Here is a 458,815-nt window from a genome sequence, read left to right as displayed (position 1 = left end):
GCAAGGCAGTCGAGGGCGGTATCCAGATCCCCGTCAACGATCCATCCGTAATCGCGTCAGCCCTTGCCGCGGCGACCGATCACTTGGGCATCGTGTTCACCAGTTCGATCGTCCAGGACCACCCGTTCGACTTCGCCCGGCGGATGTCCTCACTGGATCACTACACCGACGGCCGGCTCGGCTGGAACATCGTGACCAGCTTCAACCAGAACATGTTCCGCAGCTTCGGACACGAGGGCACGCTGGCCCACGACGAACGCTACGAATGGGCCAACGAGTACGTCGACGTCGTCTACAAACTTTGGGAGGGTTCCTGGGACGACGACGCACTCGTGCAGGACAAGGCGGCAGGGATCCATTCCGATCCGGCGAAGATCCACAAGATCAATCACGTCGGCAAGCGGTACAGCGTCGAGGGTCCGCACTTCTCGTCACCGTCGCCGCAACGGACCCCCGTGCTGTTCCAGGCAGGGTCTTCGCCGGCGGGGCAGCTGTTCTCGGCGCGCAACGCCGAGGGCGTCTACATCAGCAGCCCCAACCCCGCCGCCGCGTACGGACTGACCACCGAGACCAGGGCCCTGGCGGCCGCCAACGGCCGCAACCCCGAGGACATCACGTTCGCTCAGGGGTTGTCGTTCGTCATCGGTGACACGCACGCCGAGGCGGTCCGCCGCAACGACGAACTCAAGCGGTACCTCGACCTCGAGGGCATCGCACTGCACGCGCTCGGCGACGCCGGGGTCGACGGAGGCAGCCTGTCGCTCGACACCCCGATCAGCGAACTCGGCGAGTTCACCGGCATCAAGAGCTTCATCCGCTGGGCGTCGGAGTCGTCGGGCAACGACGAACCGACGATCCGCGACATGGCGTGGGTGCTGGAGGGCGCCAACCGCGTAGTGGGGACGGCCAAGGAGATCGCCGACCAACTCGAGGAGTGGCGCGAAGCCGGTGTCGACGGCATCAACGTCTACCACGCGACGGTGCCGGGTTCGTTCGCCGAGACCGCCGACCGCCTCTTCCCGACGCTGCGCGAACGCGGCCTCATCTCGACCGACAAGTCCGGAACGCTTCGCCACAAGCTGCTCGGTCGCGGCGACCGGCTCCCCGACAGTCATCCGGCCGCGGCCTACCGCGGCGCGTTCACCGACAACGACCTGCTCAACGGCGTCGAATCCCGGGTCCTCACCCCTGGGTGATGTACGCCTCGAGCTGTTCCTGCTGGGCTTCGAGTTCCTCCATCCGGGTCTTGACCACGTCGCCGATGCTGACGATGCCGGTCAGGTGGCCGTCCTCCATCACGGGAACGTGGCGCACCCGGTTGTTGGTCATCAGGCCGCTGACGCCGTCCACGGAGTCGGCAGGCGTGCAGGTGATGACGTCGGTCGACATGATGTCGGCGACGGCATGCTCCAGCAGCTCCGCGCCGTGTGCGTGCAGGTTGCGCACCACGTCGCGTTCGGAGACGATGCCGACCGGACCGTCGGGGCCGACCACCACCATCGCGCCCACGTTGCGCGTGGCGAGGCCGGTCAGCAACTCGGCGACGGTCATCTCCGGTGACACGGTCAAGACCCCGGCACCCTTGTTCCTCAGCACGTCTGCGATCCTCATCGGAACCTCCCAAAGTGACGTGGATCACATTAGGTTAGGTCTTCCAGGCCCACCAGGAAACCCCCAGCTCGAATGGCACCGGAACACGTCACCCTCGGGCGGCGTTGCAGGGGTCGACCCACTCACCCCCATGGAGGGAATCACCCATGCCCGACACCGTCACACTCGGCGACCGATTGACGGTCAGCCCAATGGGATTCGGCGGCATGGCGCTGACCCCGGTCTACGGCGGCGAGATCGACGACACCGAGTCGATCGCGACCCTGCACCACGCCATCGACGTCGGCGTGACCTTCATCGACACCGCGAACGTGTACGGCGGCGGCGACAACGAGCGGCTGATCGCCAATGTCCTCGCCGACCGTCGCGACGAGGTGACGATCGCGACCAAGTTCGGCATCGACGGCAATCCCGCCGACCGAGCCGGCGGTGAGGTGCGGCCGCGGGGCGACGCCGCCTACGTGCGGCAGTGCGTCGACGAGAGCCTCGCGCGCCTGCGCACCGACGTCATCGACCTCTACTACATGCACCGGCGAGACGTCCGTGTCCCGATCGAGGAGACCGTCGGGGCGATGGCCGAACTCGTGACCGCGGGCAAGGTGCGTCACCTCGGCGTCTCCGAGACCACCGCCGCCGAGCTGCGCGCTGCCCACGCGGTCCACCCGATTGCGGCAATCCAGAGCGAATGGTCGATCTGGAGCCTCGATATCGAGCGCACCGTGGTGCCCACCGCGGTGGACCTGGGGATCGGCGTCGTACCGTTCTCGCCGCTCGGCCGCGGCTTCCTGACCGGCTCGGTGCGTTCGGCCGCCGATCTCGGTGAACGGGACTTCCGCAAGAACATCCCCCGCTTCACCGGTAGTGCGCTCGATGCGAATCAGGCCGTCGTCGCGGCAGTGGTCGACGTAGCCGCGGAAGTCGGTGCCACACCGGCCCAGGTCGCCCTGGCCTGGCTGCGCCACCGCGCCGAGACGTTCGGCGTGGCGTCGGTACCGATCCCGGGAACCCGGCGCGCTGCCCGCATCGACGAGAACCTCGAGTCGCTGTCGGTCAGCCTCAGCGCCGCCCAGATCGAAAGGCTGAGCGCGGCAGGCGAGTCCGTGTCGGGTGAGAGGTACGCCGACATGCGATCGGTGGGAACCGGGCGAGAGTGAGCGCCGTCGCCGACGGCGATAAGCGCACGTGCGGCCGCCCCAAGCGGTATACCCGTAGCCATGATCGAAGTCACCCTGCTGGGTACGGGCAGCCCGATTCCGGACCCGAACCGGGCGGGCCCGGCGACACTGGTCCGCGCGGGTGGACACACGTTCCTGACCGACTGCGGTCGCGGCGTCCAGCAGCGACTCGCCGCGGCGGGAAGTAGCGCGGGCGCGCTGACCGCACTGCTCCTGACCCACCTGCACAGCGACCACATCGCCGACCTCGGCGACCTCCTCATCACGCGGTGGATCACCACGTTCGACCCGGATCCCGCGCCGATCCTCGTCATCGGGCCGCCGGGCACCGCCGAGGTCGTCGACGCGACGCTCGCGGCCTTCGGCCACGACATCGGCTATCGGATCGCCCATCACGCCGACATCACCGGACCGCCGCGCGTCGACGTGCGCGAGCACACCGGCGGCGTGGTGTGGGAGCACGACGGCGTGGTGGTGCGCGCCGCTCCCACCGACCACCGGCCGGTCGCCCCGACGGTCGGCTTCCGCATCGAGCACGACGGGGCGTCGGTGGTACTCGCCGGCGACACCGTGCCTGTCAGAGCCTCGACGACTTGGCCTCCGGCGCAGGCGCTCTCGTCCACACAGTGATCCGCAAGGACGTCGTCGACGCACTTCCGCAGCAGCGCATCCGGGACATCTGCGACTACCACTCCTCGGTCGAGGAGGCCGGTGCGACGGCGGCCCGGGCCGGTGTGGGCATCCTGATCCTCACGCACTACGTGCCCGGGATCGCCCCCGGCCAGGAGGAGGACTGGCGCGCACTGGCTGCGACCACGTTCAGCAGGCAGATCGAACTCGGCGACGATCTGCACCGTGTCGAGGTGCACCCCGGCGTCTGCGCTCCGTCCCCCGCCGACGTCACGCCAGCCGGGTGATCTCCACGATGACGTCGAGGTCGGTGGACCCTTCACCGGAGTAGATGCCCTTGAGCGGACTGACGTCGGCGTAGTCACGGCCGACGCCGACGCTGACGTACTGCTCGTTGATGTGCTTGTCGTTGGTGGGGTCGTAGTTCCACCACCCGCCGGTCCACGCCTGGATCCACGCGTGGCTCTCGCCCTCGATGGTCTCCCCTACCGCGGCCTCACGTTTCGGATGCAGATAGCCCGACACGTAACGCGCGGGGATCCCCATGCTGCGCAACAGGATCAGGGTCAGGTGCGTGTAGTCCTGGCAGACGCCCTTGCCCTCCCGTAGCGCGTCGAGGCCCGAGGAGTGCACACCAGTGGTCCCAGGAACGTAGGCGAGTTCGCCGTGCACCCAGTTCGCCGCCGCGACGACGGCCTCCCTCGGTGCGTGCTCCTTGGCGATCTTCTGCCCCACCCGCGCCAGACGCTTGCTCTCGGGCGTGTACTGGGTGCCGGTCAGGATCTCGTCGAAGCGGTCGATCACCGCCTCGGTTTCCAGGTCCTCCCACGTCACGTCGTCCTCGGGCATGACGCCCTCCTCGGTCTCGACGACCGACGACGAGGTCACCTCGAGTTCGGTGTGCGGAGCGTGCAGGTCGAACGTCGTTACCGCGGTGCCCCAGTAGTCGACGTACCGGTAGGACCGCGTCGCCGGCACCGTCTCGACCCGGTTGAGGATGACGTTCTGTCGGCTGTCCGATCGTGGAGTCAGCCGGGCCTCGTTGAACGACGCGGTCACCGGCGACTTGTACGCATACCCGGTGGAATGGACGACTCGAAGACGCCACATGTCTAGACCTCGCCCTCTTCGATGACCAGTGTGCCGTCGCGGCCGGCATCGCTCCACGCCACCCACGGGGCGGAGTGAAAGTACTCCAGCGCCAACGCTTCTCCGATGTCGGCACAGGTCTGCTGCAGGTCGCCCAACCGGGTCTCCAGTGACTCGAGCAGGACACCGGGGCGCAGGAACTCCAGTTCGCTACGCGCGCGGCCGAGCAGGCGCTGGGCCTCGGCCGTCGCACCGACGCGATTGAGCCTGCGGTGGTGCAACTCGTCGAGGCTGTGCTCGGCCAATCGCAGCGAGTACATGACCGAGCGCGGGAACAGGCGGTCGAGCATCATGAACTCGACGACGCGACCGGCGTCGAGCACGCCGCGGTAGGTACGCAGATAGGTGTCGTGTGCGCCCGCCGAACGCAGGACCGTCACCCAGGCCGGTGACGACGCGCTGTCACCGACACGCGAGAGCAGCAGCCGCACGATCATGTCGACGCGTTCGATCGCGCGGCCGAGCACCATGAATCGATAGCCGTCGTCGCGGGACAACGTCGAGTCGGCGAGCCCGGCGAACTGCGCAGCGCGTCCCTCGATGTAGGACAGGAACTCGTGCGGTCCGAGACGCTTGGCCGCGCGCTCCCGCTCGGGCAGGGCGTTGTAGGTCGTGTTGAGGCACTCCCAGATCTCGGTGGACGTGACTTCGCGTGCGCCGCGGGCATTCTCACGTGCCGCCGAGATCGAGTCGACGATCGAGCAGCCACCGTGGGTGTCTCGGCTGAACGCCACCAGGTCGGTCAGCGACCAGAGGTCGAGTTCGGTGTCCGGCGGCTCGATGCCCAGCACCTTCAGCAGCGTCCGCGAGGCCTGGTCGGGGTCGACGCTGGAATCCTCCAGCAGCTGATGCACGGTGACGTCGAGGATCCGAGCGGTGTCGTCGGCCCGCTCGACGTAGCGGCCGATCCAGTAGAGCGATTCTGCGTTGCGCGCCAACATCAGTGCATCACCTGTTGTTGCTGCTGCTGTTGCTGCTGCTGATCCTGGGTGCCCATCGTCATCGACTGCTGCTGCGGCGGTGAGCCGTCGCCGTTCTTGTCCCCCTTGCCTGCCCTGGGTAGCGCGCGCACGACTTCGGCGGCCGCCAGCTCGCGGTCGGCGGCCGAGGTCCGCGACGCGAGCACCCAGGTGTCCTTGGAGCCGCCGCCCTGGCTGGAGTTCACCACCAGGGACCCCTCGGGCAGCGCCACGCGGGTCAGCCCGCCGGGCAGCACCCACACGTCGTCGCCATCGTTGACCGCGAAGGGCCGCAGGTCGACGTGCCGCGGGGCCAGCTGGTCGTCGATCTGCGTCGGCACGGTGGACAGCTGCACCACCGGCTGGGCGATCCAGCCGCGCGGCTCGCTGCGGATCTTCTTGCAGATCGTGGCCAGCTCCTTCTCGGAGGCGTCGGGGCCGAACACGATGCCGTAGCCGCCCGAGCCCTCGACGGGCTTGATCACCAGCTCGGCGACCCTGTCGAGGACTTCTTCGCGTTCCTCGTCGAGCCAGCAGCGGAAGGTGTCGACGTTGGCGAGCAACGGCTTCTCACCGAGGTAGTACTCGATGATCGTCGGCACGTAGGTGTAGACCAGCTTGTCGTCGCCCACGCCGTTGCCCACGGCGCTGGAGATCACGACGTTGCCTGCCCTCGCCGCGTTCAGGATGCCCGCGACGCCGAGCACGGAGTCCGGCTTGAAGTGCATCGGGTCGAGGAACTCGTCGTCGATGCGCCGGTAGATCACGTCGACCTGACGCTCTCCCTCGGTGGTGCGCATGTAGACGGTGTTGTCGCGGCAGAACAGGTCGCGGCCCTCGACGAGTTCGACCCCCATCTGCCGGGCGAGCAGCGAGTGCTCGAAGTACGCCGAGTTGTAGACGCCGGGTGTGAGCACGACCACGGTGGGATCGGCCTCGTTGGACGCCGCGGCGTTGCGCAACGCACGCAGCAGGTGCGAGGCGTAGTCGCCGACCGAGCGGACCCTGTGCGTGGCGAACAGGTTCGGGAAGACCCGGGCCATCGTGCGCCGGTTCTCCATCACGTACGACACACCCGACGGCGAGCGCAGGTTGTCCTCCAGCACCCGGAACGTGCCCTGGGCGTCGCGGACCAGGTCGATGCCCGCGACGTGGATGCGCACGCCGTTGGGCGGGACGATGCCCGCGGCCTCCCGGTGGAAGTGCTCGCATGACGTGATCAGCCTGCGGGGGATGACCCCGTCGCGGAGGATCTCCTGCTCGCCGTAGATGTCGCTGAGGTACATCTCGAGCGCCTTGACCCGCTGCTTGATGCCGCGCTCGAGCTTCGACCACTCGGCCGCCGAGATCACCCGGGGCACCAGGTCCAGCGGGAAGGGGCGCTCCTGACCGGACAGGGAGAAGGTGATGCCCTGGTCGATGAATGCGCGGCCGAGGGCGTCGGCGCGGGCCGCGAGTTCCGACGCGTCCGACGGCGCGAGTTCGGCGAAGATCCCCTTGTACGGCCCCCGCACGTTGCCTTGGGCGTCGAACATCTCGTCGAACGCCTGCGAGTAATTGCCGACGCTGTTGTATCCGTCGAAGATGCCGTCGTACCGTTTGGATGCCCGCGAGTTCGAGCGTGTCGACCGGCCGGTGTCTGCTGGCAATGTTCGGAGACTCACAGGTGACATGCTGCCCCAACTGCGCCGGGTCGGCTGACCACGGGCTTCGCTTTGGGCATTTCCCCGGTGCGCTGGTAATCTGAACCGTCGCTGCCCCGCAGGGCGCCCATACTCGACCATCCCGATACGTAATTCGAAGGACTGACGCGTGGCCAATATCAAGTCGCAGGAAAAGCGCATCCGCACCAACGAGCGTGCTCGGCTGCGCAATCAGTCGGTGAAGTCCGAACTTCGCACGGCTGTCCGCGGGTTCCGCGAGGCCGTCGACGCAGGTGAGAAAGACAAGGCAGGCGAGATGCTGGCGTTCGCGACGCGCAAGCTCGACAAGGCCGCCAGCAAGGGTGTCATCCACAAGAACCAGGCCGCCAACAAGAAGTCGGCGCTGACGATCGCGTTCAACAAGATCGCCGGAGCCTAGCTCCCCCGCGGGCTCAGTTCCCGCCGGCCAGCTCGGCGACCTTTCGCACCGCAGCCTCGAGGGCGTAGTCGGCATCTGCCGCTGCGCCCTTGACGTCTGCATTGAGGGTTGCGACCAGCCGCATCGCCTCGGCCACCGAATCCCGGTCCCACCGACGCGCTTGCCGCTGCACCTTCTGCACCCGCCACGGCGGCATTCCCACTTCACCGGCCACCTGATGGTGGTTCCCTGACAGCGGCGCGATGCGGGCAATCGAGTGGACTGCCTCGGCCAGCGCGTCGGCGAGAACCACGTGCGCCTCACCGCCCATCACCGCCCACCGCAGGGCCTCGGCCGCTCCCTCGACGTCGCCGGTGACCGCCATGTCGGCGATCACGTAGCCCTTCACCTCGGCCTTGCCGTTGTGGTAGCGACGGACCGCGGCGACGTCCACCTCGCCACCAGTGTCGGCGACGAGTTGCGAGCATGTGGCCGCGAGTTCGCGCAGATCGGATCCGACGGCGTCGAGTAGTGCGGTCACCACGTCGTCACCCACCTTGACCCGGTGGGTACGGAATTCGCGTTTGACGAAGTCGGCGCGCTCGGAGGGCTTCGTCAGCTTTGCGCAGGGATGCACCTCGGCGCCGATCTTCTTCAGCTGATCGGCGAGCGACTTGGCGCGGCCGCCACCGGTGTGCACCACGACCAGCACGGTGCCCGGCGGGAGATCGGCTGCCGCCTCGCCGATGAGCGTCACCGCCTCCTTGCCCGCGTCAGCGGCAGACTCGAGCACCAGCACGCGTTCGTCGGCGAACAGCGACGGGCTGAGCAACTCCGCCAGCTCGTTCGGGCTGATCTCGCCGGCCCGCATGCGGTTCACCGGCACGTCGTGGGTGCCGGCGTCCTTGCGCGCGATGCGGAGCACGTCGGACACCGCCCGTTCGACGAGCAGTTCTTCGTCACCCAGAACGAGGTGCAGTTGCGTCACGCCACGATGGTGTCACGGCCCGCCGACGTCGCCCGCCGCCGCCCACGCCGTCGCGCCGACGGCGCACCACAGCAGGATCACCCGGCCCCATCGCCAACGCCACAGCACGATCGAAGTAACCACCGTCGACGCGACGAACACCACGCCCGCCAAACCCGAAGGCACCGGAAGTGCCGCGCCGGGAACCGATGCGGCCCACTGCGCGACCCGAAGCAGCCACCACAGTTGCGGCCCGGTGAACCGGATCAGTAGCCCCGCCGCGTCGGGCCAGGCACTGCAGATCGCCGCCGCCGCCGTTCCCAGGACGGTGATCGGGGCGATGACGACCGTGACCGCGAGATTGGCGAACACGGCGACGATGCTGAAGGCACCCGAGATCCCGGCGACAAGGGGCGCGGTGATCAGTTGTGCGGCAACGGCCACGCACACCGCGTCGGCGAGCGGCTTTGGCCACCGCCGCGCGACGAGCGCAGCCGACCACGCCGGAGCGATGAGAACCAGTGCGGCAGTGGCCGATACCGACAGCGCGAAGCCGACGTCGACGGCCATCTCCGGCCAGCCGATCAGCACCACGAGGATGGTCGCCGCGAGCGCGGGAATCGCCTGCCGCCTACGGTGCGAGACCACCGCCAGCAGCGTGACGGCGCCCATGATCGCCGCGCGCAGCACGCTGGCCGTGGGCTGTACCACCACGACGAACGCCACCAGGGCGATGGCCGCCAGGGCGACGGCGATGCGTGGCCCCACCACCATGGCCGACAGCAGCACCGTGCCGCAGACGATGGTGACGTTGGCGCCCGACACCGCGGTCAGGTGGGCGAGCCCAGCGATGCGAAAGTCGGCGACCGTCGTCTGCGCGACGGCCGAGGTGTCGCCGAGCGTCAACGCCGGCAACATCACCGCCTGCTCCGGCGGCAGGACCGCGCGAGCAGTCTCGGCGAAGTCACGTCGCACCGTCGCGGCGACGCGGTGTACCGCACCGGCCTCGCCGAGGCGAGGCTCGCCACTGGCCGACAGCACGGCCACGGTCAGGTCCCGACGGGCAGGCTTTCCCACGCGGGCGCGGAAGTCGGCCGGGCGGCCCGCGGTCACGTCGCCGTAGCCGACCACCGAGGCGAACACCAGGACGCGGCCGGACTGCGGATGGCCGTCGACGGCGCGCAGCGCGGCTCGGAACATCATCCGCGAGCCCGCGACCACCCGGGGCGTCTCGACGGGTACCGCAGTCACCGAGACCGTGTCGCCGATCCGGTCCGCGATCGGGTGGTGCTCGACGGCGTCGACGCGCAGCGCAACCGAGCAGGCGAATGCGGCACCGACCAGCCCGACCGCCGCCACCGCAGGCCACCAGGGCCGGGCTCCGTCGACGTCGTTGCGCAGGCGGATCGACGCCCACGCCGCGGCCGCCGTCGCGATCACCACGACGGCGACCGCAGCCGCCACGTTCCACAGGATTCCCGTCGCCGTGACCGCCCAGGCGGTCAGCGCCGCCGGCACCAGCCGGAGATCGACCCCGGCCGCCGCCGCTCCGGCGCCTGTCACGATCGGCGCTGTCACACATGGACCAGGTCACGCAGCTTCTCCAGCCGCGCAGGGCCGATGCCGTCGACTTCTCCGAGCTGCTCGACGCCCGTGAAGGGCCCGTTCGCGTCGCGCCAGGCCACGATCGCGGACGCCGTCACCGGGCCGACGCCGGGGAGTTCGTCGAGCTGCTCGACGGTTGCGGTGTTGAGGTTCACCGGACCGGGAGCGGCCTCGGAACTGCCCGCTGCCGCGGGGTCGGCGTCGCCCGGCGCCGAGGTGATCGAGCTGCCCATCGCCGGCGGCGCACCGGGCGGGCCCGCGATGCCGACGAGGATCTGCTCACCATCGGCCACCCGGCGAGCCACGTTCAGACCGAGGAGGTCCGCACCGTCGAGTACACCGCCCGCCGCGGCCAGCGCGTCGTCGACCCGCGCACCGGCCGTCAGCGTCACCAGCCCGGGCCGGTGCACCAGACCGACCACGCTGACCACGACGGGTTGCTCAGCGGCCGGGGATGGCGGGGCGGGTGCGGTCGAAACCATCTGCACCGGTGGCAGATTCGCCGACACGACCGGCGGCGGGTCGTTGCCCGCCAGTGTCACCACCGTCACCAGCACGGCGACGACGCCGACCACGGACAGTCCGATGACACCGGCCCGGCCTGGGTCGGCCCGCAGCGCGGTCAGCCACTGCGCCCGGCCGGTCGGCGGGGCGTCGGGCAGCCACCGCGCCAGCGAGGTGTCCGGCGCCTCGTCGTCGGAGTCGTCGGTCGCGGACCCGTCGGTGCCGGAGAGGCGGCGCTGCGCCCTGTCGGTGGGTTGTTCGGTACGCATGGCGTGACCGTAGGCGCGCCGCGCGACGCACTTCGGTCCTCAGATGCCGCGGGACGGGTCGCTCGTGGATGAACTCGGCACTGGGGATGACGTCGTGCCCAGAGCGGCTACCAGCCGTCGGACCGCCAGCAGGTCCAGTCGATCTCGACGAGCGCTCCGACGGCGAGACCCGTGACGCCCACGCACGTGCGCGAGGGCAGCCTGTCCGGGAACCACGGCGCGTAGGCGTCGTTGAACGCGGCATAGTCCGACCAGTCGATCAGGTAGGCGCGGACCGAGACGACGTCGGACAGCGAGCCGCCGCACAATTCGGTCACGCGCAACAGATTGCGCATCACCTGGTCGGTCTGGGTCGCGACGTCCGATCCGACCACGGCGCCCGTGGAATCCGTGGGCATCTGCCCGGTGACGTAGAGGGTCTCGCCCGCGGCCGTGGCGTGCGCGAACGGCGCGACGCCTGGCGGAACGCCCTCCTCGGGCGTGAACGTGAACGAGCGGATACCGGTCACGCCGCGGAACCCCGTCGCGGCAGGAAGTGCTGCATCGCACAGATCATGCCAGGGTGGCGGTCCCACGGTCGCGGGAACGTCGCTGGCGTATACATGTTCACCGAGGTGTCTACTGAGCCGCCGTCGCCCGATCGTCCCAGGAGTCGCGAATGACCACCGACCGACCGCTGAAGGTGATCCAGTGGACCACCGGCAACATCGGCAGACGCTCCTTGCACGCGATCATCGGACGCTCCGACATGGAACTCGTCGGGGTGTATGCCCACGGCGCCGACAAGGTGGGCGTCGACGCCGCTCAGCTGGCCGGGTGGCCGGAGCCGACGGGAGTGACGGCCACCGACGACGTCGACGCACTCATCGCCCTCGGAGCCGACGCCTGCTGCTACAACCCGCTGTGGCCCAGCGTCGACGAGCTGGTCCGCCTGCTCGAGGCCGAGGTGAACGTATGCTCGAGCGCGGCGTGGATCACCGGCGGCAAGCAGTCACCCGAGGATCTCGACCGCATCCGAAAAGCCTGCGAGACGGGACGTTCGACCATCTTCGGCAGCGGGGCGCATCCCGGCATGACGAACATGGTCGGCATGGTGCTCTCCGGGGCGTGCGAGGCCGTCGAGCAGATCCGCATCACCGAGTCGGTGGACTGCTCGACCTACGAATCCGCAGGCACTCAGTCGGCGATGGGGTTCGGGCAGGATCCCGAGACGCCCGGTCTGGCCGAGAACGTGCGCCGCGAGAGCGAGGTGTTCGCCGAGTCGGCTGCCATGATGGCCGACGCCATCGGCGCCACGCTCGACCGCATCACCTTCGACGTGGAGTTCACCGCCGCCACCGGTGACAGCGACCTCGGGTTCATGCAGATCCCGGCGGGCACCGTCGGAGGCGTGTACGGCTACCACCGCGGGTGGGTGGGTGAGAAGAACGTCGTCAGCGTCGGATTCAACTGGACCATGGGCAGCCACGTCACCCCGCCCAAGCCGCTCGAGCACGGCCACGTCATCCAGGTCTACGGCACGCCCAACATGCGCACCGTCCTACATTGCCTGCCGCCCAAGGGCTGGACCGAGCCCGGCTTCATGGGCCTCGGCATGATCTACACCGCGCTGCCGGTGACCAACGCGGTCCCGGCCGTCGTGGCCGCGGCGCCGGGCATCGTCACGCTCAAGGATCTGCCGCCGGTCACCGGTCGCTTCGTCGGCTAGAAGCGCGTCGACAGCGTCGCCAGCCCGGGCCCGTCGAGGTCGCGCAACCCGTCGGCCCGTCCTGCCATCGTCATCAGCAGCGCCTCGCCGGAGCCGCAAACCTCGGGCCCCTTGCCCGCGGCCCAGTCCAGGTCGGTGGCGACGAGTCGGACGCCCCTGGCGCGCCAGGCACCACGGATCAGCGGCGCGGTTCGCGCGAAGTCCAGTGCGACACGCAGGCGGTCGGCGGCGACGATGCGCGGCATCGCCAGTGGACGCCGGATGTCCTGTTGGTGGATCATGTTGTCGGTCAGTGCGATTCGCCCGCCGAAGCCCGCACCGAGGCCCGACGGCATGGCATGCCGGCGCATCATGTCGACCAAGTCGTCGGTCGAGCGATCGGACAGGTGGTCGACCGCCAGTGCGTTGATGCGATCGACGACCAGGAACCCGCGCAGGAACCGCGTCACCAGGGCCGCGGTGGACAGCCCCTCATAGCTCATCGTGTGCGCGACCACGTCGCGCGCCCGCCATTCCGGGCACAGGGTCGGGGCCAGCCACTGCTCGGCGGTCAGGCCGCCGAGGAAGTCGGCGAACTCCAGTCGCTCGTCGCGGGCCAAGGTCAGCGCGTCCATGCCACACCCCTACCCGTCCACCGTCACGCACACGCCGACGGCGCCGCCACCGACGTGCACGGCCAGGACCGGTCCCATGTCGGCGACGGTGAGCGACTCCACCTGCGGCAACCTGTCGGTCAGTGCCGCGCCGATGACGTCCGCGTCGTCGTGGTTGTCGACGTGGTGTACGACGATCGACGCGCTGCGCTCCCCCACCACGTCGGCGACCGCGTCCACCAGCGCGGCATGTGCCTTCGACGTCGTGCGAATCCGTTGCAGAAGAACCAATCTCCCATCGACGTCGAGATGGAGGAGCGGTTTGAGCGATAGTGCGGTACCCAGCCAGGACGTAGCGGTGCCGATGCGGCCGCTGCGGCGGAGGTTGTCGAGACGGTGCACCACGATGAACGCATGCCCCCGCGGCACCGCTGAACGGGCGGCTTCCTCGACGGCGTCGAGGTTCGCGCCGGTTCCGGCCGCCCGGGCCGCCGCCACCGCCACGAAGCCGACGCAGGCCGCGGCCGAACGCGAGTTCACCACGCGCACGGCCGATCCGAACTCGCGGGCCACGGTGCGCGCGGTGCTGAAGGTGCTCGACAGCGCAGCAGAGAGGTGCACGGCCACGACGCCGTCTCCCCCGCTGGCGGCCAAGGCCTCCCGATAGGTCTCGGCGAGGTCCGCCGGAGAGGCGCCCGACGTCGTCACGTGGCTGCGGTCGTGGATGTCGTTCGGAACCGGATCGACGTCGTCGCGCATGTCTTCGCCGTCGAGCAGAACGTGCAGCGGCACCCGGCGAATACCCCAGCGGTCCAGCACGTCTGGACCCATGCGCGCCGACGAATCGGTCACCACGACGACGGCCATGGTCAGTTCGCGCCCGCGGCGGGCACGCCGGCGTCGGCGAGTGCCTTCATCATGAGGTCGGCGACGTTGCGGTGCGCCTCGAAGTTCCAGTGGATGCCGTCGGGATTCCCGCGCCCGCTCATCACCTCGTCGCCCACGGCGGCCTTGAGGTCGACCACCGGCACGTCGTGCTCGGCGGCCCACCCGGTGATCGCGGCGACCGTGCCGTCCCGCCATCGGTGCGAGTTGCCGTAGGTCTCTGCGACGTGCACCGAAGGAATGCACGCGACGAACGGTATTCCGGGGCGGTTGAAGTCGATCGCAGCGCGGGTCTGCTCAAGGTACTCGACGGAGAGCTTCGGCGGTAGGGCCGGTCGCGCGACCGGGGAGAACCTCGGCTGGACCCACCCGTAACCGTCTCGCACCCACCGCCGCAGCAGCGGTGGACGGACGTAGCGGATCATCTCCCGCAGCGCCGTGGGAAGCGGCGACGGCAGCGAGTCCATGCCGCAGGTCGCGAAGACCACGGCACCGGCCCGCGGCAGCGCCGCCCACGACCGTGGGTCCTGAATCGCCGCCCACCACACGTCGCGGCAGGTCCAGCCGATGCGACCGATCAGCTCGACGTCCCAATCGAGTTGCTCTGCAACGATGTTTGGCCAGATGCGCGGATCGTCGGAGGGCAGTCCGCCGGTCGGGCCGTAGTAGGACAGCGAATCGCAGAACACGAGCAGGGTTGGGCGGCGAAGGGGAACGACCGGCTCAGAGGACATCGCTGGCGACCTGCGCCGAGGCGTTCCACACGTCGAGACGCCAACGGATGTCCTCGAGTGGAGCGTCGTCGGAGGAGTGGCCGGACAGCTGGACCCAGCTCGCGTTGCCCATCCCACCCAGCACGGGCCAGTTGTCGACGGGCAGGCCGAGGATCGCCCCGGTGAGCGCCGCGATCAGGCCGCCGTGCGCCACCAGGACGACCGGTCGATCGGGTTCGCCGACGCCCCACTCCGCCTGTCCGGCAATGAGTTCGGCGATCAACGGCATGCTCCGCGCTGCCACGTCGACTCGGCTCTCACCACCGTGCGGGGCCCACCGCGCGTCGTCGCGCCACGCCAGCCGGGCACCCGGAGCGATGGCGTCGACCTCGAGGTGGGTCATGCCCTGCCAATCACCCAGGTGCGTCTCGCGCAGCCGGACATCGGTGCTGACCGGCAATCCCGCCTGTTCACCGAGTGCGACCGCGGTGTCGAGAGCCCGGCGCAGATCCGAGGAGACGATGAGCAGGGGTTCGCGCTTGGCGAGCAGCTCGGCCGCAGCGACGGCCTGGGCGCGGCCCAGCTCGGAGAGGTCGGTGTCGAGCTGACCCTGCATGCGGCTGCCCGCGTTGTACTCGGTCTGGCCGTGGCGCAACATGACCAGCCTGCGGACTCTCACTCCCGGCCCTCGGGCAGGGAGTCGCCGTGGCCGTCGAGGTCGACGGGCACCAGCGGGCAGTCACGCCACAACCGGTCGAGGGCGTAGAAGTTCCGCTCGTCCTGATGCTGGATGTGCACCACGATGTCGACGTAGTCGAGCAGCACCCATCGACCCTCGCGCGTGCCCTCGCGGCGGGCGGGCTTGAACCCCGCGGCGCGCATCTTCTCCTCGACCTCGTCGACGATGGCCTTGACCTGCCGATCGTTGGAGGCGGAGCCGATCACGAAGACGTCGGTGATGACCAGCTGTCCCGACACGTCGATGACGACGACGTCGTCGGCCAGCTTGGACGACGCCGCCCGGGCGGCAACGGTGGCCATCTCGACGGCCTCGACAGACGCACTCACGATGGGGTCCTTCCAACAAGGGTGGGGGTGCGGTACAGGCCGCGTTTGGAGACGTACTGCACGACGCCGTCGGGCACCAGGTACCAGATGGGCCTGCCGGTCACCGCCCGGTCGCGGCATTCGCTCGACGAGATGGCGAGCGCGGGTACCTCGACGAGATTCAGCGCATCAGGCGGTAGTTCCTTCATCGCCGCCTCGATGTGCTCACCGTCCAGGGCGTAGCCGGGCCTGCTGACGCCGACGAAGCGTGCCAGGGAGAACAAGTCCTCCCAGTTCTGCCAGCTCAGGATCGAACCGAGCGCGTCGGCACCGGTGATGAAGTACAGGTCGGTGTCGGGGTGGGCGGCGGCCAGGTCGCGCAGCGTGTCCTTGGTGTACGTCGGTCCGCCGCGATCGATGTCGACCCGGCTGACCGAGAAGCGGGGATTGGCTGCCGTTGCGATCACCGTCATGAGGTAGCGATCCTCGGCGGCGGTGACCGAGCGGTCGCGCTTCTGCCACGGCTGGCCGGTCGGTACGAACACGACCTCGTCCAAGTCGAACAGATCGGCGACCTCGCTGGCCGCGACGAGGTGACCGTGGTGGATCGGGTCGAAGGTCCCGCCCATCACTCCCAGCCTGCGTCGAGTCACGAATAGGCAGCTTACGGCAGTGATCGGCGCGGCTTCCGACCGTCTCGATCGGGCAAACGTGTCGGTGCCGGTCCGTATAATTACGAAGTGACGGACGTACAGATCACCGTAGCTGCCAACCACACCATCTCGGAACGCCCTCAACGGGCCACCGTGTCGGCCTCCATCGATCTGAATGGGCCGAGGCCGGACGCCGTGTTCGAGGCTATGTCGGTCGAGCTGCACTGGGTGCGACAGTCGATCGACGAGATGTACGACCCCAGCAGCGGCCCGGTGACGTGGTTCGCCATCGACCAGATACGCAGGAGCAGCTACCGGGTCCGCGACCAGGAGGACGAACCCCCTCGCACGGTCTTCACGGCGGCTGCCCAACTCGAGGTCAAGTTCTCCGACTTCGAAGCACTCAGCAAGTGGATCTGGTGGACCGCGAGCGTCGACTCGCTACGCGTGCAGACCATCGATTGGGCACTGACCGCTGCGCGGCGCAGCGAGATCGAGCGCGATGCGCGGATGCAGGCGGTTCGCGATGCCGTGCAGCGCGCTCAGGACTACGCAGACGCACTCGACCTGGGGCGGGTGGCCGCCCGCCAGGTAGAGGATCGGCACCGATATGCCTCCGACGAGGTCACGACCAGCAACCGGGTCCGACAGTCGGAGGTGGACGACTGGCATCTGAGACCCCGGCACATACGCGTCGGAGTCGATGTCAAGGCGGTGTTCACCGCGTCGGCTAGACCGGCAGCAGCTGGTCGATGACGCCGGCGAGCTGCTTGGCCGACCGGCACTCGTGCATCGTGATGACGCCCTCGTAGCGCGGTACCGCCGAATCCCCGCTACCCCACAGGTGCTTGGGCTCGGGGTTGAGCCAGTGGGCGTGCCTGCTGGCCTTCACCATGTGGGTCAGCAGATCGACCTCGGGGTTGCGGTAGTTGTTGCGGCCGTCGCCGAGCACCAGCAGCGAACTGCGCGGCGAGAGCACATTCGGGTACTTGTCGAGGAACGACACGAACGCGTGGCCGTAGTCGGAGTGGCCGTCACGGGTGTAGACACCGGCCTCGCGGGTGATCCGCTGCACGGCGACCGCGAGGTCGGCCTCCGGGCCGAACAGCTCGGTGACCTCGTCGGTGGTGTCGATGAACGCGAAGACCCGCACGCGGGAGAACTGCTGGCGCAGCGCACTGACGAGCATGAGCGTGAAGTGGCTGAACCCCGCAACCGAACCGGACACGTCGCACAGGACGACCAGTTCGGGCCGGGCTGGGCGCGGCTTCTTCAGCACGACGTCGATGGGCACGCCACCGGTCGACATCGACTTGCGCAGCGTCTTGCGCATGTCGATCTCACCGGCACGGGCACGGCGTCTCCGCGCGGCCAGCCGGGTGGCGAGTGTGCGTGCCAGCGGTGCGACCACGCGCCGCATCTGGCGGAGCTGCTCGCCGGACGCTCGAAGGAACTCCACGTTCTCGCTGAGCTGCGGAATGCCGTACATCTGGACGTGTTCGCGGCCGAGTTGCTCGGCGGTGCGACGCTTGGTCTCGCCCTCCACCATGCGCCGCAGCTGCGAGACGCGCTTGGCGGCAAGGGCTTTGGCGATCTCCTGCTGCGTGGGCGTCGGGTCGTCGCCGTATCCGGCAAGCAAGCCGGCGAGCAGCCTGCCCTCCAGTTCGTCGAGCGCCATCGCCTTGAGAGCCTGATACGACGAGTAGGACGGACCGCGGCTGGAGTTGTAGCGGCCGAACGACTCCACGATCTGGGCGATCATCGCGGCGAGCCGGTCGTCGACGTTGGCCAGATCGGGGTTGTCGGTGAGCATCTGCACCAGCGCATCGCGCAGGCCCTCGATGTCCTGCGGCGGCGGACCGTCCGACTCGTCGTCGGCGCTGTCGTCGTCGACCACCGTCCTGGCGCCCAGCGCCGCCGGGAACCAGAGGTCGAACATCGCGTCGTAGGTCTCGCGGTGCTCCGCTCGCCGCATCACCGCGCACGCCAGACCCTCTCGCAGCACCTCGCGGTCGCCGAGCCCGAGCGTCGCCATCACGCGCCCGGCGTCGACGGTCTCCGACGGCCCGACCGCTATCCCGACCCCGCGCAGCGCCTCGACGAACTCGACGAGGTGGCCCGGAATGCCATGCGGGGCAAGCGGTTGGGGCGGTCGGGTGCGACGGGCGGCCATCGGAGCACTCCTCAGTTCAGCCGGAGTTCGCCGGATGCACGCTGTTGATCGGACTGGTGTTTGAGGACGACGCCAAGCGTGGCAGCGATCATCGCATCGTCGATGGTGTCCATGCCCAGGGCGAGCACGGTGCGACCCCAGTCGATGGTCTCGGCGACCGACGGCACCTTCTTGAGCTGCATGCCGCGCAGCACGCCGATGATGCGGACCAGTTCCTCGGCAAGGCGCTCCGGCAGCTCGGGCACCCTGGACAGCAGGATGCGGCGTTCGAGGTCCGGGTCGGGGAAGTCGATGTGCAGGAACAGGCATCGCCGCTTGAGCGCCTCGGAGAGTTCCCGGGTGGCGTTCGACGTCAAGAGCACGAACGGCGGCCGCTCGGCCTTGATGGTGCCGAGTTCGGGCACCGTGACCGCGAAGTCGGACAGCACTTCGAGCAGCAGACCCTCGATCTCGATGTCCGCCTTGTCGGTCTCGTCGATCAGCAGCACGGTCGGATCGGTGCGCTTGATCGCCGTGAGCAGCGGACGGGTCAGCAGGAATTCCTCGCTGAACACGTCCATCTTGGTCTGGTCCCAATCGCCCTGGCCGCCGGCGTTGCCCGCCTGGATGCGCAGGATCTGCTTGGCGTGGTTCCACTCGTAGAGTGCGCGGGCTTCGTCGACGCCCTCATAGCACTGCAGGCGAACGAGTTCGGAACCCGTGCAGGCAGCGACCGCGCGGGCGAGTTCGGTCTTGCCGACGCCCGCCGGGCCCTCGACGAGCAGCGGCTTGCCGAGCCGGTCGGCGAGGAATACGGCCGTCGCCGTCGCCGTGTCGGGCAGGTACCCGGTCTCGGCGAGGCGGGTCGCCACGTCGTCGATGTCGGTGAACAGCGGGACCGGTTGGGCAGAGGTGCTCATGGTCGGTTGGACTCCTGTCAGGCGGGGCGGATGTGGCCGTCTCCCCACACCACCCACTTGGTCGAGGTCAGTTCGGGCAGGCCCATGGGCCCGCGGGCGTGCAGCTTCTGCGTCGAGATGCCGATCTCCGCGCCGAAGCCGAACTGTTCGCCATCGGTGAACGACGTTGCCGCGTTGACCATCACGGCCGCGGCGTCGACCTCCCCCGTGAATCGTTCTGCGGCAGCGAGATCGGTCGTCACGATGGCCTCGGTGTGGCCGGTGCCGTATTCGTTGACGTGGGTGATGGCCGCGTCGATGCCGTCCACCACGGCGACCGCGATGTCCATCGACAGGAACTCGGCCCGCAGGTCGTCTTCGCTCGGGTCGTCGTGCACGGTGACACCCGCGTTCCGGAGTGCGTCGAGCAACCTCGGCACCGCGCGGTCGGCGATCGCGGCGTCGACGAGCAGCGTCTCGGCGGCGTTGCACACGCTGGGCCTGCGCGTCTTGGAGTTCAACAGGATGCGTTCGGCGACGTCGAGGTCGGCCGCCGCGTGAACGTACACGTGGCAGTTGCCGACACCGGTCTCGATGGTCGGGACCAGCGCGTCGCGGACGACGGCGTCGATCAGTCCCGCGCCTCCGCGGGGGATGACGACGTCGACCAGGCCGCGGGCCTGAATGAGGTGGGTGACGGTGGCGCGGTCCTCGCTGGGCAGCAGCGCAACGGCGTCGGCGGGCAGACCCTCGGCCACCAGCGCGGCGCGCAGTGCGGTGACGAGCGCCTCGTTGGAGTGCCTCGCCGACGAACTGCCGCGCAGCAGAGCGGCATTGCCGGACTTGAGCGTGAGCCCGAACGCGTCGACGGTGACGTTCGGCCTGCCCTCGTAGACCATGCCGACGACGCCGAGGGGCACGCGCTGCTGGCGGATCCGCAGTCCGTTCGGCAGTGTGCGGCCGCGCAGGACCTCCCCGACAGGATCGGGCAACCCGGCGACCTGGCGCAGTCCAGCCGCGATGCCGTCGACGCGCTGCGGGTTGAGCGCAAGGCGGTCCAGGATCGCTGCCGGGGTGCCTGCGGCGCGGGCGACGTCCAGATCGACCTCGTTGGCGGCGAGCACCTCGCCCACCGATGCCAGCACCGAGTCCGCCGCGGCGTGCAGCGCCCGATCCTTGGTCGCCGACGTCAGCGTGCCGAGGGTGCGTGCGGCGACTCTGGCGCGGCGCGCCGCGTCGTGGACCTGCTGGCGCAGGTCGGTGTCGGCGGGGGCATGCACGCTCATCAGGCCAGCGTATCGAGGTAACGCAGGTCGGGCCCGGTCGGGGTTACGGTATGGCCCGTGACAACGTCGGGCAATCGAGTGTGCGTGGTGGGCAGCGTCAACCTCGACCAGTCGATGCGGGTTCGATCGCTGCCGCGCCCCGGAGAGACCGTGCTGGCGGCATCCACGACCTGGTCGCCCGGCGGCAAGGGCGGCAACCAGGCCGTCGCCGCAGCGCGCGCGGGCGCGTCCGTCGATCTGGTCGCCGCTCTCGGCGACGACGACGCCGCGGCCAAACTGCGGGCCCATCTCAGCGGCAACGACGTGGGACTGGACGGCGTGCTCACCCTGCCGGGCGCCAGCGGTACCGCCGTGATCGTCGTCGACGACGGCGCCGAGAACCTGATCGTCGTCGCCCCGGGCGCCAACGCCCACCTGCATCTCTCCTCGCCTGCCGTCCGCGACGCAATCACCGCATCCGACGTGGTGCTGCTGTCCCTGGAGATTCCGGTGGACACCGTCCTGGCCGCGGCGCGGCTGGGCCGGGCGGGAGGCGCGGTGGTGATGGTCAACGCGTCGCCCGTCGGGTCACCCGCCGATCTCGAACGGTTGGCGTCGACCGTGGACGTCGTGATCGTCAACGACGCGGAGTCACGTGAGTGGCATTGGCCCGTCGATCATCTGGTCGTGACGCGGGGAGCCGACGGCGCCGAGTACCGCACGACCGATGCCCGCGTCACCGTCGGGGCGCCTGCGGTCGAGGCGATCGACACCACGGGAGCCGGTGACGTCTTCGCGGGCGTGCTCGCCGCGGGCTGGCACCTCGGGCCGGAGGTGGCGCTGCGCCGGGCATGCGCTGCCGGTGCGCTGGCCACGCTGGTGCCCGGTGCGGGTGACTGCGCGCCGACCGAGGAGGCCGTCGACGACGTGCTCGAGACCACCGATCCCGAGACCGCCAGTCCCGAACGAGGAGGAGCATGACCGCCACCGAGAACATTCCCCGCCCGCCGGACGGCGACTGGCTGGGCACCCCCTTCCTGCGCTTCGAGAGGGAGGGCCCGTTCGGGGTGGTGACGCTGGACCGACCCGAGGCACGCAATGCGATGACGCCTGCCATGTACTTCGGCATCCGCTACGCGGTGACCCACGTCGAGAACGACCCCGATCTGGCGGGTCTGCTGATCACCGGCACCGGCGACGTGTTCGCGCCCGGCGGCGACCTCGGCGGCGGTGACGGCGTCGACGACTGGATGTCCTTCGGCCCGGCGCTGTCGATGGACGTCACGCCGTTCGAGACCTTGCGGCAGTCGGTGAAGCCGGTGGTGTCGGCGGTCAACGGACTGTGCCAGGGCGGCGGCCTGCAGATCGCGATGTGCAGCGACATGGCGGTGGTGAGCGATCGGGCGACGTTCCGCGTACCGGAGCTCTACCGCGGGATCGCCGACACGTACTACAGCCAGATGCTGGCCCGGATGATCGGCCCGGTGCGCACCCGCGACCTGATGTTCACCGGTCGCACGCTCGACGCTCGCGAAGCAGTCGACTGGGGCATGGTGGCGCGGGTGGTGCCGCACGACGACCTGGGTGCAGTGGCGCGCGACGTTCTCGCGCAGTGCTGCCGCACGGCGCCCAAGGCGCGTCTGGTGGTCAAGTCGAGCCTGGACAACTACATGGGGCTGTTCGACCGGATCGGCATGAAGGCCTCCTACAGCGGACCGGAGGCCGTCGAGGGCTTCGTGGCGTTCAAGCAGCGCCGGGCCCCCGAGTGGGTGCACCCCGACCTGCGCACCGAGGGCAGGCTGTAGCTGCGCTCAGACCCTTGGCCTGCGTACGTCGTGGGCGATCGCCATCCCGATGCCTGACTCGAAGTCGGCAGCGGACTGACTGAGCAGCACGCGACTCCTGCTGGGCGACAACGCGACGGAGAGGAAGTGATGCGGCCGTCCGGTCGCGTGCGCCACGGAGTTCACCCGAATGACCGCAGCGCCGATCGCGGTGTCGAGCAGGTTGGCGATCCTCGGTCCCGCCACCTCGGCGGTCAGTTCGTGGTCGACCCCGTCGATCCCCACCCCTGCGCCGTACAGCAGTTCGAACAGCGAGGTGCCGGCCAGCGCCGGCTCGGTCACCGTCTCGGTGAGGTGTTCCGGCAGCCACACCTCGGTGACCATGCACGGTTCCCGCGTGATGCGCTCGCGGCGCAGTCGCAGCACCTGCAGCAGGCGGCGCTGTCCGCCGAGCCGCTCGGCGACGGCGGCGGGCGCCGCGCGGACGCCGAACTCGAGGACTTCGACCTCGGTCTCGAACTCGATCTGCCGCAGCCCGTCCATGTAGGACGCCGCCGGATCGTGCGCGCGCGCCGTCGCGTTGTCCGCGACGAACGAGCCGACGCCGTGCCTGCGTTCGATCAGACCCGCCTCTGCGAGGTCGGCGAGCGCTCGACGCACGGTGATCCGTGAGACGCCGAACTGGGTGCACAGCGACTGCTCGGTGGGCAGCGCCTCCCCCGACCCCACGGCGCCGCGGGCAATCTCGTCGTGCAACACCAGGTACAGCTGGCGGTGTAGGGGCACGCCAGCAGACGCGCTGACGCGCGCCTCACCATTCCCGCCCCGACCCATCGCCGTGATCTTCGCATGCTCGAGGTCGCCGCGTCCCCGATCCAGGGCGGCGGCTGTCACCGATGTCAGTGCTCGGGCACCTCGCGTTCGATCTCGTCGAGCCAGATCCTCGCCGACATGTCCGACGGGGCCCGCCAGTCGCCGCGCGGAGACAACGATCCGCCGGCGGACACCTTGGGACCGTTCGGCAGCGCGGAGCGCTTGAACTGGCTGAACGAGTAGAACCGCTGCGCGAACACCTGCAGCCAGCGGCGGATCTCCGACAGCGGGTACTCGGGGCGGTCGTCCTCGGGGTAGCCGGCCGGCCAGTCACCGCGGCCGGCGTCGCTCCAGGCGTGCCAGGCGAGGAAGGCCACCTTCGACGGGCGGAAACCGTAGCGCAGCACTTGGAACAGTGAGAAGTCTTGCAGGACATACGGTCCCACCTTGGCCTCGCTGCTCTGGATCTCCTCGTCCTCGCCGGCGGGTACCAGTTCAGGAGTGATCTCGGTGTCGAGGACGGACCGCAGCACGGTGTTCACCCGGTCGTCGAACTGACCGGAATTGCTCACCCACCGGATCAGGTGCTGGATCAGGGTCTTCGGCACGCCGCCGTTGACGTTGTAGTGCGACATCTGGTCGCCGACCCCGTACGTGGACCAGCCCAGCGCCAGCTCGGAGAGATCACCGGTACCCAGCACGATGCCGCCGCGCTGGTTGGCCAGCCGGAACAGATAGTCGGTGCGCAAGCCCGCCTGGACGTTCTCGAAGGTGACGTCGTAGACCTTCTCGCCCCGGGCGAACGGGTGATCCATCTCGGTCAGCATCCGGGTGGCGGTCTCGCGGATGTCGATCTCGGCGAACGTCACCCCGAGCGCCTCGCTGAGTTCGATGGCATTGCCCTTGGTGCGGTCGCCCGTGGCGAAGCCGGGCAGCGTGAACGCGAGGATGTCACTGCGCGGGCGACCCTCGCGGTCCATCGCCTTGGCCGCCACGATCAGGGCATGGGTCGAGTCGAGTCCGCCCGACACCCCGATCACGATCTTGGGGAAGTTCAGCGCCCGCAGCCGCTGCTCCAGCCCGGCGACCTGGATGTTGTAGCCCTCGTAGCAATCCCGTTCCAGCCGTTCGGGATTCGATGGCACGAACGGGAACCGCTCCACCTCTCGGCGCAGACCGATGTCGCCGGTCGGCGGGTCGAGCACGAACTCGACCTTCCGGAACGCGTCGATCCGCGCGCCGTGGTGGCGCCGGTTGTCGTCGAACGTCCCCATCCGCTGCCGCTCGGCCCGCAGCAGGTCGACGTCCACGTCGGCCACCGACCGCTGGACGTCCTTCGGGAACCGTTCGGATTCGGCGAGCAGCGTCCCGTTCTCGTAGATCATGGTCTGGCCATCCCACGCCAGATCGGTGGTCGACTCACCCTCCCCCGCCGCCGCGTACACGTAGGCCGCCAGGCAGCGCGACGACGCCGACTGGGCGTACATCTTGCGGTCGTCGGCCCGTCCGATGGTGATGGGGCTGCCCGACAGGTTCGCCAGCACCGTCGCCCCGGCCAGCGCAGCGTCTGCGCTCGGGGGAATCGGCACCCACATGTCCTCGCAGATCTCGACGTGCAGGACGAAGTTCGGTAGGTCGGCGGCGGCGAACAGCAGGTCGGGGCCGAACGGCACGTCCACGCCCGCCAACCGGATCACGTCGCTGACGTCGTCGCCGGGCGCGAGTTGCCTGCGCTCGTAGAACTCGCGGTACGTCGGCAGGTAGGACTTGGGCACTACGCCCAGCACCGTGCCTCGGTGGATGACGACGGCGGTGTTGTAGATGCGGTTGCGGTAGCGCAGTGGAGCCCCCACGACGAGCACGGGGAGAAGCTCCGCCGAGCCGGCCACGGTCTCCGCGACTGCCGTCTCGGCAGCATCGAGGAGTGCCTGCTGCATCACGATGTCCTCGATCGAGTACCCGCACAGCGTCAACTCCGGGAACACGGCCAGGCCCACGCCGTCCTCGTGACACTCACGCGCGATGCGCAGCACGGACTCGGCGTTGGCCGAGGGGTCGGCGATCGTCGTGTGATGGGTGCACGCGGCGACCCGCACGAACCCGTGACGGTAAGCGGAGTAGAAGCTCATGCCTCATTGTTGCCCGCGAACCGACTGAATCATGCACGGCCTATCCTGGACGGGGTGGAAGGCCCCGAACTGATCAGCCTGCTCGCGGGCCAACGCGTCGCCGTGCTCACCGGCGCCGGAATGTCCACCGACTCCGGCATCCCGGATTACCGTGGCCCCGACTCACCGCCGAGCAACCCCATGACCATCCGGCAGTTCACCTCCGACGCGGAGTTCCGCCAGCGGTACTGGGCGCGCAACCACATCGGGTGGCGGCACATGGCGGAGACGTTGCCCAACGCCGGTCACCGTGCCCTGGCGGCCCTTGAGCGGGCAGGTGTCGTCACCGGCGTCATCACCCAGAACGTCGACCTGCTGCACACCAAGGCAGGCAGTCGCAACGTGGTCGACCTGCACGGCACCTACGCGCAGGTGGTCTGTCTCGCATGCGGCTTCACGCTGTCGCGCGCCGACCTCGCCGAGCAGCTGGAGGCGCTCAACCCGGGCTTCATCGAACGCGCCGAACGGGTGGGTGGAATCGCCGTGGCGCCCGACGCCGACGCGCGCGTCGACGACACCGCGTCGTTCCGGTTCGTCGACTGTCCCAGGTGCGGCGGCATGCTCAAGCCCGACATCGTCTACTTCGGCGAGAGCGTGCCCAAACCCCGTGTGGCGCGCGCGTACTCGCTCGTCGACGACGCCGAGGCACTCCTGGTCGCCGGTTCCTCGCTCACCGTGTTCTCGGGGCTGCGCTTCGTCCGGCATGCGGCGGCGGCAGGCAAGCCGATTGCGATCCTGAACCGGGGAGCGACCCGTGGTGACCCGCTCGCCTCGGTGAAGGTCGAGGGCGGTTGCTCGGAGTTGCTCGCACTGCTGTCCGACGAACTGGTGACAGCCGCGCGCTAGAACGTGACCGGCATCGATCGGATCGCGTGAACGAAGTTGCCCTGCAGGTAATCCGGTGTGCCAGCGGTGATGGTTGGCAGCTGGGTGATCAGCTCGTGGGTCAGCGCCCGCAGCTGTGCGCGGGCGACGTGCGCGCCCAGGCAGAAATGCCTTCCCCCGCCGCCGAAGCCGAGATGCGGGTTGGGCTTGCGGCCGAGGTCGAGCACACCGGGTGCGTCGAACACGCCCGTGTCGAAGTTGCCCGAGGCGTAGAACATCACGACCTTGTCCCCCGCCGCGATCTTCTCGCCAGCCAGTTCGACGTCCACGGCAGCCGTGCGCCGGAATGTCATCACGGGGGTCGCCCACCGGACGAACTCCTCGACGGCGCTGCCGATCCTGTCGTCGAAGTCCGCTGCCAGCCAAGCCCGTTGGTCGCCGAACTCGGTCAGAGCCCGTACGGCGTGACTGGCCGTCTGTCGCGTGGTGTCGTTGCCCGCAACGGCGAGCAGGACGAAGAAGGCAGCCACCTCGGCGTCGGTGAGGCGATCGCCGTCGACCTCGCTGTGGACGAGGGCACTGATCAGATCGTCGCCGGGGTTCGCGCGGCGATCCGCGGCGAGCGCACCCGCCACCTGGTGCAGGTACATCTGGGCGCCGATCAGCACCTCGAGGGGATTGCGCCCGGCCAGGTACACCGGGTCACCCCAGGAGACCAAGGCGTCGGCGGCCTCTGCCACCTGAGCGCGCTCGGATTCCGGGATGCCGACCATGTCCGAGAGCGTGCGGATCGGGAGTTCCCTCGCGCAGTGCTCGACGAAGTCGGCACCCGTTCCCGCGGCGCGCAGTTCGCCAACGACCGCCCGCGCGTTGTCCCCGATCGAGTCCTCGATGCGCCGCACCTGACGCGGGGTGAACGCGGCGTGCGCGACCTTGCGCAGCATGGTGTGCCGCGGTGCATCCATGGCGAGGAAGGACTGCGAGGCCTCGAGCAGTTCCTCCGGCACGTTCTCGAACAGCACGCCCTTGCCGGACAGGAACGTCTCGCTGTCGCGGCTGACGGTGACGATGTCGGCGTGCCGCGTGACGGCCCAGTAGCCACGGTCGGACGGATCGTGCATCAGCGCGTCCTCGACCGGCGGATGCCAGCTCACCGGGCGGTCGGCGCGCAGCACGGCGAAGGTCTTCTCGCGGTCGGCGGCGGTGGTCGACCAGAACGCCCGCGAAGACAGGTCGATCGGGTCGTACGCGCGAGTGGGAGATGTGAGCGGCAACACAGTCATAGGCCAGACAATAAGTCTGGGCACTATGTCTAGTCAAGGTGTGGACGCCTCCGTTAACCTGGGGCGATGCCGTCCGTCACCCGCAAACCGCAGGCGAAAAGGCAAGAGCGCCGCGAGCGCATCGAGCGTCAACTGCTCGACGCCACCGATCGATTGATGGGTGGCGGCGCGAGCTTCACCGAGCTGAGCGTCGACAGGCTCGCCACCGAGGCGGGCATCTCCCGCGCCAGCTTCTACGTCTACTTCGAGGACAAGGGCCACCTGCTGCGCCGGTTGGCGGACCAGGTGTTCGGCGACCTCGCCGCGGGTGCCGCCCGCTGGTGGAGCGTCGCGGAACGGCACGACCCCGCCGACGCCCGCGCCGCGATGACGGCGATCATCGCGGCCTTCCGCCGCCACCAACAGCTACTCGTCGCGTTGAACGAGATGTCCGCCTACGACCCGCAGGTGGGCGCCACGTACACCGATCTCATCACCCAGATCGCCGATCGCCTCGCCGAGGTCATCGAATCGGGCCGCGCGGACGGCACCATTCGCGCCGGCCTGGAACCCGAACCGACTGCGACCACGCTCACGTGGATGGTCGAACGGGCGTGCCAACAGACCCTGCCGGGCCGACCGGCGACCTACGACGCCGACCTGGCCAACACGCTCACCCAAATCCTCTGGAGCACGCTGTACTTGGAGTCGCCCTAGACGGCGACCAGATCGTCGGCGTGCACGGCCGGCCTGCGCATCTCCGCGGGTAGGTCCGAGGTCGACCGACCGACCATGCCCGACAGTTCGCCCGCGTCGTACGCCACGACGCCGCGCGCCACCGTCACCTCGTCGGTTCCGCGCAACTCGACGACGTCGCCGCCGTGGAAGCGGCCCGAGACCGCGACGATGCCCGCGGGCAGCAGCGACCGGCGTCGGTCGAGCACTGCGCGCACCGCACCGTCGTCGAGGGTCAGTACGCCGGCCGATTCGGCGGCGTAGCGCACCCAGAACCGCCGGGCCGTCATCCGTTCCGATCGCGGGGCGAAGACCGTGCCCACCGAGGCATCGGCCAACGCCGTCGCCGCGTCGGCGGCAGCGGCCAGCAGCACGGGTACGCCCGCGTCGGCTGCCAACAGCGCCGAGGACAACTTGGACGCCATCCCGCCGGTACCGAGCCTGCTCCCACCACCCGCGACGACACCGTCCAGATCGTCGGGCGCCGCCACCTCGGAGATGAAGCGCGCCGGATCGTCTGCAGGCGCCTTGCGGGGGTCACCGTCGTACAGGCCGTCGATGTCCGAGAGCAGGATCAGCGCGTCGGCTCCGACGAGGTGCGCCACCAGAGCCGAGAGCCTGTCGTTGTCGCCGAACCGGATCTCGTTAGTGGCCACGGTGTCGTTCTCGTTCACGATGGCCACGGCGTGCAGGGCCCGCAGCCGATCCAGAGTGCGCTGAGCGTTGTTGTGTTGCACGCGCATCGCGATGTCGTGCGCGGTCAGCAGCACCTGCCCGACGGTGCGCCGGTAGCGGCCGAACGCCGAACTCCACGCGTTGACCAGCGCGACCTGCCCGACGCTGGCCGCTGCCTGCTTCGTCGCGAGGTCGGCGGGTCGCTTCGTCAGCCGCAGCGGTTCCATGCCAGCGGCAATGGCACCCGAGGAGACGATGACGACGTCGGACCCGGCCTGCATCCGCGACTCGATGGCATCGGCGAGGTCGGCCAGCCGACCGGCGTCGAACACGCCCGACGGGGTGGTCAGTGCGGTGGTGCCCACCTTGACCACGACGCTGCGCGCGGTGCGGATGGCCTCCCGGTGCGCCGAGCGCGCCGGATCGCCGGAGTGCACGCTGGTCACTCGTCGTCGCTGCCGGGCTTGCGGCGCTCCCGCCGCGCGATCTTGCGTTCCGCCGCTCCGATGCGGTCACTCTGGTCGATGCGGATGTCGGTGCCGCGCCCCGTCATCGTGATGTCGACGCCTGCCGGTGTCTGCGGCTCCCAATCGAACGTCACGGCGCCGATGGTCACGGCGCATCCCGGACGGGCACCGAGCTTGAGCAGTTCGTCCTCGACGCCGAGCCGGGCCAGCCGGTCGCCGAGATAACCAACGGCCTCGTCGTTGCCGAAGTCGGTCTGGCTGATCCAGCGCTCGGGCCGGGTGCCACGCACCACGAACCCGCCGTCGCCGTCGGAGCTGACGGTGAAACCGCTCTCGTCGATGGCGACGGGCCTGATCACGGGACGCCGCGGCGCGACAACGGGCTGCGCTGCGCGATAGGCGGCCACCATGTCCCACAGCGCGAAGATCAACGGCCGCAGCCCATCTCGGCTCACGGCGGACACCTCGAAGACCGGCCAGCCGTAGCGTTCGGCGATCTCACCGCGGATGAAGTCCGCCATCTCGCGCGCGTCGGGCACGTCGATCTTGTTGAGCACGACGGCGCGGGGCCGCTCGGCCAGGTCGCCCAGGGTCTGATCGCCCTGGAGCGTCGGCACGTAGGCGGCGAGTTCGGCCTCCAGTGCGTCGATGTCCGAGATCGGATCACGACCCGGTTCCATGGTCGCGCAGTCGACGACGTGTACCAGGACCGCGCAGCGTTCGATGTGCCGCAGGAAGTCGAGGCCCAGGCCTCGGCCGTGCGACGCTCCCGGAATCAGGCCCGGCACGTCGGCGACGGTGAAGGTGTGGTCGCCCGCGGACACGACGCCGAGGTTCGGCGTCAGCGTGGTGAACGGGTAGTCCGCGATCTTCGGCTTGGCCGCCGAGATCACCGAGACGAGTGAGGACTTGCCAGCCGACGGGAAACCGACGAGACCGACGTCGGCGACGGTCTTGAGTTCGAGGGTGAGGTCGCGGGTCTGGCCTTCTTCGCCCAGCAGGGCGAAGCCCGGCGCCTTGCGCGCCCGGGATGCCAGTGAGGCGTTGCCGAGGCCACCGCGTCCGCCGGTGGCTGCGTCGAACCGGGTTCCCTCGCCAACCAGATCGGCGAGTAGTCGCCCCTGCTCGTCGAGGACGACGGTGCCGTCGGGCACCCGTACCTCGAGATCGGCACCGGCCGCGCCGTCACGGTTGCTACCGGCGCCCTGCTTGCCCGACGGGGCTACGACGTGCGGGTGGAAGTGGAAGTCGAGCAGGGTGTGCACCTGCGGGTCGACGACGAGCACGACACTGCCGCCGCGACCACCGTTACCGCCGTCGGGACCACCGAGCGGCTTGAACTTCTCGCGGTGCACCGAGGCGCAGCCGTGACCGCCGTTGCCTGCTCGCGCATGAATGACGACGCGATCGACGAAACGGGGCATCGGGGTTCCTTTCCAAGACGAAATCTACGTTCTGCAGTCCGACTGCGAGAGCCGCACTGCAGAACGTCGACGTCGACGTTGGAAGTGCGAGCCCTAGGCGTTCGAGGTGGCGGAGACGTCAGACCCCGGTCGCGCGATGCGAACGATGTTGACGGTCTTGCGTCCGCGCTTCTCACCGAACTGCACTGCGCCGGGAGCGGTCGCGAACAGGGTGTCGTCCCCACCGCGTCCGACGTTCACGCCGGGGTGGAAGTGCGTGCCGCGCTGGCGGACGATGATCTCGCCGGCCTTGACGACCTGGCCGCCGAAGCGCTTGACGCCGAGGCGCTGCGAATTCGAGTCACGACCGTTGCGCGAGCTGGAAGCGCCCTTCTTGTGTGCCATGTGGTTGCTCCCCTACTAGTAGTCGGTGTTGTCTGCGTGGACGAACATCAGGCGATGTCGGTGACCTTGACGACCGTCAGCTTCTGACGGTGGCCCTGCCGCTTGTGGTAGCCGGTCTTGTTCTTGAACTTGTGGATCCGGATCTTCGGGCCCTTGGTGTGCTCGAGCACCTCGGCCGTCACGGCGACCTTCTCCAGGTCGCTCGCGTCGGTCGTGACATTCGCGCCGTCGACGACGAGCGCCACGGGCAGCGACACGGAAGCGCCGGCTTCGAGTTCCAGCTTCTCGACCTTGACTATGTCTCCGACCGCGACCTTGTACTGCTTGCCGCCGGTCTTGACGATTGCGTACGTCGCCATCGTGTCGTCATCCTCTACGTCTGTGTTGCGGGCGCGCGCTGCCCGAAAGCTGCTCGCGTGGTCTGGGGGTGCGGGTTCGAAGCCCCGCTGTCACCGGCTCGGATCATCGCAAAGCCGACGGACAACTGCTCAAGATTACGTGACCAGCGGGTAAGGGGTCAAACCGCCTCACCGCCGACCGATTCACCCATCCTGACTCGGCGGTCCGGCAGGTCGCGCGGCTGCGCGACGTCGACGTGGGCGACTGGTCGCAACCAGCACGGGCTCGTCGTCCTCGTCATCCTCGTCGTCGTCATCCGAGTCGGAGTCGTCGTCGTCGGAGTCGTCGTCGTCATCGTCGTCATCCGAGTCGTCGTCATCGTCGTCGGAGATGACCTCGATGTCGTCGTCCTCGTCATCGTCGTCTTCGTCGTCGTCGAGGTCGTCATCGTCGGAGTCCTCCTCGTCGGAGTCTTCGTCGTCGGAGTCCTCGACGTCCTCGTCGACGGCTTCGTCCACGACCTCGCCGACGACGCCTTCGGCGGCAACGTCATCGCCTTCGAGTTCGATGTCGTCCTCGTCGGTCTCGTCGGTCTCGTCGTCACTGCGGCCGTTCGCCGCCGCCATCGCCTTGAACATCGGGTGCTCACCCACGGCGTGCGGGGGAACCTTCGCGACCGGCACTTCCTCGGTGCGGCCGCCCTTCTTGCCCCGCTTGCCACGCCGGCCTGCGCCGGGCTCGGACTTGCGTCCCTGGCTCGACGGAGCGCCGGAGTCGACCGGATCACCGTGCAGCATGATCCCGCGGCCGGCACAGTGCGAGCAGGTCGTGGAGAACGCCTCGATGAGGCCGGTACCCAGCTTCTTGCGGGTCAGCTGCACCAGGCCCAGCGAGGTCACCTCGGACACCTGGTGGCGCGTGCGGTCCCGCGAGAGCGCCTCGGTGAGACGGCGCAGCACCAGATCCCGGTTGGACTCCAGCACCATGTCGATGAAGTCGATGACGATGATTCCGCCGATGTCGCGCAGCCGCAGCTGGCGGACGGTCTCCTCGGCAGCCTCGAGGTTGTTGCGCGTCACGGTCTGCTCGAGGTTTCCACCGGAGCCGGTGAACTTGCCGGTGTTGACGTCGACGACGGTCATCGCCTCGGTGCGATCGATCACCAGCGTGCCGCCCGACGGCAGCCACACCTTGCGGTCCATCGCCTTGACCAACTGTTCGTCGATGCGGTGGACGGCGAAGACGTCGGGACCATCGGGCTGGGCCGGCTCGTACCGCGTCATCCGCGGCAGGAGTTCCGGCGCAACCGAGGTCACGTAGTCGTTGATCGTGTTCCACGCGTCGTCACCGGAGACGATCAGCCCGGAGAAGTCCTCGTTGAAGAGATCGCGGATGACCTTGACCAGGACGTCGGGCTCCTCGTAGAGCGCAACCGCGGCACCGGCGGCCTTGCCGGTGATCTCGGTGGCCTTCGCCTCGATCTGCTTCCAGCGCTCCTGCAACCGATCGACGTCGGAGCGGATGTCCTCTTCCTTCACGCCCTCGGACGCCGTGCGGATGATGACGCCCGCGTCGGCGGGCACCACCTCGCGCAGGATCTCCTTCAGGCGCTGCCGTTCGGTGTCGGGAAGCTTGCGGCTGATGCCGGTCGACGACGCCCCCGGCACGTAGACCAGGTAGCGGCCGGCCAGCGACAGCTGGGTGGTGAGGCGGGCGCCCTTGTGTCCGACGGGGTCCTTGCTCACCTGGACGACGACGTAGTCGCCCGGCTTCAGTGCCTGCTCGATCTTGCGCTGCGCACCGCCGAGGCCCGCAGCCTCCCAGTTCACCTCACCGGCGTAGAGCACGCCGTTGCGGCCGCGGCCGATGTCGACGAATGCCGCCTCCATCGAGGGCAGCACGTTCTGCACGATGCCGAGGTACACGTTTCCGACGAGCGACGCGGAACCGGCTGAGGTCACGAAGTGCTCGACCACCACGCCGTCCTCGAGGACGGCGATCTGCGTGTAGCGGGCGCCTTCGTGCGGCGGTTCGGTGCGGACCTTGTCTTGGACGACCATCACGCGTTCGACGGCCTCGCGGCGGGCGAGGAACTCCGCCTCGCTCAGGATCGGCGGACGACGTCGACCCGCGTCGCGGCCGTCGCGCCGGCGCTGACGCTTGGCCTCGAGCCGCGTGGAGCCGCTGATGCCCTGGATCTCGTCGGACTTGTTCGACTTCTCCGGGCGTTCCGACCGTTCGCGCGGTGCGCGCTCGTGCACGACGGTGTTCGGCGGGTCGTCGGTCGAGGTGGCGTCGTCGCCGTCGCCTGTCCCCGACTTGCGCCTGCGGCGGCGCCGCCTGCGACGGGTAGCGCCCTCGCCGCCGGCGTTGTCGTCGTCGGCGCCGTCCTCGTCATCGGAGTCGTCGTCGGAGTCAGCGTCGTCGGTCGACTCCTCGTCGGTGTCGTCGCCTGCGTCGTCGCTGCTCTGCTCACCGCGCCCGCGGCCGCGGCCACGGCGTCCGCGCCGACGGCGGCGGTTGGCGGGCCGGTCGTCGGCCGAATCGTCGTCGGTGTCGGCGTCGACGGCCGCATCGTCGGAGTCGGTGTCGTCGTCGTCGGAGTCGTCCACGTCGTCGACGTCGTCATCGTCGTCATCGTCCACCGGTTGGGCCGGTCGCGGTGCGACGAACAGTGGTGGCGCGACGAACAAGGGGCGATAGTCGACGGCTTGGGCGCCGGCATCCGGCGTGGCACGCGGCAGTTCCGGTTCCGGCTCCTCCACATAGGAGAACGGTGAGAGGACACCGCGAGCGGGTGGCTCGGGCTCGGATTCGGCAGCGGCCGGTTCGGCGGCTGCGGGCTCGACGGCTGAGGAGTCACCGTCGTCGGGCTCGGTGCCGGTGGGTGGTTCGTCGCCCTCGACCGCTTCGGCGTCACCGGTTGCATCCGGGTCTGCGTCGGTGACGGCAGCAGTGCCGTCGCCGGGACCGGCGTCGGTCAGCGGCGCGGGCGGCTGCTCGTCCTGCTGGATGTCTTCTGGCTGGTCTTGGGTAGGCGCATCCTGGGCCACGTATTCTCCTCAGCCCCCGGGCGCGTCGTATCGACGCGGCCACGCGAGGGCTTCCGCTATGGGCTCGAGGGGACCCCCGAGCTTGTATGGTCTCGCTCCGAGCAACTCCGGGTGGAGCCCTCAGTGCCTGGCTGAATGATGGCTGGACGGTCGGCGCCGCACCTGACCTTCGGGGTCACGTGGTCGCGCACGTCTAAGTCTTCATCCGGGCTTCCGCTTCTGGTATGAAGCCGGTCACCCAAGGCCAGTATCCCACACCGTCGCGGTGTTTCCGACGAGGTGCCGTCGGCGGGGGGCCAGACAGCTAACGCCCGGGGAACCAGAGTTCGATTTCGCGGGCCGCCGATTCGGGCGAATCCGAGCCGTGCACCAGGTTGTCCTGGGTGACCAAGGCCAGGTCACCGCGGATCGTGCCCGGGGCAGCCTTCTCCACCGGATCGGTGCCGCCCGCGATCTGCCGGAACGCGGCAACGGCGCGGGGTCCCTCGACGATGGCGGCCACGACGGGTCCCGAGGTGATGAATTCCAGAAGCGACGGGAAGAACGGCTTGTCCTCGTGCTCCGCATAGTGCGCACGGGCCAATGCGTCGTCGACCGTCTTGAGTTCGAGGGCCGCGAGCGTCAGCCCCTTGCGCTCGATCCTGCTCAGAATCTCGCCGACGAGCAGTCGCTTGACGCCATCGGGCTTCACCAAAATCAGAGTCTGTTCAGTCACGGCGACAGCGTACCGGTCAGCCGGGTGGATCCTGCTGCCCAGGCAACTGGCCCCGGTCCTGTCGACGCTTGACCTCGGCGCGCAGGTAGGCGATCAACGCCCACACCGCTGCGAACACGACGCCGATGAATCCGACCGCGGGGTGCACGAGTGCGCCCGCGACGACCACCACCTGCACGGCCAGGTTCGCCTTGAGCGCCCACGGCCTGCCCTGCACGCCAGCCATCAGGATCAGGACGACGCTGAGGCCGATGAGGTAGCCGCCGGACGTCCACGTCAGACCACCGTTGGCCACGCTCACCACGGGCAGGGCAAGCAGCACGACGATCGCCTCGAGGATGAGGGTGCCGGCCATCACCCCGCGGAAGCTCTTCCACGGGTCCGGTGGGGCCGGTGGTGGTTCGACAGACGTCATCGTGGATCCCGTCCGAACAGCGTGCGGGCGGCGCCTGCGGTGACCACCGAGCCGGTGATGACCATGCCCGCTCCGGAGAACCCGGCGCCGTCGTCGCCGGCGTCCTCGACCATGGCCGTCGCCGTCTCGATGGCGTCCGGCAGAGTGGATGCGATCACGACCCGCTCCTGACCGAACCGCTCCTCGGCGCGCATCGCCAGTGCCTCGACCTCCATGGCCCGCGGCGATCCGTTGTGGGTCACGACCAGCACGTCGAACGCGGGCTCGAGCGCGGCGAGGATGCCGTCGACGTCCTTGTCGGCCATCACCGACACCACGCCGACGAGGTACCGGAAGTCGAACTCCTGCTCGAGAGCCGTGGTCAGGGCGGCTGCGCCCGCGGGGTTGTGCGCGGCGTCGATGAAGACCGTCGGCGCGCTGCGCATCCGCTCCAGACGGCCAGGGCTGGTCGCGTTCGCGAAGCCCGCGCGCACTGCGTCGACGTCGAGCTGGCGGCCGGCGCCCGCGCCGAAGAACGCCTCGACGGCCGCGAGTGCGACGACCGCGTTGTGGGCCTGGTGCTCACCATGGAGCGGCAAGAAGATCTCGGAGTAGACGCCGCCGAGACCCTGCAGCTCGAGCACCTGTCCCCCGATGGCGACCTCGCGACTGAGCACGGCGAACTCGGAGTCCTCCCGTGCCACGGCGGCATCGGCGCGAACTGCTTGGGCCAGTAGGACTTCCATCGCCTCGGGTACCTGCTGGCCGATCACCGCGACAGTGCTCAGATCGACCTCCAACGGTACGGGCTCCTCCTTGGCCTTGACGATGATCCCGGCCTTCTCCGCGGCGATCTCGGCGATCGTGTCGCCGAGGTAGTCCGCGTGGTCGATCCCGATCGGGGTGATGACGGCGACCGGCGCGTCGACCACGTTGGTCGCGTCCCAGCGTCCGCCCAGGCCGACCTCGACGACGGCGACGTCGACCGGTGCGTCGGCGAACGCGCTGAACGCCATGGCGGTCAGCACCTCGAATTTGCTCATCCGCGGGCCTCCGTCGGCCTCGGACTGCCGGTCGACGAGTTCGACGAACGGCTCGATCTCGCGGTAGGTCTCGACGTAGGCCGCCGGCGAGAGCGGCTCACCGTCGATCGCGATGCGCTCGACCGCGGATTGCAGGTGTGGGCTGGTGGTGCGACCCGTCCTGCGGTGCAGCGCCATCAGCAGTGCGTCGATCAGCCGTACCACCGAGGTCTTGCCGTTCGTGCCGGCCACGTGGATGCTCGGGTACGCCCGCTGCGGCGAACCGAGCAGTTCGAGCAACGCGCTGATCCGCCCGAGGCTGGGCTCGATCTTCGTTTCCGGCCAGCGCTGATCCAGCAGGTGCTCGACCTGCAGCAGCGATGCGATCTCGTCGGGCGTCGGCTCGGTCATCGCAGACCGTCGAGGCGACCCGAGATGCGTTCGACCTCTTCTGCGGCCAATTGCTTGCGGGCTCGGATCTTCTCGACGACGGGCTCGGGCGCCTTGGCCAGGAAGGCCTCGTTGCCGAGCTTCGCCGTCGTCTGCGCCAGTTCCTTCTCCGCCGCCGCCAGATCCTTCTGCAGCCTGCGTCGCTCGGCGGCGACGTCGACGGTGCCGGAGGTGTCGAGTTCGACGGCCACCGTGCCGCGGGTCAGACGGACCTCGACCGACGCCGACGGGGTGAACCCGTCCTCGGGTTCGGTGAGCCAGGCGAGCGCGGCGACGGCGGGCACCTGGGTGTCCAGATCGGCGTCGCCGATGCCGACGAGCCGGGCGGGCACCCGCTGGCGGTCGTTGAGGCCCTGGTCGCTGCGGAACCGGCGCACCTCGGTCACCAACTTCTGCATGTCGGCGATCCGTTGCGCGACAACCGGATCGAGCGCCACGCCCGAAGCGCTGGGCCAGTCGGCGATCACCACCGACTCACCGCCGGTGAGCGTCTTCCACAGCGCCTCGGTCACGAAGGGCATCACCGGATGCAGCAGCTTGAGCAGGGCGTCGAGCACGGCGGCCAGCACGGCATTCGTCGGGCCGTCGGGAGCGGAGGCCAGCTGCACCTTCGCCAGCTCGAGGTACCAGTCGCAGAACTCGTCCCACGCGAAGTGGTACAGCGACTCGCATGCCCTGCTGAACTCATAGGCGTCGAACGCCGAGTCCACCTCCGCCCGAACCTCTTCCAAGCGCCCGAGAATCCAGCGGTCGGCATCGGTGAGCGCCTCGACGGCCGGCAGCGGGGCGGGACTGGCACCGTTCATCAACGCGAACTTCGTGGCGTTGAACAGCTTGGTCGCGAAGTTCCGCGACGCGCGGGCGGCGTCCTCACCGATCGACAGGTCGCCACCCGGGCTGGCACCGCGGGCCAGCGTGAACCGCAGCGCGTCGGCGCCGAAGGTCTCGACCCAGTCCAGCGGATCGATGCCATTGCCCTTCGACTTGCTCATCTTCCGGCCGAACTCGTCGCGGATCAGGCCGTGCAGGAACACGTTCTCGAACGGCACCTGCGGGCCCCGCGACCCGCCTTCGGTGATGGTGGCGTCGTCGCCGACGAAGGTGCCGAACATCATCATGCGCGCGACCCAGAAGAACAGGATGTCGTAGCCGGTGACCAGCACGCTGGTGGGATAGAACTTCTCGAGTTCGGGGGTGGAGTCCGGCCATCCCATCGTGGAGAACGGCCACAGCGCCGAGGAGAACCACGTGTCGAGCACGTCCGGGTCCTGCTCCCAACCCTCCGGCGGGGTGTCGTCGGGTCCGACACAAACCTTCTCGCCGTTCGGGCCGTGCCAGATCGGGATGCGGTGCCCCCACCACAGCTGACGCGAGATGCACCAGTCGTGCATGTCGTCGACCCACGCGAACCAGCGCGGCTCGAGACTCTTGGGGTGAATCACGGTGTCGCCGTTGCGCACTGCGTCACCAGCAGCCTTGGCCAGCGACTCGACCTTCACCCACCACTGCAGCGACAGCCGCGGCTCGATGGGTTCGCCGCTGCGTTCGGAATGCCCGACGCTGTGCACGTACGGCCGCTTCTCGGCCACGATGCGGCCCTCGGCGGCGAGCGCCTCGCGGACCGCAACCCGCGCGTCGAAGCGATCCATGCCGTCGAATTGTGTTCCGGTGTCGACGATCCGACCCTTGGTGTCCAGGATCGACGGCATGGGCAGGCCGTGCCGCACGCCGATCTCGAAGTCGTTCGGGTCGTGGGCGGGGGTGACCTTCACTGCGCCGGTGCCGAACTCGGGATCGACGTGCGCGTCGGCGACGATCACGACGTCCCGGTCCAGGAACGGGTGCGGCAGCGTCGACCCGACCAGCGCACGGTAGCGGTCGTCGTCGGGGTGCACGGCGATCGCCGTGTCGCCGAGCATCGTCTCCAGGCGCGTGGTGGCGACGACGATGTGCGGCTCGTCGTCGTTCATCGAGCCGTAGCGGAACGACACCAGCTCGCCTTCGACGTCGTCGTACTTGACCTCGAGGTCGGAGATGGCCGTCTCGAGCACCGGCGACCAGTTCACCAGGCGTTCGGCCTGATAGATCAGGCCGGCGTCGTAGAGCCTCTTGAAGATGGTGCGCACGGCCCGCGAGAGCCCGTCGTCCATGGTGAACCGGTCGCGGCTCCAGTCGACGCCGTCACCGATGCGGCGCATCTGCCAACCGATGGTGCCACCGGACTCCCGCTTCCAGTCCCAGACCTTGTCGACGAACAGCTCGCGGCCGAAGTCCTCCTTGGTCTTGCCGTCGATGGCGAGCTGCTTCTCGACGACGCTCTGGGTCGCGATGCCCGCGTGGTCCATGCCAGGCAGCCACAGCACCTCGTAACCCTGCATGCGCTTGCGGCGCGTCAGCGCGTCCATCAGCGTGTGGTCGAGCGCGTGACCCATGTGCAGGCTGCCGGTGACGTTGGGCGGGGGCAGCACGATGGAGTAGGGCGGTTTGGCACTCGACGGGTCGGCCGTGAAGTATCCGGCGTCGACCCAGCCCTGGTACAGCTCGCTCTCCACCTCGCCCGGGTCCCACGATTTCGGCAGGGCGGATGCCCCGGGGTGGTCGGCAGGCTGCGAGGTGGCGGTCACCTCGACATTCTAGGAACCGCGGACCAGTGGTCGATCAAGCCCCCGACACGCTCGGTCGGGTCAGGCCAATCGTTCGGTCTCCAGGGAGACGCCCGCCGCCGGGAATCGCGCCAGTAGTGCGTCGCCGAGCGCGGCGGCAGGGGTGAGCACGCCGTGCAGATCCGACAGCGCGTCGCGGTCCAGGGCCAGCGCAAGGCCGCATTCGCCCAGCAGAACCGACGTCGCCTTGTAGCCGGGATCACCCTGCTGCGACATCGTGGCGCGGTACCGTGCGCCGGTGGTCGTGGTGGTGTACGTCTCGACGGTGTAATGACCGTTCTCACGGGCCTTCTCGCTGGGACCGGTGCCCGGCTTGGGCAGGACTCGCTCGATCAGCCCCCGCGGGAGCTTGTTGAAGTACCTGCCGCCGAGACCGAGCATCGCGACGTTGGCGGCGGTGTCGAGCGCGGCGGCCACGGGCGCGACGACCGAGGAACCCATGCTCATGGTCTCCGCGTAGCGGAACGTGCGGCCGTAGGACCAGTCGAGCAGCGCGTTGGACCGCCGCACGATTCGGGAGTTGGGCGCGCCCATGGCGAAGGCACCCGTCCAGACGCCGTCGAGTTCCGGTGCGATATCCCGGCCGCGCCGCCAGGGCGTGTCCGATTGATGCCCCAGTTCGGGTTCGGCCGACCGGTCGGTGCTCAGGGTGTAGGGGTCGTTCATCTGCCGACGTGCCTCGGGGTCGGACGACGACGTGTCCAGCACCTCGAGCATCGAGGCGAGGGTGCCGCCCGAGATGCCGCCGGCGAAGCGCCGCACCACGAGGGTGGTCTCACCCAGCTGTCCTGCGCCGTCCTGTTCGGCCCGCCGGTGCAGCGCGTAGACGCTGAGATCCGAGGGGATGGAATCGAATCCGCATGCGTGGACGATGCGTGCCCCGTTGTCGGCCGCCTGCTCGTGATGGGTGTCGATGCTGTCGCGGACGAACATGGTCTCGCCAGTCAGGTCGGCGTAGTCGGTCCCCGCGGCAGCGCACGCGGCGACGAGCGGCAGGCCGTACTTGGTGTACGGACCGACGGTCGTCACGACCACGCGGGTACGCGCGGCCATGTCGTTGAGGGAGGACGGCTGTGACGCGTCTGCCTCGATGAGGGGCCAGTCGCTCGCTGCGGGTCCGAGCGAATCGCGGACGTCACGCAGCTTCGTTGCCGACCGGCCTGCCAGCGCGATGCGCGCACCGCTGCCTGCTCTGGCGAGGTAGTCCGCGGTCAACTTCCCGACGAATCCCGTCGCGCCGTACACCACTACGTCGAATTCACGCTGCTCTGCGGTCATGACCCCAACCTACCGAGGGTCGCAGCAGGCGTCGGAGGCGTCCCGTCAGCCGAGGGTCTCGGGCAGCTCCTCCGGGCGGTCGAGCACGTGTGTGCCCAGGAAGGAGGTCACCACCTGGTACCAGATCTTGGCGTGCTGCGGTTTGGCGACCCAGTGCCCCTCGTCCGGGAAGTAGAGGAAGCGGTGCGGGCTGGTGCCGTCGTCGGCCGCGGGCAGCGCCGAACTCGACAGCAGCTCGTACCAGAGCCGGAGGCCCTCGCCGATCGGTACCCGGTAATCCTTGTCCCCGTGGATCACCAGCATCGGCGTGCTGATGCGCTCGACATGGCGGTGCGGTGAGTTCGCATCCGTCATCTCGGTGGTCATCTCCCGCGCCCACCAGTAGGAGCCGTCGGTGGTGTGCCCGAACTGGTCGAGCGCCCACAGGCTGGCGTGGGTGACGATGGCATCGAAGCGGTCGGTCCGTCCGGCGATCCAGTTCGCCATGTACCCGCCGAACGAGCCACCCATCGCCGCGGTGCGGTTGCCGTCCACGCGGGGGTGTGCGCAGGCGGCATCGGTTGCGGCGATCAGATCGGTGTACGGCGCGGCTCCCCAAGCGCCCCAACCACGCTGGACGAAGTCCTGGCCGTAACCCGTCGACAGCGCCGGATCGGGCAGCAGCACGGCGTATCCCTGTGCCGCGAGCAGCCACGGGCACCAGCGCCAGTGCCAGGCGTTCCAGCTGGCGAGCGGGCCACCGTGGATCCACAGCAGCAGGGGTGCGGGGTCCGTGGTGTCGGGCAGGATCAACCAGGACCGCACCGGCGTGCCGTCGGCCGCGGTGGCGGTGAGTTCCGACAGCTCGCCGGGCAGGTTGGGAGCATCCACGCACGGCAACTCCGTGACGCCCCCCTCGGCGGTGACCCGGACGGGATGCGGCGGCCTGGCGTAGGAACTGCGCATGGCGAAGACGTCACCACCGGCGACGGGATGCACGTCGGTGTAGGTGAAGTCGTCGTCGGTGCGACGTTCGACACCCGAGTCGGTCGGGTCGATCACGAAGACCGGCCCGCGGCCGTTATCGTCCGCGGTGACCACCAGTGCCGAGCCGTCGTCCGACCACGCCACCGACGTGGGCCATCGGTCCCACCCGGCGGCGACCTGGGTGGTCGTACCGTCGAACGTCGCCAGCCACAAGGTGATTCGTGGCGCCTCGGTGGGCGTAATGAACGTCTCGCGCAGGTATGCGACGCGGGTCCCGTCCGGCGCCACCGCCGGCCCGAACAGATCGGCACCCGGATCGTCGACGATGACGGTCCGTTCCGCGGTCGCCAGGTCGATCCGCACCAGTCTGCTGCGGGTGGCCGCCCCGGGAGCCGGGGCCTGCCACGTGGTGACGGCGAAGCGGCCGTCGCGGCTGAGGTCGACGCCTGCCTCCCGCAGCGCTTGCCCCGGATCCGGTGTGACGTCCCGCCCGTCGTCGACGGCGAGCAGGTGCGGTTGAGCGGGTCCGATGTCGTGATCCCAGTACCGCACCGGATAGCCGGCGTGCAGCACCGCCGATACCTTGCCGTCCTTGCGCAATGCGCGTAGTCGCCGGTCGTCGTCGAGGGTGCGCGCCGAGGGCGACAGTGCCGTCTTGACCACGACGACGTCGGCACCGCGGGCGGCCATCACGGCGTCGACTCCACCCGGCGCCTCGAACGCCGCGACCGCTTCCCCGCCCGATGCTGGGAGCCGCCACAGCGCGGCGGGCGACTGGTCGTCATGGTCACCGGGCTTGGGCCGCGCGGAGAGGAACAGCAGGTCTCCGGCGCTGGTGAACGTAGGCGCCGACTCGCCCTTGGGTCCGTGCGTGAGCCGGCGGGCGGCCGAGCCACCGGCCGGGTCGAGTTCCCAGATGGCCGTGCGGTATTCGGTTCCCGACTCGTCGAGTTCGCTGATCGTGGTGACGACACGCGACCCGTCGGGCGATACGGCGAGGCCGGCCACCCGAGGGATCTGAAGGTAGTCGTCGAGGTCGGTGAACGGCGCGGCGGGCAGTGCGGGCTGCGCGGGCCGGGGAACGAAGGACACGATCGTTGGTACCACGGGGCCGACGGTCCGTCCCACTGATCCGGTTTGGAAGTCAAACCGATTGATGGCATGCTTCGTCCATGGCCGCCATCGCGTTGACCGACCTGCCGGGGCGGCCGTGCCCGATCGCAGCGGCGCTCGAAGTCGTCGGTGAGCGGTGGGCGCTGCTCGTGGTTCGCGAGATCACCTTGGGCGCCACCCGTTTCACCGACATCGTGCGTGGTACGGGGGCGCCACGCGACCGGATCGCGGCCCGCCTCAAGACGCTCGAGGCCGAAGGCATCGTCATGCGGGTGCCGCGGACGCCGCATCGCGACGAGTACGCACTGACCGACGCCGGACGGGCCCTTCGCCCCGTGCTGGCTGCGCTACTGGCGTGGGGCGCCCAGCACGCCGTGGCCAGCGACGAAGCCGTCCCACCGCACGACCACGACCGCACGACCGAGGAGTCACGTTGACCGCAGAACTCACTGCCGACCAGCACCGCGCCGAGTGGGGCGACCGTCGCACGAAGGTGGTCGCCTGGCACGACCCCGCACCGACGACCGCCAAGGGCCTGGCGATGTCTGGCATCGACTATCTGCGGGCCATGGTCGACGGCGTCCTTCCGCCGCCCCCGATCTCCGGTCTCATGGACTTCGGGATGGTGTCGGCCGAGCCCGGGCGCGTGGTGTTCAGCTGCCAGCCCGACGAGTCGGCGTACAACCCGATCGGCGCCATCCACGGCGGATTGGTCTGCACGCTGCTGGATTCGGTGGCGGGCTGCGCCCTGCACAGCACGCTTCCGCAGGGCAAGGGCTACACCTCGATCGAGATCAAGGTGAACTACCTCAAGGCGGTCCGGCCGACCAGTGGACCACTGCTCGCCACGGGCACCGTGGTGAAGGCCGGCTCGCGGGTCGGCTTCACCGAGGGCGTCGTGACGGACGCGGGCGGCTCGGTCGTCGCGACCGCCACCAGCACGCTGCTGGTGTTCGACCTCTGATTCGCCCTATTTTCATGGCGTGACGCAACGCATCCTGGTCATCGGCGCCGGCATCGCCGGCTTGGCAACGGCCGTCGCGCTGCAACGCCGAGGCCACGACGTCGCGATCGTGGAGGAACGCAGCGACACCTCGTCGGGCGCGGGCATAAGCATCTGGCCCAACGCGCTGGCCGCGCTCGACGCGATCGGACTCGGCGACGCGGTTCGGGACTCTGGCGGGCGGGTGACCGCGGGCGCGATGCGGTGGAGCAACGGCACGTGGTTGCGCCACCCGTCACCCGAACGCATCACCAAGGCGCTGGGCGAGCCGCTCGTCGTGGTGCGCCGGTCCGTCCTTGCCAGGGTGCTGACCGACGCGCTGTCCCCCGGCACGGTCGAGACCGGCCTGGCCGCAACGTCTTTCGACGACACCGGCGCCGGGGTGGCGGTGGCGATGAGCCACGGCAGCGTACGGGAGGCGGCCGCGGTGATCGGCGCGGACGGGGTCGGGTCGGCGGTCGCACGCCACCTGAACGGCCCGCTGCGGCACCGCTACGCCGGTTACACGGCGTGGCGCGCGATCGCGCGGTGCGCCATCGATCCCGACCTCGCAGGCGAGACCATGGGGACCGGGACGGAATTCGGGCACGTTCCGCTGGGAGCCGATCACACCTATTGGTTCGGCACGGAACGCTGCAGCGAGGGCGCGAGCGCACCCGGCGGGGAGCTGCCCCATCTGCGCGCGAAGTATTCGCACTGGGCCGACCCGGTGCCCGCACTGCTCGCGGCGACCGAGGAGACCGACGTGTTGCGCAATGACCTCTACGACCGCGAGCCGGCGAAGGTGTGGTCGCGGGGACGCATCGTGCTCGTCGGCGACGCGGCGCACCCGATGCGTCCGCATCTCGGTCAGGGCGGTTGTCAGGGTCTCGAGGACGCCGCGGTCCTGGCCCACTGCATCGGCCGCGGCGACGACCTGCCCGCGGCCTTCACCCGGTTCGCCGCCGCGCGCCGCCCCCGGGTGCGGCGGCTGATGCGCGAATCGCGCGTCATCGGCGAGGTGGTCAACCTGCGACCGGCCTTCGCGGGGGCTGCGCTGGTGCGGGCGTCCTCGGTGGTGCCGGAGGCGGTGCTGACCCGGCACCTGTCGACCATCGCGGCGCGCTCGGCGTTCGCCCTTCCCGGCGGAGGGTCGCGATGACGGCGTCACTCGGTCGGCTGATCGTCGAGGCGGACGATCCGGCGGCAGTCCGTGGGTTCTGGGAGTCGGCGCTCGGCCCGGATGAGTGTGCACGGCTGTTGGAGGTGGTGCCGCAGGAACGACCCAAGGTCGTCAAGAACCGCGTGCACCTCGACGTCTACGTGCGCGACGTCGAGGCCCTCCTGGCGATGGGCGCCCGGGTCCTCGACGCCGTGGTGGGCTCCTCGGGTCCGCGCGCAGATCGGTCCGGGGCCGGATGGCACGCCGCGCTATCTACACGGCTGCGCCGGGTGGCCGGATCTGGTCTGGAAGTTCGTGCCGGTGCCCGATGCCCGCGTCACGCCGAACCGTTGGCGATGGAGTGTCGGGGGTGGCACCTTCGACGGCCCGGTGGATCCGGAGGGGAACGAGTTCGTTCAGCGCGGCTGAGTGAAGGCGGCCAACGGCGCGAGGAACGTCGAGCACATCTGGCGCAGATCGACGACGCCGAGGATGCCGCCCTGGCGGATGGCGTCGCAGCCGGTTCCCGTGGCGGGCGCCGACGGCGCAGCCGGGGTGCGCCACACGGCAGGCGTTGCCCCGCGCGGACCGCACTTGGGCCATGCCTTCACACCCTGAGTGCGCAGGACGTTCTCCGCGACGCGGATCTGCTCGGCACGCGATGCCGTCGTGGGCGAACCGACTCCGCCGTTGGACGCCCAGGTCGCCGGCTTGAATTGCAGACCGCCGTAGTGGCCGTTGCCGGTGTTGGCTGCCCAGTTGCCGCCGGATTCGCATTGCGCGACGGCGTCCCAGTTCATGGTGTCCGCCCGCGCCGACGCGGCGGACAACGCAGTGGTGATGGCGCCGATGGCAAGAGCCAGCGCGCCGATGAGGATCACGAAGCGCAGGACCCTGGCGGTGGTGTCGCGAAGTGCGGTGCTGATGATCATGTTGCGGTCCTTCCCCGACCGGTTGACACGAGAACCGCTAGGGCGTGTCGCTCAGCTCGCCTGGCGCAGTCATGTGGTACGTCGTGTGACCCACTTCACGCGTTACAGAAGAGGTAGAGGTTCTTTACCGGGGTGTGATGGACAGCAGGGAAGGCTGAGGTAGTAGAGACGGAGGAGGCGGCAGCCGATCGAATCGGCTGCCGCCTTCCTCGGGTCGAACGACGTGGGGGTTAGCCCCGCCCGCCGCACGTCGGCCATGCGCCGATGCCCTGCGTCTGCAGGACGTTGTTCGCCACCCGGATCTGCTCCTCGCGGCTAGCCTGATGCGGCGAGCCGCTGCCGCCGTTGGATCGCCACGTGCTCATCGTGAACTGCAGGCCGCCGTAGTAGCCGTTGCCGGTCGCGGTGGACCAGTTGCCACCCGACTCGCACGCCGCCACGGCGTCCCAGTTCACGCCGTCCGCATTCGCGGTGCCGGCGCCCAGCGCCATCGGAGCCACGGTGAGTGCCCCAGCGATGGTGGCCAGCCCAAACGTCTTGCGGATGTTCTTCAACTTCGATCCCTTTCGCCAAGCGCGCGCCATCGACGCGTCCGCGCAGCACGCGGACGTGAAGTGCCTGGTCCAGCTAGGCCGGGGATATGGGCCGCACCGTCTCGGTCGGGTACGACAGCGGGAGGTCGTAGTCGCCTCGCCGGATGACTCATCCGGCCGCCGCGGCGTGACGTCGGGACCCTGGTCCCGACCCACCGCAGCCCCACTCACACGCAGGTTCGTGATGTGTACTTGTTTGCTCCGTTTGGAGACGTTTGGGACCGTACTAAACGTCGGATCGCAAAGTCATGTCGACACGAATGCGATTCACGGCATGATCACGGTTTGATCACGGTGCGACGACGAGCCGATAAATGCAGGTCAACGGTGACTTTCGAGGGCTTCCACCGTTTCTTGCCTGCCAGTGAGATCGTGATGCACGTCACGACGATATTGTGAGCCCGCACACAACCAGGTTGCACCACGGGCACCACTAGCCACTCGATTGGGTTCTGCCACAGCGATTTCGCCTCCGACGCCCAACAGGCGTCGATCCGGTTCGCTGTGGCCGGGATGCGTTGCGATCGATGCGTCACGTCTGATGATGTTGTCTAACAACGGTTTCCGCCTTGACGGGGCCCGTCGTGACGCGTGACCGAACTGCAGACCGGTTGATGCCTATCCGCGCGAAGGCATTGCGCGGCAGCGCTTTTGCCAACCAGACGTCTGAATCGCTCGCTGTGGTCCCGCGCAATGGCAAGGCACCACCTGCGCAGAACCGGCCTGGGGCGGTACGACAGGAGAGAACGGATCCCATTGTGACGCCGACGCGTCGCCCGAAAGGGCGTTGGAGGAGCCGTCCGTTCCTCGACACCCGGGCTCGACAGCGCCGAAAACGCTTGCGGGCAATGCCCGTTGCGTCGACACATCGGACAGTGGCGTGCCGACTCTGCGATCAGCCGAGGGCAATTGGAGCGTGAATCACACGCTCGAAACCCATTCCCATGGCGCTATTCGGTTAGTCGCCATTAATTCAATCGCGATCCCGTTCGAATTCGCCAATTTGCTGGCACCATTACCCGAGATCGGCGGGGTGTTGACGTTGGTCAGCGACCGCTGCTCGGGCATCACGACCCGCTGCGTGTCGACGGCGTGCACCAGTGCGCGCATACTCCGCTCCCCCGCCTCGACCAGCTGATCGGCGAGCGTTGCCAACGTCGTGCGATAGACGCCCGCGAGGTAGTGGGTCCGACCGTCCCACGGCAGGACCACGTCGGCATCAAGCCGCCGGGCGGGGCCGAGCAGTTCGTCGATGATCGACGCGTCGAGGTAGGGCATGTCGACGGCGGATACGAAGGCGAACTCGGCGCCGGCCGCCGCGGCGGCGTGTAGCCCGCGGGCGGTGGCCAGCAGCGGCCCCACCCCCCGGGCTTCGTCGCGCAGCACCGTCGCGTGGAGTTCGGGCAGCGGCTGACCCGGTGCAGCCATCACGAAGACCGGCGAACAGCGGGTGTTCAGCGTCCGGACGACCTGCTCGACCATGGTGGTCTCGCCGTCGGGAGCCGAGAACGGCAGCGTGGCCTTGTCCCGGCCCATGCGCCGGGACGCACCGCCCGCCAGCACGATCGCGGCAGGCGGAGTGAGAGCGTCGGCTCCCGCGTTACTCGACGGTCCAGGTGTCTTTTCCACGCAGCAAGGATTGCAGAGCCGCGGTGTCGTGGGGCTTGGAATCCATCGCGGATGTGACCTGGTTCCGCGCCATCTCGTCATACGTCGGGCGCTGAACCTGGCGGAAGATCCCCATCACGGTGTGGTCGAGGTTCTGCTCGGACAGGCGCGACAGTGCGAAGGCGTACGCGGGATCGTCGATCTCGGCGTTGTGCACGGCGATGTCAGAGGCGGCGACGTCTGCGGTCTTGGCGACCTCGAGTCCGTAACCGGACTTCACCACGCAGTACTCGCCCTCGGCGCCGAAGGTGATCGGCTGACCGTGGGCGACGCGGATGAGACGCTCCTCGGCGCCTTCCTTGCGGAGCGCGTCGAATGAGCCATCGTTGAAGATCGGGCAGTCCTGCATGATCTCGACCAGCGCAGCGCCGCGATGCGCAGCGGCAGCGCGCAGCACCTCGGTCAGGCCCTTGCGGTCCGAATCCAGCGCCCGGCCCACGAAGGTCGCCTCGGCTCCCAGTGCCAGCGACACCGGGTTGAAGGGGTAGTCCAGCGAACCCATCGGCGTCGACTTGGTGACCTTGCCGACCTCTGACGTCGGCGAGTACTGCCCCTTCGTGAGGCCGTAAATCCTGTTGTTGAACAGCAGGATCGTGAGGTTCACGTTGCGGCGCAGCGCGTGGATCAGGTGGTTGCCGCCGATCGACAGGGCGTCGCCGTCGCCGGTGACGACCCACACCGACAGGTCCTCGCGGGCCAGTGCCAGGCCCGTCGCGATGGTCGGCGCACGCCCGTGGATCGAGTGCAGACCGTAGGTCTCCAGGTAGTACGGGAAGCGGCTCGAGCAGCCAATGCCGCTGACGAACACCATGTTCTCGCGCCGCAGCCCGAGTTCGGGCAGGAAGTTGCGAATGGTGTTGAGGATGACGTAGTCACCGCAACCGGGGCACCAGCGGACTTCCTGGTCACTCGTGAAGTCCTTGGCCTTCTGCGGCTGGTCGGTGGTCGGCACCCCGCTGGTCTTGGTCAAACCAGAGGCGGTCAATCCGAGGTCGGATCCGATCAGGTCAGTCATAGGTCTACTCCCACACCAGCGCTCACGGTGGCGGCTGCCAAACGTGCGAACTTGCTCTTGTCGGTTTCCTTCTCGCGCAACGTGCCGTCCAGCGCGGCGTCGATGATGCCCTCGACCTCGTCGGCCAGGAACGCCATGCCCTCCATCTTCGTCACCGACTGCACGTCGACGAGGAACTTGGCGCGCAGCAGCATCGCGAGTTGGCCGAGGTTCATCTCCGGTAGGACGACCTGCTGGTACCGGCTGAGTACCTCGCCGAGGTTCGCGGGAAACGGGTTGAGGTGACGGATGTGCGCGTGGGCGATCTTGATGCCCTTGCGGCGGGCCCGTCGGCAGGCCTCGCCGATCGGGCCGTACGAGCTGCCCCAGCCGATGAGCAGGACCTCCGCGTCCCCGCTCGGGTCGTCGACCTCCAGGTCGGGCACCGAGATGCCGTCGACCTTCGCCTGACGAACGCGCGACATCAGGTCGTGGTTGCCGGGCTCGTAGGAGATGTTGCCCGAGCCGTTGGCCTTCTCGAGGCCGCCGATCCGGTGCTCGAGACCGGGAGTGCCCGGCACCGCGAACTGGCGCGCCAGCGTCTCCGGATCGCGGGCGTAGGGCTCGAACGGCTCGCCGGCCTTGGCGAACGTGTGATCGATGGGTTCGTACGCCGACACGTCGGGGATGCGCCACGGCTCCGAGCCGTTGGCGATCGCACCGTCGGACAGGATGATGACCGGCGTGCGGTAGGTCAGCGCGATGCGCGACGCCTCGACCGCGATGTCGAAGCAGTCCGAGGGTGAGCGGGGCGCTAGAACGGCGACCGGTGACTCGCCGTTGCGGCCGTAGAGCGCCTGCAGCAGGTCGGCCTGCTCGGTCTTGGTGGGCAGACCGGTCGACGGACCCCCACGCTGCACGTCGACGACGAGCAGCGGCAGCTCCATCATCACGCCGAGCCCGATGGCCTCGGACTTGAGCGCGACGCCGGGACCGGACGTGCTGGTCACGCCGAGTGCACCGCCGTAGGAGGCGCCCAGCGCGGCGCCGATGCCCGCGATCTCGTCCTCGGCCTGGAAGGTCAGGACGTTGAAGTTCTTGTGCTTGGACAGCTCGTGCAGGATGTCCGACGCGGGCGTGATCGGGTAGGTGCCCAGCACCACCTGGGTGTTGGCCAGCTGCCCGGCTGCCACGATGCCGTAGGCCAGCGCGGTGTTACCGGAGATCTGGCGGTACTCGCCGGACTTGAGCTTGGCGGGTGACACCTCGTAGGTGGTGGCGAATGCCTCGGTGGTCTCGCCGTAGTTCCAGCCGGCCTTCAGCGCGAGGACGTTGGCCTCGGCCACTTCGGGCTTCTTGGCGAACTTCTCGCGTATGAAGACTTCGCTCTGGTGCAGTTCGCGGCCGTACATCCACGACAGCAGCCCCAGGGCGAACATGTTCTTGGCGCGCTGGCCGTCCTTCTTGGTGGCGCCGATCGACTCGACCGCACCGAGCGTCAGCGTCGTCATCGCGACGGCCTGCACGACGAAGTCGGACAGCTCGTCGGACTCCAGCGGGTTGGCCTCGTAGCCGACCTTGGCGAGGTTGCGCTTGGTGAACTCGTCGGAGTTGGCGATGATCAGCCCGCCGCGCGGCAGGTCGGCGACGTTGGCCTTGAGCGCCGCGGGATTCATCGCGACCAGGACGTCGGGACGGTCACCGGCGGTGAGGATGTCGTAGTCCGCGATCTGGATCTGGAACGACGACACACCCGGCAGGGTGCCCTGTGGTGCGCGGATCTCGGCGGGGTAGTTCGGTTGCGTGGCAAGGTCGTTGCCGAACAGCGCGGCCTCGGAGGTGAATCGGTCACCGGTGAGCTGCATGCCGTCGCCGGAGTCGCCTGCGAATCGGATGACAACCTTTTCGAGCTTCTGCCGCGGGGATCCGCCGTTGCTGGTGCCGTTGCCGTCTTGACTCACGACCCCTGCCTTTCACGATTGGTCAGGTCGCGCCATTTCGGGTCGCGATCGAGGTCTTCGAGAAGGCCAAGTTGCGCGATGCGCCGCCGAGATGACGTCCACCCAGTTTTCTGTCACTGGCAGTCACGATTATTGCACTTCTCTTAGGCTGGGCTACACCGGACTCGCCGGTTACCTGCAGGTAAGGCTTTGTGAACGGCGCAGGTCAGAGGCGTGAATGGCGGCGCGACGCCGCGGATTTGTGGTCTTCGTCACTTTTCGAGAACGTCGTTCTCTAAGATCGCGGTTACCGACCGGTAGGGACGGTGGCATCGCTGCGACCTGCTGCTACACGAGGTCGGCGTGACCGACCTTGAGACGCTTGTCGAGTTCACGCGCGACGAGTTCGCTGGCGAGCTGGGCCGAGGGCACCGGTCCGTCGCCTGCAGCGCGATGCGCGACGTAGCAGGCGGTGAACATGTCACCGGCTCCCGTGGTCTGGACGCCGTCCACCCGCCAGGCTGCGGGCACCCGCACCACGTCGCCGTCGGTGTAGATGTCGCAGCCCTCGGAACCGAAGGTGACGACGATCTCCGGGACACCGAGCCGCTCGGCCGTGGCCGCGTCGAAGTCGCCGTCGGCGACGACCACCGCTTCGTCCTCGGCGAGCTTGAGCATGTCGAGGTGCTCGAGCAGGTCCGGCGAGAAATGCCGGTCCTCGACGAGGGGTCCGACCCGGTCGGCACGGACGAGGCCCTGACCGTCGTAGGCGACGAGGTGCCCGCGCGAGGACAGCAGAGCCAGCGTGTCGGCGGGGAAGTCGGTGCGCAGCAGCGGGGCCAGGTGAACCCAGGTGGTGTCCGGGTCCGCGGCCTCCACCTCGGCGGCACCCCATACGGGGCCGATCGCGTCCACGGACATCCGGCGGTGGTCGACGTCGACGTAGTCGAGCCGGAAACCGCTGGTCACCTCCGACGGGAGTATGCGGACCAGGGAGCCGAAGCGTGCCACCAGCGGATCGAACAGAGCATGGTCTCGCGGTGCGCCGAGGGCCGCGATGTGGCCGTGGCCTCCGACGGCCTCCAACGCCACACCCGCGAACGACGCACATCCGCCCGGGCTCGGCGGCGCGCCGTCGATGACGTCGATCGCCAGATTGCCCAGCACGGTCACGCCCTTGACGAGCCCTTGCTGCACCGCTGTTCTCCCTAGTTCGAACCCCGGCTGCGCTCGTCGGGGGATGCGGCGAAGCGTAGTCGGCGCAGCGCAGGATAACGATTCGCGGTGCATCAGGGCAGGTTGTACGGCGTCACGACCTGTATCGGGGTGGTGCGGACGGGTTCGACCGGCAGCGCGCCGTGTTGCTGCAGCAGCACCCGGATCGCAAGGCGGGCGTCGGCGCGAAGGTCGTTGTGCAGCACCACCGAGATGCGGCCGTCGCGCAGGAGCCGGCGGTTGTCGGCGTCCAGGTCGTGTGCGACGAAGACGCGGCAGTTGCGCTCGAGCCGCTCGAAGGCGGCGACGGTGGCCGTGTTGCCGCCACCCGCGGAGTACACGGCCTCGATCCGGGGATTGCGTTCCAGCGCGTCGAACACCAGGCGCTCGTTGGTGGCGTCGATGCCGTCGCTGTCACTCACCTCGACGATGGCCCGGCCCGATCGCCGCAGCCCCGACCGGAACCCGACCTCGCGTTCCCCCTCCCCGCGGAACACCGTGCGGCTCAACGTGATCAGCACGTCCGACGGCGCAGGCCCCAGCCATTGGTCCATCAGGTACGCCGCCGTCATCCCGGCGCCGTGATTGTCGATCCCGACGTAGGCGCACCGGGAACTCGAGGGCACGTCGGTGGAGTAGGTGACCACCGGCACGCCACCGGCGACCAGGCGGTCGACGGCTTCGACGACCTCGGGCTCGTCCTGCGCCTTGAGCACCACGCCGTGACTGCCGCGGATGCGCGACAAGGCGTCGACGGTCTGTGCGGTCGCGCCCGCCTCCCAGAGATGGAACCGGGCACGCACCATTGCGGGGGCGAATGCGGGCAGCTCGGCTTCGATCGCCGCACGGAACGCATCGGAGAAGCGCCGAGGCGTCTGCATGACGACGTCGATCAGGAACCGACGACCGTTGAGCCGCAACTGGGCTCGCTGCTTGTCGAGGTCGGCGATGGCCTGGGCGACCTCGGCGCGGGTGCTTTCCCGAACGCCTGCGCGGTCGTTGAGCACCCGGTCGACCGTGGCCTCGCTCAGCCCGGCCTGCTGAGCGATCTCGCGCACCTTGTACCGGTGAGGCATGTCCCCGCTCCTCGTCGCGATTCGTGCACCCGCAGTTGCGGTGACCGCAACTCAGTGTGCACAAGTCGCCCTGGACCTGAGGTCTTTTTGATGGGTTTCTGGTGTTGATTGCGTTCCACGTCACAGCCAGACTCATGGACATGACCACGAGCGCAACGACTGCGACCGGAGCGTGGGTCGAGGCGTCGGACTGCGACCTCGACGCGTTCCGCGCGCAGGTGACCCGGGAGACCGATCCCGCCGATTACCCGATGGCCAGCGATGTGCGGCAGAACGTGCCGGTCTACTCCGCGGGCGCGATCGCGCAACGTGACCGGCGCGCACTGCAGGCCGAGCTGATCCGCGCGCTCGCGGACGGACCGGGCGTCGTCGCGTTCGAGGGCGCGTTCGACCACGACGTCGTCGACGCCGCGTCCGAAGCCTTGACCGCGATCATCGACGCCCAGCGCGCGGAGGGCAGCGTCGCCGGCGACCACTTCGGCAAGGCCGGCGCCAACGACCGAATCTGGAACGCTGCGCAGAAGTTGGCGCTGCACGCCCCCGAGGTGTTCGCCGACTACTACGCCGCCGATGCGCTGGCGCTCGTCTGCGAAGCGTGGCTCGGCCCGCGCTACCAGGTGACCTCGCAGGTCAACGTCGTCAATCCCGGTGGCGGAGCACAGGTTCCGCACCGCGACTTCCACCTCGGCTTCGTCGACCCGGATCAGCTCAGTGCCTACCCCGCCCACGTGCATGCGTTGTCGCCGGCGCTGACCCTGCAGGGCGCCGTCGCCCACTGCGACATGCCGCTCGAGAGTGGGCCCACGATGCTGCTGCCGCACTCGCAACGGTTCACCGCCGGCTACGTCGCGTTCTACCGCCAGGAGTTCATCGACTACTTCGCCGACCATCACGTGCAACTGCCGCTGAGCAAGGGCGACGCGGTGTTCTTCAACCCGGCGCTCATGCACGGTGCCGGTGCCAACACCTCGACCGACATCCGCCGCATGGCGAACCTGTTGCAGATCTCGTCGCCGTTCGGGCGGGCGATGGAGGCGATGGACCGCACTGCGATGGTCCGAGCCATCTACCCGTCTCTGCTCGGGATGAAGGCCGCAGGCCGCTCGGATCGCGACCTCCGCAATGTGGTCAACGCGACCGCCGAGGGCTACGCGTTCCCCACCAACCTCGACCGGGACCAGCCGATCGGCAGTCTCGCCCCACCTAGCCAGGTGGACACCGTGCTGGCCGCCCTGGCCGACGGGTTCACGCCCGCAGCACTCGACACGGCGCTCACCGCGCACGGAGAACGGAGAATCCCTTGACCACCCTCGGAGTGATCGGACTGGGCCGGATCGGCGCATTCCACACCGAAACCCTCAGCAACCTGGCGGGTCTCGACGGGCTGGTGATCACCGACGAGCGCTCCGAGGTTGCCGAGGCCGTCGCCGCCAAGCACGGCGCGAAGTTCGTCGCCACCGTCGACGAACTGCTGTCCTCCGGCGTCGACGGCGTCGTCGTGGCCGCCGCGACGCCCGCCCACGCCGAGCTGACCCTGGCCGCCGTCGAGCGGGGCATCCCCACGTTCTGCGAGAAGCCGATTGCCTCCACGGCCGTCGAGAGCGCCCGCGTCGCCGAGGCCATCCTGGCCTCCGGGGTGCCGGTGCAGGTGGGCTACCAACGCCGGTACGACGCCGCGTTCGCCGCCGCCAAGCGCGCCGTCGACGACGGGTCGCTCGGAACGCTGCACACCGTCCGCAGCACGACGATGGACCCGGCTCCCCCGCCACTGGACTACATCAAGGGCTCGGGCGGCATCTTCCGCGACTGCGCGGTCCACGACTTCGACGTCATCAACTGGATCACCGGGCAGCGCGCCGTCGAGGTGTACGCCACCGGCACCGTGCAGGGCGATCCGCTGTTCGCCGAGTACGGCGACGTCGACACCGCCGCGGTGATCGTGAAGTTCGACGGCGGCGCCCTCGGCGTGGTGTCCAACGCCCGCTACAACGCGCGCGGTTACGACTGTCGCCTCGAGGTCCACGGCTTCCACGACAGCGTCGCCGCAGGCTGGGACCAAGGCGTTCCACTACGAAATACCGACCCTGACAACGAGTTTCCCAGCGGTCCGTCGCACGGCTTCTTCATGGACCGCTTCACCGAGGCGTTCCGCACCGAGTTGGCGGCGTTCGTCGAGGTAACCAAGGGTGGCCCGGTCCTCGGAGCGACAGTCGCCGACGCGGTCGAGGTGGCGTGGCTCGCCGAGGCCGCCACCGAATCCCTGCGCCGGGGAACGCCGGTCACGCTCGATGAGGTGCGCAACTCGTGACCACTCTGAAGATCGCCGGGGCCCCCATCTCGTGGGGCGTGTGCGAGGTGCCCGGCTGGGGCCACCAACTGCACCGCGACCGCGTCCTCGCCGAGATGCGCAGCGCCGGACTGACGGCGACCGAGCTAGGTCCGGACGGCTTCCTGCCGTCGGACACCGAAGCGCTCACGTCCGTGCTGGCGGGCCACGACCTAGCCTGCGTCGGCGGATTCGTCCCCGTCGTCCTGCACGACGCCGCACACGATCCCGCGGACGACCTCGTCGGCCCCCTTGCCGCACTGCGAGCGGCAGGCGCCGGTGTCGTCGTGCTGGCCGCCGCGACGGGGTTGGCCGGTTACGACGTGCGCCCCGTGCTCGACGATGCTCAGTGGGCGACGCTGCTGGCGAACCTCGACCGGCTCGCGGCCATCGTCGCGGGCGAAGGTCTGCTCGCCGTGCTGCACCCGCACGTGGGCACCATGGTCGAGACGCGTGCCGACGTCGACCGCGTGCTGGACGGTTCGGCGATCCCGCTGTGCCTCGACACCGGACACCTGATGATCGGCGGGACCGACCCGCTGGAGTTGGCGAAGGCCGTGCCGCACCGCGTTGCCCATACCCACCTCAAGGACGTCGACGCGACGCTGGCGAGTCGGGTCCAGTCCGGCGAGCTGACCTACACCGAGGCCGTCAAGGCCGGGATGTACACCCCGCTGGGCACCGGTGACGTCGACATCGCGGGGATCGTCTCGGTGTTGCGCGACAACGGCTTCGATGGCTGGTTCGTGCTGGAGCAGGACACCATCCTCGACGGTGAGCCCGAGGGCGAGGGGCCGGTGCGCGACGTCGTGGCGAGCGTGGCGTATCTGCGGAGCGTCGCGTCGTGAGTCTCGAGCGAGAAGCGGGGCGGCATCGCGTATGAGCATTCGCATTGGAATCCTAGGCGCATCGCGGATCGCCGAGTCGGCGATCGTCGGGCCCGCCGCCGAGTTGGGGCATCGACTGGTCGCGGTCGCCGCGCGCGAACGCTCGCGGGCCGAGGTCTTCGCCGAGAAGTACGGCGTCGAGAGGGTGGTCGGGTCCTACCAGGACGTCATTGACGACGCGGACGTCGACGTCGTCTACAACCCCCTGGCCAACGGCTTGCACGCGCCGTGGAACCTGGCCGCCATCGCCGCCGGGAAACCGGTGCTCAGCGAGAAACCGTTCGCCCGCAACAAATCCGAGGCCGCCGAGGTGACCGAGGCCGCCGCAGCGGCGGGCGTGACCGTGCTCGAGGGCTTCCACTACTACTTCCACCCGCTCACGCAACGGGCATTCGACCTCGCCGCCGATGGCACCCTCGGTGAGGTGACCCGCGTCGAGGTGCACATGGCCATGCCCGCGCCGCCTGAGTCCGATCCACGCTGGTCGTACGACCTCGCGGGCGGTGCGCTGATGGACCTCGGTTGCTACGGGCTGCACGTCATGCGGTCACTCGGCCGACTGTCGGTACCTGGCATCGAGGGAGTGCCCGCCGTGGCGCGGGCCCGGGCCGAGACGCGGGCCGCGGACGTCGACGCACGGTGCGACGTCGAGGCCGAGTTCCCGGGTGGCGCAACCGGCCTGTCGACGAATTCGATGCTCGCCGACGACTATTCGTTCGAGTACCGCATCATCGGCACGGCCGGTGACGTGCACGTGCACGACTTCATCCGGCCCCACGTCGACGACCGGCTGACTCTGCGCACCGCGTCCGGGACGACCGTGGAGCGTCTCGGCGCGCGGCCGACGTACACCTATCAACTCGAGGCGTTCGCCGCCCACGTGGAGAGCGGCGCCGCGCTGCCGTTCGGTGCCGACGACGCGGTGGCGAACATGGCCCTGGTCGACGACGCCTACCTGGCGGCGGGCCTCCCGGTCCGCTGAGGGGGCTCGTCGCTAGTGCGGCGACGGTCCCTGCACCCCTGGAGGGCACGGCGAGGGAAGGAAAAGCCCCCAGCACCATCCCGGCGGGATGGGCGGCGGCGGCTTGAACCCCTGCCCCGGAGGCGGTCCGGGCGGATTGGGTCCGTCCCAGATGTTCGACGCGACGTTGCCCTGCCCGAAGTAGACGAACCAGTACTCGTGGCAGATGCTCTCGTCCCAGCGCACCGGGTTGTACTTCTTGTTACCGGTCTCCACCGGCGGGTCACCGGGGCACCAGGTGTTCGGGCCGCTCGGGGGAACCTCCGCCGCGGCGGTACCGACCGACAGGCCCATACTCGTCGCCGCCAGGCCGGCGGACAGCAGCGCTGCGGTCAGGATCGTCTTCGGGTTCTGGAGTCTCATGGCGTGTGCTCTCATCTCGTCTCGGTGCCGCCGCACTGGTCGGCCTCGATGAGGAGTTCACACGGGGGCGCGGTCTACCGATCCCGACTTTGGCCAAGCCGCCGGTAGGGCGCGATGACGCCGGCGCCGCCTACGCGAACCGCTCGGCGAGCGCCGTCAGGGTCGACTCGATGCCCTCGGCGTTCTTCTTGTGGTAGCCGGTCAGCTCGATGAAGAACGGCGCCTTGGCGGTCGAGTAGTCGAACGTCTCCGTCACCTTCGTGGTCCCGGGGCTGACCTCGCTCAGTTCCCAGCGCCAGCGATGGCCGAGTGGGTGCTGCCACTCGACGAGGCGGTTCTCCTCGACGGCCGTCGCGCGCGACTTGATCTTGTAGGGCACCCCGTACTGCGTCATGCCCACCGTGAACGCATCGCCCTGGTGCAGCCGGTGCGGGCCCTTCACGTCGACGTCGCGCACGGTGCCGGACCCGTCGATCTCGGGGTGCCGGTGCGGATCGACGATCAGTGCGAACACGTCGGCCACGGGCGCGGCGACCTGCACGCTGCGGCTCACGGTGCGCGGGCCGGCGTCTTCTGTCTTCGGGGTGCTCGAGGTCATGGTCCCCACATACCCGTAGGCCCCGCCGACCAATCGGTCGGCGGGGCGTGGGTCACGGGGTGAGCGCTACTTGCGGCCCAGTTCGTGCGACAGCGCCTCCAACTCGTCGCCACCGGCCATCTGCTGGGTCAGGTGCTCGAGGGTGATCTCCTCGTAGCTGCAATCGAGCTTCTGCTGCCCGCGATTGAGCAGGACGAAGTGGTCACCAACCATGTGCGCGTGGTGCGGGTTGTGCGTGATGAACACGACGCCGAAGCCTGCCTCCTTGGCCGCGGTGATGTACTTCAGCACCACTCCGGACTGCTTGACGCCCAAGGCGGCCGTCGGCTCGTCGAGGATCAGGACGCGGGCACCGAAGAACACGGCACGGGAGATCGCGACGCACTGCTTCTGTCCGCCCGACAGCGATCCGATCGGGACGTCGACGTCGGGCAGGTCGATGCCCATCTTCGACAGTTCGGTCAGCGTGGTGGCCCGCATGGCGTTCGCGTCGAGGGAGAACGGGAACGACTTCTTGCGCAGCTCCTGGCCGAGAAAGAAGTTGCGCCACACCGGCATCAGGGGGACGACTGCCAGGTTCTGGTACACCGTGGCGATGCCCTTGCTCAGCGCGTCGGCCGGCGAGCTGAACGTCGTCGGCTCACCGTCGACGAGCAGTTCACCGTCGGTCTGCTGATGCAGGCCCGAGATGATCTTGATGAGCGTGGACTTTCCCGCGCCGTTGTCGCCAAGGATTCCGGTGACCTCGCCGGCGTGCACGCGCAGACAGATGTCCTTGAGGGCGGTGATGTTGCCGTAGGACTTGCCGACGTTCTTGAGTTCGACGAGCGGCACCTTGGCGCCGGACGGGGCCTCGCTCGGCTGGGTTTCGACGGTCGTGGTCATGTCGGTCACCTCTTCGCTGCGTAGTTGCGGAAGGCATTGTTGGCGATCACCGCGAAGAGCAGCATCGCGCCCAGGAAGAACTTGAACCAGTCGGGATCCCAGCCGGCGTAGACGATTCCCTGGTTGGTCATGCCGAAGATGAACGCGCCGATGGCGGCGCCGATCGCCGTTCCGTAGCCGCCGGTGAGCAGGCAGCCGCCGATGACCGCGGCGATGATGTAGAAGAACTCGTTGCCGATGCCCTGACCGGACTGCACGGTGTTGAAGTTGAACAACAGGTGCATGCCGACGAACCAAGCGCAGAAGCCGACGAACATGAACAGCCCGATCTTGACCTTCGTCACTGGGACGCCCACTGCGCGTGCGCTGTCGGCGTCTCCACCGACCGCGAAGATCCAGTTGCCGACCTTGGTCTTAAACAGCACCCACGTCGCCACCGCGGTGAAGAGCAGCCACCACAGCACGGTGATCTTGACCTGCACGCCGAAGATCGTGAACGCGTGGGCGAACACCCACTGGCCCGATGCCCAGCCCTGCATGTCGCTGACGCTCTGCGTCGCCACCTGTCCGGCAACCAGTTTGGTCACCGCGAGGTTGATGCCGGCGAGCATGAAGAACGAACTCAGCGTGATCAGGAAGCTGGGGATCTTGGTCTTCATCACCAGGTAGCCGTTGAGGAAGCCGACGCTCAACGCCAGCACCAGCGCGAGCGCCGCCCCCACCCACAGGTTGAGGTGCAGGTTGAAGGCCAGCATCGACGCCGCCAGCGAGCTGAACGTCACCGCGACGCCCGCCGAGAGGTCGAACTCGCCGCCGATCATCAACAGCGCGACGCCGCACGCCATGATCCCGATGGTCGAACTCGCGTAGAGCACGGTCGCCAGCGACGACGCCTCGCGGAACGGTGCCGCAACGACCAAGAAGAAGACGAAGATGCCGATGGCACCGATGCCGGCACCCATCTCCGGGCGAATCAGGAAGCGCTGCAGCCGGTTGCGCTCCTTGACCCGTTCGTCGTGGACGACCTTGCGGTCTCCCATGTTCAGGTCTGCCTGAGTTGTCATGGCCTTGCCTCTCCGCCGGTTGTGGTCAGCGTCGTGTCACCGGTGCGCACGTTCCCGTCACCGTGTTCCGTTCTTGGCGTACTCGGCCACCGCATCGATGTTGGACTGGTCTATGAACGCGGGCCCGGTCAGCGTGGGCGCCCCGCCGCCGATCACGTTGCCGTTGCTCAGGTACAGCCACAGTGAATCGACGGCGAGGTAGCCCTGCAGGAACGGCTGCTGGTCGACGGCCCACTGCACGTCGCCTGCCTTAATGGCGTCGACGAGCGCGGCGTTGGTGTCGAACGTGCCCACCTTCGCCTTGCTGCCGACGCCCTTGGCGGACTGCACCGCGGTCAGCGCGAACGGCGCACCGAGCGCCACGATGTAGTCGATGCCGGAATCCTGCTGCAGCTTGGCCGTGATCGTGGATTCCACCGACGGCATGTCCTTGCCGTTGACGTTGAGGATCTCGGTGGCGGGGAACGTGGCCTTCACGCCGGCGCACCGGGCTTCGAGGTCGACGTGGCCCTGCTCCTGGATGATGCACAGCGCCTTGGCGGCACCTTCGCCGCGGAGTCGGTCACCGACGCCTTGACCGGCGATGAAGCCGTCCTGGCCGAAGTACTCCTTGACGCCCATCCCCTTCCAGGCGTCCATGCCGGCGTTGAAGGCCACGACCGGGATGCCCTTGGCCTCTGCCGCCTTCACGGCGGCCTGCATGGCGTCGGGCTTCGCCAGCGTCACGGCGATGCCCTTGACGTCGCTGTCGATGGCGCTCTGCACCAGATTGGCCTGGTTCGGCGCCTCGGGGTCATTCGAGTAGCGCAGTTCGACGTTGTCCTTCTTCGCCGCCGTCTCGGCGCCCTTGCGGACGAGGTCCCAGAACGAGTCGCCGGGAACTTCGTGCGTGATCATCGCGATCGTCATGCGCGGGGTGTCGACGGTTCCGCCGCCTCCGCCGTCGCCGGACGCCTCCGGTTTCCCACCGGTCGACGAACACGACACGATGCTCACCGCCAGTACGCCCGCTCCCACGATCGCCGCAAGCCGCTTCAACGCCATTGTCTGTCTCCTTGTCTCGACACCGCCGGGCCGCGTCGTCGATCCGATGGGACCGTGCGCTGCGACACGCCTCACCGGTGATGTAATACGGCTCACACCGGAAAGTCAAGACTTTGTTAGGACATTCGGACTGCAGGTCAAACTTTCTGCGCATCGGCCCAGCACGTTCGAACCGCGGGGACGGCCGGACAGCGGGAGAACCAAAGCTGGGTGAGTGCGTCAGGAAATGCGCGGCACCGGCGCGGTTGGCAAGCCGAGCCTCAGCGATCCACCAGCGTGGTCTCGAAGTAGTAGCGGGAAGCGCGATAGCAGTGACTACCGAACTCGACCGCCCGGCCCGAGTCGTCGAATGCGGTGCGGCTCATGGTCAGCAGCGGCGCGCCGGGCTTCTCGCCGAGCAGTTTCGCCTCCGGCTTGGTCGCAGGTTTGGCGCCGATCCGCTGGCGCGCCAGCCGGATGTGTATGCCGCGGGCCCGCAGCGCCTGATAGAGGCCGCTGGCCTCGAGTTCCTCTGGGCCCGGCGCCAGTTCCGCGGGAAGGTAGTTCGTCATCACCGCGAGCGGTTCGCCGTTGGCGCAGCGAAGCCGCTGGATCGTCACGACCTCCGAGTCGATCTTCAGGTTCAGCTCGACGGCGATCTCCTCGTCGACGGTGATGCGGCGATAGTCGAGCAGGTCGGTGGTGGGCTGCTGACCGGCACGGGCCAGGTCGTCGAAGAGGCTCGTCAGCTCGACGCGACGGTGAACCGGGTTCTGCACCACCTGCGTTCCGACGCCACGCTTGCGAACCAGCAGACCCTTGTCGACCAGCTCCTGGATCGCGCGCCGCGTCGTGGGCCGCGACAGCGAGAGTCGGCTGGCCAACGCGAGTTCGTTCTCGAAGCGGTCACCGGGAGCCAGTTCGCCATCGCGGATCGCGGCCTCGATCGCCTGTGCCAGTTGGTGGTAGAGCGGAACCGGGCTGGACCTGTCGATATCAACCGCTATGGGCACGTCTGCTCCGATCTAGGGCCTTGACCAGAAGGGTAGCTGCACGATAACACCGACATGATCGCAAGTCAGAATGTCAGGACAAACTATTGACAGCGCGGAGTGACGCGAGGCACAGTCGTAGACAACCATCGCCCACCATCCTGGGAGCCAAATTGACCAGCACGGAACCGTTCGACGTCGTCGCCATCGGGCGCAGCGGCGTCGACGTCTATCCCCTGCAGACGGGGGTCGGACTGGAGGACGTCGAGACCTTCGGCAAGTTCCTCGGCGGCAGCGCGGCCAACGTCGCCGTCGCCGCGGCCCGGCTCGGCAATCGCACCGCGCTGATCTCCGGCGTCGGGTCGGACCCGTTCGGCCGCTACGTGCGCGCCGAACTGACCAGGCTGGGCGTCGACGACCGCTTCGTGACCGTGCACGGCGAATACCCAACGCCGGTCACGTTCTGCGAGATCTTCCCGCCGGACCACTTCCCGCTGTACTTCTACCGCAAGCCGTCCGCACCGGACCTACAGATCCGCCCCGACGAACTCGATCTCAACGCGATCCGCAACGCGCGGCTCTACTGGTCGACCGTGACCGGTCTGTCGGAGGAGCCCAGTCGCAGTGCGCACTTCGCGGCGTGGGCTGCCCGCGAACGGCGTCCGCTGACGGTGCTCGATCTCGACTACCGCCCGATGTTCTGGGCGACGCCGGCCGCCGCGACCGAGCAGGTTCAACGGGCACTGGGTCAGGTCACGGTCGCCGTCGGCAACCGCGAGGAGTGCGAGATCGCCGTCGGCGAGTCGAACCCGCGCAAGGCCGCCGAGGCCCTACTCGATCTGGGCGTCGAACTGGCCATCGTCAAGCAGGGCCCCCGGGGCGTGCTCGGCAAGACGCGGCACAGCTCGGTCACCGTGGCGCCCAACGACGTCGACGTCGTCAACGGCCTCGGTGCAGGAGACGCATTCGGGGGCAGCCTGATTCACGGACTCTTGCGCGGATGGCCACTGGAGAAGACGTTGCGCTACGCCAACGCCGCCGGCGCCATCGTGGCGACCCGGCTCGAGTGCTCGACGGCGATGCCCACCACCGCCGAGGTCGCCGCACTCGCCGAACAGACTGCCGTGGAGGCCGTCAATGTCTGACGTGACGCACACTCCCTTGGCTCGTCCCATGTGCGCGGACTACGCCGCGGTCACCGAGGTGCGCGCCGCCGACCCCGGCGCCGTCGCCAAGGCGTGGCAGGCCCGCAGCAGCCGGCCGACCGTTCGCGGTGACGGCCGGTTGATGATCGTCGCCGCCGACCACCCCGCCCGCGGCGCGCTCGCGGTCGGCGCGCGGCCGACCGCCATGAACAACCGCGTCGACCTACTGGACCGGCTGCGCGCCGCGCTCGCCGACCCCGGGGTGGACGGCGTGCTGGCGACCTCCGACATCCTCGACGACCTCGTACTGCTCGGGGCGCTGGAGGACAAGGTGGTGTTCTCGTCGTTCAACCGCGGCGGGCTGGCCGGCTCGGTGTTCGAACTCGACGACCGCATGACCGCGGCCACGGCCGCCTCCACGGCGGCGGCGCGGATGAACGGCGGAAAGATGCTGTGCCGCATCAACCTCGACGACCCGGGCACAGTCAACACGATGACGGCGTGCGCCCAGGCGGTCGACGAACTGGCCGCACACGGCCTCATCGCGATGGTGGAGCCGTTCATGTCGAGCCGGGTGAACGGCAAGGTCCGCAACGACCTCTCCCCCGACGCCGTGATCAAGTCCATCCACATCGGCCAGGGGCTCGGCTCCACGTCGGCGTACACCTGGATGAAGCTTCCAGTCGTCGACGAGATGGACCGCGTCATGGAGGCGACGACCATGCCGACGCTGCTGCTGGGCGGCGATCCCACCGACGCCGACGAGGCGTTCGCGAGCTGGGAGAAGGCGCTCGGGCTGCCATCGGTGCGCGGGCTCATCGTCGGCCGCACCCTGCTCTACCCGTCCAACGACGACGTGGCGGCCGCCGTCGCCACCGCCGTCGCGATGGTGCGCTGACCATGGGCGAGCGAAACGACGGGGGACGTTGACATGCACAGCGACCTGTACATTCCCGCGCGCAGTGCCGAACCGCCGTTCGCCGTCGACATCACACCCGAGTCGGCCGGCTGGACCGAGTCCTCACTGCAGGTGCTCGAACTCGACGACTCGCGACGAGAACTGCACACCGGTGGCACCGAGGTCATGATCCTGCCGCTGGCCGGCGGCGGCACCGTCGAGTGCGCCGGTGAGACCTTCGAATTGTCGCCGCGGGCATCGGTGTTCGACGGGCCGTCGGACATGGTGTACCTCGGCATCGACCAGTCCTACTCGATCACCGGCACGGGTCGCTTCGCGATCTGCGGCGCCCGCGCCAAGCGTGCATTCCCGAACCGGCGGGTCGCGGCCGCCGACGTCTCGGTCGAGTTGCGCGGCACCGGCAACTGCAGCAGGCAGGTGCACAACTTCGGCACCGCAGGCGTCTTCGGCGCCGACTCGCTGATCGCCTGCGAGGTGATCACGCCGGGCGGGAACTGGTCGAGCTACCCGGCGCACAAGCACGACGAGAACACGCCGACCCAAAGCGAACTCGAGGAGATCTACTACTTCGAGATCCAGGCAGGCCCAGACGGCAGCCGCGGCTTCGGCTATCACCGGGTGTACGGCACCCCGGAGCGTCCGATCGAGGTCCTCGAGGAGGTCCGCACCGGCGACGTCGTGCTGGTCCCCCACGGCTACCACGGACCGTCGGTCGCTGCGCCCGGCTACCACATGTACTACCTCAACGTCATGGCCGGACCCGGCGACGAACGCGCCTGGAAGATCGTCGACGACCCGGAGCACGCCTGGCTCCGCGGCACCTGGGACGACCAGCCGATAGACCCCCGCCTACCCCTACACGAGACAGGAGCCTGACCCATGGTCTCCACCGCACCGAAGCGGGCCGAGAAGACGCCCGACCGCGAGCCGACGGTCCGACTCACCGTGGCACAGGCCTGCATTCGCTTCCTCGGCAAGCAGTACGTCGAGCGCGACGGCGAGCGGACCAAGTTCTTCGCGGGCTGCTTCGGCATCTTCGGCCACGGCAACGTCGCGGGGCTCGGCCAGGCGCTCCTCGAGGACGAAGTCACCGCCCTCGACGCAGGGACCGAGCCGCTGCTCCCCTACGTGCTCGGCCGCAACGAACAGGCCATGGTGCACAGCGCGGTCGCCTACGCGCGGCAGAAGGACCGGCTGCAGGCGTGGGCCGTCACCGCGAGCGTCGGTCCCGGCGCCACCAACATGCTCACCGGCGCCGCACTCGCCACCATCAACCGGTTGCCGGTGCTGCTCCTGCCCGCCGACACCTTCGCCACCCGCGTGAGTTCCCCGGTGCTGCAGGAACTCGAACTCCCATCCAGCGGCGACGTCACGGTCAATGACGCGTTCAAGCCGCTGTCGCGATACTTCGACCGGGTGTGGCGGCCCGAGCAGCTGCCCGCCGCACTGCTCGGCGCCATGCGGGTCCTGACCGACCCCGTCGAGACCGGTGCCGCCACCGTCGCGATACCGCAGGACGTCCAGGCCGAGGCACACGACTGGCCGGAATCCCTGTTCGCCGAACGCACCTGGCACGTGGCACGGCCGCTGCCGGAGCGTTCGGTGATCGCGCGCGCAGCCGACGCGATCCGCTCCGCGCGCACGCCGCTGATCGTCGCCGGTGGTGGCGTCGTCTACTCCGGTGCCACCGATGCACTCGCGGCGTTATGCGAGCAGACCGGCATACCCGTCGCGACGAGCCAGGCGGGCAAGGGCGCACTGCGCTACGACCATCCGCAGTGCATGGGCGCGATCGGTTCGACCGGCACCACGGCTGCCAACGCGCTGGCCACCGACGCCGACGTCGTCATCGGGATCGGTACCCGCTACAGCGACTTCACGTCCGCATCCCGCACGGCCTTCACCAATCCCGACGTCAGGTTCGTCAACGTGAACGTGGCATCGCTGGACTCGGTGAAGCAGGGCGGCATCAGCGTCGTCGCCGATGCCCGCGAGGCGATCGACGCGCTGCGCGAGGCCCTCGGCGACTACTCGGTCGACGCCGACTACCGCGACCGCACCGCCGCCCTCGCCGCCGAGTGGGACGACACCGTGTCCGCGGCCTACGCGGTCGATGACGGGGTCGCGCTGAACCAGAACCAGGTGATCGGACTGGCCAACACGCTGAGCGATCCACGCGACGTCGTCGTGTGCGCCGCGGGCTCGATGCCCGGCGACCTGCACAAGCTGTGGCGGACGCGTGACCCCAAGGGCTACCACGTGGAATACGGCTACTCCTGCATGGGCTACGAGATCGCAGGCGGGCTCGGCGTGCGGATGGCCGACGACTCCCGCGACGTGTTCGTCATGGTCGGCGACGGGTCCTATCTGATGATGGCCACCGAGCTGGTGACCGCCGTGCAGGAGGGCATCAAGGTCATCGTCGTCCTGGTGCAGAACCACGGCTTCGCCTCCATCGGTGGGCTCTCCGAGTCGCTGGGGTCCCAGCGGTTCGGCACCGCGTACCGCTATCGCAGCGACGACGGCAGGCTCGACGGCGACAAGCTGCCCGTCGACCTCGCCGCCAACGCGGCCAGCCTCGGCGCCGAGGTCATCAAGGTCGCGACCGCGGCAGAGTTCGGCGACGCCGTCAAGGTGGCCAAGGCCAACGACCGCACCACCGTGATCCACGTCGAAACCGATCCGCTGATCTTCGCCCCGGACAGCGAGTCCTGGTGGGACGTTCCGGTCAGCGAGGTGTCGCAGCTCGAGTCCACCCGCACCGCATACCAGAGATATGCCGACTGGAAGACCATCCAGCGGCCCCACATCCGTCCGTCCTGATCGCGGAGAGATACCCAAACACCATGTCGCGCATACTCGTTGGATCCGCCCCCGACTCCTGGGGAGTGTGGTTCCCCCATGACCCGCAGCAGACGCCGTATACCCGATTCCTCGACGAGGTGGCAGCGTCGGGCTACGAGTGGATCGAACTGGGCCCGTTCGGCTACCTGCCCACCGACCCGAAGCAGCTCGCCGACGAACTCGCCGCGCGGGGGCTCAGGCTGTCGGCGGGCACGGTGTTCGAGCACCTGCACCAATCCGTGTCCCGCGGGGACGACTCGTGGAACTCGGTGTGGACACAGGTCGAGGACGTCGCCAGGCTGACCGCCGCAGTCGGCGGCAAACACGTCGTCGTCATCCCCGAGATGTGGCGTGACCCGTCCACCGGCGCCGTGCTGGAGGACCGCAACCTCACGGCAGAGCAGTGGCACCAAAAGACGACCGGCATGAACGAACTCGGCAGGGCGATGTACGAGAAGTACGGCGTCCGTGCGCAATACCACCCGCATGCGGACAGCCACGTCGACACCGAGGAGCACGTCTACCGATTCCTCGACGGCACCGACGGCGAGTTCGTCAACCTGTGTCTGGACACCGGCCACATCAGCTACTGCGGTGGCGACAACATCGCGATCATCCGTCGCGCCCCGGAGCGGATCGGCTACCTGCACCTCAAGCAGGTCGACCCCGAGGTGCGCGCCAAGGTCGAAGCCGAGGACCTGCCGTTCGGCGAGGCCGTCAAACTCGGCGCGATGATCGAACCGCCGCTTGGCGTTCCGGACATGCCGCCGCTGCTGGCCGAGATCGAGAAGCTCGGCATCGACGTGTTCGCCATCGTGGAGCAGGACATGTACCCCTGCGAGGCCGACGCTCCCCTGCCCATCGCCCAGCGGACCCAGAAGTACCTCGGGTCGTGCGGCGTTCCCTCCGTCCGCTTCAACTGACTCCGCTCCAACTGATAAGGACCATCGACATGTCTGACTTGCGTGTGGCCGTTCTCGGCGTCGGCGTCATGGGCGCCGATCACGTCGCCCGGCTGACCACCAAGATCTCCGGCGCCCGCGTCGCCGTGGTGAACGACTTCGTGACCGAGAAGGCCGAACGGATCGCCTCGGGCATCGACGGTTGCCGCGCGATCGCCGACCCGCTGGACGCGATCGCCGATCCGGACGTCGACGCCGTCGTGCTGGCCACTCCCGGACCCACGCACGAGAAGCAATTGCTGGCGTGCCTCGAGCACGGCAAGCCCGTGCTGTGCGAGAAGCCGCTGACGACCGACGTCGCGACGTCACTCGAGGTGGTCAAACGCGAAGCGGCACTGGGTAAGCGGCTGATCCAGGTCGGCTTCATGCGCCGCTTCGACCACGAGTACGCGCAGTTGAAGGCGCTGTTGACCTCGGGCGAGCTGGGGCGGGCCCTTCTGCTGCACTGCGCGCACCGCAATCCGGCGGTGCCGCCGTACTTCGACAGCGCGATGGTGGTGCGCGACTCGCTGGTGCACGAAGTCGACGTCACCCGGTTCCTGTTCGACGAGGAGATCACCTCCATCCAGATGGTGAAGCCGTCGGCCAGTCCCGGTGCGCCGGAGGGCTTGGCCGATCCGCAGATCGCCATCATGCGGACCGCGTCGGGCAGGCATGTCGACGTCGAGTTGTTCGTCACCACCGGCGTCGCCTACGAGGTGCGGACCGAGGTCGTGGCCGAGAAGGGCAGCGCGATGATCGGACTCGACGTCGGGCTGGTGCGCACCCGCAGTGACGGCACGCGCGGCGGCCAGCTCACCCCGGGCTTCCGCGAGCGCTTCGGCCAGGCCTACGACACCGAGTTCCAACGCTGGGTCGACGCGGTGCGCCGTGGGTCGGCCACCGGTGACTTCACCGATGGACCGAGCGCGTGGGACGGCTACGCCGCCGCCGCGGTGTGCGAGGCCGGCGTCGAGTCGCTCGACAGCGGGCTGCCCGTCGCGGTGTCGATGGTGGATCGCGCGACGATCCCGGGCGCGTGACGTGAAGATCGCGCTGGATCCGACGCCCTTCCATCACGACTACGAGCTGCTCGAACTCCCCGCTCTGGTCGCGGAATTGGGCTACGAGTACCTGCAGCTGACCCCGCACCGCGACTTCATCCCGTTCTTCAACCACCCCCGGGCGGACGACGCCCTCGTCACGCAGTTCCGCAAGGCCTGCGCCGACGCGGGTGTCGGCATCGCCTCGGTGCTGCCGGTGCTGCGGTGGTCCGGCCCCGACGAGGACGCCCGGGAAGCAGCCGTACGCAACTGGAAGCGCGTCGTCCAGATCACCGTCGACCTCGGCGTGAACGTGATCAATACCGAGTTCTCCGGCAGGCCCGAGAAGGCCGAGGAGTCCGAGCGGGCGTTCTTCCGGTCGATGGAGGAACTGGTGCCGATCTTCGAGCGCGAGGGCATCGACGTGCGGATCGACCCGCACCCGGACGACTTCGTGGAGGACGGCATGGAGGCGCTGCGGATCATCCGCGGCGTCAACTCGCCGAACATCGGGATGGTCTACGTCGCGTGCCACACCTTCCACATGGGCGGCGCGATGGGCGACATCATCCGGGCCGCGGGCGACAAGCTGCGCCTGGTGCACGTCGCCGACACCATGGACCATCATCGCAGCCATGGTCTGCGCTACATCACCAACCCGCCGGGCAACCCCGTGCGCGTCCACCAGCACCTCAAGATCGGTGACGGCGACGTCGACTGGGAGGAGTTCTTCGGCGGCCTCGGCGAGATCGGCTTCTACGACCGCGACGACACCGTCATGGTGTCATCGGTGTTCGCCGAGGACGAGTCCGCGCACGACGTCTCCCGCTACCAGCTCAAGACGATGACCGACTACGTCGCCAAGCACGGCGGGTAGCACTTCTTTCGGCGAGCGTGCGTGTCTGCGGGCGACACGCCGGGTCGAAACCCGAGTTCGTGCACGCTCGCGACAGAGGAGTGACATGACCGAACCCCGACTCGTCGCGACCGCATGGACGAGCGCCGGCGATACGTCGCCGATGCACGTCCCTGCAACCAGCCCCGTGCCGATCGCCGAGCGCATCCGCGCGGTCGCCGACGCAGGGTACGTCGGCTTGGGCCTCATCCAGGACGACCTTCGAGCCATCCGCGACTCCATCGGATTGGGTCATCTGCGGCATCTGATCACAGACGCTGGGCTGACCCACGTCGAGATCGAACTCATCGAGAGGTGGTGGATCCCCCGCGGCGCCGCCCACCACTCGTTCGAGGTGCGCGAGTTGCTGTTCGATGCCGCCGACGTGCTGTCGCCAGCGTTCATCAAGATCGGCTCGGAACTCGGTCCGCCGGCTTCCCGGCCGGAGTCGCTCGTCGAGCCGCTGCGGCGACTGGCCCACGAAGCCGCCGACCACGGCACCAGGATCGCAATCGAGACCATGCCGTTCTCGCGCATCGCCACGGTGCCGATGGGTGTCGACATCGTCGCTGCCGCAGACCATCCCGCTGTGGGTCTGCTGGTCGACGCGTGGCACGTGTTCCGCGCGGGCACCTCGCTCGACGAGCTGCGCCACGCCCTGAAACCGGGGATGGTGTTCGGCGTCGAACTCGACGATGCGGCCGCCGAAGTCGTCGGCACCCTGTTCGAGGACACCGTGCACAACCGCTTGCTGTGCGGCCAGGGCGTTTTCGACTTGCGAGGTCTGGTCGAGGTGTTGAGCGACAACGGCTTCGACGGACCCTGGGGTGTCGAGATCCTGTCCGACGACTTCCGGGCGCTACCCGTGTCTGAGGCGCTTCGGGTCGCAGCGGACACCGCTCGCGCCGTGCTGTAGCCGGCAGGCGCAGCATCCCCGGCGTGCCGACCGGGCACCGTGACCCCGCGAGCGTGCGTGAACTCAGGTCTGAGCCCGGCGTGTCGGCCGCAGACACGCACGCTCGCGGGGGAACGGTCACCCGGAGAACTCAGAGGATGTAGAGCATCTCCTGGTAGGTCGGCAGGGGCCAGAGGTCGTCGGCGACGAGGTTCTCCAAAGTGTCTGCGGCCCAACGGACGTCGTCCATCAGCGCCAGCAGGCTCTGGGCGTGCGCGGCCTCCTCGGCGGCCGAATCCCCGCCGTGCGCGTCCATCCCGGCCTTGAGCGCAGTCAAGGCGGCGGTCAGGTCCGCGATCGGCGCGGACACCGTCTTCAACATCGTCAGGTCGGGTTCCATCCCGGCCGCCTTCAGCGTCGCAACGTTCTGCGCCAACTCGGTCTGGTACCGGATGGCCGCGGGCAGGATGACCGTCGACCCCATCTCGAGGGTGAGCTTGGCCTCCACTCCGACTGTCAGCGCGTACATCTCGTAGCGGACCTCTTCGCGGCTGTGCAGCTCGCGCGCGTTGAAGACGCCGTACTTCTCGAACACCTCGATGGCCTCGGGCTTGCCGAGTTCGGGGATCGCGTCGAGCGTCGTCTTGAGGTTCGGCAGTCCGCGGGCCTCCGCCTCGACCTGCCAGTTGTCGGAGTAGCCGTCGCCGTTGAACACCACCGCGCCGTGCTCGGTGATGATCTCCGTCAACAGCTTCTGCACGGACTCGTCGAAGTCCGCGCCCTCCCCGACGGCCTTCTCCAGCCACGTGGCCATGTAGTCGAGCGAGTCGGCCATGATCGTGTTGAGGATGATCATCGGCACGTTGATCGTCTGGCCCGAGCCCGGCGCGCGGAATTCGAAGCGGTTGCCGGTGAACGCGAACGGGCTGGTGCGGTTGCGGTCGCCGGGATCGGTCGGCAGCACCGGCAGCGTGTCGACGCCGATGATCATGGTGCCCTTGCCCTTCGACGACGTCGCCGCTCCCTTGGCGATCTGCTCGAAGACGTCGGCCAGTTGGTCGCCCAGGAAGATCGAGATGATCGCGGGCGGCGCCTCGTTGGCGCCGAGGCGGTGGTCGTTGGTGGCCGAGGCCACCGAGACCCGCAGCAGGCCGGAGAACTTGTGCACCGCCCGGATCACCGCGGCACAGAACACCAGGAACTGCGCGTTCTCATGCGGGGTATCACCGGGCACCAGCAGGCTGCCGAACTGCGCGTTGCCCAGCGAGAAGTTGACGTGCTTGCCCGACCCGTTGACGCCGGCGAACGGCTTCTCGTGGAACAGGCACTCCATGCCGTGCTTCTTGGCGATGTTCTTGAACGTCGTCATCAGCAGTTGCTGGTGGTCGGCGGCGATGTTGGCCCGCTCGAACATCGGGGCGATCTCGAATTGCCCTGGCGCGACCTCGTTGTGGCGGGTCTTGGCCGGGATGCCGAGCTTGAACAGCTCCCGTTCGGTGTCCATCATGAAGCCCAGCACGCGGTCGGGGATGGCGCCGAAGTAGTGGTCGTCGAACTCCTGGCCCTTGGGCGGCTTCGCGCCGAACAGCGTGCGACCCGCGTTGATCAGGTCGGGGCGCGACAGGAAGAAGTGCCGGTCGACCAGGAAGTACTCCTGCTCCGGGCCGCAGAAGGACACGATGTGGTCGAAGTCGACGTGGCCGAACAACTTGAGGATGCGCTCGGCTTGCGTACCCATCGCCTGCTGGCTGCGCAGCAGCGGCGTCTTGTAGTCCAGCGCCTCACCGGTCATCGAGACGAACACCGTCGGGATGCACAGGGTGTTGCCGTTCGGGTTCTCCAGGATGTAGGCGGGACTGGTGACGTCCCAGCCGGTGTAGCCGCGTGCCTCGAACGTGCTGCGCAATCCACCCGACGGGAAGCTCGACGCGTCCGGTTCGCCCTGGATCAGCGTCTTGCCCGCGAACTCGGCCAGCGTCTGGCCGTCGCCGACGGGCTCGAGGAAGCTGTCGTGCTTCTCGGCGGTCAGGCCGGTCATCGGGTAGAAGACGTGCGCGTAGTGGGTGGCGCCCTTGGACAGCGCCCAGTCCTTCATCACCGAGGCGACGGAGTCGGCGATCGCGGGGTCGAGCTTGGCGCCCTTCTCGATCGTCGCGACGACGGACTTGTACGCTGCCTTCGGCAGCCGCAGTCGCATCTCGGCCAGCGTGAACACGTTGGTGCCCCAGATCTCTCCGGGTGCCTCGGCCGGGTCGAAGCTGATGGCCGGAGGCACGTACGCCTCGACGTTGGTGATCGCCTGCAGGCGCACCGCGTTTCCGCTCATGGGGTTCCTATCGCTGCGTGTGCCCGCACACGATTCGCGGACTCGACCGGCCAACCGTAGGAACGCTCGATGCCGAACTCGTTACGTCCGCGTCACCGACAGAATTCGCTACCCGTGACGTCTTATTACGGATCGGCCCGAGTCGAGCCATCGGCCGCTCCGGGGGTAACCCCACCGCATGCGAATGCTCGTGCTCACCGCCGTCGCACTGCTCGTCGCGGCCTGCGGGTCACAGGACACCACACCGGCGCCATCGACGAGTTCGGAGGCCGCCGCGCCGGCCACCACGACGGGCCTGTTGCCGCCGGGCGTTCCGACCGAGGGCACGCGCCCGCCGTCGGATCAGCTGCCCCCACCCGCCGAGCCGCAGCGTGCGCCGACGCCGAGCGTCACGCCGCCGGGACGCCTGGTACCCGTGGGCACGGCTCCGGAGGGCGTCGTCGTGGATGCGGTGACCCGGACGGTGGCCGTCGCCAAGCGCGACCCCAACGAACTGGTGCTGATCAACGCCGACACCGGTGCGGTCACCGGCAGGACACCGCTGCCGGGGTTCGTCCGACACCTGCAGCTCGCGCGTCCGGGCGGGCCGGTCCTGGTGCCGGTGGAGAGCGCCAACGCCCTGGTCCGGGTGGACCTGCCCGGCGGCGCCGCCGAGCCTCAGATCATCACCGGCACCGTGCCCCACGACGCGTCGGAGACGCCCAACGGGACGCTGTTCGTCGCCAACGAATTGGGTGGCACCACCACGGTGCTGCGGGGCGACGAGATCGTCAAGGTGTTCACCGACAGCGTGCAACCCGCGGGCATGGCCCCCGTCGGAGAACTGATGGGCATGCTCGACGTCCGCAAGAACGACCTCACCGTGTACGACGCCGACGCCCTCACCATCAAGGGGTCTACGCCCGCGGGCGACGGCCCCACCCACCTCGTCGCCGACAAGCACGGCCGGTACATCGCCACCGACACCCGCGGCGACGCCATCCGGGTCTTCGACACCGCGCCGCGCGAACTCGCGAGCGTCGAGCAGCCCGGCGGGCCCTACGGCATCGCCTACGACCCCACCCGCGACCGGCTCTGGGTGGCGTCGTCGGGAACCAACGAGGTCGTCGGCTACGACATGGCGCAGCCGACCCCGCGGGAGGTCGCTCGCATCACGACCGTGCAGAACCCGTACACACTCGGGGTCGACGCCACCACCGGCCGTCTCTTCATCGCGGGCGTGACCGCCGGGGTGATCCAGATCGTCACTCCGCCGGACCGCTGAAGCCCTCGCGGCAGGAAGCCTAGGCTGGAGTCATGGCGATTCGATTGCGGCGGGGACGCGGCGTCACGCGGGACATCGAGGTCGACTACGACGAGCACGCGACCACGGTCACCGGGCAGGAACACGAGGCCGCCGGCGTCAAGGCCGTGATGGTGTCGTTGCAGCGCAGCGTGAAGTCGATGGGGCCGTTCCGCACCGCGGCGTCGCTGGTGCGGCTCAATCAGCGCAAGGGCTTCGACTGCCCCGGCTGCGCCTGGCCCGAGGAGCACGGCGGCCGCAAGTTCGCCGAATTCTGCGAGAACGGCGCCAAGGCCGTCGCCGAGGAGGCCACCAAGCGCGTCGTCACGCCGGAATTCTTCGAACGGCACTCGATCACCGACCTCGAGGGCAGGCCCGAGTACTGGCTCTCGCAGCAGGGTCGCCTGACCCATCCGATGGTCCTGCGCGCCGGCGACGACCACTACCGGCCCATCGACTGGGCCGACGCCTACCGCCTGATCGCCGATGAGCTACGCGCCCTCGACGACCCCGACGGTGCCGTCTTCTACACCTCGGGACGCACCAGCAACGAAGCCGCGTTCCTCTACCAGCTGCTGGTGCGCAGCTTCGGCACCAACAACCTGCCGGACTGCTCCAACATGTGCCACGAGTCGTCGGGTGCCGCGCTGACCGAGAGCATCGGCATCGGCAAGGGCTCGGTCACGATCGCCGACGTCACCGAGGCCGACCTCATCATCGTCGCGGGGCAGAATCCGGGCACCAACCATCCGCGCATGTTGTCGAGCCTGGAGAAGGCAAAGGACAACGGCGCCAAGATCATTGCGATCAACCCGCTGCCCGAGGCCGGGTTGATCCGCTTCAAGGATCCGCAGAAGGTCAACGGCGTCGTCGGGCACGGTGTCCCGATCGCCGACGAGTTCGTGCAGATTCGCCTCGGTGGCGACATGGCCCTGTTCGCCGGTCTTGGCCGGCTGCTGCTCGAGGCCGACGACCGCGCGCCCGGCACGGTCGTCGACCGCGAGTTCATCGCCGATCACTGCGCCAACTTCGACGAGTACGAGAGGCGCACCCGCGCAATCGATCTGGACACCGTCGTCGAGGCCACCGGCATCGACCGGGTACAGCTCGAGCAGGTGGCCCGCATGCTCGCCGACTCCGAGCGCACCGTCGCCTGCTGGGCGATGGGCCTGACCCAGCACAAGCACGCGGTGGCGATGATCGCCGAGATCTCCAACCTGCTGCTGTTGCGCGGCATGATCGGCAAGCCCGGCGCGGGCCTGTGTCCGGTGCGCGGGCACTCCAACGTCCAGGGCGATCGCACCATGGGCATCTGGGAGAAGATGCCCGAGACGTTCCTCTCGGCGCTCGACCAGCGCTTCGGCATCACCAGTCCCCGCGAGGACGGCCTCGACACCGTGGGCTCCATCCGCGCCATGCGCGACGGCCGCGCGAAGGTGTTCATCGCGATGGGCGGCAACTTCGCCCTGGCCACGCCCGACACCGCAGTCACCGAAGCCGCGCTGCGCAACTGCGCACTGACGGTGCAGGTCTCGACCAAGCTCAACCGCAGCCACGTGGTGCACGGCAAGACGGCGCTGATCCTGCCGTCACTCGGCCGCACCGACCGCGACGTCCAGGCCAGTGGCAAACAGCAGGTCTCCGTGGAGGATTCGATGTCGATGGTGCACCTGTCGCGTGGCAGTCTGCACCCGCCCGGCGAGGAGGTGCGCAGCGAGGTGGCGATCGTGTGTCAGCTCGCCCGCGAGCTGCTCGGCCCGGCACACCCGGTGCCGTGGGAGACGTTCAACGATGACTACGACGCCATCCGGGACGCGATCGGCGCGGTCGTGCCGGGCTGCGCCGACTACAACGCCAAGGTGCGTGCGCCCGACGGCTTCCAGCTTCCGCACGGCCCGCGCGACTCCCGCGAGTTCCCGACGCACACCGGGAAGGCGAACTTCGCCGTCTACCCGCTGGAATGGGTGCCGGTGCCCGAGGGCAGGCTGGTGCTGCAGACACTGCGCAGCCACGACCAGTACAACACCACGATCTACGGCCTCGACGACCGCTACCGCGGCGTGCGCGGTGGCCGCCGCGTGGTGTTCGTGAACCCCGCCGACATCGCGGCGTTCGGCCTCTCCGAGGGGTCTCGGGTCGACTTGGTGTCGGAGTTCGCCGACGCCGACGGTGGCGTCTCCGAACGGCGCGCGAAGGACTTCATGGTGGTGCCCTACTCGACGCCCGTCGGCAACGCCGCGGCGTACTACCCGGAGACCAACTCGTTGGTGGCGCTCGACAACGTCGCCGAGAAGTCGAACACCCCGGTGTCGAAGGCCGTCGTCATCCGTTTCGAACCGGCAAGCGCAGCAGAGGATCTCGTCAGCGGGTCATCATGGGACGCGTGACGGTCCGGCGGCGCGCCAGTCACCTCACCGCCGAGTCGACCACCACCAGGCCCGAGACACTCGCCGTCGAGGAGCCGCTCGAACTGCGGATCGACGGCACCGCCATCACCGTCACCATGCGCACCCCCGGTTCGGACGTCGAACTGGCACAGGGCTTCCTGCTCACCGAGGGCGTGATCGGCGGCCGTGACGACATCGCGCGGGTCGAATACTGCCGCGGCGCCGGGGAAGACGGGCTGAACACCTACAACGTGCTCGACGTGCGCCTGACGCCGGGCGTACCCATGCCCGACGTCGACGTGACCCGCAACTTCTACACGACCTCGTCGTGCGGCGTGTGCGGCAAGGGCTCCATCGACGCCATCCGCCAGATCAGCAGGCACTCCCCCGGCGACGACCCCACCGTGGTCAGCGCCGAGACGTTGACCGCGATGCCCGATCAACTCCGCAGCGCTCAGCGGGTGTTCGCCAGCACCGGCGGCCTGCACGGCGCGGCGCTGTTCACCGCCGACGGCACGATGCTCGTGGTGCGCGAGGACATCGGCAGACACAACGCCGTCGACAAGGTCATCGGGTGGGCCGTCGAGAACCAACGCGTGCCGCTCACCGGCACGGTCCTGCTGGTCAGCGGCCGCGCATCGTTCGAGCTGACGCAGAAGGCCGTGATGGCGGGCATCCCGGTGCTGGCCGCCGTGTCGGCGCCGTCGTCACTCGCCGTCGACCTGGCCACCCAGGCCGGCCTGACGCTGGTCGCCTTCCTGCGCGGCCAGTCGATGAACGTCTACAGCAGGCCCGACCGCGTCGAGCACTGACCGCCTCTGCACCACTTCTCCACGCTTTCTCCACACGACCTCCAAGCTGCACATCCCTCGATCGCGAAGCATCGACGTCAGTCGTAAACCCGCTTCGAGAGGACGTTCACCATGGCCGAGATCCTGATCGCCGCCTGCCCACCCCTAGGACACGTCGCACCGTTGGCGAGCGTCGCGCGTGGCCTCGTCGCCCGCGGTGACCGCGTCACGTTCCTGACGTCCGCCACGCACGCCGACCGGGTGCGTTCGACCGGCGCGCACTTTCACCCGCTGCCCTACGGCGCCGACTTCGACGGCTCGTCCTTGGACGCCGACCTGCCCGGCCGCGCCGAGACGTCCGGCACCGCACGACTCAACTTCGACGTCGAGCACGTCTTCGTCCGTCCCATGCCGCACCAGGCCGCCGCACTCGACGAACTGTTGTCGCACAACCACTTCGACGCCGTCATGACGGACGCATTCTTCCTCGGCATCCTCCCGATGCTGCTAGGCGACCGGGCGGACCGACCGCCGGTACTCACCTACTCCACGACGCCGCTGTTCCTCACCAGCCGTGACACCGCGCCAGGCGGAACCGGGATGCTCCCCATGCCGGGTCCACTCGGGCGGGTGCGCAACGCGGCGCTCAACGTCGCGGCGCAGAAGGCGCTGCTGCGCCCGGCGCACCGCTCGGCCAACACCATGCTGCGGGCGCTCGGACTGCCGAAGCTGCCGGTCTTCCTGCTCGACTCCGCGGTGCTCGCCGACCGGCTGATCGTGCCGACCGTGCCCGAGTTCGAGTATGACCGCTCGGATCTGCCGGACCACGTGCGCTTCGTCGGCGCGGTCACCCCCGAGCCGACGGACGCGTTCGTCGCGCCCGAATGGTGGGGCGAACTGTCGTCGGGCCGCCCCGTCGTCCACGTCACCCAGGGCACCATCGACAACGCCGACCTGACCCGGCTGATCGAGCCCACCATCGCCGCGCTCGCCGAGGAGGACGTCACCGTGGTCGTCTCGACCGGTGGCCGTCCGGTGTCGCAGATCGGCACGAGGCTGCCGTCGAACACGTTCGTCGCCGAGTTCATCCCCCACGACGTGCTGCTGCCGATGGTCGACGTCATGGTGACCAACGGCGGCTATGGAGCAGTGCAGCGGGCACTGCTCGACGGGGTACCGCTCGTCGTCGCGGGCAACACCGAGGACAAACCGGAGGTCGCCGCCCGGGTCGAATGGTTCGGCGCCGGAGTGAACCTGCGCACCGGGACGCCGAGCGTCGAGGCGGTCCGGGCTGCGGTGACCGCCGTCCTCGGTACGAGCCGCTACCGCTCCGCCGCACGCCGGCTGCAGCGCGCGTACGCCGGCCGCGACGGCGTCGCGGAGATCGGCTCGCTCATCGACGAGGTCATCGGCGAGACCACGCGGGAGCCGCAGCATGTCTAGCGATCTCGTCATGACCGCCGTCGTCGTCGTGGCCCTGCTATGGGCTCTGGTCTGCTCGCTGCGTCAACTGCACGTCGAACGCAGCACCACCATGGAGGTGATGTGGCGGCAGGCGACCGCCGACGGGTGGTCGCAATGGCGGCGACTCGACGGCGTCTCGCCGGCCGACGACTACGACACCATGCTGACCGCCACGCAGAACGCAGCCCACACCGAAGCCACCGCAGTGCAATTCGCGTCGACGGTGCATCCGGCCGAGGCCCCCGACTACACGCTGCGGGTGCTGTTCATGTCGACGGTGCGGGAACCGGCACGCGGGTAACGATCGGTGAGAATGTACTGAGGGCTGCGAATCACGTGGATTCGCAGCCCTCAGTTCGATCTCGGCGTACTAGGCGCTCTTGTCGCGCCGCTCGTTGCGCGGTGGCTTGCGCGGGACGATCGTCGGGAGGACGTTGTCCTCGACGGTCTCCTTGGTGACGACCACCTTGGCGACGTCGTCGCGGCTGGGGATGTCGTACATCACCGGCAGCAGGACTTCCTCCATGATGGCGCGCAGACCGCGGGCACCCGTGCCGCGGTGGATGGCCTGATCGGCGATGGCCTCGAGCGCGTCGCCGGTGAACTCCAGCTCGACGCCGTCCATCTCGAACAGCCGTGAGTACTGCTTCACCAGCGCGTTCTTCGGCTCGGACAGGATCGTGACCAACGATTCCTTGTCGAGGTTGGTCACCGACGCCACGACGGGCAACCGGCCGATGAACTCCGGGATCAGACCGAACTTGATCAGGTCCTCGGGCATGACCTCGGCGAAGTGGTCCTGAGTGTCGATCTCGGCCTTCGAGCGCACCTCGGCGCCGAAGCCGAGGCCGCGCTTGCCGACGCGGTCGGAGACGATCTTCTCCAGACCGGCGAACGCACCGGCCACGATGAACAGCACGTTCGTCGTGTCGATCTGGATGAACTCCTGATGCGGGTGCTTGCGACCACCCTGCGGGGGCACCGACGCCTGCGTGCCCTCGAGGATCTTCAGCAGCGCCTGCTGCACGCCCTCGCCGGAGACGTCGCGCGTGATCGACGGGTTCTCGCTCTTGCGGGCGATCTTGTCGACCTCGTCGATGTAAATGATGCCGGTCTCGGCGCGCTTGACGTCGTAGTCGGCGGCCTGAATCAGCTTCAGCAGGATGTTCTCGACGTCCTCGCCCACGTAACCGGCCTCGGTCAGCGCGGTGGCGTCGGCGATGGCGAACGGAACGTTGAGCATCTTGGCCAGCGTCTGCGCCAGGTAGGTCTTGCCGCAGCCGGTGGGGCCGAGCATCAGGATGTTGGACTTCGCCAGTTCGACGGGCTCGGCCCGCGAATCGCGCATCTTCTCCTGGGCCTGGATGCGCTTGTAGTGGTTGTAGACCGCCACGGCCAGCGTCCGCTTCGCGGTGTCCTGACCGATGACGTAACCCTCGAGGAACTCGCGGATCTCGGCGGGCTTGGGCAGCTCGTCGAGTTTGACGTCATCGGCGTCGGCGAGTTCTTCCTCGATGATCTCGTTGCACAGGTCAATGCACTCGTCGCAGATGTACACGCCGGGGCCGGCAATGAGCTTCTTGACCTGCTTTTGACTCTTGCCACAGAACGAGCACTTCAGCAGGTCACCGCCATCTCCGATGCGAGCCATGGTCCTGGTGGCCTACTTTCTGCGATCGCCGTCGATAACTGTGTCCGTCGGACAGCTCCGGTTGAAACCCGACGCTACCCGCTCGTTCCCGCACCATGCGACAGATGAAGCCGAATCGCGTCGGTGATATTCATCTGCGTAGGAGGAGAACATAGCCCGTGGCGACCCGCACTGCGGGTGGGACGCGCCACGTGTCGTGAGCGTGTCGCCACCGTAACCCGCCGAGCGGGACGTACAGAGGACTACCTCTTCCAACGTACATTCCGCCGGCCGGTGCACCGGGTGACGATCAGGCGTTCTGAGCGGAGAGCTTCCGGTACTCCAGGACCGTGTCGATGATCCCGTAGTCCTTGGCCTGGGCGGCCGTGAGGATCTTGTCGCGGTCGGTGTCCTTGCGAACGACCTCGGGATCCTTGCCGGTGTGCCGCCCGAGGGTGACCTCCATCAGCGTGCGCATCCGCTCGATCTCGGCGGCCTGGATCTCCAGGTCGGAGAACTGCCCCTGGATGACGCCACCCAGCGAGGGCTGGTGGATCAGGATGCGGGCGTTCGGAAGCGCGAGGCGCTTACCGGGCGTACCGGCGGCGAGCAGCACCGCGGCGGCAGACGCGGCCTGGCCCAGGCACACCGTCTGGATGTCGGCACGCACGTACTGCATGGTGTCGTAGATCGCCATCAGCGAGGTGAACGAGCCACCCGGTGAGTTGATGTACATGGTGATGTCGCGGTCGGGATCGAGCGACTCCAGCACCAGCAGCTGCGCCATGATGTCGTTCGCCGAGGCGTCGTCCACCTGCACGCCGAGGAAGATGATGCGTTCCTCGAACAGCTTGTTGTACGGGTTGGACTCCTTGACGCCGAAGCTCGAGTGCTCGATGAACGACGGCAGGATGTAGCGGGCCTGCGGCTGCAGCCTGGGGTCGGTCTGGTCGGTCATCGCGTGGCTCCGTTGAAGTTTGCGTGAGTGATGATGTGATCGACGAAGCCGTACTCCAGTGCCTCCGGCGCGGTGAACCAGCGGTCGCGGTCGGAGTCGGCTTCGATGCGCTCGATGCTCTGGCCGGTGAACTCCGCGTTCAGCCGGAACATCTCCTTCTTGATCACGGAGAACTGCTCGGCCTGGATGGCGATGTCGGCCGCGCTGCCCGTGACGCCACCGAGCGGCTGGTGCATCAGGATGCGCGCGTGCGGCAGGGCGTAGCGCTTGCCCTTGGTGCCCGCAGCGAGCAGGAACTCACCCATCGACGCGGCCATGCCCATCGCGTAGGTCGCCACGTCGCACGGCGCGAGCACCATGGTGTCGTAGATCGCCATGCCGGCGCTGATGGAGCCGCCAGGCGAGTTGATGTAGAGGTTGATGTCCTTGGTCGGATCCTCCGCCGAGAGCAGCAGGATCTGCGCGCACAGCCGGTTGGCGATGTCGTCGTCGACCTGCGACCCCAGGAAGATGATCCGTTCGGAGAGCAACCGCTCGTAGACGGAGTCGACGAGGTTTAGCCCCGACGTGCTCGAACGCATGTCAGTCACGACTGGTTTACCTGCTTTCTCGAGTATTCGTACTCGGCATTCACGTCTACCGACACTAACGAACGCATGGCGCTTGGGAGTCCCCGGAGCACGCTCGTTCGCTCAGGGCAGTATTTCGCCCCTCGCGCGCTGGGTCACTTGGAGTCGTCGGCTGCTTCGTCCGCGTCGTCGTCTGCGACGTCGCCGTCGGCTGCGTCCGCTTCGTCGTCGCCGGTGGCCAACTCGACGGGCTGCTCGGTGTTCGACGGGCCGAAGAACTCGGCGGTGTCCACCTCGTTGCCCTCGCTGTCGGTGACCGTCGCACCGTGCACGACGGCGGCGATGGTCAGACCGCGACGCACGTCGGCGAACATGGCGGGCAGCTGGTTGTTCTGCTGCAGCACCTGCAGCAGCTGCTGCGGCTCGATGCCGTACTGGCGGGACATGAGGACCAGGCGCTCGGTGAGGTCACCCTGGCCCACCTCGATCTCGAGCTGGTCGGCGACGGCGTCCATCAGCAGCTGGGTCTTGACGGCCTTCTCGGCATTGCTGCGGTTGTCGGCGTCGAACTCCTCGCGGGTGCTGCCTTCCTTCTCCAGCGCCTCGGCGAAGGCCGTCTCGTCGTGGTCGAGGCCGTGGATGGCGTTGTGCAGCGTGTCGTCGACCTGGGCCTGGACGATGGCCTCGGGCAGCGGGATCTCGGTCTGCTCGAGCAGCGTCTCGAGCGCCTTATCGCGGATCTGCTCTGCCTGCTGGACGCGCTTGACGCGCTTGACCTGCTCGACGAGGCTCTCGCGCAGCTCCTCGATGGTGTCGAATTCGCTTGCCAGTTGCGCGAATTCGTCGTCGGGCTCGGGGAGTTCGCGCTCCTTGACGGAGTTGACCTTGACGGTCACCTCGGCCTCTTCGCCGGCGTGCTCACCGGCGACGAGCTTGGTGGTGAACACCTTGGTCTCGTCGGCGCTCAGGCCCTTGATGGCGTCGTCGAGGCCCTCGATCAGGTTGCCGGAGCCCACCTCGTGGGACAGGCCCTCGGTCTTGGCCTCCTCGACGTCCTTGCCGTCGACGGTGGCCGACAGGTCGATGGACACGAAGTCGCCGTCCTGGGCGGGGCGGTCCACGCCGGTGAGCGTGCCGAACCGGGCGCGCAGGTTCTGCAGCTCGGTGTCGACCTCGTCGTCGTCGACTGCGATCGCGTCGACCTCGATCTTGAGCGCCGACAGGTCGGGCAGCTCGATCTCGGGACGGATGTCGACCTCGGCGGTGAACGTCAGGTCCTCGCCGTACACCTTCTTGGTGATGTCGATCTCGGGCTGGCCGAGCGGTTGCACCTCGGCGCTGGCCACGGCCTCGCTGTAGCGACCCGGGATGGCCTCGCCGATCACCTGGTCGAGCATCGCCTGCTTGTCGATGCGCTGTTCGAGGAGCTTCACGGGCACCTTGCCGGGCCGGAAGCCGGGGAGGCGGACGGTCTTCGCCATCTCCTTGAACGCCTGGTCGAAGTCCGGAGCCAGCTCGGTGAAGGGCACCTCCACGTTGATGCGAACCCGGGTCGGGCTCAACTTCTCGACGGTGCTCTTCACTTCGGTGCTCCTTGCATGTTGGATCGAATGACGGCGTCTGTCGGGGTGACAGGATTTGAACCTGCGGCCTTCCGCTCCCAAAGCGGATGCGCTACCAAGCTGCGCTACACCCCGTCTGACTCTGCGGACGGAATACTACGGCCTCGACGCGCGGCACCTTCAATTGGATTTGCCTAGGTCGTCGCCGGTACAGTCTGCGGTGCAGTGCACGCGGGCGTAGCTCAATGGTAGAGCCCTAGTCTTCCAAACTAGCTACGCGGGTTCGATTCCCGTCGCCCGCTCCACCGGACCCGCCCTGACGAGGGCGGGTCTTCTGCTTTGCGGCGCCTATTGGGCGGATCGGGACCCCCGGGTCACCCGAGGATGGCGGCATCGCCTGGTTCGCTCTCGAGGACCTCGCGGTTGAACTTCCACATGTAGACGAAGTACGCCAACCCTGCGAGGAACTGGCCCGCGACGAGCATCAGCGTCGCCGCCGTCGTGGAGGCCGACAGGATCACGCCCAGCGAGAAGACGACCCACACCAGGGCAGCGATCGCGACGGGCCGGTCGAACCGCCCGAGGTCGAAGCCGCCGCGCTTCTCGTTGAGGAACTTCTTGCGTGAGGTCAGGTAGAGCACGACCGTCATGGTGTAGAGGGTGATGCCGATGATGGCGCCCGTGGCGATGAGCTGATTGAGTGCGTCGCCGGGCAGGACCGCCATCAGGATCACGCCAACGGCCAGCACCAGCAGGGTCGCCGGAATCGGTGTCTGGGTGCGCGGGTTGACCCGCTTCATCACCCGGTGGGCCGGAAAGCGTCCGTCGCGCGACATCGCGAAGATGTAGCGCGAAGTGGAGGCCATGGCGACGAGCGCGGCGCCGAAGAACGCCACCGCGATGGCGGCGAGGAAGGGCCGTTCCAGGCCAGGGCCGATCTGCTGACGCATGATCTCCGCAACCGGGGAGTCGCTCGCCGTGGCGGCAGGCAGATCCCTGATCGCCATGGTCAGAATGACGAGGAAGACCAGACCCAACGTCGCCGACGCGATCACCGCCCCGATGATCGCGCGCGGCACCGTACGCGTCGCGTCCTTCGCCTCCTCCGACATGTTGGCGGGTGTCTCGAAGCCGACCAGGGTGCTGAAACCCATCAGCGTGGCCGCCATCAGTCCGCCGCCGATCGCCAGGTAGTTGGGGTCGTTCTCGGTCGCACCGCGGGAGAACACGTTGCCGGCCACGCCGTCGCCGGTGGCGATCATCGCGATCGCCAGTGCGACTCCCAGCACGACGAGGATGCCGATCTCGACGCCCACCGACAGCGAGTTCACCCAGCCGACGATCTTGGTCGCTGCGATCGCCAGCCCTGCCTGGATCACCAGCAGCACCACCGTGAGCACCCGGCCGGTGGTCCCGGACGGTGCCATCTCGAACAGCGGCATCAGGCACTGGGTCGCCAGCGCGTTGTCGATCGCCACCGGTCCGGTGACGGCACCCAGGAACGCCAGCCATCCGAAGGCCCAACCCACTCTTGGGCTGGCGAGCCGCGAGCCCCACGCGTAGGCACCGCCGCTCAGTGGGATGCGTGCGGCGAGCTGCGCGTAGACCAGCGCCACCAGCAGCTGTCCCACTCCGATGAGGGGAAACAGCCAGATTCCGACTGGCCCGGAGAACCTCAGCACGTCGTCGTAGGTGGCGAAGATGCCCATCACCACCGACACCGATGCGAACCCGATGGCGAACATCTGGAAGCCGGACAGCGACCGCTTCAGCTCCGGCTCGTAGCCGCAGTCCTCGCAGAATTCGTCGGAGACTTCGTCGCCGGTCGTTGCCTGGGTCATGAAGTCTGCTCGCCTTCGGGTTGAATGCTCTGCTCGTAGCGGAATACGTTCTCGGGGTCGTAGTGCGCCTTGATCGCGCGAAGACGCTCGACGTTGGCCCCCCAGTACTGGGTCGCCCAGTCGGCTTGGCCGGCGTTCGGCACGTTGGCGTAGGCGCCCGCGACGTAGGGCTCCAACGCTCGGGAGAACTCGTCCAACCAGGCCAGCGATGCCGTCGTCAGCGGATCCTCCTCGGCGCCTGGGCCCTCGCCGCGGACGCCCCATCCGGCGCCGGGCTCGGCGTAGAACAGTGCGTCGCGGTGGGCGAACGCCGAGCCGCCTGCGGGCTCGGCACGCCTGACCGCCCCTCCGAACGCGTTGGCGAAGTAATTGCACTGTGGGCCGGGGGTTTTCGCCATGAAGCTGCCGATGACGTCGATCGCCTCCCGCGGAAACGGCTCGTACACGAACTGCGAGGTGAACTTCCAATTGGCGGCTTCGTCGGAGATCGGGATCTGAAACCCCGCGTAGACATCCGCCCACGGCGCCGTCGTCATCGACACCGCAGGAGCACCGATCGACAGCACCGGTGCGAGCAACTGCTCCGCCTCGATCTCCGAACCCGACGTCAGCACCCCGATCAGCGAGATGTCGTCGCGGCCGATCTCGAGCTGGCTGGTGAGCCGGTCGTCGGCGAAGGGGGCGAAGCGCTGCCAGGCGTCGAACAGCGCCACCAAGTCGTCCAGGCCGGCCCACTTCGCGGTGACGTAGACCGGGTCCGTCATCGGGTGCACCCGGTAGGTCAGCGAGGTGACGATCCCGAAGTTGCCGTTGCCGGCCCCCCGCAGCGCCCACAGCAGATCGGCGTCGTCGTCCTCGGAGGCCGTGATCACTCGTGCACCGCCGTCTCGAGACGCGACGACGACCTCCGCGGCGAGCAGGTTGTCCGACGCCATGCCGAAGCTCCGGGTGAGCAGTCCGAACCCGCCCCCGAGGGTGGCCCCGACCAGGCCGACTGACCCCTCGGTGCCGGTGGGGGCCGCGACACCGGCCTTGCCGAGTGCGGTGACGGCTTCGAGCTGGTTGAGTCCCGCGCCGACGGTCGCCGTTCCCGCGGCGGCGTCGATGGCCGCCGACTTGAGCTCGCTGACGTCGATGACGATGCCGCCGTCGACACACGACCACCCTTCGAGGTTGTGCCTTCCGCTGCGTACCCGCACCGCCACCTCGTTGCGGCGCGCCCAGCACAGCGCGTTGACGACGTCGGCCGTGGATTGGGCGAACACGACCACCGCGGGTTCGTGGGTGTAGAGCAGGTTCCAACCCGCACTCGCCGCGGGATAGTCGTCGTCACCCGGTCGAACCACCCGACCGGTCAGGGTGTCCGACACCGCCGCATCGATCACGAGATACCTCTCACCGCGCGCCGGGCGCTTCCCGTCGTCGGCTCGATCTTCGCCGTTCCGTTGAACCCACCGTTAGGTAATGGACCACCCGATCTCGGCGCGGCCAGTCAACGGGACTACCTAACGCGGCGGGGTGACGTGCTCGATGCTTTCGAGTAGTGCGCGATCGAGAGTCAGCCGCGCATCGCGCGCACCACCGCCGCGAGTCCGGCCCGACCCGTTACGCCGGCCTTGGCGCTGGCACGCAGGATGTGTCCTTCGATCGTGCGCACCGACAACGACACCGCCGCGGCGATCTCCCGGTTGGACAGACCTTGCTCCACCAGCGCCGCGATCTCGCGTTCCCGATTCGAGAACGCCGTGGCCGCCGGAGTCGCGGCCACGATCGCCGGACTCGTTGCCCCGCCGCATCTCTCGACTAGCCGACGCATCCGCGCCTCGGCCGTCATCGCGCTACCGATCCGACCCGCGCGCCGGTGCGACACCGCGGCCTGGGCGACCGCGTCGGCGGCGGCCAGCAGGTCGCCCATCGCCTCGAACTCCTGGGAGACGCGATCCAGGCCGACCGCGTCGTCGCGGCCCAGCGCCTCCGCGTGGTGAGCGGCGACCGCGGCCCGCGGACCCTCGACCATGGTCGCCAACTCGGCGAGCCGGTCGGCGTGGCCGATGTCGCCGAACTGCACGGCGGTCTGCAAGCACCACACCTCCCGGGCCCACGAGTCGTGGCGGCGCGCGAAGTCCGCTGCGGCACAGGCCAACCGGCGTGCCTCGGTGACTCGATCGCGCGCCCCGGCGATCAAGGCGGCGGTGAGCGTGTCGACCGGGGTCAGGTTGACGTACGCGGGATGCCGGTGCGGGCGGGCGGCCTCGATCGCCGCCTCGGCGCCCTCCGGATCGCCCCGGCGGGCCAACACCTGGGCCCGGCGCAGGTAGTACCGGTGGGCGCTGACGGCCAGGTGAAACGTATTCGACTCCGCGGCAATGTCTTCGGTGCGCACCGACAGATGACGCAGCGCGGCGTCGAGGTCGCCGGCAGCCAACGCCGCGCCGCCCGCCAGCTCGGACATGACTGCTCTCGTGGAGGCGGGCTGGGCCTCGTCGGCTCGCAGTCGCGCTTGCGCCACCTCGACGCCCTCGGCAACGTACCCCGCGGCGGCCAGGGCGAAAGTCTGATAGTCGGTCAGCAGCAGACTCAGCAGCTTGGCCTGCTCGCTGGACTGCACGACCGCGGCGCACGACGCGGCCGCCGCGGCCGCATCAGCGGAGCGCCCCAGCTCAGCGGACGCGAGACATCGGACGCTCAGCCCGATCGTCGCGCCGAAGTCGTCCAGACCGCCGAGGTCGATGCCGGCGATGCCCTCGAGCGCTTCGAACGGCTTGGCGCCCAGCACCAGTTGCAGCGCGCGGAACACCAGCAGCGCATCACGGTGCGGCTGATCGTCCATCGCCAGGGCCTCGTCCAGCACGCGCATCGACTCCGCGGGTGATCGCTCCCACCACAGCAGGTTGGCCGCGCGCAACACCACGTCATTGAGGAACACCGACGGGGGCACCTCGCCGGCCTCGATCGTGTCCAACACCGCCGCCGCCCGCTCGCCCTGCTGCACCATCAGCAAGTTGTAGGCCCGTCGAACGCGTGCTGGAGCGCCGCCGTCGACCTGCACCGCCGCCGCGAGGAGCCGCTCAGCGGAATCGAAGTCCATGAGGGAGGTGGCCGCCGCAGCCGCCGCGGACAGCACGTCCGGCTCGGGTGGCAGATCGGAGTCCAGCCACAGCATTCCCCGATTCATGACCTGCGTCGCACTGCCGCCGTCCTTCATCGCCATGGCGACTTCACCGCGCAGCCGTCGCAGCCGCGACGGCCCGCAACGGGTGCGACGCACATCGGCGTAGAGCGGATGGCCGACGTAGACCAATCCGTCCCCGGTGCGAATCAGCTCACGCTGCTCGGCCTCTTCGATCGCCGCCTGGTCGGCGAGCATCCGTAGACAGTGCCAGTCGACGGGTTCGGAAATGGCGACGAAGTCGACGACGTCGCGGACGCGCGCGGGGATCGAGCCGATCTGGCCGTCGACGAGTTCCAGCAGAGTCGCCGGCACGACGGCGTCCTGGGCCCACTCGATTGCGCCGTCGCGGGCAATCATCCTGTCCGCGCGCACCTCCATCTCGACCAGCTGACGCAGGAACAGCACGTTCCCACGGGCGAGTCGCCACAACCGGTCGGCGCTCCGCGGATTCAGCCGTGCCCCCAGCGCCGCCTTGAGCAGCTCCTCGCTGTCGGGTCGGGACAGCGGCGAGAGCACCCGATGCTCGACGAGGCCGTCCTTCCACAACGCCGACACCGCATCCGGAATCGCCTCGCCCGTGCGGACGGTCAAGAGCACCGTCGCGTTCTCCGCGTGCACCAGCAGGTGCAGGACGAGCGCGGACAGGTCGTCGAGCAGGTGCGCGTCGTCGACGAAGACGAGCAGGCGGCCGACCTCGGTCCCGGCGGTCATCGAGCCGACCACCCTGCGCGCCATCGCCGGTGGTGGGCCATCGAGGTCGTCGACCCACTGGGCGAAGGCGCCGAGGGGTATCGAGCGACTGGTGGCGGTGGCGGCGACCCGGCGCACGGTCCACCCGGTGTGGGTAGCGGCCTGGGCGACGGTGCGGGCCAGTCGGGATTTGCCGACTCCGGCCTTGCCGCCGAGCGCCACTCCTCGGCAGTACCCGCCGGTGACCAGCCCGACCACTTCTTCGACGTCGCCATCTCGCCCGATCAGCGGCCAGTGATCGAGCACAGCGCGATGTTAACCAAAGTTGCGCTGACGCGCCGGTCAATAAGTCAGCCGGACCTCTCCCGCCGGTCCGCCCCCGGCGGCTGCGAGGATGGCGCCGTGACGAGCGCCCTGGCGGTATTCGGCATCGGCGTCCTCGCCGCCGCCAGCTTCGGCATCGCCGACTTCTTCGGCGCCCGCGCGTCGAAGAACCTCGGCCCCGTCACCGCCGTGTTCTTCGTGCAGTCGACCGGGACGCTCGCCTATGCCCTCTGGTACGTCCTGTTCACCGACGGCATGCCCGCGATGGCGCCGTCGGGATGGGCGTACGCCGTGGGCGGCGGGGTACTGATGGGCGCGGGCATGTGCACGCTCTACCTCGCCTTCGACATCGGCCCCGTCAGCCTGGCCAGCCCGTTGAGCGCCGCCTATCCCTTGGTCACCACGGTGGTGGGCGTGGCGTTCTTCCACGCCGAACTCAGCGTGGCCGAATGCATCGCGATCGCCGTCATCGTCGTGGGGATCATGGCCGCCGCCGGGCTGTTCAACGTCGACCGGACCGAGCGCAAGCTGAGCACGGGCCCGGCGCTGGCTCTGCTCACCACGGCGCTGTGGGGGTTCGGCTACCCGCTGGTGGGTCAGGCCATCGACCAATCCGGTTGGCAGACGGTCACTTTGATCCAGTTCGTCACGATGGTTCCGGTCATCGGCTTCGTGCTGGTGACCCGGCGGCGACGCGAGTTGGTGACCCGAACGCTGGTGCTCGAGACGCTGCGCAACCCGTACGTCCTGGCGGCCGGGGTGCTGCAGATGCTAGCGGTCCTGGCGATCAACGTCGGGTTCGGTCTCGGCCAGGCCTCGGGGACCCTGGTGGTGGCGACCTCGGCTGCCTACCCCGTCATCACCATGCTGTTGGCGCTGCGCCACTTCGAGGAACACGCCTCGAAGATCGCACTGGCGGGCGCCGGGCTGAGCATCGCGGGCGTACTCGCGCTGCACGCTCTCTGACCACACCTCCTTGGTGTTTCCCGTCGGTAGGCTGAACGTCATGGAAAGCTTCCTGCTTCTACTCATCGTGCTGGTCGTGGTCGCCATCGGCGTGGCGGTCTACAGCACGAACAAGGCGACCGGCGCTCGCAACGCCAACACGCTGGCCGACGCGAAGGCCGACGCCCGGCGACTGATCGAGCGCCTCGGCGGGCAGGTACTCAACCTCAGCGGCAGCGACGAGGCGTCGAAGCAGGCCATGGCCGACGCCTCCGAGCGCTACAACGCCGCGGCGTCGCAGATCGACCAGGCCACCACGGTCAAGCAGGCGCAGCTGGCCAAGGAGAGCGCCGTCGAAGGGCTCTACTACGTGCGCGCCGCCCGCGTGGCGATGGGCATGGACCCGGGACCGGAACTCGAATCGCTGTCGGGCCAGAAGTCGGCGGGCACCGTGACCGAAGACCGTCGGGTCGAGTTCGAGGGCCGAGAGATCGAGGCCTCCCCCGCGCCCTCGCAGCGCACACCCAACTACTACCCGGGTGGCCGCGTCGCCGGACGCCCGGTTCCCGCGGGCTGGTACTCGGAGCCGTGGTGGAAGCCCGCGCTGGTGGCCGGGGCCTGGGGCGTGGGCTCGGCGCTGCTGTTCACGTCGTTGTTCTCCGGGATGGGCGGCGTCGGCTACGACGCGCAGGCATTCGAGAACGGCTACGGCGAGGGATTCCAGGACGGCGCGGACCAGGGCGCGCTCGACGGCGGCGGTGACGCAGGCGGCGACGGTGGCTGGGACGGCGGCGGTGGCGACGGCGGCTGGGGTGGTGACGGCGGCGGCTGGGGCGGCGACGGTGGCGGCCTCGGCGACTTCGGTGGCGGCGACTTCGGCTTCTGAGTCAGAACCGACTCTCCAGACGCGCTGAAACACCTGCCTCCTGCAGGTCGAGGCGCTCCAACATCGCGCGCACGGCCTCGTCTTCGATGCGGCCCTCGTCGCGCTCGGTGATCAGCGCCTCCCGTTGCGCGGCGAGCACGTCGCGGTAGAGCGCGGAGAAGACCTTGGCCCGTTTGGTGGGCGCCTCCGGGTCCGGCATCTCGTCGACGTCCTCGGACTGCCGGGCGATCGCGGCACGGATCTCCTCCAGCACGCGCGGGTCCAGGCCCGCCGGCGGGTCGGCGCGGAACGCCGCGAGCACCTCGTCGGCGGCGTCGTGGACCACGCGTTCGGCCTTCAGTTCCTCCCCGCGGTCGGCGGCGTGGTCGTCGGAGAACCGCGACAGCCGTAGCCGCCGGATCAGGGCAGGCAGCGACCACCCCTGGATCAGCAGCGTGCCCACGCTGACCACGAAGGCGATCGCCTGGATCGTCGCCCGCTCGGGGAACGGCTCACCGCTGACCGTCGTCGCGGGGATCGCCGCGGCGGCCGCCAGCGTCACCACGCCGCGCATCCCCGTCCACGACACCACGACGTTCTCCTGCCACGACAGATGGCGCCGGTCGATACGCGACCGCCACCTGCCCGGCGCGCGCTCCCGCTGCCGCGTGCCCGAGGCGCGGCGGCCGCCCCCGTCCGGTGCGGGCACGCTGAGCCGCCGCTCGACGTGACTGGACAACTTGTTGCGACCGAAGATCGCGAACACCGACAGCGGCCGGATCACGAGCACGATCAGCAGCACGATGGCCGACGCGACGGCGACCTCGGCGAGCGATTCGCGAGCCTCGTGCAGGTCCTCGAGGACGAACCGCAGGTGCAGTCCGATGTAGGCGAACACGAACGCCTCGAGCAGCACGTCGACCGAATTCCAGACGTAGCGCTCCTGCAACCGGGTCTGGTAGCCGGCGCCGAGTGTGCCGCTGCCGACCACGAACCCGGCGACGACGACGGCGAGCACCCCGGAGGCGTGCAATTCCTCGGCGGCGATGAACGCCGCGAACGGGACGACGAGACCCTGGACCGTCTCCAGCCCCGGGTTGGCCAGCCGCTTGCGGATCCACAGCGTCACGACGCCGAGCACGCCGCCGACGATGGGACCGACGGTGGCGCTGTAGCCGAACAGCAGGAACGGGTTCTCGATGAACGTGTGACTGCCTGCCACCTGCGCGACGGCGATCGAGAACAGCGTGAGCGCGGCGGCGTCGTTGATCAGGCTCTCGCCGGTGAGGATCGCCATCACCCGCTTGGGCAGGCCCAGCTTGCGGCCCACCGCCACCGCCGTCACCGCATCCGGCGGCGCCACGATCGCGCCGAGGACCAGCGCCGTCGCGAACGTCAGCGGCACGACCACCAGCCACGACGACACCGCGGCCACGACGAACGCGGTGATGACGACCAGGCCGACGCCAAGCCCCAAGATGGGCCGGATGTTGCGCAGGAAGGTCGGGAACGAGAAGTTGAGCGCCGCCGAGTAGAGCAGCGGCGGCAACACCACCGTCAGCAGGATGTGCGAATCGAGTTCGGGCGCCTCGAATCCGGGCAGGAACGACACCGCGATGCCCACCACCACGATGATCAGCGCGGGTTCCAGGCCGCGGCGATGGGCGATGGCGGTCACGACGATGGCGCCGACGACGACGAGGATCAGTTCCACGCGACGATTGTCCCGTCAAACCCCGTTCGGCTCGCGTCGAGACTGCTGCCAGATCGCGTTTGAGCCTCGGATCACGCCCTCACAGCAGTCTCGGCGAGGGGTCCGTTGGGCTCACACCTGACAGGTGGGACACCAGAACAGGTTGCGGCCCTCCATCACCTCGGTGCGGATGGTGTCCCCGCAGACGCGGCACGCGTCGCCGGCACGCCGGTAGACGTACGACCGCGGACGCCCGGGCCGGTACGACGGCTGCCCCTTGTCGTCGGCCTTGCGGATCGTGATGATCTTGCCGCGGCTGACGCCGACCTTCATCAACTTGACCAGGTCGGTCCACGCGGCGTCGAACTCGTCTTCGCCGATGTGGGTGCCGGGCCGGTGCGGGTCGATGAGATGGCGGTACAGCAGCTCGTTGCGGTACACGTTGCCGACGCCCGCGATCACCGACTGATCCATCAGCAGCGCACCGATGGGTCGGCGAGACTTGCTGATTCGCGTCCACGCCTTCGCCGCGTCGGGGTTGCGGCGCAACGGGTCGGGGCCGAGCCGGGCGATGATCTCGTCGACCTCGGCGCGGTGCAGGATCTCGCACGCCGTCGGCCCGCGCAAATCGGTGCCGTACTCCGCACCGACCATGCGCATCCGCACCTGGCCCACCGGTGCGGGCATCGGGACGGGACGCTCAGTGAACTTCCCGTACAGCCCGAGGTGGACGTGGACGATCAGGCCGCCCTCGTAGTCGTGAAACAGGTGCTTGCCCCAGGCACTCGCCTTGCGCAGCACCCGCCCGTTCACTGCGGCGGCACCCTCGGCGAAACGGCCCTGCGGGCTGGACACCTCGACGGGCGCGCCTGCGAATCTCTGCTGGTGCAGCCGGGCCAGCCGGTGCAGCGTGTGGCCCTCGGGCATGGGTCAGGCGGAGACGCCGGGCACCGGGGGTGCGACGTGCGACGTCTCGTATTCGGCCAGGATGTCGATGCGGCGCTGATGCCGCGGCTCCTCCGACCACGCCGCGGCGAGGAACGCGTCGACGATGGCGAGCGCTTCCTCGACCGTGTGCATGCGGCCACCGATGCCGATCAGCTGGGCGTTGTTGTGCTGGCGGGCGAGCTGAGCGGTCTCGACGCTCCACGCCAGCGCGCACCGTGCGCCGGGCACCTTGTTGGCGGCGATCTGCTCGCCATTGCCCGAGCCGCCGAGCACGATGCCCAGGCTGCCGGGATCGGCCACGGTCTTCTCCGCGGCGGCGATGCAGAACGCGGGATAGTCGTCCTGCGCGTCGTAGGCGAAGGCACCGCAGTCGATCGGCTCGTGGCCGCTCGCCGACAGGTGCTCGAGGATCGCCTGCTTGAGTTCGAATCCGGCGTGGTCGCCGCCGAGGTAGACGCGCATGACCGCCATTGTGGCAGAGCGTCCGGACGGTCCCGCACGCAGCGGTTATCCCACCGTGATGGCGTCGAGCCGTTCCTTGATGAAGTCCGCCGACGTGACTGGATCGAGCCCGGCGACGCGGCCGACCGGCGGATCGAGCGGGCGGACCAGCGCGTCGTGGTTGGCCTCGTAGAAGTAGATGAGCGACACCAGGTCCTCCTCCGGCGCCTCCGGTTGCGGCGGCAGCACCCGGTGGCGACCCGAGGGCCACCGCCTGCCACTCCAGTACTCGAGCAGGTCGCCGATGTTCACGGTGAGCGCCGCGGGGTCGTACGGTGCGTCGGCCCAGCCGCCGTCGTCGGAGAACACCTGCAGCCCACCGGCTCCCGGCTCGCGATCGAGTACGGTCACCGTTCCGAAGTCGGTGTGCGGCCCGATGCGGAACTGGCCGGGCTCGGGTTGGCCGACCACGCTCACGGGCGGGTAGTGGTTGATGTTCATCGTCCACGTCGGCTGATCCGCCAACGCCAGCCACGGATTGTCGGGCAACCCGAGGGCGTGGGAGAAGAGGGCGAGCAATTCGTCGGAGACCCTGCGCATGGCCGCGGTGTACTCGTCGACCAGCGGCTGCAGCGACGGCACCTCCACAGGCCATGCGTTGGGCGCGAACCAGATTCGGTCGACGTCCGGGTCGCCGGTAGCCGTCTCGGCGCCGAGGCTGAAACTCTCCTTGAGGTCCGGTGGCGTCTCGGTTCCCTCGGCGTAGCCGTTGGCCTCGGCGCCGGGCCCGATCCATCCGTGACCGCCGACCGGCACCGAATAGCGCGCCTTGACGTGCTCGGGTTGGGCGAAGAACGAGCGGCTGGCCGCCCGCACCGCCGCCGTCAGGCCCGGGTCGACGCCGTGGCCGGTGACGAGGATGAACCCCGCCCGCTGCAGCCCGGCGTCCACCTCGTCAGCCACCGCATCGGCGTCGGCACCGCCGGCGCGCCAGCGCGACAGGTCGATGGTCGCAATCGCACTCATCCGTTCACCTCACTCACCGATGTCCTCCGCCCACAGATCGGGGCGCGCGGCGATGAAGTCGGTCATCATCTCCACGCACCGCTCGTCGTCGAGCACCGTGACCGATACGCCGTGCTCGGCGAGCCAGTCGTGTCCGCCGTGGAAGGTCGTCGACTCCCCCACGATCAGCGCGCCAATGTTGAACTGCCGCACCAGCCCGCTGCAGTACCAGCACGGCGACAGCGTCGTGACCATCACGGTGGAGCGGTAGTTGCGTTGTCTGCCCGCGGCGCGGAACGCGTCCGTCTCGGCGTGCACCGACGGGTCGTCCTGCTGCACGCGCCTGTTGTGGCCGCGGCCGAGCACCGTGCCGTCGGCGGAGAACAGCGCCGCCCCGATCGGGATCCCGCCCTCCGCCAGGCCCTGCCGTGCCTCCTCGACGGCGACGTCGAGCATCTGCTCCGGTGTCACCGCGTCACCGGCGCCGCGTCGCGTTCCCTGGCGATCTTCGACTTGCACAGCAGTAGGTAGCAGCCGCCCGCCAACAGGAAGCCCACGAAGAACGTGACGTCGCCCAGTTGGGGCACCGCCCGGGTGACCAGGCCGACCAGCTTCTCCTGATTGGCGAATAGCAGCACCGACGCGACGAGGCCGATGACGAAGGACAGCAGGCCGTTCCAGTTCGTGTACGAGCGGTCGTAGAGGAACTCCGCGATCGGTTGGTTGCGGCGCAGGTACTGGTCGGCGAACACCACGCCCAGCCACGGCCCGATCCAGTAGGCGATGATGAGCAGGAACGCCTCGTAGCTGTGCGCGGCGTCGGGCAGCGCCCACCACGCCACCAGGAAGCCGGCCACTCCGAAGAACACGGTCACCAGTGCCCGGGCGATGTGCGCGGGCAACTTGATCCCGATCGTCACGAAAGCCATTGCGCCGGAATAGATGTTGATCGAGTTCGCGGCGATGGCGCCCACGGCGATCGCCAGCAGCGTTGCGTTGGCCAGCGGTGAGGCCAGCTCGGAGGTGAACGAACCGGTGGGATCGGCCAGCGACGCCTCGCCGGTGGTCACCGATGCCGCGCCGACGACCTCGAGCACCACGCAGGACAGGAACAGGCCCGACGACGCGAACAATCCGGTGCGCGCGGTGGACACCGTCGACGGCAGGTACCTGGTGTAGTCGGCCGCGTACGGCGTCCAGCCTGCGGCATACCCGAACGACGTCCCCACGGTGAGCAGGAAGCCGCCCATACCGCCGACGCCTTCGGCCGCCACGGGCGTGGTGAAGTCGGCGTGGGCGAAGATCGCCACCGACGCGACGACGAAGATGACCGCCAGGAACGGGAACGACCACCGCTCGAAGGCCTGCACCAGGTTGTGACCGAAGAACGCGAAACCCGTTTGCAGCAGCACGATCACGATGAGTGCGACCAACGGGCCGATGCCGAACAACGTCGAGAGCGCGAACGCGCCGCTGACGCTGTTGGTGGCAAACCAGCCCACACCGGCAGTGATCGACATCAGCACCGACGGCACGGCGTTGCCCCGGAAGCCGAAGGCCATGCGGCCCAGCACCATCTGCGGCACCCCGTGCAGCGGACCGCGCGCGGACAGGAAGTAGTGCGCGGCGGCGCCGAGCCCCGTGCCGATCACGATCCCAGCGACCGCCTGCCAGAACGTCATTCCGAAGGCGAGCACCGCGAGCATGCCCACGAAGATCGTCGCGAACTCGAGGTTCGGTGACGTCCAGGTCCAGAACAGTTGGCGCGGCTTGCCGTGCCGGTCTGCTTCGGCGATGAACTCGTTCCCGCCGGGTTCGACGGCGACGATCCGGTCGCGATAGGTGCCATCGGTGGTGGGCTCAGCGACTGCCATTCGCATACCGTTCACCCAGTCGCCGCCGCTCGCAACCGGAGCGGCTCACGCCGCGTCAGGTTTTGGTCACATCGCCGTGCCATCCCGACCGTCACCCGCGCCGAATGAGTGTCATGACGACGCCGCACCTGTCCGCCGTCCGCGCCGCGACGACCGGGCTCGTCGCCATATTGGCGGCGCTGGGCGTCGGGCATCTGGTGGCCGGACTGCTGCTGCTTCCCGCCGCTTCGCCGTTCCTGGCGGTCGGCAACGCGTTCATCGACCGCACCCCGGCGCCGGTGAAGGACTTCGCGATCTCCACGTTCGGCACCAACGACAAACCGGCCCTGCTGGTCGGCATGGCGGTGGTCCTCGTCCTGGCCGGCCTGCTGATCGGGCTGGCGTCGCGTCGCACTGTGTGGCCGGGGGTCGTCGCCGTCGTTGTCCTCGGGATCGTCGGCGCACTGGCGGTGAACGAACAGTCGTCGGGCCGCCTCGGACTGCTGGCGCCGCTCGGCTCGATGGTCGCCGGGCTCGCGGTGTTCTGGTGGCTGCACCGCCGCGCCCGCCCGGCCGCGGAGACACCACAGGGCGGCGTGGGTCGGCGGGGCTTCGTCATCGGTGCCGCCGCCACCTCGGTGGGAGCGCTGCTGGCGGGCGCGGGCGGCTTCGCGTCGGCCCGCCGCATCGACGTCGCGGAGTCACGCCGCGGCGTCGGCGAATTGGTGCCCACCACACCGGCCCCGCCGATCCCGGCGGACGCGGCGTTCCCCGAACTCGGGACCCCGACGTTCCTCACGCCGGTCGCGGACTTCTACCGCATCGACGTCAACCTGGCGGTCCCGCAACTGCGCGCCGAGGACGCCACCCTGCGCATCACCGGCATGGTCGACGAGCCGCTCGAACTCAGCTTCGACGACATCCGGAACATGACGCTCGTCGAGAAGACGATCACGATGACGTGCGTGTCGAACGAGGTTGGCGGACCGTACGTCTCGACCGCCAACTTCATCGGCGTGCCACTGCTGGAACTGCTCGAACGCGCCGGGATCCGCGGCGGTGCGCAGCAACTGGTCGGCCACGCGGTCGACGGGTTCACCCTCGGCACGCCACTGGACATGCTGCGCGCCGCGGGCGACGATGCCCTGCTGGCCATCGGCATGAACCGCGAGGCCCTGCTGCCCGAGCACGGCTTCCCGATGCGCACCGTCGTCCCCGGGTTGTACGGCTACGTCTCGGCGACGAAGTGGGTCACCGAACTCGAACTCGCCACCTACGACGTCAAGCCCTACTGGGTGGAACGCGGATGGGACGGCCAACCGCCCGGCATCGTCCCGATCAAGATCTCGTCCCGCGTCGACGCACCGACGTCGTTCCAGCGGCTGCCCGGCGGGGACGTCACGATCGCCGGCACCGCGTGGGCGCAGGGCCGGGGCATCAGCCGCGTCGAGCTACGCCTCGACAAGGGCCCGTGGCAGGCCGCCGAATTGGCCACCGAGGTCAACCCCAACACGTGGCGGATGTTCCGGCTGACGACGGCGCTGCCGGCCGGTCAGCACACCGTGACGTGCCGCGCGTTCGACGGCGACGGTCAGATGCAGGCCGAGGACCGGCTCCGGTTGATCAACCCCGGGCCGGTCCCCGACGGCTCCACGGGCTGGCACTCGATCGTGTTCACCGTCGAGTAGCCGGCCCGCGTCAGTCGAACTCGGGCGACTCGGTACGCGAGCGCTTCAGCTCCCAGAAGTGGGGATACGACGCGAAGGTCACCGAGGCGTCCCACAGCTTGCCTGCCTCCTCGCCGCGCGGGATGCGCGAGAGCACCGGCCCGAAGAACGCGACCCCGTTGACGTGGATGGTGGGCGTGCCCACGTCGTCGCCGACGGCGTCCATGCCCGCGTGGTGGCTCTTGCGCAGCGCCTCGTCGTACTCGTCGGAGGTGGCCGCCTTGGCGAGGTCGGCCGGCAGACCGGCGTCGGCGAGCGCGCCCTTGATGACGTCGTCGAAGTCCTTGTTGCCCTCGTTGTGGATCCGGGTGCCCATCGCCGTGTACAGCGGGGCGAGCACGTCCTTGCCGTGAGCCTGCTCGGCGGCGATCGCGACGCGCACCGGGCCCCACGCCTTCTTCATCATCTCCTGGTACTCCTCGGGCAGGTCACGGCCCTCGTTGAGTACCGCGAGGCTCATCACGTGCCACTGCACGTCGATGTCGCGGACCTTCTCGACCTCCAGGATCCAGCGCGAGGTGATCCAGCACCACGGGCACAGCGGATCGAACCAGAAACCGGCTTCATCTCTTTTCCCGGACTTGTCAGCCATGGCGTGCGTTCCCTTCAGTCGGTGAGGGCAGAATTCCGTTCAGCACAACCCTGCCGTCGACACCGATGTTCCCCCCACGGCGCCGCGCCATGCACACCGGCGGCGTCTAGTGTGCTTGACGTGGCTCTTCCCAATCTGACCCGCGACCAGGCCGCCGAACGCGCCGCCCTCGTCACCGTCGACGCCTACCGCATCGACCTCGATCTGACCGATGGCGCCGGCGGTCCCGGCGAGCGCACCTTCCGCTCGACGACGACCGTGGAATTCAGCGCGCTGGCCGGTGCCGACACCGTCATCGACATCGCCGCCGACACCATCCACCGGGCGACGCTCAACGGCGTCGACGTCGACGTCTCGGGCTACGACGAGTCGACCGGCGTCCCTCTGGTGGGCCTGGCCGAGCGCAACGTCGTCGTCGTCGAGGCCGACTGCCTCTACTCCAACACCGGCGAGGGTCTGCACCGGTTCGTCGACCCGGTCGACGACGAGGTGTACCTGTACTCGCAGTTCGAAACCGCGGACGCCAAGCGGATGTTCGCGTGCTTCGACCAGCCCGACCTGAAGGCCACGTTCGACGTCACCGTCACCGCGCCCACGCACTGGCAGGTCATCTCCAACGGGGCCACCGTGTCGGCCACCGGAGCCGCTCCCGCGGCGACATCAGGCTCCGCGGCGGTCCACACGTTCGCCACCACGCCGCGGATGAGCACCTACCTGGTGGCACTGATCGCCGGGCCGTACGCGCGGTGGGACGACGTCTACACCGACGAGCACGGCGACATCCCGCTCGGCATCTTCTGCCGCGCATCGCTGTCGGAGTTCATGGACCACGAGCGGCTGTTCACCGAGACCAAGCAGGGCTTCGGGTTCTACCACCGCAACTTCGGCGTGCCGTACGCGTTCGGCAAGTACGACCAGCTGTTCGTGCCCGAGTTCAACGCCGGTGCGATGGAGAACGCAGGCGCGGTGACGTTCCTCGAGGACTACGTCTTCCGGTCCAAGGTGACCCGCTACTCCTACGAGCGGCGCGCCGAGACGGTGCTGCACGAGATGGCGCACATGTGGTTCGGCGACCTCGTCACCATGACGTGGTGGGACGACCTGTGGCTCAACGAGTCCTTCGCGACGTTCGCGTCGGTGCTGTGCCAGGCCGAGGCCACCGAGTACGCGCAGGCGTGGACCACGTTCGCCAACGTCGAGAAGTCGTGGGCCTACCGGCAGGACCAGCTCCCGTCGACCCACCCCGTCGCCGCCGACATCCCCGACCTGCACGCCGTCGAGGTCAACTTCGACGGCATCACCTACGCCAAGGGCGCCAGCGTGCTCAAGCAGCTGGTGGCCTACGTGGGGCTCGAGGCGTTCCTGGCCGGGCTGCGCGACTACTTCCGCGACCACGCCTTCGCCAACGCGACGTTCGGCGATCTGCTTGGCGCGCTGGAGAAGTCGTCGGGACGCGACCTCTCGCACTGGGGCAGGCAGTGGCTCAAGACCACCGGCCTGAACACGCTGCGCGCCGACTTCGACGTCGACGCCGACGGCGCGTTCACCCGCTTCGCGGTCAGCCAGAGCGGCGCGGCGCCGGGCGCCGGGGAGACCCGCGTGCACAGGCTGGCCGTCGGCATCTACGACGACGACGGCAGCGGCAAGCTGGTGCGCGTGCACCGCGAGGAACTCGACGTCGAGGGCGACAGCACCGATGTGCCTGCGCTGCAAGGCGTCTCGCGCGGCAAGCTGATCCTGGTCAACGACGACGACCTCACGTACTGCTCGCTGCGACTCGACCCCGACTCGCTGCACACCGTGCTGAACCGGATCGCCGACATCGCCGAACCGCTCCCCCGCACGCTGGCCTGGTCGGCCGCATGGGAGATGACCCGCGACGCCGAGATGAAGGCCCGCGACTTCGTGGCGCTCGTCATGGCGGGCGTGCACGCCGAGACCGAAGTCGGTGTGGCGCAACGACTGCTGCTGCAGGCGCAGACCGCGCTCGGGTCCTACGCCGATCCGGTGTGGGCGGCCGAGAACGGCTGGCCCGCGTTCGGCGACCGGCTGCTGGACCTTGCCGGTGAGTCCGCTCCCGGCTCGGACCATCAGCTCGCGTTCGTCAACGCGCTGTGCGCTTCGGTGCTCTCGCGCAACCACGTCGCGGTGCTGTCCACGCTGCTGGACAACGAGCCGGCCGCGGTGAACCTTCCTGGCCTGGTGATCGACACCGACCTGCGCTGGCGCATCGTCACCGCGCTGGCCGCCAGCGGCGACATCGACGCCGACGGCACCGACACGCCGCTGATCGACGCCGAGGCCCGGCTGGACCCGACGGCGGCGGGCAAGCGCAACGCCGCCGCCGCCGCGGCGGCACGTCCGCAGGCGGCGGTCAAGGAGGCCGCCTGGCAGCAGGTGGTCGAGGACGACACGTTGGCCAACATCACCACCCGGTCGATCGTCGGCGGATTCGCCCGCCCAGGGCAGGGTGACCTGCTGGCGCCGTTCACCGCCAAGTACTTCGAGGCGATCTCCGGCGTATGGGAGCGGCGCTCGAGCGAGGTCGCGCAGACCGTGGTGATCGGGCTGTACCCGTCGTGGGACGTCAGCCAGGCGGGCCTAGACGCGGCCGACCGCTTCCTCGCCGACCCCGACGTACCGCCCGCGCTGCGCAGGCTGGTGCTCGAGGGCCGCGCGGGCGTCGAACGTTCCCTGCGGGCCCGCGCCGCCGACTCCGCCTGACACCCCTCCCCTTCTCCGGCGAGCGTGCGTGTCTGCGGGCAACACGCCGTGGTCGTACGGGAGTTCGCGCACGCTCGCGCCGCATGATGTTCCGATGGCGGGTACCAACAGCCGGAGAGCGCGGGCAGCGCGCAGGCGCACGCGACGGGTGAAGGCCGTCGTCAACGACCTCACACCGGCGCAGTGGGCCGCGATCAAGGCCGCGTGGGACGGGTGCGCCTACTGCGGCGCGACCGGCGGTGCCCTGCAACGCGACTGCGTGATGGCGATCTCCCGCGGCGGCCGGTACACGATCGACAACGTGGTGCCTGCGTGCGGGGCATGCAACGCCAGCAAGTGCAACGACGAGGTGACGGGCTGGCTGCGCCGCAAGCGTCTCGACGAGCGGGCGTTCCTCGAGCGGTACGTGCGGATCCGGGCGGAGCTGGTGGCGCAGACCACCGCCCTGGAACCCGAACCGTCGTTCGACTAGCCGTCGCGCGCGTCCAGAACATGCCACCATCAGCAGGTGGCCCTCACCGCGGCGTACCGCACGGCAGCAGCGGCGCGACGGCATGCCCCGACGGCACCGGTCTGGTCGGGGTCGTGACGACGCCACGGCGACTGTCCGGCCGCTACGAACTCGGCGAGATTCTTGGCCTCGGCGGCATGAGTGAGGTGCACCTCGCTCGCGACCTGCGGCTGCATCGTGACGTCGCGGTCAAGGTGCTGCGCGCGGACATGGCCGAAGACAGCAGCCTGAACCTGCGATTCCGGCGCGAAGCTCTCAATGCCGCCGGGCTCAACCACCCCGCGATCGCCGCGGTGTACGACACCGGCGAGGTCGAGACGCAGGACGGACTGCTCCCCTACATCGTGATGGAGTACGTCGACGGGCTCAGCTTGCGAGACGTCCTTCGCATCCACGGGCCGCTCGAAGCGCAGCGCGCGATCGAAGTCGTCGCCGACGTGTGCCAGGCCCTGAGCTTCAGTCACCGGCGCGGGATCATCCACCGCGACGTCAAACCCGGCAACATCATGATCGACAAGAGCGGCTCGGTGAAGGTCGTCGACTTCGGCATCGCCAAGGCGATGCTCGACGACGAGCAGAGCGTCACCCAGAGCGGCGCCGTGATCGGCACTGCCCAGTACCTGTCTCCCGAGCAGGCGCGCGGCGACCCCGTCGACGCGCGCGCCGACGTGTACTCCCTCGGCTGCGTTCTCTACGAATTGCTCACCGGCGAACCGCCGTTCGCCGCTGATTCGGCGGTGGAGGTCGCCTACAAGCACATGCGCGAGACTCCGGTCCCGCCGTCTGGGCGCAACGCCACGGTCACCCCGGATGCGGACGCCGTCACGCTGAAGGCGATGGCCAAGGACCCCGGCGACCGCTACCAGAGCGCCGCGGAGATGCGCACCGACCTCGTTCGCCTGCACAGTGGGTCGCCGTCCTACGCCGCCTCGGCCGAAGCCGACACCGACGCCGCCATTGCCTGGACGCCCCCAACCGCCCCGCTGGTACCCAACAAGTCGCGTACGGCACGGATGCCGACGCAAGGCTCTGCCCCTGGGCAGGATCGCGAGCCCCGCGGTTCGGTCGGGCGATGGCTGTCCGGCGTCGCCGTGCTGGCCGTGGCGGCCGTCGTGGTGACGATCGGGATCAACGCCGTCGCGCCCGACTCCCAGGACGCGACGGTGCCCACCACCCCGGATGCGCCGTCGTCCCCACGCACCGAAGCGCCACTCGTGACGGCGAACGACCAGCAGGCGGTGGTGCCCGACGTGTCGTCGATGACGTATGCCGAGGCGGTCATGGCCCTGACGAACGCGGGCTTTCGCAACTTCCAGCAGTCGTCGTTGCCGTCCACGCCCGATCTCGAGGAGCGCGTGGTGGGTACCAATCCCCCGGCGAACCGATCGACTGCGATCACCACCAAGATCACCATCGTGCTCGGCTCGGGTTCTTCGCTCGGCGGGCCGTAGTCAGCAAACACCGTTCGTGCCGGCGGGATGGCACGCCGGCATGGCCGTTGGTGTCCGTGACGCCATTCGACTACCCCGGTGTGAGCGCAAGATCACAGGTCAGAACTTGATTTACATGGCGTTAACACGGACCATGGAGGAGCCCGCCGACTGGGCGATCCTCATGTCGGCGGGCACACAGCAATCAACGCTCTGTGACCCGGAGCACAACGTAGGAGTCCCCGAATGCCCCTCGCTCGATACCGCGCCGAAATGACGCGCGCCATCAACCGGCGCCGTCTGTACGCACGGATCTACGCACTTCCGCAGTCCACGGTTCGCGAAGAACTTTTGGCAATCGCCCAGAGGTACGACGCCGATCAGTGACGCAGCGACTCTCGTAAGCCGGTGATCCCCAGGATCACCGGCTTCTTGCTTTTCCGGGGGGCGCGAGCGTGCGGAAAGTCGGCTTCGCGAGCGGCGTGTCGCCCGCAGACACGCACGCTCGCCGAAGAACGGGTTGGGAGACCAGCTAGCGGGGGGAGACGCCGGCGGACAGCACGCGCACGGCGCTGATCAGTCCGTCGATGAGGTCGCCCTCTTGGAACGACGCGGCGGCGGCCGAAACGCCCAGTGGCGCAGCCTCCTCGATGCCACGGCCCTTGACCTCCGAGCCGTACACCACCTCGATGGCCCGCTGATTGGGCGACACCGCGAGCAGCACGGCGTTCTCCGGGGTGGGTACCCGCGCCAGGATCATGCGCGCGGTTCCAGCGGTGTCCTCGCCAAGGTCGCCGAGGTAGACGGCGAAGCGGGCCCGCGCCGCGCGCGATCCGTACTTCAGCGCATCGTCGAGGATGACGAGATCCTTGACCGGGAACGGGTAGTGCACCGACAGCTCACCGGGCTCGGTGACGCCGGAGATGCGTCCGCTGAGCGTCTGCGCGTACCCGTAGGGCAGAACGGCGCCGTCAGAGGTCTTCGCGATTTCACCACCGGCCACTTGCGCCACCTCCCACGGTCAGGTGCGTGCCGTGGCCGCCGTGGCCATGGTCAGCAGGCTCGGGAGACGCCCACAGAATCGGTTCGTGGGTCCACTCCTGGGACAGCTCGTACGTCTTGGGATGCGGGCCCTTGTGGCGGTAGATCAGGGCCGCCAGGATCAGCAACACCAGCAATGGAACGCCGCCCATGATCGAATGGGCAATCGCGACTTCGCTCACGGTGCAAACCGTATCAGCAGGCTCGCGCGAGCCGCGGAGTGAACCGGCGAAGGCTCACGCCGCTCCCTCACCGAGGTAGCGCACCCACGCCGGGTCGAGTTCCTTGACCGTCGAGAGCAACCGCCAATGCTGCCCCTTGGGCGGTAGCGGCGTCGCCCGCAAGGTCCAGCCCAGCTCGGCCAGCATGTGGTCGGCCTTGCGGTGGTTGCACTGCGCGCAGGCGGCCACGCAGTTCTCCCAGGAGTGCTCGCCGCCGCGGCTGCGCGGGATGACGTGATCGACGGTGTCGGCCTTTTGTCCGCAGTACGCGCAGCGGAACCGGTCGCGGTGCATGAGCGCGGCCCGCGTCATCGGTACCCGCGCCCGATAGGGCACCCGCACGAAGGTGCGCAGTCGAATCACCGACGGGACCGTGATGGTCCGAGTGGCAGAGTGGATGACCGGACCCGACGGGTCCTCGTGCACGACGTCGGCCTTGCCGCACATCAGCATGATCACCGCACGTCGCATCGGAAGCGCAGTCAACGGCTCGTAGGTGGAGTTCAGCAGCAGCACCCGGCGACGGCCCCAGATGGACGCCTGGCTTCCCACCCGACCGTCGACGGTCGCGTGAAGGAACGGGCCCGCTGCAGGAGCAGCAGGCAGCCCGGTCAAACCCGTCGCGGTCCCGTGTTGCCGGCCGCGACTTCTTCCTCGCTGCGACATACGCCCTCCGAGGAGACAGTCCACCATGGATCCGAGTCGTCCGCACGACAATTCTGACCGTGTTCGCAGGTCAGTTCGATGAACAACGCGTGACGCCGACGCCTGCGACGCAGCCCCGCGACAGCGGAGGACAATGGACGCCGTGACAGACGATTCCCGGTCGTTCTACGACGCGGTCGGCGGCGCGGAGACCTTCCGCAGGATCGTGGGCCGCTTCTACGAGCTGGTGCGCGACGACGAGATCCTGCGCCCGCTCTACCCGGAGGAAGACCTCGCGGCCGCCGAAGTCCGTCTGCTCATGTTCCTCGAGCAGTACTGGGGCGGCCCGCGGACCTACTCCGACCAGCGCGGACACCCGCGGCTGCGGATGCGTCACGCGCCGTTCCGGATCGGCTTCCTCGAACGCGACGCCTGGCTGCGGTGCATGCACACGGCAGTTGCGGAGATCGACTCGCAGACGCTCGACGACGCCCATCGCAAGGCGCTGCTGGACTACCTCGAGATGGCGGCCCAGTCGATGGTCAACTCGACGTTCTGACTTGCGGCAGGATGGGTTGGCGTGACCCAATCCCCCGACGCGTGGTGGTCCCGCGCCGTGTTCTACCAGGCCTACCCACGGTCGTTCCGCGATAGCAACGGAGACGGCGTCGGGGACCTCGACGGCGTCACCGACGGCCTGGACTACCTGGCCCGGCTCGGCGTCGACGCCCTGTGGCTGAACCCGGTGATGGTCTCGCCGATGGCCGACCACGGCTACGACGTGGCCGACCCCCGCGACGTCGACCCGATCTTCGGTGGGCTCGACGCGCTGGACCGGCTGATCGAGGCTGCGCACGCGCGCGACATCAAGATCACGATGGATCTCGTCCCGAACCACACCAGCTCCCGGCACCCGTGGTTCGAGGCGGCGCTGGCCGCCGGCCCTGGCAGCGCCCAACGTGAGCGCTACGTCTTCCGCGAGGGCAGCGGCGACGCAGGCATCCATCCCCCGAACAACTGGGTGTCGGTCTTCGGTGGCCCCGCGTGGACCCGCGTCGTCGAACCCGACGGCAACCCGGGCGAGTGGTACCTGCACCTGTTCGACCCCGAGCAGCCCGACCTCAACTGGGAGAACCCGGAGGTCTTCGACGACCTCGAGAAGACGCTGCGGTTCTGGCTGGAGCGGGGCGTCGACGGGTTCCGCATCGACGTCGCGCACGGCATGTCGAAGCCACCTGGCCTACCCGACATGGCGACCACCGATCTGGCGATGCTGAGCCACGACTCGCAGGACCCGCGCTTCAACCACGACGGGGTGCACGACATCCACCGCGGGATCAGGACCGTCGTCAACGACCATCCCGAGGCCGTCACGATCGGCGAGATCTGGGTGTTCGACAACGAGGACTTCGCGAAGTACCTGCGGCCCGACGAACTGCACCTGGGCTTCAACTTCCGCCTCGTCCGCGCTGAGTTCGACGCGATCGAGGTGCGTGAGGCCATCGAGAACTCGCTTGCGGCAGCGGATCTGGCCGGCTCGCCCCCGACGTGGACGCTGTCGAATCACGACGTCGACCGGGAGGTCAGTCGCTACGGTGGCGGCGAGATCGGACTGGCGCGTGCGCGGGCGATGGCGCTGGTGATGCTCGCGCTGCCCGGCGTGGTGTTCGTCTACAACGGCGAAGAACTCGGCCTGCCCAACGTCGACCTGCCCGACGAGGTGCTGCAAGACCCGGTGTGGGAACGATCCGATCGCACCGAGCGTGGCCGCGACGGATGCCGGGTGCCCATGCCGTGGTCGGGGGAGGCGCCACCGTTCGGCTTCAGCTCCTCACCCGACACATGGCTGCCGATGCCTCCCGAATGGGCGGCGCTGACCGTGGCGAAGCAGGACGGCGTCGAGGGCTCGACGCTGGAGTTCTTCCGCCGCGCAATCGAACTCAGGCACGGCAGAACCGATCTCGGCACCGGCGTCGAATGGCTCGCGACGCCGACCGGAGTGCTCGCCTTCCGCGGCCCCGACGGCGTCACGTGTCTGCTCAACGCGACCGACCACCCCGTGCCGCTGTCCGACGAGGACGTCCTGATCAGCAGCGCTCCCCTGGTTCGCGGCGACCTGCCGCCCAACGCCGCGGCCTGGGTGTCCTAGCCGTCAGATCGTGACGACGATCTTGCCGCGCACGCCGCCACGCTCGAGGTGACGGTGCGCATCGGCGATCCGGGACAGCGGATAGACCGTGTCGACGACCGGCCGGATGGTGCCGTCGTCGGCCAGCCGTGCGAGTTCGGTGAACAGCTCGTGGTCGGGCGCACCCCGGAAGAACCGAATGCGCCTGCCCCCGTGCACTACTGATGCGCCGATCCCGGCGAGGCTACGGACCACGTGGTCGGTGTCGAAGCGCACGGCGACCATGCGTCCGCCCGGCCTCAGCAGACGCCGATACCGATGCAGATCGGTGCCCACGGCGTCGACCACGACGTCGAACCGGCCCAACTCATCCGGTCCCGTGGTGCGGTGATCATGGGCGCGTACTGCACCGAGCTGCCTGACGAAGTCGAGGCTCGGCGCCCCGCCGAGTGCCGTGACCTCGGCGCCGAACGCACGGCCGAGTTGGACCACCATGCTGCCGACACCGCCACCTGCACCACGCACCAGCAGCTCCTCACCCGGGCGTAGCCGGGCCTCCCGACGCAGCGCCAACAGGGCCGTGAGGCCGCCGGCGGGGATCGTGGCCGCCTGCACCGGGTCGAGAGTCGCAGGCGCGCGGGACATCTGCGACGGCCGCACCACCACGTACTCGGCGAGGCTGCGCAGGCTCTGACCGCTCGCATCCGGTTTCTCGTCGAGCAACCCCCACACCGCGTCGCCGACCGCGTAGCCGGTCACCGCGCTACCCAGCTCGGCGACCTTCCCGACGAAGTCGAGCCCCATCTGTCGAGGAAATGGGTTGCGCATCAACCACCTCGGCAGTTCACCCGATCGGACGGTCAATTCGCCACCGTTGACCGTCGCCGCGGCCACCTTGACCAGGACGCCGTCCGCGGGGGTTCTCGGCATGAGAGCCGTCCCCTCGTACAGCACGTCCGGTGGTCCGAAGCGGTCGTACAGCGCGGCACGCATCTGCGACATCAAGTGACTCCCCTGGCCGGTGGGTGTTCGTACACTCGATGTCAACGGACGCCGCCACCCGACGACTCCGCCTCGGCCGAAGTGAGAAGGATGCCCACCGAAACGTCTCACGACGGTGTCGCGAGCGCCGCAGGCGCCTTGCGTAGCGACGCCGCCCTCAATCGAGAACGGATGGTGCGGGCGGCCAAGGAGGTGTTCTCCGCACGCGGACTAGACGCGCCGATGGCGACCGTGGCTCGCCGCGCCGGTGTCGGCCTCGCCACGCTGTACCGCCGTTTCCCGACCCGCGAGGACCTCGTGGTCGCTGCCTACACCGACCAGCTCGGCGAGTGCAGCACCGCGCTCGAGGATGCCGTGGCCAGCCCCGATCCATGGGATGCGCTGTGCACGCTGGTGAATCGGGTTTGCAGCATGCAGTGCGAAGACCGGGCCTTCTCGCAGACCTTCCTGCTGAGGCATCCCCACTTCACCGACGACCGCCTGGATCAGGCGCGGGACCGTTTGGCGATGCTGGTCGCCAGATGCCAATCGGCAGGCCGGATGCGATCGGACGTCACCGCCGAGGACGTCCTACTGGTTCTGGTCACCAACGCCGGTCTGATAGCCGACAATCCCGATCCACGTCCCGCCTCGGCTCGCCTCGCGGCGCACTTCCTGCGGGCGTTCGAGGTCACCGGCGATCACGCTCTGCCGCCGGCCCCCGAGTTCCTACTTCGCGATCACCTGCGTTCCCGCCCCCGGTGACCGCGTCCTAGCGCAAGACCAGCGCCGGGTCGCCGCGGCGGCGGTACACCGTGCCGAACCTCGCGTCGACGCGCAACCACGACGGGTGTACGCGTACCCGCACGACCTCGTCGGCGGCCACCGACTCCGGGGAGAAGTCGTCGGCTCGCGAAGGCGACTGCGGCAGGAAACCCATTGCCGTCAAGGCGAACACGCACCGCATGGGAACGCCCACCGACGCATCGCCCGAGCTGACGGCCACGACCTCCTGGTCAAGCAGCGATGCCGGGGGACCGTGCGCGCTGCCGTGCTCCTTGGCCAGGGTGACGCCGCGCTGTGCCAGGTCGAGCACCGCGCGCACAGGCACGTCGTCGAGGTGAACGAATCCGCTGTCCGGGGGTAGGGCACCACGCCACGCCGAATCCATGGCGAAGCCCGTCTCCACGAAGCCCGAGTCGTCCATCGCAGGTAGCGAACGTGCCAGCGCGTCGGCGCCGGCGGACAGGTCCGCGGGACGCACCCGACCACCGACGACGCGACTGGCAAGGACGTCGAAACCCGTTGCGACCCAGGCGACGACTCGTCCGTCGGCCCGTTCACGGAGCCTGATCACGGCCGACTCGTCGAGCCGCAACGTCCGCTCGACGAACGTCGCCAGGTCGTCGCGTTGCGCGCCGCCGTCGAGCCACAGACCGCGCTCCCCGGCGCTCATCGCTGGTAGCGCTGGAGGTACTCCCGATGATGCGGCGCCAGGCGCACCAACTTCTGCGCCCCGATGTCGAACGCGGCCAGCTGCGTCTCCGCGATCACCGCGGGCTTGGAATCCGGATCCGCCAGCACCGAACGCACCTCGTAACCGAGCGTGAAGTCGACCGCGCGCAGGCGGTTGACCCAAATCGTCACCTGCAGTGGCGAATCGGCGAGTCGCAACTGACCCTTGTACGCGACTCGTACCTCGGCGATCAGCAGCCCGGTGGTCGCGAAGTCGTCGGCGAAGGGCTTGGTGAGGAACGGCACGCGCGCCTCTTCCAGGATCGTCACCATCGTCGCGTGATTGACGTGCTGGTACATGTCGATGTCCGACCATCGCACCGGCACCGGTGTCGTGAACCGCTCCTGGCCGTCAGTCCGTGGCGGCTCGCTCGTCACCCGGTGGCTCCCGTTCCGCTCGTCCTGGTCATGCTTCGTATCTGGCGCGCAGCCACCGACAGCGTCGCCAGGTCCTTCTCGCCGTCGGTGTAGATCTCGGTGAGGGTGCGCCGTGCGCGCGCGACGCGCGAGCTGTTCGTGTGCTCCCACTCCTCGATCTTCTGCTCGCCGGTCTCCTCCGGCTCGCCCACGGCCAGCACGTCGAGGCACAGGGCGCGCAGCGATCCATAGATGTCGTCGCGAATCGCCAGACGGGCCAACGAATGCCAACGGTCGTCGCGGGCCAGGCCCGACACGGCGGTCAGCAGTCCGTCGGTGCCGAGGTGATCCATCAGCGCGAAGTAGACGTCGGCCACCTCTGCAGGCTCACGGTCCACGATGTCGGCGATGTCGATGATGTCGAGCAGGCTGTACTGATAGAGCCCCGTCGCGACCATCGTCGCGAGATCCGCCGAGACGCCCTTGGCGGTGAACTCGGCGGACTGCTTCTCCACGATGTCCTTGTCGGCCCCACGCAGCCACTCCGACATCCGCGGGGTCAGCGCGGCCACCTTCGACGCGAAACGGTTCACCTCGGCGCCGACTGCCAGCGGTTGCGGACGGTAGTTCAGCAGCCACCGGCTCGCCCGGTCGATGAGCCTGCGCAGATCCAGCGTCAGACGGTCCGTCACCGAGACCGGAACGCCCTGTGCCGCTGCGGCTCTGATGCCGAGCCACACCTCGCCGACGCGGAAGATCTCGTCGACGGCCACGAAGCTCCGCACCGCGTCGACCGGTCCCACGCCGGTGTCCTCCGTGACCCGGTAGGCGTAGGTGATCCCGCTAGTGTCGACGAGATCGTTGACGAGCATGGTCGTCACGATCTCGCGCCGCAGTTGGTGGGTACGGATGTCGGGACCGAAGCCCTCGCGCAGCTGCGAGGGGAAGTACTCGGGCAGACGCGCCGCGAACACCTCCTGGTCGGGCAGGTCCGTCGCCAGCAGGTCGTCCTTCAGGGCCAGCTTGACGTGCGCCATGAGCGTCGCCAACTCCGGTGAGGTGAGGCCCAGCCCGAGGTCGATGCGCCTGCGGATCTCCTTCTCCGGCGGCAGCGCCTCGAGTTCGCGGTTCAGTCCCCGGCTGGCGGTGAGTTCCTTGATCTGACGCGAGTGCACGGGCAGCAAGCTCGCCGAGTTGGCGCGGCTGGTTCCCATCAGGTCGTTCTGCGAGGCGTTGTCGGCGAGCACGAGCTGTCCGACCTCGTCGGTCATCGACATCAGCAGATCGGTGCGCTCCCCGGCGCTGACCTTGCCCGCCGTGACGAGCGCGTCGACGAGGATCTTGATGTTGACCTCGTGGTCCGAGCAGTCGACGCCCGCGGAGTTGTCCATCGCGTCGGTGTTGATCCGGCCGCCGTTGAGGTCGAACTCGATGCGGCCGCGTTGCGTCACGCCGAGGTTGCCGCCCTCGCCAACGACCTTGGCGCGCAACTGGTTTCCGTTGACGCGGATCGGGTCGTTGGCGCGGTCACCGACGTCGGCGTCGGACTCGGTCTCGGCCTTGACGTAGGTGCCGATGCCGCCGTTCCAGAACAGATCGACCGGCGCCAGCAGGATGGCCTTCATCAGGGCAGGCGGCGTCATCTCCTCGACGTCGCCCGACAGGCCCAGCGCCGCGCGGACCTGGGGGCTGATCGGGATGGACTTCTGCTCCCTGCTGTAGATGCCGCCGCCCTCGCTGAGCAGGCTGCGGTCGTAGTCGTCCCAACTCGACCGCGGCAGGGCGAACATGCGGTTGCGCTCGTCCCACGAACTCGCCGCGTCGGGGTTCGGGTCGAGGAAGACGTGCCGGTGGTCGAACGCCGCGACCAGCCGAATGTGCTTGGACAGCAACATCCCGTTGCCGAACACGTCACCGCTCATGTCACCGACGCCCACCACGGTGAAGTCCTCGGTCTGCGTGTCGTGGCCCATCTCGCGGAAGTGTCTCTTGACCGACTCCCAAGCGCCCTTGGCCGTGATGCCCATCGCCTTGTGGTCGTAGCCCACCGACCCGCCAGAGGCGAACGCATCGCCGAGCCAGAAGCCGTAGGACTTCGCGACCTCGTTGGCGATGTCGGAGAACGTGGCGGTGCCCTTGTCCGCGGCCACCACCAGATAGGCGTCGTCGCCGTCGCGACGCACCACCTGGTCGGGCACCGTGACGTTGCCGCTCACGGTGTCGACGTTGTCGGTGACGTCGAGCAGACCGCCGATGAACAGGCGGTAGCAGGCCACGCCCTCGGCACGCTGCGCGTCGCGGTCGGCGGCCGGGTCGCCGGTCGGCGACGGCGGGTTCTTCAGCACGAACCCGCCCTTGGCGCCGACGGGCACGATCACGGCGTTCTTGACCGCCTGGGCCTTGACGAGCCCGAGGACCTCGGTGCGGAAGTCCTCTCTGCGGTCCGACCACCGCAGGCCACCGCGCGCGACGTTGCCGAAGCGCAGGTGCACGCCCTCCACCCGCGGGGAGTACACGAAGATCTCGTACTTCGGCCGCGGCAGCGGAAGTTCGTCGATCAGGCGCGGATTGAGCTTGATCGACAACACGTTCTGCTCGCGGGCCGAGCCGGCCCGGGTGACGAAGTAGTTGGTGCGCAGGGTCGCCTGGATCATCGAGGCGAACGCGCGCAGCACGCGGTCGGTGTCGAGGCTGACGAGCGCCTCGATGTCGGCCGCGACGACGGCGGCCGCGGCCTGCGCATCGGGGCGGGTGTCGGACTCCGACGGATCGAACAGCGCCTCGAACAGCCGCACCAGCGCGACCGAAGTGTCCGGGTTGCCGTTGACGACGGTCTCGATGTGGCTCTGGCTGTAGGGAAAACCGGCCTGCCGCAGGTACTTCGCGTAACTACGCAGAATCGTCACCTGCTGCCAGGTGAGCCCTGCCCGCAACACCAGCTCGTTGAACCGGTCGATCTCGACCCGGCCCTGCCAGATGGCGGTGACGGCGTCGGCGAACCGGGTGGCGGTGGCGGCACGTTCCTCGGCGTCGTCGGGATCCGGTATCGACGGATGCACCGCGATCTTGAACTGGTAGATCCACACCGGCAGACCGTCGTTGCGGGTGACGGTGAACGGCCGCTCCTCGAGCACGACCACGCCCATCGACTGCAGCATCGGCAGCAGCTCGCTCAGCGATGCCGACCGCCCGCCGAGGTACCAGGTCAATTGCGCGGCATGGTCTTCGGCGCCGTCGGCGAACACCAACTTGACCGAGTCGTCGGACAGCTGCTCGATGATCTCGATGTCCGCGATCGCATCGTCCGGGCTGAACGCCTGCTTGTAGACCTCCGGGAACGCCGCCGCGTAGTGCTCGGCGTCGGTGTGGCTGATGGCGCCGTCGCGCACCGCGCCCATCAGCCGGTCACCCCACGTCCGGGCAGCCTCGGTCAGCAGGCTCTGTACCCGCGTCTCGTTCTCCAGCGACGTATCGACTTCGGTCCGCGCCGAGCCGTCCGGCAGCTTGACCGTGAAGTGGACGACCGCCCATGGGGATTCGCTGACGCGCGCGGTGTACTCGATGCTCAGGCCACCGAACTCGCGGACCAGGATGTCCTGCATCTCCAACCGCACGGCGGTGGTGTACCGGTCACGCGGCAGGTACACCAGGCACGACACGAAGTGCGCGAGCTTGTCGGCCCGCAGGAACAGCAGTGCCCGTCGCCGGGAACCGAGGTCCACCACGGCCTTGGCCCGCTCGAGTAGGTCACGCGCGGTGAGCGAGAACAGTTCCGGCCGCGGGATGGTCTGGATGATGTCGAGGATCAGCTGACCGGGATGGCTGGGGTCGCCGTGCGCGAGCGCCAGCGCCTCGTTGACACGGCGCGAGATCAGCGGAATCTCGAGCACGTTCGCATTCGCCGCGGCGACCGTGAAGAGTCCCACGAACCGGTGCTCGATGGTGGTGCCACCGGGCAGGTTCTCCCGGACCACCACGATGTACGGGTACGCGCCGTAGCGCAGGTAGCTCGGCATGGTGGCCTGGGCGAGCACCAGCAGGTCGTCGTCGCCGGTGAGCTGCGGCAGCACGTCGGTGCGCAGCCGCAGCACGCCGAGCCGGCTGGCGGGCTCGACCGACGCCTCGCCGTTGCGCACCGCACAGCGCTGGTAGCCGAGCATCACGAAGTGCCCGGCCGCCAGCCAGCGCAGCAGCGCCGCCACGTCGCGGCGGTCGTAACTCGGGAAGTTGCCCGCGACGTCGGAGTCAAGCGCGTTGGCCAGCCCGACCAGCATGGCGTTCAGCGCGCCGGTGTCGACGGCGACCTGGCGGGCATCGGCGAGCACGTTGGGCAGCAACTCGGCCGCCTCCGTCACGGCCTTCGCGTCGGCGGACGGCGAGAGTTCGACGTGGATCCAGGATTCGTCGATGCCGTCCCTCGCTGCCTGCGGGTCGGCGGCGGGCTGCATGTCGAGTAGCTCGCCATTGGCGCTGCGGCGCACCCGGAACACCGGGTTCATGATCGCCACGTAGGCGACGCCGAGGCGATGCAGCAGCACGGTGACCGAATCCATCGACATCGCGCTGGCGTCGGTGACGATCTGTATCGCGGGGCCGCAACCGGATTGGTCACCCGAGGCGTACACCGCGACCTTTGTCTCACCCATCGACCGCTTGCGGCCCACCTTGCCGTGAGCGGCGAGCAGGGCAGGCGTGACGATGCCGCCCGCGATGGAACGGGCGATCGGCGCGGTGATGGTGGAGTCCGCGGCGGGTGCGTCGCCGTGCGGTCCCCGGTGGGTCTGCAGGTACGCCCTGGCGAGCGTGGCGTTGGGGTCCTGGCTGGGAATCGTGGTCGTCTCAGCCGAGCCGTCGGCGCCCCTGCTGCCTCCCGGAATCACCGTCATGCCGATCTACTCCCGCCTGCGCGCCGTCCGTCGTTGGCCTGCTCCGCCAACCCCACGGGGACGGCGGAGCGATGGCACGCAGCAGCGACACTAGTAGCCCCCGTGGCCCCCGCGCTCCTACCCGGCGAGATCAGTCGCGGGTCAACCGGCGATGCGTCACGCGGTGCGGACGCGCCGCATCGATGCCGAGTCGTTCGACCTTGTTCTCCTCGTAGGCAACGAAGTTGCCCTCGAACCAGAACCACTTCGCCTCGTTGTCGTCGTCGCCCTCCCAGGCGAGGATGTGCGTGCAGGTGCGATCCAGGAACCAGCGATCGTGAGAAATGACCACGGCGCAGCCGGGGAACGACTCCAGCGCGTTCTCCAGCGAGGACAGCGTCTCCACGTCGAGGTCGTTGGTCGGCTCGTCGAGCAGGATCAGGTTGCCGCCCTCCTTGAGCGTCAACGCCAGGTTCAGGCGGTTGCGCTCACCACCGGAGAGCACCCCCGCCGGCTTCTGCTGATCGGGTCCCTTGAAGCCGAACGCCGAGACGTAGGCGCGCGACGGGATCTCGTTCTGGCCGACCTCGATGAAGTCCAGACCATCGGAGACGACCTGCCACACGTTCTTCTTCGGGTCGATGCCGCCACGGTTCTGATCGACGTAGCTGAGCTTGACGGTCTCGCCGACCTTCACCTCACCGCTGTCGGGCGCTTCGAGGCCGACGATCGTCTTGAACAGCGTGGTCTTGCCGACGCCGTTGGGGCCGATCACGCCGACGATGCCGTTGCGGGGCAGCGTGAACGAGAGGTCCTTGATCAACGTGCGACCCGCGAAGCCCTTGTCGAGGTGGCTCACCTCGACCACGACGTTGCCCAGGCGTGGGCCCGTCGGGATCTGGATCTCCTCGAAGTCGAGCTTGCGCGTCTTCTCCGCCTCGGCGACCATCTCGTCGTAGCGGCTCAGGCGCGCCTTGTTCTTGGCCTGCCGTGCCTTGGCACCGGACCGCACCCAGGCGAGTTCCTCGGTCAGGCGCTTGTGCAGTTTGGCGTCCTTGCGGCCCTGCACGGCGATGCGCTCGGCCTTCTTCTCCAGGTACGTCGAGTAGTTGCCCTCGTAGGGGTACGCCCGACCGCGGTCGAGTTCGAGGATCCACTCGGCGACGTTGTCCAGGAAGTACCGGTCGTGGGTGACGGCGAGGATGGCGCCCTTGTAGTCGGCGAGGTGCTGCTCGAGCCACATCACGCTCTCGGCGTCGAGGTGGTTGGTGGGCTCGTCGAGCAGCAGCAGGTCCGGCTTCGACAGCAGCAGTCGGCAGAGCGCGACGCGGCGCCGCTCACCACCGGAGAGGTGGTTGACCGGCTCGTCGGGCGGGGGGCAGCGCAGGGCGTCCATCGCCTGCTCGAGCTGGCTGTCGATGTCCCAGGCGTCCGCGGCGTCGAGTTCCTCCTGGAGCCGGCCCATCTCCTCCATGAGTTCGTCGGTGTAGTCGGTCGCCATCAGCTCGGCGACCTCGTTGTACCGGTTGAGCTTGCCCTTGATCGCCACGCCGGCTTCGACGTTCTCGCGGACGGTCTTGTCCTCGTCGAGTTCGGGCTCCTGCATCAGGATCCCGACCGTCGCGCCCGGCTGCAGGTAGGCGTCGCCGTTGTTGGCCTGGTCGAGACCGGCCATGATCCGCAAGACGCTCGACTTGCCGGCACCGTTGGGCCCGACGACGCCGATCTTCGCGCCGGGAAGGAAGTTCAGCGTGACGTCGTCGAGGATGACCTTGTCGCCGTGCGCCTTGCGGACCTTCCGCATCGTGTAGATGAATTCGGCCATGCCGTTGCGTTGCCTTTCGTCTCCCCGGGTGATGCTCGGAGACCATCCTAGGCGTGACCGCGTCGGCCGAGCCGACGGAGGCTGTCGGGCGGCTACGCCGTGAGCGTCAGCCCCGCCTCCGACGCGTCCGACAAGCCGTCCGCACCGTCGTCGTCGACGTCGCCGGGGTCGGCGTGGCCGGTGCCGGCGGATTCCGTGCCCGCATCGCCACCGTCGCCGGCGCCGGGACCGACGCCAACCAGTCGTCGCGTCGAGGTGATGCGTGCGACGCTGCGCGCGAGGTCCGGCCCGACGGAGATGGCGCGGATCTCGTTGGTCGAGCGCTTGTTGCCCTCCTTGTCGTCGTACTCATTGGTGTAGAGGTGGCCGACGACCACGACCGGGTCGCCCTTGACCAGCGATCCGCCGGCTCCCAGCGCCAGCGCACCCCAGCAGCTGACCGTCACGTACAGCGTGTCCCCGGCCTGCCAGCTGCCGTCGGCCGCCTTGCGGCGGGAGTTGCTGGCCACCCGGAGGCGGGTGAGGTCCTGCTCGCCGACGCGGCGCCGCACGGGCTCGCTGACGATGTTGCCGACGAGGGCGATGGGTGTCTCGAACATTGGTGTTCCTCTCGTATCGCTACTGGCGATGTCCACGGTGGACACCTTCATTCACGGTGCGAGGGGTGACGAGGACGCGGCAGAACCGCGCCGACGGCGCCGCGCTGTTGATGAATCCCGGACTGGGGATGGATGGCCGAGGCGGTCCTCGCTAGCGCGACTCGGACTCGCGCTTGGCCATCTGAGCCAGCATCGCGTTGTACGCCGCGAGGTCGGCGTCGTCGTCGCGGTCGGCAGCGCGGTCCATGCGCGTCGCGGTGCGCTGGTCGGTTCGGCGCCACTGGATCAGCAGTGCGAGCAGGACCAGGACCAATGGCACCTCGCCCGCCGACCACGCGATCGCACCGCCGAGCTTCTGGTCGTCGACGAGGTCGGTGTGCCACGGCAGGCCCAGCGACTCGTAGAAGTCCCCGGCGAGCAGCGCCTTGGTGCCCATCAGCACGACGCCGAAGAAGGCGTGCAGCGGCAGTGAGGCGAACACGATGCCGAGCTTGGCCAACGGCGGAATCGGGCGTGGCGTCGGGTCGACGCCGATCACGACCCAGTAGAACAGGTACCCACTGAGCAGGAAGTGCACGTTCATCGCCACGTGCGCGGCGTGACTGTCCGCGGCGGCGTCGAACAGCCCACCGAAGTACAGACCGTAGAAGCCGGCCACGAAGAGGACCAGCGCCACGATCGGGTGCGTCAGGAACCTCGACACCTTGCTGTGCAGCGCGGCGAGCAGCCACTCCCGCAGGCCCGGCGGATCGCCGCGGCCTGCGGCGGGCAGTGCCCGCAGCGCCAGCGTCACCGGCGCTCCGAGGACCAGCAGGACCGGCACCAGCATCGACAGCAGCATGTGCGCCGACATGTGCACGCTGAACATCGCGGGCATGTAGCGCCCGACCCCCGACGACGTCGTGAACAGCAGCACGGCGCAACCGCACAGCCAGGCGACGATGCGTCCGGTCGGCCAGGCGTCGCCGCGACGGCGCAGCCGCACGACGCCCGCGACGTAGACGGCAGCGAAGACCAGCGCCGCCGTGCCAAGGATCAGGTCGAAGCGCCAGTCGAACAGCAGCCGCGCCACCGTGGGCGGACCCGCGAGGTCGTAGCCCAGTTCGACGGCGGGGATCGACGGGTTGAGCACGAGCGGCGGCGGGGGCGGCGTCCGTCCGAGTGCCACAGCGATGCCGAACGTCAGCGCGAACACCACCGCCTCGACCACGGCGAGCCGGATCAGTGGACGGCGGCTCTCGGCGTCCTCGGCCAACGCGGCCACGCTCCGCCGCCGGTGCTGCCAGCCGATGAAGGCCAGTACGCCCAAGGCGACGACCTTGGCCACGATCAGGCCGCCGTAGCTGCTGGTCAGCAGATCCTCCGGCCGGATCCGCACCAGCGCGTTGACGACGCCGGATACCGCCATCGCGACGAAGCACCACAGCGCGATCGCGGAGAATCGCCGCGCCGCGACGTCGGCGTGCGCCCCACCGCGCAGCGCGTGGACCAGCAGCGCAAGCAGGCCGCCTGCCCAGATCGCGCCCGCGACGAGGTGCATGATCAGGCTGTTGGTGGCCAGGTCGTGCGAGCCACCCGACGACGAGTGACCGGCAAGGGCCAGCGGGAGCAGGGTCACTAGCGAGCCGGCGAACAGCAGCGGGGTCCACGACCAGCGCAGCACCGGGATGGCCGCGATGGTGACGATGGCGGCCAGCGCCGCGGTCCAGCGCCACAGCCCGGCCGTCTCGACGAGACCGGCCACCGACCAGATGGACGATGGACTGAGCTGCGGGGTCAGCGGTTGACCAGTGACGTCGGAGACGGTCAACGGCACCAGCAGCGCCGCGCACACCGCCCACGTCCCGGACGCGACGGTGCCGATGCGCAGCGCGCGGTACCCGGCGACGTCGAGCACGCCGCTGGTCTGCGGCGGCACCAGGAACGCGGCGAACAGGAAGGAGCCGACGGCCACGACGGCGGCGATCTCGCCCGCAGCCCGCACGAACGGCAGGCCGTAGCTGGTGATCGGACCCGGATCGGGCAGCCCGGTGGCGGTGAGTGCGTCGGCCAGCGCCAGCGCGCCCAGCCCCGCAGCGGTGCACCCGGCGAGCAGTGCGACGGCCACCAGGATCGGGCCGACCGCACCACGGCGGGTACTCGGCGGCGCGGTGGTGGTGGTCATGCCACCAGGGTATTGCGGTGCGGTGACCGACGGTCATTCGGCGGCTGAACGCCGCCTCGACTCCCGCGCCATGAACTGCTGCCGGGACACCGTCTCCACCGTGCTCATGTCCTCGAGGATGTCGCGCAATTCCTGCCTAAACGCGGCACGCCGGTCGGCGAGATCGGCGGCCGGTTCGAGCAGCCGCCGGTCGGCGCACACCTGCCGCGCCGTCGCGAACAGCAGCGCCGACACCGACTCGTTGCTACGCACCCTGCCCTGGGCGACGTACTGATTGCCGACGCCCAGCGCTCGGCGAGTCAGCTCCTTCTCGTCGATGTCGGCAGGCGCATCGCGCAGCACGTTGGCGACGATCGCGTAGGCCTCGAAGAACGGACGCAGCAGCGCACCGGCGACCACCGGCCGCTTCTTCTGCAGCATCTCGGCGATGCAGTCGGGGCCCGCGGCGACGTCGTCCTCCCAGTCGGAGGCGCCGTCGGACGGCGCACCGGTCTCGCGATTGCGCGCCAGCCACGACATCTCCTCCGCGACGTGCGTACGGAAGGCCGCAGAGTCGGCGAAGTAGAAGTCGAACTTCAACAGGTCGCGCAGGCGCATCGCCTGGGACCAGAACGCTTCGAGGCGATCGCCGTCGACGCGGGCGGCATGCGCGAGGGCGAGGTCGACGATCGACGTCTCGAGGAACGCGTCGATCAGCGTGTTGCGGTAGAACGCCGCCTCGTGCTCGTCCTCCGGGGCGATCAGCCACACCGGTTCCCGTCCCCCGTCGACGCGGGTGACCGGGTGCCGGTTCGACAGCGCGTCCACCGCCGCTCGCACCCCCTCGGGAGTGCGGAGGCGCAGGGCACTGTTGGTCATCGGGGTCTGCTTGCGCTCGAGGTAGTCCAAGGAGTCCTGCAGCGTGTGGTGCAGCTGATCGAGGGTGAGTGCGAGACCGCGCGAGGTGAGCAGCAGAGCGGACACGAGCGCGGACGCGTTGACCGGGGTGGCCCGCAGGATGCGCCAGGCCACTTCGAACGCCATCTTCTGCAGCGCAAGGCGTTTGGCGTCCTCCTCGGTGGTCATCGTGCCGTGCGGCTCACCGAGGTACTCGCGCATCGACACCGCTTCGGGGAAGCGAACGTAGATCTTGCCGTAGTTGCGGTCGCCCTGGGCCTTGATGAAGTTGTACATCCAGGACAGGCCCTCGGGCGTCTTCTCGCCGCCGCGGGCGTACGCCGCGTACTCCGCCGTCTCGTGCAGCTGATCGAAGCTGATGGACACCGGCTGCAGCAGGATGTCGTCGCTGCGGCCGTCGAGGTACGCGTCGGCGACGTAGGCGAGCAGACCGAGCTTGGGCGGCAACATCTTTCCGGTGCGTGACCGCGTGCCTTCGATCGACCAGCTGAGGTTGAACCGCTTCTCGACGATGTACCCGACGAACTGCCGCAGCACGTACTTGTACAGCGGGTCGTCGAGCCGGCGCCGGATGAAGATGACCCCGGAGTGCCGCATGAGCGGTCCCATGGCGCCGAACGACAGGTTGATGCCGGCGAACGTGTGCACCGGAGGCAGCCGGTTCTCCTGCATGGCCACCGGCACGATGACGCCGTCGAGATACGAACGGTGCGAGAACAACAGCACGGCCGGATGCGTCTCCAGCGCCTTGCGCATGGACTCGACCTGGCTGCGGTCGTAGTCGATGTTGGGGTCGAAGCCGCGGCTGAAGATCGCCCGTCCGAGCGACGGGATCAGGTCGACGGAGAACCGGCTCCACCCGGTCGACAATTCGTCGAGCATCTCGCCGGCCTTGTCGACGGTGGCGTCGGGAATCTTCTCGAGGCCCTCGCGGAACCGCGCCGATGCCAGCATCTCGGGCTTGACCAGACGGGGCGACTTGTATTCGGGTCCGAGCAACCGCAATTCGACGCGCTCGATGGCCAGGCTGGCCCGCCGCAGGACGAAGTGCGCGAACTCGCGGGGGTTCTCGGCGACCGTGGTGTCGCTCCACTGACGGCGTAGCTCGGAGACCTTGGCGGGCTCACCGGCCACGACGCGGGCGCGCGCCGGGTCACGCTTGAGGATGCGGCGCTGCAGCGCGGTCGGCGGGCGGTAGGTGTCGCGGCCCGACAGGAACGACACCACCTTCGACCGAGTCGGTAGACCGCCGGGAATCCAGAACACCCGCGACGGCACGACCGACCTGTCCTCGTCGGCCTCGAGCAACTCCACCAGTCTGGCCAGCACCGCTCCCGGCGGATCGCCGTCGGGGAGTTCCAGGACTTCGATGCGGGCATCCGGATGCTTGTCGCGCTGCTCGTCGAGCCAGTCGTCGAGCAGGCGCCGTTCGGCGGGCGAACCGACGGACGCGAGGACCAGCGCGTCGCCGGTCGGGCTGAAGGTGGCGTATTCGTCGACCGACGGCTTCACGGCCGCCCCTTCGCGGTCGCGGCGGAACCTGCTGCCCCCGTTGGCTTCTTGGTCGCCTTCTTCGCCTGCGTCTTGGCAGCGGCCTTCTTGGCCGGCGCCTTCTTGGCAGCGGACTTCTTCGCAGCGGCCTTCTTCGGCTGCGACTTCTCGGCGGTGGTGCGCGAGTAGAGCGGGACGTCGGGGATGCCGTCGAACGGCCATTCCCTCAACGTGTCCAGGTAGAGCTGACGGACCTCGGCGATGCGCTCCGAGAGGTTCTCGTTGGTCCAGTCGTCGACCGGGATGGGCGGGAAGACCGCGACGTCGACGGTGCCCGGGTTGAAGGTGCTGGAGTTCCGGTGCGCGATGACCTCCGCGTTGCGGATGATGATCGGCACGATCGGGATGCCTGCCGACATCGCGATGCGGAAGGCGCCCTTCTTGAACGGGCCCACCTCGTTGGTGTCGAGCCGGGTGCCCTCGGGCGCGATCATCACCGAAATGCCCTTGCGCGCAAGTTCTTCGATCTTCTGCAGGCCCTCGACGGCGGCCCGGGGGTCATCCCGGTCGATGAACGCGGCGTCCATCACCTTGCCGATCGAGCCCATCAGCGGATCGTTCTCGAGTTCCTTCTTGCCCACCGACGTGAAGTTGTCGCTGATCAGGCGACCGGCGATGAACGGGTCGGCCTGGTTGCGGTGGTTGAAGAGGAACACCGCCGGCCGCTTGGCCGTCAGGTTCTCCTCGCCCACCACGTTGAGGTCGATGCCGATCACCGTCATCAGCAGCCTGGTCCACGTGGAGGTGAAGAAATTGACTCCGGTGCGGCGGTTGCGGGTCAGCAGGCCCAGCCCGAGTGCGCCCGCGGCGGCGGGCACCAGCGACGCGATGCCTGCGACCGTCCGCAGCTGCGACACTGGGCTGCTGCCGCTGCGGCTGGAGAACCGCAGCACGGGCCACCCGCGCTTCATGGCGACGGCCTGCATCTTGCCGCCGGGGTTGGTGGGACGCGGGTTTCCGACGAGGTACATCAGCGCGACGTCCTCGTCGCCGTCGGCGTAGAAGTAGCTCTTGGTGAGGTCGACGCCGTTCTCCGCGGCGAAGGCCTGCACCGCGCGTGCCTTGCCCGGCCCCCAGATGATGGGCCGCTTCACTTCACCGGTGATCAGGCCGTTCTCGTCGGTCTCGAACTTGTTGCTGAGGATGTTGTCGATGCCGAGGAACGCGGCGACAGGCTCGACCTGCACGGTCAGCGCCGAGGAGCTGAGCACGACGGTGTGCCCGCGTGCCTGGTGAGCGCGCACCATGTCGCGCATCTCGGGATAGATGCGCTGCTCGACGTACTGGACGAACAGGCGCTCGCCGAGTTCCTCGAGATCGCTGAGCGAACTGCCGTGCAGCATGCGGGCGCCCTTGCCGATGAGATCCTCGAACTCGGAGCGGCCGAGCTGGTGGTTGAGCCCCGCTTGCACCATGCCGATGAACTCGCCGACGTTCATCTGCCTGCGGCGCAGGCGGTCCTGGGTCATCAGCACCCCGGTGAAGCCGGCGACCAATGTGCCGTCAAGGTCGAAGAACGCGCCGATCCGGGGGCCCTCCGGGCTGGCCTGGATCTCGGCCACCGAACCCGGCAGACGCATGGCCCGGCTGGTCTGTCCGTTCTGCGAACTCATTGCGGCGCACTCCCATTCGACGTGTCAGTGGGTTCGTCGGCATCGTCGGTGAACGAAGCCGGTATGCAGCGGGCCTCGCCGCCGAGCGCGAGCACCTCGTCGAAACCCTCGGCGAGGCAGCGGGCCCACAGTTCCGAATCGGTGATCGATGCCTTGTCGTAGCGGGTGGTGATGGTGCAGTACCCGGCGCGGGACACCAGTACCGCCATCATCGCCACCCCGGGCAGCGGACCGAGTCCGTAGTGCCGCACGATCTTCGCGCCTGCGATGAACGTGTCACCCGGGTAGATCGGGATGTTGCTGGCCTGTACGTCGGAGGCGACGATGGACCCGGCCACCGATTCGAGGACCGCGTCGGGCAGGAAGCTGAGGATTGGCGCGACGGCGCCCACCAGGTCGATGGCGCGCTCCTCGCGCTTTTCGGTCATCTGCTTGCGCACCTGCTGAATCCGCTTGGCGGGGTCGACGATTCCGACCGGTGCTGCGAGGTTGACCCCGGCGAATCGATTGCCGCCCGCGGGATCGTCGTCGGAGCGCAGGTTGACGGGAACCGCCATGGGGATCGTCTGGACCGGCAGTCCGCGCGCCTCGTGATAGCGCCGCAGCGCGCCGCACAATCCGGCCAGATAGGCGTCGTTGACCGATCCGCCGACGGCCTTGGTCGCGCGGTACAGGTCGCCGAACTCGATGTCGATGGCCTCACTGCGAGACGAGAGACTGCGGCGGCGCAAAAGCGGTGACGGTTCGGACACCGGGCCCATGACCCGCGCTCCGGACCGGGCGTAGCCCACGACGCCGCCGACCGCCGACGCCGGGTTCCGCACTACTCGGCTCAGCGTTCCGGCCGCTCCGCCGAGTGCGGTTCGCATACCGCCCACGATCGTGTTGGGCAGGTTGCCGATCCCTTCGCGCATCAGGTCGTTCGGCGACAGGTCCTGCGGAATCGGCAGCGGCGCCTCGCGCGTCGCGGGCGGGTCGCGCTCCAGATCGTAGATGTGGGCGAACATCTCGACCCCACCCACCGCATCGGTCATCGCGTGGCTCAGGTGGAGGATGCTCGCGGCACGGCCGTCGGCGAGACCCTCGACCAACGTCGCCGACCACAGCGGCCGTGAGATGTCCATCGGTGACTGCAGGGCCACCTCGGCGAGATCGAGCACGTCGCGCAGCGATCCCGGTTCGGGCGCGCGCACCCGGCGCACGTGGAAGTCGAGGTTGAAGTCAGGGTCGACCACCCATCGCGGCGCCGCGGTGGGCAACGTCGGCATGACGACCTTCTGCCGAAGGCGCAGCACCTTGCGCGACGCCTGCTCGAACTTCGCGTGGTAGCGGTTCCAGTCGGGCGTGGTGTCGAGCAGCTCGACGCCCATGATTCCCGATCTGGTGCGTGGGTTGGCCTCGCCGCGGTGCAACAGCTGGTCCACTGCGCTCAGTTCCTCGGGAAGTCCGGCCGCGTCCAACTCCGGCACGTCGCTCATGGCGTGCGCTCTCCTCCCCCTGGTGGCCTGATGCTGACCCCACGCTAGTCCGCGGGCTGTCGGTTGCGAGGGGCGTTAGTCGTAGCTGTGACGCAGTTGTGAGACCTCGCCCTTGTCCTTCGTGTGATGCATGACCGCCAAGATAGGGGGCAGGGATGACGCATCGTTCGATTCCGGTCCCGTTAGGGTGTGATCGCGGCCCCCGTAGCTCAGCGGATAGAGCAGCCGCCTTCTAAGCGGTTGGTCGCAGGTTCGATCCCTGCCGGGGGCGCATCCGAAGACTCGGATGCGACGTCAGCGCCGCCAGAAGTCGAACCGATCGCGGCCCGGGCGGAAGCCCGCGGCTTCGACGACGTCGACCGCGGTCGCGAAGTGCTCGCCCACGCGCAACGGCGTGTGCGCATCACTGCCGAACGACACGGCGTCGCCGCCCTCCTGCCACCACCATCGCATCAACTCGACCGACGCCAGCGGGCTGCGAGTGTTGATCTCCAGGGCACGACCCGACGCCGCGAGGGCGCGGAACACCGCCCGGTACTGCTCCTCGAAGTCGGTTTCGCGGTAGCGGCCGGCGCGTTCGGTGGGCCAGTAGCGGCGCGGGAAGTCGCAGTGCGCGAGCACGTTGAACGCTGCCGAGCCGTCGACGAGCGTCACCATCTCGGTGAAGTACCGGGTCATGAGTTCACGCGTGCCGAGTTCGGCGAACAGGGCGTGGCCGACGCCCGTGAGCACGCCACGATGCTCGATGGCGTGGAGGCTGCCGAGCACGCGCTCGAACTCGCCGGCGCGCAACACCGATGCCACGCTCTGGGCGAACAGATGCGGCTCACCGGCCTCGATGCCCGACAGGATTCGCAGCTGCGGGAACGACTCGCGGCATCGCGCCACATCGGCCAGATAGCTATCGACGTCGAACGGCACCACGCGGGGGCGCGGCCCGACCTCCGCAGGCCGCGCGACGTCCGTCGTGCCCTCGCCGCTCCAGTCGACGAAGTCCACGTGTTCGGTGAACGCGACGCCTGGCACGCCCAGCTGCACGGCGTGGGCGCAGGCGAGCTGCATCGACGACGACTCCGCGGTGTCCCACGACCACCGCGTGTGCACGTGGTTGTCGGCGGGAAGGTTCCGCGTCGGTCGGTCCATGCGGGTTCAGCTCCTCAGATGCCTCGGGTGCGCCAGGGCGACGAGGCCCGGACGCGAACGTATCCAGGGTTCCTGTCCTTCAGACGAACACTTGGTGACCACCCTGCCCGTTGGCTCGTCGGGCACGCGATCGGGGCCGTCACTGTCTAACGTCGTCAATCATGCGCTTGGGAGTGGTTGCGGTCGTGCTGGGAATCACCGTCGGGTCGGTCGCGGACACTCCCGCCGCCCTCGCAGCCGAACCCGACTTCGACCTGCAAGCCCACCGGGGTGGACGCGGCGAGACGACCGAGGAGTCCCTGCGAGGATTCGCCAAGGCGCTCGAACTCGGGGTCAGCACGTTGGAACTCGACATCGTGATCACCAAGGACGGTCAGCCGCTGGTGTGGCACGACCCCATGATCGATCCGACGAAGTGTTCCGACATCGGGCCCGCGTTCGCGGGTGATCCCATGTACCCCTACGTCGGCAAGCTGGTCCGCGACCTGGAGTTGGCGCAGATCCGCAAACTCGACTGCGGCAAGTTGCTCACCAACTTCCCCGATGCGGAGGTCGTCGCGAACAACCGCATCGCCACGTTGCCCGAGGTGTTCGCACTCGTCGACGAGTACGGCGCCGACGTCCGCTTCAACATCGAGACCAAGGTCGAGGCGGAGGCACCCGAGACCTCGGCTCCCCCTCGGCAATTCGTCGACGTGATCCTGGCGGCGGTGCGTGCGGCGGGCAAGGTCGACAGGGTGGACGTGCAGAGCTTCGATTGGCGCACCCTGCCCATGGTGCGTGCCGCCGAGCCGACCATTCCGCTGGTGGCACTGTGGGACGACACGACCTACGTACCAGGCTCGCCGTGGCTCGCCGGGGTCGACCCGGCCGTCGTGCCGGACCCCATCGCCGGTGCACTGGCCGTGGGCGCCGACGTCCTGTCACCCGGTTACTCGGTGCCCTCGGGCAGCACGCCGCGCGACCCGGGCTTCCGGCTCGTCGCCGACCGGGCGTTCGTCGATCGTGCCCACGCCGAGGGACTGAGGGTGATCCCGTGGACGATCAACGACCCCGAGGCGATGGCGGCACAGATCGACGCGGGTGCCGACGGCATCATCACCGACTACCCGACGCGGCTTCGATCGGTGATGGCCGACCGTGGCATGCCGCTGCCGAAGGCTTATCGGCGGTGAGGACGCACCGGTCCCGCGACCGGTGATCGAGCGCCGCGAGCGGATGCGGTACACATGACCCGATGCCCACCAACGACGTCGACCACCGCCTGAGCCCCCGGCCCGACACCGGGTACGTCTACCAGACGTCGTGGCCGGTCGCGACGGGCGACATCGACGGTGACCTGCACCTGCGCCTCGACGGCGTGGCCCGCTACATCCAGGAGGTCGGTGCGGAGAACCTGGTCGACGCCGGCGAGGCCGAGAACCATCCGCACTGGATCGTGCAACGCACGGTCATCGACGTCATCGAACCCATCGAGTGGCCCAGTGACCTGACGTTCCACCGGTGGTGTTCGGCGTTGTCGAGCCGGTGGTGCACGATGCGCGTCGACCTCGATGGCAGCGCCGGCGGCCACATCGAGACCGAAGGATTCTGGATCGCGATCAACAAGGACACGCTCACTCCGTCGCGCGTCTCCGACACCCTGGTCGCGCGGTTCGCCACCACGACCGACGAGCACCGTCTCAAGTGGCGACCATGGCTGCAGAACCCGACCGACACCGACGTCGTCACGCCGTTCGCGTTGCGTCGCACCGACATCGACCTCTTCGAGCACGTCACCAACGCCGCCTACTGGCACGCGGTGCACGAGGTGATGGCCTCCGCCCCCGACGTGTGCACCGCACCTTACCGAGCCGTCGTCGAGTACCGACGGCCGATCCGCTACGGCGAGGACGTCACCATTCGTTCCGTACGCCGCGATGACGAGGTGCACTTCGCGCTCGCCGTCGGCGACGACGTCCGCGCGGCGGTGCTGCTCCGCAAGTTGTAGTCCGCCAGGCGACTCCGCCTGGTCGTCAGATGTCGGTGTCGAGGTACCGCGTCTTGACCGGTGGAGCGGCCAGCAGGGCAGGCAGTCCGGTGATCTGGCCCTCGCCCGCCCGGAAGCTCCGGTACGCCTCGTCCTGCTCGACGGAGTTCCAGCGTTCGTAGATGATCCAGTGCGTCGGGTCGTCCTCGTCGACGATGACGTCGAGGGCGAGATTGCCGTCGAACGCGCGTGTGGTTTGCAGTTCGCGCCCCATCAGCTCGCGCGCTTCGGCTACGGACTCGGGCTTGAGCTTGATCTCCAGCAGAACGGTTACGGCCATGGCTAAGTCCACCACGCGTTGCAACTCGATGACGGGAATGACCCGCGACGTCTTGCGCTGATACTCGCCGAACTGGGGCTCCACCCCGGTCTGCTTGGCGTACACGTCGTCCCGTTCGTCACCGCTCAGTACTCGCGCGGTGACGCGAAACGTCTCGGCGCCCAGCTCCACGACGGTGTCCGGATTGGCGACCAGGTTGTGATACCAGTCGGGATTGGTGTCGGAACCGCCCTTGCTGGCGAAGATGACGATGCGATCGCCATCCAGATAGGGCACCAGGGGCGCAATGCGCTCCTTGCCCGACTTGGCGCCGACGTGGTGCACGAGCACCAGCGGCTTGCCCTCGAACACGCCGCCCGCCTTGCCGCCCGTCTCGCGGAACTCGGCTGTGCGGAGACGCGGAGACGCCACCGCACTCAGCGTCCTCCCGCCCGCCGCCACGCACGGTCGGTCAGTAGACGCAAGCCGTTCAGCGCCACCAGGATCGTCGACCCCTCGTGTCCAGCCACTCCGAGCGGCAGCGGAAGCTCGCCGAGCAGATCCCACGTCACCAGGGCGACGATCGCCGAGCCCGCGATGACGAGATTGGCGATCACGATTCGCCGTGCGCGACGTGCCAGCGCGAGGACCGTCGGGATCACGGTCAGTTCGTCGCGCACGGTGACCGCGTCGGCGGTGTCGATGCTGAGGTCTGCTCCGGTACGCCCCATCGCCATCGATGCGTGTGCGGCAGCCATCGCGGGCGCGTCGTTCACGCCGTCGCCGACGACCAGCGTGCGCCGGCCGGCCTGCTCGAAACCTTCCACGGCGGAGCGCTTCTCGTCGGGAAGCAGGTCGGCGTGCACCTCGCGGATTCCGACCGCTCGCGCGACGTGCGCGGCCGTGGACGGGTTGTCGCCCGTCAGCAGGACCGGCGACGTCTCGGTCATCCGGGTGAGCCGTTCGACGGATTCGACGGCGTCGGTTCGTATGAGGTCGGTGAGCCCGAGGAGTCCGACTGCGCGCCCGTCGACCAGCACCACGACTACCGTGGCGCCCGCCGCCTGCATGTCGACCACCTGCGGCAGGCGGTCTTGGTCGTCGGGCGCGAGCACCTCGACCGTGCGACCCCGCACCTCCGCTCGGACTCCGCGTCCGGGTAGCGCCGTGAACTGCCGTGCCGGTGGGATCTCCACTCCCCTGGCACGTGCTGCTGCCACGATCGCGCGACCGATCGGGTGCTCGCTGTAGAGTTCGGCGCCCGCCGCGAGTTCGAGGACGTCCGGACCGCCGGCGGACTCGTCGAGCGCGACGACCGAGGAGACCTCGGGCGTTCCGCGGGTGAGGGTTCCGGTCTTGTCGAGGACGACGACGTCGGCGTCGGCGAGGTGCTCCATCGCCACCGCCGACTTGACCAGGACGCCGTGCCGTCCTGCGTTGGCGATGGCCGACAACAGCGGAGGCATCGTGGCGAGGACGAGAGCGCACGGTGATGCGACGATCATGAACGTCATGGCGCGCAGCAGGGTCGACTGCACGTCGTGGCCCAACAGCAGCGGTATCGCCAGGAGCGCGACCGTCGCGGCGACCACGACCGTCGAGTACCGCTGTTCGACCTTCTCGATGAACAACTGGGTGCCGGCCTTGGTCGCCGACGCCTCGGCCACCATCTCGACGATCCGGGCGATGACCGTCTGCGACGGGTCGCGATCGACCCGCACGACCAACGCGCCCGATCCGTTCACGGTGCCCGCGAACACCTCGTCGTGCACGTCCTTGGCAACCGGCATGGACTCGCCCGTGATCGAGGACTGATCGACGTCCGACGCACCGTCGACCACCCGGCCGTCGGCCGAGATGCGTTCACCGGGGCGGACTATCACGCGGTCGCCGATGGCGAGGCGACTGGCCGGCACCACGGTCTCCGTGCCGTCGGCGTCCACGCGCACGGCCTGCTGCGGCGCGAGGGTCAGGAGGCTGTTGACCGAATCCTCGGTGCGCCGTGTCGCGACGTCCTCCAGGGCTCCCGACGTGGCGAAGATGACGATGAGCAGGGCGCCGTCGAGCACCTGCCCGATCGCAGCGGCACCGATCGCAGCCACGATCATCAGCAGATCCACGTCGAGGCGCTTGTCCCGCAACGCCTTCAGGCCCTCAAGGGCCGAATCCCACCCCCCGGCGGCGTAGCAGGCCAGGAACAACGACCACCACACCGCGGCGGGCGCTCCGAGCAGTCGTGCACCGAGGCCGGCCAGGAAGAGGGCCAACGCCACGGCCGCCCAGCGCACCGACGGCACCGACCACGCGCCCGACGAGCGAGCGGGAGCAGCGACGTCGTGGTCGGCGCAGGGCGTGCCCGCGTGTGTCAGCGTTCCAGAACAAGTCACGCAGACATGTATACATGTAAAAGTGTAGAGGTGTCAGGGGTAGCCCCCCGGGTCATGCTTGAATGGATCCATGGGCCACGGCGTAGAGGGCCGGTCGACACCACCGGCAACCCTCGATGCGTCGTCGGCTGCCAAGGTGGCCGAGACCCTGCAAGCCCTCGCCTCACCGAACCGGCTCTTGATCCTCACCCGGCTACGGCTCTCGCCCTGCACCGTGACCGACCTGTCGGCCGCCGTCGGCATGGAGCAACCGGCCGTGTCGCATCAACTCCGCCTGCTGCGTGCGCTCGGCCTGGTGACCGGAGATCGCAACGGGCGCAACATCGTCTATCGCCTGTACGACAATCACGTGGCGCAACTCCTCGACGAGGCGGTCTACCACATCGAGCATCTCCGCCTGGGCGCCCGCGACACCACGGCGTGACCGGACCCGGCGGCCCACTCAGGCCAGCTGCGGATACACCCCGTCGACACCGTTCGACAACTGCGCCTGCACGTGACGGCTGACGTCGTCGGCGAGGACCTCGTGGTGGCCTGCGGCGACACCGTCGAGCGCCAGCGCCGCCACCGCGGCGGGGTTGGACTTCGGCGCGTCGCTGTCCTTCATCATGTCGGTGTCCATCGCGCCGACGTGCAGTGCCGTCACGGCGATCCCGCGTTCGGCGAGTTGCAGCCGGAGGGCGTTGGTCATGGACCAGGCGGCCGCCTTCGATGCGCAATAGCTGCCCGCCGCAGGCAGACTCAGCCACGACAGCACCGACAGCACGTTCAGCATCGCGCCGCCGCCGTTGCGCTCGATGACCGGAACGAATGCCCGTGCCACCGACAGGGTTCCAAAGTAGTTGGTGTCCATCTCGCGGCGGACGTCGTCGAGATCGCCGGTCAGCAGGTCTGCGCCCAGGGAGATACCGGCGTTGTTGATCAGCAGCGTCACGTCACCGGCTGCCTCCGCGGCGGCCGATACCGAACCGGGATCGGCGACGTCGATCGTCACGGGGATCGCACCGGGCAAGTCGACGCCGTCGGCGTTCCGGGCGCCGGCGTAGACGCGCGCCCCGCGTTGCAGGAGCTGTTCGGCGAAGTGTCTGCCGAGCCCGCGGTTGGCTCCGGTGACCAGTGCAGTGCAGGAAGAGAGGTCCATGCGTTCATCCTGCGTCAGGTCGCGCCGTCATGGGCGGTAGACGTCGAATACGTCCAGCAGACGAGGAACGGCCCGCTGGCCCGTGACTCTCGCCACGGCCAGCGGACCGTTTCACCGTCGTCATGCCATCAGGTGAACGAGGTTGTCCATCACCACCTTCCGCCGACCGGCGCGGTGGCCGGCGGCGGGGTCGGGCCGCCGGGAGCAGCTGGGCCCGCGGGGGCCGACCAGTCCGGCGACGTGCAGATCATGTCCGTGGGCATGGTGATCTGCGTGGGTAGCGGAATGCCGAGCCCGCTGACCGCGGGCAGGTTCAGTGCGGGCAGCGCGAACAGCCCTCCCTGTCCTGGCACGATCGCCGGCTGCGGCACGTATTGCGTGGCAAGAGCCGCAGCCCCGGTCAGCGGAGCGATGACCTGCGCGGGGATCGGCTGTGCGGCAGCCATCGGAGCGAGGACGCCGGTGGACGCACCGGCGGGAACACCGGCGGCCTGGGTCACGACGGCCGGCGCGCCGGCAGCACCTCCACCTGCTGCGCCACCACCTGCGGCTGCGCCGCCTGCACCGGCACCGCCTGCTGCTGCGCCACCGCCTCCGCCACCTGCTGCTGCGCCGCCTGCACCGGCACCGCCGCCCGCTCCGGCGCCACCTGCACCGCCGCCACCACCGGCACCCGCGCCACCCGCAGCGCCACCGCCTGCGCCGGCTCCAGCTCCACCTGCACCGCCGCCTGCTCCACCGGCTCCGCCTCCGGCACCTGCACCACCGGCGCCACCGCCTGCGCCCGCGGCGCCTCCGCCACCGGCTCCCCCTGCGCCGCCGGCTCCGGGAGCAGCAGCTGCGGCCGCGTCGACGATCGGCGCCGCCTCGGCGCCCCCGGCAGGAGCCCCGACAGCTGCTAGCTGGTCGATGGCAGCGCCCTGGCCACCGTCGATCCCAACTTGGCCCCCGGGCACACCGGCACCTTCGCCGCCACCGGCACCCGCGCCGCCACCGGCGCCTGCGGCCTGCTCGGCTGCCGCACGGGCAGCATTCTGGTCGAGCTGCGCGCGTGCGGCTGCATCGTCGATGACCGCCTGTGGCAACACCTCTGGGCCACCTGCCCCGCCGGCAGCGGGTGCGCCTCCGCCACCTACCGCCGGAGCACCCGCACCTCCGCCGCCGGGCAGTCCACCGCCGGCTGCCTCCGGAAGGCCGCCACCGCCGGCCGCGGGCACACCGCCACCGCCACCGGCTGGCACACCGCCGCCACCGGCCGCTGGCACACCGCCACCGCCCGCGGCAGGCACACCACCGCCACCAGCTGCCGGCACACCGCCATCGCCTACGACGGGTGCACCTCCGCCACCGGCTGCCGGCACACCGCCACCGCCTGCGACGGGCACGCCAGCGGCAGCGTCGATGGCCGCGGGAACCGCTGCTGCCGAGGCAGTGTCGATTGCGCCCACCGCGGGGGCACCGGCCGCTGCACCGCCTGCACCAGCCGCACCCGCACCGCCGCCCGCGGCCGCGGCGCCACCGCCGGCCGTGGCTGCGGAACCGCCACCGGATGCGCCCGCACCCGGAATGGCGCCGAGCGCTGCGGACGGCAGCCCGAGGGGCACCGTTCCTGCCGAGGGGGGCGTCACGATCGGGACGCTGACCCCTGGAACGCCCACTCCGGGAATCCCCGCCGTCACGGCGTCGGGCGCACCGGCGACGACCGGGGCTGCGGCCGGCGCACCGCCCACGACGGCTCCCGAGTTCTCGATCGTGGCGGCGGCCGGAACCTGAACGGCTGCCGGCACTCCCACCTCGACGGCGCCCGTGGCGGGCGCGCCGCCCACGACGCCCCCGCCGCCCGGTGCCGCGACTGCGGCAGCGTCCACGACGGGCGCGGCGACGGCACCAGCGTCTGCGGCCGGCGCTGCAACGGCCGCGGCATCGACTACAGGCGCGGCTACCGCACCTGCGTCAGCGGCGGGCACGGCTACCGCACCGCCTACAGGAGCACCGCCACCAATGGGCGCGCCACCACCAACCGGAGCACCCACCGGCGCGCCGCCACCGACCGGGGCGCCACCGCCGACCGGAGCGCCACCACCAACCGGAGCGCCACCACCAACCGGAGCACCACCGCCAACCGGAGCACCCACCGGTGCGCCACCACCGACCGGAGCACCGCCACCAATGGGCGCGGCCGCCGGAATCGCCTCGGCAACAGGCGCTCCTACGCCCGCCGCAGTGTCGATCGGGGCGCCTGCACCGGCGGCATCGACGAGTTGTCCCACATCAGCACCGCCGCCTCCGGTACCCGCGCCACCGCCTGCGCCGCCACCGCCACCCGCTCCACCACCAGCTCCCGCACCGCCGCCATCGCCGACGACACCGGCGCTGGCATCAACCGCACCCAGAGGTGCCGCGGCGCCCGCGTCGCTACCGGCGACACCCGAAGCGGTCTGCAGTGCGGCCGCATCGGCGCCACCGAGACCACCGGCACCGCCGCCTCCGCCGGCACCAGCCGCACCGCCGCCTGCACCACCACCGGCTGCTCCGCCACCACCACCAGCGGCTCCGCCACCACCGGCACCCGCTCCACCACCTGCTCCGGCGCCACCACCGGCGGCTCCGCCACCAGCTCCGGCGCCACCGCCAGCAGCTCCGCCACCAGCCCCGCCGGCACCCGCTGCGCCAGCACCACCGGCTCCCGCGCCACCACCGGCCGCACCCGCACCACCGGCTCCGGCGCCACCACCAGCAGCTCCCCCACCACCACCCGCTGCGCCAGCACCACCGGCTCCCGCGCCACCACCGACTGCCGCCGCGTTCGTCGCCGGCGGGATCACCACCGGCGTGGCCGGCGCGCCTGCACCGGTGAGGGCCGACGCGGCACTCTGAAGGGTCTGGGGAACGCCGGCCGGCGTTGACGTGAACTGCTGGAACATGTTCGAGCAGGGCACACCCCCGCTACCCGCTGATTGGTGAGCCGGCTCAGCGGTGCTCACCGCGCTCGGCAAGATCATTGGCCAGCACATTGCCGTGATCGCCACTGCACTCACGGTGAGGCGCTTGCTCGTCGGTGCCATCGTTCCTCCAGCTCTTCAGACCCTGTGGTCAAGCTGAAGGTAGGACCGGTTTATTTATTTGCACGTTAGACAATATGGGCGGTTATAAACCTGTTGCCAAGGCGACTCGCCTCCGTGACCGGAGAAGGGAAACCGCAGGTAATCGGGCTGCGTCGAGCCACGGTCCGCCCGTCGTAGGCCGCGAACGGCCCTTCTGCGCCCACAATCCGGCGCGTCACTACGCTGAGACGATGCCCGATCTCGTACTGACGCAGGTCGAGGACCGCGTCGCGCTCATCACCGTCAACGACCCGGATCGCCGCAACGCAGTCACCGCGGAGAGTTCGGCCCAACTACGCGCCGCGGTCGAGGCCGCCGAGGCGAACACCGAGGTACACGCCGTCATCCTCACCGGCGCGGGCAAGGCATTCTGCGCCGGCGCCGACCTCACTGCGCTCGGTGCCGCGACCGAGGACGGCCTGCGCGTCATCTACGACGGCTTCCTCGCCGTCGCGCAATGCACTCTTCCCACGATCGCCGCGGTGAACGGCGCAGCCGTCGGCGCGGGCCTGAACCTGGCGCTCGCCGCCGACGTCCGGATCGCAGGGCCGGCAGCGATGTTCGACCCGAGATTCCAGAAGCTGGGCATCCACCCCGGCGGTGGCGCGACGTGGATGCTGCAACGCGCGATCGGGCCGCAGGCCGCCCGCGCAGCGCTGCTGTTCGGCATGCGCTTCGACGCGGAAACCGCTGTGCGACACGGACTTGCACTCGAGGTCGCCGATGATCCGGTCGCTGCCGCACGTGCGCTTGCAGCAGGCCCGGCATCAGCGCCGCGCGACGTCGTCCTCGCCACCAAGGCCTCGATGCGGGCTACGGCGAACCCCGGCACCGTCGACCTGGACCAGCACGCCCAGGCGGTCGACGTCGAGATCGGCCCGCAGGCACGGTCGATCGAATCGCCGGAATTCGCAGCGCGTTTGGCTGCCGCCAAGCGCAAGTAGGCGATTCGTGGAGTGAAACCTGCGCTCAGCGCGGGTGATACTCCACGAATCCCGCGCCTCAGGGCGCCAACGCGACGATTCGTTCAGCGCGTCGCAGCACGGGGGCATCCACCATCAGGCCCTCGTACTGGAAGACACCGCGCTGGTCGCGTGCCGTGTCCAGAACGCGTCGCGCCCAGTCGATCTGCTCGTCGGTCGGCGTGTACGCCGAGCGAATGACCGCCACCTGGGTCGGATGAATCGCGACCTTGGCGTCGAAACCCACCGCCACCGCGTCGTCGCTCTCGGCGCGCAGCCCGTCGAGGTCCTTGATGTCGAGGTACACCGAGTCCAACGCAAGCCGGCCGTAGGCCTTCGCCGCGAGCAGGGTCTGCGACCGGACGTGCTGTGCGACGTCGCGGTACCTGCCGTCGGGCCATCGGTTCGCGGTGCCGCCGGTGACGGCGAAGAGGTCCTCGGCACCCCACATCACGGCGACGGCGTTGTCGATGCGCGCGGTCTCGGTGACGGCCAGGGCGCCCAGCGGGGTCTCGACGAGCACCACGACGTCGAACGGGGCGAGTGAACGCACCTGCTCCGCGGTCTCGGTCTTGGCGAGCATCACCGTCGTGTAGTCGGTTTGCGTGAGGGTCGTCATGTCGAGGGCGTGGTCCGGCGTCGTCACGGGGTTGACCCGCACGACGGTCTTCGCCGGGTCGAGTCGGGTCTCGACGAGCGCCCTGCGCGCCGCCTCCCGGTCCTTGGCGGCGACGCCGTCCTCGAGGTCCAGGATCACGACGTCAGCCGCCGCCGCGGCCTTCTCGAACCGCTCGGGGCGGTCGGCGGGGCAGAACAGCCAGCCGGGGCCGTTGGTCCCGAGCATCAGGACTCCTCCGCTGGTTGCTTGCGCACCATGGTCTTTCGCGACGCGGTGGCCACCACGTCGCCGTGCTGGTTGCGCCCGAGGTGGGAGAAGGTGACGATGCCCTCGCCCGGCCTGCTCTTGGACTCGCGCTTCTCGAGCACCTCGGTCTCGGCGTAGAGCGTGTCGCCGTGGAACAGTGGTTTGGGGAACGCGACTTCGCCGAAGCCGAGGTTGCCGACGATCGTGCCCTGCGTCAGCTGCGCCACCGACAGTCCGACCAGCGTGGACAGCGTGAACATCGAGTTCACCAGCCGCTGGTTGAACGGTGGCAGTGCATCGGAGAACGCGGCGTCGAGGTGCAGCGCCTGGGTGTTCATCGTCAGCGTGGTGAAGAAGACGTTGTCGGCCTCGGTGATGGTGCGCCCGGGCCGGTGCTGGTAGAGCACACCTGTCTCGAACTCCTCGAACCACAGCCCCCGCTGGGTGACGGTTCTCTTCTGCGTCTCATCCGCCATTACAGCCCGGCCTCCCGGGCGATCAGCATCAGCTGCACTTCGGTCGTCCCCTCGCCGATTTCGAGGATCTTGCTGTCGCGGTAGTGCCGCGCCACCGGGTACTCGTTCATGAAGCCGTAGCCGCCGAACACCTGCGTGGCGTCGCGTGCGTTGTCCATGGCGGCCTCACTGGAGACGAGCTTGGCGACGGCCGCCGCCTTCTTGAAGGGCTTGCCGGACAACATGAGTGCGGCCGCGTCGTAGTAGGCCGCGCGGGCGGCGTGCGCCCGTGCCTCCATGCGGGCGATCTTGAACGCAATCGCCTGATAGGTCCCGATGGCCGCACCGAAGGCCTGGCGCTCCTTGGCGTACCGGACGCATTCGTCGACGCAGCCCTGCGCAGCACCGACCGACAGCGCCGCGATCGCGATGCGACCCTCGTCGAGGATGCGCAGGAAGTTGGCGTAGCCGCGGCCCTGCTCACCGAGCAGGTTCTCCTGCGGCACGCGGACGTCGTCGAAGCTCAACGGGTGAGTATCGGAGGCGTTCCAGCCGACCTTGTTGTACGCCGGTTCGGCCGTGAATCCCTCAGTAGGCACCGGCACCAGGATCGACGAGATCTCCTTCTTGCCGCCCTCGCGTTCACCAGTGACGGCGGTGACGGTCACCAGCTTGGTGATGTCGGTGCCCGAGTTGGTGATGAACTGCTTGGTGCCGTTGATGATCCAGTGACCGTCGTCGAGCTTGGCGGTGGTCTTGGTGGCGCCCGCATCGGAGCCGCCGCCCGCCTCGGTGAGGCCGAAGGCCCCCAGCGCCTTGCCACTCGCCAACAGCGGCAGCCACTCCTGCTTCTGGGCGTCATTACCGAAGCGGTATACGGGCATGGCGCCCAGCGACACACCGGCTTCGAGGGTGATCGCAACGCTCTGGTCGACCTTGCCGAGTTCCTCCAGCGCCAGGCACAGCGCGAAGTAGTCGCCGCCCATCCCGCCGTACTCCTCGGGAAACGGTAGGCCGAACAGACCCATGTCGGCCATGCCGGCGACCACCTCGTAGGGGAACGAGTGCTCGGCGTCGTGCTTGGCCGCCACCGGGGCGACGACGCTCTGCGCGAAGTCGCGCACGGTCTTGGCCAACTGTTCGTAGTGGTCCGGCAGGGTGCCGGTGGACAGAAAGTCGCTCATTCTCAGGACTCCTTGATCGACGCGGTGATTCGGGCCAGCGGCTGGCCCACCTTGACTTGGTCGCCGACGGCGACGAGTAGTTCGACGACGCCGTCCACGGGCGCCGAGAGGGCGTGTTCCATCTTCATGGCCTCGACGGTGACGACGACGGACCCCGACGTCACCGAGGCGCCGTCCTCGGCGCCCACCGCGACCACCGACCCCGGCATCGGGCTGACGAGTTCGGCGTCTCCGGCGTGCGCGTCGTCCGGCCGGACCGGCGCCTCGCGCACCTCCTCGACCGCCGTGGTGCGGCCGCCACCGTGCAACCAGGTGACGTGCTCGGCAGCCGCGACCACGTAGTCCGTCCGCAGCCCGTCGAGGGTGACGGTGAGGTGTCGGCCGTCGAGCGTGGCTGTCAGAGAACGTGTTTCGCCATCTTCGATACGGGCTGTACCCGCGGCCGGGGTTCCGGTGAGGTGCACGTGTTCGGTGCGGTCGCCCGCCCGCAACCGGGTGGTCGTCGCGGCGTGGACGCCGGCGCGCCAGCCCGACGGTACCGACCACGGGTCGTTGCCGGCCCCGGCCCAGCGCCGGAGCCAGTGGTGGACGGCGGCGGCGATCAGTTCGTCGTCACCAGCAGGTGATCCGCCGTAGTCGGGCAGGCGGCGGTCGAGTAGCCCGGTGTCCAACCGCCCGGCCGCCACATCGGGGTCGGCGAGCAGGAAGCGCAGGAAGTCGACGTTGGTGGTGACCCCGAGTACGGCGGTGCCTGCCAGGGCACGGTCCAACGCCCGCAGGGCGCCTTCCCGGTCCCCGGCGTGGGCGATGACCTTGGCCAGCATTGGGTCGTAGTCACTGCCGACGACGGTGCCCACCCGGATGCCGGAATCGTTGCGCACCAACCAGTTCGGGTCGCTGCGCTCCTGCCCGCCGGCTCCACTCTCGACGACGTCCAGGACCGTGCCGCCGGTGGGCAGGAAGTCCCGTGCCGGATCCTCGGCGTAGACGCGCGCCTCGATGGCGTGGCCGGAGAGCACGACGTCGTCCTGCTCGAGCGTCAGCTTCTCCCCCGCCGCGATGCGAACCTGGAGTTCCACGAGATCGGTGCCGGTGACCAGTTCGGTGACCGGGTGCTCGACCTGCAGGCGGGTGTTCATCTCCATGAAGAAGAATTCGTCGGGCCGGTCGGCCGAGACGATGAACTCGACGGTGCCGGCACCTGTGTAGTCGACGCTGCGCGCGGTGTCGCACGCCGCCGCGCCGATGCGCGCCCGCGTCGCCGGATCGAGCAGCGGTGAGGGCGCCTCCTCGATCACCTTCTGGTGACGGCGCTGCAGGCTGCATTCGCGCTCCCCGAAGTGCACGACGTTGCCGTGGCCGTCGGCGACGACCTGCACCTCGATGTGCCTGGGATTCAACACGAAGCGTTCGATGAACAGCGTGTCGTCGCCGAAGGCCGCGGCGGCTTCACGGCGCGCGGAGACCAAGGCGGCCGGAAGGTCGGCGGCCGCGTGCACCACTCGCATCCCCTTGCCACCACCACCTGCCGACGGCTTGACCAACACGGGGAAGCCGACGTCGCCGACGCCCCCGATCAGGTCGTCGTCGGTGAGTCCCGGGCGCGAGATGCCCGGCACCACCGGCACGCCGAACGCCGACACCGCGGCCTTGGCGGCGATCTTGTCGCCCATGGTCTGGATGGCGGTGACCGGTGGGCCGATGAACGCGATGCCCGCGTCCCGCAGCGCCGCGGCGAATTCGGCGTTCTCCGAGAGGAATCCGTATCCGGGGTGGACGGCCTGGGCACCCGTGCGGCGTGCGGCCTCGACCACCGCGGCGATGTCGAGGTAGCTCTGCCGTGCCGGGGCGGGTCCGATCCGCACCGCGACGTCGGCTTCGGCGACGTGCAGCGCCCCGGCATCGGCGTCGCTGAAGACGGCGACCGACCTGATGCCCATCGCGCGCAGGGTGCGGATCACCCGCACGGCGATCTCACCTCGGTTGGCCACCAGCACGGTATCGAACATCTTGAGAGTCATCGCCTCACATCCTGAAGACGCCGTAGGACACCGGCTCGAGCGGCGCGTTCGAGGCGACCGAGAGCGCAAGTCCCACCACGGTTCTGGTGTCCGCCGGGTCGATGACGCCGTCGTCCCACAGCCGCGCGGTCGAGTAGTAGGGGTTGCCCTGATGTTCGTACTGCTCGCGGATGGGCGCCTTGAACGCCTCCTCCTCGTCGGCCGTCATGTCGCCGCGCACCGTGGCCAGCACCGAGGCAGCCTGTTCGCCGCCCATGACCGAGATCCGCGCGTTGGGCCACATCCACAGGAATCGGGGCGAGTAGGCCCGCCCGCACATCGAGTAGTTGCCCGCACCGTAGGAACCGCCGATGACGACCGTCAGCTTCGGCACGCGAGCGCACGCCACGGCCGTGACCATCTTCGCCCCGTGCTTGGCGATGCCGCCCGCCTCGTAGTCGCGGCCCACCATGAAGCCTGCGATGTTCTGCAGGAAGAGCAATGGCGTCGAACGCTTGTCGCACAACTCGATGAAGTGCGCGCCCTTCATGGCGGATTCGCCGAACAGCACGCCGTTGTTGGCGACGATCCCGACCGGGTGACCGTGGATGCGGGCGAACCCGGTGACCAGCGTGGTGCCGTATTCGGCCTTGAACTCCGTGAATTCCCCGCCGTCGACGATGCGGCCGACGACCTCGTGCACGTCGTAGGGCACCCGCGAGTCGGTCGGAACGACGTCGTACAACTCCGACTGATCGGCGATCGGCTCGACGGTCGGCACGACGTCCCACGGCGCCGGTGTCCGGGGACCGAGGGTGGCGACGATGCGGCGCACGATGCGCAAGGCGTCGCGGTCGTCGTGGGCCAGGTGATCGGTGACGCCGGAGACCTTCGAGTGCAGGTCTCCGCCGCCCAGGTCCTCGGCGCTCACCACCTCGCCGGTGGCGGCCTTCACCAGCGGCGGTCCGCCGAGGAAGATCGTGCCCTGGTTCCGGACGATGACGGCCTCGTCGCTCATGGCGGGCACGTACGCGCCGCCAGCCGTGCAAGATCCCATGACCGCGGCAATCTGCGGGATGCCCTGCGCGCTCAGGTTGGCCTGGTTGAAGAAGATGCGCCCGAAGTGATCTCGGTCGGGGAACACCTCGTCCTGCCGGGGCAGGAAGGCACCACCGGAGTCGACGAGATAGATGCACGGCAGCCGGTTCTGGCCGGCGACCTCTTGTGCGCGCAGGTGCTTCTTGACCGTGATCGGGTAGTAGGTGCCGCCTTTGACGGTCGCGTCGTTGGCGACGATCATGCACTCGCGTCCCGAGACCCGCCCGATGCCGGCGATCATTCCCGCGCCGGGACATTCGTCGTCGTACATGCCGTCGGCGGCCAATGGGGCGATCTCGAGGAAGGGCGAACCCGGGTCGAGGAGGCCGTCGACCCGGTCGCGCGGCAACAGCTTGCCACGGCTGACGTGTCGTTCCCTGGACCGCTCGGATCCGCCGCGCGCGGCGGCAGTGAGCTTGGTCTGCAATTGCTCGACGAGAACGAGGTGTTGCTCGCGATGCGAAACCCGCGTCGCCATCGGGGACCCACTTCAGTTGAGTTAATGATGACTAACTCGTAGGATGTTAGTGACCATTAACCCAAATGTCTACCGCCTTCGAGGAGACGATGTGACGACCAGCGCGCGCGCCTCGTCGGCGGGGACCGGTCAAACCTCCCGCAGCAGAGCCAAGTCCGATCGGCGCAGCCAGATCATCGCCGCGGCCGAACGGCTGATCGCCGAGCGCGGATACCTGTCGGTTCGTCTCGAGGACATCGGCGCCGCCGCCGGTGTGAGCGGACCGGCGATCTACCGGCACTTCTCCAACAAGGAGGGACTGCTCGTCGAGATCCTCGTCGGGATCAGCACCCGTCTGCTCGACGGTGGGACGAACGTCGTGAAGAACGCCCCCGACGCCGCGACGGCCCTCGACGGGCTGATCGACTTCCACCTCGACTTCGCCTTCGGCGAGTCAGACCTCATCCGCATCCAGGACCGCGACCTCGGGCACCTGCCCGCCCCGGCCAAACGCCAGGTGCGCAGAGCGCAGCGTCAGTACGTCGAGATCTGGGTCGACGTGCTGCGACGTCTGGACGGCGAACTCGACGAGGACGACGCCAGGCTGATGGCTCACGCCGGCTTCGGACTACTCAACTCCACGCCGCACGCCATCAGACAGACGACGCCGCCACGCTCGTCGCGCGCAGTGTTGCGAGCGATGACCGTGGCGGCGTTGACGTCGCGTGGTCCGAACTAGTACCAGACTCGTCGGCCACCGACCGCGTGGCCAACTGCGCCGAGGATCCAGAACACCGCGCCGATGACCAGTGCAACGACTCCGATGTAGGTCATGATCGGAACCGAGAAGATCAGTCCGAGGACCAGCAGGACGACTCCGAGTGCGATCACGATGAACCCCTTCCATTCACGATCACTTGCGAATCACTGACTGGGTTCGGGGATGTTGCAATTCGTGACCTTCGGATTGACGCCCGCGTAATTCAACGGGCCCGCAACCACGGTCAAGGCGATGGAGCCCGCCGTGGCGCAGTTGTTCTCCGAGGACTCGAAGTAGCCGCGTTGGAACGTGGCGACCACGCCGATCAACAGCCAGATGACAACGATGACGCTGAGAATCCGCATGGTGGGCCTCCACTTCTGCGCACCGCCGTGGCGCGTGATCTTGGTTTACCCTCGCGAAAAATTTGTTAAACGCTGTAAGCAGCGGGGTTCGCGTCGCTGCCGGGCCCGGTCGGGCGCGGGTACCCTTCGACACATGAGGTGGGAATGACCGATCCAGGACGACGCGACGGGCCGGAGCCGACGCAGCCGTTGTCGTACGGCCACCCCGGTTACAGCGACCCGGCGTACGCCAACCAGGCCCCGTACGGGCCGTCGTACCCCAACCCGTACCAGGCGCCACCACCGCAGGGACCCACCCAGAACCTGCCGCCCTACTCCCCGTACGCCTATCAGCCGCCGCCCACCGAGCAGTTCGGGATGCAGCCCGAGGTGCCGCCCGGCGATCCAGGCGACGGCGGACCCGGCCGCGGGATGTGGCTGTGGGCGTTGGCCGCACTGTCGGTGGTCATCGTGGTCGGCCTGCTCATCGCGCTGGTGATCGTCAACAGTTCCCAGCAGGAGACCGTCGTCGCTCCGCCGAACGGTCCGACCGAGCCGTCGTTCAGCACCGCGCCCCGGACCACGACGCGCACCCCGACGACGACCGCGTCGCCCACCCCGCTGCCGATCCCGCCGCCCGCGACCTCAACGGCGCCTGGCGAATCGGCCACTCCGGGAACGACCGAGACCGTCTTGTACGACGTGGCGGGCGAGGGACGTGCGATCAACATCACCTACATCGACAGCGGCGGCATGTTCCAGACCGAGTTCAACGTGGTGTTGCCGTGGAGCAAGGAAGTTCGACTCAGCGCCCCGGCACGGCAGTCCGCCAGCGTCAGCATCATCAACGTGGGCCGGGACATCAGCTGCTCGATCTCGGTGAATGGCACGCCAATTCAGCAGCGCACGGGGTCAGGCCTCACTGTCTGCAGTCCGGTGTGACGTAGGCGTCCGAACCAGCAGCATCGCCACCAGACCCAGCGCCAGCACGGCTAGGAGACCGCCCATCCCGGCGCGATCGGTGCCGAACACCGCGATGAACGTCGCGAAGAACCACGGTGCGAGAGGTGCCGCGGCGCGCCCCGTCGTGGTGTAGAGGCCGAACGCGGCCCCCTCCTTGCCCTCAGGGGTCAGGCGCAGCATCTGCGTACGCGCCGACGACTGGGTCGGCCCCACGAACAGACACAGCAGCAGACCACACGTCCAGAAGCCGGTCGGACCGTCGAGGGTCATCAACACCGCAGCGACGACCACCATCGATGCCAGCGACCCGACGATCACCGGCTTGGAACCCACCCGGTCGTCGAGCAACCCGCCCAGCACCGCTCCCACGGCGGCGACGACGCACGCGCACACGCCGAACAGCAGCACGTCGGCCTGCGACAGCCCGTACACCGTGACGCCGAGCACCGCGCCGAACGTGAAGATCCCCGTGAGGCCGTCGCGGAAGATGGCGCTCGCGATCAAGTAGTAGACGATGTTGTGGTCGCGCCGCCACTGTTCGGACAGTTCCGCCCACAACCGGCGGTAGGCGCCGAGGAAGGTGATCTTGGGGCCGCTCGGCAGCGGCGTCTCGGTGCGTCGGGTCAGCAGCAGTGGCAGCGCGAACAGGGCGAACCACGCGGCGGTCAACAGCATCGCCAGCCGCACCGGCCACCCGTCGGCCGCGGAGATTCCGAGCAGCCCGCGGGTGTCGCCCTCACCGGCGATCAACCCGAGGTAGACCATCAGCAGGAGCGCAACGCTCCCGAAATAACCTGCTGCCGAACCGAATCCGGACACCCTGCCCGACGTCGCGGGCGTGGACAGCTCGCCGAGCATCGCGTTGTAGGGCACCGTCGCGAGGTCACTGCACGCGGCGGTGCAGGCCAACAGCGCCAAACCGACCCACAGGTAGGAGGGGTCGTCTCGGATCATGCTCAACGACGCCGTCAGCACGATCGCCGCGCCCGTCAGCGCGGCCAGCACCCGACGTCTGCGATGAGCGGCGTCGACCCAGATGCCCGTCGCCGGCGCCAGCACCGCGACCACCAGCCCCGAGACCGTCAGTGCCCGGCCCAGCCACTCCGCAGGCGTCGTCGATCCGCCGATGCCCTCGCCGACCTGCCCGGTGAGGTACACGGAGAACACGAAGGTGACCACGATCGCGTTCACACCGGTGGCGCCGCAGTCCCAGAGAGCCCACGCCGCAATGCGTGACCGCCCGGGAGTCGGCGAGCCCGGGTCGGGGCTGCTCATGGCTGCACTCTATTGGTCCCTACGATTGGCGCCATGCCAGTACCCGCTCCCCACCCCGACGCCCGTGCCGTCGTCACCGGCGCCTCGCAGAACATCGGCGAGGCGCTGGCGACCGAACTCGCCGCTCGCGGACACAATCTGATCGTCACCGCCCGGCGCGAAGAGGTGCTGACGGCGCTGGCCGCCCGGCTGACCGAGCGGTACGGCGTGACGGTCGAGGTGCGCGCCGTCGACCTCGCCGACCCCGCCGCGCGGGGCGCGTTCTGCGACGAGTTGGCCGGACGGAACGTGTCGATCCTGTGCGCCAACGCCGGGACCGCCACCTTCGGCGCCGTCGCGAAGCTCGACGCCCAGGGCGAGAAGGACCAGGTCCAACTGAACGTCCTCGGTGTGCACGACCTGGTGCTGGCGGTGCTGCCGGGCATGGTGGAACGCCGGGCCGGCGGCATCCTGATCTCCGGCTCGGCTGCCGGCAATTCACCGATCCCGAACAACGCGACCTACGCCGCGACGAAGGCGTTCGTCAACACGTTCAGCGAGTCGCTGCGCGGCGAGGTCAAGCCGCTCGGCATCAACGTGACCGTGCTCGCTCCGGGACCGGTCCGCACCGAACTGCCCGACCCCGACGAGCAGTCGCTCGTCGAGAAGCTGATCCCCGACTTCCTGTGGATCGACACCGAGTACACCGCGAAGGTGTCGCTCGACGGCCTCGCGCGCAACAAGATGCGCGTCGTGCCGGGCGTGACGTCGAAGGCGATGTCGGTCGCCAGCGGTTACGCCCCCCGTTCGATCGTCACGCCGATCGTCGGTGCGGTGTACAAGAAGCTGGGCGGCGAGTAGACCTCCCGGCCTGCGCCGAAATGACGTTCCCTGTCGTCGAGAGCGCGTCTCAACGACGGGGAATGCCATTTCGGCGGACTAGCGCCGGCGCCTGCGGCGGCCGGTGCCGAAGATGCTGCGGGTGATCTCGCGGCCGATGACGGTGCCGGCCGAACGCATCGCGCTCTTGAACGCCGGGCTGGCGATGACCTTCTCCATCATCCCGGGTTCGGCGGGCCGCTCGATGCTCGGCACCGTCGCGTCGTCCCACTGCGGCACCGGCGGCGGTAGGTCGACGGGCTCCGGCGGAGCCACCCGGGCGCTGAGCCGCTCGTAGGCCGACTCCCGGTCGATGGTCTGCCCGTACTCCGCCTGCAAGGGCGAGGCCTTGGCCGCGGCGCTGATCGCGTCGGGGCCGATGGTGTCCATCAGCGAGCGCGGCGCGCGCATCCGGGTCCACGCGACCGGCGTCGGCGCCCCGGTCTCGGAGAGCACCGTGACCACGGCCTCGCCGATGCCCAACGACGTCAGCGCCTCGCCCAGGTCGTAGACCGTGGTCTTCGGGTACGTGCGCACGGTCTTCCTCAGCGCCTTCTCGTCGTCCGGGGTGAATGCCCGCAGCGCGTGCTGGATGCGCGCCCCGAGCTGCGAGAGGACGTCATTCGGCACGTCGGTGGGAAGTTGGGTGCAGAAGAACACGCCGACGCCCTTGGAGCGGATCAACTTCACCGTCTGCTCGACCTGTTCGAGGAACGCCTTCGACGCGTCGGTGAACAGCAGATGCGCCTCGTCGAACACGAACACCAGGTTGGGCTTCTCGACGTCGCCCACCTCGGGCAGCGTGGTGAACAGGTCGGCGAGCACCCACATCAGGAACGTCGAGAACAGCACCGGCCGGGCGGCCTGGTTCCCGAGTTCCAGCAGCGTGATGACGCCGCGGCCCTGCGCGTCCCGCCGCATCAGGTCCTCGGGCTCTAGTTCGGGTTCGCCGAAGAACGTGTCGCCACCCTCGGCCTCGAGGTTGACCAGTGCGCGCAGGATCACCCCCGCGGTGGTGGTCGACACCGCACCGAGTGCTTTCAGCTCGGGCTTGCCCTCGTCGCTCGTCAGGTACTGGATCACCGCGCGGAGATCCTTGAGGTCGAGCAGCGCCAACCCGTTCTGGTCGGCGAAGTGGAAGATCAGGCCGAGGGTCGATTCCTGAGTGGCGTTGAGCCCGAGCACCTTCGACAGCAGGATGGGCCCGAAGCTGGTGATGGTGGCACGCACCGGCACGCCGACGCCGCCGGTACCCAGCGAGAGGAATTCGACGGGATAGGCGGTCGCCGTCCACGCGTCGCCCGTGTCGGCGGCGCGCTGGGTCGTCTTGTCCCCCGCCGCGCCCGGGCGCGACAGGCCGGAGAGGTCGCCCTTGACGTCGGCCATCAGCACGGGCACGCCGGCCGCCGACAGCTGCTCGGCAATCATCTGCAGTGACTTCGTCTTGCCGGTACCCGTCGCACCCGCGACCAGCCCGTGCCGGTTCACCGTGGCGAGCGGGATGCGGACCCGGGCCGTCGGGTCGACCACGCCGTCGACGACCACCGTCCCCAGCTCGAGCGCGGGTCCCGAGAAGGCGTAACCAGCGGCGATCTGCTGCGCTGGGGCGGTCGACGGGTCTGCTGTCATGCGGCGAACCCTAGTCGTGCCGCCCGGGAGAAGTGGCACGTGTGCGGTGGTCGCGACGACGCCGTCAGAGGGTGGGAATACTGTGGAACGCTGTGCGCGACGAACTGGTGTGGATCGACTGCGAGATGACCGGCCTCGATCTCGGGTCTGACCGACTCATCGAGATCGCGGCCCTGGTGACCGACTCGGAACTCAACGTGCTGGGTGACGGCATCGACGTCGTCATTCACACCGACGACGAGGCGCTCGACGGCATGGTCGACGTGGTCGCGACGATGCACCGCAAGTCGGGCCTCACCAACGAGGTGCGGGCGTCGACGACCAGTCTCGCTGCCGCCGAGGAGATGGTGCTGGACTACATCCGCACCCACGTCAAGGCCCCCAACACCGCGCCGCTGTGCGGCAACTCCATCGCGACCGACCGGGGCTTCATCGCTCGCGACATGCCGACCCTCGACGGCTTCCTGCACTACCGCATGATCGACGTCAGCTCCATCAAGGAACTCTGCAGGCGCTGGTACCCGCGGATCTACTTCGGCCAGCCCGAGAAGGGGCTCGCGCACCGCGCCCTGGCCGACATCCACGAGTCGATCCGCGAGTTGAAGTACTACCGCCGCACGGCATTCGTCCCCGCTCCGGGACCCGCGACCAGCGACATCGCGGCCGTCGCGGCCGACCTGGGGCCCATGGGCAACGGCGAAGTGGCAATCGATTCGGCTACCGAGCGTCCGAGCGGCTAGTATCTACGACGCCGCAGTGCCCACTTCGGGCCGGCGGCGATGGTGGCTGTAGTTCAGTTGGTAGAGCACCAGGTTGTGATCCTGGCTGTCGCGGGTTCGAGTCCCGTCAGCCACCCGGTAACGGAACGGGCCCGCCGCACTCAGTGCGGCGGGCCCATTTCGTTGAATCCGGTTCGGGGCTAGACGTCAGCGTTGCCGGCCTTCCACTGCTCCCACGGGATGTTCCAGTCACCCAGGCCGTCAGTGCCCGGCAGAACCGATCCGACGGTGTTGGTGACGTCGACGATGTCGCCGCGCTTGGTGTTCTCGTAGAACCACTTCGCGTTGCTGGTGCTGACGTTCAGGCAGCCGTGGCTCACGTTGCTGTAGCCCTGGCTGCCCACCGACCACGGGGCACCGTGGACGTAGATGCCGCTGTAGGACATCTGGGTCGCCCAGTCGACCTCGGTGCGGTAGCCGTTCGGGGAGTTCGACGGCACGCCGTACGTCGAGGAGTCCATGACGAGGTGCGAGTAGCGGTCTCCCACGATGTAAGTGCCGTTGTTGGTTGGCGTGCTGCTCTTGCCCATCGAGATGGGCATGGTCTTGATGACCTCGCCGTTGCGGCGGACCGTCAACGTCTTGGTGTTGTCGTCCGCCGTCGCGATCACCTCGTCGCCGATGGTGAAGCGGGTGCTGACGTTGTCCTGCCCGAACAGACCGTCGCCCAGGTCGACGCCGTAGGTGTTCACCGCGACCTCGACGATGGTGCCCGGCTTCCAGTACTGCGCGGGACGCCACCGGACCTCTTGGTTGCTCAGCCAGTAGAACGCCCCCTCGACCTCGGGGGTGGTGGAGACCTTGATCGCGTTCTCGGCGGCCACCCTATTCGGGATGTTCTCGTCGAACCGGATCGCGATGGGCTGGCCGACACCGACGACCTCGCCGTCGTTCGGCAGGACGTAGGGCATCGTGAGGTTCTCGGGCGAGTGAGTCTGGAACGTCATCGACCGATTGGTGACGCCCCCGAGACCGAGCGACTGAGCGTTGAGGGTGTAGCGCGCGTTGTAGTCGAGCGGATCGGTGGTGGTCCACGTCAGCCCGTCCTTGCTGAGCGCACCCACGACGTTGGCGCCGTCTTCGTCGGTCATGGTGACCGCGCCCAGCACGCCGTCCTCGGCCTGGACGGTGACGGGCGAGTCGACCGTCACGCCAACCGCGCCGTCGGTGACCGACGCCGTCAGCTTCGGCACCAACAGATCGCTGAACGGCGTGCCCTTGTCAGTGATGGTCTCGGGCTGAGGCGCGGCGGACGGCGAGCTGTTGCAGCCGCTCAAACCCAGCACCACGGCAGGCACCAGCAGCAGGGACACCATCAGCGCCGGATGGCGACGCGGACGGGTCACCGAATGGACTCGCCACATGATTGGCTCCACCTCACGACTCAGGATTCAACGTGACGACGACCGGCGTCAGTTGTTGGCAATAGTCTAAGGGAAACCGCCGACAAGGGCGCGATCGTTACATTCGGCCCTCGCGACGGCCGTCTGAGGGCGTGATTTCACCTGCGCCGCGCCGCCTGTTATCGTCTCTCACGCGCGCCGTTAGCTCAGTTGGTAGAGCAGCTGACTCTTAATCAGCGGGTCCGGGGTTCGAAACCCTGACGGCGCACCACCCGAAGACCCCGCCACGGCGGGGTCTTCGTCGTTTCCGGACATCCGAGCCCTGGATGACGTTCCTCACAACGCGCCGATCATTGGCCCCCGCTTCCGCCTCCCCACTGCGCCGCGTCGCCCACCGAGAATTGCCGCTGACGTCTGGGCAATTTCGCCCAAGCGCAGCTAGCAAGGCGTTTCTGGGTGTGCTGGATTCACCTGCACAGCGGCGGTTTCGCCGCCGAAACGTAACGATACCCGGCGTAGCGTAACTCGTTGATCAGGCAGTTCACTCCGTTTCACCGACTCCAAAGCTGGGTAAGCCTGGTACAGTCGGAGTTAGCTGGTGAACGTACGGGCAAGAAGCCTGACAGCAGTTAACGGGGAAGTGAGGTCTTAGCTAGATGAGAACATCCAGCGCGCCGACTTCCACCCTTGCAGCCGAAATCATCGAAGAGGTCGACGCGACGGCGCCCGAGTTGCTGGCGATCCACAACTGCAGCCGCCTCGGCCGCAGGGCGAATCCACCCCGTTCGTGGTTCGCCGACATCTTTCGGCCGAACCGCCGGAGCTGACCAAGGACCGGTTACGCCGGTCAGCGATTCCTGGCGCGCTTGACGAGGACGACGAGCACCACGGCGCCCAGGCCTGCCAGTGAGGCTGCCACCGCGGGCTTCTTGACGAAGTCGATCGCGGCGGCCTTCACATCGTCGGCAATGCGGCGGGGATTGGCGCGAACCGCCAGAGCATCCACCGTCGAGGCCAATTGATCACGCGCCTGGTCGATATCCCGCTTGATGGTGTCCGGATCTCTATCCGCCACGTCAGCCCTCCAACTCGCCTCGCGCCTTGTCGCACTACCCTAGTTCAGGCGCTACCCCGTCGCGTCGCTCGCCCCGGGCGACCGCCGACGGCGAGCTACGGCCGACCGAAGGGAATCACGCATGGCACCGACGCCCCGCCTCCAGGTAGGCGACACCGCCCCCGCGTTCAGCCTCACCGACGCCGACGGCAACACCGTCGCTCTCGAGGACTTCAAGGGACGCAAGGTCGTCGTGTACTTCTACCCCGCCGCCTCCACGCCCGGGTGCACGAAGCAGGCCTGCGACTTTCGCGACAACCTCGCCGAACTCAACGACGCCGGCCTCGACGTCGTCGGCATCTCACCCGACAAGCCGGCGAAGCTGGCGAAGTTCCGGGACGCCGAGGGCCTGACGTTCCCGCTGCTGTCCGATCCCGACCGCGCGGTGCTCACCGCGTGGGGCGCCTTCGGGGAGAAGACCATGTACGGCAAGACGGTTCAGGGCGTGATCCGTTCGACGTTCGTCGTCGACGAAGAGGGCAAGATCGAGGTCGCGCAGTACAACGTGAAGGCCACGGGTCACGTCGCCAAGCTGCGCCGCGACATCTCGGTCTAGTCGCTGCCCAGAGCCTCCAACAGCAGCGCCTCGGCGGTCGCGGCGCGTTCCAGGACCCCGAGGTGCAGGCTCTCGTTGATGCTGTGCGCCTGCGTGTCCGGGTCCTCGACGCCGGTCACCAGGATCTTCGCCTCCGGGTACGCCTTGGCGAACTCGGCGATGAACGGGATGGAGCCGCCCACACCCGCGTCGATGGCGTCGGCACCCCATGCCTGGCGGAAGGCCGCACGTGCGGCGTCGTAGACCGGGCCGGTCGCGTCGATCGCGTACGGCTGACCGACGTCGCCGGGGGTCACGGTCACCCGGGCACCCCACGGCGCGTGCTGCTCGAGGTGACGGGTGAGAGCCGCCAGGTGTTCGCCGGCGTCACCGCCGGGAGCGACGCGCATGCTGACCTTGGCGCGCGCCCGCGGGCGCGCGCCCGCGGGATCAGGGTGTTCGACGCCGAGGCGATCGGCGTGGTGTCGATGCCGATGACGGTGATCGCGGGCTTGGCCCACAATCGCTGCACCACACTGCCGGAACCGATCTCGCGGACGCCGTCGAGGAGTCCCGCGTCGCGCCGCACCCGTTCGGCCGGGAAGTCGACGTCGGCCGCCGACGCTTCGTGCAGACCCGCCACGGCGACGTTCCCGTCGTCGTCGTGCAGGCTGGCCAGCAGACGGACCAGTGCGGTCACGGCATCGGGGGCGACCCCGCCCCACATGCCCGAGTGCAGCCCATGGTCCAGCGTCGACACCTCGACCACGCAATCGGCGAGGCCGCGTAGCGACACGGTCAGGGACGGGAGATCGGGGCTCCAGTTGTCGGAGTCGGCGATCACGATGACGTCGGCGGCGAGTTCGTCGCGATGCGCGGCGAGCATGGCGCCCAGCGAGGGCGAGCCGGACTCCTCCTCGCCCTCGACGAACACCGTGACGCCGACGGGCGGGTTGCCGTCATGGGCGCGAAACGCGGCGAGATGCGTTGCGATGCCTGCCTTGTCGTCGGCGGTGCCGCGGCCGTAGAGCCGGCCGTCGCGTTCGGTGGGTTCGAACGGCGGCGAGTGCCACTGCGTGCGGTCGCCTTCGGGCTGCACGTCGTGGTGCGCGTACAGCAGGACCGTCGGCGCACCTGGCGGCGCCGGATGGTGCGCGATCACCGCGGGTGCACCGCCCTCGCTGACGATGCGGACGTCGCCGAAGCCTGCGTCGGACAACAACTTCGACACTGCCTCGGCACTGCGCCTAACCTCGTCGCGTCGCGCCGGGTCGGCCCATACCGACTCGATGCGGACGAGCGCCTCGAGATCGGCACGCACGGACGGCAGGACTTCGCGCACACGCGCGGCGACATCGGTCATGACACCAGGCTAGTGGCTCACTTTCGCAGCCACGAGCGTGCGTGAACTCGGCTCCGGACGCGGCGTGTCGCCCGCAGACACGCACGCTCGCCGGAAGGGGCTAGGTGGCGGTCTCCAGGACGGCGACCGCCGCGGCGGTGTCGCGCTCATGGGTGAGCGACAGGTGGATGGTGATGTCCTTCAGGTGCTCGGCGATGGCACCCGACAGCCGGACCTTCGGCCGGCCCCACATGTCGGTCACGATCTCGATGTCGCGGTGGATGCCCTCGGGCAGCATCGGCCGCTTGGAGAACCGTGACCCGGACCACGCCTTGATCACGGCCTCCTTGGCAGCCCATCGCGCCGCAAGATGCCTTGCGGCAGAAGAACTCTTGTCTGCCGCGTCGCGACGCTCACCCGGGGTGAACGTCTCCGCGAACACCGTTCCCGGCTGATCCACCTGTTCGGCGAAGTCCGGTATGGAGACCAGATCGATGCCCACTCCCACGATGCTCACGCCGCGACGCTACCCCAGCCCGACTCCGTCACCGCGCGTACCAGCCATCCGCGCCGAGCCGCGACGACGCGTCGAGGAGCATGTCGGCCTCCTGCCGCTTCTCCGGCTCGTCGTGGTGGAACCGGCGATCAGCCGGCTTCTCGTACAGCGCGGGGCCACCGGCGATCGCCGACGCGAGCCTGCGCTGCCCGGCGAGCACGCGCTCACCGGCACGACGCTGGTAGTCCTCGCGCTGCTCGGGATCGAGTGCGGCCAGGAACGCCTGCGGGTGCACCAGCGCCACCAGACCCGACACGTGACCGAAGCCGAGGCTCGTCACGAGACCTGCCTTGAGCGGGAACTTCTCGCCGAGGTGCAGGGTCTCGCGCACCCAAACGAAGTGCTGTGCGTGGTCCAGCTCGTCGTCGACGCAGTCCAAGCTGCGGTTCGGCGGGATGACGCCGTCGCGCAGCATCTGGCACATCCCCATCATCTGGAACGCCGCCGCGCCGCCCTTGCTGTGGCCCGTCAGGCTCTTCTGGCTGACGATGAACAGCGGGTTGCCCGTCGACCGGCCCATCGAGGCCGCGAGCCGCTCGTGCAGCTCGGTCTCGTTGGGATCGTTGGCCAGCGTCGACGTGTCGTGCTTGGAGATCACGGCGATGTCGTCGGCACCGACGCCGAGCTTGGCCAGCGACTTGGCCAGCTGCGACTGCCTGCCGCCACGCCCTGCGCCGAGGGCGCCAAGGCCCGGAGCCGGGATCGACGTGTGCACGCCGTCGCCGAACGACGACGCGTACCCGACGACCGCCAGCACGGGCAGACCCATCTCCAGTGCCAGGTCACCGCGGGCCAGCAGGATCGTGCCGCCGCCCTGGGACTCGACGAAGCCAAGCCTGCGCCTGTCGTTGGCGCGGGAGAACTTCGAGTCGCTGATGCCCTTGGCGCGCATCGACTCGGTGTCGGCGGTCGCCGCCATGTCACCGAAGCCGGTGATGGCCTCCAGCGTCAGGTCGTCGTAACCACCGGCGACCACGAACTCCGCCTTGCCGAGCTTGATCTTGTCGACGCCCTCCTCGACGGACACCGCGGCCGTGGCACATGCCGCCACCGGGTGGATCATCGAGCCGTAGCTGCCAATGTAGGACTGCACGACGTGACCCGCGAAGACGTTCGGGAGCACCTCCTGCAGGATGTCGTTCGGCTTGTTCTTGCCCAACAGGTTCCCGTGGTACATCGTCTGCATCGACGTCATGCCACCCATGCCGGTGCCCTGCGTGCTGGCGACCAGGCTGGGGTGCACCCAGCGCATCAGTTCGGTCGGGGTGAAGCCCGAGGCGAGGAACGCGTCGACGGTGGTGACCAGGTTCCACAGCGCCAACCGGTCGATCGAGTTCGTCATGTCCGGCGTGACGCCGTAGACCGTCGGATCGAACCCGGTGGGGATCTGCGCGCCCACGGTGCGGGAGAGCTTCACCTTGCGGGGAACCCGGATCTCGGTGCCCGCCTTGCGGGTGACCTGCCAGTCGGACCCGTCCGGCACCGGCGCAATGACCGTGTGCTCGGGGTCGAACTGCACGAACGCCCGGGCGTCGGCCTCCGACGACACCACGAAGGTGAAGTCCTTGTCCAAGAACACCGAGACCAGCAGCGGCGCAGCGTGATCGGGATCAATCGCGCCGTCGTCCACCCATGACCGGATGCCGACCCGCTCGAGCACCGTGTCGTGGTAGCGCTCGACCAGTTCACCCTCGTCGACGAGGTCGCCCGAGGACGTGTCGTACCAACCCGGCTTCGGGTCGTCCTCCCACTTGACCAAACCGGTCGTCCACGCGAGTTCCAGCACGCCTGCGGCCGACAGTTCGCCGGACACCTCCGCCTCGAAGCGCGTGCGCGACGAGCCGTACGGCCCGAGTTCGGCACCGCCGACGATGACCACCAGGTCGGCCGGGTCGACGTCCAGGTCGTCCCAGGCCGGCGGCGGCGCCGCGGTGTACCCGCGCGGCGGCGACGGCAGGGCGCGAATGGTGCGTCCATCCGCCTCGTCGGCGTCGGGCTTGGACTCGGCCAGCATCTCCTCGCGCGCCTTGGCGGCGAGTTCGGCCATGTCGATCTCGACGTCGCCGAGTCCACCGGTCAGGTCGGCGTGCAGCGGCGCGCGGGCTGCGGCCACCTTGGACTCGATGTCGCACAGGGCGAGCAGCATCGAGGCCATCTCCGCGGTGGAGTAGGTCGTGACCCCAGCCTCTTCGACGGCGCCGACGATGGCGTCGTTGTGTCCCATCAGGCCCGTGCCCTTGGTCCAGCCGATCAGGGCGTGGGCCAGCGACACGCGCTGCGACCACGAGGTCTCGGCCTTCCACCGCGTGACCACGGCGTCGAGCGCCGACTTGGCCTCGCCGTAGGCGCCGTCGCCACCGAACATGCCGCGGTTCGGAGAGCCGGGCAGCACCACGTGCAGACGCGACGCGATGTCGCGTTCTGCGCCGATGTGCGACAGCCCGCCGATGAGCCGCTGCACGGCCCACAGGAGCACCTTCATCTCCATCTCGGAGCGCGAGCCCGCCTCGGACATGTCACCGGCCACCCGAGGTGCGGCGAACGGGAACAGCAGCGTGGGCGTCAGGGCGTCCTTGAGGTGAATCGACTGCGGCCCAAGGTTCTCCGACTGCTCGTTGCCGACCCAGTCGACCAGCGCGTCGATGTCGGCGTAGGACGCCATGTTGGCCGGGACGACCCACAACGTCGCGTCGAACCGGGCGTTGTCGCGGTAGAGGGCCTTGTAGAACCCGAGCCGGTCGTCGTCGAGCTTGCTCGTCGTGGCGATGACCGTCGCACCGCCGTCGAGCAGCTGAGCGACCACCGAGGCCGCGATCGACCCCTTCGACGCGCCGGTCACCACGGCGATCTCGTTGGCGTAGCGACCGCTGGCGGGGTTCTCCGCGCCGGCCGCGGCGCGGCCGTACAGCGACGCGTGCACGTTGCGGCCTGCGGCCAGGGCCTTGCCCTGCCACCAGTTCGCCTGCGTCGCAACGACGTGCCCGGCACCCTCGAAGCGCTCGGAGAGTCGCTTCCAGTCGCCGTCGATCTCGTCCTCCTCGGCCAGCCACAGCCGGGCGAGGTCCTCGCGGGCACTGGCCCACCGGTCGTCGAACAGCACCGCCTTGCGGCCGTCGAACGTCGGTGCCACCAGACGGGGCCAGTCGGACCCGAGTTCGGCGGTCACCAGGTCGACGAGTTCGGCGTCGTTGACCGATTCGCCGACGCTCACCGGCGCATCGTGGCCGAGCTGATTCAGGATCATCCGGGCCGCGGAGGCGAGCACGCCGTCGCGTCCGGTCACCGTCTCGGCGAACTCGGTGAGGGCGGCGGAATCCACCACGCCTCCCCCGGCTCCGCCTGCCGACGGCAGCGACACCGCGATGCCGCGTCGCGCTGCGACCGCACCGACCGCCGCGTCGACGACCTTGTCGAACGTCGCCGCGTCGGGCAGCGCTCCGTCGTGCAGACCGCCGAGGCTGCCGCCGCGGACGCTGCTGCCCTCACGGGTTCCCAGCGCCACTTCGGCCGTGACGTGCTTGGCCCAGCCTGCGCCGAGTTCCCATGCCTTGGTAACGCGTTCGGCGATCGCCGCCGGGCGCTTGCCCGACGGGCCGAGCACCGTGCGCAGCTGGTCGTTGATGGCATCGGAGAGCACCGGACCGAACGGCTTGTACGTACGCGCCAGCTTGGTCACCTGCCCCTTGAGGCCGGCCAGATCCGCTTCGCCCGCACCGTCGATGGCACCGAGGTTGAGTTCGGAGCCAAGGTCCACCAGCAGCTGGTTGCGGCGTGACGACGCACCGTCGGTGATCGACTCGATGGAGTCGAGCGACTCGATCTGATCGACGCGCATCTTCGCCGACAGCGCGATGAGCGCCATCGTGGCGTCGGCCGCGTCGAACGTGATGTCCTCTGGGCGTGGGCCACCCGACGGCGCCGCGGCAGGCGCCGGGGCCGTGGGGACCGCCTCGACCGTCGCCGCCTCGGCGGCCGGAGCGGCCGCCGCAGGTGCGTCTTCGGCCTCGGGCTCCGGGTCGGTGTCGGTCGCGAACAGCACGGCGGCGTCGCGCTCGGAGTTGAGCACCTCCGTGGTGTTGTGCGAGTACTCCGGCAGCTTCAGGGTGTTGGTCGCCAGGCCCGCCACCGTCGGCGCGGACTTCACGCCGATCTCGACGAAGCGCTCGATGCCGAGACCGCCCGCGGCCTCCTCGATGAAGAGCAGGTCCTGGGTCTCGATCCAGCGCACCGGGCTGGCGAACTGCCACGCGAGCAATTCGATGACGACCTTGCGGCACAGCTCGCGCGGCCGCTCGTTGAGCCAGGTGTCGTAGTCGGCGAGGATCTCGTCGAGCGGCTCGGCGGGGACCAGGTCCCGGATCTCCTGGATGAAGTCACGGTCCAGCGTGAACGGCCGCGGCACCAGGTTCGGGATGTAGCGGCCGATGAGCAGTGCCGGGTCGGCGTCGCGCGGCATGACCCGCTCCAACGAGCGCCGGAAGTCGGCGACGCCGACCCGCAGCACGGAGCTGTGGAACGGCACGTCGATGCCGGGCACGAGGATGAACGACCGCTTGCCGCCGCTGATCTCGCGACGCTTCTCGACCTCTTCCTCGAGGACCTCGAGACCACGCACGGTGCCGGCGATGGCGTACTGCGAGCCGCGCAGGTTGAAGTTCACGATCTGCAGGTACTCGCCCGTGCGCTCGGAGATCTCGGCGACGAAGTCGGTGACGTCGTCGTCGTCGAGGTCGATCTGCGACGGACGGATCGCCGCCAGCCGGTAGTTGGACCGGCCGTGCTCGTCACGCGGGACGATGTCGTGCATCTTGCTGCCGCGGTGGAACACCACCTCCAGCAGGGCTTCCAATTCGTACACGCCCGACACGCAGGCCAGCGCGGTGTATTCGCCGACCGAGTGACCACAGGCGATGGCGTCCTCGACGAACGCACCCTGCTCGCGCATCTCGGCGACCTGCGCCGCCGCGACGGTCGCCATGGCGACCTGGGTGAACTGCGTCAGGTACAGCACGCCCTCGGGGTGCTGGTAGTGCACGCCGCTGGCGATCAGGCTGGTCGGGTTGTCCCGCACCACGTGCAGCACGGAGAAGCCGAGCGTGTCGCGGGTGAACCTATCGGCCGTGTCCCACACCTTGCGGGCGGCCTTGGACCGGGCACGGACCTCCATGCCCATGCCCTTGTGCTGAATGCCCTGGCCGGGGAAGGCGTAGACGGTCTTGGGTGCCGCGAGCTGCGCTGTGGCCGCCATCACCAGTTCGTTGTCGACCTTGGCGGTGACCTCGATGATCTCGGCGCCACGGTCGATGCCGACGCGGTCGACGCGGAAGTCGATCTCGTCGCCGGGCAGGACCATGCCGAGGAAGCGCGACGTCCAGCCAACCAGTCGCGCAGGCGGGGTGGCCCGCCCGTCGGTGGCGGTGACGACGTGCTGCGCTGCGGCCGACAGCCACATGCCGTGCACGATGGGCGTCTTCAGCCCGGCGAGCAGTGCGGCGGCCCGGTCGGTGTGGATCGGGTTGTGGTCACCCGACACCACGGCGAACGCACTCATGTCGGTGGGCGCGGTGACCGTGACGTCGCGACGGCGACGGCGCGGGGTGTCGGTGGCGTTGTCGGTGATCGCGCCGCCGGCACGCACCGGATCGGTCAGCTCGGCGGCGCCGCTGCGGCCACGGATGGCGAAGCGCTCCTCGAGTTCGGCCAGCACGGTGCCCGAGGCGTCGGCGATGGTGACCGACACGGGGACGACGCGGCCGACCTCGGTGTCGACGGCGGCCGAAGCCGTTGCGGTGACGGTCAGTTCGGCCTTCGACTGGGGCATCGGCGCGAGCAGGTGCGCAGCGTGGTCGAGGTGCACCAGGCTGAGCAGACCCTCGACGACCGGGAAGCCGGTCTCGGTGACGGCCGAGCCGATGACCGAGAAGACGGCCGGCCAGCAGCGGCCGACCAGGGCGTCGGGCACCAGGGTCAGGCCAGGTGCCAGCGGAGCCCCGAACGTGGCGGTGACACCGGTGTGGTCGGCGACCTCCTCGGGATCCCAGGACACGGTGACGGTGGTGCTGTCGTCGTGCACCTCCGGAAGTGCCTCGGGGCCTTTGACGTTGGCCGCGATCGCCAGCACGGCGCGCATCGCCGCCGAGGCGTCCTCAGTGGTGACCACCGGCATGCCGCCGTCGACCGTGGTCGCGGGCAGCGTGAACCGGATGGTGATCCAGATGTCGGACAGCGGGACGCTCAGCGTCACCTGCTCCCCGATCAGTTCCAGGCGCGAACCGGTGGACGGGTGTGTCGCAGAACGGTTCTCGTTGACCTGCCACTCGTTCGGCGAGCCGATCCGATGGACGGGGTTGATCGCGGTGCGACCGGCCCACAGCACGTCGGGTGAATCGAGGACGACACCCAGCGGTCCGGTGACGTCGGCGCGGGCCTGACGGCGCGACACCACGGCGACGGGCTGTACGCCTGCGGCGAGCACCTCGTCGATCGATGCCTTCTCGAAGCGGTCGAGCAGGTCGCCGACGGGCTCGTCGACGCGGGTGATGCCCTCGACGGCCTGGGTGCCCGGGATGATGCACACCTGGTCGGCGGTGTAGCGGGCGTCGTGCGCCTGCCACAGCGAGTCGCTGCGCCACCAGCGGCGCACGTCCTTGTCGATGACGGGCACGAAGTTGACCGGCTTGCCCAGCGTCTTGCACAGCGTGATGAAGAACGGGACGTCGGCGGGGTGCAGCTTGACCGTCTCGGCGTCGGGGTACCGCTCGAGCAGTGCGGCCAACGCGCGCTCCGGGTCCTCCAGCAGTTCCTCACCGGTCTCGTCGACGGTGTAGAGCGACTCGATAGGTCCCGAATCCTGCGGGTGCAGACGGGCTTCGGCGCGCTTGAGCATCTCCTCGAAGCGGTCGCGCCAGCTGACGTCGAGCCACGGCGAGCCGTCCTTGCGGGTGTCGGCGGTGCTCGATCCGTCGCCGATGGCGAGTTCGACGTAGCGCCGCAGCCACTGCAGGTAGGTCATGTCGTCGACGTCGCCGAAGTACGGCTTGGCCGTGACGGCCATCGCGGCGATGATCTCGTCGCGACGCTCGGCGACCGCGTCGGCGTCACCGGCGACGTCGTCGAGCAGGCGGCCGCAGCGGGACGCGGCGTTGTCGATCTCGTGGATGTCGGCGCCGAGCTGGCTGCGCCCGGATGCCATGCCGCCCTGGGCCTTTCCGGCGCCGACCCACGCGGGAGTACCGGTGGTGTCGACCAGCAACTGCTTGACGGCCGGCGAGGTGGTCGCCTCGAGCGCGGCCATCGCCGCGGTGCCGACGAGGATGCCGTCGACCGGCATCAGCGGGAAGCCGTACTGCGTGGCCCAGCGGCCCGACAGGTATTCGGCGGCCCGTTCCGGCGTGCCGATGCCGCCGCCGACGCAAATCGTGATGTTGGCCGACTTGCGCAGGTCGCCGTAGGTCGAGACCAGGAGGTCGTCGAGGTCTTCCCAGGAGTGGTGGCCACCGGCGCGGCCGCCCTCGATGTGCACGATGACGTCGCGCTCGGGCACCTCGGCGGCGATCTTGATGACCGACTTGATCTGGTCGACGGTGCCGGGCTTGAAGCAGATGTGCGTGATGCCGATGCCGTTGAGTTCCTCGATGAGGGCGACGGCCTCGTCCAGTTCGGGGATGCCCGCGGTGACGACGACGCCGTCGATCGGCGCGCCGGACTGACGTGCCTTCTGCACCAGGCGCTTTCCGCCCAGCTGCAACTTCCACAGGTACGGGTCGAGGAACAGCGAGTTGAACTGCACGGCGCGGCCCGGCTCGAGGAGCTGGGTCAGCTCTTCGATGCGCGCATCGAAGATGGGTTCGGTGACCTGGCCACCGCCGGCCAGCTCGGCCCAGTGGCCGGCGTTGGCGGCCGCCGCGACGATCTTCGCGTCGACGGTGGTGGGCGTCATGCCCGCGAGCAGGATCGGCGACCGGCCGGTCAGGCGGGTGAACTTCGTCGACAGCTTCACCTTGCCGTCGGGCAGGGTGATCGCCGACGGCGCGTAGCTCGACCACGCGGGACCGATCTCGGGAGCGGCGCCGACGGTGAACAGGCTGCGCTGTCCGGCGCGGGTGGCCGCGGGAACGATGCCGACGCCCAGTCCGCGGATCACGGGGGCGGTCAGGCGGGTGAGGGTGTCACTGGGGCCGAGGTCGACGATCCACTTCGCGCCGGCGTCGTGGAGTCGCTCGACCTCTGCGACCCAGTCGATCGGCTTGACGAAGATCGCCTCGGTCATGGCGTGGGCGAGGTCGGCGTCGATGCCGGTCCTGGCGGCCCACCCGTCGACCACGGACACGCCGTCGGCCAGGCGCGGCGTGTGGAAGCCGACCTCGACCTGGACGCCGTGGAACACGGGGCTGAACACGGCGCCGCCACGCAGCCTCGCCTTGCGCTCGGCCTCTTCCCGCTCGGTGATCTTCGAGCAGTACAGCTCGAAGCGTGCGAGCTGCTCGGGCGTGCCGGTGATGACCACCGAACGGCGGCCGTTGCGGATCGACAACACCGGGGGCAGCACGGTGCGGACGTCGGTGGAGAAGTCCTCGAGCAGCTCGGCGATGCGGTCGGGATCGGCGTTGGTGACCGACACCATCGGCGATTTGTCGCCTCGCCCGACCATGCCGCGACGACGGGAGACCAGGGAGCCCGCCGCACCGATCAGCTGCAGCAGGGCGAGCAGCTCGGCGTCGCGTGCGCCGCCGGCCTTGAGCGACTCGACGGCGACGATGCCCTGGGAGTGTCCGGCCATCGCCACGGGCGGAGTGCCCTGCAGATCGAGGCCCTGGCGTTCCACGGCGCGCATGGCGGCCATCTGGGCGAGCAGGATGCCGGGTCCGGAGATCGCGGCAGTGGTGAGCTGCTTGGCGGTCGGCAGCGTCTCGTCGGCGGCCAACGCACGCACCCACTGGATGGGCTCGAAGCCGACCGGACGGACCACGACCAGTTCACGGGCGACGGGCTCCAGGAGGAGCGCGGCCTCGCCGACGACCTCGCTGAGTTCGGACTCGATGCCCGCCGAACTGATCAGTTCCTCGAGGTTCTCCAGCCAGTTGCCGCCCTGGCCGCCGAACGCGACTGCATAGGGTTCACCGGCGTTGAGCTGATCGACCAGCGCGTGCGCCGTGTGGGTCGATGTCGATCCGACCGCTCCGCGCCCCGTCGAAACCCTGTCGTGTTCGTTGATCGTCACGTGTTGCCATCTCCTCGTGCGCTGCTCGCGCGTATTGCTCGTCGTCGGCGTTCGTCTGGGTCGGCCCCGCTACCTTGCGGGGGATGATTCGGCGTCGAATCTCCGACTACATCTGGGCCACTGCCGCATCGACCGTCTGGCGTTCTGGGACGCGGTACCGGCTCCCCCGGGTGGGAGCCTGGCGTGTGTGTGAGCCCTTGTAAGAGTGTCATAAGAGCTGACCGGCTCCACGGGCCCAGAATGGTTACTGGTGAGTTCTACGCTCGAGTAACCACGTGTTGGATAACACGTCGTCCGGACGGCCCGCCGACGTTCCGGGACAAACGTCCTGCATGCGTGTGGTTACGGTCGAGTAGCTATAACAGCGCAGATCAAGGCAGCATTGTTACCAAATCGTTATGTGAGATTTTCCGGCCCTCGAACGCGTCGCGGAGCCACGGCGAAGCTCGACAACATCCTCCGATGTGTCTAGTCGGCGTTTCGATCCGCGTCATGAAGTTTGCTGAGCGGACTTACTGATCAGTAAGTTTTTGGGCACCATCGGCCGGATCCAGCCGGAGGACGCGGCTCACGTCCACCGGTGCCGTACACGTCGGTCTCGACTGGGGCTCGCACCGCGGCCGGGTGCGCCCTCTCCGCGGTGAACCCCGGTCGGGCTGCCGGCGGTACGACCCGGGCCGCACCGAAACGGCCCAGTCCATCCCGGTGGGGTCGGCGCCGACCCTGCCTGCGCTGATGGCTGACCACGGACTAGGACGCTCGAGGCAGGGCGTCACCCGCTGCTCGTCCCGCCGATCGGTGGGTCGTCGTCTACCCAGGCCCGCACGGGGCGCGGTCACGGGGGACGCTCCACTCCCGGCCAGCTTCACGAGGTCGATGCGAGCGTGGTGCCCACCCTGCCGGTCGGTGGCGAACTGCACGGGCGCTGGTCGTGGGAGACGATCGTCCGCCCGCTCTGCCACAGGTCACGGGCCTCCGCCGAGCCCTGTTGGCAATCCGAGACTCACCGCCTGGCTCCGATCGCAGCGAGTCCTGGACGTCGACCGCCGTGACCATGGCGACTACATGGTCGAGCCGGATCTCCGTGGTTCGGCAGACGCCGTCGCGGGCGGAACCGCGGACGTCGGCACTGCGGGTGAGCCTCCGCCGCCGAGTGCGGCAGCGGGTTCGTCCCCACGTCACGCCGATCGGTCGACGTGACGGCCAGGACACGACCCGAACACCAACTTCCCCGTCAGTGCCACTGGCCACACCCGCGTCGTCGTCGCCATCGGCACCAGGAATCCGGCCAATGCAGGCCGCACGCGTGGACGGTCAGCGAGCCTCGTTCTGGAAGAACCGAGCAGCGGCGGCGATCGACTCCTCGACCGGTCGGGGCGTCCAACCCAGTTCTCGCTCGGCTTTGCGGTGATCCAGGGGCGACATCAGTTCGGCCATGCGGATCCCCACCGCAGCGAACTCGAGGTCGCGGCGCAGCACCGCGGCGGCCAGATCGTTGATTCGGGCGGCCCCGTACAGCAACGGCAGCGGTAGGCCGATGCGGGGTGCACGGCGTCCCACCGCCTCCGCGACGATGGCGTGCACCTCGCGCGAACTCAGGTAGCGGTCGGAGACGATGTACCGCTCACCGACGCGCCCGTGCTCGGCGGCCAGCAGCATGGCGCGCGCGGCGTCCTCGATGCCGACCACCTCCGCGGAGAATCCGAGATAGAAGGGGAAGCGCCCGGCGGCCACCTGCGCGATCAGCCTGCCGTGCGGGGTCGGCTGCCAGTCCCCTGGGCCATACGTGGTGGAGATGCACAGGGCGACTGCCGGCAGTCCGGCCTCGCGGGCGTACCGCAGCACCAGGTTCTCTGCGTCCACCCGGGCCCTGATGTACGGACCGCCGTCGTCCCAGTCGTGCGGGTCGTCCTCGGTGACCTGTCGCGTGGTGCTGATCGCCAGGGTGCCGGTGGTGCTGGTGTAGACGAACTTGCGCAGATCCGCGGCGACGGCCGCATCGAGCACGTGTCGCAAACCCTCGACGTTGGTGCGGAACAGCGGCGCCGGGTCGCGCAGCCACATGCGCGCGTCGACGATGCAGTGGTACACGACGTCGCACCCCGACATCGCGTCCGCCAACGCCGCGTCGTCGAATACGTCGCCGTACCGGCGTTCCACGTCGAGGTCGTCGATTCCCTTAATAGAGCTGGTCTTTCGCACCATGACGCGGACGTCCTCGCCGTTGGCGACCAGTTGACGGGTCACGTGTGAGCCGAGGAAGCCGCTCGCGCCGAGGACCAGCTTCTTCATCGCGCCTCCACGACCGCAGCTTAGGCTGTGCGACCGCTCAACTCCGCCGAACGTAGGTTACCGCCACGCCATCATGAGTTTGGCGTGGCGGTAACCGACGTTCGCGGGGACGTGGCGGCTGTGCGATCGCTGTGAGCGCGACGACGGAACCCGTCGGATTCGACACGCCACGGCGCGCGATCCGTGATGACGCTGCGATATCGCGGAGGAATTCATAAGATCAGCCATGCCTTCCGGACGGGTCGACGCGGCGCCCGGCATCACGACCGCCGCCGAGGCGACCGAACCCCGGATCGAACTGGACGGTGTGCGCAAGGTGTTCCGCGACCGCGGCAGCGCCCGGGGTGCCGACGTGGTCGCCGTGGAGGGCGCCGATCTGACCGTCTACGACGGTGAACTCTTCGCCATCCTCGGCCCGTCGGGCTCGGGAAAGACGACGGTGCTGCGGATGATCGCCGGATTCGAGGAGCCCACCGCGGGCACGATCCGCCTCGGCGGGGAGGACGTGACGTCACTGCCCGCCCAGCGCCGCGACGTCAACACGGTGTTCCAGGAGTACGCGCTGTTCCCGCACATGACGGTCGGCCAGAACGTCGAGTACGGGCTCAAGGTCCGCGGCGTGGCGCGGTCCGACCGCCGCACGCGCACGGCCGATGCGCTCGACATGGTGCGACTCACCGACGTCGCGGCGCGGCGCCCGGCGCAGCTGTCCGGTGGGCAGCGTCAGCGCGTCGCGCTCGCCCGCGCACTGGTCGGCAGGCCACGCGTGCTGCTCCTCGACGAACCGCTCGGGGCGCTGGACCTCAAGCTGCGCGAGCAGATGCAGGTGGAACTCAAGGCAATTCAGCGCGAGGTCGGCATCACGTTCGTCATCGTCACCCACGACCAGGACGAGGCACTGACGCTCTGCGACCGCCTGGCCGTGTTCAACGACGGCCGCATCGAGCAGGTGGGTCCGTCGCGCGACGTCTACGAACGGCCGGCGAACCGCTTCGTGGCCGACTTCGTCGGGACGTCCAACGTCTTCGACGGCGAGGCCGCCCGGGTGATCGTCGGCAGGCCGGGCGTCTTCGCCGTACGGCCGGAGAAGGTGTCGGTCCTGCGCCCCGGCGAGACCAGCGCACCGGGGAGCCGCACCGTCGACGCGACGGTGGCCGAGGTCATCTACTCGGGTGCCACCACCCGGGTGACCGCGGTCGCGGCGCCCGGGGTCACCCTGACCGCGACGATGCTCAACGCCGCGACGGCGTTTCCCGACGACCTCGACCACGGCGCCCCCATCACGTTCGCGTGGGACGACGACGCCGTTCACGATCTGTCCAGTTGACCGACCACTCAGGAGTGCACATGAGAACCCACGCGATTCGACTCGGTCTGGCGCTGACCGCGTGCGCCGCACTCGTCGCGGGCTGTTCGGGCTCCGACGGCGGCGGCGCAGGCGGCGGTGAGGAGCCGCCGCAGATGGAGGCGCTCGGCGCGCTCGGCGAGGGTGAAGGTGAACTCAACCTCGTCACGTGGGCCGGCTACGCGGAGAACGGATCGAACGATCCGGAGGTCGACTGGGTCACGCCGTTCGAGCAGCAGTCCGGCTGCAAGGTGAACGTCAAGATCGGCAACACGTCCGACGAGATGGTCCAGTTGATGAGAAGCGGTCAGTACGACGGCGTTTCGGCCTCAGGTGACGCCACGCTGCGGCTGATCTACGCCGGTGACGTCGCGCCGGTCAACACCTCGCTGGTCCCGAACTACGAGACGATCTCCCCGTTCCTCAAGGACAAGCCCTGGAACTCGGTCGATGACCAGATGTACGGCATCCCGCACGGGTGGGGTGCCAACCTCCTGATGTACAACGTCGACGTCGTCCGGGACGCGCCCAACTCCTGGGGTGCCGTGTTCACCGACTCGGGTAAGTACAAGGGCAAGGTGACCGCCTACGACTCCCCCATCTACATCGCCGACGCCGCGCTGTACCTGTCGAAGACCAAGCCGGAGTTGGGTATCGAGGACCCGTATTCGCTGAACGCCGAACAACTCGACGCGGCCGTGGAATTGCTGCGCGCGCAACGGGAGAACGTCGGCGAGTACTGGTCGGACTACACCAAGGAGGTGCAGGCCTTCGAGTCCGGCACCTCGGTGATCGGCACGACGTGGCAGGTGATCGCCAACACGATCGGCGCGGGCAACAAGGTGCAGGTCAACACCGTCCTGCCCAAGGAGGGCGCGACCGGGTGGTCGGACACCTGGATGGTGTCGTCGAAGGCCGCACACCCGAACTGCATGTACGAGTGGATGAACTGGATCACCTCGCCCGAGATCAACGCCCAGGCAGCCGAGTACTTCGGCGAGGCCCCGGGCCAGACCAAGGCCTGCGAGTTCACCACCCAACGCGATTACTGCGACATCTACCACGCGACCGACGCCGACTTCGCCGCGCAGATCCACTACTGGACCACCCCGCAGAAGCAGTGCGTCGACGGCAGCGGCGATGACTGCACGGCCTACGACGAGTGGGTCAGCAGATGGCAGCAGATCAAGGGGTGACGTCGGTTTCGACCGAGGCGCCGCCCGTCCGCGCACCCGGTCTGGGTAGGCGGCTGCGTCTCTCCCTGCTCCTGATCCCGCCCCTGGCCTGGCTGGGCGTCGCATACCTCGGTTCGCTTGCGGTGCTGATGGTCTCGGCGTTCTGGACCACCAACTCGTTCACCGGCGCCGTCGTCCACACCGTCACCGGCGACAACCTGACCAGGGTGCTGACCGACGAACTGTTCCGCGCCGTCACCATCAGGACGGTGGGCGTGGCACTGCTCGTCACCGTGCTGTGCGCGGTGCTGGCGGTACCGCTTGCGCTGTACATGGCCAAGGTGGCGTCGGCACGGATGCGGCTGGCGCTCGTCGTGGCGGTCACGACCCCGCTGTGGGCGAGCTACCTGGTCAAGGCCTACGCGTGGCGCGTGATGCTGTCACCCGAGGGGCCGCTGCAGTGGGCCACCGGGCATTCGCCGGGCTACGGGTTGATCGCCACGACCATCACGCTGACCTACCTGTGGCTGCCGTACATGATCATCCCGGTCTTCGCGGCGTTCGACCGGGTGCCGAACTCGCTGGTCGACGCCAGCGCCGACCTCGGGGCATCCGATTTCTCGACGTTGCGCATGGTGATGGCGCCCCTGGTGTTCCCCGGCATCGCCGCCGGGTCCATCTTCACGTTCTCGCTGTCGTTGGGCGACTACATCGCGGTGACCATCGTCGGCGGCAAGAGCCAACTGCTCGGCAACGTCATCTACGGCCAGCTGGTGACCGCCAACAACCAGCCGTTGGCCGCCGCACTGTCGGTGATTCCGCTGGTCGCGATCATCGCCTACCTCCTCGCCATGCGGCGCACGGGCGCATTGGAGAACGTTTGATGCTGTCCCGCTCCGCCCGTGGTGGTCTGCGCGCCTGGACCGTGATGGTCCTCGTATTCCTCCATGCACCATTGCTTCTGGTCGTCGTCAACGCCTTCAACTCCTCGCGTTCGTTCGCGTTCCCGCCGAGCGGCTTCACCCTCGAGTGGTGGCGCGACGCCGCGAACAGCAAGGGCATGTGGACGTCGCTGGCGAACTCCGCGGTCGTCGGAGTCGGCGCCACGGTCATCGCACTGGTCCTGGGCACCATGGCCGCGTTCGCCGTGCAGCGGTTCGACTTCTTCGGGCGCAACACCATCAGCTTCCTGGTGGTGCTGCCGATCACGCTGCCCGGCATCGTCACCGGCATCGCGCTGAACGCGACGTTCACGTCCGCCCTCGGGCTGACCCTGGGACTGGCGACGGTGATCGTCGGGCACGCAACGTTCTGCATCGTCATCGTCTTCAACAACACCCAGGCCCGGTTGCGCCGTCTCGGAACGCATCTCGAGGACGCATCGGCCGATCTGGGCGCGTCGACATGGCAGACGTTCCGCTACGTCACGTTCCCGATGATGCGGGGATCACTGGTCGCGGGTGCGATCCTGGCGTTCGCCCTGAGCTTCGACGAGATCGTCGTCACCACGTTCACCGCGGGACCGTCAGTCCAGACCCTGCCCATCTGGATCTTCGGCAACCTGTTCCGTCCCAACCAGGCCCCCGTCATCAACGTCGTCGCCGCGGCGCTGACCGTCCTCGCGATCGTCCCCGTGTGGCTGGCGCAGCGCTTCGGCGGAGACCCCGCGGGCACCCGCATCTGACGACCCGCGACCACCACCGCCGGGTCCCCAATTTCCACCGAGCAACACGTCCGTCGTGTACCACTCGACCGCCGCCGACGAGTGCCTGCGCATCGACGCGCCGAGCCGATCGATCACGACCTGCTCGGCGAGTTCGCGGTGGTCGGCGATCACCCGCCGCAACTCGGCCATCGACTCGTGGTCGGGCACCACCGGCTCGCCGAACCTGTCGATCGCCGCAGCCGTGAGTTCGCCGACGACCGCGGTCGCCAGACGCTCCACCGGTTCGGCGGTGGCGTCGGCCAGTCGCAGCAGCGTCCGCACGTATTCGACGGGCTCCGGGGATCGGCGGACGATCCGTGCCAGCGCGGGGTTCGCCAGGACTACCCGGCCGGATGCGACCTCGGCCAGGCCGAGGTCACGGAGTCGTTTGGCCTCGTCGCCGTCCGGATCGATGTCGACCGCTGCCGGCTCGGCGGTGGCGGGGCTCCCGAAGATCGCGTCGTGCATGCCGAGCACGTCGGCGAGGTCGTGCCCCTCGCGCATGCCCGTGATGAACTCGGCGATGTGCGCGGTGCTGAAGCCGCGCTGCAGCAGACTGGCGATGGCGCGCAACTGCGCCAGGTGCTGATCGCCGTAGTACGCGGCGCGGCCCCGCCGTTGCGGCGCGTCGAGGAGCCCGCGCTCGCGGTAGGCGCGGATGTTGCGCGCGCTCACGCCTGACAGGACGGCCAGGTCGTTCAGTCGATACTCAGCCACTGTCCTTCGCTCCGATTGCCGAATAGCTCACATGGGTCGACGCCGTCTGCAACGATGCCGACCGCCACTGTAGCCATCCAGAAAGCGCTCTGACCACGCAGACTGATGACGTTCACGTCACCAGATGACGAATTCAGCGAACGCGTCGACGTCCACGCGCCGCGGCGGTGATTCGCTCCGGGGCCCACCGGTACGGGACGATCGACCGAGTGCGCGCCTGGGTCATCTGGTCGACGGGTCTTCTCGCCTACATCGTTGCGGTTCTCGACCGCACGACGTTGGGCGTATCCGGGCTGGAAGCCGCAGACCGCTTCGCCGCAGGGCCGAGTGTGCTGTCGACCTTCGTGGTCCTGCAGGTCGTGGTCTACGCCTGCGCGCAGGTGCCCGCCGGGATCCTGCTCGACCGGTACGGGTCCAGGGTGCTCATCGTCGCAGGCGCGGCTCTCATGGCGACCGGCCAGATCACGCTGGCGCTCACGTCGTCGCTACCACTGGCGATCGGTGCCCGCGCCGTCGTCGGCCTCGGCGACGCAGTCACGTTCATCTCGGTGCTCCGACTCGTACCGCACTGGTTCCCGCCCAAGCAGGTGCCACTGCTGACCCAGCTGACCGGCATCTGCGGGCAACTCGGTCAGGTGCTGTCGGCACTCCCGTTCCTCGCGTTGCTGACCGGGGCGGGATGGGCGACCGCGTACGCCTCGGTCACCGCACTGGGCGCCCTGGCGATGGTGTTGGCGTTCGCGTTGATCAAGGACACGCCACATGGCCGGAAGGTGGCCACGGAGGCCATGACGGTTCGGGCGACCCTGTCGAGCGTCAAGACGGTATGGCTGCGCCCAGGGACCCGCCTTGGCTTCTTCACGCACATGGGTACGCAGTTCTCGGTCACGGTCTTCGCACTGATGTGGGGTGTGCCGTACCTGACCGTGGCGCAGGGGCTGTCGACGGCGACGGCAGGAGCGCTGCTGACGGTCTCCGTGGTGGCGGCGATCTCGGCGGGCATCGTCATCGGCATCGTCACCGGCCGGCTACCCCACCGCCGCTCGCGGGTGGTCCTGCTGATCATTGCCAGCAACGCGATCATCTGGACCGTCGTGCTGGCGCTCCCGTCGCGGGCACCGCTGTGGCTGCTCGTCGTGCTGGTCGTCGTCATCTCGGTCGGCGGGCCGGGATCGATGGTCGGCTTCGACTTCGCCCGCACCTTCAATCCCAGTTCTACGCTGGGCACCGCCCAGGGCATGGTCAACATGGGCGGCTTCCTCGCCGCGCTGATGGTCATGCAGGCGATGGGCGCGATCCTCGACGCCTCCGGGGGCTACTCGTTCGACTCGTTCCACGTCGCGTGGACCGTCCAGTACGCGGTGTGGACGATCGCGGTGGTCGGCATCCTCATCACCCGGCGCAAGGCGCGCCGGTTGATGAAGGCCGAGCAGGAACGGTCGCTGCTGGAGACGTTCGAGCCGCGCTGACCTAGCGGTTCTTCGCCGACTCGCGGCGGTTGGCCTTCCTGATCGCGGTGACGAGTTCGTCCTTCGTCATCTTCGACCGGCCGTCGACGTCGAGGCGCCTCGCCACGTCCATGAGGTGCTTCTTGCTGGCATTCGCGTCGACGCCCTCGGCGGTCTCGCCCTTGGGGTTGGGACCGCCACTCTGGGCGCGTTCGTCCGAAGGGCCCTTCTCGTCCTTGGCCTCCCAGTGGTCGCCGACCTTCTCGAAGCTGTGCTTGACGGCGCTGAACGCCGTCCGATAGGCCCGTTGACCCTCGCCGTACTCCTCGGCGGCGGCGTCGTGCGCCTTGGCGAACGTCCGCTGCGCCTTCTCCGGCGACTTCTTCAACGTGCTGGGCAGCTCGCTCTTCTTCGCCTGCCCGCTCTTGGTCGTCTTCGGCATGTCGTACTCCCGTCTGACTCACCGCGACGCGTGTGCGCCGCTGTCAGGGTGCGTACCCACCACGCGGCCGTCGAACACGATCTACGAGGCGGGCGGCGCGGTCCCGGCCCTCCGGTGCTCGAGGATCTCGGAGCCCACCACGCCGATCGCGGGTGCGAGCGTGACGATGAGCAGGCACGCCGTCATCGGGACGCCGGCCATCGCCGACACCACCGCTGCCGCCAGCACGGCGACGGTGACCAGGCTGAGCACGACGTGCCACGTGTCGAACGACCGCACCAGCAGCGCGTAGAGGCCGAACACCAGCAGCACGAAGATTCCGACCGGCAACGCGACCGACAGCACCGTCCCGGTGGACCCGAGTTCGGAGTGGTCCTCGACGTAGTACGCCGCGGTGTGCAGTCCGGCGCCCGTGGCGACGATCGCGCCGAACACGGCGATGTGCAGGTAACCGAAGAGGAACGACCGCTCACGATGGGCGTGCAGGACGTCGGCCGACGGCATGGCGAAGTAGATCCACCACATCGCGAAGGTCAGTGCGGTGCCGGCCACCGCGAGCAGGATGGCGTCGGGCGTCCACCCGTGCTCGCCGACGACGGCGGTCAGCGACGCCACCGTGCCGACCACTCCCTCGCCGAGGGCGATGATCGCCAGCAGTCCGTATCGCTCGGCGATGTGGTGGGCGTGCCATGGCGTGCCACCCTTGCGGGTCTCGGCCAGCCAGGGTCCGGACATCTCCGCCAGCGCGAGGATCGCGAACATCGCCAGGCCGAGGGTTACGCCGACGGGCAGGAAGATCGCCACGATCCACCCGACCTGGACGATGGTGATGACCGTGGCGTAGGTGAGGCTGGCGGCCCGCCTCCCGGGATCCTGTCGGGCCGCGCGCAGCCACTGCGTCACCATCGCGACCCGCATCACCACGTAGCCGGCGACCAGCATCTCGTTGGAGAGGTGCCCGCCGTGCTCGATCGACGCGAAGAACGGTGGGATGCCGAGTGCCAGGACCAGCACGCCGACCATCTGCACCATCGTCAGGACCCGGTAGACCCAGTCGTCGGTGTCGTAGGCCGAGGCGAACCAGGTGAAGTTGATCCACGCCCAGCAGACGGCGAACGTCGAGAAGAGGAAGGCGATCAGCCCGGTGCCGACGTGACCGGCGGCCAGCGCGTGCGCGAGTTCGGACGCGGCGATCCCGAACGCGATGACGAACGTGAGGTCGAACAGTAGCTCCAGCGGCGTGGCCACCCGGTGGTTCTCGTGTGGGTCGCGCCCGGCCATGGGCCGGATCCGATGGGCACGCGCCGTGTGGGGCACCTGCGGCTGCGGATCGCTCATCGACCTGCTCCCTTCTACCTGCTCTCTGACCGGCGGAACCGTACCGGGTCGGAGTCCGCGCCGCTACATCCGTCTACCGTGAGCGGATGCGTTCGACCACCGGGCCCGCCGCCGTGGGCGTCGTGCTGGCGGCGGGCATGGGGACCCGCGTCGGCGCCGACGGCAACAAGGCGTACCTGCCGTTGGCCGGCCGCAGCATGGTGTCGTGGTCGGTGAACGCCGTCGCGGCCGCACCGGGGGTGGACCGGGTGGTGCTGGTGTACCGCCGCGGTGAACGCGCCACCGCGGAGCGCATGCTGGCCGCCGAAGTCGATTCGGCCGCAATCGAACTGGTCGAGGGCGGGGATACCCGGCACGGCTCCGAGTGGAACGTGCTGAATCATCTCGCCCCGGACATCGAGTCCGGGGACGTCGACGTGGTGCTCGTCCACGACGCCGCGCGCCCGCTGGCAGGCCCCGATCTGATGGCGGCGGCGCTCGCCACGGCGCGCCAGTTCGGCGGCGCCATCCCCGGTATGCCGGCCGGCGACGTGTTCCGCGACGACGGCGATCGCCCGAGCCGGGTGCCCGGCGCCCTGGTGCGCGTGCAGACGCCCCAGGCGTTCCACGCCCGGCCGTTGCTCGCGGCGTACCGGGCGGCAGCGGCCGAGGGCTTCGACGGGACCGACACCTCGGCGTGCATTCAGCGGTTCACCGACGTCGACGTGCACGTGTTTCCCGGTCCGCCGACGAACTTCAAGGTGACGTTCCCCCACGACGTCGCCGTGGCCGCACACCTGCTGGGCGACGACGCCTAAGTCGAACGAGCGGCCAGGATGGCGTCGAGCAGCGCGGCGTCGGCCGGCAGGTCCGCGGTGATGGCGTCGCCGTCTCCGGTCACGGTCTCGATCGGCGTACCCGACGTCAGCGCCGACGTGAACTCACAATCGTCCTCGCGCAACAGCGACCCGAGCGTCGCCGCGCGGTAACCGCGGGGATGCTGTGCCGTGCGCAGCGCCTGGCGGTCGATGGTGTCGACCACCGCGCCGGTCTCGTCGACCTGCTTCACGGTGTCGGTCATCGACAGCACCGGCGCCACGACGTCGTGGCCCGCGGCGAGCGCCTCGAGTACCCGGTCGGTCACCGCCGCGGACGCGAGTGGGCACCGATGGTCGTGTACCAGCACCGGCACGTCCGGACCCGGGTCGAGATGCTCGAGCCCACGTCGCACGCACTGCACGCGCGTGGCATTGCCTGGGAGCACCGCGATCTCGGCCAGGCCGGCGTCGGCCGTGGCCGCGGCGATGTCGTCGACGAGTTCCGGCTGGGCCACGACGACGATGCGCCGGGCAGGTACGCGGCGATCGCCGAGCAGGGTTCGGAGCACGCGCAGCAGCGCCGGTTCTCCGGCGACGGCGCAGAACAGCGCCGCGCGCTGGACGGCCGCGTCCACGGGCACGATCGCGCAGGGTTCAGTCGCCGTTGGGTTCATCGGCCAGCACGCTATCGGATCGTCGTCGGTCGGCGGCGAGACCTAGACCGGGTCGAACGCGTTGATGAGCCACTTTCCGTCGACCTTGGTCATGCCCACCTTGACGCTGCTCGCGGTGAACGAGCCTGCCGGGTTCTCCTTGCTGGTGGTCGTCTGGTTGATGAAGACCAGGACGACCGCGGAGTCCGGTTGGATCTCGGCGACCGCGGAACGGACCACGTCCGCAGAGGTCTTGACGTCCTTCTGCTTGGCCGCGGGCGTGACGATGTCGGTGGTGAATTGCGTGTAATAGGTGAGGAATTCGCCGGTGAGGTGTGTCTTGGCCGTGGCGAAGTCCTGATCGAGTGATTCCGGCGAGTACGACAGCAGCGCGACGGTGCCCTCGGACGCCGCGTCCATGGCCGATGCGGCAACGGTGCTGCTCGTCTGGTCGTCGGGCCGGTACTGCTCTACGTAGACCCAGGCCGCGAACGCTGCCGAGGCGAGCAGCAGGACCGCCAGCACCGCGGGGATCAGGATGCCGCGGAGACCACCCGGGCGCGCCGTGCCGCGCGTCGAGGTGGCGGCGGCCGGGGGCGATGCCTCGGCGGTGGTGTCGTCGAGTTCGACTGCTGCCGGCTCGGTCTCGTCGACGCCGGTGGACGGTTCGCCGGGAACGGGTTCGCGTGTCTCGTCGGTCATGGCACGAATTCCACCTTCGCCAGCTTGATCTGGCCCGCGTCGCGGGCCACGTCGACGCTGAGCCGCCAGGACCTGGGCTGCTGCTCCTGGCTGGCGGCGTTGGAGACGTTGGTCGTGACCGCCACCAACACGGTGGCCGTGTCCTGGGTCATCGATGCCACCGCGACCGAGTTCACGGTCGCCTCGGTGATGACCTTCGATTCCTGGGCGACCTGGGTGAAGATCTCCGCCTGACCCTCGAAGTCCTTGCGGAAGTCGCCGGTGGTGTTGTCGATGATGCGCTGCACGTCTTCCTCGGCGCGGGTGAAGTCGAGCGACATCAGGGTCACGACGCCCTGGCGGGCAGCGGCCGCGAACTCGGCGGAGCGCTCCTGCTGCGCCACGACTCGCTGGTGATGCAGGGTCATGTAGACACCCGCAGCCACGAATCCGACGGTGAGCGCGATCGCGAGCGCGGCGGCGGCCAGCGCCAGCGACGGCCGTGGCAACCGGAGCCTGCGTTGCCGGGAGGCGGCAGCGGGATCGTCGCTGGCAGCGGGATCGTCGGCGGCAGCGGGTTCGTCGGTAATGGGTTCGTCGGTAATGGGCTCGTCGACTACATCCGGCTCGTCGGGCCCGACGACCTCAGTGGCCTCGCTTGGTTCCGCAGCCGTGATCGGTGTCACGGTGGTCGGTGCGGATGCACCAGCGGCTGCGGCTTCCCTACGCAGGCGCAGCGCGCGGGCACGGGCGCGGGCTGCGGCGGCCAGTGCTTCGGCTTCAGCGGCCTCGGCTTCGGCCTCTTCGGCCAGGGCCAGCACGTCGTCGGGCGACGTCGGTGCGGCCGCGTCCTGTGGGTCGTCCCCGTCGTCGCCGCCGAGCGCCGACGAGGTTCGCTTGGGGGGCGCCATGCGACCTCCTGTCCTCTTCGTCAGGGCTGCACGAAATGAGAATGGCGTTTTCTTTTTCCGCTAGCGCCATGACCCTACCGGACGCCTCTGCACGTCGGTCGTGCCCACTCGCCTGCGGAAACGCTGTTTCCGATTCGTGCAGACGCTCAGCGCAGCAGGTCCTTGACGACCTTGCCCGTTGCGTTCGTGGGTAACTCGTCGAGGAACTGTACAGACCGCGGCACCTTGAATCCGGCCATTCGGCCGCGACTCCACTCGACGACGTCGTCGGCCGACAGCGGCGCTGCGCCGTCTCGCAGCACCACGAACGCCTTGCCGACCTGGCCGAGGCGCTCGTCGGGCACGCCGATCACCGCTGCCTGTGCGATGGCCGGATGCTCGAGCAGGAAGCCCTCGATCTCGGCGGGATAGGCGTTGAAGCCGCCGACGATGAACATGTCCTTCTTGCGGCCGACGATGCGCAGGCGGCCGGAATCGGTGAACTCGCCAAGGTCGCCAGTGTGTAGCCAGCCATCGGCGTCGATCGCCTCGGCGGTGGCCGCCGGATCGTCGAGATAACCCTGCATGACGCTGTAGCCACGGACCAGCACCTCGCGGTCGTCGGCCAGGCGGACCTCGACTCCGTCGCAAGGCGTACCCACCGTGGTGGCGATGTCGGTGAACGTATCGCCGGGTCGCGACAGCGTCGCCGTACCGCACTCCGTCAGCCCGTAGCCGGTGGCCAGGGTCTGGAAGGGGAGTTCGGTGTGCACGCGCCGGATCAGCTCGACCGGGATGTCGGACGCGCCCGTGACGCCGGCGCGCAAGGTGGCCAGCCTGGACTTGTCGGCCACCCCGAGCAGCGAGTGATACAGCGTCGGAGGGCCGGGCAGCATCGTGATGCGCTCGGCCTCGACGAGGTCGACCACGGCGTCGACGTCGAATACGGGTACGGGCAGGATCGTGGCACCACGGATGAGCGACGCGATGCACCCCGCCTTGTAGCCGAAGGTGTGGAAGAACGGGTTGACCGCGAGGTATCGATCGCCCTCGCGCAGGTCGGCGAGGTCGCACCATTCGGCGTACAGGCGCAGGGTCTGGGTGTGATTCATCATCACGCCCTTGGGCCTGCCGGTGGTGCCGGAGGTGTAGATGACGTCGGCGACGTCCCCGCCGTCCACCCGGCGCTCCAGCGGTGAGCCGCTGGCGAGGAAGTCGGACTTCAGGTCGATGGTCGGAACGTCGCAGGCGACATCGTCGTTCGGCCCCAGGGAGTAGTCCTGGCCGAGGAAGCCCGGCTGCACGAGGACGGCCTTGGCGCCGCTGCGCGACACCACGTCGGCCGCTTCGGAGGCCTTGAACCGGGTGTTCACCGGAACCAGGACTGCGCCTGCGGTCACGATGCCGAACGCGGCGACGATCCACTCGGCGGAGTTGGGGGCCCAGATCGCAACCCTGTCACCCTTGGCGACGCCCAGCTCGCCGAACGCACCCGCGGCGTTGCGGATGCGCTCGGCGAGCTGGACGAATGTCAGGCGCAGCGAACCGTCGACGACTGCCTCAGCGTCACCGAACCGGTCGGCTGAGCTGAGGACCATCTCGGGGATGGTCTGCCAGCGGCTGCTCACGGAGCGTGAACGTCAAGCAGTGATCAGGCGGGCGAGGTTGCCGCCCATGATCTTTGCCTGATCGTCGACCGAGAGGTGGTCGAGCGCAGTCACGTAGTGGGTCGGCTCGGCGAGGCCCTCCGGGTGCGGCCAGTCGGAGCCGTAGAGCACCTGGTCGACGCCGATCAGGTTGATCAGGTCGTCGATGCCCTCCTCGTAGAACGGGCTGACGTAGATGCGGTTCTTGATCTCTTCCATCGGGTTGCCCAGGAAGGCTTCCGGCGCCTTCTTGTAGACCTCGGACATCGAGTCCAGCAGCGGGAACATCCACTTCGACCCGGCCTCGACGATGCCGACCTTGAGCGTGGGGAACCGGAACAGCGCACCGTGGATCACCCAGGAGGCGACGGCGTCCTGGATCGGCCGCCACTCGTTGAGGATCGACATGGCGTTGGTCTGGAACGGCAGCATCTCCTGGGCGCCGCCGTCCCACTCCGAGGTGTAGCGCGAGTAGCCGCTGTCACTGGAGTGCATCCCGACGAAGACGTCGTACTCGACGCACTTCTGCCAGAACGGGTCGAACTCGGGCAGCGCGAAGGACCGCGGACCCCGGAATCCCGGCACCGGAGCGGGCCGGATGAGGATGGCGCGAGCGCCCCGCTTGACGGCCCAGTCCAGCTCCTCGATCGCCTTCTCGACGATGGGCAGCGTGATGACCGGCGTGGTGTAGATGCGGTTCTTGTAGTTGAAGCCCCAGACCTCGTGCAGCCACTCGTTGAGCGCGTGCACGATGACGTGGATGGCGACCGGATCGTCGGCCAACCGCTCCTCGATGAGGCTCGCCAGCGTGGGGAACATCAGCGAGCGGTCGAGGCCCAGCTCGTCCATCTTCTCCAGCCGCGGTGCGGGCTCGAAGAACGCGGGGATCGCCTTCATCGGCTCGCCGAACAGTTCGCGCTTGCTCTTGCCGTCCGGGTTGCCGAACTTGAAGTACTCCTCCCAGGCGCCTGGCCTGGCGACCACCGAGAAGGTGGGGTTCGGGATGTAGTTGCTGATCTGTCCGCGCAGCGCGATCTTCGTGCGACCGTTGATCTCGACGTACTGGACGACGTCCTTGTACTCCTTCGGCAGGAACTTGGTCAGCGCCTCCGGCGGCTCGTAGAGGTGGTTGTCCGCATCGAACAGCGGAAACGGAATGTCGACCCTGTGCGACAGTTGTCCCATTGGAAAACTCCTTATCGTCTCGCGAGAATCCTATTCTCATCTTAGGCCTGTGGCAATCCTCTTGCACCATTCGGGTGGAACCGGGTAACGCCGTTCCGCAGCACTCACGCCGAGATTCGGAGCCTCGGCGGCGTGCTGGGCCCCGCTCGTCGAACTCAGGTGGCGAGGCTCTGCCGGACCAGGAACTTCTGCACCTTGCCGCTCGCCGTCCGCGGGTAGACGTCGACCTCGTGCAGTTCCTCGGGCCACTTCTGCCGCGCCACCCCTGCCCTGTCGAAGTGGGCGCGCACTTCGTCGATGGACGGCAGTTGGCACCCCGGCTTGAGCCGCAGCACCGCGGCCGCCCGTTCGCCGAGGCGCCGATCGGGCGCTGCCACCACCACGGCCTCGGCCACCTGCGGCATCGCCAGGAGCACTTCCTCGACCTCGAGCGCGCTGATGTTCTCGCCCGCCCGGATGATGACGTCGGCCTTGCGGTCGGTGATCGTCAGGTACCCGTCGTCGTCGAGCACGCCGACGTCGCCGGTCCGGTACCAGCCGTCGTCGTCGAAGGCCGTCGCGGTCAGCTCGGGATCGGTGTAGCCGAGGCACAGGTCCGGCCCGCGGCTGAGGATCTCGCCCTCTTCGGTCAACCGGATCTCGACGCCCGGACGCGGGTTGCCGTCGGTGAAGAGTCGCTTGTCCTCGGGGGCATCGGGGCTCGATCCGGTGATCGATGGATGCTCGGTGCTGCCGTAGGAGCGGTAGACGAGCACGCCCCGGTCGCTGAGTCGCCGCGTGACGGCGGCGGGGACGGTGGACCCACCGAGCCCGGCGGTGGTGATGCGGGCCATGTGCTCGGGGGTGAAGTCGGGGTGGTCCATAAGACTGGTCAGGAAGTACGGCGGGCCGCCTCCGATGGACAGGCCGTCCGACAGCATCAACGCCAGCACCCGCCCCGGATCCCACACATCGCACAGGTCGATCGGCGCGCCCTCGAGCACCGGGATGAGGAATGCGCTGAGCATCCCGATGAAGTGCCCGACCGGCGTGGCTGTGAGTTGCCGACCGCGGTTCGGCGGGTAGTTGGCCAGCAGTTGGCGGGTCTCGCAGGTGAGGGTCTGGTGACTGTGGATGACCCCCTTGGGGTCCCGGGTGGTCCCCGAGGTGAAGGCGATCAGCGCGGGCCTTGCGGGATCGGTCGCGACGACGCCCCGCAGCGGCTCGTCGGCCAACAACCGTTCGAGGCCCTCGATGCGCTCGTCGCCGGATCCGTCATGACCGACCAGCGCCACGATGGGGACGTCGACACATAGATCGGGGTGGAACGTCATGCGGCCGAATCGTTCGGTGGAGACGAACACCTTGGGTTTCGCCGTCGCGAGGATGTGGCTCAGTTCCTTGCGGCCGTAGAAGTGCACGATCGGCACGACGACCGCGCCGAGCAGCGCGGCGGCCCAGAACACGACCGCCGCGTCCTTCCAGTTCGGCAGCTGCATGGCGATCACGTCGCCGGGGACGACGCCGCGCTGCCGGAGGCCGGCTGCGAGCCGCCGCGCCTCCGATTCGACCTCCGCGCACGTCCCGGAGTACGGGCGTACGTCCGAGTGCACGACGAAACCCGCGTCCGGCGCCGCGGCCAACCCGTCCGCGATGAGGTCACCCAGGGTTTCCGACGTCCACCACCCCTGCGCCTCGTAGTGTTCGACGAGCGCCTTCGGGATCTTTCGCATCGGTTTCCGCAACACCTTTACTGGGTCGGCTGCTCGGTCGGCTCGGACTTCGGAGATGTTATTCTCGCCCGCCGAGAATGCCAATCCCGCAGATGGAGAATGCCTTGGACGACAGTCGCATGGTCCACCTCGACGTCGACGATGGACTGGCCGTCATCACCATCGACAGGCCGCATGCGCGCAACGCGATCTCGTTGTCGACGATGGACCGGCTCGACGAGGCGCTCGACGGCGCGGCCGGTGCCCGCGCACTGGTGATCAAGGGGGCCGGGGACAAGGCATTCGTCTCCGGCGGCGACCTCAAGGAACTCGCCGCCCTACGCACGGAGGCAGACGCCTCGGCGATGGCGTGGCGGATGCGTACGGTGTGCGACCGCATCGCCGCCTTTCCGGGCCCCGTTCTCGCCGCGCTCAACGGCCACGCCCTCGGCGGCGGTGCCGAGGTGGCCGTCGCGGCCGACATCCGCCTTGCCGCCGACGACGTGAAGATCGGCTTCAACCAGGTCAGCCTCGAGATCATGCCCGCCTGGGGCGGCGCCGAGCGCCTCGCGGCCCTGGTCGGGAGGAGTCGTGCGCTGCTACTCGCCGGCACCGGCACGATCATGGACGCGGCCGAGGCCGAGCGCGTCGGACTCGTGCAGAAGGTGGTGCCCCGCGCCGCGTTCGAAGACGAATGGCGCAGCCTCGCCCGGAGGCTGGCTCACCGCGCCGCGGGCGAGGTGAAACGCGTCGTGGGCGGGGCGACGCCCGACGAGGCCGTCGCCGCCTTCGCCCGGCTGTGGGTCGACGACGCACACTGGGAGGCCGCGGACCGGGTGATGAACCGCGCCCGGTGATCGACTGCACAAACCACGTACCGTCATTGCGCCACAGACGAATTCGGACCAGGCCGACGCCACGCCGGCGGCCGCCGACCACCCGGGCGACACCTCCTCGGTCGCCGATCCCCTGGGCGCCGGACACAGCTGAGCCCGCCCCGCCATGAGTCTGATGGTGAAAAGGAACTCGGCGACAACGAATTTCGATCTAGGTGCAGCCGATCACGAAATACCCTGATAGGCTCATTTTACGAGCGTCTCTTCATTGACGTTCGATGAAAACCAGGAAAGTAGAAAATCGTATGACGCAGGGCACCGTAAAGTGGTTCAACGCCGAAAAGGGCTTCGGCTTCATCACGCCTGATGGCGCGAGCGAAGACGTTTTCGTCCACCACTCGGAGATCCAGGTCCAGGGTTACCGCACCCTGGACGAGAACCAGCGCGTTGAGTTCGAAATCAACCCGGGCGCCAAGGGGCCGCAGGCCGTTGGCGTGAAGGCGCTGTAACACAAGCTTCGAACACGTTCTGCGCTGCGAGCGGACGTCCTCTCCGGAGGGCTTCTGCACGCAGCGCAGAATTTTTTTGTCTGCCTGCCTCACACTCCGGTCCGCTTGTCGGCGAAGTCGCGCGACGCGATGCTCATCATCTCGACCAGTGAGCGCCGGTCGATGGTCCAGATCTGCGAGGCCACCGCCCGGTTGTTCTCCCCCACGACGTGCACCGGGCCGTTGCCCACGTTCTCGACGATCTCGCGCGCCACGGCCTCCGACGTCATGTGCGCGTTCGGGTCGTACTCGACGCCCATGCGCGCCAGGGCGGGCGTGTAGGTCATCCCGAGCGGAGTGCAGCACACGTCGACGCCGTGCGGCCCGAGTTCGGCCCACAGCCCCTCGGCGAAGTTGTGCTGGAACGCCTTGACCCCGGAGTACATCGCCAAGGTGGCCGACCCCGCAACGCAGGCCAGCGACGCGACCAGGACGATCCCGCCGCGACCGCGGTCGCGCATTGCCGGACCGAACTCCCGGACCAGCGCGACCGGACCGACGCAGTCGAGTTTGATCTGGTCGAGCGAGTACTCGTAGGAATTGTCGAGGAACGGCGACGTGCGGTCCGAGGCTCCGGCGTTGTAGACGAGCAGGCCGACGTCGAGACCGGCGCACACGGCGGCCACCTGCTCGGCGACGTCGTCGACCGTGAGGTCCAGGGCAAGGCAGCGCACCTCGACGCCGTGACGGTGCCGCACGTCGGCGGCCACCTGCTCGAGCAGGGCCGCGTTGCGCGCAATGAGCACGAGATCGATTCCTCGAGAGGCGAGTTCGTCGGCCACGTAGGCACCGATGCCCTCGGAGGCACCGGCGATCACGGCGCAGGGGCCGTAGCGCTCGGCGAACTCACCCACGACCGGCACCCTCGGCGGTCGCCGCGCCGGCGCGGGCTCCCCCGGTCAGCATGCGAGCCATGTGCGTCGAGCGATCACGGATGCGCCAGCCGTCGGGTCTCCGGACGAAGACGTCCTGGTAGTGGCCCACGACGTCGATCCAATTGTCCGGGTCGCCCGGGGTGAGCAGCAGCACGGCGTGGACGTAGGACCGCACGGTCGCCTCGTCGCCGTCGACGTCGATCGCGAAGTTGGACAGCCGGTGGTACGTCGGCCCCATCGAACCGTGCAGTTGCTCCATCAACTCGGTGAACGCGTCGGGATCGGTGAACGTACCGACCTCGGCGTAGTCGACGTGCACCTCGTCGGCCCAGCAGGTCCGGAACAGCGCCCAGGCCTTCGAGTCGATGCCCGTCGCATAGCGGATGAGAACGTCGCTGATCTGTGCCTTGTCTGGGTCCACGAATCGACGTTAGTTCATTTCGCCCCACCGTGGTGAACGGCGTTCTAAAATTCGGAAATGATGTTTCCATGCGGGTCGCGGCGCGTCGCCACCCCCAGGGCAGCGGCGAGGATCCTGCTGGTCCCGGCCCTGCTGGCGGCCGGCTGGGTCACGGCGGCACCGGCAGCCGCCGAGGGACCGGTGCTGCACCACGTGAAGTACACGGTATTCAGCGAACAGCCGTACGCCGGCGCCGAGATCTACTACCGGGACGTAGACCCGCCCAACTTCGCCGACTACAGCCACAACCCGTACCAATACAGCCCGAACGTCGAGGCCGACCTCGGACCGGATCAGATGTGGACGCTAGACGTCATGCTCGCCAACCCCGATCAGTGGGCCATGGTCACCGTGTCGAGCCTCGATTCGCCACAGCGACCGAACTTCCACTGCGTCCTCGCCGTCGACGGTCAGGTCGTGGCCACCAATCAGGGACCGAAGGGCGCGCTCTGCTCGGTGCGCCTCTGGTGATGCCGCGGGCGGGCGGGTCAGGCGGACGCCGAGACGTCGGTCACCACGCGATCGCCCTCCAGCTTGCGCAGCCACTCCTCACAGAACCCGATCATCTCGTCGTGCCCGAACGACACGCCGAGCGAGCGCTCCACCGCGAGCACCCGCGAGACGCTCGTCGCGAACACCGCCCAGACCACCGGCGGCACGTCCGTGGTCTCGTACCCATAGCGGCGCAGGGTCGCCGTCATCGCCTCGACCTGCTGTTCCCTGAACCGGTCGGCGTACACCGCGATCTCCGCCCGCAACGCCTTGCGGTGATTGGCCAAACCCATGAACTCCATGGTCAGCCGCGCGAACTGCGGGTCGCTGCCGAAGTCCCACATCGCCCACAGCGGCTGATCCGACTTCATCGCCTCGGCGTGCACCTCGAGTCCGAGCTTCGACATCCGGCGAAAGACCTCGATGAACAGGTCGTCCATGGTCCGGAAGTAGTAGTGCACCAGCTGGGGCTTGAGCCCGGCCCGTTCGGCCACCCGGCGCGACGTCACCGCGGCGTAGCCGTCCTCGAGCATGAGTTGCTCGGCAGCATCGAGCAACACTCCCCGATTCTTGGCGTCGGGCCCGCCGATCCTCCGGTCGGATGCCATGCCACCACTTCCTTCTCATCGCGCGGTCGTGCCGTGAGTCCGCAAGCAGATCGTAGACGTCGGACGGCGCCGCAACCTTGACCGCGACCATACGTCATGCTAAGCAGGTGCTCAGCACTTTCAGCCCAGATCGCGCCGCCGTCTCGGCGGCTCACGTCCCGTCGTCGCATCGACGTGACGGCACCGGAAGGAATCCCCCGAGATGACAGCCGATTTCGACACCGTCGACTACTTCACCGATCAGTCTCTGATTCCTGATCCGCACCCGTACTTCGACCACCTGCGCAGCAAGTGCCCGGTGGTCAAGGAGCCCAACTACGGCGTGCTCGCCATCACGGGATACGACGAGGCCGGCCAGGTGCTCAAGGACACCGAGACGTTCTCGTCGTGCATCGCGGTGGCGGGCCCGTTCCCGCCGTTGCCGTTCACGCCCGAGGGCGACGACATCTCCGCGCAGATCAGCGCGCACCGGTCGCAGATGCCGATGTTCGAGCACATGGTCACCATGGATCCGCCCGACCACACGAACGCCCGTTCCCTGCTCAATCGGCTCCTGACCCCGCGCCGGCTCAAGGAGAACGAAGACTTCATGTGGCGGCTCGCCGATGACTGCCTCGACGACTTCGTCGGCAACGGCAGTTGTGAGTTTCTCAGCGCCTACGCAAAGCCGTTCTCGCTCTTGGTGATCGCCGACATGCTCGGTGTCCCGCAGGAAGACCACGAGGAGTTCCGCGTCGTGTTGGGCGCGCCGCGGCCCGGAGCGCAGGTCGGTTCCCTCGACGGCGACCTGGTCGGCCTGAACCCGCTGGCGTGGCTCGACGACAAGTTCGTCGGCTATCTCGAGGATCGACGCGAGTCGCCCCGCGACGACGTGCTCACAGCACTGGCCACGGCCAACTACCCCGATGGCTCCGTCCCGCCGGTCCTCGAGGTGGCCCGCTCGGCCACGTTCCTCTTCGCCGCCGGGCAGGAGACCACTACCAAGCTGCTGTCGGCGGCCATGCGGGTGATCGGTGATCAACCCGAGGTGCAGGACGCCCTGCGCGCGGACCGCAGCCGGATCCCGGTGTTCGTCGAAGAGGCGCTGCGCATGGATGCTCCCGTCAAGAGCCAGTTCCGCTTGGCCAAGAAGAACACGAAGATCGGCGACATGGACGTGCCTGCCGGCACCACCGTGATGGTGTGCCCGGGTGCGGTGAACCGCGACCCGGCGCGCTTCGAGAACCCGCACGAGTTCGACCTCGATCGCAAGAACGTTCGCGAGCACATCGCGTTCGGTCGCGGCGTGCACAGCTGCCCCGGCGGCCCGTTGGCCCGCGTCGAGGGCCGTGTGTCGATGGAACGCATCCTGGATCGCATGGGCGACATCAGGATCGACGACGAGAAGCACGGGCCCGCGGGTAGCCGCAGCTACGACTACGAGCCGACGTTCATCCTCCGCGGGCTGACGCAGATCAACATTCAGTTCACCCCGCTCGACTGAATTCGGTTGACCCGGTTGGGGAAAACTCCGCGACTGTGGATGCGTGGCCGATAAGCTCGGACTGTCCGAGCACGCACGAGAACGGGAGACGGCCGTGGCCTCACATCCGAACGTGGCGGCGTCGGCCGTCGGCGCTGCGCTGGTGACCGCAGCGACGGTTTTCGCCCCGAGTTCCCACGCTGCCGCCGAGATGCGAATCGGCAATTACGAAGTCGCGAACAACCGTTGGAACGACCACTCGTTCGTCTGGTCGGTCGCGCATTCGTGCGGTGCACCCGACTGCGCCACGTACTTCGAGGATCCGATACTCGCGCCGGAGACCACCAACCTCAACGTGATTGCCATCCCGCGACCGTTGAAGAGTCAGCGGTATCAGAACACGGCGTTCTACGACAACGGTCGGTACACGTTGACCGTGGACGTCATCGACGGGGTGCGCTGCATCGGCTACAACCTGCCGTCGCACGACGTCTATTCGTGGGACGCCGTGTCACTCGCCGGCACCATCGTGTCCACGTACGACGCGGGCTGCTACGGCGCACCGGGCGGTACGAGCACGTACACCTTCTCGCTCGTCAAGATGTAGTTGCCGAGGCCGTGGGGCGGCGACCCTCAGATGTCGCCGCGCGTCCAGGTGCTCGCGCCGGAGCGCGCATCGCAAGACAGGAACAAACCGTCGGGTGCCTGGGCCATTTCGCCGTCGCGACCGGAACAGTTGCTGCCCTCGATCTTCACCCCGCGCAGTTCGGTGGAGCGGAACCAGCGTGGCCCCTTGCGCCGCGGCGAACCACAGAACACCACGCGGCCCCACGACGTCACGCCGAACACGTAGTACGTGGTGTTCGTGCAAGGCGCGCCGAGCACGGCGCCGGGCTGTATCCCGGGGACACAGGACGGCTCATTGCATTCCGCGATGGGAGCAGGCGGCGCGGGTGGTTCGGCCGTGACCACGGGCGCGGTGATCAGGCCGGCGGCCAGTAAGCCGGTAGCTGCAGCCACGACGAGACGCACGGAACTCATTCTCGCACAACGGAGAGCGATCTTCTCCGCTTCGCAGAAGATGCCTGATTCGACGCACCGGCGCCATTCGGAACGCGGGGGTGACGACGGCGGGAAACGCAACGTCGAGCACTGCGGGAAATGTTAATCTGCTTGGGAGAATGCCGTTTCCGCGGCAGCCGGGCCCCACCGACACCGGGGCATGCACACACCGAGGAGCGAGTCGTGGGCTCAGCGAAGACGATCTCGAGCGCAGCAGTGCTCGCCACCGCCATGACCGTCCTCGGCACCGCGCCACACGCCACCGCCGAGTACGAGCAGTACGCGATGAACGGGACGTTCTCCGTCGTGTCCAACGGTGAGTGGGCCAGGACGAACGACCGCTACCAGGACGAACCGTCGGTGCACAGCACCTGGACGGTGAATACCGTCTGTACGAACGCGATCACGTGCTCGGGCACGGTGACCAGCAGCCTGGGGTGGACCGAGGACGTCTATACCAACATCGGCAACCTCTGGTACGTCAAGCACTTCGTCCCCGACTGGATTCCGTGCCCCGACGGCACCCGCGCCCCAGGTCTTCAGGTGTACAGGTTCTACCCCGCTACGGACGAGGGCATGGTGCAACGCCCCTCGGATCTGTGGATCGGAGAGGACGAGACCACCGGCATGAGCGGCAACTGCGGCCGCAACCGCTCTCTAGTGCTGAGACTGCCCGTCAAGATCTCCAAGATCAGCTGACGCGGCGCGCCGCTGCTTTCAGCGAATCTAGTGAAGCAGCAGGTCCTTCCACGTCTTGGCGAGCGGCTCGTCGGCCACCAGGTTCGTCACCTGGTACACCTTGCCATCGGACCCGACGTACTCCCCCGTGCGCGGGTTGTATTGTGCCAGTGCGACGCTCGGCTTGCCACTGCCGGACTCGGCACCACCGAAGGCGCTGGGCGCGGCGGGCACCGCACCGCCGGCCGGCACCGGCGCGAGCCCCAGAGGGCCTGGAGCAGGCCCGGGTGCGAGCGGTGCGGGGGCTGGTGCGTCGGGCACGGCCAACGGCGCACCGGGCGCTGCTTCGGGTGCCGGTCCTGGCGGCGGACCCAGCGGTGCGATCGGTTGGCCGTTGAGGGAGTTGCCCGGCGGTGGCGCAGGCGCGACAGCGGTGGTGATGGGCGCCTCCAGCGGCGACACCGGGGCGCCGATCGGCGGCCCCGCGTTGGGCATCGTGCCGGCCGGTACCGCACCCGGCGGTAGGGGCGTCCCACCGATCGGTGCGTGGATGTCGTCGCTCAGCGTCGTGCGATCGTCGATCGGGATGCCCTGGGCGATCAGGCTGGGGTCGATCGGGTACGGCCCGGTCGCGTGCTGACGCATCGCCAACGGGACGAACGGCTTGTCGCTGTTGCAGATCTGGACCGTCGGTGCGCGCTTGCCCGGCTTGCGAATGCAGGGAAAGTTCCGCAGGCCGCGGACCGCGATCGGCGAATCCTGGGGCAGCTTGCAGTAGATGCCGTCCGGGGTGTCGATGTCCGACTCGTCGGCCGGTGACCGCCACGACGACGGCGGGAGGAACCCGACCGTGCAGGCCGGCGGATCACTCACGGTCGCGGCGAAGTCACCGCGCGCCGTGCCCGTCGAGTCGGACGTGACCGAATAACCCTGCTGCTGCGCGATGTACGGCGGGAGCAGCACGAGCAGCTGTTCCAGCGACGCGTTGTAGGTCATCAGGATCTCGCTCACGGTCCCGAGGTTCGCGAGCAGGACCGGCAACGTCGGCTTGAGTTGATTCAGCAGACCCGTCGTCTCGTCGACGAAGCTCGGAAACCCTTGCAGCACCCTGCGGAACTGGGGGTCGCTGGCCTGCAGCTGTCCGGTGAACCCGGCCAGGCTGCGCGCCCACGTGCGGATCGAATCGGAGGTGGCCGCTTGGCCCTCCAGCAGCGGACGGGTGTCGTCGGCCAGCATCCGGGTCTGGTCGGCGACGCCGTTGAGGTCGCGGCTCAGCGTCGCACCGGAGTCCAGCAGCGAGCCGAAGTCGAATTCCGCACCGTCGAACCCCTTGTAGGTCTCGTCGAGGAGATCCCCGAGCCGGTCCTTGGGGAAGGAGTCGACGAGCTTGCTGACCCGGTCCAGGACCGGGCCCACCGGAGCCGGAATCGTCGTGTCCCCCACCGCGATCACGGACCCGTTCTCGAGGTACGGCCCGGAGTCGGTGCGCGGTCGCAGGTCGACGTACTGCTCACCGACCGCCGAGACGCTTCGGACCTCAGCCTGCAGGTCGATGGGGATCTTGGGCGAGGTGTCGAGCGACATCGTCGCCTCCGCGCCGGTCGGCGTGACGCGCACGTCGGTCACCTTGCCCACCTCGACGCCGCGGTAGGTCACGTTGCTGAACCGGTAGAGCCCACCAGAGGACGGCAACTGCAGCTTCACCTCGTACTTGCCGATGCCCAGGAAGGTGGGCACCTGCACGTAGTTGATGGCCATCACCGTCACGCCGACGAGGCCCACGATCGTGAAGATCGCCAGCTGGATCTTGATGAACCTGGTGAGCATCAGTTGCCTCCCGCTGCGGGCCCGTAGGGGCCCGCGAAGATCGGATCACCGGGTGCCGGCGGAGGATCGGCCTCCGCTGCGCCGGAGTTCGATTGCGGGACGACGGGAAGCACCGGCCCGCTGACGGGTGGGAGCGGCGGCGGGGCCGCAGGCAGGGCACCCGGGCCCGGCTGGCTGCGGTCGGCTCCCGGGGGGTCGGCCTGCAGACCTGCCGTCGGCGGATTACCCGGCAGCGCGGACAGCGGCCCGCCCGGTGGCGGCGGCCGCAGGGGCCGGCCCATCGGGTCGTAGGTGTAGCGCTGGAAGTACGGCTCACCCGGCAGCGGCACGAGGTCGCGGCCTTCCTGTCCTGCCCTCGACCCGAGGAAGATGGACTTGCGCAGGCGCGGGCCGGAGATGTCGACCGTAGCGAACAGGTTGATGAAGTCGCCGCGCACGGCACGGTCGATCAGGTTCTGGCCGTACGGGAACACCGTCGCGTACGCCAGGCTGGCGTCGATGTCCGGACCGACGTCGGCGAGGGCCTGGATCGTCGGCTGCAGGCCCTCGAGGTTCTTCACGAGGTCGTCCTGAGTGTCGTTGACCAGCCGGGTGGCGGTGTTGCTGAACGTGCCGAGCTTGTCGAGCGCGGTGGTGAGCTGCGGACGTTCCCTGTCCAGCACTTCTAGGGCACGCGGGATGCGTTGCAGCGCAGCGGTGATCACCTCGCGTCGGCCGGCGAACGTGGACGCGACGCGGTTGAGCGCATCGATCGTGGCCACCAGGCTCTGGCGCTGCTGGTCGAGGGTGCCGATGAACGCGTCGAGTTCGGTGAGCAGGCTTCGGAAGTCCTCCTCGCGGCCGGACAGCGCCTCGTTGAACGTGTGCACCACGTCGCCGATCTGCCCGAGCCCGCCGGCGTTGACCACCACCGACAGCGACGACAGCGTCTCCTCGGTCGTCGGGTACGTCGACGAGTCGTTGAGCGTGATCGTGGCGCCGGGCGCTAGCTTGCCCTCCGGCTTCTGGCCCAGCGGCGGATCGAGGGCCAGGTGCATGGAACCCAGCAGGCTGGTCTGCCCCACGCTGGCCACGGCATTGGCCGGTACCGCGACGTCGGGCTTGACCGAGATCTCCACGTTGGCGTGCCAGTCCTGGACATCCATCTTGCCGACGCTGCCGACGACGACGTCGTCGATCAACACGGGCGAATTCGACTCCAGCGTCGACACGTTCGCGATCTGGACGTGGTAGGTCACGGCGTCGGAGCCACGGCCCACCGCACCCGGCAGGGGCAGCGAGTTGACGCCCTGGAAGGCGCACCCGCTGGCGGTGACGATCACGCACGTGCCGGCGGCCAAGGCGCGTCCGAGCGCTCCTCGCGTCATGACGGTGGCATCCCTTCAGCAGGTAGCAGCGGTCCCGGGGCCGGGCCGGGGGCGGGGTGCGTGGCCTCGGCGGGCAGCAGCATGCCGGGCAGGCTCGGCGTGCCGGGCTCGACGGGCGCCGCCGGTGCGGGTGCGCCCGGCAGCGGCGGACCGATCCGCGGCGGGTCCGTCGGCACCGGGGCACCGGGATAGAGCGCGGGGAACGGAGCCAGTGGCGTTCGCTCGTTGACCGGCAACGGCACCCCGGGGGGTCCCATGCCGGGCGGCGGCGGGACGTCGCCGTCGAGACCGGTGTACGCCGAGACCGCCGGGGGGATCTCCGGCGGCACCTGGGCCTCACCGCTGCCGCCGGGCGCCAGCTTCGGATCGGCGTAGATGATGTTCTCCGGGCTGGCGGACTTGGCCAGGTACGGGTTGATCGGAATCGGAATGTAGTTGAGGTTCAGCAACCGCAGGGCCGGTCCGAGGTAGTCGTTGCAGAGCTTGGCGGTCTCGGGCGCCGTGGTGTTCTGCGTCGCGCCGATCATGCCGCAGACGAATTGCATGGGGCTGGCCAAGTTGGGGATCGAGAAGCCGCCGCGCACCGCCCCGATGTCGGGATCGTAGATGTTGTAGGCGTTTCCGAACGCGTTCGGCGTGATGTGCAGCACCTGCTCGAAGTCGTCCTTGACGTCGACCAGGGTCTGAGTGACCTGCGCCAGCCCCTGCAACTGCTCGGCGGTCTGGTCGCGGGTGCCCGAGATGAATCGCTTCACCTCGTCGGTGGCCACCGAGAGATTGGACAGTGCGGCGTCCAGATCGGACTTGCTGCCGTCGAGCACGCTCGACAGCGTGGCGAGCCGGTTGTTCAGCGACACGATCTGCTCGTTGCTCGCGCGCAGGGCGCCGATGAACACCTGCAGGTTCTTGATGATGCCCACGAAGTCGCCACTGCCCTCGGCAAGGGTGCGGCCGACGCCGGACAGCTGCGCGAGCGTCTGCCGGAGCTTCTCGCCATTGCCGTCGAGGGCGTTCGCCGCGCTGTCGATGAACCGGCCGACCGACGTCGTCGTCGTGTCACTGGCCGGTCCGAGATCGGTTGCGAGACGCTCGAGTTGCTGCTTGACCTCGTCCCACTCGACGGGAACGGCAGTGCGCTCCTGCGGGATCACGGCGCCATCGGCCATCTTCTCGCCGCCGTCGGACTCGCGGTACGCGGGCGTCAGCTGAACGTAGCGGGCGGCGACCAGGTTTTGGGCGACGATCACGGCCGACGCATCGGCGGGGACGGACACGCCGTCGTCGACGGACATCACCATCTTGGTCTGGGTGCCCATCGGTTCGATCGAGTCGATCTTGCCGACCTTCACCCCTGCCACCCGCACGTCGTCACCCACGTAGATGGCCGTCGCGGTCGGGAAGTAGGCGGTGATCTCGTTGGGACCGAAGAACATCGCGCGCACCGCGAGGAAGCCGCCCCCGATCAACGCGATCACCAGCGCGGCAGCGACCGTGGGCACGATCCACTTCCGGGAACGGGCCATCATCGTGAGCCTCCGGGTATGGCGTTGTACGGCAGCGGCAACTCGGCGCGAGGTCCGGTTTCCGGCGTAGTGGGTGGCACCCCGGCGCCGAATGCGCCGCGGCGGAACCCGAATGCATAGTCCAGGAAGGGTTGCAGCAGCTGTGCCGGCTGGAAGTTGGGCACGTACGCGGTGTAGTACGCACCGCTGGAGACGGCCTCGCTCAGGATGCCCTGGTACTTGGCTGCGCCCGGGATGGCCTTCGCGAGGTTGTCGCGGTTGCGCACCAGCACTTCGTTGACCTTGTTGAGTCGCTCCAGCGTGGGCGCGAGTTCGGCTTCGTTGTCCTTGACCAGCCCGACCAGCTGCTGGGACACCGCGGAGGTGTTGGCCAGCAGGTCCACGATCGCCTGACGGCGTTCCACCAGGACCGCCAACAGGTCGTTGGCGTTGAGGATGAGGCTGTTCACCTGCTGGCTGCGCTCGGAGAGGATTCCGGTGACGTTCGACGCCGACTCGAGCAGGGCGCCCAGAGTCTCGTTGCGGCTGTTGAGCGATTGGGACAGGCGGCTGAGTCCGTCGAAGGTGGGACCGAGCTGCGGGGCGATCTCGTCGAGGGTCTGCGACAGCGTGTCGAGCGACTGGTTGAGCTGTGCCGTGTCGGTACCCGCGGTGTTCGTGGTCAATTCGCCGACCGCGTCGCTCAGCGAGTACGGCGAGGAGGTACGGGTCACCGGGATGACCTCGGTGCGGTTCAAGGCGCCGTCACCCGCCGACTCCAGCGTGAGAACCCGTTCGCCCAACAGCGTTCCGGTCTTGATCAGCGCCGAGGTCTGCGAGCCGAGCGGGTATCTGCTGTCGACCGTGAACCGCACCAGCGCCTGGCCGTCGTCGAGTCCCACCTCGGTGACGGCGCCGACCTTGATGCCGGACAGCGTCACGTCGTTGCCGACCGTGATGCCGCCTGCCTCCTCGAACAGGGCTTGGTACTGCAGCGACGTGGCGTACGCCAGCAGCCGCTCGGGCTGCAGGCCCACGGCGATGATCAGGATCGCGAGCACGACGCCCATGAACCCTGCACGCGCGAGTTGCGCTCCTCGGTATTTGAGCATTACGGCTCAGCGCACCTTCCGTTTTCCTGCTTCACGAAGGGGAACAGCGACGCTCTGCCCTGCAGGTCCGTCACGCGGATCGAGAGTTCGCAGATGTAGTACTGCACGAACCCGCCGTAGGCGCCGATGCGCGCGAGCTTGCGGTAGTTCTTCGGCGCGTTCTGCAGAGCGCCGTCGAGGAATCCCTTGCCGCTCTCCAGGTTGGGCGCGAGGCGGTTGAGCTCGTCGACGCTGCCCGCCAGCGGGGGTCGCGCCTGGGTCAACAGGTCGGCGATCGAGGCGGTGCCGTTGTCGAGCGCGGTGATGGCCGTGCCGATCGGGTCCCGGTCGGCCGACAGGCCGGCGATCAGCTTCTCGAGCCGGTCGATCGCGCCCGCGAACTGGTCGCCGTCCTTCGAGATCACCTGCAACGTCTCGTTGAGGTTGTCGATCAACTGCTCGACGGTCTCGTTGTCGTCGGCCAGCGTGCTCGAGAACGACGACGTCTTGGCCAGCAGCGAGTTGATCGTCGACCCCTCGCCCTGGAACACCTGCACCAGGGAGGCGGTGAGCGCGTTGACGTCTTGCGGGTTGAGACCCTGCACGACCGGCTTCAGTCCGCTCAGCAGCAGATCGAGGTCCAGCGCGGGTTCGGTCCGGTCGATGGGGATGCGGGCGCCGGGCGGCATGAGCTTGGTCGAGCCCGGGCCGTCGATGAGGTCGACGTAGCGATCGCCGGTCAGGTTCAGGTAGCGGATGGCAGCCCGGGTTCCGGTGGTGAGCTTGATCTTCTCGTCGGCGTCGAACTCGACCAGGACGTTGCGGTCCGGCTCCAGCGCCACGTCGGTGACCGTGCCGACCCGGATGCCGGCCACGCGGACGGTGTCACCGACGGCGAGCCGAGATGCGTTGGAGAACACCGCCGAATAGCCGTTGGTGGAGCCGGTCCGGTACTGCCCGAAGGTGAAGAAAAGGAATACCGTCAGCAGCGTCATCACGGTCGCGAAGATGCCGAACTTGATGATCATGCTGCGGCCGCCGGTCATCCGGGCATCCCGATCTGTGCGCTGTTGCGGGGCGGGCCCTGCACGGGTCCGAACAATGCCTGCTTGAGTGCATCGGAGTTCAGCAGGACGCCCTGGTTGCCGTACTTCCAGGGGTTCGCGCCGATGTCGGTGACTAGGAACGGCGGTCGCTTCCCGTTCGGGACGGCGGGCAGCATCTGGTCCTTGCACGACGAGCCGCTCTTGGCCGCCACGATGGGCAGATCCTCGGGGTAGCGGTAGCGCTCTACGCCGAGGGTGAAGCTCGCCGACACGTCGACGCCGGGGCGGTCGGGTGGGGGCGAGTGCACGAACACGTTGAGGGCCTGGATGCCGCAGCGCAGGTTGTCGCTGTACTGGCTCAGTTTCTCGGTGGTGGGCACGAGCATCCGCAGGACGTCGGTCAGCGGTTGACGGTTGGTGCCGACGACGTCGTTTCCGGTGTCCGCCAATCCGATTGCGCTGACCAGGAACCGGTCCAGGTTGTCCTCCTGGTCGACCAGGGTGTCGCCCACCTTGGTGGTGCTGTCGAGGATGTTCACCAGGTCGGGCGCCGCGTCGGCGTAGGCGTTCAGCGCCACCGGGGCGACCTCCAGATCGCGCGCGATGTTGCCCAGGCTGGGGTTGATGCTCTTGAAGAACGCGTTGAAGTCCGTCACCGTCTGACCGAACTTCTCGCCGCGACCGTTGAGAGCGCCGGAGATGGCGGCCAGGGTTTCGTTCAGCTGCACCGGATCGATGGACTTGAGCACCGAAGTCAGTTGCTGGAACAGGGTATTCGTCTCGACGGTGACGTGCTGGGCGTCGAGCTGCTGCCCCTTGGCCAACGGTGTCGACGACGGGTCGGCCGGTGCGACGAGTTCGACGGACTTCGCGCCGAACACCGTCGTCGACGCGAGGTTGACGTCCACGTTGGCCGGGATGTACTGCAGTTGCTTGGGATCCATCGCGAGGTGCAGCACGGCGGTGCCGTCCGGGCGGTTCTCGATGCGCTCGACCTGCCCTACCTGGACGCCCCGCATCTTGACCTTGGCCTCTGGGTTCATCACCAGCCCGGCACGCTCGGACACCACGGTGACCGGCACCGTCGTCCCGAACCCGCCGCGGAACATGCCGATCGAGAACACCACGATCGCGACGATGGCGATCACCATTCCCAGACCCGCCAGGGGGCGGACGACTGAGCTGGACACCGTTGTCCTCCTATCCCGACAGGTTGAAGTTGCCGTTGGAGCCGTACACGGCCAGGGACACCAGCAGCGTCACCGACACCACCACGATCAGCGAGGTGCGCACTGCGTTGCCGACTGCGACACCGACGCCGGAGGGCCCGCCGGTGGCGAAGTAGCCGTAGTAGGTGTGGATCAGCAGGATGGTCAGTGCCATGAGCAGCGCCTGCAGGAACGACCACAGCAGGTCGATCGGGTTCAGGAACGTGTTGAAGTAGTGGTCGTAGAGGCCGCCGGACTGCCCGAACAGCACGACGGTCGTGAACCGGCTGGCGACGAACGACAGGATCACGGCCACCGAGTACAGCGGGGTGATGGCGATCATCCCGGCGACCAATCGGGTCGACACCAGGTACTCGACCGGCGGGATGCCCATCGACTCCAGCGCGTCGATCTCCTCGTTGATCCGCATGGCGCCCAGCTGCGCGGTGACGCCGGCACCGAACGTAGCGGCCAGCCCGATGCCTGCGATCACGGGCGCCGCGATGCGTACGTTGATGAACGCCGAGAGGAAGCCGGTGAGCGCCTCGATGCCGATGTTGCCCAGTGAGCTGTAGCCCTGGACTGCCAGCGTGCCGCCGGTGGCCAGGGTGAGGAATCCGACGATCACCAGCGTGCCGCCAATCATCGCCAACACTCCGGCGCCCATCGAGATCTCGGCGATCAGCCGGATGATCTCCTTGCGGAAGTGGGTCGCGGCGTGCGGTGTGCCGCCGATGGCGCGGCCGAAGAACAGCGTCTGATCACCGATGCGGCCCAAGACGTCGATGGGCCGCGATGCGGTGCGGAACGCGCGCGGATAGGTGCCGCGCAGGACTTGCAGAGTGCCCACCCGTCTATCCCGTCGTCAACTGGATGCCGATGGCCGTGACGACCACGTTGATCACGAACAGCGCCATGAAGGCGAACACGACCGTCTCGTTGACGGCGTTGCCGACGGCCTTGGCGCCGCCGCCGGTGATGGTCAGACCGCGGTAGCACGCCACCAGCCCGGCGATGAGGCCGAACAGGGCTGCCTTGACGCAGGAGATGATGACCTCGGGAACGCCGGTCAGCAGCGTGATGCCCGCGGCGAACGCACCGGGGTTGACGTCCTGGACGAAGACCGAGAAGAAGTAGCCGCCCAGGATGCCGATGATGACCACCAGGCTGTTGAGCAGCAGCGCCACCAGCCCGGACGCGAGTACACGGGGGGTCACCAGCCGCTGCACGGGGTTGATGCCGAGCACTTCGAGTGCGTCGATCTCTTCGCGGATCGTGCGCGATCCGAGGTCCGCGCACATCGCGGTCGCGCCGGCCCCGGCGACGATCAGCACCGTCACCACCGGACCGACCTGGGTCACCGCACCGAAGGCCGCCCCCGCTCCGGACAGGTCGGCCGCGCCGAGTTCGCGCAGCAGGATGTTCAGGGTGAAGCTCACCAGCACGGTGAACGGAATCGCCACCAGGAGCGTGGGGGCCAGCGAGACCCGGGCCACGAACCACGACTGCTCGAGGAACTCGCGCCACTGGAACGGCCGCACGAAGATGAACCTGAACGCGTCCACGCCCATCGAGAACAGGCCGCCGACGGCCTGCATCGGTCCCGCGAAGCCCTTGGGCAGCGAGATCCCGGGCGACCAGCGCTCCGGTCCCTTAATCGCCATTGGCCCCTGGTCCCTCCGAGATAGTCACGGCCGGTGCGGCTGTTGGGCCGTCAGTGTTGTGCGCCAGTGCGATTCGGGCACCACCGATCCGATCGGCGGCGTCGCCTGGCAGCTGTTCAACCAACTCGACGCACTGTGCCACACCAATGCCACCCCGCGGGTGGCGTTTGACGTTTAAAGACCCACCGGGTTTCATGGCAAACACCTTCCGAGACTGGCGGTCTCGTTGGCGAAGGGGGTCGCGGCGGCGTGGAACTGGCCGGCGGCGGGCGGTCGCGGGCGGGTCGACGGGCGGTCCGATCGGGTCTCCGTACACGTCGACGAGACGTCGAGGGTGCAGCAGGCAAGCGGTGCCGTGCCAACGACCCGAACTACGCCCAGGGCCCCGTTCCCGACGGTCACATCGCTCGACTCGCACTGCGTGAGAACGCAACCCAAGAACCCGATGCGCCGGGCCGGCTGCCGCCGACGAGCGAGGAATCGGTCGGCGACGTCTCCTTCAGCCAGTACCGGAACCACGTCCACGGTCGGATTCGTGGCTTCAGGACGCGCGGCGCCGGGCCCCCGACCCGGTGTCGACCTCGGCCCAGCGCCCGCGCCGGCCGCAGCGGGGGAATCGTTCGCCACGGCAACCATCGCGCCCGGCCCGGCGGGCGTCGTCGACCAGGACAGATGTCGCCGATCGTGTAACGCGTGCCGGCCGGCCCCGGTGGGTCGCCGATGCGAGGGCTCGGGGCCCAGCCGCGCGGTCTGCAGCTGCAACGAACGCATCCTCGAATCTCGTCTCGTCGGAACTATGGGCTCTCGAAATGGACCATTGCGGAGGTCATGTGACCACGCCGGCCGTCTTGAGTTCGATGATTCGGTCCCAGTCCAGGTCGAGTTCGAGCAGAATGTCGTCGGTCTGCTCGGCGAATCCCGGGGCCGGCCCGGTGCGCGGGGCCGCGACGTCGAACTGTACGGGGTTGGCCACCAGCTCCAATTCGCCTGCGGTGACGATGTATTCGTTCGATCGGATCTGCGCGTCCTGGGCGGCCTGCAACGTGTCCTGCACGGGCGCCCACGGACCGGCCAGCGTGGCGAAGCGCTCGCTCCACTCGGGCAGCGTGCGAGTGGCGATCACCTCGCGCAGGATCTCCACGGCCTCGCCGGTGTGCTCGGCGATGCTCTCGGCGGTCGCGAACCGTGGATCGTCGATCAGATCCTCGCGGTCCACGTGACGACACACGTCGGCCCAGAACTTCGTCGGCTGCATCATCACCAGGGAGATGAAGCGGTCGTCCTTCGTCCGGTAGACCCCGACCAGCGGATTGATCGGTGACCCGTGCACTCCCGGCGGGGGTTGCACCATCAGTTGATTCAGGTGCGAGGTCAGCGCCACCGTGTGGCCCATCGCCCACAGTCCGCTGCCGAGCAGCGAGACGTCGACCACGGAGGCCTCCCCGGTGCGCTCGCGCTTGAGCAGCGCCGCGGCGATGCCGCCGGCCAGGTTGGTTCCCGAGATCGTGTCGCCGTAGGCGGGCCCCGGCGGGCCGATCATGCCCTCGATGCCCGGCGGGGTGATCGTGGCCGCGGTACCGGCCCGGCACCAGAAGGCGGTCATGTCGTAGCCGCCCTTCTCCGCCTCCAGGCCGCGCGGGCCCAGTGCGCTTCCCCGCGCGTAGACGACGTCCGGGTTCACCGCACGGATGTCGTCGACGTCGATGCCGAACTTGGCGCGGTGGCCGGGCAGGAAGCTGGTCAGGAAGACGTCGGCGCGCTTGGCGAGTTCCAGCAACACCTCGCGTCCCTCGGGCTTCGAGACGTCGAGACCGATGCTGCGCTTGCCCCGGTTGGCGTGTTCGATGTTCGGGTTCGGGTCGCCCTCGACGCGCAGCGGGCCGGTCTGCCGCAGCCCGCGCTGCGGATCGCCGGTGACGGCGTGTTCGACCTTGATGACGTCGGCGCCCCACTCCGCGAGCACGGCGCCCGCGGACGGGACGAAGCCGTACATCGCGACCTCGAGGACGCGGATGCCGTCCAGTGGGCCGCCCACTAGCTCACCACCGTCGCGAACGTCTTCGACTCCAGGAACTCCTCGAGCCCAGCCGACCCCATCTCCCGGCCGATGCCCGACTGCTTGAATCCGCCGAAGGGGCTGTCGGGGCTGAAGTAGTTGCCGCCGTTGATCGAGAACGTGCCGGTACGGATGCGCCGGGCGATGTTCAACGCACGCTCCTCGCTGCCGAACACCGCGCCGGACAATCCGTAGATGGAGTCGTTCGCGATGCGCACGGCGTCGTCGTCGTCCTCGTAGGCGATGACGACCAGAACCGGTCCGAAGACCTCCTCCTGGGCGATCTCGCTGCCCGGGTCGACGTCGGTGAGCAGCGTCGGCGTGTAGAAGTAGCCCGGCCCTTTCTTCTCGCCGCCGGTCACCAGCGTCGCGCCCGCCTCGACCGCGCGCCGGACCATGGCGTCGACCTTGTCGCGCTGCTTCTCACTGATCAGCGGCCCCATGTAGGTCTTCGGATCGGTCGGATCGCCGTAGCGCACGTGAGAGAAGTTCGTCTTGACCATCTCGACGATCTCGTCGTGGTGCTTGCGCGGCACCAGCAGCCGCGACGTCAGCGCGCAGCCCTGACCGGCGTGGGTCACCATGCTGAACGCGGAGAACATCGCGGCGGTGCCGAAGTCGGCGTCGTCGAGCACGATCGCCGCGGACTTGCCGCCGAGTTCGAGGAAGACCTTCTTGAGGGTCTCGCTCGCGGCGGCCATGATGCGCCGGCCGGTGGGGGTCGACCCCGTGAACGTGACCATGTCGACGTCCGCGCTGGTGGTCAAAACCGCGCCGACCTCGGGGTCGGAGGAGCTGAGCACGTTGACGACGCCGGCCGGGATGTCGGTGTGGTTGGCGATGAGTTCACCGAGGGCGAGGGTGACCAGTGGCGTGTCGGGAGCGCCCTTCAGCACGACGGTGCACCCGGCGGCCAGTGCGGGCGCGAGCTTCGCCAGTGCCAGCTGGTTGGGGTAGTTGTAGGCGATGATCGCGGCGACCACTCCGCCGGCTTCCTTCTCCACCCAGCGGTGGTGCTGCATGCCGCGGCTCTCGACGTTGCCGAGGTCTTCGGTCAGCGGGTAGTCCCGCAGGAGATCGGCGTAGTACTTCACGATCGCGATTGGCTGGTCGAGTTGCGCGCCCTGGGTCAGTGCCGGGGTGGCGCCGACCTCGGCGGTGGTCAGCGCGGCGAGTTCGTCGCGGTGCTCGACGAGCGCAGTGTGGAATTGCTCCAGACAATGCACCCTGAACTCGACGTTGGTGGCCCAGTCCCCCGCGTCGAACGCGCGGCGCGCGGCGGCCACGGCACGTTCGGCGTCGGCCACGGTGCCGTCCGGGGCATGCCCGATGACCTCGCCGGTGGCGGGGTTCTGCGAGGCGAACGTCGTGGCCGAACCGACGAGTTCACCGTCGATCAACATGCGCCGGTCTGCCTGCTGCTCGGATGCGCCACTGCCATCCACCTGTCGGCCACCGTCGATGGTCGGCGTCTGGGACATTCCGTCTCCTCGCTGCTTCGTGCACTGTGATGGAAATTTCATTCTCATCAACGGCGAATCTTACATTCGCCTAGCGAGAACACAAGGAAGGCTAGATGGCCTAGTCAGGTCGTTGGCGCGCGTCGAGTGGGTATGGTTCGACGCGCGGGGGACGTGCGCGGACCTTGCGGTCCCACCTAGACCGAGAGTACGGTTCTCATAATCGAAAGGGAGATTCTTGATGCTTCAGGCGAGTGCGCGCACGGGGGCGGCCACGTGAAGAACGCCGTCGTCACCGGCGGTGGATCGGGTATCGGCGAGGCCATAGTCAACCGGCTGCGCGCGGACGGCTACCACGTCGCCGTCCTGGACCTGAACCCCTCTGATGCCGAGTTCTCCTTCGTCGCCGACGTGACCGACCGTGACGCGGTGAACGAGGCGATGGCCGGCGTCCGCGCACGGCTCGGCCCGATCAGCGTTCTCGTCAACGCCGCGGGGCTCGACAGCTTCAAGAAGTTCCACGACGTGTCGTTCGAACGCTGGTTGCGCGTCATCGACGTGAACCTGCACGGCGTCTTCCACTGCATTCAGGCTGTGCTGCCGGACATGATCGAGGCCGGGTGGGGGCGCATCGTCAACATCTCCTCCTCCAGCACGCACTCGGGCGCGCCGTACATGGCGCCCTACGTCGCCGCGAAATCGGCGGTGAACGGACTGACCAAGACGCTGGCCCTGGAGTACGGCCCGAACGGGATCACCGTCAACGCCGTGCCACCGGGCTTCATCGACACGCCCATGCTGCGGGCGGCAGCGGACAAGGGCTTCCTCGGCGATATCGACAAGACGATCGAGGCCACCCCGGTGCGGCGCATCGGCAGGCCCGAGGACATCGCTGCGGCATGCGCCTTCCTCATCTCCGAGGAGGCCGGCTACATCACCGGCCAGATCCTCGGCGTCAACGGCGGACGGAACACCTGAGCCGCCCTGCGGTCAGTACCGATCAACGAGGATCAACGAAGGGACAACCAGTGGGACGCGTTTCAGGCAAGGTCGCATTCGTCACGGGTGCCGCGCGCGGGCAGGGCCGCAGTCACGCGGTCCGCCTCGCGGAAGAGGGCGCCGACATCATTGCCGTCGACCTCTGCGAGAACATCGACACCATCGGCTACCCCATGGCCACGCCGGAGGATCTCGAGGAGACCGCCGCGTTCGTGGAGAAGACCGGGCAGCGCGTCTTCACCGCCAAGGCCGACGTGCGCGAGGCATCGCAGCTGAAGCGGGCCGTCGAGGAGGGCATGGCCCAGTTGGGCGGGCTCGACATCGTCGTCGCGCAGGCAGGCATCGCCGGCATGAAGGGCCAACCGCCCCTGCAGGCGTGGATCGACGTCATCAACACCAACCTGATCGGCACCATCAACGCGATCCAGGTCGCGCTGCCCCACCTCAAGGAGGGCGCGTCGATCATCGCGACCGGTTCCACTGCGGCGCTGATGGACACCAGCAAGAAGGACAACCCCGGCAACGATCCGGGTGGCATGGCCTACGTCCACTCCAAGCGTGCGCTGTCGAACTTCGTGCACGACCTCGCGACCGAGTTGTCCCCGCGCGGCATCCGCGCCAACGTCGTGCATCCCACGAATTGCAACACCGACATGCTGCGCAGCGAGCCGATGTACCGGTCGTTCCGGCCGGACCTCGAGAAGCCCGAACTCAAGGACGCCGAGCCGGTGTTCTACGTCCAGCAGGCGATGAAGGTGCCGTGGGTGGAGCCCGAGGACATCAGCAACGCGGTCCTGTGGCTGGCCTCCGACGAGGCCCGGTTCGTCACCGGCGCCCAGCTCCGCATCGACGCGGGCGGCTACCTCAAGTGGTACGACTACCACAACTGACCCACCATCAGGACGGTTCGCGAAGGAGTTGCGGCAGTGAAGGTTTCGGTAGACGGTACGCGGTGTCAGGGTCATACCCTCTGCGCGATGATCGCGCCCGAGTCGTTCGAACTCGACGACGTCGACGGCCATGCGTCACCGGTGTCCGACGAGGTCCCCGACGAACAGGTCGACCAGGTCACCGAGGCCGCCCATTCATGTCCCGAACAGGCCATCGTCATCGAATGACGGTGCCGCCGAGAGACCTTGCACAACGAGGGAGACGACAGCCGTGAGCGTCGAGGATGTCACGACCGACGACGACCGCAAGAAGAACCGCTACCACTTCGACCGGCATACGCCGGAGTACCGGCACCGGTTCACCGAGATCACCGAGGAGATGCACGCCAAGTGCCCGGTGGCGTGGACCGACGTCTACGACGGGCACTGGGTGGCGGCCGGCAGCAACGAGGTGTTCGAACTCGCCCGCTGCCCCGTCGTGTCCAACGACCACGACCTCCACGGAGAGCGAAAGGGATACCAGGGCATCACGATTCCCAAGGCCCAGCGCGCGACGGTGGTGCGCGGCGGGATCCTGGAGATGGACGAGCCCGAGCACTCCACCTACCGAGGCGCGCTCAATCCGTATCTCTCCCCCGCTGCTATCAAGCGGTGGGTGCCGTTCGTCGACGAGATCACCCGCGCCGCCCTCGACGAGAAGATCGAGTCGGGCCGCATCGACTTCGTCGACGACCTGGCCAACATCGTGCCGGCCGTGCTCACGCTGGCGATGATGGGCATCGAACTGAAGAAGTGGATGATCTACAGCGAGCCCGCACACGCGGGGGTGTCCACGCCCGAGCACTCCCCGGACGCCCCGCGGGTCGCCGAGATGAACCGGCAGATGGGCATCGACCTGCTCACCGCCATGTTCGAGATGAAGGAGAACCCGCGCCCGGGTTTGATCAACGCGCTCCTGCAGTTGCGCATCGACGGTGAGCCCGCGCCGGATCTCGAGATCATGGGCAATCTGGGGCTGATCATCGGCGGTGGCTTCGACACCACCACCGCGCTGACCGCCCATGCGCTGGAGTGGTTGTCGGAGAACCCCGCCGAGCGCGAGCGACTCAGCCGGGAACGCGACACCCTGCTGCATCCGGCCACCGAGGAGTTCCTCCGGTTCTTCACCCCCGCTCCCGGCGACGGCCGCACGTTCGCCGACGACGTCGAGGTCGACGGCCAGCAGTTCAAGGAGGGTGAGCGGCTGTGGCTGTCGTGGGCGATGGCCAACCGCGATCCGTCGGTGTTCGACCGGCCCAACGACGTCGTGCTGGACCGCAAGGGCAACCGCCACTTCAGCTTTGGCATCGGCGTGCACCGCTGCGTCGGCTCGAACGTCGCCAGGACCGTCTTCAAGTCTATGCTCACCGCCGTGCTCGATCGCATGCCGGACTACGTGTGCGACCCCGAGGGCACCGAGCACTACGAGACCATCGGCGTCATCCAGGGCATGAAGCACCTGCCCGCGAACTTCACGCCCGGCAAGCGCCTCGGCCCCGGCCTCGACGAGACCCTCGACCGCCTGCAGCGGATCTGCGACGAGCAGCTCCCCGCCCGTCCCATCACCGAGCACAAGGACCCCGTCGTCATCGACTGGTAGCTCTCTCCGGCGAGCGTGCGTGTCTGCGGGCGACACGCCGGGCAAAAACCCGAGTGTGCGCACGCTCGCGGGGGCGTCTCGGATGGCGGGTCGGGCGAGTCTCGTTGTCGTATGACGGCACTAGCCCAGCCTGGCGTGCTTCAGACCCGCGCGACGCCGCGTGTTGGCGGGCGCGAGCGTGCGTGAACTCGGCTCAGGACGCGGCGTGTCGCCCGCAGACACGCACGCTCGCGGGAGGTCTCTCACCAGCGGAAGGTCTCTCGCGGAAGGTCCCCCGCGGGAGGTGGCTCAGCCGCGGGGCAGGCCCAGCACCTGCTGGGCGATGATGTTGCGCTGGATCTCCGAGGTGCCGCCGGCGATGGTGCCGGAGAAGCTGCGGGCATACCGCTCGAACCAGCTCGCGAAGTAGTGGTCGAGGTTCATGTGGGCGTAGGGCCCGGACGTCGACGGGTGGATCAGACCCTCGGGCCCGGCCCCGGTCAGAGCGTTTGCCGCAGCGCGCATCTCGGCCTCGGCGCCCAGCAGCTTCGGGATCGACACGGCGGCCACGTCGACCTCGCCGCGCGAGGCCTGCGCCAGCCCGACCGAGCCGAGCAGCCGCAGCGCCTGGTAGTCCATGATCGTGCTGGCCAATTCGTCGCGTTCGAGCGCGTTGGCCGGCCGGAAGTCGGCGATCACGTTGGCGATGCGATCGGCGAAGCCCAGCCACATCATGGTCCGCTCGTGGCCCAGCGACCCGTTGATGACCTTCCAGCCGCCGTTGAGCGGGCCGACGAGGTTTGCAGCGGGCACCCGCACGTCGCTGAAGAACACCTCGTTGAAGTCGGTGTTCTCCTCGCCGCACAGGTCGGCGAACGGCCGGCACACCACACCGGGGAGGTCGGTCGGGATGATCAGCGCGCTGATCCCCTTGTGCTTGGGCGCATCTGGGTCGGTGCGCACGAAGGTCAGCAGCCAGTCCGCGTCGTGGGCGCCGGACGTCCACACCTTCTGGCCGTTGACGACGAAGTCGTCGCCGTCGCGCACGGCCTTGGTCCGCAGCGACGCCAGGTCCGAACCCGCGCTCGGCTCGCTCATGCCCAGTGATGCGGTGCGTTCACCACGCAGCACCGGCACCGCCCACTCGTGCTTTTGCTCGTCGCTGCCGAACGTGATCAACGACGCCGCAACGATGTTGACGCCCTGGGGGTTGAAGCTGTGGTAGATCCGCCTCGTGCACAATTCCTCGAGATGCACGTACTGCTGCAGGACCGAGGCGTTGCGTCCGCCGAACTCGGGCGGCTGGGCGGGCAGCAACCAGCCGTTGTCGAACAGCAGCCGTTGCCAGTCCCTGGCCCACTGCGGCATGTGCGATACCGAGCGGGGACGTTCGAGGGTCTCTGCCGCCGACGGCAGGTGTGCGTCGAGGAATGCGGAGAACTCGGCACGGAACTCGTCGACGTCGCGATCAAATGTGAGCTGCATCGAATTCCCTTGCGATCAGTTCGCGATGCTCGGCGGCACCGCCCAGCAGAAGTTCTCCGGCCTTGGCCCGCTTCAGCGCGAACTGCAGGTCGTTCTCCCACGTGAAGCCCATGGCGCCAAACGTCTGCAGGCCGTGCCGGAAGACGAGCGCCTGGCACTCCCCCGCCGACGCCTTGGCCATCGCGGCCGCGAGTCGGCGGCGCGGGTCGTCCGCGGCGATCGTCAACGCCGAGAAGTACGACAGGGCACGCGCCCGTTCTATCGCGACGTGCATGTCGACGGCCTTGTGCTGGATCGCCTGGAACGAACCGATCGGCACGCCGAACTGGTAGCGGCTCTTGGCGTGGTCGAGCGCGAGGTCGAGGATGCGCTGGCACGCGCCGACCATCGTGATGGCCATGCCCATGAGCGCGACGTGCCGCGCCTTCTCGGTGTCGACCTCGACGCGGTCGGCGTCGGCGACGTGGACGCCGCTGAACGACGCCTCGGCCACGTGCATGACGGGATCGAAGATCGCGCTGCGGCGCGTCGTCACCTGCTCGGCGTCGACGAGGAACACCCCTGCGTCGGTCACCACGGCGAAGCGCTCGGCGCGGTCACCGTCGAGCACGAACCTGTCGGTGCCGTTGAGCACCCAGCCGTCGGCGTCGCGGTAGGCGGTCACCCCGGCGTAGACGGCCGATCCCGCCGTGCCGGCGTCGAAGCGGTCGCCCACCAGCGGCGCGAACTGCGAGATTGTCGCCAGGAACGGGGTCGGGTCAGTGGCCCGCCCGAGTTCCTCGAGGACGATCGCGAGTTCGACGGCGTTCTCGGCGTCGGTCAACTCGGTCCAGCCGGCGTCGACGTAGGTCTTCCACAGCGGCGACGGGTCGGCGCCGTCCTCGGCGACGTTGCGTACGAACGACGCCGGGCACTGCTTGCCGACGGCGTCACGGACCGTCTCCTGCCATAGGCGCTGATCAGCATCGAACTCCAGTAGCATCCAGCCGCCTCCCGACGAATCACACGTTTGAAGTGAGAATATCATTCTCGCTCATCGACGTACACGTTCTCCCATCGCGGGTACGTCGTTCCGCAAGCAGAGCGCTGCGCGACTGACCAGCAGACATGCTCACCTGCAAAGACATGCCACTTCGAATGGAGAACATTGTTCTTGATTATGAAGAACTACGATCTACACTAGGGACATGACCGACGTCGGTGGACCCTGCGTACAGCCCATCCGCAGCGTCGGCGCCGGATCGCCGATCGAGCCAACGGAGGTCGAGTCTCGGTGAAGGAACTCATCGACGGTGCCGGGAACGTCGTCACGACGCCGGTCATCGACGCGAGCGTGCACGTCTTCTGCCGGTCGACCAAGGAACTGCGCAAGACGTTCATGCGAGAACCCTTCTCCAGCCGTGGCTTTCCTGACTACGAGATGGACTGGTACGGCGCTCCTGGCGGCGAGTACCTCGAGTCGTCGAAGGGGCCCGACGGCCAGTACCCGGGGTCGGACCCCGAATTGGTCGCGGAGGAGCTGTTCGGGAAGCGCGGCGTGGACGTGGCGGTCCTGCATCCGATGACCCGCGGCATCATGCCCGACCGTCACCTCGGCAGCGCCATCGCGGCAGCGCACAACGAGATGCTGGTGACCCGGTGGCTCGACGGTGAGTTTGGCAACCGGTTCCGCGGCACCATCCGGGTGAACCCCGACGACGTCGCGGGCGCACTGCGCGAGATCGACAAGTACCGCGACCACCCCGGCGTGGTGCAGATCGGCATCCCGCTGCAGTCTCGGGAGTTGTACGGCAAGCCGCAGTTCTGGCCACTCTGGGACGCAGCCGTGGACGCGAATCTGCCGGTGGCCGTGCACATCGAGGTCGGCGCGGGCATCGCGTTCCCGCCCACCCCGTCGGGCAAGACGCGGACCTACGAGCAGTACCTGTCCTTCATGGGGCTGAACTATTTGTACCACCTGATGAACATGATCGCCGAGGGCGTGTTCGAACGCCGCCCCGAACTCAAGTTCGTCTGGGCCGACGGCGCCGCGGACCTGCTCACACCGTTCATGTGGCGGATGGATTGCTTCGGCAGGCCACACCTCGAGCAGACGCCGTGGGCGCCGAAGATGCCCAGCGACTACCTGCCCGGCCACGTGTTCTTCGTCCAAGGCGGTCTCGACGGTCCCGGGGACACCGACTTCGCCGGCGAGTGGTTCTCGTTCACCGGCAAGCAGGACATGGTGATGTTCGGCTCGAGCTACCCGCACTGGGACGCCAACGAGTTGACCGTTCCCAGTTCCTACACCGCCGAACAACGCGACAAGCTCTGCTGGCGCAACGCCGCCGAGCTGTACGGCATCGAGCTGCCGGCATCGACGAGCCGCGACGAGAGTCACGCGAATCCCGTCATCCCATCCGCCGCTGCGGCACAGTAGAGGTAGTCAAGGAGGCCACATGACCACCACAGCCAACCCACGGGTTCCGGCCGCGGAACGCATCGCCGTCCGCTGCGTCGACTCCGACGTGCACCCCATGCCGCGCCGCGGCGAACTCGTCGAGTACATCCCGGAGCCGTGGCGCTCCAAGTACTTCCTCAACCACGCCGTCGGCGACCAGATCTACTACGACGCACCGGATTACGCGCATTCGTACGCAATGCGGGTCGACGCCTTCCCGCCCGACGGCGAGTTCGCGTGCAGCGATCCCGACATGGCGCTGCGCCAGCTGATCATGGAGGCGGGCTCCGACATCGCGATCCTCGAGCCGACCCACGGCGAGTCGCGGCTGGCCGAGGCCACGTCGGCCTATTGCGTGGCGACCAACCAATGGCTGGCCGACAACTGGCTGGACTCGCACAACAACTGGCACCAGCGCTGGCGCGGATCGATCTGCGTCGCGATCGAGGATCCGGCCGGCGCCGTGTCCGAGATCGAGAAGTGGGCCGAGCACGAGTACATGTCGCAGATCCTGATCAAGGCCGAGCCCCGGCCGTCGTGGGGCGACCCCATCTACGACGAGGTGTGGGCGACGGCGACGAAGTACGACATGCCGGTGAGCTGTCACCTGTCACGCGGCGTGTACGAGACGCTGCCGATCCCGCCGGTAGGGCTACCCAGCTACAACCACGACTTCATGGTCACCTACTCGCTGCTCGCGGCGAATCAGGTGATGAGCTTGATCTTCGACGGCACCTTCGACCGCCACCCCGAACTGCGGATCGTGTTCATCGAACACGCCTTCACGTGGATCCTGCCGCTGATGTGGCGAATGGACGCGATCTACGCCAAGCGCAAGTCCTGGCTGGACATCAAGCGCAAGCCGAGCGAATACGTCAAGGACCACATCAAGTTCAGCACGCAGCCCCTGGACTACCCGGAGGACAAGACCGAGTTGTCGAGGGCGTTCGAGTGGATGGAGTGCGAGAAGATCCTGCTCTACAGCAGCGACTACCCGCACTGGACGTTCGACGACCCGCGCTGGCTGGTCAAGCACCTGCCCGAACACGCGCGCGAGGCCATCATGTTCCGCAATGGCATCGAGACCTACAAGCTGCCGGAAACCGTGCCGGTGCTCGAGGGTCAGGTTCGGGTCTTCTAGGCATGACCGAACCGAAGTCACCCCGGCTCGCCCAGGGCCGGGAGCACGTCGTCGCCACCGTGGACGAGATCCCGCCTGGCAAGCACAAGTTGGTGCCCATCGGTCGTCACGGCGTCGGCGTCTACAACGTCAACGGCACGTTCTACGCCATCGCGAACTACTGCCCGCACGAAGGCGGACCGCTGTGCGCCGGGCGCGCCCGCGGACGCAACGTCGTCGACGAGAGCGTTCCCGGCGACGCCGTGATGGTCCGCGACATGGAGTTCATCTTCTGCCCTTGGCACCAGTGGGGTTTCGAACTCGCGACCGGGACCACGGCCGTCAAACCGGAGTGGAGCATCCGCACCTATCCCGTCCGGGTCGTCGGCGACGACGTCCTGGTACAGGCCTGACGTCCCGCTCGACACCGGACACATTGGAGAGACGTTGCCCAACAGAACGATCGAGATCAACGGCGGCAACGTCGTCTACGAAATCCTGGGCAAGGAGGGCGATTTCATCGCGCTCACACCCGGCGGACGGTTCAGCAAGGACATTCCCGGCCTCAAGCCGTTGGCCAAGAAGCTGGTCGAGGGGGGCTACCGGGTACTGCTGTGGGACCGGCCGAACTGCGGGAAGTCCGACGTCCAGTTCTACGGCCAGAGCGAATCGCACATGCGCGCCGAGACCCTGTCGCAGTTGATCACCAAGCTCGACATCGGACCGTGCATTCTGGCCGGCGGCTCCGGCGGTGCGCGGGACTCGATGCTGACCACCATGCTCTACCCGGAGCTGGTGACGAAGCTGGTGGTGTGGAACATCGTCGGCGGCGTCTACGGATCGTTCGTCCTCGGTTCCTACTACATCGTGCCCAGCATCCTCGCCGTGCGCGGCGCCGGGATGAAGGCCGTCGCCCAGGTCGGCGAATGGCAGGAACGCATCGGCGAGAACCCCGACAACGAGCAGCGCATCCTGGATCAGGACCCGGACCAGTTCCTGAAGCTGATGCTGCGCTGGCTCAACGCCTTCGTACCCAAGCCGGGCCAGACGATCCCCGGCGTCGAGGACGAGCTGTTCGACGAGATCAAGGTTCCGACGCTCATCATCCGCGGCGGCGAGAACGACCTGGACCACCCGAAGCGGACGTCGCTGGAGGTGAGCTGCCTCATCAAGGACAGCACGGTCATCGACCCGCCGTGGCCCGAGGACGCCTGGGAGCGCGCCGGTGAGGCGCGCGCCAAGGGGAAGGTCAAGCGGTTCAACATGTTCGACACCTGGGTCCAGGCAGCGCCTGCGATCCTCGAGTTCCTGAAGAAGTCGTGACAGCCGGACGGCGTGGTCGAGGAGTTCACACCGTGATGATGTGCACCTCACAGTTGAGCGAGGCCTCCAGCGCGGTGTGCACTCTGCTCTCCGGGATGCGCTCGAGGTCGGACTTGCGCAGCGTTACGCGCACGACGTCCCACTCCGGGCCGTCTTCGCGTTCGATCTCGCCGGTGAGCCCGAACCCGGCCAGCACGCCGAGCGCGTCGTGGTCGGTGCCGCGACTGACGTACGTCAACACCCCGGCGGTGGGCTGTGCGCCGAGCGCGCCGAACACGCTGGCGCACAACTCGACTGCCACCCGCTCGAGGTGGTCGGCGTCGTCGCCGGCCAGTAGCACCTCGACCTGCCTGCGCCCCGGGGGCATGGCCGCGAGGTCCACGTCGACCACCGTGGCGCCGACATCGGGTGACAGCGCGGACAGCGCCGTCATGCCCTCGCCCAGCTGGGCGGGTGTCAGCACACCCGATGGGTCGACGTCGACGCGCACCACCGCAGTCCTCATGCCCGCCAGCCTATCCGCGGACGGGAAGGGGCAGAGATGACCGACGTGCGCACCGAGCCGACCGGAACCATCACCCCTGCCGGCACGCCGACCGTGGTGTGGCCGGGGTTGCAGCCGCGACTGCTCCGCACGGCCGACGGCGTCGAGGACTACGCCGACTACGTCGGTGCCGGCGGTTACTCGGACCTCGACGACCCCGACTCGCTGCTCGACGAGGTGCGGGTCAGCGGACTGCTGGGTCGCGGTGGCGCTGCGTTTCCGCTCGCAGTCAAGCTGCGCACGGTGCGCGACGCAGGTCGCAGCGGCACGCGGACCGTCGTGCTCGCCAACGGCGAGGAGGGCGAACCGGCGTCGGTGAAGGACAAGTGGCTGCTGCGCAACCGACCGCACCTCGTCCTCGACGGCGTCCGCCTGGCAGCGCGCATCGTCGGGGCCGACCGCGCGTACGTGTACGTGTCCGATCCGCATTCGGCACACGCGGTGCGGGACGCGCTGCAGAGTGCGCCCTTGGCGGGCGTCACGGTCGACGTCGTCTCGGTGCGCGCGGGGTACGTCGCCGGTGAGGAGAGCGCGGCGGTGCGGGCGGTCAACGGCGGCCCGGCCAAGCCCACCGACAAACCCCCACGCCCCTTCCAGGAGGGCGTGCACGGCCTGCCCACGCTGGTGAGCAACGTCGAGACCCTGGCGAATCTGCCGTTCGTCCACCGCCACGGCGGCCGGACCTACCGCGAGGTGGGCACCGAGGCGTCGCCGGGCTCGTTCCTCGCCACCGTGACCGGAGCGGGGCGCCCACCGGCACTCTACGAACTGCCGCACGGCGTTCCGGTTCCCGAACTGCTCGACCTGCACGGTGTGTCGACCGACGAGGTGCGCGGAGTACTGATGGGTGGGTACTTCGCCGGGCTGATCAACCGCGCGGTGCTGGACGCCACCCTCGACCACGAGACGCTGCGTGCGCGCGGCACGGCACTGGGTTGTGGTGCCCTCGCCATCCTCACCGAGGACTGTCCCGTCGCGGTGGCAGCGGCGGTGATGGCCTACTTCGACCAGGAGAACGCGGGCCAGTGCGGCTCGTGCTTCAACGGCACCGCGGCGATGTCGGCGGTCACCACCGCGCTGCGTGACGGCGTCGCCACCGGTGAGGACCTCGCCCGCCTGGAACGCTGGTCGGTGGTCTTGCGTGGTCGGGGCGCCTGCGCGACGCTCGACGCCGCGACCAACGTCGCCGCGAGCCTGCTGAAGCAGTTCCCGGACCTCGTCGCCGATCACGTTGCCGGCGCGTGCGATCCGTGTCGCACCAGTGCATATGGCGCTACGCGCCCCTACGAGGTGGAGATGGTGTCGTGAGCGAGCCCACGAGGATCAAGCTGGACCGCACGGTGTGCGATGGCTTCGGCATCTGTGCACGGCACGCACCCAAGTACTTCTCGCTCGACGACTGGGACTACGCCTCGCTGATCGGCGACGGAACGGTGGCCGAGGAAGACCACGACGACGTGATGCGCGCACTGTTCGACTGCCCGGTGCACGCCATCGTCGAACTACGCTCCACGGCAACGGGATCCGAGGCGGACGCGCCGCGAAGCGCGAGCCTCTGACGTGGACGTCCCCGGCCGGCCGCTGCCCCAACTGACCGCGGAGAACGAGTTCTTCTGGACCTCCGGCGCCGACGGCCGCCTGCGCATCCAGGAGTGCCGGGACTGCCAGGCCCTCAACCATCCGCCTGCACCGATCTGCCGACGGTGCCGCAGCCATGACGTGGGCGTGCGCGAGGTGTCGGGCAAGGCGTCGCTCTCGGCGTTCACGGTCAACCACCGCTTCGGCTTCCCCGATCTGCCACCGCCGTACGTCGTGGCGCAGGTCGCCATCGCCGAGGACCCGCGGGTCCGGTTGACGACGAACATCGTCGACGCCGACCCCGACGATCTGCGCATCGGGCAGACGGTCGAGGTGGTGTTCCAAGAGGTGGCCGACGTCTACCTGCCGGTGTTCCGGCCGTGCGACGACGGCGGTGGGGCCCCGCCCGCGGTCGACGACATCGCGCCAAGGGACTTCTCCACGCACGTGCGACCACCGTTGTCGGAGAACAAGTTCGAAGATCACTCCGCGATCACCGGCATCGGCGCGTCGCGACTCGGCCGCCGGCTGATGGTGCCCCCGCTGGAACTGACGATCGAGGCGTGCGAGGCCGCCGTCGCCGACGCCGGGCTGACGTTCGCCGACATCGACGGCCTGTCGACCTACCCGGGCCTCGACGTCGCAGGCATGGGCGAGGGCGGGGTCACCGCACTGGAGGGCGCGCTCGGACTCCGGCCGACGTGGATCAACGGCGGCATGGACACGTTCGGTCCCGGCGGATCGGTGATCGCGGCGATGATGGCCGTCGCCACGGGCATGGCCCGGCACGTGCTGTGCTTCCGCACTCTGTGGGAGGCGACGTTCGGCGAGCTGATGAAGCAGGGCAAGATGTCCCCGCCCGGCGGGTCCCGCACCACCAGCTGGCAGATGCCGTTCGGGGCGACGTCGGCCGCACACACGTTGGCGCTCAACGCACAAAGACACTTCGACCGCTACGGCACCACGCGCGAGACACTGGGCTGGATCGCGCTGAACCAGCGGGCCAACGCAGGCCTCAACCCCACCGCGATCTACCGCGATCCGATGACGATGGACGACTACCTGTCGGCGCGGCTGATCACCACGCCGTTCGGGCTCTACGACTGCGACGTGCCGTGTGACGGCGCGGTCGCGGTCATCGTGTCGGCCGTCGACGTCGCACGCGACATGCCCAAGCCGCCGGTGTACTTCGAGGCCGTCGGCACCCAGATCATCGAACGCACCGACTGGGACCAGACCACGCTCACCCATGAGCCGCAGGTGCTGGGCCAGGCCGCACACCTGTGGACGCGGACGTCGTTGCGGCCCGACGACGTCGACGTCGCCGAACTCTACGACGGGTTCTCGTTCAACTGCCTGTCGTGGCTGGAGGCGCTCGGCTTCTGCGGCATCGGCGAGGCGAAGGACTTCCTCGAGGGCGGTCACAACATCGCTCGCGACGGCGTGATTCCGCTGAACACCCACGGCGGCCAGCTGTCTCACGGCCGCACCCACGGCATGGGCCTCATCCACGAAGCGGTGACGCAACTCCGCGGGGAGGCAGGCGAACGCCAGGTGGCCGACGCGCGCGTCGCGGTCGCCAGCAGTGGCGGACTGACCCCGAGCGGCGTGCTGCTCATGCGGACCGACGCGTGAGCGCGCCGACGCCCCGCGTCGTCATGGTCGACGGCGTGCCGATGTCCGGCCTGGTGGCCCGGGCCGCCGACCCGCGCGCGGTGATCGTCGCCGTGCACGGCGGTGCGACGTCGTCGACGTACTTCGAATGCCCGGGCCATCCCGAGCTGTCACTGCTTCGCACTGCCGCAGCGGCGGGTTTCACCACCATTGCCCTGGACCGGCCGGGCTACGGCGCGTCGGCGCTGTACGCCGACGAGATGGCCGATCCCGACCGTCGTACCGCGCTGGTCTACGGCGCCGTCGACAAGATCCTCGCCGACGACTCCCCCGGTGCCGGGCTGTTCCTGTTCGCCCACTCGGCGGGATGCGAACTGGCATTGCGCATGGTCGTGGACCCGCGCGGTGCCGACGTCGTCGGTGTCGAGCTGGCCGGCTCGGGGCTGCGTTATCACCCCGATGCCCTCGCGATCATCGAGGAGGCCACCGTCACGTCGCGTCCCGCCGGGCTGCGGGATCTGCTGTGGCAGCCGACCGAGCTGTACCCGCCGGAGGTGCTCACCGGTGCCCTGTCGGCACCGGGTGTGGGATACGAGTCGGAGGTGACGGCGAACTGGGCGCGCCGCGACTTCCCCGAACTGGCCTCGCGCGTGACGGTTCCCGTCGAGTTCAGCGTGGCCGAGTACGAAGCGGTGTGGGAATCGGACAGCGAAGCGGTCGATGCGGTGGCGGCACTGTTCAGGTCGTCGCCCGCGGTGCGCGTCAATCGGATGCCCGGCAGCGGACACAATCTCAGCGTCGGCCACACGGCCGGCGAATATCACGCTCGGGTGCTGTCGTTCGTCGACGAGTGTCTGGCAGACGTGGCGACGAACGAGTTGGAGGCGGGTTGATGCGGGTCGGATTCATCGGGCTGGGTAGCCAGGGGGCGCCGATGGCGCGCCGAATCGTCGAGGGCGGTTACGAACTCACGCTGTGGGCACGTCGGCCCGCGTCGGTCGAGCCGTACGCCGACACCTCGGCGAAGGTCGCCGCGACACCGGCCGAACTCGGTGCGGCAAGCGACCTGGTGTGCCTGTGCGTGGTCGGCGACGATGACGTCCGGCAGGTGCTCGACGGCGAATCGGGCGTCCTGGCAGGCATGCAACCCGGGGGCGTCATCGCCATCCACAGCACCGTCCATCCCGACACCTGCCGTGAGATCGCGAAGACCGCTGCAGAACATGGCGTCTCGGTCGTCGACGCGCCCGTGAGCGGTGGCTCGCCGGCGGCGTCGGAGGGCACCCTGCTGGTGATGGTCGGCGGTGACGACGCCGACGTGGAGCGGGTCCGGCCGGTGTTCGCGACGTTCGCCGACCCGATCGTCCACCTCGGTCCACTGGGCAGCGGGCAGGTCACCAAGATCCTGAACAACCTGTTGTTCAGCGCCAACCTCGGCAGTGCGGTCAGCACGCTGGAGCTGGGTGAGTCGCTCGGCGTCCCGCGGGACAAACTGTGCGAGGTGCTGGCGCGCGGCTCGGCGACGAGCAAGGCCGTCAACAGCATCTCGATGTTCGGCGGCACGCTCGAGGGCCTCGCTCCGATCGCGGGGGCGTTGCTGCAGAAGGACGTTCGGCACGCGGCGGCGCTGGCGGACGACGCATCCGCGCCGCAGGGTTCGGTGTTCACGGCGGCGGACACGGCGCTCGAGTCGATGCACCACCCCCGGTGAGCACGGTCGGCTTCCTCGGCGCCGGACGGATGGGCGCCCCCATGGTGCGCCGACTCGTCGAAGCCGGGCACGACGTCGACGCCGTCGGCCGCACCGACGACAAGCGCGCCGCGGTCGCCGAACTCGGTGCCAATCCCGTCGCCGGCTTGACTGCCGGTGCCCACGACGTGGTCGTGGTGTGCGTGTTCACCGACGACCAGGTGCGCGAACTGTGCCTCGCCGGCGACGTCGTCGCCGGCATGCGTCCCGGGTCGACGCTGGTGGTCCACACGACGGGCAGCCCGACGACAGTTCGGGACGTCGCCGCGAGGTTCGATCACGTCGACGTGGTCGACGCCCCGGTCAGTGGCGGCCCGCACGACATCGCCGCGGGCCGCGTCACCCTGTTCGTGGGGGCCACCGACGATGCGCTGGAGCGGGTGCGCCCGGTGCTCGGCGCGTACGGCGACCCGATCCTGCACGCCGGGCCGACGGGCAGCGGGCAACTCGTCAAGCTGATCAACAACACCTTGTTCGTCGCCCAGATCGGCCTCGTCGCCGAGGCCACCCGACTCGGCACCCGCCTCGGCATCGAGGAGGGGCCACTGCTGCAGGCGCTGACCCACGGCAGTTCTGCCAGCCGGGTGCTCGGCATGATCGCCTCTGCGGGGTCGGCTGAGGCATTCATCTCGGCCGTGGGCGAATTCATCGGCAAGGACGTCGACGTCGTGCGGCGCACCGTGGCCGATCTCGGCGCCGACCTCGGCGTACTCGACACGGTGTTGGACGCAGGCGTGCGGCGCTGAAGCCGAGCCACCCGGTTGGGCGATTCGGCTGATTTTCGAGACTATATGTCGCATACTGTAGCCGTTACAATCTTACAGCCTTCCGTAACGTATGCGGCTCTGTTCCCAGTGCCCAGGAGGACGCAGTGACCAAGCCCAAACTCGTATTCCATCCCTTTGCGCAGGAGTACTTCGACAACCCCTACGAGATCTACGCGCGGATGCGGGACGAAGCTCCCCTGTACTACGACGAGGCCGAGGACTTCTACGCGCTGACCAGGCATGAGGACGTCGCCGCGGCGTTTAAGGACCACGAGTCGTTCTCCTCCGCCCGCGGCTGTGATCTGAGCATGGTCCGCTCCGGCGAGGTGCCGCAGAAGTCGATCATCTTCATGGACCCGCCCGACCACCGGCACATGCGCAGCCTGCTCAACAAGGCGTTCACGCCGCGGGCCATCCAGTCCCAGCGCGACACGGTCGTCGAACTGGTCGAGCACTACCTGTCGAAGGTCGATCCGGACCACTTCGACGTCGTGCAGGACTTCTCGGGTCCGTTCCCCGTCGAGGTCATCACCCGGATGGCGGGCGTGCCGGAGGACTTCCGCCAGCAGGTGCGCCACTGGATCGACAAGAGCCTGGAGCGCAAGCCGGGCCAGATCGACATGGACGACGAGAACATGCAGGCCAACATCGACTCGGGCGTCTACTACTACGGCCTGGTCCAGGAGCGTCGGCAGAACCCGCAGGACGACATGATCAGTCGTCTCATCAGCGCGGAGATCCCGGGTGCCGACGGTCGGATGCGCAGCCTCGACGACATCGAGATCACCGGATTCACCGTGCTTCTCGGCGGCGCCGGTGCCGAGACCGTCACCAAGCTCGTCGGCAGCGCCGTCGTCGAATTCGCCCGGCACCCCGAGCAGTGGCAGAAGTTGCTCGACGACCGCAGCAAGATTCCCGCCGCCGTCGAGGAACTGCTGCGCTACGTCGGGCCGGTGCAGTACAACGTCCGCTACAGCGTCAAGGACGTCGAGCTGCCGTGCGGCACGATTCCCGCGCACAAGCCCGTCTTCCTGATGGGTGCGGCGGCCAACCGCGATCCGCGTGCGTTCGTCGACGGCGACACGTTCGACATCGACCGCGACCGCACGCAGGCGCAGAACCTGGGGCTGGGCTACGGCATCCACAGCTGCCTCGGTGCGGCGCTGGCCCGGATGGAGACCGCGATCGCGCTCGAGTACCTGCTCGACTTCATGCCGCGCTACGAGGTCGACTTCGACGGACTGCAGCGGGTGAACATGCAGAACGTCGCGGGGTACCACCACGTCCCGGTCAAGGTGCTGAGGTGACCATGGCTCAGAAGATCGAGGTCGACTTCGGGCTCTGCGAGAGCAACGGGATATGCATGGGCATCATCCCCGAGGTCTTCGAACTCGACGACGACGACTACCTACACGTCCACACCGACGAGGTCACGCCCGAGAACGAGCACCAGATCAAGGAGTCGGTGCGGCAGTGCCCGCGCCAGGCCATCGCCATCCGCGACGAATGACCTGACTTTCTCGCCGAAATGACGTTCCCTGTCGCTGCGCGAGCCTGTTGACAACCCTGCGTTCCGGCTCGGCGTAGCGCCCTCGCTGTCGGGGGGCCGCGTCACCCTCACGGCATGGCAACCATCTTCTTGGGCAGCGAGGCGCTCGCCTGCAACGAGGTCACCCCTGGTCAATTGCGTTGGCGATATCGCGCACTGTTCCCGAACGTCTACACACCGAAGATCGCCACACCGTCGTTGTACGCCAACACCGTTGGCGCCTGGCTGTGGTCGCGACGCACGGGGGTGGTGACCGGCCGGGCCGCCGCGGCGCTGCACGGGGCCCGGTGGGTAGCCGAGGACAGCCCGATCGAGTTGCTCGCCGTCAATCACCGCCCGCCGCAGGGCATCATCACGCGTGACGAACACTTCCTCTACGACGACGTGATCGAGATGCACGACATGGCGGTCGCGACGCCGCAGCGCGCCGCGTACGACCTCGGCCGTTACCTCCCTCGGGACGCAGCGGTCGTGCACCTCGATGCGCTGGCCCGCGCGGCGGGGATCCGCGCGGAACACGTTGCGCCTCTGGTCGCGCGTTACAAGGGTGCGCGAGGGATCAAACGACTGCGCACTGCCCTCGAACTGATGGACGGCGGCGCCCAGTCACCCAAGGAGACGTGGCTGCGCCTGCTGCTCATCGACGCCGGGTACCCGCGTCCGAAGACCCAGATTCCGGTCCTCGATGACTACGGCCACGCCTTCGCGTACCTCGACATGGGTTGGGACGACGAGGATCTGAAGATTGCCGTGGAATACGACGGCGAGCAGCACCGCACCGATCGTGCCCAGTGGACTTGGGACGTCACACGGTTGCGCAAGGTGCAGGACCGCGGTTGGCACCACGTCAAGGTGATCGCCGGCGACCGCCCGAACGACGTCCTGCGTCGGGTCGCGCAGGCGTGGGATTCCCGCCGAGGCGGACGCCAGCGTCGCTGAGACGCCGGCTCAACGACAGGGAATGTTGTTTCGGCGAGAAAGCCACCTCAGAAGCCGGAGAGGATGACCCCGTTGCACTCGGCCGCGGCCTGACGCAGCTTCAGCGCCTCCTGGTAGGCGTCGGAGTAGTACCACTCCTTGGCGGCTTCGACGGACTCGAACTCCAGGACGACGGTTTGGGTGCCGTGCCACTGGCCCTCGATCGTCTCGGCGGGCGGGCCGAACGCCAGCACGGTCGCATTGGCCATGGTCTGCATCGCGAGCTTGCCGTACTCGGCCATGCCTGCGGGGTCCTTGATGTCCTCGGTGATGATCACGTAGCCCTTGGCCATGTCGAATCTTTCTGTCTGTGGCGGTATTCGGATCAGATCTCGCTGATGGCGCGCTCGGGGCAGTTCTCGATGGCCTCGCGGGCGGCGGTCTCGAATTCCGTCGGGACGTCCCCGGGATTCGCGACGGCCCACCCGTCGTCGGTCATGTCGAACACCTCCGGGCACAGCGTCAGGCACATACCGTGGCCGGCGCAGCGATCCTCGTCGACGGTGACCCTCATCGAACGTCGAACTCCAGGTGCAGGTCGATGATGCCGCGCAGGATGAACGTCGGAATGTACTTGTAGTCCCGGCTTCCCGCCGGCCCGTGCTTCTCCTGGGAGATCCTGATGTCGGTGGTGCGGTCGAGCAGCCGCTCGAGACCGACGCGGGTCTCGGCGCGTGCGAGTGGGGCGCCAGGGCAGCTGTGGATGCCGCGGCCGAAGGCCAAGTGCTGACGGGCGTTCTTGCGGGCCGGGTCGAATTCGTCGGGTTCGTCGAAGCGGCGCGGGTCGCGGTTGGCGGCACCGTTGACCACCATCACGGTGGTGCCCGCCTTCAGCTGCTGATCGCCGACGGCTACCGGGGTGCGCGACAGTCGGAAGTCACCCTTGACGGGGCTCTCGTGCCGTAGCGCCTCCTCGATGAAGTTCGGCAGCAGGCTGCGGTCCTCGCGCACCCGCTTCTGGATGTCGGGGCGGTCGCCGAGCACCTTGAGCGCGGTGCCCAGCAGCCGGACGGTGGTCTCCTGCCCTGCCGAGAAGACGTTCGTGGCAACACGTGCGACGTCGCCTGCGGTGGGCGTGGTGCCGTCGGGGAACTGCGCGGTCGCCAGCCCGGTCAGGACGTCCTCGCGGGGGTTGCGCCTGCGGTCCTCGACGTAGTCCTCGAATTGCCCGTAGAGGAACTCCAGCGGCGAATGGGACAGCGACTCCTTGCTGGTGCTTCCCACGCCGCCACCGGAGTGCTGGGAGATGCCGTCGACGAACGCGTTGCGGTCCTCGGGCGGGATGCCCAGCAGGTCGGCGATGACGAGCAGCGTGAACGGGCTCGCGAAACCCTTGATGAACTCACCCTTGCCGGGCGCCAGGAACTCGTCGAGCACCCCGTCGGCCAGCTGCCACATCGCGTCCTCGTTCTCCTTGAGGCGCTTCGGGGTGATCAAGCGCATCAGCAGGGCACGGTGATTGGTGTGGGTGGGCGGGTCGAGCGTCGGCAACTGATCACTGAAGGGCAATTCGTCGCGGTGCTTCTCGATCAGTTCGCTGACGTCGTCCCCCTCCAGTGGCACGGGAAACCCCGGGAACGGACCCGTGACCGAGGTGCACGACGAGAACGTCTTCTCGTCGTTGTATACCGACACCGCCTCTTCCCAACCGGTCACCATCGTCACGCCGTAGTGGTCCTCGGGCTGCACCGGGCACTTGTCCCGCAACGCGTTGAAGTACGGATACGGATCCTCGACCAACCTCGGGTCCCTGAACCAGTCGATACCGGCGGGGTCGATCGCCATGTGTTGCACTCCGTTCCTGACGGCACCAGCATGATGAGAATGTGGCTCTCACTGATGAGTATCACATTTCCACAGCGACTGCTCTGCCGTCAACGAGGGCAAATGCCTAACCAACCCGCTCGTGGGTGCGGCTTTCCCGCGCGCACCGCGACGTCACGGAACGCGAGTGTCGCACTCCCGATCGGCCATTGTTGAGCGTTCGCCCAACATCGCCGTCGGAAGCACATATCCTCCGCCTGAGCGTGCTGTCCACGTTCATCCGCAAACCCTGGGAAGCAGAGGTGCCACTGCGATGACATCGGACGTCACGACGCATGCCCCGTCGGATCGAGATCCCGAGCTGGCCCGCCCGTGGGCGCCCCACCGGCGGTGGGCCTACCTCGCCCTCACGGCCTTCACCGGCTTCGCGTTCACCCTTGCCGTCGTCGGGGTCGGCACCCGGGTACTGCCGCCGTCGTTCACGGTCGACGTCGTCGCCAACCTCGCGTTCGGCCTGCCCGTCATCGTCCTGCCGCTGGTGTACCTATGGACCGGACGAGGTGAGCATCGGCCCCGCATCGAGCGGGCAGCCGAGCTGACGATGATCTACCTGCCCTACACCGCGGGCAGCCAACTCGGTTACGAGACGATCTTCCTCATCGGTCACCCCTTCGATCTGTGGACGCCGACGACGGACCCCGGGTGGAAGTGGCTGTGGTGGCAGTACGGTCTGGCCGACACTCGCTACACCAGTGCGAGCGACTGGATCTTCGGACTCGAACTCGTCGGCGTCATCACCGGCGCCATGCTGTTCGTCGTCTGGACGCGGCTGATGCGCACCGACCTCCCCACCGAGTCACGGATCCGCTGCCTGTGGCTGGCCTTCGCCGGTTGCGCCATGCTCATCAGCAGCACCGGGGTCTACTTCCTGTCGGAGGTGCGCGCCGGCTTCGGCGACATCGGTCAGGGCGCATTCGGGTTCTGGTTCAAGTTCATCGCCGAGAACGTGCCGTTCATGATCCTGCCGTTCTTCGTCCTGATCGCGATCCACCGTCAGATCGACTACCTGACCCGGCGGGCAGGAGTGCGCGCGACGTAGCCGCCGGACGTCAGTCCGGCCGCCGGTGTCGCAGCACCGCAGAGATCACGCTGACCCCGACGGCGAGGGCGAAGGCGCCCGGGATCAGATGGCGCGGGCCGTCGGTGGTGGCGTAGGCCCACAGCTGCAGCCCGCCTGCGACCAGCGCGAGGCACCCGAATGCCAGCGCGGCCACCCGCAGCGTCTTCGTCATCGGTCCAGTCTGCCGACCGGTCGGAGAACTCGATTTAGTTGGACACTGGTCAGCACACGCTCGACGGGTTAAGGTTCGCAAGTGCCGCAACCTTCGCGTGTCGATCGTGCTGACCATGGTCAGCGCAGGGCGACACTGCAGCGGGCGAAGTCGCGCGAGACCAAGCGGATGCTGGTGCAGGCGGCGATGTCGCTGTGGCGGACGCGGGGCTACGCCAATACGACCGTGGCCGAGATCTGCACGGCCGCCGGCGTCTCGAAGGCGCTGTTCTACTTCTACTTCCCCCGCAAGGAGGACGTGCTGTTCGAGGTCGGCGTCATGTCGACCCAGACCGCGCACCGCACCATCCACCATTTGCTCGCGGCGGACTACGACGTCGAACGGGTCGTCGCCGCCGCGCTCGAGACCCTGGAGAAGTCGATGGCCCGCAACCCCCGCGAACTCGTCGTCGAGACGATCCTCGAGGGTTACCGGCACGAACATCGACTACTGGCCGACGGCGAGCGCCTCGATCACGAGACCGACATGTTCACCGAGCTGTTCACCCGCGCGCGCACCGACGGGAAACTTGGACGTGCCGTCGACGACGCGGACGTCGCCCACCTCGTCTACCTCGCACGGACCATGGTCAGTGAGGGCGCCCGGCACTGGGCCGCAGGCGCATTCGGCGACCGATCATTCGCCGACGTCGTGACCGCAGACATCATCACGCTCGTCGATGGCTACCGCCACCGCAGCTAGCTCCCGACCACTGGCAAGGAGGCCATATGTGGGACTTCGAGACCGATGCCGAATACCAGGCGCAACTGGACTGGGCCGACGCGTTCGTCCGCGACGAGATCGAACCGCTCGACCTGATCTGGCCGCACCTGCAGTTCACCCCGCTGACCGAGACGCGCCGCAAGGTCGTCGACCCGCTCAAGGAGCAGGTACGTCAAAAGGGATTGTGGGCAACGCATCTGGGTCCCGACCTCGGCGGTCAGGGCTACGGCCAGTTGAAGCTGGCACTGCTCAACGAGATTCTCGGTAGGTCCCAGTGGGCGCCGATCGTCTTCGGCTGCCAGGCGCCCGATACCGGCAACGCCGAGATCATCGCGCATTACGGCACCCCCGAGCAGAAGGAGCGCTACCTGCGCCCGCTGCTCGACGGCGAGCTGTTCTCCAGTTACTCGATGACCGAACCGCAGGGCGGTGCGGACCCCACGCAGTTCACGACGCGCGCGGTCCGCGACGGTGACGACTGGGTGATCAATGGCTGGAAGTACTTCTCCTCCAACGCCAATACGGCCGCGTTCCTCATCGTGATGGTCGTGACCAACCCCGACGTCAGCCCGTATCAGGGCATGTCGATGTTCCTGCTCCCCACCGACACTCCCGGCGTGCGGATCGTGCGCAACGTGGGCCTGCACGGCGAACCCGACGGCGAGGGCAGCCACGCGCTGATCCACTACGACGGCGTGCGGGTGCCGGATTCGGCGTTGCTCGGCGGTGAGGGCCAGGCGTTCGCGATCGCGCAGACCCGCCTCGGTGGTGGGCGCATCCACCACGCCATGCGGACGATCGGGCTGGCGCAGAGGGCGATCGACATGATGTGCGAGCGGGTGTTGAGCCGCACGACCGCGGGCAGCCTGCTCGCCGACAAGCAGGCCGTGCAGGGCTACATCGCCGACTCCTACGCCCAACTCAAGCAATTCCGACTGATGGTGCTGTACACCGCTTGGGAGATCGACAAGTTCAACGACTACAAGAGGGTTCGCAAGGACATCGCGGCGGTCAAGGTGGTCATGCCCACCGTGCTGCACGACATCGCCTGGCGCGCCATGCAGGTGCACGGTGCGCTCGGCGTCACCAACGAGATGCCGTTCCTCGGCATGGTGACGGGCGCGGCGGTGATGGGCCTGGCGGACGGACCCACCGAGGTACACAAGACCACGGTGGCCAAGCAGGTGCTCCGCGGCTACCAGGCAGCCGAGGACGTCTGGCCCACCGAGTGGCTGCCACGCAAGCGCGACGCCGCGCGCCAGCGCTTCGCCGAGTTCCTGGACCTGGACGCGGCCGAACTGTGAGCGATCCGGCCATCGACGTCACCCGCCTTGCCGCGTGGATGGACGACGCCGGACTGCCGGGCGCTGGGGAACCGCTCGCCGCGCGGTTCCTCTCCGGCGGTACGCAGAACGTCATCTACGAACTCACCCGCGGCGAACACCGGTGCGTCATCCGGATGCCACCGCCCGGCGCTCCCCCGGACCGCGACGAGGGCATCCTGCGGGAGTGGCGCATCATCGAGGCGCTCGACGGTACCGACGTGCCCCATGCCGAGGCGATCGCCGTCTGCGACGACGCGAGCGTGCTCGGCCGGACCTTCTACCTGATGGGCTTCGTCGACGGTTGGTCGCCGATGGACGAACACGCGAAATGGCCTGCGCCGTTCGACACCGATCTGGCCGCCCGGTCCGGGCTGAGTTACCAACTGGCCGGGGGCATTGCGCTGCTGTCGAAGGTGGACTGGCGGGGCAGGGGGCTGCACGACCTGGGCAGGCCCGACGGCTTCCACGAACGCCAGGTCGACCGCTGGACCGGCTTCCTGGCACGCATCCAAAAGCGCGACCTGCCAGGCCTCGACGTGGCGACGAGCTGGCTTCGGGCCCACCAGCCGCTCGACTTCGTCCCCGGTCTGATGCACGGTGACTACCAGTTCGCGAACGTCATGTACTCCCACGGCGCGCCGGCCCGGCTGGCGGCACTCGTGGACTGGGAGATGGGGACGGTCGGCGACCCCAAGCTCGATCTCGGCTGGATGGTGCAGTCGTGGCCGGCCGACACCAACGCCCCGGCCGAGTCGGAGATGAGCTACGTCGACATGCGGGGCATGCCGTCACGCGACCAGGTCGTCGCGCACTACGCCGAGGTATCCGGGCGGCAGGTCGACGACCTGGACTACTACCTGGTGCTCGCGAAGTGGAAGCTGGCCATCGTGTTGGAGCAGGGCTTCCAGCGGGCCGGCGACGACGAGAAGCTACTGGCGTTCGGCCCGGTCGTCACCGACCTGATGGCCTCGGCCGCCGACCTCGCCGAGTCCACCGACTACGCGGGCTGACCCGTGCGCGCTGCGCTGTGTCCTGCCTACGGGCCGCCCGAGGTGGTCAGGGTCGAGGAGATGCCCCCGCCACGGCTCGCCGACGGGCAGGTGTTGGTTCGCGTCGACGCAGCCGCCGTCAACTTCCCCGACGTCCTGCTGATCGCCGGCGACTACCAGGTCAGCGTCCCAGCTCCGTTCGTGCCGGGCAGCGAATTCGCCGGTCGGATCGTCGAGACCTCAGGCGACACCGGTGAGTTCGCCGTCGGCGACCGCGTGACCGGCACGGGCATGTTCGGCGCGTTCGCCGAGCTGGTCGCCGTGCCCACCGGTGGCCTCGCGCGCATCCCGGGGGGCATCGCGACCGCGGCGGCCGCGGCGTTCGGTGTGGCTCACCGCACGGCGTACCACACGCTGCGCTCGGTGGCGGCGATAGAGGCCGGTGACGACCTGGTGGTGCTGGGCGCGGGCGGCGGCGTCGGTCTCGCCGCGGTGCAACTCGGCGTAGCGTTGGGGGCCAGGGTCACCGCCGTGGCGTCGACGCCGGAGAAACTGGACGTCGCAACACGATACGGCGCCACGAACGTGATCGGCCACCGCGACGTCGACGTGCGTGCGGCGCTGCGCGCCGTGCTGCCCGAAGGTGCCGCAGCCGTCGTGGACCCGGTGGGCGGCGCGCTGTCCGAGCCCGCCCTGCGGTCGCTGCGTCGGGGTGGCCGCTTCGTCACCGTCGGCTACGCCTCCGGCGAGATCCCGCGCATTCCCCTGAACCTAGTGCTGGTCAAAGGTATTGGCATCGTCGGCTTCCAATTCCAGGACGTGCCGGGCGCGGAGTTCGCCCGCAACGAGGGTGAACTCCACGAGCTGCTCGCCACCGGCCGGGTGTCGCCTCACGTCGGCGCGACGTACCCGCTCGCCGAGGCCGCGGCTGCGCTGCGGCACGTCGCCGACGGCCGGGCGATCGGCAAGGTGCTGATCGACGTGAGCGGCGTGGGCTGACGCCGCTCGCGTCGATCAGCCGCCAGGTCAGCTCGCCGGAACCAGATCCGCTGCCACCGAGGGCACTGCGGTGGCGCCGCACAGGAACGTCTCGGCCCGTCCGATCGCGGTCGCGTCGACGCCCGAGGCTGCCAGCGCCTGCGCCTTGAACGCCCGGGCCGCGGCGCTGAGGTGGTGTTCGACGGATCCGACCGTGGCATCGAGCCGGTCGGGCCAGTCGTCACCCCACAGGGTCACCTCGGTCATGCCGTGGCCGAGTGCGTTCATCACGCCCTCGCGCACGCGGGCGTCGGAGGTGAACAGGTCGGCCGAGACCGCGACGGTCTGCGGGTGCGGACGGTCGGCCCACATCTCGAGGGCCACCTCGAGATCCTGGACCTCGACGCCGAGGATCGACAGCGGCCGCAGGTCCTCGGTACCGGAGATGAGCACGGTGACGTCCCAGCCGGCCATGACGCGATCGACGAGCCAACCACCGGCGTGACTGACCACTTCCGGAACGCTCGCAGCGACGACGTCGAGGCGGTACCTCACGTCGCGCTCCGGCCCGGACCCGTGCTCGCCGTGGCTGCCGCCGGCGGGGCGAAGTCGCGTGCCAGCGACTCGCCGTACTGCTTGAACACGTCGTTGAGGGGAATCGAAGGGTCGAGCAGCCATGCGGTCTCCATTCCATTGACGAATGCCAAAATCTCGACGGCCTTGATGGCCGGGTCGAAGTCGGTGCGGTACCGCCCGGCAGCCTGACCACGTCGGATCAGGTCGGTGACGATCTCGACCGCCGCGCGCTGACGCTGCAGTAGCCGGTCGTGCAGCGGCGCGTCGGGCGCGATGTTCTCGATCAGCAGCACGGTGAAGGTGCCCACCAGCTCGGGGGCCCGGTCGAATCGTTCGGCGACGCGGCAGATCTCGGTGACGAGGTCACCGGACCGGTCGGCATGGGTGTCGTCGTCGGCGTCGCGCGCGTCGAGCACGGCGTTGAGCAGCTGTTCCTTGGACTCGAAGTGGTGCAGCAGGCCCGCGGGGCTGACGCCCGCTTCCTTGGCGATCTGAGCGAGCGAGGTGTTGCGCCATCCGTTGCGCGCGAGGAGGCGTTCGGCCACCGAGAGGATCCGCAGCTTGCGGTCCTCACCCTTTGCCAGCAGCGACGCGTACGGCCGCTGTAGCGGTGCCGTCACGTCCTGGGACTGCGTTGCGGCAGACACTGAACCCCTTCGTTCAACCAACCAACTGAACACACAGTAGGTAGGTTCGACCCGTGTGACAAGGGTCTCAGCGAAACTGGGTTTCGACGCGCGTCACATCGCAGGTCCAGGCGCGATTTCGGCGCGGATTCCCGCGTTGGGGGCCGGAAAGCGCGCCGAAATCGCAGTCAGAGGCCGAGCGACTTCGCGATGATCACCTTCATGACCTCGCTCGTGCCGGCGTAGATCCGGGCCACGCGGGCATCGGTGTAGAGCCGGGCGATCGGATACTCCATCATGTAGCCGTAGCCGCCGAACAGTTGCAGACAGCGGTCGATGACCCGGGCCTGCATCTCGGTGCAGAAGAGCTTCACCCGCGCGGCGTCGGGCGCCGAGAGTTCGCCATCGACGTGCAGCGTGACGGCCCTGTCGAGCATGGCCTGGGCCGCCTCGACCTCGGTCGAGCACGCCGCCAACTCGAACTTCGTGTTCTGGAACGACGCCACCGGCGTGCCGAACGCCTTGCGGCTCTGGGTGTACTCGATGGCCGCGCCGATCGCCGATCGCGCCTGGGCGACCGAGCCGACCGCGACGGTCAGCCGCTCCTGCGGCAGGTTGTGTCCGAGGTATCCGAACGCCTCGTCGACCTCGCCGAGCACGTTGCCCGCTGGCACCCGGACGTCGACGAACGACAGCTCCGCGGTGTCCTGGACCTTGCAGCCCATCTTCTCCAGTTCGCGCCCGCGGGTGAACCCTGGCATCCCGTCCTCGACCACCAGCAGCGTCAGCCCCTTGCGCCGGTTGCCGGGATCGGTGGACGTTCGTGCCACCACGATCACCAGGTCGGCTTGCATGCCGCCGGTGATGAACGTCTTGGCGCCGTTGACGACCCAGTCATCACCGTCACGCACGGCCGTGGTCCGCATGCCCGCGAGGTCGGAGCCAGTACCGGGTTCGGTCATCGCCACCGCGGTCAGCAGTTCACCGCTCGCCAGCCCGGGGAACCACCGCGTGCGCTGTTCGGCATTCGCGTAGTGCAGGAAGTACGGCAGGATCACCTCGAGCTGGGTCCGCACCGTGGAAAGCGTGACGAGCGCCTTCGCCGACTCCTCCTGCAGCACCACGTTGTAGCGGTAGTCGGGCATCCCGCCGCCGCCGTATTCCTCGGGGATCGCCATGCCCAGCATGCCGAGCGAGCCCATCTTCTCGAACACCTCGCGGGGCATCCGGCCGCCCTTCTCCCACTCGGGATAGTGCGGCACCACTTCCTTCTCGACGAAGTCGCGGGCCAGTTCGCGGAACGACTCGTGGTCCTCGGTGAAGAGGTCTCGGCGCATGGCGCCTCCTTTGGGTCGGGGGCTCGGGTCAGGGCATCAATTCGACGAGCGTGGCGTTGGCAGTGCCGCCGCCCTCGCACATCGTCTGCAGGCCATACCGAATTCCGTTGTTGCGCATGTGATGAATCAACCGGGTCATCAGCACCGCACCCGACGCGCCGAGCGGGTGGCCGAGCGCGATCGCGCCGCCCAGCGGGTTGAGCGCATCCTCGTCGGCACAGGTGTCGGCGAGCCACGCCAGCGGCACCGGCGCGAAGGCCTCGTTCACCTCGAACACCCCGACGTCGGCGATGCCGACTCCCGCCTTGTGCAGCACCTTCTCGGTGGCCGGGATGGGGCCCGTGAGCATGAGTTTGGGATCGGCACCGGTGACGGCACCCGCGACGTAGCGGGCCAGCGGTGTGAGCCCGAGGGACACGGCGTTCTCGGCGGTCATGACCAGCAACGCCGCCGCACCGTCGGAGATCTGCGACGAATTGCCCGCGTGGATGACGCCGTCCTCGGTGAACGCGGGCTTGAGCCCGGCGAGTTTCTCCGGCGTGGTGCCACGACGAATGCCCTCGTCTTCGGTCACGACGCCGCCGTCGGTGAACACGGGCACGATCTGATCGGTGAACGCACCCGCGTCCTGCGCCGCCGCGGCCCGCTCGTGCGACCGGGCCGAGTACTCGTCGAGACGGGCCCGAGACAGCCCCCACTGTTGGGCGATCAGCTCCGCCGAGATGCCCTGGTTGAACGAGAAGTCGTCGTACCTGGCAAGCACTTTCGGGCCGTAGGGCATGCCGGTGGCGCGGGCGGAACCCAGCGGCACCCGGCTCATCACCTCGACTCCCCCGGCCACCACCACGTCCTGCTGGCCCGACATCACGGCCTGCACCGCGAAGTCCAGGGCCTGCTGGCTGGACCCGCAGGCCCGGTTCACCGTGGTGCCCGGGATGTGTTCGGGCCAGCCCGCCGCCAGAACGGCGTAGCGGCCGATGTTGCTCGACTGGTCGCCAACCTGGGAGACGCAGCCCCACACCACGTCGTCGACGACGGCCGGGTCGACGCCGGTGCGCTCGGCGAGTTCGTTGAGTACGAGCGCCGACAGGTCGGCCGCATGCTGTTCGGACAGTCCGCCGTTGCGCTTGCCCACGGGCGTGCGCACGGCCCCGACGATGACGGTTTCCCTCATTGCTCCTGCTCCCTCTCGTACGAAGCCCACCGACCGGTGAACTCCGGCTCGCGCCTGGTGGCGAAGGCGGCGTAGGCCTCACGCGAGTCTGCCGTCGCGAAGTTCCCCGGTTGCGCCCGGGCCTCGTTGGCCAGCGCCTGGCGCAGCGTCGCGTCGGCCCCGTCGTTGAGCAGCGCCTTGCTCTGCGCCAGCGCATAGGGCGGGCCGTCGGCGAGTCGGCGCGCGAGATCGTCGACGAACCCGTCGATCTCGTCCGCCGCGCGTACCCACGTGACGAGACCCAGGCCGTGCGCCTCCGTCCCGTCGATCATGTCCGCCAGCAGCACGAGCCGCTTGGCCTGTTGCAGCCCGACCAGTTTGGGCAGCAGCCACGACCCGCCGAGATCGACCGACAGCCCGCGCTTGGTGAAGATCTGGCAGAACCGCGACTCGGGCGTCGCCACCACGAGGTCGCACCCGAGCGCGAGGTTCCATCCGGCGCCGACCGCGACGCCGCGAACCTTGGCGATCGTCGGTATCGCCAGCTCGTGCAGCGCGAGCGCGACATCGGTCAGCCGGTCCAGCTTGTACCGTGGGTGCACGTCCTCGGGCACCGAGATGTCGGCGCCCGAGCAGAACGCGTCACCGGCGCCGGTGAGGATCAGCGCACGGACGTCGCGGTCGCGCTTGAGTTCGCGCAACGCGTCGGCGAGTGCCACCCAGGACCGTGCATCCAGCGCGTTCTTGCGCTCGGGCCGGTTCAGCGTCAGCGTCCGCACGCCGTCGCGATCCGAGGTCAGCAGCACGTCGTCACCGGTGTCGGCGGAGTCGGCCATCAGTGCGCGGGTCCGATCACGCCGTTGGCACGCAACCGCGCCAATTCGTCTGCGCCCAGCCCCAGTTCACCCAGTACCGCGTCGGTGTGCTCGCCCAGAGCGGGTATCGCGCCCATCGGCTGGGTGAAGCCGCTGATGACCGGCGGCGGACGCAGCGCGGCGATGTCGCCCTTGGGGGTGCCGACGGTGCCCCACCGGTCGCGCGCGCTCAGCTGGGGATGCCGGATCACCTCGCTCGGGAGGTTGTAACGCGAGTTGCCGATGCCGGCTTCGTCGGCGACGCGCTGGATCTCGGCGAGATCGTGTCGGGCACACCAGGTCCCGATGGCCTCGTCGAGGATCGCGCGGTGCGCGCAGCGACCGGAGTTGGTCGCGAACCGCGGGTCGTCCGCGAGGTCGGGCCGGTCGATGATCTCGCGGGCCACCCGCTGCCATTCGCGGTCGTTGGTGGTGCCGAGGACGACGGTCTGGCCGTCCCCGGTAGGGAACGCGCCATAGGGTGCCACCGCGGGTGAGCCGACGCCGAGCGGCTCCTGGTCGATGCCGGAGTGCTGGGTGTAGGTGAGCGCGTAGCCCATCACGTCGGTCATCACGTCGAACAGGCTGAGCTGCACCGACGGGGCTGCGGATCCCGCAGGCCGTTTGCCGCGCCCGAACAGCAGCGCGAGGATGGAGATCGCCGCGTAGAGCCCGGTGGTGAAGTCGGCCATCGCGGGACCCGGCTTGGCAGGCATCCCGGGATACCCGGTGATGGCACAGGACCCCGACTCCGCCTGCACCAGAAGGTCGTAGGCGCGCTTGTGCGAGATGGGTCCGCCGGGGCCGTAGCCGTCGATCTCCAGCGGTATGACGCCGGGGTGGCGCTCCGCGAGGTCCACCGCGGTGAGCCCGAGGCGAGCCAGCGCTCCCGGCGCGAGGTTGGAGACGAAGGCGTCGGCGCCATCGAGCAGCCGGTGCAGCAGCTCCACGCCCTCGGGCGACTTCGTGTTGAGCGTCACCGACTCCTTGCCGCGGTTGCACCACACGAAGTGCGCGGCCAGCCCACCGGGACCGTTGACGACGTCGTCGTAGTCGCGGGCGAAGTCACCGCCGGCGGGGTTCTCGACCTTGATGACGCGCGCACCGAAGTCCGCGAGCACCCGGGTACACATCGGTGCGGCCACCGCCTGCTCCATGGCAACGATCGTGACGCCGGCCAGCGGCGCGTTCGACGAATCCGCCACGGTGGTCACATGACCATGCCGCCGTCGACCGGCAGCACCTGGCCGGTGATGTACGACGCGGCATCCGACGCCATGAACACGAACGCTCCTGCGATCTCGGCAGGCTCCGCCCACCGCTTCATCGGGATGCGCGCCATCATGTTGGCGGCGAACTTTTCGTTGGTGCGGATCGTTTCGGTCATGGGCGTCGCCGCAAGGGGGGCAAGGGCATTGACCATGATGCTCTTGGTGGCCAGCTCGCGGGCCAACGACTTCGTGAAGCCGATCAGCCCGGCCTTGGCAGCCGAGTAGTTCACCTGGCCGAGGGTTCCGGTGAGACCCGCCGCCGACGTGACGTTGATGATGCGGCCGGTGCCGTCGGTCGGGATGTACGGCAACGCCGCCTGAGTGCAGTGGAACGTGCCCATCACGTGCACGTCGAAGGTCAGGCGGAACGTCTCGTCGGTGAGCTTGGGGAACATCGCCGGGGCGGTGACGCCCGCGTTGTTGACCAGGATGTGGATCGCTCCTCCGCCGAGTTCGGCGGCCGCGGCGGCTGCGGCGTCGGCGGCGGCGCGGTCGCCGACGTCGAGGACGTGGCTGTCCGCGGTGCCGCCCGAGGCGCGGATCGTCTCGGCCACCGATACGGCTGCGTCACCGTCGATGTCGGTGACGAGCACCGCCGCGCCCGCCTCGGCCAGGGCCGCGGCGACTGCCGCGCCGATGCCTGCCGGAGCGCCTGCGCCGGTCACCATGGCCGTCCGGCCGCCCAGGTCGAAGTACCCCATGCTCGTCGTGCTCCGTTCTCAGTAGCTGCGCGGAAGGCCGAGCACGTGCTCGCCCAGGAAGTTGAGGATCATCTCCTGGCTCACCGGAGCGATCTTCATCAGACGCGCCTCCCGGAAGTACCGGGACACGTGGTACTCCTCGGAGTAGCCCATCCCGCCGTGCAGCTGCAGCGCCCGGTCGGCGGCGGCGAAGCCGGCGTCGGCGCACAGGTACTTGGCCGTGTTCGCCTCGCGCCCACAGGGTTTGCCGTTGTCGTAGAGCCAGGTGGCCTTGCGGAGCACCAGCTCGGCGGCGTCGAGCCGGGCCAGCGAGTCCGCGAGCGGGAACTGCAGGCCCTGGTTCATGCCGATCGGCCGGTCGAACACGACGCGCTCGTTGCCGTACTTGACGGCCTTCTCGAGCGCGACCCGGCCGATGCCGAGGGCCTCGGCCGCAATGAGCATGCGCTCCGGGTTGAGGCCGTCGAGGATGTACTTGAAGCCCTGCCCCTCCTCGCCGACACGGTCCTCGACGGGCACCATCAGGTCGTCGATGAACAGCTCGTTGGAGCTGACGGCGTTGCGGCCCATCTTCCTGATCGGCCGGATGTCGACGTGGGCGCGGTCGAGGTCGGTCATGAACAGCGTCATGCCGTCGGTCTTCTTGGCGCCCCGCCGCTTCAGGTCCTCCGGGGTCTCGGTGCGGGTCAGGAGCAGGATCTTCTCCGACTCCAGCGCCTTGGAGATCCACACCTTGCGGCCGTTGACGCGGTAGGCGTCACCCTCGCGCTTGGCGAACGTCGTGATGCGCGAGGTGTCCAGTCCCGCACCGGGTTCGGTGACGCCGAAGCAGACGTGCAGGTCACCGTCGACGATCCGCGGCAGGGTGCGAGCCTTGAGTTCGTCGGAGCCGTGCTTGACGACGGGTTGCATGCCGAAGATGGAGAGGTGAATGGCGCTGGCGCCGTTCATCGCAGCGCCCGAACGCGACACCTCCTCGAGCAGCAGGGTGGCCTCGGTGATGCCCAGGCCGTGCCCGCCGTACTCCTCGGGGATCGTCATGCCCAACCAGCCGCCGCCTGCGATGGCGTCGTAGAACTCCCGGGGGAATTCGTGGGCCTCGTCCTTCTCCATCCAGTAGTGATCGTCGAACCGGCTCGCGAGTTCGGCGACCGACTTGCGGATCAGCTCCTGGTCCTCGCTGAGTTCGAAGCTCATTCCATCGGCCACGACGTCCTCCTCGACGTTCAAAACATTGGTTTACTATGTATCACACCGTGCGGACGCCCGCCGACGCGGGAGGTCTGCTCCCTGCCGACGGGCCGCCGAACTCAATCCTTGTTGCCGGTCAGTTCCTTTGCGTTGGCGGCGAACTGAGCGAAGTCCGACTTGCCGTGGTCGTGCTTGGACAGCGCCTGGACCGAGACGTCGTGGCCCTCGGCGGCCTTGCGCAGCGCACCGACGGTGGCCTGTTCCTTGCCGATGTGGGTGAACGGGTCGAAGTGGTACCACCGCATGGCGTTCTGGTAGGTCATCTTGTCGATGTCGGCGTCGGGTACCGAGTTGGCCTTCAGCACCTCGTCGAGCTGTTCGGGCGCGTTGGGCCACATGGAGTCCGAGTGCGGGTAGTCGGCTTCCCAGCAGATGTTGTCGACGCCGATCTGGTCGCGCATCGTGACACCCACCGGGTCGGCGATGAAGCACGTGAGGAAGTGCTCGCGGAACACCTCGGACGGCAGCTTGCCGCCGAAGTCCTGGTGCGTCCACGTCGAGTGCATTTCGTACGTGCGGTCGATGCGCTCCAGGAAGTAGGGGATCCACCCGGTGCCGCCCTCGGACAGCGCGATCTTGAGCGTCGGGTACTTCTTCACCGGCGCCGACCACAGCAGGTCGGCCGCGGCCTGCACGATGTTCATCGGCTGCAGGGTGATCATCACGTCCATCGGCGCATCGGGCGCGGTGATGGCCAGTCGGCCCGACGATCCGATGTGCACGTTGAGCACGGTCTCGGTGTCCACCAGAGCCTCCCAGAGCGGCGTCCAGTAGTCGTCGTGGAAGCTCGGGTAGCCCATCGCGGCCGGGTTCTCGCTGAACGTCAGCGAGTGCACGCCGCGGGCGGCGTTGCGCCGCACCTCGGCGGCGCACGCCTCGGCGTCCCAGATCACCGGCAGGGTCATCGGGATGAACCGCGCCGGATACGCCCCGCACCATTCCTCGACGTGCCAGTCGTTGTAGGCCTGCACCAGTGCCAGCGAGAACTCCGGGTCCTCGGTGGCGAACAGCCGACCCGCGAAGCCCGGGAAGGACGGGAAGCACATGGAGCCGAGGATGCCGCCGGCGTTCATGTCCTTGACCCGCTCGTCGACGTCGTAGCACCCCTTGCGGATCTCGTCGAGACCCTGCGGTTCCAGGCCGTACTCCTCCTTCGGGCGGCCGGCGACGGCGTTGAGCGCCACGTTCGGAATCACGATATCCCGGAACTGCCACGTGTCGCTGCCGTCGGCGTTGTGTACCAGCCGCGGCGCCTCGTCGCGGTACTTCGCCGGCAGGTGGTTGGCGAACATGTCCGGCGGTTCGACGATGTGGTCGTCCACGCTGATCAAGATCATGTCGTCTTTGTTCACGACCGCTCCCTCCTTCAGGCCCGTTCGGGCCGCTGTTCGGGTTGGTTCTCTACTAGAGGAAACTAGCTTCTCGCGATTTGAGAATCAACATCCGCAGCGCGCTGTCACGGTTCTGACCCCGACATTTGCGCGCGATGAGGACCGTTGTCCGAGCCCTGGTCACGACACTCTCATTGACCGCTTCACCAAAGAGTGGAAATCTATTGGTCAAATATGAGAACCTGATTCTCGCAAGCGAGAGTCCAGAGAGGAGACGCCCGTGCGGGTGACCCCGATGCAGCCCGACGAGTGGGATGACGACGTCGTCAAAGCGCTGTCGGTCATGGTCTCGCCGGACCGCATGGAACGCCGTGACGTCGGGTCGGCTCTCTCCACGCTGGTACGCCATCCCAAGTTGACCCGGGCGTTCCTTCGGTTCAACGGCTACCTGCTGTTCGGTTCGACGCTGCCGGAACGGTTGCGCGAGCTGGCGATCCTGCGTGTGGCACATCGTCGCAACTGTGCCTACGAGTGGCAACACCACGTCGAGATGGGCGCCGAGGCCGGCCTGGCCCCCGACGTCATCGACGGCGTGACACGCGGAGAGGCGTCCGACCCACTCGACCAGGTGGTGCTCACCGCGGTCGACGAACTCGAAGTGGACTCGAACGTCTCGGACGCGACGTGGGCGGCACTGTCCGAGCACCTCGACGAGCGCCAGCGCATGGACCTCGTCTTCACGATCGGCTCATACGGCCTTCTGGCCATGGCCTTCAACACCTTTGGCGTCGTACCGGAACAGGAGAACTGAACATGCCCTTCTTTGCCAAGCCCGAAGAGGGTAGTTGGACCGAGCACTGGCCCGAATTGGGCACGGCCCCGGTCAACTACGAGGACTCGATCGACCCCGAGCACTTCAAGCTCGAGCAGCAGGCGATCTTCCGCAAGACCTGGCTGAAGGTCGGACGCGTCGAGCAACTGCCAAAGAAGGGCAGCTATTTCACCCGCGAAATGCCCGCAGCGGGTGCAGGCACGTCGGTGATCATCGTCAAGGACAAAGAGGACATCGTCCGCAGCTTCTACAACCTGTGCCGCCACCGCGGCAACAAGCTGGTGTGGAGCGACTACCCCGGTGAAGAGGTGTCGGGCGTCTGCCGCCAGTTCACCTGCAAGTACCACGCCTGGCGGTACGGCCTCAACGGCGACCTGACCTTCGTGCAGCAGGAGGGCGAGTTCTTCGACCTCGACAAGGGCGATTACGGCCTGGTCTCGGTCCGGTGCGAGGTCTGGGAAGGCTTCATCTTCATCAACTTCGACGACGACGCAGCCCCGCTGTCGGAGTACCTGGGCGACTTCGCGAAGGGCCTGGAGGGTTACCCCTTCCACGAGATGACCGAGCACTACAGCTACCGCTCGGAGATCAACGCCAACTGGAAGCTGTTCATCGACGCGTTCACCGAGTTCTATCACGCGCCGATCCTGCACATGAAGCAGGCGGAGAAGGAGGAGGCCGAGAAGCTGGCCCAGTTCGGCTTCGAGGCCCTGGCCTACGACATCAAGGGCGATCACTCGATGGTGTCGTCCTGGGGCGGCATGAGCCCGCCGAAGGACCTCAACATGGTCAAGCCCATCGAACGCATCCTGCACAGCGGGCTCTTCGGACCGTGGGATCGCCCCGACATCAAGGGCATCCTCCCCGACGAGCTGCCGCCTGCGATCAACCCCGGACGCCACAAGACTTGGGGCACCGACTCATTCGAGTTCTTCCCCAACTTCACCCTGCTGTTCTGGGCGCCGGGCTGGTACCTGACGTACAACTACTGGCCCGTCGCCGTCGACAAGCACATCTTCGAGGCCGACCTGTACTTCGTGCCGCCGAAGAACCTGCGCCAGCGCCTGTCGCAGGAACTCGCCGCAGTGACGTTCAAGGAGTACGCGTTCCAGGACGCCAACACCCTCGAAGCCACCCAGACGCAGATCGGCACCCGGGTGGTCACCGACTTCCCGCTGTGCGACCAGGAGATCCTGCTTCGCCACCTGCACATGACCGCGCACCAGTACGTTGACCGGTACAAGGCATCCCTGAACGCCAACGGATCCGCGTCCAACGGGAACTCGTCCGCCGAAACAGGGGCCGTCACGTCAGGCGAGAAGTCCGCAGAGAAGGAGTCGGCGAATGTCTAAGCTGCCCGAAGAATTCGCCGACCTCGAGCGGTTCTCCGACTGGTGCCTGCCCACCGAGGAGGAGCGGTACGCCAAGCGTCTGGCGTCGTCCATGGACGAGATGCAGGAGCTGTACGACGCGGGCTTGGCGAGGCTCGAGGACATCATGGTCTACGTCGACGAGCGGTTCCCGCTGGCGGGTATGCCCGAGGACGCCAAGGCGCTCGTGCACCTCGGGCAGTCGATCGTGATGGTGAGCTTCCCCATCGAGGTGTGGAAGCAGCCACGCGTGCTCGACAGCGGCGCGGCCTACATCAAGCTCATCAAGGAGCCGGTGGTCTAAGCGTGCCCACAGCACTCACGCTCAAGGCAGCGGGATACGTCGACGTCGACGCCGGTGAGATCGTGCGGCCGGCCGTGATCCACGTCGAGGGCGACGTCATCGTGGGCGTCGGCGGCGATCATCCAGCGGAGTCGTCGACCGTGCTCGACCTGGGCGACGCGATCCTGCTGCCCGGGCTGATGGACATGGAGGTCAACCTCCTGATGGGCGGGCGCGGCGAGAACCCGGGCCTGTCACAGGTCCAGGACGATCCGCCCACCCGCACGCTGCGCGCGGTCGGCAACGCCCGCCGCACGCTGCGGGCCGGGTTCACCACCGTGCGCAACCTCGGGCTGTTCGTGAAGACCGGTGGCTACCTGCTCGACGTCGCGCTCGGCAAGGCGATCGACGCCGGCTGGATCGAGGGCCCGCGCGTCATCCCGGCGGGCCATGCGATCACGCCGACCGGCGGGCACCTCGATCCGACGATGTTCGCCGCGTTCATGCCCGGTGCGCTCGAGCTGACGGTCGAGGAGGGCATCGCCAACGGCGTCGACGAGATACGCAAGGCGGTGCGATACCAGATCAAGCACGGCGCCCAGCTGATCAAGGTGTGCGTGTCCGGCGGCGTCATGTCGCTGACCGGTGAGGCCGGCGCGCAACACTATTCGGACGAGGAACTACGCGCGATCGTCGACGAGGCACATCGCCGCGGGTTGCGGGTGGCTGCCCACACCCACGGCGCCGAAGCCGTCAAGCACGCCGTTGCGTGCGGCATCGACTGCATCGAACACGGCTTCCTCATGGACGACGAGGCGATCCAGGCCCTGGTCGACAACGACCGGTTCCTGGTGACCACCCGTCGCCTCGCGGAGGCCATGGACGTGTCCAAGGCGCCGAAGGAGTTGCAGGACAAGGCCGCCGAGATGTTCCCGAAGGCCAAGACGTCGATCAAGGCGGCCTACGAGGCAGGGGTCAAGATCGCCGTCGGCACTGATGCGCCCGCCATCCCCCACGGGCGCAACGCCGACGAACTCGTCACCCTCGTCGAGTGGGGCATGCCGCCCGCAGCGGTGCTGCGGGCAGCCACCGTCGTCGCCGCGGATCTGATCAACCGCACCGACCTTGGCCGGATCGAACGGGGTTACCTCGCCGACGTCATCGCGGTGCCCGGTGATCCCCTGACCGACATCACCGTTACACAGCGGGTCAACTTCGTAATGAAGGGCGGTAAGGTCTACCGACATGACAGTGCCAACTAGCGCGTCGCGAACCTCGGATCTGGTCGAGATCCAACAGCTGCTGGCCAAGTACGCCGTCACCATCACCCAGGGGGACGTCGAAGGCCTGGTCGAGGTCTTCACCCCCGACGGCACCTACAGCGCATTCGGCTCCACCTACACGCTCGCTCGCTTCCCCGAACTCGTCGAGGCAGCACCCAGCGGGCTGTTCATGACCGGCACGTCGCTCGTCGACCTCGACGAGAACGACCCGGACAAGGCAAGCGGCACGCAGACCCTGTGCTTCATCGAGCACTCGAAGCACGACATGCGGATCGGCTACTACCGGGACACCTACGTGCGCACCCCGGACGGCTGGCGGCTCAAGACCCGTGCGATGACGTTCATCCGACGCAACGGCGACCACGACTCCGGCCGCCCGCACGCCATCGGCAGGCCGGAAGCCGGATGAGCACTTCCACCGGAACGGCGGTTCCCACCGAGACCACCGACACGACCGAGTTCCGGTCGCAGTTGGTCGCCTGGCTCGACGAGAACGACCTCACACCACCCCCGGACGACTCCCTGCAGGGCCACATGCGCCAATTCGCCAGGGTGCAGCGGGCACTGTACGACGCCGGGTGGAGCCGCCAGGGCTGGCCCGAACACGCCGGTGGCCTCGGAGGTCCGGACATCCTGCGGGCGATCGTCGGCGAAGAGGTGGTGGGTCGCCGACTCGCCGAGCCCGGGCCGTACTCGATGCTCGAGGTGCTGGCACCGACGATGATCGACTACGCCTCGCCCGAACTCGCCGCGGAGATGGTGCCCAAGCTGCTCAGCGGCGAGGAGCAGTGGTGTCAGGGCTTCTCCGAGCCCGGCTCGGGAAGTGATCTGGCCTCGCTCAGCACGCGCGCCGAACAGCGCGACGGCACGTGGATCGTCAACGGGCAGAAGGTCTGGACGAGTTTCGCCCAGTACTCCCACCGGTGCATCCTGCTCACCCGCACCGGCGGCCCGGAGACGCCCGACCACGAGGCGATCACCGCGTTCTTCGTCGATCTCGACACCCCCGGCATCACGGTGCGCCCGCTGCGCACCATGCACGGCGTCGACGAGTTCTGCGAGGTCTACTTCGACGACGTGGCGGTCGACGAGAGCCGGATGCTGGGCAAGCCCGGCGACGGTTGGCGGCTGGCGATGGATCTGCTGCCCTATGAACGCTCCACCTGCTTCTGGCAGCGCATCGCCTACCTCTACTCGCGATTCGACACGCTCGTCAATGAGGTCAAGGGCATCGGCCAGGCCGTCGACTCGGACATGGGCGAGGCGTATCTGGCCCTGCACACCCTGCGCTGCCGCTCCCGCGCCACCCAGCACCGGCTGGCGGACGGCCAGCGGCTGGGCCCGGACACCTCGATCGACAAGGTGCTGCTGGCCGCCGCCGAGCAGAAGCTCTACGACACCGCCCGCGATCTGCTCGCGGGGTCGATCGAACTGGACGACACCGCCTGGCGCACCGAGTACCTGTACTCACGCGCCGCCACGATCTACGGCGGCACCGCAGAGGTGCAGCGCAACATCATCGCCCGCCGCCTCTTGGATCTCGGGAAGGAGTGACCGTGGACAGCCAACCCGCCTCCGGGACACTGAAATTGATCGAGGACGGCCTCCGCAAGACCATGCTCACGGCGTCGGGTCCCGAACTCGACACGGCGCTGTCCGAGATGGGCTGGTCCGACATGCTGTCGGACATGCCGGAGACTGCCGTCCCGTTGGTGTTCCGACTCCTCGGCGAAACCGGTTCGCACGCATCGGTTCTCAACGACGTCGTCCAACAGACCGCCGACCGTGAAGTGGGCGCCACGCCCGAGCTGCCCTATGCGGGCGGCGGCTGGGTGGTCTGGGAACGCGACCAGAGCGGAGAATCGAGCACCGCGCTGGGCGGTCTGCCCCTGCGCCGGGTCGAGGAGGGCGGGCTGCTGCGGCTTGGTGACGCTCGCCGCGCGTTGGGCTGGTGGCTGGTCGGGACGTCGCGGGCAATGCTCACCCTCGCGCGCCAGCACGCCGTCGACCGCGTCCAGTTCGGCAAGCCGATCGCGCAGTTCCAGGCGGTCCGACACCGGCTGGCCGAGACGCTCGTCGCGATCGAGGGCGCCGAGGCGACGCTGAGCCTGCCCGGCGTCGACAATCCCGATCTGACCGCGCTGCTGGCCAAGGCGGCCGCGGGCAAGGCCGCCCTGCTGGCCGCCAAGAACTGCCAGCAGGTGCTGGCCGGCATCGGGTTCACCGCCGAGCACGGTCTGCACGTCCACGTCGAGCGTGCACTGGTGCTCGACGGATTGCTGGGCAGCTCAAGGGAACTCACGAAGAAGGCCGGAGCGGGGCTGCGCGCCCGCGGTTCCGTGCCACGCCTGGCGCAGCTGTAGGTCGGGCGGGGCTCAGCCCCTTGGCAGTCCGAGCACCCGCTGGGCGATGATGTTGCGCTGGATCTCCGACGTGCCGCCTGCGATCGTGCCCGCGAACGATCGAGCATAGCGATCCGACCAGCTGCCCGCGTAGCCGTCGTGGTTCATGTGCACGAAGGGCGTCGTCATGGCCGGGTCGATCAGGCCCTGCGAACCGGCTGCCGCCAAGGCGTATTCGGAGGCGGACTGGGCAGCCTCGGCGCCCAGCAACTTGAGCATCGCCATCCCCTGCACGTCCTCCTGGCCCCGCGCGGCGCGCGCCAAGCCGACCGACCCGAGCAGCCGCAGCGCCTGATTGTCCATCGCCAGCGTCGCGTAGCGGTCGCGGTCGAGTTCGGTGACGGGGGTGAAGTCCTCGAGCAGATCGCGCAGCCGGTCGGCATAGCTCAGCCACAGCATCGTGCGCTCGTGACCGAGCGAGCCGTTGGCCACACGCCAGCCGTCGTCGAGGGGGCCGACGAGATTCTCGGCGGGGACCCGAACGTCGTTGAAGAAGACCTCGTTGAAGTCGAGGTCGTCGCGGTCCCATGCCGACGCGAAGGGCCTGCACTGCACGCCGGGCGCGTCGGTCGGGATCAACAGCACACTGATCCCGCGGTGCTTGGGCACGTCGGGATTCGTTCGGACGAAGGTCAGCACGACGTCCGCGTGGTGCGCCCCAGAGGTCCACACCTTCTGCCCGTTGACGACGAAGTGGTCGCCATCGGCATCGGAGGCACGCACGGCACGCGTCCGCAGCGACGCCAGGTCCGAACCCGCGCCGGGCTCGCTCATGCCGAGGGCTGCGGTGATCTCGGCGCGCAGGATTGGCACGGCCCATTGCTGCTTCTGCTCCGGCGTGCCGAACGTGAGCAGTGACGCCGCGATGATGCCGACGCCCTGAATGTTGAGGCTGTGCACCGTGCGTCGCCGAGACAGTTCCTCGAAGAACACGTACTGCTCGAGGATGGTCGCGTTGCGGCCGCCGAACTCCGGAGGGTTGCCGGGAACCAGCCAGCCGTTGTCGAAGAGAAGTCGTTGCCAGCTACGCGCCCAGGGTGGCGGGTCGGAGGACGACCGAGCGCGTTGAATGGCCTCGGCCGCGGCGGGGAGGTGCTCGTCGAGGAAGGCCACGAACTCGGCGCGGAATGCCTCGACGTCGGCGTCGAACGTGAGTTGCACGGCTCTCCCGATGAGAATGCGACCGCACCCGCTGCGAGCTGCGGCGGAGCGGCCGGGATGAAATGTGTCCAGGTTGCGAAGGGCTTCTGTAAACGCGCTGACGAGAATAGTATTCTCGTCATGGGGAAGTTACAATCTCAGACACGATGGCTTGCGAGGGGGTCTTGGACCACGATGGTCGAGCATTCTCCGGTACAGTCCATCCATGCTCTTTCCACTCGGCCTGCCGAAGAGTCGCTGGTGACAAGCCCCAGCGAAGAGCCGGCCTGGAAGCAGCGGGCGGTCGAACGCTCCATCAAGACGGCGAAACTGCGCGCCGCCCAGCGCGTGCAGCGCTTCTTGGATGCCGCTCAGGCCATCATCATCGAGAAGGGCAGCACGGACTTCACCGTGCAAGAGGTCGTCGACCGCTCGCGCCAGTCGCTGCGCAGCTTTTACTTGCAGTTCGACGGCAAACACGAACTCCTCCTCGCACTGTTCGAGGACGCGCTGAGCCGGTCGGCCGACCAGATCCGCGCCGCCACCGCCGGGCACACCGACCCCCTCGAACGCCTGAAGGTGGCCGTCCAACTGCTGTTCGAGTCCTCGCGGCCCGATCCCGCGGCCAAGCGCCCGCTGTTCACCGACTTCGCGCCACGCCTGTTGGTGTCGCATCCGTCCGAGGTGAAGGTGGCGCACGCGCCGCTGGTCGTCCTGCTGACCGAGTTGATGGAGGATGCCGCAGAGGCGGGCGCCCTGCGCGCCGGGCTGAGCCCCAAGCGCATGGCGGCCATCACCATGCAGACCGTCATGTTCGTGGCGCAGTCCAGCGGCTCCGAGGAGGGGTCCAACAAGCCCGTCTCGGCCGACGAGGTGTGGGACTTCGTGTCCCACGGGTTCGCCGCCAGCTAGTAGAGAACACCGTTCTCACAACGGCACAACGGCGTGGCTCGCCAGGCTCCTGACCAATTCCGCCGGCTATCCGGACCCGTCCCGTGCCGTGGCGTTGGACCGCCGCCACCCCCGGCCGGAACGCTCCCGATCGGGCCAAGACAACCGCCGGACGCGCCCGTCCGGAGTCGCACGACTTCCCATGGCCCACATGACTTCTAAGCAGTGAGTACAAACGCCACGCACCCGCGCTGCCCGTTGACACAATCGGTTACCGATGACAGAGTGCTGAGCAAGTGCACAGCAAATGGTTGGTGCCGACGACAGAGCAGGGGTCCGACATGGCAGGGCGGTTAGAGGGCAAGGTCGCTTTCATCACCGGTGCGGCGCGCGGCCAGGGTCGCGCGCACGCGGTCCGCATGGCGCAGGAGGGCGCCGACATCATCGCCATCGACATCTGCAAGCAGATCGACAGCGTGCAGATCCCCCTCTCCAACCCGGAGGATCTCGCCGAGACCGCGGACCTGGTCAAGAACCTCGACCGCCGCATCTTCACCGCCGAGGTCGACACCCGCGATTACGACGCCCTCAAGGCCGCGGTCGACGCCGGCGTCGAGGAGTTCGGTCGACTCGACATCATCGTGGCCAACGCGGGGATCGGCAACGGTGGACAGACCCTGGACAAGACCGGCGAGCCCGACTGGGACGACATGATCGCCGTGAACCTGTCCGGCGTCTGGAAGACGGTCAAGGCCGGTGTTCCACACATCCTGGCGGGCGGCAACGGCGGCTCGATCATCCTGACGAGTTCGGTCGGCGGACTCAAGGCCTACCCGCACACCGGTCACTACGTCGCCGCCAAGCACGGCGTCATCGGTCTGATGCGGACGTTCGCCGTAGAACTCGGCGCGCAGAACGTCAGGGTGAACACCGTGTGCCCCACCAACGTCAACACACCGCTGTTCATGAACGACGGCACGATGAAGCTCTTCCGGCCCGACCTGGAGAACCCGGGTCCCGAGGACATGAAGGTCGTCGGCCAGATGATGCACACGCTGCCGATCGGCTGGGTCGAGCCCGAGGACGTCGCCAACGCGGTGCTGTTCCTCGCCTCCGACGAAGCCCGCTACATCACCGGGGTCGCCCTACCGGTCGACGGCGGAAGCTGTCTGAAGTAGCGGCGTCGAGCGGCGCGGGCTGACAGAGTCGACCGATGGACGATTCCGAACCCGATCCCGAGGTCGTCGAAGCATCGGGCCTCAGCGGCTACAGCCCCTCGTTCACCAGGACGGTGGTCGAGAAGGTCGGCCCCGTCCTGCGCCGCTACTTCCGCGCCGAACTGCACGGCCTCGACGTGTTCCCCCCAACCGGGGGCGTCCTGGTCGTGTCCAACCACTCCGGCGGAATGCTGACACCGGACGTGCTGCTGTTCGGCTCGGCGTTCTACCGCCGGTTCGGCTACGACGACCGCCCCCTGCACACGCTCGCCCACTACGGGGTCGTGATGGGACCGCTCGGCGACGTGATGCCGAAGGTCGGCGTCATCGAGGCCAGCCGCGAGAATGCCGCAGCCGCATTGGCTTCCGGCGCCGTCGTGCTGGTGTTTCCCGGTGGTGACTACGACTCCTACCGCCCGACGCGCGAGGACGCGGTGATCGACTTCGCCGGCCGCACCGGCTACGTGCGCACCGCGATCAATGCCGGGGTGCCCATCGTGCCGTCGGTGACCATCGGTGCGCAGGAGGGCCAGCTGTTCCTCACCCGCGGCAACCGGGTGGCCAAGCTCCTCGGCCTGACCAAGGCGCGACTGGAGATCCTGCCCGTCACCTTCGGGTTCCCTTTCGGCTTCAGCATGTTGGTACCGCCGAACCTGCCGCTGCCCACCAAGATCGTCACCCAGGTGCTCGAACCGATCGACGTGCTGGAGCGCTTCGGTCCCGACCCCGACGTCGACGAGGTGGACGTCTACGTCCGATCGGCCATGCAGTCCGCACTCGACGAACTCGCGCGCAAGCGGCGTTTCCCGATACTGGGGTGACGCGATGCTGAGTTCGGTGGCGGCCGGTGCCGGCGAGATAGTGGGCACGCTGGCGACATTGGTGCGGGCAGGCGTGCTGGCCCCGCTGCGTCCCGACAAGTACGTGAGGATGGCCGCGGCGGTGCGCGACGGCGGCTCGGTGACCCTCGGCTTCGCCATCGCGGCTCGGCGATGTCCTGATGCCAATGGGCTGGTGGACGAGCTGGGTTCCCTGACCTGGCGGCAACTCGACGAACGCGCGCGCTCGCTGGCTGCCGGTCTGCAGCACCTGCCCTCTCCGCCCACGACGGTGGGGATCATGTGCCGCAACCATCGTGGCTTCGTGTCCGCGCTGATGGCCGCCGACCGGATCGGCGCCCACGTCCTGCTGCTCAACACCTCCTTCGCGGGACCCGCGCTCGCCGAGGTGGTCGGCCGCGAGGGCGTCGACGTCATCGTCTACGACGAGGAGTTCGGTCCGACCGTGGATCAGGCCCTGGCCGACGCACCCGGGGCCACGCGCATCCTGGGCTGGACCGACATCGAGCAGCCGCTCCCCCGGCTCACCGTCGAGGGACTGATCCGCACCAACGCCGGGAGCCGACCCGAGCGAACGACCGGTCGCGCCAGGATCGTGCTGCTGACCTCCGGCACGACCGGCACGCCCAAGGGCGCACGGCCGACGTCGGGCGGCGGCGCTGCTGAACTCAAGGGCATCCTCGACCGGATCCCCTGGCGGGCCGGCGAAGTCACGGTCATCGCCGCCCCCATGTTCCACGCCTGGGGGTACTCGCAGCTCGTGTTCGCCGCCTTCATGGCCACCACGATCGTCACCCGCAGGCGCTTCGACCCCGCTGCCACACTCGACCTCGTCGACCGCCACGGCGCCTCGGGTCTCGTGGTGGTTCCGGTCATGCTCGACCGGATCATGGACCTGCCGGATAACGTGCGGCGCGGATACCACGGGCGCACACTGCGTTTCGTCACGGCGTCCGGGTCGCGCATGCGGCCCGACGTCGTCACGCGCTTCATGGACGAGTTCGGCGACGTGGTCTACAACAACTACAACGCCACCGAGGCGGGCATGATCGCGACCGCCACCCCCGCCGACCTACGCGCGGCACCCGACACCGCGGGCCGACCTGCAAACGGCACCGAGGTCCGCATCCTCGACGAGGCGTACCGGCCCGTGCCCGGTGGTGCGGTCGGGCAGATCTTCGTCCGCAGTGCAACGTTGTTCGACGGCTATACGGAAGGATCGTCGGCCGACGGGAAGACCTTCCACGACGGCTTCATGGCGTCCGGTGACATGGGATACATGGACCCCGCCGGTCGCCTGTTCGTCGTCGGCCGCGACGACGAGATGATCGTCTCCGGCGGCGAGAACGTCTATCCCATCGAGGTCGAGAAGGTACTCGCCGGCCACCCGGACGTCGCGGAGGCGAGCGTGGTCGGCGTCCCCGACGACGAGTACGGGCAGCGGCTGGTCGCCTTCGTCGTGCCACGGCAAGGCGCGTCCGCCGATGCGGACACCTTGCGCCGCCACGTCCGGGACACCCTCGCGAACTACAAGGTCCCGCGTGAGGTCATCGCGCTCGAGGAATTGCCCCGCAACGCCACCGGCAAGATCCTGCGAGCCGAACTGCGCGCCCGCGCGGGCGGTTGATCAGCCGTTGACCTCCACCTCGGGCAGCGCACTGTCGACCACGGTCGGATCACCGGGGATCCCCGCGGCAGAGCGGATCTCGAAGAAGGCGTCGGTGAACGCTCCGGTCGCCTCGTGGACGTCGTCGAAGGTCTGGTCGTCGGTCAGCACGGCCACACCCATCTGATCGACGTAGCTCCACACCGTGATGTTGACCGGCGCACCGAGGGACAGCACGCCGGTGGAGTACAACTCGACGACCGGCGCGCCCGCGAAGTGCCCGCGCTCCCGGGGCCCGGGCACGTTGGACACGGCCACGTTCATCATCCTGTTGCGGCCGTCGCGCTCGGACAGCCAGCGGAACGCTCCCGGCGCGACGGCAGTCGGCAGGTAGGTCATCAGGCGGCAGTACAGTTCTGGGCCGATCAGCTCGTGATCCTCCTTGGCCCGTCCGGTCGCGGTGGCGACCAGCCGGACCCGTTCGAGCGGATCGGTGACGTGTACGGGTAGCGAGATCGACAGTCCGCTGATCTCGTTGCCGGTGACCCGGTCCGGCGACCTGTTCGTCGCGGTGGGCACGGAGGCGATGATCGGCTCGTCGGCGTGGCCGTCGTATCGAATGAGCAACCGGCGCAACGCCCCTGCCGCAGTCGCCAGTACGACGTCGTTGACGCTGACGCCCAGTGCCTTCGCCACCTGCTTGACCTCCGACAGCGAGAGCGTGGCGCTGCCGAACCGCCGTTCGGGTGACACCTGGTGGTTCAGGAACGTCGCCGGCGCGCTGAAGTCGTCGGCCAGATCCGGGATGTCCTCGCGCTGCTGCGCACGACGGCGGACCCTGGCGAACCCGGTGACCGCGTCCTTCACCAAGCCCGGCAGCTCGCCGATCTGGCGGACGTGGTCGCGCCCGGCGTCGGCCAGCAGGCGGGTGGGGCGCGGCGGCTCGCAGGTCGTCTCGTCGTCGCGCTCGGGTGTCGGCCCACCCACGATGTCCATCGCGCGGGCCAACAGATTCACCGAAGCCACGCCGTCGGCGAGGGCATGGTGCACCTTGCCGATCAGCGCGTACCGATTGCCTGCGAGCCCCTCGGCGAAGTAGAACTCCCACAGCGGCCGGGCCCGGTCCAACGGCGTCGATGCCACCCGGGAGATGACCTCGTCGAGTTCTCGGCGGCCGCCCGGCGCCGGCACCCGCACCCGGCGCAGGTGGTAGTCCAGGTCGACGTCGCAATCCTCCAGCCACATCGGATGGTGCAGACGCAACGGGATCTCGACCAGACGGTAACGGAAGGGTTCGAGTAGGTGCAGTCTCCGGCGGAAGTGGGTTCGGAACGCGTCGAAGTCGAACTGGCCTGAAATCCCGGTCGTGTCGACCACCGCGACCTTCAGCGTGTGCGAGTGCAGGCTGGGTGTCTCGGTGTACAGCAGATAGGCGTCCATGCCGTTGAGCCGCTTCACGTCGCCACCTCGATTCGCTGCCTCCGCCCAGACCATCGAACCATCGATGCCGGGGCCGCCCCGTCGTTTTCGCGACACCGTCATCAGTCACTCCGAACGTGATACGGCGTCCGCTTACGCGCGTACGCTGTCGCGGGTGTGGGTCATCGGGGATGCGACCGGGACGCCCATACCCGCCGACCCCGATGCGTTGCGCGACGGCGGAACTCGCTTCCTCACCGACGCCTTCCGTCGGTTCGGCTCGCTGGGGGACGACAACGAGGTCACCGCCGTCACGGCCTGGGCCGAGTTCGCGGGCGGGAGTACGGGACGCAAGCTCGCCCTGTCGGTCAAATACCGGCGGCCGGGTCCGCACCGCGATCTCTTCGCCAAGTTCTCCCGTGACCTCGACGACCCCGAACGCGACGCAGGCCGCACGCAGATGGAATCGGAGGTGGCCTTCGCCGCCGCCACCCGATGCGACGGCTTCCCGGTCACCGTCCCGACCGTCCTGTTCGCCGACTACCACCGCGCCTCCGGCACGGGAATCCTGCTCACCGAACGCATTCCGTTCGGCCGCGACGGCCTGGAACCGCAGTACGCCAAGTGCATGGACTACGACATGCCCGATCAAGTCGGCCACTATCGCGCTCTGTTGGCATCGGTCGCGCGACTGGCAGGTGCCGACTGCCGCGGTGCGATCGAGTTCGACGTTGGCGCCGGCGTTCCGACCGTCGGTCCGCGCCCGCATCTGGACCGGGCGAAACTCCTGCGCCGCGTCGACCGCCTTGCGGACTTCGCGGCGGCGCATCCCGACCTGCTGCCCGAGTCCGTCCGCTCCGCACCGTTCCTCACCAGCCTCCGCGACACCCTGCCGGAACTACTGCGTCGCGAGTCGGACGCATGGGAACTGCTGCGCAGTGATACGGACCTGACAGCGCTCTGTCACTGGAATGCCAACGTGGACAACGCCTGGTTCTGGCGCGACGACCACGACGGCCTGCAGTGCGGCCTCATGGATTGGGGCTGCGTCGGCCGCATGAACGTGGCCATGGCGATCTGGGGCGCGATGTGCAGTGCGGAGACCGACCTGTGGGACGGCCACCTGCGCGAGCTGCTCGACGGGTTCGCCCACGAGTTCCGTCGCCACGGCGGCCCAGGCGTCGACGTCGACGTGCTGGTGCGGCACGTGCTGCTCTACGCGTCGGTGATGGGCATGACGTGGCTCCTCGACGTCCCCTCCCACGTCCGCTCGACGGTGCGCGACCTCGATGCCTACTCGACGCGGTTCGACCCGGCGATCCGCGACGTCGAAAGCGTGCGGTGCCGGTTGCAGATGATGACCAACGTCCTCAACCTCTGGGCGACACACGGGGTCGTCGACATCCTGCCGGCCTGAGCGCGCACGTTTGCTCGTCAACGCAGATACTGGTACGACATTTGCGTTCCCTATGAACAACTGGCACGTAACCCTGGGCGCATTAAATTGGAACTCGTAGCCAATGCATTTCGATTTCCGAGCCGGGAATTCCAGCAGCGGCGACGTCGATCACCGACACACCACTCACCCAGGGAGAATCATGAAGCTCAGCCACATCGCCACACTCGTCATCACCGGAGCGGCCGCTGCGGCCATCGCCACCGCACCTGCCGCGTCGGCCGCCAGCGTGGGCGTCGATGCCGCGCCAACGGGAGCAACGATCACCCAGCGCGACGGCCACGTGCACATTCACGCTACGCCGCCTCCGGTGTCCGAGCCCCGCAGCTACGGCGAGTTCGCGTCGCCTGCGCTGATCCTCGGCGACTAGCAGGTGCCGCGCGGACGATGACCGATGCGTTCATCCACCAATTCGTGCTGCGGATCCGACCGAATGGGTCGGGTCCGTAGCACGTCCCTCATCCAATCGATTCGAATCATATGCGTTTGACATGAGTCTCCGAAAATCGGGAATGAATTCGGTTCGAATGCACTTCACATGAATGGCGTGCAGCTTTCCGGAATTGCCCGTACCGAATCGTTTCGACGTTTGCTGGTGCGCAACGACACCGCACCGGTCACCGCTTCGTCTTGCGCCCGCCGATGGCGGGCGCCGTGCCGATGACGCCATCGGCCTCCAGCTCGGCGATCTCCTCGTCGCTCACGCCGATGGACCGCAAGATCTCGTGGTTGTGCTCCCCCAGCAGCGGGGCAGGGCGCCGATGGAACGCGCCGGGGCCTGCGACCAGGTTGATCGGCAGCGTGCTGTGCGGTGCGGAGGGATTGACCGGATGGCCGAGTTCCTCGAAGAAGCCGCGGTGCCGCAGTTGTTCGATCTCCAGCTGCCGGTGCGGCTGCATCACCTTGGCCACCGGGACGCCGGCGTCGGCAAGCGTCTCGACCACCTGATCACCCGTACGGGTACGGCACCAGGCGCCGAGGCGGTCATCGATCGCGTCGTGCCGACGCCGCCGACCCGCCACGGTGTCCAGCTCCGGATCCATCGCCCACTCGGGCCGACCGACGGCGTTCCGCAGCGCCACCCATTGCTCGTCGGTGGCGACGGCGACGGCCACCCAGCAGTCCTCGCGGCCGAATTCGTCGACACCCTCAACCTGATAGAGGTTCTGCGGCGCGGCGATCGGACCTCGATTGCCCGCGCGTTGCAGCAGCATTCCGTAGGCCGAGTGCTCGATCACCTGCTCGGCGGCGACGTTGAGCGCCGCATCGACCATCGCTGCCTCCACGAGCACGCCTTCGCCGGTGCGGCGCCGATGTTCGAGAGCCAGCTGCAGTGCGGTGAGTGCATGCACCCCCGCGTTGGGGTCGCCGATCGAGTACGGCTCGTACGGGTTGCGATCGGGATACCCGGTGAGCCAACTCAATCCGGACGCATCCTCGATGATGTAGGCGAAGGCGGGGTTGTCGCGCCACGGGCCGTCGAGTCCGAATCCGGGCATCCGCAGCATGACGATGTCGCTGCGCAACTCGCGTACCGATTCGAAGTCCAGCCCGATCTGGTCGATCACCCGTGGTGTGAAGTTCTCGACGATGACGTCGCACGTGGAGATGAGACGACGCAGTAGTTGGCGTCCCTGCTCGGTCTGAAAGTCGAGCGTCAGACCCAACTTGTTCGTGTTGAGCGCCGAGAAGATCGGCGAACGCTCCCACCACTGCGCCTCGGTGGCGGGTATGCCTGCGATGAGCCGGGTCCCGTCGGGCCGCGGCGTCGACTCCAGGTGGATGAGTTCGGCCCCCAGCATGGCGAGCGCGTGCGTACACGACGGACCGGCCCAGAACGTCGTCATGTCGAGCACCCGAAGGCCTTCGAACGGCAGCCCGGATGCGACGCGAGCGCCTGTCGGCGCCGGTCGCGCCCGCGTTCGTGCCGAACGCAATTCGTCGGTGTGCTCCCCGAGACGCGGCGCGGGTGCGGGTTCGCGCAACGTGGCCCCGCTGAGCCGGTACGGCGGCGCGGGCTGCACGAAGTCGCCGTCCGAACTCCCGACGAAGGCGCCGCGCTCGACGAAGTGGTCCATCGACGTGACGTTCTCACCGTTGCCGACAGGCGAATTGGGGATGCGGAACGCCGACGCCAGGTCGCGCACGTCGTCGACCTTCTGATCGCGAAGCCATTCGTAGAGGTCGTCGGCGTGCAAGTTGGCCTGCTCGGTGATCGTGAGCGACGACTCCTCGTCGATCCATTCGTCGTGACCGGACATCGCGCAGAGATCGAACCACTGTTGCGCGGTGCCGCAACCGATGGCGACGAGTCCGTCGGCGGCTTCGGCGACCCCGGGGACAGTGGGCCGCCGCTCGGTGCGCCAGGGTCTGCCGAGCATCTCGAAGTACGTCACCGGATAATAGGTGAGACAGAGTATTTGGCATTCCAGCATGGATAGGTCGATCAGTTCGCCGTGGCCGTCGCCGACCGCGCGGGCGCGGAACGCCAGCGTCATGGCAGCGGCATACGCACCGGACACCCAGTCGCCCGCTTGCCCCCCGACGTGGACCGGTGCACGGTCCTGCGAGCCGCGGCCGATGCCGATCGCGCCGCCCGACCACGCCTGCAAGGTGAACTCGGTGGCAGGTCGGTCCTTCCACGGTCCGTTCAGGCCGAACGGAGTGATGGACGTGACGACGAGATGTGGATGCCTGCGATGGATCGCCTCCGGCGTCAGTGTGTCGTGTCGGGCCAGCGGCGAATCACGCGACCACACCACCGCGTCCGCCGAGGCAAGCAGACGCTCGACCATCTCGACGTCGTCGGTGATCGCGGGGTCGGCGGTGACGCCGCGCTTGGCACCGGCCAGGAAGCGGAACAGGGCACCATCCTCGCCAGCGGGGATGGCGGCGCCCGACGCCGACCAGTGCCGCAGCGGATCTCCCTCGGGCGCTTCGACCTTCACGACGTCGGCGCCCGCGTCGGCAAGCAGTTTGGTGCAGTAGGCGCCGGGGATGCCGCTCGACAGGTCGACGACGACGTAGCCGTCCAGAGGTGTAGCGCCGTTCGCAACCACCGTCAGTCCAGCTTCGCCCGGTTCTTCTTGCTCAACCGGAAGTCGGGCGGGAACTTCGAGTCGTTGTCGTTGACGGCCGCGGCGAGTCCGCTGTCGATCGCCTCACCCATGTCCAGGTCGTCTTCGCGATCGTTGGCCACCCCGCTGCCCATGGATTCGAAGAACGCCGACAGCAGACTGCCCATGTACTCGCCCTGGTGCTGCTTGTAGACCTCGAAGAACATCTTCTGCATGAAGACGGTGTCGACCGGACGGTTCCTGGCGCACGCCAGGGCGTACTTCTGCGTCTCGGCCTCGAGATCGGAGCGTGCGACCACCTTATTGAGGAAGTTGCACTTCTCCATGTCCTCGGCGGTGAAGGGCCTGCCGGTGAACACCATCTCCTGGAACTTGCGCAGGCCCATCATCTGCACCCAGGTCCACATGCGGGGACCCCAGCCGTAGTACCGGAACGACGGGTGGCCGAACAGTGCGTCGTCCGAGGAGATCACCAGATCGGCGTCCGCGCACTGATAGAAGTGCCAGCCGTAGCAGTACCCCTTGGCCTCGACGATGCTGATCTTCTTGAGTTCCTGCAGCGGTCGGTTGCCCGCCTGCACGTTGGCGTACCAGCCGCTGATCGTGGCGCCGTTGCGGAACGTGCCCTTCGGCGGATAGTTGATCGGGCCGAGGCTCGGGTCGTCGACCTTGAGTTCCCGCAGCCGCTTCTCCGGCTCGTCGACGCCCTCCATGAACTCGGGCAGGTCGGCGCCGCTACCGAGGTTGTCGCCAACGCCGCGGATGATCACGACCTTGACGTCGTCGTCGACGCTGGCCGACCGCACCACGTCCGCATAACGCAGACGGGCGTCGGACGTCGGAGCGTTCAGGAACTCGGGCCGGTTGAACGTGATCGTGGCGATCTTGGTCTTCGGGTCCTTCTCGTAGAGGATGATCTCCTCGGCGGATGGTCGCTTCGTTGCGTCCGACATTGGCTCTCTCTCAGCTGATCTGGACTGCGGACCGCGCCCACGTAGGGCTCGGCGTCAGCACTTCCGGGCCGGTCTCGCCGACGAGCACGGCGTCCCTGCTGAACACCGCTCCCACACCGGGCTCCCACACGTACCCGGTGACGGCGAGGACCATGCCCGGTTCCAGCCGCTCCTCGCCGCTGGTGACCGGCAGATCCGCCGAGATCACCGGCGGATCGAAGCCGAGGCCGAGACCGTGTGCGACGGGTGTCGCAGGCAACGCCTCGCCCGCGGCCTCGTAGGCGGCGAGCAGGTCGCTCCCCGCAGCGCCTGGCGTGCACGCCGCGAACAGCCGCTCGCAGAGTTCGGCCGACCGGCGGAACAGGGCGTCGGAACCCGGGACGTCGCCGACGGGCCAGGTCCTGCCGACCTCGCCCACGTACCCATCGGCAAGGGCGCCTGCGGTCAGCGCCACCAGGTCGCCCTCCCGGACGCGACCGTCGATCGCGCCGCGGCGCCACGAGTGGTCCTTCGGCGTGATCCACGCGCCGTCCTGGGTGGCAGGTGTCGTCACTCCCCCGGCGGCCATCGCCTCCATCATCACGCCCGTCAGTGACTGTTCGGTGCTGCCCGGCGCGAGCGCGGCGTGGCCAACCTCCATCGCACGCTCGGCCACGCCCAACGCACCGCGCAGCATGGCGATCTCGTCGTCGGTCTTGACCCGGCGCGCCGCCCGCAGCGCCGGCTCCGCGTCGACGAGCTCGGCGTTGGGGAACGCCATCGGCAGCAGCTGGGCGAATGTCGGTGTGAGCGAATCGGTTCCGACCCGGCGCACGGTGGCCGCCCCGGGTAGCGCCTTGAGGACGTCGATGAGCGTCATCGGGTTCCACGCCAGGCCGTAGAGGTGGTCGTGGCTGATCTCGTCGGGGATGCCCTCGTCCCACGTGCTGTTGAGGTGAATCTCCCCGGTCGAGCGGATCACCTCGCAGATGGGGCCGAACGGCCGGGTGCCCGCGACCCAGAGCTGCGGCGCACCCGTGACGTACCGGACGTTGGCCTGCCGTCCGAGTACCAGGATGTCGATGTCGTGGGCTTCCATCTGCGCCAGTGCCCGCTCTCGCCGGCCGCTGCGCAGCGACTTGGCGTCGGGGAGTATCTCGAGTGCCATGGTCAGGACCGCCCGTACGGCGCGTAGGGGTAGTCGGTGATCGACTGGTAGCCGTCCTCGGTGATGACCACGATCTCCTCGCTCCGATAGCCTCCGGTGCCGTCCTCCCAGACCACCGGCTCGAGCACCAGCACCATGCCCGCGGGGAACACGAAGTTGTCGTCGAACTCCTGCCCGAGATCCGTTCCGATCATGGGCATCTCGGCGGCATTGGTGCCGATGCCGTGGCCGAGGTAGAAGTGGGGCAGCCACGGCTTGGTGCCACCGTTGGCGGCGATGGCCGCCCGTGCCAGGTCACCGCAGGTCGCACCCGCCTTGGTCACCGAGAGCACCGCACCCAGGATGTCGCGCCACTTCTCGAACTGGGCGTTCTGCCGGTCGGATACGTCGTCGCCGACCACCCAGGTCCGACCGAAGTCAGAGCAGTACCCCTGGTAGGTGATGCTGACGTCGGTCCACAGCACGTCACCGCGTTCCAGTTCCTTCTCGGTCGTCAGCAGTGGCAGGGCCAGATCGCCCGTGGTCGTCCACTGTCCCTCTGCCTTCGACTTCGGCATCACCTGCCAGATCGCCTCGAGCATGTTGGCGGTCGCACCGAGTTCGAAGGCACGCCTGACGAACTGGGCCGACAGGTCGACCTGCCGTACGCCGGGGGCCAGCGACCCTTGCACGTCGGTGACGGCCTCTTCGGTGATGCGGCACGCCTTGCGGATGCTGGCGATCTGGTCACGCGTCTTGACCAGCTTGGCGGGCCCGACGACCTGCGCCGCGTCCGATGGCGGTCCGGACGGGAACAGGCGCGTGCCGGCCCGGCGCATGGCACCGGTCAGCTCGTCGACGGCGACGGTCGCTCCGGCGGGCAGCAGCCGACCCAACTCGGCGGCCAGCCGCTCGACGCCCTCGTCGAACTCCAGGTACAGCGGCGGGTGCACGTGAGACTCGGGCACTTCGGACTCCGACGCCGAACCCTCGCGCAGCGGCATGAACAGATGCGGATGCGGATCGTCGGCGAGCACGATTGCCACGGGCCGCTCGACGTGGGACAGGCCCGCGTCGAGCAAGGGCCAGCTGGTGCCCGTCGCGTAGACGACGTTCCCGTTGCCGAGCAGGACCAGCGCGTCGACGCCCTTGTCCTTCATCGCATCTCGCAACCGGGCACCGCACTCCCGGTACATCCGGCCGGCATCGGGCAGGTCGGGGATGTCGGCCAGCGTGGTCACCGGGGCCGATGCGGGAGCGGTCACCGTCACGAGATGCCCAGGAACGTCTTGACGTTGCCTCCGACGATCTTGACCGCGGCTTCCGGGCCGACGGCCTCGACGACGGTAGCGAGCGACTTCTCCGAGTAGCCGAACGTGCTCTCGTTGTGCGGGTAGTCGCTCGACCACATCACGTTGTCCACGCCGATCTTGTCGATGAGTTCGAGGCCGAGCGGGTCGACCATGAACGAGGCGCTCATGTGTTCGCGCCAGTAGTGGTCGACACCGTGGGACAGCTCGTGATTGAACATGTGCCGGTAGGAGGCCAGCATGTGTTCGGCATCCTGCAGCGCGGTGGGGACCCAGGCGATGCCGCCTTCGAACCAGCCGATCTTGAGCGTCGGGTGCCGGTCGAGGATGCCGGAGAACACGTACTTGGCGAACTGCTCGCGGAACGAGTCGACGTTGACCATCATGCCCACGACGACGCTGTTGTTCTCGCACGGCGTCTTGGGCGGTGTCTCCCCGATGTGGTGGGTGACCGGCAGACCGGCGTCGGCGATCTCGTCCCACACCGCGTCCATGGCAGCGCCACCGTAGTCGTAGACGTTGCCGTCGTCGTCCTTGCCCGGGTTCAGCGGCAGCAGGAACGTCTTCAGTCCCAACGACTTCAGTTCGGCCAGAGTGCTGCGGGTGCCCTTGGGATCCCACCAGTTGATCAGGCCGACCCCGTAGAAGTGGCCGTTGCTGCGTTCCTGCAACTCGGCCATGTACTCGTTGTAGATGCGGAAGACGCGTTCGCGCAGTGCCTTGTCCGGGTAGTGGAACAGCGCCAGCACGGCATTCGGGAATGCCAGTTCCTTGTCGATGCCGTCTTCCTTGAGTTCCCGGATGCGCGCGGCAATGTCGTTCGACGAGGCACCGGCCAGATCGTCGTACTGCATCAGGACGCGGCCGAAGTCGCCGCCGGTCCATGCCTTGCCCTTCATGCCGACCATGTAGGCGCCGTCTTCGTACCAGATGCGCGGCGCAGCGCCCTTGAGATCGTCGGGGAAGCGCTCGTAGAAGATGTCGTCGGCGACCGAGATGTGGTTGTCGGCCGAGAAGATCTCGGTGCCCACGGGCAGGCCCGCGATGCTTCCGGTGGCATGACCGTGCCGGTTCTTCGGCGCTCCCCAACCCTCCGGCGGGTAGAGGGAGGGTACCGGTGGTTTTCTGGTTGGGGTTGATGCAGTCGGGGTTGACATCGTCGGCACTCCAATCGGGGCTGTTGCTAGGGAACGTGGTGCGGGTTCGGGTCTGGCGGGGCTACCAGGTCACCGGGAGTTCGTAGACGCCGTAGGCGAGTCGGTCGTGTTTGAAGGGCACCTGCTCGAAGGGAATGGCGAGGCGCATGGTCGGGATGCGGCGCAGCAGGGTGTGGAACACGATCTGCAGCTCCGCACGGGCAAGCTGCTGACCCACGCACTGATGGCGGCCGTAGCCGAAGCCGAGTTGCTGTCCGGCGTCGCGGGTGAGATCCAGCTCGTCGGGGCGTGGGTAGGCGGCGGCATCCCAGTTCGCCGGTGCGAGGTCGATGATGATCCCCTCACCGGCGCGAATGGTCTCGCCACCGATCTCGATGTCCTCGATCGCCACCCTGCGCTGCCCGTTCTGGATGATGGACAGATACCGCATCAACTCCTCGGCGGCGTTGGCGATGAACTTGGGATCGTCCGAGTCACGCAGCAGCGCAGCTTGTTCCGGGTTCTCCAGCAGCGCGAGGACACCGATGCCGATCATGTTCGCGGTGGTCTCGTGCCCGGCGATCAGGAGGCCGGTGCCGAGTTGAGCGGCTTCCTTGACGCTGATCTCACCGGCGTTGACCCGCTCGGCGAGGTCGGACACCGCGTCCTCCGACGGATTCGCCATCTTCTTCTCGACGAGATCGATGAGGTACTTGTGGAGGCTCATGGCCCCCTTCTGCCCCTCCTCCGCGGAGGCGTACCGGGCCAGTCCGACGTTGGCGTGGTGCTGGAAGAACTCGTGGTCTTCGTATGGCACGCCCAGCATTTCGCTGATCACCACGGTCGGCACGGGCAGTGCGACCTTCGCGACGACGTCCGCGGGCTGCGGGCCGGCGAGGATCTCGTCGATGCACTCGTCGGTGATCTTCTGGATGGCGGGGCGTAGACCCTCTACGCGCTTGAACGTGAAGGGCTTGCTCAGCATCCGGCGGAAGCGGGTGTGCTCCTCGGCGTCGGACGTGAACACCGAACGCGGCCGCTTGTTCACCGTCGAGAGCATGTGTTCGTTCCAGTGCGGGAAGCCCGTCCTCCGGTCGTCCACGCTGACCCTGGGGTCCGAGAACAGGGTGCGCGCGACCTCGTGCCCGGTGATCAGCCACGGCGTGCTGCCGTCCCAGATGCGGACCCGGGACAGCGGTGCGGTGTGGCCCATGTCGAGCATCTGCCGCGGCGGCGCGAAGGGGCACTGCGGTTCCCGCTCCATGGGGTATTCGGGAACGTCGTTGGTCACGGTGTCGTCGGCGAGCGTGTCGGTCATCTCTACTCCTCGATGTGGATGGCCAGGGCTGGGCACGCCGCAGCCGCCTTGCGGGTCTCCTCGGCGTGGTCGGGTCCGGGACGCGCGACGAGCAGTTCGACGACGCCGTCGTCGTCGCGTTGGTCGAAGACCTCGGGGGCGTTCATCACGCACATCCCCGATGAGACGCACCGGTCCTGGTCGACGGTCACGTTCACGACGCGACTCCATCCGGCGTCACCGGCGCGACCCACATCCCGACGATCGCGTCGATGAGACCCGAGCCGGCGGCCTGCCACGAGGACCTGGCCACGGTGGCACCCTTGGCCAGGGCTCGCTCGCGGTCGGCGCAGCTGTGCATCAACAGATTTCGCGCCATGATGTTGCGTTCGAAGCGGATCTCGAGCGGCAGTTCGGGTAGGCACCGGTTGATGCCGTCGACGACCTCGACCAGAGAGGACGAACTCAGCGCGTCCTTGACGACGATGCCGTGGTACGCCGGGTCGGTCATCGCCTGTGCGGCGAAGCGGGCGTACCACGTCGGGTTGCCGAGTTCGGCCAGGTGATCGGTCAGCGGGCGCACCAGGCAGGCCACCCAGTCGCGCAGGTCGGTGGAGCCGCCGGCGGCTCCCACCATGGTCTCGCGGAGCTGCTCGATCGGCGCGCGGTGCCGCTGCTCGATGGCGCGCACCAGGTCGGTCTTGGTGCCGAAGTGGTACCCGACAGCGGCGTTGTTTCCCTGTCCCGCAGCCTCGCTCACCTGCCGGTTCGACACGGCGAACACGCCGTGTTCCGCGTAGAGCCGTTCGGCCGCCGTGAGGATCGCCTCGCGGGTGGTGCTCGCGCGTTCGGCCCGCGGGGCCTTGGTCTTAACGGCGGTGGCCTTTGCAGCAGTGGTGACCGTCACAGTCACAGTCAACGCGTCTCCCTGGTTTAAGTCAAGCGATTGATTTAATTGACTGGCGGCTCGAGGACCCGACTGATGGACTGGTTCAGTCGGCTGGCTTGGGCTTGCGGACGAGCACCTTGCCCGCCACCGTGCCGCCGTCGACGGGCAGGACGGTGCCCGTCACGTAGCGCGACCTGTCGGTGGCGAAGTAGAGCGCGGCCTCGGCGACGTCGTCCGCCGTGCCCTCCCGCTTGAGCGGCCGGTCGTCACGCATGGTCTGGCGGATCTTGGCCTCGAACTTCTCGAGCCGGGCGCGGTCCTCCTCCGACGCCGCTGACCGCAGGATTGGCGTCGGGATGTTGCCCGGTGCAATGCAATTCACTCGGATCTCGTAGTGCGCCAACTCGATGGCCGCTGACTTGCTGAACTGGATGATCGCCGCCTTGGACGCCCGGTAGCTCGCGACGCCGCCGCCTGCGAGGATTCCACCGATCGAGGCCATGTTGATGATGGCACCGCCACCGTGGTCGGCCATATGGCGTCCGGCGTCCCTGGTGCCTGCCATGACCCCCAGCAGGTTGACCCGCATCACGCTGTCGAACTCGGCGAAGTCCTCGTCGAAGAGGCTCTTCTTCAACGGACTCGAGCGACCGGCGTTGTTCACCATGACGTCGAGGGCGCCGAACGTCTCGACCGCCGTGTCGACCGCACGCGCGACCTGCGCTTGGTCACCGACGTCGGTCGCCACGAACACCGCGGCCTCACCGAGATCCGCTGCGAGCGCCTCGCCGAGTTCGGTCTGCACGTCGGCGATCACGACGCGGGCTCCCTCGGCGACGAAGCGTTCGGCGATGCCGCGGCCGATTCCCGATGCCGCTCCCGTCACGATCGCGACCTTGCCGTCCAGTTCGCTCATGTGACGCCTTTCAAGAAGTGAACCAGGAGTTCGTTGACCGCGTCGGGTGCCTCGATCTGCGGGCAGTGCCCGGCTCCCGGCACCACGGTCGAAGTGGCCCCGGCGATCTGGCCTGCGATCTGCGCGGCCCAGCCGGACGGCAACAGTTTGTCGGCGCCGCCCTCGACCACCAGCACCGGTACCTCGATCCGCTCGTAGGCCCGCACGCTCGACGGCGACGGCGGAGCGTCCAGGCCGGGCCGACGGAACCGCGCTGCCGCCAGAGATTCCCAGGCCCCAGGCGCGATGCTCGAGTCGTAGCGACGCCGAACGTAGGCGTCGTCGGCCGGGTAGGCCGCGTCGGCGAACAGGGCTGCGACGATCGCGCGCATCGCCTCGATGGTGGCGTCGTAGTCGTATAGCGCGCCGACGTGCTCGTTGCGCTGGATGTCTCCGCCTCCGCAGATGGCGACCAGCGAGCGCACCGGTAGTAAGGGTTTCTCCGACGTGGCGTCGACGAGGAGGTTGATCGCGCCCATCGAGTTGCCCACGAAGTGCGCTGACGCGACACCGAGCACGTCGCAGAACCGCGCGACGTGGCGGATGCGCATGCCTCGCCCGTCGACGAAGTCGACGACCTTCGCTGACTCGCCGAACCCCAGCATGTCCGGTGCCAGTACCCGATGGTGTCGCGCGAGGGCGTCGATGGTGTTCTCCCATGCGATTTCGGCACTCGCGCCGAATTCTCCGCCGTGCAGGAGGACCACCGGCTCGCCCGTGCCGGCCTCCAGGTAGCTGGTGTGCAGGCCGTCGACCATCAGGGTCTTGCGCTCGAAGGTCACGCCCTCACGATACTGGTGTTGCCGGTCACGGAAAACGTCATTCTTCGAATGTCCAAATGACCAAGGCGCTTAACGCAATCAGTTGGGCGACGGTGGCCGTGGTTCGAATGGTGTGTACCACCACCATTGCGCGCGTTCACCCAGCGGCCCTTCGCAGGGCGGGACATCGGGCGGCGGCATCGTCGGTGGGCGGGCCAAAGATGCGCCGCTAAGTGTTTCGCCGTCACGGTTGGTGACCACGAGTCGGTCTGCGGGTCCGGTCAGGGTGATGTCGCCCCGGTGGTGCGCCCGGTGATGGTATGGGCACACCAGCACCAAGTTGAAGAGTTCGGTGGGGCCGCCGTTCTCCCAGTGCACGAGGTGATGGGCGTGCAGTCCGCGGGTCGCGCCGCAGCCGGGCACGACGCAACGATGGTCGCGATGTTCGAGGGCACGGCGTAGTCGGCGGCTGATGGTGCGGGTGACGCGGCCCGCGCCGATGGGCTGGCCGCGGCGTTCCAACCACACCTCGCACGTGGCGTCGCAGAGCAGGTAACGGCGGTCCTCGTCGGTCAGTACCGGGCCGAGATGCAGGGAGGCGCGGGACTTCTCGACATCGAGATGCACGACGACGGTGGTGTGCTGGCCGTGCGGGCGTCGGTTGACCTCCGCATCCCAGCTCGCCTCGACGAGAGCCATGAACGCGTCAACACCGTCCGGGAACGGCGGCGCCTGCGTGCCCCGGTTGGGGTCGTCATCGCTCTTCCATTCCGCGATCAACGCATCCCTGTGAGACTGCAGACCGGCTTCGAACTTCGCCGCTTCGACTCGCGGCAGCGTTATCCGCCACGTCGTGGAGTGCTCGCCCTCGATCCTCGTGATCGTGCGTTGCGGCTCGGTCTTGGATTTCGGCTCAGGTCGTGGTTCCAGGTTGACCGCAGTTCGCAACTGGGTGACCGTGGCCACCTCCGCTAGTCCGACATAGTGCTCGTCGGATCCATCGGCAGCCCGTTCGGCGATGACACCGACCTGATCCACCGATAGCCTGCCTTCGCGCATCGCTTCGGCACAGCGCGGAAACTCGTCGAGGCGTTGTGCGATCGCGACGATCGTTTCGGCGTTGCGTGGTGTCACACCAGTCTTCCAGGCGACCAAGGCGGCGATCGAGCGGCAACCGGCGGCGCCCCATAGGCGTTCGCCGTCGATCTCGGCGACGATGTCCACGATGCGGCCGTTGATCGCGTTACGTTGCCCGGTCAGCTCCGCCAGCTCTTCGAACAAGACCTCTAGCCGTTCGTTCGGCGACACCTCGTCGGTGAAAGCTGCTGCGACGGTGAACATGACACAATCATCGCAGCGGGGTCCGACAAGTGGAGGCTCCGCAAACGCGGGAACGCCCCTAAGCCGCCCGCACGGACCCGGCGACCAGCTGCATCGCCAGCATGTCGAGCTGACCACTCACCGCGTCGTCGGCCAATTGGCCGGTGTCGTCCCAAATCCGGTCCGCCGAGTTGATCGCCACGCCCAACGGCGTGGGCCACGCCCGCAGCGCGTGCCCGATCACACGCAGCTGACCCAGCGTGCCCACCGCAGCCTGCCACCCGTAGGCGCAGCTGATGCATCCCCACGGGGTGTTGTCCAGATAGACCCTGGCGTCCCCGCGCAGATCCTCGATGTAGTCGAGGGCATTCTTGACCAGCCCGGAGACGCCGCCGTGATAGCCGGGCGAGGCGACGACGACCGCGTCGGCGTCGCGCAGCGCCTTCACGAGTGCGGTGGCCTTCTCGGTCCGCGACTCCTCGTGCGGGTTGTACATCGGCAGGTCCAGATCCTCGCCGCAGAACAGCATCGTGCGTCCGCCGCGTTGCTCGACCGCCGAAAGACACTGCCGCAGCGCCCGTTCGGTCGACGAATCGATCCGTAGCGTGCCGCCGAGTCCGACGACGAGCGGCTGTCTGCTGACTGTCACGCTGACCTCACTTCATTGCGATCGGGTTGACGGGGGCACCGACGGCGCCGACCACCTTGAGCGGTGGCGCTGTCAGCAGGAACTCGTAGACGCCGTCCTGCCTGCAGTCGGCGGTCAGATCGGTCAGGTTCCAGTACTCCCCGAGCATCAGACCCATGTCACGCAGGCATAGCATGTGCATCGGCAGGAACGTGCCTTCCACGCCGTTGGCGGGGTTCGGATCCTCGACCATCAGGTTGTCGGCCGCCACGGCCGCCACCTCGTGCTCGTGCAGCCACGACGCGCAGGTCCAGTGCAGGCCCGCACCGACTTCGGCGCCATTGCCGGTCGACAGGAACCGCGTCCACCATCCCGTGTTGACCACCACGATGTCGCCCCGGCCGATCGACACGCCCTGCGCCGCGGCGACGTCGTCGAGTTCGGCCGGCGTGATGGGGTTTCCAGGGCGACAGAAGACGTCCTCGCCACGGTGGGCCACCACGTCCAGCAGGACGCCGCGAGAGGTCATGCCGGTGCCGTCGACCTTGTCGATGCCGCAGTGGTAGGCGCCGAAACTGGTGACGGAGTCGGCCGGGAACCCGTTGTAGAGCTGATCCTCGTAGTACACGTGCGACAGTGCGTCCCACTGGGTCGCGGCCTGCAGCGGCATGACGATCATGTCGTCGTTGAAGCGAAAGGGGTTGTCGGCGAAGTACGCACTGATGTCGGAGGCCACCGCGTTGCGCAGCCACTGGGGCCCGTACTGCACCAGGGTGTTCGCGTCCCCGCCGTCGACGGTCATGACGTGCACCGGGTTCTGCCGGTACTTGAACGCGCCCTGGGGGCCCGACGAGCCGAAGTCACCACCGAGCGAGATGACCGTGCCCTTGCGCACCAACGCCGCCGCCTCGGCGACCTTGTCCGCGGTGATGAAGTTCAGCGTGCCGATCTCGTCGTCGGCCCCCCACCGTCCCCAGTTGCGGACGTCGTCGGCGACGCGACGGAAGTCTTCGAGATTCGCCATGTTCAACTTCCCCCGCGGATCGCGCGTTCATCGGCCAGGTCGCCCCAGGTGTTCTCCGCCACCGTGCCACCATCCACCCAAAGCACCTGCCCGGTGACGTAACTCGCCGCGGCGCTACCCAGGAATGTCAACGCGTTCGCCTGCTCGTCGGGGTCGGAGACCCGCCCCAGCGGCGTGCGGAACGAATCGAGGAAGTCCTGGCCGTAGGCGCTGCGCAGCTGATCGAGGATCGGGGTGTCGGTGACGCCGGGTGCGGTGCAGTTGATCCGGATGCCGTTGGCGCCGAGCGCGGCGACGCATCTCATGCCGTAGAGGATGATCGCCTCCTTCGACAACCGGTAACCCCCGTCGGCCAGCGCCTCCGGGTGGCGCTCGCACCAGGCGACGCCCTCTGTCATGGTCTCGGTGTCCAGCAGGCCTGCGGTCACGTGGGCGTTGGCGCGGTACCGAGACGCCGCCAGCGACGAGACGTTGGTGATCGCCGATCCGGCAGGCATCGAGGGTATGAGTCCCTCGGTGAACTTCCTGGTGCCGAGGAAGTTGATGGTGACCACGAGCATCGGGTTCCGGATTCCCGAGGACACCCCCGCCACGTTGAACAGCCCGTCCACGGGTCCGGCGACCGCGCCGACGGCCTCGTCGATCGACACCGGGTCGGACAGGTCGACGCGGTGGAATTCGTCGAGTGCCAGCGTCGGTGGCCGCAGGTCGAGACCGACGACGCGTGCGCCGAGGTCGGTGAGTTGTGCTGCCACGCGGGCGCCGATCCCGGACGCGACACCGGTGACGACGACGCGCTTGCCGTCGTAACGCCAGTTGTCTCCGATGCCTGCCACTTAGCCCGAGGCTTCCTTGACCGCCATGGCCTGCTTCTCCTGCTGGGCGGCCTTCACCCGGCCCTCGTTGATCTCGGCCATCGCCTCGGGGATCTCCCCCGCCGTGAACTTGCCGCCCTGGCCGGTCGGCAGTCCGCCGAACGCGTAGGTCTCGTCGAACAGCGGCGCCTCCGAGGGCCGGCGGCGGGCCTCGACCTTCTCGATCACCGGCGCGAGTCGGGCGGCCTTGGCCGCGACGGCCTTCGAGTCGCGCTCGATGAACTCCGGCAGCACCTCCCGGCCCATGATCTCGATCGACTCCATCGTGCCCTCGTGGCTGCGCGGGTTGAGTAGCAGGATGATCTCGTCGACGCCGCTGGCCTCGTAGCCGCGCAGGAACTCCCGCACGGTGTCCGGCGATCCGATGGCGCCTCGACCCGGACCGTAGGCCAGCGTCGGGTCCTCCTTGACCGCCTCCTGATAGAGGTCCCACACCCCGGTGCGGCCGGGCGTGTGCATACCGGTCAGGTAGTAGTGCATGATCCCGAACGAGAAGAACCCGCCGCCGGTGCCGAGGCGCTTGAGGGCCTCGTCGTCGGACTTGGCCACCATCATGGACAGGTCGCCGCCGATGGCCAGGATGTTGGGGTTGATCGCCGGTGTCACCGGCGCACCCTCCTCCTCGAACGTCCGGTAGTAGCCGTCGACGCGGTCCTTGAGCGCCTCCGGCCCGGTGTAGGCGAAACTCAGTGCGCCGATGGCCTTCTGGGCCGCCATTTGAACCGATGACGGACGGGTGCACGCCACCCAGACCGGTGGGTGCGGCGACTGCAACGGCTTGGGGATGACGTTGCGGGCGGGCATTTCGACGTGCTCGCCCTTGAAGCCACTGAACGGTGCCTCGGTCATACAGCGGATGGAGACCTCGAGCGCCTCCTCCCACATCGTGCGCTTGTCGGCCGGGTCGATGTCGAAGCCGCCCAGCTCGGCGACCGAGGAACCCTCACCGGTGCCGAACTCGACCCGACCGTTCGACAGGTGGTCGAGCGTCGCGACGCGCTCCGCGATGCGTGCCGGGTGATTGATCGGCGGCGGCAGGTGCATCACGCCGAAGCCCAACCGGATGTCCTTGGTGCGCTGGCTGGCAGCGGCGAGGAACATCTCCGGTGCGGTCGAGTGGCAGTACTCCTCGAGGAAGTGGTGCTCGGTGAGCCACACCGTCGAGAAGCCTGCCTTGTCGGCTGCTTCGACCTCGTCGAGACCGTGTTGGAACAGTTCGTGCTCGTCGGTCTCCGTCCATGGTCGGGGAAGCGGGAACTCGTAGAACAGTGAGATCTTCATGGTTACCTCCGAGGGGTGTCGAGCGTCTGATCGGTCGTCGGGCTGATGGCGTGGACGTCGGGGGCGGTGGCGCCTGCGCCGCGCTGCGCGGCGATGTGTCGCGCGGCCACGTAGCCGAACGTCATGGCGGGGCCGATGGTGGCGCCTGCACCGGCATAGCTGCGGCCCATCACCGCTGCGGTCGCGTTGCCGGTCGCGTAGAGGCCCTCGATCACCGAGTCGTCCTCCCGCAGCACCCGGGCGAACTCGTCGGTCCGCAGTCCGCCGGACGTGCCCAGATCGCCGAGGATGATCTGGAACGCGTAGTACGGACCCTCGCCGAGGGGGTGCAGGTTCGGGTTGGGCAGCGTCGGGTCGCCGTAGTAGTTGTCGTAGGCGCTGTCGCCGCGGTCGAAGTCGTCGTCGTGGCCCTTGCGGGCCAGCTCGTTGAACCGCTGCGCGGTGGCCCACAGCTGGGCCGGCGGCACGCCGATCTGAACCGCCAGTTCCTCGAAGCTGTTTCCCTCCCTGACGATTCCCGAGTCCAGCCACGCCTTCGGCACCTTGCGCCCGGTGGGCACCGGCGCAAACGGGATCTTCGGGATCGGCAGGTGCCCGCCGACCACGTAGCGGCGGAACGAACGGAGGTCGGTGACGAGCCAGCACGGGATGTGCGTGACACCCGAGCGCTGCCCCTCGAGCATCGCGTGCGCGAAGTCCATGTACGGCGCGGCCTCGTTGACGAACCGCCGACCCTCGCCGTTGACGACGAACTGCGACGGCATCATCCGCTCGTTGAGCATGAACTGCAGGCGCCCGTCGGGCCAGCACATCGCCGGGAACCACCATGCCTCGTCGAGCAGATCGGTCGCCGCGCCGACCTTCTCGCCGGCGCGGATGCCCTCGCCCATCGCGGCCGGGTTGCCGAAGCTCCAGTCCCGTTCGATCTCGGGCAGATGTTGCCTGCGCCAGGCCATGTCGTGGTCGAATCCGCCCGCCGCGACGATGACGCCGCGCCGCGCCCGGATCCGCACCGCGCGTCCGTCGCGTTCGACGACCGCCCCGACCACCCGTCCATCGAGGTCGGTGACGAGTTCGGTCATCGGAGCGCTCAGCCACAGCGGGATGTTGCGGTCCTTGAGGGCCAGCCGCATGCGGGCCATCAGCGACTGTCCGATGGCCGCCATGCGGTCACCGAACACGTGGGCCCGCACCATCCGCCAGATCAGCTTGAGCAGCACCGCCTTGCCCCGCCAGTTCTGTCGCACCTGGTAGAACAGTCGCAGATCCTTGGGAGCGAACCAGATTCCTTTCGGCGCCATCGCCAACGGCGTGAGGAGGTTGGCCTCCTCCTCGCCAAGCCTGCGCAGGTCGATCTCGGGGACGTTGATGGTGCTGCCACGTTCGGAGCCGCCGGGCAGCTCCGGGTAGTAGTCGGCATAGCCCGGCTTCCAGACGAATTCGAACCAGGGACTGGACTGTTCGAGGAACTCCATCATCTCGGGGGCCGCGTCGACGTACTGGCGCAGCCGCGCGTCGCTGACGAGTCCACCGGTGATGGTCTTGAGGTAGGTGAACGTGCCGTCCGGGTCCGGGGTGTAGCCGGCGCGGCGTTGCGACGGTGCGCCCGGCACCCAGATGCCCCCGCCGGACAGCGCCGTGGATCCGCCGAACTGTGGCGACTTCTCGACGACCAGTGTGTCGAGGCCGTCGGCGTCGGCCTTCAGTGCGGCAGTCATGCCGCCGCCGCCGGACCCGACGACCAGGACGTCGACTTCGTGGTCGAAGGTCGGCTCGGTACTGCTCATCGGGCCACCGCCGTGCGCACGGCGAAGCCGGCGATCAACTCGGGCGCTGCACGGTAGTACCGCAGCCGTGTCTCGTAGGAGCCCCGGGCGGCCATCGCGGCGAACGCCGCGATCCAGGTGCGCACCTCGTGCGCGGAGTTGCCCGCCTCGGCAGCGATCCACGAGTTCGTCCAGGCATCTACGTCGGCAATCCGGTTGCCGTCGAGCAACTCCAGCAGAGCACCATCCCAGTCGGGGTTCAGTGGCTGCAACGGGCTCTCTCCGTGGGCGAAGTCGTGGGCGGCCGCGATCACGGCGGTCTGCCGGGCGGCGCGCTGCTCGTCGGACATCGGCTCCCCCGCCACGATGCGGCCGAGCGCTGCGGGCGGGGCCGTGGCGAGTGTCGGTACCGGCGGATCATGCGACAACCCACCGGATCCCAGGACCAGCACGCGTTCGTCGAGCGTGGCCAGGAACGTCCCCACTGCTGCGCCGAGGGCTCGGGACCGCTTGATCGGTCCGAGCGGTGTGGCGACGGAGTTGATGAAGATGGGGAGCACGGGAACGGCGTCGGCGCGGCCGAACAGCGTCTCCAACGGCTGCACGGTCCCGTGGTCGACCTCCATGCTCGAGGAGATCGCGACGTCGACGTCGGCCTCCCACACCGCCTCGGCACAGGCGCGTGCGAGGTCGGCGTCGACGTCGAGCGGGCCTGCGTGCGTGCCGTAGTCGCCTACCCCGGTCGCCTGGGTGCCGATGCAGAACGGCGGCATCAGCCGGTAGAAGAAGCCGTTGTAGTGGTCCGGCGCGAAGGTCACGACCAGTTCGGGATCGAAGTCGCGGACGAAGTCGCGGGCGGCGTTCAGCGCGGAGTCGACGTCATCGAGGAGTTCGCGTGACGGCCCCGGCAGATTCAGCAGCGGGCTGTGCGACATGCAGCACAGCGCCATCTCGTTCTTCGGCATCGTTTCCTCCCTTCGTCAGACCGAGCACCTCGAACAGCGATGCGCTGAGTTCGGGCGCGAGTTGGGCGATGCACGAACCGGCGATGCAGCGATCGGGGCGCAGGAACAGTACGGATTCCGTGTGTGCGTCGAACCACGACTTCAACGCGCCGGTCCGGTCCCCCACGATCACGACGTCGGGATCGTCGTGACCCGTCCAGTGCAGTTGGGTCAGCGGCCGGACCGCGACGAATCTGGCTCCCAGGGCCTTCCACCGGGCGAACGCGAGGTCGCCGAGCAGACGGCGCGGGTCGTTGTTCCATGCCAGCACGGTGAAGCCCGGCCCGATGACGTCGTCAAGGAGTTGGTTCTGCGCGTCGCGGGTGTCGACCCGCGGCTGGATGAACAGCGTGCCGGTCGGCGACGTCGCGCTGCGCGGTTGCCTATCGACGTGCGCGATGGCGCCCTGGTCGTAGCGCGGCATCGGCTTGAACCGCATCTCGAGCACGTAGCGCTTGAGCGTCGGCACCGCCGAGGCTGCTCGAATGATGCCGTCCCGCAATGTCGCAACGCGACGGTTGGTCGGCGAGATCACCCGTCCGACCATCGTCGAGAGGTCGATCATCGCCCTGGCATGCTTGCGCCGTTCGGCATCGTAGGTATCGAGGAGCACGTCACCCGCCCGTCCGGAGACCACCGCGGCGAGCTTCCAGCCGAGGTTGGCGGCGTCCCTGATACCGCTGTTGTAGCCCTGCCCCTGCCAGACCGGCATCAGGTGTGCAGCGTCGCCGGCCAGGAACACCCGACCCTTCCGGAACGCCCCGGCGATGCGGGAGTGGTGGGTGTACACCCGGTGGCGGATGACGTCGACGCGGTCCGGGTGCGGCAGGAACGGTGCGAGCATGCGCGAGATGAACTCCGGACGCTCCACCTGCTCGTCGGTCTCGTCGGCGTGGATCATGAACTCGAACCGACGGATGCCGTGTGCGATGGAGATCGACGCGTAGGGACGCGCAGGGTCGGCACCCACCTCGCTGTTGGGGTGTCCGAGCGGATCGGTCGCGACGTCGATCACCAGCCACCGCGTCGGCGAGGTGGTGCCTTCGAACGACACGCCCATGAGCCGCCGCGTGGTGCTGCGTCCGCCGTCGCAGCCGACGACGTAGCGAGCGGTGATCGCAGGGGAATCGGCGAACTCGACGGTGACCTCGTCGGGGTGTTCGGTGAGCGAGTCCACCCGGGTGCCCCACGAGACGTCGACGCAGTCGAAGCGGTCGAGGCCGCGCAACAGCTCCGCGTCGACCATGGGTTGGACGAATCCGTTGCGCTTGGGCCAGCCGAATCGTGCGTCGGGCGGCGCCATCTCGGCGAGCAGCCGTCGGTTGCCGTCGAAGAAGCGCAGGATCTGGTTGGGCACGGTGTGCGGCAGCACGTGCTCGACCAGGCCGATCGACTGGAACGTGCGCAGCGCCTCGTCGTCCAGGCCGACACCGCGCGGGTAGTCGATGAGCGTGTCCCGTTCGTCGACGACGGCGGTCGACACACCGTGCTGGCCGAGGATGTTGGCCAGGGTGAGCCCGACCGGACCCGCGCCGACGATCAACACGTCCACGTCTCGGGTCACGACCCGACCGTCCCCTCGCCTGCACCGAGCAGGAAGTCGATGTGCAGGCGGTTGAACGTCTTCGCGTCCTCGTATTGCGGCCAGTGGCCGCAGTCGGGCATCACTTCGAAGCGCGCACCGGGGATCATCGAGGCGATCCTGCTGCCCTCGCTGACGTCGGCGGTGGGGTCGTCGCTCGTCCACAGCACCAGCGTCGGCGCGGTGATCGCACCGTACTCGCCTGCGCCGAGCAGGTTTCGGGCCCGGATCTCCGGGTCCTGCAGCGCCATGATGTCGCTCATCGCCGAGACGAAGCCCGGCTGCCGGTACACCCGTTGACGGCTGGCGACGATGTCGTCGTAGTCCTTGGTCTTGTCGGCCATCAACCACTTGATCCGCGCCTGAACGGTCTCCCAGGACGGGTTCTCGGCCGCGGCCATGGACAGCGTGACGATGCGCTTCATCACCTCGGGGTCGGCTTGGGAACCGCCTGCGGTGTTGAGCACCAGCCGGTCGATGCGCTCGGGATGGTCGGCCGCGGCGCGAGCGGCGACCCAGCCGCCGAGCGATTCCCCGGACAGGTGCGCCCGATCGGCGCCGATCGCGTCGAACACGGCGAGCAGGTGGTCGACGTAGTGCGCGACCTCGAGCGGATGGCCCGGCTTGTCGGTGTATCCGTGGCCCAGCATGTCGATGGACCAGGTGGAGAAGTGCTCGGCGTGCGACTCGAGGTTGCGCACGTAGGCCTCGGCGTGGCCGCCGGACCCGTGCAGCAGCACCAGTGTCGGCTTGTCCCGGTCACCGGCGTGCAGGTACCGCGTGCGAACGCCACCTGCGTCGAGGAACCCCTGCGAGAACGGGACGCCCTGGAGGTCGCTCCACACGCTCTCGAACTCCGCCATGCGCTCCCTCTCCCGCGTTGCTGATGAGAATAACGTTCTCTTGTAGTGCGAGCTATCTGTGCTAATATCGCACAACAATGTGCACTATGTATAGAGCTTCACTCTCGCAATGACGTCTGTCAAGAACGACAAACCCACCGAGAAGCTCGCGGCCGGCTCGCAGACGCTGGCCAGGGGCCTTTCGGCGCTGCAGGCCGTCGCGAGTTCGCCGTCCGGCATCACCGCCCAGCAGGTCGCCGACCACGTCGGCGTGCACCGGACCATCGCCTACCGGCTGCTCAGCACGCTCACCCAGCAGCGGTTCGTGGTGAAGGGCGAGGACGGGCGCTACCGGCCCGCCGCGACGTTGGCCGTGCTCGGAGCGTCCTTCGACAACAACCTGCGGGCCTTGAGCGTCCCGACGTTGCGCACCCTGGCCGACGATCTCGGCGCATCGGTGTCACTCCTGGTCGCCGAGGGCGATCAGCAGGTGGCGATCGCGGTCATCGTGCCCACGCTGGTCTTCTACCAACTGTCGTTCCACGAGGGCAGCCGCTACCCGTTGAACCGCGGCGCCGCGGGCATCGCACTGCTGGCCAGCATGCCGCCCCGCCCCGGTGAGCGAGACCTCGTACCGCTGACGCGCGATCAGGGTTGGGTGATCACCCACGGCGAGATCGAGCCCGACACCTACGGGTTGGCCGTGCCCGTGCGTCGCCGGCCACCGTCGCCGCCCACGTGCATCAACCTCATCTCCCACCGCAAGGACGTCCTGCTGGACGGACGCGAATCGGTGATCGCGGCGGCCAAGCAGCTGTCGTCCATCCTTGGCTGACGAAAGGGCCTGTCTGCGTGACTGACTGGGATCACGAAGTCGACGTCGTCGTACTCGGAAGCGGCGGAGCGGGTTTGACCGCCGCCCTGACCGCCGTGGTCGGAGGGGCTTCGGTCGCCGTCTACGAGAAGGCGGCCACCGTCGGTGGCACCACCGCGGTGTCCGGCGGCATCGTGTGGGTGCCCGCGCATCGACGCTCACCCTCGGGCGAACTGACCGTCGAGGATGCGATGCGCTATCTGGAGGCACAGTCGCTGGGGGCCATGGACGCCGATCTGGTCGAGACGTTCGTGCGCACCGGCCCCGACATGCTCGACTTCGTCGAGGCGCACAGCGAGTTGCAGTTCGACGTCGCCGAGGGCTTCCCGGACTACAAGCCGGAGCTACCTGGTGGACGGCCGTCGGGCGGTCGCTCGCACAACGCGCGGCCGTTCGACCTCGACCGCCTCGGCGAGTGGCGTGACCGCATCACCTCGTTCCCCGTCGACTTCAGCAACGTCGGCCTCGACGCCGAGACCCGGGCACGCATCCACGCCTCGGTCGACGACGTCGACGGCAACTACTGCGTGGCGGGTACGGCACTGATCGCAGGACTGCTCAAGGGACTGCTCGACCACGGCGTGGAACCGATCACCGACGCACGCGCGGTCGAGCTGATCGCAGCCGACGGCCGTATCGTCGGCGTTCGGATGGCGCACGGCGGCAGAGAACTTCGGGTGCGAGCGCATCGCGGCGTCGTGCTCGGCACCGGCGGATTCGAATGGGACGAGCGGCTGGTCGAGGCCTACCTGCGCGGCCCCATGCACGGTCCCGTGTCGCCACCCAACAACACTGGCGACGGCCTTCGGATGGCGATGGCGCACGGTGCCGACCTGGCCAACATGGGCGAGGCGTGGTGGGTACCCATCGTGCAGATCCCCGGCGACACCATCGACGGGCACCAGCGCAGTCGCAGTGTCCGCCTGGAACGCACCCGGCCCAGGAGCATCATCGTCAACCGGGCGGGCAAGCGATTCCTCAACGAGGCGGGCGAGTACAACTCGATGGCCGGGCCGTTCCACCACCTCGACCCGCGACACGGCTACCTGAACGACCCGGCGTGGATCGTCTTCGACTCGCTGCACCTAAAGAAGTACGGCTTCCTCGGCGTCGAACCCGATGGCGTGGCACCCGAGTGGTACCGGAAGTCAGCGGATCTCGCCGAGCTGGCCGAGAAGACCGGCATCGACGTCGAGGGTTTGACCCGCACGCTCGACGCGTGGAACGCAGGGGTCGCCGAGGAGCGCGATCCCGACTTCGGCCGCGGATCCAGTGCGTACGACGGCTACTGGGGCGACAACTCGGCGACCAGCCCGGCGCTGCAGACCCTGGGGCCGATCGACACGGCGCCGTTCTACGCCGTGCCGGTGACCGTCGGGGCGATGGGCACCAAGGGCGGCCCACGTACCGACGGCGACGCCCGCGTGCTGCACGTGTCGGGTGACCCCATTCCGGGGCTATTCGCGGTCGGCAATGCGATGGCGGGCGTCACGGGCAAGGCCTATGGCGGCGCGGGCGGAACCCTCGGTCCGGCAATGGTGTTCGGCTACCGGGCGGGGCGGGCGCTCACGGAGTGAGCGCGCGTCTCATCACGGCTGGTTCTTGACCGACGGCTTGATCGGCGGGGCCTCGCGCCAGTTCGGCAGCCCGTCGGTCTCGTTGGCGACCGGGAAGCCGCCGCCGTGCGTCCACGCCCAGTGGCTGTGGTTGAGCTGGTGCATGCTGAAGCAGGCGTTGAGCGAGTTGTAGAACCCCTGGTTGTCCTGCGTCTGATTCACCGACTCCTTGATGAGCAGGGCGGCCATGGTCGGCACCCTGGCGATGCGTCGGGCGAATTCCAATGTCCGATCGGCCAATTCGTCGGCTGGGAAGACCTTCGAGACCATCCCGAGCGCGTGGGCTTCGTCCACCGACAGCGAATCACCGGTGAGCATCAGTTCCTTGGTCTTGCGGGCCCCGAACTCCCACGGGTGGGCGAAGTACTCGACACCGCACATGCCGAGCCGGGTCCCGACGACGTCGGCGAACGTGGTGTCGTCGGCGGCGACGATGAGGTCGCAGGCCCACATCAGCATCAGCGCGGCCGCGTAGACGTCCCCGTGCACCTGGGCGACCGTGATCTTGCGGAGATTCCGCCAGCGACGGGTGTTCTCGAAGAAGTAGTGCCACTCCTGCAGCATCAGCTTCTCCGCACCCTCACGTGTCGCACCGTTCGCGGTGAAGCTCGGGTGCTGGTTGGGCCCTGGCTGGTACTCCTCCATCATCACCTTGGAACCCAAGTCGTGACCCGAGGAAAACATGGGTCCGTGCCCGCCGAGGATGATCACGCGCACGTTGTCGTCGGCTTCCGCTTCGAGGAACGCCTCGTTCAATTCGACCAGGAGACCGCGCTGTTGGGCGTTTCGCGCCTCGGGGCGGTTCAGCATGATCCGGGCGATGGTGCCCTCGTCGAGGGTCTCGTACGTGACGAAGCGGTAGTCAGCCATGGCCGAACTCTATTCCTTCGAGAATGGCGTTACCGCAGTGGGTCACGCCGCCGGTGCTACAGCGAGAGGATGGTGGCCGACGCGGTTCCGGGTGCGCCGTAGACCTGCGCCAGACCGACCCGCGGGGTGCCGGGAACCTGGCGTTCGCCTGCTTCGCCGCGCAACTGGCGGACCAGCTCGTGCATCTGCCGCAGCCCCGATGCGCCGATCGGCTCGCCGTTGGCGATCAGTCCGCCGTCGGTGTTGATCGGCATCGATCCGCCGATCTCGGTGGCGCCGTCGGCCAGCAGCTTCTCCTGGTCTCCGTCTGCGCACAGGCCCGTCTCGGCCATGTGGATCACCTCGGCGCCGGCGTCGGTGTCCTGCAATTGGGCGACGTCGACGTCCTCGGGGCCGATGCCTGCCGCCTCGTAGGCGGCCTTCGCGGCGTACACCGTCGGCGACGAATCCTCGTCCAGTGGTGCGGATGTCGCGTGCACCTCGTAGGCGCCGAAGCGGCGGGTGCGGATCTCGCTGGCGCGCACGAACACGGGCTTGTCGGTGTACTTATGAGCCAGATCGCCGCGGCACATGATGACGGCGGCCGCACCTTCGTCGGGTGCGCAGAACATGAACTGCCGCAGCGGGTAGTTGAGCACCGGCGACGCCATGATGTCCTCTTCGGAGATCGGCTTGCGGCGGAACGCGTTCGGGTTCAGGGCGCCGTTGCGGAAGTTCTTCGCGGCCACCTTCGCCAGCGTCTCCTCGCTGATGTTGTGGTCGTGGATGTACTTGCTGGCCTTCATGCCGAAGAACTTGGTCGTGACGAACTGCCCGTTCTCGGCGTACCACTGCGGCAGGGCCAACTTGGCCGGGTCGTCGGTGAAGGCGCCACGCGGATGCTTGTCCAGACCGATCGCGATGCCGATGTCGTACTTGCCCAGCCGGATCGTGTCGGCCGTCTGCTGAATGGCGCTCGCCGACGTCGCGCAGGCATTGAACACGTTCGTGAAGGTAATTCCGGTCAGCCCGACCAGGCGCGTCACGGAATCCGGGTTGCTGACCTCGTAGCTGCCGCCGAAGCCGAACTCGATGTCCTTCCACTGCAGGCCCGCGTCGCCCAGCGCACTGTGGATGGCCTCGGCACCCATCTCGACCGCCGACTTCTCGAACCGGCCGAACGGGTGAATGCCGACGCCGATGATGGCTACGTCGTTGGTCATGATCGAAGAACCCCTTCTAAACGGGCTGGAAGGCGAACGTGACGATCTCGTTCCCCTCGGCGTCGGTGGCGAACGGGATGAACGTCAGCTCGACGTCCATGCCGAATTGGAGCTTCGCGGGATCGTTCTCGGTCAGACGGCCCTCGACCCGGATGACGTCGCCGAGTTGTACGAGACCGACGCCGAAGGGCACGAAGTCCTTGCCCGTCGGACCGGCGTACGGGGCACCGGGCGGGAAGCCCTGGGTCGTCCAGGCCACGACGGTGCCCCGTCGCGGCAGGAGTTCGTCGCCCATCTCGGCGGCACTGCAACGCGGACAGTGCGATTGGCGTGGGAACACCGTCGCCGTGCATGCGCCGCACTTGCTGCCGACCAGCTGAGGGCTCTCATCCGGCCACGTCGAGATGGTCGGGTCTATCGCCTTTTGCATGACGGCTCCTCACGGGCTGAGACATGGCGGATCGATGGTGGGTCCACCGAACAGTACAACATCATTTGCAGAAAACGGAAAGCCCATTCTCATAGCGATGTCAGCGCTGGTGGGGTGCGCTTTCTGCAGTCTCGGCCGCAACCCTCAGGCCTGCCTCGTCCAGCAGTGCGCGCGTCGCCGAGTAGACGTCGAGACGTCCGTCGGCCACCGCGCCGGCCAGCGCTTCGAGTCCGTCGTGCGTGCGCAGCACGCTCTGGGCCAGCGACAGGATCTGCGCCCGAGCCCTGGCCGCGCGCCGCTGCGGGCTGTCGGAGCGGTGGTGGGCGTCGATGGCCTCGACGAGTTCGCCGATGCCCTCGTTGCGCGCGGCGATGATCTTCAGGATCGGGGCGTCGGTCTCGGCATGCAGATCGCGCACCGTCTGATCGGCACCATCGCGGTCGGCCTTGTTGATCGCGACGATGTCGGCGACCTCGAGGAGCCCCGCCTTCGCTGCCTGAACGGCGTCCCCCGCACCGGGATTGAGGATGACGACGGTCGGGTCCGCGACGGCGGAGATCTCGATCTCCGATTGTCCGACGCCGACGGTCTCCAGCAGAACGACGTCATAGGACAGTTCGGCGAGCACCCGGATCGCCGCGGGCACCGCGGCGGCCAACCCACCGAGATGGCCACGGGTGGCGACCGAGCGGATCAGGACGTCGTCGTCGTTGATGTGCGCCGCCATTCGGATCCGGTCACCCAGCAGCGCTCCCCCGCTGTAGGGCGAGGACGGGTCGACGGCGAGCACGGCGACGCGCTGGCCACGGCTCCGGTAGGCGGCGACCAAGACCGCGATGGTGGTCGACTTGCCCGCACCGGGTGGACCCGTCACGCCGATCACGCGTGCGGTCCGCGTCCCGAGCATCGCGAGAAGCTCGTCGCGACGGGGACTCTCGACGATGCTGAGGAGCTTGCCAGTGGCACGCATCGACCCGCTTCGTGCCTGGGCGACGAGGTCGTCGATGGTCATCCTGGGGCTCAGACTAGCGGCCGCGGCGAACGCGCGACGCGCTGAAGCGACCGGCCTCGGGCATTGACGGACTCCTCCTCGACGGGGTATGAGAATAGTATTCTCTCAGTTTGAGAGTGCCAGTTGCAAGAAGGGGAACCGCATGCAAATCGCAGGTAGCTCGGCAATCGTCGTGGGTGGAACGGGCGGCCTGGGCGAGGCGACGGTGCGCCGCTTGCACGCCGCCGGCGCCATGGTCGTCGTAGCCGACGTCGTCGACGACAAGGGTAGGGAACTCGAGTCCGAACTCGGGGTGCGGTACGTGCACACCGACGCGACGTCGGAGGAGTCGGTCAACGCCGCCGTCGCCGAAGCGCAGTCGCTTGGCCCGCTTCGGATTTCGGTCGACACCCACGGTGGGCCCGCGAGCGGCGGCCGCCTGATTGGCAAGGACGGCTCCCCGCTGGACCTCGAAGGCTTCAAGAAGACGATCGAGTTCTACCTGACCGCGGTGTTCAACGTCATGCGACTCTCCGCTGCCGCGATCGCGAAGAGCGAACCCCTCGAGGAGGGTGGCCGCGGCGTGATCGTCAACACCGCGTCGATCGCCGGCTACGAGGGTCAGATCGGCCAACTCCCCTATTCCGCGGCGAAGGGCGGCGTGCTGGGGATGACCCTGGTTGCGGCCCGTGACCTGTCGCCATTGGGCATTCGCGTCGTGACCATCGCGCCCGGCACCATCAACACGCCCGCGTACGGCAAGGCGGGCGACCAGCTCGAACAGTACTGGGGCCCGCAGGTGCCGTTCCCCAAGCGCATGGGCCGCTCGACGGAGTACGCGCAGCTGGCGCAGAGCATCATCGAGAACGACTACCTCAACGGCGAGGTCATCCGCCTCGACGGAGCCCTGCGGTTCCCGCCCAAGTGACGCCTGGCGCACCGGATCCGCTGAGCGGCCGGGTCGCATTCGTCGCCGGCGCCAGCCGTGGGATCGGTGCGACGGTCGCTCGGCATCTGGCGGCGGCAGGCGCGTCGGTGGCCGTCGCTGCCCGCTCCGAGGTGCTCGGCAAGCTGCCAGGCACCATCGGGTCGGTCGCCGCGCAGATCAATGACGCGGGGGGACAAGCACTTCCGGTCGCCTGTGACGTCACGAGCGAATCGTCGGTACAGAACGCCGTCGACGCGACGGTCGCGGAGTTCGGTGGCATCGACATCCTGGTCGCCAACGCAGGCGTGCTGTGGCTCGGCCCGATCGAGACCACGCCGCTCAAGCGGTGGCAGCTGTGCCTGGACGTCAACCTCACCGGCGTCTTCCTGGTCACGCGCGCAGTGATCCCCCACGTCCGGGCGCGTGGCGGCGGGTCGCTGATCGCGGTCACCACCACCGGTGTCGGCATGACCGACTCCGGCGCCAACGCCTACTGGGTGTCCAAGGCAGCCGCCGAGCGTCTCTACCTCGGACTGGCCGCGGATCTGCGGGGCGACAACGTCGCAGTGAACTGCCTGAGCCCGTCGCGGGTGGTGCTGACCGAGGGCTGGCAGGCCGGCGGCGCTGGCATGCAGATCCCGCCCGAGATGGTCGAGCCGCCCGAGGCGATGGGCCGGGCCGCAGTGCTGCTCGCCACCCAAGACGCCTCGGGCATCACCGGAACCGTCCAGCGCTCCGAGGAACTCACCCCCTGACTGCCCCTCTCTCTTCCCGCGAGCGTGCGTGTCTGCGGACGACACGCCGTCGAGAATCGGGAGTTTCCGCACGGTCGCGGCCGTCGTTATCCGCCGCCGCGAAACAGCCGGCTGCTGTCGCCGCACGCCCACCCACCGGCGAGCGTGCGCGAATACGGGTCGGACCCCGGCGTGTCGCCCGCAGACACGCACGCTCGCCGGAAGATGGAACCCCTTGCTAGGTCTTGGCGATCAGGCCGTCGACGATGCGGTTGAAGTCGGCGGTGCCGAACGACACGTACTCGGCGAGGTTGGCGTAGTCGAGCGAGGCCATCACCGAACGCTCGAGCTGGATGTTCATCAGCCGCTTGGTGGCCTCGACGGCTTGCTGTGGCAGCTCGGCGAGCTTCTTGGCGCATGCGATCGCCTCGGCCACCGGGTCGGCGACCACGTGATTGGCCAGACCCAGCTCGACCGCCCGGTGCGCCTTGATCCGCACCCCCGTCAACGCGAACTCCTTGGCGTGCAGCAGGCTGATCTGCGACCCCCACACCAGCGGACCGCCGTCGGCGGCGACCAGACCGATCTGCACGTGCGGGTCCGCGAAGTGCGCCGTCTCCGACATGTAGACGACGTCCGACAGTGCGGCGAGGCTGCATCCCAGGCCGACCGCGGGCCCGTTGACCGCGGCGACGACCGGGATGCGACACCGCACCATGCCGATGACGAGATCGCGGCCGTGCTTGATCGTCTTCTGGCGCAGCGCCTCGTTCCCGCGCAGCTCGTCGAGGTAGTTGAAGTCACCCCCGGCCGAGAACGCCCGCCCCGCACCGGTTATCACCGCGACGCGGGCGTCGGCGTCCTCGTTGAGCGCCTCCCAGATCTTGGCCAGCCCAACGTGGAGTGCGTCGTTGACCGCGTTCAACGCATCCGGGCGATTAAGCGTGATGATCCGCAGGCTGCCCTCAGCGCGGACGTCGATTTCCTCCGGCATGCCGTACACGTCAGGCCCCCAATCCGAGAATGCGTTGCGCAATGATGTTCTTCTGAATCTGCGACGTCCCACCCATGACGCTCTGCGCACGGCTGTACAGGTAGGCGCCGAACAGTTCCTCGTCGCGGGTGCCGGTGGTGGCCAACGTCGCGTGCCCCACCGACTGCTCGACCCACGTCATGAGCAGCTTGTCCAGCGATCCGTCCGGGCCGTGGGTGATGCCGTCGAGCTGCTCGGACAGCCGCCGCCGCACGTGCAGGCGCAACATCTCGGTCTGCACCCAGGCCCAGGACAACTCGTCGGGTGGCGGTCCGTCGACCCGTCCAGCCAACTGCCGCACCAGTTTTCCGTAGCGGGCTGAGAATCCCAGCGTCGACGGCTCGCGCTCGTGACTGACGACCGTCATCGCTAGCTTCCACCCGTCGCCGGGCGCGCCCACCATGTTCTCGACCGACACCCGCGCCCCGTCGAACTCGACCTGTCCGAACTCCCGGGTCACGCCGCTGATCATCTTCAACGGCCGCTGCTCGATGCCCGCCTGGTGCATCGGGACGATGAACGCCGAGATGCCCTTGTGCTTGGGGACGTCCTTGTCGGTGCGCGCCAGCACCAGACACCAGTCGGCGACGTCGGAGTAACTGGTCCAGATCTTGTGGCCGTGGATGACGTACTCGTCACCGTCGCGCACCGCGGTGGTCGTCAGCGACGCGAGATCCGATCCCGCGCCGGGCTCGCTGAAACCCTGGCACCACCGCTCGGTGCCGTTGATCATGCCGGGCAGGAAGCGTTGCCGCAGTTCCTCGCTGCCGTGGTGACTCAGGCCCACGACCAGATAGCCCAGGCTCGGTCGGGCAGGAGCGCCGGCCTTGGCGATCTCCTCGTCGACGATCACGTCGTACACGGCGGGCAGATCCCGGCCGCCGTACTCGGTGGGCCACGTCGTCCCGAAGAACCCTGCGGCATACAGCGCCTGGTGCCACGCGCCCTGCGCCTCCCAGTACGCGTCGCCCGAGGTCGGGAACTTGCCCTTCTGCTCGCCAAGCCAGGCGCGCAGGTTCTCCCGGAACTCGGCTTCTGCGGGTGAGTCACGAAAGTCCAACGGTCAACTCCTTCAACTCGACCGGCCACGTCTGCGTGGCGGTCAACACCCGGCGCAGATACACGTGCGCCAGGCATTCCCAGGTGTTGCCGATACCGCCGTGCACCTGGATGGACGTCTCGCACACGGTCAGAGCCGAACGCGCACAGTAGATCTTCGCGATGCGGCCGGCTTCGACCGCCTCGATCGGCGGCAGTTCGTCGACGGCCCAGGCAGCATGGCGCAACACGCTGATGGACCCCTCGATGAGAGCCAGCCCCTCGGCGAGCATGTGGCGCACGGCCTGATACGACCCGATGGTCGCGCCGTACTGCTCACGCACCTTGGCGTACTCGGTGGCCAACAGCAACGTGCCGCGGGCCGATCCCACCAGATCGGCGGTCGTCGCGGCGAGCGCGAGCGCGTACCAGCGGGCGGCGTCGTCATCGGACATCTCGTTGAGTTCGGCGGGCGACTCGACGACGCCTGCGAGGCTGTGGGTGAGGTCCACCGCGTCGCGCGCGGGCGCCGATGCCGCCGGTTCGCGACCGAGCCTGCGCGCCAGGTCGTCGGTCAGCACCGGACCGATGAACGGCACGTCGACGAGTCCGCGGGCGAATTCCTCTGCCACGATGGCTACTTCGACACCGCTCGCCTCGTCCGACCGCAGCGTCCGCCAACCGGTGGCCGCGACGGTCTTCTCGAGCCGCGCGACCCGGCCGTCGTCGTCGAGGGCGGCAACCGACTCCGGCCCCAGATCGTCGGCGAGCTTGGCAGCCGCATCGCGTAGCTGGCGTTGTTCGGCCGTCAAACGGACGTCCACTGGACCCCTCCGTTCTTCGCGCAAGCGCTCATCACAGCCCTCCGGTCTTCGCGCTGACCATCACGCGCTCTCTCAGCACTCGGCGCAACACCTTTCCGGAGGGGAGTCGAGGGATCTCCTCGACGAACGCGACCCGGCTCGGCCGCTTGTAGGAGGCGAGGCGGTCGGCGACCAGCTCGATCAGTTCATCGGATTCGACTGCGGCGCAACGGGACACCGCGGCAACGATGACCTCTCCGCTGATGGCGTCCGGCACCCCGAACACCGCGCAGTCGGCGACGGCCGGGTGCCCGTGCAGGACGGCCTCGATCTCGGCAGGCGCCACCTGGAACCCGCGCACCTTGATCATCTCCTTGGTGCGGTCGGTGATCCGCAGCCAGCCATCCGCATCGAGGTGGCCGACGTCGCCGGTGCGATACCAGCCGTCGTCGAACGCATCGGCGGTGGCGTCGTCGGGCAGGTAGCCCGCCATCGCCGTCGGGGAGAGCACCTGTATCTCGCCGTCGTCGCCGACGGGCACGGGCGCCCCGGTCGCGAGGTCCGCGATGCGGATCCGCACACCGGGAACGGCACGGCCGACGGTGTCCAGCCGAGCGCCCCGAAGGACGTTGCAGGTGATCACCGGGAGTTCGCTCGCGCCGTAGGCGGTGACCCAGTTGACGCCGACGCGGGCGGTCACCCGGTCGGCGACGCTCCGGGTCACCGGCGTCGCGCACCACATGACGTAGCGCAGCGACGACAGGTCGTAGTCCTCGAGCCGGGGGTGCGCCGCGAGCGCGAGCGCGATGGGTGCGACGGCCATCTCAACGGTGATCCGGTCGGATTCGACGTGCCGCAGCATCGTGTCGACGTCGAAGCGCGGGTGCAGCCGGATCCACGCCCCCACGTCGAGCGCGGTGGCGATGTTCAGCAGCCCGAGAATGTGCGACGGCGGCGTCATGATCTGCATGCGGTCGCTGCTCGATAGCGCGAGCGCGGTGCGCCAGTGCGCCACGGCCGTCGCGAATGCACCGTGGGTGTGGCGGACGGCCTTTGGCATGCCGGTGGTGCCCGAACTGAACACGAACAACGCATCTGAGGCGGGATCGGGCGCGTCGAATGTCCGCCGGCCCGGCGTGACCGGCTGGTCCAACTCGAGCATCGGCATGGCGTCGGCCAGCACCGGGTGATCCCCCACGGCGTGCGACGGTCGGGTCAGGGCCAGCGCGTGATCGACCTCGGCGCGCTTCCACGCCGTGCTGAGCAGGACCACCGCCGCACCGAGTCGCCAGATTGCATGCAGCGCGACGACGAACTCCGGCCGGTTCGACGACATCAGCGCCACACGGTCTCCGGCGCGCACGCCACGCTCCTCCAGCACGGTGGCCATGCCGCTGGTGAGCGCATCGAGCTGGGATCTGGTGTACTGCCGGTCACCGAAGGCAAGGATGGGAGGTGTGCGGACGGAAGGCTCGGGAACGGAAGCATTGGGGACGACCGGATCAGGCACTTGTCGACCCCTTCCCCGGCTGATCGCCCGACCGGGCGATGACGCAGAATGACTGTTGAGAATAGCCTATCAATAATGGAGAATAGTATTCTCGCAGAGACAGAATCTCAATGCCAGGAGTGAGCGCGATGACTGCAGACCCCCTACCGACCGCCGAGGCCGGTGGCGAGGTGAAGATCCTCCTCGACCGCAAGAGGGCCTCCGTCGCCATGAAGCCCGGCGAGACGCTGCTCGAGTCGGCGCGGCGCGCCGGCATGGGTCCGCCGTTCTCCTGCGAGGCAGGCAACTGCGGAACGTGCATGGCCAAGTTGATCTCGGGCAAGGCCACGATGCGCGTGAACGACGCCCTCGACGAGGACGAGGTCGAAGAGGGATACATCCTCACCTGCCAAGCCGTCCCCGACACTGCGGACATCGAGATCAGCTACGACGACTGAGTCCCGGCGGAGTACTCGTCGAGGGTCGGCGCCGGACGGTACTGCGGGTCGTAGCCGCCGACCTTGACCGACCCACCGACCAGCCGGAATTCCCCGGCGGTGACGACCGCCTCCGGAGTCGCCTCGAGCGCTTCGGGCAGCGAGCGCACTGCCGCCGCGGGAATGCCCAGCGGTCGCAACCGTTGCTCCCATCCCCTCGCCGTGTCGGTGGCCAACACCGCGGTCACCAGCTCCAGCACGTCGTCGCGGCGCGCCGCGCGGTCGGCCATCTTCTCGAAACCGCCGATGCCCGCCTCGCCGGCGAACGACTTCCAGAAGCCGTCGTGGGTGATGAACAGCGCCAGGTGGCCATCGGCGGTCGGAAACAGTTGCGCCGGAACGTAATAGGAGTGGGCACCGTTGGGATGGCGGCGCGGTGCCACCCCGTCGTTCAGATACGCCGCCGCACGGTAGTTCAGCTGCGACAACATGACGTCGCGCAGTGACACGTCCACTTGGCCGCCCCGGCCGGACACCACCTGGGCCAGCAGTCCCAGTGCCGCGGTCAGCCCCGTCGAGTTGTCGGCCGAGGAGTACCCGGGCAGCGTCGGGGGGCCGTCGGGGTCGCCGGTCATCGCGGCGACACCCGTGGCCGCCTGCACCACGTAGTCGAACGCGGGATCGTCTCCCCCGTCGAGCCCGTAGCCGGTGAGCGCCACGCACACCAACTTCGGATTGAACTCACGCATGGCGTCATAGGTCAGCCCGAGCTTGCGGATCACCGACGGCTTCATGTTCACCAGCAGCGCATGCGAATCCGCGGCGAGTTCACCGAGCCGCTGCCGTCCCGCCGCCGAGGCGAGATCCAGGCAGACACTGCGCTTGTTGCGATTCAAGCTGGCGAAGTAGCTGTCGCTCACCTGACGCGAGATCTCCCCGCCCGGAGGCTCCACCTTGATAACCTCGGCGCCGAGGTCGGCCAGCATCATCGTGGCGTACGGGCCTGCGAGCATGACGCCGACCTCGAGGATCCGGATGCCCGCGAGCGGAGCGCTCATCGCGCCCCTCGGCTCTTCGCGCAAGCGCTCATCGCACCTGCTTGGCCAGCTCCGCGATCACCTCTCGCGTCCGGTACTTCGACGCGATGAGTTCGTCGCGGTTGTCGCCGATCGGCAGCAGCCGCACCGACAGATCGGTCACTCCCGCGTCTGCGAACTGCTTGAATCGCTTCAGGATCGACTCCTCGTCGCCTGCCGCGCACAGGTCACCCACGTTGCGGGCGTCACCGCGGTCGAGCAGACGCTGGTAGTTCGGCGACGTCTCGGCCTCCGACAGGATGCGGTTGGCACGCTCCTTCGCCGCGTCGATCTCCGAGTTGGCGCACAGGCAGACCGGGATGCCCGCGACGACGCGCGGTGCGGGTCGCCCTGCCTCGGCGGCAGCCTTGTTGATCTTCGGTGCGATGTGATCGCCGATGGCCTTCTCGTCGGCCATCCACAGCACGGTTCCGTCGGCGCGTTCCCCGGCGATCTGCAACATGACCGGGCCGAGCGCCGCCACCAGCACCGGCATCGGCGTGGCAGCGCCGAGCGCGGTGGGGTTGTGCACCGTGAACGAACCGTTCTCCACGTCGACAGGCCCGGGTCCCGCCGTCGCTGCGGCCAACACCTCGAGGTAGTCGCGCGTGTAGGCCGCGGGCTTCTCATACGGCAGGCCCAGCATGTCCCGGACGATCCAGTGGTGCGACGGTCCGACGCCCAGCGCCAGCCGCCCGCCGGCCATGGCGTGTATCGAGAGCGCCTGACGCGCAAGGGCTATGGGATGCTGCGCCTGCAGTGGGACGACGGCCGTGCCCAGCTCGATCCGAGTGGTGTGCGCCGCCATCAGCGCCACCATGGTCAGACAGTCGAAGTCGTCGGGGACCTGTGGCATCCACGCGGTGTCCATGCCCGCCGCCTCGGCCCACTCGATGTCGGCGACCAACTTCGTGACCTTGCGGGCCATGTCGCCCCGCTCGGCCCCGATCATCACGCCCAGTCTCACGAGTCACTCCCCGCCTTCTCGGTCAACGCCCGCACGTCGCGCACCAGGGTGTCCAGCGGCGTACCGGTCGGGAAGACCGCTGCCGCACCGGCATCGAGCAGCTTCTGCACGTCCGACTCGGGGATCGTGCCGCCCACGACGACCGCGATGTCGCCGGCGTCGGCCGCCCGCAACGCATCGACGGTCCGGGCGGTCAGCGCCACGTGTGCCCCGGACAGGATCGACAGGCCGACGAGACTGACGTCCTCCTGCAGTGCGATCGACACGATGTCCTCGATGCGCTGCCGGATGCCCGTGTAGATCACCTCGAACCCGGCGTCGCGCAACGTGCGCGCAACGATCTTGGCGCCGCGGTCGTGCCCGTCGAGGCCGGGTTTGGCCACCAGCACCCGCGCCGGCTGGATGCTCACCGAATCGGTCGTCACTTTGCTCCTCGGGTGCGTGCCACTAGAACACCACCGGCTGCTGGAATTCGCCCCAGACCGCCTTGAGCGTGGTCACCATCTCGCCGACGGTGCAGTAGGCGTTGGCGCAGTCGATCAACCGGTGCATGAGGTTGTCGTCGCCCTCGGCCGAACGAGCCAGTGCGGCAAGGGCTTCCTTGACCGCCACGTCGTCGCGGTCGGCCTTGACCCTGGCCAGCCGCTTGAGCTGCAGATCTCGACCCTCGGCGTCCAGCTCGTAGGTCGCCAGGTCGGGTGCGGGCTCGTCGACGACGAACTTGTTGACGCCGACCACCGGACGCTCACCCGACTCGACCTCCCTGTGGATCTTGTAGGCCTCGTCGGCGATCAGACCCTGCAGGTAGCCGTCCTCGATGCAGCGCACCATGCCGCCGTGCTGCTCGAGGTCGGCCATGATCTCGATGATCTTCTCCTCGGTGGCGTCGGTCAGCGCCTCCACGAAGTACGACCCACCGAGCGGATCGGCGACCTTCGCCACGCCGGTCTCGTAGGCGAGGATCTGCTGGGTCCGCAGCGCCAGCGTCGCGGATTCCTCGCTGGGCAAGGCGAACGGCTCGTCCCACGCGGCGGTGAACATCGACTGCACGCCGCCGAGCACCGAGGCCAGGGACTCGTACGCCACCCGCACCAGGTTGTTCTGCGCCTGGGGGGCGTACAGCGACGCACCGCCCGACACGCAGCCGAACCGGAACATCGACGCCTTGTCACTGGTGGAGCCGTAGCGCTCGCGCACGATCGTGGCCCACCGCCTGCGGCCGGCGCGGTACTTGGCGATCTCTTCGAAGAAGTCGCCGTGGGTGTAGAAGAAGAACGAGATCTGCGGCGCGAACTTGTCGATGCTCATTCGGCCGCGCTCCACGACGGTGTCGCAGTAGGTGACGCCGTCGGCCAGGGTGAACGCCATCTCCTGGACGGCGTTGGCGCCGGCATCGCGGAAGTGGGCGCCCGCCACCGAGATCGCGTTGAACCGTGGCACCTCGGCCGCGCAGAACTCGATGGTGTCGGCGATGAGCCGCAGCGACGGTTCCGGCGGCCAGATCCAGGTGCCGCGCGACGCGTACTCCTTGAGGATGTCGTTCTGGATCGTGCCGGTGAGCTTCTCCCGCGGCACGCCCTTCTTCTCGGCAGCGGCGACGTAGAACGCCAGCAGGATCGCCGCGGTGCCGTTGATCGTGAAGCTGGTGCTGATCTGGTCCAACGGGATGCCGTCGAACAAGATCTCGGCGTCGGCGAGGGTGTCGACGGCAACGCCGACGCGGCCGACCTCCTCGCCGTACTCCTCGTCGTCGGAGTCGTAACCGCACTGGGTCGGCAGGTCGAGGGCGACCGACAAGCCGGTGCCACCCTGGCCCAGGAGGTATCGATAACGCTGGTTCGACTCCTCGGCGGTGCCGAATCCCGAATACTGCCGGAAGGTCCACGTCTTGCCGCGGTATCCGGACGCGAAATTGCCCCGGGTGAACGGGTACTCGCCGGGCGCAGGCGGATCTTCCGTGCGGTCGGCGGGCCCGTACACCGGGTTGAGCGGGATGCCCGATGGGGTCTGAACGAGGTCACTCATCGGTTGATAACGTACTTGCAAAAAATGAGAATGCCAATACCGCAGGACGGAAACACCCCACGCCGCCGGACTCCTCCAGCACGTCAACGCATCGCTGGTCGCCCGCACCGTTAGTCCTAGCCAGGCCGTCGGCCGCCATGCGAGCATGACACTTGCGAAAAATGAGAATGCCACTGTCGGTCGGTTACGATCGGGGCATCGACGACGAGGAGACGCATGACGAGCCAGCGAGCGCCGAGGCGGTATCGATCATGAGCGACCAGCGGCCGCTCGCCGATCGGACACTGGTGCTGTCGGGCGGCAGCCGCGGCATCGGACTGGCCATCGCGCTGGGCGCGGCCCGGCTCGGCGCCAACGTCGTCCTGCTCGCCAAGACCGGCGAGCCGCATCCCAAGCTGCCCGGGACCGTGCACACCGCGGTGGCCGAGGTCGAAGCCGCGGGCGGCAAGGGCCTTGCCGTCGTGGGCGACGTCCGCAAGGAAGAGGACGTCGCGCGCGCGGTGGACGCGGCCGTCGAACACTTCGGCGGCATCGACGTCGTCGTGAACAACGCCAGCGCGATCTCCACCGAGCCCACCGAGGATCTGTCGGCCAAGAAGTTCGACCTGATGATGGACATCAACGTGCGCGGCACGTTCCTGCTCACCAAGGCAGCGCTCCCGCACCTGCGCGAGTCCCCGGCCGCTCACGTCATGACGATCTCCCCGCCGCTGAACATGAACCCGTACTGGCTCGGCGCGCACCCGTCCTACACGCTGTCCAAGTACGGGATGACGCTGCTGTCCCTGGGCTGGGCCGCCGAATACGCCGACGCAGGCATCGCGTTCAGCTGTCTGTGGCCGCAGACCTACATCGCGACGTCGGCCGTGACGAACCTGGCCTCCGGCAACGAACTCGTCCGGAGGTCGCGCAGCAGCGACATCATGGCCGACGCTGCGGTCGCGATCCTGACCAAGCCCGCCGCGGAGGTGAACGGACGGACGTTCGTGGACGCGGACGTGCTGACGGCCGAGGGCGTCACCGACCTCTCGCGGTACGGCGGTGGTGACGACCCGATGTGGGATATCTTCCTGGACAAGTCATGAGTATCTCGCTGCTGCTGGAGATGGCGTCCAGCGATCCCGACCGGACCGCCGTCGTGTCCGACGACATCCGGCTCAGCACTGGCGAATTGAGTGCGCTCGCCGACGGCGGAGCGGGCGTCGTGGCCGCATCCGGCGCCCGGCACGTCGCCTACGTCGGCACCGGCGGCGCGATCCTGCCGCTGCTGCTGTTCGCCTCGGCTCGCGCCGCGGTTCCCGTCACCCCATTGAACTACCGGCTGTCGACCGACGGTCTGCGAGCGCTGCTCGATCGGCTGCCCGACCCCCTGGTGGTGGTGGACGCCGAATACCGCGACGCGGTCGGCGAGGGCTACCGGCTGATGGACTCGGCCGAGTTCGTCGAGGCGGCCCGCGCCGCCGAGCCGGTGACGGAGTTCGCCGATCCCGACGCCGTCGCCGTCGTGCTGTTCACCTCGGGTACCACGAGCAAGCCGAAGGCCGTCGAACTCACCCACAACAACCTGACGAGCTACGTCACCGGCACCGTCGAGTTCGCCTCGGCCGACCCCGGCGACGCGGCTCTGATCTGCGTGCCGCCGTACCACATCGCTGGTGTGGGCGCCGCCCTGTCGAACCTGTACGCCGGCCGAAAGATGGTGTACCTGCGGCACTTCGACGCGCACGAGTGGGTCCGTCTGGTCGGCACCGAGAACGTCACCTCGGCGACGGTCGTGCCCACGATGCTCGACCGGATCGTCGCCGTGCTCGACGCCGACAAGGTGACTCTGCCGTCGCTGCGCACGCTCGCCTACGGCGGCTCCAAGGTCGCTCTGCCCCTGGTGCGCAAGGCGTTGTCGCTGCTGCCCGAGGTCGGCTTCGTCAACGCCTACGGCCTGACCGAGACCAGCTCGACCATCGCCGTGCTGACCCCCGACGACCACCGCACCGCACTCGCCTCGACCGACGACGGCGCCGCCCGGCGGCTCGGCTCCGTCGGTCAGCCGGTTCCCGGGATCGAGGTGCAGATCCGCGGCGAGGACGGCAGCGTCCTCGGCCCGGGTGAACCCGGCGAGCTGTTCGTCCGCGGCGAGCAGGTCTCGGGTCGCTACACCGACATCGGCTCGGTACTCGACGAGCAGGGCTGGTTCCCCACGCGCGACGTGGCCTACCTCGACGCCGACGGATACCTGTTCATCGGTGGTCGCTCGGACGACACGATCATCCGCGGCGGCGAGAACATCGCCCCCGCCGAGATCGAGGACGTCCTGGTCGAGCATCCGCACGTGCGCGACTGCGCCGTCGTGGGTGCCGAGGATCCGGAGTGGGGGCAGATCATCGTCGCCGTCGTCGTGCCGCGACCGGACACCGACCCCGACGTCGAGGAACTGCGCGCATACGTGCGCACGCGACTGCGTGGGTCACGCACCCCCGACCGCGTGGTCTTCCGAAGTGAACTGCCCGCCAACGCGACCGGCAAGATCCTGCGTCGCGAACTCGTCGCCGAACTGAACGCCACGTCAAGCAAGGAGCCCGCATGATCAAGAACGGCACCCGCCTCCAGAGCCAGGTCTGCGACACCCAGGTGATCGTGGTGCGGAGTTCCGAGAGCCTCGACGACCTCCGCGCAGGCGGCGCGCCGATGGTTCCCATCGGCGAACCCACCGATTCGGCTTCGACGCTCGACGACTCGCTGGCCGACGGAAATCTCATGGGCAAGCGCTACGTCGACGACGCCGGTGCCGAGGTGCTCGTCACGAAGGCAGGCAAGGGCACGCTGAGCGTCGGCACCACGCCGCTGGCGATCAAGGAAGCCAAGCCACTGCCCGCCAGCGACTGATCGCTGCGGTGGGGTCAGTGCGACCCCGCGCGCGGCGCTCGCACCGGTCCGGCGTTCACGACGTCGCCGGTGAAGCGTTCCAGCAGCACCGCCTGGGTTGCCGCCAGATGGCGCTTCGCGATGCGGTGCACCTCGTCGGCGCGGCCGGCTGCAATCTCGTCGACCACCCTGCGGTGCGTGCGCACGGCCCCGCGCGCCTCTGCCGGTGACGGGTACTCGCCACGCCGGGTGACGGCGGCCGCCCACTGCTGCTCTTGCGCCGACCACAGCTTGACCAGGCTGCGCACGACGTGGCGAATGGTGTCGTTGGGCGTGAATGCCACGACCAGGTCGTGGAATTCACGTGCGATGCGGGTGAACGCGATGCCGTCGGACACCGCGTCCGCCGAGGCGTCGACGTTGGCGGTCAGCGCGGGGATCACCACGGCCATCCGGTCGGGTCTGCGCGCCACCTCCGCCGCCGCCAGCGGTTCGAGCCGCAGTAGTCCCTCGGCCAGGTCGCCCAGCGTGACGCCTGCGCCCTGCAGCACCAGCCCCAGGTGGTACGCGCCCGACGTCTGATCGGGCCGATGCACCTCGGCGCCGCCCACGCTGCCCCGGCGGACCGTCACCAATCCCTCTGTCTCCAGGATGCGCAACGCCTCGCGCACCGAGGGATGGCTGACGCCGAACTCCTTGACCAGTTGGTCCTGGGTGGGTAGGCGCTCGGCATGCGGGTCGACGAGGATGCGCTGCCGTAGCTCGGCGGCCACCGTCTCGGCGATGCGCTGCTGCGGGGTCCGCCCAATCACGAACCAATACTAGCAATCCTTATAAGGATTGCCCTACGATCGACGGGTGGACTTCGAGATGAGCGGGGAGGCCGTCGCACTCCGCCACGAGCTTCGCGACCTGGTGCGCGAACACGTGCGCGACGACTTCCTCGGTGCCTTCACCGCCGACCCGGCGGATTTGGAGACCGCACAGGCCTTTTGCCGCCTGCTCGCTGAGCGCGGCCTGCTGTGCATGTCGTGGCCGCCGGAGTTCGGTGGACGAGGGTCGACGCCCTGGGAGCAGACGGTCGTACGCGAGGAGATGTGGGCCCACCACGAACCGCGCGGCGCGCAGTACATGGGCGTCAACTGGGTCGGGCCCACGCTCATGCGGCACGGCACGCCGGAACAGCAACGCAAGCACCTTCCCCCGATCGCCAGCGGCGAGGTCATCTGGTGTCAGGGGTTCAGCGAGCCGGAGGCCGGTTCGGATCTGGCGTCGTTGCGCACCACCGCAACTCGCGACGGTGACGGCTGGCGGATCAACGGACAGAAGATCTGGACGTCCTACGCGACGATGGCGCAGTGGTGCTTCCTACTGGCGCGGACGTCGCGAGGCGAGAAGAAGCAGCGGGGCCTGACCATCTTCCTGGTGCCGATGGACGATCCGGCGATCACCGTGCGGCCCATCGGCGCGATGCTGGGCCCGCACCATCTCAACGAGGTGTTCTTCGACGACCTGCGCGTCACCGAGGCCGACGTCCTCGGCACCGTGGACGACGGCTGGTCGATCGTGCAGAACGTCCTGTCCTTCGAGCGCGTCGGCATCGCCAGGTACGCGCGGTGTGAACGTCTCCTGCACATGGCGCCCGACGCACTCGGCGACCGCTGGGACGCCCTGCCCGCCGAACTGCGCGCCCGGTGGGCGCGGATGCTCGTGCACTGCCGCAGGGCCCGGCTACTCGCCTACCGGGTGGTCGCTCTCCAGGCCAGCGGAGAGGTCAAGCCGACCGACTCCGCGGCCTACCGCATCGCGGTGACGAAACTCGACCAGGACAGCGCGGAGGTGCTGATGGAGATCGTCGCGGCCATCCCGCCCGACCCGTCGTCCGCTGCGGAGACCTACCGGCTGGAGGTCGAGGACCACTGGCGCTACTCCCAGGCGTCCACGGTGTCCTCGGGAAGCATCGAGATGCAGCGCATCCTGCTGGCCCGCACGCTGGTGTCGACCCGATGAACATCGACCTGAGCGACGAGGCCGAGGAGTTCGGTAGGCAGGCCCGTCGCGCGATCGAAGCCGCAGGCGGTGACCACTTGGTTCGACGTGCCGAGGCCGATCCGGCAGCCCGCGCCGACATCGCGGGCGGGGTGCTCGCCGAACTCGGCGCGTGGGACCTCGAACCGCGCGAGGACGCCGACTCCGCCGAGGCCGCCGCCGCACTGTGCCGCAGTGCCGGGTACTGGGCGCTGCCCTACCCCGTGGCCGAACGGCTCGCCAGGCCGGAAGGCACCGACTTCGACGGACTGGTGGTCGTGGCGTCCGACCGGCCGTCGGCGGCCGTTGCCTGCGTCGATGCGCGCTGGGCGGCCACCACCGTCGACGGCCGCCGGTACCGGGTAGCAGGCAGCAGCACAGCCGGACCCGCGTTCACGACCGTCCTGGACCTGCGCCCCGTCGACGCCGACGGTGCTGCCGACGTGGCGCTGGCACTCACCCTGCCCTGTTGGACCTTGCTCGGAATGCTGGACCGCGCAATCGATCTCACCGTCGCACACGTGGGCATGCGGCAGCAGTTCGGCCAGCCCCTCTCGGGCTTCCAGAGCGTCCAGTTCCAACTGACCGACGCCGAGGTCGAACGCTCGGGACTCGACGTGCTCGCCAAGTACACGCTGTGGAGCGTCTCCAGCGGCAGACCCGAGGCGGTCGACGACGCCCTCGCACTGCGGATGGCGGCGCTCGAGGCAGCGGAAGTCGTGTTCCGCGTCTGCCACCAGCTGCACGGCGCGGTCGGGTTCTGCGACGAGACGACGCTGTCGTGGCTGTCGCGGTACAGCCAGCCGCTGCGCCGCCTCCCCCATGGCTCGTCGGCCACCCGCGAGCTGCTGACCACGCGACTCGACCGGCACGGATTGACCGGTCTGTTCAGTCCTGGGCCCGCAGGCGCGCAGCGATGAGCGATCTCGACGCCTTCCGCGACCACGTTCGCCAATGGTGCGTCGACCACGTCCCCACCGATTGGCGCGCCGCACAGACCGGAGCGAGTGACGAGCAGTTAGTCGCCTTCCAGAAATCCTGGTTCGCGCAACTGCACACGGCAGGCTTCGCCGTGCCGCACTGGCCCGCGGAGTGGGGCGGCGGCATGCCCGTCGCCGAACAGATCGTGCTCTACCAGGAACTCGCCGCCCACGACGCGCCGCGCCTGGTGCTGGCCTTCGTCGGGATCCACCACGCGGCGTCGACCCTGCTGGTCGCGGGCACCGAAGAGCAACGCAGGCAACACCTTCCCGCGATCCTCGACGGCGAGATCTGGGTGCAGGGCTTCTCCGAGCCGGAGGCCGGTTCCGACCTCGCGGCGCTGCGCACCACGGCCCGCCGCGACGGCGACGCGTTCGTCGTCAACGGGCAGAAGCTGTGGGCCAGCGGCGGCATGCACGCCGACTGGTGCCTGCTGCTGGCCCGCACCGATCCAGAAGCCCCGAAGCGCAAGGGCATCTCCTACTTCCTGATGGACATGACGAGCCCCGGCATCGACGTGCGTCCCATCCGCAACGCCGTCGGCGACTCGCACTTCTGCGAGGTCTTCCTCAACGACGTGGCGATTCCGGAACGCAACCTGATCGGCGCCGAGAACGCCGGATGGCAGGTCGCGCAGGCGACGTTGGGCGCCGAGCGCGGCATGACGATGCTCGAACTCGCCGAGCGCCTCGGCAATGCGGGCTTCCGCTGGCTGGTCGCCGAGGCGGCCCGAACCCGGCCCGACGGCCACCGTCCGCTCGACGACGCTGCGGTCGGCGACCGGCTCGCCCGACTGGAGACCGAGATCGCGGGTCTGCGGGGCCTGTGCCGCCGGGTCGTCGAGGGGCACGACGGCGACGCGGTCGGTCCGGCCGATCCGTCCATCGTGAAGCTGTTCTACAGCGAACTGCTCCAGCGTCTCAGCGACTTCGGCGTCGAGATCGGCGGGCTCGACGCGCACACCGTGCTGACCAAACCGATGTCGAGCGGCTGGGAGTCGGGCGCCTGGGTGCTCGACTTCATCGGGTCATGGGAATGGACGATCCCCGGTGGTGCCAGCGAGATTCAGCGCACCATCATCGCCGAGCGCGGACTGGGGCTGCCGCGGGACCCGGTCGCGTCGTGACCGATTTCGACGAACTCCACGCCGAGTTGCGCGCGGTCGCGCGTGACGTGCTCGATCGGCCGACCGTCGACTGGCGACAGCTCGTCGATGCGGGCTGGCCCGGCCTCGAGGTCGCCGACGAAATGGGCGGTGCCGGCGCGACCTTCGTCGAGACCGCGATCGTGCTCGAGGAGATCGGCAGAGCGGCGGCCACCACGGGCTACCTCGGCTGCGCGCTGGCCGTGGCGGCGCTGAACGCCGCGTCGGCGGCAGACGCCCGCGACGACGTGGCAAGCCGCATCGCCGCAGGCGACACCGCGGCCTTGGCCACCGGTTTCGAGATGCACGGCGACGGAACGCTTTCCGGCCGTGCCGAGTTCGTCCCCGACGCCGCGGCCGCCGATCACCTGCTCCTGCTGGCCCGCGACGACGAGGGTGCCCACGTGCTCGCCACCGCCGCGGTCACCGTCACGCCACAACCCGTGGTCGACGAGACGCGCGCGCTGGCCGTGGTGACCGCCGACCGTGCGACACCCTTGAACGCATGGCCGATCGAGGGCGACGCCGAGGCGCTGCACGAGCGCGCAGCGGTGGCGGTGGCGTGCGACAGTCTCGGGCTCGCCGAGGCCATGCTCGCCCGCACCGTCGACTACGCCAAGGTGCGACATCAGTTCGGCAGGCCCATCGGCTCGTTTCAGGCCGTCAAGCACGCGTGCGCGGACATGCTCGTGCACATTGCGGTGGCGCGCGAAGTCGTCGAGGTGGCCGTGGCCGAGGTGGCCGCGGGCAACGGGGCGGCGGTGTCGTCGGCGATGGCCAAGTCCCATGCCACCTCGATGGCCGTCGACGTGGCGGGCAAGGCGATGCAACTGCACGGAGGCATCGGCTACACGTGGGAGAGCGGCATCCACGTCTACCTCAAACGGGCGGCGCTCAACCGCTCGCTGTACGGCTCACCGTCCGCGCATCGGCGCGCGCTGGCACGGCGATACGGCGTTTGACCGGAACCGGTAAAGCCCAGCGCCTCGAGGGTGACAAAATGACCGGCGTGGACGTGCGTGTCAGAAACAAGATCACCGTCGTCGGCGACGACGGCCCGACACTGCTGCTGTCCCACGGCTTCGGGTGCGACCAGAACATGTGGCGTGCCGTCGTCGAACGACTCCGGTCCGACTTCCGGTTGGTGCTGTTCGATCACGTCGGCTTCGGCGGGTCCGATGCCTCGGCCTGGGACCCGGTGAAGTACTCGTCCCTGCAGGGATTCGCCGACGACGTCGTCGACATCGTGACCGAACTCGACCTGTCGGACGTCACGTTCGTCGGTCACTCGGTGTCGTCGATGATCGGGGCGCTCGCGGTCATCGCAGAGCCCGACCGCTTCGCGAAGCTGGTCCTGATTACGCCGTCACCGCGCTACATCGACGACGCCGACTACCGGGGCGGCTTCTCGCGCGCCGACATCGACGAGCTGCTCGACTCACTGGACAGCAACTACCTGGGCTGGTCGCGCGCGATGGCCTCGAGCATCGTCGGCCCCGACCATGCCGACCTGCAGGAGGAGTGGTCAACGACGTTCTGCCGCAGTGACCCCGCGCGCTCGCAGGTGTTCGCCCGCACCACGTTCCTCTCCGACAACCGCGCGGACCTGCCGCGGATCCCCGTGCCGAGCCTGATCATCGAGAGCGCGCACGACGTGATCGCGCCCCGCGAGGTCGGCGAATACGTCCACCGCCACATCCCCGACAGCCAGCTGGTGACGCTGCCGACCACCGGGCATTGTCCGCACATGACCGATCCGGACTCGACCGCCCGGGCCGTCGCCGCCTTCGTGCAGCCCGGATGAGCGACCCGAACTTCGACGACCTTTGGGAGAACGCCCCCTGCGGACACATCGTCGCGACCCCCGACGGCAGGATCGTCATGGTCAACGCCACGCTCGCCGGCTGGTTGGGCCACGCCCCCGACGCGATGCGAGGCAGGTTCGTCACGGATCTGCTGACGATCGGCGGCGCGATCCACTACGAGACCCATTTCGGCCCGCTCCTGCACATGAGCGGTGACCTCACGGGCGTCACCCTCGACTTCGTCGCGACCGACGGCAGGCGGTTGCCGATGTTCCTCACCGCCAACGTGAAGCGTTCGCCCGACGGCGATCCCGCGTTGCTCCGCCTCACCGCGCAGGACGCGAGCGATCGCCGCGCCTACGAACGCGAGCTGCTGTACGAGCGGCAACGCGCCGAGCGCGAGGGCGCCCGGGTCAAGGTCTTCGCGGAGACGCTGCGGCGATCGCTGCTGCCGCCGGTGCTGTCGCCGCCCGACGGTCTCGAGGCCGCCGACTACTACTACGCCGCCTCCGAGGATGACATCGGCGGTGACTTCTACGACCTGTTCCCGCTGTCGCGTTCGACGTGGGGTTTCTTCCTCGGCGACGTCTCCGGCAAGGGGGTGGACGCAGCAGTGCTCACGGGCCTGACCCGCTACACGCTGCGCGCGGCGGCGGCCATCGACGACGAGCCGGTGGTGGTGCTCCGCAACCTCGACACGGTGCTCGCCCAGGCACTCGGGAACGACGCAACCCGGTTCTGCACGCTGATCTACGGCCGCTTGACGCCAAGCGAAGGCGGGTTCGACGCCGAGATGGCCAGCGGCGGCCACCCGCCGCCACTGGTGCTGTACGCCGACGGCACCGCGTACTACGCCGACACCACCGGTGGCCAGGCCGTCGGCATGACCAAGAACCCGCACTTCGTGTCGACCCGGCTGCGGCTCGAACCGGGCGACACGCTGGTCCTCTACACCGACGGATTGACCGAGGCCAGCACCGGACGCGGGTATGAGCGCTACGACGACACCGGTGCGCTGCTGGCGTTCGCTCGGGAGAACTCCCCCACCACCGCCCCGGCGATCATGACCGCCATCCACGGTCTCCTCGACGGCTTGGGTACCGGTGTCGAGGACGACGCCGCGGTGCTCGCACTGAGCGTGACCGCTTGAGCTGACCCGTCGGTTCCCGCGCGTACTGTCGAGGACGTGACGCTGCCCGGGTTGACCAGTGTGCGCGACGAAATCGGTCAGCGGCTGTTCGGGATGGTGGCCGGCCCGGAGGGCCCCGCCAATCGCGCCCGCATCCACGACACCCCGGGCCCGCGGTGGTTCGGTGAGGACCGGCCGATCAGGCGGGTGCACGGCGACGCGTCGATGTTCGTCGGCGGGCTGCGTGCCCTACTGCTGCAGTCGCTGCATCCGCTGGCGATGGCGGGCGTGGCCGAGCACTCCGACTACCGCGGCGATCCGTGGGGACGGCTGCAGCGCACCAGCACCTTCCTCGCCGTGACCACGTTCGGTCCCGCTGACGACGCGCAGCGGGCCGTCGACAAGGTCCGCGGCATTCATCGCCGGGTACGCGGGACCGCAGCCGACGGGCGGGCCTACGAGGCCTCCGACCCCCACCTGCTGGAGTGGGTGCACGTCGCCGAGATCGACAGCTTCCTCGTCGCACACCAGCTCTACGGCGCCAAGCCCCTCGACCAGCAGGGCCGCGACGACTACGTCGCGGACACCGCTCGGGTGGCCGCCGCACTCGGGGTCGTCGACCCGCCGCGCACGGAAGCCGAACTGAAGCAACGCATCTCCGACTACCGGCCGGAGTTGACCGGCTCGGCAGCCGCGCGGGATGCTGCGAAGTTCCTGCTGCTGACCCCGCCGCTGCCGCTGCTGGCTCGACCCCCGTACGGCATCCTCGCCGCGACGTCGGTCGCGATGCTGCCGGGCTGGGCCCGCTCGCCGCTGCGGTTGCCCTACCTGCCGCCGGTGGAGGCCACCGCCGTCCGCGTCGCGGGGCGGACGCTGGTCGGCGGCATCCGCTGGGTCCTCGACAGCGGCGGCTAACCTCCCGACATGGGGACACTCGACGGCAAGGTCGCCTTCGTCACCGGCGCCGCCCGCGGCATGGGACGGGCGCATGCGGTGCGGCTCGCCACCGAGGGCGCCGACGTGATCGCCCTCGACGTCTGCGCCGAGTTCGACTCCACCGACTACCCGGGGGCGACGGCCGACGACCTGGCCACCACCGCGGGACTGGTCGAGGCACTGGGTCGGCGAATCCTGCTGCTGCAGGCCGACGTTCGGGACGGCGACGCCGTGGATGCGGCGGTGGCCGACGGCATGGCCGAGTTCGGCCGCCTCGACGTCGTGATCGCCAACGCGGGCATCATCCGGGTCACCGACACCGACGACCGGCGCCGGACCTTCCGGGAGATCGTCGACGTCAACCTCATCGGGGTATGGAACACGGTGGACGCGAGCATCCCCGCGCTGGTCGAGGGCGGTCGTGGCGGCTCGATCGTGCTGACCAGTTCGACCCAGGGCATCAAGGCCTCGGGCACCGAGCGTCCCGGGTTGCAGGCCTACGCCGCGTCGAAGCGCGCGCTGGTCGCGTTGATGCAGGGCTGGGCCATGCAACTGGCGCCGCACTCGATCAGGGTCAACACCATCCACCCCAGCGGCGTCGCCACGGACATGATCCTGAACTCCTCGACCATGGCCCTGTCCGCGGCCGGCGACCCGTGGCTCGCGACGCAGCAGAACGCGCTGCCGATCACGTTGGTGACACCGGACGAGATCGCAGGCGCGGTGGTCTGGCTGGTCTCCGACGCCGGCAGGTTCATCACCGGCACGTCATGGCCGTTGGACGCCGGCTTTACGTTGCGCTGACGGCGCCAATCCGAGTTCGAGGTCGCGCAGCGTCGCCAGCACGGCGTCGAGATCGTGGTCGTCGGCTCCGGCGGCTGACAGCAGCCGCGACCAGTGCCCGCGGAGCCGACGGAGATTGCGTGCTGCGAGCGCGGTGGGCACCAACCTCACCTGCCTCCCGTCGGTCTCGTCGGCGACCCGCTCGATCAGGCCCTTCGACTCGAGGTCGCGCAGAGCACGGCTGAGGTTGCTGCGCTGCAGGCCGGTGGCGGCGGCGACCGTACTCGGCGACGCGCCGGGCTGACGGTCGACGCAGCGCATGACGTTGACCTCGGTGGCGGTCAGCTCCACCACGCCGGTGTCGGAGTGCGCGTCGGCGTTGATGATTCGGGCCAGCGCCAGGATGACGTCGGCTAGATCGGCGTACCGGGTGTCGGTGTGACGATCGTCGCTTCGGCTCATCTCGCCAAGCCTACCGTGATAGTTGTAATATGATAAGTATCACTTGATAACTACTTGAGGAGAGTCGCGCCGTGGCGCCAGACACCCGACCCGAACCCACCGGGACCATCACGCCCGCCCTGCTCGTCACGCTGGCGCTGCTGTCGGCGGTGGCGCCGTTCGCCACCGACCTCTACCTGCCGGCGTTCCCCACGATGGTCGACGACCTGCACACCTCGGCGACAGCCGTGCAATTGACGCTCACGGCGTTCCTGCTCGGCCTGGCCGCCGGGCAGCTGCTGTTCGGCCCCCTCTCGGACCGGTTCGGACGCGTGCGACCGCTGCTGGTCGGTGCCGCCGTGTGCGTCGTCGCCAGTGCCACAACCGTTTTCGCGCCCACCATCGAAGTGTTGATCGGCGCCAGGTTCGCCCAGGGGGTCGCAGGCGCGGCAGGCATGGTGATCGGCAGGGCGATCATCGCCGACCTGGCGTCGGGCAAGGCGGCCGCACGGGCATTCAGCCTGATGATGATCGTCGGTGGCGTCGCCCCGGTCATCGCACCGCTCGCAGGCGGTTTCCTGGTCGGCCCGATCGGCTGGCGCGGTGCACTCGCCGTCATCCTCGGCCTGTCCACGCTGATGCTGCTCGCCGTCGTCCTCGTCGTCCGCGAGACCCACACCGAACACCGGCGCGCCCAGCTCCGAGAGTCACGCGCCACGCTGGGCTCGCCACTACGCGACCTGCTCAGGCGCGTCTACCTCGGCCACGCCGTCGCGTTCTGCGGCGCGTTCGCGACGATGATGGCCTACATCTCGGCGTCGCCGTTCATCTACCAGTCGATGATGGGACTGAGCGCCGGGCAGTACGGCGCGATGTTCGGCGTCAATGCACTCGCCCTGCTCGGCGCGAGCGCGCTGTCGGCACGCCTGATCGCGCGCGTCGAGGTCCGCAGGGTGGCCGCGGTCGGCATGGCGTCGATCGTGACGGCGACCGTGGCGCTGCTGGCCCTGGCGCTGTCCCCCGCACCGGCCGGCTGGCTGGCGCTACCCCTGCTGGTGATCGTCGGCAGCATGGGCCTGATCTTCGGGAACACCACCGCACTCGCCCTTGGCGCCGCCCCGCGCGCCGCGGGCATGGCGTCGGCCGTTCTGGGCGCACTGCAGTTCGGCGTCGCCGCAGCGGTATCGCCGCTGGTGAGCATCGCCGGTGAAGACACGGCCGTCCCGGCCGCGATCGTCATGGTGTGCACCAGCGTGCTGGCGGTGACCAGCTTCGCGATCGCCGGCAGGCGCGACGACACCGCCGGCAGGCGCGACGGCTCTCGACACACCGCCACTGAGCGCCCGACCCCTCGAAAGGCGGTCGTTACCCTCGAGAGGCCATGACTCGACGTTGCGCCGTATCGCTCGTGCTCTGTGTCCTCCTGCTGGGATCGACGGGGTGTTCGCTGTTCTCGTCAGCCGGCCCGGCCGACGCGTTCCGTGCCTTCGCCGAGGCGTTGCAGCGCAAGGACGCGGGCGCCGCGGCAGCCGTCACCACCGACCCGTCCGCGGCCACGCCGGTCATCACGTCGATGTTCGACGGCATGCCCACCGACGCCACGCTGACCGTCGAGGCCGGCGAACCGGGCGACGACGAGAACCAGGCGACGTTGGCCTACCGGTGGTCGTTCGGGCCGGACAGGACGTTCGACTACGACGCCAAGGCCACCGCCACGCAGTCCGGTGACGACTGGCGCGTGCAGTGGGCGCCTGCCGTACTGCACCCCCGGCTGCGCGACGGCGTCTCGTTCCAGTACAGCGACGACAAGGACTTCCTCACCCCGGTCACCGACCGCGACGGCTTGCCGCTGATGACCTGGCAGACCGTCGGCGTGGTGACCCTGGCCCGCGAGCAGGCCGCGTCGGCAGCGGCACTGGCCCCGCTGCTGCAGCAGTTCGCCCCCACCATCACCGACGCGAGCATCGCCGAGCAGTTCGCAGGCACCCAGGACGACGTCGTCACCGTGGTCCGGCTCCGCGAGCCGGACCTGGCCGTCGTGCGCGATCAGCTGGCCCAGATACCCGGCGTCACCGTCTCCGAGCAGGGTGCGCTGCTCACCGCGAACCGAGACCTGTCCTCACCGGCGATCAGCGGGCTCGCCGACGTGTGGCAGCAGAAGATCGATGCCGCCGCGGGGTGGTCGGTCACCCTCGTCGGCGCCGACGGCCAACCCACCGACCAGCTCGCGTCGACGCCGCCCAAGGACAGCCCGCCGATCCGCACCACTCTCGACGGCCGGCTGCAACTGCTCGCCCAGCAGGCCGTCGCCGCGGAACCGCGCCCCGCGGTCCTGGTCGCCATCTCCCCCAGCACCGGCGGCATCCTCGCGGTCGCGCAGAACGCCGCCGCGAACGCCCAGGGGCCGGTCGCGCTGTCGGGCAGCTACCCACCCGGTTCCACCTTCAAGACCATCACCACCGCCGCGGCTCTGCAGGCAGGCATCGCCTCACCCGAGAGCCCACAGGCATGTCCGGGACGCGTCACCGTCGAGAACCGGACGATCCCGAACGACGACGAATTCGACCTGGGCACCGTCCCGCTCACCACGGCGTTCGCACGCAGCTGCAACACCACGATGGCCGTACTGTCCGACCGACTCCCAGCCGACGCACTGCCGAACATGGCCAAGCTGTTCGGCATCGGGGTCGACTTCGTCGTCCCCGGCATCACGACCATCACCGGTAACGTGCCCAACGCCGACACCCCTGCCCAGAAGGTGGAGAACGGCATAGGGCAGGGCACGGTGACCGTGAGCCCGTTCGGCCTCGCGGTCGCCGAGGCCAGCCTCGGGCACGGCTCGACCATCACCCCGACGCTCGTCGTCGGCGAGCAGACCACCGCCGACACGGAGTCGCAGCCCATCCCGCCGGAGATCGTGGACAGCCTGCGCGCCATGATGCGCCAGACCGTCACCGACGGCACCGCGACTGAGCTGCGTGACGTGGTCGGCCTCGGCGGCAAGACCGGAACGGCCGAGTTCGGCGACAACACCAGCTCACACGGCTGGTTCGCCGGGATCGTCGACGACATCGCGTTCGCGACGCTCGTCGTCGGCGGTAACACCTCCGCCCCCGCGATCACGGTCACCGGCGACTTCCTCCGCCCCGCGGTAGGCGGCTGAGCGGCGTTTCGCCCGCTCCCATCGCTCGTGTACGGGGAAGCTAGGGCCATGCGCGTCGACGGCCGGGACATCACCGTCTCGGGCGACCTGTTGCAGCCGCTGCACCGGCGCACCAACGACATCCTGCGGCTGCTGATCGCCACCGTCGTCCTGGCGATCATCGTGATGAGTTCGCTCGTCACCCGGCAGGACTGGGTGGCGCTGGAGGAGTCGATCTCCGACATCCTCGGGGTGCTCACGCCTGCCCAGTCCAACCTGGTCTACCTGGTCTACGGCCTGGCGATCGTCGCGCTGCCGTTCGTGATCCTCATCGGGCTCATCGCGACCCGGCAGTTCAAGCTGCTCGGCGCCTACGCCGCAGCCGGGCTGATCGCCATCCTCGCGCTGTCCATCACGTCCAACGGGATCGCAGCGCCGCAGTGGCACCTCGACCTGTCCGAACGGCTCAACACCACGCTGTCGCAGTTCCTCGACGATCCACGGTGGATCGCGATGCTGGCGGCGGTGCTGACCGTCTCGGGCCCGTGGGTGCCCGCCCGGTGGCGGCGATGGTGGTGGACCCTGCTGCTGGCGTTCGTGCCCATCCACCTCGTCGTGAGTGCGGTGGTCCCGGCCCGTTCCCTGCTCGGCCTCTCCGCGGGCTGGTTCGTCGGCGCGCTGACCGTGCTCGTCGTCGGGACGCCGGCTCTGGAAGTGCCCCTGGCCGCCGCCGTTCGGGCACTGGGCCGGCGCGGCTGCACCGTCTCCGAACTCCGCGTGGTGCGTCCCGCCGGTCCGGGGCCGCTGCTGATGTCGGCGTTCTGCACGGATGGCAACGGGCCCGCCGTCGTCGAGATGTACGGCCCCAACCAGCGCATCGGCGGCGCCCTCCGACAGCTGTGGCGGTACCTGACCCTGCGCAACGACGAGACCGCTCCCCTGCAGACCTCGATGCGCCGGGCGGTGGAACACCGTGCGCTGATGGCTATTGCGATCGGCGATCTCGAACTGTCCAACACCACGACCATGGCCGTGGCCGCGCTCGACCGCGGCTGGACGCTGTACGCCCACACCGACGCCGACGGCGAGCCGTTGACCGCCGCGGTGCCCGTCGACGTCCCCTGGCGGGCGTTGCGCGCGCTGCACGGCCATCAGATCTCGCACGGCGACCTGCGCGCCGGTGCGATCACCATCGTCGACGGCAAGGCGGTGTTCGGCGGATTCGGCCACGCCGAGTACGGCGCATCGGATGCTCAGCTGCAGTCCGACGTCGCGCAGCTGCTGCTGACGACCACCGCGCTGCACGGCGCCCAGGCCGCGGTCGCGGCGGCCAGCGCCGCGTTCGGTGCGGACACCGTACTGACCGCATCGCGTCGGCTGTCGAAATCAGCCATGCCGCAACGTCTTCGGAAATCCGTCAGCGATGCCAAGGCCGTGATGTCGACCGCGCGTGACGAGGTGAAGCGCCACACCGGGGCCGAGCGGATCCAGGCCGAGACCGTGACGCGGTTCAGCCGCAGTCAGCTCGTCCAGTTGGTGCTGCTCGTCGCCCTCGTCTACGTCGCGTACCCGTTCATCAGCACGGTGCCCGCGTTCTTCGCCGAATTGAGCAGCGCCAACTGGTGGTGGGCACTACTGGGCCTCGCGGTGTCCGCGCTGCGGTACGTCGGCGCGGCGTCGGCGCTGTGGGCCTGCGCGTTGGAGAAGGTCAGCCTGCTCAACCTGACGATCATGCAGGTGGCCGCCACCTTCGCCGCGACCACCACCCCCGCTGGCGTCGGCGGCCTGGCGTTGAGCACCCGGTTCCTGCAGAAGTCGGGGCTCGGCACCCTGCGCGCGACCGCGGCCGTCGCTCTGCAGCAGTCGGTGCAGGTGATCACCCACGTCACGCTGCTGATCTTCTTCGCCGCCTTCGCGGGAGCCTCGGCGAATCTCGAGCGCTTCGTACCCTCGGCCACGGTGCTGTACCTGATCGGCGGTGCCGCACTCGGCGTCGTCGGCGCGTTCCTGTTCATCCCCAAGGCGCGTAGGTGGCTGGCGACGGCGGTACGACCACGCCTGAGCGAGGTCGCGCACGACCTCGCCGAGCTGGCACGCGAACCGAAGCGCCTCGCGCTCATCGTGATCGGCTGCGCGACGTCCACTCTCGGTGCGGCACTGGCACTCTGGGCCAGCGTCGAGGCGTTCGGCGGCGACACCTCGTTCGTCACCGTGACCGTGGTCACGATGATCGGCGGAACCCTGGCCTCGGCCGCGCCGACCCCGGGCGGCGTCGGCGCAGTGGAGGCCGCGCTCATCGGTGGGCTCGCCGCGTTCGGAGTCCCAGCGGCGGTCGCAGTGCCGTCGGTGCTCCTCTACCGGGTGCTGACGTGCTGGCTGCCGGTGTTCATCGGGTGGCCGGTGATGCGGTGGCTGACCCGCAACGACATGATCTGACGCCCGCCCCCGGTCACGATTACGGGTTTGGCGGCCACCCCCAATACCATGGACCGAGAATGAACGCTCCCAATGCCACCGTTGCGACAGGCGGGCCGTCGGCACCCCGCGTCACCGCCGAGGCCACCCGCCGCCGCACCTTCGCCGTCATCAGCCACCCCGACGCCGGCAAGTCGACGCTGACCGAAGCGCTCGTGCTGCACGCCAGGGTGATCACCGAGGCCGGCGCGATCCACGGCAAGGCCGGACGCCGCTCCACCGTCTCGGACTGGATGGAGATGGAGAAGGCCCGCGGCATCTCCATTACGTCGACGGCGCTGCAGTTCCCCTACTCGACCGCCGGGCAGGACTGCGTCATCAACCTGCTCGACACCCCCGGCCACGCGGACTTCTCCGAGGACACCTACCGGGTGCTGACGGCCGTCGACGCCGCGGTCATGCTCATCGACGCCGCGAAAGGCCTTGAGCCGCAGACCCTGAAGCTGTTCCAGGTGTGCAAGCACCGCGGCATCCCGATCATCACGGTGATCAACAAGTGGGACCGTCCTGGCCGCTACGCGCTGGAGCTGATGGACGAGATCCACGAACGCATCGGGTTGCGCACCACTCCCCTGACCTGGCCGGTGGGCATCGCCGGGGACTTCAAGGGCGTGATGGACCGCCGCAAGGGCCACTACATCCGGTTCACGCGCACCGCCGGTGGCGCGACCGCCGCCCCCGAGGAGCACATCCCCGCCGACCAGGCTGCCGACGCAGCCGGGAGCGACTGGGAGACCGCGGTCGAGGAATCCGAGCTGCTGTCGATGGACGGCTCCGACTTCGATCCTGAGACGTTCCGCACCGGCGAGTCCTCCCCGGTGCTGTTCACCTCGGCGGCGCTGAACTTCGGCGTCAACCAACTACTCGACGTGCTGGTGGAACTGGCGCCCTCGCCGGGGCCCATCGTCGACGTGGAGGGACGGGCCCGTCCCGTCGAAGCGCCGTTCAGCGCGTTCGTGTTCAAGGTGCAGGCCGGAATGGATTCCTCGCACCGCGACCGCATCGCCTACGCCCGGGTGTGCTCCGGCACCTTCGAGCGTGGTGACGTGCTGACCCACGCCGGCACCGGCAAGCCGTTCGTCACGAAGTACGCGCAGTCGGTGTTCGGCCAGCAGCGCTCCACGCTGGACGACGCCTGGCCCGGTGACGTGATCGGCCTGGCCAACGCCGCGGTGCTGCGCCCCGGGGACACGCTGTATCGCGATGTGCCCGTTCAGTATCCGCCGATCCCCAGCTTCTCTCCCGAGTACTTCTCAGTGGCCCGCGGAACCGACCCCAGCAAGCACAAGCAGTTCCGCAAGGGGATCGAGCAGCTGGACCAGGAGGGTGTAGTGCAGGTGCTGCGCTCGGACCGCCGCGGCGAGCAGGCCCCGGTCTTCGCCGCCGTCGGGCCGATGCAGTTCGAGGTGGCCCAGCACCGGATGGCCGCCGAGCTGAGCGCGCCGATCGCACTGGAATCACTGCCGTACTCGGTGGCGCGGATCGTCGACCCCGCCGACGCCGAGTTCGTCAACAAGCAGCCGTCCGCCGAGGTGCTCACCAGGAGCGACGGCGTGATGCTGGCTCTGTTCTCGACGTCGTGGCGGCTCGAGGGCTTCCAGCGCGACAACCCCGGGGTGCAGCTGCGTTCGCTGATCGCGTCGGCCGAGGACTAGTGGTGTGGAGTGCGGGCGGTGGGATTCGAACCCACACGCTCTCTCGAGCACCGGCACCTAAAGCCGGCATGTCTGCCGTTCCATCACGCCCGCAACGCCGCGATCCTAACGCGGTACCGTTGACCCATGTCCACTACACGGCGTAGGAGGCCGGCGCTCATCCTGCTGGTGTGCCTCGGCGCCGCCGGATGCCTCGCGCTGGCGTGGTGGCAGTGGACGAGATACGAGTCGACGTCGGGCAGCTTCCAGAACCTCGGCTACGCGCTGCAGTGGCCGATGTTCGCCGGGTTCTGCTTCTACGCGTACTACAAGTTCGTCCGCTACGAGGAGGCGCCGCCGGTCAAGCCGAACCGCGGCGAGCTGACCGAGATTCCCGCGGGGCTGCTCCCCGAGCGGCCCAAGCCCGCACTGCCGGACGACGATCCGACGCTCGCGGAGTACAACGCCTACCTCGCCGAACTCGCCCGATCCAAGCAGACCGAGAACGACAGGACCATTCCATGACCTCACCCGATCCCGAGGCACCCGCGCAGCGCCCCCAGGCGTCCGATCCCGCGTCGCAGACGCCGAACGACACCATCCGCAAGGCGTTGACCGGCTATCGGGTGTTGGCCTGGGTGACGGGCGTGTGGCTCATCGCGCTCTGCTACGAGATGGTGCTGAAGTACGGGTTCGGCGACGACTCGCTCAGCTGGATCGCCGTCGTCCACGGGTGGGTGTACTTCATTTACCTGATCTTCGCGGCGAACCTGGCCGTCAAGGTGCGCTGGCCCATCGGCAAGACCATCGGCGTGCTGCTGGCGGGCACCATACCGCTGCTCGGCATCATCGTCGAGCACTTCCAGACGAAGAAGATCAAGGCGCAGTTCGGGGTCTGAGGTCGGCCAGCGCCGCCTCCTCCACCGCCGCGGGTTCGACGGGCCGTGCGATCGGGATGAGCAGCGCCAGCACCGCCGCCAGCCCCGCGACCGCCGCGGCGACCAGCAGCGCCGTCTGGAGCCCCGCCAGCGACGGCACCTGCGAGCCGGCGTGTGACACCGTCATTCCGGCGAGGATCGCGCCGATCACCGCACTGGAGATCGACGTGCCCAGTGACCGCGCCAGCGCGTTGATCCCGTTGGCGGCGGCGGTCTCCGACATGGGGACCGCCGCGTTGATCAGCGCGGGCATCGACGCGTAGGCGAACCCGACGCCGACCGAGACCGTGATGTTGAGCAGCATGATTTGCCACGGCGCGGCCAGGAGCGCGACGCCCGCGGCATAGGAGCCGGAGATGATCGCGGCACCGGCCACCAGCGTGAAGCGCGGCCCACGCACCGCGGCGATCCGCGCCGCGATGGGTGAGGCGACCATCATCGCGAGCCCGCCCGGTGCCATCCACAGCCCCGTCGCGAGCATCGACTGCCCCAGTCCGAAGCCGGTCTCGCGCGGCATCTCCAGGATCTGCGGTGCGACGAGTGAGAGGCCGAACATGCCGAACGCCACGGCGACCGACGCCACGTTGGTGGCGAGCACGGGTCGGCGCACCGTGGTCCGCAGGTCGACGGTCGGCGACGGTACGCGTAGCTCCCACCACCCGAAGACCGCGAAGACGACGAGCGACGAACCGAACATGCCCAGCGTCAGGCCGCTGGTCCACCCCCAGGTCTGCCCCTTCGAGATGCCGAGCAGCAGCGTCACCAACCCGGCGGCCAACAGCAGGGCACCGATCGGATCGAGGCGATCGTCGGAGCGCGACGGCACGTGCGGGACGAGTGTCGTGAACATGACCAGCGCCATGACGCCGAGCGCCGTGGCGAACCAGAACAGCACGTGCCAGTCGTAGTGCTGCGCGATCACCGCGGACAGGGGTAGTCCGAGCGCACCGCCGACGCCGAGCGAGGCGCTCATCAAACCCATTGCGCTGCCGACTTTCTCGGCCGGGACACAGGCACGCAGGACGCTGATGCCGAGCGGGATGATCGGGATGCCGAAGCCTTGCAGCGCCCGCCCGACGATCATCGGCAGCAGCGCCGTCGTCATGGCCGCGATCAGCGAACCGCCGATCAGCATCAGCGCGCAGGTGATCAGCATCGGCTTGGCGCCGTACATGTCACCCAGCCTGCCGAACACCGGCGTGGCGACCGCGGCGGTGAGCAGCGTTGCCGTGACGGCCCAGGACGCGTCGGATGGGCTGGCGTCCAGCAGCTTCGGCAGTTCGGGGATCAGCGGAATGATCAGCGTCTGCATCAGGGAGACGCTGATCCCGGCGACCGAGAGGACAGCGATCAGGATGGCCGGGTGCCGTGCGGTGAGCGCAGGCCGAGTCGACGACCCGGCGCTATTGGAACGACGGCGACCCACGTTGCGCACACTACACGTTAGCTACGCTATCGAAAATTTGCTGCTGCGGCGTCAGACGAGTGCGCGCAGTGCGGGCACCAGTTGGGCCAGCGCCCTGCCGCGGTGCGACGCCGCGTCCTTCTCCTCCGGGGTCAGCTCGGCCGCCGACCGCGACGACCCCTCCGGCACGAACACCGGGTCGTAGCCGAAGCCGCCGGAGCCGCGCGGCTCGAACGCGACCGCACCCGGCCACTCGCCTCGCACCACGGTCTCGCCGCCGGCGTGCGCGAGCGCGCACGCCGACACGAACGCCGCACCACGCCGTTCCACGGGCACGTCCTTGAGCTGGCCTAGCAGGAGCGTGGTGTTCGACGCGTCGTCGCCGTGCACACCCGACCACCGTGCCGACAACACGCCCGGCATCCCGTTCAGCGCGTCCACCGCGATACCGGAGTCGTCGGCGACCGACGGCAATCCGGTGGCGCGGAAGGCATCCCGGGCCTTGGCCAGGGCGTTCTCCTCGAACGTGGCCCCGGTCTCGGGTGCCTCGTCGAACGCAGGCACGTCGTTCAGCGACAGCAACCGCAGGCCGGTGACGCCTGCGGCGTCGAGTACGCGGTGGAGTTCGGCGAGCTTCTTGGCGTTGCGCGTGGCAACCAGCAGATCAGTCACGCCGGGTCAGCTTCCGAAGGCCTTCTTCGTCGGGCCCGTCGGCTCCGGGAGCACACCGGGGTACGGCAGTTCCAGCGCGGCGTTCTGCACCGCGAACAACTGCTCGCACGAGGCCATGGCCGCGTCGAGCATCTTGTCCAGCGTGGAGCGGGGGAACGTGGCGCCTTCGCCCGTGCCCTGGATCTCGACCAGCGTGCCGGTGTCGGTCGCGACGACGTTCATGTCGACCTCGGCGCGCGAATCCTCGGAGTACGGCAGGTCGACCCGCACGCGGCCGTCGACGACGCCGACGGACACCGCCGCGATCGCGCACGACAGCGGCCGCGGGTCGGAGAGCTTCTGAGCCGCGGCCAGGTAGGTCACGGCGTCGGAGAGAGCGACGTAGGCGCCGGTGATCGCCGCGGTCCGGGTTCCGCCGTCGGCCTGGAGTACGTCGCAGTCGAGGGCGATGGTGTTCTCGCCGAGCGCCCCGAGGTCGATGCACGCCCGCAGCGACCGGCCGATGAGGCGGCTGATCTCCTGCGTACGGCCGCCGACGCGACCCTTGACCGACTCACGGTCCGAGCGGTCGTGGGTGGCCGCGGGCAGCATCGCGTACTCGGCGGTCAGCCAGCCCTGGCCCGAACCCTTGCGCCATCGCGGCACGCCGTCGGTGACGCTGGCGGTGCACATGACGCGGGTCTGACCGAACTCCACCAGCACGGACCCGGCGGGGTGATTGGTGAAACCGCGGGTGATCGTCACCGGGCGCAACTCGTCGTCGAGGCGGCCGTCTTCTCGTCTGGACACGGCTCAACCCTAACGGCCGGGTCCGACCGATTGCAGGTTGGCTCAGGAGCGCGTGACGTCGTAGGACTCGTCGCACACCACGGCGTGCACCGGCCCGTCGAACTCGGCCTTCGCCTCGCCGATGACGTCCTCACGCGAGGTCCACGGCGGGATGTGGGTCAACAGCAGTTCGCGGACACCGGCTTTGGCGGCGGCGCGGCCTGCCTCGGCGCCGGAGAGGTGCAGCTTCGGCGGACGGTCGGGCGAATCGGTCCACGACGCCTCGCACAGGAAGACGTCCGCGCCGCTGGCCAGTTCGATCAGCGCGTCGCAGTATCCGGTGTCGCCGCTGTAGACGAACGTGGCACCGGACGGGTCGGTGAAGCGCATGCCGTAGGACTCTGTCGGGTGGCACAGCAGCCGGGGTAGGACGTCGAGCGCGCCGATCTGGACGTGCTCGCCGTCGGTCCACCGGCGGAGATCGAACACGTCGGTGAAGTCGTCGATCTCGCGGCCCTCGGGCGACGATGCGGCGCCGAGGCGGGCCCACGTCGCCTCCGGCCCGTACATGAGCGCGCGCCCCTTCGGCGGGGTCGGGTGGTACCGCCGCCACACGAATAGGCCGGGAAGGTCGAGGCAGTGGTCGGCGTGCAGGTGCGAGAGCAGGACCCCGACGGTGCCGGGATCGGCGTGCCGCTGCAGGGCGCCGAGGACGCCGCCGCCGAAGTCGAGGACCAGTGGTGGCGTGTCGGGCGCGGTCAACAGATATCCCGAGGCAGGCGAATCAGGCCCCGTCACACTCCCGGAGCATCCCAGAACGGTGATTCGCACGCTCACTAGCTTGCCATGCCCCGTCCCCATGTGACGAAAACATCACCGCTTTGGGCGTCCGGATTCACCGAATCGTCACCGTGTGACGTCTCACCTGGGAGGACGCCGAGAGAGACCCTGACTGCGATCCGGTCGAGGTGTGGCGCACACCTCAATTCAGCAAAGCGCGATCCGCCGGTGATCAGCGGCCGAGTTGGGGTGCCACGCCGCCCCTGCGCCGCTCCCGCGCCGTCCGCTCGGGACCGGAGAGCACGTAGGCCGCGACCACACCCGCGATCGCTCCGCACAGGTGGCCCTGCCACGAGACCCCGAACGTGCCGGGCAGCACGCCCAGCAACACACCGCCGTAGACGAACAGCACGATGACGCCGACGACGATCTCCCATGCCTTGCGCGTGAAGAAGCCGAAGACGATCAGAAACGTCAACCACCCGAAGATCAGGCCCGAGGCGCCGATGTGGTTGGTCTCCACTCCAGGAGGCGCACCGACGTTCCCGATCAGCCACGTGCCGAGCCCGCCGAGAATCCAGATGATCGCCGTGGCGTACACGAAGCGCGACATGCCTGCCAGCGTCATCAGGAAGCCGAGCACCAGGGCCGGACCGGTGTTGGCGACCAGGTGTTGCCAGTTCGAGTGCAGCAGCGGGGCGAAGACGACACCCCACAGGCCGTCGGTCTCGAGCGGCCGAATCCCGTTGTAGTCCAACCGGTGTCCGGTGAGGTTGTCCCAAATCTCGACGAGGTACAGCAGCGCGACGAACGTCACGACCGTCGCGGCGCCCACCACCCAGGCGGGGCGCCTGCCGGAACCGGACGGCGCTGCGGGATTCGGTGCGGTCATGCCCATAGCTGCCCTTCCAACGCGTCCTCGGCGTCGTCCAGGCTACCGGCGTACGCACCGGTCGACAGGTACTTCCAACCGGCGTCGCAGACGGTGAACGCGATGTCCGCCCGCTCGCCCGCCTTCACCGCCTTCGCGGCCATCCCCAGCGCGGCGTGCAGGATCGCGCCGGTCGAGATGCCGGCGAAGATGCCCTCCACCTCGACGATCTCGCGGGTGCGCCGAATGGCCTCGAACGCACCGACGGAGTAGCGGGTGGTCAGCACGTCCGGGTCGTACAGCTCGGGGATGAAGCCCTCGTCGATGTTGCGCAGGGCGTACACGCCTTCGCCGTAGCGCGGCTCGGCCGCGACGATCTGCACGCCGGGGACGCGCTCGCGCAGGAATCGCCCCGCCCCCATCAACGTCCCGGTGGTTCCGAGACCCGCCACGAAGTGGGTGATCTCGGGCAGGTCGGCCAGCAGTTCGGGACCGGTGCCGTGGTAGTGCGCCTCGGCGTTGGCGGGGTTGCCGTACTGGTAGAGCATCACCCACTCGGGGTGTTCGGCGGCCAGCTCCTTGGCGGTCGCCACCGCGGTGTTCGAGCCGCCCTCGGCGGGCGAGAAGATGATCTTCGCGCCGTACAGCTCGAGCAGCTGGCGCCGCTCGATCGACGTGTTCTCGGGCATGACGCAGATCAGGTGGTAGCCCTTCAGCAGGCACGCCATCGCCAGCGAGATGCCGGTGTTGCCACTCGTCGGCTCGAGGATCGTGGCGCCCGCGGGTAGCAGCCCGTCCCGTTCGGCCCGCTCGATCATCCGCAGTGCAGGCCGGTCCTTGATGGACCCGGTGGGGTTGCGGTCCTCGAGCTTGGCCCACAGCCGCACGTGCGGCGCGGTGTCGGTGTCCTCCCACTGCGGGGAGAGCCGCTGCAGCCCGACCAGCGGGGTGTTGCCGAGGGCCTGCAGCAGTGAGTCGAACCGGGCCACGGGTCAGCCGCCGACTGCCCCGCCCGCGACGGCGGGCAGGATCGTCACCGAGTCGCCGTCGGAGATCGTGGTGTCCAGACCGCCAGAGAAGCGCACGTCCTCGTCGTTGACGTAGATGTTGACGAAGCGATGCAGCTTGCCGGGCCTTTCCGCGTCGACCAGCTTTTCGGTGATGCCGGAGTAGTTGGCCTCGAGGTCGTCGATGACGGCCTTGAGGGTGTCACCGGAGGCGCTCACGCGCTTCTCCCCGCCGGTGTGGGTGCGCAGGATGGTCGGGATCGACACGCTGACGGTCATGGGCTCGGTCCTTTCGTTGCCGTACTGGACGGTTCGGTTTCGGTGAAGTCGGGAGAGTCAGTACCGGTCGACGACCGTGACCGGCTCTTCGGTGACGACGCCCTCGACGATGCGGTAGCTGCGGAGTTCGTGAACCTCGGGGTCACGAGTGGAGATCAGCACGTAGTGGGCGTCGGGTTCGGAGGCGAACGAGATGTCGGTACGGCTCGGGTACGCCTCGGTGCCGGTGTGGGAGTGGTAGATGACGACGGGCACCTCGTCGGCCTCGTCCATCGCGCGCCACACCTTGAGCTGCTCGGCGGAGTCGAAGCGGTAGAAGGTGGGCGACCGCTCGGCGTTGAGCATGGCGACGAACCGTTCCGGCCGGTCCGAGCCGTCCGGCCCGGCGACGATGCCGCAGGCCTCGTCGGGGTGGTCGGCGCGGGCATGGGCCACCATGGCGTCCACCAGATCGCTACGGATCACCAGCACCGGTCACTTCCCCTTCACTCGCCGAACGCTCCGGGCAACATGTCACGGTAGGTGGGTATTCCTGCCACCGCCTCGGCGGCGAGCACGCCGACCATGACCGCACGGGCCAGACAGTCGGCCGCCGCGGCGCCGACGGCGGCGGTCAGCTTGGTCTCCGGCGACATCGCGGCCGGGGTGTCGCTCGCGGGCTCGACCTCGATGGCGCCGGTCGCCAGCGCGAACACCGAGTCACCGTCGAGTGGCGTGTGCACCGGCCGGATCGTGCGGGCGAGGCCGTCCTGGGCGGCCACGGCCATGCGGTGACATGCGGCGGGGCTGAGCAGTGCGTCGGTCGCGACGACGGCGATCGTGGTGTTGAAGGGCGACAGTTCGGCGTCGCGCTCGCGGAAGGCGTCGACCTCCTCGGGCGGCGGCGGGACGAGGCCGAACTCCCGCGCGTACTCGACCATCCACGGCAGGCCCGTGCGCGGATCGGCGACGTTGCCCGCCGAGTTGACTGCGACGATCGCACCGACGGTGACGCCGATGTCGTCGAGTCGCATCGACGCCGTGCCGAGACCACCCTTGAGCGCGCCTGCGCGGGCGCCGACCCCGGCCCCTACGGTTCCGACCGCGACGGACGGCCCCGCGGCCTCGGCGGCCCGCTCGCCGAACTCGGCGGTCGGCCTGCACTGCCAGCCGCCGACGGGCAGGTCGAAGATCACCGCCGCGGGCACGATCGGCACGAGACCGCCGTCGAGTGCGACACCCCGCTCGCGGGTCTCGAGCCACTGCATGAGGCCGTCGGCCGCGGCAAGTCCGAACGCGCTACCGCCGGTCAGCATCACCGCGTCCACGTAGCGCACGCTGTTGGACGGGTGGAGCAGATCGGTCTCCCGCGTGCCCGGCGCACCGCCGCGCACGTCGACGGCGCCGACCGTTCCCGGCGGAGTGAGCACCACGGTGGTGCCGGTGGCCCAGCCGGAGCCGAGCGTGGCGTCGTCGTCGAGCCGGTGGTGGTGGCCGACCATGATGCCCGCGACGTCGGTGATCGAGCCGAACCCCGAACCGGTCATCGTGGGTCGCTCATCGGTGCGACGAGTTCATCAGTCCCAGCACCAGGTACTCCTGCAACACGGTCAGCCACTGGTAGACGTCGAGGTGCCCTGCCATCGGGTGCTCGGCCGGCAGCCGGTCGGGCCCGTCGGCGCCGATCTCGAGCATCGTTCCCAGCGCCAGCCGCACGTCGTTGACCGCGCTTGCCCAGCAGTGCGCGTCGTCCTCGGTCAGCTCGAACTTCCCGCCCGTGGAAGGCAGCGTGTCCAGCAGGCGCTGCGCTGCTTGGCGTTTCGCGTCGATGATCGCCGGCTCGTGCAGGCTGCGCAGCGCCGCGTTCAGGCTCTCCGCGGTGCGCGAGCCCGCGGGATGCTCGGTGGCGGGGCGGTAGAAGTCCGGCAGCAGCCGCCGCATCGTGTCGTCCTCGGGCGGCTTCGAGTTGCCCGTCTTCATCCCGGTGAGTTCTTCGAGTTCGTCGGTGGGCGAATCGGATTCGCGGTCGGCGAGCATCTCGATCAACGACGAGACGAGGTTGCGCACCAGCGCCGCCTCGTGCGCCGCGAGCGACGATCGGTACCGGGGGCCCTCAGCGGTGTCGACCCGTTTCCACTTGCGCACCCGCCGGCCTCAGCGGTCCTGCTGCATGGAGGCCCACAGTCCCGCGGCATGCAACTTGGACACGTCTGCCTCCATCGATTCGCGGCTACCCGCCGACACGACCGCCTTGCCCTCCTCGTGCACCTGCATCATCAACTTGTTGGCGTGCGGCTCGCTATAGCCGAACAGCTTCTGGAAGACGTAGGTGACGTAGGACATCAGGTTGACCGGGTCGTCCCACACGATCGTCACCCAGGGTGCGTCGGTGGCGGTGTCCTCGGCTGCGACGGCGTCGGCCGATCGCTCCTCACGGGTACCCGGACGGGTCCGTGCTGGGGTAACCATGCCGCCTAGGATAGCGAGTGGGTTCCGGCGGGCAGGAGCGCAGCGACCCGGGGATTGGATCGGCGCTGATCGACGCTGGAGTACCAGCGGCTACGGTTGGGCGTGTGGCTACCTCGTCGACGGCGATGTTCACCGACAAGTACGAACTCACGATGCTCGCCGCGGCACTTCGCAACGGGACCGCGCATCGCCGGACCACCTTCGAGGTCTTCGCCCGCAGGCTGCCCGACGGTCGCCGTTACGGCGTCGTCGCGGGCACCGCACGCCTGGTGGAAGCCTTGTCGCAGTTCACGTTCGACGCCGCCGCGCTGAGCCTGCTCGACGACTTCCTCGATCCCGACACGCTGGCCTACCTCGAGGGCTACCGCTTCGGCGGCGACGTCGACGGCTACCCCGAGGGCGAGCTGTACTTCCCGGGCTCCCCCGTGCTGTCGGTGCGGGGCACCTTCGCCGAGTGCGTCCTGCTCGAGACGCTGGCCCTGTCGATCCTCAACCACGACAGTGCCATCGCCTCGGCCGCGGCCCGCATGGTGAGCGCCGCCGAGGGCAGGCCGCTGATCGAGATGGGGTCGCGCCGCACCCATGAGGAAGCCGCGGTCGCGGCGGCCCGCGCCGCCTACCTCGCCGGTTTCTCCGGGTCGTCGAACCTCGCGGCCGAGCAGCGCCACGGCGTTCCCACGATGGGCACCAGTGCTCACGCCTTCACGCTCCTGCACGCGTCGGCGAGCGGAACGGACGAGAAGGCGGCGTTCGCAGCCCAGGTCGACGCGCTCGGCGTCGGCACCACGCTGCTGGTCGACACCTACGACATCGCGACCGGCGTCGCCAACGCGGTCGCGGTCGCCGGTCCCGAACTCGGTGCCGTCCGCATCGACTCCGGCGAACTCGGGGTGCTGGTCCGGCAGGTCCGCGACCAGCTCGACGGGCTCGGCGCGACGGGCACGAAGATCGTGGTCTCCAGCGACCTCGACGAGTTCGCGATCGCCGCGCTGCGTGCCGAACCTGTCGATTCCTACGGCGTCGGCACGTCCGTGGTCACCGGCTCGGGCGCGCCGACGGCGGGCATGGTCTACAAGCTGGTCGAGGTCGACGGCATCCCCGTCGCCAAGCGCAGCAGCCACAAGGAGTCTCACGGCGGCGGCAAGCAGGCGCTGCGGCTGGCCAAGCCGTCGGGCACCGTCGTCGAAGAGGTCGTCCACCCCGCCGGGCGCGCGCCGTCGGCACCCGAGGGGCTGGTAGCGCGTGAACTGGCGGTGCCGATGGTCCGCGGCGGTGACGCGGTCGCGGACTTCTCCCTGGAGGCCGCACGCGCGCGGGTCGCCGCAGGACTGGTGAGCCTGCCGTGGGACGGGCTGAAGCTCTCCGGTGGCGAGCCGGCCATCCCGACCCGCATGGTCGCCCCCGAGGGCACGTGACCCCGATGCCCAAGGGCTCCGACTCGGGCCGCGTGACGGAACTGCTCGCTGCGGCCGTCACCGCGCTGGGCGGCGCCGAGCGCACCGGCCAGGTCCAGATGGCCCAGGCGGTCGAGCACGCGTTCAGCACCGGCGAGCACCTCGCGGTTCAGGCCGGCACCGGCACCGGCAAGTCGCTGGCCTACCTCGTGCCTGCCATCGCCCATGCGCTCGACGCGAACCACCCGGTCGTCGTCTCCACCGCGACGATTGCGCTGCAGCGCCAGCTCGTCGATCGCGATCTGCCGCGTCTGGCCGATGCGCTGGCCCCCGAACTTCCGCGCCGTCCCGAATTCGCATTGCTCAAGGGTCGCGGCAACTACTTGTGCCTCAACAAGATAAACGGTGGATCCACCGCCGAGCCGGATGACCGGCCGCAGGAGGAACTGTTCGACGCCGTGGCGTCGACGCAGCTCGGTCGTGACGTCAAGCGCCTCGCCGAGTGGTCGTCGGACACCGAGACCGGGGACCGCGACGAACTCGCGCCCGGCGTCCCGGACCGGTCGTGGAGTCAGGTGAGCGTCTCGGCGCGCGAGTGCATCGGCGCCACCCGTTGCACCTACGGCACCGAATGCTTCGCCGAGAAGGCGCGCGCCAAAGCGGGCACCGCCGACGTCGTGGTCACCAACCACGCCCTGCTGGCGATCAACGCGATCTCCGAGGTGAACGTGCTGCCCGAGCACGACATGATCGTCGTCGACGAGGCGCACGAACTCGTCGACCGGGTGACCAGCGTGGCCACCGCCGAACTCTCGGCCACCTCACTCGGCATCGCACTGCGGCGCGCTGCGCGCCTCGTCGAACCCGAGATGGCGCAACGACTCGAAGCGGCGATCGCCACGTTCACCTCCGCACTGCACGACGAGGAGCCGGGCCGCAAGGACAGCCTCGACGAGGAGATGGCGACCTACCTGACGGTGCTGCGTGACTCCGCCGACAAGGTGCGCTCGGCCATCGACACCGCGCCCAGCGACCCCAAGGCCGCATCGGCGCGCACCGAGGCGGTGACGGCCCTGACCGACCTCAGCGACACCGCGACGCGGATCCTGACGTCCTACGGCCCGGCCATCCCGGACCGCACGGACGTGGTGTGGCTGGATAGGGAAGAAGTCCGGGGCACCACCCGCGTCGTGCTGCGGGTGGCACCGCTGTCGGTGGCGGGCCTGCTGCGCAACCGGATCTTCGACCAGCAGACCGCGATCCTCACCTCGGCGACTCTGACGGTCGGCGGCACGTTCGATGCGATGGCCCGGTCCTGGGGGCTGAAGTTCGGCGACGACGACGAGGGTGCGCCCTGGCGTGGGCTCGACGTGGGATCGCCGTTCGCCCATGGGAAATCGGGGATCCTCTACGTCGCCGCGCACCTTCCCCCGCCCGGCCGCGACAGCGTGGGATCGGCCGAACAGCTCGACGAGATCGAGGCACTGGTCGCGGCCGCGGGTGGCCGCACCCTCGGACTGTTCTCGTCGATGCGCGCCGCGCGCGCCACCGCCGAGGTGATGCGCGAGCGGCTCGACACCCCGGTGCTGTGCCAGGGCGAGGACACGACGTCGGCGCTGGTGCGACGGTTCGCCGCCGACGACGAGACCTCGCTGTTCGGCACGCTGTCGCTGTGGCAGGGCGTCGACGTACCCGGTTCGTCGCTGACGCTGGTGATCATCGACCGCATCCCGTTCCCCAGGCCCGACGACCCGCTGATCACGGCCCGGCAGCGCGCCGTCGCCGCCCGCGGCGGCAACGGCTTCATGGCGGTGGCGGCGAGCCATGCCGCGCTGCTGCTGGCTCAGGGCGCCGGGCGGCTGCTGCGCAGCGTCGACGACCGCGGCGTGGTCGCGGTCCTCGACTCGCGCATGGCCACGGCCCGCTACGCCGGCTACCTACGGGCGTCGCTACCGCCGTTCTGGTCGACGACGGACGGCGCGCGGGTCAGGGCGGCGCTGGAGCGCCTGCGGTCCTGACCGACGCCGAGGATTCGCCCGGTGAGCGGAGCAGTCGATCACTATCATCACGATCGACTTCCACGTGCGCGCCGTCGGCCGCAAGGCAAGCGAAAGGCAGCCTCGATGAGCCGGTGGCATCCGCTGTCCACGACGGTGATCGCGTGTGCGGCCCTGCTGGTCTCCGGGTGCGCGACGACGACGCTGCAGGGCAGGCCCGTGTCGGTGTTCAGCGATCCCTTTAGCGTGGCGGGCATGGCAGCCACCGACGGTCCCACCGGGCTGCGCGACGACGCGGCCGCCCCGTCGCGCGAGGTGCTGGGGACCGACGGCAGCGAGATCGACGAACTCGGCGTCCAAGCGGTCAGCGACGTCGAGGAGTTCTGGGCGTCGGCCTACGGCGACGCCTTCGGCGGCGAGTTCACCCCGGTCTCGGAGGTGCACTCCTGGGACAGCGAGGAATTCGACGGCGCGTTCTGCGGATCCGAGACGTTCGGTCTGGTCAACGCCGGCTACTGCTTCGACGACGAAACCATCGGCTGGGACCGCGGTCAGTTGCTGCCGTCACTGCACAGCGCCAACGGCGACATGGCGGTCGCGATGGTGCTGGCCCACGAGTACGGCCACGCGGTGCAGCACCAGGCGGACCTGGTCGGTCCGGCCACCCCGACGCTGGTCGGCGAGCAGCAGGCCGACTGCCTCGCGGGCTCGTACATGCGCTGGGTCGCCGAGGGGAACTCGCCGAGGTTCACGCTCAGCACCAGCGAGGGCCTGAACAACCTGCTGGCCGCGATGATCGCGTTCCGCGACCCGCTGCTCAACGAAGACGACCCGGAGGCCGGCGCCGACGAGCACGGCTCGGCCTTCGAGCGGGTGTCGGCCTTCCAGTTCGGCTTCACCGACGGGCCGGCGTCGTGCGCGGGCATCGACTCCGAGGAGATCGAGCAGCGCCGCGGCGACCTCCCGGTGCTCCTACCCGGCGACGAGACCGGCGAGCTACCGGTGACCGAGGACTCGGTGCGTTCGGTGGTCGACGCAATGGGCACGCTGTTCGCGCCCAGCGACCCGCCTGCGCTGACCTTCGACGCCGTCGACTGCACGGACGCGCGAATGCACCCCCCGGTGTCCTACTGCCCGTCGTCCAACACGATCGTCGTCGACCTTCCGCAGTTGGCGGAGATCGGCATGCCGTCGGAGGAAGACGACGGCAGCGGGCTGGCCAGCGGTGACAACACCGCGTACTCGATCCTGGTGTCGCGGTACATGCAGGCCGTCCAGCGCGAGCACGGCGGTGTGGCGCTCGACGACGCCGAGGCCGCGCTGCGCACTGCCTGCCTGACCGGTGTGGCGACGGCGAAGATGACCGATAGCGTCACCACGCCCGACGGCAACACCATTGCGATCACGGCGGGCGACGTCGACGAGGCGGTGTCGGGCATCCTGTTGAACGGTCTGGTCGCCAGCGACGTCAACGGCGACACCGTGCCGTCGGGGTTCTCCCGCATCGATGCGTTCCGGGTCGGCGTGCTCGGTGACGCCGACCGCTGCTTCAAGCGCTTCGACTAGCCGTCGGCTAGACGGTCTTGGTCTCGCCGTAGTAGGCGACGATTGCGTCGGACACCTTCGTCGACCGCGTGAGGAAGGCGTAGGACCGGAGGAACGACTGGCCCACGCAGCCGTCGATCTTGACGTGGAAGTTGCTGATCATGACCCACGGCTTGGCGCCGTCGAACTCCTTCTTGGTGACGGGCACGATGTTGATGATGCCCGGCTTGAGGCCGACGGTGATGCCGCCGCCGATGTTGCCGCCGATGCCCGGCAGGATGCCGTCGGGGAGCGGTGAGACCACCTCGGTACCGAGGATGCCGATGGAGGGGTTCAAGCCCACGGTGCCGGTGAGCGAGACGCCGTTGGAGGTGCTCATGTCGATGCCGCACCCGATCTGGTAGCCCACCTCGATGGTGCCCCGGGTGCCCTCGCCGTCGTCGGGTCCCTCGAGCGACCCCTCGTAGGTGCCGCCGACGACGTACTCACGGGACGAGATGGCGGTGGTCAGCGGCGAGCTGATCACCTGCGTCTCGTCCTTCGCCCCGAGCACGAGTTTCCAGCCGTCGGGGGTGTCGAGCACCTGCGGTGGAGGTGAGACGACCCGGCCCGCGTCGGGCGGTGGCGCCACCTCGGCCCCGACCGGCTCGACGACCGGTCCCGGCTCGGCGCCGGCGAGCGGGAGGCTCAGCCCACCGATCGCGGCGACCGATGCCACGACGGCAAGACGACGAAAGAGCACGAAGGACCCCCTGATGTTTGGTGACCTTCGGAACTTATATCGCCTAGCCACTTCCGCGGTGCCGGGTTGGGGAAACCGAATCAGTTGGTGGGCAGCCGCAGGACGTACCCGGCCTCGAGGGCGACCCACAGCGCACCGTCGGGGCCGATCGCCATGCCGTGGGGCTCGCTGTCTGCGGGCAGGTCGATCGTCACGACCTCGCCATCGGCACTCACCCGCGCGACCTGGTCGGTGGCCCACAGGCTGACCCAGACGCCGCCCATCGGGTCGGCGACCACGGCGTGCGGCTTGCCGGGCAGGTCGAGTTCCTGGATCGCCTCGTCCATCGGGATGCGGCCGATCTTGTCGGCCAGCACCGCCGTGAACCACACCGTGTCGTCGTGGGTGGCGGTGATGCCGACGGGTCCGGACCCGCGGGTGGGCACCTCGCGCTTGGTCAGGGTGCCGCCGGTGTCGAGCCTGCCGATGGAGTTGGCCTGGTTCATCGTGAACCACAGCGCACCGTCGGGGCCGGTCGTGATCATCGACGGCATGCCGCCCACCGGCCACTCGTCGACGGTGCCGTCGTCGCCCAGCCTGCCGACCGTGCCCGCCGTCATCGTGGTGAACCACAGCGCACCGTCGGGACCCACGGTGATGCCGAATGGCGCACTGCCGCTGGTCAATTCGACGGCCGTCTGCTCGCCGTCGGTGGTGATGCGCCCGATCCGGTCGTCGCCCGCGCGGGTGAACCACAGTGCACCGTCGGTGCCGCGCGTGATCAGCGACGGTCTGCTGCCGTCGGCCACGGGATGCACGCGCAGGTCGCCGTCGGGCGCCACCCGCGCGATTGCGCCGCCGTGCACCAGCGTCACCCACATCGCACCGTCGGGGCCTGCGGTCAGCGCGTACGGCCCGCCGTCGACGGGGACCTCGAGGATGCTGTTCACGCGAGCGTGACGAGCCCCAGCTCGTCGGCGGCCGCCAGCAGCGGGTGGTGTGGCAGCACCCGCACCGTGTAGCCGACCGGCCCTGCCACGGGCAGCGGCGTCGTCGTCGAGAAGGTCTCGCTGCCTCCGTCGCCGGACCCGGTGTGCGCCATCTGGACGGTGGTGGGCTCGAGCAGCGCGTCGGTGGTGTCCACGCGGCCGATCACCGCTTCGACCACCACCTCGTCGGGTGCGAGGCCTGCGAGGTCCACCGTCGCGGTCAGCGTCAACTCCGAACCGAGCAGCGGGGTGTCGGGCAGGCCGTAGCTGTCGACGTCGGTGATCTGAATCCTCGGCCATGCCTCCTCGGCACGGCGGCGGTACGCCGCTAGGTCGCGGGCCGCGCCGAACGGCACGCCGTCGACCGCCTCGATCGTCCGGTGCAGTGACCGGGCCGCCGGTGCGTAGTACTGCTCGGTGTAGTCCCGCACCATGCGAGACGCCAACACCTTGGGCCCGAGCGACTGCAACGTGTGCCGCACCATCTCCACCCAGCGGGTGGGGACGCCCTGGGCGTCGCGGTCGTAGAACTTGGTGGTGACCGAGTTGGCGATCAGGTCGTACAGGGCGGCCGCCTCGAGGTCGTCGCGGCGCGTCTCGTCGGCCAGGCCGTCGGCCGTCGGGATCTCCCAACCGTTCTCGCCGTCGTACCACTCGTCCCACCAGCCGTCGCGGATGGACAGGTTGAGGCCGCCGTTGAGCGCGCTCTTCATGCCCGAGGTGCCGCAGGCCTCCAAGGGGCGCAACGGGTTGTTGAGCCACACGTCGCAACCCCAGTACAGGAGCCGCGCCATCGACATGTCGTAGTCGGGCAGGAACGCGATCCGGTGCCGCACGTCGGGCCGGTCGGCGAAGCGCACCACCTGCTGGATCAGCGCCTTGCCGCCGTCGTCGGCCGGGTGCGACTTGCCCGCCACGATCAGCTGGACGGGCCGCTTCTCGTCGAGCAACAGCTGCTCGAGTCGGTCGGGGTCGCGCAGCATGAGCGTCAGGCGCTTGTAGGTCGGCACCCGGCGGGCGAACCCGATGGTCAGCACGTCGGGATCGAATGCCTTTGCGATCCAACCGAGTTCGGCATCGGAGGCACCGCGCTCCAGGCAGGACTTGCGCAACCGCGCGCGGACGTCGTCGATGAGCAGCTTGCGCAGCTCGCAGCGGATCCACCACAGGTGGCCGGGATCGACCTGCTGCAGCCGCTGCCACGTGTCGGGCTCGCTCAACGATCCGAGATCGTCGCTGCCGATCAGCTCACGGCCCAGTTGCACCCACTGCGGGGCCGCCCACGTGGGGGCGTGCACGCCGTTGGTGATCGACCCGATCGGTACCTCCTCGGTGTCGAAGCCGTTCCAGAGCTCATTGAACATGCCCCGGCTGACCCGGCCGTGCAGCAGCGATACGCCGTTGGCGCGTTGCGCCAGCCGCAACCCCATGTAGGCCATGTTGAACTTCGACGGGTCGTCCTCCGCGCCGAAAGCGACGATGCGTTCCAGCGGAAGACCAGGCAGCAGTTCGGAATCCGCGCCCGACGGCTCGTCGGAAGGCGCACCGAAGTACTGCTCCACGAGGTCCACCGGGAACCGGTCGATGCCCGCGGGCACGGGGGTGTGGGTGGTGAACACCGTCGAGGAGCGCACTACGGCCAGTGCGGTGTCGAAGTCCAGGCCGCCGTCGGTGACGAGCTCACGGATCCGCTCGATGCCCAGGAAGCCGGCGTGACCCTCGTTCATGTGGAACACCTGCGGTTCGGGCAGACTCTCCACCCGCGTGAACGCGCGGATCGCCCGGACGCCGCCGATGCCGGCCAGGATCTCCTGCTGGATCCGGTGCTCCTGGTCACCGCCGTAGAGCCGGTCGGTGACGCCACGCAGCTCGTGGTCGGTCTCGGGAGTGTCGGAATCCAGCAGCAGCAACGGGATCCGGCCGACCTGGGCGACCCACACGCGTGCGTTGAGTTCCGCCGAGTCGGGCATCGCCAGTCGTACCAGGACCGGCTCCCCGTCCTCGTCGGTGAGCAGTCGCAGCGGCAACCCCTGGGGATCCAGCGACGGGTAGTTCTCGTGCTGCCAACCGTCGGCGGTCAGCGACTGCCGGAAGTAGCCGGAGCGGTAGTACAGGCCGACCGCGATGAGCGGCAGGCCGAGGTCCGACGCGGACTTCAGATGGTCGCCGGCCAGGATTCCGAGCCCGCCGGAGTAGTTCGGCAGCACCTCCGCGACGCCGAATTCCATGGAGAAGTAGGCGATTCCGGTCGGTAGCTCCTCACCGGCGGCGATCCGCTCCTGATACCACATGGGCCGCTGCAGGTAGTCGTCGAGATCGGCCGCCAGGTGGTCGAGTCGGCTCAGGAACGAGTCGTCGACCGCGAGTTCGTCGAGCCGCTTGGGACTGACCGCTCCCAACAGCGCCACGGGGTCCGCTTCGACGTGGCCCCAGAGTTCGGGATCGATGCTCGCGAACAGATCCTGGGTGGGTTTGTCCCACGACCAGCGCAGGTTGACCGACAGTCGCTCGAGCGCCTCGAGACGCTGCGGGAGGTGGGCACGGACGGTGAACCGACGAAGTGCTTTCACGCGATCTCACCTTACTGCTGATCGTCGTTCGCCACTGTGGGCTGAACTACTCGTCACGCGCGAGGGGTTGAGTCGGACACTACGGTGGGTATAGAGCGCGACGAGGCTGAAACGAAACAGATGACACCGCGCGACCATTACGCGTCGCGCCAATGTGAGGAGTTCGGTGGTGGCCGGTCGTATCGGGATCGATGACGTCGCGCCCGTGGTTTCGGGTGGACGGTATCCGGCGAAGGCCGTGGTCGGAGAGGTGGTGCCGGTTCGGGCCACGGTGTGGCGGGAGGGGCACGACGTCGTCGCGGCCACGCTCGTCGTCCGCTACCACGGCACGTCCTACCCTCAGCTGGCCACGCCGCCGGCAGGCATCCGGCCCACCGAGGCCGAACCCGTCCCCATCGAAGACGTGGTCAACCCGGCACCCAGGGTCAAGCCGCAGAACCTGCCGATGCGCACGGGTGAGGAGCCCGACGTCTTCTACGGCCAGTTCGTGCCCGACGCCGTGGGCCTGTGGACCTTCCGCGTCGACGGGTGGGGCGACCCCATCGCCACCTGGCGCAAGGCGGTCGTCGCCAAGCTCGACGCCGGCCAGGGTGAGGCCGAACTCGACAACGATCTACTGATCGGCGCGAAGCTGCTCGAACGGGCGGCCACCGGTCTCCCCCGCCAGGACCGCTTCCCGTTGATCGACGCGGCAACCCGCCTGCGCGAGCCGGGCGACCCGCTCACGCGTGCCGGGTTGGCGCTTGCCGAGGAGGTCACCTCCCTGCTGGACCGCTACCCGCTGCGGGAACTCGTGACCCGCGACGAGCAGTACGGCGTCTGGGTCGACCGCCCGCTGGCCAGGTTCAGTGCCTGGTACGAGTTCTTCCCCCGTTCGACGGGCGGCTGGGACGCCGATGGCAACCCGGTGCACGGCACCTTCAAGACCGCGGTGAATGCGCTGCCGCGGGTCGCGAGGATGGGCTTCGACATCGTGTACCTCCCACCGATCCACCCGATCGGCGAGGTGCACCGCAAGGGCCGCAACAACAGCGTGACCGCGGGCCCGGACGACGTCGGGTCGCCGTGGGCGATCGGCAGCGCCGCGGGCGGCCACGACGCCGTGCACCCCGACCTGGGCACGATCGAGGACTTCGACGCGTTCGTGGCGGCTGCCCGCGACCAGGGCCTGGAAATCGCGCTCGACCTCGCGCTGCAGTGCGCGCCGGATCACCCGTGGGCCGGGGACCACCCAGAGTGGTTCACCGTGCTGCCAGACGGCACCATCGCCTACGCCGAGAACCCGCCGAAGAAGTACCAGGACATCTATCCGATCAACTTCGACAACGACCCGGCGGGCATCTACGCCGAGGTGCTGCGCGTGGTGCGGTTCTGGGTGTCACACGGGGTGAAGGTGTTCCGCGTCGACAACCCGCACACCAAGCCGCCGAACTTCTGGGCATGGCTGATCGGCGAGGTCAAGAACGAAGATCCCGACGTGCTGTTCCTGGCCGAGGCGTTTACCAGGCCGGCCCGCCTGTTCGGTCTGGCGAAACTTGGGTACACGCAGTCGTACACGTACTTCACGTGGCGAACCGCCAAGTGGGAACTCATCGAGTTCGGCGAGCAGATCGCCGAGCACGCCGACTATGCGCGGCAGAGCCTGTGGCCCAACACGCCGGACATCCTGCACGAGAGTTTGCAGTACGGCGGGCCGGGCATGTTCGCCATTCGTGCGGTGATGGCAGCCACGATGAGTTCGACGTGGGGCGTGTACAGCGGTTACGAACTCTTCGAGCACCAAGCGGTGCGCGAGGGTAGTGAGGAGTACCTGAACTCTGAGAAGTACGAATTGCGTCCGCGCGACTTCGACGGCGCAGTGGCCCGAGGCGAATCGCTGGAGCCCTTCCTCACCCGGCTCAACGAGATCCGCCGGCTCCACCCCGCGCTCAGTCAGCTGCGCACCATCAAGTTCCATGCGGTGGACAACGACGCACTGCTTGCCTACAGCAAGTTCGATCCGGTCTCCGGGGACTGCGTCCTGGTCGTCGTGACGCTGAACCCGTTCGGCGCCGAGGAATCGACGGTCTGGCTCGACATGGCCGCACTGGGCATGTCAGACCACGACCGATTCTGGGTGCGCGACGAGATAACGGGTGACGAATACCAGTGGGGGCAGGCGAACTACGTCCGCCTCGATCCGGCCAGAGCCGTGGCCCACGTTTTGAACATGCCGTCGATCCCCGCCGATCGGCGCCTCAACCTGCTGCGGAGGGAATGACAGACATGACCCGCACCAACCCGTTCACCAGCCAACATCTACGCCCCAACGACTCCGACCTCGGTCGGCTGCTCGCCGGCGAACACCACGATCCGCACTCGGTGCTCGGTGCCCACGAGTACGAGGACCACACCGTGATCAGGGTGCTGCGTCCCAACGCCGTGGAGGTCACCGCACTCATCGGCGGTGAGCGCTACCCGTTCAGCCACGTCGACGACGCGCTGTTCGCGGTCGCAGTGCCGATCACCGGTCTCATCGACTACCGCCTGGAGATCCGCTACCCCTCGGGCGACGACCACGGCCCGGTGCACACCGTGGCCGACCCGTATCGCTTCCTGCCGACGCTGGGCGACATCGACCTGCACCTGTTCGCCGAGGGCCGCCACGAACGTCTGTGGGAGGTGCTGGGCGCACACCCGCACACCTACCGCACCGCCGACGGTGACGTCAACGGCGTGTCGTTCGCCGTCTGGGCGCCGAATGCCAAGGGCGTCACGCTGATTGGCGAGTTCAACCACTGGAGCGGCAACGACGCCCCGATGCGCAGCCTGGGATCCTCGGGTGTGTGGGAGCTGTTCTGGCCGGACTTCCCGCTCGACGCACTGTACAAGTTCCGCGTGCACGGGGCCGACGGTTCGGTGAGCGACCGAGCCGACCCGATGGCGTTCGCCGCCGAGGTCCCGCCGAGCACCGCGTCGCGCGTCCACGTCAGCGACTACACCTGGAGCGACGACGACTGGATGGCGCAGCGCGCGCTGAAGAATCCCGTCTTCGAGCCGATGAGCACGCTCGAGGTGCACCTGCCGTCGTGGCGGCCTGGCCTCACCTACCGGGAGCTGGCCACCGAACTCACCGAGTACGTCGTCGAGAACGGCTTCACGCACGTCGAGATGCTGCCCGTCGCTGCGCACCCCTTCGGTGGGTCGTGGGGCTACCAGGTCACCTCGTACTACGCGCCGATGCCGAAGCTCGGCAGTCCCGACGACCTGCGGTACCTCATCGACACCCTGCACCAGGCAGGCATCGGCGTGATCGTCGACTGGGTGCCCGCCCACTTCCCCAAGGACGCCTGGGCGCTCGGCCGGTTCGACGGCACTCCCCTCTACGAACACTCCGACCCACGTCGCGGTGAGCAACTCGATTGGGGCACCTACGTATTCGACTTCGGCCGGGCCGAGGTGCGCAACTTTCTGGTGGCCAACGCGCTGTACTGGCTGCAGGAGTACCACGTCGATGGTCTGCGGGTGGATGCCGTCGCCTCGATGCTGTACCTCGACTACTCGCGGCCCGAAGGCGGCTGGACGCCGAACGTCTACGGCGGACGGGAGAACCTGGAGGCGGTGCAGTTCCTGCAGGAGATGAACGCCACCGTCCACAAGGTGACCCCCGGCATCGTCACGATCGCCGAGGAGTCGACGTCGTGGCCCGGCGTGACGCGACCGACCAACCTTGGCGGCCTTGGCTTCTCGATGAAGTGGAACATGGGCTGGATGAACGACACCCTGGAGTTCATCTCCCGCGACCCCATTTACCGCGGGTACCACCACGGCGAGATCACCTTCTCGATGGTGTACGCCTTCAGCGAGAACTTCGTGCTGCCGATCAGCCACGACGAGGTCGTGCACGGCAAGGGCACCCTGTGGGGCCGCCTGCCGGGTGACGACCACATGAAGGCCGCCGGTCTGCGCGGGCTGCTCGCCTACCAGTGGGCCCACCCGGGCAAGCAACTACTGTTCATGGGCCAGGAATTCGGCCAGCGCGCGGAGTGGTCCGAGGAGCGCGGCGTCGACTGGTACCAGCTCGACGAGAACGGCTTCTCGAACGGCGTGCAGCGGATGGTCCGCGACATGAACGGCGTCTATCAGAACCGCCGCGCGCTGTGGTCGCGCGACACCAGCCACGAGGGCTACTCGTGGATCGACGCCAACGACTCGGCGAACAACGTGCTGAGCTTCCTGCGCTACGGCGACGACGGCTCGGTGATGGCCTGCGTGTTCAACTTCTCGGGCGCCGAGCACTCCCGCTACCGGCTGGGCCTGCCGCATACCGGCACGTGGCGCGAGGTACTCAACACCGACGCCTCCGACTACAACGGCTCGGGCATCGGCAACTACGGCGCCGTCGAGGCCACCGACGAGTCATGGCACGGCAGGCCGGCGTCCGCCCTCATGGTCCTGCCGCCCCTGGCAGCACTGTGGTTCGAGCCAGCGCCGCCGGAAGCGGCCGGGTAGTCCGGCCGCTCAGTACAGCGCGTTGGCGAGGTTGCGCCTGCCCGCGATGACGTCGGGATCGGCCGGGTCGAAGAGTTCGAACAGCTCGACGAGTCGGGTGCGTACCTTCGTTCGGTCGTCGCCCGCGGTGCGCTTCACCAAGGCGATGAGCCGATTGAACGCAGCGGCCGGATCCTGCTGCAGCACTTCGACGTCGGCGGCCGCGAATGCGGCGTCGAGGTCGTCGGGCGCTGCCTGCGCGCGGGCCACGGCGTCTTGCGGCTGAGTCGTCGCGCGCTGCAGGAAGGCGATCTGCCGGACCGCGCCGCGGGCCTCCTCGTGATTGGGCTTGGCATCGAGGACGGCCTGATAGGCGGCGAGCGCCGCGTCGAAGTCACCGGCGTCGAGGTGGGCGCGGGCCTGCTCGACCTCGGGATCGACGACCTCGTCCTCACCGGCACCGCCTGCGAGCTTGCCCGCCGTCGCCTCGAGTAGCGAATCGACCCACCGCCTCAACTGCTCGGGCGGTTGCGAGCCTTGGAAGCTCGACAGTGGTTGTCCCGCAGCCACTGCCACGACCGTGGGCACCCCTTGGACGCCGAACGCCTGGGCGACCTGCGGGACGACGTCGACGTTGACCGTTGCCAGCCACCACCTGCCGCCGTCGTCGGCGGCCAATGCGGCGAGCACGTCGCCGAGTTGCACACTCGACGGGCTACGCGGCGTCCACAGCAGGACGACGACGGGGACCTGGTTCGACTTGGCGATGACGTCGGCTTCGAAGTTCGCCTCGGTCACCTCGATGGCGCTCGCCGGCGCGGACCCGGATGCCGGAGCGGCGGCCGACGGGGGTGGCTGCTTGAGCGCCGAGAGATCGATCGCGCCCGCCAGTGCGGGCCCCATGGGAGGTCGTGGACGTGTCACGCGTACAAGTCTGGCACGTCGCCCGTCAGGTCGATTGAGGGACCGACGTGGTCTTCGTGCCCGCGACGGGGCTCATCCTGCCCGTGCGGTCGGCCCACATGACGAAGATCACACTACCCAGCGGGACGATGCTGCCCAGCAATGCGAGGATCCACGTCCACACGCCCCAGCGGTGCGCGATTCCGACCAGTACGGCCGCCACGACGAACGCGACGAACACCCCACCGTGGATCGGACCGAAGATCTTGACGCCGATCTCGGTACGCGGTGACCCGAGATACTTGAAGTACATCCCGATCAGCAGGCCCGCCCAGCTGAGCGCCTCCGCGAACGCGATCAGTCGGAACCAGCTCGCGGCTTTGCCTGTTCTGCGCCGAACACCGGCTTGGTTTGCCATGGCCGCCATTGTGCCCGACGACGACGCCAGCTACTACACGGCGTCGTTGTCGTTCGCCGGGCCGGGTCTTGCGACCCGTCGGAGTCAGGGCCTGCGCAGGATCAGCGCGTCGCCCTGGCCGCCCGCGCCACACAGTGCAGCCACCGCGTAACCCGAGCCCTTCTGGGCCAGTTCGAGCGCGGCGTGCAGCGTGATCCGGGCACCGGACATCCCGATCGGGTGGCCGATGGCGATGGCCCCACCGCTCGTGTTGGCCTGGTCCGGGTCGATGCCGAGTTCGCGGGCCGAGGCCAGCCCCACGGCGGCGAACGCCTCGTTGATCTCGATGACGTCGAGCTGGTCGACGGAGATGCCCTCCCTGGCGATCGCCTTCTTGATCGCGTTGGCGGGCTGGCTCTGAAGCGTGGAGTCCGGACCGGCGACCACGCCGTGTGCACCGATCTCGACGAGCCACTCGAGCCCGAGTTCCTCGGCCTTGGCCTTGTTCATCACGACTACGGCGCAGGCACCGTCGGAGATCTGCGACGCCGAGCCCGCTGTGATGGTGCCGTCCTTGCGGAACGCCGGCTTCAGGCCCGCCAGCGACTCGGCGGTCGTGTTGGCGCGGATGCCCTCGTCCTCGGTGAACTCGATCGGATCGCCCTTGCGCTGCGGGATCGAGACCGGCACGACCTCGTCGGCGAACACGCCGTCCTTCCACGCGGCTGCAGCCAGCCGGTGCGAGCGCGCGGCGAACTCGTCCTGCTCGGCGCGGGTGAACTGGTCGACGTCGTTGCGCTGCTCGGTGAGCGCGCCCATCGGCTGATCGGTGAACACGTCGTGCAGGCCGTCGTAGGCCATGTGGTCGAGAACCGTCACGTCGCCGTACTTGTAGCCCGAGCGGCTGTCCATCAGCAGGTGCGGGGCCTTGCTCATCGACTCCTGGCCACCGGCGACGACGACGTCGAACTCACCGGCGCGGATCAGCTGATCGGCCAGCGCGATCGCGTCGATGCCCGACAGGCACATCTTGTTGATGGTCAGCGACGGGACGTCCCAGCCGATGCCCGCGGCGACGGCCGCCTGGCGGGCGGGCATCTGACCTGCACCGGCGGTCAGCACCTGACCCATGATCACGTACTCGACGGCCGACGCGGGCACACCCGCGCGCTGCAGCGCCCCCTTGATGGCGACGGCACCCAGATCACTTCCGGAGAAGTCCTTGAGCGATCCCATGAGCTTGCCGACCGGAGTACGGGCTCCGGCAACGATCACCGATGTCGTCATTGAGTACCTCCACGAGACGTTTGACTAGACACTCGAATGGGAACTGTGTGGCCTATCACACATTCCGCAAACATTCCCGTAAAGGTTACCGTTACGACATGACCACCGAACACGTAGACGCCCGACCAGCATTGGCGAGCGCGCTGGTGACGGCGATCGATCACGTCGGCATTGCGGTCCCCGACCTCGACGCCGCGATCAAGTGGTACCACGACCACCTCGGCATGATCGTCCTGCACGAGGAGGTCAACGAGGACCAGGGCATTCGGGAGGCGATGCTCGCAGTGCGCGGCGCCCCCAAGGGCAGCTCCCAGGTCCAGCTGATGGCGGCACTCGACGAGACGTCGACCATCGCGAAGTTCATCGACAAGCGCGGCCCCGGCCTGCAGCAGTTCGCCTACCGCGTCAGCGACATCGACGCGCTCACCGAGCGGCTGCGCGAGCAGGGCATCCGGTTGCTCTACGACGCGCCGCGCCGGGGTACCTTGAACTCGCGCATCAACTTCATCCACCCCAAGGATGCGGGCGGCGTGCTGGTCGAACTCGTCGAGCCGGCAGCGGCCGAGGTTCACTGACCTTCGGACCCACCAGTCCTCAGGACCACTTTCGCGTCGGGTTGCGCGTCATCCTGTTGGCCCAGCACGGTGTGTGCCAGTGCCTGCGGTCGTCGACCGCCGACTCCCCCGCGTCTGCGGGCCACACGACGACGTGCGCGACGCCCGCTCTGATCTCGTGGTCGCAGCCCGGGCACCGGTAGGTCTTCGTCGCCCTGCTCCCCGCGACCGGCCGTACCTCGTAGTCGTATCCGTCCGGCCCTACCTCGACGCGCCGCTGGCTCACGGCGGGCGGCAACGGCGGCCTGCGCCGCGGAGGAGGGCGACGCCTGGGCATGCCCTCGAGTGTAAGCCCTCAGAACAGCCGGAACTCGCTACTGTCGAGCCCGCGCATCTCATCGTAATCCAATGTCACGCAACGAATCCCGCGATCAGCGGCCAGGGTCCGGGCCTGCGGCTTGATCTGCTGGGCGGCGAACACGCCACTCACCGGCGCCAGCAGGGTGTCGCGGTTGAGCAGGTCGAGGTAGCGGGTGAGCTGCTCGACGCCGTCGATCTCGCCGCGCCGCTTGATCTCGACGGCCACCGACCGGCCCAGCTCGTCACGACACATCAGGTCCACCGGTCCGATCGCCGTCATGTACTCGCGCCGCACCAGCGTGTAGCCGACGCCGAGCAGCTCTACGTGCTCGGCGAGCAGCTCCTGCAGGTGCGCCTCGACGCCGTCCTTCACCAGGCCCGGGTCCACGCCCAGTTCGTGCGACGAGTCGTGTTCGACGTCCTCGACCGTGATGCGCAGCTGTTCGCCCGCCTTGTTCTCCACGACCCACACCAGCGGGTCGCCGCTCTCCTCGGTGACCCAGCACGGCGGGCTCATCCAGTTCAGCGGCTTGTACGCGCGGTCGTCGGCGTGCACGCTGACCGACCCGTCGGCCTTGAACAGCAGCAGCCGCCGCGCCGAGGGAAGGTGGGCGGTGAGCCGTCCGACGTAGTCGACGGTGCATTGAGCAATGACGAGCCGCACCGAACCACCATAGATTGCCGCTCCGCGGTCACTAGGCTGACGCCACCATGAGGCACGAGAAGAGCACCGCGCAGCGGCTGGGCCGGCTCCTCGCACGGCTCACCAGCCAGAGCAGCTACGGTCCGGCGTCCTCGGAATACGGGACCTGGATCCTCGGCCGCGTGTCGGAGAGTCCGCAGCGTCGACGCATCCGCATCCAGTTGATCCTGACGACGTTCGTCGTGATCGCGAACCTCGTCGGCATCTGCGTCGCACTGCTGGTCGTCACCGTCACCTTCCCGGTGCCCAGCGTCTTCGACTCGCACGTCCTGTGGATTACCGCCGCGGTGGCGCCCGCCTACGTCGGCTCGGCACTGATCGTCGGCATCTTCTGGGCCACCAACCGCGTCATCAAGAACGTCCGGTGGTCCATCGAGGAACGGGTACCGACCGAACAGGATCAGCGCAACACGTTCTTCGCACCCTGGCGGCTGACGCGCGTGCTGCTGGTGCTGTGGGGTGGTGGCACGATCGTGCTGACCCTGCTGTACGGACTGCAGGACACCGACTACATCCCCAAGGTGTTGCTGGGCATCAGCTTTCCCGGGATCGTGGTATCCGCCAGCTGTTACCTGTTCACCGAGTTCGCGCTGCGGCCCGTCGCCGCGCAAGCACTCGAAGTGGGGTCGCCGCCGCGCCGCTTCGCCCCCGGCATCATGGGCCGCACGCTGACCGTGTGGGCGGTGGGATCGGGTGTGCCGGTGCTCGGAATCCTGTTGGCCGCCATCATCACGCTGACGCTGCAGAACGTGTCACCGACGCAGTTCACCGTCGCGGTCATGATCCTTGCCGTGTTCGCGCTGGCGTTCGGATTCCTCTTGATGTGGATCCTGTCCTGGCTCACCGCCACACCCGTGCGATCGGTGCGCAACGCGCTCGACCGGGTGGAGCGCGGTGACCTCGACACCAACCTGGTGGTCTTCGACGGCACCGAACTCGGAGAACTGCAGCGAGGTTTCAACAGGATGGTGCACGGCCTGCGCGAGCGCGAGCGGGTACGCGATCTGTTCGGCAGGCACGTGGGTCGCGATGTGGCGTTGCTCGCGGAGAAGCAACGGCCGAAACTCGGTGGCGAGGAACGGCATGCCGCCGTGATCTTCGTCGACATCATCGGGTCGACGCAGTTGGTCACCAGCCGGCCCGCCGTCGAGGTCGTCGAGCTGCTCAACCGGTTCTTCGCCGTGATCGTCGACGAGGTCGACCGCCACCACGGTCTGGTCAACAAGTTCGAGGGCGACGCGGTGCTGGCCGTCTTCGGTGCCCCGGTGGCACTCGACGACGCCGAGGACCAGGCGCTCTCGGCGGCGCGCGCGATGGCCGAACGCATCTGCGCCGAGGTTCCCGAATGCGACGCAGGCATCGGGGTGGCCTCCGGCCAGGTGGTCGCGGGCAACGTCGGGGCGAAGGAGCGGTTCGAGTACACGGTGATCGGCGGGCCGGTGAACGAGGCGGCCCGCTTGTGCGAACTCTCCAAGGACGTCGACGGGCATCTGGTCGCGTCGGCCGAGACCGTCGCAGCGGCAGGCGACGACGAAAGAGCGCGTTGGACGTTGGGCAAGACCGTGACACTGCGCGGTCACGATGAGGCAACGAGACTCGCCACGCCGGTTCGTCATTCGAGCGGAGAACTCGCGAAAAGCTAGCCTCGGGGCGATCTCACAGGCACCGCCCAGGTGCATTGAGCACCCGGAGAGGGCCTCGCATGTCGTTCGCACCAAGATTGGGAGTGGCTCTGGCCGTCGCGGCCATGGCCGGAGCCATCGGCTTGGCCCCTTGCGCCACTGCGGATCCCGACATCGACGGCGAATCCGCGGCGGCGGTCATCGACCAGCTCCGGGAAGAGGGTTATGCGGTGACGATCAACGGCGTGCCCAGCGGCGACACCGCGCTACTCACTACCTGCGTGGTGACCGAGATTCACGATGCCGACACCCCGACGCCGGATCCGACTGCGACGACCCCGGTCTCGGTCGACGTGGCGTGCCCCATTCAGCGGGGCTGACGCCTCGTCTCCACCTGCGCGTTGGTTCCGAGCCACGTTCGGGCTTCCTTCGCGGCGCGCTTGAGTGCACCGTATTCGCCGAAGTAGTCCGCGACGGCGCCGGCCGCAGGCAGCATTCCGAGGTAGTGGTAGATGCCACGGGGCTTGGGGCGCTTGACCAATTCGTCGCCGATGGCACGCATCAGCCCGACGAGCTGCCACAGCGCCTTGCCCACGCCAGGCACTGACCACTCCACGGTGACCGCGTCGGCGGCCGTCACGTCGTCACCGACCGAAGGCGGGCCCGCGAAGTCCCGGTCGCACATGACGACGCCGAGCAGACGCACGTGCATGCGGCGGTCGGTGACGCCGAGTTCGCGCGCCACCGCGCACAACACGATGGCCTGGCTCGCGAAGCCGAGGAAGTCCTGCAGCGGCAGGCGGTCGGCGATCACGCCGAAGAAGCCCGGGAACGCCACCGCCACCGTGTTCAGCGCCCCGACCCGCTGCACCCACCAGTCGATCCGCTCGTCGACGTCCATGCCCTCCCACGACGTGGTCCCCGGGACGTCGGCGACGTTCAGTACCCACGCCGCGATGTCGAGCGTGTGACCGACGACGCCCTCGGCGCTCAGATCGCCGGTGCGCTCGCGCAGGCCCAGCGGGTCGGCTTGAGCCAGCAGGTCGAGCAGTGGGTTGATGATGCCGACGGCGCGGTAGAGGACGCACTCCACGTCGGAGTCGCTGATGACCGGTTTATCGAGCAGGCTCATGACCCCATCCTTGCGTGCGGGTCCCTGGGCCGTCTAATTGCGCTCGGCTCGACCCGTCGACGGCTCGTGACGCTGTAGCGTGGCCGTCGATGGATCGCCCGATGCCATTTCCACGCCGGCCCGCCACGGCCGAGCCGTCCAGCGTGGGGCGCATTCGAGACGCTGCGCTGGAGTGCTTCGCCACCAATGGCATTGCGGCGACGTCACTTCGTACGGTCGCGGAGTCCGCAGGCGTGTCGGTCGGATCGGTGCAGCATCACTTCGGGACGAAGGCGGCCCTGGTCGAGTCGGTCAACGATCACGTGCTGAAGATCATCGGTGATGCGGTCGCCGCAACCCCGCTGACGACGGCGAGCGGCGATCCACTGACCGAGGCAGGCGTTCGCGTCACCGCGATGATCTCGGCGAACGAATTCGTGGTCGACTACCTCGCCCGAGCCCTGATCGAAGGCGACGAATTCGGTGCGGAGATCTTCGACGGCCTGCTGGCGCTGAGTACTGCCCAGCGGGAACAGTTCGACGCGCAGGACTTGCTGTGGCCGGACCAGGACATGGATTGGGCGGCGCTGAACCCGCTCATTCTCCGGCTGGGTGCCATGGTGCTGCGGACCCACATCGAGCGTCACCTGCCCGGGCCGCTCACCGAACCCGATCAGCTACGACGGTGGGACGCTGCCGTCACGGCGCTCATCCGCCGAGGGCAATTCCGGGACTCGCCACCGCACTGAGCGACCCGGGCTCGCCGTCGCGTCCGTCAGGCCCCCCCGGAGACCCTTGGTCCACGCGTCGTTGCTGATCGGTGGTCTATGCCAGGCGCACCCCTCGAACTCCCAGCTTGCGGTTCAGTACTCCAATACGGGCGTATCGTTTCACGGTACGGCCGTATTGTCCATCGCCGCCGTCGGCCGCACCCCCGGGTTGCTACCCGTCGTCAGCGAACGCAGACCGACGCCGACTGCGCACGCTGGGAGGTGGTGCGGGCGAGGTCATCCGCATGACGAGCGCCAGTGACTCGTCGGCCGGTATCCCGGCGACGCGACGGAAGTCCACTCTCAGCCGCTCGAGTTCGGCACCGTAGGGCGGCGACATGTCCGCCAGTTCGGCGGCGTCGAGCGCGTGCAGGAACACCGGCGATAGCGGCTGCACCGCGACCTCGAGCCGGCCCGCCGCTATCCACGCCGCCTCGACCGCTGCGCCGGCACGGGCGAAGTCGGTGAGCTGGTCCCCCCGCATCGAGACGATGCCCAGCGCGGACGAAGAGCGGATGCGCGCCGCCGCGTCCTCGCCGAGTGCCGAGCCGGCATCCCACCGCGCCAACTCGGCCATCACGTCCGGACGGCGCAGAAGGTCCAGCACTGCCTGATCGCTCGGGTCCAATTCCAGGCTGCGCACGTCGATCCCCGTGTCCGCCGGCTCATCCCCCGGCCAGCGTAGTTCGGCGAACATCTCGCGATGCAGGTCCGGCGTGAGGTAGCGGATGCGGTCGCCCGCGGCGAAGATCTTCGCGACGTCGTCCAGAACGGTCGGTTCCGTGAGCAGCGTCAGACGACCGCCTTCGCTCTCTGCCGCGGCGCGCAACGCCTCGAGCGTCGATTCGGGTATCGGGTGGGGCTCGCCGCGGTGCCGGTTGGTCTCCCGCTGCAACATCGGCTCGTGGAGTTCGGCGAGCCGGGAGTCCGTGCCCGACCCGAGCCGGAGCGTCGCCAGCAGCGGCGTAGCGGCGTCGGCCTGGGTCACCTCGATCGGTCCCAAGACCTGGTGAGCCGCGGCCGCGACCCTGGCGTTGAACAACGCCGCCCCCACCGCGACCGCACTCCCGCGGAACTTCACGTCCATCAACGACGTGCGTTCGGGGACGAGCCGGATCGCCACGGAGTCCGAGCGCGTCTCCACCTGCCACGGTTGCGCGTTGCCGCCCGACGGCGCACGGTTGGCGGCCGCGGCGATCTTGCCGGTGATCGAGGTCGGCTCCGACGCCACGACGTCGGATTCCGTTGTCGCCCGCTGCGATTCGGCCGGGGCGGTCCTCGGTTCGCGGAGATCGCCCAGCGCGGCCGCCACGTCGACGCGGGCCTGGCCGGACGCGAGCGGCTCACCCAACCCGATCCGGCGCACCGCCTCGGCGATGACCGCGGCGCCGAGTGTGACCTCGCCGACCAGTTGCGGCCAGGTCGACACCGTGCGCCCGACTTCGAGAAGCGACGCGGTCAGGCGAGCCGAGGATTGCGTCGGGTCGGCGTGCCGCACCGTGTAGCGGATGCGCTCGTGGCTCGTCAGCTGTGCCAGCCCGGCGGAGTCCATGCCGTCGAGCAACCCGTGCAGTATCGGGCGGCCGGGTTCGAGGTCGTAGCGTTCGACGTCGACCAGACCCCGGTCGCTGGTGACCATCACCACCGGCAGTCCACGGTCGCGCGCGGCTTCCCTGGCGAGCGCCTTGGCCTCCAATGAGTCGCACTCCTCGACGACGACGTCGAGGCCGTCGAAGAACTCCTCGAGACAGTCGACGGTCAACCCGCCGGTGAAGACCTCGACGTCGAGATACGGATCGATCTCGGCGATCCGGCGGGCGGCGACCACGGCCTTGTTCAGTCCAAGGTCCAGCACGGTCGCCGGGACGCGGTTGAGGTTGGACAGTTCGAGTTCGTCGAAGTCCGCCAGCCGCAGGCGGCCGCACAGACCTTCAGTCGCCAGCGTGTGGGCGATGACGTGTCCGACGCTCAGCCCGACCACGCCGATCGTCAGAGCGCCCAGCCGCTCCTGCTCCTCGACCGTGATGACGTTGCGGTTGCGATCGAGCCGCAGCATCCGGAAGGCGCGCGGGCCCAGTACCCCGACGACCATGCGCCGCCACGGGTAGTAGGCGAATCGCGGGCCTTCGTCGACGACGTCGGCGCTCGGGACCGGACGCAGCTGCCGCAGCGTCTCGCGCTGCTCGTCGAGCCGGTCGACGAACTCGATGCGCGGGTCGGCGCGCAGCTCCTCCAGGACGCCATGGTCACCGGGGTCCGACGGATCGAGAAGCCGGACGCCGTAGCGCTTCTCGTCCTCGAGGGCCGTCACGCCGACGCCTCGCCGTCGGACGCAGGGGTGGCGATCCGTCGGCGCACGCGTGCCGGGACGGGTCCCCCGGCCACCATCGTGAAGTGCACGGCGAGCGGGAACGACGATTCGGCGGACGTCACCTCGACGCGTCGCATGATGGTGGCGAGGGCCACGCTGGCCTCGAGCATCGCGAAGTGATCGCCGATGCACGACCGCGGACCCCCGCCGAACGGAAGGTATTGCCAGCGGTCGAGTTCCTTGTAGCACTCCGGGCTGAACCGGTCGGGGTCGAAGGTGAGCGGGTCGTCCCACAGCTGGGGGTCACGTTGCACGGCCATGCGCCCGACTACCATCATCGTCCCTGCCTTCACTCGGTAGCCGCCCACCTGAAGGTCCCGTTCGGCTCTGCGGGTGCCCGTCGCGGCGGGTGGACACAACCGGAGCGCTTCGCGCAGCACCTGGACGGTGTAGTCCAGGCGGGGGATGTCGTCCGGGGTCAACCGACCCGCGGGGATGGCGTCGACCTCGGCCACCACGCGAGCCTGAACCTCGGGGTGCCTGCCCAGCGCCCACAGTGCGTACGCCAACGTCGTTGCGGTGGTGTCGTATCCGGCGAACATGAACACGATCAGCTCGTCGGCGATCTCCTCGTCGGTGAGCGTTCGGCCGGTCTCGGGGTCGCGCGCCGCGATGAGCGCCTGGACGAGCGGCGCCTCACGGGTGGGATCGGAGCGGCAGGCGTCGAGGATGTCGAGGGCGAGCCGGTGCACCTTGGCGCTGGCCGCGCGGGCACGGCTGCGTGCAGGCGTTGGTAGCCACCGCGGTGCGCGGACGGGGGACGTGGCGCGGCGCATCGCGTACTGCATGGCGATGCGGAGCGGTTCGGCGACGTCATCGGCCCGTTCGGCCAGGTCGATGCCGAGTACCGATTGGCCGAGCGCGCGCAACGTGAGCGTGCGTGCCTCGACGTCGAGGTCGATGTCGGCGCCGTCGCCCCAGCTGTCCGCCAACGCTTCTGCGGCGTCGGCCACGTGCCCGCCGAACTCCCGGACCCGCTGCTTGGTGAACACGGGCTGGATCGTGCGACGGCGCGGAACCCATTCCTGGTGCGGCAAATTCGCCAGGTTCGCCCCGAGGATGCGCCGCACCTCGTCGAACACCAGCGTCGTCTTGTCGGCCGACCCGTCCTTGACGCCGAGCACGTCGCGGATCGCGGCAGGCGACGTGGCGAGGACGATCGTCGGGGTGAGCCAGCGCGGCCCAATGCTGAATCGGGTCACCGGGCCGCCGGCGTCGCGTAGCTTCTCCGGGCCCGTGTGGAACGACCGGACCGCGCGCAGACGCTGGAGGTACGGCAGCGGATTCTTCGGTGCCAGTGGCAGATCGGCGCCGTCGTGGCCGGCAAGCGTGTCGACCACTGAAAGCCCCCCGGATTCCGATGCGCCGTCGTTCTGGCGTCCCGGTTGAGCATAAGGCATTCGGCGAGGAATTGAGCTTGGCTAACGACTGCGATGGGCGTCGCCATCGCGCCGTCTCAGGTTGATGTCCGATTTCCGCCAGTGCTGTCGGAGCCGACGTGTAAGCGTGGAGGTGTGCACGACGACTTCGACCGCTGCTACCGGGCCGTCCAATCCAAGGACGCCCGGTTCGACGGGTGGTTCGTCACCGCGGTGCGCACCACCAAGATCTACTGCCGTCCGAGTTGTCCGGTGCGTCCCCCGTTCGCCCGTAACGTCCGGTTCTATCCCACTGCGGCCGCTGCGCAGGGCGACGGGTTCCGCGCGTGCAAGCGCTGTCGGCCGGACGCATCGCCTGGGTCGCCTGAATGGAACGTCCGCGGTGATGCAGTGGCGCGCGCCATGCGCCTGATCTCCGACGGCACCGTGGACCGCGAGGGGGTGAGCGGCCTGGCAGCCAGGGTCGGCTACACCACCCGTCAGTTGCAACGCCTGCTCCAGGCCGAGGTGGGCGCCAATCCCCTGGCGCTGGCCCGAGCGCAGCGCATGCAAACCGCGCGCATATTGATCGAGACGACGGAGTTGCCGTTCAGCGACGTGGCCTTCGCCGCAGGCTTTTCGAGCATCCGGCAGTTCAACGACACCGTGCGATTGGTCTGCGCCACGAGCCCGACCGAGCTGCGCGCCCAGGCCCGCACCAGATTCGGTGGCGATCGCGCTCGGGGAGCCGGTGCGTTGTCGTTGCGGCTGCCGGTGCGTGCGCCGTTCGCCTACGAGGGGCTATTCGGCCACCTGGGGGCCAGCGGCATCCCCGGCGTGGAGGAGGTCCGCGACGGCGCCTACCGACGCACCCTTCGGCTGCCGTCCGGCAACGGCGTGATCAGCTTGCGTCCCCACGTCGATCACGTGGAATGCCATCTGACGCTCGACGACTTCCGCGACCTGTCCACGGCCATCTCGCGGGCGCGCCGACTGCTCGACCTCGACGCCGACCCGGAAGCCGTGACGGACGTGCTGGGCGCCGACGAGCACTTCAGCGAACTGGTCGCCAAGGCGCCGGGCCAGCGCATCCCCCGCACCGTCGACGAGAACGAGCTGGCCGTACGCGTCGTGCTCGGCCAACAGGTGTCGGTCAAGGCGGCGCGCACCCATGCCCGCCGGCTGGTCGAGGCGTACGGCACGGTGATCGACGACCCGGACGGCGGGTTGACCCACGTGTTTCCCGACGTATCGCAGCTCGCGGACATCGACCCCGTGCACCTTGCGTTTCCCAAGGCGCGCCAGCGCACGCTGGTCGGCCTGATCCGCGCACTGGCCGAGGGCGACGTCGTGCTCGACCCTGGGTGCGATTGGAACAGTGCCCGGGACCAGCTGATGGCCCTGCCCGGGATCGGGCCGTGGACGACCGAGATGATCGCCATGCGGGGTCTCGGAGATCCCGATGCCTTTCCCGGCAGCGATCTCGGCGTCCTCGTCGCTGCCAAGCAGATCGGACTGCCCGCGGAGGCTCGAGCGCTGACTCGGCATAGCGCGGCGTGGCGGCCATGGCGTTCCTACGCAACGCAATACCTGTGGACCGCGCTGGACCACGACGTCAACGTGTGGCCCCCGAAGACCAAGGAGAAGTGATGGAGACACTGCAGTCGCGCACCGTCGACAGTCCGGTCGGTCTACTGACGCTGGCGGGACGGAACGGACGCCTTCGCCATCTGCGCATGGTCGACCAGACCTACGAGCCGAGTCGCGAGGGCTGGGTCGACGACGACGGTGCGTTCGACGACGTGGTTCGTCAACTCGACGCCTACTTCGCCGGCGACCTCACGGAATTCGACCTCGAACTCGATTTGGTGGGCTCTGACTTCCAGAAGAAGGTGTGGGCGGAACTGCTCACGATTCCCTACGGCGAGACGCGCACATATGGAGAAATCGCGCGTGACATCGGCTCCGCCGGCGCTTCGCGTGCCGTCGGCCTCGCCAATGGACACAATCCGATTGGCATCATCGTGCCGTGCCATCGCGTCATCGGAGCGAATGGCAGCCTCACCGGTTATGGCGGAGGGCTGGCGCGCAAGAGGCATTTACTCGACGTGGAGAAGAATCGAGTCGCGCCGGTGGCAACGCTATTCGACTGACCATTCTGGCCATTTCCGACAATGGCGCATGAACGTAGAAATGCCAGTGGCCCCCAATCTTGGATTGGGGGCCACTGGGCTTAAAGGGTGTTCGGCGGTGTCCTACTTTTCCGCCCGGAAGGGCAGTATCATCGGCGCTGGCAGGCTTAGCTTCCGGGTTCGGGATGGGTCCGGGCGTTTCCCTGCCGCTATTACCGCCGTAACTCTATTTTCTTTTCAGCCCCAGGTGTTTTTGGTGGTGGGGTGTGGTCTGTTCGATATCGTGGATGTGCGTGGTTGCGAACGCGTTGTGGTGCTTACACGATTTATCCCTTGATGGGTTGTGTGTAAGTTTTCGGCCGGTTAGTGCCAGTTCCCTACGACCATTACTGGTCTTCTAGGTCTGGTCTATCAATCCCGTGGTCTGCGGGGGGCCTTATCCCACTAAATGGGTGAGAAGCCTGGTCTTGGAGGGGGTTTCCCGCTTAGATGCTTTCAGCGGTTATCCTGTCCGAACGTAGCTATCCAGCGGTGCCCCTGGTGGGACAACTGGTAGACCAGAGGTTCGTCCGTCCCGGTCCTCTCGTACTAGGGACAGGTTTCCTCAAGCTTCTGACGCGCGCGGCGGATAGAGACCGAACTGTCTCACGACGTTCTAAACCCAGCTCGCGTGCCGCTTTAATGGGCGAACAGCCCAACCCTTGGGACCTGCTCCAGCCCCAGGATGCGACGAGCCGACATCGAGGTGCCAAACCATCCCGTCGATATGGACTCTTGGGGAAGATCAGCCTGTTATCCCCGGGGTACCTTTTATCCGTTGAGCGACACCCCTTCCACTCGGGGGTGCCGGATCACTAGTCCCGACTTTCGTCCCTGCTCGACATGTATGTCTCGCAGTCAAGCTCCCTTGTGCACTTACACTCAACACCTGATTGCCGTCCAGGTTGAGGGAACCTTTGGGCGCCTCCGTTACTCTTTTGGAGGCAACCGCCCCAGTTAAACTACCCACCAGGCACTGTTCCTGAACCGGATATACGGTTCGAGGTTAGAAGCCCAATACGATCAGAGTGGTATTTCAACGATGACTCCACCCACACTGGCGTGCGGGTTTCACAGTCTCCCACCTATCCTACACAAACCGTACCGAGCGCCAATACCAAGTTGTAGTGAAGGTCCGGGTCTTTTCGTCCTGCCGCGCGTAACGAGCATCTTTACTCGTAGTGCAATTTCGCCGAGTCTATGGTTGAGACAGTTGAGAAGTCGTTACGCCATTCGTGCAGGTCGGAACTTACCCGACAAGGAATTTCGCTACCTTAGGATGGTTATAGTTACCACCGCCGTTTACTGGGGCTTAAATTCTCAGCTTCACCCCCCGAAGGGAGTTAACCGGTCCTCTTAACCTTCCAGCACCGGGCAGGCGTCAGTCCGTATACATCGTCTTGCGACTTCGCACGGACCTGTGTTTTTAGTAAACAGTCGCTTCTCACTGGTTTGTGCCACCCCCTCCCGCTGCCGGCCGCGAAGGCCATGACGATATGGGGGTCCCCCTTCTCCCGAAGTTACGGGGGTATTTTGCCGAGTTCCTTAACCATAGTTCACTCGTACGCCTTGGTATTCTCTACCTGACCACCTGTGTCGGTTTGGGGTACGGGCCGTGTTAGCACTCGCTAGAGGCTTTTCTTGGCAGCATAGGATCACCGAATTCGCCTCACTCGGCTATGCATCACCTCTCGGACCATGTGACACCCGGATTTGCCTAGATGTCGTCCTACGGGCTTGCCCCAGTATTACCACTGACTGGTACGGCTACCTTCCTGCGTCACCCCATCGCTTGACTACTACCAGCGAAGGTCCCGCGCAGCCCACACCCCATCACCCCGAAGGGATCAAGTGAGCATGGATTTGGGCGGTTAGTACCGCTGATTCATCAGGGACGCGCACACACGGGTACGGGAATATCAACCCGTTGTCCATCGACTACGCCTGTCGGCCTCGCCTTAGGTCCCGACTCACCCTGGGCGGACTGGCCTGGCCCAGGAACCCTTGGTCTTTCGGCGGGCAAGGTTCTCACTTGCCTTATCGCTACTCATGCCTGCATTCTCACTCCCACACCCTCCACCACACCATCACTAGGTGGCTTCACCGGTGTGCAGGACGCTCCCTACCCAACCTCACCTAAAAGGTGTTGGTTGCCGCGGCTTCGGCGGTGTGCTTGAGCCCCGCTACATTATCGGCGCACAATCACTTGACCAGTGAGCTATTACGCACTCTTTCAAGGGTGGCTGCTTCTAAGCCAACCTCCTGGTTGTCTTCGCGACTGCACATCCTTTTCCACTTAGCACACGCTTAGGGGCCTTAGCCGGCGATCTGGGCTGTTTCCCTCTCGACGCACGGAGCTTATCCCCCCGCCGTCTCACTGCCACACTGTTGACTTACCGGCATTCGGAGTTTGGCTGACGTCAGTAACCTTGTGAGGCCCATCGGCCATCCAGTAGCTCTACCTCCGGCAAGAACCATGCAACGCTGCACCTAAATGCATTTCGGGGAGAACCAGCTATCACGGAGTTTGATTGGCCTTTCACCCCTACCCACAACTCATCCCCTCAGTCTTCAACCTAAGTGGGTTCGGGCCTCCACGCGGTCTTACCCGCGCTTCACCCTGGCCATGGGTAGATCACTCCGCTTCGGGTCCAGAACACACCACTACACCAACCCCCTTGGATTGGATACGCCCTATTCAGACTCGCTTTCGCTGCGGCTACCCCACACGGGTTAACCTCGCGACATGTCCCTGACTCGCAGGCTCATTCTTCAAAAGGCACGCCATCACCCCACGCATGAACGAGGGCTCTGACGGCTTGTAGGCACACGGTTTCAGGTACTATTTCACTCCCCTCCCGGGGTACTTTTCACCATTCCCTCACGGTACTAATCCGCTATCGGTCATCAGAAGGTATTCAGGCTTACCGGGTGGTCCCGGCAGATTCACAGCAGATTCCACGGGCCCGCTGCTACTCGGGAAACACCATCAAGGCAGACATCGGGTTTTCACGTACCGGGCTCTCACCGTCTACGGCAGGCCATCCCAAGACCACTTCCGCTAACCACGACATTTTCTCACTGCCCACCAGGGAGGTAGCCCCGATGAGATGGGTCCCACAACCCCGCACACACAACCCCTACCCGGTATCACATGCATGCGGTTTAGCCATCCTCCGCTTTCGCTCGCCACTACTCACGGAATCACTGTTGTTTTCTCTTCCTACGGGTACTGAGATGTTTCACTTCCCCGCGTTACCTCCCGCACCCTATGTATTCAGATACGGGTAACACGACATCACTCGTGCTGGGTTTCCCCATTCGGACACCCTCGGATCAACGCTCGGTTGGCAGCTCCCCGAGGCATATCGCAGCCTCCCACGTCCTTCATCGGCCTCTGATGCCAAGGCATCCACCATGCGCCCTTAAACACTTACAAAGCACAAAACCATTAAACAAAGAAAAATCACACCACAACAAACCACCACACACACAGACCCCAACCCGAAGGCAAAGGGCCCACACGCATGCCAGCTTGATGCTCGCAACCACTATCCACGAATCAAACACCACACCCCACCACCAAGCGGGGCAACAACAACACCACCCGAAACCAATCGGGCCGACCCCCCCACACACCCCAGCACCCCCAACGGGGCGCCTCGGAGCAATGCACTCGAGTCGCGGGCCTGTTGTCTCAAAGCCCAATAGCGTGTCTGATGATTTCCTCGCGAGCCGGCATTTCCCGACCGACCCGCACGTTTGCCATGTGCACCAGACCCCCACCCACTACAGGTGTGAGGCCATCCAACGAATCGTCCAGGACACCGAACTCCCACAGTCGTGGGCGGGCCTGAATCTCGTGGTGCTCCTTAGAAAGGAGGTGATCCAGCCGCACCTTCCGGTACGGCTACCTTGTTACGACTTCGTCCCAATCGCCGATCCCACCTTCGACGGCTCCCTCCCACGGGTGTTACCGACTTTCATGACGTGACGGGCGGTGTGTACAAGGCCCGGGAACGTATTCACCGCAGCGTTGCTGATCTGCGATTACTAGCGACTCCGACTTCATGGGGTCGAGTTGCAGACCCCAATCCGAACTGAGACCGGCTTTCAAGGGATTCGCTCCACCTCGCGGATTCGCAGCCCTTTGTACCGGCCATTGTAGCATGTGTGAAGCCCTGGACATAAGGGGCATGATGACTTGACGTCATCCCCACCTTCCTCCGAGTTGACCCCGGCAGTCTCTTACGAGTCCCCGCCATGACGCGCTGGCAACATAAGATAGGGGTTGCGCTCGTTGCGGGACTTAACCCAACATCTCACGACACGAGCTGACGACAGCCATGCACCACCTGCACACAGGCCACAAGGGAACTGATATCTCTACCAGCGTCCTGTGCATGTCAAACCCAGGTAAGGTTCTTCGCGTTGCATCGAATTAATCCACATGCTCCGCCGCTTGTGCGGGCCCCCGTCAATTTCTTTGAGTTTTAGCCTTGCGGCCGTACTCCCCAGGCGGGGTACTTAATGCGTTAGCTACGGCACGGATCCCAAGGAAGGAAACCCACACCTAGTACCCACCGTTTACGGCGTGGACTACCAGGGTATCTAATCCTGTTCGCTCCCCACGCTTTCGCTCCTCAGCGTCAGTTACTGCCCAGAGACCCGCCTTCGCCACCGGTGTTCCTCCTGATATCTGCGCATTCCACCGCTACACCAGGAATTCCAGTCTCCCCTGCAGTACTCTAGTCTGCCCGTATCGCCCGCACGCCCACAGTTGAGCTGTGAGTTTTCACGAACAACGCGACAAACCACCTACGAGCTCTTTACGCCCAGTAATTCCGGACAACGCTCGGACCCTACGTATTACCGCGGCTGCTGGCACGTAGTTGGCCGGTCCTTCTTCTGCACATACCGTCACTTTCGCTTCGTCTGTGCTGAAAGGGGTTTACAACCCGAAGGCCGTCATCCCCCACGCGGCGTCGCTGCATCAGGCTTGCGCCCATTGTGCAATATTCCCCACTGCTGCCTCCCGTAGGAGTCTGGGCCGTATCTCAGTCCCAGTGTGGCCGGTCACCCTCTCAGGCCGGCTACCCGTCGTCGCCTTGGTAGGCCATCACCCCACCAACAAGCTGATAGGCCGCGGGCCCATCCCACACCGCAAAAGCTTTCCCCCACCAGACCATGCGGCCAGCGAGGTGTATTCGGTATTAGACCCAGTTTCCCAGGCTTATCCCAAAGTGCAGGGCAGATCACCCACGTGTTACTCACCCGTTCGCCACTCGAGTACCCCGAAGGGCCTTTCCGTTCGACTTGCATGTGTTAAGCACGCCGCCAGCGTTCGTCCTGAGCCAGAATCAAACTCTCCAAACAAAAACAACCCGGCAAAACCAGGTGCAGTGCAAATCAGAGAAATCCGATCAGACAAAAGACACCAAAAACTGGCATCCAAAAAAACATCACACCCCCCAAACGAGAAAAAAGGGGCATGACCAAACAACAAACAAAAACCACCAAACACACTATTGAGTTCTCAAACAACACACCTGGTTTTCAGGCAACCCCGCCAGCCTACAACATCCAACTCGGTGAGGTCAAGGCCCAACTTCCGATCCGCTAGGTCCGGGCCGCTGGGCTTGAACACAACCTTACATGCACGAGGCCAGTTCGCCAAAACCACAGCTAGACAGTGGAATACGGCTACGGTACGCGCTCGATCTCGGCACCGAGTGCCACCAGGTTCTCCACGAACAACGGGTAGCCGCGGTCGATGTGGAACACGTCGTGCACTTCGGTGTCGCCGTCGGCGACCAAGCCGGCCAGAACCAGACCCGCCCCGGCACGGATGTCGGACGCCCACACGGGTGCACTCGACAGCTGCGGGAGACCGCGCACCACGGCATGGTGTCCGTCGGTCCTGGCGTCGGCGCCCAACCGGATCATCTCCTCGACGAAGCGGAACCGCGCCTCGAAGACGTTCTCGGTGATCATCGAAGTGCCATCGGCGATGCAGGCGAGGCCGATCGCCATCGGCTGCAGGTCGGTCGGGAAACCGGGGAACGGCAGGGTCGCGACGTTCACGGCCTTGGGTCGTTCGTACTGGACGATCCGGAAGCCGTTGTCGTCCTGGGTCACCGTCGCCCCGGCGTCGTGCAGTTTGTGCAACACCAACTGCAGGTGTTGAGGATCGACGCCCGTCACCGAGATGTCGCCGCGCGTCATCGCTGCGGCTATCCCCCACGTCGCGGCCACGATGCGGTCGCCGATCACCCGGTGTTCGGTCGGGTGCAGTCGGTCGACGCCCGTGATGACCATGGTGTGCGAGCCAGCGCCGGTGATCTGGGCGCCCATCTGGTTCAGCATCTCGCAGAGGTCGACGACGTCGGGCTCGCGCGCGGCGTTGTGGATCGTCGTCACACCCTCGGCCAGCACCGCCGCCATCAAGATGTTCTCGGTGGCACCCACCGACGGGAACTCGAGTTGTATCTCGGCGCCGCGAAGCTGGTCTGCCTCGGCGACCACGCAGCCGTGCTCGATGTTGCACCTCGCGCCGAGCTGGCGCAGACCGGCCTGGTGCATGTCCAGCGGGCGCGAGCCGATCGCGTCGCCGCCCGGCAGCGCCACCTTCGCCTTCTTGCACCGCCCGACCAGCGGACCGAGCACGCAGACCGACGCGCGGAACTGGCGGACCGCGGCGAAGTCGGCGTCGTACTTGAGTTCGTCCCGCGAGTCGATCGTCACCGTGGATCCGTCGAGGTCGACGGTGGCGCCCAGACCGCGCAACACCTCGGCCATCAGCGGAACGTCCAGGATGTCGGGACAGTTGGTGATGGTGCTGACGCCCTCTGCGAGCAGAGCCGCGGCCATCAGCTTCAGCACGCTGTTCTTTGCGCCCCCGACGGCTACTTCGCCCGACAACCGGTTGCCACCGGTCACCACGAATCGCTCGCTCACGCCGGTCAGTTTAAATCAGCTCGGCCCATGCCGATGGCCACCGACGATCCGGACGGCCCGTGTCCGCGGGTACGGTTTCCCCATGGCAGTGCACCTGACCCGCATCTACACCCGTACCGGCGACGACGGGACGACCGGGCTGAGCGATTTCAGCCGCGTGTCGAAGAACGATGCGCGGTTGGAGGCGTATGCGGACTGCGACGAGGCCAACGCCGCGATCGGCGTCGCCGTCTCGGTGGGACAACCAGACGAGAAGATGCTCGCGGTGCTGCTCCAAATCCAGAACGACCTGTTCGATGCCGGCGCCGACCTGTCGACGCCGGTGGTGGAGAACCCGCAGTACCCGCCCCTACGCGTGCGCCAGGACTACGTCGACCGGCTCGAGGCCTGGTGCGACGAGTTCAACGACGCGCTACCGGCGCTGAACTCGTTCATCCTCCCCGGGGGCACGGCACTGTCGGCGCACCTTCACGTCGCACGCACGGTCACGCGTCGCGCGGAGCGAGCGGCGTGGCGGGCGGTCGAACAGCACGGCGAGACGATGAACGTCCTGCCTGCCAAGTACCTGAACAGGCTGTCCGACCTGCTGTTCATCCTGTCGCGCGTGGCGAATCCCGACGGTGACGTGCTCTGGCAGCCGGGTGGCGACAGAAGCTAGTTCGACCGCCTGCGAGCGCGCGGCGACGGGCGGGACTCAAGCCACGACGTGAACGCCGTCAGCGCGCCACGGTCGAGTGCCACCTCATACCCGCGAAGACGTTCGACGCTGGTGTCCCGGATCTCGAGTACGACGATCTCCTGGCTCATGATGTCGAACTCGTCGCCACGCGGCGAGCGCCGCGACACCAGTTCCAAGCCGCGCCGCGGCAGACGCCGATCGGGCCACCAGCGGATGCTCGACAACCGGTAGAAACCCGCCTCGCCGCCGCGGTAGCGCATGACACCGTGGCGCCAACCATGCCCATCGACCGCGGGCAGATCCCGCATGATCGCGGCCGTCCCGCCCACCTGCCGCAACTTCCACAGGCGGTATCCGAGGACGCCGACGACCAGTAACAACACACCGACCAGCGCGACCATGACCATCATGGACGCGCTCATCGGCGGCTAGTCGAGTTGGCCTACGGCGCGCAGACGCGCGCGTCCCCACGCCGCGGTGCGCTCGTCGTCGGACTCGGAGTCCTGCTTCGCCTCGTCGGCGTTGATCTCCGACTCGATCTGAGCGTTCTCGACCAGGATGCGGACGGCCTCCTCGGTGACGGAGAGGAATCCCCCGTCGACCGCGATGCGCAGATCGTCCTCGCCCTCGCGTTCGACGCGAACCATCGCGTCGTCGACGAGCTGCGCCACCAACGGAATGTGCCGCGGCAGGATGCCGATCTCGCCCGCCGTGGTGCGGGTGAACACGAACGTCGCGTCACCCGACCACAGCTCGCGCTCCACGGCCACGATCTCGACGTGCAATTCAGCCACGTCACACCACCTTCCGGAGGACCTGAACGGCCTTCATCACAGCTTTGCGCCGAGGCTTTCGGCCTTCTTCGCCAGGTCGTCGAGCCCACCGATGAGGAAGAACGCCTGCTCGGGCAGGTGGTCGAAGTCGCCCTTGGTGAGCTTGTCGAACGCCTCGATGGTCTCCTTGAGCGGCACCGTCGAGCCGGGCTGGCCGGTGAACTGCTCGGCAGCCATCATGTTCTGGCTCAGGAAGCGCTCGATGCGGCGGGCGCGGTACACCAGCTGCTTGTCTTCCTCGGACAGCTCGTCGACACCGAGGATGGCGATGATGTCCTGGAGGTCCTTGTACCGCTGGAGGATTCGGATGACCTCCTGCGCGACGCGGTAGTGCTCGTCGCCCACGACGCTGGGGTGCAGGATCGTCGAGCTCGACGCCAGCGGGTCCACCGCCGGGAAGATGCCCTTCGAGAACACCGCACGCGAGAGTTCCGTGGTGGCGTCGAGGTGCGCGAACGTGGTCGCAGGCGCCGGGTCGGTGTAGTCGTCGGCGGGCACGTAGACGGCCTGCATCGAGGTGATCGAGTGACCACGGGTCGAGGTGATGCGCTCCTGCAACTCGCCCATCTCGTCGGCCAGCGTGGGCTGGTAACCCACCGCGGACGGCATGCGGCCGAGCAACGTCGACACCTCCGAACCGGCCTGGGTGAACCGGAAGATGTTGTCGATGAACAGCAGCACGTCCTGCTGGGCCTCGTCGCGGAAGTACTCCGCCATGGTCAGCGCCGAGAGGGCGACGCGCATACGCGTGCCCGGCGGCTCGTCCATCTGACCGAACACCAGGGCGGTGTCCTTGAGCACGTTGGCGTCCGCGAGCTCGACCCAGAGGTCGTTGCCCTCACGGGTGCGCTCCCCGACGCCGGCGAACACCGAGGTGCCACCGAAGTTGCGGGCGATGCGGTTGATCATCTCCTGGATGAGCACCGTCTTGCCGACACCGGCGCCGCCGAACAGGGCGATCTTTCCGCCGCGGACGTACGGGGTCAGCAGGTCGACGACCTTGAGGCCGGTCTCGAGCATCTCGGTACGGGGCTCGAGGGAGTCGAAGGACGGCGGCTTGCGGTGGATCGACCAGTGGTCGAAGTCCTCGCCGTAGCCGGGCTCGTCGAGGCAGTTGCCGAGGGCGTTGAACACGTGGCCCTTGACGCCGTCGCCAACGGGCACCGAGATCGAGCGCCCGGTGTCGGTGACCTCGACGCCACGGACCAGTCCGTCAGTCGGCTGCATCGAGATGGTGCGCACCAGGCTGTCGCCCAGATGCTGCGCGACCTCGAGGGTCAGCGTCTTGGCCATCTCCTTGTAGGTGATGTCGGCGTGCAACGCGTTGAACAGTTCCGGCACGGAACCCCGCGGGAACTCGACGTCGACGACCGGGCCGGTGATGCGGACCACGCGACCTGCGGTCTTGGTGTCTTCTGCGGTGGCAGTCATTTTCTTCTTCGCTTCCTGACGGGGCGTGGTTCTAAGAATTATCTGGAGTCGGCGAGCGCATTGGCGCCACCGACGATCTCGCTGATTTCCTGGGTGATCTGGGCCTGGCGTTCGCGGTTGGATTCCAACGTCAGAGCCTTGATCAGATCGTCGGCGTTGTCGCTCGCCGACTTCATCGCCCTGCGGCGCGAAGCGGATTCGGACGCCGCGGCCTCGAGCAGTGCTGAGTAGACGCGGGTTGCCACGTAGCGGGGCAGGAGTGCGTCGAACAGCGTTTCGGCGCTGGGCTCGAACGAGAACAGCGTTCGCGGACCCTCGTCGGGAGCGTCCTCGACGTACTCGACGACCATGGGTGCGATCCGGCGTGCCTCCGCCGACTGCGACAGCATCGACTTGAATTCGGTGAAGACGATGTGCAATTCGTCCACGCCGAGGATGCCGTCTTCGCCGGCGTCGTCACCCTCGTCGTCGGCCCCGGACATGAAGGCCGAGACGAGCACCTCGGCGATCTCCCTGGCCTGCTCGTAGGTGGGACGCTCCGAGAAGCCGCTCCACGACTCGACGATGTCGCGACCCCGGAAGTTGTAGTACCCGAGTGCCTTCCGACCGACCGTGTAAACGACGGGTTCCTTGCCCTCTTCCCGCAGCAGCGAGAACAGTTCCTCGGAACGCCGCAACACGTTGGCGTTGTAGGCGCCGCACAACCCGCGGTCGGACGACACGACCAGAACGCCTGCGCGCTTGGGTGATTCACGCTCGACGAGCAACGGGTGGTCCAGCGCGCTGGCTCCCGCGAGTTCGGTGAGCATGTTGGTGATCTCGCCGGCGTAGGGCCGAGCCGCTTCGACTCGGGCCTGCGCCTTGGCGATCCGCGACGTGGCGATCAGTTCCTGGGCCTTGGTGATCTTCTTGATCGACCCGGCGGAACGGATGCGTCCGCGTAGCTCCCGCAGTGTGGCTGCCATCTAGCTCTTCCAGACCTCTCCGGTCCTAGTTCTTCTTCGGAGCGGGCTTGCGAACCTTGACCGATTCCTTCTCGACGTCATCGGGGTCCATGGCCTCGGTCTCGGACTCGTTGACCACGACCGAGCTGCCGTCGGTGGCCGAGAAGCCCTGCTTGAACTCGTTGACGATCTTCTCCAGCGCTTCCTGCGCGTCCTCGGGGAACTTCTTGGTCTCCCGGATCTGCTTCAGGGCGTCGTCGTGCGAGCCGCGCATGTGCTCGAGGAACTCAGTCTCGAAGCGCTGAACGTCCTCCACCGGGACCGAATCCAGGTGCCCCTTGGTGCCGAGGAAGATCGCGACGACCTGCTCCTCGACCGGGAGCGGGCTGTACTGCGGCTGCTTGAGCAGCTCGACGAGGCGGGCGCCGCGCTCGAGCTGAGCCTTCGACGTGGGGTCGAGGTCCGAGGCGAAGGCCGCGAACGACTCCAGCTCGCGGTACTGCGACAGGTCGAGGCGCAACGAGCCCGCGACCTCCTTCATCGCCTTGATCTGCGCCGCGCCACCCACGCGCGACACCGAGACACCGACGTTGATGGCCGGTCGCACGCCCTGGTTGAACAGGTCGGACTCCAGGAAGCACTGGCCGTCGGTGATCGAGATGACGTTGGTGGGGATGAACGCCGAGATGTCGTTGGCCTTGGTCTCGATCACCGGCAGGCCGGTCATCGATCCGCCACCCAGCTCATCCGACAGCTTCGCGCAGCGCTCGAGCAGACGCGAGTGCAGGTAGAAGACGTCGCCGGGGAAGGCCTCGCGGCCCGGCGGGCGACGCAGCAGCAGCGAGATCGCACGGTAGGCGTCGGCCTGCTTGGTGAGGTCGTCGAACACGATCAGGACGTGCTTGCCGTCGTACATCCACTCCTGGCCGATGGCCGAACCGGTGTACGGCGCAAGCCACTTGAAGCCGGCGGGGTCCGACGCCGGGGCCGCCACGATGGTGGTGTACTCCATCGCGCCACCCTCTTCGAGCGCCCGCTTGACGCTGGCGATCGTGGTGCCCTTCTGGCCGATCGCGACGTACACGCAGCGCACCTGCTGCTTGGGATCGCCGGACTCCCAGTTCTCGCGCTGGTTGAGGATCGTGTCGACGCAGACCGCGGTCTTGCCGGTCTTGCGGTCGCCGATGATCAGCTGGCGCTGACCACGGCCGATCGGGGTCTGCGAGTCGATGGCCTTGATGCCGGTCTGCAGCGGCTCTTCGACGCCCTGGCGCTGCACCACCGACGGTGCCTGCAGCTCGAGCGCGCGACGCTTGTCCGACGCGATGTCGCCCTGTCCGTCGAGCGGCTGACCCAGCGGGTTGACCACGCGACCGAGGAAGGCGTCGCCGACGGGAACCGACAGGACCTCGCCGGTCCGCTTGACCTGCTGGCCCTGTTCGATCTTCTCGAAGTCGCCCAGGATCACGGCGCCGACGCTGTGCTCGTCGAGGTTCAGCGCCACGCCGAGGACACCACCGGGGAACTCGAGGAGTTCCTGGGTCATGACCGAGGGCAGGCCTTCGACGTGGGCGATGCCGTCACCGGCGTCGATCACGGTGCCGATCTCTTCACGCTCGGTGTCGGCGGCGAACGAGGATACGTAGTCCTCGATGGCGCCTTCGATGTCAGAAGCGGAGATTGTCAACTCTGCCATGTTCTCGTCTTCCTACCTTTGTCTTTGATGAAGCGTCTGAGTCGGTGCCATCGGTTCGTCGCGCATGCGCTCGTCAGTCCGGTAGCTGGGTCTGTGCGGCGGCCAACCGGGATGCGATCGACCCGTCGATGACCTCGTCGCCGACGGCGATCGACAGACCACCGAGCACGTCGGGGTCGACGGTCAGCTGAATGGCGACCGGGTGCCCGTAGATGCGGGAGAGCACCTCGGTGAGCCGGGTGCGCTGGGCATCCGACAGTTCGGCCGCGGCGACGACCTGCGCGACCACTTCGCCGCGACGGGCGACTGCCAGCTCCGCCAGGTCGGTGACCGCCTCGTCGGCGCGCTCGCCGCGCAGCAGGCCGACGGTCTGCTTGAGCAGCGCTGCGGCCGTGGCGTTCACGTCCGAGCCACCGGTGAGCACCTTGTCCAGCAACTGGATTCGGCTGTCGACCGGAGCCGTGTAGTCGCTCAGGATGCTCGACAGCCGCGGCTCGGAGTCCAGGACCCGGCCGAAGCGGAAGAGTTGATCCTCGACCTCGTCGACCTCGCCTGCTGCCTCTGCCCGCTTGAGTAGCGCCAGCCGAGCGGTGTGCTCGATGCCGTCGACCAGATCGTCTTCGGCGGACCACCGCTGTGACACGGCGGTGCGCACCAGGCTCAGGGTCGGGTCGCCGACCTTGCCCGAGAGCAGCCGCTCGGCCAGCCGCACCTTGGCGGACTCGTCGTCCGTCGGCTCGGCGAAGTGCTTCTTGAGCGTGGGTTCGCCGACCATCAGCCTTGCGACCGAAGCCAATTCGTCGGCCAGGGTGGTGAGGCCATCTGCGTCGAGGCCACCGGCCACGCCGTCGAACTCGTTGCTCAGGGCAGCGAAGGCGTCCCGGCTGGCGGAGCGCAAGCGCGCCGATGCACCGGTCTCGATCGTTGCGCTCGACGGTGCCATCTCGTCGAGTTCGTCGAGGAAGCGGTCGACGGTGGCGGCTTGCGCCTCCGGGTCGGCCACGTGCGACCGAACCAGGTCGCTCGCCTTCTGCACGGCCTCGTCACCGAGACCTGCGCGCAGCTGGCGAATGAGCTGCTGGCGCATGAACTGCACCTGCTGTGCGCCCTGGGCCTTGATCCGCTCGGCCTCGGCACCGGCCTGCTCGGTCAGCTGAGCCGCGATGCGCTCCGAGTCGTGCTTGGCCTCTTCGGTCACCTTGGCCGACTGAGCCTTGGCGTCCTCGAGGGCCTTGGCGTGCATCGCGTCGGCGTCGGCCAGCTTGCGGCTGGCCTCTTCGCTCTCGGCGAGCGCAGCGCGAACGGCCTCCTGCTGCTTGCGCATCATGTCGCGGACCAGCGGCACCACCCACTTGTAGATGATGAACGCGATGGCCGCGAAGCCAATCAGCTGTCCGATGAAGATCGACATCTAGCGGCTCCCGCTCGTGTTCACGTCCGGCTTGACGTCGATGCCGAGGATCCGGCTGGCCAACTTGGCGGACAGGCCGTCGACCGACGACTCGAGTTCGGACTGTGCGGCCGAACCCTGTTGGGACAACTGCTCGTCTGCGGCACGGACGGTGTCCGCGACCTCGCTGCTGGCCTCGGCGCGCTTCTCGTCGACCACGCGTCGGCCTTCGTTGCGGGCCTCGTCGCGAATCGCCGAGGCCTCGCCCCGAGCGCCGGCCATCGTCTTCTCGTAGTCGGCCTGTGCGGCAGCCACCTGCTCTGCCGACTTGCGGTTGTCGGCCGCGGTCTTGGCCAGCATGGCCTCACGTTCGGCGAGGACCTTGCTGACCGGCGGCACGACCCACTTCGAGATCACGCCGAGCACGATCAAGAAGATGAGAAGGACGGCGAAGAAGGTGCCATTGGGGATCAGGAAGTTGCTGGTCCCCCCGCCGCCTTCTTCCGCGGCGAGAATCGTTGCGGTCAGTTCACCCATGCCGACGGACTACTGCAGACCCGGCGTGGCGAAGACGAACAGCGCCATGAACGCCAGGTTGATGAAGTACGCGGCCTCGACCAGACCGACGGTGATGAAGAACGGCGTGAACAGCCGGCCCTGGGCCTCGGGCTGCCGGGCGATGCCGGAGATCAGTGCGTTACCGGCGATGCCGTCACCGATACCGGCGCCGATGGCACCGCCACCCATGATCAGGCCGCCACCGATCAGCGCGCCAGCCGTGATGATGGCGTTGGGATCCATTCCTTATTCCTCCTTGATAGCTGATGGCCGCGCCATCAGAGTTCGGGTCGTTCGATCGTCGTTCGGTCGGTGTGGTCAGTGCTCGTCGTGATCGAGTTCCATCGACTGGCTGAAGTACAGGATCGTCAGCAGCGCGAAGATGAAGGCCTGGATCAGGCCGACGAAGAGGTCGAACGTCTTCCAGATCGCGTTGGGTGCCCACTGGATGTACCAGGGGAACATCGCGATCAGGGCGACCAGGATGCCGCCGGCGAAGATGTTGCCGAAGAGTCGAAGGGCGAGCGAGATCGGCTTGGCCAATTCCTCGACGATGTTGATCGGGGCGAGGAACGCGACGTGGCCCTTGACCACCTTGATCGGGTGGCCGATGATGCCGCGGCGCCACACGCCTGCGGCGTGGTAGCAGATGAACACGAACAGTGCGAGCGCGAGCACGAAGTTGATGTCCGACGCGGGCGCCTTGTACAGCTCGGCCGCTGCGCCGTCCGCCCCGCCGTACTGCAGCGGGAACACCGCGAGCCAGTTCGACACGAGGATGAAGACGAAGATCGTCACGGCGAGCGGCAGCACGAACGGCGCTACCTTCATGCCAATCGAGCCTTCGATCTGCTGGCGCATCTGGATGGTCAGCGCCTCCCAGAAGAGCTGCACGCCACCGGGAACGCCGGTCGAGGTGACCTTGGACTTCAGGAAGAAGGCCAGCCCGATGACGACCAGCGCGCTGATCGCCGTCGCGATGATCGTGTCGCCGTTGAACGTCATGCCGAACAGTTCGAACACCAGGATGTGGTGCCCGACGTGGATGGCGGCGCCACCCTCTTCGGCGGCGAGAACGGTTTGGTTCATCAACTCAGTCATCAATCCTTCGATTCCGTGTCGACCACGTTGAGCCCCTCGCCGCGAATCTTCCTGAGCACCGGAATGCTGGTGCTCATCACCAGCAGTGCCTGGAAGATCGCCAGACCGAAGAGCACCGCGATCCCGCCGTGTGCCTTGAAGACGAATGCGACAGTCAGTGCGACCGCGGTGATCACCAGCAGTCGGGTCGCCGAGTTGACGGCCATCTTCTTCTTGAGTGGGTGATCCTCGGCGGTGATGGCCTCGACCGCGCGACGCACCAGCATCGCGTTGAGCAAACCGAGGCCCAGACCCACGCCGAAGAAGACGCCGAAGAGGAAGTTGCCGGTGAATGCCGACGCTGCGATGGCGACCGCGGTGAGTGCCACGCAGACCACGAGCAGACGGAGAGGCCGGAAGGCCACTGCCGGGAACACCAATGGCGCGTCCTGCGCTGGCGTCGTCACTGCGTCACCCCCATCCCGCTTTCACGAGAGACCATTCCCCTTTGAATAGTGATGCTCCGGTGCCGTGCCCGACGAGCGTATCGGAGGGCATGCGGCGCGCTGGAATCACCCAAGGGGTAGCTCCCTTTGTCGGTCGTAAGTCGGCGCCGATCGGTGTTTCTGACCGATGGGCCGGGCCGGCAACCCGCGAGGTCTTTCGGGTTCTGGCAGTAACGTACCACAAGGTAGAGACCCGAAACACAGGCCTACTACTAAACGTCGTACAGCGGTCCACGCGGAGCCTCGCGGAGCTAGTCTGCGAAGTCGCTGGGAGCTTCTCCCCCACGTTTGAGCAGCGGGACGAGCGTCGCCACGATGGCTACGACGATCGCCGCGAGCATCACCGCGCCGGTGTACCGCGGGTCGAAGAAGATGGTGCTCGCGGCGCCCAGCGCGACGATCCCGACCCATAGGTAGATCAGCAGGACGACCCGGCGGTGGGAGTGACCGATCTGCAGCAGCCGGTGGTGCAGGTGCATCTTGTCGGGGCTGAACGGGCTGCGGCCGGCGCGCGTGCGGCGGACGATCGCCAGCAACATGTCGAGCGCAGGGACGAACATGACGGCCACGACGAGCAGGAACGGCGAGAGCAGCGCGAAGACGTCACGCGCGCCGTAGGCGTTCTGTGAGATGGGCCCCGCCGCGGTGGTCGACGCGGCCGCCAGCATCAGACCGATCAGCATCGAGCCGGAGTCGCCCATGAAGATCCGGGCGCGATGAAAGTTGTGCGGCAGGAATCCGAGACACGCGCCGGCGAGGACGACGGAGATGACCGCGGGCGGGTAGAACAACACGTCGCCGCCATGGTCGCGCAGCAGTCCGATCGAGAAGATGCAGATTGCTGCCGCGGTGATGAGGCCGAGTCCCGCCGCGAGCCCGTCGAGGCCGTCGACGAAGTTCATCGCATTGACGATCGAGACCGTGAGCGCCAGCGTGAGCAGGATCGACGTCACCTGATCCAGGACGATGGTGCCGACGCCGCCGATCGGGATGTAGAGCACGCTCCAGGCCACGCCCATCGTGACGAGCACGCTCGCCGCGGTGATCTGGCCGGCGAACTTGGTCAGCGCGTCGAGACCCCACCGGTCGTCGATGACTCCGATGGCCATGATGAGCCCGCCCGCGACGACGACGGCGGGCATCCCCGACGAGTAGACGAAACCCCGTGTCAGGGCGGGCAGTTGCGATGCCAGCAGCACGGCGACGACGACCCCGATGTACATCGCGAGCCCGCCCATGCGCGGTGTCGGCTGCAGGTGGACGTCGCGTTCCCTCGGGTAGGCGACCGCACCCCACCGGGTGGCGAGCGCGCGGACCCAGCCGGTCGCGAAGTAGGTGATGATGGCCGCGGTCAGCCCGACGAGCGCCAGTTCCCGCAGCGGTACGCCCGCGCCACGGTCTGACAACGCGAGCAGGCCCTCCACGGGACTGAACCGTACTCGACCTCGCTGAGAGCGACGAACCCGTCGGGTTCGCTCAGTCCGGCGCGTCGGTGAGCGACTCGGCCTCGATGCCGAGCACCCCTGCGATGGCATCCGCGGTGATCGGACCCTGCCGCAGTATGCGCGGACGCGCACCGGTGAGGTCGACGATCGTCGAGGCGGCCTGCCGGGCGGACGTCCCCGCCTCGAGGTAGACCTCCACCAGATCGCCGAGCTGTTCCTGCGCCTCGGCGGCGGTGACGGCGGCGGGTTGCCCCGAGATGTTGGCGCTCGAGACCGCCATCGGCCCCACCTCGCGCAGCAACTCGATCGCCACCGGGTGCAGCGGCATCCGCAGCATCACGGTGCCGTCGGCGTCGCCGAGATCCCAGTGCAGCGACGGTGCCTGCCGCACGACCAGACTCAGTGCGCCCGGCCAGAACGCGCGAATGAGTTCGCGCGCCGCGCCTGGCACCGAATAGACCAGGCCGTCGATGGTGTGCCAGGAGCCGACCAGGACGGGAACGGGCATGTCGCGGCCCCGGCCCTTGGCGGCGAGCAGCGCAGAGACCGCCGATCCGTTGAAGGCGTCGGCGCCGATGCCGTAGACGGTGTCGGTCGGCAGCACGACGAGGCGGCCGCCTCGCAGCGCGCTGACCGCCGACGCGATGCCGGTCGCGCGGGTGTCGGGGTCGGAGCAGTCGAACGTCGTCATGTCGGGTCCTAGCTTCTCACCCGGCCAGCGTCGCGGTGACGAAGCGTGGCCGTCCGGCCAGATCGCGCCGGGGCGTGACGTCAGTGAAGGCCCCGCTGCGGTCGAACACCGCGGCAGTCGCGGCGGAGGTCGTGTCGTCGTGTTCGACGCCCACCCGTCCGCCGCGGCGCAGCAGTCGCACGGCGTGCGCCACGATCGGCTCGATGACGGCCATGCCGTCGGGACCGCCGAACAGCGCGTGGTGCGGGTCGTGGTCGGCGACCTCGGACTCGAGCTCCGCCCCATCGGGGATGTAGGGCGGGTTGGCGACGATCAGGTCGACCGCGCCGTCGCGGCCGGCGAGCAAACCGTCGGCGGTGACGTCGGCCGCGACGAGTTCGACCCCGGTGTCGGCGACGTTGCGGCGCGCGTAGGCGAGTGCCTCGGGCGAGTCGTCGACGGCGATGACGGTGGCGCTCGGCAGCGCCCGCGCCAGCGCGACGGCGAGTGCGCCGGAACCGGTGCAGAGGTCGACGATCACGGGGCTTTCCGGCAGCGGTTGCGCCAGTGCCCATTCGAGCAGTGACTCGGTCTCCGGTCGCGGCACGAACACCCCGGGTCCGACGCCGAGCGTGACGGGTCCGAACGCCGCGGAACCGACGAGGTGCTGCAGCGGGATGCGCCGCGCCCTCGCGTCCACCAGTTCCCGGAACCTCGGGTGGAAGTCGTCGGCGGGTTCGACCAGGAAGAGCCGCCCGCGATCGACGTCGGCGACGTGGGCCGCGAGCTGTTCGGCGTCGGCTCTGGCGCTGCCCACTCCGGCCGCCGCGAGCACGTCCGCGGCCTCGGCGACGGCGTGCCGCATCGAACTCACGCTTCCTGCAACCGCGCCTGTTTGTCGGCGGCGGCCAACGCGTCGAAGAGCGGGTCCAGGTCGCCGTCGAGCACCTGGTCGAGGTTGTGGGCCTTGAAGTTGATCCGGTGGTCGGCGATGCGGTTCTCCGGGTAGTTGTACGTCCGGATGCGCTCGCTGCGGTCGACCGTGCGGATCTGGCTGGCGCGGTCCGCCGACGCGTCGGCCGACGCCTGCTCCTCGGCGAGCGCCTGCAGCCGCGCGGCCAGCACCAGCATCGCGCGCGCCTTGTTCTGCAGCTGCGATCGTTCGTTCTGGCACGTCACCACAATGCCGGTCGGCAGATGGGTGATGCGGACCGCGGAGTCGGTGGTGTTGACGCCCTGACCGCCCTTGCCGGACGACCGGTACACGTCGATTCGCAGATCCGACTCGTCGATCTGCACCTGCTCGACCTCATCGGGTTCGGGGTAGACGAGTACGCCGGCGGCCGAGGTGTGCACGCGGCCCTGGGATTCGGTGACGGGGACGCGCTGGACGCGGTGCACGCCGCCTTCGAACTTCAATCGCGCCCACACGCCGTCGGCCGAATCGCCCTTGCTGGCGATGGTGAGCGTGGCGTCCTTGTAGCCGCCGAGGTCCGAGGTGGTCTCGTCGAGCACGGTGACCGTCCATCCGTGCCGCTCGGCGTAGCGGATGTACATCCGGGCGAGATCGGCGGCGAACAGTGCCGATTCCTCGCCGCCCTCGCCCGACTTGACCTCGAGCACGACGTCGTCGGCGTCGTGGGGATCACGTGGGGCGAGCAGGTCGGTGAGGTGGCGGTCGAGTTCGGCGACGCGCGCCTCGAGTTCGAGCACCTCGGCGGCGAACGAGTCGTCGTCGGCGGCGAATTCACGCGCCGTGTCGAGGTCACCGCGGGCGGTCTCGAGCTTGCGGTAGGTCGACGCGATCGGTGCGAGTTGCGCGAAGCGTCGCCCAACCCGCCTGGCCGCGCCTGCGTCGGCGTGCAATGCGGGGTCGGAGAGCTGCCGTTCGAGGTCGGCGTGCTCGGCCAGCAGCGCCTCGATCTTGGGAGCGTTCTCGCTCACGGGTGCCTCCTTCCTAACCGTCCATCACAACGAGAACGGCGCCCGTACCCGTCGCGGATGCGACGGATCGGGCGCCGTTGACGTAGCTAGTTGTCGGCGCTTGCGGTCTCGCCAGCGGCATCGCTGCCGGCCTTGCGCTTGCCGTAGCGCTTCTCGAAGCGCGCCACGCGGCCACCGCTGTCGAGGATCTTCTGCTTGCCCGTGTAGAACGGGTGGCACTGCGAGCAGACCTCGACCGTGATCTGGCCGTTGTCCTTGGTGCTGCGCGTGTGGAAGGTGTTGCCACAGCCGCAGACCACGGTGGTCTCGTTGTACGTGGGGTGAATACCCGATTTCATCTCAAGTCCTCTTCAGTCGTTGGCCGCCGGGTCGCCTGCTCCCTGACCTGGGAGACGTCAGACGTGAACCGGAACCGAGGTCGACGGCCCATTATGCCAGGTCAGCCGCCAGTGTCATAAACGCCCGCGGACCGGCCGCTATTCCTGCACCGCGAGGCCCTCTAGAACGTGAAACGCCGTGCCGTCGCGCTTCCACAGCACCCTGCCCGTGGCATCGGTGCCGAGTGCGACGAGTTCGCGCTTGAGGATCTTGTTGGTGGCCGTGCTGGGTAGGTCCTCGGCCAGCCACACGAAGCGGGGCCACGCCTTGGGCGACAGATCGCGCTGAGCGGCGAGGAACTCGGCGAATTCGTGCGGCGACAGCGTTGCATCGTCGCGCAGCACGACCGCGGCCATCACCTGGTCCCCCACGTACTCGTCGGGCACCGGGTAGACCGCGACCCGGCTGATCACGGCCAGTCGCAACAGGATTCGCTCGATGGGCGCCGTGGTCAGGTTCTCCCCGTCGACGCGCATCCAGTCGGCGGTGCGGCCGGCGAGGTAGATCCAGCCGTCGGCGTCCCGGTAGGCGAGGTCGCCCGACCAGTACATGCCGTGCCGCATCCGCTGGTCGGTGGCGCCCTGGTCGTTGTAGTAGCCGCGGAACAGGCCGCTGCCCTGAGTGTTGACCAACTCGCCCGTCGCCGCGTCGGCGTTGAGCAGTGCGCCGGTCTCGTCGAACCTCGCCACCTCGCACTCCCGAACGGTTTCCGGGTCGTAGATCGCGACGCCCGGGAAGCCCTTGCCGATCGAACCGGTCGGGCAGTCCTCGGGTCGGGTGATGATGACGGCCGTCTCGGTCGATCCGAAACCGTCCCACACCGTGCACCCGAAGCGTCGGCCGAATTCCTCGATGTCGCGGTCGGCTGCCTCGTTGCCGAACGCGATGCGCAGCGGGTTGTCGACGTCGTCGGACTGCTCGGCGGTGGCCAGGATGTAGGCCAGCGGCTTGCCAACGTAGTTCATGTAGGTGGCGCCGTAACGACGTACGTCGGGCAGGAAGCGCGACGCCGAAAAGGTGGCGGGTGCCATCGCGGCACCGGCACCCAGCGCGACGCTCCATCCGGCATAGACCGCGTTGGAGTGGAACAGCGGCATGGCGAGGTAGCAGACGTCGGACGCGTCGAGCCCGTACCGCTCGACCAGCGCGGTGCCGGCGAACAGCACCATCGCGTGCGGTACCTCGACCGCCTTGGGCTCGCCGCTGGTGCCGGAGGTGAAGATCATCATGAAGGTGTCGTCCGCGGCGACCTCGCGGTGCGGCACCAACTCCGGCGCGTGCGCCACCCGGTCCGCCCACTCGTCGGTGGACACGTCGATCACCGTGACGCCGGGGAGTTCGAGACCGTCGAGCAGGTGGCGATGGTTCGCGTCGGTCAGCAGGATCTGGACGTCCACCCTGGCCACGTCGCGGGCCAGCGCGTCACCGCGCCGGGTGGTGTTGACGCCGCACAGCACGTAGCCGCCGAGTGCGGCGGCGGCCAGCGCGGTGAGCATGTCCGGCGTGTTGCCCAGCAGGGCCCCGACGTGCAGCGGCCTGCCGGGTGCGGCCATGGCCACCAGCGACGCGGCCTGCGCCGAGGCCTCGGCCACGTGTTCCCGCCACGTCCAGGTCCGGTCGCCGTACTTGATGGCCGTGGCGTCGGCGTCGGCCCGCTCGCGGAGCAACTGCTGAAGCGTGTCGGTCATCGTTGGCCACCTCGCTGCTAGTGAACAGATCTGCGAATGTGTCTACCATCCCCGGGCCGCCACACGGTAGCGTCTGGCCATTGGCAGAATGCATCGAATCGATCTCCAGCGCGGCGAAATGGGCCCGCCAAGCACGTGCCGACGAAGGGCTAGCCGTTGACCAGCACCCCGGCCCTCTCGGGGGCCCACGCCGCAACCGTGCGGGATCGCCTGATCGACGCCGCCGAGGTGTGCCTGCGCGCCAAGGGCATCCGATCGACGACGGTGTCCGAGGTTGCCGAGGTGGCCGGAGTGTCACGGGGCTGGCTGTACCGCCACTTCCCCGACAAGGTGACGCTGCTGGGCGCGGCCATCGTGCGGCTCAACGACGCCTACTGGTCCGAGTCGCACGCCCTGCTCGCCGAAATCGACGGCCTCGACCGGCAGATCGCTGCGGGCATCACCCATGGCAGGTCCGCGTACGACGACCCTGGCGCGCTGCTGATGAAGTTGCGGGTCGAGGAGCCAGAGGAGTTCGCGGCCTGCGCCGGCGCCGGGGTGCACGGCCTCGTCCCCGACCTCGCGGCGTTCTGGAAGCGCTACCTCGTGGCGGCGCGCGACGCCGGTGAGGTGCACGCCGCAGTGCGGGTCGACGAGGCGTCGGAATGGCTCGCCCGGGCCATCCTGTCCCTGACCACCGTGCCCGGCGAGCACTTCGACGTCGGTGACCCGGCTGCCGTGTTGGCGCACGTCAGGCGGTACGTCATGCCGGGCCTGCGGTCGGATCCGGACGCCTAGCCGTCGTCGGCGAAGCGGAACTCGCCCCGGGTGATCCGGTCGAGCATGTCCGCGGTCCACGTCGCATGCGACTGGAACGCGCCACGCCAGAGGTCGAGCAGGTGGGCCGCGTGCGGCGGCTCCCCCGCATCGGGCCACTGCGACTTCATCGAATCGAGTTCGACGTCGATCGTCCGCGTCGTGGCCAGCTGCACGGTGAGCAGGTCGACGACGCGGGCCCGCGGTAGGCACCGCATGAACGCGAACCCGGCCCCGAAGTCCTCGACGTCGGGACTCTGCAATGCCTGTTCGAGCAGCTCGAGGAACGCGCGCTCGCCCGCCGCGGTGATCCGGTAGGCCACCCGGGCGGGACCGCGCGGACTGTCCTGCGGCGCCGAACCGGCCAGCAGCCCTTCGCGATCCAGCTGCTTGATCGCGTGATAGATCGACGGCGGCTTCACCCTGGTCCAGGTGTCGACCCGCCACGACATCAGCTCGCGGTGCACCGCGTAGCCGTGGGCCGACCCGTGGCGGCGGACGACACCGAGGACGAGCAGGCGGACCGTCGACATCAGTGCGCCATCCACTCGTCGATCTGCTCGAGCGCGGTGAGTTCGGTGACGATCTGGGCCCGTTCCCCGTCGCTCAGGTGCATGTCGGACAGCTCCCGGCGCACGCGGTCGGCCGTCGCCGCGTCGCCCAGCGCCACGGCCAGTTCGGCGCGATCGGCAAGCGCCCGGGCCACGTCGATCCGAGAGCCGTTGGCGCCGTGCCGGTTCAGCGCGGCATCGAGCGCCCTGGCTGCAAGCACGTCGTCGTTCTTGAAGTCACGGAAGATGCGGACGTTGTCGTGCGCCTTGGCCAGACCCGTCAGTTCGGTCGAGCCGCCGTACTCGACGTCGGGCTCGTTGCGGTCGACGAAGAGCACGACGTTGCCGGACGGGTCGAACACGCAGAACCGGCTCTGCCCCAACCGCAGCCGGGCGAGACGCGGGCGTCCCGTCGCGAGGACGCGTCCGTGGCGGGCCCGCAGACCCGCGGCGAACTGCCGATGAAAGGGCACGACGTCGTCGACGACGACCAGGCACCCGCCGGTCAGCTCGTCGGCCGGATCGACGCCGGGCGGTGGCTGCTTGAAGTGCAACTCCACGTCGGCGAGGGTCAATGCCAGGTAGAGGTAGGGCCGCTCCTGCCGATGGGTGACCGTGAAGCCGAGCGCGGCGTAGAAGTCCACGGTCCGGTCGACGTCGAGGCACGGCAGCAGCGGGATGGTGGTGGTCGGCATGGCACCACGGTACTCAACGTTGAGTAGTGAGGGTATCTACTCGGGAAACGACGCGGCCCCGCACGCCGGAGCGTGCGGGGCCGTGTCGTGTCAGGCGACTCGTCAGTCGTTGTCCATGTTCCCCGGCGTGGTCTTGGAGACCTGCACCAGGAACTCGTAGTTGGTCTTCGTCTTGCGCAGCTGGCTCATCAGCAGGTCGATGGCCTGGTGGCTGTCGAGACCCGAGAGAACGCGGCGCAGCTTGTGCACGACGCCGAACTCGTCGGTGGACAGCAGCAACTCGTCCTTGCGGGTGCCCGACGGGTTCACGTCGACCGCCGGGAAGACCCGACGCTCGGCGATCTTGCGGTCGAGCTTCAGCTCGGCGTTGCCGGTGCCCTTGAACTCCTCGAAGATCACGGTGTCACCGGTCGAGCCGGTCTCGACCATCGCCGTTGCGATGATGGTCAGCGACCCACCGAACTCGATGTTGCGCGCCGCGCCGAGGAACCGCTTCGGCGGGTACAGCGCGGTCGAGTCGACGCCACCGGACAGGATGCGGCCCGATGCCGGCGACGCGTTGTTGTACGCGCGGCCGAGACGGGTGATCGAGTCCAGCAGGACCACGACGTCCTTGCCCTGCTCGACGAGCCGCTTGGCCCGCTCGATCGCGAGTTCCGCGGCCTGGGTGTGGTCTGACGGCGGCCGGTCGAACGTCGAGGCGATGACCTCGCCCACGACCGAGCGCTGCATGTCGGTGACCTCTTCTGGGCGCTCGTCGACGAGCACGACCATCAGGTGGCATTCCGGGTTGTTCTTCGTGATCGCGTTCGCGATGTCCTGCATGATCGTCGTCTTACCGGCCTTGGGCGGCGACACGATCAGGGCACGCTGGCCCTTGCCGATCGGCATGATCAGGTCGATGACGCGGGTCGTCAGACGATCGGGCGTGGTCTCGAGGCGCAGCCGCTGGTTCGGGTAGAGCGGCGTCAGCTTCTGGAACTCCGGCCGGTTCCTCGCGTTCTCCACCGGGCCACCGTTGACGGTGTCCAGACGGACCAGCGGGTTGAACTTCTGGCGCGGGTTCTGGCTGCTGTTGCCGGTGTTCTCGCCCTCGCGGGGCACCCGGACGGCGCCGGTGACGGCGTCACCGCGACGCAGGCCGTTCTTGCGGACCATGTTCATCGACACGTAGACGTCGTTGGGTCCGGCCAGGTATCCCGAGGTGCGGACGAACGCGTAGTTGTCGAGCACGTCGAGGATGCCTGCGACCGGCTGGACGACGTCGTCCTCGCGGAGTTCGGTATCGCGGTCGTTGCCGCCACCCTCGCCGCCGCCACCGCGCTCGCGGCGCTTGCGGTCACGGAACCGGCGTCCGCGACGACCTCCGCGGCCGTCGCCATCGTCGTCGTCATCGTCGTTCGCGCGGTTGCGGTTGTTGCCGCCGTCGTTCGACGCGTTGTTCTTGTTCTGGTCGTTCCGGTTCTGATCGCCCCGGTTGTTCTGATCGCCCCGGTTCTGGTCGCCCCGGTTCTGATTCTGGTTGTTCTGGTTCCGGTTGTTCTGGTTCCGGTTGTCGTTTCCGCGGCGGCGACGTGAATCGTCGGCGTCATCGGCGTCCGGGCTCGCCTGCTCGGCGTCGCTGCCCTTCGAGCCCGAGTTCTCGGTCTTCTCCGGCGCCTTGTCGGCAGTCTTCTCGGTCTTCGCGGACCGGTCTGCCCTGTCGTTCTCGACGGCCGGGGCGTCATCGACGGCCTGGTCGGTCTTCGCCTTCTGCTCGGCGGCGGGGGCTGCGGCGTCATCGGACTCGGCTGCCCGCTCCGGGGCACCGGTCCTGCGCGACGAGCTGCGGCGCTCGCGCTTCGCCGGCGCGGCCTGTGCGGGTGCGTCGGCGGCGCCGTCTTGCGCCGTCTCCGAAGCAGTTTGGGCATCGGGTTGCGCGGGGGCGGCCTGAGTGGCCTGCGGCGCCGACGCGGTGGTACCGCCGTTGGTCTCGCCGCGGTGCTCGCGGATCGCAGCCACCAGCTCGCTCTTGCGCATGCCGGACGAGCCCTTGACGCCAAGCTGATTGGCCAGCGCGCGGAGGTCGGGCAGCACCATCCCGGTAAGCGAGGCGCCGCGTCCACCGGACGAACGGCCACCGGACGTAGCGGAACCCGCGGGGTCGCCGGAGGCGACATCAGCGGTGGGCGCCGTCTCGGAGGGGGTTGAAGCCACGGTCTCGGGGGCGGCGACGTCGTCGCTGCTTCCACCAGCCGTGATGAGGTCCGTATCGGTCACGGATTTCCTTTCCTTCCCTCGCTGATGTGGATCACGCGAGGGTTCTGCATTCAGCCGAACCGCTGAATGTCGAGGTCCCACCGATGCCTGTCGCAACGGTGATCGCCTGGATTCGCCGCGATGCGGCTAGTCGTCAGTACAAGTGTTGAACACCAAGGGGAAGAATGGTCGTCCGAGGTTCGGCGCAGGCACAGACGCTGCGATTGCTGGACGATTGCGAGAATAACCCGCTTCGGAGTCGGAAGCAAGAATGCTGCCTGCTCCGCGTGTGGCCGAGTCGACTCAGCCGAGCCGACCGTCGTTGGAGACCGATGCGATCGGCGCCCAAGTGACGGGCCGTCCGACGGTCATCTCCTCCACGGCGAACCCATTGGCGGCGGCGAATTCGAGGGCTTCTGCCGGCAGTCGAGGCTCGGTAGTCAGCGCGATAACGGCTGGTCCGGCCCCTGAAAGCACCGCTGCAATATCGTAACGGCGCAGGATCGCGATGTATTCCGCCGACGCGGGCATCGCCGGCGCACGCTGCGGCTGATGCAGCCGATCCTCGGTCGCCTGCATCAACAGATCCGGGCGTTCGGTCAGCGCCACCACGAGCAGCGCGGCGCGGCTGAGATTGAACCGCGCGTCGACGTGGCTGACGCGGTCCGCCAGCAGTACGCGGGTCTCGGCCGTGGACGAGCGGATCTGCGGAATCCCGGGGAACAGGTGGATGTCGGGATGTAGCCGCAGCGGCGCGGCGCTGTACCTGGGCGAGGGGGCCTCACCCTCGGTCCACGACACGACCGCGCCACCGAGCACCGCTGCCGACGCGTTGTCTGGATGCCCCTCGAACTCCGACGACAGCTGGACGAGTTCGTCGCGACTCAACGTCGCCGAATCCGTCTGCGCGACAAGGCCGTTGACCGCCGCGAGCCCACCGACGACCGCTGCCGCGGAGGACCCGAGCCCGCGAGAGTGCGGGATCCGGTTGCGGCAGCGGACGATCAGGCCCGGCGCCGACACCCCGGCCGCCCGCAGCCCGTGCTCGATGGCGCGCACGACCAGGTGCGACGAGTCGAGCGGTACCTGGCCCTCGCCCTCCCCCATCACGTCGATGGTCAGGCCGGATTCGGTTGTTTCGACGTCGATTTCGTCATAGAGGTCCAGTGCGAGCCCGAGGCTGTCGAATCCAGGGCCCAGGTTCGCGCTCGACGCGGCAACCGAGGCGCGGGCGGCCAACCCGACGGGTAGGTGTTCCGGCACTCGCTAGGCCAGCCCGAGTTGGGCGACCACCGCGACGGGGTCGACGGGTAGCGGCGTCACGGGCGGCATGCCCTTCAGCGCCGTATCGGGGTCCTTGAGGCCGTTGCCGGTGACGGTGCAGACCACCGTCGACCCCTTGGCGACCCAGCCGTCCTCGACGGACTTCAGCAGACCGGCGATGCTCGCGGCCGACGCCGGCTCCACGAAGACACCCTCGGCACGGGCCACCAGGTGATAGGCCGCGAGGATCTCCTCGTCGGTGGCGGCCAGGAACCTGCCGCCCGACTCCTGCTGCGCCTCGACGGCTTGGGTCCAGGACGCGGGCGCCCCGATGCGAATGGCGGTCGCGATGGTCTCGGGGTTCTTGACCGGTGCACCGGAAACCAGCGGGGCGGCGCCTGCAGCCTGCGTGCCGAGCATCCGCGGCAGCCGGTCGCTCAATCCGTCGCGGTGGTACTCGGAGTAGCCCTTCCAGTACGCGGTGATGTTGCCCGCGTTGCCCACCGGCAGCGCATGCACGTCGGGTGCAGTACCGAGCGCGTCGACGATCTCGAACGCAGCGGTCTTCTGACCCTCGATGCGGTACGGGTTGACCGAGTTCACCAGCGCGATGGTCGGGAAGTCCGCGGTGATCTTGCGAACCATCTCGAGGCAGTCGTCGAAGTTCCCGTCGATCTGAATGATCTTGGCTCCGTGCATGACCGCCTGGGCGAGCTTGCCCATCGCGATCTTGCCCTGCGGGATGAGCACCGCGCACGTGATGCCCGCCTGCGCGGCATACGCCGCTGCCGATGCCGACGTGTTGCCGGTGGATGCGCAGAGCACGGCCTTCTGCCCGCGGGCCACCGAATCGGTGACGGCGACGGTCATGCCGCGATCCTTGAACGAGCCGGTCGGGTTGAGGCCCTCGACCTTGAGGTGCACGGTGCACCCGGTCAGCTCGCTGATCCGCTTGGCGTGGATCAGCGGCGTGCCGCCCTCGAGCAGCGTGACGGGCGCCCAGTCGTCACCGATCGGCAACCGGTCGCGGTAGGCCTCGATCAAGCCGGGCCACGGCTTGTGGACAGCGGTACGGGACGGGGTCATTCGGGGGTTCCTTCCAGGCGGAGCACGCTGTTGATGCTCTGCACCACGTCGAGGTCGGCCAGTGCGTCCACGGTCTCCGACAGCGCGGCGTCGGTGGCGCGGTGGGTGACGACGACGATCCGGGCGCCGCAGGGCTGACCGCCCTCGTCGACCATGCCCTCCTGCCGGACTTCGGCGATGCTCACCTCGCGCTTGCCGAACTCGGCTGCGACGGCGGACAACACGCCCGGGCGGTCGGCCACGTTCATCGACACGTAGTAACGGGTGGGGATGAAGCCGATCGGCGAGATGGGCAGTTGGGCGTACTTGGACTCGCGCGGACCGAGCCCGCCCTGCACCCGGTTGCGTGCGGCCATGACCACGTCTCCCATCACCGCCGACGCCGTGGGGGCGCCGCCCGCGCCCTGACCGTAGAACATCAGGCGGCCAGCCGCCTCGGCTTCGACGACGACGGCGTTGAACGCCCCGTTGACCGACGCGAGTGGATGGTCGAGTGGCACCAGCGCCGGGTAGACCCGGGCCGAGATGCGTTGCTGGCCCTCGTCATTGGTGAGTCGCTCGCAGATGGCGAGGAGTTTGATGTTGCAGCCGAGCGCCTTGGCGGACGCGAAGTCCTCGGCGCTGACCTTGGTGATGCCCTCGCGGTAGACGTCGTCCGCGGTGACCCGGGTGTGGAACGCGATGGACGCCAGGATCGCCGCCTTCGCTGCGGCGTCGTAACCCTCGACGTCGGCGGTGGGGTCGGCCTCGGCGTATCCCAGCGCGCTGGCGTCGGCCAGGGCGTCCTCGTAGGAGGCCCCCGTGTCGTTCATCGCCGACAGGATGTAGTTCGTGGTGCCGTTGACGATGCCGGCCACGCGGAGCACCGAGTCACCGGCGAGCGACTGGGTGAGGGGGCGGATCACGGGGATCGCGCCTGCCACCGCGGCCTCGAAGTACAGGTCCACCTTGGCGTTCTCGGCGGCTTGGGCCAGCTCGCCGGTGGACTGCGCCATCAGCGCCTTGTTGGCGGTGACGACGGACTTGCCGTGTTCGAGTGCGGTGAGGATGGCCTTGCGCGCCGGCTCCACCGGACCCATCAGTTCCACCACGATGTCGACGTCCTCGCGGGCGGCAAGCGCCTCGACGTCGGTGGTGAGCAGATCGATCGGCACGCCGCGGTCGTCGGCGACACGGCGCACGCCGATCCCGCGCAGTTCCAGCGGCGCACCGATGCGCGCGGCGAGGTCGGCGGCGCTGGCCTCGATGATGCGCACCACCTCGCTGCCGACGTTTCCGAGTCCGAGAACCGCCAAACCGATGGGCTTGTTGGATTCCGTCATCACTTCGATACCTCCAGGCTGAGCAGATCGTCGGTGGTCTCGCGGCGCAGCACGAGCCGCGCCTCGCCGTCTCGAACGGCGACCACCGCGGGTCGTCCGAGCAGGTTGTACCTGCTGGACATCGAGTAGCAGTACGCCCCGGTCGCGGCGACTCCGATGAGGTCGCCGGGGCCCACGTCGTCGGACACCCACGTGTCGCGGACGACGATGTCGCCGCTCTCGCAGTGCTTTCCGACGATGCGGGCGAGTGTGGGCGATGCGTCGCTGGTGCGCGACACCAGGCGGGCGTCGTATTCGGCGTCGTACAGCGAGGTGCGGATGTTGTCGCTCATGCCGCCGTCGACGCTGACGTAGCGCCGGGTCCTGTCGGCGGCGATGGCGACGTCCTTGACGGTGCCGACCTCGTAGAGCGTGATGGTGCCCGGACCGGCGATGGCGCGGCCCGGTTCGACGACGAGCTTCGGCGACGGCAGACCGACGGCGGCGGACTCGCTGCGGACGATCTCCCATAGCTTGGTCGCCAGCTCGTCCATCGGCGGCGGATCGTCCTGCGGGAGATAGGAGATGCCGAGGCCACCGCCGAGGTCGACGGTGGAGATCTGGGCGGTCTTCTCGACGCCGAACTCCGCGACCACGTCGCGCAGCATGCCGATGACCCGCTTGGCGGCGATCTCGAAACCGGCCACGTCGAAGATCTGCGACCCGATGTGGCTGTGCAGGCCCACCAGTCGCAGGTTGTCGGCGGCGAACACGCGGCGGACGGCGTCCATCGCGGCGCCACTGGCCAGCGAGAGCCCGAACTTCTGATCCTCGTGCGCGGTCGAGATGAACTCGTGCGTGTGGGCTTCGACGCCCACGGTCACCCGGACCAGGACGTCCTGCACCACACCGGCGTCGCCTGCGATCGCATCGAGTCGCTCGATCTCGAGCAGCGAGTCCACGACCACGTGACCGACGCCCACCTTCACGGCGGTGGTCAGCTCACCGATCGACTTGTTGTTGCCGTGCAACGCCATTCGTTCGGGTGGGAAGTTCGCGTTGAGCGCGACGGCCATCTCGCCGCCGCTGCAGACGTCGAGCGAGAGCCCCTCCTGGTCGATCCAGCGGGCGATCTCGGTGCACAGGAAGGCCTTTGCGGCGTAGCGCACGTGCTCGCCGCCGCCGAACGCCGCGGCGATGTCACGGCACCGGCTGCGGAAGTCGTCCTCGTCGATCACGAACAGCGGTGTGCCGTAGTCGGCGGCGAGCGTGCTGACGGGCACGCCGGCGATGGACAGCTCGCCGCCGTCACCGCGAACGGCGTTGCGCGGCCACACGTGTGGCGCGATCAGCATGACCTCGTCGACCGACGTGGGGCGCGCCGGAGCGCCGCCGTGATGCTTGTCCTCCGCGTGCCGCGGTCCAGCGGGGTGTGCCATTACATGCGCTCCGGTGCGGTCACGCCAAGGATCTGCAGACCGTTGGCGATGACCTGACGCGTCGCCGCGCACAGTGCCAGCCGCGCGGCGTGCAGGTCGCCGGGCTCCTCGTCGCCCTGCGGCAGCACGCGGCAGGAGTCGTAGAACCGGTGGTAGTCACCGGCCAGGTCTTCCAGGTAGCGGCACACGCGGTGCGGCTCGCGCAGGGACACGGCGGTCTCGAGGATTCGCGGGAACTCGCCGATGGTGCGCATCAGCGTGCCCTCGCGGTCGTGGTTCAGCAGGTCGAGGTGGCCGGTGTCGGCGGCGATGTTCAGGTCGGCGGCACTGCGCGCCAGGGCGGAGAGCCGGGCATGCGCGTATTGCACGTAGTAGACCGGGTTCTCGCTCGACGCGCTCGACCACAGCGCCAGGTCGATGTCGATGGGCGTGTCGACCGAGCTGCGGATCAACACGTACCGGGCGGCGTCCACCCCGATGGCGTCGACGAGGTCGTCGAGCGTGATGACGGTGCCCGCCCGCTTGCTCATTCGCACCGGCTGACCGTCGCGGACGAGGTTGACCATCTGGCCGATGAGGACCTCGACGGTGTCCGGGTCGTCGCCGAGCGCCGATGCCGCGGCCTTGAGCCGGGCGATGTAGCCGTGGTGGTCTGCGCCGAGCATGTAGATGCACAGGTCGAAACCGCGCTGGCGCTTGTCCAGGAAGTAGGCGAGGTCACCGGCGATGTAGGCGGGGTTGCCGTCGCTCTTGATGACGACGCGGTCCTTGTCGTCGCCGAATTCAGTGGTGCGCAACCACGTTGCGCCGTCCTTCTCGTAGATGCTGCCTGTCTCGCGCAGTTTCGCGATGGCCTGGTCGACGCGGCCGGAGGTGTGCATCGAGTCTTCGTGGGTGTAGACGTCGAAGTCGGTGCCGAATTCGTGCAGCGATTCCTTGATGTGGGTGAACATCAGGTCGACGCCGATGGCCCGGAACGTCTCGCGCTGCTGCTCGTCGGACAGGCTCAGCGCGTCGGGCGCCTGCTCGAGCACCTGCGCGGCGATGTCGCCGATGTAGTCGCCCGCGTAACCGTCCTCTGGGGTCGGCTGGCCGGTGGCGGCGGCGATCAGGGAGTTGACGAAGCGGTCGATCTGCGCGCCGTGGTCGTTGAAGTAGTACTCGCGGACCACGTTGGCGCCCTGGGTGCTCAGCAGCCTGCCGAGGGCGTCGCCGACCGCGGCCCAGCGCGTGCCGCCGATGTGGATGGGCCCGGTGGGGTTGGCGGAGACGAACTCGAGGTTGACGCTCTTGCCGGCGAGTGCGGTCGAGTGCCCGAAGCCGGCACCGGCGGCGAGGACGTTGGCGATGACGACGCCTTGGGCCGAGGCCTCGATCCGCAGGTTGACGAAACCGGGGCCCGCGACGTCGGCCGCAGCGATGCCATCCGCAGACGTCAGCGCCTCGGCGAGCCAGCCGGCGAACTCACGCGGGTTGGTACCGACCTTCTTGGCCAACTGCAGCGCCAGGTTGGTGGCGTAGTCGCCGTGCTCGGGGTTGCGCGGACGTTCGACCGTCACGGTCTCGGGCAGAGCGGCGGCATCGAGGCCGCGCTCGGCCAGTACCGACGCGGCAGTGGTCTTCAGCAGCTCGGCCAGATCGGCGGGGGTCACGGGGCACCATCCTATGGTCTGAGGTGGTCACGACCCGAATCGGTTTACGGCCGACGGGCCTGCGGCCGGGGGGTGAACCTCGGTCCGGTGATGCGTTAGGCTGTCGAGGCCCAACGGCGCAGCTTCAGTGCAGTCTGGTGAAGCCCAGCGCCCCCGTAGCTCAGGGGATAGAGCGTCTGCCTCCGGAGCAGAAGGCCGCAGGTTCGATTCCTGCCGGGGGCACTCACGTTCACTCGGGTATCCGAACCCGGAAACTCTCGGGCCACTCCTTGCCGGTGATCAGGAATTCGTCGCCGTCGATCTGGGCGATGCTGCTGATGACCTGCCGGGCGTCGCGGGTCCCGAATCGCCACAGGCTGCTCACGTCGAGAACGGTGTTCACAGCCCCCGTCGCAGGGTCGATGCGCACGAACTCGTCGTTCGGCCAGGCAGCGGCCCACACCTGGCCGTCGACGCATTCCAGTTCGTTGAGGCCGGTCGTCGGTTGCCCGTCGCGGGTCACCGCGACGCTCGAGGTCAGCGCGAGCGTGTTCACGTCGTGGAAGTACAACTGACCGCTCCCGTCGCTGCTGATCAGGCGCGAGCCGTCGTAACAGAGACCCCACCCCTGCTTGGCGGGCACTTCGCGGATCAGCCTCAACGTCGACTTGTCCCATTCGAGGGCGAGGTCGTCTTGGTACAGCAGTTGCACGATCCGGTCGCCGACGACGGCAATGCCCTCACCGAAGTACGCGGGCGGTAGGTCGGCGGAACGAATGACCGCGCCGGTGTTGGGATCGACTTGCCGCAACTGGGACCGCCCGAACTCCCCTGTCGCCTCGTACAGCGCGGCGCCGTCGGCCACCAGACCCTCGCTGTAGGCGCCGACGTCGTGCGGAATCGTGGCGACGACCGTCGGCTCGACGGTGCGGACCGGCTGGGCGAGCGCCGGAGGCGGCGAGACGACGGCGGCGAGCACCAGCGCCGCGACTGCGAGAGGAAGGCGAAAGCTCACGCCTTGGTTCTACACAGTGCGGCGGCGCGGCGCTCAGCACATCGGTGAAGCGAGGATCAGTTCGGTTCGATGACGAAGACGGGGATCTGCCGGTCCGTCTTGGTCTGGTACTCGGCGTAGGGCGGGTAGGCCTCGACGGCGAGCTTCCACCAGTGCTCGCGCTCTTCGCCTTCGATCTCGCGGGCGGTGGCCTCGAAGACCTTCTCGCCGTCCTGAACGCTCACGGCGGGGTTGGCCTTGACGTTGAAGTACCAGCTTGGGTGCTTCGGATCGCCGCCCTTGGAGGCGACCATCGCGTACTTGCCGTTCTCCTCGACGCGCATCAGCGGCACGTAGCGCTTCTTACCGGACTGCGCGCCGGTGGTCGTGAACAGGACGACGGGGCGGTCGAACACCTCGACGCCGTCGGTGGTTCCCTGCTCCAGAATGCGTTGGGTCTGCTCGCGCACCCAGTCGGTGGGGCTCAGTTCGGCTTCGTTACTCACGCACCACCGAACGTTTCGGGGCGTCGACTTGTTCCCTCTAGGCGTAAACCTCAACCGCTTCGGCGACGCGCTTGAGCTGATCGATGTCCGAGCTGGTCGGGATGAGATGCACTTCGTCGGCGCCGATGTCCTCGAAGCGACGCAGGACCTCGAGGAGATCGTCTTCCGTCCCGGACCAGCCGGTGGTCGGTGCCATCGCGTCGACGAACTCCGACGGGATCCAGTTCATGTAGCGCAGCAGGTGGCGGTGCACCTGCTGGCGGGCTGCGTCGCCGTCGCCGATGGCGAACCAGAACGACGTCGCCAGATGCGGGGTCGGCTTGCCCGCCTCCGACCAGGCCGTCCTGGCCACGTCGAACAGTTCGGCCTCCCTGTCGACGTCGAGGTCGAGCGTCGTGCCGGCCAGTCCGTCGGCCCAGGCCGACGCGCTACGGATCGTCTTCGGGCCGATCGTGCCGACGACCAGCCGAGGTCCTGACTGCTGTACGGGGGGCGGGCCGACCGGCAGCACGGAGTCGGTCACCTTCTCCCCCGCCCACACTCGCTTCATGATCGCGACCCGTTCGGCCATGCCGCGCATCGTCTGCGTGGCGGTGTCCGCGCCGACGGACTCGTAGTCCTCGTGCCGACCGCCCACGCCGAGGCCCACCGTGAGGCGCCCACCGCTGAGCATGTCGCCGGTCGCGAGTGCCTTGGCGAGCATGACGGGGTCGTGCAACTGCGGGACGATCACCGTCGTCACCAGCCGGACGCGGTCAGTCCATGCCGAGAGCGCACCCAGCAGCGTCAGCGTCTCGGGATTGTCGAAGCAGATGCGCTCACCCCAGCACAGCGACGAGAAGGGGCCGTCGTCGATCACCCGCGCCCACGACTTCAGCATCGCCGCGTCGAGGTTGGGCTCCATTACCGGCATCGTCATCCCGATCTGCACTCCGGGATTCTGGCACGGCGCAATGGGATTCAGGCTCGGTTGCGGGTGGTCCCGGTTCGATGCCCGCCTTTGAGCGGTGAGCCGCGACAGTTTCGGGTGCGCGCTTGATCGGCTCGGGCCTTATACCCGGGGTCCGACATTTTGGGCGCTGTCCGGGCGATTCATCCCCAGTGCTGTTTTCATTAACAACCTGGTCACCGTCGGTTTTCGGTGCCTGAGCGTGTCTGACCAACTCCCTATAATCGAAAGTATGTTCGATCGATTCGTCACCGCCTTCGACGCCTCCGGCACCGTCGGGGAATGGGCGCGCGTGGAGGCCGCAGCCACCGCGCGGCGGCTCGCGGCGATGGTCGTGCTCTTGGATCGGGCCTACGCCGCGGATGGGTCGGCTGACCGGGAGCAGTGGTACTTGGACAACTGGGGTGCGGTCGCCGCGGAGATCGGCGCCGAGCAGAACATCACCCAAGGGGCCGCTTCTCATCAGTTGTTGATCGCCACGGCACTGCGCGACCGGCTGCCCGAGGTGGCCAAGCTCTTTGCGCAGGGGTTGGTGTCCTACCGGGTCGTGTCGGCGATCACGACGCGGACGGCGTTGGTGCGCGACCGAGACGCCCAGAAAGCAGTCGACAAGGCCTTCGCCGAGGTGTTGTCCGGCTGGGCGCCGATGTCCGAGGAGAAGCTGAACACCACCATCGACGCGATCGTCGCCGAGCACGACCCCCACGGTGTGTACCGCACGAAGCTCGTGGCCAAGGGCCGCAACATCCAGTTCGACTACGACGGCTCCGGCATGGCCACCATGTTCGGCACGCTATTAGCCACCCACGGCAAGGCCCTCGAGAAGCGCCTGAACCTCCTGGCCCACACCGTGTGCCCGGGCGACCCGCGGACCCTTGAGCAGCGTCGCGCCGATGCTGTTCACTCCATCACCCATGCACTCGACTACCTGCCGTGCCTGTGCGGTGGCGACGACTGCCCCGGCCCCAAGACGCCTCCCACCGGCAACGCCGTGGTCTATGTCGTGGTGAACGAGGACACCCTCGACGACACCAGTGATGCGGCCGTCGCGCAGGATGCAGCGCTCGACGGCGACCCCGACCCGCTGTTTGACAAGCCCCTGTCGGAGATGACCACCTGGGATGAATTGGGCGGCAACGATAACGGCGCCGATAAGCCGGGTGGAGATACGAAGCACCAAGACGAGTCAGCCAAGAATGACCCGGCCGAGCATGTCTCGAATGACGAGGCGAGCGCCAAGGATGCAGACACCAGCGACCATCCCGCGCCCGCGGCTGACACCAACACCAACGGCCCCGCCAACACCCATCGCCAATCCCCCGCCACCCGCCCCGGCGCCATCGTCGGCGGCCCGTTCCTGCCCGGCGCACTGGCCCGCCGCTTCGCCCTCACCGCCAAGGTCCGCAAGGTCTGCCACCCCGGCGACAGCCCACCAGAACCGCGCTACACCCCATCGCGCCGTCTGGCGGAGTTCGTGCGCTGCCGAGACCTCACCTGTCGCTTCCCTGGCTGCTCGCAACCTGCCACCGAAGCAGACATCGACCACACCATCGCCTGGCCGATCGGACCCACTTGTGCGTCGAATCTCAAATGCCTGTGCCGTCGACACCACTTGCTCAAAACCTTCTGGGGCGGACCCACCGGCTGGCGGGACCGACAACTCCCAGAGGGGACCATCATCTGGACCTCACCTAGCGGCCGGACCTACGTCACCGAGCCGGGTAGCAAGCTGCTGTTCCCGAGCCTCTGCGCGCCCACCGCACCAGTCACGATCACCGACGAGGCCAGAACCAAAGCACCACACCACAACCCCGGCCTCACCATGCCCCGCCGCCAGCGCACCCGCGCCCAAGACCGCGCACAACGCATCACCGACGACCGGCGGCTCAACCAATCAGAAGCAGAGGAAGAGGCCAACCTGGCCTCTGGCACGATGCTCGCATGGCGATCAGTGCACGATCCGTAGCGCACATCCGGCTCACCGTCACCGACATAGCGCGATCCAGACAGTTCTACGAGTCGGTGTTCGGCTGGCCCGTGGCCGTAGAGATCCCCGAGGGCGCCGATGATGCCACCCGGGAACGGCTGGGCTTCCTGTTCGGCGGCGTGCTGTACGACTCGGGCGACTTCCTGCTCGGCTTGCGACCCGTCGCACGCGATCGCTTCGACGAAGACCGCACCGGCCTCGACCACCTGTGCCTGCGCGTCGGCAGCAGATCCGAGCTCAACGACGCCGCAGCACTTCTCGACGACCTGGGCGCAACGCGCGAGCCGGTCAAGGAGATCGGCCACGGGTACATCCTCGAGTTCCGCGATCCGGACGGCATCGCGCTGGAACTCATCGCCCCCAAGTAGCTCAGCGCTTGAATCCGGCGACCCGCCACAGCTCGGGCCGGCGCAGCGCCAATCCGATCCACAACAGCACGCCCACGTACACGGCCGACAGCGTGTGGGTGAACAGCGGCGACTCAACCCTCATGTTCGCAGTCACCGCGCCGCCCAGGTAGGCGGTGATGCCAAGGGCACCCAGCGCCGCCGTGCGCGGAATCAGGTACGCGACGAGGCACACCGTCAGCACGATGCCCATCACCAACGCCTGGTCGACCGGGAAGCCCAGCGCAGCGGTGCCTTCGCGCACCGGCTCCGGCCGCATCAACTTGCCCACCGCGTCGAACACCAGGAACGCGCCGACCAGCGCGCTGATCCCGATGCCCACCTTGTGCGAGGTCGAACGCCGGGCCTGGGCGGTGGCCGACGTGCTGTTGGTGTCGTCGATGACGCTCATGGTGTCTCTCCTGGATGAGTCGATGGTCACGTACCCGGGCAGACCAGGTCGGCACCGAAAAGTCATCGCACCGGCACTGGGGGATATCCCCCGCCAGGTTCTCCGGCAATCGCCGTGTTGCGCGAGCCCACGACTCCATAGGTTGAGTGCATGGTTGCAGTCACCACGCCCACCGAACCGATCGCCGCCCCGCCGGTCGTCGACGAGACCGAGAGACCCGTTCGCCGCATCGGCCTGGTCCCCTCGGCGTCGATGATCACCGGCGCCGCCATCGGCCTCGTCTGGTTCTGGATCCCGCTCGGACTCCTGGTCATCGGCGTCTCGTCCATCCCGTCGATCATCGGCTTCGCCCTCGCGGCGGTCGTCTTCGTCTACCTCATCCGCGGCGTCGACCGCGTCGAGCGTCTGCGCAGCGAAGCCGTCTTCGGGTTGGGTATCGCCGAACCACCGCGAAAGCTGTCGCACTACACCGGATTCCAGCGGTGGGCGCATCAACTCTGGCTCGACGTCAGCAGCGTGCGGTTCTGGAAGTCGTTCGGGCACCACTACCTACGCATGACCTACGACATCCTCGCCACGGCGATCGCCTTCGCGCTCATCGTGTTCGCCTTCGCCGGGCCCGCCATCGCCACCGCAATCGACAACAGCGACGACGCCGCAGACCTGTCCTTCCTCTCGCCGCCGCTGGCGTGGCTGCTGGCGCTGGTGGCCCTGGTGGCGGCCGTCGCAATCCTGGTCTTCGCTCCCGCCCTGGACGTCCAGATCGACAGGTGGCTGCTGCCGCCGTCACCCACCGCCGCGCTGCAGCACGAGGTCAGCGCCCTGAGCGACGCCCGGCAGGGCGCCGTGTCCTCCGCACAGGCCGAACGCCACCGCATCGAACGCGACCTGCACGACGGCGTGCAACCCCGACTCGTCTCACTGGCGATGACCATCGGCCTGGCCCAGACCAAACTCGACACCGACCCGCCCCAGGCACGCAAGCTCATCGCTGAGGCGCACGACGACGCCAAGAGCGCACTGGTCGAACTGCGAAACGTGGTGCGCGGCATCGCCCCGACGATCCTGTCCGACCGCGGTCTCGACGCCGCACTCTCGGCCGTCGTGCAGCGCACCGAGAACGCGGGCATCCCGACCACGCTCAACGTGTACCTCCCCCGCCGCCTGCCCGAGGAGGTCGAGTCGGTCGCCTACTTCGTAGTCGCCGAGGCATTGACCAACGTCGCCACGCACGCTCAGGCGAGTCAGGCGGTCGTCACCGTACGACTCGACGACTCCGCCGAGGTGTTGTACGTGTCGGTGTTCGACGACGGCGTCGGCGGCGCCGAGGCACCCGCCCCCGACGACGCGACCGGCCTGCGCGGCCTCGCCGACCGGGTACGCGCGGCGAGAGGCACCTTCACCGTCTCGAGCCCCGCGACCGGACCCACCATCGTGACGGCGGTGCTGCCATGCGCATCGTGATCGCCGAGGACTCGACACTGCTGCGCGCCGGCATCGAGCGCATCCTCACCGACTTCGGCCACGAGGTGGTGGCAGGCGTCTCGGACGCGACGAACCTGCTGCACATCGTCAACGAACTGCGGCCGGACCTCGCCATCGTCGACGTCCGGATGCCGCCGACGTTCACCGACGAGGGCATCCGCGCCGCCGCGCTGCTGCGCACGCAGAATCCGGAGTCACCGGTGCTGGTGCTCTCGCACTACGTCGAGGAGCGCTACGCCGCCGAACTGATCGCCTCGGACACCCGCGGTTTCGGCTACCTGCTCAAGGACCGCGTCGCCGACGTCCCGGCATTCGTCGACGCGGTGGAGGTCGTCGGCAAGGGCGGCACGGTGCTCGACCCCGAGGTCGTCTCCCAGATCCTCGTCCGCTCGCGGCAGCGCTCGGCGCTCGACGCACTCACCCCGCGCGAGACCGACGTCCTGCAACTGATGGCCGAGGGCCGCACCAACTCGGCCATCGCCACGTCGCTCAACGTCTCGGTCGGTTCGGCCGAGAAGCACATCGCCTCCATCTTCACCAAGCTCGGCCTGGCCCCCGACGATGGCGAGAACCGCCGCGTGCTCGCGGTCCTGCGCTACCTCGAATCCTGAACCGCTGAAAGGGATCAACGTGACCACCATCGCTCCCCCGCCGCCCGCTCCGACACCGTCGACCCCGTCGCCGCTCTCGCCGGGCGGGCGCACCGCCATCCGCGCCTTCCTCGTCATCGCCGCCTCGGTGGTGGTGGTGGGTTCACTCGTCGCGCTCGGTGTGAGCGCCTGGGGGCTCAGCAACTTCCGCGTCGTCGCCGACGAGACGTCGCTGCCCGGTGACACGCGGTCACTCGTCATCGACACCCGCGACGTTCCGGCGGCACTGCGCATCACCACCGACCGCGACGCCACCGAACCGCGGATCTCCACACGGCTCATCAACTCCTCGCGTGCAGGCGAACGTTCACTCGAGGTGACCCGCAACGGGGCCGACACCCGCGTCGCCCTCACCGGGACACAGCCGGGGGTGATCGGCTGGGGCCGAGCAGGCGAGGTCACCGTGACGCTGCCGCCCGAGATGGCGCGCCGCCTGTCCCTGACGACCCAACAGGGCGCCGGGGTCCTGATGATGCAGGCCGACGTCGACACCCTCGTCGCGAACAACGAGAACGGCGCGGTGGTGCTACGCGGATCCGCGCGTCGCATCGAGGTCCGCACCCAGGACGCCGAGATCGTGACGCGTGACCCCATCTCGGTCACCGAATCCTTCCTCGCCGACAGCGTCGACGGCGACGTGTCCGTCGACTTCGGCGCCGCGCCCAGGACCGTCGACGCCTCGAGCAACACCGGTGACGTCGTCGTCCTGCTGCCCGACCCCGGGCCCTACCTGGTCCGGGCATCGGGCGACTCCGCCCAGGTGCGGGTCTCCGAGACCGAGGATCCCGACCGCGCGGCCGCCGAGGTCACGGTGCGCTCCGACGACGGGACCGCCGTCGTCGACCGGCTGGGCTCCGAGCGCCACGACCGGATGCCTCGCTAGCGCCAAGACCGGCCCGACCTGCGAACGTGTGAACGACATATGAATCGCTCGGACATCGGCGCGTCGGTGGGCACAATGAACTCATGGCGACATCGCAGGTCGGAGGCGCGGCGCCGCGGCAGGCCGTGCTCGGTCAGCTGCCGCGGATGTACCGCGCCGACGGGTCCCCCATCAGGACGCTGCTCGTCGACGACGAACGGGCCCTGACGCACCTCGTCCAGATGGCGCTCAAGTACGAGGGCTGGGAGGTCGACGTCGCGCACGACGCGGCCGATGCCGTCGCCAAGTACCGCGCCAACCCACCCGACGTCGTGGTGCTCGACATCATGCTCCCCGACATGGACGGCCTCGGCGTGCTGGAACAACTGCGGGGGTCGGGCGAGTACACCCCGGTGCTGTTCCTGACCGCGCGCGACTCGGTGCGCGACCGCGTCACCGGTCTGACCGCCGGCGGCGACGACTACATGACCAAGCCGTTCAGCCTCGAGGAACTCGTCGCCCGCCTGCGCGGCCTGCTGCGGCGGTCGGCGTACCTCACCCCCGAGGACAGCGAGACGCTCACCGTCGGCGACCTGCGACTCGACGGAGCGGGCCGCACCGTCACCCGCGGCGAGGCGTCGATCTCGTTGACCTCCACCGAATTCGAGCTGCTGCGCTTCCTCATGCGCAATCCGGGGCGCGCACTGACCCGGCAGGAGATCCTGCGCCGGGTCTGGAACTACGACTTCGGCGGGCGCTCCAGCATCGTCGACCTGTACGTCTCCTACCTCCGCAAGAAGATCGACACCGGCCGACAACCCATGATCCACACCGTGCGCGGCGTGGGCTACGCATTGCGGCCGGCGCAGTGAGCGGGCGCGCACCGCGGGGCTGGCGCACCTGGCCGCTGCGCAGGCAGTTGGTGGTGGGCGTCTCCGCGGTCGTCATGGTGGTCCTGGCGACCGTCGGCACGATGTCGGTGCTGACGCTGCGCGCCTCGGTGACCGGCATCGTCGACACCCAATTGAACGCCGCCGCAGACGGTTTCGGCCAGGCCGTGGCCAAGTACCGGGCAACCCCGCTACCGACGGGCCAACTGCCCGCGCCGGACGCTATGAAGCCGCTGACCCAACTCATCGGGCAGGCACCGGGCAACATCGTCGTCCTCGTTCGCGACGGTCGGGTCGTGGACTCCGCGATGTTCGGTGACGGCGAGGCCGCGCTTGCGCCCCCCGAGGCGCTTGCCGAGATCGTCGAGCACTCGGGCCGACTCGACGAACCCGAGGACGACTGGCTGCCCGGTCTCGGCATGTACCTGTTGACCAGTCGTCCCGGTGGGCCCGGCGAAGTGCTGTTGACCGCAGCCTCCCTGCGCGCGGCCAGTGCCGCGGCCACCCGCGAGACGATCGTCGTGACGGCACTGACCGCGCTGGCGCTGGTCGTGACCGCCGCGGGCACGCTCGCGTTCGTACGGATCGCCCTACGCCCGCTCAGCCGGGTCGCGGCCACCGCAGCCGAGGTGACCGCGCTGCCGCTGAGCCGCGACCACTACGCCATCACACCGCGCGTCCCCGACCGCGACACCGATCCGCGCACCGAGGTGGGCCTCGTCGGCGACACGCTCAACCACCTGCTGGCCCACGTGGAACGGGCACTGACCGAGGTGGCCGCATCGGACCGCCGCATGCGGCAATTCATCACCGACGCCAGCCACGAACTGCGCACCCCGCTGGCCGCCATCCAGGGCTACGCCGAACTCACCCGGCAGGACGCATCGGTGCTGCCGGAGACCACGGAGTACTCGCTGGCGCGCATCGAGGCCGAGGCCGCACGGATGAACGCGCTGGTGTCGGACCTGCTGCTGCTGGCGCGGCTCGACGAGGGCGAGGACTTCGAGACCGCCGACGTCGACCTCGCCGACCTGGTCGCCAACGCGGTCAACGACGTGGCGGTGTCCGCACCGTCGCATCACTGGCAGACCCACGTCCCCGACGCACCCGTGTGGGTCCGCGGCGACCGCGCCAAGCTGTACCAGGCCGTGGCCAACCTGCTGTCCAATGCGCGCGACCACACACCCGAGGGCACCTCGGTCACCGCTGCCGTCGACGGCGGCGCATCGGTCAGCCTGACCGTGCGCGACGACGGGCCGGGCATCGAACCCGACCTCCTGCCCCATCTGTTCGAGCGCTTCGTGCGCGCCGACCGCTCACGGTCCCGGCAGTACGGCAACTCCGGTCTGGGCCTGGCCATCACGCAGTCGATCGTCGAGGCACACGGCGGCGAGATCGTCGCCGAGTCCGCCGACGGCTTCACCACGTTCACGATCCGGCTGCCCGCCGCGACGGCCAGAGACGAAGCCGGACGGAGCGACCTCGCGGTGTCCCTCCGGTAGGTCGGTCAGACCAGCGCTGACACGATGTCCGCGACCGGCCCCGTCCTGGCCTTCTTGAATCCAGTGCCCGCCCACACGTTGACGCCGTGCGGGTCCCCGGCCTTGACGGCCGCCGCACGCAACGGGCTCGTCATGTAGTGCACCTCGGGATACCCGAACGGCGCGTCGGCGTCGTGGTCGTCGACGAAGCGGTTGCGCAACCCGCGCGCGTAGCGACCGGAGAAGCATCGCGTCACGACGGTCTCGGTGAAGTCGGGATCCTGAAGCGCTGCGCGGTGCACGGGGCTGCTCCCGGCCTCGTCGCTGAGCAGGAACGCGGTGCCGAGTTGCGCGGCGACGGCGCCGAACGCCAGCACGTCGGCGACGTCGACGGCATCCATCAGACCGCCCGCGGCGATGACCGGCACCTTCAGCCCGACGGTCGTCGCCCGCAGCAGCTGCCCCAGCGGCTGCGTGGCCGGGCTGGCGATGGGGTCGAGGGTGCCCCGGTGCCCGCCTGCGCCCGGACCCTGTGCCGTGATGGCGTCGATGCCGCAGCCCACTGCCAGTTCGCCCTCGGCCAACGTCGTGACGGTTGCGACGGTGGTGATCCCGGCATCGCGGAAGCGCGCGCACTCGGCTTCGTCGGGCAGCCCGAACGTGAACGACACCACCTCGGGCCGTGCGTCGAGCACCACCTCGAGCTTGGCGGCCCACTGGTCGTCGTCGAAGCGGGGCTCGCCGATGCGCACGCCGTACCGGCGGGCGTCGTCCTCCAGCGAGATGGCGTAGCGGTGCAGCGGATCACGACTCGCGGCGCTGGGCTGCGGGACGAAGAGGTTGACGCCCAGGGGGCCCGACGTGAGCGCGCGCGCCGCGGCGATGCGGTCGGCGAGTGCCTCGGCAGTCAGATAGCCGGCGGCGAGGAAACCCAGCCCACCGGCGTTCGTTGCGGCAGCGGCCAATTCGGGCGTACTCGGACCACCAGCCATGGGGGCGGCGATGACCGGCGCCGCCAGCGATCGCAGATCGAAACCGCTCATCGGTACATCCTGCACCGTTGCCTCCCGGCCACGGGCGGTGGTTCACTGGATTGACATGGCCATTGCGTTCAATCACACCATCGTCGCGGCGCGCGACCGCGCTGAAGCCGCCGCCTTCTTCACCGAGATGTTCGGACTACCGGACGCCAGGGAGTTCGGGCCGTTCCTGGCGGTCGCGATCGACCACGGCGCGAGCCTCGACTACGCGCAGGTGCCCCCGGACGCCGAGATCCATCCGCAGCACTACGCGTTTCTGGTGTCCGAGCCCGAGTTCGACGAGATCTACGGCCGCATCCGCGAGCGCGGCCTGCAGCACTGGGCCGACCCGCACGGGCAGCACCCTGGCGAGATCAACCACAACGACGGCGGCCGCGGCGTGTACTTCCAGGACCCGTCGGGGCACTACCTCGAGATCATCACGACGCCGTACGGCTCGGGCGGCTGAGCACGCGCGCACTCAGCCGTGGCCGCGCTCCTGCTCCTGACCGAGGTACTCACCCGCGAGCGTGGCGACGTGGTCGGGCAGCGAGCCCGATGCCACGTCGGCAAGGCTGGTCTCCTCGAGCACCGAGCGCATGCTGGCGCGCAACGCACGCCACACGTCGGTGAGCTTGGCCGTCGGCCCCGAGTAGGGCAGGTCACCGAGGCCGATGTCGCGCACGCTGGCCAGCGGGCCGTCGATGCAGCGCAGGACGTCGGCGATGCTGATCTCGGCGGCCGGCCTGGCCAGTTCGTAGCCGCCCTCGCGACCGCGGTGGCTGCGCACCAGCCGGTCGGTGCGCAGCGCGGTCAGGATGTCCACCAGGAACTGCGCGGGGATGCCCTGCGACTTGGCCAGATCGTCGGTCTTGACCAAGACGCCGTCGTCGACCGTGGCCAGCTGGACCATCGCTCGAACGGCGTACTCCGCCTTCGCCGACATCCGCATGTCGCAGATTGTGCCATCGTGCGGGAGCATCGAAGGATGACCACCCGCGTCACGTGCTGTCAGATCCCCCTCCGGGTCGGCGACGTCCCCGGCAACCGGGCCACCGTCAAGGCCGCCGTCGAGCAGGCCGCGGCCGACGGCGCGCAGATCGTCGTCCTGCCGGAACTCGCCTCCTCGGGCTACGTGTTCGCCGACCGGGCCGAACTCGCGTCGCTCGCGGAGACGCGCGACGGGCCGACGGTCGCGGAGTGGGCCGGACTGGCCGAGGCCTTCGATCTGACCATCGTCGGCGGCTTCCCCGAGGACGCGGGCGAGAAAATCTACAACAGCGCCGTCGTCGTCGACCGCAGCGGGGTGCTCGGGGTCTACCGCAAGACGCACCTGTGGGACACCGAGAACAACGTCTTCGACCTGTCTGACGACCTGCCCTTGGTCGTCGACACCGCACACGGCCGGCTCGGCGTGATGGTCTGCTACGACGTCGAGTTCCCGGAGTGGGTGCGGGCGGCCGCTCTGCAGGGTGCCGACCTGCTGTGCGCACCTGTCAACTGGCCCCTGCTCCCCCGGCCGGACGGCGAGCGGCCGACCGAGGTGGTGCGGGTTCAGGCCGGCGCAGGGATGAACCGGATGCCGATCGCGGTGTGCGACCGCACCGGGACCGAGCGTGACGTCGACTGGATCGGTGGCAGCGTCATCACCGACGCCGACGGCTACCCGATGGCCATGGCCCAGTACGGGCACGCGGGGAACGTCACCGCGGACGTCGACCTGGAGCAGTCGCGGATCAAGAAGTTCAACCAGCACAACGACGTTCACGGCGACAGGCGAACCGACCTGTACCGCCGGACGACGCTACTGGACTGAGCGGTCGGTCATCGAGCGCACCGACTGCGGCACCTCGATGCCGGCCGTGAGGTCCGGCGCAGGCCTCGGGTCGCCGTAGACGGTGGCCATGGGAACCACGCCCGCCCAGGCGTCGCCGGCAACGTCGGAGTCCGGATCCTCGGGCCATCCCGCACTGACTTTCAGCGACCAGTTGTCGGTCGTGATCGCCATCCGCAGAGCGAGTGTCGCGGCGATCTCCTTGCGGGTACTCGGGCGCAACTCGGCGACCCGGCCCGGGATGAACGCATCGGTCAGCGCGTCGAGGTACCGGACCTTCTCGGCCTCGGGAACCGGCTCGAAGACACCGAACAGCACCGCGCTGCGGTAGTGGAACGACGACTCGAAACCGCTGCGCGCCACCACGACACCGTCTAGTGTCGTCACCGACACCGCGGCAGGCGCGCCGGACGCCAAGGCCCGCAGCCATGGCGAACCCGTGGAGCCGTGCACCACCAAATCCTCACCCACACGGGTGAATCCGGTTGGGAACACGGTGGGATGCCCGTCGCGGACGAGCCCGATCGTGGCCAGCGGCGTGCTGGCCAACAGCGCGTCCAACGCCTCTCGCGAGGCAGTCTGCTTCTCGCCGAGCCGGGTCACCCGAGTCGGCGGCCGAGTCACAGGTCAGTCCGGGATGGCATGCGCGTCATGCTAACTGGCGCAGACCAGGACTGCACCCGAATTATCTCAGCCGGGTTCGGACGTGGGCGCCGGTGGCGCGAGAACCGATGGCGCTGCAGAAGGGACCTCCGGGCTGGACGGCGTCGCCGACTTCGTGGTGGTCTCACCGAATTCGCTCGACGGCGCCTGGGAGAGTCCGTTCGACACGTCGGTGTCCACGGCTGCTCCGTACGTCATCGCGGCTGCTGCCAACACGGCACCGGCTCCGATGGACGCCAGGATCGACTTCGTCCAGTTGCGTTGCTGCATAACGACTGTCACTGCTGTCTCTCTCGTTCGTGCTGCGTGGTGGCGCAGATGCACCACTCAATGGCAACACGGCTACGATCGAGATCTATTCCGCGTCAGTGATACTCGCCGCGTCGGGAACGACGATGGCAAACAGATCGGACAGGGCCGCCAGGCTTGCCGACTGGACCGCCGCAGCAGGCAGCGGGGCGCCGTCCACGCCCGGCAGGCTGCGCGTCGCGGTGGCGCTGGCAACCACGGACGGGGCGTAGCCAAGGTTGAAGGCGCCCCGTGCCGTCGAGTTCACGCACATGTGCGTCATGAACCCCGTCAGCACCAGGTTCGACACCCCGGCCGCCTTCAGCCGCTCGTCGAGGTCGGTCTGGACGAACGAGTCGGGGTACTGCTTGACCACCACCGGTTCGCCGTCGCGCGGTGCGACGAGCGGAACGATCGCGCCGATGTCGTCGCCGAGGTCGTACGGCGAGCCCGCACCGCCGTCGTGCTGGACGTGGATGACCGGTATGCCCGCCGTCCGCGCCCGGTCGAGCAGGGTCGCGACCTCGTCGAGTGCCGCGGACACGCCGTCGAGTTCCATCACGCCGCGGGTGTAGGTGTTCTGGCAGTCGATGAGCACCAGCGCCGACTCGGCCAGCGCGGCGGGGCGGCTGGGCAGGGCGGACAGTTCGCGCAGCGTGGGACGGGTCACCTCTGCGAGGGTACTCAGCGGGCCGTCGTGACCGCCAACACCGCATCGGCCAGTTCGGGCCTGCACACGATCAGGTCGGGCAGCAGGACGTCGGGCTGGTTGTAGCGCAGCGGTGAGCCGTCGATGCGGGACGTGAAGAGCCCGGCCGCACGGGCGACGGCGACGGGCGCGGCGGAGTCCCACTCGTACTGGCCGCCGGCGTGCACGTACACGTCGGCGATGCCCAGCACCACCGATGCGACCTTGGCTCCGGCCGAACCCATCTCCACGAGCGTGCCGCCGAGCGCCTCGCGCACCGCGAGCGCCACCTCGGGCGGCCGGGTGCGGGACACCACGATCCGCGGCGCGGCCGGCGCAGGTGGCGGTGGCGCGACGTCCGGCGTGGCGAGCGTGACGCCCTGGGCGGGCAGCGCGACCGCGCCTGCGACGAGTTCACCGGCCTGCCACAGCGCCACGTGCACGGCCCAGTCCTCCCGGCCGAGTTCGGAGAACTCCCGGGTGCCGTCGAGCGGGTCGACGATCCAGACCCGCTCGCTGGTCAGGCGGATCGGATCGTCGGCACCTTCCTCGGACAGCACGGCGTCACCAAGCCGCTCGGCTGCCAGGGCCTGCATCAGGAAGTCGTGCGAGCGCATGTCCCCCGCCGACTTCCGCTCCTTGGCGTCGGCGTCGGCGTACTCGACGCGCACGCGCAGCAGCAGTTCGCCCGCCTGGGTCGCCAGCGCCGCGGCGACCTCGTGGTCGTTGGTGGTCACCGCTCGGCGTCGATCATGTCGATCACGGCCTGGGCCAGATCCTCGACCGCCTGGTCCGGCGTGAGGCGAAGATCGGGATTCTTCGGCCGCTGGTACGGGCTGTCGATGCCGGTGAAGTGAGTGATCTCGCCGCGCCGGGCCTTGGCGTACAGCCCCTTGGGATCGCGCCGCTCGCAGTCCTCCAGCGGGGTGTCGCAGAACACCTCGAAGAAGTCGTAGCCCTGATCGGCGTGCACCCGGCGTGCGAGTTCCCGGTGTTCCTCGAGCGGGCTGATGGCGGGCACGAGCACGATCTGACCGGAATCGGCGAGCAGCGTCGCGATGTGCGCAAGGCGACGCAGGTTCTCGGCGCGGTCGGCCATCGAGAAGCCGAGGTCGGCGTTGAGCCCGTGGCGCAGATTGTCGCCGTCGAGAACATAGGCGGGACGGCCACTTTCGAGCAGCTTCTGCTCGACGAGCATCGCCACCGACGACTTGCCGGATCCCGACAGACCGGTGAACCACACCGTCGACCCACGTGACAGCCGGTCCTCGGCGGTGACGAGATTCTGGTGCTTGATCGCATTGGGACTCGCCGCGCGCGCGGACGCCGGCGTGGTGTCGCGGACCATGCCCGCGGCGACGGTGCCGTTGGTGTCGGGGTCGATCAGGATGAACGATCCCGTCGCGGCGTTGCGCGAGTACTCGTCCAGCAGCAACGGGGCCTGCGTGCGCAGCGTGATGCGCCCGAGTTCGTTGAGCTTCAGCGCCGTTGCGCTCTTGTCGCGGTGCAGCGTGTTCACGTCGAGGCGGTAGTCCAGTGCCGTCACCTTGGCCCTGGTGGTGCGGCTGGTGTGCTTGACCAGGTACTCGCGGCCCGGTTCGAGCGCCGCCCCGTCGGCCATCCAGCACACCATCGCGTCGAATTCCTGGGTGACGTGCGGCTGGTTGTTCTCCCGGGCGAGCATGTCGCCGCGCGAGATGTCGATGTCGTCGGCCAGGCTGATCGACACCGCCATCGGCGGGAACGCCTCGGTGACCGGTCCCGTGGGACCTTCGATCTCGGTGATGCGGCTTGTCAATCCGGCTGGCAGCACCACGATCTCGTCACCCGGGCGGAGCACGCCGCTCGCGACGGTACCCGCATAGCTGCGGTGGTCGGCGTGCTCGCGCGTCTGCGGCCGGATCACGTACTGCACCGGGAACCGGACGTCGATCAGGTTGCGGTCACCGGCGATGTAGACGTCTTCGAGGTGGCTCAGCAGCGCGGGCCCGTCGTACCAGGGCGTCGCGTCGGACTTGGTGACCACGTTGTCGCCGTTGAGCGCCGACAGCGGGATCGTCGTGACGTCGTGGATGTCGAGGCGTGCGGCGAACTCGTGGAAGTCGTCGCGGATCTTGTCGAACCGCTCCTGATCCCAGTCGACGAGGTCCATCTTGTTGACCGCCAGCACGATGTGCTGAATGCCGAGCAGCGAGGCCAGGAACGCATGCCGACGCGACTGCTCGAGCAGACCGTGCCGGGCGTCGACGAGCACGATGGCCAGCTGGGCGGTCGAGGTGCCGGTCACCATGTTGCGGGTGTACTGCACGTGCCCGGGGGTGTCGGCGATGATGAACTTCCGCTTCGCCGTAGCGAAGTAGCGGTAGGCGACGTCGATCGTGATGCCCTGCTCCCGCTCGGCCCGCAGGCCGTCGGTCACCAGCGCCAGATCGGTGTAGTCGTTGCCACGCTCCTTCGAGGTGCGCTCGACGGCGGCGAGCTGGTCCTCCATCACGGCCTTGGAGTCGTACAGCAGTCGTCCGATCAGGGTCGACTTGCCGTCGTCCACGGACCCCGCGGTGGCAATGCGCAACAACGTCGCCATCAGCTGTTCCTTCTCTTCTTCGCGCGAGCGCTCATCAGAAGTAGCCCTCTCGCTTGCGATCTTCCATGCCGGCCTCGGAGATCCGGTCGTCGGCGCGCGTGGCACCGCGTTCAGTCAGCCGCGAGATGGCCGTCTCGGCGATCACCTCGGCCACGGTCGACGCCTTGGACTCGACGCAGCCCGTGCACGTCACGTCGCCGACGGTGCGGAACCGTACGGTCTTCTCGATGATCGGCTCGTCCTTGCGGGGCTGCAGGTACTTGTGGACGGCCAGCAGCATGCCGTCGCGCTCGAACACCTTGCGCTGGTGCGCGTAGTAGATGGACGGCAGCGTGATCTTCTCGGCGCCGATGTAGGACCAAATGTCGAACTCGGTCCAGTTCGAGATCGGGAAGGCGCGGATGTGCTCGCCCTTGTGGTGGCGGCCGTTGTAGAGGTTCCACAGCTCGGGGCGCTGGGCCTTGGGGTCCCACTGGCCGAACTCGTCGCGGAAGCTGAACACGCGCTCCTTGGCGCGGGCCTTCTCCTCGTCGCGGCGGGCGCCGCCGAACGCGGCGTCGAACTTGTGCTCCCGGATGGCGCGCAGCAGCGTGAACGTCTGCATCGGGTTGCGCGACGGGATCGTCTCGACGACGCGGCCCGCGTCGATGTCGTCCTGCACCTTGGCCACGACCAGGCGGACGCCGCTCTGCGCGACCAGTTCGTCGCGGACGGCGAGCACCTCGTCGAAGTTGTGCCCGGTGTCGACGTGCATCACCGGGAACGGCAGCCTGCCCGGCCGAAAGGCCTTGAGCGCCAGGTGCAGCATGACGATCGAGTCCTTGCCACCGGAGAAGAGCAGCACTGGCTTCTCGAACTCCGCGGCCACCTCGCGGATGATGTGGATGGCCTCGGCCTCCAGCACCCGCAGATGACTCAACTCGTACTTGCCGACGGGCTGGTCGAGTTCGGTGGCCGTCATGACTTCCTCTTTAAGTTGGTAGAGATAGCCAGAATTGCAATCATGCCCAGGAATCTACGATGCGGGCGCCGCGAGTGTCAACGTTTCGGCCCCTACTTCCAATGATCAGGACGTGTGACACCGGTCGAGGGCGGTCCTAGAATGGCCGCAGCAAGAGGTCGGGGAAGGACCTAGAGGGAGCCGGCGATGGCAGCCATTGCGCGCCGATTGACGATCGTCATTGCGGCCACGTTCGCGCCGCTCGCATTCATCACCGTGGTGTCGCCGGCAGCCGGCAACGCCGCGGAGTGCGGTGCGGGCACGGTATTCGATCCTCCGACAAACAGCTGCGTCGCCGCAGCCCTGCCACCACCGCCTCCGCCACCGCCACCGCCACCACCGTGGAACGGCGACCCGACGCCCGGCTTCTCGGTGGGCGTCTGCGCGCCGATTCCGTTCGTCTCGCTGTGCACGGGCATCTGAGCCTCAGGCATACCGCCTCAGGATCGCGGTGATTTCAGGTCGTAGACGGTCGTGCCGCCGACATCGGTCTTGGCGAAGGTCTGCTCGACCCACGAGGTGATCTCCCCCGCGCTGCCGCCACGACGTCCCGGCGGGCCGCCACGATCGGAGGCGATGAAGTACCGCACCTGACCGTCGGCGACGTACTGCTGGAACTCCGCAAGCGTCGGCGATGGGTCGCCACCGGTGAAGCCACCGATCGCCATGAGCGACTCCCCCGTCTTCAGCTCGAGGTCACTCACCTGCATCGACCCGATTGCCGCTGCGGCCCAACGGGTGTCGGCGTCGGAGACCAGGGCCTGCAGCCGTGCATTATCGGACTGACCGAAGCGTCCGCCGAAGCCGAAGCCCTCCGCCTTGGCGGGCCCCGACGTCGCGATCGGGCCACCATGGTTCTGCGCCACCGTCTCGACCGAGTACGCCGCCGCCGCGCCGACACCGAGCACGCAGGCCAGTGCCGCCAGGACAACCGTCACGCGACCGCCGCGCTGCGCTCCGACGGCGAGTCCGACGGCCACCACGGCCGATCCGATCAGCAGCACCCAGCGCAGCGCGGGCAGCCACTCCGGCGTGCGGCCCAACAGCACGAAGGCCCAGACCCCCGTGCCTGCCAGCAGCGCCGCCAGCACCAGTCGCGACCAGAGGAGCGCCCTGCGCTGCCACAGTTCGGAGACCGTCATGCCGACCAGGGCGCCGATCGCGGGTGCCAGGGCCACCACGTAGTACGGGTGCACGGTGCCGTCCATGAAGCTGAAGACGCACGCGGTGACGACGAGCCAGCCACCCCACACCAGCAGACCGGCACGGCGCAGGTCCGTGCGGGCGGACCGCCACGTCAGCCACGCCAGCACCACCATTCCGATCAACGCGACCGGCAGCAGCCACGACGACTCGGTGCCGAACGACGGGCCGAACATCCGGCCGATGCCTGGGTCTCCGCCGAAGAACAGGTTGCTGCCGGGAGGTCTGCCCTCACCTCCGCCGGGGCCGAAATCGCCGCCACCGCCACCGGGACCACCACCCCCGACGATGCGCTCGAGCCCGTTGTAACCCAGCGCGAGCTGCAGCAGGCTGTCGTCGGTCGACCCGGCGATGTACGGCCGCGACCCGGCGGGCCACAGGCTAACCAGCGCGACGTACCAACCGGCGGAGACGACCAGCGCCGCACCGGCGACGAGGAGCCCACCGACCCGGCGCCACGGCGAGATCGGGGCGGCCACCAGAAAGGCCAGCGCGAAACCCGGCACCGGCAGGAACGCCTGCAACATCTTGGTCAGGAACGCGAACCCGACGACGGCGCCCGTGAGCGCCATCCACCGGTAACTCCCGTTCTCCACCGCGCGCACCGTGGTGTAGGCCGCGACGACGAGCAGGAGCACCAGCAGCGCATCGGGATTGTTGTAGCGGAACATCAGCGTGGCCACCGGGGTGAGCGCCAGCACCGTGCCCGCGACCAGGGCGGCACCCGGGCCGCTGGTGCGCTTGACCGTGAAGTACAGCACCGCGACGGCCGCGACGCCCATCAGCGCCTGCGGGAGCAGCATCGTGAACTCGCTGAACCCGAAAAGCCTGCCGGAGAGGCCCATCAACCACATTGCGGCGGGCGGCTTGTCGACCGTGATGGCGTTGCCCGCATCGAGCGAGCCGAACAGCCACGCCTTCCAACTCTGCGTACCGGCTTGCGCTGCCGCGGCGTAGTAGCTGTTGGCCCAGCCCGAGGACCCCAGACCCCAGAGGTAGAGCACGGCGGTACCCGTGAGCAGAGCCAGCAGACCCGTTCTGGCCCAGCGAGGTTCAGCGGTGTCGGTCCGGTCGGCGAGCGCCGGTGTCCGATGGTCGGCGGTGACGGTCATGAACGGGTTCCCTTGGCAGTCGAGCGGAGCCGCCGCGGGTGGAAGACCCAGCCGCGCAGCAGGACGAAGCGGACGGCGGTGGCGAGCAGGTTGGCGAGCACCAGCACGGACATCTCGAGGATTCGGTGCGGTTGGTCGACGACGGCGTGCAGGCCGGCGAGCGCGCCGCTGGTGATCGCCAAGGCGATGCCGAAGACGATCAACCCCTCGACGTGGTGGCGCGCGGCGTTGCCCGCGACGCCGAACGTGAACCGACGGTTGGCCGCGGTGTTGCCGATCGCGGTGACGAGCAGGGCGACGAGGTTGGCGGCCTGGGCACCGATCACGCCGTGCAGCAGCATGAACAGCACCAGGTAGGCGGCCGTCGACGCAACCCCGACCGTGGCGAAGCGGACCACCTGCCGGAACAGTGAACGCGGTGCCGCCTGGGACGGCTCTAGTTGCGCTGCAATGGCATTGACGGGGATGGAGCCGTTGGCGAAGCCGCGGAGCAGCCGTCCGACGCCCTTGAGGTCGGCAGCGGCGGTCGCGACGATGTCGACCCGGCTGTCGGGGTCGTCGACCCAGTCGACCGGCACCTCGTGGATGCGCAGGCCGCTGCGCTCGGCGAGGACCAGCAGCTCGGTATCGAAGAACCATCCGGCGTCGGACACGTGCGGCAGCAGCTCGCGCGCGACGTCGGCGCGAATGGCCTTGAACCCGCACTGTGCGTCGGAGAACCCGGCGGCGAGCGTCGACTTGAGGATCAAGTTGTAACAGCGAGAGATGAATTCGCGCTTGGCCCCTCGCACCACCCGCGATCCCCGGCCCAGACGGGTGCCGATCGCGAGGTCGGAGTGCCCGGAGATCAACGGAGCGACGAGCGGGGCCAGCGCGGTGAGGTCGGTCGACAGGTCGACGTCCATGTATGCCAGCACCTGCGCATCGGAGTGCGACCAGACTTCCCGCAGCGCCCTACCGCGACCTTTCTGCTCCAACCGCACCACGCGCACGCCGGGGAGTTCGGACGCCAATTCCCGTGCCACGCGCGGGGTTTCGTCGATGCTGGCGTTGTCGGCGATCGTGATGCGCACGGGATACGGGAAGGTGTCCCGCAGGTGGCGGTGCACCCGGCGCACCGAGTCGGCCAGCGCGGTCTCCTCGTTGTAGACGGGGATCACCACGTCCAGCACCGGTACGCCGGCCAGGGCCGCGGCCCTGGCCGCATTGGGTCGGGATGCGAAGCGCGCGATGCGCTCGGTTCCCGTGTCGATGTCCGTCATGACTTCATCGTCGCCGCGCGCAGTGTGGTGGCCTTCTGCGCGAGCTATGCGCCGGCTGTGAATCACGCCGTGGGCGCCGCGGTGAGGTCGTAGACCGCCACGCGATCGACGATCACCGGCGCGTAGTGCGTCTCGACCCACTCGGCGATGTTCGCGGCCTCGCGACTCCCCGATCGCTGCGCCTTGCCGAAGCCCCCCATGATCCTGCTGCGGATGAAGTAGTGCACGTCGCCGTCGGCCACCAGGCGCTGGAACTCCGCGAGGGTCGGCGCCGGGTCCGTGCCGTTGAACCCGCCGACCGCCATCACCGGTGCGCCGCTGCCCAGCTGATAGCCCGCGGCGTTGTTGGAGCCCACCACCGCTGCGGCCCAGCGGAAGTGGTCGGCGTCGGCTGCCAGCAGCGCCGACAGACCGGCACTGGGTTCGGGTGACGCGAGCAGTCCCCCGCCCATGCCGCCGAAGCCGCCGAATCCGCGTGCCGGCCCGACCGACGGGATCGCGCCGGTATGCGCCGTGGCGGCCGTCTCGATCGCGTAGGCAGTCGGCGCGATCAAACAGGCGGTGAGCGCCAGTCCCGCGACCGCGGCCGCCGCCCGATGCGGCAGCCGAGCCACTACCAGCAGCAACACGGCGGCACCCACCCCCACGACCGCGACGACCGCGCGCAACCACGGCAGCCAGTCGTCGTGCCGGGCGGCCAGGACCACGGCGAGGACGGCGGTGACGGCGACGGTCGACGCCATCGCGGCAGCACACCAGCGCGTGGAGCGATTGCGCCATAGCGTGACCGACCCGATGCCGATCACAGCGCCGAGCGCAGGGGCCAGCGCGACGGTGTAATACGAGTGCACGATGCCGCCGGCGAAGCTGAACACGACGGCCGTCGTCAGCAGCCACCCGCCCCACAGCACGAGCGCGGCACGCCGGGGATCGGTGCGCGGCGCGCGGCGGGTGAGCCAGAGCCCGGCCGCCAGGCAGACCAGCGCGGCTGGCAGCAGCCAGCCGGTGTAGGCACCCATGCCCGCGCCGAGCAACCGGCCCCAACCGACGTCGTAGTCCAGGTTGCCGAGGCCACCGACCTCCTCGCCGGTGATGCGGCCGATCCCGTTGTAGCCCAACGCCAGTTCGACGATGCTGTCGTTTTGGGAGCCACCGATGTATGGCCGCGACGACGCGGGCCACAGCTCGACCAGCAGTAGGTACCAGCCCGCCGACACCACCAGCGCGACGGTGCCCGCCGCGAGACGGAACAACCGGGTCCGCAGCGGCGCCGCAGCAGCCATCAGATACGCGACGCCGAAGGCGGGCAGGACGAGGAAGGCCTGCAGCATCTTCGCCAGGAAGCCACAGCCGACGGCGACGCCGGCGCCGACGAGCCACCAGCGGCCGGCCTCCGGCTCGCACGCGCGTTGCACGCAGTAGGCGCCGACGACGAGCATCAGGACCAGCAGGGCGTCGGGATTGTTGAATCGGAACATCAGTGCGGCGGCGGGCGTGAACGCGAAGACCGCGCCCGCCAGCAGCGCCGCCTGCGGCCCTGCCGCTCGGCGGACGGCCGCGTAGAGCACCGCGACGGCGGCCACGCCCATCACCGCCTGGGGCGCCAGCACGCTCCACGGGTTCAGCCCGAAGAGCCGCACCAACAGATCCGTCACCCATAGTGCCCCGGGGATCTTGTCGACCGTGATGGCGTTGCCCGCGTCGCTCGACCCGAACAGCATGGCCGTCCAGTTGGAGGCGCCGGCCTGCGCGGCCGCCGAGTAGAACGCGTTGGCCCACCCGCTGGCCGACAGGTTCCACAGGTAGAGCACTGCCGTGACCGCGGTCAACGCGCCGAAACCGGCCCGCTCCCAGGTCACCCGCCGCGGTCGGTCGATCGAAGGGTCCTGCGGGTTCGCCGCGCGCGGCAGTACAGCGATCACCCGTTCGATTCTCGGGCGCGGCGCTAGGCGTCCGATTGGTCCGAGCTGTGGCTGGGCTGTGAACCGTCGGGCAACGTCACGACGAACCGGGTGTCGCCGCGTGCGCTGTGGACGTCGATCGTGCCGTCGTGGGCCTTGACGACGGCGGCGACGATCGCCAGACCGAGACCGGTGCCGCCGTCGCGCCGCGAGCGCGACGAGTCGCCGCGGGCGAACCGCTCGAAGACCTCGGGCCGCAGCGCCGGGGGGATGCCCGGTCCGTCGTCGGCCACCGTCAGCACCACGCTGCCGGGCCCAGGCGCCAGCGACGTCGTGACGGTGGTGCCCGCCGGGGTGTGGGTCCTGGCGTTGGCCAACAGATTCGCCAGCACCTGGTGCAGCCGGGCCTCGTCGCCGACCACGACCACCGGATCCTCCGGCAGGTGGAGCGACCAGGCGTGGTCCGGGCCCGCGACGTGCGCGTCGCTGACCGCGTCCACGACGAGCCGCGAGAGGTCCACGCCCTCGCGGATCAGTCCGCGGCCCGCATCGAGGCGGGCCAGCAGCAGCATGTCCTCGACGAGCTGGGTCATGCGATGCGTCTCGGATTCCACGCGGCTCATCGCGTGGGCGACGTCGTCGGGCAGCTCCGCGCGTTTGCGTTGCGCCAGTTCGGTATAGCCGCGGATCGCGGCCAGCGGCGTGCGCAACTCGTGGCTGGCGTCGGCGACGAACTGGCGGACCCTGGTCTCGCTCGCGTGCCGCGCCGACAGCGCTCCCGAGATCCGGTCGAGCATGCGGTTGAGCGACGAGCCGAGCTGACCGATCTCGGTGTGCGCGCCCGCCGGGTCGACGCGCACGATGGGCGTCGGGAGGCTCACTTCACCGCGGTCCAGTTCGAGGTCGGCGACCGCGCGCGCAGCAGCCGAGACCCGCGACAGCGGTGCGAGTTGCCTTCTGATGACCAGGATTCCGGCGATCGTGGCGGCCAGGAGCGCGGTGATCGCCACGACGCAGAACATGCCGAGCACCCACAGCAGGGTGTCGTCGACCACCGCCGTAGGCAACCCCGTGACGATCGTCTGGCCGCCGTGGCGGGACTGCATGCCGATGACGCGGTAACGGCCCAGCCCGTCGAGGTCGACGGTTTCCGGTTGGCGGTCGGGCGGCACCGCGCCGAGTTGTCCGGTGGCCGCCGCGCTGACAGCCGACCGGCCACCGTCGGAGGTGATGACCCCGGCATCGACCTCACCGTCGCGCCCGACGACCGCGCCGACCGTGCGGGCAGCCTGACCCGGCGCGTTGAGGAAGCCTGGACCGGGCCCGGTCTCTGGATCGAACCGCTGCCGCAAGGGGAAGTCGGGCGGAGCCGGGAAGAGCACGATGCGCGGTGGTTCCGGCGGCGCGATCGACCCGGGCGGTCCGGGTGGCCCAGGTGGCCCGGGTGGCCCGGGTGCGTCGAATTCCCGTCCCCCACCGCGTCCGAAGACTCCCGGCGGAAGCGGCATGTCGAAGATCGCCGTCGACCGCCTGCCCGCTTCGAGCACCTGCTCGTCGAGCTGGTGCATCAGGAAGCGCTGCAAGGCGAACTCCGTGGCGACGCCGATGGCGGCGCAGACCGTGGCGAGCAGCACGATCTGCGTGACGAGCAGCCGGACTCGCAGCGACCAGGTGCGCGGCGAGAAGACGCGGGTCCCCGGCCCGCCGCTAGCGGGCGGGCTTGAGGACATACCCGGCCCCCCGCAGGGTGTGGATCATCGGCTCGCGTCCGCTGTCGATCTTCTTGCGCAGATAGCTGACGTACAGCTCGACGATGTTGGATCGGCCGCCGAAGTCATAGCTCCACACCCGGTCGAGGATCTGGGCCTTGCTCAATACTCGTTTGGCGTTGCGCATCATGAACCGCAGCAACTCGAACTCCGTGGCGGTCAACGAGATCGGCTCACCACCACGGGTTACCTCGTGGCTGTCCTCGTCGAGGACCAGGTCGCCGACGACGATCTGCGCGCCACCGGATTCGTCGGCGACACCGGTGCGCCGCAGCAGCGCGCGCAGCCGCAGCACCACCTCTTCGATGCTGAACGGCTTCGTCACGTAGTCGTCGCCGCCCGCGGTGAGTCCGGCGATGCGGTCCTCGACGGAGTCCTTCGCGGTCAGCAGCAGCAGCGGCAGCCCCGGTATCTGATTGCGCAACTCGTGCAAGACGTCGAGCCCGCTCATGTCCGGCAGCATGACGTCGAGGACCACCACGTCCGGCGGCGTCTGGCGTGCCGCCGCGATCGCCGATGCGCCGTCACCGGCGGTGGTGATGTCCCAGCCCTCGTAGCGCAGGGCCATCGACACGAGTTCGGCGAGCACCGGTTCGTCGTCCACCACCAGGACGTTGATGGGGCTGCCGTCAGCGCGCCGCATGACGACGCGGCCGGAGCCGTTGTCCTGCGCGGTGGTCATGACTACCAGTATTCGCCACGGCGATGGGCCGAACCTGTGCCGAACCTATGCGTCAGCTGTGACGCAGCGCGACTAGTGCGGTTCGGCGAAGCCCGACGGCGTGGTCGCGGTCACGGGCGGCTCGGCAACACTCGTCTCGGGCACCGGCGGTGCGGTCGCCTCGGTGCTGGTCTCACCGGTCGTCACCTCTGAGGTAGTGATGCTCGGCGACACCGGGCCCGGCGGCACTGGAGCGGGTTCCTCGGCGGCGCTGGTGGCGATCGTGACGCCACCCATCGTCAGTAGCGCGCCGGTCCCGACGGTTGCGGTCAACAACTTCACCTTGGTCTTCACGTGGATCTCTCCAAATCGATCTATTCGACTTCGTGGGGACACAAAGGGGCCGCCATGGACCCTTCACGGGTCGTGTAACCACGGTGATCGATCGTGAAACGCGAGTGTGCGCGCCGCTACTTGGCCGCCTCCTCCACCGATGGCAACGGCGCAGGGCCCTTCATCACGGGCTTCGCGACCGCGACCGCCGGTGCGGTGGGTGGCGTGGTCTCGGTGCTGGTGGCGCCGATCGACATCGTCGTGCTCTTGGCCAGATCGGTGTGATCGGTCGGCGCGGTGACGGTGGCGCTGAGCGCGCCGATGGTCACCACCGCGCCTGCCCCGATGATCGCTGCGAGGAACTGGTATTTGCCGTTGCGGTTCGTCATGGTGTTTCCCGGTCGTCGTGATCCCGCCGCACGTCCGCCCTGCGGGGTGCGACTGCACCTCCGAGTGAACGCGCTGAAACTGGACGAACGCTGTGCCCTCGCCACGAGTTGGCTCCCCCTCGGGCGGGGCGAAACGCCGGGTCGCGAGGGCCGTTCGCAGCCGCATCGCCAGCTATCTCCTACCCTGTCCGAATGCGGGTAGCCGAGAGCGCGACGTGACGCGGTTCCTCGCTCGCCGCCTGTTCAACTACGCGGTGCTCTTGGTTCTGGCGTCCTTCCTGACGTTCTGTCTCACCGCGTGGGCGTTCAATCCGCTCGAGAGCTTGGAGAGCCGCAACCCCCGCCCGCCGCAGGCGGTCATCGATGCCCGCGCGGACGCGCTGCACCTCAACGATCCGGTGGTGCAGCGGTACGCCACCTGGGTGACCCACGCCGTCCGCGGTGACTTCGGGACCACGATCACTGGCCAGCCCGTGGCCGACGAACTCGGTCGGCGCATCGGGGTCAGCCTGCGGCTGGTGATCATCGGGTCGGTGCTCGGCACGTTGATCGGCGTCGTCGTGGGCGCGTGGGGCGCGGTGCGGCAATACCGGGTGTCGGACCGGGTCATCACGATCGTGTCGCTGCTGTTGATCAGCACCCCGACGTTCGTGCTCGCCCCGCTGCTCATGCTGCCCGCCAACACCGTCAACTCCGCGCTCGGATTCGAGCTGTTCCAGTACATCGGCGAGACGTCGACGACGACGGCGCCCGGGTTCTGGAACGGCGTCGTCGACCGGTTGCAACACCTGGTGCTGCCGACGTTGACGCTGGCACTGTTCGCGATCGCGGGATACAGCAGATACCAGCGCAACGCGATGCTCGACGTGCTGGGTCAGGACTTCATCCGCACCGCGCGGGCCAAGGGACTGACCCGGCGGCAGGCCCTGCTGCGGCACGGGTTGCGCACGGCCCTGATTCCGATGGCGACGCTGTTCGCCTACAGCGTCGGAGGACTCGTCACCGGGGCGGTGTTCGTGGAGAAGATCTTCGGCTGGCACGGCATGGGCGAGTGGGCCGTGCAGGGAATCGCGAACCAGGACACCAACATCGTCGCCGCCATCACGCTGTTCACCGGCGCCACCGTGCTGCTCGCCGGGCTGCTGTCCGACGTCATCTACGCCGCACTCGATCCGAGGGTGAGGGTTTCGTGACCACCGAGAGCGCCTTCGCATCCCGTCGCACGCTGACGCTGCGCCGCTTCCTGCGCAGCCGGCTCGCGGTCGCCGCGCTGGTGGTCCTGATGGTGCTGTTCGTCGGCTGCTACGCGCTGCCCCCGCTGCTGCCGTGGAAGTACACCGACCTGGACTACTTCGCCCTGCAGCAGCCGCCGAGCCCCAGCCACTGGTTCGGTACCAACGCGCTCGGCCAGGACGTGCTCGCCCAGACGCTGCGCGGCATGCAGAAGTCGCTACTGATCGGTGTCTGCGTCGCCTTCGTCTCGACCGTCATCGCCGCCACCGTGGGGGCCATTGCCGGTTACTTCGGCGGCTGGCGCGACCGCGCCCTCATGTGGGTGGTGGATCTGCTGTTGGTCATCCCGAGCTTCATCCTGATCCTGATCATCACCCCGCGCACCAGGGGTGCCGACACGGTGATCTGGCTGATCCTGCTGCTCGCGGCGTTCAGCTGGATGATCAGCGCCCGCATCGTGCGCGGGCTGACGATGAGTCTGCGCGAGCGCGAATTCGTCACGGCCGCCCGGTACATGGGCGTGTCGAACCGGAAGATCATCGTGCGCCACGTGCTGCCGAACGTGGCGTCGATCCTCATCATCGACACCGCGCTCAACGTCGGCGTGGCGATCCTCGCCGAGACCGGGTTGAGCTTCCTGGGATTCGGCATCCAGCCGCCGGACGTCTCCCTGGGCACGTTGATCAGCGACGGGACGGCGTCGGCGTTGACGTTCCCGTGGCTGTTCCTGTTCCCGGCCGGGGTGCTGGTCCTCATCGTCGTGTGCGCCAACGTGATCGGCGACGGGCTGCGTGATGCGCTGGATCCGGGTGCGCGGACGCTTCGGCGGCGGCGATGAGCGCTTGCGCGAAGAGCAGAGGGCGGCGCAAGTGACGGAACTGCTCTCGGTGACCGACCTGACCGTCACCTTCCCCACCGACACCGCCGAGGTGGCCGCGGTACGCGGCATGTCGTTCGACGTCCGACCGCGGGAGGTCGTCGCACTGGTCGGCGAATCCGGCGCGGGAAAGTCCGCAACCGCAATGGCCGTGGTGGGCCTGCTTCCGGAGTACGCCGACGTGACGGGTTCGGTCCGGCTGCACGGCGAGGAGCTGATCGGTCTCGACGACGCAGGGATGTCCCGCGTCCGCGGCCGCACGATCGGCACGGTGTTCCAGGACCCGATGTCGGCGCTCACGCCGGTGTACACGGTGGGTGACCAGATCGCCGAGGCCCTGCGCGTGCATCAGCGCGACCTCGGCCGCGCGGCGGCGAAGACGCGAGCCGTCGAGCTGCTCGAACTCGTCGGCATCAACCAACCCGACCGGCGCGCAAGGGCGTTCCCGCACGAACTGTCCGGCGGTGAGAGGCAGCGCGTGGTCATCGCGATCGCGATCGCCAACGACCCGGACCTGATCATCTGCGACGAGCCGACCACCGCGCTGGACGTCACCGTGCAGGCACAGATCCTCGACGTGCTGCGAACCGCGCGCGACGTCACCGGTGCGGGCGTGCTGATCATCACCCACGACCTCGGCGTGGTGAACGAGTTCGCCGACCGCGCGATGGTCATGTACGCAGGCCGCACGGTGGAGACGGCGTCCGTCGACGTCATCGTCGCCGACCGCGTGATGCCCTACACCGTGGGACTGCTCGGGTCGGTGCCGCGCCTCGACGCGCCGCAGGGCGCGCGCCTGGTCCCGATCCCCGGCGCCCCGCCGACGATGGAGGCGCTGCCGCCGGGATGCCCGTTCGCGCCCCGGTGTCCGCTGGCGATCGACGACTGCCTGGCCGAGGAACCGGCCCTGCTGCCGGTCGGCCCCGACCACGCAGCGGCGTGCATTCGCGTCGAGCACGTCAAGGGGCGCTCGGCTGCCGACGTGTACGGCGTGTCGACCGCACCTCCCGATGCCGCGCGGGATCCCGACGCGCCCGTGGTGCTTCGGGTGCGCGACCTGGTCAAGACCTACGACCTGACCAAGGGCGTTTTGTTCCGGCGCCGGATCGGCGAGGTGCGCGCGGTCGACGGCGTCAGCTTCGAGCTGCGGCAGGGCCACACGCTGGGCATCGTCGGCGAATCCGGCTCGGGCAAGTCCACCACGCTGCACCAGGTCCTCGAACTGACGCCGCCCCAGGGCGGTTCGATCGAGGTGCTCGGTCGCGACGTGGCGGCGCTGGACCGGCGGGGCCGCCGCGACTTGCGCGGCGACCTCCAGGTGGTGTTCCAGGATCCGGTGGCGTCACTCGATCCGCGGCTACCGGTATTCGAGGTGCTGTCGGAGCCGTTGTCCGCCAACGGTTTCGACACGTCCCGCATCGACGAACGGGTCGCCGAGCTGCTGACCCTGGTGGGGATGAGGCGCGAGGACGCCGGCCGCTACCCCGCCGAGTTCTCCGGCGGTCAGAAGCAGCGGATCGGCATCGCGCGGGCGTTGGCGCTGCAGCCGAAGATCCTTGCGCTCGACGAGCCGGTGTCGGCGCTCGACGTGTCGATCCAGGCGGGGGTCATCAACCTGCTGCTCGATCTGCAGCTTCGGTTCGGCCTGTCCTATCTGTTCGTGTCGCACGACCTGTCGGTGGTCAAGCATCTCGCCGACCAGGTGGCGGTGATGCACCGCGGCGTCGTCGTCGAGGCGGGCAGCGCCGAGAGCGTATTCGCCGACCCGCAGGACGAGTACACCCGGCGGCTGCTGGCCGCAGTGCCCACGGTGTAGCCGGCGTCCGGCCGGTCAGCCCTTGAGTTCCACTTCGACGAAGATCGCGGTGGCGTCCGAGGAACTCGCGACGTCGTGGTCGGTGCCTGCGGCGCCTTGGTACGGCGACCCTGCGCGTTGCGTCATCTGCCGGGTGCTGCCGTCGGCGTCCGTGACGGTGAACGTCCCGCCGGTGACGGGTATGACGACGTAGTCGTACTCGTGCCGGTGCGGCCCGGTGGCGTCGCCCGCCTGGTCGAACGTCCACGTGGTGACTCTGATGCGTGGGTCGTCGATCGCGACGGTGGCTCGAGCGGTGCTCATGACTCCCCCGCGCGACGCGCGATCTCGCGCACCATCGCGTCGACGTGGCGCTCGTCGGTACCGCAGCAGCCGCCCAGGATGGACAGGTCCGGGAGCCGGTCAAGGAGATCGGCTTGGGCCGTGGCGAATTCGCCTGGCGTGCCGTCGTCGCGTTCGATGGCAGCGTCCAGCTCCGCGTGGCCTGCGGTCGAGGCGTTCGCGCGTATGCCGGCAATGCGGCGGTTCCACTCGGCCGGCTCGGGCCCGATCGCGATTGCGATGTGGCTCGGATGCGCGCAGTTGACCAGGAAGTAGTCCGGCGGTGCGGCCTCGTCTACCGCCGTGATCGCCTCCGCCAAGCCGATGCCACTCAGCAGACGTCCGTCGGCGTCGACCGTGAACGACACCGCGATCGGCACCCGTTCGGCTCGGGCGGCGCGCACGATGCCGATGGCCTCACCGACGTGAGTGATGGTGTAGGCGGTGGCCAGGTCGGCAGCACCGTCGGCGAACGCGGCCACTTGCGGGCGGTGATAGTCGAACGCGGTGTCCGGATGCGGTTCCGAGGACGCGGCGTACCCGTCGTGACGCGGCCCGATGCTCCCGCTGATGCGGATGACTCCGACTGCGTCGACGTGGTCGCGGCGCAGGTCGGCCATGAACTCGATTGCCGCCGAGTTCACCCGCTCGAGATCGCGGGCGTCGTAGCCGAGGAGTCGGCCCCAGTCCGGGTTGGCGCGCCAGGTGGGGCTCTCCAGCAGCAGCGGGCGCCCACTGGCCGACGCGATGGCGGCATATCCCGCGTAGTAGTCGCGCAGCGCCGACCGGCCCTCGGCCGTGTCCAGCAGCACGAAGGCCGCGAAGTGGGGCAGGTCCACGCCGCGGCGGAAGATCAAGTCGGTCTCGATGCCGCCGTCGGTGACGAACACCCCGGTGCCCTGGTCCACTGCGCACCCTCTCCGAGACGGCTCGCGAGGCCGCGGGCTGGGGGTTTCAGGGTACGGACAGGCGCGGGCTTCCGGAGGTAATAGGTAGCAGACCACTAAAGTCGGTCGGCATGACGTTCCGACGCATCGCCAGCCTCCTCGTGGTGGCGGGATTGACCCTCACGGCCTGCTCCAGCGGCGATCAGACGCCACCCCCGGCTGGCGGCGACGCCGAGGTCGGCAGCACCAGCGACATGAACCCGCAGGACCCGACCAGCCTGCAGGAGGGCGGGGCGCTGCGCCTGGCTCTGTCGGGCTTCCCGGAGAACTTCAACACCCTGCACATCGACGGCAACGTGGCCGACGCCGGGGCGATGATGCGCGCGACGATGCCGCGGGCGTTCCGCATCGCTCCCGACGGCACCGCGACGGTCAACCAGGACTACTTCACCAACGTCGAACTCACGAGCACCGATCCGCAGGTGGTCACCTACACGATCAATCCCAAGGCGACCTGGAGCGACGGCGCGCCGATCACGTGGGAGGACATCAAGTCCCAGATCGACGCCACCAGCGGCAAGAACAAGGAGTTCGCGATCGCCAGCCCGAACGGCAGCGAGCGCGTCGCCTCGGTCACCCGCGGCGTCGACGACCGCCAGGCGGTCATGACGTTCGCCAAGCCGTACTCCGAGTGGCGCGGCATGCTCGCGGGCAACACGATGCTGCTGCCCAAGAGCGTGACCGCCACCCCCGAGGCGTTCAACAAGGCGCAGCTGAGCCAGCCCGGCCCGTCGGCGGGGCCGTTCGAGATCACCAACATCGACCGGACCGCGCAGCGAATCACGTTGACCCGCAACCCCAAGTGGTGGGGCGCCACCCCGCGCCTGGACACCATCACCTACTCGGTGCTCGATGACGCCGCCCGCATCCCGGCACTGCAGAGCAACGCGCTGGACGCGACCGGCTTGGCCAGCCTCGACGAGCTGGAGATCGCCCGCCGGACGGCGGGCATCTCGATCCGCCGGGCGCCCGGTCTGGGCTGGTACCACTTCACGATGAACGGCGCGCCGGGGTCGATCCTGGCCGACAAGGCGCTGCGCGTCGCCATCTCGAAGGGCATCGACCGGCAGACGATCGCCAGCGTCACCCAGCGTGGCCTGGTCGACAACCCGGTGCCGCTCAACAATCACGTCTACGTTGCGGGTCAGGAGGGCTACCAGGACAACAGCGGTGTCGTCGCGTTCGACCCCGAGGCAGCCAAGCGTGAACTCGACGCACTGGGCTGGACCATGAACGGCCAGTTCCGCGAGAAGGACGGCAAGCAGCTCGTCATTCGGGACATCTTCTACGACGCGGCCAGCACCCGGCAGGTCGCGCAGATCGCACAGAACAACCTGGCGCAGATCGGGGTGAAACTCGACCTACAGGCCAAGGGCGGCAACGGATTCTTCAGCCAGTACATCACCGTCGGCAACTTCGACCTGGGCCAGTTCAGCTGGGTCGCCGACGCCTTCCCGCTCTCCGGACTGACCCAGATCTACCTGTCCACCGGGGAGAGCAACTTCGGCAAGATCGGCAGCCCGGAGATCGACGCGAAGATCGAGCAGACGCTCGAGGAACTCGACCCGGCCAAGGCCCGCGTCCTGGCCAACGAACTCGACGAGCTGATCTGGGCCGAAGGCTTCAGCCTGCCGTTGACCCAATCGCCCGGAAACGTCGCAGTGCGGTCCAATCTCGCGAACTTCGGCGCAGCGGGGCTGGCCGACGTCGACTACACCGCGATCGGCTTCATGAAGTAGTGACGCTGCGGACGGCCCGCTGCACGACTGGTGGCACCACCGACTCGGCAGCAGCAGCGGCGCCGAGGCCCCACACCAGCAGGCGGAACCCGATGGGCGACGGCGCGGCGTCGAGTTCCGCTGCGCGCCCGGGTAGATCGCCGGCACTGCCCCCGACGACGGCCGCGGCGATCTCGAGTGCGGCCCGCTCCTTGGCGTCGAGCACGCTGTGCCCCGCAGTGGGCAGCTCCACCAGCACGGCATCCGGAATCAGCGAGGCGATGCGGGCCGCGATCGACGGTGGCGTGGTCAGGTCGCGACCGCCCGCGACGACGACGGTGGGCCAGGTGAATCCCGGCATCGCGGCGATCAGGTCGTAGGGCTCGGCGACGAAGTCGGGATCGCCGACGGCCATGTCGCGCAGCGCAACCGCCGGGTCCAGCGGCGAGCCGTCCGGCACCGCCCCGTAATTCAGCTCGCGATAGCCGATCCTGCCGACGAGGTCGGGTTCGTGGTGGTAGGGCGTCTTGCGCTCGAAGACGAACTTCGTGCCGAGACCGACTGCACCCCACAGCCAGTCGTGTCCGGTGAGCAGCAAGTCGAGCTGCCGCCGGAGGATGGCGGGACCGGCGTAGCCGTACAGCCCCGCCGCCATCTGGGTGGCGGCGGGCGTCAGCACGCCGTCGGCGACCAGTCGGCGCATCTTCGCGGCCAGCTCGGAGGTGTCCAGGTCGTCGCCGTCCCACAGCGCGCGTCGGGTGGCGGCGCGCACCTCGTCGATGTCGTCGGCCGACAGCAGCGGGGAGTCGAGCACCATCGCGTGCACCCGTTCGGGATGGCGGACACCGAGCCCGGCAGCGAGATACGTGCCGTACGAGGTGCCGTAGACGACGGCGGACGACACCCCCGCGTCGTCGAGGACCGCGGCGAGGTCGTCGACCACCGCGTCGATCACGAGTGACCCGGGCGGCAGGTCGGCACCCGCGTCGTCGTGCCGAGACAGCCCGACACCCCGGTGCTCCACCATGATGACGTCCAGACCCGCCTCGGCGAAGCGCCGTCTCGTGCCCCGGTACAACGCCACCGACGCGGCACCGGGGCCGCCGGGAACGACGAGCAGCGGATGCTCGGACGGAGGCCCGGTGCGCACGTAGAAGAGGTCGAACTCGCGTCCGTCGCCGATCGGCCTGCGGACCGAGCGGACGCCAGGCAGCGCGGCGAGCTTGTCGTGCGCGCGCCTGCGCTTGGCGTTCATCGTCATCGCACTTGCCCGGTCATCGCACTTCATTGTGCCCCTCGCGGTGTGCGCTTCGGTTCCCGGTGATTCAAAGCCGTGCCCGGCGCGGCAGCCCGTCGGTACAACGGTGCTCATGACAACCGTCGAAGGCGTGAACAGAATCCTGCCGGGATCGAACGAGTGGACCACCCTGCTGGCCGACATCGGCTCGGGGGCCAAGAACCGAGATCTGGAGGACCAGAACCCGTTCGATCAGGTCACCGCACTCAAGCGCGCCGGTTTCGGCACGCTTCGGCTGCCCGAGGCGCTCGGCGGTGCGGGATTGACCGTGCCGCAACTCTTCTCGGCCGTGATCGACGTGGCGCGCGCGGATCCGATCGTCGCGCACATCTTTCGGACGCACTTCTGGTTCGTCGAGGAGCGGTTGCGTACCCTCGGAGGGCAGGAGCGCAGCGACCGGGGATTGGAACGGGAGTCCGAGGGCTCACGGCAGTGGCTGGCCGAGGTCGCCGCGGGCCGGGTGTTCGGCAACGCGTTCAGTGAGAAGGGCAGCAACGCCGTCGGCAGCCTGGTGTTCAACACGCGGCTGCTGCCCGACGGCTCCGGCGGCTTCCGGCTCGACGGTCAGAAGTTCTACAGCACCGGCACCCTGTTCTCCGACTACCTGACGGTCACGGCCACCACCGACCACGACTCGGTCGCGACCGTGGTGGTGCCCGCCGATCGCGCGGGCGTGCAGCTGGTCGACGACTGGGACGGTTTCGGTCAACGCCGCACCGGCACGGGCACCACCACGTTCACCGGCGTTGCCGTGTCGGCCGACGAGGTGTTGTCGGACTCCCCGTACGACGCCGAGCCCGTCCCGACGGTGCAGTACGCGTCGCTGCAGTTGTTCATCCATGCCGTCGTCGCCGGGATCCTGGCGAACGTCGTCGACGACGGGATCGCACTGCTGCGCTCGCCTGACCGCAGCTTCAGCCATGCCGTTGCCGAGCGGCCCGCCGACGACCCGCTGCTGCAGCGTCAGCTGGGCGAACTCGCCTCCACCGCATCGATCGCGCGGGCCGTGGTCCTCGACGCTGCCGAAGCCATCGCTGCGGCCACCGCCTCGGAGGTCGACGGCGTGCCCGACGCGGGCCTCGCTGCGGAGGCGCAGCTGCGCGCGGCGAAGGTCAAGGTGCACCTCGACGACGTGGCACCCCAGGCCGCCACCCGGCTGCTCGAACTGGGCGGTGCCAGCGCGGCCAGCAGGCAGCGCAACCTGGACAGGCACTGGCGCAACATCAGGACCATCACGCTGCACAACCCGGTGGGCTACAAGGCGCGGGCCATCGGCGAGCACCTGCTGCACGGCACGCCGCTGCCCGCGAACGCCTACTTCTGAGGCGTTCGCTCAGGTCGACGCGGACTTGATCAGGTCCGACGCCTTCTCGCCGATCAGCACCGACGGCGCGTGGGTGTGGCCGCGGATGATCGTCGGCATCACCGACGCATCGGCGATTCGTAGCCCGTCGACGCCGCGCACCCGCAACTGCGGGTCGACCACGCTGTCGGCGTCGGTACCCATCCGGCAGGTACCGACGGGGTGATAGAGGGTGTGCGAGCACGTGTTCAGCGCGCGCTCGAGGGTCTCGTCGGACAGGTCGGTCGCCCCGCTGGGTCGCAGGATGGCCCCGAGCAGGCCGCGCATCGACGGCGCCTCGGCGATCTGGGCCGTCATCCGCAGGCCCGCCATCAGCGCGCGCCGGTCGGCGCCGTCAGGGTCGGTCAGGTACCCGGGGTCGACGAGCGGCTTGATCAGCGGGTCTGCGGAGGCAAGGGTGACGGTGCCAGTGCTCTTGGGCTTGACCAGGATTGGGCCCATGACGATCGCGTGACTCTGGTGCGGCTCGCCGATGCCCTCGTCGAAGAACGGTGCCGGAGCGAAGATCAGCTCGAGGTCGGGCAGGTCGAGCCCGGGCTCGCTGCGGACGAAGCCGTACGCCTCGCCGACGTTGGACGTCAGCATGCCGCGCCTGCGCAGCAGGTAGGCGATCAGCTCGAGCGGCTTCTCCGCGGTCTGCAGCGAGTCGCGCTCCACCTCGAAACCCACCGGCACCACGAGGTGGTCGAGCAGGTTCTGCCCCACCCCCGGCGAGTGCGCAACGGTGTCGATGCCGAACTCCGCGAGCCGATCCCGGTCTCCGATGCCCGAGAGCATGAGGAGTTGCGGAGTGTTGACGGCGCCACCGCACAGCACCACCTCTCGGCGGGCCTCGACCACCTCGCGCTTGCCGCCGGAGTCGAACTCGACGCCGACGGCGCGCCTGCCGTCGAACAGGACGCGCGTGACGACGGATTCGGCGAACACCTTGAGGTTCGGGTTGCGCATCGCAGGCTTGAGATAGGCGTCGGCAGCACTCCACCGCGCGCCGCGGCGTTGCGTGACCCGCGTCTGGCGAAACCCGTCGGGGGTTTCGTCATCGGTCGAATCGACGGTGAAGCCGCATTCCCCGGCGGCCGCGAGCCACGCCGCGGTCGCGCTGCGCGGGCTGCGCTGATCGGAGACGTGCAGTGGTCCCCGCTCGATGCGGTCGTAGTAGCCGACGAGCTTGGCCCACGACCACTCTGGGCCGGCATGCTGCGCCCACTCGTCGTAGTCGGCCGCGAAACCGCGCACCCACATCATCGCGTTCATCGAGGACGACCCACCGAAGACCTTGCCCCGGGGCCAGTAGATCTGCCGACCGTCGAGTTCCTTCTGCGGTTCGGTCAGGTAGTTCCAGTCCAGCGGTCCGCGGAACAGCTTGGAGAACGCCGCGGGGATGTGGACGAACTTGTCCTTGTCGGGCGGCCCCGCCTCGACGACGGCCACCCGCACGCCCGGGACGGCGCTGAGCCGGTTGGCCACGACCGATCCGGCTGACCCAGTTCCCACGACGACGTAATCAGCCTTCACGTCGCGTGAGTGTAGGAGGCGTCGCTGCGCTTTTCAGTCAAACCGCCGAGGTCAGCTCGATGCGCTGCGCCCCGATGACCCCGGCGTACCGCTCCGGGCTGCACGTCAGCACGATCACCTGACCGTCACCGCCCACGGCGTCGAAGACCTCCGCCATCTTGACCAGGCGATTCGAGTCGGTGAACCCGAGTGCGTCGTCGATGACGACCGGCACGCCGTCCTCCTTCGCGACCAGCGCCGCGCCCGCCAACCGCGCCACGATGCCGAGCTGTTCCTTCGCACCGCCGGACAGGGAGTCGTACGGCACCGTGCAGCCGTCGAGTGTCCGGGTCTGGATGCGCAGCTCGGCGTCGATGCCGACCTCGAAGTCGGGGCCGAACACGATGCGGCCCAGTCGTTCCACCTCGACGCGGAACGGGTCCACGTAACGCTGCCGCGCGTCGTCGCGGTGGCGCGTCATCGTCGACCGCAGCAGCATGACGGCGTTCGCCCGCCGCCGCAGCCGCGCCCAGTCGGCCTCGGCGTGCGCGCACTCCATCTCGGCGGCGTCGAGCCGACCGTGGCGGCCCTCGGTGCCGTAGACGCCGAGCTGCGCCGTGGTGGCGACCAACTGCGCGGCGACGTCGCGGTGGCGGCGGCCCAGGCGGTCTGCGAGCGCATTCGCTTCGGTCAGTTCGGCCGCGACCACGGCGGGCTGGGCGCCGTCGAGTTCGATCTGCAGCGCCTCGACCCTGGTGGCAGCATCGCCGAGCCGTTCGGCGGCGGCATCGGCTCGCAGCACGAGATCGTCGTCGGTGATCGACGCCCGCCCCTGCTCCAGCCGCTCGGCGAGCTTCTGCGCGCGCTCCTGGCCGGCGTCGATCCTGCTGCGCAGAACCGTTGCGGCCGAGGCCTTCTCGTTGACGAGCGTCGATGCTGCCGACGCCGCGTCGCGCAGTGCGGCGCAGGTGGTGAGTGCCTGCCGGTGCGCGGCCGCCGCGGTCTCGAGTTCGGTGCGCGCGGCGTCGGCGTCGGGGCGGTCAGCGGGCAGGTCGGTTCGCAGGGCCGCGAGCCTGCGCCGCAGCGCGTCGACGTCGTCGTCGGCGGCCTGCGCGTCACGCGTGGCGCGCAGCTGCTGGCGGGTCGCCGTCAGATCGCGCCGCCGCTCGTCGAGGGCACGCGCGGCCTCGACGTCGGCGACACCCACGTCGTGCAGCACCTGCGCGAGGACCCGCGCCTTGGTGTCCAACTCGTCGCCGGTGTGGGCGGCCGGCGTGCCGGGCACCACCCGCACGGTCAGCAGTCCGGGCATTTCGACGTCGGTCGGTGCGGTCGCACTGGTCGACCACACCGCACCCGCGTCGAGGGTCACGACCTCGCCCGCGACGGTGACCGACATGGATTCCGTCGCAACGAGTTCGATGCGTGCCGATGCCGCTTCCGCCGCGGCCGCAGCCACGTCGACCGCGGCCGACGCCGCCTCGACCAGACGCATCGTCTTGTCGGTGAGCGGAATCTCGGCGAGCATGGCCTCGACGTCGCGCAGGCGCGCGTCGGCGGCGTCGATCTTGCTCAGTCGCAGCGCGATCCGGCCTGCCTCGTCGTGCCTGGCGATCTGCTCGACCACGGTGCGTGCCGCGTCGACCTTCGCCTGCCAGGCCTCGGCGTCGGCGGTCGCCGCCAGCATCGCGGCGGTGGCCTCGGCGTGCGCCTCACGTGCCTCGGTCTCCTCGAGCGTCGCCTGGGCCAACGCGGCTGCGAGCGTCTCGACACCGGAGGTCTCCTGCTCGAGTTCCGTTCGGAGCCTGCGACGTTCGGTGAGCGCGGCCGTGGCCGCGACCTGTGTCGACCGTGCGGCGTCCGCGACGACCTTCGCCTGGGTCAAGCGTTCGGCGACCTTGCTGACGGTGTCGGCGGCAGCGCGTGCGGCCTCGAGGCGGGGCCCGACCACGGACCGCTCCGCATCGAGTTCGGCGAGTTCGGCGGTGAGGACGTCGTGCCTCCCCACCGCCTCCTCGATCTCGGCTACTGCCGAACGACATTCGGCGACCGCCGCTGCGGCGGCCTGACGGCGCTTGATCGCTGCGGCCCACTCCCCCGTCGGCTTGCCGGTCTGGGTGAAGTAGCGCCGGAACTCCTCGTCGATGCGATCGATGAGCAGCGGTTCGCTTCCCGACAGCGTCACCGCTTGACCTGCCGCCACGTCGAGCGCCCGGGACAGCGCATCGCAGCCCGAGAGGTCGACCGGTGACGTCGACGACGTCTGCAGCACCCGCTGGGCCTGCCACAGTTGGACGTCGACGGTCTCGTTGAGGATGGCCTGCACCCGTTCGTGCGCTTCGTCACCCGTGAGCTGTTCGCGGACGGGTGCGGTGACGGTCAACTCGGTGACCGGACGCTTGTGGTAGCGCTTGAAGTAGGTGAATCGGTATGGGCCGGTGGAGATCTCGGCCTTGACCTCGGCGCCCTCGTCGACGTGCGTGGGCTTGACCTGCTTCACCTCCTTCTTGCTGGAGCGGTCCTTGGCCTCCAGCAGGAGGTCGAGCGCCTCGATCATCGACGACTTGCCGATCTCGTTGGCGCCGCACACCACGACGACGCCGCGGTCGGGGAACTCGACGTCGCGGAAGGCGATGCCGCGGTAGTTGCGCAGTGTCAGCCGGTGCAGTTTCACGCCGCACCCCGATCGACCAGGCGAAGCAACAACGCCAGCGCCGCGCGCGCGTCGTCGGACTCCTCACCGTCGGTCTTGGCCGTGGCCACCAGTTCGTCGACGGCGGCCGCGGCGAACCCGCCGATGCCGAGATCGTCGAACTCGCCGTCGGCAGGCAACACCACGATGTCGGTCTGACTGTCCCACAGCGAGAGTGCGGCGAAGCGGCGCACGTACTTGTCCAGGCACGCGTCGAGCGCCGCCTTGTCGGTGACCGTCAACGATCCGTTCAGACCCACCTGCACGACGGTGCGGTCCTTGTCGGTGAGCAGGTCGAGGTTGAGGTCGAGATCGGTCACGTCGCGGCTGGTGTCGACGGTTCGGCACAGCGAGACGAAGCGCCACGTCCCCACACGCCGGGCCTCGACCTCGACGCGGCGGGCGGGGTCGGATTCGTCGACGTCGACCACCAGCACGTGGCCGGGATCGCTCTCGACGTGGTCGTAGTTGGTGACTTCCGGCGCCCCGGAGTACCACACCCGGCCGCTGTCGCCGACCTTGGTCCGAGAGTGCTTGTCTCCCAGCGCCACGTAGTGCACGGCGCCGCGGGCCAGGGCGTCCTCGACCGCGGCGAGCCGGATGAAGGACGGCTTGTCCCTGTCGGCCTGGAACACGTCGACTCCGCCGTGCCCGACGACGATGCGGGTCACGCCGTCGTCGGTCAGGCCGGCGAGGACGTCGCCGACCAGGTCGGTGGTCGGAGCCTTCGAACGCCATGGCGCAGCGACGATCTCGAGACCGGGCCGTACTTCGTGCACGCCCGCGCGGTCCAGCACCACCACGTTGTCGGGCCGCTCCTCGGTGAACAGGGCGCTGGTGTACACCGAGCCGGCGTCGAGCGGATCGTGGTTGCCGGGCAGCAGGTACACGGGCACCTCGATGCGACGCATGGCCTCCAGCGATTGGCTGATGACGCGCGGTGCGAGGTGGTTGTCCTCGAACACGTCGCCCGCGACGACGACGAACTCGGCGCCCACCTCCTTGGCGATCGGCCCCATGGCGGCGACGACGTCACGGCGGGCAGCCGAATAACGCGGTTGCGCCTCGTCGTTCAGGAAGTGGCGGGTCATGCCGAGTTGCCAGTCGGCGGTATGCAGGAATCGCATCCCATCGCCCCCTCTCGTCTGGTCGTGAGTCCCCGTGATCTCGGGACGCCAGGCGAGTGTATGGCCGGCCGCCGACAAGTCGACGGACCTCGATCGGCATGTGGGCGACCGGCCTACGCGGCGACGGTTCAGCGGCGTCGGATCACCGGCGTCGAAGCGCCTGCACCCGACCGATCGCGACGTCGGCCACCAGGAACGCCACCAGGCTGACGCCCAGCAGCGGCAGGAACCACCCCACCGCGATCGCGACGACGACGACGGCGGCGACGACACCGGGATGCGTGCGGCGCAGTGCGCCGCGCGCGGGTGGGCGGCCGACCAGCCGATCCGATGCACGGGTGGGCCTGCGCTGCCACCACATCCGATACCCGCGCACGATCACCGTGACCAGTCCCACGGCCACGACGAACAGCACCAGTTGATTGAGCACGCCGAACAGGAACCCCATGTGCATCCGGATGCCCCAGTCGGCGAGCTTGGCGATCGTCGAGTAGTCGTTGGCGTAGTCGACCGAGCTGGTCACCCGCAACGTCACCGGGTCGACGGCTGCCGCGTTGGTGGTCAGCCGATACGGCTCGTCGACCTCGATCACCCCGACGGCCTCGCCCGGTTCGGCGGGCAGAGTCAGCTCCAGCGGCAGCCGAACCCCCGCGGACGCCGCCGCCGCGACCACCCCGTCCAAGTCGACGGGCGCTGAGGTCATCTGCAACGGCCCGCCGTGCCCGGCGTGTCCGTCGTGCGCGTCGCCGCGGGTTCCCGTTGCGGAGTCCCCGAGCGCCGTGACGAGCGCGGGCCGCTCCCAGGCGAAGTGCGCCCGGACCTCCGACACCGTGGCACCTGCGTACGTCGACCACGTGATGCCGGTCGCGGACAGGAACAGCAACATGGGCAGGATCCACACGCCAACCGTCGCATGCCAATTCAGCGTCCGGCTGCGTCCGGTGCCGGGGCTCGGCGTCAGCAGCCGTGCACGCTCGCCGCGGCGGCGCTGCGACCGGCGCCTGGTCCACCACAGGGCCAGCCCGCCGAGCGCCACCACCCACAGCCAGGACGCGGCGAGTTCGCTGTAGAGCCGCCCCGGTTCGCCGAGCTGCAGATGCCGGTGCAGGCCGTCGAGCCACGTGCTGAGTGGCAGGTCACCGAACCACACCGGCTCGGCGCCCAACACCCGACCGGCGTAGGGGTCGACGAACACGGCCAGCTGCCTATCGGGCCCCAGCGCCGGGTCGGCGAACAGCACCCGGGTCGAGTCCCCGGGATCGGCTGCGGGCCGCATGCCCGCCATGGCGAGACCGGGGTGGGCGGCCTGTGCGGCTGCCGCCTGCTCGGTGAGTGGCAGGGCCTGCTCGCCGGGATCGACGACCAGGATGTCGCGGTAGACGACGCGTTCGAGCGTGGGCGCGACGGCGTACAGGGCGCCGGTGATTGCCGCGATCAGGATGAACGGCGCCACCAGGACGCCTGCGTAGAAGTGCAGCCGCCGAACCAGGGCGAGTCCGCTGTTCGGCGACGGTCCTGCGGTGACCGCCGGTGGGTTGAGAGCCCGTTCGGGCTCAGATCGTGGAGTAGACGTCGATCCAGGGGTAGACATGATGGGTCCTTCGTTGTCCGAGAATGAGTTCCGTGCCGGGCACGGTGGAGAACCGGACCGCGACGCGCGCGTGTCCGGTATTCGAAAAGCCGCGCTCAGGCGGCAGTCAACGAAGGTGGTCCGCGGGTGACGTGCCCGGAGCCCGCGAGGATCCGGTCCGCCAGTTCCGGGCCCCACCACACGGTGCGAGGGCGACGGCCCGACGGCTCGCCAAGCAACGCCATGAGGACGAGCACCAGCCGCCACAACGCCGCGGTCACCGCGGCAAAGGACCGTTCCGCCGAGTGGATCAACGCCGCCACCAGGAGCGCCGCGGCTGCGTGCGCGAGGAGCATCTCCGTCGACCAGTGCGCGCCGTGGTGATGCCCGGAGGCGAACGCCAGTGTGTAGTGGCCGATCAACTGGCCCACCCCGAGGAACGAGGCGATCACGGGCAGACGCCGCTGGGCGTCAGCCGACGAGGACGCGACCGCCCCCACCATCGCCGAGATCGCCACCAGCAGCAGGACCGCCGACGTCGCGGGCAGCGGCGCCCCACCGAGACCGTGCGCGGCCACCGTGGCCGTCGCCGAGGTGGCGCCCACCAACGATCCGCGCAGCCGCGCGGCGTCGGATCGGGCGGTGCTCATCGCGGCAGCCTATCGCCGACGGCCTAGGTTGGGATCGTGAGTGCGACGAACCAGAGCCGGACGCTGTTGTTGATGCGGCACGCCAAGTCGGGCTACCCCGACGGCGTCGCCGACCACGACAGGCCGCTGGCCGACCGCGGCAACCGCGAGGCGCCGCTGGCCGGGGAGTGGATCCGCGCGCACGCACCCGAGGTCGAGGCCGTGCTGTGCTCGACCGCCACCCGCACAAGGCAGACGCTGGCCAAGACGGGCATCGAGGCGCCGACCGAATTCCTCGACGAGTTGTACGACGCCACGCCGGGAACCGTTCTCGCGGCCATCAACGGCGTCGGAGACGACGTCCGGACGCTCCTGGTGGTCGGCCACGAACCCACGACGTCGAGCCTCGCGCTCGGGTTGGCTGGCCCCGGCGGTGATCCCGACGCCGCCGCCGAGATCGCCGCGAAGTTCCCCACCTCGGCGATCGCGGTGCTGCACACCGACATCAGGTGGGCCGATCTGGAGTTGGGCGGGGCGACACTGGTCGCCTTCCACGTGGCGCGATAGTCGGGTCAGTTGTTGGTGTTGAGCGTGAGTTCCATCAGCTTGATCGCCATGCCGCACGCGTCGATGCCGGGCGCCTGCGGGTTGACCCACCACCCGACCACGCCGGCCGCGTCACTGGCGACGCCGCACGCACCGTTGGGGTCGTTGGGCTTCATCACGATCGACGGCACGCCTGCCACCGACCGGCTCTCGATCTGATACTGCAGCTGTTCGGCGACCGACCGCTCGTTGTCGAGGCTGCCCTGCTCGAACCAGAAGCGGGTGATGTCGATCAGGCCCGACGGGTTCAATGCCTGCCACCGGCAGACCGCACCGACGAAGGTGCTTTGGATGTCCAGCGGATCCGCGCCGACGGTCTCGGCGAGGATGTCCTGGGTCAGGACGTCGCACTCCTTGAGGAGGTTCGGGTACTGACGCTCGGAGTCGTCGTTGCGCGCGTTCTCCCCGGACCCGGCGCGGACGGCGGCACCCTCCACCGAGCGGGTGCAGCCCTGCACGCCGAGCAGCACCGTCAGCGCCGCGAGCATGGCGCCGATCGTCGTCAGGATGCGACGCAGAGGCATGCGGGCGCTCACTTCGAGTTCACGATCGACTGGCGGGTGACTTCCTTGGCGACCTCGCACGCGTCGGGGAAGGGCTTCTGGGCGAAGCTGATCGACCATTCGATGAAGTCGTCGTCGAACTGGATGCCGATCTCGCACAGGCTCACGCCCAGCGTCGGATCGTCGTTGAGGGCGATGAAGCCGTCGTGTCCTTCGATGTTGATGTCCTCGACGCTGGTCCTGGAGAGTTCCTCGGTCTTGCGTTCGCGGCCGATGGGGCTGCCGCGGAACCACGAGAACGAGAAGTGCGGACCGAGCACGCCACCGCCGGCGAGCCACTGGCAGCCCACCGAGGTCTTGGCCGTGTTGACCAGACCGGGCACCTGGGTGAGTTCGCCCATGGCTTGGTCGGTGACCCCGCCGCACTCCGGGAAGAACGGCCCGTGCTTGACGTCGGCCGCCGGTGCGGGGCCCGACGGCACGTCCGGGCTCGCGGGATCGTCGGAGCCCGAGCACGCCGAGAGCACCGAGGTGACCGCGAGGATCCCGGCGGCCAGCCTGACCGCTGGAGCCTTCGCGTCGCGTCGGCCACGTGTCCCGTTCTGGTGGTCGCCCCGTCGTCCCATCACGCCCGCAACTGTAGCGGCAGCGCAGATCGGCAACCACCAGCGGACCGATTGACCAGCACTTTTCGGCGTTTCGCGCTGGAAATGGGCGATCAGGGACCCAACCGGAGCGTATGCGACAGTTACGGGATGCTCTGGGCGCTGCTGCGGCGGTACGTGCGGCCGTACCGCGGCCTGCTCGTCATCGTGTCCGTCCTGCAGGTGATCAGCACGCTGGCGTCGCTCTACCTGCCGACGATCAACGCGGCCATCATCGACGACGGCGTGGCCCAGGGCCAGACCGGCGTCATCGTGGAGCTGGGCCTGCTGATGCTGGGCGTGACCGGTATGCAGGTGCTGTGCGCCATCGGGGCGGTGTTCTTCGGATCGCGCGCAGGCATGGGCTTCGGTCGCGATCTGCGCTCGGCGATCTTCCACCACGTCACGGGGCTCTCGGCCGAGGAGACGTCACGCTTCGGCACCGCGTCGCTGCTGACCCGCACCACCAACGACGTCCAGCAGATCCAGGTGCTCGTCCAGATGACCTGCACGATGTTCGTCACCGCGCCGATCATGAGCATCGGCGGCATCGCGATGGCGCTGCACCTCGATGCGGGGCTGTCGTGGTTGCTGCTCGTCAGCGTGCCGATCCTGGCTCTGTCGAACTACTGGATCGTGTCCCGCCTGCTGCCGCTGTTCCGGTCGATGCAGGGTTTGATCGATGGCATCAACCGCGTTCTGCGCGAGCAGCTCTCGGGGCTGCGGGTGGTGCGGGCCTTCGCTCGCGAACCGATCGAGAAGGCCCGGTTCGCTGCGGCCAACCAGGCGCTCTCGGACACCGCGCTGACCGTGGGCCGGTGGCAGGCGCTGATGCTGCCGGTGACGACGCTGGTGATCAACGTCTCCAGCGTCGCGTTGATCTGGTACGGCGGCATGCGCATCGACGCCGGTCAGATGCAGGTCGGGGCGTTGATCGCCTTCCTGTCCTACTTCATGCAGATCCTGATGTCGGTGCTGCTCGTGACCTTCGTGCTCGTCATCCTGCCGCGGGCGTCGGTGTGCGCCGAGCGGATCAGCGAGGTGCTCGACACGCCCGCGGCCATCGCGAGCCCCGAGCACCCGCGCGCGCCGTCGAAGCGCACCGGCGAGATCGTCCTCGACGGCGTGACGTTCCGCCACCCCGGTGCGGAACAGCCCGTGGTGCAGGACGTCTCGTTCACCGCACGGCCTGGTACCACCACCGCCGTGGTCGGCTCGACGGGAGCGGGCAAGTCGACGCTGCTGTCGCTGATCTGCCGGCTCTACGACGTCACCGATGGCGCGGTGCGGTTCGACGGCGTCGACGTCCGGGAGTACGACACCGAGGTGCTGTGGTCCGGGATCGGGCTGGTGCCCCAGCGCGGCTATCTGTTCTCCGGAACCGTCGCCGACAACCTGCGCTACGGCAGGGACGGCGCGACCGACGAGGAGATGTGGGAGGCGCTGCGCGTCGCAGCGGCCGACGACTTCGTCTCGGCGCACCCCGAGGGCCTGGCGATGCCCGTCGCCCAGGGCGGCGCCAACCTGTCCGGCGGGCAGCGGCAGCGAATCGCCATCGCGCGGGCGGTCATCCGGCGGCCCTCGGTCTACCTGTTCGACGACGCGTTCTCCGCCCTCGACGTGCGCACCGACGCGCGGGTGCGCGCCGCGCTGCGCGACGTCTCCGCCGGCGCGACGGTGATCGTCGTGTCGCAACGCATCTCGACGATCGCCGAGGCCGACCAGATCGTCGTCGTCGACGACGGCTTGGTCGTCGGCGTCGGGTCGCACGCCGCCCTGCTGCAGGACTGTCCGCCATACGCGGAGTTCGCGGACTCCCAGAGCGTGACCCGGTGACCCGGCCCCTGCGGCCCATGATGGAGCCGCCTGCCGAGCGCACCCGCGACTTCAAGGGCAGCGCGACGCGCCTGCTGCGGCGCCTGGTGCCGCAGCGTGGTCTGACCGCGACCGTGCTGCTGCTCGGCATCGGCGGCATCGCGCTCGGCGTCGTCGGGCCGCGCATCCTCGGACACGCCACCGACCTGCTGTTCAACGGCGTGATCGGCCGCGAGTTGCCCGCCGGGCTCAGCAAGGCCGAGGCCGTCGAGCAAGCGCGGGCCCGTGGCGACACGACGTTCGCCGACCTGCTGTCCGGCATGGACGTCGTGCCAGGCCGTGGCGTCGACTTCGATGCCGTGGGCCGGACACTGCTGCTCGCGCTCGGCCTGTACCTGGTTGCCGCCCTGCTGATCTGGTTGCAGGCGCGCCTGCTCAACGTCGTCGTGCAGCGCACCATGGTCGCGATGCGCGCCGACGTCGAGGCCAAGGTGCATCGACTTCCGCTGTCCTACTTCGACACCCGGCAGCGCGGCGAGGTGCTGAGCCGGGTCACCAACGACGTCGACAACATCCAGTCGTCGCTGTCGATGACGATCGCCCAACTCCTGACGTCGATCCTGACCGTCGTCGCGGTGCTCGCGATGATGCTCACCATCTCGCCGCTGCTGACCGGGATCACCGTGGTCGTCGTGCCGCTGTCGCTGTGGGCGACCCGCACCATCGCACGGCGGTCGCAGAAGCTGTTCGTCGCGCAGTGGCGCAACACCGGCAGGCTCAACGCCCACATCGAGGAGACCTACAGCGGGTTCACCGTCGTCAAGACCTTCGGGCACCGGGCGCACGCCGAAGACCGGTTCCGCGACCTCAACGACGACGTGTACGAGGCGAGCGTCGGCGCTCAGTTCCTCTCCGGCCTGGTGGGTCCGGTGACGACGTTCATCGGCAACATCAGCTACGTGGCCGTCGCCGTGGTCGGCGGCCTGCAGGTCGCCACGGGTCAGATCACCCTCGGCGGCATCCAGGCCTTCATCCAGTACGTCCGGCAGTTCAATCAGCCGCTGACGCAGGTGGCGTCGATGTACAACACGATGCAGTCCGGGATCGCCAGCGCGGAGCGCGTGTTCGACCTGCTCGACGCCGACGAGCAGGTGCCCGATCCGCCGGTGCCCGCCCGGGTCCCCGACCGGGCCGCGGGCCGCGTCGAGTTCGAGCACGTCCACTTCGGCTACCGGCCGGGCACGCCGGTGATCTCGGACCTGTCCCTGGTCGCCGAGCCGGGCAGCACCGTGGCGATCGTCGGCCCGACCGGTGCGGGCAAGACGACGCTGGTGAACCTCCTGATGCGGTTCTACGAGGTGGACTCGGGCCGCATCCTGATCGACGGCGTCGACATCACCACGATGAGCCGTCACGACGTGCGGTCCCGGATCGGCATGGTGCTGCAAGACACCTGGCTGTTCGGCGGCACCATCTACGACAACATCGCCTACGGCAGGCCCGACGCGACCGAGGACGAGGTGATCGCCGCCGCGACGGCTGCCCACGTCGACCGGTTCGTGCACACGCTGCCCGACGGCTACGCCACCCGGGTCAACGACGACGGCGGCAACGTCAGCGCGGGCGAGAAGCAGTTGATCACGATCGCGCGGGCTATCCTCGCGCGCCCGCACCTGCTGATCCTCGACGAGGCCACCAGCTCGGTGGACACCCGCACCGAGGTGTTGATCCAGCAGGCGACCGCCGAACTGCGCCGCGACCGGACGAGTTTCATCATCGCGCACCGGCTTTCGACGATCCGCGACGCCGACGTGATCCTGGTGATGGAGGCGGGCCGCATCGTGGAGAGCGGCACCCACGACGACCTGCTGGCCCGCCACGGCGAGTACTGGGCGATGACGAGGGCCTGAGCCCGGAATCCTCGCGAGGTCTACACCACGGTCGTGCTCCGCGCGTCACCCACGACGCTGGTGTAGATCTCGCGAGCAAGGGGAGCGCGAAACAAGCGGTGCGCTCATTCGCGTTCACCGGTGCGGCGCGGATTCGCCCGGCAGGATGCCACCATGACCACCCGGCCGACCGTCGCGACGGCATCCGACGTCCGTACGGTGCACACCTTCTGCCGGTACTGCCTGGCAGCGTGCGGCATCGACGTGACCGTCGAAGGCAATCGCGTCACCAAGATCGCGCCGGACAAGCTCAACGCCCACAGTTGGCACGACTTCTGCGCGAAGGGCCGCACCGCCAACCAGCTCGTCGAACACCCGCGCCGCATCGTCAACCCGATGCGCCGCGTCGGAGAGTCGTACGTCGAGACCACGTGGGACGAGGCGCTGACCGACATCGCTGCCCGAATGAACGGGCTGATCGACGCGGACGGTCCCGACGCGATCGGCGTCTACTACGGCAACCCGGCCGGCTTCTCGTCGTCGAACATCATCTTCATGAACGGCTGGCTCGACGCCATCGGAACCAAGAGCCGCTACTTCGTGGGGTCCGTGGACCAGAACGCCATGCACGTGGTGTCCGAGGCGATGTACGGCTCGCAGCTGATGTCACCGGTCTCCGACATCGACGCATGCGACTACTTCCTGCTGGTCGGCACCAACCCGGCTGTCAGCGCCTGGAACTGGCTGGAGACCGTGCCGGGCGGCTGGCGCCGCGCGCTCGACCGGCAGAAGGCCGGCGCGACCATCGTCGTCGTCGACCCGGTGGCCACCGAGTCGGCGCAGAAGGCCGACGTCCACCTCGCCGTCAAGCCGGGCCAGGACTGGGCGCTGCTGCTGGCGATGGTGAAGGTGATCCTCGACGAGGGACTGGAGCACCGGGAGGACTGCGCCGATCTCGCCACCGGCGTACCGGAACTACGGGCGCTGGTCGCCGATGCCGACCTCGACGACCTCGCGGCTCGCTGCGAGATCCCCCGCGACCACATCGAGTCCGTCGCACGGGGTTTCGCGACCGCTGCCGGGGCGATGGTCGTGACCCGCACCGGGGTCTCGCTGCACGAGGCAGGGACGGTCGCCGAGTGGCTGGGCCACGTGCTGAACGTCGTCACCGGGCGCATGGACCGGCCCGGCGGTCGACGGTTCGAGCGCGGCTACGTCGACGCGCTGCGGATGTTCGAGCTGGCGAAGGTCGAGCCGCACTACAGCCGACTGCGCGGCCGCGAGATGATCGCAGGCGCACACGCGCTCGCCGAACTCCCCGACGAGATCACCACGCCCGGCCGCGGGCAGATCAAGGCGCTGGTGATCAACAGCGGCAATCCGGTCGTATCGGGTCCCGACGGTGCGAAACTCGATGCCGCGCTCGAGTCGCTGGACCTGCTGGTGGCCGTCGACTTCGTCCAGCGGGAGAGCCACCGTCACGCGCACTGGCTGCTACCCGCCGTGCACTGGTTGGAACGAAACGACCTGCCCGCGTTCACCAGCAGCATGCACGACGAACCGTTCGTCCAGTACGGCGCCAAGGCCGTCGAACCGCCTCCGGGCGCCCGCGAGGAGTGGCGGATCTGGGTGGACCTCGCGCTAGCGATGCGGCGGCCGCTGTTCGGGGCCAAGGGCGTCAACGGCTTCGTGGCGGCGACCCGGCGGGCCGCGGCACTCACGCGGCGGCCCGGCCTGGAGTTCACCCCGCACTGGATCAACCGGCTGCTGATCGCCACGTCGCGAAAGGTGAACGGTCGCAAGCTCAAGTGGCGCGACGTGGTCGGCAACCCGCACGGACTGGTCCTCGGGCCGCGCGAGTTCGGGCACTTCCGCGACGCGCTGCGCACCGACGACAAGCGGGTGCACGCCGCGCCGCCCGAGTTCGTCGCGAGGGCGCGGGAACTGCTCGGGCGGCCTGCGCCGTCAGCCCCTCCGGGTTACCCGTTGCAGCTCGGCAACCGCCGCAATCGGCACTCGATGAACTCCTGGCTCAACGAACTGCCGGGCCTGCACCCGGCGGGCAAGGGCAACGAGGTCCTGATGCATCCCGACGACGCGGCGACGCTCGACGTCGCTGACGGCGAACGGGTTCGGGTGTCCTCGCCCGTGGGGTCGATCGAACTCGACGCCCGCCTGTCGCCGCGACTGCGGCGGGGTCTGGTGGTGGTGGACCACGGATGGGGGTCGCGGATCTTCGACCCCCGCGGCGGCGCGGCAGCGCAGTCCTTCGGCGTCAACCGCAACCTGCTGGTCGACGCCGAAGGCATGGATCCGCTGTCGCAGACGTCGACGCTCAGCGCGACGTACGTGCGGGTCGAGCGCCTGGGTTAGAGCTTCGGCCCCTCGGCGCGCAGGTCGTCGACCGTCGACATCGCCTCGCGCAGCTGACCGAGCCATTCGTCGGCGTGCTGGCCGACCAGGCGCACCGACCAGACCAGCGCATCGGAGCGCGACCTGGCGACCCCGGCGTCGACGAGTGTGTCGAGAACCTGGCGTTCGGGCTGCCGTAGCCGTGTCATCACCGGTACGGCGATGTTGGTGAACAGGATTCGTTCGACGGCATTGGAGCCCACTACCCCGATCTCTACGCCCCACGCCACCTTGCGCCCGTAACGGGCCTCGGCCTCGTCGGCGATGCGCATCCGCTCCGAGCGGGTCTCCTCGCGGAAGCGGGCGGCGCGGCCCGATGCCCTGGCCTCGCTCTCCTCCCCCTCGGCGTCGGGGAGACGGCCGACGACCGTGATCTCTTCCCGGTCGACTGTCACGGTGGGATCCCCGCTGAACCAGCCGTCGGGCAGGCGTCCTGCGATCCAGTCGGGCGCGGACGACGCGTCGGGCTGTTGTGCTTGCTGCCAGCCGCCGGAGCGGCCGCGGTGACTGTGCGTTCTCATGCTTACATGATTACACCGTTACACGTGCAACAGGGCGTCGTTCACCCGTGGGCGTAACGGGTTCGATCAGCGCCGCTTGAGGCCCGCGTACAGCGCCGCGCCGCCGCCGAGCACCAGCGCGACCAGTACCAACGCCGCCCAGCCGGGGCCGGCGAGCACCCACACGACGCCGGCCAGGAGCAGCGCCGGTGTCGTCAGGAAGAGCACCATTCCGGGGTGTTGCTTGACGACCGCGAGAGCACCCTTGGCGCGGGTCGGATCGATTTCGTTCGGCATGCCAGCAGCATGCCAGCTGACGTGGTGCTACCGGGCGCGAAGACCTCCGGGAGCCACACCGTCGCGACGGGTTGCCCTAATGTTCTAGATCAGTGCGCAGGAGGCACGTTCGATCCACCGCAATCAATCTTCGAGGAGAGACCGGTGACTGGACCCGGAGCAGGCAGTTGGCAACCCGACCCCGAGGGTCGTTTCGATTACCGCTGGTGGGACGGCCGGAATTGGACCGACCAGGTGTCACACCAGGGCCGTAGCGGCACCGCTCCGCTGGGCGGCGGCGCACCCGCGGGCCAGCAGGGTGCCGAACAGCACGGCGGACAGCCCGCCGCTCACCAGGGAGGGCAGCACGAGCGCCCCGAGCCGCAGGCCATGCCGCAGGCGACGGCCCAGGGCGATGGCTTCGCAGGCATCACCGGCGATCTGGTCGACGGCCGCTTCAGCGAGAAGGAAGCCAAGGCGATCGCCAACCAGAACACCAAGCTGCTGCGGGTGCGGCTCGGTGAACCGTTCATGGCGCGGCAGGGCTCGATGGTCGCCTACCAGGGCAACGTCGACTTCGCGTTCGAGGGCGGCGGCGCCGGGAAGTTCCTCAAGAAGGCGCTGACCGGTGAGGGGCTACCACTCATGCGCTGCCAGGGCCAGGGCGACGTCTTCCTCGCCGAACGCGCCTACGACGTGCACCTGCTGAACCTGAACAACTCCGGACTGTCGGTCAGCGGCAAGAACGTCCTGGCGTTCTCCTCGAGCCTGGACTGGAACATCGAGCGAGTGAAGGGCGGCAGCATCGCCACCGGCGGCCTGTTCAACACGACGCTGCGCGGCACCGGATGGGTGGCGATCACGACCGACGGTCCGCCGGTGGTGCTCGATGCCGCCGAAGCGCCGACGTTCGCCGACACCAACGCCGTCGTCGCATGGTCGGCCAACCTGCAGACCCAACTCAAGACGACGTTCAAGGCCGGCGCACTGATCGGCCGCGGTTCTGGTGAGGCACTGCAAGTCTCGTTCCACGGCCAGGGCTTCGTGATCGTTCAGCCGTCCGAGGGCATCCAGATCCCGGTGCAGTAGTCCATGGCGGACGGAGTCTGGAGTTCCGAGGCCCGCGCCGGCTCCTACGGCGGGCACGACGGCATCGTGTACGAGAGCGGCCCGTCGACGTTCGACGGCCTTCTCGCGGGCACCGAGGTGTGGACCGACCGCACCTTCCTGGTGCACGGCGAGCGCCGGGTGTCGTTCGCGGAGTTCCGCGATGCCGTGCGGGCCTGCCGATCGATCCTGACGTCACGCGGCGTCGGTGTCGGTGACCGCGTCATGGTGTTCGGCTACAACTCCCCGGAGTGGGTCGTCGCGCTGTGGGCCACCTGGCTGGCCGGGGCCGTGCCCGTGTTGGCCAACCGGTGGTGGAGCCCCGCCGAGATCGAGCACGCCGTCACGCTGCTGGCGCCCGCGCACGTCCTGACCGACACCTCGCTCGACGTTGCCGTGCCAACGAGCCCACTGTCCGACCTGACGGCAGCGTTCGACGAGCCCGCGATCGACGCGGCATCGGTGCCCCACACCGACCCCGACGCCACCGCGCTGGTGCTGTTCACGTCGGGCAGTTCGGGGATGCCAAAGGCGGTCGAACTGTCGCGACGCGCGGTGATCGCCAACCAGCACAACATCTTGGCCCGCAACCGGCGGTTCCCCCACCTCCTCGACGGTGACTCCCCACAGGCCGTCAGCCTCGCGACGACGCCGATGTTCCACGTCGGTGGTCTGTCCAGCCTGCTGACCCACACGCTCACCGGCGGCCGAATCGTGATGATGCAGGGGCGATTCGACGCGGGCCAGATCCTCGGGCTCATCGAACGCGAGCGCATTCAGATCTGGGGTGCGGTGCCCACCATGGCCGTTCGACTGCTCGCGCATCCCGACTTCGACTCCTTCGACCTGAGCAGCCTGAAGTCGTGGCCGCTGGGTGGCGCACCGGTGTCGACCGACCTGCTCGACCGCATCCGGGAGAGGCTGCCGAATCTGCGGTCGCGAGGGCTCAGCAACACGTGGGGCATGACCGAGGCGGGCGGCTTCCTGACCGCTGCCGACGCCCGCGACCTGGCCGCGCACCCGGGGACCGTCGGGCGACCCTATGGCGTCGTCGAATTGCGCATCGCCGATCCGGACGCCAAGGGCGTCGGCGAGGTGCTCGCGCGATCACCCACCGTCATGAACGGCTACGCGGGCCTGCCCGACGACGACACAGTCGACGCCGAAGGGTGGCTGCGCACAGGCGATCTCGGCCACCTCACCGAGGACGGCTACCTCTTCATCGACGGCCGCGCGAAGGACGTCGTCATCCGCGGCGGCGAGAACATCGCGTGCCCGCACGTCGAGGCCGCCATCGCCACCCATCCCGCGGTCGTGGAGGTCGCTGCCCTCGGCGTGCCGCACCCGGATCTGGGCGAGGAGCTGGTGGCCGTCGTCGTGCACCGACCCGACACCGGTGCGCCCACGCCCGATGCCCTGGCCGCGCACGTGACCGGCACCCTGTCCTACTTCGCGATACCGACGCGGTGGGAGATCCGCTCCGAGCCGTTGCCCACGCTGGCAGGCGAGAAGGTCGACAAGAAGAGGTTGGTGCGCGAGTTCGGCATGTGAGGACGCTCAGGGCTTTGGGTCTCAGGGGATGAGCAGCAGCGCGGCGGTCACCAGCATGACGGCGGCGGTGACGCCGTGGACGCCCCAGGCGATCGACCTCGAGCCGCCGCCGCGGAGCACGATGGCCGTGTCGGCGAGTGGAATGATGGTGGCAGCCAACACGACCCAGCCGAGTAGGTGCGTCGCACCCGAGGCCATCAGGATGAAGACGAACAACCCCGATGCGATGTCGCGGACGCCCTTCACGCTCGCGTAGGCACGCGCCGCCGGCTCGGCCAGATCCAGTCGAACGCCGTAACCGGCAGCGGCGGTGTCGGGCGCCACGACGAAGCGTGCGCCGATGAAGACGATGGCCGCGCCGATGAGTCCGGCGAGCACGTAGGCGATGGTGGTGATGGTCATGTCGGTGGCTCCAGGGTCGTCAGTGGATGGGTGAGAAGGACGTTGGGTCGAGCAGCACCGTCGCGACGTCGACGATGTCCGCGGGATCGAAGCCGGCCATGTCGGCGCCGAACTCCGGGCTGGCCATGATCTGGCGCGTGAGTAGATCGGGATCGACCCCGGTCGGATAGCTAATCAGCGCGACGAGCCGGTTAGCGTTGCCGTGTCGCTCGGTCCACACGCCATGGGTGGTGACCCCGAACGCGGCGAACGTCTCGAGGTGGCGTGCCCAGTGCACGGTCGCGTACCGGTGCAGCGCGTCGGGCGATCGCAGCGTGTAGGTCCTGAACTGAAACATCCGATGTCCCTTCTCGTTAGACGATCAGCGCCGCGCACAGCGCCGCCACTGCGAGACCTTGCAGTGCGGCACGCAGGCCGATGATCCGGTCCCAGTCATGCTGCAGCGCACGGCCGTTCGGCAGCGCATCCCCCGTCTCCGCAGCTGCCGTCAGTCGCCGGTTGATGGGTGCGCTCACCGTGGCGTAGAGCGCGATCCACACCAACAGCAGGACCAAGGCGGTGGCGGCAGCGATCGCCTGTGCCCAGTGCGCGGACACGACGGCGGCCCCTACGGCCGCTGCGGTGGCGAGGATTCCGAGCGCACCCGGTGCGGGCATGCGCCGGTCGCCGTACCGATGCACGCGTCCCATCACCGCGACCAGCGCGCGGTCGTCGACCGCGGCGAGTGCCGGTCGTAGCACGATCGCGCAGAACACGTCGGTGCCGTAGACCACCGCGGTGGCCAGCACCGCGATCAGCGCGGCGGCGCGAATGGTGATTTCCCAGTCCATGTCGGACTCCTTCGGTCGAGGTGTTAGCAACGCTAACCCTTCGCATCTGCGTCGTCAATAGCAGCGCTAGCACTTCTAGCGGTGCTATTGTGTGGCATGCCGATCGACGAGCGCCGCGAGCGCGAACGGGCTGCCCGCAGGCGGTTGATCGTCACGACGGCCCGCACGCTGGCCGAGGCCGAGGGATGGGACGCCGTCACCACGCGGCGACTCTCGACCGAGATCGAGTACAGCCAGCCCGTGCTCTACAAGCACTTCAGCGGCATGGACCGCGTCGCGGAGGCGGTGGCCCTCGACGGCTTCGCCGAACTCGCGGAAGCGCTGCGGGCCGCCCGTACCGGAGCAGACGCACCGGTAGACGTGCCCCTCGCACTCGGTCGGGCGTACCTCGACTTCGCCCGCGACAACCCAGCCGTCTACGACGCGATGTTCACCCGGGCCACCGCCCTGAGCTTCGCCGCGGAGGACACGCCGCCGCCGCTGGTCGAGGCATTCGCCGAGTTCCGCCAGGGCGTGACCGCGGGCGCCGACGACCGCAACGCGGACGACCGGTCCGAGGTGTTCTGGGCCGGGTTGCACGGCCTGGTCACCCTCACCCGTGCCGGGCGACTACGCCCCGGCCATGAAGCGGAGCGCCTGCGACTGCTCGTCGACGGGCTCACCAGGTAGGCTCTACCCATACCCCCTATGGGTATACACTCGAGCCATGAGCATGGTTATCGAAGTGAGCGGCATGACGTGCGGCCACTGCGTCTCGGCGATCACGTCAGCGGTATCGGCGCTGCCCGGCGTCACGGGAGTCGACGTCGACCTCCAGGCGGGTTCGGTGCGGATCGAGGGTACGCCCGACGCGGGTGCCGTCACCGCCGCGATCGAGGACGCCGGATACGACGTCGCGGCATGAGCACGTCCAGCGTCACGCTCGACGTCGGCGGGATGACCTGCTCGTCGTGTGCCGCTCGAATAGAGAAGCGGCTCAACAAGATCGACGGCGTGGAGGCAAGCGTCAACTTCGCCACCGAACAGGCTGCGGTTCGGTTCCCCGACACCGTGACACCCGACGACCTGGTCGCCGCGGTGCAGGCCACCGGCTACACCGCCACGCTGCCGACCACCGAGGACGTCGAGCCCGGTACCGACGAGTCGTACCTACCCCGCCTGGCGGTGTCGACGGCCCTCAGCGTCCCCGTGCTCCTGCTGTCGATGGTGCCTGCACTGCAGTTCACGAACTGGGCCTGGGTCGCGTTCGCGCTCACCACGCCCGTCGTCGCCTGGGGTGCGCTTCCGTTCCACCGCGCGACCTGGACGAACCTGCGCCACGGTTCGGCCACCATGGACACCCTGATCTCGGTCGGGGTGCTCGCGGCCTACCTGTGGTCGACGTGGGAGCTGGTCACCGCCGGGTCCCATCACCCGCACCTCTACCTCGAGGTCGCCGCCGTCGTCACGACGCTGGTGCTGACGGGGCGGTTCTTCGAGTCACGCGCGAAGCGGCAATCCGGTGCTGCGCTGCGGGCGCTGCTCGACATGGGCGCCAAGGACGTCGCGGTCGTCTCCGACGGCGTCGAGACCCGAGTGCCCATATCGGCCCTCGCGGTGGGTGACGAGTTCCTGGTGCGCCCCGGGGAGAAGATCGCGACCGACGGCGTCGTGGTCAGCGGGACGTCCGCGGTGGACGCCGCGCTGCTCACCGGTGAGTCCGTGCCGGTCGAGGTCGAACCCGGCGACGACGTCGTCGGCGCCACCGTGAACGTCGCGGGCTTGTTGCGGGTGCGCGCCACCCGCGTCGGCACCGACACCGCGCTGGCCCAGATGGCCCGCCTCGTCGCCGAGGCGCAGAGCGGCAAGGCCGACGTCCAGCGGCTGGCCGACCGGGTGTCGGCGGTGTTCGTGCCCGTGGTGATCGGCCTCTCGGCGCTGACGCTCGTCGGATGGCTGGTGGTGGGCGGTTCGGCGAGCGCGGCCTTCACCGCCGCCGTCGCAGTCCTGATCATCGCGTGCCCGTGCGCGCTTGGCCTGGCGACGCCGACGGCCCTGCTCGTCGGCACCGGCCGCGGCGCCCAGCTCGGCATCCTGATCAAGGGCCCGCAGGTCCTCGAGTCGACCCGTCGCATCGACACCGTAGTGCTCGACAAGACCGGCACGATCACCACGGGTCGCATGACGGTCGTCGCGGCGTACCCCGCCGACCCCGAGCTGCTCGAATTGGCGGGCGCCCTGGAGAGCGCGTCGGAGCATCCGATCGCACGCGCCATCGCTGCACACGCCGCCAATGCCGTCGGACCGCTGTCCGGGGTTACCGACTTCGCCAGCCACGGCGGGATGGGCGTCACGGGCACCGTGTCGGGCCGACGCCTGGTGGTCGGCCGGTCGACCTGGCTGCGCGACGCGCACGGGCTGAGCGCACCACCGGATCTGCAGCAGGCAGCCGAGGACGCCGAGCAACGCGGCCAGACACCGGTGTGGCTGGCCGTCGACGACACGATCAGCGCCGTCTTCGTCGTCGCCGACGCCGTCAAGGAGTCTGCGGCGCAAGCCATCTCGAGCCTGCGCGACCTTGGCCTGACCCCGATCCTGCTGACCGGCGACAACGAGCGCGCGGCGCGCACGGTCGCCGCCTCGGTCGGCATCGACGACGTCATCGCCGAGGTGCTGCCCGCCGACAAGGTCGACCACGTCAAGAGATTGCAGGCCGACGGCAAGGTGGTCGCGATGGTCGGCGACGGCGTCAACGATGCCGCTGCGCTGGCCCAGGCCGACCTCGGGCTCGCCATGGGCACGGGCACCGACGTGGCGATCGAGGCATCGGACCTGACCCTGGTCACCGGCGACCTGCGCGCGGTCCCCGATGCGATTCGTCTGTCGCGGGCCACCCTGCGGACCATCAAGGGCAACCTGTTCTGGGCGTTCGCCTACAACGTGGCGGCCATCCCACTGGCGGCGTTCGGGTTGTTGAACCCGATGATCGCTAGCGCCGCAATGGCATTCAGCTCGGTGTTCGTCGTCACCAACAGCCTGCGGCTGCGCCGGTTCACGCCAGGGCGAGCGAAGCGACGGGGAGAAAATCCGGCGAGGTAGCCGGCGTCACCACTCCTTGAGGATGCGTTGCTTGTTGGCTGTCACTTCCGCTTGCCGCCGCAGCCGCTTGAGTTCTGGGAAGAAGGCGTTGTCCTTGTTCTCCGGTTGCAGGTTCAGCGGCAGGTCGAGCGTCGCGACCAACTGCTCCTCGAGGAGCCACGGCTCTTCGTGGACCACCCACGATACGAGGGCGTTCTCGGCCATCCAATGGGTGAGGACCGCCTCCCCACCGGCGAAGCTGCGGCGGGTACCCGAGCCGATGCGGCGCAACCGGAAACCCAACTCGTCACCGAGTAGGACGCCGAGCGTCTTGCGCAACGTCGATCCCTCGGCGTCCGCGTTGCCTGCGCCGTAGTGGTAGCGGATGCGCTTGCGCAGATCCTGCTTGCTCGGCGGCTTCCCGTTGGTCGGCGGCCGCGTGGGGCTGATCCCCACGTAGAGCAGCGTCAGGCCGTCGCGCTGCTCGCAACCGGACGTGTCGATGGCTCCCGGGATGGTCCGGAACCACCAGCCCTGGACACCCGGTTCCTCGGGTACGGGGCTCGGCTCGGCGAACACCTTCTCCCGCGTAACCGGCCGCGCGGCAAGGAAGTCCGCGGGGCTTGCTCTGCGGTCACGCATACCTGCTCCCATCGTCGAGTATGTTCATGACTGTGCGGCCCGCCTGGCGCGGAACAGCTTCACGTCGTCCTTGATGTGCTTGAGCTTGCGCGCACCGGCGAACGACCAATTGAAGCGCGGGTCGTCGCCGATCGCCTCGCGCGTCGCCTCGTCGACCAGGATCGCGCCCGGCCGCGCCGCGGTCGTCACGCGCGCCGCGAGGTTGACCGACCCGCCGAACCAATCCCCCGCGCGGCTGACCGCCAGCCCCGTCGCCAGACCCGTGCGCAGGCGCGGGAAGTCCTCGATGGCTTCGGTGGCCTCGACGAGTGAGAGCATCGCGTCGAGCATCGCCGCCGGGTCGGTGCTCACCAGCATCACCTCGTCGCCGATGCTCTTGACGTACCGCACCGGCGGCTCGGCCACCTCACGGGCGACGTCGGTCAACCGGTGCGCGAGCTGCTCGAGGTCCTCCGGCGGCACCACCTCGCCAAGCCGGGTGAAGCCGACGAGGTCGGCGAACGCGATCGTCACCTCGCGCGCGCCGGGCAGCGGGATCCCCTCGGCGCGCTCACCCGCGCTGACCGCCTCGGTCTCCATCAGATGCAGCAGCTGCAGTCGGAGCATGTCGGCGATCATCGGGCCCAGCAGCGGCGCCACCTTGAGCAGCAGCGACTCGGTGCGCTGGGCGACGTCCAGCTCGGTGGTCCCGGGTTGGCTCACCGCCTGCAGCGCCGCGTAGCGCATGACGTCGGCGGCGCGGGACAGGCCCTCGGTGAGCACCTGGACGACGAGCACGATCTGGTCGGGCGTGAACCCCAGCTCGACGAACTGCTGCGCATACGACAGCGCATCGCCGTCGATGCGCATCTGCACCTCGGCGTCGGGGTCGTCCACCCGCGGCAGCCCGCTGGCGCGTTGCAGGCGTTGCAGCAGCTCGAGATCCATCCCGGTCCGCTCGCTGATCTCCCGGGAGGAGACCAGGTGACCGTCGTCGCCGAGGATGCGTCGCGACGCGAGCAGCATCGGCTGATAGGCGTCGCGGATCTGCTCGACGGTCACCCCCTTGCTCAACAGCCAGGGGATGAGTTCGGCACGCTCCTGGCGAGCCTTGCCCTCGAGCCCGTCGAGCAATCCGGACGCCTCGACGTCGAAGGAGTCGATGTCGAAGTCGGCCGTCACGGGGTCAACGTATACCGCGGACCGCGCGAATGGCCGGAGCGGTCGACGCGGGCAGCACCGTCGCCATGTCGTCGGGGTAGACGAGGTCGACGACCGCGGACTCCGGGAAGCGGTAGGGCTTGCCGAGCACCAGCCCGACGTACTGCCTGCGCAGTCGCGACATCTCGGCGCGCACGGTCACCACCCGCGACCGGTCGCCGTAGAGGTCGTCGGCCAACTCGGGCGCCGAACGGCCTGCGCGGTGCGTCGCGAGCACGTGCAGGATCTCGGCGTGCCGCGGCGAGATGTCCCGCCGCCACGTGCCGAACTGGCCGACCACGTCGAGGACCGGCGCGGCGCCGTCGCGCAGATCGAGCGTCACCCGCGAGGGCACGGCGGCCTCGTCGCCGTCGGTCTCGGCGAGGCGGACCAGCCAGCCGCCGGGCAGCGACTCGAGATCGCACGCGCCCAGCGACGGTATCCAGGCGCGTCCGGGAGTGACGCTGCGCGGCAACGGGATCCGGTTGTGCGGGGGCAGCGAGTCGACCGCGGCGACCCAGCCGTCGGTGTCCACCGCCAGCGCGGGTCGCCCGACGCGGGCCAGGATCGGGGCGGCGACGGTGCGCAACCGGTTCAGCGTCCGGTCGTGCACCTCGCGCAACTGCGACTCTGCGAGGCGGGCGACGAGGTCGACGAGCGCCACCGTCGTCGGGTGCACCGTCGCCGCGGGGCCCGAGACGTCGACGATGCCGACCACCTGACCCGTGCGGGGGTCCTTGATCGGGGCGCCCGCACAGGTCCAGGCGTGATGGCTACGCAGGAAGTGCTCGGCGGAGAACACCTGTACCGCCCGGTGCGAGGCGAGTGCGGTGCCGATGGCGTTGGTGCCGACGGCGCTCTCGCTCCACTGGGCGCCCTCGACGAAGCCCAGCCGGTCGGCGTTGGTCAGCACCCGCGGCGAGCCGTAGCGCCACAGCACCCGGCCGCGGGCATCGGCGACGACGAGGATGTTGTCACCGCCGTCGATCACGGAGTCGAGCCCGCGGGAGACGTCGTCGAGCACCGCGAATAGCCCCGAGGCATGGCGCAGCGCGTCCAGGCCGCTGCTGTCGACGTCCGGCGGGTGGTGGTGATCGGGGTCGATTCCCTTGTTCAGCAACCTGTTCCAGGAATCGGCGATCACCCCGCGCGGCCGGGCGGGTGACCGATGCCCCGCCATCGTGGCGTCGTAGACCTCGGACAGCAGCATGGCGTAACTGCGCGGGTCGTCACCCGCGGCCACGGCGGGTTCCGGCGTCACCGATGAGGAAGGCATCGCCCTCGATTGTGCGCCACGTCACACTCGCTGTCACACCCGGTCCGCCAAGCCGTCATCGATAGACCATGCCGCCGTCGATCAGCCCAGCCTGGCCCGTCATGTAGTCGGCGCCCGGGCCGGCCAGGTAGGTCACGAACCCCGCCACGTCCTCGGGTGTCTCGGACCGTCCGAGCGCGATCGTGGCGGAGAACTTCTCGAACGTCTCGCCCTCGGCCGCGCCGGTCAGTTCCGCGAAGCGCCTGTCGATGTCGACCCACATGTCGGTGCCCACGACACCTGGGCAGTACGCGTTGACGGTGATGCCGTCGGCGGCGTGTTCCTTGGCCGCGGCCTGGGTCAGCGCGCGCACGGCGAACTTCGTCGCGCTGTAGGGACCCAGCATCGCGAACCCCTCGTGGCCGGCGATCGACGACGCGTTGACGATCTTGCCGATCCTCCCCCGGCGCTGGTCTTGGAGTTCCGCGAACTTCGCGACCGCGGCCTGGATGCCCCACAGCACCCCGTCGACGTTGATCGCCCACAGCCGCGCCAAGTCTTCCGGCGTCACCTCCGCGATGGGACCGACGAGGGCGATGCCCGCGTTGTTCACCATCACGTCGAACCCGCCGAGTGCGGACGCGGCGTGGTCGACGGCGGCGAACACCTGCGCACGGTCGGACACGTCGGCGACGAAGGTGGTCGCCTTCGACCCGAGTGCGGCGACCTCGGCGGCGACGGCGTCGATCCCGTCCGGGTGGACGTCGACCAACGCGACGTCGGCCCCGTGGCGAGCGAGGTCCAGCGCGATGCCGCGCCCGATCCCGCGGCCCGCACCCGTGACCAGGGCGACGGTGTCGACGAGCGGCACTTCGATGGTTCGTGTCATGACAGACCCCTTCGGTGGGTGGTGAACTCAGGCGGACGGGTCGACGAGGACCTTCATCTTCGTTCCGGCGTGCAGGGCCTCGAAGCCCTCGTCGATGACGTCGTCGATGGCGATCGGCGTCACCCACCCCGTCGTGTCGTATACGCCGCGCGACATCAGATCGATGACCGCGGCGAAGTCGGGCGCGGTGTAGCAGAGCGACCCCTGGATGCGGGATTCGTTCATCACCAGGTTGAGCAGCGGTGTGGTGAGTGGCTTCTCGTAGATCGCGACGCTGACCATCGCCCGGCGGGCGCCCACGCACGCCAGCGCCGTCTCGACCGCGGGCGCGACCCCGGCCGCGTCGTACACCGCGTCGGCGCCTCGACCGCCGGTGTGTTCGGCGATGAAGGCCGACACGTCCAGGCCGGTCGGATCGAGCGTCCGCGCACCGAGAGCCTCGACCGCCGCGCGCCGCGTCGCCGACGGCTCGACCACGAACACGTCCTCTACTCCCTTGCCGCGCAACGCGAACCACAGCCCGATGCCGATCGGGCCCGCGCCGAACACCATCGAGGTGCCGTCGGCGTTCGGCTCGCCGAGGGTGGCGGCGTGATACGCCACCGACATCGGCTCGACGAGCGCGCCCAATTCGAGCGACACGTTGTCCGGCAGGCAGTGCAGCATGTCGGTCGGGACGACGGTGTACTCCGCCATGCCGCCGTCGGACATCAGTCCGTGAAACCCGATCTGGGCGCAGATGTTGTAGTTGCCCGCCCGGCAGGCAGGACAGTGCCCGCAGCGGTACAGCGGCATGATCGCCACCCGGTCGCCCTCGGCCCAATCGGTGACACCCGACCCGACCGCGGTGATCGTCCCGGAGAACTCATGGCCCATCGTCAGCGGCATCTGCTGTCCGGTGAGCGGGTGCGGCTCGGTGGGCACGAAGATCGGGCCCGCGTAGTACTCGTGCAGGTCGGTGCCGCAGATCCCGTTGAATCCGACCCGGACCTTGACGGTGCCCGCCGTGGGTTCGGGTTCGGGCACGTCCTCGACCTCGAGCTTGTTCGGTCCGTAGTACACAGCTGCTCTCATGCCGTCGTTTCTATGTGACCTGGCGCACAGCCGTAAGAGTTGCAGGGGGTTGCAGCCCTTGTGGAGGTTGGCTCCCACGGTGTGTCCTGGCTCACATGACATCAACGCTCGAGACCACCACCGACCTCACGGCGCAGGAGCGCATCGACGCCTGGCTGCGCGACTTCGAGCTGGCCCTGGCGTCGCGCGACGTCGAACGTGCCGCGGCCAAGTTCGCCCTCGACTCGTACTGGCGTGACCTGGTGTCCTTCACCTGGAACCTCAAGACCGTCGAGGGCCGCGATGCGATTGCGGACCTCATCGGCGAGCGCGCTGCCGCGACCGACGCGACGAACTTCCGCACCCGCGAACCCGCCAGCGACGACGGCGACGGCATTACCTCGGCGTTCATCGAGTTCGACACCGCCGTCGGCCGCGGCACCGGACACCTGCGGCTCAAGGGTGATCAGGCGTGGACCTTCCTCACCGCGCTCCAGGAACTCAAGGGGCACGAGGAACGCAAGGGCGCCTCCCGCGTGCTCGGCGCGGTGCACGGCAGCGACGAGGACACCCGGTCGTGGGCACAGAAGCGCGAGGACGAACTCGCCGCACTGGGCTATACCGACCAGCCCTACGTCGTCGTAGTGGGTGGCGGTCAGGGTGGCATCGCGCTCGGTGCGCGACTGCGGCAACTCGGCGTGCCCGCGATCGTCCTCGACCGCCACGAACGGCCCGGCGACCAGTGGCGCAACCGCTACAAGTCGCTGTGCCTACACGACCCGGTCTGGTACGACCACCTGCCGTACCTGCCGTTCCCGCAGAACTGGCCGGTGTTCGCGCCCAAGGACAAGATCGGCGACTGGCTCGAGTTCTACACCCGCGTCATGGAGGTGCCGTACTGGTCGAAGACGTCGTGCCTGTCGGCGTCCTATGACGAGGCCGAGAAGCGCTGGACCGTCGAGGTCGACCGCGACGGCGAACGCGTGACCCTGCGACCCGAGCACCTCGTGCTGGCCACCGGCATGTCGGGCAAGCCCAACGTCCCAACGCTTCCCGGCCAGGACGTCTTCCGCGGCGATCAGCACCACTCCAGCGCGCACCCCGGGCCGGACGGCTACGTCGGCAAGCGCGCCGTGGTCATCGGCTCCAACAACTCGGCGCACGACATCTGCAAGGCGTTGGTGGAGAACGGCATCGACACCACGATGGTGCAACGGTCCTCGACGCACATCGTGAAGTCCGACTCGCTGATGGAACTCGGCCTCGGCGACCTCTACTCCGAACGCGCCGTCGAGTCGGGCATGACCACCGAGAAGGCCGATCTGACGTTCGCGTCGCTGCCGTACCGGATCATGCACGAGTTCCAGACCCCGATCTACGACGCGATCCGCGAGCGGGACAAGGACTTCTACGACCGGCTGACCGCCGCCGGCTTCGACCTCGACTGGGGTGACGACGGGTCGGGCCTGTTCATGAAGTACCTGCGCCGCGGGTCGGGCTACTACATCGACGTCGGCGCCTCCGACCTGATCGCCGACGGCACCATCAAGCTCGCCCACGGCCAGGTCGACCACCTCACCGAGGACGCCGTGGTGCTCGCCGACGGCACGGTGCTGCCCGCCGACGTCGTCGTCTACGCCACCGGCTACGGCTCGATGAACGGCTGGGCCGCCGACCTCATCGGCCAGGACGTCGCCGACAAGGTCGGCAAGGTCTGGGGCCTGGGGTCTGGCACCACGAAGGACCCCGGCCCCTGGGAGGGCGAGCAGCGCAACATGTGGAAGCCGACCCAGCAGGAAAACCTGTGGTTCCACGGCGGCAACCTGCACCAGTCCCGGCACTACTCGCTGTACCTCGCGCTGCAGCTGAAGGCTCGCCACGAGGGCATCCCCACACCCGTCTACGGGTTGCAGGAGGTCCACCACCTCAGCTGACCAGGTGATTTCGGCGCGCTCGTCCGCGATCAGCGCGGGTGAGCGCGCCGAAATCGCACGTTCAGAGGCGGTCGACGGCGTCCTTCGCCTCCTTGAGCCCGATGCCGGTCTGCTCGCGCAGCAGCTTGATGGCCTCCAGCTTCTTGCCCGCGGTGACGAGCGCCCGGACCTCGGCGCTGATCCACCCGTCGTGGAACTCCCCCGCCGGCGTCGGCACCGTGCGGTCGATGCCGGCATGGGAGAGCGCGCGTTCGAGCGCCACGACGCGCTGCTCGAGTGCGTCGACCCGGCGCTGAAGGTCGTCGTCGGAGCCGCCAAAGAGTGCCATGCCCGACATCCTGGCTCATCTACCCTCGTGAGATGACGGACTCCCCGGAGCCGATGCGCGTGGGGTTGCCGCCCATCGTCGGGCCGCATCCCCGAGTGCTGGTGCTCGGCTCGTTCCCCAGCGAGCAGTCGTTGGCGACGGGTCGCTACTACGCCAACCCGCGCAACCAGTTCTGGCGACTGCTCGGCGCGGTGCTCGGCTTCGACGCCGAGGCGCCGTACGACGCCAGGATCGCGGCCGCCACCGAGCACGGCGTGGCGCTGTGGGACGTGTTGCACAGCTGCCGCCGGGCCGGCAGTCTCGACGCCCGCATCGATCGAAATACGGCCGTGGTCAACGACATTGGGGCGCTGCTGGCCGACCACCCCGGCATCGACCGGATCGTCGTCAACGGGTCGGCCGCGCTGGAGTTGTTCGAACGTCACGTACGGGTGGACGTGCCCGCCGTACGCGTCCCGTCGAGCAGCCCGGCGGCGACCATGGCGTTCGACGCCAAGCTCGCGCAGTGGCGGGGGCTGGCCTGACAGCACCTTGGTAGTGCCGAGGGGTTCCGTCGATCGGCCTCGGCGAGTAAAACGGATTCATAACCAGCCTCGTCAAGAAAATGCTGGGCATCGGCCTGGCGTTCGTCGTCACGGCCGGACTCGTCGGCATCACGAGTCCGGCACCTGCGCAGGCGTTCTCGCGCCCCGGTCTTCCGGTCGAGTACCTCGACGTGCCGTCGGCGGCGATGGGCCGCAACATCCGCGTCGAATTCCAGGGCGGTGGCCCGCACGCGGTGTACCTGCTCGACGGCCTGCGGGCGCGCGACGACAACAGCGGCTGGGACATCGAGACCCCCGCGTTCGAGTGGTTCCTCGACTCGGGCCTGTCGACCGTGATGCCGGTCGGCGGCATGTCGAGCTTCTACGTCGACTGGTACCAGCCGGCCGTCGGCAACGGCACCACCCAGACCTACCGGTGGGAGACGTTCCTGACCCAGGAACTTCCCGCCTGGCTCGAAGCCAACCGCGGCGTCTCGCGGACCGGCAACGCCGTCGTCGGCCTGTCGATGAGCGGCGGCACCGCACTGAACCTCGCGACCTACTACCCCGACCAGTTCCGGTTCGCCGCATCGCTGTCGGGCTTCCTGCACCTCTCCGACGGGTTCTGGCCGACGCTCGTCGGCCTGGCGATGAACGACGCAGGCGGCTTCAAGGCCGACGCCATGTGGGGTCCGCCCAGCGATCCGGCGTGGGCGCGCAACGACCCGACCGTGAACGTCGCGAAGCTGGTGGCCACCGGCGCCCGCATCTGGGTGTACTGCGGCAACGGCACGCCCAGCGATCTGCCGGGTGCAGTGGCGGGCCTGCCGCAGCAGTTCCTCGAGAGCTTCACCCTCGGGTCGAATCGCGACTACCAGAACGCCTACCTCGCCGCGGGTGGCGCCAACGGCACGTTCAACTTCCCGCCCAACGGCACCCACTCGTGGCCGTACTGGGGTCAGCAGTTGCAGCAGATGCTGCCCGACATCCAGAGCACGCTCGGCGTCCGCTAGCGGTGCCGCGCGGCGTACTCGCCGGGAGTGCAGCCGAGCATCGACCGGAAGTCGTTGATGAAGTGCGCCTGGTCGTACCAGCCGTGGCCGACGGCAAGGTCGGCGAAGTCGAGCGCCGGGTCGGTCTCGATCGCCAGCGCCGCCTGCTGCAACCGGTAGCGGCACAGCACCCACTTCACCGGCACGCCCACGTAGCGGCGGAACACCCGCTGGGTGGTGCGCGCACTCCACGGCGAGACCGCCATGACCTGTTCGACGCGGTGCAGTCCGCCGTCGTCGCGCATCCGGTTCATCAGCCCGGTGAGTGCGTCGTAGGTCGGATCGGGCACCGGGTGGTGACGGGCGATCGCCTCGTCGAGCGCTGCTGCAGCCGCATCGCGGTCGTCGGCGAGACCTAGTGCGTTGCCGAAGATCTCGTCGTCGAGACGCACCGTCCGGCCGGTATACGTGGCGGCATCACGGTCGAAGCGGGCGGCGAACCCACCCGGCCGGAACCGCACGCCCACGACGGCGCCGCGCCCGGTCAGCGTCGTGGTGAACACCGTGTCCACGACGCCGTGGATCAGCGTGGCGGGCAGCCGGTGGCCGTGCCGGGTGCCGTCGGTCCCCCACTCGTGGGTGAGATGCATGCTCGGAAAGGTGATGACCATGCTCTCGAATGGCTCGCCGCCTGTGCGGTCCCACGTGACCGACCAGAAGTGCTCGACCCACCGCGCCGCCTCGTCGGACGGCGCCCAGCGGTCGAGGTCGAACGTCGACGCGGTGGCCGCACGCCCCACGACGCCGAGCTGCGGGGCGGCGGTGGGTTCGGCAGGCACCCACCGAGCCTACGAGCCGACCAGCTGCTCGCTGGTGGTCCACAGATCCAGGGCCTTGGTGGCGTCGTAGGAGTCCTCCGACGAGCGGATGGCCTTGGCGCCCTCGAAGTAGGCGCCGGTGACGCCCTCGAACGACGTGTCGACGGCGAGCGCAGCCAGACGCCGACCCGATCCGCGGGCGCTGTTCACGTTGGGCAGCACGCGCAACACCGGAAAGACGTAGTCCCAGACGAACTTCAACAGCGGCCCGTACTCGCGCGCGAGCCCGGACCCCGGCATGAGACCGGGATCGAAGGCGGTGACCGTGATTCCTCGGGCGCCCTGTTCGAGCCGGCGGTCCAGCTCGTAGGCGAAGAGCACGTTGCACAGCTTCGACGTCGTGTAGAGGCGGCGTCCCTCGCCGGGAGTGGATGGGTGCGCCAGGTCCTCGGCGGAGGTGTACACCGGCTTCGGCATGCCGGTGAACTTCGCCGGGTCGTGGGTCCCGCTGCTCACGACGACGATGCGGGCTGGCGCCTCGAGGTGCTCGAGCAGGCCGCGAACCAGCGCGAAGTGCCCGAGATGGTTGACGCCGAACGTCATCTCGACGCCGTCGGCCGTGCGTTGGGTGCCGTCCACGACCTGCAGACCGGCATTGCACACGACGGCGTGCAGAGGTGGCAGGCCAGCGGCGGCGAACGCCTCGACGAACTCCCCGACCGAGGCCAGCGAGCCGAGATCGCACCGCATCACCGTGCACCGTTGAGTTGCACCGAGTTCGGTGACCGCCGCCTCGCCGCGGCGCGGGTCGCGCACCGCGAGGACGACGTGCCACGATTCGTCGCGCTCCAGGATGCTGCGCGCACACTCGAGGCCCAGCCCCGCGTTGGCGCCGGTGATGATCACGGTGCGGTCGTTCATCGTTCCTCCAGCAGGATCGGGATGAGTGCGGTGACGGCTTGGAACAGCCGCCGGTACATCCGGTCGACGTCGGTCGAATTGGGTTCGAGGTGATCGGCGAAGAACACGCCGTCCGACAGCGCTACTGCCAGCGCCGTGAGTTCGTCGACCACCTCGTCGGCCCGGTCCGGTGGGGCATCACTGGGCATCACCGAGGCGATGACGGCGCGGAACCCCGCGATGGCGGTGTCGCGCACGCGGCGCACGACCGCGGTGACAGCTGGGTCGTCGCTGCGTTCGAGCGAGAGCACGAAGAACAACCGAAGGAAGTCGGGGTGCTGGGCGAGAAGCCCTGCCGTGACGGCGAGTTGCGCTGCCACGTCGGTCGGACCCGGCCCGTCTGTGCCGTGGCCGGGGATCGCGGCGAAGAACCGGTCGGCACCGCGTTCCATCACCGCGGCCAGGACGCCTTCCTTCGAGCCGAAGTGCCAATAGATGGAACTGGCGGGCAGCCCGCAGGCGGAGCGGATGTCGCTGATGGACGTGGCGGCATAGCCACGGGTGGCCATCAGCCGCTCAGTGGCGTCGAGGATGAGTTCGCGTGAACTCTCCCCCTGCTGCTGACGCCTGGTCCTCGACACTGCCACGGCATTCCTGTCTGTAAGGATCGTTACAGACACGGTAGCACGTCCGCGTGTGACGCGTTTTTCCAAGCCCACGCCCCCGGGCCTGCGGCAGGCTCGCGGCATGAACGTCGCACCGATTCCCCAGGGCTACACCAGCCTCACCCCGTTCCTCGTCGTCGACGGCGCAGCCGAGGCCATCGAGTTCTACGTCTCGGTGTTCGGCGCGACGGTGCTCGAGAAGATGGACGGCTCGAACGGCAGGGTGGCGCACGCGGAACTCGAGTTCGCCCATGGCCGTCTGCAACTGTCGGACCCGAACCCCGAGTACGGTCTTGCCGCCGTCCCACGCACCGAGACGGTGACCCACTCGATCGTGCTGTACTGCGCCGACGCCGACGCGGTCGTCGAGAAGGCCCAGGCTGCAGGCGCGACGGTGCGCGAACCCATCCAGACGTTCGTCACCGGCGACCGGTTCGCCTCGATCGTCGACCCGTTCGGGCAGCGCTGGGCCGTCATGACGCGCGTCGAGGAGGTCGACGCCGCCGAGCGCGACCGCAGGCTCGCCGCGTGGGCGGAGCAGAACGTCTGACCCCACTCGCTACGGTGGCGGGATGTCATGCGTGTTCTGCGCCATCGTCTCCGGCGAGGCGCCCGGCATCAGGGTCTACGAGGACGACGACTACCTCGCCATCCTCGACATCCGTCCGATCGTGCGCGGGCACACGCTGGTGGTGCCCAAGCGCCACACCGTCGACCTGACCGACACACCGGCCGAGACAATCGCCGGCCTGGTCCGCATCGGTCAGCGCATCGGGCTCGCCGCCCGGGCGTCGGAGCTGAAGGCCGACGGCAACAACATCGCCATCAACGACGGCAAGGCCGCGTTCCAGAGCGTGTTCCACATCCACCTGCACGTGGCGCCCCGGCACAGCGGCGACAAGCTGTCCTTCGCCAAGGGCCTGGTGGTGCGGCGCGACCCCGACCGCGAAGAGACCGGCCGCATCCTGCGCGACGCACTCGCGGGACTGCCGGACTGACGGCGCGCCTGCCACACTGGCGGGCATGACTGACATGCCCCTGTGGGAGCGCTACCTCGGCATTCCGCTGCTGCGCGTGCACGACGCGATCTACCGCAAGACCGACGGCAGGATCGGCCACCGCATCCCCGGCGCGCCACCGTCGCTGCTGCTGCACACCGTCGGGGCCAAGACCGGGATCGCACGCACCAACACGCTGAGCTACGCCCGCGACGGCGACGCGTACCTCGTCGTCGCCTCGAACGGCGGCGACCGGAAGGCGCCGGGCTGGTACTTCAACGTCAAAGCCGACCCGCAGGTGGAGATCAACGTCGGCTCCAAGCGCATGCCCGCCGCGGCGCGAATCATCAGCGACGACGATCCGGACTACGCGCGGCTGTGGAAGGTCGTCAACGAGAACAACTCTCACCGCTACGAGGCCTATCAGAAGCGGACGAGCCGGACCATTCCGATCATCGCGCTGACGCCGAGCTGAGGGCTAGAACAGTTCCTTGGCGAGCAGTTCGAGCGTGTCCTCACGGGCAGGCGCGGTGGCCGGGTCGACGCCGCGGTAGGCCGAGGCCACCGGGTTGACCATGACCTCGTCGACGCCGAAGTGCTCGGCGATGCCGCGCACCCGCTCGGCCGCGTCGGCGGGGTTGCCGACGATCGCCTGCCGACGGCCCGATTCGACCACGGCCCGCTGCTGCGGCGTCAGCCCGATCTCGCGGGCGTCCTCGACGAGGTCGAGAGCGCGCAGCGGCTGACCGGTGCGCAGCAGCGCCATCATGTGCAGGTTCGGCAGCATCAGGTCCTCGGCCTCTTCGCGGGTGGCCGCGACCGAGGCGTTGACCGTCATGAACGTGGTGGGCTGCTCGAGGTTCTCGCTGGGGCGGAACTCCTCGCGGTAGACGGCGAGCGCCTCCTCGGTGCCCTGCCCCGCGAAGTGGTGGGCGAACACGTACGGCAGGCCCTTGGCGGCGGCCAGGTGCGCCGAGTACAGCGACGAGCCCAGCAGCCACAGCCGCGGCTCGCTGGTGGCCGCGGGCGTCGCCTTGAGCACGTAGTTCTGGTCCATCAGGTTGCGGCCCTGCATCGTCACGCCGACGCCGTGTGCGCCCATCAGCGCGGTCACGTCGTCGAGGTACTGCGGGAACTTCTGGATGTCCTCGTCGCTGCGGCCCGCGGGACCGCGCAGCATCATCGAGGTGACGGGGTCGCTGCCCGGCGCGCGGCCGATCCCCAGATCGATGCGCCCCGGCGCGGCAGCCTCCAGCAGCGCGAACTGCTCGGCAACCGCGAGCGGTGCGTGATTGGGCAGCATCACGCCGCCCGAGCCGAGCCGGATGCGGGCCGTCTGCGCAGCCAGGTAGGCGATCAGCACCGGCGGGCTGGTGGCCGCGACGGCGGGCATGTTGTGGTGTTCGGCCAGCCAGTAGCGGGTGAAGCCGAGGTCGTCGGCCTTCTTCGCCACGCCGACGGTGGCGGCCAGGGCGTCCGACGTGGTCTGGTCGCTGCGGACGGGAACGAGGTCGAGTACCGAGAGTCGCATTTGTGGTTCAACGCGCCCGGCGGCCGGTCCGTTCCCCACCTCGTGCGATTCGTGCACGCTCGGGCGCGGTCAGCGCGCCTCGGCGTGCACGAATCACCCGAGGGCGAGGGTCTTGGCGGTGACGAACACCTCGTCGAGCATCGCCGGGGTCAGTCGACCGGTGAAGGTGTTCTGCTGGCTGGGGTGGTAGCAGCCGAGCAGCGTGACGTCACCGATGCGCGCGGCCGCGAGGTGGCCGAACTTCGGCAGCGGGCTGGGCACCGCGACGCCCGCGGTGCGCAGCATGTCGAGCGCCCCGCGCCAGGCGAAGCCGCCCAGCACGACGATCACCCGCACGGTCGGCGCGATCAGGCGCCACTCGGCGTCCAGCCACGGCGCACAGGCTGCGCGCTCCTCGGGCAGCGGCGCGTTGTCCGGCGGCGCGCACCGCACGGCCGCGACCACCCGGGTGTCGACGAGTTCGAGGCCATCGGCGGCGTCGACGCTCACCCCGGACGTCGCCAGGCCTGCGCGGTGCATTGCCGCGAATAGGAAGTCGCCGCTGCGGTCGCCGGTGAACACCCGGCCGGTCCGGTTGGCGCCGTGCGCGGCCGGGGCCAGACCGAGCAGCAGGACCGACGGCGTTGCCGAACCGAACCCGGGCGCCGGACGGCCCCAGTACGGCTCGGTCGCGTACGAGCGGCGCTTGGTGAGTGCGACGTCCTCGCGCCACCTGACCAGCCGTGGACAGGCGCGGCAGACGCTTACCGCGGCGTCGACGTCGGCCACGTCGGTCATCCGCTTCGCCAACGCCCGCACGCCCGCAGGGCTCTTCGCCACGCGCGTGTCGGGCCGGGCAGGGTCCCCCGGCCAGCCGGCGCCTGGGGGAACGGGCGAGGCGAACATCTCGCCCGTGCGGGGGTGGGGCAACAGCACACCACCACTGTGCCCGCGGCGGGAAAACCGATCGCTACCGGGACTCCCCCGCTGCTACATTCACCGGCGATACCCCATGATCAAAACCAAGTACGGGCCGCTGTACCTGATCTTCTTCGCAGCGCTCACCGCCGGAGCGGGCAACGGCATCTCGCTGGTGGCATTCCCGTGGCTGGTGTTGCAGCGCAACGGTTCTGCGGTCGAAGCCTCGATCGTGGCGATGGCGGGCACGCTGCCGCTGCTGGTCGCGACGCTGATCGCGGGCGCGGCAGTCGACTACCTCGGCAGGCGCGTGGTGTCGATGATCTCCGACCTGCTGTCCGCGCTGTCGGTCGCTGCAGTGCCGGTGATCGCACTGGTCTTCGGCGTCGACGCGATCAACGTGGCGGTGCTCGCCGGGCTGGCCGCGCTCGGGGCGTTCTTCGACCCCGCCGGGATGACGGCGCGCGAGACGATGCTGCCCGAGGCAGCGCAGCGGGCGGGCTGGACGCTCGACCGGTCGAACAGCGCGTACGAGGCCATCTTCAACCTGTCCTACATCGTCGGCCCAGGCATCGGCGGTCTGCTGATCGCCACCGTGGGTGGCATCGACACGATGTGGGTGACCGCAGGCGCGTTCGTGCTGTCGATCGCGGCGATCGCCGTGCTGCGACTGGAGGGTGCAGGCACGCCCAACCGCGACGAGCTGCCGCAGGTATGGGCAGGCATCGTCGAGGGCCTGAAGTTCGTGTGGCACAACCGCGTCCTGCGCACGCTGGCCGTCGTCGACCTGACCGCGACGGGTCTGTACATGCCGATGGAGAGCGTGCTGTTCCCGAAGTACTTCACCGACAAGGACCAGCCCGCACAGCTGGGTTGGGTGTTGATGTCACTCGCCATTGGCGGTGTCATCGGCGCGCTGGGCTACGCCGTGCTGTCCAAGTACACCGCGCGGCGGACGGTCATGCTCGTCGCGCTGCTCGTGCTCGGCGTGGCGATGACGGTGATCGCGTTCCTGCCGCCGCTGCCGGTGATCCTGGTGCTCTCGGCGATCGTCGGTCTGGTCTACGGCCCGATCGCGCCGATCTACAACTACGTCATGCAGACCCAGGCGCCGCCGCACCTGCGCGGCCGGGTGGTCGGCGTGATGGGCTCGTTGGCCTACGCGGCCGGTCCGCTGGGCCTGATCGTCGCCGGCCCGCTCGCCGACACCGCGGGGCTGCACGTGACGTTCCTGGCCCTGTCGATCCCGATGCTGGTGCTGGGTCTCGCGGCGCTGTTCCTGCCTGCGCTGCGCGAACTCGACCGGGCCTAACCCGCCCTGCGCCTCGGCGGCGCGAACATCGACGCCAGCCTGCGGGTGGCGTCGGGGTCGCCATCGACCCGCAGCCGCCCGGCCGCCACCAGATCGGCCACCTGCGCCGGATCCATTGCCGTGGCCAGGGTTTCGGCGTGCCCGCTGAGGGTGACGTCGACCGGTTCGTCGTCGTCGACGGTGTCGACACCGTCGGCGTCGATGCGGATCGTCACGCTGCCCTCGGGCATGTCGAGCCGGAAGGTGACCGGGCGCCCGCCGCGGTCGTCGCGCACGTAGGCCCGCACCGCGCGCACCAGCCATTCGGGTCGGACGACGTCGCTGGCCGCCCGGCGGCTCATCAGGTGGCGTCCCCACCGGGCGTAGGCGTGCACGACGTCCTCGAGCGCGTGTCCGTCGTCGGTGAGTTCGTAGGTGGCACCGGTCGCGGGTCGGGGCATCGCGCGCTTGCACACCAGGCCGTTGGCCTCGAGATCGCGCAGTCGGCTCGCCAGCATGTCGGTGGCGATCGGCGTGAGCGCGGTCAGCAGGTCGCCGTAGCGGCGGGGCCCGTCGAGCAGCTCCCGGACGACGAGCAGCGTCCAGCGGTCGCCGACGAGGTCGAGGCTCTTCGCGACGGCACAGTGCTGACCATAGGAACGGGAGGCCACGCCCCGATGTTAGCGCCTGATTGGATTATCCAACCGACTACTTGTTTTTTCCAAGTAGCACGAGTTAGCGTCGCGTATGGCACTCACCACGCTCGCCGGCGCCGCCATCTCGCAGGCGCTCGCCTTCGCCGATCTCCTCGGCCAACTGACTCTGGATCAGCTCGCCGCGCCGACGCCGTGCACCGAATGGACCATCGCCGACCTCGCGGCACACGTGGCCGCCGGCCTGTTCCGGGACGCCGAGGCGTTCCACCGCGCGCGGGTCGGCTCGACCGTTCCCCCTGCCGACCTCGACCTCGACGGCTCCGTCGCCCTACCCGCGGTCATCCGCAGCGCAGCGGACCATCTCTCGGGCGCCGTCCGCACCCTGCCGTCGGACCCGAGCATCGTCGTCCCACTGCCGTTCGGCCGCTATCCCGTGGCCGACGCGCTGCGCTGCCTGATCATCGAATTCGGCGTCCACACCGACGATCTCGCGATCGCCGCAGGCAGCCGGCAGCCGCTGCTCTCGAGCGCCACCGTCGCCGCCCTCTTCGGCTTCGGTGAGCTGTACCTGCTGATGCAGGCCCAGCCGCTGGAGAGCGACGCCGTCACCCTCTCCCTCGCGGCACCCTCGGCGGCGATGTCGATCACCTGGACCGGCTCGCGGTGGCGGCGCGGTGCAGGCGCCGCCCGCGAGTGCCGCATCGCGGGCTCCGACGACGCCATCGCCCGGCTGATGCTGCGGCGCATCGACGTCACCGACCCCCGGATCGACGTACTCGACCCCGCCCGCCTCGCACCATCGCTGACGTCCGCCATCCGCCCTCTCTGAAAGGTCAGCCATGACAACCAGTCTCGTCGACATCGACGCCAGCCCCACCCTCGAGCACCTGCTCGACATCCGGATCGCCTTCGACCCGGTGCAGATCTTCGAGACACCGGTGGGCACCCGCTTCACCTACGTCGTGCGGCATGGGCGGTGCGAGGGCCCGCGCATCGCAGGCGACATCCTGCCCGGCGGCGGTGACTGGATCCTGTTCGGCACCGACCGCGTCGCCCGGCTCGACGTGCGGGGCACACTGCGCACCGACGACGGCGCATACGTCCACATCACGAACACCGGTCGCGTCCACATGGGACCGGAGGCGGCAGCGCGGTACGCCGCGGGCGAACTGATCCGCCACGACGAGATGGTCGCCCGATCCAGCCCGCTGTTCGACACCGACGACGAGCGGTACCGCTGGATCAATGCCGTGCACACGGTCGCGATCAATCAGGTGTCGTTGTCGGAGGTGCACTATCGCGTGTTCGCGGTCCGATGAGCGCTTGCGCGAAGAGGAGACAGCACCGATGAGCGCTTTGATGGGGCCCCCGACGTCGCTCGCCGGACTCTACGACCGCTACGTCGAAGCGTGGGCTGCCCGCGACCCCGACGCCATCGTCGCGCTGCACGCCGAGCAGACCACGTTCTGGCTGCACCACGGCCGGGAGGCGATCACCGGCCGGACCGCCCTGCGCGAGGCGTTCGCCGGGATGTTCGCCGCGCTGCCGGACTTCGGATTCGAGGTGCACCGCACCGAGTTCGGTCCGCGCCACTGGGTTCTCGACTGGACGCTGACCTGCACCGCGCCATCCGGCCGGCCCGCGCGGTGCGTTTGCCTCGACCTGGTCACCGTCACCGCGGACTGGAAGGTGGCACGCAAGGACACCTTCGTCGACGGTGTGCAGTTCGACGCGGCGCTCTCGGCATGACGCCTACGATCGGGTGATGGACTCAGCGCTGAGCGCCTTGATCGCCGAACTGCCCCAGGGCACCGTCGTCACCGACCCCGACATCCTGGGGTCCTACCGCCAGGATCGCGCCGCCGACCCCGACGCGGGGACACC

At 68.6% G+C, this 458,815-nt stretch carries 423 protein-coding genes, 7 tRNA genes, 3 rRNA genes and 6 pseudogenes (2 of these 439 running past the window's edge); 171 read left to right on the top strand and 268 right to left on the bottom strand.

The annotated features are described in order from the left end of the window. Window positions 1-1,196, top strand: the 3' portion of a protein-coding gene (locus G6N61_RS29530) for an LLM class flavin-dependent oxidoreductase (RefSeq protein WP_163925195.1). Its footprint begins 178 nt before the window's first position; 1,196 of the gene's 1,374 nt are visible here — the last part of the coding sequence; the start codon falls outside the window, past its left edge; its stop codon occupies window positions 1,194-1,196. Here the strand turns inward: G6N61_RS29530 and G6N61_RS29525 are convergent. Further along, a complete protein-coding gene (locus G6N61_RS29525) occupies window positions 1,183-1,611 on the bottom strand; it encodes a CBS domain-containing protein (RefSeq protein WP_163924378.1) in 429 nt (142 codons plus the stop codon). The two genes, G6N61_RS29530 and G6N61_RS29525, sit on opposite strands and share 14 nt — an antisense overlap. A 146-nt stretch (window positions 1,612-1,757) precedes the next feature. Here G6N61_RS29525 and G6N61_RS29520 point away from each other — a divergent pair, with 146 nt between their 5' ends. Together G6N61_RS29520 and G6N61_RS29515 are read left to right on the top strand one after the other, a co-directional pair. After that, the gene (locus G6N61_RS29520; RefSeq protein ID WP_163924377.1) at window positions 1,758-2,765 is read left to right on the top strand and encodes an aldo/keto reductase; all 1,008 of its coding nucleotides are present in this window, start codon (window positions 1,758-1,760) and stop codon (window positions 2,763-2,765) included. Window positions 2,766-2,825: 60 nt separating this feature from the next. After that, a pseudogene (locus G6N61_RS29515) lies at window positions 2,826-3,703 on the top strand (ribonuclease Z). On the opposite strand, the gene G6N61_RS29510 reads toward G6N61_RS29515, so the two are convergent. The 3 genes from G6N61_RS29510 to G6N61_RS29500 are packed head-to-tail and all read right to left on the bottom strand — an operon-like array spanning window position 3,687 to window position 7,197. Then, complete coding sequence (locus G6N61_RS29510; protein WP_163924376.1) at window positions 3,687-4,526, bottom strand: transglutaminase family protein; 840 nt, start codon at window positions 4,524-4,526, stop codon at window positions 3,687-3,689. The pseudogene G6N61_RS29515 and the gene G6N61_RS29510 overlap by 17 nt on opposite strands. A 2-nt stretch (window positions 4,527-4,528) precedes the next feature. Further along, window positions 4,529-5,506, bottom strand: coding sequence for an alpha-E domain-containing protein (locus G6N61_RS29505; protein ID WP_163924375.1), 978 nt, complete (start codon window positions 5,504-5,506; stop codon window positions 4,529-4,531). Further along, on the bottom strand, window positions 5,506-7,197 hold the full coding sequence (locus G6N61_RS29500; RefSeq protein ID WP_163924374.1) for a circularly permuted type 2 ATP-grasp protein: 1,692 nt from the start codon (window positions 7,195-7,197) through the stop codon (window positions 5,506-5,508). The genes G6N61_RS29505 and G6N61_RS29500 overlap by 1 nt, the downstream gene beginning before the upstream one ends. Window positions 7,198-7,336: 139 nt before the next feature. Here G6N61_RS29500 and rpsT point away from each other — a divergent pair, with 139 nt between their 5' ends. Then, complete coding sequence (gene rpsT / locus G6N61_RS29495) at window positions 7,337-7,606, top strand: 30S ribosomal protein S20 (protein ID WP_163924373.1); 270 nt, start codon at window positions 7,337-7,339, stop codon at window positions 7,604-7,606. 13 nt (window positions 7,607-7,619) lie between these two features. Here the strand turns inward: rpsT and holA are convergent, their stop codons facing one another. From holA to G6N61_RS29475, 4 genes are all read right to left on the bottom strand, one after another. Next, window positions 7,620-8,573, bottom strand: coding sequence for a DNA polymerase III subunit delta (gene holA / locus G6N61_RS29490; RefSeq protein ID WP_163924372.1), 954 nt, complete (start codon window positions 8,571-8,573; stop codon window positions 7,620-7,622). Between the two features lie 12 nt (window positions 8,574-8,585). Further along, a complete protein-coding gene (locus G6N61_RS29485) occupies window positions 8,586-10,115 on the bottom strand; it encodes a ComEC/Rec2 family competence protein (protein WP_163924371.1) in 1,530 nt (509 codons plus the stop codon). Between the two features lie 11 nt (window positions 10,116-10,126). After that, window positions 10,127-10,930, bottom strand: a complete 804-nt coding sequence (locus G6N61_RS29480) for a ComEA family DNA-binding protein (RefSeq protein WP_163924370.1) — start codon at window positions 10,928-10,930, stop codon at window positions 10,127-10,129. A 107-nt stretch (window positions 10,931-11,037) separates the two neighbouring features. Then, entirely contained in the window at window positions 11,038-11,439 is a 402-nt protein-coding gene (locus G6N61_RS29475) for a RidA family protein (RefSeq protein ID WP_163924369.1), read from the bottom strand. 149 nt (window positions 11,440-11,588) lie between these two features. On the opposite strand from G6N61_RS29475, the gene G6N61_RS29470 reads away from it, so the two are divergent. Next, window positions 11,589-12,638: an NAD(P)H-dependent amine dehydrogenase family protein gene (locus G6N61_RS29470; protein WP_163924368.1), complete on the top strand. Its 1,050-nt coding sequence runs from the start codon at window positions 11,589-11,591 to the stop codon at window positions 12,636-12,638. Here the strand turns inward: G6N61_RS29470 and G6N61_RS29465 are convergent. From G6N61_RS29465 to nadD, 6 genes are read right to left on the bottom strand one after another with little or no spacing between them, the layout of a single operon-like run. Continuing rightward, window positions 12,635-13,252, bottom strand: a complete 618-nt coding sequence (locus G6N61_RS29465; protein WP_163924367.1) for a maleylpyruvate isomerase family mycothiol-dependent enzyme — start codon at window positions 13,250-13,252, stop codon at window positions 12,635-12,637. The genes G6N61_RS29470 and G6N61_RS29465 overlap by 4 nt on opposite strands. Window positions 13,253-13,261: 9 nt before the next feature. Next, on the bottom strand, window positions 13,262-14,098 hold the full coding sequence (locus tag G6N61_RS29460; protein WP_163924366.1) for a DegV family protein: 837 nt from the start codon (window positions 14,096-14,098) through the stop codon (window positions 13,262-13,264). Window positions 14,099-14,100: 2 nt separating this feature from the next. Further along, window positions 14,101-14,850 (bottom strand): diglucosylglycerate octanoyltransferase, encoded by a 750-nt coding sequence (gene octT, locus G6N61_RS29455; RefSeq protein WP_163924365.1) that lies wholly within the window; start codon window positions 14,848-14,850, stop codon window positions 14,101-14,103. Further along, window positions 14,840-15,508: a glucosyl-3-phosphoglycerate phosphatase gene (gpgP, locus tag G6N61_RS29450; protein ID WP_163924364.1), complete on the bottom strand. Its 669-nt coding sequence runs from the start codon at window positions 15,506-15,508 to the stop codon at window positions 14,840-14,842. Before gpgP ends, octT begins: the two co-directional genes overlap by 11 nt. Continuing rightward, entirely contained in the window at window positions 15,505-15,897 is a 393-nt protein-coding gene (gene rsfS / locus G6N61_RS29445; protein WP_163924363.1) for a ribosome silencing factor, read from the bottom strand. Before rsfS ends, gpgP begins: the two co-directional genes overlap by 4 nt. Further along, window positions 15,894-16,529: a nicotinate-nucleotide adenylyltransferase gene (nadD, locus tag G6N61_RS29440; protein ID WP_264077410.1), complete on the bottom strand. Its 636-nt coding sequence runs from the start codon at window positions 16,527-16,529 to the stop codon at window positions 15,894-15,896. The genes rsfS and nadD overlap by 4 nt, the downstream gene beginning before the upstream one ends. Before the next feature lie 87 nt (window positions 16,530-16,616). Here nadD and G6N61_RS29435 point away from each other — a divergent pair, with 87 nt between their 5' ends. After that, window positions 16,617-17,285, top strand: a complete 669-nt coding sequence (locus G6N61_RS29435; RefSeq protein WP_163924362.1) for an SIMPL domain-containing protein — start codon at window positions 16,617-16,619, stop codon at window positions 17,283-17,285. Here the strand turns inward: G6N61_RS29435 and G6N61_RS29430 are convergent. Genes G6N61_RS29430 through G6N61_RS29420 form a run of 3 tightly spaced genes read right to left on the bottom strand, consistent with a single transcriptional unit; the run spans window position 17,260 to window position 20,866 of the window. Next, complete coding sequence (locus G6N61_RS29430) at window positions 17,260-18,702, bottom strand: vWA domain-containing protein (protein WP_163924361.1); 1,443 nt, start codon at window positions 18,700-18,702, stop codon at window positions 17,260-17,262. The two genes, G6N61_RS29435 and G6N61_RS29430, sit on opposite strands and share 26 nt — an antisense overlap. An 11-nt stretch (window positions 18,703-18,713) precedes the next feature. Next, on the bottom strand, window positions 18,714-19,601 hold the full coding sequence (locus tag G6N61_RS29425; protein WP_163924360.1) for an AAA family ATPase: 888 nt from the start codon (window positions 19,599-19,601) through the stop codon (window positions 18,714-18,716). A 17-nt stretch (window positions 19,602-19,618) separates the two neighbouring features. Further along, complete coding sequence (locus G6N61_RS29420) at window positions 19,619-20,866, bottom strand: glutamate-5-semialdehyde dehydrogenase (RefSeq protein WP_163924359.1); 1,248 nt, start codon at window positions 20,864-20,866, stop codon at window positions 19,619-19,621. 57 nt (window positions 20,867-20,923) lie between these two features. Here G6N61_RS29420 and G6N61_RS29415 point away from each other — a divergent pair, with 57 nt between their 5' ends. Together G6N61_RS29415 and G6N61_RS29410 are read left to right on the top strand one after the other, a co-directional pair. Further along, a complete protein-coding gene (locus tag G6N61_RS29415; RefSeq protein WP_264077412.1) occupies window positions 20,924-21,826 on the top strand; it encodes a PfkB family carbohydrate kinase in 903 nt (300 codons plus the stop codon). Next, the gene (locus G6N61_RS29410; RefSeq protein WP_163924358.1) at window positions 21,823-22,650 is read left to right on the top strand and encodes an enoyl-CoA hydratase/isomerase family protein; all 828 of its coding nucleotides are present in this window, start codon (window positions 21,823-21,825) and stop codon (window positions 22,648-22,650) included. The genes G6N61_RS29415 and G6N61_RS29410 overlap by 4 nt, the downstream gene beginning before the upstream one ends. A 6-nt stretch (window positions 22,651-22,656) precedes the next feature. On the opposite strand, the gene G6N61_RS29405 is transcribed toward G6N61_RS29410, so the two are convergent. Continuing rightward, entirely contained in the window at window positions 22,657-23,463 is an 807-nt protein-coding gene (locus G6N61_RS29405; RefSeq protein ID WP_163925192.1) for a GntR family transcriptional regulator, read from the bottom strand. A gap of 65 nt (window positions 23,464-23,528) precedes the next feature. Further along, on the bottom strand, window positions 23,529-25,571 hold the full coding sequence (locus tag G6N61_RS29400; RefSeq protein WP_163924357.1) for an NAD(+) synthase: 2,043 nt from the start codon (window positions 25,569-25,571) through the stop codon (window positions 23,529-23,531). Between the two features lie 54 nt (window positions 25,572-25,625). Here G6N61_RS29400 and G6N61_RS29395 point away from each other — a divergent pair, with 54 nt between their 5' ends. Further along, window positions 25,626-26,456 carry an NAD-dependent protein deacetylase gene (locus tag G6N61_RS29395; protein ID WP_235887341.1) on the top strand — a complete coding sequence of 277 codons (831 nt, stop codon included), beginning with the start codon at window positions 25,626-25,628 and terminating at the stop codon, window positions 26,454-26,456. On the opposite strand, the gene G6N61_RS29390 is transcribed toward G6N61_RS29395, so the two are convergent. After that, entirely contained in the window at window positions 26,453-27,718 is a 1,266-nt protein-coding gene (locus G6N61_RS29390) for a cytochrome P450 (protein WP_163924355.1), read from the bottom strand. The genes G6N61_RS29395 and G6N61_RS29390 overlap by 4 nt on opposite strands. A gap of 66 nt (window positions 27,719-27,784) precedes the next feature. On the opposite strand from G6N61_RS29390, the gene G6N61_RS29385 reads away from it, so the two are divergent. Further along, window positions 27,785-28,414, top strand: coding sequence for a TetR/AcrR family transcriptional regulator (locus G6N61_RS29385; protein WP_163924354.1), 630 nt, complete (start codon window positions 27,785-27,787; stop codon window positions 28,412-28,414). Here G6N61_RS29385 and proB read toward each other — a convergent pair. From proB to G6N61_RS29330, 11 genes are all read right to left on the bottom strand, one after another. Beyond that, window positions 28,411-29,544 (bottom strand): glutamate 5-kinase, encoded by a 1,134-nt coding sequence (proB, locus tag G6N61_RS29380; RefSeq protein WP_163925191.1) that lies wholly within the window; start codon window positions 29,542-29,544, stop codon window positions 28,411-28,413. The genes G6N61_RS29385 and proB overlap by 4 nt on opposite strands. Before the next feature lie 5 nt (window positions 29,545-29,549). Then, entirely contained in the window at window positions 29,550-30,998 is a 1,449-nt protein-coding gene (obgE, locus tag G6N61_RS29375) for a GTPase ObgE (protein WP_163924353.1), read from the bottom strand. A 93-nt stretch (window positions 30,999-31,091) separates the two neighbouring features. Beyond that, a complete protein-coding gene (gene rpmA, locus G6N61_RS29370) occupies window positions 31,092-31,382 on the bottom strand; it encodes a 50S ribosomal protein L27 (protein ID WP_163924352.1) in 291 nt (96 codons plus the stop codon). Window positions 31,383-31,429: 47 nt separating this feature from the next. Beyond that, the gene (rplU, locus tag G6N61_RS29365; RefSeq protein WP_163924351.1) at window positions 31,430-31,741 is read right to left on the bottom strand and encodes a 50S ribosomal protein L21; all 312 of its coding nucleotides are present in this window, start codon (window positions 31,739-31,741) and stop codon (window positions 31,430-31,432) included. A gap of 183 nt (window positions 31,742-31,924) precedes the next feature. Continuing rightward, window positions 31,925-34,774 carry a ribonuclease E gene (locus G6N61_RS29360; RefSeq protein ID WP_163924350.1) on the bottom strand — a complete coding sequence of 950 codons (2,850 nt, stop codon included), beginning with the start codon at window positions 34,772-34,774 and terminating at the stop codon, window positions 31,925-31,927. 304 nt (window positions 34,775-35,078) lie between these two features. Further along, a complete protein-coding gene (ndk, locus tag G6N61_RS29355) occupies window positions 35,079-35,489 on the bottom strand; it encodes a nucleoside-diphosphate kinase (protein WP_163924349.1) in 411 nt (136 codons plus the stop codon). Between the two features lie 16 nt (window positions 35,490-35,505). Next, window positions 35,506-35,904 (bottom strand): DUF4233 domain-containing protein, encoded by a 399-nt coding sequence (locus G6N61_RS29350; RefSeq protein WP_163924348.1) that lies wholly within the window; start codon window positions 35,902-35,904, stop codon window positions 35,506-35,508. Further along, window positions 35,901-37,316: a bifunctional tetrahydrofolate synthase/dihydrofolate synthase gene (folC, locus tag G6N61_RS29345; protein WP_163924347.1), complete on the bottom strand. Its 1,416-nt coding sequence runs from the start codon at window positions 37,314-37,316 to the stop codon at window positions 35,901-35,903. Before folC ends, G6N61_RS29350 begins: the two co-directional genes overlap by 4 nt. Further along, window positions 37,313-39,979, bottom strand: coding sequence for a valine--tRNA ligase (locus G6N61_RS29340; RefSeq protein ID WP_163924346.1), 2,667 nt, complete (start codon window positions 39,977-39,979; stop codon window positions 37,313-37,315). The genes folC and G6N61_RS29340 overlap by 4 nt, the downstream gene beginning before the upstream one ends. A 60-nt stretch (window positions 39,980-40,039) precedes the next feature. Further along, a complete protein-coding gene (locus tag G6N61_RS29335) occupies window positions 40,040-41,296 on the bottom strand; it encodes a saccharopine dehydrogenase family protein (RefSeq protein ID WP_163924345.1) in 1,257 nt (418 codons plus the stop codon). 45 nt (window positions 41,297-41,341) lie between these two features. Further along, complete coding sequence (locus G6N61_RS29330) at window positions 41,342-43,354, bottom strand: S9 family peptidase (protein ID WP_235887340.1); 2,013 nt, start codon at window positions 43,352-43,354, stop codon at window positions 41,342-41,344. Between the two features lie 80 nt (window positions 43,355-43,434). Between G6N61_RS29330 and G6N61_RS29325 the strand changes: the two genes are divergently transcribed. The 4 genes and pseudogenes from G6N61_RS29325 to G6N61_RS31380 form a co-directional block, all read left to right on the top strand. After that, complete coding sequence (locus G6N61_RS29325) at window positions 43,435-43,812, top strand: winged helix-turn-helix transcriptional regulator (protein ID WP_163924344.1); 378 nt, start codon at window positions 43,435-43,437, stop codon at window positions 43,810-43,812. Continuing rightward, window positions 43,809-44,339 carry a PaaI family thioesterase gene (locus G6N61_RS29320; RefSeq protein WP_179973547.1) on the top strand — a complete coding sequence of 177 codons (531 nt, stop codon included), beginning with the start codon at window positions 43,809-43,811 and terminating at the stop codon, window positions 44,337-44,339. Before G6N61_RS29325 ends, G6N61_RS29320 begins: the two co-directional genes overlap by 4 nt. Window positions 44,340-44,358: 19 nt before the next feature. Next, entirely contained in the window at window positions 44,359-45,519 is a 1,161-nt protein-coding gene (locus G6N61_RS29315; protein ID WP_163924343.1) for an FAD-dependent oxidoreductase, read from the top strand. Beyond that, a pseudogene (locus tag G6N61_RS31380) lies at window positions 45,516-45,677 on the top strand (VOC family protein); the annotation flags it as partial. The gene G6N61_RS29315 and the pseudogene G6N61_RS31380, both read left to right, overlap by 4 nt. Window positions 45,678-45,935: 258 nt before the next feature. Here G6N61_RS31380 and G6N61_RS29305 read toward each other — a convergent pair. From G6N61_RS29305 to G6N61_RS29275, 7 genes are all read right to left on the bottom strand, one after another. Then, entirely contained in the window at window positions 45,936-46,451 is a 516-nt protein-coding gene (locus G6N61_RS29305) for a transglycosylase family protein (RefSeq protein ID WP_163924342.1), read from the bottom strand. 230 nt (window positions 46,452-46,681) lie between these two features. After that, window positions 46,682-47,005: a transglycosylase family protein gene (locus G6N61_RS29300; protein WP_163924341.1), complete on the bottom strand. Its 324-nt coding sequence runs from the start codon at window positions 47,003-47,005 to the stop codon at window positions 46,682-46,684. A 960-nt stretch (window positions 47,006-47,965) separates the two neighbouring features. After that, entirely contained in the window at window positions 47,966-48,673 is a 708-nt protein-coding gene (mobA, locus tag G6N61_RS29295) for a molybdenum cofactor guanylyltransferase (protein WP_268968332.1), read from the bottom strand. Further along, window positions 48,645-49,727, bottom strand: a complete 1,083-nt coding sequence (locus G6N61_RS29290) for a 2-oxoacid:ferredoxin oxidoreductase subunit beta (protein ID WP_163924339.1) — start codon at window positions 49,725-49,727, stop codon at window positions 48,645-48,647. The genes mobA and G6N61_RS29290 overlap by 29 nt, the downstream gene beginning before the upstream one ends. Beyond that, window positions 49,724-51,667 carry a 2-oxoacid:acceptor oxidoreductase subunit alpha gene (locus G6N61_RS29285; RefSeq protein ID WP_163924338.1) on the bottom strand — a complete coding sequence of 648 codons (1,944 nt, stop codon included), beginning with the start codon at window positions 51,665-51,667 and terminating at the stop codon, window positions 49,724-49,726. Before G6N61_RS29285 ends, G6N61_RS29290 begins: the two co-directional genes overlap by 4 nt. 327 nt (window positions 51,668-51,994) lie before the next feature. Next, window positions 51,995-52,843 carry a PfkB family carbohydrate kinase gene (locus G6N61_RS29280; protein WP_407666339.1) on the bottom strand — a complete coding sequence of 283 codons (849 nt, stop codon included), beginning with the start codon at window positions 52,841-52,843 and terminating at the stop codon, window positions 51,995-51,997. A gap of 92 nt (window positions 52,844-52,935) precedes the next feature. Further along, a complete protein-coding gene (locus G6N61_RS29275) occupies window positions 52,936-53,937 on the bottom strand; it encodes a LacI family DNA-binding transcriptional regulator (RefSeq protein ID WP_163924337.1) in 1,002 nt (333 codons plus the stop codon). 140 nt (window positions 53,938-54,077) lie between these two features. On the opposite strand from G6N61_RS29275, the gene G6N61_RS29270 reads away from it, so the two are divergent. From G6N61_RS29270 to G6N61_RS29255, 4 genes are read left to right on the top strand one after another with little or no spacing between them, the layout of a single operon-like run. Then, window positions 54,078-55,241 (top strand): phytanoyl-CoA dioxygenase family protein, encoded by a 1,164-nt coding sequence (locus G6N61_RS29270; protein WP_163924336.1) that lies wholly within the window; start codon window positions 54,078-54,080, stop codon window positions 55,239-55,241. Beyond that, entirely contained in the window at window positions 55,238-56,245 is a 1,008-nt protein-coding gene (locus G6N61_RS29265) for a Gfo/Idh/MocA family protein (protein WP_163924335.1), read from the top strand. The genes G6N61_RS29270 and G6N61_RS29265 overlap by 4 nt, the downstream gene beginning before the upstream one ends. Continuing rightward, a complete protein-coding gene (locus G6N61_RS29260) occupies window positions 56,242-57,111 on the top strand; it encodes a sugar phosphate isomerase/epimerase family protein (protein ID WP_235887339.1) in 870 nt (289 codons plus the stop codon). Before G6N61_RS29265 ends, G6N61_RS29260 begins: the two co-directional genes overlap by 4 nt. 31 nt (window positions 57,112-57,142) lie before the next feature. Further along, complete coding sequence (locus tag G6N61_RS29255) at window positions 57,143-58,132, top strand: Gfo/Idh/MocA family protein (protein ID WP_163924334.1); 990 nt, start codon at window positions 57,143-57,145, stop codon at window positions 58,130-58,132. Window positions 58,133-58,144: 12 nt separating this feature from the next. On the opposite strand, the gene G6N61_RS29250 is transcribed toward G6N61_RS29255, so the two are convergent. The 6 genes from G6N61_RS29250 to G6N61_RS29225 all read right to left on the bottom strand — a co-directional run bounded on the left by G6N61_RS29250 (window position 58,145) and on the right by G6N61_RS29225 (window position 63,117). Then, window positions 58,145-58,534, bottom strand: coding sequence for a hypothetical protein (locus tag G6N61_RS29250; protein ID WP_163924333.1), 390 nt, complete (start codon window positions 58,532-58,534; stop codon window positions 58,145-58,147). Window positions 58,535-58,664: 130 nt separating this feature from the next. Then, window positions 58,665-59,132, bottom strand: a complete 468-nt coding sequence (locus tag G6N61_RS29245) for an SRPBCC family protein (RefSeq protein WP_163924332.1) — start codon at window positions 59,130-59,132, stop codon at window positions 58,665-58,667. Window positions 59,133-59,198: 66 nt separating this feature from the next. Continuing rightward, window positions 59,199-60,017 carry an ATP-binding cassette domain-containing protein gene (locus G6N61_RS29240; protein ID WP_163924331.1) on the bottom strand — a complete coding sequence of 273 codons (819 nt, stop codon included), beginning with the start codon at window positions 60,015-60,017 and terminating at the stop codon, window positions 59,199-59,201. A 5-nt stretch (window positions 60,018-60,022) separates the two neighbouring features. Then, window positions 60,023-61,081, bottom strand: a complete 1,059-nt coding sequence (locus G6N61_RS29235) for an ABC transporter permease (protein ID WP_163924330.1) — start codon at window positions 61,079-61,081, stop codon at window positions 60,023-60,025. 57 nt (window positions 61,082-61,138) lie between these two features. Then, on the bottom strand, window positions 61,139-62,125 hold the full coding sequence (locus G6N61_RS29230) for a substrate-binding domain-containing protein (RefSeq protein WP_163924329.1): 987 nt from the start codon (window positions 62,123-62,125) through the stop codon (window positions 61,139-61,141). 260 nt (window positions 62,126-62,385) lie between these two features. Continuing rightward, entirely contained in the window at window positions 62,386-63,117 is a 732-nt protein-coding gene (locus G6N61_RS29225; RefSeq protein WP_163924328.1) for a GntR family transcriptional regulator, read from the bottom strand. Between the two features lie 152 nt (window positions 63,118-63,269). Between G6N61_RS29225 and iolC the strand changes: the two genes are divergently transcribed. From iolC to G6N61_RS29185, 8 genes are all read left to right on the top strand, one after another. Then, complete coding sequence (iolC, locus tag G6N61_RS29220; protein ID WP_163924327.1) at window positions 63,270-64,241, top strand: 5-dehydro-2-deoxygluconokinase; 972 nt, start codon at window positions 63,270-63,272, stop codon at window positions 64,239-64,241. Then, window positions 64,234-65,139, top strand: coding sequence for a Cgl0159 family (beta/alpha)8-fold protein (locus G6N61_RS29215; protein WP_179973546.1), 906 nt, complete (start codon window positions 64,234-64,236; stop codon window positions 65,137-65,139). Before iolC ends, G6N61_RS29215 begins: the two co-directional genes overlap by 8 nt. 33 nt (window positions 65,140-65,172) lie before the next feature. After that, entirely contained in the window at window positions 65,173-66,036 is an 864-nt protein-coding gene (iolB, locus tag G6N61_RS29210; RefSeq protein WP_163924326.1) for a 5-deoxy-glucuronate isomerase, read from the top strand. A 3-nt stretch (window positions 66,037-66,039) separates the two neighbouring features. Continuing rightward, window positions 66,040-67,983 (top strand): 3D-(3,5/4)-trihydroxycyclohexane-1,2-dione acylhydrolase (decyclizing), encoded by a 1,944-nt coding sequence (iolD, locus tag G6N61_RS29205; protein WP_163924325.1) that lies wholly within the window; start codon window positions 66,040-66,042, stop codon window positions 67,981-67,983. A gap of 23 nt (window positions 67,984-68,006) precedes the next feature. Then, window positions 68,007-68,927 (top strand): sugar phosphate isomerase/epimerase family protein, encoded by a 921-nt coding sequence (locus G6N61_RS29200; protein WP_163924324.1) that lies wholly within the window; start codon window positions 68,007-68,009, stop codon window positions 68,925-68,927. A 29-nt stretch (window positions 68,928-68,956) separates the two neighbouring features. Then, window positions 68,957-69,988 (top strand): Gfo/Idh/MocA family protein, encoded by a 1,032-nt coding sequence (locus G6N61_RS29195; protein ID WP_163924323.1) that lies wholly within the window; start codon window positions 68,957-68,959, stop codon window positions 69,986-69,988. Window position 69,989: 1 nt separating this feature from the next. After that, window positions 69,990-70,865 (top strand): sugar phosphate isomerase/epimerase family protein, encoded by an 876-nt coding sequence (locus G6N61_RS29190; protein WP_163924322.1) that lies wholly within the window; start codon window positions 69,990-69,992, stop codon window positions 70,863-70,865. A gap of 85 nt (window positions 70,866-70,950) precedes the next feature. Continuing rightward, on the top strand, window positions 70,951-71,799 hold the full coding sequence (locus tag G6N61_RS29185) for a sugar phosphate isomerase/epimerase family protein (protein ID WP_163924321.1): 849 nt from the start codon (window positions 70,951-70,953) through the stop codon (window positions 71,797-71,799). A gap of 130 nt (window positions 71,800-71,929) precedes the next feature. Here G6N61_RS29185 and G6N61_RS29180 read toward each other — a convergent pair whose 3' ends face one another. After that, window positions 71,930-74,104, bottom strand: a complete 2,175-nt coding sequence (locus G6N61_RS29180) for a glutamine synthetase III family protein (RefSeq protein WP_163924320.1) — start codon at window positions 74,102-74,104, stop codon at window positions 71,930-71,932. A gap of 178 nt (window positions 74,105-74,282) precedes the next feature. Between G6N61_RS29180 and G6N61_RS29175 the strand changes: the two genes are divergently transcribed. From G6N61_RS29175 to G6N61_RS29155, 5 genes are all read left to right on the top strand, one after another. Next, window positions 74,283-75,368 carry a YncE family protein gene (locus G6N61_RS29175; RefSeq protein ID WP_163924319.1) on the top strand — a complete coding sequence of 362 codons (1,086 nt, stop codon included), beginning with the start codon at window positions 74,283-74,285 and terminating at the stop codon, window positions 75,366-75,368. A 32-nt stretch (window positions 75,369-75,400) separates the two neighbouring features. After that, a complete protein-coding gene (locus G6N61_RS29170) occupies window positions 75,401-77,773 on the top strand; it encodes an FdhF/YdeP family oxidoreductase (protein WP_163924318.1) in 2,373 nt (790 codons plus the stop codon). Then, complete coding sequence (gene fdhD, locus G6N61_RS29165) at window positions 77,761-78,585, top strand: formate dehydrogenase accessory sulfurtransferase FdhD (protein WP_163924317.1); 825 nt, start codon at window positions 77,761-77,763, stop codon at window positions 78,583-78,585. The genes G6N61_RS29170 and fdhD overlap by 13 nt, the downstream gene beginning before the upstream one ends. 111 nt (window positions 78,586-78,696) lie before the next feature. Further along, a complete protein-coding gene (locus G6N61_RS29160; RefSeq protein ID WP_163924316.1) occupies window positions 78,697-80,007 on the top strand; it encodes a glycosyltransferase in 1,311 nt (436 codons plus the stop codon). After that, window positions 80,000-80,329, top strand: a complete 330-nt coding sequence (locus tag G6N61_RS29155) for a hypothetical protein (protein ID WP_163924315.1) — start codon at window positions 80,000-80,002, stop codon at window positions 80,327-80,329. The genes G6N61_RS29160 and G6N61_RS29155 overlap by 8 nt, the downstream gene beginning before the upstream one ends. Window positions 80,330-80,398: 69 nt before the next feature. Here G6N61_RS29155 and clpX read toward each other — a convergent pair whose 3' ends face one another. The 5 genes from clpX to G6N61_RS29130 all read right to left on the bottom strand — a co-directional run bounded on the left by clpX (window position 80,399) and on the right by G6N61_RS29130 (window position 84,882). Then, window positions 80,399-81,679 carry an ATP-dependent Clp protease ATP-binding subunit ClpX gene (gene clpX, locus G6N61_RS29150; protein WP_163924314.1) on the bottom strand — a complete coding sequence of 427 codons (1,281 nt, stop codon included), beginning with the start codon at window positions 81,677-81,679 and terminating at the stop codon, window positions 80,399-80,401. Window positions 81,680-81,968: 289 nt separating this feature from the next. Continuing rightward, the gene (locus G6N61_RS29145; RefSeq protein ID WP_163924313.1) at window positions 81,969-82,616 is read right to left on the bottom strand and encodes an ATP-dependent Clp protease proteolytic subunit; all 648 of its coding nucleotides are present in this window, start codon (window positions 82,614-82,616) and stop codon (window positions 81,969-81,971) included. Next, a complete protein-coding gene (locus G6N61_RS29140) occupies window positions 82,613-83,197 on the bottom strand; it encodes an ATP-dependent Clp protease proteolytic subunit (protein WP_179973727.1) in 585 nt (194 codons plus the stop codon). Before G6N61_RS29140 ends, G6N61_RS29145 begins: the two co-directional genes overlap by 4 nt. A gap of 143 nt (window positions 83,198-83,340) precedes the next feature. Next, the gene (tig, locus tag G6N61_RS29135; RefSeq protein ID WP_163924311.1) at window positions 83,341-84,768 is read right to left on the bottom strand and encodes a trigger factor; all 1,428 of its coding nucleotides are present in this window, start codon (window positions 84,766-84,768) and stop codon (window positions 83,341-83,343) included. 40 nt (window positions 84,769-84,808) lie between these two features. Next, a tRNA-Pro gene (locus G6N61_RS29130) sits at window positions 84,809-84,882 on the bottom strand. A 96-nt stretch (window positions 84,883-84,978) separates the two neighbouring features. Between G6N61_RS29130 and G6N61_RS29125 the strand changes: the two genes are divergently transcribed. Then, window positions 84,979-85,052, top strand: a tRNA-Gly gene (locus G6N61_RS29125). Between the two features lie 69 nt (window positions 85,053-85,121). Here the strand turns inward: G6N61_RS29125 and G6N61_RS29120 are convergent. From G6N61_RS29120 to G6N61_RS29110, 3 genes are all read right to left on the bottom strand, one after another. After that, window positions 85,122-86,588 carry an APC family permease gene (locus tag G6N61_RS29120; RefSeq protein ID WP_163924310.1) on the bottom strand — a complete coding sequence of 489 codons (1,467 nt, stop codon included), beginning with the start codon at window positions 86,586-86,588 and terminating at the stop codon, window positions 85,122-85,124. Then, complete coding sequence (locus tag G6N61_RS29115) at window positions 86,585-87,973, bottom strand: FAD-binding oxidoreductase (RefSeq protein ID WP_235887338.1); 1,389 nt, start codon at window positions 87,971-87,973, stop codon at window positions 86,585-86,587. The genes G6N61_RS29120 and G6N61_RS29115 overlap by 4 nt, the downstream gene beginning before the upstream one ends. Window positions 87,974-88,146: 173 nt before the next feature. Continuing rightward, window positions 88,147-90,756, bottom strand: a complete 2,610-nt coding sequence (locus G6N61_RS29110) for a helix-turn-helix transcriptional regulator (RefSeq protein WP_163924309.1) — start codon at window positions 90,754-90,756, stop codon at window positions 88,147-88,149. A gap of 96 nt (window positions 90,757-90,852) precedes the next feature. On the opposite strand from G6N61_RS29110, the gene G6N61_RS29105 reads away from it, so the two are divergent. Both G6N61_RS29105 and G6N61_RS29100 read left to right on the top strand, forming a co-directional pair. Next, the gene (locus G6N61_RS29105) at window positions 90,853-91,740 is read left to right on the top strand and encodes a DMT family transporter (protein ID WP_163924308.1); all 888 of its coding nucleotides are present in this window, start codon (window positions 90,853-90,855) and stop codon (window positions 91,738-91,740) included. Window positions 91,741-91,780: 40 nt separating this feature from the next. Further along, a complete protein-coding gene (locus tag G6N61_RS29100) occupies window positions 91,781-92,605 on the top strand; it encodes a DUF1542 domain-containing protein (RefSeq protein WP_163924307.1) in 825 nt (274 codons plus the stop codon). Window position 92,606: 1 nt separating this feature from the next. On the opposite strand, the gene G6N61_RS29095 is transcribed toward G6N61_RS29100, so the two are convergent. The 6 genes from G6N61_RS29095 to G6N61_RS29070 form a co-directional block, all read right to left on the bottom strand. Further along, a complete protein-coding gene (locus G6N61_RS29095) occupies window positions 92,607-94,298 on the bottom strand; it encodes a cation:proton antiporter (protein ID WP_163924306.1) in 1,692 nt (563 codons plus the stop codon). Window positions 94,299-94,409: 111 nt separating this feature from the next. Then, a complete protein-coding gene (locus G6N61_RS29090; RefSeq protein ID WP_163924305.1) occupies window positions 94,410-95,204 on the bottom strand; it encodes an Fpg/Nei family DNA glycosylase in 795 nt (264 codons plus the stop codon). 3 nt (window positions 95,205-95,207) lie between these two features. After that, complete coding sequence (locus tag G6N61_RS29085; RefSeq protein ID WP_163924304.1) at window positions 95,208-95,687, bottom strand: ribose-5-phosphate isomerase; 480 nt, start codon at window positions 95,685-95,687, stop codon at window positions 95,208-95,210. 45 nt (window positions 95,688-95,732) lie between these two features. After that, complete coding sequence (locus G6N61_RS29080; RefSeq protein WP_163924303.1) at window positions 95,733-96,692, bottom strand: isopenicillin N synthase family dioxygenase; 960 nt, start codon at window positions 96,690-96,692, stop codon at window positions 95,733-95,735. 9 nt (window positions 96,693-96,701) lie between these two features. Next, the gene (locus G6N61_RS29075; protein WP_163924302.1) at window positions 96,702-97,142 is read right to left on the bottom strand and encodes a nucleoside deaminase; all 441 of its coding nucleotides are present in this window, start codon (window positions 97,140-97,142) and stop codon (window positions 96,702-96,704) included. Continuing rightward, entirely contained in the window at window positions 97,139-98,545 is a 1,407-nt protein-coding gene (locus tag G6N61_RS29070; protein ID WP_163924301.1) for a purine-cytosine permease family protein, read from the bottom strand. Before G6N61_RS29070 ends, G6N61_RS29075 begins: the two co-directional genes overlap by 4 nt. Before the next feature lie 113 nt (window positions 98,546-98,658). On the opposite strand from G6N61_RS29070, the gene G6N61_RS29065 reads away from it, so the two are divergent. Next, entirely contained in the window at window positions 98,659-100,212 is a 1,554-nt protein-coding gene (locus G6N61_RS29065) for a molybdopterin-dependent oxidoreductase (RefSeq protein ID WP_198339319.1), read from the top strand. Between the two features lie 10 nt (window positions 100,213-100,222). Here G6N61_RS29065 and G6N61_RS29060 read toward each other — a convergent pair whose 3' ends face one another. After that, window positions 100,223-100,843 carry a mycothiol-dependent nitroreductase Rv2466c family protein gene (locus tag G6N61_RS29060; RefSeq protein WP_163924299.1) on the bottom strand — a complete coding sequence of 207 codons (621 nt, stop codon included), beginning with the start codon at window positions 100,841-100,843 and terminating at the stop codon, window positions 100,223-100,225. Window positions 100,844-100,963: 120 nt separating this feature from the next. Here G6N61_RS29060 and pepN point away from each other — a divergent pair, with 120 nt between their 5' ends. From pepN to pknB, 3 genes and pseudogenes are all read left to right on the top strand, one after another. After that, window positions 100,964-103,567, top strand: a complete 2,604-nt coding sequence (gene pepN / locus G6N61_RS29055; RefSeq protein ID WP_163924298.1) for an aminopeptidase N — start codon at window positions 100,964-100,966, stop codon at window positions 103,565-103,567. 94 nt (window positions 103,568-103,661) lie between these two features. After that, window positions 103,662-104,039, top strand: a complete 378-nt coding sequence (locus G6N61_RS29050) for an HNH endonuclease (protein WP_163924297.1) — start codon at window positions 103,662-103,664, stop codon at window positions 104,037-104,039. A 113-nt stretch (window positions 104,040-104,152) separates the two neighbouring features. Then, a pseudogene (gene pknB / locus G6N61_RS29045) lies at window positions 104,153-105,508 on the top strand (Stk1 family PASTA domain-containing Ser/Thr kinase); the annotation flags it as partial. Between the two features lie 532 nt (window positions 105,509-106,040). Here pknB and G6N61_RS29040 read toward each other — a convergent pair. From G6N61_RS29040 to G6N61_RS29030, 3 genes are all read right to left on the bottom strand, one after another. Continuing rightward, on the bottom strand, window positions 106,041-106,511 hold the full coding sequence (locus G6N61_RS29040) for a DUF5130 domain-containing protein (protein WP_163924296.1): 471 nt from the start codon (window positions 106,509-106,511) through the stop codon (window positions 106,041-106,043). After that, entirely contained in the window at window positions 106,498-106,701 is a 204-nt protein-coding gene (gene ctaJ, locus G6N61_RS29035) for an aa3-type cytochrome oxidase subunit CtaJ (RefSeq protein ID WP_163925183.1), read from the bottom strand. The genes G6N61_RS29040 and ctaJ overlap by 14 nt, the downstream gene beginning before the upstream one ends. Window positions 106,702-106,785: 84 nt before the next feature. Next, window positions 106,786-107,436, bottom strand: a complete 651-nt coding sequence (locus G6N61_RS29030) for an HNH endonuclease (protein ID WP_163924295.1) — start codon at window positions 107,434-107,436, stop codon at window positions 106,786-106,788. 142 nt (window positions 107,437-107,578) lie between these two features. Between G6N61_RS29030 and G6N61_RS29025 the strand changes: the two genes are divergently transcribed. Beyond that, a complete protein-coding gene (locus G6N61_RS29025) occupies window positions 107,579-107,974 on the top strand; it encodes a globin (RefSeq protein ID WP_163924294.1) in 396 nt (131 codons plus the stop codon). 21 nt (window positions 107,975-107,995) lie between these two features. Continuing rightward, window positions 107,996-109,564, top strand: a complete 1,569-nt coding sequence (locus G6N61_RS29020; RefSeq protein ID WP_163924293.1) for a glycoside hydrolase family 13 protein — start codon at window positions 107,996-107,998, stop codon at window positions 109,562-109,564. Window positions 109,565-109,567: 3 nt separating this feature from the next. Here the strand turns inward: G6N61_RS29020 and G6N61_RS29015 are convergent, their stop codons facing one another. Next, window positions 109,568-110,545 carry an NAD(P)-dependent alcohol dehydrogenase gene (locus G6N61_RS29015; protein WP_198339318.1) on the bottom strand — a complete coding sequence of 326 codons (978 nt, stop codon included), beginning with the start codon at window positions 110,543-110,545 and terminating at the stop codon, window positions 109,568-109,570. A gap of 90 nt (window positions 110,546-110,635) precedes the next feature. Here G6N61_RS29015 and G6N61_RS29010 point away from each other — a divergent pair, with 90 nt between their 5' ends. After that, window positions 110,636-111,289 carry a TetR/AcrR family transcriptional regulator gene (locus tag G6N61_RS29010; protein WP_163924292.1) on the top strand — a complete coding sequence of 218 codons (654 nt, stop codon included), beginning with the start codon at window positions 110,636-110,638 and terminating at the stop codon, window positions 111,287-111,289. A 7-nt stretch (window positions 111,290-111,296) separates the two neighbouring features. Here the strand turns inward: G6N61_RS29010 and G6N61_RS29005 are convergent, their stop codons facing one another. The 9 genes from G6N61_RS29005 to G6N61_RS28965 all read right to left on the bottom strand — a co-directional run bounded on the left by G6N61_RS29005 (window position 111,297) and on the right by G6N61_RS28965 (window position 127,388). After that, window positions 111,297-111,980 carry a DUF8185 domain-containing protein gene (locus G6N61_RS29005; protein ID WP_163924291.1) on the bottom strand — a complete coding sequence of 228 codons (684 nt, stop codon included), beginning with the start codon at window positions 111,978-111,980 and terminating at the stop codon, window positions 111,297-111,299. Then, complete coding sequence (locus G6N61_RS29000) at window positions 111,977-112,417, bottom strand: acyl-CoA thioesterase (protein WP_163924290.1); 441 nt, start codon at window positions 112,415-112,417, stop codon at window positions 111,977-111,979. Before G6N61_RS29000 ends, G6N61_RS29005 begins: the two co-directional genes overlap by 4 nt. Then, the gene (locus G6N61_RS28995; protein ID WP_163924289.1) at window positions 112,414-117,282 is read right to left on the bottom strand and encodes an NAD-glutamate dehydrogenase; all 4,869 of its coding nucleotides are present in this window, start codon (window positions 117,280-117,282) and stop codon (window positions 112,414-112,416) included. The genes G6N61_RS29000 and G6N61_RS28995 overlap by 4 nt, the downstream gene beginning before the upstream one ends. A gap of 130 nt (window positions 117,283-117,412) precedes the next feature. Next, window positions 117,413-119,086: an energy-dependent translational throttle protein EttA gene (gene ettA, locus G6N61_RS28990; protein WP_163924288.1), complete on the bottom strand. Its 1,674-nt coding sequence runs from the start codon at window positions 119,084-119,086 to the stop codon at window positions 117,413-117,415. Window positions 119,087-119,178: 92 nt separating this feature from the next. Further along, window positions 119,179-119,685, bottom strand: coding sequence for a single-stranded DNA-binding protein (locus tag G6N61_RS28985; protein ID WP_163924287.1), 507 nt, complete (start codon window positions 119,683-119,685; stop codon window positions 119,179-119,181). A gap of 151 nt (window positions 119,686-119,836) precedes the next feature. Beyond that, the gene (locus G6N61_RS28980) at window positions 119,837-121,849 is read right to left on the bottom strand and encodes a bifunctional copper resistance protein CopD/cytochrome c oxidase assembly protein (protein ID WP_163924286.1); all 2,013 of its coding nucleotides are present in this window, start codon (window positions 121,847-121,849) and stop codon (window positions 119,837-119,839) included. A 33-nt stretch (window positions 121,850-121,882) separates the two neighbouring features. Continuing rightward, on the bottom strand, window positions 121,883-124,258 hold the full coding sequence (locus G6N61_RS28975; protein WP_163924285.1) for a glycerol-3-phosphate 1-O-acyltransferase: 2,376 nt from the start codon (window positions 124,256-124,258) through the stop codon (window positions 121,883-121,885). Next, a complete protein-coding gene (locus tag G6N61_RS28970; RefSeq protein WP_163924284.1) occupies window positions 124,255-125,910 on the bottom strand; it encodes an HAD-IB family hydrolase/lysophospholipid acyltransferase family protein in 1,656 nt (551 codons plus the stop codon). Before G6N61_RS28970 ends, G6N61_RS28975 begins: the two co-directional genes overlap by 4 nt. Then, entirely contained in the window at window positions 125,907-127,388 is a 1,482-nt protein-coding gene (locus G6N61_RS28965; protein WP_163924283.1) for a wax ester/triacylglycerol synthase family O-acyltransferase, read from the bottom strand. The genes G6N61_RS28970 and G6N61_RS28965 overlap by 4 nt, the downstream gene beginning before the upstream one ends. Before the next feature lie 198 nt (window positions 127,389-127,586). On the opposite strand from G6N61_RS28965, the gene G6N61_RS28960 reads away from it, so the two are divergent. After that, a tRNA-Arg gene (locus G6N61_RS28960) sits at window positions 127,587-127,659 on the top strand. A gap of 23 nt (window positions 127,660-127,682) precedes the next feature. Here G6N61_RS28960 and G6N61_RS28955 read toward each other — a convergent pair. Then, complete coding sequence (locus tag G6N61_RS28955) at window positions 127,683-128,531, bottom strand: PHP domain-containing protein (protein WP_163924282.1); 849 nt, start codon at window positions 128,529-128,531, stop codon at window positions 127,683-127,685. A gap of 161 nt (window positions 128,532-128,692) precedes the next feature. Between G6N61_RS28955 and G6N61_RS28950 the strand changes: the two genes are divergently transcribed. Together G6N61_RS28950 and G6N61_RS28945 are read left to right on the top strand one after the other, a co-directional pair. Next, window positions 128,693-129,706 carry a glycerophosphodiester phosphodiesterase gene (locus G6N61_RS28950; protein ID WP_163924281.1) on the top strand — a complete coding sequence of 338 codons (1,014 nt, stop codon included), beginning with the start codon at window positions 128,693-128,695 and terminating at the stop codon, window positions 129,704-129,706. Window positions 129,707-129,768: 62 nt separating this feature from the next. Continuing rightward, entirely contained in the window at window positions 129,769-130,521 is a 753-nt protein-coding gene (locus G6N61_RS28945) for an acyl-[acyl-carrier-protein] thioesterase (RefSeq protein WP_163924280.1), read from the top strand. A 25-nt stretch (window positions 130,522-130,546) separates the two neighbouring features. On the opposite strand, the gene G6N61_RS28940 is transcribed toward G6N61_RS28945, so the two are convergent. The 3 genes and pseudogenes from G6N61_RS28940 to G6N61_RS28930 all read right to left on the bottom strand — a co-directional run bounded on the left by G6N61_RS28940 (window position 130,547) and on the right by G6N61_RS28930 (window position 133,116). Next, window positions 130,547-130,840, bottom strand: a complete 294-nt coding sequence (locus tag G6N61_RS28940; protein WP_163925181.1) for a putative quinol monooxygenase — start codon at window positions 130,838-130,840, stop codon at window positions 130,547-130,549. Between the two features lie 12 nt (window positions 130,841-130,852). Continuing rightward, window positions 130,853-131,260 (bottom strand): annotated as a pseudogene (locus tag G6N61_RS28935) (nitroreductase/quinone reductase family protein); the annotation flags it as partial. Further along, window positions 131,257-133,116, bottom strand: coding sequence for a heavy metal translocating P-type ATPase (locus G6N61_RS28930; RefSeq protein ID WP_235887695.1), 1,860 nt, complete (start codon window positions 133,114-133,116; stop codon window positions 131,257-131,259). The pseudogene G6N61_RS28935 and the gene G6N61_RS28930, both read right to left, overlap by 4 nt. Window positions 133,117-133,276: 160 nt before the next feature. Here G6N61_RS28930 and G6N61_RS28925 point away from each other — a divergent pair, with 160 nt between their 5' ends. After that, complete coding sequence (locus G6N61_RS28925) at window positions 133,277-133,630, top strand: ArsR/SmtB family transcription factor (protein ID WP_163924279.1); 354 nt, start codon at window positions 133,277-133,279, stop codon at window positions 133,628-133,630. Between the two features lie 18 nt (window positions 133,631-133,648). Here G6N61_RS28925 and G6N61_RS28920 read toward each other — a convergent pair whose 3' ends face one another. The 4 genes from G6N61_RS28920 to G6N61_RS28905 all read right to left on the bottom strand — a co-directional run bounded on the left by G6N61_RS28920 (window position 133,649) and on the right by G6N61_RS28905 (window position 137,135). Further along, a complete protein-coding gene (locus G6N61_RS28920; protein ID WP_163924278.1) occupies window positions 133,649-134,347 on the bottom strand; it encodes an SDR family oxidoreductase in 699 nt (232 codons plus the stop codon). A 149-nt stretch (window positions 134,348-134,496) separates the two neighbouring features. Next, entirely contained in the window at window positions 134,497-136,314 is a 1,818-nt protein-coding gene (locus G6N61_RS28915; RefSeq protein ID WP_163924277.1) for a hypothetical protein, read from the bottom strand. 14 nt (window positions 136,315-136,328) lie between these two features. Next, the gene (locus tag G6N61_RS28910) at window positions 136,329-136,547 is read right to left on the bottom strand and encodes a hypothetical protein (protein ID WP_163924276.1); all 219 of its coding nucleotides are present in this window, start codon (window positions 136,545-136,547) and stop codon (window positions 136,329-136,331) included. Between the two features lie 9 nt (window positions 136,548-136,556). After that, the gene (locus G6N61_RS28905; RefSeq protein ID WP_163924275.1) at window positions 136,557-137,135 is read right to left on the bottom strand and encodes a hypothetical protein; all 579 of its coding nucleotides are present in this window, start codon (window positions 137,133-137,135) and stop codon (window positions 136,557-136,559) included. Between the two features lie 507 nt (window positions 137,136-137,642). On the opposite strand from G6N61_RS28905, the gene G6N61_RS28900 reads away from it, so the two are divergent. Further along, window positions 137,643-138,395: an enoyl-CoA hydratase gene (locus G6N61_RS28900; RefSeq protein ID WP_163924274.1), complete on the top strand. Its 753-nt coding sequence runs from the start codon at window positions 137,643-137,645 to the stop codon at window positions 138,393-138,395. 58 nt (window positions 138,396-138,453) lie between these two features. Here G6N61_RS28900 and G6N61_RS28895 read toward each other — a convergent pair whose 3' ends face one another. The 5 genes from G6N61_RS28895 to G6N61_RS28875 are packed head-to-tail and all read right to left on the bottom strand — an operon-like array spanning window position 138,454 to window position 144,493. Beyond that, window positions 138,454-139,260: an HpcH/HpaI aldolase/citrate lyase family protein gene (locus G6N61_RS28895; RefSeq protein WP_163925179.1), complete on the bottom strand. Its 807-nt coding sequence runs from the start codon at window positions 139,258-139,260 to the stop codon at window positions 138,454-138,456. After that, window positions 139,257-139,754, bottom strand: coding sequence for a MaoC family dehydratase (locus G6N61_RS28890; protein WP_163924273.1), 498 nt, complete (start codon window positions 139,752-139,754; stop codon window positions 139,257-139,259). Before G6N61_RS28890 ends, G6N61_RS28895 begins: the two co-directional genes overlap by 4 nt. Then, the gene (locus G6N61_RS28885; RefSeq protein ID WP_163924272.1) at window positions 139,754-140,917 is read right to left on the bottom strand and encodes an acyl-CoA dehydrogenase family protein; all 1,164 of its coding nucleotides are present in this window, start codon (window positions 140,915-140,917) and stop codon (window positions 139,754-139,756) included. Before G6N61_RS28885 ends, G6N61_RS28890 begins: the two co-directional genes overlap by 1 nt. Window positions 140,918-140,919: 2 nt before the next feature. Further along, window positions 140,920-142,938, bottom strand: a complete 2,019-nt coding sequence (locus G6N61_RS28880; RefSeq protein WP_179973543.1) for an acetyl/propionyl/methylcrotonyl-CoA carboxylase subunit alpha — start codon at window positions 142,936-142,938, stop codon at window positions 140,920-140,922. 4 nt (window positions 142,939-142,942) lie between these two features. Continuing rightward, entirely contained in the window at window positions 142,943-144,493 is a 1,551-nt protein-coding gene (locus G6N61_RS28875; protein ID WP_163924271.1) for a carboxyl transferase domain-containing protein, read from the bottom strand. Window positions 144,494-144,584: 91 nt separating this feature from the next. Here G6N61_RS28875 and G6N61_RS28870 point away from each other — a divergent pair, with 91 nt between their 5' ends. After that, the gene (locus tag G6N61_RS28870; RefSeq protein WP_235887337.1) at window positions 144,585-145,211 is read left to right on the top strand and encodes an SACE_7040 family transcriptional regulator; all 627 of its coding nucleotides are present in this window, start codon (window positions 144,585-144,587) and stop codon (window positions 145,209-145,211) included. On the opposite strand, the gene G6N61_RS28865 is transcribed toward G6N61_RS28870, so the two are convergent. Together G6N61_RS28865 and G6N61_RS28860 are read right to left on the bottom strand one after the other, a co-directional pair. Beyond that, entirely contained in the window at window positions 145,208-145,363 is a 156-nt protein-coding gene (locus G6N61_RS28865) for a DUF6131 family protein (protein WP_170314497.1), read from the bottom strand. The genes G6N61_RS28870 and G6N61_RS28865 overlap by 4 nt on opposite strands. A gap of 33 nt (window positions 145,364-145,396) precedes the next feature. Continuing rightward, window positions 145,397-145,597: a hypothetical protein gene (locus tag G6N61_RS28860; protein WP_163924269.1), complete on the bottom strand. Its 201-nt coding sequence runs from the start codon at window positions 145,595-145,597 to the stop codon at window positions 145,397-145,399. A gap of 144 nt (window positions 145,598-145,741) precedes the next feature. On the opposite strand from G6N61_RS28860, the gene G6N61_RS28855 reads away from it, so the two are divergent. After that, window positions 145,742-146,518: an MmpS family transport accessory protein gene (locus tag G6N61_RS28855; protein ID WP_163924268.1), complete on the top strand. Its 777-nt coding sequence runs from the start codon at window positions 145,742-145,744 to the stop codon at window positions 146,516-146,518. On the opposite strand, the gene G6N61_RS28850 is transcribed toward G6N61_RS28855, so the two are convergent. After that, a complete protein-coding gene (locus tag G6N61_RS28850; protein WP_163924267.1) occupies window positions 146,489-147,814 on the bottom strand; it encodes an MFS transporter in 1,326 nt (441 codons plus the stop codon). The two genes, G6N61_RS28855 and G6N61_RS28850, sit on opposite strands and share 30 nt — an antisense overlap. A 33-nt stretch (window positions 147,815-147,847) precedes the next feature. On the opposite strand from G6N61_RS28850, the gene cmrA reads away from it, so the two are divergent. Continuing rightward, window positions 147,848-148,654 (top strand): mycolate reductase, encoded by an 807-nt coding sequence (cmrA, locus tag G6N61_RS28845; protein ID WP_163924266.1) that lies wholly within the window; start codon window positions 147,848-147,850, stop codon window positions 148,652-148,654. 78 nt (window positions 148,655-148,732) lie between these two features. Here cmrA and G6N61_RS28840 read toward each other — a convergent pair whose 3' ends face one another. Further along, window positions 148,733-150,301: a helicase HerA-like domain-containing protein gene (locus G6N61_RS28840; protein WP_163924265.1), complete on the bottom strand. Its 1,569-nt coding sequence runs from the start codon at window positions 150,299-150,301 to the stop codon at window positions 148,733-148,735. A 92-nt stretch (window positions 150,302-150,393) separates the two neighbouring features. On the opposite strand from G6N61_RS28840, the gene orn reads away from it, so the two are divergent. Together orn and G6N61_RS28830 are read left to right on the top strand one after the other, a co-directional pair. Beyond that, a complete protein-coding gene (orn, locus tag G6N61_RS28835; RefSeq protein WP_163924264.1) occupies window positions 150,394-151,041 on the top strand; it encodes an oligoribonuclease in 648 nt (215 codons plus the stop codon). Window positions 151,042-151,083: 42 nt separating this feature from the next. Then, window positions 151,084-151,156: transfer RNA gene (locus G6N61_RS28830), tRNA-His, on the top strand. Between the two features lie 64 nt (window positions 151,157-151,220). Here G6N61_RS28830 and G6N61_RS28825 read toward each other — a convergent pair. Further along, complete coding sequence (locus tag G6N61_RS28825) at window positions 151,221-152,444, bottom strand: L,D-transpeptidase (protein ID WP_163924263.1); 1,224 nt, start codon at window positions 152,442-152,444, stop codon at window positions 151,221-151,223. Between the two features lie 174 nt (window positions 152,445-152,618). On the opposite strand from G6N61_RS28825, the gene G6N61_RS28820 reads away from it, so the two are divergent. Continuing rightward, window positions 152,619-152,694 (top strand) — tRNA-Lys (locus G6N61_RS28820). Window positions 152,695-153,270: 576 nt separating this feature from the next. Here the strand turns inward: G6N61_RS28820 and G6N61_RS28815 are convergent. Further along, on the bottom strand, window positions 153,271-153,498 hold the full coding sequence (locus G6N61_RS28815; RefSeq protein WP_163924262.1) for a DUF3618 domain-containing protein: 228 nt from the start codon (window positions 153,496-153,498) through the stop codon (window positions 153,271-153,273). Window positions 153,499-153,619: 121 nt separating this feature from the next. Here G6N61_RS28815 and bcp point away from each other — a divergent pair, with 121 nt between their 5' ends. Beyond that, window positions 153,620-154,093 carry a thioredoxin-dependent thiol peroxidase gene (gene bcp, locus G6N61_RS28810; protein WP_163924261.1) on the top strand — a complete coding sequence of 158 codons (474 nt, stop codon included), beginning with the start codon at window positions 153,620-153,622 and terminating at the stop codon, window positions 154,091-154,093. On the opposite strand, the gene G6N61_RS31375 is transcribed toward bcp, so the two are convergent. The 5 genes and pseudogenes from G6N61_RS31375 to G6N61_RS28790 all read right to left on the bottom strand — a co-directional run bounded on the left by G6N61_RS31375 (window position 154,090) and on the right by G6N61_RS28790 (window position 167,482). Next, window positions 154,090-154,593 (bottom strand): M20/M25/M40 family metallo-hydrolase, encoded by a 504-nt coding sequence (locus G6N61_RS31375; RefSeq protein ID WP_407666336.1) that lies wholly within the window; start codon window positions 154,591-154,593, stop codon window positions 154,090-154,092. The two genes, bcp and G6N61_RS31375, sit on opposite strands and share 4 nt — an antisense overlap. Next, window positions 154,563-155,435, bottom strand: a pseudogene (locus G6N61_RS31370) (M20/M25/M40 family metallo-hydrolase); the annotation flags it as partial. The gene G6N61_RS31375 and the pseudogene G6N61_RS31370, both read right to left, overlap by 31 nt. A 100-nt stretch (window positions 155,436-155,535) precedes the next feature. Continuing rightward, window positions 155,536-155,931, bottom strand: a complete 396-nt coding sequence (gene acpS, locus G6N61_RS28800) for a holo-ACP synthase AcpS (protein ID WP_163924260.1) — start codon at window positions 155,929-155,931, stop codon at window positions 155,536-155,538. Window positions 155,932-155,959: 28 nt separating this feature from the next. Continuing rightward, window positions 155,960-165,190, bottom strand: coding sequence for a type I polyketide synthase (locus tag G6N61_RS28795; RefSeq protein ID WP_163924259.1), 9,231 nt, complete (start codon window positions 165,188-165,190; stop codon window positions 155,960-155,962). A 1,314-nt stretch (window positions 165,191-166,504) separates the two neighbouring features. Next, complete coding sequence (locus tag G6N61_RS28790) at window positions 166,505-167,482, bottom strand: NAD-dependent epimerase/dehydratase family protein (protein ID WP_163924258.1); 978 nt, start codon at window positions 167,480-167,482, stop codon at window positions 166,505-166,507. Between the two features lie 226 nt (window positions 167,483-167,708). Here G6N61_RS28790 and G6N61_RS28785 point away from each other — a divergent pair, with 226 nt between their 5' ends. From G6N61_RS28785 to G6N61_RS28770, 4 genes are read left to right on the top strand one after another with little or no spacing between them, the layout of a single operon-like run. Beyond that, on the top strand, window positions 167,709-168,809 hold the full coding sequence (locus G6N61_RS28785) for an ABC transporter ATP-binding protein (protein ID WP_163924257.1): 1,101 nt from the start codon (window positions 167,709-167,711) through the stop codon (window positions 168,807-168,809). Window positions 168,810-168,829: 20 nt separating this feature from the next. Further along, entirely contained in the window at window positions 168,830-170,023 is a 1,194-nt protein-coding gene (locus tag G6N61_RS28780; protein WP_163924256.1) for an ABC transporter substrate-binding protein, read from the top strand. Beyond that, window positions 170,002-170,886 carry an ABC transporter permease gene (locus tag G6N61_RS28775; protein ID WP_163924255.1) on the top strand — a complete coding sequence of 295 codons (885 nt, stop codon included), beginning with the start codon at window positions 170,002-170,004 and terminating at the stop codon, window positions 170,884-170,886. The genes G6N61_RS28780 and G6N61_RS28775 overlap by 22 nt, the downstream gene beginning before the upstream one ends. Then, on the top strand, window positions 170,886-171,686 hold the full coding sequence (locus tag G6N61_RS28770; RefSeq protein ID WP_163924254.1) for an ABC transporter permease: 801 nt from the start codon (window positions 170,886-170,888) through the stop codon (window positions 171,684-171,686). Before G6N61_RS28775 ends, G6N61_RS28770 begins: the two co-directional genes overlap by 1 nt. Window positions 171,687-172,229: 543 nt before the next feature. On the opposite strand, the pseudogene G6N61_RS31185 reads toward G6N61_RS28770, so the two are convergent. Then, window positions 172,230-172,424, bottom strand: a pseudogene (locus G6N61_RS31185) (MerR family transcriptional regulator); the annotation flags it as partial. A 209-nt stretch (window positions 172,425-172,633) separates the two neighbouring features. Between G6N61_RS31185 and G6N61_RS28765 the strand changes: the two are divergent. Further along, window positions 172,634-173,893, top strand: coding sequence for an MFS transporter (locus G6N61_RS28765; RefSeq protein WP_163924252.1), 1,260 nt, complete (start codon window positions 172,634-172,636; stop codon window positions 173,891-173,893). A 1-nt stretch (window position 173,894) separates the two neighbouring features. Here the strand turns inward: G6N61_RS28765 and G6N61_RS28760 are convergent, their stop codons facing one another. Both G6N61_RS28760 and G6N61_RS28755 read right to left on the bottom strand, forming a co-directional pair. Next, window positions 173,895-174,314 carry a ChaB family protein gene (locus G6N61_RS28760; protein ID WP_163924251.1) on the bottom strand — a complete coding sequence of 140 codons (420 nt, stop codon included), beginning with the start codon at window positions 174,312-174,314 and terminating at the stop codon, window positions 173,895-173,897. A gap of 81 nt (window positions 174,315-174,395) precedes the next feature. Further along, window positions 174,396-175,652, bottom strand: coding sequence for a low temperature requirement protein A (locus G6N61_RS28755; protein ID WP_170314496.1), 1,257 nt, complete (start codon window positions 175,650-175,652; stop codon window positions 174,396-174,398). Between the two features lie 86 nt (window positions 175,653-175,738). Here G6N61_RS28755 and G6N61_RS28750 point away from each other — a divergent pair, with 86 nt between their 5' ends. Beyond that, the gene (locus G6N61_RS28750) at window positions 175,739-176,449 is read left to right on the top strand and encodes an IspD/TarI family cytidylyltransferase (RefSeq protein ID WP_179973542.1); all 711 of its coding nucleotides are present in this window, start codon (window positions 175,739-175,741) and stop codon (window positions 176,447-176,449) included. Here G6N61_RS28750 and G6N61_RS28745 read toward each other — a convergent pair. The 6 genes from G6N61_RS28745 to G6N61_RS28720 form a co-directional block, all read right to left on the bottom strand. Continuing rightward, on the bottom strand, window positions 176,446-177,090 hold the full coding sequence (locus G6N61_RS28745; RefSeq protein ID WP_163924250.1) for a 2-C-methyl-D-erythritol 4-phosphate cytidylyltransferase: 645 nt from the start codon (window positions 177,088-177,090) through the stop codon (window positions 176,446-176,448). The two genes, G6N61_RS28750 and G6N61_RS28745, sit on opposite strands and share 4 nt — an antisense overlap. A gap of 75 nt (window positions 177,091-177,165) precedes the next feature. Next, on the bottom strand, window positions 177,166-177,804 hold the full coding sequence (locus G6N61_RS28740; RefSeq protein ID WP_163924249.1) for an Rv1363c family protein: 639 nt from the start codon (window positions 177,802-177,804) through the stop codon (window positions 177,166-177,168). Continuing rightward, window positions 177,801-178,694 (bottom strand): Rv1363c family protein, encoded by an 894-nt coding sequence (locus tag G6N61_RS28735; RefSeq protein WP_163924248.1) that lies wholly within the window; start codon window positions 178,692-178,694, stop codon window positions 177,801-177,803. The genes G6N61_RS28740 and G6N61_RS28735 overlap by 4 nt, the downstream gene beginning before the upstream one ends. A gap of 146 nt (window positions 178,695-178,840) precedes the next feature. Further along, complete coding sequence (locus G6N61_RS28730; RefSeq protein ID WP_264077429.1) at window positions 178,841-180,301, bottom strand: FadD3 family acyl-CoA ligase; 1,461 nt, start codon at window positions 180,299-180,301, stop codon at window positions 178,841-178,843. Window positions 180,302-180,313: 12 nt separating this feature from the next. Continuing rightward, a complete protein-coding gene (locus tag G6N61_RS28725) occupies window positions 180,314-181,504 on the bottom strand; it encodes an amidohydrolase family protein (protein WP_163924247.1) in 1,191 nt (396 codons plus the stop codon). Window positions 181,505-181,659: 155 nt separating this feature from the next. Then, window positions 181,660-183,216: an AMP-binding protein gene (locus G6N61_RS28720; RefSeq protein WP_163924246.1), complete on the bottom strand. Its 1,557-nt coding sequence runs from the start codon at window positions 183,214-183,216 to the stop codon at window positions 181,660-181,662. Window positions 183,217-183,335: 119 nt separating this feature from the next. Here G6N61_RS28720 and G6N61_RS28715 point away from each other — a divergent pair, with 119 nt between their 5' ends. Then, window positions 183,336-184,052: an enoyl-CoA hydratase/isomerase family protein gene (locus G6N61_RS28715; protein WP_163925174.1), complete on the top strand. Its 717-nt coding sequence runs from the start codon at window positions 183,336-183,338 to the stop codon at window positions 184,050-184,052. Between the two features lie 284 nt (window positions 184,053-184,336). Further along, the gene (locus tag G6N61_RS28710) at window positions 184,337-184,540 is read left to right on the top strand and encodes a cold-shock protein (protein WP_163924245.1); all 204 of its coding nucleotides are present in this window, start codon (window positions 184,337-184,339) and stop codon (window positions 184,538-184,540) included. Between the two features lie 89 nt (window positions 184,541-184,629). On the opposite strand, the gene G6N61_RS28705 is transcribed toward G6N61_RS28710, so the two are convergent. Continuing rightward, complete coding sequence (locus G6N61_RS28705) at window positions 184,630-185,433, bottom strand: SDR family NAD(P)-dependent oxidoreductase (protein ID WP_163924244.1); 804 nt, start codon at window positions 185,431-185,433, stop codon at window positions 184,630-184,632. Then, window positions 185,426-185,875, bottom strand: a complete 450-nt coding sequence (locus G6N61_RS28700; protein ID WP_163924243.1) for a nuclear transport factor 2 family protein — start codon at window positions 185,873-185,875, stop codon at window positions 185,426-185,428. The genes G6N61_RS28705 and G6N61_RS28700 overlap by 8 nt, the downstream gene beginning before the upstream one ends. 57 nt (window positions 185,876-185,932) lie before the next feature. Here G6N61_RS28700 and G6N61_RS28695 point away from each other — a divergent pair, with 57 nt between their 5' ends. Further along, entirely contained in the window at window positions 185,933-186,385 is a 453-nt protein-coding gene (locus G6N61_RS28695; RefSeq protein ID WP_235887336.1) for an Rv2576c family protein, read from the top strand. 17 nt (window positions 186,386-186,402) lie between these two features. On the opposite strand, the gene G6N61_RS28690 is transcribed toward G6N61_RS28695, so the two are convergent. Beyond that, on the bottom strand, window positions 186,403-187,014 hold the full coding sequence (locus tag G6N61_RS28690) for a TetR/AcrR family transcriptional regulator (protein WP_163924242.1): 612 nt from the start codon (window positions 187,012-187,014) through the stop codon (window positions 186,403-186,405). A 202-nt stretch (window positions 187,015-187,216) separates the two neighbouring features. Here G6N61_RS28690 and G6N61_RS28685 point away from each other — a divergent pair, with 202 nt between their 5' ends. Both G6N61_RS28685 and G6N61_RS28680 read left to right on the top strand, forming a co-directional pair. Beyond that, window positions 187,217-188,497 carry a cytochrome P450 gene (locus G6N61_RS28685; protein WP_163924241.1) on the top strand — a complete coding sequence of 427 codons (1,281 nt, stop codon included), beginning with the start codon at window positions 187,217-187,219 and terminating at the stop codon, window positions 188,495-188,497. Between the two features lie 43 nt (window positions 188,498-188,540). After that, on the top strand, window positions 188,541-189,083 hold the full coding sequence (locus G6N61_RS28680) for a hypothetical protein (protein WP_235887335.1): 543 nt from the start codon (window positions 188,541-188,543) through the stop codon (window positions 189,081-189,083). A 26-nt stretch (window positions 189,084-189,109) separates the two neighbouring features. On the opposite strand, the gene G6N61_RS28675 is transcribed toward G6N61_RS28680, so the two are convergent. Beyond that, window positions 189,110-189,517 (bottom strand): hypothetical protein, encoded by a 408-nt coding sequence (locus G6N61_RS28675; RefSeq protein WP_163924240.1) that lies wholly within the window; start codon window positions 189,515-189,517, stop codon window positions 189,110-189,112. Between the two features lie 204 nt (window positions 189,518-189,721). Between G6N61_RS28675 and G6N61_RS28670 the strand changes: the two genes are divergently transcribed. Next, on the top strand, window positions 189,722-190,237 hold the full coding sequence (locus tag G6N61_RS28670) for an Rv2253/PknI dimerization domain-containing protein (RefSeq protein ID WP_163924239.1): 516 nt from the start codon (window positions 189,722-189,724) through the stop codon (window positions 190,235-190,237). A 27-nt stretch (window positions 190,238-190,264) separates the two neighbouring features. On the opposite strand, the gene G6N61_RS28665 is transcribed toward G6N61_RS28670, so the two are convergent. The 10 genes from G6N61_RS28665 to G6N61_RS28620 all read right to left on the bottom strand — a co-directional run bounded on the left by G6N61_RS28665 (window position 190,265) and on the right by G6N61_RS28620 (window position 203,458). Next, the gene (locus G6N61_RS28665; RefSeq protein WP_163924238.1) at window positions 190,265-192,043 is read right to left on the bottom strand and encodes an MCE family protein; all 1,779 of its coding nucleotides are present in this window, start codon (window positions 192,041-192,043) and stop codon (window positions 190,265-190,267) included. Continuing rightward, a complete protein-coding gene (locus G6N61_RS28660; protein WP_163924237.1) occupies window positions 192,043-193,410 on the bottom strand; it encodes an MCE family protein in 1,368 nt (455 codons plus the stop codon). The genes G6N61_RS28665 and G6N61_RS28660 overlap by 1 nt, the downstream gene beginning before the upstream one ends. Further along, window positions 193,407-194,933: an MCE family protein gene (locus G6N61_RS28655; protein WP_179973541.1), complete on the bottom strand. Its 1,527-nt coding sequence runs from the start codon at window positions 194,931-194,933 to the stop codon at window positions 193,407-193,409. Before G6N61_RS28655 ends, G6N61_RS28660 begins: the two co-directional genes overlap by 4 nt. Continuing rightward, the gene (locus tag G6N61_RS28650; RefSeq protein WP_163924235.1) at window positions 194,933-196,024 is read right to left on the bottom strand and encodes an MCE family protein; all 1,092 of its coding nucleotides are present in this window, start codon (window positions 196,022-196,024) and stop codon (window positions 194,933-194,935) included. Before G6N61_RS28650 ends, G6N61_RS28655 begins: the two co-directional genes overlap by 1 nt. Continuing rightward, complete coding sequence (locus G6N61_RS28645) at window positions 196,024-197,049, bottom strand: MCE family protein (RefSeq protein ID WP_163924234.1); 1,026 nt, start codon at window positions 197,047-197,049, stop codon at window positions 196,024-196,026. The genes G6N61_RS28650 and G6N61_RS28645 overlap by 1 nt, the downstream gene beginning before the upstream one ends. Then, the gene (locus G6N61_RS28640) at window positions 197,046-198,239 is read right to left on the bottom strand and encodes an MCE family protein (RefSeq protein WP_163924233.1); all 1,194 of its coding nucleotides are present in this window, start codon (window positions 198,237-198,239) and stop codon (window positions 197,046-197,048) included. The genes G6N61_RS28645 and G6N61_RS28640 overlap by 4 nt, the downstream gene beginning before the upstream one ends. 10 nt (window positions 198,240-198,249) lie before the next feature. Then, window positions 198,250-199,107: an MlaE family ABC transporter permease gene (locus G6N61_RS28635; protein ID WP_163924232.1), complete on the bottom strand. Its 858-nt coding sequence runs from the start codon at window positions 199,105-199,107 to the stop codon at window positions 198,250-198,252. Between the two features lie 4 nt (window positions 199,108-199,111). Further along, window positions 199,112-199,921: an MlaE family ABC transporter permease gene (locus G6N61_RS28630; protein WP_163924231.1), complete on the bottom strand. Its 810-nt coding sequence runs from the start codon at window positions 199,919-199,921 to the stop codon at window positions 199,112-199,114. 826 nt (window positions 199,922-200,747) lie between these two features. Further along, a complete protein-coding gene (locus G6N61_RS28625; protein WP_163924230.1) occupies window positions 200,748-201,956 on the bottom strand; it encodes a CaiB/BaiF CoA transferase family protein in 1,209 nt (402 codons plus the stop codon). Beyond that, window positions 201,956-203,458 (bottom strand): aldehyde dehydrogenase family protein, encoded by a 1,503-nt coding sequence (locus G6N61_RS28620; protein ID WP_163924229.1) that lies wholly within the window; start codon window positions 203,456-203,458, stop codon window positions 201,956-201,958. Before G6N61_RS28620 ends, G6N61_RS28625 begins: the two co-directional genes overlap by 1 nt. Window positions 203,459-203,713: 255 nt before the next feature. On the opposite strand from G6N61_RS28620, the gene G6N61_RS28615 reads away from it, so the two are divergent. The 4 genes from G6N61_RS28615 to G6N61_RS28600 are packed head-to-tail and all read left to right on the top strand — an operon-like array spanning window position 203,714 to window position 206,965. After that, entirely contained in the window at window positions 203,714-204,415 is a 702-nt protein-coding gene (locus G6N61_RS28615) for an SDR family NAD(P)-dependent oxidoreductase (protein WP_163924228.1), read from the top strand. A gap of 50 nt (window positions 204,416-204,465) precedes the next feature. Further along, window positions 204,466-205,326, top strand: coding sequence for a mycofactocin-coupled SDR family oxidoreductase (locus G6N61_RS28610; RefSeq protein WP_163924227.1), 861 nt, complete (start codon window positions 204,466-204,468; stop codon window positions 205,324-205,326). A 36-nt stretch (window positions 205,327-205,362) separates the two neighbouring features. After that, complete coding sequence (locus G6N61_RS28605) at window positions 205,363-205,554, top strand: ferredoxin (RefSeq protein ID WP_163924226.1); 192 nt, start codon at window positions 205,363-205,365, stop codon at window positions 205,552-205,554. A gap of 43 nt (window positions 205,555-205,597) precedes the next feature. Then, the gene (locus tag G6N61_RS28600; RefSeq protein WP_163924225.1) at window positions 205,598-206,965 is read left to right on the top strand and encodes a cytochrome P450; all 1,368 of its coding nucleotides are present in this window, start codon (window positions 205,598-205,600) and stop codon (window positions 206,963-206,965) included. Window positions 206,966-207,253: 288 nt separating this feature from the next. Here G6N61_RS28600 and G6N61_RS28595 read toward each other — a convergent pair whose 3' ends face one another. Both G6N61_RS28595 and G6N61_RS28590 read right to left on the bottom strand, forming a co-directional pair. After that, window positions 207,254-208,429, bottom strand: coding sequence for an acyl-CoA dehydrogenase family protein (locus G6N61_RS28595; protein ID WP_163924224.1), 1,176 nt, complete (start codon window positions 208,427-208,429; stop codon window positions 207,254-207,256). Further along, entirely contained in the window at window positions 208,413-209,411 is a 999-nt protein-coding gene (locus tag G6N61_RS28590) for an acyl-CoA dehydrogenase family protein (protein WP_163924223.1), read from the bottom strand. Before G6N61_RS28590 ends, G6N61_RS28595 begins: the two co-directional genes overlap by 17 nt. Before the next feature lie 291 nt (window positions 209,412-209,702). On the opposite strand from G6N61_RS28590, the gene G6N61_RS28585 reads away from it, so the two are divergent. Genes G6N61_RS28585 through G6N61_RS28570 form a run of 4 tightly spaced genes read left to right on the top strand, consistent with a single transcriptional unit; the run spans window position 209,703 to window position 213,312 of the window. Continuing rightward, complete coding sequence (locus G6N61_RS28585) at window positions 209,703-210,848, top strand: amidohydrolase family protein (RefSeq protein ID WP_179973540.1); 1,146 nt, start codon at window positions 209,703-209,705, stop codon at window positions 210,846-210,848. 19 nt (window positions 210,849-210,867) lie between these two features. Next, window positions 210,868-212,010 (top strand): amidohydrolase family protein, encoded by a 1,143-nt coding sequence (locus tag G6N61_RS28580; RefSeq protein ID WP_163924222.1) that lies wholly within the window; start codon window positions 210,868-210,870, stop codon window positions 212,008-212,010. A gap of 2 nt (window positions 212,011-212,012) precedes the next feature. After that, complete coding sequence (locus G6N61_RS28575) at window positions 212,013-212,402, top strand: Rieske (2Fe-2S) protein (RefSeq protein WP_163924221.1); 390 nt, start codon at window positions 212,013-212,015, stop codon at window positions 212,400-212,402. Window positions 212,403-212,436: 34 nt separating this feature from the next. Beyond that, entirely contained in the window at window positions 212,437-213,312 is an 876-nt protein-coding gene (locus G6N61_RS28570; RefSeq protein ID WP_163924220.1) for an alpha/beta fold hydrolase, read from the top strand. Window positions 213,313-213,337: 25 nt separating this feature from the next. On the opposite strand, the gene G6N61_RS28565 is transcribed toward G6N61_RS28570, so the two are convergent. Continuing rightward, entirely contained in the window at window positions 213,338-213,817 is a 480-nt protein-coding gene (locus G6N61_RS28565; protein ID WP_163924219.1) for a hypothetical protein, read from the bottom strand. A gap of 36 nt (window positions 213,818-213,853) precedes the next feature. Between G6N61_RS28565 and G6N61_RS28560 the strand changes: the two genes are divergently transcribed. From G6N61_RS28560 to G6N61_RS28520, 9 genes are all read left to right on the top strand, one after another. Then, the gene (locus G6N61_RS28560) at window positions 213,854-215,164 is read left to right on the top strand and encodes an NADH-ubiquinone oxidoreductase-F iron-sulfur binding region domain-containing protein (protein WP_163924218.1); all 1,311 of its coding nucleotides are present in this window, start codon (window positions 213,854-213,856) and stop codon (window positions 215,162-215,164) included. Further along, window positions 215,161-215,415, top strand: a complete 255-nt coding sequence (locus G6N61_RS28555; protein WP_163924217.1) for a ferredoxin — start codon at window positions 215,161-215,163, stop codon at window positions 215,413-215,415. Before G6N61_RS28560 ends, G6N61_RS28555 begins: the two co-directional genes overlap by 4 nt. 1 nt (window position 215,416) lies before the next feature. Continuing rightward, window positions 215,417-217,069 carry a thiolase C-terminal domain-containing protein gene (locus G6N61_RS28550; protein ID WP_163924216.1) on the top strand — a complete coding sequence of 551 codons (1,653 nt, stop codon included), beginning with the start codon at window positions 215,417-215,419 and terminating at the stop codon, window positions 217,067-217,069. Further along, window positions 217,066-217,941 carry an alpha/beta hydrolase gene (locus G6N61_RS28545; protein WP_407666333.1) on the top strand — a complete coding sequence of 292 codons (876 nt, stop codon included), beginning with the start codon at window positions 217,066-217,068 and terminating at the stop codon, window positions 217,939-217,941. Before G6N61_RS28550 ends, G6N61_RS28545 begins: the two co-directional genes overlap by 4 nt. Beyond that, entirely contained in the window at window positions 217,941-218,759 is an 819-nt protein-coding gene (locus G6N61_RS28540) for an NAD(P)-dependent oxidoreductase (protein ID WP_163924215.1), read from the top strand. The genes G6N61_RS28545 and G6N61_RS28540 overlap by 1 nt, the downstream gene beginning before the upstream one ends. Next, window positions 218,756-219,544, top strand: coding sequence for an NAD(P)-dependent oxidoreductase (locus G6N61_RS28535; protein WP_163924214.1), 789 nt, complete (start codon window positions 218,756-218,758; stop codon window positions 219,542-219,544). Before G6N61_RS28540 ends, G6N61_RS28535 begins: the two co-directional genes overlap by 4 nt. A gap of 125 nt (window positions 219,545-219,669) precedes the next feature. After that, entirely contained in the window at window positions 219,670-220,872 is a 1,203-nt protein-coding gene (locus G6N61_RS28530; RefSeq protein WP_163924213.1) for a cytochrome P450, read from the top strand. A 2-nt stretch (window positions 220,873-220,874) separates the two neighbouring features. After that, window positions 220,875-221,075: a ferredoxin gene (locus tag G6N61_RS28525; protein ID WP_163924212.1), complete on the top strand. Its 201-nt coding sequence runs from the start codon at window positions 220,875-220,877 to the stop codon at window positions 221,073-221,075. Between the two features lie 114 nt (window positions 221,076-221,189). Next, window positions 221,190-222,053 carry a putative endonuclease domain-containing protein gene (locus G6N61_RS28520; RefSeq protein ID WP_163924211.1) on the top strand — a complete coding sequence of 288 codons (864 nt, stop codon included), beginning with the start codon at window positions 221,190-221,192 and terminating at the stop codon, window positions 222,051-222,053. Between the two features lie 47 nt (window positions 222,054-222,100). On the opposite strand, the gene G6N61_RS28515 is transcribed toward G6N61_RS28520, so the two are convergent. The 3 genes from G6N61_RS28515 to G6N61_RS28505 are packed head-to-tail and all read right to left on the bottom strand — an operon-like array spanning window position 222,101 to window position 223,877. Then, a complete protein-coding gene (locus G6N61_RS28515; RefSeq protein ID WP_163924210.1) occupies window positions 222,101-222,385 on the bottom strand; it encodes a DUF1330 domain-containing protein in 285 nt (94 codons plus the stop codon). A gap of 32 nt (window positions 222,386-222,417) precedes the next feature. Further along, entirely contained in the window at window positions 222,418-222,606 is a 189-nt protein-coding gene (locus G6N61_RS28510; protein ID WP_163924209.1) for a ferredoxin, read from the bottom strand. Continuing rightward, entirely contained in the window at window positions 222,603-223,877 is a 1,275-nt protein-coding gene (locus G6N61_RS28505; protein WP_163924208.1) for a cytochrome P450, read from the bottom strand. Before G6N61_RS28505 ends, G6N61_RS28510 begins: the two co-directional genes overlap by 4 nt. 292 nt (window positions 223,878-224,169) lie before the next feature. Between G6N61_RS28505 and G6N61_RS28500 the strand changes: the two genes are divergently transcribed. After that, complete coding sequence (locus G6N61_RS28500; protein ID WP_163924207.1) at window positions 224,170-224,955, top strand: emopamil-binding protein; 786 nt, start codon at window positions 224,170-224,172, stop codon at window positions 224,953-224,955. Between the two features lie 10 nt (window positions 224,956-224,965). Here the strand turns inward: G6N61_RS28500 and G6N61_RS28495 are convergent, their stop codons facing one another. After that, the gene (locus G6N61_RS28495; RefSeq protein ID WP_163924206.1) at window positions 224,966-225,148 is read right to left on the bottom strand and encodes a hypothetical protein; all 183 of its coding nucleotides are present in this window, start codon (window positions 225,146-225,148) and stop codon (window positions 224,966-224,968) included. An 81-nt stretch (window positions 225,149-225,229) separates the two neighbouring features. Between G6N61_RS28495 and G6N61_RS28490 the strand changes: the two genes are divergently transcribed. The 4 genes from G6N61_RS28490 to G6N61_RS28475 are packed head-to-tail and all read left to right on the top strand — an operon-like array spanning window position 225,230 to window position 229,223. Next, a complete protein-coding gene (locus G6N61_RS28490; protein WP_235887334.1) occupies window positions 225,230-225,889 on the top strand; it encodes a TetR/AcrR family transcriptional regulator in 660 nt (219 codons plus the stop codon). A 26-nt stretch (window positions 225,890-225,915) separates the two neighbouring features. Next, complete coding sequence (locus G6N61_RS28485; RefSeq protein ID WP_163924205.1) at window positions 225,916-227,214, top strand: acyl-CoA dehydrogenase family protein; 1,299 nt, start codon at window positions 225,916-225,918, stop codon at window positions 227,212-227,214. 38 nt (window positions 227,215-227,252) lie between these two features. Further along, window positions 227,253-228,245, top strand: a complete 993-nt coding sequence (locus G6N61_RS28480; RefSeq protein ID WP_163925168.1) for a phosphotransferase family protein — start codon at window positions 227,253-227,255, stop codon at window positions 228,243-228,245. Between the two features lie 3 nt (window positions 228,246-228,248). After that, window positions 228,249-229,223, top strand: a complete 975-nt coding sequence (locus G6N61_RS28475; RefSeq protein WP_163924204.1) for an NADPH:quinone oxidoreductase family protein — start codon at window positions 228,249-228,251, stop codon at window positions 229,221-229,223. Window positions 229,224-229,250: 27 nt separating this feature from the next. Here G6N61_RS28475 and G6N61_RS28470 read toward each other — a convergent pair whose 3' ends face one another. The 9 genes from G6N61_RS28470 to G6N61_RS28430 form a co-directional block, all read right to left on the bottom strand. Then, complete coding sequence (locus G6N61_RS28470; protein WP_163924203.1) at window positions 229,251-229,757, bottom strand: hypothetical protein; 507 nt, start codon at window positions 229,755-229,757, stop codon at window positions 229,251-229,253. Then, entirely contained in the window at window positions 229,754-230,398 is a 645-nt protein-coding gene (locus G6N61_RS28465) for a TetR/AcrR family transcriptional regulator (RefSeq protein WP_163925167.1), read from the bottom strand. The genes G6N61_RS28470 and G6N61_RS28465 overlap by 4 nt, the downstream gene beginning before the upstream one ends. Before the next feature lie 194 nt (window positions 230,399-230,592). Continuing rightward, a complete protein-coding gene (locus G6N61_RS28460) occupies window positions 230,593-231,741 on the bottom strand; it encodes an acyl-CoA dehydrogenase family protein (protein ID WP_163924202.1) in 1,149 nt (382 codons plus the stop codon). A 28-nt stretch (window positions 231,742-231,769) separates the two neighbouring features. After that, window positions 231,770-232,915, bottom strand: a complete 1,146-nt coding sequence (locus G6N61_RS28455) for a thiolase family protein (RefSeq protein ID WP_163924201.1) — start codon at window positions 232,913-232,915, stop codon at window positions 231,770-231,772. After that, window positions 232,912-233,730 (bottom strand): enoyl-CoA hydratase/isomerase family protein, encoded by an 819-nt coding sequence (locus G6N61_RS28450; RefSeq protein WP_163924200.1) that lies wholly within the window; start codon window positions 233,728-233,730, stop codon window positions 232,912-232,914. The genes G6N61_RS28455 and G6N61_RS28450 overlap by 4 nt, the downstream gene beginning before the upstream one ends. Continuing rightward, window positions 233,730-234,962 carry a CaiB/BaiF CoA transferase family protein gene (locus G6N61_RS28445; RefSeq protein ID WP_407666331.1) on the bottom strand — a complete coding sequence of 411 codons (1,233 nt, stop codon included), beginning with the start codon at window positions 234,960-234,962 and terminating at the stop codon, window positions 233,730-233,732. Before G6N61_RS28445 ends, G6N61_RS28450 begins: the two co-directional genes overlap by 1 nt. Next, on the bottom strand, window positions 234,959-235,720 hold the full coding sequence (locus G6N61_RS28440) for an SDR family NAD(P)-dependent oxidoreductase (protein ID WP_163924199.1): 762 nt from the start codon (window positions 235,718-235,720) through the stop codon (window positions 234,959-234,961). The genes G6N61_RS28445 and G6N61_RS28440 overlap by 4 nt, the downstream gene beginning before the upstream one ends. 18 nt (window positions 235,721-235,738) lie before the next feature. Then, window positions 235,739-236,917 (bottom strand): acyl-CoA dehydrogenase family protein, encoded by a 1,179-nt coding sequence (locus tag G6N61_RS28435; RefSeq protein ID WP_163925165.1) that lies wholly within the window; start codon window positions 236,915-236,917, stop codon window positions 235,739-235,741. A gap of 113 nt (window positions 236,918-237,030) precedes the next feature. Then, a complete protein-coding gene (locus tag G6N61_RS28430) occupies window positions 237,031-238,323 on the bottom strand; it encodes an amidohydrolase family protein (RefSeq protein WP_163924198.1) in 1,293 nt (430 codons plus the stop codon). A gap of 259 nt (window positions 238,324-238,582) precedes the next feature. On the opposite strand from G6N61_RS28430, the gene G6N61_RS28425 reads away from it, so the two are divergent. The 7 genes from G6N61_RS28425 to G6N61_RS28395 all read left to right on the top strand — a co-directional run bounded on the left by G6N61_RS28425 (window position 238,583) and on the right by G6N61_RS28395 (window position 244,433). After that, entirely contained in the window at window positions 238,583-239,113 is a 531-nt protein-coding gene (locus G6N61_RS28425) for a carboxymuconolactone decarboxylase family protein (RefSeq protein WP_163924197.1), read from the top strand. Window positions 239,114-239,115: 2 nt separating this feature from the next. After that, window positions 239,116-240,486, top strand: a complete 1,371-nt coding sequence (locus G6N61_RS28420; protein ID WP_163924196.1) for an aromatic ring-hydroxylating oxygenase subunit alpha — start codon at window positions 239,116-239,118, stop codon at window positions 240,484-240,486. Then, window positions 240,479-240,808: a hypothetical protein gene (locus G6N61_RS28415; protein ID WP_163924195.1), complete on the top strand. Its 330-nt coding sequence runs from the start codon at window positions 240,479-240,481 to the stop codon at window positions 240,806-240,808. Before G6N61_RS28420 ends, G6N61_RS28415 begins: the two co-directional genes overlap by 8 nt. Window positions 240,809-240,810: 2 nt before the next feature. Further along, a complete protein-coding gene (locus tag G6N61_RS28410) occupies window positions 240,811-242,049 on the top strand; it encodes a metal-dependent hydrolase family protein (protein ID WP_163924194.1) in 1,239 nt (412 codons plus the stop codon). Then, window positions 242,033-242,479 carry a nuclear transport factor 2 family protein gene (locus tag G6N61_RS28405; protein ID WP_163924193.1) on the top strand — a complete coding sequence of 149 codons (447 nt, stop codon included), beginning with the start codon at window positions 242,033-242,035 and terminating at the stop codon, window positions 242,477-242,479. The genes G6N61_RS28410 and G6N61_RS28405 overlap by 17 nt, the downstream gene beginning before the upstream one ends. Then, entirely contained in the window at window positions 242,476-243,624 is a 1,149-nt protein-coding gene (locus G6N61_RS28400; protein WP_163924192.1) for an acyl-CoA dehydrogenase family protein, read from the top strand. The genes G6N61_RS28405 and G6N61_RS28400 overlap by 4 nt, the downstream gene beginning before the upstream one ends. Window positions 243,625-243,686: 62 nt before the next feature. Then, entirely contained in the window at window positions 243,687-244,433 is a 747-nt protein-coding gene (locus tag G6N61_RS28395) for an acyl-CoA dehydrogenase family protein (RefSeq protein WP_163925164.1), read from the top strand. A 12-nt stretch (window positions 244,434-244,445) separates the two neighbouring features. Here G6N61_RS28395 and G6N61_RS28390 read toward each other — a convergent pair whose 3' ends face one another. Further along, window positions 244,446-245,633: an acyl-CoA dehydrogenase family protein gene (locus G6N61_RS28390; RefSeq protein WP_163924191.1), complete on the bottom strand. Its 1,188-nt coding sequence runs from the start codon at window positions 245,631-245,633 to the stop codon at window positions 244,446-244,448. Window positions 245,634-245,807: 174 nt separating this feature from the next. Here G6N61_RS28390 and G6N61_RS28385 point away from each other — a divergent pair, with 174 nt between their 5' ends. From G6N61_RS28385 to fadD12, 4 genes are all read left to right on the top strand, one after another. Next, window positions 245,808-246,524 carry a TetR/AcrR family transcriptional regulator gene (locus G6N61_RS28385; RefSeq protein ID WP_163924190.1) on the top strand — a complete coding sequence of 239 codons (717 nt, stop codon included), beginning with the start codon at window positions 245,808-245,810 and terminating at the stop codon, window positions 246,522-246,524. A 320-nt stretch (window positions 246,525-246,844) separates the two neighbouring features. After that, the gene (locus G6N61_RS28380; RefSeq protein WP_163924189.1) at window positions 246,845-247,681 is read left to right on the top strand and encodes a mycofactocin-coupled SDR family oxidoreductase; all 837 of its coding nucleotides are present in this window, start codon (window positions 246,845-246,847) and stop codon (window positions 247,679-247,681) included. A gap of 35 nt (window positions 247,682-247,716) precedes the next feature. Continuing rightward, window positions 247,717-248,541 (top strand): 1-acyl-sn-glycerol-3-phosphate acyltransferase, encoded by an 825-nt coding sequence (locus tag G6N61_RS28375; RefSeq protein WP_163924188.1) that lies wholly within the window; start codon window positions 247,717-247,719, stop codon window positions 248,539-248,541. Between the two features lie 4 nt (window positions 248,542-248,545). Continuing rightward, window positions 248,546-250,186 carry an acyl-CoA ligase FadD12 gene (gene fadD12, locus G6N61_RS28370; protein ID WP_163924187.1) on the top strand — a complete coding sequence of 547 codons (1,641 nt, stop codon included), beginning with the start codon at window positions 248,546-248,548 and terminating at the stop codon, window positions 250,184-250,186. Here fadD12 and G6N61_RS28365 read toward each other — a convergent pair whose 3' ends face one another. Next, on the bottom strand, window positions 250,187-251,623 hold the full coding sequence (locus G6N61_RS28365; RefSeq protein ID WP_179973539.1) for a WS/DGAT/MGAT family O-acyltransferase: 1,437 nt from the start codon (window positions 251,621-251,623) through the stop codon (window positions 250,187-250,189). A gap of 127 nt (window positions 251,624-251,750) precedes the next feature. On the opposite strand from G6N61_RS28365, the gene G6N61_RS28360 reads away from it, so the two are divergent. Both G6N61_RS28360 and G6N61_RS28355 read left to right on the top strand, forming a co-directional pair. Next, window positions 251,751-253,001 carry a hypothetical protein gene (locus tag G6N61_RS28360; protein WP_163925162.1) on the top strand — a complete coding sequence of 417 codons (1,251 nt, stop codon included), beginning with the start codon at window positions 251,751-251,753 and terminating at the stop codon, window positions 252,999-253,001. A 181-nt stretch (window positions 253,002-253,182) separates the two neighbouring features. Next, window positions 253,183-253,410: a hypothetical protein gene (locus G6N61_RS28355; RefSeq protein ID WP_163924186.1), complete on the top strand. Its 228-nt coding sequence runs from the start codon at window positions 253,183-253,185 to the stop codon at window positions 253,408-253,410. 247 nt (window positions 253,411-253,657) lie between these two features. Here the strand turns inward: G6N61_RS28355 and G6N61_RS28350 are convergent, their stop codons facing one another. The 19 genes from G6N61_RS28350 to G6N61_RS28260 form a co-directional block, all read right to left on the bottom strand. Continuing rightward, a complete protein-coding gene (locus G6N61_RS28350) occupies window positions 253,658-256,099 on the bottom strand; it encodes a CaiB/BaiF CoA transferase family protein (RefSeq protein ID WP_163924185.1) in 2,442 nt (813 codons plus the stop codon). Window positions 256,100-256,101: 2 nt separating this feature from the next. Next, entirely contained in the window at window positions 256,102-257,070 is a 969-nt protein-coding gene (locus G6N61_RS28345; RefSeq protein WP_163924184.1) for an enoyl-CoA hydratase/isomerase family protein, read from the bottom strand. A 10-nt stretch (window positions 257,071-257,080) separates the two neighbouring features. Then, a complete protein-coding gene (locus G6N61_RS28340) occupies window positions 257,081-258,217 on the bottom strand; it encodes a M24 family metallopeptidase (protein ID WP_163924183.1) in 1,137 nt (378 codons plus the stop codon). Between the two features lie 2 nt (window positions 258,218-258,219). Next, on the bottom strand, window positions 258,220-259,461 hold the full coding sequence (locus G6N61_RS28335) for a M24 family metallopeptidase (protein WP_163924182.1): 1,242 nt from the start codon (window positions 259,459-259,461) through the stop codon (window positions 258,220-258,222). Window positions 259,462-259,463: 2 nt separating this feature from the next. Then, window positions 259,464-260,663, bottom strand: a complete 1,200-nt coding sequence (locus tag G6N61_RS28330; protein ID WP_163924181.1) for an amidohydrolase family protein — start codon at window positions 260,661-260,663, stop codon at window positions 259,464-259,466. Between the two features lie 61 nt (window positions 260,664-260,724). Next, entirely contained in the window at window positions 260,725-261,960 is a 1,236-nt protein-coding gene (locus G6N61_RS28325) for a cytochrome P450 (protein WP_163924180.1), read from the bottom strand. Between the two features lie 2 nt (window positions 261,961-261,962). Then, a complete protein-coding gene (locus G6N61_RS28320) occupies window positions 261,963-262,157 on the bottom strand; it encodes a ferredoxin (protein ID WP_163924179.1) in 195 nt (64 codons plus the stop codon). Then, window positions 262,154-262,852: a TetR/AcrR family transcriptional regulator gene (locus G6N61_RS28315; protein ID WP_407666505.1), complete on the bottom strand. Its 699-nt coding sequence runs from the start codon at window positions 262,850-262,852 to the stop codon at window positions 262,154-262,156. The genes G6N61_RS28320 and G6N61_RS28315 overlap by 4 nt, the downstream gene beginning before the upstream one ends. Before the next feature lie 79 nt (window positions 262,853-262,931). After that, window positions 262,932-263,744 (bottom strand): SDR family NAD(P)-dependent oxidoreductase, encoded by an 813-nt coding sequence (locus G6N61_RS28310; protein ID WP_163924177.1) that lies wholly within the window; start codon window positions 263,742-263,744, stop codon window positions 262,932-262,934. Beyond that, window positions 263,741-264,541, bottom strand: coding sequence for an alpha/beta fold hydrolase (locus G6N61_RS28305; RefSeq protein ID WP_163925161.1), 801 nt, complete (start codon window positions 264,539-264,541; stop codon window positions 263,741-263,743). The genes G6N61_RS28310 and G6N61_RS28305 overlap by 4 nt, the downstream gene beginning before the upstream one ends. Window positions 264,542-264,643: 102 nt before the next feature. Further along, window positions 264,644-265,885 (bottom strand): HNH endonuclease signature motif containing protein, encoded by a 1,242-nt coding sequence (locus G6N61_RS28300; protein ID WP_163924176.1) that lies wholly within the window; start codon window positions 265,883-265,885, stop codon window positions 264,644-264,646. Between the two features lie 58 nt (window positions 265,886-265,943). Further along, on the bottom strand, window positions 265,944-266,513 hold the full coding sequence (locus G6N61_RS28295) for an NADPH-dependent FMN reductase (protein ID WP_163924175.1): 570 nt from the start codon (window positions 266,511-266,513) through the stop codon (window positions 265,944-265,946). A 7-nt stretch (window positions 266,514-266,520) separates the two neighbouring features. Next, window positions 266,521-267,516: a cyclase family protein gene (locus G6N61_RS28290; RefSeq protein ID WP_163924174.1), complete on the bottom strand. Its 996-nt coding sequence runs from the start codon at window positions 267,514-267,516 to the stop codon at window positions 266,521-266,523. Between the two features lie 2 nt (window positions 267,517-267,518). Then, window positions 267,519-268,352, bottom strand: a complete 834-nt coding sequence (locus G6N61_RS28285) for a coniferyl-alcohol dehydrogenase (RefSeq protein WP_163924173.1) — start codon at window positions 268,350-268,352, stop codon at window positions 267,519-267,521. Then, window positions 268,353-269,672, bottom strand: a complete 1,320-nt coding sequence (locus G6N61_RS28280; protein ID WP_163924172.1) for an LLM class flavin-dependent oxidoreductase — start codon at window positions 269,670-269,672, stop codon at window positions 268,353-268,355. Window positions 269,673-269,674: 2 nt separating this feature from the next. Beyond that, complete coding sequence (locus G6N61_RS28275) at window positions 269,675-271,459, bottom strand: FAD-binding protein (RefSeq protein ID WP_163924171.1); 1,785 nt, start codon at window positions 271,457-271,459, stop codon at window positions 269,675-269,677. Beyond that, a complete protein-coding gene (locus G6N61_RS28270; protein ID WP_163925160.1) occupies window positions 271,456-272,373 on the bottom strand; it encodes a 3-carboxyethylcatechol 2,3-dioxygenase in 918 nt (305 codons plus the stop codon). The genes G6N61_RS28275 and G6N61_RS28270 overlap by 4 nt, the downstream gene beginning before the upstream one ends. Then, complete coding sequence (locus G6N61_RS28265) at window positions 272,318-274,006, bottom strand: bifunctional 3-(3-hydroxy-phenyl)propionate/3-hydroxycinnamic acid hydroxylase (RefSeq protein WP_163924170.1); 1,689 nt, start codon at window positions 274,004-274,006, stop codon at window positions 272,318-272,320. The genes G6N61_RS28270 and G6N61_RS28265 overlap by 56 nt, the downstream gene beginning before the upstream one ends. Further along, entirely contained in the window at window positions 274,003-274,887 is an 885-nt protein-coding gene (locus tag G6N61_RS28260; RefSeq protein WP_163924169.1) for an alpha/beta fold hydrolase, read from the bottom strand. Before G6N61_RS28260 ends, G6N61_RS28265 begins: the two co-directional genes overlap by 4 nt. A gap of 109 nt (window positions 274,888-274,996) precedes the next feature. On the opposite strand from G6N61_RS28260, the gene G6N61_RS28255 reads away from it, so the two are divergent. Together G6N61_RS28255 and G6N61_RS28250 are read left to right on the top strand one after the other, a co-directional pair. Next, window positions 274,997-275,701 (top strand): IclR family transcriptional regulator, encoded by a 705-nt coding sequence (locus G6N61_RS28255; RefSeq protein ID WP_163924168.1) that lies wholly within the window; start codon window positions 274,997-274,999, stop codon window positions 275,699-275,701. A 17-nt stretch (window positions 275,702-275,718) separates the two neighbouring features. Continuing rightward, window positions 275,719-277,317, top strand: a complete 1,599-nt coding sequence (locus G6N61_RS28250) for an FAD-dependent oxidoreductase (protein WP_163924167.1) — start codon at window positions 275,719-275,721, stop codon at window positions 277,315-277,317. A gap of 12 nt (window positions 277,318-277,329) precedes the next feature. Here the strand turns inward: G6N61_RS28250 and G6N61_RS28245 are convergent, their stop codons facing one another. The 4 genes from G6N61_RS28245 to G6N61_RS28230 form a co-directional block, all read right to left on the bottom strand. Then, the gene (locus G6N61_RS28245) at window positions 277,330-278,226 is read right to left on the bottom strand and encodes an enoyl-CoA hydratase (protein WP_163924166.1); all 897 of its coding nucleotides are present in this window, start codon (window positions 278,224-278,226) and stop codon (window positions 277,330-277,332) included. Between the two features lie 56 nt (window positions 278,227-278,282). Next, the gene (locus G6N61_RS28240; RefSeq protein ID WP_163924165.1) at window positions 278,283-279,428 is read right to left on the bottom strand and encodes a thiolase family protein; all 1,146 of its coding nucleotides are present in this window, start codon (window positions 279,426-279,428) and stop codon (window positions 278,283-278,285) included. A 16-nt stretch (window positions 279,429-279,444) separates the two neighbouring features. Next, on the bottom strand, window positions 279,445-279,858 hold the full coding sequence (locus G6N61_RS28235; RefSeq protein WP_163924164.1) for a Zn-ribbon domain-containing OB-fold protein: 414 nt from the start codon (window positions 279,856-279,858) through the stop codon (window positions 279,445-279,447). A gap of 100 nt (window positions 279,859-279,958) precedes the next feature. Then, the gene (locus G6N61_RS28230; RefSeq protein ID WP_163924163.1) at window positions 279,959-280,870 is read right to left on the bottom strand and encodes an ArgK/MeaB family GTPase; all 912 of its coding nucleotides are present in this window, start codon (window positions 280,868-280,870) and stop codon (window positions 279,959-279,961) included. Window positions 280,871-281,012: 142 nt separating this feature from the next. Here G6N61_RS28230 and G6N61_RS28225 point away from each other — a divergent pair, with 142 nt between their 5' ends. Together G6N61_RS28225 and G6N61_RS28220 are read left to right on the top strand one after the other, a co-directional pair. Beyond that, window positions 281,013-281,777, top strand: a complete 765-nt coding sequence (locus tag G6N61_RS28225; protein WP_163924162.1) for an SDR family NAD(P)-dependent oxidoreductase — start codon at window positions 281,013-281,015, stop codon at window positions 281,775-281,777. Continuing rightward, complete coding sequence (locus tag G6N61_RS28220) at window positions 281,774-282,532, top strand: SDR family NAD(P)-dependent oxidoreductase (RefSeq protein WP_235887332.1); 759 nt, start codon at window positions 281,774-281,776, stop codon at window positions 282,530-282,532. The genes G6N61_RS28225 and G6N61_RS28220 overlap by 4 nt, the downstream gene beginning before the upstream one ends. 217 nt (window positions 282,533-282,749) lie before the next feature. On the opposite strand, the gene G6N61_RS28215 is transcribed toward G6N61_RS28220, so the two are convergent. From G6N61_RS28215 to G6N61_RS28200, 4 genes are read right to left on the bottom strand one after another with little or no spacing between them, the layout of a single operon-like run. After that, entirely contained in the window at window positions 282,750-283,514 is a 765-nt protein-coding gene (locus tag G6N61_RS28215; protein WP_163924161.1) for an enoyl-CoA hydratase/isomerase family protein, read from the bottom strand. A 1-nt stretch (window position 283,515) separates the two neighbouring features. Next, complete coding sequence (locus tag G6N61_RS28210) at window positions 283,516-284,604, bottom strand: acyl-CoA dehydrogenase family protein (protein ID WP_163924160.1); 1,089 nt, start codon at window positions 284,602-284,604, stop codon at window positions 283,516-283,518. Next, the gene (locus G6N61_RS28205; protein WP_163924159.1) at window positions 284,591-285,406 is read right to left on the bottom strand and encodes an acyl-CoA dehydrogenase family protein; all 816 of its coding nucleotides are present in this window, start codon (window positions 285,404-285,406) and stop codon (window positions 284,591-284,593) included. The genes G6N61_RS28210 and G6N61_RS28205 overlap by 14 nt, the downstream gene beginning before the upstream one ends. A gap of 31 nt (window positions 285,407-285,437) precedes the next feature. Then, entirely contained in the window at window positions 285,438-286,775 is a 1,338-nt protein-coding gene (locus G6N61_RS28200; RefSeq protein ID WP_235887690.1) for a class I adenylate-forming enzyme family protein, read from the bottom strand. Between the two features lie 248 nt (window positions 286,776-287,023). Here G6N61_RS28200 and G6N61_RS28195 point away from each other — a divergent pair, with 248 nt between their 5' ends. Beyond that, entirely contained in the window at window positions 287,024-287,332 is a 309-nt protein-coding gene (locus G6N61_RS28195; RefSeq protein ID WP_163924158.1) for a 2Fe-2S iron-sulfur cluster-binding protein, read from the top strand. Here the strand turns inward: G6N61_RS28195 and G6N61_RS28190 are convergent. The 4 genes from G6N61_RS28190 to G6N61_RS28175 are packed head-to-tail and all read right to left on the bottom strand — an operon-like array spanning window position 287,320 to window position 291,379. Then, window positions 287,320-288,369, bottom strand: coding sequence for a CaiB/BaiF CoA transferase family protein (locus G6N61_RS28190; protein ID WP_163924157.1), 1,050 nt, complete (start codon window positions 288,367-288,369; stop codon window positions 287,320-287,322). The genes G6N61_RS28195 and G6N61_RS28190 overlap by 13 nt on opposite strands. Window positions 288,370-288,397: 28 nt before the next feature. Continuing rightward, the gene (locus G6N61_RS28185) at window positions 288,398-289,354 is read right to left on the bottom strand and encodes an LLM class F420-dependent oxidoreductase (protein ID WP_163924156.1); all 957 of its coding nucleotides are present in this window, start codon (window positions 289,352-289,354) and stop codon (window positions 288,398-288,400) included. After that, window positions 289,351-289,779 carry a cobalamin B12-binding domain-containing protein gene (locus tag G6N61_RS28180; protein ID WP_235887331.1) on the bottom strand — a complete coding sequence of 143 codons (429 nt, stop codon included), beginning with the start codon at window positions 289,777-289,779 and terminating at the stop codon, window positions 289,351-289,353. Before G6N61_RS28180 ends, G6N61_RS28185 begins: the two co-directional genes overlap by 4 nt. A 22-nt stretch (window positions 289,780-289,801) precedes the next feature. After that, window positions 289,802-291,379: a methylmalonyl-CoA mutase family protein gene (locus G6N61_RS28175; protein ID WP_163924155.1), complete on the bottom strand. Its 1,578-nt coding sequence runs from the start codon at window positions 291,377-291,379 to the stop codon at window positions 289,802-289,804. Window positions 291,380-291,630: 251 nt separating this feature from the next. On the opposite strand from G6N61_RS28175, the gene G6N61_RS28170 reads away from it, so the two are divergent. The 3 genes from G6N61_RS28170 to G6N61_RS28160 are packed head-to-tail and all read left to right on the top strand — an operon-like array spanning window position 291,631 to window position 294,259. Then, complete coding sequence (locus tag G6N61_RS28170) at window positions 291,631-292,464, top strand: SDR family oxidoreductase (protein WP_163925156.1); 834 nt, start codon at window positions 291,631-291,633, stop codon at window positions 292,462-292,464. Then, window positions 292,461-293,960: a class I adenylate-forming enzyme family protein gene (locus tag G6N61_RS28165; protein ID WP_163924154.1), complete on the top strand. Its 1,500-nt coding sequence runs from the start codon at window positions 292,461-292,463 to the stop codon at window positions 293,958-293,960. The genes G6N61_RS28170 and G6N61_RS28165 overlap by 4 nt, the downstream gene beginning before the upstream one ends. Continuing rightward, on the top strand, window positions 293,957-294,259 hold the full coding sequence (locus G6N61_RS28160) for a hypothetical protein (RefSeq protein WP_163924153.1): 303 nt from the start codon (window positions 293,957-293,959) through the stop codon (window positions 294,257-294,259). The genes G6N61_RS28165 and G6N61_RS28160 overlap by 4 nt, the downstream gene beginning before the upstream one ends. A gap of 14 nt (window positions 294,260-294,273) precedes the next feature. On the opposite strand, the gene G6N61_RS28155 is transcribed toward G6N61_RS28160, so the two are convergent. Beyond that, window positions 294,274-295,050 carry a FadR/GntR family transcriptional regulator gene (locus G6N61_RS28155; RefSeq protein ID WP_163924152.1) on the bottom strand — a complete coding sequence of 259 codons (777 nt, stop codon included), beginning with the start codon at window positions 295,048-295,050 and terminating at the stop codon, window positions 294,274-294,276. A 58-nt stretch (window positions 295,051-295,108) separates the two neighbouring features. Here G6N61_RS28155 and G6N61_RS28150 point away from each other — a divergent pair, with 58 nt between their 5' ends. The 8 genes from G6N61_RS28150 (at window position 295,109) to G6N61_RS28115 (ending at window position 303,065) form a co-directional block, all read left to right on the top strand. Continuing rightward, window positions 295,109-296,248 (top strand): acyl-CoA dehydrogenase family protein, encoded by a 1,140-nt coding sequence (locus tag G6N61_RS28150; RefSeq protein ID WP_276079040.1) that lies wholly within the window; start codon window positions 295,109-295,111, stop codon window positions 296,246-296,248. Next, a complete protein-coding gene (locus tag G6N61_RS28145; protein ID WP_163924150.1) occupies window positions 296,245-297,186 on the top strand; it encodes an acyl-CoA dehydrogenase family protein in 942 nt (313 codons plus the stop codon). Before G6N61_RS28150 ends, G6N61_RS28145 begins: the two co-directional genes overlap by 4 nt. Next, window positions 297,183-298,373, top strand: coding sequence for an acyl-CoA dehydrogenase family protein (locus G6N61_RS28140; RefSeq protein ID WP_163924149.1), 1,191 nt, complete (start codon window positions 297,183-297,185; stop codon window positions 298,371-298,373). Before G6N61_RS28145 ends, G6N61_RS28140 begins: the two co-directional genes overlap by 4 nt. Continuing rightward, entirely contained in the window at window positions 298,370-299,353 is a 984-nt protein-coding gene (locus G6N61_RS28135) for an acyl-CoA dehydrogenase family protein (protein ID WP_235887330.1), read from the top strand. The genes G6N61_RS28140 and G6N61_RS28135 overlap by 4 nt, the downstream gene beginning before the upstream one ends. 47 nt (window positions 299,354-299,400) lie before the next feature. Continuing rightward, window positions 299,401-300,195 (top strand): alpha/beta fold hydrolase, encoded by a 795-nt coding sequence (locus G6N61_RS28130; RefSeq protein ID WP_163925155.1) that lies wholly within the window; start codon window positions 299,401-299,403, stop codon window positions 300,193-300,195. Continuing rightward, the gene (locus G6N61_RS28125) at window positions 300,192-301,346 is read left to right on the top strand and encodes a SpoIIE family protein phosphatase (RefSeq protein ID WP_163924147.1); all 1,155 of its coding nucleotides are present in this window, start codon (window positions 300,192-300,194) and stop codon (window positions 301,344-301,346) included. Before G6N61_RS28130 ends, G6N61_RS28125 begins: the two co-directional genes overlap by 4 nt. Before the next feature lie 93 nt (window positions 301,347-301,439). Then, window positions 301,440-302,240: an oxygenase MpaB family protein gene (locus tag G6N61_RS28120; RefSeq protein ID WP_163925154.1), complete on the top strand. Its 801-nt coding sequence runs from the start codon at window positions 301,440-301,442 to the stop codon at window positions 302,238-302,240. 9 nt (window positions 302,241-302,249) lie between these two features. Beyond that, window positions 302,250-303,065 carry a mycofactocin-coupled SDR family oxidoreductase gene (locus G6N61_RS28115; protein ID WP_163924146.1) on the top strand — a complete coding sequence of 272 codons (816 nt, stop codon included), beginning with the start codon at window positions 302,250-302,252 and terminating at the stop codon, window positions 303,063-303,065. Here G6N61_RS28115 and G6N61_RS28110 read toward each other — a convergent pair. After that, window positions 303,030-303,506: a MarR family winged helix-turn-helix transcriptional regulator gene (locus G6N61_RS28110; protein WP_163924145.1), complete on the bottom strand. Its 477-nt coding sequence runs from the start codon at window positions 303,504-303,506 to the stop codon at window positions 303,030-303,032. The genes G6N61_RS28115 and G6N61_RS28110 overlap by 36 nt on opposite strands. Window positions 303,507-303,577: 71 nt before the next feature. Here G6N61_RS28110 and G6N61_RS28105 point away from each other — a divergent pair, with 71 nt between their 5' ends. Genes G6N61_RS28105 through G6N61_RS28090 form a run of 4 tightly spaced genes read left to right on the top strand, consistent with a single transcriptional unit; the run spans window position 303,578 to window position 310,757 of the window. Next, window positions 303,578-304,870 (top strand): multidrug effflux MFS transporter, encoded by a 1,293-nt coding sequence (locus G6N61_RS28105; protein WP_163924144.1) that lies wholly within the window; start codon window positions 303,578-303,580, stop codon window positions 304,868-304,870. Next, a complete protein-coding gene (locus G6N61_RS28100; protein ID WP_163924143.1) occupies window positions 304,867-306,648 on the top strand; it encodes a penicillin-binding transpeptidase domain-containing protein in 1,782 nt (593 codons plus the stop codon). Before G6N61_RS28105 ends, G6N61_RS28100 begins: the two co-directional genes overlap by 4 nt. 48 nt (window positions 306,649-306,696) lie before the next feature. Next, window positions 306,697-309,063 carry a lysylphosphatidylglycerol synthase transmembrane domain-containing protein gene (locus G6N61_RS28095; protein ID WP_163924142.1) on the top strand — a complete coding sequence of 789 codons (2,367 nt, stop codon included), beginning with the start codon at window positions 306,697-306,699 and terminating at the stop codon, window positions 309,061-309,063. 59 nt (window positions 309,064-309,122) lie between these two features. After that, on the top strand, window positions 309,123-310,757 hold the full coding sequence (locus tag G6N61_RS28090) for a peptide chain release factor 3 (RefSeq protein ID WP_163924141.1): 1,635 nt from the start codon (window positions 309,123-309,125) through the stop codon (window positions 310,755-310,757). 10 nt (window positions 310,758-310,767) lie between these two features. On the opposite strand, the gene G6N61_RS28085 is transcribed toward G6N61_RS28090, so the two are convergent. Continuing rightward, a tRNA-Leu gene (locus tag G6N61_RS28085) sits at window positions 310,768-310,850 on the bottom strand. Window positions 310,851-310,883: 33 nt separating this feature from the next. On the opposite strand from G6N61_RS28085, the gene G6N61_RS28080 reads away from it, so the two are divergent. Continuing rightward, complete coding sequence (locus tag G6N61_RS28080) at window positions 310,884-311,261, top strand: hypothetical protein (protein ID WP_163924140.1); 378 nt, start codon at window positions 310,884-310,886, stop codon at window positions 311,259-311,261. Next, window positions 311,258-311,635 carry a DUF3817 domain-containing protein gene (locus G6N61_RS28075; protein WP_163924139.1) on the top strand — a complete coding sequence of 126 codons (378 nt, stop codon included), beginning with the start codon at window positions 311,258-311,260 and terminating at the stop codon, window positions 311,633-311,635. Before G6N61_RS28080 ends, G6N61_RS28075 begins: the two co-directional genes overlap by 4 nt. Here the strand turns inward: G6N61_RS28075 and G6N61_RS28070 are convergent. The 11 genes from G6N61_RS28070 to clpS form a co-directional block, all read right to left on the bottom strand. Further along, on the bottom strand, window positions 311,613-313,100 hold the full coding sequence (locus tag G6N61_RS28070; RefSeq protein WP_264077447.1) for an MFS transporter: 1,488 nt from the start codon (window positions 313,098-313,100) through the stop codon (window positions 311,613-311,615). The genes G6N61_RS28075 and G6N61_RS28070 overlap by 23 nt on opposite strands. Window positions 313,101-313,151: 51 nt before the next feature. Further along, the gene (rdgB, locus tag G6N61_RS28065) at window positions 313,152-313,751 is read right to left on the bottom strand and encodes an RdgB/HAM1 family non-canonical purine NTP pyrophosphatase (protein ID WP_163924138.1); all 600 of its coding nucleotides are present in this window, start codon (window positions 313,749-313,751) and stop codon (window positions 313,152-313,154) included. 6 nt (window positions 313,752-313,757) lie between these two features. Beyond that, entirely contained in the window at window positions 313,758-314,540 is a 783-nt protein-coding gene (rph, locus tag G6N61_RS28060) for a ribonuclease PH (RefSeq protein ID WP_163924137.1), read from the bottom strand. Between the two features lie 42 nt (window positions 314,541-314,582). Then, window positions 314,583-315,356 (bottom strand): cyclic nucleotide-degrading phosphodiesterase, encoded by a 774-nt coding sequence (locus G6N61_RS28055; RefSeq protein ID WP_163924136.1) that lies wholly within the window; start codon window positions 315,354-315,356, stop codon window positions 314,583-314,585. A 175-nt stretch (window positions 315,357-315,531) separates the two neighbouring features. Further along, on the bottom strand, window positions 315,532-316,197 hold the full coding sequence (locus tag G6N61_RS28050; protein WP_163924135.1) for a rhomboid family intramembrane serine protease: 666 nt from the start codon (window positions 316,195-316,197) through the stop codon (window positions 315,532-315,534). After that, complete coding sequence (locus G6N61_RS28045; protein WP_163924134.1) at window positions 316,188-317,159, bottom strand: PLP-dependent cysteine synthase family protein; 972 nt, start codon at window positions 317,157-317,159, stop codon at window positions 316,188-316,190. The genes G6N61_RS28050 and G6N61_RS28045 overlap by 10 nt, the downstream gene beginning before the upstream one ends. A gap of 3 nt (window positions 317,160-317,162) precedes the next feature. Next, complete coding sequence (locus G6N61_RS28040; RefSeq protein WP_163924133.1) at window positions 317,163-317,456, bottom strand: MoaD/ThiS family protein; 294 nt, start codon at window positions 317,454-317,456, stop codon at window positions 317,163-317,165. 57 nt (window positions 317,457-317,513) lie between these two features. Continuing rightward, window positions 317,514-317,927, bottom strand: a complete 414-nt coding sequence (locus G6N61_RS28035; RefSeq protein ID WP_163924132.1) for a M67 family metallopeptidase — start codon at window positions 317,925-317,927, stop codon at window positions 317,514-317,516. Between the two features lie 14 nt (window positions 317,928-317,941). Continuing rightward, complete coding sequence (locus tag G6N61_RS28030) at window positions 317,942-318,982, bottom strand: P1 family peptidase (RefSeq protein WP_163924131.1); 1,041 nt, start codon at window positions 318,980-318,982, stop codon at window positions 317,942-317,944. Between the two features lie 10 nt (window positions 318,983-318,992). Next, a complete protein-coding gene (gene aosR, locus G6N61_RS28025; protein WP_163924130.1) occupies window positions 318,993-319,580 on the bottom strand; it encodes an oxidative stress transcriptional regulator AosR in 588 nt (195 codons plus the stop codon). A gap of 9 nt (window positions 319,581-319,589) precedes the next feature. Further along, on the bottom strand, window positions 319,590-319,904 hold the full coding sequence (clpS, locus tag G6N61_RS28020) for an ATP-dependent Clp protease adapter ClpS (protein ID WP_163924129.1): 315 nt from the start codon (window positions 319,902-319,904) through the stop codon (window positions 319,590-319,592). 104 nt (window positions 319,905-320,008) lie between these two features. Between clpS and G6N61_RS28015 the strand changes: the two genes are divergently transcribed. From G6N61_RS28015 to G6N61_RS28005, 3 genes are all read left to right on the top strand, one after another. Further along, complete coding sequence (locus G6N61_RS28015; protein ID WP_163924128.1) at window positions 320,009-321,319, top strand: nicotinate phosphoribosyltransferase; 1,311 nt, start codon at window positions 320,009-320,011, stop codon at window positions 321,317-321,319. A gap of 5 nt (window positions 321,320-321,324) precedes the next feature. Further along, window positions 321,325-323,316, top strand: a complete 1,992-nt coding sequence (locus G6N61_RS28010; RefSeq protein ID WP_163924127.1) for an ATP-dependent DNA helicase — start codon at window positions 321,325-321,327, stop codon at window positions 323,314-323,316. A 105-nt stretch (window positions 323,317-323,421) separates the two neighbouring features. Beyond that, complete coding sequence (locus G6N61_RS28005; protein WP_163924126.1) at window positions 323,422-324,861, top strand: neutral zinc metallopeptidase; 1,440 nt, start codon at window positions 323,422-323,424, stop codon at window positions 324,859-324,861. Window positions 324,862-324,868: 7 nt separating this feature from the next. Here G6N61_RS28005 and G6N61_RS28000 read toward each other — a convergent pair whose 3' ends face one another. The 3 genes from G6N61_RS28000 to glgP all read right to left on the bottom strand — a co-directional run bounded on the left by G6N61_RS28000 (window position 324,869) and on the right by glgP (window position 329,120). Continuing rightward, the gene (locus tag G6N61_RS28000) at window positions 324,869-325,582 is read right to left on the bottom strand and encodes an MspA family porin (protein ID WP_179973538.1); all 714 of its coding nucleotides are present in this window, start codon (window positions 325,580-325,582) and stop codon (window positions 324,869-324,871) included. A gap of 80 nt (window positions 325,583-325,662) precedes the next feature. Then, a complete protein-coding gene (locus G6N61_RS27995; RefSeq protein WP_456152517.1) occupies window positions 325,663-326,502 on the bottom strand; it encodes a Vgb family protein in 840 nt (279 codons plus the stop codon). A 5-nt stretch (window positions 326,503-326,507) separates the two neighbouring features. Continuing rightward, window positions 326,508-329,120 carry an alpha-glucan family phosphorylase gene (gene glgP / locus G6N61_RS27990; RefSeq protein ID WP_163924124.1) on the bottom strand — a complete coding sequence of 871 codons (2,613 nt, stop codon included), beginning with the start codon at window positions 329,118-329,120 and terminating at the stop codon, window positions 326,508-326,510. A gap of 169 nt (window positions 329,121-329,289) precedes the next feature. Between glgP and G6N61_RS27985 the strand changes: the two genes are divergently transcribed. Together G6N61_RS27985 and glgB are read left to right on the top strand one after the other, a co-directional pair. After that, complete coding sequence (locus G6N61_RS27985) at window positions 329,290-331,380, top strand: alpha-1,4-glucan--maltose-1-phosphate maltosyltransferase (protein WP_163924123.1); 2,091 nt, start codon at window positions 329,290-329,292, stop codon at window positions 331,378-331,380. Window positions 331,381-331,385: 5 nt separating this feature from the next. Then, window positions 331,386-333,611 carry a 1,4-alpha-glucan branching protein GlgB gene (gene glgB / locus G6N61_RS27980; RefSeq protein WP_163924122.1) on the top strand — a complete coding sequence of 742 codons (2,226 nt, stop codon included), beginning with the start codon at window positions 331,386-331,388 and terminating at the stop codon, window positions 333,609-333,611. Between the two features lie 9 nt (window positions 333,612-333,620). Here the strand turns inward: glgB and G6N61_RS27975 are convergent, their stop codons facing one another. The 3 genes from G6N61_RS27975 to G6N61_RS27965 form a co-directional block, all read right to left on the bottom strand. Next, the gene (locus tag G6N61_RS27975; RefSeq protein ID WP_163924121.1) at window positions 333,621-334,514 is read right to left on the bottom strand and encodes a tetratricopeptide repeat protein; all 894 of its coding nucleotides are present in this window, start codon (window positions 334,512-334,514) and stop codon (window positions 333,621-333,623) included. A 25-nt stretch (window positions 334,515-334,539) separates the two neighbouring features. Continuing rightward, window positions 334,540-334,920: a DUF3817 domain-containing protein gene (locus G6N61_RS27970; protein WP_163924120.1), complete on the bottom strand. Its 381-nt coding sequence runs from the start codon at window positions 334,918-334,920 to the stop codon at window positions 334,540-334,542. A gap of 75 nt (window positions 334,921-334,995) precedes the next feature. Next, window positions 334,996-336,177, bottom strand: a complete 1,182-nt coding sequence (locus tag G6N61_RS27965; RefSeq protein ID WP_163924119.1) for an acetyl-CoA C-acetyltransferase — start codon at window positions 336,175-336,177, stop codon at window positions 334,996-334,998. A 98-nt stretch (window positions 336,178-336,275) separates the two neighbouring features. Between G6N61_RS27965 and mce the strand changes: the two genes are divergently transcribed. Continuing rightward, entirely contained in the window at window positions 336,276-336,752 is a 477-nt protein-coding gene (gene mce, locus G6N61_RS27960; RefSeq protein WP_163924118.1) for a methylmalonyl-CoA epimerase, read from the top strand. A gap of 19 nt (window positions 336,753-336,771) precedes the next feature. Here the strand turns inward: mce and G6N61_RS27955 are convergent, their stop codons facing one another. Both G6N61_RS27955 and nucS read right to left on the bottom strand, forming a co-directional pair. Next, window positions 336,772-337,068: an Rv1322 family protein gene (locus G6N61_RS27955; RefSeq protein ID WP_163924117.1), complete on the bottom strand. Its 297-nt coding sequence runs from the start codon at window positions 337,066-337,068 to the stop codon at window positions 336,772-336,774. An 18-nt stretch (window positions 337,069-337,086) separates the two neighbouring features. Then, window positions 337,087-337,755: an endonuclease NucS gene (gene nucS, locus G6N61_RS27950; protein WP_163924116.1), complete on the bottom strand. Its 669-nt coding sequence runs from the start codon at window positions 337,753-337,755 to the stop codon at window positions 337,087-337,089. Between the two features lie 47 nt (window positions 337,756-337,802). Between nucS and G6N61_RS27945 the strand changes: the two genes are divergently transcribed. Together G6N61_RS27945 and G6N61_RS27940 are read left to right on the top strand one after the other, a co-directional pair. Further along, entirely contained in the window at window positions 337,803-339,437 is a 1,635-nt protein-coding gene (locus tag G6N61_RS27945) for an adenylate/guanylate cyclase domain-containing protein (RefSeq protein ID WP_163924115.1), read from the top strand. A 59-nt stretch (window positions 339,438-339,496) separates the two neighbouring features. Further along, window positions 339,497-339,796: a hypothetical protein gene (locus G6N61_RS27940; RefSeq protein WP_163924114.1), complete on the top strand. Its 300-nt coding sequence runs from the start codon at window positions 339,497-339,499 to the stop codon at window positions 339,794-339,796. Here the strand turns inward: G6N61_RS27940 and G6N61_RS27935 are convergent. Beyond that, window positions 339,784-340,548, bottom strand: a complete 765-nt coding sequence (locus tag G6N61_RS27935; RefSeq protein ID WP_163924113.1) for a hypothetical protein — start codon at window positions 340,546-340,548, stop codon at window positions 339,784-339,786. The two genes, G6N61_RS27940 and G6N61_RS27935, sit on opposite strands and share 13 nt — an antisense overlap. A 101-nt stretch (window positions 340,549-340,649) precedes the next feature. Here G6N61_RS27935 and G6N61_RS27930 point away from each other — a divergent pair, with 101 nt between their 5' ends. Further along, complete coding sequence (locus tag G6N61_RS27930; protein ID WP_235887329.1) at window positions 340,650-341,276, top strand: TetR/AcrR family transcriptional regulator; 627 nt, start codon at window positions 340,650-340,652, stop codon at window positions 341,274-341,276. 193 nt (window positions 341,277-341,469) lie between these two features. Here G6N61_RS27930 and G6N61_RS27925 read toward each other — a convergent pair whose 3' ends face one another. After that, on the bottom strand, window positions 341,470-343,608 hold the full coding sequence (locus G6N61_RS27925) for an Rv1355c family protein (RefSeq protein ID WP_163924111.1): 2,139 nt from the start codon (window positions 343,606-343,608) through the stop codon (window positions 341,470-341,472). Next, entirely contained in the window at window positions 343,605-345,008 is a 1,404-nt protein-coding gene (locus G6N61_RS27920; protein ID WP_163924110.1) for a cytochrome P450, read from the bottom strand. Before G6N61_RS27920 ends, G6N61_RS27925 begins: the two co-directional genes overlap by 4 nt. A 174-nt stretch (window positions 345,009-345,182) precedes the next feature. Here G6N61_RS27920 and G6N61_RS27915 point away from each other — a divergent pair, with 174 nt between their 5' ends. Together G6N61_RS27915 and G6N61_RS27910 are read left to right on the top strand one after the other, a co-directional pair. After that, window positions 345,183-346,676 carry a DNA-3-methyladenine glycosylase 2 family protein gene (locus G6N61_RS27915; protein WP_163924109.1) on the top strand — a complete coding sequence of 498 codons (1,494 nt, stop codon included), beginning with the start codon at window positions 345,183-345,185 and terminating at the stop codon, window positions 346,674-346,676. Next, entirely contained in the window at window positions 346,676-347,179 is a 504-nt protein-coding gene (locus tag G6N61_RS27910; protein ID WP_163924108.1) for a methylated-DNA--[protein]-cysteine S-methyltransferase, read from the top strand. The genes G6N61_RS27915 and G6N61_RS27910 overlap by 1 nt, the downstream gene beginning before the upstream one ends. 89 nt (window positions 347,180-347,268) lie before the next feature. Here G6N61_RS27910 and rrf read toward each other — a convergent pair. From rrf to murA, 4 genes are all read right to left on the bottom strand, one after another. After that, window positions 347,269-347,381 (bottom strand): 5S ribosomal RNA (gene rrf / locus G6N61_RS27905). A 120-nt stretch (window positions 347,382-347,501) separates the two neighbouring features. Continuing rightward, window positions 347,502-350,636 (bottom strand): 23S ribosomal RNA (locus tag G6N61_RS27900). Window positions 350,637-351,073: 437 nt separating this feature from the next. Continuing rightward, a 16S ribosomal RNA gene (locus G6N61_RS27895) occupies window positions 351,074-352,573 on the bottom strand. The 16S, 23S and 5S rRNA genes sit together here, the layout of an rRNA operon. A 327-nt stretch (window positions 352,574-352,900) precedes the next feature. Continuing rightward, the gene (gene murA / locus G6N61_RS27890) at window positions 352,901-354,154 is read right to left on the bottom strand and encodes a UDP-N-acetylglucosamine 1-carboxyvinyltransferase (RefSeq protein ID WP_163924107.1); all 1,254 of its coding nucleotides are present in this window, start codon (window positions 354,152-354,154) and stop codon (window positions 352,901-352,903) included. An 82-nt stretch (window positions 354,155-354,236) separates the two neighbouring features. Here murA and G6N61_RS27885 point away from each other — a divergent pair, with 82 nt between their 5' ends. Then, the gene (locus G6N61_RS27885; protein ID WP_163924106.1) at window positions 354,237-354,812 is read left to right on the top strand and encodes a cob(I)yrinic acid a,c-diamide adenosyltransferase; all 576 of its coding nucleotides are present in this window, start codon (window positions 354,237-354,239) and stop codon (window positions 354,810-354,812) included. Here G6N61_RS27885 and G6N61_RS27880 read toward each other — a convergent pair. The 16 genes from G6N61_RS27880 to fadD1 form a co-directional block, all read right to left on the bottom strand. After that, window positions 354,809-355,255 carry a DUF2550 domain-containing protein gene (locus G6N61_RS27880; RefSeq protein WP_163924105.1) on the bottom strand — a complete coding sequence of 149 codons (447 nt, stop codon included), beginning with the start codon at window positions 355,253-355,255 and terminating at the stop codon, window positions 354,809-354,811. The genes G6N61_RS27885 and G6N61_RS27880 overlap by 4 nt on opposite strands. A 6-nt stretch (window positions 355,256-355,261) precedes the next feature. After that, window positions 355,262-355,627 carry a F0F1 ATP synthase subunit epsilon gene (locus tag G6N61_RS27875; protein WP_163924104.1) on the bottom strand — a complete coding sequence of 122 codons (366 nt, stop codon included), beginning with the start codon at window positions 355,625-355,627 and terminating at the stop codon, window positions 355,262-355,264. A gap of 36 nt (window positions 355,628-355,663) precedes the next feature. Beyond that, the gene (atpD, locus tag G6N61_RS27870) at window positions 355,664-357,097 is read right to left on the bottom strand and encodes a F0F1 ATP synthase subunit beta (RefSeq protein ID WP_163924103.1); all 1,434 of its coding nucleotides are present in this window, start codon (window positions 357,095-357,097) and stop codon (window positions 355,664-355,666) included. A 38-nt stretch (window positions 357,098-357,135) separates the two neighbouring features. Further along, on the bottom strand, window positions 357,136-358,062 hold the full coding sequence (locus G6N61_RS27865) for a F0F1 ATP synthase subunit gamma (RefSeq protein ID WP_163924102.1): 927 nt from the start codon (window positions 358,060-358,062) through the stop codon (window positions 357,136-357,138). 25 nt (window positions 358,063-358,087) lie between these two features. Then, window positions 358,088-359,737, bottom strand: coding sequence for a F0F1 ATP synthase subunit alpha (gene atpA, locus G6N61_RS27860; RefSeq protein WP_163924099.1), 1,650 nt, complete (start codon window positions 359,735-359,737; stop codon window positions 358,088-358,090). Window positions 359,738-359,810: 73 nt separating this feature from the next. Further along, on the bottom strand, window positions 359,811-361,148 hold the full coding sequence (locus G6N61_RS27855; protein ID WP_163924097.1) for a F0F1 ATP synthase subunit B/delta: 1,338 nt from the start codon (window positions 361,146-361,148) through the stop codon (window positions 359,811-359,813). Further along, on the bottom strand, window positions 361,149-361,664 hold the full coding sequence (locus G6N61_RS27850) for a F0F1 ATP synthase subunit B (protein WP_163924095.1): 516 nt from the start codon (window positions 361,662-361,664) through the stop codon (window positions 361,149-361,151). 9 nt (window positions 361,665-361,673) lie between these two features. Then, a complete protein-coding gene (locus tag G6N61_RS27845) occupies window positions 361,674-361,928 on the bottom strand; it encodes a F0F1 ATP synthase subunit C (protein WP_163924093.1) in 255 nt (84 codons plus the stop codon). A gap of 75 nt (window positions 361,929-362,003) precedes the next feature. Beyond that, a complete protein-coding gene (atpB, locus tag G6N61_RS27840; RefSeq protein ID WP_179973724.1) occupies window positions 362,004-362,774 on the bottom strand; it encodes a F0F1 ATP synthase subunit A in 771 nt (256 codons plus the stop codon). A gap of 11 nt (window positions 362,775-362,785) precedes the next feature. Further along, window positions 362,786-363,232 carry an ATP synthase subunit I gene (locus G6N61_RS27835; protein ID WP_163924088.1) on the bottom strand — a complete coding sequence of 149 codons (447 nt, stop codon included), beginning with the start codon at window positions 363,230-363,232 and terminating at the stop codon, window positions 362,786-362,788. 290 nt (window positions 363,233-363,522) lie between these two features. Beyond that, a complete protein-coding gene (locus G6N61_RS27830) occupies window positions 363,523-364,695 on the bottom strand; it encodes a glycosyltransferase family 4 protein (protein WP_163924086.1) in 1,173 nt (390 codons plus the stop codon). Between the two features lie 52 nt (window positions 364,696-364,747). Beyond that, a complete protein-coding gene (locus tag G6N61_RS27825) occupies window positions 364,748-365,407 on the bottom strand; it encodes an L-threonylcarbamoyladenylate synthase (RefSeq protein ID WP_163924084.1) in 660 nt (219 codons plus the stop codon). A gap of 16 nt (window positions 365,408-365,423) precedes the next feature. Then, on the bottom strand, window positions 365,424-366,251 hold the full coding sequence (gene prmC / locus G6N61_RS27820) for a peptide chain release factor N(5)-glutamine methyltransferase (protein WP_163925151.1): 828 nt from the start codon (window positions 366,249-366,251) through the stop codon (window positions 365,424-365,426). Window positions 366,252-366,256: 5 nt separating this feature from the next. Then, window positions 366,257-367,330 carry a peptide chain release factor 1 gene (gene prfA / locus G6N61_RS27815; protein WP_163924082.1) on the bottom strand — a complete coding sequence of 358 codons (1,074 nt, stop codon included), beginning with the start codon at window positions 367,328-367,330 and terminating at the stop codon, window positions 366,257-366,259. 86 nt (window positions 367,331-367,416) lie between these two features. Further along, the gene (gene rpmE / locus G6N61_RS27810) at window positions 367,417-367,668 is read right to left on the bottom strand and encodes a 50S ribosomal protein L31 (RefSeq protein ID WP_163924080.1); all 252 of its coding nucleotides are present in this window, start codon (window positions 367,666-367,668) and stop codon (window positions 367,417-367,419) included. A gap of 138 nt (window positions 367,669-367,806) precedes the next feature. Beyond that, a complete protein-coding gene (gene fadD1, locus G6N61_RS27805; RefSeq protein WP_163924072.1) occupies window positions 367,807-369,396 on the bottom strand; it encodes a fatty-acid--CoA ligase FadD1 in 1,590 nt (529 codons plus the stop codon). 156 nt (window positions 369,397-369,552) lie between these two features. Here fadD1 and G6N61_RS27800 point away from each other — a divergent pair, with 156 nt between their 5' ends. Beyond that, entirely contained in the window at window positions 369,553-370,173 is a 621-nt protein-coding gene (locus tag G6N61_RS27800) for a TetR/AcrR family transcriptional regulator (protein ID WP_163924071.1), read from the top strand. Here the strand turns inward: G6N61_RS27800 and G6N61_RS27795 are convergent. From G6N61_RS27795 to argS, 8 genes are all read right to left on the bottom strand, one after another. Next, window positions 370,170-370,724 (bottom strand): PadR family transcriptional regulator, encoded by a 555-nt coding sequence (locus G6N61_RS27795; protein WP_163924070.1) that lies wholly within the window; start codon window positions 370,722-370,724, stop codon window positions 370,170-370,172. The genes G6N61_RS27800 and G6N61_RS27795 overlap by 4 nt on opposite strands. Further along, window positions 370,724-371,437 (bottom strand): DUF8817 family protein, encoded by a 714-nt coding sequence (locus G6N61_RS27790; protein ID WP_163924069.1) that lies wholly within the window; start codon window positions 371,435-371,437, stop codon window positions 370,724-370,726. The genes G6N61_RS27795 and G6N61_RS27790 overlap by 1 nt, the downstream gene beginning before the upstream one ends. A gap of 102 nt (window positions 371,438-371,539) precedes the next feature. Continuing rightward, on the bottom strand, window positions 371,540-373,696 hold the full coding sequence (rho, locus tag G6N61_RS27785) for a transcription termination factor Rho (protein ID WP_163924068.1): 2,157 nt from the start codon (window positions 373,694-373,696) through the stop codon (window positions 371,540-371,542). 282 nt (window positions 373,697-373,978) lie between these two features. Beyond that, window positions 373,979-374,938 (bottom strand): homoserine kinase, encoded by a 960-nt coding sequence (thrB, locus tag G6N61_RS27780; protein WP_163924066.1) that lies wholly within the window; start codon window positions 374,936-374,938, stop codon window positions 373,979-373,981. Between the two features lie 3 nt (window positions 374,939-374,941). Next, window positions 374,942-376,024: a threonine synthase gene (gene thrC / locus G6N61_RS27775; protein ID WP_163924064.1), complete on the bottom strand. Its 1,083-nt coding sequence runs from the start codon at window positions 376,022-376,024 to the stop codon at window positions 374,942-374,944. Next, window positions 376,021-377,346, bottom strand: a complete 1,326-nt coding sequence (locus tag G6N61_RS27770) for a homoserine dehydrogenase (RefSeq protein ID WP_163924062.1) — start codon at window positions 377,344-377,346, stop codon at window positions 376,021-376,023. Before G6N61_RS27770 ends, thrC begins: the two co-directional genes overlap by 4 nt. After that, a complete protein-coding gene (gene lysA / locus G6N61_RS27765; RefSeq protein ID WP_163924060.1) occupies window positions 377,346-378,764 on the bottom strand; it encodes a diaminopimelate decarboxylase in 1,419 nt (472 codons plus the stop codon). Before lysA ends, G6N61_RS27770 begins: the two co-directional genes overlap by 1 nt. Beyond that, complete coding sequence (gene argS / locus G6N61_RS27760; protein ID WP_163924058.1) at window positions 378,764-380,416, bottom strand: arginine--tRNA ligase; 1,653 nt, start codon at window positions 380,414-380,416, stop codon at window positions 378,764-378,766. The genes lysA and argS overlap by 1 nt, the downstream gene beginning before the upstream one ends. A gap of 149 nt (window positions 380,417-380,565) precedes the next feature. Between argS and G6N61_RS27755 the strand changes: the two genes are divergently transcribed. After that, window positions 380,566-380,638: transfer RNA gene (locus tag G6N61_RS27755), tRNA-Arg, on the top strand. Between the two features lie 7 nt (window positions 380,639-380,645). Here the strand turns inward: G6N61_RS27755 and G6N61_RS27750 are convergent. Genes G6N61_RS27750 through G6N61_RS27740 form a run of 3 tightly spaced genes read right to left on the bottom strand, consistent with a single transcriptional unit; the run spans window position 380,646 to window position 382,814 of the window. Then, window positions 380,646-381,410, bottom strand: a complete 765-nt coding sequence (locus tag G6N61_RS27750) for a glutaminyl-peptide cyclotransferase (RefSeq protein ID WP_163924056.1) — start codon at window positions 381,408-381,410, stop codon at window positions 380,646-380,648. A gap of 56 nt (window positions 381,411-381,466) precedes the next feature. After that, on the bottom strand, window positions 381,467-381,895 hold the full coding sequence (locus tag G6N61_RS27745) for a nitroreductase family deazaflavin-dependent oxidoreductase (RefSeq protein ID WP_163924054.1): 429 nt from the start codon (window positions 381,893-381,895) through the stop codon (window positions 381,467-381,469). 37 nt (window positions 381,896-381,932) lie between these two features. After that, window positions 381,933-382,814 (bottom strand): LLM class flavin-dependent oxidoreductase, encoded by an 882-nt coding sequence (locus G6N61_RS27740; protein WP_163924052.1) that lies wholly within the window; start codon window positions 382,812-382,814, stop codon window positions 381,933-381,935. A 262-nt stretch (window positions 382,815-383,076) separates the two neighbouring features. Here G6N61_RS27740 and G6N61_RS27735 point away from each other — a divergent pair, with 262 nt between their 5' ends. Together G6N61_RS27735 and G6N61_RS27730 are read left to right on the top strand one after the other, a co-directional pair. Next, a complete protein-coding gene (locus G6N61_RS27735) occupies window positions 383,077-384,810 on the top strand; it encodes an HNH endonuclease signature motif containing protein (protein WP_163924050.1) in 1,734 nt (577 codons plus the stop codon). After that, the gene (locus G6N61_RS27730; RefSeq protein WP_163924048.1) at window positions 384,786-385,199 is read left to right on the top strand and encodes a VOC family protein; all 414 of its coding nucleotides are present in this window, start codon (window positions 384,786-384,788) and stop codon (window positions 385,197-385,199) included. Before G6N61_RS27735 ends, G6N61_RS27730 begins: the two co-directional genes overlap by 25 nt. Before the next feature lies 1 nt (window position 385,200). Here G6N61_RS27730 and G6N61_RS27725 read toward each other — a convergent pair whose 3' ends face one another. Beyond that, the gene (locus G6N61_RS27725) at window positions 385,201-385,629 is read right to left on the bottom strand and encodes a DoxX family protein (protein WP_163924046.1); all 429 of its coding nucleotides are present in this window, start codon (window positions 385,627-385,629) and stop codon (window positions 385,201-385,203) included. 150 nt (window positions 385,630-385,779) lie between these two features. On the opposite strand from G6N61_RS27725, the gene G6N61_RS27720 reads away from it, so the two are divergent. The 5 genes from G6N61_RS27720 (at window position 385,780) to G6N61_RS27700 (ending at window position 391,018) form a co-directional block, all read left to right on the top strand. Continuing rightward, entirely contained in the window at window positions 385,780-387,093 is a 1,314-nt protein-coding gene (locus G6N61_RS27720; RefSeq protein ID WP_163924044.1) for a sensor histidine kinase, read from the top strand. Then, a complete protein-coding gene (locus G6N61_RS27715) occupies window positions 387,081-387,725 on the top strand; it encodes a response regulator transcription factor (RefSeq protein WP_163924033.1) in 645 nt (214 codons plus the stop codon). Before G6N61_RS27720 ends, G6N61_RS27715 begins: the two co-directional genes overlap by 13 nt. Window positions 387,726-387,744: 19 nt before the next feature. Next, entirely contained in the window at window positions 387,745-388,647 is a 903-nt protein-coding gene (locus G6N61_RS27710; protein WP_163924031.1) for a hypothetical protein, read from the top strand. Between the two features lie 83 nt (window positions 388,648-388,730). Further along, the gene (locus G6N61_RS27705) at window positions 388,731-389,498 is read left to right on the top strand and encodes a response regulator transcription factor (RefSeq protein ID WP_276078127.1); all 768 of its coding nucleotides are present in this window, start codon (window positions 388,731-388,733) and stop codon (window positions 389,496-389,498) included. Then, window positions 389,495-391,018: a sensor histidine kinase gene (locus G6N61_RS27700; protein ID WP_235887328.1), complete on the top strand. Its 1,524-nt coding sequence runs from the start codon at window positions 389,495-389,497 to the stop codon at window positions 391,016-391,018. Before G6N61_RS27705 ends, G6N61_RS27700 begins: the two co-directional genes overlap by 4 nt. Window positions 391,019-391,023: 5 nt before the next feature. On the opposite strand, the gene G6N61_RS27695 is transcribed toward G6N61_RS27700, so the two are convergent. Further along, the gene (locus G6N61_RS27695; RefSeq protein ID WP_163924029.1) at window positions 391,024-392,040 is read right to left on the bottom strand and encodes a nitronate monooxygenase; all 1,017 of its coding nucleotides are present in this window, start codon (window positions 392,038-392,040) and stop codon (window positions 391,024-391,026) included. A 55-nt stretch (window positions 392,041-392,095) separates the two neighbouring features. Between G6N61_RS27695 and G6N61_RS27690 the strand changes: the two genes are divergently transcribed. Continuing rightward, window positions 392,096-392,485 (top strand): VOC family protein, encoded by a 390-nt coding sequence (locus tag G6N61_RS27690; protein WP_163924027.1) that lies wholly within the window; start codon window positions 392,096-392,098, stop codon window positions 392,483-392,485. A 12-nt stretch (window positions 392,486-392,497) separates the two neighbouring features. On the opposite strand, the gene G6N61_RS27685 is transcribed toward G6N61_RS27690, so the two are convergent. Then, entirely contained in the window at window positions 392,498-392,968 is a 471-nt protein-coding gene (locus tag G6N61_RS27685; RefSeq protein WP_163924024.1) for an Rrf2 family transcriptional regulator, read from the bottom strand. Between the two features lie 36 nt (window positions 392,969-393,004). Between G6N61_RS27685 and G6N61_RS27680 the strand changes: the two genes are divergently transcribed. Further along, the gene (locus G6N61_RS27680) at window positions 393,005-393,832 is read left to right on the top strand and encodes a nitrilase-related carbon-nitrogen hydrolase (RefSeq protein WP_163924022.1); all 828 of its coding nucleotides are present in this window, start codon (window positions 393,005-393,007) and stop codon (window positions 393,830-393,832) included. Here the strand turns inward: G6N61_RS27680 and G6N61_RS27675 are convergent. The 6 genes from G6N61_RS27675 to cysD all read right to left on the bottom strand — a co-directional run bounded on the left by G6N61_RS27675 (window position 393,821) and on the right by cysD (window position 399,034). Next, entirely contained in the window at window positions 393,821-394,474 is a 654-nt protein-coding gene (locus G6N61_RS27675; RefSeq protein ID WP_163924020.1) for a pyridoxamine 5'-phosphate oxidase family protein, read from the bottom strand. The two genes, G6N61_RS27680 and G6N61_RS27675, sit on opposite strands and share 12 nt — an antisense overlap. A gap of 66 nt (window positions 394,475-394,540) precedes the next feature. Then, entirely contained in the window at window positions 394,541-394,795 is a 255-nt protein-coding gene (locus G6N61_RS27670; protein ID WP_163924018.1) for a hypothetical protein, read from the bottom strand. A 73-nt stretch (window positions 394,796-394,868) separates the two neighbouring features. Further along, window positions 394,869-395,471: a cysteine hydrolase family protein gene (locus G6N61_RS27665; protein ID WP_163924016.1), complete on the bottom strand. Its 603-nt coding sequence runs from the start codon at window positions 395,469-395,471 to the stop codon at window positions 394,869-394,871. A gap of 14 nt (window positions 395,472-395,485) precedes the next feature. Further along, window positions 395,486-396,226 (bottom strand): 3'(2'),5'-bisphosphate nucleotidase CysQ, encoded by a 741-nt coding sequence (locus tag G6N61_RS27660; protein ID WP_163924014.1) that lies wholly within the window; start codon window positions 396,224-396,226, stop codon window positions 395,486-395,488. After that, window positions 396,223-398,133, bottom strand: coding sequence for a sulfate adenylyltransferase subunit CysN (cysN, locus tag G6N61_RS27655; RefSeq protein WP_264076890.1), 1,911 nt, complete (start codon window positions 398,131-398,133; stop codon window positions 396,223-396,225). Before cysN ends, G6N61_RS27660 begins: the two co-directional genes overlap by 4 nt. After that, the gene (cysD, locus tag G6N61_RS27650; RefSeq protein ID WP_163924009.1) at window positions 398,108-399,034 is read right to left on the bottom strand and encodes a sulfate adenylyltransferase subunit CysD; all 927 of its coding nucleotides are present in this window, start codon (window positions 399,032-399,034) and stop codon (window positions 398,108-398,110) included. Before cysD ends, cysN begins: the two co-directional genes overlap by 26 nt. 186 nt (window positions 399,035-399,220) lie before the next feature. On the opposite strand from cysD, the gene G6N61_RS27645 reads away from it, so the two are divergent. Beyond that, a complete protein-coding gene (locus G6N61_RS27645; protein ID WP_163924006.1) occupies window positions 399,221-399,496 on the top strand; it encodes a hypothetical protein in 276 nt (91 codons plus the stop codon). Between the two features lie 17 nt (window positions 399,497-399,513). Here G6N61_RS27645 and G6N61_RS27640 read toward each other — a convergent pair whose 3' ends face one another. The 7 genes from G6N61_RS27640 to G6N61_RS27610 all read right to left on the bottom strand — a co-directional run bounded on the left by G6N61_RS27640 (window position 399,514) and on the right by G6N61_RS27610 (window position 407,703). Further along, window positions 399,514-401,388 carry a glycosyltransferase family 39 protein gene (locus G6N61_RS27640; RefSeq protein WP_163924004.1) on the bottom strand — a complete coding sequence of 625 codons (1,875 nt, stop codon included), beginning with the start codon at window positions 401,386-401,388 and terminating at the stop codon, window positions 399,514-399,516. Next, window positions 401,385-402,650, bottom strand: coding sequence for a bifunctional glycosyltransferase family 2/GtrA family protein (locus tag G6N61_RS27635; protein WP_163924002.1), 1,266 nt, complete (start codon window positions 402,648-402,650; stop codon window positions 401,385-401,387). Before G6N61_RS27635 ends, G6N61_RS27640 begins: the two co-directional genes overlap by 4 nt. Window positions 402,651-402,712: 62 nt before the next feature. Continuing rightward, complete coding sequence (locus G6N61_RS27630; RefSeq protein WP_407666502.1) at window positions 402,713-404,527, bottom strand: ArnT family glycosyltransferase; 1,815 nt, start codon at window positions 404,525-404,527, stop codon at window positions 402,713-402,715. 68 nt (window positions 404,528-404,595) lie between these two features. Next, window positions 404,596-406,281, bottom strand: coding sequence for a sensor histidine kinase (locus G6N61_RS27625; protein ID WP_163924000.1), 1,686 nt, complete (start codon window positions 406,279-406,281; stop codon window positions 404,596-404,598). Next, a complete protein-coding gene (locus G6N61_RS27620) occupies window positions 406,259-406,963 on the bottom strand; it encodes a response regulator transcription factor (protein WP_163925147.1) in 705 nt (234 codons plus the stop codon). Before G6N61_RS27620 ends, G6N61_RS27625 begins: the two co-directional genes overlap by 23 nt. A gap of 111 nt (window positions 406,964-407,074) precedes the next feature. Beyond that, the gene (locus G6N61_RS27615) at window positions 407,075-407,335 is read right to left on the bottom strand and encodes a hypothetical protein (RefSeq protein WP_163923998.1); all 261 of its coding nucleotides are present in this window, start codon (window positions 407,333-407,335) and stop codon (window positions 407,075-407,077) included. 116 nt (window positions 407,336-407,451) lie between these two features. Next, complete coding sequence (locus G6N61_RS27610; RefSeq protein WP_163923996.1) at window positions 407,452-407,703, bottom strand: hypothetical protein; 252 nt, start codon at window positions 407,701-407,703, stop codon at window positions 407,452-407,454. A gap of 215 nt (window positions 407,704-407,918) precedes the next feature. Here G6N61_RS27610 and G6N61_RS27605 point away from each other — a divergent pair, with 215 nt between their 5' ends. Genes G6N61_RS27605 through G6N61_RS27595 form a run of 3 tightly spaced genes read left to right on the top strand, consistent with a single transcriptional unit; the run spans window position 407,919 to window position 411,629 of the window. After that, on the top strand, window positions 407,919-408,896 hold the full coding sequence (locus G6N61_RS27605; RefSeq protein ID WP_163923994.1) for an oligopeptide ABC transporter permease OppB: 978 nt from the start codon (window positions 407,919-407,921) through the stop codon (window positions 408,894-408,896). Continuing rightward, the gene (locus tag G6N61_RS27600) at window positions 408,893-409,774 is read left to right on the top strand and encodes an oligopeptide ABC transporter permease OppC (RefSeq protein WP_163923992.1); all 882 of its coding nucleotides are present in this window, start codon (window positions 408,893-408,895) and stop codon (window positions 409,772-409,774) included. The genes G6N61_RS27605 and G6N61_RS27600 overlap by 4 nt, the downstream gene beginning before the upstream one ends. A 31-nt stretch (window positions 409,775-409,805) precedes the next feature. Beyond that, entirely contained in the window at window positions 409,806-411,629 is a 1,824-nt protein-coding gene (locus G6N61_RS27595; protein ID WP_179973535.1) for an oligopeptide ABC transporter ATP-binding protein OppD, read from the top strand. 15 nt (window positions 411,630-411,644) lie between these two features. Here the strand turns inward: G6N61_RS27595 and G6N61_RS27590 are convergent, their stop codons facing one another. Together G6N61_RS27590 and G6N61_RS27585 are read right to left on the bottom strand one after the other, a co-directional pair. After that, the gene (locus tag G6N61_RS27590) at window positions 411,645-411,932 is read right to left on the bottom strand and encodes a cupin domain-containing protein (RefSeq protein ID WP_163923991.1); all 288 of its coding nucleotides are present in this window, start codon (window positions 411,930-411,932) and stop codon (window positions 411,645-411,647) included. Then, window positions 411,929-412,858 (bottom strand): homocysteine S-methyltransferase family protein, encoded by a 930-nt coding sequence (locus tag G6N61_RS27585; protein ID WP_163923989.1) that lies wholly within the window; start codon window positions 412,856-412,858, stop codon window positions 411,929-411,931. Before G6N61_RS27585 ends, G6N61_RS27590 begins: the two co-directional genes overlap by 4 nt. 110 nt (window positions 412,859-412,968) lie before the next feature. Between G6N61_RS27585 and G6N61_RS27580 the strand changes: the two genes are divergently transcribed. Further along, window positions 412,969-414,636, top strand: a complete 1,668-nt coding sequence (locus G6N61_RS27580; RefSeq protein ID WP_163923987.1) for an oligopeptide ABC transporter substrate-binding protein OppA — start codon at window positions 412,969-412,971, stop codon at window positions 414,634-414,636. On the opposite strand, the gene G6N61_RS27575 is transcribed toward G6N61_RS27580, so the two are convergent. Further along, on the bottom strand, window positions 414,626-415,876 hold the full coding sequence (locus G6N61_RS27575) for an alpha/beta fold hydrolase (RefSeq protein ID WP_163923985.1): 1,251 nt from the start codon (window positions 415,874-415,876) through the stop codon (window positions 414,626-414,628). The genes G6N61_RS27580 and G6N61_RS27575 overlap by 11 nt on opposite strands. A 109-nt stretch (window positions 415,877-415,985) precedes the next feature. Here G6N61_RS27575 and G6N61_RS27570 point away from each other — a divergent pair, with 109 nt between their 5' ends. Then, window positions 415,986-417,236 carry an acyl-CoA dehydrogenase family protein gene (locus tag G6N61_RS27570; RefSeq protein WP_163923983.1) on the top strand — a complete coding sequence of 417 codons (1,251 nt, stop codon included), beginning with the start codon at window positions 415,986-415,988 and terminating at the stop codon, window positions 417,234-417,236. 9 nt (window positions 417,237-417,245) lie between these two features. On the opposite strand, the gene G6N61_RS27565 is transcribed toward G6N61_RS27570, so the two are convergent. The 5 genes from G6N61_RS27565 to G6N61_RS27545 all read right to left on the bottom strand — a co-directional run bounded on the left by G6N61_RS27565 (window position 417,246) and on the right by G6N61_RS27545 (window position 424,808). Further along, on the bottom strand, window positions 417,246-418,790 hold the full coding sequence (locus tag G6N61_RS27565) for a GMC family oxidoreductase (protein WP_163923981.1): 1,545 nt from the start codon (window positions 418,788-418,790) through the stop codon (window positions 417,246-417,248). 37 nt (window positions 418,791-418,827) lie between these two features. Continuing rightward, window positions 418,828-421,443: an AAA family ATPase gene (locus G6N61_RS27560; RefSeq protein WP_163923979.1), complete on the bottom strand. Its 2,616-nt coding sequence runs from the start codon at window positions 421,441-421,443 to the stop codon at window positions 418,828-418,830. Further along, window positions 421,440-422,588, bottom strand: a complete 1,149-nt coding sequence (locus G6N61_RS27555; protein ID WP_163923977.1) for a metallophosphoesterase family protein — start codon at window positions 422,586-422,588, stop codon at window positions 421,440-421,442. Before G6N61_RS27555 ends, G6N61_RS27560 begins: the two co-directional genes overlap by 4 nt. 142 nt (window positions 422,589-422,730) lie before the next feature. After that, complete coding sequence (locus G6N61_RS27550) at window positions 422,731-424,179, bottom strand: PepSY-associated TM helix domain-containing protein (RefSeq protein ID WP_163923975.1); 1,449 nt, start codon at window positions 424,177-424,179, stop codon at window positions 422,731-422,733. A 95-nt stretch (window positions 424,180-424,274) separates the two neighbouring features. Then, the gene (locus tag G6N61_RS27545) at window positions 424,275-424,808 is read right to left on the bottom strand and encodes a hypothetical protein (RefSeq protein WP_163923973.1); all 534 of its coding nucleotides are present in this window, start codon (window positions 424,806-424,808) and stop codon (window positions 424,275-424,277) included. A gap of 72 nt (window positions 424,809-424,880) precedes the next feature. Between G6N61_RS27545 and G6N61_RS27540 the strand changes: the two genes are divergently transcribed. Beyond that, window positions 424,881-425,354 carry a SixA phosphatase family protein gene (locus G6N61_RS27540; protein ID WP_163925145.1) on the top strand — a complete coding sequence of 158 codons (474 nt, stop codon included), beginning with the start codon at window positions 424,881-424,883 and terminating at the stop codon, window positions 425,352-425,354. A gap of 5 nt (window positions 425,355-425,359) precedes the next feature. Here the strand turns inward: G6N61_RS27540 and G6N61_RS27535 are convergent, their stop codons facing one another. Continuing rightward, a complete protein-coding gene (locus tag G6N61_RS27535; RefSeq protein WP_163923971.1) occupies window positions 425,360-425,917 on the bottom strand; it encodes a DUF3558 domain-containing protein in 558 nt (185 codons plus the stop codon). Between the two features lie 8 nt (window positions 425,918-425,925). After that, window positions 425,926-426,522, bottom strand: a complete 597-nt coding sequence (locus tag G6N61_RS27530) for a DUF3558 domain-containing protein (RefSeq protein ID WP_163925144.1) — start codon at window positions 426,520-426,522, stop codon at window positions 425,926-425,928. A 129-nt stretch (window positions 426,523-426,651) separates the two neighbouring features. On the opposite strand from G6N61_RS27530, the gene G6N61_RS27525 reads away from it, so the two are divergent. The 3 genes from G6N61_RS27525 to G6N61_RS27515 all read left to right on the top strand — a co-directional run bounded on the left by G6N61_RS27525 (window position 426,652) and on the right by G6N61_RS27515 (window position 432,617). After that, on the top strand, window positions 426,652-428,376 hold the full coding sequence (locus tag G6N61_RS27525; RefSeq protein ID WP_163923969.1) for an ABC transporter ATP-binding protein: 1,725 nt from the start codon (window positions 426,652-426,654) through the stop codon (window positions 428,374-428,376). Between the two features lie 17 nt (window positions 428,377-428,393). Beyond that, window positions 428,394-430,265, top strand: coding sequence for an ABC transporter ATP-binding protein (locus tag G6N61_RS27520; RefSeq protein ID WP_163925143.1), 1,872 nt, complete (start codon window positions 428,394-428,396; stop codon window positions 430,263-430,265). Between the two features lie 153 nt (window positions 430,266-430,418). Beyond that, window positions 430,419-432,617, top strand: a complete 2,199-nt coding sequence (locus tag G6N61_RS27515) for a molybdopterin-containing oxidoreductase family protein (protein ID WP_163923967.1) — start codon at window positions 430,419-430,421, stop codon at window positions 432,615-432,617. Here the strand turns inward: G6N61_RS27515 and G6N61_RS27510 are convergent. Together G6N61_RS27510 and G6N61_RS27505 are read right to left on the bottom strand one after the other, a co-directional pair. Beyond that, complete coding sequence (locus G6N61_RS27510; RefSeq protein ID WP_163923965.1) at window positions 432,614-433,177, bottom strand: ATP-binding transcription factor AbmR; 564 nt, start codon at window positions 433,175-433,177, stop codon at window positions 432,614-432,616. The two genes, G6N61_RS27515 and G6N61_RS27510, sit on opposite strands and share 4 nt — an antisense overlap. A gap of 66 nt (window positions 433,178-433,243) precedes the next feature. Beyond that, window positions 433,244-433,453 (bottom strand): hypothetical protein, encoded by a 210-nt coding sequence (locus tag G6N61_RS27505; RefSeq protein WP_163923964.1) that lies wholly within the window; start codon window positions 433,451-433,453, stop codon window positions 433,244-433,246. 144 nt (window positions 433,454-433,597) lie between these two features. Between G6N61_RS27505 and G6N61_RS27500 the strand changes: the two genes are divergently transcribed. Together G6N61_RS27500 and G6N61_RS27495 are read left to right on the top strand one after the other, a co-directional pair. Further along, window positions 433,598-434,521: an AIM24 family protein gene (locus G6N61_RS27500; protein ID WP_170314495.1), complete on the top strand. Its 924-nt coding sequence runs from the start codon at window positions 433,598-433,600 to the stop codon at window positions 434,519-434,521. 3 nt (window positions 434,522-434,524) lie between these two features. After that, a complete protein-coding gene (locus tag G6N61_RS27495; RefSeq protein WP_163923960.1) occupies window positions 434,525-436,090 on the top strand; it encodes a class I adenylate-forming enzyme family protein in 1,566 nt (521 codons plus the stop codon). Window positions 436,091-436,111: 21 nt separating this feature from the next. On the opposite strand, the gene G6N61_RS27490 is transcribed toward G6N61_RS27495, so the two are convergent. Genes G6N61_RS27490 through G6N61_RS27480 form a run of 3 tightly spaced genes read right to left on the bottom strand, consistent with a single transcriptional unit; the run spans window position 436,112 to window position 437,322 of the window. Next, window positions 436,112-436,492 carry a DUF4267 domain-containing protein gene (locus tag G6N61_RS27490; RefSeq protein ID WP_163923957.1) on the bottom strand — a complete coding sequence of 127 codons (381 nt, stop codon included), beginning with the start codon at window positions 436,490-436,492 and terminating at the stop codon, window positions 436,112-436,114. Window positions 436,493-436,511: 19 nt separating this feature from the next. Then, window positions 436,512-436,829 carry an NIPSNAP family protein gene (locus G6N61_RS27485; protein WP_163923954.1) on the bottom strand — a complete coding sequence of 106 codons (318 nt, stop codon included), beginning with the start codon at window positions 436,827-436,829 and terminating at the stop codon, window positions 436,512-436,514. A gap of 16 nt (window positions 436,830-436,845) precedes the next feature. Continuing rightward, on the bottom strand, window positions 436,846-437,322 hold the full coding sequence (locus G6N61_RS27480; protein ID WP_163923951.1) for a DUF1772 domain-containing protein: 477 nt from the start codon (window positions 437,320-437,322) through the stop codon (window positions 436,846-436,848). A gap of 96 nt (window positions 437,323-437,418) precedes the next feature. On the opposite strand from G6N61_RS27480, the gene G6N61_RS27475 reads away from it, so the two are divergent. From G6N61_RS27475 to G6N61_RS27465, 3 genes are read left to right on the top strand one after another with little or no spacing between them, the layout of a single operon-like run. Then, window positions 437,419-437,991, top strand: coding sequence for a TetR/AcrR family transcriptional regulator (locus G6N61_RS27475; protein WP_163923948.1), 573 nt, complete (start codon window positions 437,419-437,421; stop codon window positions 437,989-437,991). A gap of 37 nt (window positions 437,992-438,028) precedes the next feature. Next, entirely contained in the window at window positions 438,029-438,226 is a 198-nt protein-coding gene (locus G6N61_RS27470; RefSeq protein WP_163923945.1) for a heavy-metal-associated domain-containing protein, read from the top strand. Then, window positions 438,223-440,400, top strand: coding sequence for a heavy metal translocating P-type ATPase (locus tag G6N61_RS27465; RefSeq protein WP_163923942.1), 2,178 nt, complete (start codon window positions 438,223-438,225; stop codon window positions 440,398-440,400). Before G6N61_RS27470 ends, G6N61_RS27465 begins: the two co-directional genes overlap by 4 nt. A gap of 6 nt (window positions 440,401-440,406) precedes the next feature. Here the strand turns inward: G6N61_RS27465 and G6N61_RS27460 are convergent, their stop codons facing one another. The 5 genes from G6N61_RS27460 to G6N61_RS27440 are packed head-to-tail and all read right to left on the bottom strand — an operon-like array spanning window position 440,407 to window position 445,418. After that, window positions 440,407-441,021 (bottom strand): GIY-YIG nuclease family protein, encoded by a 615-nt coding sequence (locus G6N61_RS27460; RefSeq protein WP_179973534.1) that lies wholly within the window; start codon window positions 441,019-441,021, stop codon window positions 440,407-440,409. A gap of 24 nt (window positions 441,022-441,045) precedes the next feature. Next, window positions 441,046-442,182 carry an adenylate/guanylate cyclase domain-containing protein gene (locus tag G6N61_RS27455; protein WP_163923936.1) on the bottom strand — a complete coding sequence of 379 codons (1,137 nt, stop codon included), beginning with the start codon at window positions 442,180-442,182 and terminating at the stop codon, window positions 441,046-441,048. Between the two features lie 4 nt (window positions 442,183-442,186). After that, on the bottom strand, window positions 442,187-443,476 hold the full coding sequence (locus G6N61_RS27450) for a helix-turn-helix domain-containing protein (RefSeq protein WP_163923934.1): 1,290 nt from the start codon (window positions 443,474-443,476) through the stop codon (window positions 442,187-442,189). A gap of 55 nt (window positions 443,477-443,531) precedes the next feature. Continuing rightward, a complete protein-coding gene (locus G6N61_RS27445) occupies window positions 443,532-444,344 on the bottom strand; it encodes an acetoin reductase (protein ID WP_163923923.1) in 813 nt (270 codons plus the stop codon). Between the two features lie 27 nt (window positions 444,345-444,371). After that, entirely contained in the window at window positions 444,372-445,418 is a 1,047-nt protein-coding gene (locus G6N61_RS27440; RefSeq protein WP_163923902.1) for a 2,3-butanediol dehydrogenase, read from the bottom strand. Between the two features lie 95 nt (window positions 445,419-445,513). Between G6N61_RS27440 and G6N61_RS27435 the strand changes: the two genes are divergently transcribed. Then, window positions 445,514-447,331 carry a flavin-containing monooxygenase gene (locus G6N61_RS27435; protein ID WP_163923899.1) on the top strand — a complete coding sequence of 606 codons (1,818 nt, stop codon included), beginning with the start codon at window positions 445,514-445,516 and terminating at the stop codon, window positions 447,329-447,331. A 61-nt stretch (window positions 447,332-447,392) separates the two neighbouring features. Here the strand turns inward: G6N61_RS27435 and G6N61_RS27430 are convergent, their stop codons facing one another. Next, window positions 447,393-447,659, bottom strand: coding sequence for a ribosomal protein L7/L12 (locus G6N61_RS27430; RefSeq protein WP_163923896.1), 267 nt, complete (start codon window positions 447,657-447,659; stop codon window positions 447,393-447,395). A 32-nt stretch (window positions 447,660-447,691) separates the two neighbouring features. Here G6N61_RS27430 and G6N61_RS27425 point away from each other — a divergent pair, with 32 nt between their 5' ends. Continuing rightward, a complete protein-coding gene (locus tag G6N61_RS27425) occupies window positions 447,692-448,183 on the top strand; it encodes a DNA-deoxyinosine glycosylase (RefSeq protein ID WP_163923893.1) in 492 nt (163 codons plus the stop codon). A gap of 80 nt (window positions 448,184-448,263) precedes the next feature. Continuing rightward, window positions 448,264-449,196, top strand: coding sequence for an alpha/beta hydrolase (locus G6N61_RS27420; RefSeq protein ID WP_163923890.1), 933 nt, complete (start codon window positions 448,264-448,266; stop codon window positions 449,194-449,196). Here G6N61_RS27420 and G6N61_RS27415 read toward each other — a convergent pair. Genes G6N61_RS27415 through G6N61_RS27405 form a run of 3 tightly spaced genes read right to left on the bottom strand, consistent with a single transcriptional unit; the run spans window position 449,193 to window position 451,540 of the window. Continuing rightward, complete coding sequence (locus G6N61_RS27415) at window positions 449,193-450,014, bottom strand: AraC family transcriptional regulator (RefSeq protein ID WP_163923887.1); 822 nt, start codon at window positions 450,012-450,014, stop codon at window positions 449,193-449,195. The two genes, G6N61_RS27420 and G6N61_RS27415, sit on opposite strands and share 4 nt — an antisense overlap. Window positions 450,015-450,023: 9 nt before the next feature. After that, on the bottom strand, window positions 450,024-450,914 hold the full coding sequence (locus tag G6N61_RS27410) for an SDR family NAD(P)-dependent oxidoreductase (RefSeq protein WP_163923885.1): 891 nt from the start codon (window positions 450,912-450,914) through the stop codon (window positions 450,024-450,026). Continuing rightward, the gene (locus tag G6N61_RS27405; RefSeq protein WP_407666326.1) at window positions 450,911-451,540 is read right to left on the bottom strand and encodes a TetR/AcrR family transcriptional regulator; all 630 of its coding nucleotides are present in this window, start codon (window positions 451,538-451,540) and stop codon (window positions 450,911-450,913) included. Before G6N61_RS27405 ends, G6N61_RS27410 begins: the two co-directional genes overlap by 4 nt. Before the next feature lie 100 nt (window positions 451,541-451,640). On the opposite strand from G6N61_RS27405, the gene G6N61_RS27400 reads away from it, so the two are divergent. From G6N61_RS27400 to G6N61_RS27390, 3 genes are read left to right on the top strand one after another with little or no spacing between them, the layout of a single operon-like run. Continuing rightward, the gene (locus tag G6N61_RS27400) at window positions 451,641-452,108 is read left to right on the top strand and encodes a VOC family protein (protein WP_163923879.1); all 468 of its coding nucleotides are present in this window, start codon (window positions 451,641-451,643) and stop codon (window positions 452,106-452,108) included. A gap of 22 nt (window positions 452,109-452,130) precedes the next feature. Next, window positions 452,131-452,556 (top strand): HIT family protein, encoded by a 426-nt coding sequence (locus G6N61_RS27395; RefSeq protein WP_163923876.1) that lies wholly within the window; start codon window positions 452,131-452,133, stop codon window positions 452,554-452,556. A 25-nt stretch (window positions 452,557-452,581) separates the two neighbouring features. Further along, window positions 452,582-453,031 carry a nitroreductase family deazaflavin-dependent oxidoreductase gene (locus tag G6N61_RS27390; RefSeq protein WP_235887326.1) on the top strand — a complete coding sequence of 150 codons (450 nt, stop codon included), beginning with the start codon at window positions 452,582-452,584 and terminating at the stop codon, window positions 453,029-453,031. 3 nt (window positions 453,032-453,034) lie between these two features. Here the strand turns inward: G6N61_RS27390 and G6N61_RS27385 are convergent, their stop codons facing one another. Next, window positions 453,035-454,087 (bottom strand): LLM class flavin-dependent oxidoreductase, encoded by a 1,053-nt coding sequence (locus tag G6N61_RS27385; protein ID WP_163923873.1) that lies wholly within the window; start codon window positions 454,085-454,087, stop codon window positions 453,035-453,037. A 93-nt stretch (window positions 454,088-454,180) separates the two neighbouring features. Continuing rightward, window positions 454,181-455,002 carry a uracil-DNA glycosylase gene (locus G6N61_RS27380; RefSeq protein WP_163923871.1) on the bottom strand — a complete coding sequence of 274 codons (822 nt, stop codon included), beginning with the start codon at window positions 455,000-455,002 and terminating at the stop codon, window positions 454,181-454,183. Between the two features lie 76 nt (window positions 455,003-455,078). On the opposite strand from G6N61_RS27380, the gene G6N61_RS27375 reads away from it, so the two are divergent. Continuing rightward, on the top strand, window positions 455,079-456,296 hold the full coding sequence (locus tag G6N61_RS27375) for a multidrug efflux MFS transporter Tap (protein ID WP_163923869.1): 1,218 nt from the start codon (window positions 455,079-455,081) through the stop codon (window positions 456,294-456,296). Here G6N61_RS27375 and G6N61_RS27370 read toward each other — a convergent pair. Continuing rightward, window positions 456,293-456,946, bottom strand: a complete 654-nt coding sequence (locus G6N61_RS27370) for an HxlR-like winged helix-turn-helix transcriptional regulator (RefSeq protein WP_163923866.1) — start codon at window positions 456,944-456,946, stop codon at window positions 456,293-456,295. The two genes, G6N61_RS27375 and G6N61_RS27370, sit on opposite strands and share 4 nt — an antisense overlap. A gap of 76 nt (window positions 456,947-457,022) precedes the next feature. On the opposite strand from G6N61_RS27370, the gene G6N61_RS27365 reads away from it, so the two are divergent. The 4 genes in view from G6N61_RS27365 to G6N61_RS27350 are tightly spaced (at most 28 nt apart) and all read left to right on the top strand, a layout consistent with a single transcriptional unit that may run on beyond the window. Next, window positions 457,023-457,760, top strand: a complete 738-nt coding sequence (locus G6N61_RS27365; RefSeq protein ID WP_163923864.1) for a maleylpyruvate isomerase family mycothiol-dependent enzyme — start codon at window positions 457,023-457,025, stop codon at window positions 457,758-457,760. A 10-nt stretch (window positions 457,761-457,770) separates the two neighbouring features. Next, on the top strand, window positions 457,771-458,250 hold the full coding sequence (locus G6N61_RS27360) for a DUF3237 domain-containing protein (RefSeq protein ID WP_163923862.1): 480 nt from the start codon (window positions 457,771-457,773) through the stop codon (window positions 458,248-458,250). 28 nt (window positions 458,251-458,278) lie between these two features. Then, a complete protein-coding gene (locus G6N61_RS27355) occupies window positions 458,279-458,680 on the top strand; it encodes a nuclear transport factor 2 family protein (RefSeq protein ID WP_179973533.1) in 402 nt (133 codons plus the stop codon). A 16-nt stretch (window positions 458,681-458,696) separates the two neighbouring features. Next, window positions 458,697-458,815 carry the 5' portion of an FAD-binding oxidoreductase gene (locus G6N61_RS27350; RefSeq protein WP_163923861.1) on the top strand. Its footprint extends 1,246 nt past the window's final position, so 119 of the gene's 1,365 nt are visible here — the first part of the coding sequence; it begins with the start codon at window positions 458,697-458,699; its stop codon lies off the right edge, out of view.

The sequence above is a fragment of the Mycolicibacterium arabiense genome (genome assembly GCF_010731815.2).
Classification (GTDB): Bacteria; Actinomycetota; Actinomycetes; order Mycobacteriales; family Mycobacteriaceae; genus Mycobacterium; species Mycobacterium arabiense.
The sequence above is the reverse complement of the archived record's forward strand: the minus strand, read 5'-3'. Positions and strand labels throughout refer to the sequence as shown.

What these genes read in the sequence shown, in the direction of transcription:
- G6N61_RS29335 (WP_163924345.1), bottom strand. Translation starts at nt 41,296, where the DNA reads ATGACCGCAGAGCAGCGTGAATTCGACGTAGTGGTGTACGGCGCGACG.
- G6N61_RS27485 (WP_163923954.1), bottom strand. Translation starts at nt 436,829, where the DNA reads ATGTTTCAGTTCAGGACCTACACGCTGCGATCGCCCGACGCGCTGCAC.
- G6N61_RS27640 (WP_163924004.1), bottom strand. Translation starts at nt 401,388, where the DNA reads ATGACCGTCACCGCCGACCATCGGACACCGGCGCTCGCCGACCGGACC.
- G6N61_RS28900 (WP_163924274.1), top strand. Translation starts at nt 137,643, where the DNA reads ATGCCCGATCTCGTACTGACGCAGGTCGAGGACCGCGTCGCGCTCATC.
- G6N61_RS29100 (WP_163924307.1), top strand. Translation starts at nt 91,781, where the DNA reads ATGGAAAGCTTCCTGCTTCTACTCATCGTGCTGGTCGTGGTCGCCATC.
- G6N61_RS29065 (WP_198339319.1), top strand. Translation starts at nt 98,659, where the DNA reads ATGACGACGCCGCACCTGTCCGCCGTCCGCGCCGCGACGACCGGGCTC.
- G6N61_RS27580 (WP_163923987.1), top strand. Translation starts at nt 412,969, where the DNA reads ATGACGTTCCGACGCATCGCCAGCCTCCTCGTGGTGGCGGGATTGACC.
- G6N61_RS28825 (WP_163924263.1), bottom strand. Translation starts at nt 152,444, where the DNA reads ATGTGGCGAGTCCATTCGGTGACCCGTCCGCGTCGCCATCCGGCGCTG.
- G6N61_RS27885 (WP_163924106.1), top strand. Translation starts at nt 354,237, where the DNA reads ATGGCAGTGCACCTGACCCGCATCTACACCCGTACCGGCGACGACGGG.
- G6N61_RS28645 (WP_163924234.1), bottom strand. Translation starts at nt 197,049, where the DNA reads ATGACCGGCGGCCGCAGCATGATCATCAAGTTCGGCATCTTCGCGACC.
- G6N61_RS27620 (WP_163925147.1), bottom strand. Translation starts at nt 406,963, where the DNA reads ATGCGGCGCGCTGACGGCAGCCCCATCAACGTCCTGGTGGTGGACGAC.
- G6N61_RS27490 (WP_163923957.1), bottom strand. Translation starts at nt 436,492, where the DNA reads ATGACCATCACCACCATCGCCTACGTGCTCGCCGGACTCATCGGCGCG.
- fdhD (WP_163924317.1), top strand. Translation starts at nt 77,761, where the DNA reads ATGGGACGCGTGACGGTCCGGCGGCGCGCCAGTCACCTCACCGCCGAG.
- G6N61_RS28660 (WP_163924237.1), bottom strand. Translation starts at nt 193,410, where the DNA reads ATGACGCGAGGAGCGCTCGGACGCGCCTTGGCCGCCGGCACGTGCGTG.
- G6N61_RS28770 (WP_163924254.1), top strand. Translation starts at nt 170,886, where the DNA reads ATGCTGTCCCGCTCCGCCCGTGGTGGTCTGCGCGCCTGGACCGTGATG.
- G6N61_RS28010 (WP_163924127.1), top strand. Translation starts at nt 321,325, where the DNA reads ATGCCCAAGGGCTCCGACTCGGGCCGCGTGACGGAACTGCTCGCTGCG.
- G6N61_RS27510 (WP_163923965.1), bottom strand. Translation starts at nt 433,177, where the DNA reads ATGAGAACGCACAGTCACCGCGGCCGCTCCGGCGGCTGGCAGCAAGCA.
- G6N61_RS29420 (WP_163924359.1), bottom strand. Translation starts at nt 20,866, where the DNA reads ATGAGCGTGCATGCCCCCGCCGACACCGACCTGCGCCAGCAGGTCCAC.
- G6N61_RS28510 (WP_163924209.1), bottom strand. Translation starts at nt 222,606, where the DNA reads ATGAGGGTCACCGTCGACGAGGATCGCTGCGCCGGCCACGGTATGTGC.
- G6N61_RS29175 (WP_163924319.1), top strand. Translation starts at nt 74,283, where the DNA reads ATGCGAATGCTCGTGCTCACCGCCGTCGCACTGCTCGTCGCGGCCTGC.
- G6N61_RS27855 (WP_163924097.1), bottom strand. Translation starts at nt 361,148, where the DNA reads ATGTCGATCTTCATCGGACAGCTGATTGGCTTCGCGGCCATCGCGTTC.
- G6N61_RS28160 (WP_163924153.1), top strand. Translation starts at nt 293,957, where the DNA reads ATGATCAAGAACGGCACCCGCCTCCAGAGCCAGGTCTGCGACACCCAG.
- G6N61_RS27725 (WP_163924046.1), bottom strand. Translation starts at nt 385,629, where the DNA reads ATGAGCGTCATCGACGACACCAACAGCACGTCGGCCACCGCCCAGGCC.
- G6N61_RS28725 (WP_163924247.1), bottom strand. Translation starts at nt 181,504, where the DNA reads ATGGGACAACTGTCGCACAGGGTCGACATTCCGTTTCCGCTGTTCGAT.
- ctaJ (WP_163925183.1), bottom strand. Translation starts at nt 106,701, where the DNA reads ATGGGCGGCGTTCCATTGCTGGTGTTGCTGATCCTGGCGGCCCTGATC.
- G6N61_RS27465 (WP_163923942.1), top strand. Translation starts at nt 438,223, where the DNA reads ATGAGCACGTCCAGCGTCACGCTCGACGTCGGCGGGATGACCTGCTCG.
- G6N61_RS29510 (WP_163924376.1), bottom strand. Translation starts at nt 4,526, where the DNA reads ATGTGGCGTCTTCGAGTCGTCCATTCCACCGGGTATGCGTACAAGTCG.
- G6N61_RS28955 (WP_163924282.1), bottom strand. Translation starts at nt 128,531, where the DNA reads ATGGACCGACCGACGCGGAACCTTCCCGCCGACAACCACGTGCACACG.
- G6N61_RS27735 (WP_163924050.1), top strand. Translation starts at nt 383,077, where the DNA reads ATGTTCGATCGATTCGTCACCGCCTTCGACGCCTCCGGCACCGTCGGG.
- G6N61_RS27515 (WP_163923967.1), top strand. Translation starts at nt 430,419, where the DNA reads ATGACCACCCGGCCGACCGTCGCGACGGCATCCGACGTCCGTACGGTG.
- G6N61_RS27845 (WP_163924093.1), bottom strand. Translation starts at nt 361,928, where the DNA reads ATGGATCCCAACGCCATCATCACGGCTGGCGCGCTGATCGGTGGCGGC.
- G6N61_RS27390 (WP_235887326.1), top strand. Translation starts at nt 452,582, where the DNA reads ATGACTGACATGCCCCTGTGGGAGCGCTACCTCGGCATTCCGCTGCTG.
- G6N61_RS28455 (WP_163924201.1), bottom strand. Translation starts at nt 232,915, where the DNA reads ATGAGGGAAACCGTCATCGTCGGGGCCGTGCGCACGCCCGTGGGCAAG.
- G6N61_RS28040 (WP_163924133.1), bottom strand. Translation starts at nt 317,456, where the DNA reads ATGACCGTCAGCGTGTCGATCCCGACCATCCTGCGCACCCACACCGGC.
- G6N61_RS28290 (WP_163924174.1), bottom strand. Translation starts at nt 267,516, where the DNA reads ATGGCGAATCTCGAAGACTTCCGTCGCGTCGCCGACGACGTCCGCAAC.
- G6N61_RS28940 (WP_163925181.1), bottom strand. Translation starts at nt 130,840, where the DNA reads ATGGCCGTAACCGTTCTGCTGGAGATCAAGCTCAAGCCCGAGTCCGTA.
- G6N61_RS29390 (WP_163924355.1), bottom strand. Translation starts at nt 27,718, where the DNA reads ATGACTGTGTTGCCGCTCACATCTCCCACTCGCGCGTACGACCCGATC.
- thrC (WP_163924064.1), bottom strand. Translation starts at nt 376,024, where the DNA reads ATGACCCCGTCCCGTACCGCTGTCCACAAGCCGTGGCCCGGCTTGATC.
- G6N61_RS27540 (WP_163925145.1), top strand. Translation starts at nt 424,881, where the DNA reads ATGCGGCACGCCAAGTCGGGCTACCCCGACGGCGTCGCCGACCACGAC.
- G6N61_RS28340 (WP_163924183.1), bottom strand. Translation starts at nt 258,217, where the DNA reads ATGGCACTCGAGATACTCCCCGACGCCAAGTCGCTGCGCAGCGGCCGG.
- G6N61_RS28880 (WP_179973543.1), bottom strand. Translation starts at nt 142,938, where the DNA reads ATGACTCTCAAGATGTTCGATACCGTGCTGGTGGCCAACCGAGGTGAG.
- G6N61_RS28140 (WP_163924149.1), top strand. Translation starts at nt 297,183, where the DNA reads ATGAGCGATCTCGACGCCTTCCGCGACCACGTTCGCCAATGGTGCGTC.
- G6N61_RS27535 (WP_163923971.1), bottom strand. Translation starts at nt 425,917, where the DNA reads ATGCCTCTGCGTCGCATCCTGACGACGATCGGCGCCATGCTCGCGGCG.
- G6N61_RS28165 (WP_163924154.1), top strand. Translation starts at nt 292,461, where the DNA reads ATGAGTATCTCGCTGCTGCTGGAGATGGCGTCCAGCGATCCCGACCGG.
- G6N61_RS28450 (WP_163924200.1), bottom strand. Translation starts at nt 233,730, where the DNA reads ATGGCCGACTCCGCCGACACCGGTGACGACGTGCTGCTGACCTCGGAT.
- G6N61_RS27425 (WP_163923893.1), top strand. Translation starts at nt 447,692, where the DNA reads ATGACGGACTCCCCGGAGCCGATGCGCGTGGGGTTGCCGCCCATCGTC.
- G6N61_RS28240 (WP_163924165.1), bottom strand. Translation starts at nt 279,428, where the DNA reads ATGACCAACGACGTAGCCATCATCGGCGTCGGCATTCACCCGTTCGGC.
- G6N61_RS29070 (WP_163924301.1), bottom strand. Translation starts at nt 98,545, where the DNA reads ATGGCAGTCGCTGAGCCCACCACCGATGGCACCTATCGCGACCGGATC.
- G6N61_RS28405 (WP_163924193.1), top strand. Translation starts at nt 242,033, where the DNA reads ATGACAGTGCCAACTAGCGCGTCGCGAACCTCGGATCTGGTCGAGATC.
- G6N61_RS28270 (WP_163925160.1), bottom strand. Translation starts at nt 272,373, where the DNA reads ATGTCGCACAGCCCGCTGCTGAATCTGCCGGGGCCGTCACGCGAACTC.
- G6N61_RS28230 (WP_163924163.1), bottom strand. Translation starts at nt 280,870, where the DNA reads ATGACCATCGACGACCTCGTCGCCCAGGCACGAAGCGGGTCGATGCGT.
- G6N61_RS29050 (WP_163924297.1), top strand. Translation starts at nt 103,662, where the DNA reads ATGGCGGGTACCAACAGCCGGAGAGCGCGGGCAGCGCGCAGGCGCACG.
- G6N61_RS28435 (WP_163925165.1), bottom strand. Translation starts at nt 236,917, where the DNA reads ATGAGCTTCGAACTCAGCGAGGACCAGGAGCTGATCCGCAAGTCGGTC.
- G6N61_RS28850 (WP_163924267.1), bottom strand. Translation starts at nt 147,814, where the DNA reads ATGAGCAGCCCCGACCCGGGCTCGCCGACTCCCGGGCGGTCACGCATT.
- G6N61_RS27470 (WP_163923945.1), top strand. Translation starts at nt 438,029, where the DNA reads ATGAGCATGGTTATCGAAGTGAGCGGCATGACGTGCGGCCACTGCGTC.
- iolB (WP_163924326.1), top strand. Translation starts at nt 65,173, where the DNA reads ATGCACAGCGACCTGTACATTCCCGCGCGCAGTGCCGAACCGCCGTTC.
- G6N61_RS27645 (WP_163924006.1), top strand. Translation starts at nt 399,221, where the DNA reads ATGGCAGCCATTGCGCGCCGATTGACGATCGTCATTGCGGCCACGTTC.
- G6N61_RS28150 (WP_276079040.1), top strand. Translation starts at nt 295,109, where the DNA reads ATGAGCGGGGAGGCCGTCGCACTCCGCCACGAGCTTCGCGACCTGGTG.
- G6N61_RS28695 (WP_235887336.1), top strand. Translation starts at nt 185,933, where the DNA reads ATGATGTTTCCATGCGGGTCGCGGCGCGTCGCCACCCCCAGGGCAGCG.
- G6N61_RS27825 (WP_163924084.1), bottom strand. Translation starts at nt 365,407, where the DNA reads ATGACGACGTTCGACTGCTCCGACCCCGACACCCGCGCGACCGGCATC.
- G6N61_RS28775 (WP_163924255.1), top strand. Translation starts at nt 170,002, where the DNA reads ATGGCAGCAGATCAAGGGGTGACGTCGGTTTCGACCGAGGCGCCGCCC.
- G6N61_RS29170 (WP_163924318.1), top strand. Translation starts at nt 75,401, where the DNA reads ATGGCGATTCGATTGCGGCGGGGACGCGGCGTCACGCGGGACATCGAG.
- G6N61_RS28620 (WP_163924229.1), bottom strand. Translation starts at nt 203,458, where the DNA reads ATGTCCCAGACGCCGACCATCGACGGTGGCCGACAGGTGGATGGCAGT.
- G6N61_RS27445 (WP_163923923.1), bottom strand. Translation starts at nt 444,344, where the DNA reads ATGACACGAACCATCGAAGTGCCGCTCGTCGACACCGTCGCCCTGGTC.
- mce (WP_163924118.1), top strand. Translation starts at nt 336,276, where the DNA reads ATGACCACCGAACACGTAGACGCCCGACCAGCATTGGCGAGCGCGCTG.
- G6N61_RS27475 (WP_163923948.1), top strand. Translation starts at nt 437,419, where the DNA reads ATGCCGATCGACGAGCGCCGCGAGCGCGAACGGGCTGCCCGCAGGCGG.
- G6N61_RS29460 (WP_163924366.1), bottom strand. Translation starts at nt 14,098, where the DNA reads ATGGCCGTCGTCGTGGTGACCGATTCGTCGGCGCGCATGGGTCCAGAC.
- G6N61_RS28710 (WP_163924245.1), top strand. Translation starts at nt 184,337, where the DNA reads ATGACGCAGGGCACCGTAAAGTGGTTCAACGCCGAAAAGGGCTTCGGC.
- G6N61_RS28100 (WP_163924143.1), top strand. Translation starts at nt 304,867, where the DNA reads ATGACTCGACGTTGCGCCGTATCGCTCGTGCTCTGTGTCCTCCTGCTG.
- clpX (WP_163924314.1), bottom strand. Translation starts at nt 81,679, where the DNA reads ATGGCTCGCATCGGAGATGGCGGTGACCTGCTGAAGTGCTCGTTCTGT.
- G6N61_RS28500 (WP_163924207.1), top strand. Translation starts at nt 224,170, where the DNA reads ATGACATCGGACGTCACGACGCATGCCCCGTCGGATCGAGATCCCGAG.
- G6N61_RS29160 (WP_163924316.1), top strand. Translation starts at nt 78,697, where the DNA reads ATGGCCGAGATCCTGATCGCCGCCTGCCCACCCCTAGGACACGTCGCA.
- G6N61_RS28580 (WP_163924222.1), top strand. Translation starts at nt 210,868, where the DNA reads ATGACCACCACAGCCAACCCACGGGTTCCGGCCGCGGAACGCATCGCC.
- G6N61_RS28415 (WP_163924195.1), top strand. Translation starts at nt 240,479, where the DNA reads ATGTCTAAGCTGCCCGAAGAATTCGCCGACCTCGAGCGGTTCTCCGAC.
- lysA (WP_163924060.1), bottom strand. Translation starts at nt 378,764, where the DNA reads ATGGCACACCCCGCTGGACCGCGGCACGCGGAGGACAAGCATCACGGC.
- G6N61_RS27610 (WP_163923996.1), bottom strand. Translation starts at nt 407,703, where the DNA reads ATGACGAACCGCAACGGCAAATACCAGTTCCTCGCAGCGATCATCGGG.
- G6N61_RS28485 (WP_163924205.1), top strand. Translation starts at nt 225,916, where the DNA reads ATGTGGGACTTCGAGACCGATGCCGAATACCAGGCGCAACTGGACTGG.
- G6N61_RS27450 (WP_163923934.1), bottom strand. Translation starts at nt 443,476, where the DNA reads ATGCCTTCCTCATCGGTGACGCCGGAACCCGCCGTGGCCGCGGGTGAC.
- G6N61_RS28480 (WP_163925168.1), top strand. Translation starts at nt 227,253, where the DNA reads ATGGACGACGCCGGACTGCCGGGCGCTGGGGAACCGCTCGCCGCGCGG.
- G6N61_RS27550 (WP_163923975.1), bottom strand. Translation starts at nt 424,179, where the DNA reads ATGTCTACCCCTGGATCGACGTCTACTCCACGATCTGAGCCCGAACGG.
- G6N61_RS29015 (WP_198339318.1), bottom strand. Translation starts at nt 110,545, where the DNA reads ATGTCGCAGATGCGTGCCGCGCTGTACGACCGCTTCGGACCACCGGAC.
- G6N61_RS27635 (WP_163924002.1), bottom strand. Translation starts at nt 402,650, where the DNA reads ATGACGGACATCGACACGGGAACCGAGCGCATCGCGCGCTTCGCATCC.
- G6N61_RS28110 (WP_163924145.1), bottom strand. Translation starts at nt 303,506, where the DNA reads ATGAGCCGAAGCGACGATCGTCACACCGACACCCGGTACGCCGATCTA.
- G6N61_RS28125 (WP_163924147.1), top strand. Translation starts at nt 300,192, where the DNA reads ATGAGCGACCCGAACTTCGACGACCTTTGGGAGAACGCCCCCTGCGGA.
- G6N61_RS29290 (WP_163924339.1), bottom strand. Translation starts at nt 49,727, where the DNA reads ATGACTGACCTGATCGGATCCGACCTCGGATTGACCGCCTCTGGTTTG.
- G6N61_RS28655 (WP_179973541.1), bottom strand. Translation starts at nt 194,933, where the DNA reads ATGGCCCGTTCCCGGAAGTGGATCGTGCCCACGGTCGCTGCCGCGCTG.
- G6N61_RS28395 (WP_163925164.1), top strand. Translation starts at nt 243,687, where the DNA reads ATGCTCACGGCGTCGGGTCCCGAACTCGACACGGCGCTGTCCGAGATG.
- G6N61_RS28950 (WP_163924281.1), top strand. Translation starts at nt 128,693, where the DNA reads ATGCGCTTGGGAGTGGTTGCGGTCGTGCTGGGAATCACCGTCGGGTCG.
- G6N61_RS28120 (WP_163925154.1), top strand. Translation starts at nt 301,440, where the DNA reads ATGGTGGCCGGCCCGGAGGGCCCCGCCAATCGCGCCCGCATCCACGAC.
- G6N61_RS28440 (WP_163924199.1), bottom strand. Translation starts at nt 235,720, where the DNA reads ATGGGGTACTTCGACCTGGGCGGCCGGACGGCCATGGTGACCGGCGCA.
- G6N61_RS29425 (WP_163924360.1), bottom strand. Translation starts at nt 19,601, where the DNA reads ATGAGCACCTCTGCCCAACCGGTCCCGCTGTTCACCGACATCGACGAC.
- G6N61_RS28840 (WP_163924265.1), bottom strand. Translation starts at nt 150,301, where the DNA reads ATGACAGCAGACCCGTCGACCGCCCCAGCGCAGCAGATCGCCGCTGGT.
- G6N61_RS28945 (WP_163924280.1), top strand. Translation starts at nt 129,769, where the DNA reads ATGCCCACCAACGACGTCGACCACCGCCTGAGCCCCCGGCCCGACACC.
- G6N61_RS29235 (WP_163924330.1), bottom strand. Translation starts at nt 61,081, where the DNA reads ATGACAACTCAGGCAGACCTGAACATGGGAGACCGCAAGGTCGTCCAC.
- G6N61_RS27690 (WP_163924027.1), top strand. Translation starts at nt 392,096, where the DNA reads ATGGCCATTGCGTTCAATCACACCATCGTCGCGGCGCGCGACCGCGCT.
- G6N61_RS29240 (WP_163924331.1), bottom strand. Translation starts at nt 60,017, where the DNA reads ATGACCACGACCGTCGAAACCCAGCCGAGCGAGGCCCCGTCCGGCGCC.
- G6N61_RS29010 (WP_163924292.1), top strand. Translation starts at nt 110,636, where the DNA reads ATGCCCACCGAAACGTCTCACGACGGTGTCGCGAGCGCCGCAGGCGCC.
- G6N61_RS28790 (WP_163924258.1), bottom strand. Translation starts at nt 167,482, where the DNA reads ATGAAGAAGCTGGTCCTCGGCGCGAGCGGCTTCCTCGGCTCACACGTG.
- G6N61_RS29030 (WP_163924295.1), bottom strand. Translation starts at nt 107,436, where the DNA reads ATGTCGCAGCGAGGAAGAAGTCGCGGCCGGCAACACGGGACCGCGACG.
- G6N61_RS29270 (WP_163924336.1), top strand. Translation starts at nt 54,078, where the DNA reads ATGACCACGAGCGCAACGACTGCGACCGGAGCGTGGGTCGAGGCGTCG.
- G6N61_RS28920 (WP_163924278.1), bottom strand. Translation starts at nt 134,347, where the DNA reads ATGGACCTCTCTTCCTGCACTGCACTGGTCACCGGAGCCAACCGCGGG.
- G6N61_RS28925 (WP_163924279.1), top strand. Translation starts at nt 133,277, where the DNA reads ATGGGCCACGGCGTAGAGGGCCGGTCGACACCACCGGCAACCCTCGAT.
- G6N61_RS29405 (WP_163925192.1), bottom strand. Translation starts at nt 23,463, where the DNA reads ATGGGTCGGGGCGGGAATGGTGAGGCGCGCGTCAGCGCGTCTGCTGGC.
- G6N61_RS27740 (WP_163924052.1), bottom strand. Translation starts at nt 382,814, where the DNA reads ATGACGATGCCGGTAATGGAGCCCAACCTCGACGCGGCGATGCTGAAG.
- G6N61_RS28540 (WP_163924215.1), top strand. Translation starts at nt 217,941, where the DNA reads ATGCGGGTCGGATTCATCGGGCTGGGTAGCCAGGGGGCGCCGATGGCG.
- G6N61_RS28980 (WP_163924286.1), bottom strand. Translation starts at nt 121,849, where the DNA reads ATGACCACCACCACCGCGCCGCCGAGTACCCGCCGTGGTGCGGTCGGC.
- G6N61_RS29230 (WP_163924329.1), bottom strand. Translation starts at nt 62,125, where the DNA reads ATGGCGTTGAAGCGGCTTGCGGCGATCGTGGGAGCGGGCGTACTGGCG.
- G6N61_RS29090 (WP_163924305.1), bottom strand. Translation starts at nt 95,204, where the DNA reads ATGCCCGAGGGCCACACGCTGCACCGGCTGGCCCGGCTGCACCAGCAG.
- G6N61_RS29005 (WP_163924291.1), bottom strand. Translation starts at nt 111,980, where the DNA reads ATGAGCGCCGGGGAGCGCGGTCTGTGGCTCGACGGCGGCGCGCAACGC.
- G6N61_RS28750 (WP_179973542.1), top strand. Translation starts at nt 175,739, where the DNA reads ATGCGTTCGACCACCGGGCCCGCCGCCGTGGGCGTCGTGCTGGCGGCG.
- G6N61_RS27715 (WP_163924033.1), top strand. Translation starts at nt 387,081, where the DNA reads ATGCGCATCGTGATCGCCGAGGACTCGACACTGCTGCGCGCCGGCATC.
- G6N61_RS28650 (WP_163924235.1), bottom strand. Translation starts at nt 196,024, where the DNA reads ATGCTCAAATACCGAGGAGCGCAACTCGCGCGTGCAGGGTTCATGGGC.
- G6N61_RS27795 (WP_163924070.1), bottom strand. Translation starts at nt 370,724, where the DNA reads ATGTCGACGGTCCGCCTGCTCGTCCTCGGTGTCGTCCGCCGCCACGGG.
- G6N61_RS28170 (WP_163925156.1), top strand. Translation starts at nt 291,631, where the DNA reads ATGAGCGACCAGCGGCCGCTCGCCGATCGGACACTGGTGCTGTCGGGC.
- G6N61_RS29325 (WP_163924344.1), top strand. Translation starts at nt 43,435, where the DNA reads ATGGCCGCCATCGCGTTGACCGACCTGCCGGGGCGGCCGTGCCCGATC.
- G6N61_RS29140 (WP_179973727.1), bottom strand. Translation starts at nt 83,197, where the DNA reads ATGCGTTCGAGCACGTCGGGGCTAAACCTCGTCGACTCCGTCTACGAG.
- G6N61_RS27505 (WP_163923964.1), bottom strand. Translation starts at nt 433,453, where the DNA reads ATGCCGAACGAAATCGATCCGACCCGCGCCAAGGGTGCTCTCGCGGTC.
- G6N61_RS28520 (WP_163924211.1), top strand. Translation starts at nt 221,190, where the DNA reads ATGGCAACCATCTTCTTGGGCAGCGAGGCGCTCGCCTGCAACGAGGTC.
- G6N61_RS27385 (WP_163923873.1), bottom strand. Translation starts at nt 454,087, where the DNA reads ATGCGACTCTCGGTACTCGACCTCGTTCCCGTCCGCAGCGACCAGACC.
- G6N61_RS28200 (WP_235887690.1), bottom strand. Translation starts at nt 286,775, where the DNA reads ATGGCCACCGTGCTGGAGGAGCGTGGCGTGCGCGCCGGAGACCGTGTG.
- G6N61_RS29525 (WP_163924378.1), bottom strand. Translation starts at nt 1,611, where the DNA reads ATGAGGATCGCAGACGTGCTGAGGAACAAGGGTGCCGGGGTCTTGACC.
- G6N61_RS27440 (WP_163923902.1), bottom strand. Translation starts at nt 445,418, where the DNA reads ATGAGAGCAGCTGTGTACTACGGACCGAACAAGCTCGAGGTCGAGGAC.
- G6N61_RS28780 (WP_163924256.1), top strand. Translation starts at nt 168,830, where the DNA reads ATGAGAACCCACGCGATTCGACTCGGTCTGGCGCTGACCGCGTGCGCC.
- G6N61_RS28225 (WP_163924162.1), top strand. Translation starts at nt 281,013, where the DNA reads ATGCAAATCGCAGGTAGCTCGGCAATCGTCGTGGGTGGAACGGGCGGC.
- G6N61_RS28860 (WP_163924269.1), bottom strand. Translation starts at nt 145,597, where the DNA reads ATGCGGATTCTCAGCGTCATCGTTGTCATCTGGCTGTTGATCGGCGTG.
- G6N61_RS28345 (WP_163924184.1), bottom strand. Translation starts at nt 257,070, where the DNA reads ATGTCGGACGCAACGAAGCGACCATCCGCCGAGGAGATCATCCTCTAC.
- G6N61_RS27395 (WP_163923876.1), top strand. Translation starts at nt 452,131, where the DNA reads ATGTCATGCGTGTTCTGCGCCATCGTCTCCGGCGAGGCGCCCGGCATC.
- G6N61_RS28590 (WP_163924223.1), bottom strand. Translation starts at nt 209,411, where the DNA reads ATGCTACTGGAGTTCGATGCTGATCAGCGCCTATGGCAGGAGACGGTC.
- G6N61_RS27850 (WP_163924095.1), bottom strand. Translation starts at nt 361,664, where the DNA reads ATGGGTGAACTGACCGCAACGATTCTCGCCGCGGAAGAAGGCGGCGGG.
- G6N61_RS29410 (WP_163924358.1), top strand. Translation starts at nt 21,823, where the DNA reads ATGACCGCCACCGAGAACATTCCCCGCCCGCCGGACGGCGACTGGCTG.
- G6N61_RS28985 (WP_163924287.1), bottom strand. Translation starts at nt 119,685, where the DNA reads ATGTTCGAGACACCCATCGCCCTCGTCGGCAACATCGTCAGCGAGCCC.
- G6N61_RS27865 (WP_163924102.1), bottom strand. Translation starts at nt 358,062, where the DNA reads ATGGCAGCCACACTGCGGGAGCTACGCGGACGCATCCGTTCCGCCGGG.
- G6N61_RS29520 (WP_163924377.1), top strand. Translation starts at nt 1,758, where the DNA reads ATGCCCGACACCGTCACACTCGGCGACCGATTGACGGTCAGCCCAATG.
- G6N61_RS28720 (WP_163924246.1), bottom strand. Translation starts at nt 183,216, where the DNA reads ATGCGAAAGATCCCGAAGGCGCTCGTCGAACACTACGAGGCGCAGGGG.
- G6N61_RS28375 (WP_163924188.1), top strand. Translation starts at nt 247,717, where the DNA reads ATGGACGATTCCGAACCCGATCCCGAGGTCGTCGAAGCATCGGGCCTC.
- folC (WP_163924347.1), bottom strand. Translation starts at nt 37,316, where the DNA reads ATGACCGAGCCGACGCCCGACGAGATCGCATCGCTGCTGCAGGTCGAG.
- G6N61_RS28420 (WP_163924196.1), top strand. Translation starts at nt 239,116, where the DNA reads ATGCCCTTCTTTGCCAAGCCCGAAGAGGGTAGTTGGACCGAGCACTGG.
- G6N61_RS28665 (WP_163924238.1), bottom strand. Translation starts at nt 192,043, where the DNA reads ATGCTCACCAGGTTCATCAAGATCCAGCTGGCGATCTTCACGATCGTG.
- G6N61_RS27480 (WP_163923951.1), bottom strand. Translation starts at nt 437,322, where the DNA reads ATGGACTGGGAAATCACCATTCGCGCCGCCGCGCTGATCGCGGTGCTG.
- obgE (WP_163924353.1), bottom strand. Translation starts at nt 30,998, where the DNA reads ATGCCCCGTTTCGTCGATCGCGTCGTCATTCATGCGCGAGCAGGCAAC.
- G6N61_RS28355 (WP_163924186.1), top strand. Translation starts at nt 253,183, where the DNA reads ATGAAGCTCAGCCACATCGCCACACTCGTCATCACCGGAGCGGCCGCT.
- prmC (WP_163925151.1), bottom strand. Translation starts at nt 366,251, where the DNA reads ATGCGGCACGCCGTCGCCGAGGCCGCGGACGTGCTCGCGGCGGCCGGA.
- G6N61_RS29255 (WP_163924334.1), top strand. Translation starts at nt 57,143, where the DNA reads ATGAGCATTCGCATTGGAATCCTAGGCGCATCGCGGATCGCCGAGTCG.
- G6N61_RS27965 (WP_163924119.1), bottom strand. Translation starts at nt 336,177, where the DNA reads ATGACGACATCGGTGATCGTTGCCGGAGCCCGTACTCCGGTCGGCAAG.
- G6N61_RS27955 (WP_163924117.1), bottom strand. Translation starts at nt 337,068, where the DNA reads ATGCCCAGGCGTCGCCCTCCTCCGCGGCGCAGGCCGCCGTTGCCGCCC.
- G6N61_RS27720 (WP_163924044.1), top strand. Translation starts at nt 385,780, where the DNA reads ATGGTTGCAGTCACCACGCCCACCGAACCGATCGCCGCCCCGCCGGTC.
- G6N61_RS28095 (WP_163924142.1), top strand. Translation starts at nt 306,697, where the DNA reads ATGCGCGTCGACGGCCGGGACATCACCGTCTCGGGCGACCTGTTGCAG.
- G6N61_RS28400 (WP_163924192.1), top strand. Translation starts at nt 242,476, where the DNA reads ATGAGCACTTCCACCGGAACGGCGGTTCCCACCGAGACCACCGACACG.
- G6N61_RS27525 (WP_163923969.1), top strand. Translation starts at nt 426,652, where the DNA reads ATGCTCTGGGCGCTGCTGCGGCGGTACGTGCGGCCGTACCGCGGCCTG.
- G6N61_RS29430 (WP_163924361.1), bottom strand. Translation starts at nt 18,702, where the DNA reads ATGGCCGCCCGTCGCACCCGACCGCCCCAACCGCTTGCCCCGCATGGC.
- G6N61_RS28305 (WP_163925161.1), bottom strand. Translation starts at nt 264,541, where the DNA reads ATGGTCGACGGCCTGCACACCAGCTACCTGGAGGCCGGCACGGGCGAG.
- atpD (WP_163924103.1), bottom strand. Translation starts at nt 357,097, where the DNA reads ATGACTGCCACCGCAGAAGACACCAAGACCGCAGGTCGCGTGGTCCGC.
- G6N61_RS28735 (WP_163924248.1), bottom strand. Translation starts at nt 178,694, where the DNA reads ATGGCGCCCCCCAAGCGAACCTCGTCGGCGCTCGGCGGCGACGACGGG.
- octT (WP_163924365.1), bottom strand. Translation starts at nt 14,850, where the DNA reads ATGTCCTCTGAGCCGGTCGTTCCCCTTCGCCGCCCAACCCTGCTCGTG.
- G6N61_RS27695 (WP_163924029.1), bottom strand. Translation starts at nt 392,040, where the DNA reads ATGAGCGGTTTCGATCTGCGATCGCTGGCGGCGCCGGTCATCGCCGCC.
- G6N61_RS28050 (WP_163924135.1), bottom strand. Translation starts at nt 316,197, where the DNA reads ATGGGCATGACCGCACCGAATCCCGCAGCGCCGTCCGGTTCCGGCAGG.
- G6N61_RS27495 (WP_163923960.1), top strand. Translation starts at nt 434,525, where the DNA reads ATGGCGGACGGAGTCTGGAGTTCCGAGGCCCGCGCCGGCTCCTACGGC.
- G6N61_RS27970 (WP_163924120.1), bottom strand. Translation starts at nt 334,920, where the DNA reads ATGGCGGCCATGGCAAACCAAGCCGGTGTTCGGCGCAGAACAGGCAAA.
- G6N61_RS29060 (WP_163924299.1), bottom strand. Translation starts at nt 100,843, where the DNA reads ATGGCTGACAAGTCCGGGAAAAGAGATGAAGCCGGTTTCTGGTTCGAT.
- G6N61_RS27410 (WP_163923885.1), bottom strand. Translation starts at nt 450,914, where the DNA reads ATGAACGACCGCACCGTGATCATCACCGGCGCCAACGCGGGGCTGGGC.
- G6N61_RS28575 (WP_163924221.1), top strand. Translation starts at nt 212,013, where the DNA reads ATGACCGAACCGAAGTCACCCCGGCTCGCCCAGGGCCGGGAGCACGTC.
- G6N61_RS27730 (WP_163924048.1), top strand. Translation starts at nt 384,786, where the DNA reads ATGGCGATCAGTGCACGATCCGTAGCGCACATCCGGCTCACCGTCACC.
- G6N61_RS28005 (WP_163924126.1), top strand. Translation starts at nt 323,422, where the DNA reads ATGAGCCGGTGGCATCCGCTGTCCACGACGGTGATCGCGTGTGCGGCC.
- G6N61_RS28330 (WP_163924181.1), bottom strand. Translation starts at nt 260,663, where the DNA reads ATGTCAACCCCGACTGCATCAACCCCAACCAGAAAACCACCGGTACCC.
- G6N61_RS27770 (WP_163924062.1), bottom strand. Translation starts at nt 377,346, where the DNA reads ATGACGGAATCCAACAAGCCCATCGGTTTGGCGGTTCTCGGACTCGGA.
- G6N61_RS29470 (WP_163924368.1), top strand. Translation starts at nt 11,589, where the DNA reads ATGACCACCGACCGACCGCTGAAGGTGATCCAGTGGACCACCGGCAAC.
- G6N61_RS27940 (WP_163924114.1), top strand. Translation starts at nt 339,497, where the DNA reads ATGTCGTTCGCACCAAGATTGGGAGTGGCTCTGGCCGTCGCGGCCATG.
- G6N61_RS28560 (WP_163924218.1), top strand. Translation starts at nt 213,854, where the DNA reads ATGACCGACGTGCGCACCGAGCCGACCGGAACCATCACCCCTGCCGGC.
- G6N61_RS29180 (WP_163924320.1), bottom strand. Translation starts at nt 74,104, where the DNA reads ATGAGCGGAAACGCGGTGCGCCTGCAGGCGATCACCAACGTCGAGGCG.
- G6N61_RS27790 (WP_163924069.1), bottom strand. Translation starts at nt 371,437, where the DNA reads ATGCCGACCACCACCATCCCGCTGCTGCCGTGCCTCGACGTCGACCGG.
- G6N61_RS28740 (WP_163924249.1), bottom strand. Translation starts at nt 177,804, where the DNA reads ATGACCGACGAGACACGCGAACCCGTTCCCGGCGAACCGTCCACCGGC.
- fadD1 (WP_163924072.1), bottom strand. Translation starts at nt 369,396, where the DNA reads ATGACCGACACGCTTCAGCAGTTGCTCCGCGAGCGGGCCGACGCCGAC.
- rpmE (WP_163924080.1), bottom strand. Translation starts at nt 367,668, where the DNA reads ATGAAATCGGGTATTCACCCCACGTACAACGAGACCACCGTGGTCTGC.
- G6N61_RS27365 (WP_163923864.1), top strand. Translation starts at nt 457,023, where the DNA reads ATGGCACTCACCACGCTCGCCGGCGCCGCCATCTCGCAGGCGCTCGCC.
- clpS (WP_163924129.1), bottom strand. Translation starts at nt 319,904, where the DNA reads ATGGTTACCCCAGCACGGACCCGTCCGGGTACCCGTGAGGAGCGATCG.
- G6N61_RS29250 (WP_163924333.1), bottom strand. Translation starts at nt 58,534, where the DNA reads ATGAGACTCCAGAACCCGAAGACGATCCTGACCGCAGCGCTGCTGTCC.
- G6N61_RS27930 (WP_235887329.1), top strand. Translation starts at nt 340,650, where the DNA reads ATGCCATTTCCACGCCGGCCCGCCACGGCCGAGCCGTCCAGCGTGGGG.
- G6N61_RS28175 (WP_163924155.1), bottom strand. Translation starts at nt 291,379, where the DNA reads ATGAGTGACCTCGTTCAGACCCCATCGGGCATCCCGCTCAACCCGGTG.
- G6N61_RS27880 (WP_163924105.1), bottom strand. Translation starts at nt 355,255, where the DNA reads ATGAGCGCGTCCATGATGGTCATGGTCGCGCTGGTCGGTGTGTTGTTA.
- G6N61_RS28715 (WP_163925174.1), top strand. Translation starts at nt 183,336, where the DNA reads ATGGTCCACCTCGACGTCGACGATGGACTGGCCGTCATCACCATCGAC.
- atpB (WP_179973724.1), bottom strand. Translation starts at nt 362,774, where the DNA reads ATGAACCAAACCGTTCTCGCCGCCGAAGAGGGTGGCGCCGCCATCCAC.
- G6N61_RS29185 (WP_163924321.1), top strand. Translation starts at nt 70,951, where the DNA reads ATGACCGAACCCCGACTCGTCGCGACCGCATGGACGAGCGCCGGCGAT.
- G6N61_RS27590 (WP_163923991.1), bottom strand. Translation starts at nt 411,932, where the DNA reads ATGAGCACCGCTCGAGCCACCGTCGCGATCGACGACCCACGCATCAGA.
- fadD12 (WP_163924187.1), top strand. Translation starts at nt 248,546, where the DNA reads ATGCTGAGTTCGGTGGCGGCCGGTGCCGGCGAGATAGTGGGCACGCTG.
- G6N61_RS27375 (WP_163923869.1), top strand. Translation starts at nt 455,079, where the DNA reads ATGATCAAAACCAAGTACGGGCCGCTGTACCTGATCTTCTTCGCAGCG.
- G6N61_RS29200 (WP_163924324.1), top strand. Translation starts at nt 68,007, where the DNA reads ATGTCGCGCATACTCGTTGGATCCGCCCCCGACTCCTGGGGAGTGTGG.
- G6N61_RS27685 (WP_163924024.1), bottom strand. Translation starts at nt 392,968, where the DNA reads ATGCGGATGTCGGCGAAGGCGGAGTACGCCGTTCGAGCGATGGTCCAG.
- G6N61_RS27935 (WP_163924113.1), bottom strand. Translation starts at nt 340,548, where the DNA reads ATGAGCCTGCTCGATAAACCGGTCATCAGCGACTCCGACGTGGAGTGC.
- G6N61_RS28675 (WP_163924240.1), bottom strand. Translation starts at nt 189,517, where the DNA reads ATGAGTTCCGTGCGTCTCGTCGTGGCTGCAGCTACCGGCTTACTGGCC.
- G6N61_RS29145 (WP_163924313.1), bottom strand. Translation starts at nt 82,616, where the DNA reads ATGACCGACCAGACCGACCCCAGGCTGCAGCCGCAGGCCCGCTACATC.
- G6N61_RS27420 (WP_163923890.1), top strand. Translation starts at nt 448,264, where the DNA reads ATGCTGGGCATCGGCCTGGCGTTCGTCGTCACGGCCGGACTCGTCGGC.
- G6N61_RS27520 (WP_163925143.1), top strand. Translation starts at nt 428,394, where the DNA reads ATGATGGAGCCGCCTGCCGAGCGCACCCGCGACTTCAAGGGCAGCGCG.
- G6N61_RS28380 (WP_163924189.1), top strand. Translation starts at nt 246,845, where the DNA reads ATGGCAGGGCGGTTAGAGGGCAAGGTCGCTTTCATCACCGGTGCGGCG.
- G6N61_RS29245 (WP_163924332.1), bottom strand. Translation starts at nt 59,132, where the DNA reads ATGACCTCGAGCACCCCGAAGACAGAAGACGCCGGCCCGCGCACCGTG.
- G6N61_RS27705 (WP_276078127.1), top strand. Translation starts at nt 388,731, where the DNA reads ATGGCGACATCGCAGGTCGGAGGCGCGGCGCCGCGGCAGGCCGTGCTC.
- G6N61_RS28030 (WP_163924131.1), bottom strand. Translation starts at nt 318,982, where the DNA reads ATGACCGGTTCGGGGTTCGGCTCGATCACCGACGTCGCGGGCATCATG.
- G6N61_RS28875 (WP_163924271.1), bottom strand. Translation starts at nt 144,493, where the DNA reads ATGGCGACGCGGGTTTCGCATCGCGAGCAACACCTCGTTCTCGTCGAG.
- G6N61_RS28385 (WP_163924190.1), top strand. Translation starts at nt 245,808, where the DNA reads ATGGTCGAGCATTCTCCGGTACAGTCCATCCATGCTCTTTCCACTCGG.
- G6N61_RS28235 (WP_163924164.1), bottom strand. Translation starts at nt 279,858, where the DNA reads ATGCAAAAGGCGATAGACCCGACCATCTCGACGTGGCCGGATGAGAGC.
- atpA (WP_163924099.1), bottom strand. Translation starts at nt 359,737, where the DNA reads ATGGCAGAGTTGACAATCTCCGCTTCTGACATCGAAGGCGCCATCGAG.
- glgB (WP_163924122.1), top strand. Translation starts at nt 331,386, where the DNA reads ATGACCCGCACCAACCCGTTCACCAGCCAACATCTACGCCCCAACGAC.
- G6N61_RS27355 (WP_179973533.1), top strand. Translation starts at nt 458,279, where the DNA reads ATGAGCGCTTTGATGGGGCCCCCGACGTCGCTCGCCGGACTCTACGAC.
- G6N61_RS28090 (WP_163924141.1), top strand. Translation starts at nt 309,123, where the DNA reads ATGAACGCTCCCAATGCCACCGTTGCGACAGGCGGGCCGTCGGCACCC.
- G6N61_RS28080 (WP_163924140.1), top strand. Translation starts at nt 310,884, where the DNA reads ATGTCCACTACACGGCGTAGGAGGCCGGCGCTCATCCTGCTGGTGTGC.
- G6N61_RS27460 (WP_179973534.1), bottom strand. Translation starts at nt 441,021, where the DNA reads ATGCGTGACCGCAGAGCAAGCCCCGCGGACTTCCTTGCCGCGCGGCCG.
- G6N61_RS28190 (WP_163924157.1), bottom strand. Translation starts at nt 288,369, where the DNA reads ATGAGCGCTCCGCTCGCGGGCATCCGGATCCTCGAGGTCGGCGTCATG.
- G6N61_RS29120 (WP_163924310.1), bottom strand. Translation starts at nt 86,588, where the DNA reads ATGACCCAGGCAACGACCGGCGACGAAGTCTCCGACGAATTCTGCGAG.
- G6N61_RS27435 (WP_163923899.1), top strand. Translation starts at nt 445,514, where the DNA reads ATGACATCAACGCTCGAGACCACCACCGACCTCACGGCGCAGGAGCGC.
- G6N61_RS28755 (WP_170314496.1), bottom strand. Translation starts at nt 175,652, where the DNA reads ATGAGCGATCCGCAGCCGCAGGTGCCCCACACGGCGCGTGCCCATCGG.
- G6N61_RS27555 (WP_163923977.1), bottom strand. Translation starts at nt 422,588, where the DNA reads ATGCGATTCCTGCATACCGCCGACTGGCAACTCGGCATGACCCGCCAC.
- G6N61_RS27945 (WP_163924115.1), top strand. Translation starts at nt 337,803, where the DNA reads ATGAGGCACGAGAAGAGCACCGCGCAGCGGCTGGGCCGGCTCCTCGCA.
- G6N61_RS29085 (WP_163924304.1), bottom strand. Translation starts at nt 95,687, where the DNA reads ATGCGCGTCTACCTCGGCGGCGACCACGCCGGATTCGAACTCAAGCAG.
- G6N61_RS29195 (WP_163924323.1), top strand. Translation starts at nt 68,957, where the DNA reads ATGTCTGACTTGCGTGTGGCCGTTCTCGGCGTCGGCGTCATGGGCGCC.
- G6N61_RS29080 (WP_163924303.1), bottom strand. Translation starts at nt 96,692, where the DNA reads ATGAGTGCGATTGCGACCATCGACCTGTCGCGCTGGCGCGCCGGCGGT.
- G6N61_RS28995 (WP_163924289.1), bottom strand. Translation starts at nt 117,282, where the DNA reads ATGACGGTGATTCCGGGAGGCAGCAGGGGCGCCGACGGCTCGGCTGAG.
- G6N61_RS28325 (WP_163924180.1), bottom strand. Translation starts at nt 261,960, where the DNA reads ATGACCGACACGCTCGCCGACGACACCGTGACCAACGACGTTCCCGAA.
- G6N61_RS28260 (WP_163924169.1), bottom strand. Translation starts at nt 274,887, where the DNA reads ATGGCGGAGTTCGAGAGCGTGTGGAGCGACCTCCAGGGCGTCCCGTTC.
- G6N61_RS28685 (WP_163924241.1), top strand. Translation starts at nt 187,217, where the DNA reads ATGACAGCCGATTTCGACACCGTCGACTACTTCACCGATCAGTCTCTG.
- G6N61_RS28525 (WP_163924212.1), top strand. Translation starts at nt 220,875, where the DNA reads ATGGCTCAGAAGATCGAGGTCGACTTCGGGCTCTGCGAGAGCAACGGG.
- G6N61_RS28255 (WP_163924168.1), top strand. Translation starts at nt 274,997, where the DNA reads ATGACGTCTGTCAAGAACGACAAACCCACCGAGAAGCTCGCGGCCGGC.
- G6N61_RS29155 (WP_163924315.1), top strand. Translation starts at nt 80,000, where the DNA reads ATGTCTAGCGATCTCGTCATGACCGCCGTCGTCGTCGTGGCCCTGCTA.
- G6N61_RS29465 (WP_163924367.1), bottom strand. Translation starts at nt 13,252, where the DNA reads ATGGACGCGCTGACCTTGGCCCGCGACGAGCGACTGGAGTTCGCCGAC.
- G6N61_RS28970 (WP_163924284.1), bottom strand. Translation starts at nt 125,910, where the DNA reads ATGAGTTCGCAGAACGGACAGACCAGCCGGGCCATGCGTCTGCCGGGT.
- G6N61_RS28245 (WP_163924166.1), bottom strand. Translation starts at nt 278,226, where the DNA reads ATGGCTGACTACCGCTTCGTCACGTACGAGACCCTCGACGAGGGCACC.
- bcp (WP_163924261.1), top strand. Translation starts at nt 153,620, where the DNA reads ATGGCACCGACGCCCCGCCTCCAGGTAGGCGACACCGCCCCCGCGTTC.
- G6N61_RS28855 (WP_163924268.1), top strand. Translation starts at nt 145,742, where the DNA reads ATGACCGATCCAGGACGACGCGACGGGCCGGAGCCGACGCAGCCGTTG.
- G6N61_RS28460 (WP_163924202.1), bottom strand. Translation starts at nt 231,741, where the DNA reads ATGCGCCGAGACCTCTTCACCGAGGACCACGAGTCGTTCCGCGAACTG.
- G6N61_RS28565 (WP_163924219.1), bottom strand. Translation starts at nt 213,817, where the DNA reads ATGAGGACTGCGGTGGTGCGCGTCGACGTCGACCCATCGGGTGTGCTG.
- cysD (WP_163924009.1), bottom strand. Translation starts at nt 399,034, where the DNA reads ATGACGGCCACCGAACTCGACCAGCCCGTCGGCAAGTACGAGTTGAGT.
- G6N61_RS28885 (WP_163924272.1), bottom strand. Translation starts at nt 140,917, where the DNA reads ATGAGCGACTTTCTGTCCACCGGCACCCTGCCGGACCACTACGAACAG.
- G6N61_RS28280 (WP_163924172.1), bottom strand. Translation starts at nt 269,672, where the DNA reads ATGAAGATCTCACTGTTCTACGAGTTCCCGCTTCCCCGACCATGGACG.
- G6N61_RS27360 (WP_163923862.1), top strand. Translation starts at nt 457,771, where the DNA reads ATGACAACCAGTCTCGTCGACATCGACGCCAGCCCCACCCTCGAGCAC.
- G6N61_RS29480 (WP_163924370.1), bottom strand. Translation starts at nt 10,930, where the DNA reads ATGCGTACCGAACAACCCACCGACAGGGCGCAGCGCCGCCTCTCCGGC.
- G6N61_RS29385 (WP_163924354.1), top strand. Translation starts at nt 27,785, where the DNA reads ATGCCGTCCGTCACCCGCAAACCGCAGGCGAAAAGGCAAGAGCGCCGC.
- G6N61_RS28115 (WP_163924146.1), top strand. Translation starts at nt 302,250, where the DNA reads ATGGGGACACTCGACGGCAAGGTCGCCTTCGTCACCGGCGCCGCCCGC.
- cmrA (WP_163924266.1), top strand. Translation starts at nt 147,848, where the DNA reads ATGCCAGTACCCGCTCCCCACCCCGACGCCCGTGCCGTCGTCACCGGC.
- G6N61_RS29350 (WP_163924348.1), bottom strand. Translation starts at nt 35,904, where the DNA reads ATGACGTCTGTCGAACCACCACCGGCCCCACCGGACCCGTGGAAGAGC.
- G6N61_RS28890 (WP_163924273.1), bottom strand. Translation starts at nt 139,754, where the DNA reads ATGGCGGATGAGACGCAGAAGAGAACCGTCACCCAGCGGGGGCTGTGG.
- rpmA (WP_163924352.1), bottom strand. Translation starts at nt 31,382, where the DNA reads ATGGCACACAAGAAGGGCGCTTCCAGCTCGCGCAACGGTCGTGACTCG.
- G6N61_RS28075 (WP_163924139.1), top strand. Translation starts at nt 311,258, where the DNA reads ATGACCTCACCCGATCCCGAGGCACCCGCGCAGCGCCCCCAGGCGTCC.
- G6N61_RS28310 (WP_163924177.1), bottom strand. Translation starts at nt 263,744, where the DNA reads ATGAGCGAACTGGACGGCAAGGTCGCGATCGTGACGGGAGCGGCATCG.
- G6N61_RS27530 (WP_163925144.1), bottom strand. Translation starts at nt 426,522, where the DNA reads ATGGGACGACGGGGCGACCACCAGAACGGGACACGTGGCCGACGCGAC.
- G6N61_RS28515 (WP_163924210.1), bottom strand. Translation starts at nt 222,385, where the DNA reads ATGGCCAAGGGCTACGTGATCATCACCGAGGACATCAAGGACCCCGCA.
- G6N61_RS28630 (WP_163924231.1), bottom strand. Translation starts at nt 199,921, where the DNA reads ATGGCGATTAAGGGACCGGAGCGCTGGTCGCCCGGGATCTCGCTGCCC.
- G6N61_RS29275 (WP_163924337.1), bottom strand. Translation starts at nt 53,937, where the DNA reads ATGCCTCACCGGTACAAGGTGCGCGAGATCGCTCAGCAGGCCGGGCTG.
- G6N61_RS27400 (WP_163923879.1), top strand. Translation starts at nt 451,641, where the DNA reads ATGAACGTCGCACCGATTCCCCAGGGCTACACCAGCCTCACCCCGTTC.
- G6N61_RS28785 (WP_163924257.1), top strand. Translation starts at nt 167,709, where the DNA reads ATGCCTTCCGGACGGGTCGACGCGGCGCCCGGCATCACGACCGCCGCC.
- G6N61_RS27545 (WP_163923973.1), bottom strand. Translation starts at nt 424,808, where the DNA reads ATGAGCACCGCCCGATCCGACGCCGCGCGGCTGCGCGGATCGTTGGTG.
- G6N61_RS28275 (WP_163924171.1), bottom strand. Translation starts at nt 271,459, where the DNA reads ATGAGCAGTACCGAGCCGACCTTCGACCACGAAGTCGACGTCCTGGTC.
- G6N61_RS27910 (WP_163924108.1), top strand. Translation starts at nt 346,676, where the DNA reads ATGGAGACACTGCAGTCGCGCACCGTCGACAGTCCGGTCGGTCTACTG.
- G6N61_RS27430 (WP_163923896.1), bottom strand. Translation starts at nt 447,659, where the DNA reads ATGGCACTCTTTGGCGGCTCCGACGACGACCTTCAGCGCCGGGTCGAC.
- G6N61_RS29500 (WP_163924374.1), bottom strand. Translation starts at nt 7,197, where the DNA reads ATGTCACCTGTGAGTCTCCGAACATTGCCAGCAGACACCGGCCGGTCG.
- G6N61_RS29215 (WP_179973546.1), top strand. Translation starts at nt 64,234, where the DNA reads ATGTCTGACGTGACGCACACTCCCTTGGCTCGTCCCATGTGCGCGGAC.
- G6N61_RS28965 (WP_163924283.1), bottom strand. Translation starts at nt 127,388, where the DNA reads ATGAGCGACGTGCCGGAGTTGGACGCGGCCGGACTTCCCGAGGAACTG.
- G6N61_RS28195 (WP_163924158.1), top strand. Translation starts at nt 287,024, where the DNA reads ATGACTGCAGACCCCCTACCGACCGCCGAGGCCGGTGGCGAGGTGAAG.
- G6N61_RS28690 (WP_163924242.1), bottom strand. Translation starts at nt 187,014, where the DNA reads ATGGCATCCGACCGGAGGATCGGCGGGCCCGACGCCAAGAATCGGGGA.
- G6N61_RS27570 (WP_163923983.1), top strand. Translation starts at nt 415,986, where the DNA reads ATGACAACCGTCGAAGGCGTGAACAGAATCCTGCCGGGATCGAACGAG.
- ettA (WP_163924288.1), bottom strand. Translation starts at nt 119,086, where the DNA reads ATGGCCGAATTCATCTACACGATGCGGAAGGTCCGCAAGGCGCACGGC.
- G6N61_RS29505 (WP_163924375.1), bottom strand. Translation starts at nt 5,506, where the DNA reads ATGTTGGCGCGCAACGCAGAATCGCTCTACTGGATCGGCCGCTACGTC.
- G6N61_RS28505 (WP_163924208.1), bottom strand. Translation starts at nt 223,877, where the DNA reads ATGGCGATCGACCCCGCCGGTATCGACTGGTTCAGGGACCCGAGGTTG.
- G6N61_RS27575 (WP_163923985.1), bottom strand. Translation starts at nt 415,876, where the DNA reads ATGACGATGAACGCCAAGCGCAGGCGCGCGCACGACAAGCTCGCCGCG.
- G6N61_RS28300 (WP_163924176.1), bottom strand. Translation starts at nt 265,885, where the DNA reads ATGTTCACCGTCGCAGCAGCTTTCACCGACGAGGTGTCGCCGAACGAA.
- G6N61_RS29305 (WP_163924342.1), bottom strand. Translation starts at nt 46,451, where the DNA reads ATGATCATCAGCACCGCACTTCGCGACACCACCGCCAGGGTCCTGCGC.
- G6N61_RS28495 (WP_163924206.1), bottom strand. Translation starts at nt 225,148, where the DNA reads ATGACGAAGACGCTGCGGGTGGCCGCGCTGGCATTCGGGTGCCTCGCG.
- G6N61_RS28760 (WP_163924251.1), bottom strand. Translation starts at nt 174,314, where the DNA reads ATGCCGAAGACGACCAAGAGCGGGCAGGCGAAGAAGAGCGAGCTGCCC.
- G6N61_RS27680 (WP_163924022.1), top strand. Translation starts at nt 393,005, where the DNA reads ATGACCACCCGCGTCACGTGCTGTCAGATCCCCCTCCGGGTCGGCGAC.
- rplU (WP_163924351.1), bottom strand. Translation starts at nt 31,741, where the DNA reads ATGGCGACGTACGCAATCGTCAAGACCGGCGGCAAGCAGTACAAGGTC.
- G6N61_RS28145 (WP_163924150.1), top strand. Translation starts at nt 296,245, where the DNA reads ATGAACATCGACCTGAGCGACGAGGCCGAGGAGTTCGGTAGGCAGGCC.
- iolD (WP_163924325.1), top strand. Translation starts at nt 66,040, where the DNA reads ATGGTCTCCACCGCACCGAAGCGGGCCGAGAAGACGCCCGACCGCGAG.
- G6N61_RS28595 (WP_163924224.1), bottom strand. Translation starts at nt 208,429, where the DNA reads ATGCAGCTCACATTTGATCGCGACGTCGACGAGTTCCGTGCCGAGTTC.
- G6N61_RS27625 (WP_163924000.1), bottom strand. Translation starts at nt 406,281, where the DNA reads ATGTCCTCAAGCCCGCCCGCTAGCGGCGGGCCGGGGACCCGCGTCTTC.
- G6N61_RS29400 (WP_163924357.1), bottom strand. Translation starts at nt 25,571, where the DNA reads ATGAGCTTCTACTCCGCTTACCGTCACGGGTTCGTGCGGGTCGCCGCG.